Origin of the sequence: Duganella aceris (assembly GCF_011090165.1) — a bacterium.
GTDB lineage: Bacteria > Pseudomonadota > Gammaproteobacteria > Burkholderiales > Burkholderiaceae_D > Rugamonas > Rugamonas aceris.
The window spans coordinates 56351-512116 of the sequence record NZ_JAADJT010000001.1 but is presented as its reverse complement, the minus strand read 5'-3'; the positions used below and the strand labels follow the sequence as shown (position 1 = coordinate 512116).

The window sequence follows — 455766 nt, the reverse complement described above, 5'->3', positions numbered from 1 at the left end:
GGGTCCATGTCGGCCGGCTGGCCGTACAGGTGCACCGCGAGGATGGCCTTGGTGCGCGGCGTGATCGCCGCCGCGACGCGCGCCGGGTCGATGTTGAAGCTGTCCGGCGCCGGTTCGACCGGAATCGGGGTGGCGCCGCAGTCGCTGACCGCCAGCCAGGTGGCGATGAAGGTGTTGGACGGCACGATCACCTCGTCGCCGGGGCCGATGCCGTAGGCCTTGAGGATCAGGAAGATCGCGTCCAGGCCGTTGGCGACGCCGATGCCGTGCTTGCTGCCGCAATAGGCGGCGAAGCTGGCCTCGAAGGCGGCGGTCTCGCCGCCCAGGATGTACCAGCCGGAATCCAGCACGCGCTTGAACGCGGCCTCCAGCTCGCCGGCTTGCGACAGGTTGATGGCTTTCAGGTCGAGGAAGGGTACGCTCATGGAAAACTCACTTATGTTGGTGTGCCGCCGCCACGAACTCGTCGTAGTCGTGGTAGTAGTCCTTGCGGTCGAACAGCGTCGACGCCAGCACCAGGCACACGCCGCCGGAGGAGAAGTTCTCCACCTCGCGCCACATCATGCCCGGCACGTACAGGCCGTAGTAGGAGCGGTTCAGATTGAATTTCTTGCGCTGGTAGCCGTCGTCGACGATGACGTCGAAGCTGCCCGACATGGCGACGAACAGCTGCTGCAGCTCGATGTGGCCGTGGCCGGCGCGCGCCGAGCCGCCCGGCACGTCGTACAGGTAATATACCCGCTTGATGTCGAACGGCACGTGCACGCCGCCCTCGATCACCGACAGGTTGCCGCGCGGGTCGTGGTGTTTCGGCAGGTCGATCAGCCGGCATTGTTCCATCATGCTCATAGGGTCGGTCTCCAGGTCAGGCCGCGACGGCGGTCACGATGTATTGCCACGGCAGCGCGTCCTCGACCGCCACCACCGGGTCGATGCCGCTGGCGCCGGCCATCAGGCGGATCGCCGGCAGGTATTTTTCCCGCGCCGGCTCGTCGATGATGCGGGCGCTGCCGCCGCTGATCTGGAAGCCGGCCTGCTGCAGCATCTCCAGCATGGCGCCGCGGGTGAACACGCGCTTGCGCGCCTTGTCGATGCCCGCCGGGCCGTAGCGCAGGTCGCCGGCGTTCATCCGCGCCTGCACGCTCCAGTGCTGGAAGTTGTTGATGGTGGCCACCAGCTTGCCGCCCGGCGCGATGCTGGTGCGGATCTTGCGCAGCACCGACCACGGGTCGTCCATGCGTTCCAGCGCCTCGTCCAGCACCCAGCAATCGGCGCCGCGCACGTGGTCCCACAGCTCCGGACCGGCGTGCTCGAGGTCGAGGTTGAACACGAAATCGCAGTGCGGCCGCGCCGCCTGGGCCGGCGCCGGATCGGACTCGATGCCGGTGTAGTCGACGATCGCGTTGCGCGCCTTGTAGGCCTTGGCGAAGGCGCCGTCGCGGCAATGCGCTTCGACGATCTTGCGCGCGTCGAGCGGCACGAACTGCAGCAGGTCGGTGTTGACGCTGGTGGCGCTGGGCAGGTCGTAGTGGTAGCCGCCGGTGCGGATCACCGTGCCCTGCCAGTCGTGCTTGATGTAGTGGCGCCGCACCGGCTGCGGCGCGAAGTCTTCGCGCACCCAGTCGACGCTGTCGATCAAGTGGTGCGCGCCGGCCTTGTGGATCGCCAGCATGGCGGCGATCAGCGGCGCGCCGTGCTTGATCGGCATCGGCCACTGGCGCACCACTTCGATATTGGTCAGCATGCAGGCCGGGTGCAGGTAGCGCACCGCGCCGTCGGCGCGGTCGTAACCGAGTTCATTGACCGGCTGGATGCTGCCGACCCCGTACATGCCGGGACGCAGCGCGGCGTGCAGCGATTCCAGGAAGCCGCCCTGGATGATCTCGACGTCGGAATCGAGGAACAGCACCTCGCCCGCCAGCCCCAGGTGGTTGATCGCCCACGACAGGCCGGGGCCGTGGTGGATGTTGTAGCCGAACGGGATGAACTCGACGTCGGCGTAGGCGTCGGTGATGGCGCGGATCTTTTCCGCCACGTCCGGGTTGGAGCCGTCGATGATGTAGATGCGGTTGCTGTAGACGCGGCGGAAGCTGCGCAGCAGCGCCTCGATCAGGTCGGGCGAGTTGTACGACACGGTGATCACCGGGATCTGGTCGATGCGCGCCGGCGCCGCCGGTTCCAGCTGCTGCTCCGGCGGCCGCACCGCGTGCTGCGGCGCCGCCAGCCGCGGCGCGGCCGGCTTGGCCACCTTCTGCAGCGCGGCCTCCATGTTGCGCACGAAACGCGGGCTGTCGAACAGCGCGCAGGTCAGGCGGTTGGCCACCAGCTGGCGCTTCATGGCGGCGATGCGGCCCGGATCGTTGGCCAGCGCCACCGCCTTTTCCTCGTAGTCGGCGAAGTCGTAGGTGATCAGCTGCGCCAGGTCGACCGCGCGCAGCAGGCTGCCGGCCATGCGCGAGGAGAAGGTCTGGCCGGCGCAGGTCAGCAGCGGCAGCCCGGCCCACAGCGCGTCGCTGGCGGTGGTGCCGGCGTTGAACGGGAAGGTGTCGAGGAACAGGTCGGCCAGCTGGTAGCGCGCCAGGTATTCGGCCGGCACGGCGCGGGTGTTGAAGATCAGGCGGGCGCGGTCGATGCCGGCCTGCTCGGCGTGGCGCCACAGGTTCTCGCGCACCTCCGGATAGTCGGCCACCAGCCACAGCACCGAGTTCGGCACGCGGCGCAGGATGTTCATCCAGACCCCGAACAGGTCCGGCGTGAACTTGAAATTGTTGTTGAACGAGCAGAAGACGAAGGCGTCCTCCGGCAGGCTGACCGAGGCGCGGCTCGGCTTGGCGGCGATCAGGCGCTGGCGGTCGTTGATCTGGAAGGTGTCCGGCAGGTACAGCGGCTTCTCGGTGAAGTGCTGCGCCATCTCCGGCGTGATCAGGAATTCGTCGGCCAGCACGTAGTCGACGCCGGGCAGGGCGGTGCTGCCCGGGAAGCCGAGGTAGGTCAGCTGCACCGGCGCCGGGCGGTAGGCCAGGATGTTCGGGCGCGCGCCCAGCGTCAGGCCATGCAGGTCGACCAGGATGTCGATCTCGTGGGCGCGGATGGCGCGCGCGGCCTGCTCGTCGCTCATGGCGTCGATGCGGATGTAGTGGTCCATCGCCTTGACCACGCGGGCGCGGATCGGCGAACCGTCCTCGCGGCTCCAGCTGAAGGCGTACACCTCGAACTTGCTGCGGTCGTGCAGCTCGTACAGCTCGGCGGTCAGGATCGACACCGCGTGCGAGCAGAAGTCCGACGACAGGTAGCCGATGCGCAGCCGCTGGTGGCCGTAGCCGTGGGCGCCGGTCAGCGGCGCGACGGCGGCGTTGACCTTTTCGTTGACGAAGCGGCGCGCGGCGGCCAGCTGCTGCGCCGGGTCGCCGGAGGCGCTCAGCATCGCCAGCGCCGAGGTGCCGTCCATCATGGTGGCCACCGAGATGTGTTCCAGGCCGCTGTAGACCGGCCAGGCGCATTGCTTCTGGCGCAGGTGCACCCAGTGCGTCATCACGTTGGCCTGCTGCGGATCGACGCGCAGGCTCAGCGCCAGCTTTTCCTCCGCCTCCGGGTAGCGCTTGCGGATCTCCAGCAGGCGGCCGAGGTTGTTCAGGGTTTGCACGTACAGCGCCGGATTGGTCTTGACGTCCGGCTCGATCGGATCGGTCAGGATGGAGTTCCACATCGCCAGCGCGTCGTCGGGGCGGCCGGTGCGTTCCAGCAGCGTGCCCAGGTTCAGGCGCGCCTCGATGAAATTGGGATTGAACGCCATCGCCTGGCGCAGCACCGCTTCGGCGCCGACATCGTCGCCGGATTGCGACAACACCACCGCCAGGTTGAAACAGGCGGCGTAGCCCAGCGGCGACGGCGTGTGCTCGATCCAGGCGCGGTACAAGCCTATCGCGGCCGGCAATTGCCCCGACTCCTGCAGTACGGCGGCGGCGTTGAACAGATCGCCGATCGACAGGCTGCCCTTGACGGCCAGCGCCATCACGGTGCCCAGCGGGCTGGTGTCGGCGGGAAGGGTTGCTGCGGATGCTTGTGCGGTCATAGCTGGCTTTATTTGGTATCGGTCCGGCCTGCGGCTTACGGCCCGCAGCGCCACGAGAGTAGCCAGTATCATACCTTCTGTCGCTCGCTGTGGGGCAACTTTTGGCTTTGGAGCAAGCGTGTAAACGCCCGTCTGCTCCGGCGATGACGCCACCGGGCCGGATCCGTCGCCGGATCCGGCCGTAGTGTTATCGCTTCGGCACGCTGAACCAGTCGCCGTCGTGGCCGGCGCCGGGCGCCGGTTCGCGGCCGTTGCCGGTCAGCGCGGCGGCGGCGCCGCGCAAGCCTTGCGCCGCCCGGTAGCGGCCCAGCGCCTCGCTCAGCGCCAGTGTCGGCGCTGCTGCTGCTGCGGCGGCGGTGTCGGCCGGCGTCGGCGGCGGCGTCAGCCTGGAGGCGCCGGCGGCCGTGGCGCCGGCCTGGAACGCGTTCAGCGCGTTGCTGAGCGCGGTCACTTGCTGTTGCAACGAGGCAGCACCTGTTGCCGGCGTGGCGGCGGATTGCTGCGCCAGGAACCACACGTCGGCGCTGTCGTGGCGGCTGCCGTCGTTGCTGGTGTAGTGCGAGGTCAGGCCGATGGCGTTGCCGTTCTGCAGCGTCAACGCGTGTTGCGCGCCGGTGTCGATCGAGGCGATCCGCAGCTGCGCCAGCGTTTTCAGCTCGTCGGCCTGGCTGACGCCATCCGAGTTGCCATCCACCCACACCCGCAGCGCGCCGTAGGCGGCGTCGGCGCTGGTGATGCGGCCGTCGCCGTCGCTGTCCAGTTCGGCCAGCGCGGCGTAGCCGTCGGCCGCCTTGGCGCCGTTGCCCAGCGTGGTGGCGCCGCCGAACAGTTCGCCGCCGTCGTTGATGACGCCGTCGCCGTTGCGGTCCAGGGCCAGCAGGCCGTCGCGCGGACCGGCCCAGCCGGTCTGGACTTTCTCGCCGTCGGCGCGGATGTCGAAATGCACGCCGGCGGCGATGCTCAGCGTGCTGACGCCGTCGCCGTCCAGGTCCAGCACCAGCGGCGTGGCGTAGTTGCTCGAGGCGGCGTTGAGCGCCATGGTCTGCGTCACCGTCATCGCCGCCACCTGGGCGCCGGTGAAGGCGTTGGCCTGCGCCACGCTGAGCACGCCCAGCCCGGTGGTGGTCAGCGCCGGGATCTGGGCGGCGGTGAAGGCCGCGATCTGGTCGGTGCTGAAGGCGAGCAGCTGGCTGCTCTTCAAACCGGCCACCTGGGTGTTGCTCAGGCCGGCGATCTGCGTGGTCGACAGGTAGCCGATCTGGGTCGCCGTCAGCGCGCCCAGCTGGCTGGTGCTCCAGGCGGCCAGCTGGCTGGGGTCGAAGCCGCTGATCTGGTCGATCGACAGCGCGGCGATCTGGGCGTTCTTCAACGCCGCCATCTGGGTCGTGGTCAGCGCGCCGGCCTGGGCCCCGGTCAGGGCGTTCAGCTGGGTGGCGCTGAGCGCCTGGACCTGCGCCGTGGTCAGCGCCCGCAGCTGGTCGCTGCCGAGCGAGGACATCTGGTCCAGCGTCAGCGCCGGGATCTGGCTCAGCTTGATGGCGGCGATCTGGTCGGTGGTGAAGGCCTGGATTTGCGCGTCCGACAGCGCCGCCAGCTGGGTGGTGTTCAGGTAGCCGATCTGCGCCGTGCGCAGCGCGGCGATCTGGCCGGTGCTCAGCGCATACAGCTGGTCGGCCGTCATCGCGCCCAGCTGGACGCTGGTCAGCGCCTGCAGCTGGCTGGTGTTCAGGCCGGGCAGCTGGCCGACGTCCAGGCTGGCGATCTGCAGCGTGCCGAGCGCGGCCACGTCGGCCGTCTGCAGCGCGCCGAGCTGGTCGGTGCTGAGCGCGGTCACCGCGTTGACGCTGAGCGCGGCCGCTTGCGCGGTGCTCAGCGCGGCGATCTGGTCGGTGCTGAAGGCGCCGATCTGGCCGGCGTCGACGGCGGCGATTTGCGCCGTCTTCAGGCCGCGCACCTGGGCGGTGCCCAGCGCCTGGGTCTGGTCGGTGCTGAGGCCGGTGAACTGGGCGGCGGTCAGCGCGGCCACATCCTGGGTGTCGAGCGCGGCCACCTGGCCGGTGCTGAGCGTGGCCAGCTGGTCGGCGGTCAGCCACGCCATCTGCGCGGTGGCCAGGCCGGTCATTTGCGCGGTCGCCAATGCGGCGATCTGGTCGGTGCTCAGCGCGCCGATTTGCAGCGTGGTCAGCGCCGCCAGCTGCGCGGTGCGCAGCGCGCCGATCTGGTCGCTGGTCAGGGCCAGCAGGTTGTCGAGGTTGATGCCGTAGGCCAGCTGCGCCGTGCCGAGCGCGGCGATATGGCTGGTGTCGAACGCGGCCAGCTGCGCCGTCTGCAGGCCGTAGGCCAGCTGGGCGGTGCCGAAGGCGGCCAGTTGCGCCAGGCCCAGCGCGTTGAGCTGGTCGCTGCCCAGCACGCCGATGTCGAGCGTGTTCAGCGCCGCGATCTGGCGCGTCGACAGCGCGTTCAGGTCGGCCGTTTCCAGCGCGACGGTCTGGTCGGTGGTGAGCGCGTAAATTTGCTGCGTGGTCAGCGTCGACGCCTGCGCGGTGCTCAGGGCGACGATCTGGTCGCTGCTCAGCGCGCCGAGTTGCAGCGTGGTCAGCGCCGCCGTTTGCGCCGTGCGCAGCGCGCCGATCTGGTCGGTGCCGAGCGCGGCGATGGCCTCGGCGCTGAAGCCGTAGCTCAGCTGCGCGGTGCTCAGCGCGCTGATGTGGGCGGTGTCGAGCGCCGCCAGTTGCAGCGTGCTCAGGCCGTTCAGCAGCTGGCTGGTGCTCAGCGCCGCCAGTTCGGCGGTGGTCAGCGCGTTCAGCTGGTCGCTGCCGAACGCGGCGATCTGGTCGCTGCCCAGCGCGGCGATCTGGCGGGTCGAGAACGCGGCCAGGTCGGCCGTCTCCAGCGCGACGATGGCGTCGGTGGCGAGCGCGGCGACCTGGCGCGTGGTCAGCGCGGCCGCCTGGGCGGTGGTCAGCGCGACGATCTGCAGCGTGCCGAGGCCGCCGTTGACCTGGCTGGTGGTCAGCGCCGCCACTTGCGCCGTGCCCAGCGCGGCGACCTGGTCGGCCAGCAGCGCCTGCAACTGCGCGGCGCCCAGCATGGCGATCTGTGCCGTGCCAAGCGCGACCAGGTCGGCGCTTTCCAGCGCCGCCACCTGGTCGCTGCCGAGCGCGGTCAATTGGGTGCTGCCCAGCGCGCGCGCCTGGCTGGTGCTCAGCGCGACGATCTGGTCGGTGGTCAGCGCGGCGACCTGCGCCGCCTGCAGGCGGGCGATGGCGCCGGTGTTGACGGCGGCGAACTGGTCGGTGTTGAGCGCGGCCAGCTGGTCGGTGCTCAGCAGCGGCAGTTGCGCCGAGGTCAGCGCCGCTACCTGCGCGGTGCTCAGCTGGCTGAACTGGATGGTGGTCAGCGCGCCCAGCATTTGCGTGGTCAGGCCGGTGACGGCGCTGGTCGACAGCGCGTTCAGCTGGTCGCTGGTCAGCGCGGCGAACTGGTCGGAACTGAAGGCGGCCAGCTGGTTGCCGTGCAGCGCGACGAAGTCCATGGTGCTCAGCGCGGCGATCTGGTCGGTGCCGAGCACGCCGATCTGCGCGGTGCCCAGGCTGCCCACCTGCGCCGTGCCCAGCGCCATGATCTGGTCGGTGCTGAGCGCGGCGATGCGGTCGGTGCCCAGCGCGGCCAGCTGCGCCGTGCCCAGCACGCTGATCAGGCCGGTGGTCAGCGCGGCGATGTTGGCGCTGCCGATGGCGGCGATCTGCGCCGACGTCAGCGCGATGAAATCGCCGGTCTCCAGCGCGTCGAGCTGGTCGCTGCTGAGCGCGGCCACTTGCGCCGTGCTCAGCGACGCCGCCTGCCTGCTGCTCAGCGCGACGATCTGGTCGGTGGTGACGGCGCCGAACTGGCCGGCGTCGAGCGCGGCGATCTGCGTGCTCGACAGCGTGGCGAAGTCGTCGGTGCCGATGGCGGCGATCTGGTCGCTGCCGAGCGCGCCCAGCTGGCGGGTTGCCAGGTTGGCCACTTGCAGCGTGGTCAGCGCGGCGATCTGGTCGGTGGTCAGCGCGCGCGCCTGCGCCGAGCTCAACGCGTCGAGCTGGGCGGTGGTCAGGGTTTGCAGCTGCTCCAGGGTCAGCGACACCAGCTGGTCGGTGCTGAGCGCCTGGATTTGCGCCGTGCCCAGCGCTTGCAGGTCTTCGCTGTGCAAGGCTTGCAGCTGATCGGTGGACAGCGCCGCCAGCTGGGCGGCGGTCAGCGCCGCCGCCTGCTGCGCGGTCAGCGCGGCGATGTGCGCCAGGTCCAGCTGGCTGATCTGCAGCGTGCCGAGCGCGGCGATCTGGGCGGTCAGCAGCGCCGCCAGGTCTTCCAGCTCCAGCGCGGCCAGTTGGCTGGAACCGAGCGCGGCCAGTTGCGCCGTGCCCAGCTGGGTGTATTGCTGCGTGGTCAACTGGATGATCTGGTCGGCGCCCAGCGCGGCGACCTGCGCCGTGGTCAGCGCGTTCAGCTGGGCCGAGCCCAGGCTTTGCAGCTGGTCCCAGGTCAGCGCGTTCAGCTGGTCGCTGCCGAGCGCGGCGACCTGGGCCGACTTCAGCGCGGCCAGGTCGTCGGTGCTCAGCGACTGGATTTGCGCCGAGTTCAGCGCCAGCAACTGGGCGCCGCTCAGCGCCTGCGCCTGCGCGGTGGTCAGCGCGGCGATGCGGTCCACGGCGAGCGCCTGGATCTGCGCCGTGCCGAGCGCGGCGATCTGCGCCGTCTTCAGCGCGGCCAGGTCCTCGATCTCGATCGCGGCCAGCTGGTCGGTGCCGAGCGCGGCCACCTGGGCCGTGGCCAGCAGCTGGAATTGGCGCGTGGTCAGCGCGATCACCTGGTCGGTGGTCAGCGCCTGCAGCTGCGCGCTGTTGAGCGCGGCGAGCTGGACGGCGCCGAGATTCTGCACCTGGTCCAGGCCCAGCGCTGCCAGCTGGTCGGCGCTGAGCGCGGCCACCTGCGCCGCCTTCAGTGCCTGCAGCTCGTCGGCGGTCAGCACCCGCACCTGATCGGTGCTCAAGGCCGCCACTTGCAGCGTGCCCAGGCCGGAGAATTGCGCCGTGGTCAGGCCCATGACCTGGTCGGTGCTCAACGAGGCGATCTGGTCGGTGTTGAGCGCCGCCAGTTGCGCCGCCTTCAGCGCGGCCAGGTCTTCCAGTTCCAGCGCGCGCAGCTGGTCGCTGCCGAGCACCGCGATGCCGGCGGTGCTCAGGCTGCCGATCTGGCGCGTGGTCAGCGCCACGATCTGGTTGCTGCTCAGCGCGGCGATCTGCGCCGTGGTCAGACCGCCGATCTGGGTCGGGGTCAAGGCCTGCAACTGGTCGGTGGTGAGATTGCTCAGCATGCCCAGCGCCGACAACTGCGCCGCGCTCAGCAGCGCGAAGTCGGCGGTGCTCAGCGCCGCGACCTGGTCGGAGCCGAGCGCCGACAGCTGGTCGGTGCGCATCGCGGCTACCTGGGTGGCGCTCAACGCGGCGATCTGGTCGGTGCTGAGCAGCGCGATCTGGCCGCCGCGCAGCGCGTTGATCTGCGTCGCCTTCAGCGCCAGCATTTCATCGGTGGTGAAGGCCGCCAGCTGGTCGGCCGTCAGCGCGGCGATCTGGCCGGTCGCCAGGCCGCCCACTTGCAACGTGCTGAGCGCCGCGATTTGCGAGGTCAGCAGCGCCGTCAGTTGCAGCGTGCTCAGCGACGACAACTGCGCCACCGTCAGCGCCCGCAGCTGGTCGGTGCCGAGGGCGTCGAGCTGGTCGCTGCCCAGCGCCTGCAACTGCGCGGTGCGCAGCGCGGCCAGGTCGCGGCTTTCCAGCGCGACGATCTGGTCGGTGGCCATGGCCGCCAGTTGCGCCGTGCTCAGGCCGGCTGCTTGCAGCGCGGTCAGGCCGGCGATCTGGTCGCTGTTGAGCAGCACGAACTGCGCGGTGGTCAGCGCGGCCAGCTGCGGCAACTTCATCGCGGCCAGGTCCTGGGTTTCCAGCGCCGCCAGTTGCACCGCGCTCAGCGCCTGCACCTGCGCGGTGCCGAGATTGGCGGCCTGCAGCGTGCTGAGCGCGGCGATCTGCGCCGTGGTCAGCGACTGGAACTGGGCGCTGCTCAAGGCGCCCAGCTGCACCACGGTCAGCGCGTGGAACTGATCGCTGTTCAGCGAATCGAGCTGGTCGCTGGTAAGCGACTGGATCTGCGCGGTCTTCAGCGCGGCGATGTCGGCGCTGGAGAACTGCTGCAACTGCTGGGTGCCCAGCGCGGCCAGCTGGGCGGTGGACAGGCCGGCCACCTGCTGCGTGGTCAGCGCGGCCGCCTGCGCGGTGCCGAGGCCGGCGATCTGGGCGGTGCCCAGCGCGGCGATCTGCGCCGTTCTCAGCGCGGCGAAGTCCTGGCTTTCCATCGCGTCCAGTTGCGCGCCGCCGAGGCTGGCGATCTGCGCGGTCGTCAGATGGCTCACCTGCAGCGTGGTCAGCGCCACGATCTGGTCGTTGTCCAGCGCGGCGATCTGCGCGGTCCTGAGCGCGGCGACCTGCGCCGTTTTCAGCAGCGCCAGGCCGTCGGTGCCGAGCGCCAGCAGCTGCTCGCCGCTGAGCAGCGTCATCTGCGTGGTGCCGAGGCTGGTTATTTGCAGCGTGCTGAGCGCGGCCACTTGCGCGGTCGCCAGCGCCTGCAGCTGGGCGCTGTTCAGCGCCACCAGTTGCGCCGTGGTCAACGCCCGCAGCTGGCCCGCGTCCAGCGCGTTCAGGTCGTCGTTGGAGAGGCCGGCGATCTGCGCGGTCTTCAGCGCGGCCAGGTCGGCGCTTTCCATCGCCGCGATCTGCGCGGTGCCGAGCGCGGCCAGTTGGGCGATGCTCAGGCTGGACACCTGCAGCGTGGTCAGCGCGGCGATCTGGTCGGTGCCGAGCTGGCTGGCCAGCAGCGTGCCGAGCGCCACGATCTGCGCCGTCCTCAGCGCCGCCAGGTCGGCCGTTTCCAAGGCCCGCAGCTGCTCGCTGGACAGCGCGGCGATTTGCGCGGTGGCCAGGTTGGCCGCCTGCGCGGTGGTCAGCGCGGCGATCTGCCCGCCGCTCAACGCGGCCAGCTGGGCGGTGGTCAACGCCGCCACCTGCTGGGTTTTCAGCGCCTGCAATTGGGTGCTGGTGAGGGCGGCCACGGCCGCCGTGCCCAGGCTGACGATCTGGCTGGTCTTCAGCGCGGCCAGGTCGGCCGTCTCCAGCGCGGTCAGCTGGTCGGTCGACAGCAGCGCCAGCAGCCGCGACGACAGCGCGCCCGCCTGCAACGTGCCCAGCGCGACGATCTGGTCGGTGGTGATGGCGGCGATCTGGTCGGCATTGAGCGCGTTGAGCTGGCTCGATTTCAGCGCGGCCCAGTCGCCGGTGGTCAAGGCGGCCACCTGCTCGGTCTTGAGCCAGCCGATCTGCGTGCTGCTGAGGGCGTTGATCTGGGCGGTGGTCAGCGCGCCCAGCTGGCTGGCGCTCAGCACCTGGATCTGGTCCGAGTTCAGCTGCGAGATCTGGCCGGTCTTCAGCGCCGCCACCTGGCCCACGGTCAGGGTGGCGATCGACTTGGTGCCGAGGCCGAGCAGCTGGCTGGTTTTCAGCGCCGCGAAGTCCTGGGTCTCCATCGCGTTCAACTGGTCGGTGGTCAGCGCGTTCAGCTGGGCCGGCGTCAGCGCGCCGGCCTGGTTGCTGGTCAGCGCGACGATCAGGTCGGTGCTCAGCGCGGCCACCTGGGTGGCGCTGAGCGCGGCGATCTGCGCCGTCTTCAGCGCGGCGAAGTCGACGGTTTCCAGCGCGTTGACCTGGTCGGTGTTCAGCGCGGCCAGGTCGCGGGTGGAGAGCGCGGCGACCTGCACGCTGCTCAGCGCGACGATCTGGTCGGTGGTCAGCGCCGCCGCCTGCGCGGTGGTCAGCGCGGCCAGCACGGCGCTGGTCAGCGCGGCGAATTGGCTGGTGGTCAGCGCCGCCACGGCGTCGCTGGACAGGGCCATGACCTGCTGCGATTTCAGCGCGGCCAGGTCCTGGGTCGGCAGCGCGGCGACCTGGTCGGTGCTCAGCGCGGCCAGTTGCGCGGTGGTCAGCGCGCCGGCCTGCAGCGTGGTCAGCGCGGCGATCTGCGCCGTGCCCAGCGCGCCGAACTGCTTGCTCGACAGCGCCGCCAGCTGCGCGGTCCTCAGCGCGGCCAGGTCGACCGTCTCCAGCGCCGCCAATTGCTCGTCGCTGAGCGAGGCGATCTGGCGCGTGCTCAGGCCGGCCGCCTGCGCGGTGCCCAGGGCGACGATCTGGTCGGTGCCCAGCGCCGCCAGCTGTTGCGTGCTCAACGCGGCGAGCTGCGCCGTGGTCAGCGCGGCCAGCTGGCTGGTGGACAAGGCGGCGAGATTGCCGGTGCTCAGGCCGGCCAGCTGCGCGGTCCGCAGCGCGGCCAGGTCGGCGGTTTCCATCGCGTTCAATTGTTGGTTGTTCAGCGCGGCCAGCTGGCGCGAGGTCAGCGCGGCGGCTTGCGCCGTCGTCAGCGCGACGATCTGGTCGGTGCCGAACGCGGCGATCAGGCTGGTGCCGAGCGCGCCGATCTGCGCGCTGCGCAGCGCCGCCAGGTTGGCGGTGCCGAGCGCGCCCAGCTGGTCGGCCGACAGCGCGGCCAGTTGCTGGGTCGCCAGGCCGGTGGTTTGGGCCGTGCTCAGCGCCGCGATGTGGGTGGTGGACAGCGCGCCGATTTGCGCGGTCTTGAGCGCGCCGATCTGCTGCGAGTTCAAGGCGGCGAACTGGCCGCTGTCCAGCGCGGCGATGCCGGCGGTGGCGATGGCGGCGATCTGCGCGGTCTTCAGCGCGGCCACGTCGGCGGTCTGCAGCGCGGCGATCAGGCCGGAGTCCAGCCTGGCCAGCTGGGTGGTGGTCAGGCTGGCCGCCTGCGCCGTGGTCAGCGCGGCCAACTGGGCGCTGCCGAAGGCGTTCAGCTGGGCCGAGCCGAGCGCGGCGATTTGCGCCGTCTTCATGGCGGCGATGTCGGTGGTTTCGATGGCGGCCACCTGGAGCGCGCTCAGCGCAGCCACCTGTTGCGTGGTCAACGCGGCGATCTGGGCGGTGCCGAGGGCGACGATCTGGTCGCTGCCGAGCGCGCCCAGCTGGGCGGTTTTCAGCGCGGCCACCTGGGCCGTGGTCAGCGCGGCGATCTGCGTCGTGCTCAGCAGGGCTGCGGCGGCGCTGCCCAGCGCGTTCAACTGCTGGCTGCGCAGCGCGGCGAAGTCGCGGGTCTCCATCGCGGCCAGCTGGTCGCTGTCCATGTGGGCCAGCTGGCTGGTGGTCAGCGCCGCCGCTTGCGCGGTGGTCAGCGCGACGATCTGGTCGGTGCCCAGCGCGACGAATTGCGCCGTGGTCAGCGCGGCGATCTGCGCCGTCCGCAGCGCGGCGAAGCCGTCGGTCCCGAGCGCGGCCAGCTGCCCGTTGCCCAGCGTGGCCACTTGCGCGGTGGTCAAGGCGCTGCTCTGCGCGGTGCGCAGCGCGGCGATCTGGAGGGTGCTCAGCGCGGCCAGCTGGCCGGATGCCAGCGCCGCCAGCTGCTGCGTGCCGAGCGCGGCGATGTCCTCGGTCTCGATGGCGGCCAGTTGCAGCGTGGCGAGCGCGGCGATGTGGCGGGTCTGCAGCGCCGCGACCTGGGTGCTGGTCAGCGCGGCGATCTGGCCGGTGGCGAGCGCGCGCAGCTGCACGGTGCTCAGGCCGGCCAGTTGGCTGGTGCGCAGGGCCGCGATGTTGTCGTCGCCGATGCTGGAGAACTGCGCCGTGGTCAGCGCGTTGAGCTGGGCGGTGCCCAGCGCGGCGAACTGCGCCGAGCCGAGCCCGCCGGTCAGCTGGCTGCTGCTCAGGCTGCTGATCTGCGACGAGCTGAGCGCCTGGATTTGCCTGGTGGAGATGCCGTATTCGAACTGATCGTTGCTCAGGGCCTGCAGGTTCGCCGTCGAGAGCGCGCGCAGCTGGGCCGTGCCGAGGGCGCCCAGTTGCTGCGTGCTGAACGCGGTCATTTGGCTTGTGTTCAGCAACTGGATGTCGGCCGTGGTCAGCAGGATGATCTGGCTGGTCGACAGACTGGCGATTTGGTCGGTGTTTAAACCGGCAACGATAGATGGCATATGAAAAAATCTCCTTACAGCAATATATAGTAGCGTGAAAGCTCCCGATGCAGCGATTAAAGGTATGAAAATGGTGTAAATCTTGGTCTGGAAACAATGGCTGGTCGCGCACCCGGTGCACCCGGCCGGCCGCCGCAAAACACGGTAAGATGCTGCAATCAGTCAACCCGCCCCCTCGCCGCCCGCCATGCTGCTCACGCCCGCCACCTTCGTTCCCCTGATCCTTCCCAGCGACGCCGCCGATCCGCTGACCTTTGTCTGTCATCGCGGAGGGTTGCTTTTACGCAACAGCGATCTGGGCTTGCCGCCGTCGGAGATGCTGGCCGCGCTGCGGGTGCCGCCCGAGCGCATCCACGCGCTGGGCACCTGGAACGATCGCTATTACCAGATGGCCTGGCTGGACGACGACGCGTCGCCCGACCCGGAATATGCGTACCACGGGCTGCGCTCGCTGTTCGGCGCGGTCGACGACGGCTTCCTCGGCCTGGCCGGGCGGGCGCTGCAGCTGGCGGAATGGGCGCGCACGCATCGCTTTTGCGGCGTTTGCGCGACGCCGATGCAGCAGCTGGCCGGCGAGCGCTGCTACAAATGCCCGCACTGCGGCCACAGCGCCTATCCACGGATTTCGCCGGCGATGATGGTGTTGATCCGCAAGGGCGACGCGGTGCTGCTGGCGCTGCACACCAATTCGCCGTACAAGCGCTACACGGCGCTGGCCGGTTTCGTCGAGGCCGGCGAGTCGATCGAGGAAGCGATCCACCGCGAGGTGCGGGAGGAGGTCGGGCTGCGGGTGCACAACCTGCGCTACTTCGGCAGCCAGTCGTGGCCGTTCCCGCACTCGCTGATGGTGGCCTACACCGCCGACTATCTGGACGGCGAGATCCGCATCGAGCCGAGCGAGATCGCCGAGGCGCGCTGGTTCGGGCCGGGCGACGAATGGCCGGACTTGCCGATCAAGGTGTCGATCGCGGCCCAGTTGGTGGACGCCCACCGCCCCAAGCCTTAGTCGATGGTGTCCGGCGGTTTTCTATATACTGTCGGCAATCGTAAAAAAAAGGTGTTTCATCATGTCTCAAGAAGAATTCTCGGAAAACGACTGGCGCCGCCTGATCGCCAGTTTCGGTGAAGATCCGAACCGTCCCGGCCTGGTGGAAACCCCGGCCCGCGTCACCAAAGCATGGAAGCACTGGACCTCGGGCTACGGCCAGGACCCGGTCGAACTGCTGAAGGCGTTTGAAGACGGCGCCGAGCAATACAACGAACTGATCGTGGTGCGCGGCATTCCGGTCTACAGCCACTGCGAGCACCACCTGGCGCCGTTCTTCGGCAAGGCCACGGTCGGCTACGTCCCGAACGGCAAGATCGTCGGCCTGTCCAAGCTGACCCGGCTGGTGGACTGCTTCTCCAAGCGGTTGCAAGTGCAGGAACGCATGACGATGCAGATCGCCAACGCGTTGATGGAAGTGCTGGAACCGAAAGCGGTCGGCGTGGTCGTCAAATGCCGCCACCTGTGCATGGAAAGCCGCGGCATCCGCACGCCGGGCGAAGAGACGGTGACCTCGGCGATGCTGGGCGAATTGCAGCCGAACCTGGCGATGCGCACCGAATTCCTGGCGCTGGCGCGCGAAAGCTGATTCATGGCGGCGATCGAATGGCTGGACGGCGGCCTCGACGCCGCTTTCGCATTGGCGCGGGCGCAGCAGCGGCCCTTGTTCCTGTATTGGGGCGCCGTCTGGTGCCCGCCGTGCAACCGGGTCAAGGCCGACCTCTTCGCGCGTGACGAATTCATCCGGCGCAGCCGTTCGGTGCTGTGCCACCACCTCGACGGCGACAGCGTCGGCGCGCAAGCGCTGGCGGCGCGCTACTGGCTGCGCAGCTACCCGACGCTGGTGCTGTACGCGCCGGACGGCGGCGAAATCACCCGCCTGCCGTGCGAGCTGGACGGGGAACTGTTCGACGCCGCCTTCGACGCCGCGCTGGCGGTGCACGCGGCCGGCTCCGACGCCGCCTCGGCGTTGCGGGCCGCGCTGTCCGGCGAGCGCGCGCCGAGCGCCGACGAGTGGTCGCTGCTGAGTCATTACTCGTGGGACACCGACGAAGGCAAGCTGCTGGACGGGCGCGAACTGGCGCCGACGCTGGCCGCGCTGGCCGACGCCGCGCTGGCGGGGGCCGGCGCCAATCCCGACGCCGCCGTGCGGCTGCGGCTGCACGCGCAACTGGCGGCGGGCAGCGCCGACGCCGCCTCGCTGCTGGCGGTGTTCGGCGACGCGCGGCTGGCGCGTTCGAACATGGACATCCTGAGCAACAGCGGCATCAACCTGATCAAGATCGCCAGCCGGCGCGAAGAACTGGTGGCCGCGTTGAGCGGCACCGCCGCGCAATGGGCCGACGACTTCTGGCTCAGCGCCCCGGACCGCCTGGCGGCGGTGCGCCTGCAAATGCGCCTGACGCGGCTGCTGGCGCCGACGCAGGGCTTGCAGGAACAGGTGCGGCAACGGGTGGAGGAGGCACTGGCCGAATCCAGCGATCCGTATGAGCGCCACACGCTGGTCAACACGGCGGTGAGCGCGCTGAACGACGCCGGCCTGGCCGCGCAAGCGGAGCAGGTGCTGCTGGCGGAATTGCCGCGCTCGCATTCGCCGTACTACTTCATGTTGAGTCTGGCGAGCAGCGCCAAGCGGCGCGGCGACACGGCGGGCGTGCTGGCGTGGTACGGCAAGGCCTGGGAAGCCGCGGTCGGCCCGGCGACGCGGCTGCAATGGGGCGTCACCTATGTGAGCAGCCTGATCGAGTTGGCGCCGCAGGACGCGGACCGCATCGAGCAAGCGATGCAGGCGCTGCAAACCGACATCGCCGCCGCCGGCCCCGACGCCCACCACCAGCGCAACCTGACGCAACTGCAAAAGCTGCACAAGCTAGGTGTCAGTGCCGACATTCGGACACGCTCTCAGCTATAACTGCCAAATACCGTTCAGCTTGTGTCCGAATGTCGGCACTGACACCTGCTGTTTTTAGCGGCGCTGGAATTCGGCGGCGGGATTCCATTTCGGCGCGTCCTTGGCTTGCGCGGCGTGGTAGCCGGCCTGGAACAGCAGGGCGATGTCTTCCACCGCGCCGCTGGTGTCCCATTTCGGCTGCACCACGTCGTTGACCGTGTGGTATTGGTGCGCGGTGTAATTCAACACTTTTTCCTTGCCGTAGGACGCCGGCTTGCCGATGTAGTTGGTGCTGCTGCGCAGGTAGATCACCGGCACCCCCGCCCGCGCGAATTCAAACTGGTCCCCTCGGTAGTAGCTGCCGTAGTCGACGTTGCTGTCCGGCCGCACCGCGCGCCCCTGCCGCGCCGCCACCGCCGCGACGATCTCGTCGGCGCTGGATTTGCCCATGCCGCTCAGCTCGACATCCCGGGTCCGCCCCCACAGGTTCAAGCCGTCGACGTTGATGTTGAGCACCGTCTTGGCCAGCGGGTACAGCGGGTTGCGCGCGTAGTATTGCGCGCCCAGCAGGCCGCGTTCCTCGGCCGTGGTCAGCACGAACAGGATGCTGCGCTTCGGCGCCGTCGGCAGCGCCTGGTAGGCCCTGGCGATCTGCAGCAGCGCGGCGACGCCGCTGGCGTTGTCCAGCGCGCCGTGGAAAATCTGCTGCGTGCGCGGCCCCGGCAGCGCTTCGTCGATGCCGAAGTGGTCCCAGTGCGCGCTGTAGACCACCACTTCATCCTTCAACTGCGGATCCGACCCGGCGATCTTGCCGACCACGTTGTGCGACGCCAGCTGGCGCACCGCGTTCGGCATCGCGACGTTGAGCTTCAGCCCCAGCGGCACCGGGTGGAAATCGCGCGACAGCGCCTGCTTCTTCAGCGTGTCGAAGTCGAAACCGCCGGCCTTGAACATGTCGCGCGCACGGTCCTGCTGCAACCAGCCCGGTACGGCCGGCAATTCCGGCCCCGGCGCGCTGCTGTCGATGGCGAAATTCTCGCGGCCCCAGCTGTTGACCACCACCTCGTACGGGTAACCGGCGGCCTTGGGTTCGTGCACGATCAGGGCGGCGGCGGCGCCCATCCTGGCCGCCATCTCGAACTTGTAGTTCCAGCGGCCGTACCAGCTCATGGCGTTGCCGCCGAACATGGCCGGGTCCAGCAGTTTCGGATGCTTGGGGTCGGGCACGGGCGGGTCGTTGATCAGCATGACCAGCGTCTTGCCCTTGAGGTCGGCGCCCTTGTAGTCGTCCCATTTGAACTCCGCCGCCTGCACGCCGTAGCCGACGAACACCAGTTCGGAATCGGCGATGTCGATTTTCTGTTCCGGGCGCGCGGTCCAGGCGACGTAGTCGTCGCCGAAGGTCAACGGTGTTGCCTGGCCATCCTTGGTGTAGCTCAGCGTCGGGTGGCTGGAGATGCCGACCAGCGGCACCGCCTGCAGATAGCCGCCGTCCGGGTTGCCCGCTTCCAGCCCCAGTTGCTTGAATTGCTGTTGCAGATAGTCGATGGTGACCGCTTCGCCGTGCGTGCCGGGCGCGCGGCCTTCAAATTCGTCCGAGGCCAGCGTGGCGATCTGCTCCAGCAGCGTGGCGCCGTCGATTTTTTTCGACGCCGCCTCCACGACCTGTGCCTGCGTCGGCGGTTTGGCGGCCTTCGGCGCGGCTTGGACATTGCTTACGCACAGGGCCAACAATGCGGTCGGCAGGATCAGTTTCATGGAAGATAAGTTTGTTAAGAAATATTAGCTTATTCTGACACAGTTTGTTGCTCAAGAACACTAGCAAGCCAGTCGACAAACACCTTTACCCGGGGCGACAGGTGACGATTGTGCGAATAAATGATGTTCAGAGGCAACGCCGCCGCCCGCCAGCGCGGCAGCACTTCGACCAGCGCGCCGCTCGCCAGCAGCGGCGCCAGCCCTTGGCGCGGCGCCTGGATCATCCCCAGTCCGGCAAGACAGCCCGCGATCAGCGCTTCGGTGCCGCTGACCGAGACCTGGCTGTGCATGGTCAGCGTGCGCTCGACGCCGTGCTCGTCAATGTATTCCCATTCCATGTCGCGCCCGCTCTGGCTGGAGAAAAAGTTCACCGCCGTATGCCGCCGCAGGTCGTCCAGCGTCAGCGGCGTGCCGTGCCGCGCCAGATAGGCGGGCGTGGCGACGTTGATCTGCTCCATCGCGGCGATGCGGCGCGCCACCAGCGTCGAGTCGCGCAGCGTGCCGCCGCGCACCGCGCAGTCGATGCCTTCGCCCACCAGGTCGGCGAAGCGGTCGTTGGAGCCGAGCCGCACCTGGATCTGCGGGTGGCGCGCGAAGAATTCCGGCAGCCGTGGAATTACGTACAGGTGCGCCAGCCGCTCCGGCAGGTCGACTCGCACCGCGCCGCTGAGCAGCCGGCCGTCGCCGATGAACAGGCCGTTGATGTCCTCCAGCTCGTTGAGCAGCGCGGTGCAGCGCTCGAGGTAGAGCGCGCCTTCGACCGTCAGGCTGACCTTGCGCGTGGTGCGCTGCAGCAGCCGCACCCCCAACTGCCGCTCGATCGCCTGCACCGCGTTGGTGACGCTGGGCTTGGGCAGGTCCAGCTGCTCGGCGGCCTGGGTGAAGCTCTTGCAGTCGGCCACCGTCTTGAAGATCTGCATCGACTTGAACTGGTCCATTGTTAGCTCTGTTCGAATAAAGTTATAGGAAATGCGGTATTTATTGCCGTGATCGATAACAGCATAATGGATTCATCGACGAACCACCACTGGAGAATCATGATGCAAACCCGCAAACTCGGCCGCACCCGCCCGCAAGTCGCTCAACTGGGCTTGGGCCTGATGGGCATGTCCGACCTGTACGGCCCGGCCGACCGCGCCGAAAGCCTGGCCACCATCCGCGCCGCCATGGACGCCGGTGTCACCCTGCTCGACACCGGCGACTTCTACGGCATGGGCCACAACGAACTGCTGCTGCGCGAGGCGCTGCTGGCCGGCGGCCGCGACCAGGTGCAGATCAGCGTCAAGTTCGGCGCCATGCGCGATCCGAACGGGCAGTGGCTGGGCATGGACGGGCGCCCGGCGGCGGTGAAGAACTTCGCCGCGTATTCGCTGAAGCGCTTGGGCGTCGAGCACATCGACCTGTACCGCCCGGCGCGGCTGGATCCGAACGTGCCGATCGAGGACACCGTCGGCGCCATCGCCGAGCTGATCAAGTCCGGCCACGTCAAGCACATCGGCCTGTCGGAGGTGGGCAGCGAGACCCTGCGCCGCGCCCACGCCGTGCATCCGATCGCCGACCTGCAGATCGAATATTCGATGATCTCGCGCGGCATCGAGAACGGCATCCTGCAGACCTGCCGCGAGCTGGGCATCGGCGTCACCGCCTACGGCGTGCTGTCGCGCGGCCTGATCAGCGGACACTGGAGCAAGCAGCGCGCCGGCGAGGCGGATTTCCGCGGCCTGGCCAGCCCGCGCTTCCAGGGCGAGAACCTGGACCACAACCTGGCGCTGGTGGAAAAGGTGCGCGCCATCGCGGCCGAGCTGGGCGTGTCGGTGGCGCAGGTGGCGATCGCCTGGGTGGCGGCGCAGGGCGAGGACATCGTGCCGCTGGTCGGCGCCCGCACCCGCGCCCGGCTGGAGGAGGCGCTGGGCGCCAATCAAGTGACGTTGTCGCCGGCCGACCTGGCCAGGTTGGAGGCGGCCGTCCCGGCCGATGCGGCGGCGGGCGATCGCTACAACGCCCATTCGTCGGCAACGCTGGACAGCGAAAAGCGCTGATGCGCCCATGAGGAAACTGATGCATCGGATAAACGGATGAATTAGCGCTGAAAATCGCGCTTTTTAATCCGCTTTGCAAATACTAAGATGACTCCATCGACGCAGCACAACTTTCAAGGAGCATCAAAATGAACGCTAAATCCATCATCGCATCGGTTCCCTTCCTGCTGGCTGCTGGTGCAGCCTTCGCCGCCCCTTCGGATGAAAACGAAGCCAGCTTCGACCAGGCCTTCCGCACCCAGGCCGCCGCCACCAGCTCGGTGACGCGCGAACAGGTGATCGCCGAGACCCTGGCCGCCCGCAAAGCCGGCCTGCTGGACACCAACGAAGCCTACACCGACATCGCCTATCTGGCGCCGCGTCCAAAAAGCGCGAACGTGAAGGCGCAAATGGCCGCCAAACCAGCCAAAGACAACAGCGCGCACTAATCAAGCAAAACGGTTCTGGCAAGCGGGCGTAGCGATGAAGATCGCCGCGCCCGTTTTCCTTTTTGACGTAGACAAATAACGACAGTCTGAAACTTGTTTAAGGCAGTTATTCACTTGCTATCGCAATAGGAGTATTCTTATTTCCACAAGACAATAGGAGACTGCCACCATGAACAAATTGTCGTTCCAGCAAAAACTCTGGGTGCCGTTGATTTGCAGCCTGGTCTGCATCACCGCGATTTTCCTGTTCGAGACCATCCAGGCCCGCAATGTACGGGTCGAAGAACGCCAGGGCGATCTGATCCACATCGACGACCTCGGCCTCAGCATCGTCAAGCAATTCGGCGACAAGGCCGCCGCCGGCACCCTCTCCAAGGAAGACGCGCAGAAACAGGCGATCGCCGTCATCAAGGGCCTGCGCTACGGCAAGGACGGCTACATCACCGTCACCAGCGGCACGCGCTCGCTGATGAATCCCTTCAAGTCGGAAAACGACGGCAAGGACATGGTCGATTTCAAGGATCCGAAAGGCGTCTACCTGTACCGCGACATCCAGGCGGCCGGCGCGTCGCCGGAAGGCGCCGGTTTCGTGCGCTACCACTGGGCGCGTCCGGGCGCGACCGAGCCGGTGCCGAAGATGAGCCGCGTGATCCATTACGCGCCGTGGAACTGGGATCTGGTCACCGGCGTCTACATGGACGACATCGACGCCGCCTTCCACGCCTCGCTGATGAAGTCGGCGGGGATGCTGGCCGGCGTCTGCGTGGTGCTGTGGCTGATTGTCAGCGTGGTCAACAAGAGCCTGCGCCACGCCATCGGCGGCGCGCCGGAATACGTCGGCGAGATCGCGCAGCAGATCGCCAGCGGCGACCTGAGCGCCGTCATCAAGACCCATGAGAGCGACAATGCCAGCATCCTGTACGGCATGAAGGCGATGCAGCAGCGCCTGGCCGACACCATCGGCGAAATCCGCCGCAGCGCCGACACCATCGCCACCGCGTCGAGCGAGATCGCGTCCGGCAATATGGACCTGTCGGCGCGTACCGAATCGCAGGCCAGCTCGCTGGAGGAAACGGCGGCCTCGATGGAGCAGTTGACCTCGACCGTGAACCAGAACAACGACAACGCGGTACAGGCCAACCAGCTGGTGCTGTCGGCGTCGGCGGTGGCGGAGAAGGGCGGCAAGGTGGTGTCGCAGGTGGTGCGGACGATGGACACCATCAACGCGTCGGCGACGCGCATCGTCGACATTATTTCGGTCATCGACGGCATCGCGTTCCAGACCAACATCCTCGCCCTGAACGCGGCAGTGGAGGCGGCGCGCGCCGGCGAGCAGGGACGCGGCTTCGCGGTGGTGGCGTCGGAGGTGCGCAACCTGGCGCAGCGTTCGGCCGGCGCGGCCAAGGAAATCAAGGAGTTGATCAACGCTTCGGTGGACAGCATCAGCACCGGCAGCGCGCTGGTGGCGGAGGCCGGCACCACGATGGATCAGGTGGTGGCCAGCGTGTCGCGCGTGACGCAGATCATGTCGGCGATCACCGAGGCTTCGCATGAGCAGAGCACCGGCATCGGCCACGTCAACATGGCGATCACGGAGATGGATTCGGTGACGCAGCAGAACGCCGCGCTGGTGGAGCAGGCCGCGGCGGCCGCCGGCAGCATGCAGGAACAGGCCGGGATGCTGGCCGAACTGGTGAGCCGCTTCAAGCTCAATGGCGACCAGCAGCAGGCGCCGATGCGGGCGGCGCGTCCGCAGGCGCGGCCGGCCGCGCGCCGCATGGCGCTGGCGCGCTAGCGATTACTGGGCGGGCGCCGGCGCCGGGGCCGCCGCAGGCTCGGTGGCCGGCGCCGGTTCCAGCACCGCCGCCTCGTACACCAGTTTGCCGCCGTCGACGCGGAACACGCCGACCAATTCGCCGCCGTCCCCTTTCACATCCTGATACATGGTGCAGGTCTGCGTTTCGACCTGCCACATCTCCTTGCCGGCGCGCAGGGTCCAGACATTGTCGCCGCCGGACAGCAGTTCGATCTCGACGTCGTCGGCCGGCATCTCGGTCAGCTCGATGCGGCGCAGGCAATCGGGCAGCCGCTGCATGATCAGCTCGATGCTGCTCGCGCTGCTCCAGAAATGCTTCTGCGCCCGATGGATGGTCAACGCGTGGTTGCCGTTGCCGCCGTCCGCATAGTACGACACGCTGTCGTCGACGCAGGCGGTCAGCAGCAGGGGCATCAGGACGATCAGGATCTTGCGCATGGGGCCTTCCAGTGGTTGCTATCGATTTCGTAACATTATAGCCGTGCCGGGCGCCGTTCCGGTTTTGAAGAAGCCCACCACCTCCGCCAGCGCCGCCGCCTGATCCTGCATGCTCTGCGACGCGGCGGCCGCCTGCTCGACCAGCGCGGCGTTCTGCTGCGTCACCTCGTCCATCTGCGTGATCGCCATGTTGATCTGTTCGATGCCCATGGTCTGCTCCTGGCTGGCGGAGGTGATCTCGCCCATGATGTCGGTCACGCGCTGGATGCTGTCGACGATGTCGCCCATGGTCTGTCCGGCCTCCGCGACCAGGCGCGAGCCGTCGTCGACGTTGGCCACCGAGGCGGTGATCAGTTCCTTGATTTCCCTGGCGGCGGCGGCCGAGCGCTGCGCCAGGTTGCGCACCTCGCTCGCCACCACGGCGAAGCCGCGACCCTGCTCGCCGGCGCGCGCCGCTTCAACGGCGGCGTTCAGCGCCAGGATATTGGTCTGGAACGCGATGCCGTCGATGACGGAAATGATGTCGACGATCTTGCGCGACGAGGTGTTGATACTGCCCATGGTGTCGACCACCTGCGAGACGATGGCGCCGCCCTTGGTCGCCACTTCCGACGCGCTGCGCGCCAGCGTGTTGGCCTGGCGCGCGTTGTCGGCGTTCTGCTTGACGGTGGAGGTCAGTTCCTCCATCGACGACGCGGTCTGTTCCAGCGAGCTGGCTTGCTCCTCGGTGCGCGAGGACAGGTCCAGGTTGCCGGCGGCGATTTCGTTCGACGCGGTGGCGATGGTGTCGGTCCCGAGCCGCACCTTGCCGACCACGTTGAGCAGGCTGTCGTTCATGCGCTTGAGGGCGTTGAGCAGGCGGCCGGTTTCGTCGCCGGAGGTGACCTCGATGCGCGCGGACAGGTCGCCGGAGGCCACCTGCTCGGCCACGTCCACCGCCTCGTTCAGCGGCACCGTGATCGAGCGGGTGATGAACCACGCCACGCCGCAGCCCAGCGCCACGGCCAGGATGCCCAGGCCCACCATCAGTGCTTGCGCGCCGCCCTGTTCCGCTTCGACCGCGTCGCCCGCCTGCTTGGCCTGCGCGGTTTCATACACCAGGATATCGTCCAGCGCCTTCAGCACGCCGACCAGGAACGGCGCCGCGACTTGCGTCAGGTGGCTGGTGGCGTCCTGCACCTCGCCCTCCTTGCGCAGTTCGATCACTTTGTTGTTCTTGTCCGCGCCTTCCTTCAGCAGCGCGTCCAGTTTGGCCATCATGGCCTTTTCCTTGTCGTCGGCGGAGAGGTCGATCAGGATCTTGCGGGCCGCGCCGTACTGCTTGCGGTATTCGGCGATCTTGCCGATTTCCGCGTTGACTTCGGCGGTGCTGGGCACGACCACGATATTGGTCAGCGACAGCGTGATGTTGCGGATGTTGTCGACCATGTGGTTGGCCGCCTCCATCTTGACGTTCTTGTCGTAGATGATGTCGTGGGTGCGCTTGCCGATGCGGCTCATCGAGCCGAGGCCGAGGATCATGGTGAGCACCAGCAGCGCCAGGACGATGGCGAAGCCGATACCCAGGCGGGTGCCGATTTTCAGTTGGGCGAGCGACATGGGGTAATCCTTATGAAAGACGGGCGTATCGAGGAACCTGATTGTTCCTTAATACGCCCGTACTTGCCACCGGAAAGCAAGAATTGTCGTCGTGCCGCAACGCCGGGCTTAGAAGCGGTAGCCGACGCCCAGTGCCAGCATCAGCGGATCGGGCTTGACCCGGCTGACCCGGGCGCCGCCGATGTACACGTCGCTGCGGATCCGCACCTTCTTCACATCCAGGTTGAGCGACCATTTTTTATCGATGGCGTAATCCAGACCGGCTTGCAGGGCGAGACCCACGCTGTCGTGCTCCAGGCTGGCGGCGCCGTCCAGCAGGTGCACCTTGGACATGGTGGTGTAGTTGACGCCCGCGCCGATGTAGGGTTTGAGCGGCGCGTCGAGCACGAAGTGATATTGCAGCAGCAGCGTCGGCGGCAGGTGCTTGAAGGTGCCGATGTCCTTGCCGTCCAGTTGGACGTGATGCTTTTGCGGATAGGTGGCGACCAGCTCCGCCGCCCAGTTGGGCGTGAAGAAGTAGGAAAGGTCGATTTCCGGGATGGTTTCGCTGCTGACGGTCAGGCGGTCCGCCGCGCCGGCGCCGCCGACCGGATCGGATTTTTTCGCCGTGTCCAGATACACCGCGCGCACACGCAGCAGCCATGGGGTTTCCTGTGCCGCCGCGCTGCCGGCGATCATGCCGATGGCTGCGAATATCAATGCGGATAAGGGCTTGTTCATTTCACTTCCTCTTTGTCGTCGTTGTGTATGCGATGCAGTCTATTGATCTGGCGCATTAAAAACTTTGATCCAGGTCAAAATGCAAAAACAATCCGGAAACAATCCGACGCACAGCGCGGTTGGGAACCGGTGTAGTATTTCGCCAACCAGTTAACTCAGGAGATCTGCATGGCTAAGCTCAACGTCAACGGCGTGGTAAGGGAATACGAGGCGGAGGAGGACACGCCGCTGCTGTGGGTGATCCGCGAACAACTGGGGCTGACCGGCACCAAGTTCGGTTGCGGCATGGCGCAATGCGGCGCCTGCACCGTGCATATCGACGGCCAGGCCGTGCGCAGCTGCGTCTATCCGGCGGCCGCCGTCACCGGCGCGCAGAAGATCACCACCATCGAGGGTTTGTCCAAGGACGGCTCGCATCCTATCCAGAAAGCCTGGGCGGCGCTGGATGTGCCGCAATGCGGCTTCTGCCAGTCCGGCATGATCATGGCCGCCGCCGCGCTGGTGCGCGACAGGCCCAAATGTACCGATGCCGACATCGATGCGGCGATGACCAATATCTGCCGCTGCGGCACCTATAACCGCGTGCGCAAGGCGATCCACGTCGCGGTGCGCGGCGGCGATCCGGCCACCGCAGGTCTGGCTATCCAGCGCATCGAAGGGAGCAAGGCATGAGCACCCTCACCGTCAATTCGGCGTCGCGGCGCGGCTTCCTGAAAAGCGCGATCGCCGGCGGCCTGGTGGTCGCCTTCCACATTCCGTTCGACGAGGCGCAGGCGCAGCAGCCGATCCAGCAGGGCGCTTCGACCGCCACGCCCGAGGTCAACGCCTGGGTGGTGGTCAAGCCCGACGACACCATCGTGATCCGCATCGCCCGCTCCGAGATGGGCCAGGGCACGCTGACCGGCCTGGCGCAACTGGTGGCCGAGGAGCTGGACGCCGACTGGAGCAAGGTCGTCACCGAATATCCGTCGCCGGGACAGAACCTGGCGCGCAAGCGCGCGTGGGGCAGCTTCTCCACCGGCGGCAGCCGTGGCATCCGCGAGTCGCACGACTACGTGCGCAAAGGCGGCGCCATCGCCCGCACGATGCTGGTGCAGGCCGCCGCCGATGGTTGGAAGGTGCCGGCGTCCGAATGCTCGGCCGCCGCCAGCGTGATCACGCACAAGCCGAGCAGCCGCACCATCAGCTACGGCAAGGTGGCCGAAGCCGCCGCCAAGCTGACGCCGCCGACCGAGGTGGCGCTGAAGGACCCGAAGGACTGGAAGCTGGCCGGCAAACGCCTGGCGCGACTGGATACGGTGGACAAGACCACCGGCGCGCAGATCTACGGCATGGACATCACCATGCCGGGCATGCTGAACGCGGCGATCAAGGATTGCCCGGTGTTCGGCGGCACGGTCAAGAGCTTCGACGCCACGACGGCCGAGAAGCGTCCCGGCGTCAAGAAGATCTTCAAGCTGGGCGACACCGCCGTGGTGGTGGTGGCCGATACCTGGTGGCGCGCCAAGTCTGCGCTGGAGGCGGTGACCATCGAATGGGACAAGGGCCCGAATGCGACGCTGTCGAGCAAGGAGGTGGCGGCGACGCTGAGGGTGGCGCTGGATGCGCCGGAAGCGGTGGTCGGCAATGCGAACGGCGACGCCAAGGCGGCCATCGCCGCGTCGGCGCGCAAGATCGAGGCGGTGTATTCGCACCCGTGGCTGAATCACGCGACCATGGAAACCATGAACGCGACCGTGATCTGGACCGCCGAGCGTTGCCAGGTGTGGACGCCGACCCAGAACGGCGAAGCCGCGCTGGCGGCGACGGCGGAAGCGGCGGGTCTGCCGGCGGCGCAGTGCGACGTCTACAAGATGCACCTGGGCGGCGGCTTCGGCCGGCGCGGCGCGACGCACGACTGGGTGACGCAGGCGGTGAAGATCGCCAAGGAGATGCCGGGCACGCCGGTCAAATTGATCTGGTCGCGCGAGGAGGACATGCTGCATGGCCGCTACCATCCGATCACGCAATGCAAGCTGACCGCCGGTCTGGATGCGAAGGGCAATGTCACCGGCCTGCACATGCGCATCGCCGGCCAATCGATCCTGGCGTCGCTGGGGCAGACGCTCAAGGACGGCAAGGATCCGGTGGTGTTCCAGGGCTTGAACGCGCCAGGGCCGGAGGCGTCGATCGGCTATGGCTTCCCGAATCTGCTGGTCGATCACGCGATGCGCAATCCGCCGGTGCCGGCCGGATTCTGGCGCGGCGTGAACCTGAACCAGAATACGATTTATCTCGAATGCTTCATGGACGAGCTGGCACATGCGACCAAGCAGGATCCGCTGGCCTTCCGCCGCAAGCTGATGGCCAACAATCCGAAGCATCTGGCGGTGCTGAACGCGGTAGCCGAGAAGGCCGGTTGGGGCAAGCCGGCCAAGAAGGGCGTGTATCGCGGCCTGGCGCAGACCATGGGCTTCGGCAGCTACGTGGCCGCCTGCGCCGAGGTGTCGGTGGACGGCAAGACCGGCAAGCTGAAGATCCTGCGCATCGTCGCGGCGACCGATCCGGGGCATGCGGTCAATCCGCAGCAGATCGAGGCGCAGGTCGAGGGCTCCTTCGTCTACGGCTTGTCCGCCGCGCTGTACGGCGAGTGCACGCTGAAGGATGGGCAGATGGAGCAGCAGAACTTCGATACCTATCAGGTGATGAAGCTGGATGAGATGCCGAAGGTCGAGTCGATCATCATGCCGTCGGGCGGGTTCTGGGGCGGCGTCGGCGAGCCGACCATCGCGGTGGCCGCGCCGGCGGTGCTGAACGCGATCTTCGCCGCCACCGGCAAGCGGATACGCGAGCTGCCGCTGAAGAACCATAGCCTGAAGAAGGCGTAGAGGCGCATGCCGGCGGGCGCGATCGTGGCGGTGGCATTGGCGCTGGCCGCATCGTCCGCGCCGCCGGTCGACGCGCGGCCTGGCGGTGCGCGGCCTGGCGATGCGGCGCGCGGCCGCGCCATCGTCGCCAATCGCCAGGTCGGCCTGTGCCTGCTGTGCCATACCGGCCCGATTCCCGAGGAACGCTTCCAGGGCAACCTGGCGCCGGACCTGCGCGGCGCCGGCCGGCGCTGGAATGCAGACCAGCTGCGCGCGCGCATCGCCGATGCCAGCCAGTTCAACCCGGACACCATCATGCCGTCCTACCACAAGACCGAAGGCCTGAACCGCGTCGCCGCCGCCTACCAGGGCAAGACCATCCTCGACGCACAGCAGATCGAGGACGTGGTGGCCTGGCTGCAAACGCTGACCGAGGAGTCGCCATGAAGCGCCGCGACCTCCTGGCCGCCGGCGCCGGACTGGCGATGCTGGCGCTGGTCCGCCCCGCCTCCGCGACGCCGGAGGAAATGGCCGCAGCGATCAAGGCCTTCACCGACGGCGCCACGCCGCAGGAGGGCAAGGTCCGGTTCGAGATCGCGCAGCTGATCGACAACGGCAACGCCGTGCCGGTCACGGTGGCGGTCGACGGCGCCGCCGGCCATGTCGCGGCGATCGCCATCTTCAACGAAAAAAATCCGCACACCGACGTCGCGGTGTTCACGCTCGGCCCGCGCGCCGGCAAGGCGGAGGTGTCGACGCGGATCCGGCTGGCGACCTCGCAGCGGCTGATCGCGATCGCGCGCATGGACGACGGCGGTTACTGGTCCAAGTCGGTGGACGTGATCGTCACGCTGGCGGCTTGCATCGAAGGCGAGGCTCCCTGATGGCGCGCGCATTGATCCACATGCCGGCGACGGCCCGGCGCGGCGAGGTGATCGAGATCCGCGCGCTGATCGGGCATCCGATGGAGACCGGCTACCGGCCCGGCGCCGACGGTCGTATCGTCCCGCGCGACATCATCCGCAGCTTTGTCTGCAAGTACAACGGCGAGCAGGTTTTCGGCGCCGAGCTGCATCAGGCGATTTCCGCCAATCCGTATATCGCGTTCTTCACCATCGCCACCGAGAGCGGCACGCTGGAGTTCACGTGGGAGGGCGACAACCGCTTCGCCCACAGCGAGAAGATGACCCTGACGGTGAGCGCGCCATGAAGCGCGCCGCCGCGCTGACGCTGCTGGCCGGCTACGCCGTCATGTCGGCAATCGCCGCGCCGGCGGCAGTGTCCGCAGTGGCCGCAGCGTCGGCGCCGCCAACCGCGACGGCCGACCAGCGCCGCTCCGGCAGCGAATTCATGAGCGCCTCGACGCAGGCCATGCAGCGCGACGATACGCTCAATCCCGGCATGCTGTGGATCAGCGGCGGCGAAGCGCAGTGGAACGCGGCGGCCGGCAAGAGCGCCAAATCCTGCGCCAGCTGCCACGGCGACGCGGCCAAGAGCATGCGCGGCGTGGCGGCCCGCTTCCCCGCGTTCGACCCGGCCGGCAGGACCACCGTCAACCTCGCGCAGCGCATCAACATCTGCCGCGAGCGCAAGCAGCAGGCGCCGGCCTTGAAGCTGGAAGGCGAGGAACTGCTTGGACTGGAAGCCTATGTGGCGATGCAGTCGCGCGGCATGCCGGTCAACCCGCCGCAGGACGCCGGCACCAGGTCCTCGGCGGCGCGCGGCAAGCAGCTGTACTTCCAGCGCATCGGCCAATTGAACCTGTCGTGCGCGCAGTGCCATGACCAGCAATGGGGCAAGCGCCTGGCCGGCAGCACCATCCCGCAAGGGCACGCGGCGGCGTATCCGATCTACCGGCTGGAGTGGCAGGCGATGGGATCGCTGCAACGCCGGCTGCGCAACTGCATGAGCGGCGTGCGCGCCGAGATTCCGCCGCTGGGCGCACAAGAGCTGGTGGAGCTGGAGGCATGGCTGGCCGTGCGCGACAAGGGCATGATGATGGAGTCGCCGGGCGTGCGACCTTAAACAGGAGATACCGATGTTGAAGACGATCTTGATTGCAGCGGCGCTCAGCGCCGGCGCGACGGGCGCAATGGCCGCCGCCGGCGCCGAGGGCGGCGCGATGATCCCACAAGGCGCGCGCCTGGCCGCCACCTGCGCCGCCTGCCACGGCACCAACGGCGCCAGCATCGGCACCGCGCTGCCGCCGCTGGCCGGCCAGCCGAAGCAGGCGCTGGCCGCCGCGCTGCATGACTTCAAGTCCGGCAAGCGCCAGGCCACGATCATGACCCAGATCGCCAAAGGCTACACCGACCAACAAATCGAACAGCTGGCGACCTGGTTCGCCGCGCAAAAGCCATGAAGCGCCGCCAATTCCTGCAAGGCGCGCTGGCCGCGTCGACCGCCGCGTCCACCATCGGCTGCGCCAGCATCTCCGGCAAGGCCAAGCCGCGCGTGGTGGTGGTCGGCGGCGGCTACGGCGGCGCCACCGCTGCCCGCTACGTGCGCATCTGGAGCGAAGGCGCCATCGACGTCACGCTGATCGAACCGAATGCCGCCTTCATCTCCTGCCCGCTGTCCAACCTGGTGCTGGGCGGCTCGCGCCGCATCGGCGACCTGACGCTGTCGCTGGACGCGCTGGCGCGCAAGCATGGCGTGCGCCTGGTGCGCGACACCGTCACCGCGATCGATGCCGAAAAACGCACGCTGTCGCTGGCCGGCGGCCAGACGCTGTCCTACGACCGCCTGATCGTCTCGCCCGGCGTCGACTTCATGTGGGACCAGCTGCCGGGCATGCTCAAGCCCGGCGCGCAGGAATCGGTGCTGCACGCCTGGAAAGCCGGTGCGCAAACCGTCGCGCTGCGCGCGCAACTGGAGGCGATGCCCGACGGCGGCGTCTACGCGATGACGATCCCGCCCGCGCCATACCGCTGCCCGCCCGGCCCGTACGAGCGGGCGTCGCAGATCGCCTGCTACTTCAGCCGCCACAAGCCGAAATCCAAGGTGCTGATCCTTGACGCCAACGACGACGTGGTGTCCAAAGGACCGCTGTTCAAGAAAGTATGGAAGGAGCGCTACGGCGGCATCATCGAATACCGTCCATCGTTCCGCACCGCCGACATCGACGCCGCCGCGCGCACCGCCAACTCCGAGCTGGGCGACCAGGTCAAGGCCGATGTGCTGAACGTGATCCCGCCGCAGCGCGCCGGCGCCATCGCCGTGCGCAGCGGCCTGGCCAACGCCAACGCGCGCTGGTGCGGGGTCGACTTCCTCAGCTTCGAATCGACGCAGGCGAAAAACATCCACGTGCTGGGCGACGCGATCGCGGTCGCGCCGCTGATGCCGAAATCGGCGCACATGGCCAACCAGCACGCCAAGGTGTGCGCCGCCGCCGTGGTGGACCTGCTGAATGGCCGCGCGCCCGATCTACATCCGATGCTGACCAACACCTGCTACAGCTTCGTCTCCGACACCGACGTGATCCACGTCGCCTCGGTGCACGCCTACGACGCGGAGAAAAAGACGTTGTTGGTTGTTTCCGGCTCGGGCGGCGTCTCAGCGGGACCGAGCGCGCTCGAAGGCGAGTACGCGATGAACTGGGCCCGCAACATCTGGGCCGACACGCTGTCCTAGCGCCCGCGACTAGCGGTAGCGCGCCAGGATCTGGTCGATGCTGCCGTCCTTGCTCATGGCGTCGAGCGCCTGCGAGACCTCGGCCAACGGCACGCGGCCGTTGCGCGACACCGCGCACTGCGTCTTGAAGGCGGCGAACACCAGTTCCGGCCGCAGCGGCAGGCTGGCGTCGGAGCGCTTCAGGTAGGCCAGCGTGGCTTCGCTGATGATAGTGTAGGGCACCGCGCCCTTCATCACCGACTGCAGGTTGTGCTCCATGCTGGGCGAGTCGACACGGTTGAAATGCTTGCCCAGCACCTGCTCGACGCGCGGATAGCGGTAGCCTGCCACGGTGCCGACGCGCTTGCCCTTGAGATCCTTGAGCGAGCGCAGATGCGGCGCGTTGCCGTAACCGACCAGCATCTCGGCGTCCGGGAACATCGGCTCGGTCCACAGGTAGTCGCCGTCGATCCACTGCGGCAGCACATGGCACATGATGTCGGCGCGGCCGGCCATCAGCGCCGCCTGCACGCCGGCCGTGCCGGAGCCGAGGTAGACCGCGCGCCGGCCCATGCGCTGCGCCAGCGCGTCGCCCATGTCCTTGATGATGCCGCCGGCCAGCTGGCCATGCTCGTAGCGCGCCAGCGGCATCGTCGATTCCAGCGGCGCCAGCAGCACCAGCTCGTTCGGCGCGCCATACGCGGCGGCGGACGGCAGCAGCAGCGACAAGGCGGTCAGCAGGGCGGGCGAGGGCTTGGTCATGGATCCGGTTCGAAGGGTGGCCGCCCTATTATAGCGGGGGCACGATGATTTCCCAGTGGCAAACGGGCGCTAAGTCCGTGGAGAACGACGTAAACTGAAATGGTAGGCGATCCCATGCGCCTGCGGACACGTCTTTAACCTGGAGAGCCCATCATGACACACACACTGGCAGCAGTATTCGAAACCCGTGCCGAGGCCAACCGAGCCAAGGACGAATTGATCCATAGCGGCTACGACCGCGACGCCATCATCATCAGCGATTCCGGCAGCGTGGCGGGGACGCCGCGCATCAACGACGACGAATCCATCCTCAGCAGCGTCAAGCAGATGTTCAGCCAGCTGCTGGGCCGCGAGCACGCCGACCGCCATGTCTATGCCGAGGCGCTCAACCGCGGCCACGTGGTGCTGACGCTGGAGACCAACGGCCTGGACGCGGCCGATCGCGCCGCCGACATCATCGAGGACTTCAACCCGATCGACATCGACGAACATGAAACCATGTGGCGCGCCAGCGGCTGGACCGGCGCCGAGGTGCTGCACGCCGGCCCCGGCGCGGCGCAGGCCAGCCTGGGCGCGCAGCAGAGCGCGCCGGAGCAGCACGGCATCCGCCATCGCGAGGAGGCGGTCGATTTCGCCCGCTCCGAGCAGGGCCTGCTGACGCCGGGCTCGCTGCAGCGCGGCGACGCCGTGATCCCGGAGATCGCCGAGGTCACCACGCCGATTTCCGAGCAGAGCACGGTACAGCGCAGCGGCATGCGCATCTATCCGCGCGACGGCGCGCCGAACCAGGACAGCATGCGCATCCTGCGCGGCGACGACGCCGGCGACGACCAGGACTACTTCCGCTCGCATTGGGAAAAGACGCTGTCCTACACCGGCGGCACCTACCAGGAGTTCGACCCGGCCTACCGCTACGGCGAATCGATGGCGGGCAACCCCGGCTATCGCGACAAGCCGTGGGACGAGGCCGAGCCCGAGCTGCGCGGCGCCTGGCAGACCAAGCACCCTGAATCGAGCTGGGACAAGTTCAAGGCCGCGGTGAAGGCGGGCTGGGAGAAGGTGACCGGCGGCTAGGCGGCGGCATATCCCTCGGGCTCGGCAAATGGTAGGATAGCGGCCTCGCGTCGCTGCCATGCACTATCAGGACGCCAAGCTTGAATGATTATTATCGAGGGATGAACAAGATGTCTATGCAACGAGTTATGCTGCGCGCCAAGCTGCACCGCGTCACGGTGACGCAGGCGGATCTGAATTACGAGGGTTCCTGCGGTATCGATCTGGACTTGCTGGAGGCGGCCGATATCTGGCCGAACGAGCAGATCGAGCTGTACAACGTGAACAACGGCGAGCGTTTCGCGACCTACGCGATTCCGGGCCTGCGCGGCACCGGCGAGATTTCGCTCAACGGCGCGGCGGCCCGCAAGGCGCAGCTGGGCGACCTGCTGATCATCTGCACCTACGCGCCGATGACGGAAACGCAGATCGCCGACTACAAGCCGAAGCTCGTGTTCGTCGACGGCCAGAACAAGATCACCAGCGTCAAGTCTTGACGTTAAAAACGCCCTGACGGGCGTTTTTTTATGCCTGCCTGCTGGCGTCGTGCCGCAGCAACTGCGACATGTACTGCGGTGTGATGCCGAGGAAAGACGCCACCACCTTCTGCGAAATGCGCTGCTCCAGGCCAGGATACTCGCGGCGGAACGCGGTCAGCCGGCCCTGCGCCGGCGAGGCGCTCAGGTACATGCGGCGACCTTGGTCGAGAATGCTGCGTTCGGCCGCGCGCAAGTAGTAGTCGCGCAAGGAACTGTGCTTGCTGTACAGCGCGTCCATCTCGGACCAGTCCAGGCGATAGCCATGGATCGCCGTCTCCGCCACCACGAAATTGACCGCCGGCTGATCGTCGCGCGAGCGCAACAGATCGTCGTGCGCCGCCGCCGGTTCGCCATCCATCAAAAAATGCAAGGTGACTTCGTTGCCGCTCTCGGTGATGAATCCGGTGCGCGCCACGCCGCTGTGCAGCCAGTGCACGTGCTGCGCCGGGGTGCCGATACGTTGCAGATACTCGCCCTTGCGCATGCTGAATGGCGTGGCCAGCGGTTCCAGCAGCCGGGTCGCTTCATCGTACAACTCGGTGGTGACGCCGTAACGCTGGGATGTAATGTCGCGGTACTTCGCTCGGTGTTCTAAAAATGCTTGAGTCATGACGCAGGTTCTCAATGATGCAATTGGCCAAACCGGCAATGTTGTAGGTCCGGAATGTAAATGGCCGTACAAATGAATCCCAAGTGTAAACCTTTTCTCATGTCAGGATGTGAACTTTGTTGCAGATTAGAATGAAACCTTAAATTTATTTTAAACTTCAACAAGCTGTTGCTTGCAGGGTGTGGCGGAATCGACACGCGTCTCAAGCCGGCTGCGGCTCAGCGATCAAGCGGTAGACCACGGCGCCCAGCAGCGCGCCGACGATGGGCGCCAGCCAGAACAGCCACAGCTGGCTCATCGCCCAGTCGCCGACGTACACCGCGACCCCGGTGCTGCGCGCCGGGTTGACCGAGGTGTTGGTGACCGGGATGGTGATCAGGTGGATCAGCGTCAGCGCGAAGCCGATCGGCAGCGGCGCGAAGCCCTGCGGCGCGCGCGCGTCGGTGGCGCCGAGTATGATCAGCAGGAACATCATCGTCATCACCACTTCGGACAGCAGCGCGGCGTGCAGCGAATAGCCGCCCGGCGAGTGCGCGCCGTAGCCGTTGGCGGCGAAGCCCGCGCCGACATCGAAGCCGGCCTTGCCGCTGGCGATCAGGTACAGCACGCCGCCGGCCACGATGCCGCCCAATACCTGCGCCGCGATGTAGGGCAGCAGCTGCCCGGCCGGGAAGCGGCCGCCGGCCCACAGGCCGATCGATACCGCCGGATTCAGGTGGCAGCCGGAGATGTGGCCGATGGCGTAGGCCATGGTCAACACCGTCAGGCCGAACGCCAGCGAGACGCCCAGCAGGCCGATGCCGACGCCGGGGAAGGCCGCCGCCAGCACCGCGCTACCGCAGCCGCCGAGCACCAGCCAGAAGGTACCGAAAAATTCCGCGCCATATTGTTTCATATGACCTCCCGGAGTTGAGAGCGGGTGTCATCATGCTAGCAAGTTCGCCGGGACGGCGCAAATGGCGTGCGGTATCAGACGGCCGGCAGACGCAACAGCAGGCGGGTGCGGGCGCCGTCGTCATCGGCGGCCAGCGAGCCGCCTTGCACCTCGCTCATCAAGCGCGCCGCGTACACCGGCAAGGCGGCGTCGTCGACCGGGCGCACCGCCGGGCCGCGCAGGCAGGCCAGCTGCGCCGCCGGCAGCGCGCCGGCGTATTCGATCGCAATCACCCAGCAGCTTTCCGCCAGCGTGGCGCCGATCGCGATCGAGGTGCCGGCCGGCGTGGTGGCGGCGGCGTTCAGCAGCAGGTGTTCGAACAGCGTGCGGCAGAAGCTGCGGTCGGCCAGCACCGTCACCCGCAGCGACGGCAGCATCACCGGATGGGTGGCGGCGGTGTCGGCCGCCGCGCGCTTCAGCAGCGGCCCCAGCTCGACGCTGGCGCTGGCCGGCTCGCTGGCGCCCTGTTCGATGCGCAGCAGGCCCATCGACAGGCTGGCCTGCCGCATCGCCCGCCGCGCCGCCTGGTCCAGCGCCTGCAAGGCGGCGCGCCGCAACCGGCCTGGCCCCGCCGTCGTTGCCTCGGCCTGCGACGACGCGGCATCCGTTCCGCCCGGCGCGGCGGCGTCATCGTTCAACAACTGTTCGCCGGCGGCGATCACCTCCTCCAGCGGCGTGACCAGGTTGTAGCGCGCCAGCCGCTCGACCTCTTCGCGCAGCTGGGCATTGCCGGCGATGGCGGCGTTCTGCTGCTTGAGCTCGGCCATCATGCCGGCCATGCGCAGATGGGTGCGCATGCGCGCCTTCAGGATCGCCGGATCGACCGGCTTGGTGACGTAGTCGACCGCGCCCAGCTCCAGGCCGCCGACGATGTCGTCGGCCTGGTCCTTGGCCGACAGGAAGATCACCGGAATATCGGCGCTGGCGGGATCGGCCTTGAGGCGGCGGCAGACTTCGAAGCCGTCCATCTCCGGCATCATCACGTCGAGCAGGATGAGGTCGGGCCGGTGCACCGGCACCAGCTCCAGCGCCTTGCGCCCGGAGATCGCCACCTTGACGCTATAGCCTTCGTCGGCCAGCATGCCGGCGATGACCTTGATGTTGGTGGCGATGTCGTCGACCACCAGCACCGTCGCCTCCTTCAGCCGTTCCTCCAGCGGCCGCTCCATGCCGATCAGCGCCGGCGCCGCCGGCATCGCCGCCGCGCGCATGCCGGCGGCGCGCTTGGCGGCGGCGTGGCCGCGCGCCTGGAACATCGCCTGCAGCTTGCTATGGAAGGTGGCCAGGGTGAATGGCTTGATCAGGCAATCGGTGACGCCGGCCGCCGCCGCCGCGCGCAGGCCGTCGCGGTTGGCTTCGCTGGGGAGCAGCATGAACGGCAATTCCTTGTCGGCCAGGTTGTCGCGCACCCACCCCAGCAGCTGCAGCCCGCTCATGCCCGGCATGTCGAGGTCGGAGATGACGGCGGCGATCGGCCGCTCGTTCAGGATGCGGCAAGCCTCCTCGCCGCTGCCGGCCAGGAACACATTGTTCAGCCCGAGGTCGGCCAGGATGCCCTTGACCACGGAGCGCATTTGCTGGTTGTCGTCCACCACCAGAACGGGAAGCGACAGGTCGATATTCTTGACGGGCATAAATCGAATTCCAACGAGCGGTTGTGTAAGCGCAACAACTAACTTTCAACACGCATGCGGCGCTACGCCCCGATGCCGTGTGCGTGCCTATAGTAACTTTAAATTATTTCTCTTCGGAAGCAATTTACGACGCGGCGGTGGAAAACTACAGATACAATTGATTCGCATGTCACATTGTGGCGAGCGCTCTGTTTCTAGGATACAGTTTGATTTCCGGGATGAATCTCCCGAGACGACAGTGGGGTGGCATCCAGTGAAGAACTATACCGGCGTGGACAGTAAGATCCTTGCACCGTTCGGCCTGGCCGGCGCGGGCGCACTGGGAACGATGGTCGCGGGATGGAGTACATGGGGCTGGTACACGGTCCTGTGGTCGGCGCTGTTGCTGGCCGCCGCCGCATGGTGTGCACGCCTTGCCGGCGCCGGGGCGCCGGGCGGTTCGCAAGACAGCATGATAGACACCTACCTGGCCGGACGCGAACAGTTCGGCGACGCCGTGCTGCCGATCTGGTGCCGGCATATCGAAAACTCGCGCACCCAGATGGAGGAAGCGGTGGCCGACCTGGCCGGGCGCTTCTCCAGCATCGTCGACAAGCTCGACAACGCGGTGCACGTCTCCAGCATGGACAACAAGGGCGGCCGCTCGATGCCCGAGGTGTTCGCCAACAGCGAGCGCCAGCTCGGCTCGGTGGTGACGTCGATGAAATCGGCGATGACCTCCAAGCAGGCGATGCTGGCGCAGATCAAGGACCTGGAACGCTTCACGCGCGAGCTGCGCGACATGGCCGAAGGCGTGGCCAGCATCGCCGCGCAAACCAATCTGCTGGCGCTGAACGCCGCCATCGAGGCGGCGCGCGCCGGTCCCGCCGGACGCGGCTTCGCGGTGGTGGCGCAGGAGGTGCGCAACCTGTCGAGCCGCTCGGCCGAGACCGGCCGCAACATCTCCAACCGCGTCGGCCTGATCAGCGGCGCCATCCTTGCCGCCAGCCAGGCGGCCGAACAATCCAGCGAGGCCGAAGACAAATCGATGCAGTCGGCCGAAGGCATGATCGAGTCGGTGCTGGCCGAATTCCGCGGCATCACCGACGCGCTGGTGCAATCGTCCGACCTGCTCAAGCAGGAGAGCATCGGCATCCAGGGCGAGGTTGGCGAGGCGCTGGTGCAGTTGCAGTTCCAGGACCGCGTCAGCCAGGTGATGGCGCACGTGCGCGAGAACATGGAGCTGCTGCCGGACCTGCTGCGCGATAACCGCGACCGCTACAACGCCGACCAGGTGCTGGAGCCGCTCGATCCCGACCTGCTGCTGCGCGAACTGCAGAAGACCTACGCGATGGCCGAGGAGCACGCGGTGCACGGCGGTTCGAAGCACGCCGCGCCCGCCGCGACCGAAGCCGACGAGATCACTTTTTTCTAAGGTAGAGAAGACATGGCAAAAACGATTATGGTGGTCGATGATTCGGCGTCGCTGCGCCAGGTGGTCGGCATCGCGCTCAAGGGCGCCGGCTATGAGGTGATCGAAGGCCGCGACGGCGTCGACGCGCTGTCCAAGTGCACCGGCCAGAAAATCCATCTGGTGGTGTGCGACGTCAACATGCCCAACATGGACGGCATCACCTTCGTCAAGCAGTTCAAGCAGCTGCCGTTGTACAAGTTCACGCCGGTGATCATGCTGACCACCGAGTCGCAGGAGGGCAAGAAGGAAGAGGGCAAGGCGGCCGGCGCCAAGGCGTGGGTGGTCAAGCCGTTCAAACCCGAGGTGCTGCTGGGCGCCGTCGCCAAACTGGTGTTGCCATAACCCCGCTGCGGAGGTTGCGATGTCCGAAGACGTGTTGCGTATTGCGATAGAAGGCGAGATGACGATCTACCGCGCCGCCGATCTCAAGGTCACGGTGCTGGAGGCGCTGCGCAGGACGCGGGTGCTGGAGATCGACCTGTCCGGCATCATCGAACTCGATACCGCCGGCCTGCAGGTGCTGATGCTGGCCAAGCAGACGGCGATCGCCGACCAGCGCGAACTGCGGCTGCTCCAGCACAGCCCCGCCGTGATGGAAATCTTCGAAATGCTGGATCTTGTCGCCTTCTTCGGCGACGCCGTGCTGGTACACGATTAGTTCAACGATCGAACGCTGAGGGCATGCCATGAACCTGGACGAAGCGCTACAGACATTCATCACCGAAAGCCGCGAACTGCTGGAAGAAATGGAGAACGCGCTGCTCAACGTCGACATCGCCGGCGACCAGAGCGAAGCGATCAACGCCATCTTCCGCGCCGCCCACACCATCAAGGGCTCGGCGGGGCTGTTCAGCCTTGACCACATCGTCGCCTTCACCCACGTGGTGGAGAGCCTGCTGGACGAGGTGCGCGATTGCCGCGTGGTGCTCAACGACGAGATGATCGTGCTGCTGCTGTCGTGTTGCGACTACCTGTCCGGCATGACCGACGCGCTGGCGGCCGGCAAGCTGGACGCGGACCCCGACACCGCGCCGGAAGGCGAGATGCTGCTGCAACAGCTGCGCCGCCACATGGAGTGCCCGACCGAGCCGGCCGGCGCGGCGGCGGCCTCGCTGGCGGTGCAGGCGGAACCCGGCGTGCAGCGCATCGACAAAGAAAGAGGCGACAGCGACTACTGGCACATCTCGCTGCGCTTCGGACGCGGCGTGCTGCAAAACGGCATGGACCCGATCGCCTTCCTGCGCTACCTGGCCAAGCTGGGCAAGGTGGTCGGCATCGCCACCGTGCCCGACGCGCTGCCCGCCGCCGAGGAGATGGACGCGGAGCAGTGCTACCTCGGCTTCGAGATCGCCTTCGACAGCACAGCCGACCGCGAAGCCATCGCCGGCGTGTTCGAATTCGTGCAGGACGATTGCGAGATCCGCATCATCCCGCCGCACAGCAAGGTGTCGCATTACGTTGACTTGATCCGCGCCTTGCCGGAGCAGGATGCGCGGCTGGGCGAGATCCTGGTCCGCTGCGGCAGCGTCACCGCGCACGAGCTGCAAGGCGCGCTGCAGCACCAGCAGGATGACAAGCCGGAGGACGCGCCGCAGCAGCAACTGGGCAGCATCCTGGTCGACGCCGGCAACGTGCCGCCGGTGGTGGTCGAAGCGGCGCTGGCCAAGCAGAAGCAGGTCAGCGAGCAGAAGGCGCAGGAGAGCCGTTCGATCCGCGTCGATTCCGACAAGCTGGATCGCTTGATCGATCTGGTGGGCGAACTGATTATCGCCGGCGCGCGCGCCAGCATGATCGGCCAGAAAATCCGCAACACCGAACTGCTGGAGTGCACCTCGACCCTGACCGGCCTGGTGGAGGACGTGCGCGACGCCGCGCTGGAACTGCGCATGGTGAAGATCGGCGCCACCTTCAACCGCTTCCAGCGCGTGGTGCACGACGTGGCGCGCGAACTGGGCAAGGACATCGGCCTGATCGTCGACGGCGAGGATTCGGAACTGGACAAGACGGTGGTGGAGAAAATCGGCGATCCGCTGATGCACCTGGTGCGCAACGCCATGGACCACGGCATCGAGTCGGCCGAGGCGCGCATCGCGGCCGGCAAGCAGGCCAAGGGCATGATCAAGCTGAACGCCTTCCATGAATCGGGCAGCATCGTGATCGAGGTCAGCGACGACGGCGGCGGTCTGCGCAAGGAGAAGATCCTGGCCAAGGCGGTCGAGCGCGGACTGGTGGAGGCCGACCGCAAGTTGAGCGACAGCGAGATCTACAACCTGATTTTCGAGGCCGGCTTCTCGACGGCGGAAAAGATCACCAACCTGTCCGGGCGCGGCGTCGGCATGGATGTGGTCAAGCGCAACATCACCGCGCTGCGCGGCAGCGTCGACGTCACCAGCAAGGAGGGCGCCGGCACCACCGTCACGGTGCGCCTGCCGCTGACGCTGGCCATCATCGACGGCTTCCTGGTGCAGGTCGGCGGGTCGGTGTTCGTGATCCCGCTCGACATGATCGAGGAGTGCATCGAATACGCCACCGAGCCGGGTCAGGACTACTGCAATCTGCGCGGGCAGGTGCTGCCGCTGGTGCGCCTGCGCGAACTGTTCCGCATCGATGGCGCGTCGACGCGGCGCGAGAGCATCGTGGTGCTCAAGTTCGGCAACCAGCGCGCCGGGCTGGTGGTCGATACGCTGCTGGGCGAATTCCAGACCGTCATCAAGCCGCTCAGTCCCCTGTTCAGCGAGGTCAAATGCATCAGCGGATCCACCATCCTGGGCAGCGGCGAGGTGGCGCTGATCCTGGACGTGACGGCGCTGCTGCACACCGTCGGCGGCAAGGCCCCGGCGGCGCTGGCCGCCTGAGAAAACGAGGAAACCATGAATACCGCCGTCAACCCCTCCAACGTTGTGACTTACGGTAGCAGCGCCATCGTCGCGCTGCAGAGCGGAGCCGCGCTGCCCAGCCAGTTCCTGACCTTCCTGCTGGGCGAGGACCAGTACGCGGTCGGCATCCTGCACATCAAGGAGATCATCGAATACGGCAGCCTGGCCACGGTGCCGATGATGCCGGCCTGCGTGCGCGGCGTGATCAACCTGCGCGGCGCGGTGGTGCCGGTGATGGACCTGTCGGCGCGCTTCGGCCGCGCGCCCAGCGTCATCGGCAAGCGCTCCTGCATCGTCATCGTCGAAGTGGCGAACGCCGACGGCGAAGGCAAGCAGGTGCTGGGCATGCTGGTCGACGCGGTCAACGCGGTGGTGGAGATCGCCGCCGGCGACATCGAGCCGGCGCCGGCGTTCGGCACCCGCATCCGTCCAGATTTCATCGCCGGCATCGGTAAATTCAACGGCAAGTTCGTGATCCTGCTCGATATCGAACACGTGCTGTCGAGCGAGGAAATCGTCGAGATGGCGCGCGGCACCGCCGTCGCGGCGTGAGGGAGTAGCGCATCATGCCGGTAGCGACCATCACCGACCGCGAGTTCATGCAGTTCCAGCGCTTCATCTACGATGCGGCCGGGATCTTCATGGCCAACGGCAAGCAGGCGCTGGTCAGCGGCCGCCTGGCCAAGCGCCTGGCGCACTATCAGCTCGACAGCTATAGCGATTACCTGCGCCTGCTGGAGAGCCGTTCGCAGCCGGCCGAACTGCAGGTGGCGGTCGATCTGCTGACCACCAACGAGACCTATTTCTTCCGCGAGCCGAAGCACTTCACGCTGCTGCGCGACCTGGCGCTGGACGCGCGCGACAAGGGCAAGACGCTGCGCGTGTGGAGCGCGGCCAGCTCCAGCGGCGAGGAGCCGTACAGCATCGCGATGGTGCTGGCCGATATCCTCGGCGACGCGGCGTGGGAAGTGCTGGGCACCGACATCAGCACCCGCGTGCTGGAGCGCGCCCGCACCGGCCACTATCCGATGGAGCGCGCCACGCAGATGCCGGACGCCTACCTGCGCCGCTTCTGCCTCAAGGGCCAGGGCAGCGAGGCGGGCACGATGCTGATCGAACGCGCGCTGCGGCAGCGGGTGCAGTTCCAGCACCTGAACCTGAACCAGCCCTTGCCGAAGCTGGGCAGCTTCGACGTGATCTTCCTGCGCAATGTGATGATCTACTTTAACCTGGAGACCAAGCGCCAGGTGGTGACACGCCTGCTGGCGCAGCTGCGCCCCGGCGGTTACTTTCTGATCGGCCATTCGGAGACGCTGAACGATATCAACGATACGCTGGTGCCGGTGGCGCCGTCGATCTACCGCAAAGCATGACGGGACGACGCCGACCATGCCCGACGCCAAATTGATCGATATCTTCCTGATGCCGGGCGATTACTTCGTCGGCGACCAGCGCTACCGGGTGCGTACGCTGCTCGGGTCCTGCGTCTCGATCACGTTGTGGCATCCGGGCATGCGCATCGGCGCCATGTCGCACTTCCTGCTGCCGGGTGACAGCCAGCGCCGGGCCGAGCGGCCCGAGGACAAGCCGGGCATGTACGGCGCCGACGCCATGCGGCTGCTGACCGAGGGCATGGCCAGCTACGGCGTCGCACCGAGCCAGTGCCAGGGCAAGATCTTCGGCGGCGGCGCCATGTTCCCGCGTAACGGCAAGGCGCGCGACATCGGCATGCAGAACGGCGATTACGCGCGCAGCATGTTGCAGCAGCACGGCATACACGTGGTGTCCGAGAGCCTGTTCGGCGAAGGGCACCGTCAACTGATCTTCACCATCCGCAGCGGCGAAGTATTGAGCCGCCAGATCCCGCCCGAACCGAAGCCGGATTCGAAGGCGGGACGCGCGGGCAACGCAGGAGCAAGGAATCATCAATGAGTGGAATTAACGTCATGATCGTCGACGATTCGGCCGTGGTGCGGCAGGTGTTGAGCGGGCTGCTGAACGCGGCGCCCGGCATCACCGTCACCCATGCGGTGGCCAATCCCTTCCTCGCGATGGAGCGCATGAAGGTGCAATGGCCGGACGTGATCGTGCTCGATGTGGAGATGCCCAAGATGGACGGCATCACCTTCCTGCGCAAGATCATGACCGAGCATCCGACCCCGGTGGTGATCTGCTCGACGCTGACCGAGAAGGGGGCGCAGACCTCGGTCGAGGCGCTGACCGCCGGCGCGGTGGCGATCATCACCAAGCCGCGCCTGGACCTGAAGCAGTTCCTGCACGACAGCGCCGACGAGCTGGTGTCGGCGGTGCGGGCGGCGGCCGGCGCGCATGTCGGCAAGCTGGCCAACCGGCCGGCGCCGCCGCCGGTCACCGCCAAGCTGAACGCGGACGCCATCCTGCCGCCCGGCGACGCGCCCCGGCCGATGACGGCGACCACCGAGCGGGTGGTGGCGATCGGCACCTCGACCGGCGGCACGCAGGCGCTGGAGGAGGTGTTGACGTCGCTGCCGCGCGTCTCGCCCGGCATCGTGGTGGTGCAGCACATGCCGGAAAAATTCACCGCCGCCTTCGCGGCGCGGCTCGACAGCGTGTGCCAGGTGCGGGTCAAGGAGGCGGCCAACAACGACCGCGTGCTGCAAGGGCAGGTGCTGATCGCGCCGGGCGGCAAGCACATGCTGTTGCGCCGCACCGGCGCCCAATACTTTGTCGAGGTGGTCGACGGGCCGCTGGTCAACCGCCACCGGCCGTCGGTCGATGTGCTGTTCCGCTCCGCCGCGCGCGCCGCCGGCGCCAACGCGCTGGGCGTAATCATGACCGGCATGGGCGACGACGGCGCCGCAGGTTTGCTGGAGATGCTCAAGGCCGGCGCCCGCACCGTGGCGCAGGACGAGGCCAGTTGCGTGGTGTACGGCATGCCGAAGGAAGCGGTCAAGCGCGGCGGGGTCGAGAAATCGGTGCCGTTGAACGCGATCTATCGCGAAATCCTGCAGCAGCTGTCGTACTAGCATCATGTCCACGCCGCCGCCCGCCCACATCGATGTCGCCGCGCCGCAATGGGCCGGCCGCCGCGTGCTGGTGGTGGAGGACAGCGTGGTGCAGCGCGGCTACCTGGTCGGCCTGCTGCGCCAGCTCGGCTTTGGCGAGATCATGGAGGCTGGCGACGGCAACGAGGCCTTGCGGGTGCTGGAGAACCTGCAAGGCGATCCGATGTTCCTGGTGCTGACCGACCTGGAGATGCCGGGCATGGACGGCATCGAGCTGACCTGCCAGCTGCGCGATCGCCATCTGACGGAAAACCTGATCGTGGTCAGCGCGCGCGATCCGCGCCTGCTGGAGATCATCGAAAGCATGGGCTGCGAAGACGCTTCGATCGGCCTGCTGGGCACCCTGCTCAAGCCGGTGCAGCTGGCGCCGCTGACGCAACTGCTGACGCGCGCCGGACGCGGTTGCAGCGCCGCGCCGGCGGCATCGCAGGGAGTTCCGGCCACGCTGGACGAACTGGCGCAAGCGCTGGAGCGCAACGAATTCCTGCCCTACTTCCAACCGAAAGTGGCGATGCACAGCGGCCAGCTGAAAGGCGTGGAGGCGCTGGCGCGCTGGACGCATCCGCAACGCGGCGTGCTGGCGCCGCCACATTTCATCGATGCGCTGGAAGGCACGCCGCTGATGGCCGAGTTCACGCTGGCCATCGTCGGACAGGTGCTGCGGCGCATGCTCGGCTGGACCGAGGCCGGCCTGCCGCCGCTGACGGTGTCGGTCAACCTGTCGGCCGACAACCTCTCGGACCGGAGCTTCATCGACCGCCTGACGGCGCTGGTGATGGACTCCGGCGTGGCGCCGGCCGCGCTGATATGGGAAGTGACCGAGACCAGCGTGATGCGCCAGTTGTCGCAATCGCTGACCAACATGGGGCGGCTGCGGCTGATGGGTTTCGGCCTGGCGATGGACGATTTCGGCATCGGCTACTCATCGATGCAGCAGTTCGCGCGCTGCCCGTTCACCGAGTTGAAGATAGACCGCGCGTTCGTCAACGGCGCCTCGCAGTGGCCGAACCGTCACGTGGTGTTGAAAAGCGCGCTGGAGCTGGGCCAGCGTTTGGGAGTGGCCACCGTGGCCGAGGGCGTGGAAACGGTGGAGGATTGGAAGCTGCTGCGGGACCTGGGCTGCGACCTGGCGCAGGGCTACCTGCTGGCCAGGCCGATGCCGGCCGAAGATCTGGTGGCATGGATCAGGCAGGATCGCAGGCGTTTGCGCACATTGGCCGGGGTTGAGTAGTTCAAAATAAAACATAGGGGAATCACCATGCTTTCTACATTGACGGTTCGGACCAAGATCTTGATTTTGCTGGCGGTGGCGGTGCTTGCCCTGTTGACGGTGATGATCATCGCCTTCATGGGATTGAAGAAGGAAGGCGAGATGCTGGACCAGATCGGCCGCAACCGCATGCCGTCGGTGCAGGCGCTGTTGCAGATCAACGAAGCGCAGACCGCGTTGCGCTCGTCCACCCGCGCCATCGACGCGACCGCGCCCTATCCCGAGGGGATCGACGTGGTCGTGCACGAGCTCAAACGGAAGCAGGGCTTCTGGACCAACATCGACAAGTACTGGAAGACGTATGAGGCGCTGCCGCAGGAAACCGAGGAGGCGGCGGCATGGAAGGTCTTCGTCAAGCAATGGGAGACCTGGAAGGCGCGCGACGCCATGCTCACCGACCTGGCCAACGAGATCGTGCGCGCCGATCTGCCCAAGCGCAAGGAGCTGTACGTCACCATGCACAAGATGCTGTTGGACAGCAGTAGTATTTTCCGCGAGGCGGAGGATGGCCTGAACAAGATTGTGGTGATGAACATCCAGTACGGCGAGAACGACGTCAAGGACGCCGAGGCGGCATCCTCGCGCGCCACCAACACCATGTACGTCAGTTCCGGCATCGCGCTGGCGCTGCTGGTGGCGATCGGGCTGTTCATCCTGAGCGGCATCCTGCGCCAGCTGGGCGGCGATCCGTCGTACGCATCCGAGATCGTGCGCAAGGTGGCCGATGGCGACTTGAGCGCCGAGGTGCGGCTCAAGCCGGGCGACACCACCAGCCTGCTGGCGGCGATGAAGGGCATGATCGACAAGCTGTCGCAAGTGGTGGAAGAGGTCAACAGCGGCGCCGAAGCCCTGGCCAGCGCCTCGGAGGAAGTCAGCGCCACCGCGCAGTCGCTGTCGCAGGCCGCCAGCGAGCAGGCCGCCGGCACCGAAGAGACCAGCGCCTCGGTGGAGCAGATGACGGCGTCGATTTCGCAGAACACGGAAAACGCCAAGGTCACCGACGGCATCGCCAGCAAGGCGGCGGTGGAGGCGGCCGAAGGCGGCGAGGCGGTCAAGTCGACGGTGGCGGCGATGCAGCAGATCGCCAAGAAGATCAGCATCATCGACGACATCGCCTATCAGACCAATCTGCTGGCGCTGAACGCGGCGATCGAGGCGGCGCGCGCCGGCGAACATGGCAAGGGCTTCGCGGTGGTGGCGGCCGAGGTGCGCAAGCTGGCCGAACGCAGCCAGGTCGCGGCGCAGGAGATCGAGCAGGTGGCCAGCAGCAGCGTCGAACTGGCGGAGAAAGCCGGCCGCCTGCTGGACGAGATGGTGCCGAATATCCGCCGCACCTCCAATCTGGTGCAGGAGATCACGGCGGCGTCGGAGGAGCAATCGGCCGGCGTGGGGCAGATCAATTCCGCCGTCACGCAATTGAGCCAGACCACGCAGCAAAACGCCTCCAGCTCCGAGGAGTTGGCCGCCACCGCCGAAGAGATGAGCAGCCAGGCCGAGCAGCTGCAGCAGACCATGGCCTTCTTCAAACTGACCGGCGCTTCGCGGCCGTTGCGCACCGTATCGCGCGCGCCGGCCCCCAAGGCCAAGTTCAAGCCGGGCCAGGGCGGCGGCCGCCAGGTGATGGCGATGGGCGATCCGGACGAGTCGCATTTCGTCAAATTCTAGGCGAGGCGGCCATGAGCACAAGCACCGTATCCGAGGCGCCGGCGCAATTCCTCAGCTTCATGCTGGGCCAGGACATGTTCGCGATCGGCATCCTGGCGGTGCGCGAAATCCTGGAGTACGCCGGCGTGACGCCGGTGCCGCAGATGCCGCCGTCGATCAGCGGCGTGATCAACCTGCGCGGCACGGCGGTGCCGGTGCTGGACCTGGCGCGGCGGCTGGAGCGCGAGCCGTCGGCGCTGAGCAAACGCACCTGCATCATCGTGGTGGAGGTGGACGGCGAGGACGGCCCGTTCGTGATCGGCATCCTGGTCGACGCGGTCAACGCGGTGCTGGACATCCCGGCCGCCGAGATCGAGCCGGCGCCCAGCTTCGGCGCGCAGGTGCGGGCCGAGCTGCTGCAAGGGATAGGCAAGGTCAATGGCCGCTTCGTGCTGCTGCTGAACGTGCGGCACGTGGTGTCGGAGCACGAGATCGCCGCGCTGGTGACGTGAGGTTAGTATTGGTGAGAATGTGCGCGGAATAATGGTTCACAATGATTCGTGAATCCGTCCGTCATATGGAGTCAACACCTATGCTCAATCAGATGAAAATGGAGACCCGGCTGCATGCCGGGTTCGGCGCCATCGTGCTGCTGGTGATCCTGCTGGGCGTGATCGCCTTCGCCAAGCTGACCTCCCTGCACGAACACTGGCGCGAATTCGAAACCATCACGCTGGCGCGCAAGAACGCGGTGCTGGAGGGCGTCACGGCGCACGGACATGCGGTGCGCCACTTCAAGAACTACATTCTGCGCGGCGGCGACAACAACGTGCAGTTCCGCGCCGACCTGGCGGAAATCGACAAGCAGATGGCAAATTACAAGTCGGCCGGCGCGCTCGACCCCGAGGAACAGGTGCTGCTGGGCGAAGTCGCGGTGGGCACCAAGTCCTATGCCGACAGCATGGCGCAGCTGGAGGCCATGCACGAGAAGGGCTTGACCGCGCTGGAGATGGACAAGGCCATCAAGGGCGCGGACGAAGCCATCGCCAGTGCCTTCCGCAAGCTGCTCAAGGTGAACGACGCCGAGACCAGGGCCGAATCGGAAGCCATGTCCGACGTCACCGCCTCCGCCAAGCAGCTGATCCTGGCGGTCGACGTGGTGATCGCGCTCCTCGGCTGCGTGCTGGCGGTGTGGCTGGCGCGCAGCCTGTCGGGCATCGTGCGCGAGGTGCAGGCGGTGGTGGCCGGCCTGGCCGGCGCCTCGCAGGAGGTCAGCTCCACCGCGCAATCGCTGTCGCAGGCGTCCAGCGAGCAGGCGGCCGGAGTGGAGGAAACCAGCGCCTCGATCGAGCAGATGACGGCGTCGATCGCGCAGAACACCGAGAACGCCAGGATCACCGACGGCATCGCGACCCAGGCCGCGCTGGAGGCGGTGCGCGGCGGCGAGATGGTGAAGGCGACGGCGGCGGCGATGAAGCAGATCGCCAGCAAGATCGGCATCATCGACGATATCGCGTACCAGACCAATCTGCTGGCGCTGAACGCGGCCATCGAGGCGGCGCGCGCGCACGAACACGGCAAGGGCTTCGCGGTGGTGGCGGCCGAGGTGCGCAAGCTGGCCGAGCGCAGCCAGATCGCGGCGCAGGAGATCAGCAAGGTGGCGGCCGACAGCGTCGACCTGGCGGAGCAGGCCGGCGTGATGTTCGACGCGCTGGCGCCGAACATCCGCAAGACCTCGGACCTGGTGCAGGAGATCGCGGCGGCGTCGGAGGAGCAGAGTTCGGGCGTGCGGCAGATCAACGGCGCGGTGATCCAGTTGAGCCAGACCACGCAGGTCAACGCGGCCAGCTCGGAGGAGCTGGCGGCGACGTCGGAGGAGATGAGCGCCCAGGCCGAGCAGCTGGGGCGCTTGATGGCGGTGTTCAAGCGGTACGCGGTGGACGACGGCTACGCGCCGCGTCGTGCGGCGCCGCGCAAACCCACCCGCCTGGCGCCGGACGGCGCGCCCGACGAGCAAAAGTTCACGCGCTTCTAACCCCGCAGGGCCACAGAGGGGTCAGACCCCGTACGGGGTCTGACCCCGGCGGCGGCTCGCCGCTTGAGGGGTAAAGCTTACGGCTTGACGAACTTCAGCGTCATGCGGTCGCTCTCGCCGATGGCCTGGTACTTGGCGCGGTCCACGTCCTTGTTGGCGTAGGTCGGCGGCAGCGACCACACGCCGCCCTTGTGGTCGGCGGTGTCCTTCGGATTGGCGTTGATCTCCGACTTGGCGGCCAGCTTGAAGCCCGCCGCCTCGGCCAGACCGATCACATACTTCTCGTGCATATAGCCGCTGCTGGCCTCCGCATCCTGCGTCTTTGACGCCGGCAGGCGGTGCTCCTCGACGCCGAACACGCCGCCCGGCTTCAGCACCGTGTAGATGTTGGCGAACAGCTCCTTCATCTTCTCCGGGCCGGCCGGAATCCAGTTGTGGATATTCCGGAACGTCAGCACCATGTCGACGCTGCCGGCCGGCGCCATTTCATATTTGCGCGGCGGCGAGAACACGCCCAGCGCCACCTTGTTGTACACCTCGGGCTTGGCGTTCAGGCGCGCCAGGAAACGCTCCGCGCCTTTGCGCTCACCCTCGCTCGGCGACGCGATGTCGTTGCCGGCCACGATCAGCTTGCCCTGGTCGCGCAGGTAGGGCGCCAGGATCTCGGTGTACCAGCCGCCGCCCGGCGCCAGCTCCACCACCGTCATGGTCGGCTTGATGCCGAAGAAGTTCAGGGTCTCGTACGGATGGCGATACACGTCGCGCTCCACGTTGGCCGGCGTGCGCGACTTGGCGGCGACCGCCGCCTTCAGCGCGTCGTCGGCTTGGGCCGCGCCGGTGGCGGCGAACAGCATGGTGGAGGCCAGTGCGGCCAGTGCGTATCGTTTCATGCAAAGTCTCCCGATGGTTGGTGTTGGTGGCGCCCGGCGGCGATAGCCGCCCAGCGCGATCATCGTTCAAGCACGCCGGCAGGTCAAGCGAATCGGGCGCGCGCACCCGGGCGGTGCGGACCGTGCGCCGCGGACAAGCGCCGGACACTCTGCGGACACCCATCGGACACATTAGCGGACACTTCTGGCGTCAAAAACCGAAGATTGCACGATATTTGCCGATGGCATGCATTTTGCCTATTCCGTACCTTAATCCGTTGCTAATATATTGCTAGAACCACAGAAACGGCGATGGATATTCGGGCGGCTGGCCCACAACAATGCCTTACGTTTGGAGAGACGATGGAACGACGTGATTTCCTCAATATTAGTAGCCTGGCCCTTGGAACGATGCTGCTGCCCACCTTCGGCCGCGCGATCGCCGCGGAAGAATTACTCAAGCCGGTGGCGCTGCAATTCAAGAAAATGCTGGCCGATACCGCGATGACGGCCGCCACCCAAGCCGGCGCCTCGTACTGCGACGTGCGCGTGGGCCGCTACCTGAACCAGTTCATCACCACCCGCGACCTGAACGTCGAAAACGTGACCAACACGGAATCGGCCGGCGTCGGCGTGCGCGTGATCTCCGGCGGCGCCTACGGCTTCGCCGCCACCAACGACATGACCCCGGACGGCGTGGCCGCTGCCGCGCGCCAGGCGGTCGCCATCGCCAAGGCCAACGCCAAGCTGCAGACCGAACCCGTGATCCTGGCGCCGCTGAAGGGCGTCGGCGAAGTGTCGTGGGCCACGCCGTACACCAAGGACTGGCGCGCGGTGCCGATCAAGGAGAAGGCCGAGCTGCTGATCGCCGCCAACAAGGCCGGCATGGAGGGCGGCGCCAGCTTCATGCAATCGCTGCTGTTCCAGGTCAACCAGCAGAAGTACTTCGCCTCCACCGACGGCTCCTACATCGACCAGGACGTGCACCGCTTGTGGATGCCGTTCTTCGCCACCGCCGTCGACCAGAAGACCAACAAGTTCCGCTCGCGCCAGGGCCTGTCGGCGCCGGTCGGCATGGGCTACGAATACCTCGACGCGCGCCCCGAGCACAAGATCAAGGCCGCCGGCGGCGTCACCACGCTGTACACCAAATCGTATGACCTGATCGAGGACGCGCGCGCCGCCGGCAAGCAGGCCAAGGCCAAGCTGACCGCGAAGTCGGTCGAACCGGGCAAGTACGACCTGGTGCTGTCGCCGGAACACCTGTGGCTGACCATCCACGAATCGGTGGGCCACCCGACCGAGCTGGATCGCGTGCTGGGCTACGAGGCCAATTACGCCGGCACCAGCTTCGCCACGCTGGACAAATGGCAGTCGAAGAAATTCAAGTACGGCTCGGACCTGGTCAACATCCTGGCCGACAAGACCACCCCGGGTTCGCTGGGCGCGGTCGGCTACGACGACGAAGGCGTCAAGTGCAAGAACTGGGACATCATCAAGGACGGCATCCTGGTCAACTACCAGGCCACCCGCGACCAGGCCCACATCATCGGCGAGAAGGAATCGCACGGCTGCTCGTATGCGGACAACTGGGCCAACGTGCAGTTCCAGCGCATGCCGAACGTCTCGCTCAAGGCCGGCGCGAAGAAGCTGACGCCGGACGAAATGATCAAGGACGTCAAGAAGGGCATCTACATCGTCGGCGACGGTTCCTTCTCGATCGACCAGCAGCGCTACAACTTCCAGTTCGGCGGCCAGCTGTTCTACGAAATCAAGAACGGCAAGATCGGCCAGCAGCTGGAGGACGTCGCGTATCAATCCAACACCCAGGAGTTCTGGAACGCCTGCGTCGGCATCTGCGACGAGCGCGATTGGCGCATGGGCGGTTCCTTCTTTGACGGTAAAGGCCAGCCGCCGCAGGTGTCCATCGTTTCGCACGGTGCATCCACCACGCGCTTCAACGGCATCAACGTCATCAACACGGCCCGCAAGATCGGCTAAGCCTGGAGAGAGAAGAATATGAAATTCCTGAGTCAAGAAGAGACCAAGCGCATTACCGACAAGGTGCTGTCCCTGTCCAAGGGCGACCAGTGCGAGGTGGCCATCAACGGCAGCCGCAAGGGCAATATCCGCTACGCGCGCAACGCGGTGTCGACCGCAGGTTTGATCGAAGATACGCAGCTGACGGTGTCGGTCGCCTTCGGCAAGAAGCAGGGCACCGCGCAGATCAACGAGTTCGACGACAAGTCGCTGGAAAAAGCCGTGCGCCGCGCGGAAGACCTGGCGCGCCTGGCGCCGGACAATCCGGAGTTCATGCCGACCCCGGGCAAGCAGGAATACAAGGCCACCGAGACCTTCTTCCAGAAGACCGCCGACATCGATCCGGAGTTCCGCGCGCAGGTCGCGGCCTACAGCATCGAGAACAGCAAGAAGAACAAGCTGGTCTCGGCCGGCTTCTTCACCGACAGCACGCAGTTCACCGCGATCGCCAATTCCAACGGCGTGTTCGGCTACCAGAAGGACACGGGCCTGGACTTCACCGTCACCGTGCGCACCGAAGACGGCCGCGGTTCCGGCTGGGCCAAGCGCAGCGTCGGCGATGTGAGCAAGTTCGACGCCCGCGCCGCGTCCGACGTGGCGATCGAAAAGGCGCTGCGGTCGGTGGACGCCAAGGCGCTGGAGCCGGGCCGCTACACGGTGATCCTGGAGCCGGCGGCGACCTCCGACATCCTGGCCTATATGTTCAACAGTTTCGACGCGCGTTCGGCCGACGAGGGCCGCAGCTTCCTGTCGAAGAAGGGCGGTGGCAACCGCCTGGGCGAGAAGCTGTTCGACGAGCAGGTCAACGTCTGGGCCGATCCGTGGGACAAGGATGTCGCGGTGTTGCCGTGGGACGGCCAGACCATGCTGGCGCGCGAACGCCAGGACATCATCAAGAACGGCAAGATCGCCAACCTGGATTACTCGCTGTTCTGGGCCAAGAAGCAGAACAAGCGCGCCATCGGCACGCCGGGTAACATCATCATGGGCGGCACCAACAAGTCGACCGAGGAGCTGATCGCCAACACCAAGAAGGGCATTCTGGTGACCCGCACCTGGTATATCCGCATGGTCGATCCGCAATCGGTGCTGCTGACCGGTCTGACCCGCGACGGCACCTTCTACATCGAGAACGGCAAGATCAAGCATCCGATCAAGAACTTCCGCTTCAACGAGAGCCCGGTGTCGATGCTGAACAATATCGATGAAATCGGCAAGCCGGAGATCCTGTCGGGCGACGAGTCGCAGTTCCAGCTGCTGATCCCGGCGATGAAGGTACGCGACTTCAACTTCACGTCGCTGTCGGACGCGGTATAAAGTCCCAAGGGCCGGGCGGTATCGCCGGCCCCGTTTTATTTTTTCAGGAGCTATAGTGGAACGACGTTCATTTCTCAAAATAGGCGCGGCCGCCGGCGGCAGCATGTTGATCCCGGTGTTCGGCAACGCCATCGCGGCCGAAGAGCTGCTCAACCCCATGGCCGTGCAGTTCAAGAAATCGCTGGCCGACGCCGCGATGAACGCCGCCACCAAGGCCGGCGCCTCGTACTGCGACGTGCGCATCGGCCGCTACCTGAACCAGTTCATCACCACCCGTGACCTGAACGTGGAAAACATCGTCAACACCGAATCCTCCGGCGTCGGCGTGCGCGTGATCGCCAACGGCGCCTACGGCTTCTGCTCGACCAACGTGATGACCCCGGACTCGGTGGCGGACGCCGCGCGCCAGGCGGTCGCCATCGCGCGCGCCAACTCCAAGCTGCAGATCGAGCCGGTGGTGCTGGCGCCGGTCAAGGGCGTGGGCGAAGTGGCGTGGGCCACGCCGTTCAAAAAAGACTGGCGTAACGTCGCCATCAAGGAAAAGGCCGAGATGCTGCTGGCCGCGAACAAGGCCGGCCTGGACGCGGGCGCCAGCTTCATGGCCTCCAACCTGTTCCAGGTCAACCAGCAGAAGTACTTCGCCTCCACCGACGGCTCGTATATCGACCAGGACATCCACCGTCTGTGGTCGCCGCTGACCGCGACCGCCGTGGACAAGACCAGCAACCGCTTCCGCACCCGCGACGGCCTGTCGTCGCCGGTCAGCATGGGCTATGAATTCTTCGACGCCAAGGCCGGGAACAAGATCAAGGCCGCCGGCGGCGTCACCACGCTGTACAAGGGCGCCTACGACATCATCGAGGACGCGCGCACCGCCGGCCGCCAGGCGCGCGAGAAGCTGACCGCGAAGTCGGTCGAACCGGGCAAGTACGATCTGGTGCTGTCGCCGGAACACCTGTTCCTGACCATCCACGAATCGGTCGGCCACGCCACCGAGCTGGATCGGGTGCTGGGCTACGAGGCCAACTACGCCGGCACCAGCTTCGCCACGCTGGACAAGTGGCAGTCGAAAAAATTCAAATACGGTTCCGACATCGTCAACTTCGTCGCCGACAAGACCACGCCTGGTTCGCTGGGCTGCGTCGGCTACGACGACGAGGGCGTGGCGTCGAAGCGCTGGGACATCATCAAGGACGGCATCCTGGTCAACTACCAGGCCACGCGCGACCAGGCCGCCGTCATCGGCGAGAAGGAATCGCATGGCTGCTCGTACGCCGACAGCTGGAGCAGCGTGCAGTTCCAGCGCATGCCGAACGTCTCGCTGGCCGCCGGCAAGAAGCCGCTGACGCCGGACGAGATGATCAAGGACGTCAAGAAGGGCATCTACATCCTCGGCCGCGGTTCGTTCTCGATCGACCAGCAGCGCTACAACTTCCAGTTCGGCGGCCAGCTGTACTTCGAGATCAAGAACGGCAAGATCGTCAACCAGCTGGAGGATGTGGCCTACCAGTCCAACACCCAGGAATTCTGGAACGCCTGCACGGCGCTGTGCGATGAACGCGACTGGCGCATGGGCGGTTCCTTCTTCGACGGCAAAGGCCAGCCTAGCCAGGTCAGCGCCGTTTCGCACGGCTCGCCGACGACGCGCTTCAACGGCGTCAACGTGATCAACACCGCCCGCAAGATTGGATAATCGATGAAGATGCTGAACCAGGAAGAAGCAAAACGCATTTGCGACAAGGTGATGTCGCTGACCAAGGCCGACGAGTGCCGCGTGCAGTTGAGCGGCAGCCGCAATGGCAATATCCGCTACGCGCGCAACGCGGTATCGACCGCCGGCTTGATCGAGAACACGCAGCTGACCGTCAGCGTCGCCTTCGGCAAGCGCCAGGGCACGGCGTCGATCAATGAGTTCGACGAGAAGTCGCTGGAAAAGGCCGTACGCCGCGCCGAGGACGTCGCGCGCCTGGCGCCGGAGAATCCGGAGTTCCAGCCGGCGATCAAGAAGCAGGAATACAAAGGCTCCGCGACCTACAGCGAAGCCACCGCCGCCATCGATCCGGAGTACCGCGCCGAAGTGGCGTCGGTCAGCATCAACTCGGCGCGCAAGGCTGGTCTGGTGGCCGCCGGCTTCTTCAGCGACACCACCGGCTTCGAGACGGTGGCCAATTCGAGCGGCGTGTTCGGCTACCAGACCTTGAGTAATCTCGGTTTCACCGTCACCACCCGCACCGAAGACGGTCGCGGCTCCGGCTGGGTGACCCGTTCCGCCAATGACGCCAAGAAGTTCGACGCGCGCGAAGCGTCCGAGATCGCGATCGAGAAAGCGCTGAAATCGGTCGAGGCCAAGGCGCTGGAACCGGGCCGCTACACGGTGATCCTGGAGCCGGCGGCAACCTCGGAAATCATCGGCCGCATGTTCGGCGCCTTCGATGCGCGCCAGGCCGACGAGGGCCGCAGCTTCCTGTCGAAGAAGGGCGGCGGCAATCGCCTGGGCGAGAAGCTGTTCGACGAGCAGGTCAACGTCTGGGCCGATCCATGGAATCCGGAAGTGCCGGTGCTGGGCTGGGACAACCAGTCGATGCTGGCGCGCGAGCGCACCGACGTGATCAAGGGCGGCAAGATCGAATCGCTGGACTACACCCGTTTCTGGGCCGAGAAGCAGGGCAAGCGCGCGTCCGGCCGTCACGGCAACATGATCATGTCCGGCGGCGGCAAGTCGACCGAGGAGCTGATCGCGTCGACCAAGAAGGGCATCCTGGTGACGCGCACCTGGTATATCCGCATGGTCGATCCGCAATCGTTGCTGCTGACCGGCCTGACGCGCGACGGCACCTTCTACATCGAGAACGGCAAGATCAAGCATCCGGTGAAGAACTTCCGCTTCAACGAAAGCCCGGTGACGATGCTGAACAATATCGATGAACTGGGCAAGCCGGTGGTCATCGGCGGCGACGAGGTGCGCTTCCAGATGCTGATCCCGCCGATGAAGGTTCGCGACTTCAACTTCACGTCGCTGTCGGACGCGGTGTAGGGACGGGCGTGGCTTCTTACGATTTCTATTTCACCCGCCTGACTTACGAGTCGGGCGATTGGGATGTCGATGTCCGCATGCCGAGCAACGTGCTCAACTCGCTGGTCGAATACACGACCTTGCGGGTCGATCCGGTCGAGCGCATCGTCGCGCTGTCCGATCCGAAGATGCTGGAGGCGCCGTTCTGCTATTTCGCCGGCCACAAGCTGGTGCAGTTCACGGCGGCCGAGCGCAAGAACCTGGAGCGCTACATCAAGGGCGGCGGCTTCGTGTTCGTGGACGACTGCAACCACGACATCGACGGCCTGTTCGCGAAATCGTTCGAGGCCGAAATCGCCCGCATCTTCGGGCCGAAGGCGCTGCACAAGATCCCGAACAACCATCCGGTGTATTCGAGCTTCTTCAAGTTCGACGGGCCGCCGAATACGGTGGTGGAGCTGAACGGCTGGGGCGACGATCTGGTGCACGACTACCTGAAGGCGGTCGAAGTCGGCGGCCGGGTGCGGCTTTTGTACAGCAACAAGGACTATGGCTGCGAGTGGGATTACGACTTCCGCAACAAGCGGTTCCTCGTCATCGACAACACCCGCTTTGCGGTCAATATCATTCAATATGCGTTGGGAGCTTGATCTTGGATAGTGCAATCGCCTGGAGCGAAAATGAAATCGGCGCGCTGAGCGCCAAGGTGGCGGCGCTGAAGGCGAGCATGTCGAAGGTGATCATCGGTCAGGAAAACGTGATCGATTCGCTGATCATCTGTTTGCTGGCCGGCGGCCATGCGCTGGTCGAAGGCGTGCCGGGGCTGGGCAAGACGCTGCTGGTCAAGTCGCTGTCGCAGGCGACGGAGCTGGACTTCCATCGCGTTCAGTTCACGCCCGACCTGATGCCGTCGGATATCGTCGGCACCGAGATCCTGGAAGAGGACCATGCGACGCGCAAGCGCGAGTTCCGCTTCCAGCAAGGGCCGGTGTTCACGCAGGTGCTGCTGGCCGACGAGATCAACCGCGCGCCGCCGAAGACGCAGTCGGCTTTGCTGGAGGCGATGCAGGAACGCAGCGTCACCTTCGCCGGCCAGACGCACAAGCTGCCGAAGCCGTTCTTCGTGCTGGCGACGCAGAATCCGATCGAGCAGGCGGGCACCTATCCGCTGCCGGAGGCGCAGCTGGACCGCTTCCTGTTGCGCATCGACGTGGTCTATCCGACCGAGGAAGAGGAGATCGCGATGGTTTCCGCCACCACCCACGCCGGCTTGAAGGATGCGGAGCCGGTGATGGACGTGGCGACCTTGCTGCGCTTGCAGCAGCTGGTGCGCGATATCGAGATCGGCGACCATTTGCTGGCGTATGCGACGCGGCTGGTGCGCGCCACGCGGCCGGCGCTGACGACGGTGCCGGCGGTGAAGAAGCACGTGGGCTGGGGCGCGGGTCCGCGCGCGGGGCAGGCGTTGGTGCTGGCCTCCAAGGCGCGCGCGCTGATGCATAACCGTTTGGCCGTCACGCGCGAGGATATCGGCGAGATGCTGCTGCCGGTGCTGGCGCATCGCGTGATCCGCAACTTCGAAGCGGAAGCCGACGGCGTCGCGATCGCCGAGATCCTGCTGGCGCTGCGCGAGCACATCCGCCCCGATTAAGCGCCGATGCAATCATCTTCGAAATCGCCCGCCGATGCCGCCGCACGCGCGGCCAATGCCGACGCGCCGGCATCCGGCGCCGCGCGCTCGGACGATTCCCGCGCGTCGGCGTCCGACGGCAAACGCGCGGCCGGGGCGGCCGGATCCGCATCCTCGGCCGGCGCCTCCGGCACGGCAAGCGCCATGAGCGCGATGGCCCAGACCAAGGACCTTGAGCTGGTGATTCGTCACGTGCTGGCGGGCCTGGGGCACGGGCTGCACGCTGGTCGCGAGCGTGGCGCCGGCGTCGAGTTCTCCGAGTACCGCGCCTATGCGCCGGGCGACGAATGGCGTCGCGTGGACTGGAAGCTGCTGGCGCGCGCCGACCGCTACTTCGTTCGCGAGGCGGAGCGCGACAGCCACGTCGCCACCTGGCTGTGGCTGGACGCGACCGCGTCGATGGCGGAGCCTAGCCGCGAAATCAACGGCATCGACAAGCTGTGGTTCGCGCGCACCGCGCTGGCCTGCGTGGCGGCGATCGCGCAACGCCAGGGCGACGCATTCGGGCTGGTGGTGTGCAGCGGCGGCAAGGTCGAATTCACGCAGGCGTCGCGCGGACCGCGCCAGCTGCAGCGCGTGCTGGCGCAACTGGCCAAGGTCAAGCCTGAAGGCCAGCTGCCGACCGCAGAGGTCTTGAAAGCGAATCTCCACTTCGCCCGCTCGCCCAGCCTGATCTTCGCCGCCAGCGATTTCCTCGACTGGCCGTCGCCGCTGAGCGAAGCGCTGCTACGCCTGCGCAACCTGCGTCACGATGTGCGCCTGCTGACGTTGCGCACGCAGGCGGAGGTGGACGCCACGTTCAAATCCGGCTCCGGCTATCGCGACCCTGAACAGAACGACGGCCTGCACCGCATGAGCAACGCCGACCGCGAAAGCTACAAGCAGCAAAGCCGCGCGCATTTCGACGCCGTCGCGACCAGCTGCCGTCAGAACAATATCGTGCAGTACGAAGCGCGCATCGAACAACCGCTGCATGCGGTGTTGCGCAGCTGGTTGCAATTGGCGGGAGCACGCGCAAGATGATGTTGAGTTCTTATCCGTTCTGGTGGCTTGCGCTGCCGGTGTTGCTGTTGCCGATCTGGTGGCACCGCCAGAAGCGGCAGCGTTTGAAAGCCGAGCCGCTGGCGACCGCGCGCTTCCTGCCGGCCGCCGCGCCGGAGCAGCTGCGCATATGGAAGTGGCGCGCCCCGATCCTGCTGCTGGTGCGCTGCCTGATGCTGGTCGCGCTCATCGCCTGGCTGGCCGCGACCATCTTCCCGTGGCGCGGTGATACGGTGCTGTTGGACGCCGGCGCCGATAAAGCGTGGGCAGAGCGGCAGATCGCCGCCGCCGGTCTGGCCGGCGCATCGCGCATCGCGCTGCCCGCCGACGCGCTGCAATGGCTGCGCGAGCACGAGCGCGATTGGCGCAACGAAGCGAAGCTGCTGATCGTCGCCCGCGCCGACCAAATCGCGATGCCGGCCCGCGTGCCGCAATTCAGCCACCAAGTAGAACTGCGCACGACACCGGCCGCCGGCACCACCTCCGCCGCGCCGCCCGCCGCCGCCACGCCGCCCGCCACCCCCGCCGCGCTGCCCGCCACCGCCGCGTCGCCCGCCGCCGCGACCGCCGCCGTTACCGCGCCGCCCGTCACTGCAGCGTCGCCCGCCGCCGCCGCCGCCGCCGTGTCGCCCGCCACCGCCGCGTCGCCCGCCACCGCCGCCGCGCCGGCCGCCGTCGCCTCGTCGGCCACTGCCGCATCGGATGTATCCCGTGCTGGCTCGCCTGTCGCTGCGCCGCCCGAGCATCGCATTGCATTAGCTGCAGGGCCGGATCGTGCGGGGAACTGGCGCGCGCTGTTCGCCGCCTTCGACCGCGCCGGCAATGGCGCCGGCCGCCACGCGCTCGCCGCCGAACCGACAACCGGCACGAAGCTCATCGTCTGGGACTCGCCAAATGCCACGCCGCCGGGCAATTGGCGCGCTCCGCACTGGTGGCTCGCCACCGCGTCGGCCGCAGCCTTCCCCGAACTGGCAAACACCTCCACGCTGACGATCAACGGCATCACGCTGAAATACGCTGACAGCCCGCGCGGCCGCCTATGGACCTCGGACGCCTTCCCGCCCCGCGACGCCGACACCGCCCGCGCCCTCTACGAAACCTGGCAGCTGCTGCAAGCCGCCCCGGCGCCAGCCTACCCAACGCCATCGCAAACCTTCACCGCCGCCCGCGCCCTGCCACCGATCATCGACGCCAAGCCCGCCACCTGGCTCATGCTCGCCCTGCTGGCGCTCTTCATCTTGGAACGGATCCTGACTCATGCCCGGCGAAACTGACCACCTGCGCAGCCGGCTGTGGAACGCCGTCCTGCGCCGCCGCGCCCCGCAATGGCTGGCCGCCCTCGCACCGCTGGCCATCGCCGCCATCGCGCTGCCGACCGCCCGCACGTTCGCAATGGCCGCCATGCTCCCATGGGCCATCTGGCTCGCAACGGACATCTACCGCTGGCGCCAACGCATCAACAGCCAATGGCTCTCCTGGCTGAACGCCGCCATCCCCGCACTGGAAGACAGCAGCACCCTGCTGGCCACCGACGCCCAAACGCCCATCGCCAGACTGCAACAACAACGCCTGCAAGCCCGCCTGGCCAGCATCCTGACCGACGACGACTATCGCAGCATCGCCCGCAACCGCGTGCGCTTCGGCGTGCTGCCGATCGTCCTCAGCATCCTGGCCGCCGGCGCCGCATGGGGCTACCACGGCCGGCAAGCCACGCCTCCAGCGCCAGCCGCCGCAACGCAAGCCAACAAAGCCATCGTCGACGGCGAAGTCTATCTGCGCGTCACACCGCCAGCCTACACCGGCGTCGCCGCCTTCGAAACCGGCGCGCGCGACATCCAGGTGCCGCAATTCTCCGAAATCCGCTGGTGCGTCCGCAACCCAAGCGGCACACAGCCAGTGGTGGAGCTGGGCGACGGTCAAACGCTGACCGTCACCAAGGACTGCGCCGCCAAGCGGGTGGAGGAATCGCTGTTCTGGCGCGCGCGCGGCAATGCCGGCACCCGCTACAACATCCGCGTCACGCCCGACCAGGCGCCGCAAGTCACCATCGTCGAGCCGACCGAGTTGATCTACCTGATGCGCAAGGACGCGCAGACGGTCCAACTCTCGGTGGCCGCCCGCGACGACTACGCCATCGTCCGCGCCAGCCTGCACATGACGCTGGCGCGCGGCAGCGGCGAGAACGTCCGCTTCACCGACCGTGAAGTGCCGCTGCCGCAAGGTTCCGACCCCAAGGTCCGCAACTGGAAAAAACAATGGACGCTGGCGGAACTGGGCATGGAGCCGGGCGACGAACTGTACTTCTTCGTGCGCGCCACCGACAACGCGCCGGGCAATCCGCACACCACGCAATCGCCGACCTACACACTGCGCCTGCCCGGCCCCGAAGCCGAAAGCCTGGACTCGACCGCGCTGCCGGCCATGGTCAAGCCGGAGAACCTGCGCAGCCAGCGCCAGATCATCATCGACACCGAGCAGCTGCTGGCCGATCTGCAAGCGTATCCGAACATGGCGGCGGCCACGTTGCGTGAGCGTAGCGAAGGCATCGCCACCGACCAATCCGCGCTGCGTCTGCGCTACGGCCAGTTCCTCGGCGAGGAATCCAGCCTGTTCGGCGACGAGCATGAGCATGAGGAGCATCATGGCGGCGGCGAGAAAGCCGGCGGCGAGATCGCGGTCATGAAGGAGTTCGGCCACGCGCACGATCAGGAGGACAACGCCACCATCTTCGATCCGCAGACCAAGGCGGTGCTGAAGCGCGCTTTGTCGGCAATGTGGGATGCGGAGAAATCGCTACGCGCCATCACGCCCAAGGCCGCGCTGCCGCCCGAGTACAAGGCGCTGGAGGCGATCAAGGAATTGCAGGCCGCCGAGCGCGTGTATTTGCACCGCACCGCCTTCGTGCCGCCGGCGCTGAAGGAGGAAAAGCGCATGAGCGGCGATATCGTCGGTGCGATGAGCTACAAACGTGCGCAAGGCGCGGCTAGCGACAGCGTGCCGGCGGAGGTGCGCGAGTTGGTGCAGGCGTTGGCGCAGGATGGCCCGTTGCCGGCGTTGTGGAGCAAGTCGGCGCGTGACGCCATCGGCGCCCGCATCGCCGATCAGGAGCAAAAACTCAGCGCCCAGCGCGCGGTGCAGGATGTGCTGGATGGCTGCGTGCCTTGTCGCGGCGAGCTGCGCGCGTGGCTGCGCGGGACGCTGGTCGATGCGCCAGTGCTGTTGCAAGCGCGGCCTGTGGCGGATAGTCCGTTCCGTCAGGCCTGGAGCGGTAAGGAGCAACAGAAATGATGATGTCTACGGATTTTGCGTCGATCGCGCCGCCGCTGGCCTCCTTGGCCACCGGCGTGGTGAGCGCCGCGCTGTATGGCCGCAAGCGTAAATGGATCAACGCGCTGCTGGCCGGTGTGGCCGGCGTTGCGCTGGCCTTGATGGTTGCCGACCTGCGGCTGCCCGCCGCCGGCGCGGGCGCGCTGGCCGTCGACACCGGTTCGGCGGGACAGCTCAGCGACGCGGATCGGTTGGCGATTCCGCGCGCCGCCGCGATTGCGTTGACCGGCGATGGTCTGCGCGAGGCCGAGTGGCGCGATCTGCCTGCACGGCCGGTGCAATGGAAGCCTGCCGCTGCGGATCTGCTATGGCTCGACTTCCCGCGCACGATGTCGCTGGGCCGGATCTTCACGCTGACCGTGCGCCGAGCGCCAGCGCAAGCCGGATGGCGCCTGCAGCTGCTGGCCGAGAACAAGCAGGTGCTCGCGGATTCCGGCGCGGCCGCTACTAGCGCGCCCGGCGCCAGCGAGACCACCGCCGTCGCCACTGCCAACGCCGTCGCCGCTGCCACCGCCATTGCCGTCTCCGGCGCAGCCAAGGCGACCACCGCAACTGGCGCCCCCGTTGCCACCGCCGCCCCGGGCCGTGGCGTGACGACGGCCGCCGCCGGCAATGTTGCGCCGGTGCCGCAGTTATCCGTTCAGTGGCTGCCACCGGTCGCCGAGAACATGGTGCTGCAAGCCCGCCTGCTGGATGCTGCGGGCAAGATCGTCGCGCAAGGTCCGATTCCGTTGCAGGTCAAGGATGCGCTGCCGCTGCAAATACAGGGCCGCTTCGACGCACCGTCGTTCGATGCCCGCGCGTTGAACCAATTGCTCGCCGACGGCAGCGCGATCGTGGACTGGAGCGTCACGCTGGGCAAGGCGATCGCCCGTAGTGAAACCGCACGCGCGCCATTGACCGCGCCGAATGCGATGTTCGTCGATGCGGCCTACGTCGAGCATCTGTCGCCGTCCGCGCGCGCGGCCTTGCTGGCGCAGACCGGGCAGGGCGTGCCAATGGTGATCCTGGGCGGTAACGCCGCCGATGCGTCGTTGTGGCAGCGCGAGCTCGGCCTGTCGCTACGTCAGCAGTCGCCGACCACCGAGAAGGAGGACGTCCGCCAGTTCAGCGTGGCCGGCGTCGCGTTGTCGATGCCGCCTGCGACGTTGAACCCCGCTGACAATGTCGGTGCTCCATGGTCGGTTCTTGCGCGCGACGGCAAGAAACAGCCGTGGCTCTGGCAGCGCGATTTGAGGCAGGGGCGAGTGATCTGGATCGGCGTGTCGGACTGGCATCGCTACGCGATCAGCGCGCCGCAGGCTTTAACGCTGTGGTGGCAGGGAGCGATGGACCAGATCGCACTGGCCAGCGTACAGAAGGCCGGGTGGCAGCTGCCGGACGCCATGCCATTGCCAGGCCTGCGCAGCGAGTTGTGCGCGCAGGGTGCGAAAGCCGGCACCACGCTGCAAGTGGAAGGCGCCGCCGAGCTGCGCTTACAGTCGCGTGCCGACAAGGCCGATGCGATATGCACGGCGTTGTGGCCGCAGAAATCCGGTTGGATGAAGTTCACCAGCGCGGGCGTGGCGGAGCCGGGCCTGGAATACGTTTATGCGGCCCAGGACTGGCCAGCATGGCAAAGAGCGCTCCGCCGCGACGCCACGGCGCAATACGCAGCACGGGCGCTTCCCGTCAGCGTCGGCGTCGGCGCTGGCGTGAACAGCGAGTCGGCGAGCGAACCGGCGAGCCGGCCCTTGCCGGTCGCGCCGTTTGCCGTGCTGTTCGCGCTATGCATGTTGGGACTGTGGTGGCGAGAGCAGCGGCAGCCTGCCGCATAAGCGCCGCCGATCAGGCGCGCCCCGTTGCGCGTGGCGCAGCGCGGTCGCTGCGCACCCTGTCGCATCGGGCGCCTCCACCCGGCCTGTAACCGCCGAGCCTGTGCCGGCCCGCTACTACCACGCCGGCGCGAGGCCTTGATCATGGTGCCGGCTTGCCTTGCTCGCCGTCGTGCTCTTTCAGATATTTCGCGGCATCCGTGTTCTTCGGGTCGAGTTCGAGCGCGCGGCGATAATTTTTCACCGCGTCTTGCGTCTGCCCGGTCTTGGCCTGCATTTCCGCCAGGCCGTCGTACATAAAGCCCAGTTCAGAATTCACATGGACTCCGAGGCGGAAGATTTCACGTGCCTGCGCCGGACGATTCAGCCGCGCCAGTTGCGCGCCCCAGCCGTAGATCTCATTGACATCGAGTTTGAACTCGGCGTCCTGCTTGGTGAATTGATCGTAGACGGGAATCACCTTGTCGAAGCCGTCGGCGGCCAGGCGTTTGACCAGATTCTCCAGCGTCGCCGGCACGATGTCCTTTTTGCGGCGGATGTCGGTGAGGACCATGTGCGGCGGCGCCTTGTTCGCCGCCGGCGTGTTGTTGACGAAGGCCAGGCCCGCCGCGTCTTCCTTCAGATAGCCGTCGAGGAAGTAGCGGGTGTAGCGCATCGCCCAGCTGTGCGCCAGCGAGATCTCGTCACGCGAGTAGTCGCCGAACTCGTTATCCTGCTGCATCCGGACTCCATACGACGAAAAGTCTCCATGCTTCATCGGCAGCAGCGACACGATATACACGTCCGAGTACTTCATCTGGTTCATGAACGAGTAGTGGGTCTTGGTGTCGCTGCTGTTCAAGAGCTCGACCGTCTTGGGGCGCGCGCCGACGAACAGCAGCGGCACGGCGACGCGGGTCGGCGTCACATACTTGGCTGCTTCCTTGCCGCCGTCGACGTATTGCGCGTAGGAGCGCAGCGAGCCGTCGAGGCTGACGACCGCCTTGATACGCTCGTCCTTCGCGGCGGCGAACACGTTCGCCAGTCCGCCCCAGCTGAAGCCGACCGCCGCCACCTTGCTGGTATCTGCCTGCGGCAGCGTGCTTGCGTAAGCGATCAGGTAGGAGATGTCGGCCGCCTGCGTTTCCACGCCCTCCAGATCAACCGTCATCGAGCGCGTGTGCGCGCCGAGCGATGGACTGGACAACACGATGTAGCCTTGGCTGGCGAGGTATTCGCACAAGTCGGTGTTTTCGATGGCGGGCGCGGAGTAACTCGGCGCATAGATCACGACCGGGAACTTGCCGTTCTCCGCACGCGCATCGCGCACCGCCTGCATAGGACGGGCCACGTCGCGCAACAGCGCTTCACGACGTACGCCGGCGTTGTTGGCGATGCGGTCGTCCGTCATCCGCTTGACTTCGGCCGCGTCGCGCGTGAACTCATCCTCGGTCGCCATCGTCTCCAGATACTGGCGGTAGCTGACCGGCTGGCCGCCGCGCGCCGCCGGATACCACACCAGGGTTTGCATCGGGCGGGCGCGCTCGCCTTGCGTCGGCTCGCCGGTGGCCAGGTCGATCTGCTTCTTGAATACGCGGGTGCGGTCGTACTGCTGGACGAACTTCACGCCGACCGCATGCGGGCCGGGCGGGTTCGAGAAGGTGAAGGTATCGGCCGCGTGCGCGGTGGCGGCGGTGCAGAAGACGAAGGCGATGAGCAGGCGTGGATTGGGCATAGGGACCGTGGAGGGGTGAATGAGAAAAAGGCGACTTGCAAATTAAGCATTATCCATGCCATCGTAAGTCGCTGATTTTTATAGAAGCCCACTAACACTAAACTGTCCGAAGCTGTCCGAAGCTGTCCGAAACCGTCCGTGACCGTCCGCAGCCGACACTTGAGGTACCGGGTTGACTGGTAACCGGTTAACAGATAACCTTTTTCCATGCCCATTCAATCTTTTGCGTGCAGAGAAACACAAGCCCTGTTCACAACGGGAAAAAGCCGTCGATTTCGTAACATCAAGAGCGTAGCCGAGCGTAAGCTCGCCCAGCTTGACGCGGCTCCTTCGGTGAACTTTATGAAGGTCCCTCCAGGTAATGACCTGAAGGAGTACGACGGGGCATGGCATGTCCGGATCAATGACCAGTGGCGCCTGAGCTTCAAGTGGAGTGATTGCGGGCCCTACGATGTGCTGATTGAGGACCCGCACTGACTGGGTATTGCTCGACATCGAAAGTGAAAATAGAAACGGAGTTCATTATGTTAAAGAGCGGTATGCGTCCCGTCCACCCCGGCGAGATTTTACTGGAGGACTACATCAAGCCCATGGGCGTCAGCGTGCGTGCTGTGGCGCTGGCCCTGCATGTCCCTTACTCGCGTCTCAGCGAAATAACGAAAGGCGATCGCGGTGTGAGCGCTGACACCGCCCTTCGTCTAGAACGTTATTTTGGTAGCGAAGCGCAAGGTTGGTTGAACCTCCAAAGCGCTTACGACCTTCGCGTCGCCGAAATCGCCGCCGGAAACGCTATCGCCAAGGCGATTACTCCACTCGCTCAGACCGCTTGATCATGAGTGCCAATAGCGCGGCTGAGGCCTTCATTCCCGCCAGCGCGTGACGTAGTCGGGCGCTTCGATCGCGCAGGCCGGATCGGTGACCGGCGCCGTGCGCACGCGGGCGAAGGGCAGCACGCCCGCCCATGCCGGCCAGCTCAGGTCTTCCTCGTCGTCGTTCGGCGCGCCGGTGCGCACCTTGCAGGCCGCTTCGTCGAGCGCGATGCGCATCACCGTGGTCGCGGCGTACTCCTTGTCCGAGCCGGGGCGGACGTCGGCCTGGCGGCCTGGTACCAGCTTCTCCATGAACGTCTCCATCGCGTGCCGCGCCGCGTCGCCTTCCACCAGCTCGAAGCGGCCGTAGATCATCGCCGAGCGGTAGTTCATCGAGTGACTGAACGCCGACCGCGCCATCACCAGGCCATCCAGATGTGTGATCGTCACGCAGCTGTCCCGCTCCATCAGGCGCTTTAGCATGCGGCTGCCGTTGGAGCCGTGGATGTACAGGTGCGCGCCGTCGCGCCAGCAGGCGGTCGGGATGCAGTGCGCGCCGTGATCGTCGCTGAAAGCGATGTGGCACAGGTAGGCGTCGTCGATGATCGCGTGCAGCGTGGCGCTGTCGTAGTGCGCATTGGTGGCGACGCGGCGTACGCGGGTGCGGGCGCTTGGTGCTGAGGGATTGGCTGCTGCGGTCATGATCTCCATCCAAAAAGGTTGAAGTCACAATATAATCAGATGCTGGCCCCTTCAATAGGTCCAGCTATGATCTATTTTATGGAGCCACCAATGGACCTCGCCCTGCTGATCTCCGGCTACACCGCGCAAAACAGCCATCGCGGCTGGCCGCGCCAGCGCCTGCTGCACGAATGCCTGCGCGCCGCGATCCGCGACGGCACGCTGGCGGCGGGCACACGTCTGGCCGCGTCGCGCGCGCTGGCGGAGGAATTGGGACTGGCCCGCAACACCGTGCTGTACGCCTACGAGCAGTTGGCCAGCGAAGGCTTCGTCAGCACCGACCGGCGCGGCACCGTGGTTGCGGCGTTGGCGCCGGCTGCCGCGCAGCGTGACGGCCGGGCGGCGGGACGCGGGGCGGCCGCGCCGCAACCGGGCCTGTCGCAACGCGCGCAATCGCTGCGGCCTGTGCCGGGACCGGCCGACCGCATGAACGCCTTCGTACCTGGCGTGCCGGCGCTGGACCAGTTTCCGCTGACTCTCTGGCGCCGCATGCTGGAGCGCGCGCTGCGCGGCATGACGGTGGCGCAGCTGAACTATGGCGACCAGGCCGGCGAGCCGCTGCTGCGCGCCGCCATCGCCGACCATCTGCGCGCCGCGCGCGGCGTGGTGTGCGATGCCAGCCAGGTCTTCATCACCGACGGCTCGCAGAGCAGCCTCGATGTCTGCGTGCAGGCGCTGGCCGATGCCGGGGACACCATCTGGATCGAGAACCCCGGCTACGGCGGCGCGCTGGCGGCGTCGCGCGCGGCGGGACTGGTGGTGGCCGGCATCGATGTCGACGACGACGGCATCGCACCGACCGCGCAGGACTGGCTGCTGCGGCCACCGCGCCTGATTTACACCACGCCGTCGCACCAGTACCCGGTGGGCAGCGTGTTGAGCCTGCGCCGCCGCCTGGCGTTGATCGAGGCGGCGCGCGCGGCCGGAGCCCTGATCATCGAGGACGACTACGACAGCGAATTCCGCCACGATGGCGCGCCGCTGTCTGCGATGCAGGGATTGGCGCCGGATGCGCCGGTGGCCTACCTGGGCACCTTCAGCAAGACCATGTTCCCGTCGCTGCGGCTTGGTTTCGTCGTGGTGCCGGCGGCGCTGGCCGAGCCGTTCGCGCGGATGCGGGCGCAGTCGTTCGCGCGCGGCCGCGTGGCCGAGCAGCTGGCGCTGGCCGAGTTCCTGCGCAGCGGCCAGTTCGCGCTGCACCTGCGGCGCATGCGGCGGCTCTACCGGCAGCGGCGCGACGCGCTGGTGGCGGCGCTGGAACAGCATATGGGATCGGTGGCGACGGTGCACGGCGCATCGGCCGGCATGCATCTGTCGCTGCGCTTCAACGACGCGCGCATCGACGATGTGGCGGTGTCGCGGCAGGCGATGGAGCACGGCATCGCGGTCAACGCCTTGAGCAGACATGACACGCAGGGCGACTCGGGCTGGAAGGGACTGATGCTCGGCTACGCACAAGTGCCGGCCGAGCAGATGGAGGAACTGGTCAAACAGTTGGCGGCGGTGGTGCACCTTGCGGCTTACGCCGCCAACCGTTCAAGCCATTAAAACGCGGTATCGACGCGGACGTACATCGAGCGGCCGTTGACGCCGATCGGGCAGGTTTCCCAGCAGCGGGTGAAGCCCAGTTTCGGGAAGTCGCCGCCGTTGGTCCATGCCGAAGGCAGCTGGTCGAACAGATTGTTCACGCCGACGCTGAGGAAGGTGCGCTTGCTGAAGCCATAGCGCACCGACGCGTCGACAAGCCAGCGCGAATCCCACTTCTGCAGGGGGCTGAAGTTTTCCGCTTCCACTTCGCCGTAGTAGTTGGCGCGGGTGTTCAGGTTCCATGCGCCGGCGGTGTAGTCGGCGGCCACCACGTGGTGCTTGCGCGGCTGGCCGTGTTCGATCAGCGTCACCTGCGATTTGTCGAACAGCTTCTCGCCGCTCAGCACCGTCGACGTCGAGTGGCGCTTGGTGACTTCGGTCTTGTTGAAGCCCAGTTGGCCCGACAGCACCAGGGTCGACGCGGCGAACTTGCTGCTGTGCTCCGCGACGATGTCCAGGCCACGGGTGCGGGTGTCGACCGCGTTGGTAAAGAACTGCGCCTGGCCCACGCCCAGCGGCTTGAGGATGTTGGCGATCGGTCCGCCGCCGGCTTCCGGTGCGATTTCGCTGGAGAAGACGATGCGGTCCTTGATCTTGATCTGGTACACATCGGCCGTCAGCGACATATTGTTCGCCGGACGGAACACCGCACCGAAGCTGCCGCTGGTCGAGGTTTCCTCTTTCAGCGGCGCGATGCCGAAGGCCTGGGTCACGGCGCTGCCCTGGCGCGCGGTCAGCGTCTCGGTCAGCACGCCGTTATTCAGGTTGGTCGACACGGAGCTGTAGAACTCCTGCTGCACGCTCGGCGCGCGGAAGCCGGTGGACAGGCTGCCACGGAAGCCGATCTGCTTGGTCGGGTCGAAGCGGGCGCTCAACTTGCCGGTGACGGTGCTGCCGAAATCCGAATATTTTTCGTAACGCACGGCGCCGGCCAGCGTCAGGTTGTCGACCGGCTTGTGTTCGGCGTCGAGGAACAGCGCGATGTTGTGGCGGCCGTCGTCGACGGCGGTGGCCGGCGTGTAGCCCGGGAAGCCCTGGATGCCGGACGACGCGGTGGCGCCGCTCGGCGTCTTGATCACGACCGCCGGATTGTTGGTGCGGCCGTATTGGTAGGAGACCGGATCGCCGGCGATGATCTGGTACTGGTCCTTGCGGTACTCGAAGCCGGTGGCCAGGAAGATGCTGCTGTCGCCGAATTTGATCGGGCCCTTGATGTCGGCGTTGATGGTGGTCTGCGAGAATTTCAGCTTGCCGGTGTCGGCTTCGCGCGGTGATTCGGCGTAGATGCCGCCGCCCGGTTTAGGCTCGTACCAGTAGCTGGTATTCAGGCTGTTCGACTCGTGGAAATCCAGTTCGCTGTTGCCGTGGTTGATGCTGACGTCGGCCTTCCAGTCGTTGGCCAGGTCGCGGCGGTAGCCGAAGGCGAACGAGGCGTCCTTGATGTCGGTGCTGATCGCCGGCAGGAAGCCATTCGGATACACGGCCGGCACGGTGCGGTCGTCGCCGGCCGAGCGGAAGAAGCCGAACGAGTCGCTGGTGCGCTTGGAGATGCCGCCGAAGGCGTAGAACTCGCTGCTCTTGTCGATCGGGATCGCGCCGTTCCACCAGAAGTAACCGTCCTTGGTGTTGCTGTCGCCGATGTGCTGCGTCACGCGCGGCGGGTTGACGCGCAGCGAATCCGGGCCGGCGCGGTTGGTCTCGCCGCGCTTGCGGCCTTCCAGCGTCAGGTTGAGGAAGCCGCCGTCCTGGCCCAGTGCAAAGCCGGTGTTGGCGCTGCCCGAGTACAGGTCGCCGTCGCCTTCGGAAGTGGTGCCGGCGACTGCGCTCAGCGAGGTCTCGTTGATGTTCGATTTGAGGACGATGTTGATCACGCCGGCGATGGCGTCCGAGCCGTATTGGGCGGCGGCGCCGTCGCGCAGCACTTCGATGTGGTGGATCGCGCCCAGCGGAATGGCGTTGATGTCGGTGCCGGCCGAGCCGCGTCCGATGGTTTGCTGCACGTTGACCAGCGCTTGCTGGTGGCGGCGCTTACCGTTGATCAGCACCAGCACCTGGTCCGGGCCGAGCGAGCGCAGGGTCGCGGGGCGGATGCTGTCGGTGCCGTCGCTGATGAAGGTGGACGAGAAGTTGAACGACGGGTCCAGCGTTTGCAGCAGCTTGCCCAGTTCCAGCGGGCCGGCGGTTTGCATGTCCTTGAGGCTGATCAGGCCGACCGGTGCGGAAGTGTCCAGCGCGGTCTTGGCGACCGAGCGCGAACCCAGCACCACCACGGTTTGCTCGTGCGGCAGCACGGCGGTGTCGGCGTCCGACGGCGTTTGCGTTTGTGCCTGGCCTTGGCCGGCGGCCAGCATCAGGATCGCGCTGGCGAGCAGGGTACGTTTGAATTGAGGTGCTCTTGTCATATTTTCTCTCTTGGTTTTATCAAGACGGCTGCGGGTAGCGCCGTTGAGAAAATACTATCTTGGTGTGCCAAAAAGGGGCAACGCGTCCGCACCAAGATGTTGCGCATTGTGCACATTTGTTAATATTTCGTGCTTTGTATCGAAATGTATCGTAATCTTACCGGCGGCCCGGACCGAACATGCCGCGACACGGTGCAAAAGTGTGGTGCGCACGCATCGGAATGAGGTGCGCGCATATCGATAGCCGAAAAACGCGCTTAGTTGGTGCGGCGCTATTGCTGGTCCAGCATCCAGCCTTTGAGGCCGTTGACCCACGATTTGGCCGGCAGGTTCAGGGTCTTCCTGATCGCACCGGCGCGTTCGTACAACACGCTGAAATCCAGCACCGGCGACTGCTTGAAGGCGATGACGACGATGTTCGCGTCGTGCACCTCCGGCAGCCACACCACCGCGTCGAACACCATCTCCATCGCCTGCAAATTCTTGTCGTAGTTGGAGAAGTCGCCGAAGACATTGGTGGTCATGATGCCGCCGTCGCGCAGCACGTCGGCGCAGCCCTGGTAGAACTCGGGAGAGTCCAGCACCGGGCCGCGCGCCTCTTCGTCGTACAGGTCCACCTGCAGAATGTCGACCGTGCCGCGGTTGGCCGGGTCCAGCACGAAATCCATCGCGTTCATTTCCATCACGTTCAGGCGCTCGTCGTTGGACGGCAGCGCGAACTGCGACTGGCACATGGCGATCACGTTGGGATTGAGCTCGACGGCGGTGACGCGCGCGCCGGGCAGGCGGCGGTAGCAGAACTTGGTCAGTGCGGCGCTGCCCAGGCCCAATTGCACCACGTGTTTCGGGCTGTCGTTGAAGAGCAGCCACATCATCATCATCTGGATGTATTCCAGCTCGATGTTGTCCGGCTTGGCGATGCGCATCGCGCCCTGCACCCACGAGGTGCCGAGGTGCAGGCTGCGCACGCCTTCGAATTCGGTGATGGTGGCCGGCGGATGGCCGGGCTGGTCGAATACGATGGCGTTTGGGGAAGACTTGGACATCCCGCTAGTTTATCAGCTTAGCCCGGACGCCAGCGGCAGGATCATGGTCACCGTCAGGCCGCCGCCGTCGCGGTTGGCCAGCGTGATGCGGCCGCCGTGCGCTTCGGCGATCTCGCGCGCCAGCGCCAGGCCAAGGCCGGTGCCGCTGCGTTTGGTCGAGTAGAACGGCACCAACGCGTTGGTCAGCACCGTCTCGCTCATGCCGGGGCCCCGGTCCTGTACGTCGATGCGCACCGCGCCTTGCAGCCGCCGCACCTCCAGGCTGACCTGGTCGGGCGGCGAGCCCGATTCGTGCGCGTTCTTCAGCAGGTTTAACAGCGCTTGCTCCAGCTGGGCCGGATCGAAGGCGCACGGTTCGGCCGGCGCTTCGCCGGTCTGCGTGAATTCGACTTCGTCATGCAGTCGCGCCAGGAAGGCCGGCCAGGCCTGCACTTCCAGACGCGGCGTCGGCAGCTTGGCGAAGCGCGCGTAGCCGAGGATGAAGCTTTCCAGGTGGCGCGTGCGTTCCTCGATGGTGGCGAGGATCTGCGGCAGGCGTTCGGTCTGGCCGCGCCGCACCAGTTCCGCGCCGGAGTGCGCCAATGAAGTCAGCGGCGCCAGCGAATTGTTCAATTCATGGCTGATGACGCGGATGACCTTCTTCCAGGTCTGCACTTCCTGCCGGCGCAGTTCCATCGTCAGCTGGCGCAGCAGCAGCAGTTCGTGGCGGCGGCCGTTCAGGTTGAAGCTGCGGCGCGCCAGGTGGTACACCTCTTCCTCGTCGATCTCGGTGCCCCCCTCCTTGGTGGTGAACAGGCCGTCGCCGCCGCGCGCCATCGCTTCCAGCAGCGCCGGCGAGGCGTGGGCCAGCACGTCGTCGATGCGGTGGCCTTCCAGCTTGCGGCCTTCGTTCAGCAACTGGCGCGCGGCGACGTTGGCGTACACCACCGGGCCGGATTCGCTGACCAGCAGCATCGCCACCGGCGTGTTCTGCACCATGGTGTCGAGCAGCAGTTCGCGCTGCACCAGGTCCAGCCGCTGCTGGCGCAGCACGTCGCCCAATTCGTTGTGCGCGGCCACCAGGTCGCTCAGCTCATCGTTTTGCGGCCAGTGCAGGCTGAAGGAAAAGTCGCCGTCCTTGTAGCTGGTGACGGTGCCGGTCAGCGCGCGGAACAGCGACAGCATGTGCTCCAGCTGCGCGCGGATGGTGATGATCGAGATCGGCAGCACGCACAGCAGGCAGACCGCCAGCACCAGGCCGGGATTGTCGGGGAAGAAGTGGGTCAGCGCGAGCGCGATCAGGATGCCGACGGTGAGCAGCGTGCCCACCATCGCGGTCCAGCGGGTCAGCAGCGAGAGGCGGAAGCCGGTGGGGCGAAAGCGGCGCGGCGGCGGGCCGCCGGACGGCTGCTTCGGCGAACGTGGCGGGCTCGGTGGCGGCGATGGGTCTGGCGGATTTGGCGAGCGCGGGCCTTCGGGGCGCGCGCCGGCCGGGTCGCGGGGCGCGTCCATCAGGAACGGGCGATGCCCAGCCGCTCCATGCGGCGGTACAGCGCCTGGCGCGACAGGCCCAGTTCCGCCGCCGCCTGCGCCACCACGCCGCCGGCGCGGCTCAGGGCCTGGCCGATGGCGTCGCGGTCGGGTTCGCGGTTGCCGTCCTCCGGTGCGCCTGCGGCGCCGCCGGCGCCAGCGACGGCGGCCGGCAGACCAAGATCGGCGGCCTTGATGATGTCGCCGCCGGCCAGCAGGCCGGCGCGCAGCATGACGTTTTTCAGTTCGCGCACGTTGCCGGGCCACGGATGCGCCATCAGCGCCGCTTGCGCCGCCGGGTGCAACTGCTTGTCCGCGCCGAGGAAGTGGCGCGCCAGCGGCAGGATGTCCAGCGGCCGCGCCGCGAGCGGCGGCAGCCGCAGCTCGATCACGTTGAGGCGGTAGAACAGATCTTCGCGGAAGCTGCCGGCGCGGATCATCGCCTGCAGGTCGGCATTGGTGGCGCTGACCACGCGCACCTTGACCTGGCGCTCGCGGTTGGAGCCGAGGCGCTCGAAGCGGCCGGTCTCCAGCACCCGCAGCAGTTTCATCTGGCCGGCCAGCGGCAGGTTGCCGATTTCGTCGAGGAACAACGTGCCGCCGTCGGCCGCCTCGAACTTGCCCTCGCGCGCCTTGGAGGCGCCGGTGTAGGCGCCGGCGTCGGCGCCGAACAGCTCCGCCTCGATCAATTCAGATGGTATGGCGCCGCAGTTGAGCACCACGAACGGGCCGTCGCGCACCGAGGAATTGGCCTGGATGATTTCGGCGATGCGTTCCTTGCCGGTGCCGTTCGGGCCGGAGATCAGCACCGGCACGTCGGCGCGCGCCACCTGGCAGGCCAGGTGCACCACGCGCTCGGTGGCCGGATCCTGCCACACCATGCCGCGCAGGTCGTAGCCGCGTTCCAGTTCATGGCGCTGGCGCAGCTCCGCCTGCACCCGCTGCTGCAAGGCGCGCTTGGCCTGTCCCAGCTCGATCAGGTTGTTGACGGTGGCGATCAGGCGGTTGTCGTCCCATGGCTTGGCCAGATAGTCGGCGGCGCCGGCCTTGACCAGGTCCACCGCCGCGTCCAGATGGGTCCAGGCGGTCAGCAGGATCACCGGCAGGTCCGGGTGCCTGGCGCGGATGGCGCGGAACAGTGCCGTGCCTTCCTCGCCGGATGTGGTGTCGGCGCTGAAGTTCATGTCCTGGATCACCAGGTCGAAGGGGTGATGCTCCAGCAGCGCCAGTCCGGCTTCGGGCGAGAGGGCGCGCATCGCGTCGATGTCGTGCAGTGAGAACAGCACTTCGAGCGCGATGGCGACCGCGGAGTTATCGTCGATGATCAGTACGGTAGGCATGCGACTAGCATAACATCCCTCACGCACTGCGGGTGGCGGTGGCTGGCGAGATGCTGGCCGCGCGCCAGGCCGGCCCGTACACCGCGAGCACGCCCAGCGCCCAGAACACGGCGGCGCCGGCGATCAGATAGCCGGCCGGCAGGCGCGCCATCTCCAGGCTGGAGACCAGCAACTGGTTCAGCGCCAGCGCCAGCAGAACCCCGGCCACGATGCCGACGCTGGTGATCATGATGTTCTCGGTGATGAAGTAGCGCAGGATGTCCATGCGCCGGGCGCCCAGCGCGCGCCGCACGCCGATCTGCTTGCGGCGCTGCGTGACCCACAGGCTGGCCATGCCGACGATGCCGCTCGACGTGATCAACAGCAGCAGCACGCTGACCGCCACCAGCATCCACGCCAGCGCGTTGTCGGCGCGGTAGCGCGCGGTACGCATCTCATTCATGGTCTTGACGCGGACGATCACCGGCGTCGGCGAGGCGGCGCGCACCGCCGCTTCGGCCTCCTTGATGACGCGGTCCAGCTGTCCCGGCTCGGCGCGCAGCGTGTAGTTGTCGGATTTGCCGCCGGTGGCGCGAATCGGCAGCAGCAGCGAGAACTCGCCGATTTCGTCGATGTGCGCGTTGGGCGTCTGCAGTTTCTCGATCACGCCGACCACTTGCGCCTCGCGCGCTTTTTCGCCGGTGCCGAAGTACATGGTCTTGCCGACGAAGCTGGCGCTGCCCGGCCACATCTTCTCGCCCAGCTTGCGCGTGATGATGACGGTCTTGGGCGATTCGTCGCTGGTGTTCTGGTCGATGATCGGTATCTCGTTGGGCAGGAAATCGCGCCCTTCGACCAGTTGCAGGCCCCAGGTCTTGATCAGCGAGTCGGCGCTGCGGTAGACCGTGGTCTGCGTGGTCGAGTTGATCTGGCTGCGGTTGACCGAGATGCTGGTGTAATTGCCGGAGCGCGACAGCGGCATCTGCGACGCGCCGGCGACCGACATCACGCCGGACACGGCGCGCAATGTGGCGGTCTGGCGCGCCTGGCCGGCCAACTGTTCTTCGTGGCCGCCGCGTTGCAACGGCCGGATCTGCAGCGCGAACACGTCCTGCTCGGCGGCGAGGCCGCTGGTGCGGGCCGACACCGCTTGCCGCACCTGCACGATGTGCAGCGCGTTGGCCAGGATGGCGAGGCTCAGCGCGACCTGCACGGCGACCAGCACCGGGCCGGTTTTATTCCGCAGCAGCGCGGAGAGGATGGGACGGATTTCCATGATCGGTGCCTCTTATTGGGATTTGAGTTGCAGGGCCGGCGTGACCTGGCAGGCGCGCCAGGTCGGCAGCAGACCGGCCAGCACGGCGGAACCGACGGCCATCGCGAAAGTGGTCAGCAGCATGACCCAGTCCATGTGCGCGACCACGGTCAGCGTCTTCGATTGCGCCGCGATCAGCGCCAGCGCGCCGAAGGCCAGCAGCAGGCCGAGCGCGCCGCCGACCAGGCCGACCACGGTGGTCTCGATCAGGAACTGCTTGAAGATTTCGCGGCGCGAGGCGCCCAGCGCGCGGCGGATGCCGACTTCGGAGGCGCGTACCGAGAACTTGGCCAGCAGCAGGCCGATGGTGTTCACCAGGCACAGGACCAGGAAGCCGAACGCCAGCCAGGCCGACAGCTTGCTGTCGTTGCCGACCACCTTCATGTGGTCCAGCCATTCGCGCACGTCGTACAGCTTGTTGGGGGCGGCGCGCATCAGCCGGCCCAGCTTGCGCTGTTCGATGGCGTAGCTGTCCATGAAACTTTGCAGTTCGGCGCGGTCGGCCGCGCTGCGGGTCTCGACCCAGCCCTGCAACCAGGTGCATTCCGAATCAAGGAAAGCCTGGAAGCCGGGGCCGCGGTCATCGGTGCAACTGGTGCTGCCGTTGTGCTGGAACTCGTGGCGGATGCCGTTCGAGAACGGAATGAAGATCTTGTCCTCCTCGTCGAACGCGCCTTCGTCGTTGCCCATGATGCGGTGGAAGCGCGGCACCACGGTCCAGGTGTCGAGCACGCCGACGATCTGATACTGGAATCCGCCGATCGTCATGCGCTGGCCGACCGGATTGGCGTCGCCGTACAGCTGCTCCGACAGCTTGCGATTGATGACGATGACGTCGGCGCCGGCCTTGTCGTCGGCCGGGCTCCAGCCCTGGCCATGCAGGAAGGGCGCGTCGACCATGTTGAAGAAGTCGCCGGTCAGCGCCAGGCCTTGCGCGGTGAACGCGCCGACGTCCTTGCGCGCCGGTTCGATCGACAGCGCCACGCCGTAGATGATGGTGCGGCGTTCGCCCGCTTTGCTGTTGAGCAGATTGACGGCGTCGCGGTAGCTGAGCTGATTGTCGTTCGGCTCGTCGCCCGGCTTGTAGCCTTTGGTCGGAGCGTTGTCGAACAGCGGCACGAACAGGCGGCTGCTCTTTTGCGGGATCGGGTCGCCCGACATCACATGCAGGATGGTCAGCGTGGCGACGCTGGCGGCGACGCCGACGGCCAGCGTCAGCACCATCAGCGCGGTCAGCGCCGGGTTGCGGCGCAGGCTGCGCACGCCCAGCAGGAAGTAGTATTGAAACATGCTCGGCCCCTTACGCGACATGGGATTTATCGTTGGCATCGAACAGCGACGGCGACTTGCGCACCAGGTCCGACACCTGGCCGTCGATGATGTGGACGTTGCGCTGGGTGCGCAGCGCCAGTTCCGGATCGTGGGTCACCATCAGGATGGTGGTGCCCTGGGCGTTGATCTCCTCCAGCAGCTCCATCACGCCGCGCGCCATCTGCGTGTCCAGGTTGCCGGTCGGTTCATCGGCCAGCAGCAGTTTCGGCGAGCCGGCCAGCGCGCGCGCGATCGCCACGCGCTGTTGCTGGCCGCCGGACAGTTCGGCCGGATAGTGTTTCATGCGCGAGGCCAGGCCGACCTTGGACAGCGCGTCCTCGATGCGTTCCTTGCGCTCGGCGGCGTTGAAGCCGCGATAGCGCAGCGGCACGTCGACGTTGTCGAACAGGGACAGGTCGGGAATCAGGTTGAAGCCCTGGAAGATGAAGCCCAGCTTCTCGTTGCGCAGGCGCGAGCGGGCGTTGTCGTCCATGCCCTTGACGTTGACGCCGTCGAGGATGAATTCGCCGTCGGTGAATTCCTCCAGCAGGCCGGCGATGTTGAGGAAGCTGGTCTTGCCGGAACCGGACGGACCGGTCACGGTGACGAACTCGCCCTGCTTGACGTGGATCTCGAAGCCGCGCAGCGCGTGGGTTTCGATCATGTGGGTGCGATAGACTTTGCTCAGGTTATTCATGCGCAGCATAGAAGGCCTCTTCGGATAAGTTATTGATTGATCGAGACGCGTTCGGCGTTCTCGAAGGTTTCAGTGCCGGCGATGATGACCTTGTCGCCTTGTTTCAGGCCACCGAGGATCTCCACTGCGGAGACGCTGGTGGCGCCCATCTTGATCGGGGTGCGGATGGCCATGCCGTCGCGCAGTACATAGGCGTAGCGGCCGCCTTCGGATTCGACGAACGGGCCGCGCTGGATCATCAGCACGTTCGGCTTCTCGTCGATCAGCAGGCGCGCGGTGACGCGCTGGCTCTGGCGCAGGCCCGGCGGTTGCGCGCCGTTGAAGCGCACCCGCGCCAGCACCTGGTTCTTCACCACCTCCGGCGACAGCGCCGACAGTTTGCCGGTGGTGACGGCGGTGCCGACGTTGACTTCGGCCGTCATGCCCAGGCCGATGTCGGCGACGTAGGTCTCCGGCACCTCCAGTTCCACTTCGAGGCGCGACAGGTCGACCAGTGTCATCAGCGGCGCGTTGGCCGGCACCACGCTGCGGTTGGCCACCGACAGCGTGCCGATGAAGCCATCGACCGGCGCGCGCACGGTCAGCTCGTCGACCCGGCGCTGCGCGTTGGACAGGCTGCTGCGCTGCTGGTCCAGCTGCTTGATCTTCGATTCCAGCTCCAGCGCCACGTTGTCGCCCTCCAGCGCGGCGGCCTGCTCGGCGTGCTTGGCGCGGATCTCGGCCGAGTTCAGGGCGTCCTTGGCCTTCTGGTATTCGATCTTGGCGATGATGCCTTCATTGGAGACCGCGTCGTAGCGCTCCAGCGTGCGCTGCGCGGACAGGCGGTCGATTTCGGCGGTGTCGGCGTCGCGACGGGCCAGCAGTTTCTGCTTGCGGGCCAGGATGCGCTGGCGCGCCACGTCGGCTTCGATCTGCGCGTAGGCGGCCTGTTCGCGTTTGAGGGCGTCGGACAGGTCGGGCGATTCCAGCACCGCCAGCGTGTCGCCTTTCTTGACGGTGTCGCCGGCGTTGACCTTCAGCGTCACCGTGGCCAGCGAGGCGGCGTACAGGGTCGGGCTGATGGCGGCGACGATGCGGCCGTTGACGGCGGCGTCGCGGATCAGGGTGCCGCGGCCGACTTCGGCCACGCGCAGGCGCGACATGCTGACCGATTTGGCGCTGCCGCTCCAGGTGTGCAGCAGGTAGTAGCCGACGGCGACCAGCGCCACGGCGCCGGCGGCGATGACGAGGCGGCGCTTGGTGTGCTGGCCCTTTGGGGCGGTGAGGACGGCGTCTTGGCTGGAGGTATCGCGGATCATGGTGGCTAGGGTTCGGAAAGATAGCGACCTCCTATGCAGAAAGCGTGCCAGTTTCTAAGTTCATGATTTTATTGGAATTTGTTGCGCATGTCCGCTGTCCGAGGTTGTCCGCGTGTCCGCCCTGCGTACGGCGGGCTTGATAATCTGGCAAGTGGGCCATGTGCGGGGCTGTCGCCACTGTCCGGAATGTCCATGTCCCTGCTTGCCTTGCTGCTGCCCGCCGATGCGCCGGTCGCCGATTATCCGTTCGTGCCGGCCGATGTCGCGCTGTACCACCGCACCGCGCACGGCGCGGACACCGACTTGATCGACGCGCAGACCTGGGACGACATGCTGCTGCAACCGTACAGCGCGCAGCTGGCGCACGAGACCAGCATCTTCGGCCAGCAGGAATTGCATCGGCGATTGCAGCGGGGCGGGCGTGACGCCGCCGCATCGGTCGTCCGCGTCCGCGCGCTGGCGGCGGACGCCGGACAACTGCACCTGCTGCACAAGACCTGCGAAGGCCTGCGCCGCAGCGACCGCGAAATCAGCGAACATCTGTTCGGCCCCGCCGCCCCGGCCAAGCCGCGCTGGGCGGCGCTGCTGCACTGTATGCCGCCGGCGTTCCTGCTGTCGGCCGTGCTGGCGCTGGTCACCGGCTGGCTGTCGCTGTGGGGCGTGGTGCTGGCGCTGTGGTTGGCGCTGATGGCGGTGCAGGTACGCTTCCGCGACGAAGCCGAGGAATGGGGCCGCGTCCGCAATTCGATGCAGCAAATGCTGCGCACCCACTCGCTGCTGGCCAAGCTGGATGCATCGCCGGCGGCCCCATTGCGAGCCGACGCCGCGCGCGCCGGCCGGATCAACCGCGCCATCGGCCCATCGATGATGCGGCACGTCCCGGGCGCGCGCGAATACGCCGACTGGCTGTGGCTACAAAATATCCGCGACTACTTCAACGGCCGCGAAGCCGCGCGCCGGCAGATGGAATTCCTGCGCCACAGCTTCCGCCTGGTCGCCGCACTGGAGGCCGACATCGCGCTGGCCCGCCACCTGACGCAGACCCCGCGCCATTGCTGGGCCGAGCAGGGCGCCGACGTCGCCCTGACCCAGGCCGTGCATCCCCTGCTGGCGCAAGCCTCGCCGCTATCGATCGCATTGGCGCGGCAGGGCGCCTTGATCTCCGGGCAGAACGGCATCGGCAAAAGCACGCTGCTGCGCACGGTGGGCCTGAACCTGATCGTCGCCCGCGCCTTCGGCTTCTGCTACGCCGACCGCGCGGTCACGCCCGGCCTGCCGGTCTACTCCAGCATGCAGAGCGAGGACGCGCTGGAGGGCGGCGAGAGCCTGTACATCGCCGAACTGCGGCGCGCGCGCGAACTGCTGGCGCTGGCCGCACGTGCGCCGGCCATCTTCATCATCGACGAGATCTTCCGCGGCACCAATCACCTCGAATCGATATCGGCCGCGACGGCGGTGCTGCACACGTTGTCGGCATCGGGCAAGGTGATCGTCTCCTCGCACAACCTGGTGCTGGCGCCGCTGCTGGCCGATTGCCTGGCGCCGCTGTGCGTGAGCAGCGTGAACGGCGTCCTGCGCGTCGCTCCGGGAGTGTTGAAAGAAACCAACGGTATCACCTTGCTAGGCGCGCGCGGCTTCGACCAGACCATCTCGGCCAAGGCCAACCGGGTGTACCACTGGCTCAGCGACTACATGGCGCAGCCGCCCGACTGCGCCGCGATACGCGCCGATCTCCATGCCGAATTGCAGGCGACAAATATAACAACCGATAGTACATTTATGTAGAATTCGGAGTAAAATAATTGCCAGTAAGCAATCGGACTATAACTAGGAGAACAAATGAACAACATTACCGTGCGCGCCAGCCTGATGGGCGTGCTGCTGCTGTTTGCCGCGATGCTGCTGGCCGGCGCCGGCCTCGGCATCTACGCGATCAACCAGTCCAACCAATCGATCGCACTGGTGCACGAGGTCAGCAGCCAGGTCATCCTGATCAACGACTCCTACAAAGACACCACCCGCGTGCGGACCGCGATGATGCGCGCCTATACCGCGCTGATGGAAAACGGCAGCAAGGAAGCCAAGGACACGGCGGTCGCGTCGGCCAAGAAGTCGCGCCAGAAGAGCGCCGATTTCCTGTCCGGCTACGCCAAGGCGACAGCCTACGACGGCCTGGATCCCGAGCTGAAGAAAACCCTGGTCGACGCCGGCGGCGCCTTGCTGCTGGTGCTGGACAAGACCATCGAAGCGCTGGACCGTGGCGACGCGGCCGCCTACTCGACGTTGAACCTGAAAGAGCTGACGCCGACCGGCGCCGCCTTCTCCGCCGCGCTGGAAAAATACCAGAAGGTCAGCGACGACCAGGTCAACGCGCTGCTGGACCGCCGCGCCGCCGAGTACAAGATCGTCATGTGGCTGGTGGCGCTCGGCCTGCTGGGCGCGGTCGGCCTGGTGCTCGGCGTGCACCTGATGCTGAAGAAGGTGGTGCTGTCGCCGCTGCAGCGCGCGGTGACGCTGCTCGATCAGGTGGCGCGCGGCGACCTGACCGCGCACATCAAGGAATCCGGCGACAATGAAATCGCCCGCCTGCTGCAGGCGATCGAACGCATGCAGCAGGACTTGCTGTCGACGGTATCGCGGGTGCGCAATAGCGCCGAGGTGATCAACACCGGCGCGCAGGAACTGGCGGCCGGCAATATGGAACTGTCGTCGCGCACCGAGACCCAGGCCAGCTCGCTGGAGGAGACCGCCGCGTCGATCGAGGAACTGACCAGCACGGTCAAGCAAAACTCCGAGAACGCGCAGCACGCGCGCGGCCTGGTGGAAGGCGCGTCGGCCACCGCATCCAAGGGTGGCGAGGTGATGCAGCAGGTGGTCGCCACGATGACCGACATCAACGACGCCTCGCGCAAGATCGTCGACATCACCGGCGTGATCGACGGCATCGCCTTCCAGACCAATATTCTCGCCTTGAACGCCGCCGTCGAAGCGGCGCGCGCGGGCGAGCAGGGGCGCGGTTTCGCCGTGGTCGCCTCCGAGGTGCGCAACCTGGCGCAGCGCTCGGCCGCCGCCGCCAAGGAGATCAAGGTACTGATCGACAAGTCGGTGGAGAAGATCCAGCTTGGCACCGATCTGGTCCAGCAGGCCGGCACCACGATGAGCACGTTGGTGGGCAACGTCCATCAGGTGACGCAGATCGTCGGCGAGATCGCGGTCGCCAGCCGCGAGCAGAGCGACGGCATCGAGCAGGTCAACCAAGCGATCGCGCAGATGGACGAAGTGACGCAGCAAAACGCCGCCTTGGTGGAGGAAGCCGCCGCCGCGACCGCCTCGCTGCAGGAGCAGGCGGGCGAGCTGGCGCAAACGGTCAGCCTGTTCAAGATCGACGACAGCCAGGCCCGGGCGACGCGTCCGGCGGGCCGCGCAGTGCGAAGCCGCCTCGCCCTGACCTAAAACTCCGGGGTCAGAGCTAAAAACTGGACACGAACTCAACTGCTACGGTGAGTTGAGCTTGACTTCGATCGGTGCGAGTTCTATTATTTCTGTAACGACAGAAATAAAGGAATTGCCATGACTCTTGCGCCGACCATCCAGAAATACATCCTGCACTGGGGCGAGATGGGCACGCGCTGGGGCGTCAACCGCACGGTGGCGCAGATCCACGCGTTGCTGTTCCTGTCCAACCAGCCGCTGCCGGCCGAGGACATCGCCGAGACGCTGGGGGTGGCGCGCTCGAACGTCAGCAACAGCCTGAAGGAGCTGCAAAGCTGGGGGCTGGTGCGCATCACCCACATCGCCGGCGACCGCCGCGACCACTTCCTGGCCTTGCAGGATGTGTGGGAAATCTTCCGCGTCATCGTCGAGGAGCGCAAGAAGCGCGAGATCGATCCGACCCTGGCGGTGCTGCGCGAATGCGCGGTGGAGGCGGAGCACGATCCGGCGCTGGAGCAGGCCACCAAGGTCAAGATGGACCAGGTGCTGGACTTCCTGGAAATGCTGACCGCCACCTATGACGACTACAAGCACCTGCCGCCCGCCACCATGCAACGCTTCCTGAAGATGGGCGGCAAGGTGGCGCGCTTACTCGGCAGCGATGACAAGGCGGGGAAAGTCAAATGATGGTCCCGTCCGAAGGCGAGCTATTCAAGAAGATACTTGGGGACCGATGGAGCATGCTGCATCCGGATATCCAGGCGCGCTTCGACAAGAACCCCTTGCCGGGCAAGCCGCTTTACTACACGGGCCGCTTATCCGAGTTGCGCTGCTCCAGGATCGGCTGCATGCTGGGCTACTTGAGCCAGCCTTTCATCAAAGGCGCGTTGATGCCGTACAACGACGCCGATTTTCCGGTCGATATACAGGTCTACTCCAAGCGGGACTGCGCGTGGATATTCAAACAGCGCACCTACCGGCTCAACGCGCGCAAGCCGGTGATGTTCACGTCCTTCATGGCGGAGAGCGCGAAGGGAGATGTGCTGGAGTACGTCGGCATGGGCTTGGGCATGAAGCTGGTGCTCGACGTCCGCGACGGCAATCTGCATTTTGAAAGCGATGGTTATTTTTGGGAGATGTTTGGTGTCCGTATTCCGCTGCCGGGCATGCTCACGCCGGGCAAGACCTATCTCCGCCATCGCAACAACCACGCGAATCAATTCGACATCCACATCGAGATCCGGCATGTGCTGTTCGGCACCACCTTCACGCAGGCCGGCGTATTTCGCGAGTTGGCATACCCGTTGGTGGGAGACGACCATGAGTGATCCTGAACTGATCTTGTATTACGACGGCAATTGCGTCTTCTGCCGCAATGAAACGGCGCGCCTGCGGCGCTGGGATGGCGCCGGACGCCTGGCCTTCGCCGATATCGCCGCGCCGGATTTTGTCCCGCCTGCCGGCGTCGATCTGGAGGCGTTGAATACCGAGATGCATGCGCTGACCGCCGATGGTCGGCTGCTGGTCGGCATCGACAGCCTGCTGGCCGCCTACACGCTGCTCGGGCGCGGCTGGATGGTGGCGCCGTTGCGCGTGCGCGTGTTGCGGCCGGCATTCTCGGCGCTGTATCGCGGCTTCGCGCGCAACCGCTATCGCATCTCCGCGCTGCTGGGCACGCCCGCCTGTGCGGATGGGGTCTGCGCCAACAAGCATCCATTCCGCTAAAAATTTCGCTGTTTATTTCCGTATTTACAGAAAAAAGGAAAAATCATGACGACGAGAACATGGCTGGTGCGTTGGGTTTATGTGGTGACGGTGGCGCATCTGATGGTGGGCGTGTTGCTGCCGCTGTGCGCGGGGACGGCTTTGTCGGAAGGCTACCGGCGCGACATCGAAAGTTACTTCTTCAGCGGCGACGCGCCGGTGGCCGCGCAGGCGCTGCATGTGTGGTGGATCTCGTTGTTCGGCCCGACAGTACAGGCGGCCGCGATCTGGATGGCCGGCCTGGCTGTCATCGGCGACAAGCAACGCAACGCCTTCGCCTGGGCCATGTTGATTCTCGGCCTGCTGGTGTGGGCGCCGCAGGACATGCTGATCTCGGCACGCGCGCATTGCTGGATCAACCTGTGGATGGACGCGCTGGTGCTGGCGGTCATGCTGCCGCCGCTGCTGTGGCTGTGCAAGCAGGACCTGGCTGACAAACGGGGAGCGGCGCAATGAATACCCATCTGCTGGCGTTGCAACTGATGGCCATCCAGGGCTGCCTCGGCGCCTTCGATACCGTGTACCACCACGAGCTGACCGAGGCGCTGCCGGGACGCGGCAGCGCGCGCCGCGAGTTGACCATCCACGCGATCCGCGCGCTGATTTACTGCGGCCTGTTCATCGGCCTTGCCGGCTGGGCGGTTCACGGCGCGTGGGCGCTGGCGCTGCTGGCCGTCTTCATGGTGGAAGTGGTGCTGACCTTGTGGGACTTCGTGGTCGAGGACCGCACCCGTTTGCTGCCGGCGACCGAACGCGTGACGCACACGGTATTGGCGATGAACGGCGGCGCTTTCATCGCGCTGCTGGCGCTGGGCACGCCGGCGGCGCTGTCGAGGCCGACCGCGCTGGTGTGGCAACCATACGGCGGCTTGAGCGTGTTCCTCGCCTTGTGTGGCACCGGTGTCGGCATCTCCGGCCTGCGCGATGCGTTTGCGGCGCGGGCGCTCGGCAAACTGGCGTTACGCGACGACGCGGCGCCGGCGGAGAGTTTCGGATCGCCGCGGCGCGAGTTCCTGGTCACCGGCGCAACCGGTTTTATCGGCCAGCACCTGGTGCGCGCGCTGCTGCGCGATGGGCATCGGGTGACGGTGCTGACGCGGCAGGTGCGCCAAGCGGCATGGCTGTTCGATGGCCGGGCCGAATGCGTTGACGACATGCGGTGCTTGCCGCCGTCGCGCCGCATCGATGTCGTCATCAACCTGGCCGGCGCGCGCATCCTGGGCTGGCGCTGGACGGCCGCGCGGCGCCAGGCCTTGCGCGACAGCCGGATCGGGCTGACCGAGAGGCTGGTGGCGTGGATCGCCGCCGCCGAGCACAAGCCGGCGCTGCTGGTATCGGCATCCGCGATCGGCTACTACGGCATACAGCGGCGCGGCGACGACAAGGTGCTGACCGAGGACACCGCTCCGCAAGCGATGTTTATGTCCGACCTGTGCCGCGAATGGGAGCAGGCGGCGCAAGGTGCGGCCGCGCACGGCGTGCGCGTCGCATGCACGCGCTTCGGACTGGTGCTCGGCACGCAAGGCGCGTTGCCGATGATGCTGTTGCCGATCAAGCTGGGCATGGGCGGCCCGCTTGGCGGCGGCTTGCAATGGCTGTCCTGGATACACGTGGACGACGTCATCGGCGGCATCGCCCATCTGTGCCGCGCGGGCGGAGAGGGCGCCTACAACTTCACCGCGCCGGAAAGCGTGACGCAAGCGCAGTTCAGCCGCGTGGCGGCCAAGGTACTGCACCGACCCTACGGCTTCCCGACGCCGGGCTGGCCGATGCGACTGCTGCTGGGCGAACAATCCGACCTGCTGCTCGAGGGCCAGCGCGTGGCGCCGGCGCGGTTGACGCGCGATGGCTACGTATTCCGCCATCCGCACCTGGAGGGCGCGTTGCGCAGCCTGGCTTGATGCGGGTAGAGAGCCGCTAGTCCGCTCCCAGCTCGTCGACGAAGGTCGAGTCTTCGCGGATTTTTTCAATCGGGATGCCCAATTGCGTCGATGTGATTTGCAGGATTGTGGCCAGCACGCGCTCGCGCGTCCACAGCGCGGCGTTTGTGGTAGCGACAAATGGAATCAAGGCTTCGACGGTGCTGCAGTTGTCGGGGATGACAACGCGCATTGTGCTGGTCCCGCTGTTGGTGCAGAGTGCCACGAAAGCTGCGCTGATCGCGATGATGGTGGGCTGGATGTCCGCCCATGCCATCCCGGCGATGGTTATCAAGGTTGGCGCCACGACCGCCGCGAGCACAATTCTCCGGGGCCGTACAAGCGGTGGAAAATTATCCGCTTGCAGTGCGCGGCCCAATGCCGGCCATGCGTGCTTGATGTCGGCATGTAGCAGTCCGGCGAGTGGGGTGGTGGGATGAATGTCGCTGTGGCTTGCGTTAAAAGTCATCACCAGCACGGAGCGGACTCGGTAGAATCCGACCTGGGCCAGGCATGAACTGTTTATTTCGGTCCGGACGCGGCTCATCACATAATCAGCAACATCGCCCGGCGTGCGCAGCGTTTTGGCGATTTGATGGTTTATCCTGATGCCGAACTCATCTTCGATCGCCAGGACCAGTTCTACGGTGTCGAGTCCCATTGTGTTTCCTGTCTGATCTGGCTCAATCGATATGGTGAGCTTGATTGCCTTAATTTATCTCGGAACTATACTGCAGGTTTGTGCCCATGTATGAGGAACGACGGAGATGAATATCATCAGCTTTTCCGAGACTGGGAATGATCTGCGAGCAGTGCTTGAAAAGGCCGCCGAAGCGGAAGATGCGCTCACGGTCTTGCGCGAGGACGGATCATCGCTTGTCATTCTGACGCTTGAGCAATATAACGGCCTGATGGCGACCAGTCATCTACTGAGTTCACCATTAAATGCTGCACATTTAGTCAAATCATTGGCGGAGCTGCATGCCGGTCAAGTGACCGAGCATGAGCTGATCGAGGTGGGCGAGTCGCATGCGCAACCTCCTGTTCACAAATGAGGCTTGGCTGGACTACACATACTGGCAATCGCAGGACAGAAAGACGGTGAAGAAAATCAACGAACTTCTGTTGGCCAGTTGCAGATCGCCATTTGACGGCATTGGCCAGCCCGAGGCCTTGAAAGGCAATCTGAGTGGCCTATGGTCTCGCCGCATACACCACAAGAATCGGCTTGTCTACCGGGTCGACGGCGACGCTATTGCCATCGTCTCCTGTCGCAATCACTATTAAACGCAGTCTTACTTTTCTTGCTTCAGCGGCTTGCCCTTGTCCATGACTTCGCGGCAGTCGCCTTTGAAGCTGGCGTTGTCGTAGTTGCTCCAGCCGTAGCTGTCGACGTAGCGCTTGTGCTGCTTGAAGCGCTGGTTGATGAAGCTCCATTCCAGCTTCTCGTCCTCGTACTGGATGTCGCCCAGGTCCAGCAGCGTGTGGAAGATGTTTTCCGTCGCCAGCCGCGCCTTGCGGTGGCGGATCAGTTGCTTGATCTTTTCCGGATAGCGTTCCTTGTATTCGTCCGAATACCACACCAGCGCCGGGACGTGGAATTCGTATTGCGTGTTGTGGCCGTGGAAGGCGAGGTTGCAGGCGCCGTCGTACAAGGTCTGGCCGTGGTCGGCCACGTACACCATCGCGCCCAGCTGCTGCGTCTCCTTCAATTGGCCGATCACCTGCGACAGGAACCAGTCGGTGTACAGGATCGAGTTGTCGTAGCTGTTGTTGAGCTGCGGCTTGATCCTGGTGTCGGTGTACACCGGCTTGTCGACGCCGAACAGCGACGGCTGCCATTTGTCGAAATCCTTCGGGTAGCGCTGGCTGTAGTTCCAGTGGTTGCCCAGCGTGTGCAGCACGATCAGCTTTTTCGGCGACGGGTCGGCGATCGCGTGCTGCAGCGGCTCCAGCAGGATCTGGTCGAAGTTCGAGTTGTTGGTGAAGCCGCCCAGGTTCATGAACTGGATCACGTCCGCTTCCTTGGCGAACACCGACACTGGCGTGTCGAACTTGCCGAACGAGATCTGGTTCGACAACCACCAAGTCTTGAAGCCGGCCTCTTTATAAGCGGTCAGGAAGGATTTCTCCGAGAAGCCTTCCTTCAGGCTTTGCATCGACGGCTTGCGCGAGATGATCACCGGCACCGACAGCCGGGTCGCCGACACCGCCGTGATGACGTCCGGCAGCGTGACCAGATTGGCTTCCTGCTTCAGCAGCGGGTTGGTGTCGCGCCCGTAGCCGTTGACGCTCCAGCGGTCGTAGCGCGACGATTCGCCGATCACCATGATCACGATCTCCGGCGTGTCGTTGGCCTGGGGCTGGTGCGCCTTGAAGCTGAAGCTGCTGTTGCGCCGGCCCAGCTCGGCGAGGTAGCGGCGCTCCTTGTAGAAGTCGACGCCGCGCGCGGTCAGGCCGAACGGCCACGACGAGGCGAGATCGTCGAAGCCGAGCGGCGAACGCGCCCACCAGACCAGCGGCGCCGGATGCCAGCCGCTGCGCCCCGCGCCCTTGACGGCGGCGTGCTCGGGCCGGACTTCCTCGTCGGCGTCCTGCTCGCCGCTGTCGTCGCCGGACGCGGCCGAAGCGGACGCCGAGGCCGATGGCTTCGCCGCCCTGGCCGCCACCGGCTTGGCGCCGACGCCGAATTCCCAGGCGTAGGTCCAGAAGCCGGCCAGCACTACCAGGATGATCAGCGCGGCCAGGCGCGACTTGCCGCGCCACGCCAGTTCCGGGCTGCGCCGCGCCGCTATATATATGGCGCCCCACCAAGCCACCATCCCCAGCATCACCGCGCCCATCAGCCAGACTTTGCGGCCGAGGAATTCCAGCGCCTCCTTGGGGCTGGTCTCGGCGATGATGCCGAGGTGGTGGGTGGAGATGCCCTGGCCGTAATATAAGAAAAGATACAGCTCGGTCGGCAGCGCCAGGAAGGCCGGGATCAGCAGCCAGTGGAACCAGACCGGCCGCTGCAGCACGCCCCACACGGCCGCCCAGGCCAGCAGCTCCACCGCAAGCACGTGGCCGAGCTGCGGCACTTGCCTTCCCAGCAAGATTGGTACGCAGGGCACCAGGGACAGCAGCACATAACTGACGACGACAAACAACGGGGCGGGGCGCAACAGGGATCGCATAAAGACGGACAGGAGGAAATTGTCTGCTATTATCGAGTCTTTCTTGCTTCAGCAGCGAGTTTTCGCGGGCCCTCCTCGGCCCTATGCTGCCGCGAAATAGATTGACTGGTACCCCAACCACGTCTATACTCGCGAGTTCTCAATTTATTCTGCGCATCGTATACGTTGTTTCAGGCCGCTCCCTGCGAGTGGCTATTCGCGCCTCCGTTGTTGCTGTAGATAGAGACTAGGTTTTAGTCCCCGGACAACCGTCCGGGTGTTCAACGTTGTTATTTAGTTGGGTTTAGAACGATGCCAACCATCAATCAACTGATTCGCAATCCACGTGTCGCTCTGACCGTGAAAAGCAAATCGCCGGCGCTGGAAAACAGCCCGCAAAAACGTGGCGTGTGCACTCGCGTGTACACCACCACTCCTAAGAAGCCTAACTCGGCTTTGCGTAAAGTCGCCAAAGTGCGTCTGACCAACGGTTTCGAAGTCATTTCGTACATCGGCGGTGAAGGCCACAATCTGCAAGAGCACAGCGTTGTCCTGCTGCGCGGCGGCCGCGTCAAAGATTTGCCGGGTGTGCGTTACCACATGGTTCGCGGTGCACTGGATACCCAGGGCGTCAAAGACCGTAAGCAAGCTCGCTCGAAATACGGTACCAAGCGCGCCAAGGCTGGTAAGAAGTAATCGAGTAGTAAATAGTTTCGCTCAGTGGCAGTAGGCTAAGTGAATGTAGTCGACCGCAATTGGTCGAGTAAGTGGAGGGCTATGATGGCCATCCGCGAGAGTGCGATCCATCCCCGCACCTCAACTGAAGATTGAAAGGAATTGATATGCCACGTCGTCGTGAAGTACCCAAGCGCGAAATCTTGCCAGATCCAAAATTCGGCAACACTGATGTCGCGAAATTCGTGAACGTTCTGATGCTGTCCGGTAAAAAATCGGTCGCAGAAAACATCATCTACGGTGCTTTCAAGCACATCGCTGACAAATCCGGCAAAGATCCGCTGGAAGTGTTCGCAACCGCCATCAACAACGCCAAGCCGCTGGTTGAGGTGAAATCCCGTCGCGTCGGTGGTGCAAACTACCAGGTGCCGGTCGAAGTTCGCCCAGTGCGTCGTATGGCGCTGTCCATGCGTTGGTTGCGCGAAGCTGCAAACAAGCGCAGCGAAAAATCCATGCCACAACGCCTCGGCGGTGAGCTGATGGAAGCGGCTGAAGGCCGCGGCGGTGCGATGAAGAAGCGTGACGAAGTCCACCGTATGGCTGAAGCGAACAAGGCGTTCTCGCACTTCCGCTTCTAATAAAACCGGCCGGTTCCTGCGTGAACTGGCTGTTATCTGTTGTTCGAGGCCGGGCTCATTTTTTATCCAAAAAATGGTGCTCGGTTTTGTCCATTCAAAGATTTAGGAATAATTATGGCCCGCAAGACTCCCATCGAGCGCTACCGCAATATCGGTATTTCCGCTCACATCGATGCAGGTAAGACCACCACCACCGAACGCGTCCTGTTCTACACCGGCGTGAACCACAAGATCGGTGAAGTTCACGATGGCGCCGCCACCATGGACTGGATGGAACAGGAACAAGAGCGCGGTATCACCATTACCTCGGCTGCGACCACCTGCTTCTGGAAAGGGATGGCTAACAATTTCCCTGAGCACCACATCAACATCATCGATACCCCAGGCCACGTCGACTTCACCATCGAAGTGGAACGTTCGATGCGCGTGCTGGACGGCGCATGCATGGTTTACTGCGCAGTGGGCGGTGTTCAGCCACAGTCGGAAACCGTATGGCGTCAGGCCAACAAGTACAAAGTGCCACGTCTGGCCTTCGTCAACAAGATGGACCGTACCGGCGCCAACTTCTTCAAGGTCTACGAGCAGATGCGCGCTCGCCTGAAGGCGAACCCGGTCCTGATCCAGATCCCGATCGGCGCTGAAGAAAACTTCAAAGGCGTGATCGATCTGGTCAAGATGAAAGCGATCCTGTGGGACGAAGCGTCGCAAGGCATGAAGTTCGACTACGTCGAAATCCCTGCCGAGCTGGCCGCATCGGCCGCCGAGTGGCGCGAGAAGATGGTTGAAGCCGCTGCTGAAGCCACCGAAGAACTGATGAACAAGTACCTGGAAGAGGGCGACCTGTCCGAAGCCGAAATCAAGAAAGCGCTGCGTGATCGCACCATCGCTTCCGAGATCGTGCCGATGATGTGCGGTACCGCTTTCAAGAACAAGGGCGTGCAAGCCATGTTGGACGCGGTCATCGAATACCTGCCGTCGCCACTGGACATCGAAGACGTCGGCGGTACCGACGAGGACGAACAGCCAACCACCCGCCGTCCTGCGGACGACGAGAAGTTCTCGGCGCTGGCGTTCAAGATCATGACCGACCCGTTCGTCGGTCAGCTGGCCTTCTTCCGCGTGTACTCGGGCGCCATCAATTCGGGCGACACCGTGTACAACTCGGTCAAGGGTCGTAAAGAGCGTCTGGGTCGTATTCTGCAGATGCACGCGAATCAGCGCGAAGAGATCAAAGAAGTGCGCGCCGGCGACATCGCCGCCGCGGTTGGTCTGAAAGACGTGACCACCGGCGAAACCCTGTGCGATCCGACCTCGATCATCGTTCTGGAAAAAATGATCTTCCCGGAGCCGGTGATTCAACAGGCTGTGGAACCGAAGACCAAGGCCGACCAGGAAAAAATGGGTCTGGCACTGAACCGTCTGGCGCAGGAAGATCCATCGTTCCGCGTCAAGACCGATGAAGAATCGGGCCAGACCATCATCGGTGGTATGGGCGAGCTGCACCTGGAAATTATCGTTGACCGCATGAAGCGCGAATTCGGCGTCGAAGCGACCGTCGGCAAGCCACAAGTGGCTTACCGCGAAACGATCCGCAAGACCTGCGAAGAATCCGAAGGCAAGTTCGTCAAGCAATCGGGTGGTCGTGGTCAATACGGTCACGTGGTTCTGAAGATCGAACCGCAAGAACCAGGCAAGGGCTTCGAATTCGTTGACGCGATCAAGGGCGGTACCGTTCCTCGCGAATACATCCCTGCGGTGGAAAAAGGCGTGCGCGGCACCCTGAACACCGGTGTTCTGGCCGGCTACCCAGTGGTCGACGTCAAGGTCACGCTGTTCTTCGGTTCGTACCACGATGTGGACTCGAACGAAAACGCGTTCCAGATGGCCGCTTCGATGGCATTCAAAGAAGGCTGCCGTAAAGCGTCGCCAGTCATTCTGGAGCCGATGATGGCTGTGGAAGTGGAAACGCCGGAAGACTACGCCGGTACCGTGATGGGCGATCTGTCGTCCCGCCGCGGTATGGTGCAGGGCATGGACGAGATCCCAGGCGGCGGTGGCAAGATCATCAAAGCTGAAGTGCCTCTGTCGGAAATGTTCGGTTACTCGACCACCCTGCGTTCCGCAACGCAAGGTCGTGCTACCTACACGATGGAATTCAAGCACTACTCGGAAGCGCCTAAGCACGTTATCGACGCGATCGTCACTGCTAAAGCTAAGTAATTTTTGTATTTTGCGGTCGGGGCGATCCCCCGGCCGCATATTTAAAACATTGTTCTAAGGAAGAATAAAATGGCAAAAGGTAAATTCGAACGGACTAAGCCGCACGTCAACGTTGGCACCATCGGTCACGTCGACCACGGTAAAACCACCCTGACCGCAGCGATCGCTACCGTTCTGTCGAAGAAATTCGGCGGCGAAGCTAAAGCATACGACCAGATCGATGCGGCACCGGAAGAAAAAGCACGCGGCATCACCATCAACACCGCCCACGTCGAGTACGAAACCGCAGCGCGTCACTACGCTCACGTTGACTGCCCAGGCCACGCCGACTACATCAAAAACATGATCACCGGCGCGGCACAGATGGACGGCGCGATCCTGGTGTGCTCCGCAGCTGACGGCCCAATGCCACAGACCCGCGAACACATCCTGCTGGCCCGCCAGGTTGGCGTTCCATACATCGTCGTGTTCCTGAACAAGTGCGATCTGGTCGACGACGAAGAGCTGCTGGAACTGGTCGAAATGGAAGTTCGCGAGTTGCTGTCGAAATACGAGTTCCCAGGCGACGACCTGCCAATCATCAAAGGTTCGGCACGTAAAGCACTGGACGGCGACACCGGTCCTCTGGGCGAGCAAGCCATCATGGCTCTGGCCGACGCACTGGACAGCTACATCCCTACGCCAGAGCGCGCAGTCGATGGCGCCTTCCTGATGCCAGTGGAAGACGTGTTCTCGATCTCGGGTCGCGGCACCGTGGTTACCGGTCGCGTTGAGCGCGGTATCGTCAAAGTCGGCGAAGAAATCGAAATCGTCGGCATCACCGACACCGTCAAGACCACTTGCACCGGCGTGGAAATGTTCCGCAAGCTGCTGGACCAGGGTCAAGCCGGCGACAACGTCGGTCTGCTGCTGCGCGGCACCAAGCGTGAAGACGTACAGCGTGGTCAGGTTCTGGCGAAGCCAGGCTCGATCAAGCCGCACGCGCACTTCACCGGCGAGATCTATGTTCTGTCGAAAGACGAAGGCGGCCGTCACACCCCGTTCTTCAACAACTATCGTCCACAGTTCTACTTCCGTACCACCGACGTGACCGGTTCGATCGAACTGCCAGCGGACAAAGAAATGGTTATGCCAGGCGATAACGTGTCGATCACCGTCAAGCTGATCAACCCGATCGCGATGGAAGAAGGTCTGCGCTTCGCCATCCGCGAAGGTGGCCGTACCGTTGGTGCAGGCGTTGTAGCAAAGATCCTGGCTTAATTTTTAAGCTGGATTGAAACAGGGTCGGCATGGTGTGATACCATGTCGGCCCTAATCGCAGTAAATCGTTCTTTTAAACATTGCTGGCGCTACATAGTTGCCAGTTCGTTCTTTTGAGGAATTATCATGTCCGCACCAAACCAGAAAATCCGCATTCGCCTGAAGGCATTCGATTACAAGCTGATCGACCAGTCCGCACTGGAAATCGTTGAGACCGCCAAGCGCACCGGCGCTGTGGTCAAAGGCCCAGTCCCACTGCCAACCCGTATTCAGCGTTTCGACGTTCTGCGTTCGCCACACGTCAACAAGACCTCGCGCGACCAGTTCGAAATCCGCACCCACCAGCGCCTGATGGACATCGTCGACCCAACCGACAAGACCGTTGACGCGCTGATGAAGCTGGACCTGCCAGCTGGCGTTGATGTCGAAATCAAACTGCAATAATCGTATTCAGCCGGCGGCGCGAGTCGCCAGCTGAGGAGGGGCCGGACGTGCGAACGTCCGGCCCCTTTTTTTCGCCTAGCTCCAGGCCCAGATGCCGGCCGCCAGCGCCGGCGGCAGTTCGGCCACCTTGCTGTGGCCGCGCCGTGCCGTGCCCTGGCCGACAAAGGGGCGCATCAGGTAGTGGCGCACCATCGCCGCGCCGCCGATGGCGATGGCGTTGACGCCGAAATGCGGCGTGCGGATGGTCGGCGCCGGCAGCAGCGTGGCGCTGGCGCAATCCTGCAGCACTTGCCGCCCCGGCGCGATGAAACGCTCGCCCAGCCGCAGTGCGGCGCCGCCGATGACGATGCACATCGGGTCGAACGCCACCCACAAATTATTCAACAGCACGCCCAGATTGCGGCCGGCCGCCTGCACCGCGCGCACCGCGTCCGGTTCGCCGGCTTCCGATTGCGCGAACAGCCGCTCCAGTTGTTCCGGCCCGGCCGTGCCCAGCTTGCCGTAGACCTCGTCCATCAAGGCTTGCAGGCCGATCAGCGCGTCGGCGCAACCGCGCCGGCCGCACGAGCACGGCGGTCCGCCCTGTTGCAGGATGGTGTGGCCGACCTCGCCGGCGAATCCGTACAGCCCGGTCAGCAAGCGGCCGTTGACGATGATGCCGGCGCCGACGCCGTAGCCGATGCTCAGGTAGATCAGCGGATCGGTGCCGGCCTGGCCGGAAAATTCCAGCTCGGCCAGCGCCGCCACGTTCGCTTCGTTCTGGATGAACAGCGGCAGTTCGGCCAACGCGCTGCCGGCGAAGCCGGCGCGCAGCTGCGCCGCCACGTCGACGTTGCGCCAGCCCAGGTGGGGCGCGTAGTGCAGCACGCCGGTGGCGTCGTCGACCACGCCGTGCAGGCCGATGCCCACGCCCAGCACGGTGCGTCCGTCCAGCTCGCCGCCGGCGCGCGCCAGCTCCAGCAGCGCGGCCGCCATCAGGCCGATGCAGGCGGCGGTGTCGGCGGCGTCGGTGTAGGGGATGGCGCGTTCGGCCAGCACATTGCCCAGCAAATCGGTGGCCACCACGCGCGCCGCGCCGATGCCGAGGTCGGCGCCCAGCAGCGCCAGGCGGGTGCCGTCGATATGCAGCGGGGTGGCGCGCCGGCCCAGCGCGCCGGTGGCCAGCAGTTCGCTCTCCATCAGCCAGCCTTCGTCCAGCAATTCGCGCACCAGCAGACTGACGGTGGACTTGGTCAGGCCGACCGCCTCCGCCAGCGCCGCGCGCGACAAGCCGGGCGCGCCGCACAGTTGCCGCACCAGCGCCATGCGGTTGATTTGCTTGAGTAATTGCTGGTCGCCGGCGACGATCATAGGACCATATTCGAGAGTAGGGGGTCTCGGGATCATACACCAAGCCCGGAATATCGACTATTGCTCACCTTGCGAGGGCATTTTGCTCGCGGTTTGCCCGCATGTGGTGCGAACTTACAACATTGCCCGGAATCGGTGCGGCGAATTCGTTCGATCAATTGACGAATGCCTTTATTTCTCATATCCTGAATTTGCCTTATTCATTTGTCATTCGATGAATGAAGTCCCAAGTCTTGCCGCAGTTCTGTAGTGCCTCGACTTCCGACGTGCCCTCGACCCTGCTCGATCAGTGTCGGATATATAAATAATAAATTAGGAGATGAAGTTGCGTAAAACTATGAAAACGATTTCAGGACAACCGCTGAGCAATCGGCGCCTGATCAGCCTGGCGGTCGCCAGCGCCTGCGCCGCCTTCGTGCCGGCCCACGCCCAAGACGCGGTCGCCACCGACCCCGCCGTGGGGACGCAAGTCGTCGTGACCGGCATCCGCGCCAGTCTGCAGTCGACGATGAACATGAAGCGCAACGCCGACGGCATCGTCGACGGCATCGTCGCCGACGACATCGGCAAGTTCCCGGACACCAACCTGGCCGAGTCGCTGCAGCGCATTTCCGGCGTCTCGATCGACCGCAGCAACGGCGAGGGCCAGAAGGTCACCGTGCGCGGCCTGGGTCCGGACTTCAACCTGGTGCTGCTGAACGGCCGCCAGATGCCGACCACCGACCTGAGCGACCTGTCCGGCCGCTCGTTCGACTTCTCCAACCTGGCGTCGGAAGCGATCTCGCAGCTGCAGGTCTACAAGACCGGCCGCGCCGACAGCCCGACCGGCGGCATCGGCGCCACCATCAACGTGATGACCGCGCGTCCGCTGGACAATCCCGGCCTGCGCGCCAGCGTCGGCATCAAGGCGGTCAAGGACACCTCCAACGACCACCTGCCGGGCATGCTCAAGGGCGACAGCGTCACCCCCGAAGCCTCCGGCATCTACAGCAACACCAGCGCCGACGGCCGCTTCGGCATCGCCGTCAGCGCCAGCCACCAGCGCCGCGATTCCGGCTTCAACCGCGCCGGCCTGGCCAACGGTTACCAGGGTCCGTACCTGGGCTCGGACACCACCGCCGGCTCGACGCTGCCGCAGCCCGGCCAGCCCGGCTCGCAGAACATCACCAACCGTCCCGGCCCGAACGACCTGTACTCGATCCCGCAGAACTTCGGCTACAGCGTCAACGCCATCGAACGCGAGCGCACCAACGGCCAGCTGGTGCTGCAATTCCGTCCGGTCAAGGAACTGACCACCACGCTGGACCTGACCTACTCGGAACAAAAAATCCACACCAAGCGTAACGAGCTGAGCGTCTGGTTCGGCCAGACCCCGACCTCGACCAGCACCTGGCCGGGCGGCCACGTGCAGGCGCCGCTGACCTACCAGGAAACCTACCAGACGCCGCAGGACATCTCGGTGGTCGGCGGCGACTACGCCACCAAGACCAAGAACCAGTCGGTCGGCTTCAACGCCGTGTGGAAGGCCACCTCCGATCTGCGCGTCGAGTTCGATGCGCACCACTCGACCGCCGAGTCCGGCGCGGACAGCCCGTTCGGCACCGAGAACAACCTGTCCAACGCCAGCTTCAGCCGCGGCAACACCAAGATCGACTTCACCAAGGAGTTGCCGGTGCTGAGCATGCCGGCCGCCGACCTGGTGAACCAGCCGATCCAGGCCGCCGGTTCGTGGTTCCACAACAGCTGGCAGAAAGCCACCATCAACCAGGCGCAGGCCAAAGGCAACCTGAAGTTGTTCGAAGCGTCCGACCTGAACTTCGGCGTCAGCTACACCGATTCGACCAACCGCTCGACCTACTCCAACGTGCAGAACAACACCTGGGGCGGCGCCACCAAGCCTTCCGACTACCCTGGCAGCATCTTCCAGGCCAACCCGCTGGGTTCGTACTTCAAGCAGCTGGGCGGCCACGACGCGCCTGAGCTGTTCGGTTCGCTGTACACCTTCGACTTCGCCACGCTGCGCGCGCTGACCGCCAAGGCCACCGGCAACGCCGCCGGCTACCTGCCGAACTTCGCCAGCTCCGACACCGACCGCGAACTGAAAGAGAAATCCAGCTCCGGCTACGTGTCGTTCGGCACCGACTGGGATACCGCGATTCCGTTCCACTCGGCGCTGGGCGTGCGCTTCGAGCGCACCAAGGTCACCTCGGTGGCGCAGGTATTGCCGGGCACGGCCGTGGTGTGGGGCTCGCAGAACGAGTTGCCGATCACCTTCGCCGGCAGCTCGTACAGCACCCAGGACGCCTCGTACACCAACGTGTTGCCGAGCCTGAATCTGGACTTCGACCTGCGTTCCGACATGAAGCTGCGCGCCAGCGCCGGCACCACCATCGGCCGGCCGCGCTACGACCAGCTGCAGGGCGGTCTGTCGCTGGGCACGATCGTCAACTACTTCACCGGCGGCACGGCCTCGGTCGGCAACCCGGCGCTGAAACCGGTCAAGTCGAAGAATCTGGACTTGTCGTGGGAGTGGTATTACAGCCAGCAAAGCCTGATGTCGCTGGCGGCCTTCCACAAGACCATGGACAACTACGCCGGTCAGACGCTGGTGTCGCAGAATCTGTATAACCTGCACACGCCGGTCGGCGGCGCCTACTACAAGGCGGCGATCGGCTCCGGTTGTACGGTGGCGGACACCAATTGCATCCGCAATTACATCCTCAACACCTACGACGGCCAGCCGGGCGTGGTGAAGACCGGCGTCAAGTCGGACGGCAATCTGAACGGCACCATCACCGGCCTGCCGACCGATCCGCTGGCCAACTTCCTGACCACCACCTATGCCAACCAGAAATCGGCCACCGTCAAGGGCGCCGAAATCAACGTGCAGCATATGTTCGCCAACACCGGTTTCGGCGTGCAGGCCAACTACACCTACGTCAGTTCGCCGACCAAGTACGACAACGCCAACACCAACGACCAGTTCGCCATTCTGGGGCTGAGCAATTCGGCCAACCTGGTGGGGATCTACGAGGATGCCAAGTGGTCGGTGCGGATCGCCTACAACTGGCGCGACAAGTTCCTGGCCTCGACGGTCGACGGCGGCGGCCGCGCGGCGCCGGTGTACACCGACAGTTATGGCCAGACCGACGTCAGCATTGGCTACAATTACAATCAGAACCTCAGCTTCCAGCTCGAGGCGATCAATCTGACCAACGCCACCCAGCGTCAGTTTGGCCGCACCGAAGCGGCGACCTTGAACGTGACGCAGAACGGTCCGCGTTACATGGTCGGCGCGCGCTATAAGTTCTGATGCCTGATGTGTAAGTAGTCCGGCAGGCCGTCGCCGTTGCGACGGCCTGTTTTCATGAGAGAGTCCATGTCACCGAATCCTTCCGCGATCACGGAGATCGACTGCGAGCGCAGCCTGCGTTTGCGCGGCGACGGCAGCCAGCCGCTGCCCGACGAGATCCTGACTTCGACCGTGCCGCTGGTGTTGCGCGGGCTGGTGGCCGACTGGCCGCTGGTGCGCGCCGCGCGCGCGTCGGCGCACGAGGCCGAGGCCTACCTGCGCCGCTTCCACCGCGACGCCACCGTGCTGGCCACCCACGCCGTGCCCGAGGCAGGCGGGCGCATCTTCTACAACGACGATCTGAGCGGCTTCAACTTCAGCGCGCAGATGGTCCGCTTCGACCAGGTGCTGGAGGCGCTGCGGGCGCATCTGGACGACGCCGCGCCGCCGACCTTTTACGTCGGTTCGACCACGGTCGACACCTGCCTGCCGGGCTTGCGCGCCGAGAACGACCTGAACTTCGGCGGCCGCGAGCCGCTGGCCAGCATCTGGATCGGCAACCGCACCCGCATTCCGGCGCATTACGACGTGCCGGACAACCTGGCCTGTGTCGCGGCCGGGCGGCGCCGCTTCACGCTGTTCCCGCCCGAGCAGCTGAAGAATCTGTACGTCGGTCCGCTGGACTTCACGCCGGCCGGGCAATCGGTCAGCCTGGTCGACCTGGAGCGGCCGGACCTGGAGCGTTTTCCGCTGTTTGCCGAGGCGCTGCGGCACGCGCAGTCGGCCGAGCTGGGGCCGGGCGACGCACTGTTCATCCCCAGCATGTGGTGGCACCACGTCGAGGGGCTGGAACCGTTCAACATCCTGATCAATTATTGGTGGCGCCAGTCGCCGGCGTGGATGGACACGCCGTTCAACACGCTGATGCTGGCGCTGATGACGCTGCGCGATTTGCCGCCGGCGCAGCGCGCGGCGTGGAAGGAGATCTTCCGCCACTACGTGTTCGACAGCGACGGCGGCGAGGCGGCGCATATCCCGCCGGCCGCGCGCAGCGTGCTGGCGCCGCTGGACGACACCGGCGCGCGCATGCTGCGGGCGCAGATCCTCAAGCGCTTGAACCGTTAGCTTATTAGTCTCTGCAGTCCGAGAGGGGGAGGGGCGGGTCGTGCCGCCCCGACACGTTCAGCAGGCCGTGCCTTCCCGGCGGCCTGCTTTTTTTTCGTCATCCCGGCTCTAGTTGACGCATGTTCGCGACCATCGACAATAGCGTCGTCCGGCGTGAGGGTTTATGCTAGATTGGCTGCTAATGGGGGGGATATGAATACACAGACGATAGAACCGGCCGCGCTTGCCAGATTGGCTGACGCGGGAGGTAATTTCAACGTGTCGGTGCTGCCGGAGGGCGGCGGCTGGATCGTATGCGTGCATGACGAGGCAGGTGACCGCGCTTTGCTCGATCTGGACCGTAAGGCGACCGCTGTATTTGACGCACTGCAGGCCGTCGAGCAACATTTGCGGACATTGGGGGTCCTTCGTTTTGAAGTCGATGGCGGCCGGCGGTCGCACGGAGATCCCACATACGAAGAATGGCTGAAAGCTGAAGTGCAGGCGGCACTAGACGATCCGTCGCCGCTTGTTGCACATGATGAGGCAGTGCGGCAGATCCGGGCGGCGATCAGGGCAAAATAGGAGCCATCCCATGCGCCGAATTGCATGGAGTCGGCAAGCAATCAGGGATATGGCCAGTATCGGCCGGCATATCGCGGCCGACAGTCCGGCGAACGCCGGCAAGCTGCTGGATCAGATCTTGGCCAAGATTATCCCGTTGGCGACCTACCCGAAGATCGGCAGGATCGGCGGCAAACCGGGGACGAGGGAGCTGGTGGTCCACACGCACTACCTCGTTATCTATCGCGTCCTGCCGGACAGCATAACTATTTTGCGCATCAAACATGTGGCGCGAAAATGGCCGGTATGACAGATTTATCTGGTTACCGCGGATGGCCGCGTTGCCGCGCTGCGGCGCCAACCAGCAGCAGGCCTGCCAGCAGCATGCCGTAGGTGGCCGGCTCCGGCACCGCCGCGATGGTGACGTCGGTGTAGGCCAGGAAGTTCATGCTCACGTCCAGGGCGGCGTCGCCGGGGTTGGCGAAGGCTAACGTGAAGTATTCGCTGTTGAGGGCGAAGCGTGTGGCTTCGCCCCAGATCAGCGCGCTCTCGCGCGACAGCGTGCTGCTGGTGACCGCGTCGCGGTCGGCGATGTCGATCGAGGCCCAACTGAAGACCCGATAACCGGCGCCGTCGCCGAGGCTGCGGGTGGCCTGGGTCCATACGTTGCCGGACACGGTCAGCAGCGTGTGCGGCGCCAGCGTCAGCCACAGCCGTTGTTCGCTTTCGGCGCTGCTCATCATGTTCAACCCCAGCCTGGCGTCGGCCGTGGCTTGCGCCGAGACGTCGCCGACGCCGCCGCTGGTGGTGGCGTCGGCGCTGGCCGCGTCGAGCGCGAGCCGCGCCCGCCCGGCCGCGAAGGGGGCCGGCTGAACGATGACGGGATTGAAATCGTCGCCGGTGGCGCTGTTATAGGTGTACACCATCAGGCGGCTGTCGGCGCTGGCGATGCTGAAGCCGGCACCGCCGTCCTGCGGCGTCAGGTCGATCACGCCGAGGGCGACATTGCCGATGCTGGTCGCGCCGTCGGCGCCGGCCCGCGCCGCGCCGGTGGCGACAACGGCGCAGGCGGCGAGGATCGCCAACATGGCGCGGAAGAGGGTATGCATGATGGACTCCTGTCGGCGTTTGTGGGACACCATGCTAGCGAGCGCGCCGGCCGCTTCGTTTGATCTGGCGCAGTATCCGCCTCGATTTCATCCGCATTGCCGCCCGTCCCGGGCACTGGTACAGTCATCCCCATGATGACTAAATGTAAAAGCAATGAATAAGACCATCCTCATCGTCGAGGACGAACAGGCGATCGCCGACAGCATCGCCTACGCCTTGCGCACCGATGGCTTCACGCCGCTGCACGTGACGTTGGGCGAGCAGGCGCTGGCGGCCATGCGCGCGCAACCTGCGCCGCTGCTGGTGGTGCTCGACGTCGGCCTGCCCGACATGAGCGGACTGGAGGTCTGCCGCCGCATGCGCCGCTTTTCCGACGCGCCGATCATGTTCCTGACCGCGCGCAGCGACGAGATCGACCGCATCGTCGGGCTGGAGATCGGCGCCGACGATTACGTGACCAAGCCTTTTTCGCCGCGCGAACTGGTGGCGCGCATCCGCGTGATCCTGCGCCGCATGTCCCCGCCCGGCGCCGCGTCCGCCCCGGCCGTCCCGGCGTCCGCGTTCGAACCGCGCCCGCTGGAGGCGCGCATCCTGTTCCGCGGCCAGCCGCTCGACCTGACGCGCTATGAATACCTGCTGCTCAAGGCCCTGCTGGAACACCCGTCCCATGTGCTGTCGCGGGCCCAGCTGATGGACCGCGTCTGGAGCGACGCGCCCGACACGCTGGAGCGCACCGTCGATGCCCATGTCAAGTCGCTGCGCGCCAAGTTGCGCTTGATCGACGCCGACGCCGACTTCATCCTCACCCATCGCGGCATGGGCTACAGCCTCGCGCCATGAAGATCGGCCTGCGCATCCTGCTCGGCTATTTCCTGATCGTCGGGCTGGCGGCGTGGTTCCTGTTGAATGTGTTCGTTGCCGAGGTCAAGCCCGGCGTCCGCTCCACATTGGAGGATACGCTGGTCGACACCGCCGAGCTGCTGGCCGGCGTGGTGGCCGACCGCGTGCGGGGCGGCGCGCTGGAGCCGTCGCCCAAGCTGGACCTGATGCAGGACTACGCGCGCCGCGACATCGAGGTCGACATCGGCGGCGTGATCAAGCGTCGGCTCGATTACCGCATCTATATCACCGACGCGCGCGGCATCGTGGTCTACGATTCCTCCGGCAAGGACGCCGGCAAGGATTACTCGCGCTGGAACGACGTTTACCTGACGCTGCAGGGCAAGTATGGCGCGCGCAGCACCCGCACGGTGGCGGGCGTCGACCGCAGCACGGTGCTGTATGTCGCCGCGCCGATCCGCGACGGCGAACGCATCATCGGCGTGCTGACGGTGGCCAAGCCGCTGTCCAGCGTGCAGGTGTTCGTCGATCGCAGCCAGCGCAAGATCATGCAGCGCGGCACGGTGCTGCTGATCGTCTCCTTGCTGATCGGCCTGGCGTTCGCGTGGTGGCTGGCGCGCGCGCTGGGTCAACTGATGCGCTATGTGTCCGACGTCGAGGCCGGCCGCAAGGCGGTGTTGCCGTCGCTGGGCGACAACGAGATCGGCAAGCTGGGCCGCGCGCTGCATGCGATGCGCACGCGGCTCGAAGGCAAGGAATACGCCGAGCAGCTGATGCATACGCTGGCGCACGAGTTGAAAAGTCCGATCGCGGCGATCCAGGGCTCGGCCGAACTATTGTCCGAAGAGCTGCCGCCGGCCGAATTCCGTCACTTCCTCGATAACATACTGAGCCAGAACGCGCGCCAGAAGCAGCTGATCGACAAGCTGCTGGCGCTGGTGCGCGTCGAGCAGCAGCAGGGGCTGGACGGCGCCGAGGCCGTCGACATCGGCGCGCTGCTGCGGCAGGTCGCGGCCGATGCCGCCGGCCGGCTGCAACAGCGCGGACTGCGCCTGGGCATGACGCTGCCGCCGGTGGCGCCGCTGGTGCGGGGCGACGCGCTGCTGTTGCGCCAGGCCATCGGCAATCTGCTGGACAACGCCATCGACTTCGCCCCGCACGGCGGCGAGATCGGCGCCGCCGTGTCGGCAAGCGGCGACGCGGTCCGCATCGTCATCACCGACGCCGGCCCCGGCATCCCGCATTACGCCGCCGGGCGGCTGTTCGAGCGCTTCTACTCGCTGCCGCGCCCCGACGGCGGCAAGAGCACCGGCCTGGGCCTGCCGTTCGTGCGCGAGGTGGCGGCGCTGCACGGCGGCGCGATCGACGTCGCCAATGGCGAGCGGGGCGGCTGCCGCGCGGAGTTGACCTTGCCTTTGCCGCTGACGCTCTAGACTTCACGCACAACGCATCATCAGCGCACACGGCGTTTCTACACTGGTTGAACTTTCTGCACTTCAACCGAGGAAACCGCTATGCAAAAGAAACTGCTGTATAAAATCCTGGCGATCGCGGCGCTGACGCTGTTGCTCGGCATCGCGCTGGCGCTGATCCAGTCCACCATCGACGAGCGGCTGCGCTTTCGCGACCAGGCGGTGCAAAGCGTGGCCAACGATTCCGTGCGCGAGCAGGTGGTGGTCGGCCCGGTGCTGGTGATACCCTACAGCGAGGCGATCGAGGCCAGGGACGACGCCGAGGCCAAGGGCAAGAGCGGCGCACGCACGGTGAAGCGCCGCAAACTGGTGTACCCGAATACGCTGCAGGTCAATGGCGCCATCACCACCGACCGTCGCTATCGCGGCATCCATCAGGTCCTTATCTATAGTGGGCGGCACAACTTCGCCGGCGACTTCACGCTGCCGCAGCTGGCCGATCTGCCGCGCGAGAGCGCGACCTCGCGCCTGACCCTCGGTCTGCCGTATGTGGCGCTGGCCGTATCGGACGTGCGCGGCATCCGCGATATCCCGCGCCTGAACTGGGGCGGACGCGAACTCGAGTTCCAGCAAGGCGCCGCGCTGCCCGGCTATGCCAGCGGCATGCACGCGCCGTTGGAGCAGGCCGACTTGAAGGAGGGCGCCAAGGTGGCGTTCAGCTTCGCGCTGGGGCTGGCGGGCATCGAGAACCAGCATTTCGTGCCGGTCGCCCGGAACAATCGCTATGTCATCCAGTCCAACTGGCCGCATCCGCAATTCGCCGGCGACTTCCTGCCCGAGAGCCGCAGCGTCGGCGATGCCGGTTTCAACGCCGAGTGGCGGATCTCGTCCATGGCCAGCCGCGCGCAGCAACAGCTGGACGCGCTGGCGGCCGGCGAGCGCGTCAAGAGCGTGGACAGCTTCCACATCGGCTTCATCGAACCGGTCAACATCTACTCGCAGGCCAGCCGCGCCACCAAATACGGGCTGCTGTTCGTGGCGCTGACCTTCGCCGCCTTCTTCGTGTTCGAGGTGGTCAAGCGGCTGGCGATCCACCCGATCCAGTACCTGCTGGTAGGCTTGGCGCTGGCGTTGTTCTTTCTGCTGCTGGTGGGCCTGTCCGAACACATTCCCTTCGTGGCGGCGTATGGCATCGCGGCGAGCGCCTGCATCGCGCTGATCGCCTACTACCTGGGGCACGCCTTGCACAGCCGCTGGCGCGGGCTGGGCTTCGGCGTCGGCCTGGTGCTGCTGTATTCGGCGCTGTACGGCTTGCTGATCTCGGAAAACAACGCCCTGGTGCTGGGCAGCCTGCTGCTGTTCGCCGTGCTGGCCGCGTTGATGGTCGCCACCCGCCAGGTGGACTGGTATGAAATCGGCAATAGTGAGCAGGCGGAAACGTCCGCCGGCCCGCAACCGTGAGCGGCGCCGCAAGCCGCATGGGGCCAGCGTTTGCGCCCCGGGCGGCGGGCGGCGAAATAATGCAGCGAAAACCCGACATACCTCGTACTAAGTTGTTGCGTCAAGGGTCTTTTCACGCTACACTAGCCGGCTTCGGTATGGATTCGCCCTTTTTATGGTCCGTACTAATTTTAGTAGTTCAACATATCCCCGCCCAATCGTAGGTGGGAATTGGAGAAAAAATGAGCCTTGGCCTTCTCGGTCGCAAGGTTGGTATGATGCGCATCTTCACGGATGAAGGGGACTCGATCCCTGTCACCGTGCTGGACGTATCGAACAACCGTGTTGCGCAAATCAAAACTCCTGAAACTGATGGTTACTCCGCAGTTCAGGTCGCATTCGGTCAACGTCGCGCTTCCCGCGTAACGAAGGCTGTTGCTGGTCACCACGCTAAAGCTGGTGTCGAAGCCGGTACTCTGTTGAAAGAGTTCCGCGTTGACGCCACCAAAGCAGCCGAACTGAAAGCTGGCGATGTTGTTGCCGCTTCCCTGTTCGAAGTCGGTCAAAAGATCGACGTGCAAGGCGTCACCATTGGTAAAGGCTATGCCGGTACCATCAAGCGTCACCACTTTGCTTCGGGTCGCGCGACCCACGGTAACTCCCGTTCGCACAACGTTCCAGGTTCCATCGGTATGGCGCAAGATCCAGGCCGCGTGTTCCCTGGTAAGCGCATGACCGGTCACCTCGGTGACGTCACCCGCACCGTGCAGAACCTCGAAATCGCTCGTATCGACGCCGACCGTCAGCTGCTGCTGGTCAAAGGTGCGATCCCTGGCGCCAAAAACGGCCAGGTTGTGGTTTCGCCTGCTGTCAAAGTTAAAGCAAAGAAGGGAGCTTAAACGATGGAACTCAAGCTCTTGAACGCTCAAGGTCAAGCCGCCTCTAACGTCGCCGCCGCAGATACCATCTTCGGTCGTGATTACAACGAAGCCCTGATCCACCAAGTCGTCGTTGCTTACCAAGCCAATGCTCGCAGCGGCAACCGTAAACAAAAAGACCGTGAAGAAGTCCACCACACGACCAAGAAGCCATGGCGCCAAAAAGGCACCGGCCGCGCTCGTGCTGGTATGTCGTCGTCGCCACTGTGGCGCGGCGGTGGTCGCATCTTCCCGAACTCGCCTGACGAGAACTTCACCCACAAAGTGAACAAAAAGATGTATCGCGCAGGTATCTGCTCGATCCTGTCCCAGTTGGCCCGCGAAGACCGTCTGACGATCATCGAAGATCTGACCATCGAAGCGCCAAAGACCAAGCTGCTGTCGCAAAAGCTGACCGGCATGGGCTTTGACTCGGTTCTGATCATCACCGACGTCGCCAACGAAAACCTGGAACTGGCATCGCGCAACCTGCCTAACGTTCTGGTTGTTGAACCACGTCACGCAGATCCAATGTCCCTGGTGTTCTACAAGAAGATCCTGGTCACCAAAGCTGCACTGGCTAAGATTGAGGAGATGCTGGCATGAGCGCATTGAAATTTAGCGAAGAGCGCCTGATGAAGGTGCTGCTGGCTCCGGTCATTTCCGAAAAGGCCACCATGGTCGCGGAAAAGAACGAACAGATCGTGTTCCGTGTAACCACCGACGCGACCAAGCCGGAAATCAAAGCCGCTGTTGAACTGCTGTTCAAAGTGGAAGTGGAATCGGTGCAGACCGTCAACCGCGAAGGTAAGCAGAAGCGTTCCGGTGCCCACACCGGCCGCCGCAATCATACCAAGCGTGCTTTCGTGTGCCTGAAACCTGGCCAGGAAATCAATTTCTCCGAGGAGGCTAAATAATGGCACTCGTTAAGATGAAGCCAACCTCCCCAGGCCGTCGCGGCATGGTGAAAGTTGTGAACCCGGACCTGTACAAAGGTCGTCCGTTCGCAGCCCTGGTTGAGAAAAAATCGAAAACTGCTGGTCGTAACAACAACGGCCACATCACCACCCGTCACATCGGTGGCGGTCACAAGCAGCACTATCGCCTGATCGACTTCAAGCGTCAGAAGGATGGCATTCCAGCGAAAGTGGAACGTATCGAATACGATCCGAACCGCACCGCGAATATCGCCCTGCTGTGCTACGCCGACGGCGAACGCCAGTACATCATCGCCACCAAGGGCATGTCCGTTGGCGACGCCGTGATGAATGGCTCGGAAGCGCCGATCAAGTCGGGCAACTGCCTGCCGATCCGCAACATCCCGGTCGGTACCGTCATGCACTGCGTTGAAATGCTGCCAGGTAAGGGTGCGCAAATCGCCCGTTCCGCCGGCGCCGGCGTGGTTCTGATGGCCCGTGACGGCACCTACGCTCAGGTTCGCCTGCGTTCGGGTGAAGTGCGTCGCGTGCACATCGAGTGCCGTGCAACCGTGGGTGAAGTCGGCAATGCCGAACACAGCCTGCGTAAAATCGGTAAAGCTGGTGCGATGCGCTGGCGCGGTGTTCGTCCTACCGTTCGCGGTGTGGTCATGAACCCGGTCGATCACCCGCACGGTGGTGGTGAAGGTAAAACCGCAGCTGGTCGTCATCCAGTGTCGCCTTGGGGCCAACAGACGAAGGGTAAGAAGACCCGCAGCAACAAGCGTACTTCTTCCATGATCGTCTCGCGCCGCGGCAAGAAATAAGGGGTAGCACATGACTCGTTCATTGAAAAAAGGGCCGTTCTGTGACGCCCACCTGGTGAAAAAAGTCGAAGCCGCGCAAGCCGCCAAAGACAAAAAGCCAATCAAAACCTGGTCCCGTCGTTCGACCATCATGCCTGACTTCATCGGCCTGACGATCGCCGTCCACAATGGCAAGCTGCACGTGCCGGTGTACGTCTCCGAGAACATGGTTGGTCACAAGCTCGGTGAATTCGCGCTGACCCGCACGTTCAAGGGCCATGCCGCTGACAAGAAGGCGAAGAAATAATGGAAACCAAAGCTATCCTCAAGGGTGTGCGTTTGTCGGATCAAAAAGGTCGCCTGGTGGCTGACCAGATCCGCGGCAAGAAAGTTGACGCTGCACTCAACATTCTGCAGTTCAGCCCGAAAAAGGGCGCGACCATCATCAAGAAAGTGCTGGAGTCGGCTATCGCCAACGCCGAGCACAATGATGGCGCCGACATCGACGAGCTGTTCGTCAAAGTCATCTATGTTGAAAAGGGTCCGATCCTGAAGCGCTTCACCGCACGCGCTAAGGGCCGGGGCGATCGTATTTCGAAACAATCGTGTCACATTTACGTGACCGTCGGCAACTAAGGAGACTGAGATGGGTCAAAAAATTCATCCAACCGGCTTCCGCCTGTCGGTTACCCGTAACTGGGCATCGCGTTGGTACGCAGGCAACAGCAACTTCGCTGCCATGCTCAACGAAGATTTGAAAGCACGCGCTTACCTGAAGACCAAGCTGAAGAACGCTTCGGTCGGCCGCATCGTCATCGAGCGTCCTGCCAAGAACGCGCGCTTCACGATCTACAGCTCGCGTCCAGGCGTGGTCATTGGTAAAAAAGGCGAAGACATCGAAGTACTGAAGTCGGCGCTGACCAAGATCATGGGCGTTCCTGTCCACGTGAACATCGAAGAAATCCGCAAGCCGGAAATCGACTCGCAGCTGATCGCCGATTCGATCGCCCAGCAGCTGGAAAAGCGCATCATGTTCCGCCGCGCGATGAAGCGTGCGATGCAAAACGCCATGCGTCTGGGTGCCCTGGGCATCAAGATCATGTCGTCGGGTCGTCTGAACGGTATCGAAATCGCTCGTAAAGAGTGGTATCGCGAAGGCCGTGTGCCACTGCACACCCTGCGCGCCGACATCGACTACGGCACCAGCGAAGCTTCGACCACCTACGGCATCATCGGTGTCAAGGTCTGGGTATACAAGGGTGACCGCGCGCCGAACGGCGACGCACCAGTCATCGATACCCCGCCGGACGAGAAGAAGCCACGTGGCCCACGTCGTGACGACGGCAAACCAGCTGGCCGCCCGCGTCCAGCCGGCGCCGGCGCCGGTGCTAAACCAGCCGCCCCTGGCGCAGCGCGTGTTCGCGCCGCCGTCAAGCCGGCCGAGAAAGCAGGAGAATAATCATGCTGCAACCAGCACGCAGGAAGTATCGTAAAGAGCAGAAAGGCCGCAACACCGGCATTTCGCATGGCACCGGCACTTCGGTGTCGTTCGGTGAATTCGGTCTGAAAGCCGTCGCCCGTGGTCGTATCACGGCACGCCAGATCGAAGCCGCTCGTCGCGCCATGACCCGTCACATCAAACGTGGCGGCCGTATCTGGATCCGCATCTTCCCGGACAAACCGATTTCGAACAAGCCTGCCGAAGTTCGTATGGGTAACGGTAAGGGTAATCCGGAATACTACGTCGCTGAAATCCGTCCGGGCAAAGTCCTGTACGAAATGGACGGCGTGGATGAAGTACTGGCGCGCGAAGCATTCCGCCTGGCCGCTGCCAAACTGCCGCTGGCGACCACCTTCGTGGTCCGTCAAGTCGGCCAATAACAGGAGTGAAATATGAAAGCATCTGAACTCCGCGGCAAAGACCAGGTAGCTCTGCAAAAAGAGCTGAATGACCTGTTGAAGGCACAGTTCGGCCTGCGTATGCAAACCGCTACGCAGCAGCTGAGCAACACTTCGCAGCTCAAGAAGGTACGTCGCGATATCGCACGTGTAAAGACGGTAATGAACACCAAGGAAGCCAAATGACCGAAACAGTGAACAAGCCGCTCAAGCGCACGCTGATCGGTAAAGTGGTGTCCGACAAGATGGACAAAACCGTTACCGTTCTGATCGAGCGTCACGTCAAGCATCCTTTGTACGGCAAGATCATCGTGCGTTCGAACAAGTATCACGCGCACGACGAGACCAACCAGGTGAAAGCCGGTGACACGGTGGAAATCGTGGAAGGTCGTCCGATCTCCAAAACGAAGGCATGGACCGTGACGCGTGTGGTGCAAGCCGCACAAATCGTTTAATTGAAGTTCGTCGCCCCCGGGTCTTCGGGCCCGGGGGCGATTTTCAATTAGTTCTTGCAAGCCCGCAAATAGTATGTAATACTTGCGGGCTTCGTTCATGTAACGCCGCAAAGTGTCTGGCCACAGACGCTGAACCGCGCGGTCAGTAGCAAGACGAAGGTCAAGCACCCAAACAGTGGGCTCTTCATGAGCGCTCTGGCGGGACCAAGACTGACCGCAGGTCCGCATTGTGTGGATTCTTCGGCTTAAGTTGGGAAAGAGAATACTATGATTCAAACTGAAAGCCGGCTCGAAGTGGCCGACAATACCGGTGCCAAAGAAGTTATGTGCATCAAGGTATTGGGCGGCTCCAAGCGCCGTTATGCTGGCATCGGCGACGTGATCAAGGTAACCATCAAGGTTGCCGCGCCACGTGGCCGTGTCAAAAAAGGTGAAATTTATAACGCCGTGGTTGTGCGCACCGCTAAAGGTGTTCGCCGCCAAGACGGTTCCCTGGTGAAGTTCGACGGCAACGCCGCCGTTCTGTTGAACGCCAAGCTGGAACCGATCGGTACCCGTATTTTTGGACCAGTGACGCGCGAGTTGCGTACTGAAAAGTTCATGAAGATCGTGTCCCTGGCACCGGAAGTCCTGTAAGGAGTCGTAATGGATAAGATTCGTAAAAACGACGAAGTCATCGTTCTGACCGGGAAAGACAAGGGCAAGCGTGGCGTCGTTTCGCGTCGTGTAGATGCGGAGCACGTGGTTGTTGAGGGTGTGAACGTCGCCAAAAAAGCGACCAAGCCTAACCCAATGACTGGCGTACAAGGTGGTATCGTCGACAAGACTATGCCGATTCACGTGTCCAACGTTGCATTGTTCAATGCAGCGTCTGGCAAGGCAGACCGCGTAGGTTTCAAAGATGTCGACGGCAAAAAAGTCCGCGTCTTTAAATCGTCCGGCGAAGTAGTGAAGGCTTAAGAAATCATGGCACGTCTCCAAGAATTCTATAAAGAAAAAGTCGTCGCCGACCTGACCGCGAAATTCGGTTACAAGTCGGTGATGGAAGTACCACGCCTGACCAAGATCACCCTGAACATGGGTGTTGGTGAGGCAATCGCGGACAAGAAAGTCCTCGAACACGCCGTCGGCGACCTGACCAAGATCGCTGGCCAAAAGCCAGTGACCACCAAGTCGCGCAAAGCAATCGCGGGTTTCAAAATCCGTGAAGGCTACCCGATCGGTACCATGGTCACCCTGCGTGGCGCTCGCATGTACGAGTTCCTGGATCGCTTCATCACCGTGGCTCTGCCGCGCGTGCGCGATTTCCGTGGTGTCAATGGTCGCTCGTTCGATGGCCGCGGCAACTACAACATCGGTGTCAAAGAGCAGATCATCTTCCCGGAAATCGAGTACGACAAGATCGATGCGCTGCGTGGTATGAACATTTCGATCACCACCACCGCCAAGAACGACGACGAAGCGAAAGCTCTGCTCGCCGCCTTTAAATTCCCGTTCAGGAACTAAGAAGATCATGGCAAAACTCGCACTGATTAACCGTGAGCAGAAACGCGTGGACCTGGCGAACAAATTCGCCGCCAAGCGCGCTTCGCTGAAGGCCATCATCGACGACCAGTCGAAGTCGGAAGAAGAACGTTACGAAGCGCGCTTGAAACTGCAAGCGCTGCCACGTAACTCGGCGCCGACTCGCCAGCGTAACCGCTGCGCCGTCACCGGTCGTCCACGCGGCACCTTCCGTAAATTCGGTCTGGGCCGTATCAAGCTCCGTGAATTCGCCATGCGTGGTGAGATCCCGGGTATGACTAAAGCAAGCTGGTAATAGGAGAATATGCAATGAGTATGAGCGATCCTATCGCCGATATGCTGACCCGCATTCGTAACGCCCAGGGCGTGCAAAAAACGACCGTGGCCATGCCATCGTCGAAAGTCAAAATTGCGATTGCCAACGTCCTCAAGGACGAGGGTTACATTGAAGATTTCGCTGTGGCCGAAGCTGGTGGCAAAGCGGAACTGAAAATCGGTTTGAAGTATTATGTTGGCCGTCCCGTCATTGAGCGCCTTGAGCGCGTGTCCCGTCCGGGCCTGCGCGTGTACAAGGGCAAAGACGAGATCCCTACTGTGATGAATGGCTTGGGTGTGGCGATCGTGTCGACTCCGCAAGGCGTCATGACTGACCGCAAAGCACGCGCTACCGGTGTCGGCGGCGAAGTTATTTGCTACGTCGCATAAGGAGTTAGACATGTCTCGTGTAGCTAAAATGCCAATCGCTGTGCCAGCTGGCGCTGATGTCGCCATCTCCGCACAAGCGATCACTGTCAAGGGCCCGCTGGGCGTCTTGACCCAGGTCCTCAACGGCCAGGTCAAAGTGGAAAACAAAGAAGGAACCCTGAATTTCGAACCGGTCGGCGACAGCCGCGAAGCGAACGCCATGTCCGGCACGCTGCGCGCCCTGGTCAACAACATGGTCACCGGCGTCACCAAGGGTTTCGAGAAAAAGCTGAACCTGGTCGGTGTGGGTTACAAGGCGCAAGCGCAAGGCGACAAGCTGAATCTGTCGCTGGGCTTCTCGCACCCTGTCGTGCACTCGATGCCAGCCGGCGTCACCTGCGCCACCGCGACGCCGACCGAGATCATCATCAAAGGGATCGACCGTCAGCAAGTGGGCCAAGTGGCTGCTGAAGTTCGCGCTTACCGCTCCCCAGAGCCTTACAAAGGCAAGGGTGTTCGCTATGCGGACGAAGTGGTTAAGATCAAAGAAACCAAGAAGAAGTAACTAGGGGCTGACGATGGACAAGAAAGAATCACGTCTGCGCCGCGGACGCCAAACCCGGATCAAGATCGCGCAACAGAAAGTGAACCGCCTGTCGGTACACCGCACTAACCTGCATATCTACGCGAACCTGATCTCGCCGGATGCCAAAGTACTGGTATCGGCCTCCACGGCAGAAGTCGAAGTGCGCAACGAACTGGCTGGCAAATCGGGCAAGGGCGGCAACGCCGCAGCTGCCGCGATCGTCGGCAAGCGCGTCGCAGAGAAAGCACTGAAAGCAGGGATTACCGAAGTCGCGTTCGACCGCTCCGGTTTCCGTTACCACGGCCGTGTGAAGGCGCTGGCAGAAGCCGCGCGCGAAGCCGGTCTGAAGTTCTAAGGAACGATCATGGCAAAAATGCAAGCAAAAATGGCAAGCGACAAGCCGGATGACGGCATGCGCGAAAAAATGATCGCGATCAACCGCGTGACCAAAGTGGTCAAGGGTGGTCGTATCATGGGTTTCGCCGCGCTGACCGTGGTTGGTGACGGCGATGGCCGCATCGGCATGGGCAAGGGCAAGTCGAAGGAAGTCCCGGTGGGTGTGCAGAAGGCAATGGAAGAAGCCCGTCGCAACCTGATCAAGGTCAACCTGAAGAACGGCACCCTGCAGCACACCGTGACCGGTCGTCACGGCGCATCGAAAGTAATGATGTCGCCGGCGAAACCTGGTACCGGCGTCATCGCCGGCGGCGCAATGCGCGCGATCTTCGAAGTAATGGGCGTGACCGACGTGGTGGCGAAATCCACCGGTTCGAGCAACCCGTACAACCTGGTGCGCGCCACGCTGGATGGTCTGGCAAAAATGAGTACTCCTGCTGAAATTGCTGCGAAACGCGGCAAGTCGGTAGAAGAGATCCTGGGCTAAGAGGACATCATGACAACGAAAACCGTCAAAGTACAATTGGTCAAGGGCTTGATCAGCACGCGTGAAGATCACCGTGCCACCGTCCGCGGTCTGGGCCTGCGTCGCGTCAACTCGGTCGCCGAGTTGGAAGACACCCCATCCGTGCGCGGCATGATCAACAAAGTCTCGTACCTCGTTAAAGTAGTTGCGTAAGCCCCCGGGCTTACACACGGAGAAATCATGGAACTGAATACCATTCAACCAGCCGATGGCGCCAAGCATTACAAGCGTCGCGTCGGCCGCGGTATCGGCTCCGGTCTGGGTAAAACCTCGGGCCGTGGTCACAAGGGTCAAAAATCGCGTTCGGGCGGCTTCCACAAAGTCGGCTTCGAAGGCGGTCAGATGCCTCTGCAACGCCGTCTGCCTAAGCGCGGTTTCAAGTCGCTCAACGCCACCTTCAAAGCTGAAGTGCGCCTGTCCGACCTGAACAAGCTGGCCGTCGGCGACGTCGACATCCTGGTGCTGAAGCAAGCTGGCGTGCTGAGCGTGCTGGCCCGCGACGTGCGCGTCATTCTGTCCGGCGAGATCACCAAGGCGGTGAACCTCAAAGGCCTGAAAGTGACCGCTGGCGCGAAAGCCGCCATCGAAGCAGCCGGCGGCTCGGTAGCCTGAGTTGACCGCTAACAGCTTGATCGGAGCGAAAATTGGCGACTAACCCACAATTGGCTAAAAGCGCGGCGGCCGGATTCCCTTGGGGCCGGCTTTGGTTCCTGCTTGGCGCATTGGTGGTTTATCGTATCGGCGCTCACATCCCGGTTCCCGGGATCGATCCGGTACAATTGGCCGCGCTGTTCAAGTCGCAAGAGGGTGGCATCCTGGGCATGTTGAACATGTTCAGCGGTGGCGCGCTCGCGCGCTTCACAGTCTTTGCGCTGGGTATCACGCCTTACATCTCGGCCTCGATCATCATGCAGCTGGTGTCGATCGTCTCGCCGCAGATGGAAGCGCTCAAGAAAGAAGGCGAAGCAGGCCGTCGCAAGATCACCCAGTACACCCGGTATTTCACGGTGGTGCTGGCGACGTTCCAGGCGCTGGGCATTGCAGTCGCACTGGAATCGCAACAAGGTCTGGTGCTGGATCCAGGCTATGCATTCCGCTTCGTGACGGTCGTGACGCTGTTGACCGGCACCATGTTCGTGATGTGGTTGGGCGAGCAGATTACCGAGCGCGGCTTGGGTAACGGCATCTCGATCATCATCTTCGCGGGGATCGCCGCCGGCTTGCCGGGCGCGCTGGGAGGCTTGGCCTCGTCGGTGGGCAACGGTTCGATCGGTGCCCTGTCCGCGATCATCATCATGATCCTGGTGGTGGCGGTGACGTATCTGGTGGTGTTCGTGGAGCGTGGCCAACGCAAGATCCTGGTCAACTACGCGAAACGCCAGGTGGGCAACAAGATTTACGGTGGACAAACGTCGCACCTGCCATTGAAGCTGAACATGGCCGGCGTGATCCCACCGATTTTCGCTTCGTCGATTATCTTGTTCCCGGCAACGATCGTGGGCTGGTTTACCACGGGCGCCGATACGGCCAACCCGGTGGTCCGCTTCCTGAAAGATTTGGCAGCATCGATGGGGCCAGGCGAGCCCATCCACGCACTGTTGTACGCCATTGCGATCGTGTTTTTCTGTTTCTTCTATACAGCGCTGGTCTTCAACAGCAAGGAAACAGCGGATAACTTGAAGAAGAGCGGGGCCTTTGTGCCAGGGATTCGTCCCGGTGAGCAGACTGCCCGTTACATCGACAAGATCCTGACACGTTTGACACTGGCTGGCGCCATCTACATCACTTTGGTGTGTTTGTTGCCGGAATTCATGCAAGCCGAATGGAAGGTACCGTTTTATTTCGGCGGCACTTCTCTGTTGATTATTGTGGTTGTGACCATGGACTTCATGGCGCAGGTACAGAATTACGTGATGTCGCAGCAATATGAATCACTGCTGCGCAAAGCTAACTTCAAGGGCGGAATTCCGACGCGATAAGCGCGGTAGCATACCGAATGGCAAAAGACGACGTCATACAGATGCAGGGCGAGATTCTTGAGAATCTCCCAAATGCAACATTTCGAGTAAAGCTGGAAAACGGACACGTGGTGCTCGGCCATATTTCGGGTAAAATGCGGATGAACTATATCCGCATTCTTCCTGGCGACAAGGTGACGGTAGAGCTGACACCTTACGATCTGAGCCGTGCACGCATCGTGTTCCGGACCAAGTAACTTATCTAACGAATCAAGAAGAGAGTGCAAAATGAAAGTTAACGCCTCAGTCAAGCGGATCTGCCGCAACTGCAAGATCATCAAGCGCAAGGGCGTCGTTCGCGTAATCTGCGTCGAACCGCGTCACAAGCAGCGTCAAGGTTAATAACCGTTATTTATCGAGGAATAACGAATGGCACGTATTGCAGGGGTTAATATCCCAAATCATCAGCACACCGTTATCGGCCTGACGGCCATCTACGGTGTAGGCCGCCCACGCGCAAAGTTCATCTGCGCCGCGACGGGTATTGCGACCGATAAAAAGGTCAAGGATCTGGACGACAGCGAGCTGGAAAAGCTGCGCGATGAAGTAGCTAAATTCATCGTCGAAGGCGATCTGCGCCGCGAACTGTCCATGAACATCAAGCGTTTGATGGATCTGGGTTGCTACCGCGGCATGCGTCACCGTAAGGGCCTGCCGGTCCGCGGTCAACGCACCCGCACCAATGCACGTACCCGCAAGGGCCCGCGCAAAGCCGCTCAATCGCTCAAGAAATAATCTAGGGAAATCACATGGCTAAGCAACAAAGCAGCGCAGCAGCAGCGCGCGTCCGCAAGAAGGTCAAGAAGAACGTCGCCGAAGGTATCGCGCACGTTCACGCTTCCTTCAACAACACCATCATCACCATCACCGACCGTCAGGGCAATGCGCTGTCGTGGGCGACCTCTGGTGGTGCTGGCTTCAAGGGTTCGCGTAAATCGACCCCGTTCGCAGCGCAGGTTGCGGCTGAAGCGGCTGGTAAAGTCGCGGTTGAATGCGGCGTGAAGAACCTGGAAGTGCGTATCAAGGGCCCTGGTCCTGGTCGCGAATCCGCAGTGCGCGCACTGAACAACCTGGGCATCAAGATCACCGAGATCCAGGACGTTACCCCAGTACCGCACAACGGCTGCCGTCCTCCAAAACGTCGTCGTATCTAATAGTCGACCGGCGGCGAAGTTCGCTTCGCCTCCTTCTTCTGTCAGAAATCGCTGGAGCAGAAGACCGGAAACGGTTATACTGCCCGGCTGTTGTCGCCTGTCGGACACTGTTCGATGGGTTATTCGCATTTAAGCCACCGTCTGGCCCACCCTGAGGATCAGACTAGCGCCTAACCATGTCATTGTGGCTGGGGCGTTATCATTTAAAAAAAGGAAGCATCGTGGCACGTTATATCGGACCTAAAGCAAAACTCTCCCGTCGTGAAGGTACTGACCTGTTCCTGAAGAGCGCACGTCGCTCGCTCGACAGCAAGTGCAAACTGGACGTCAAACCAGGCCAGCACGGCGTGAAATCGGGTGCCCGCACCTCGGATTACGGCAACCAACTGCGCGAAAAGCAAAAAGTGAAACGTATGTACGGCGTGCTGGAACGTCAGTTCCGTCGCTACTTCGCTGAAGCCGACCGTCGCAAAGGCAACACCGGCGAAACCCTGCTGAAGCTGCTGGAAACCCGCCTGGACAACGTTGCATACCGCATGGGCTTCGGCTCGACCCGCGCTGAAGCGCGTCAGCTGGTCTCGCACAAGGCGTTCACCGTGAACGGCCAAGTGGTCAACATCGCTTCGTACGTGGTCAAGGTCGGCGACGTCATCGCCGTGCGCGAAAAGTCGAAGAAACAAGTGCGTATCGTTGAAGCGCTGTCGCTGGCTGAACAAGTCGGCATGCCGGCCTGGGTATCGGTCGATGCCAAGAAAATGGAAGGCACCTTCAAGTCCCTGCCAGAGCGCAACGAGATCGCCAACGACGTCAACGAATCGCTGATCGTCGAACTGTACTCGCGTTAATCTGTAGTCTAGTCGTAAAAACCCGCCCACTCGCTCGAGTGGGCGTTTTCACTAATGCCATCAGCCTTATCGGCCTAACGCGCCGAGGGTATTGAAAAGGACATTTACATGCAAAACAGTTTGTTGAAGCCCCGTATTATCGATGTAGAGGCGCTGGGCGCCGGCCACGCTAAAGTAGTGATGGAGCCGTTCGAACGCGGCTATGGCCATACATTGGGTAATGCGCTGCGCCGCGTACTGCTGTCGTCGATGGTGGGCTACGCGCCGACCGAAGTGACGATCGCGGGCGTTGTACACGAATATTCGTCGCTGGACGGCGTGCAGGAAGACGTCGTCGATCTGCTGTTGAACCTGAAGGGCGTGGTCTTCAAAGTCCACAACCGTGATTCCGTCACCCTGACCCTGAAGAAGGAAGGCGAAGGCGCCATCCTGGCATCGGACATCGATCTGCCACACGACGTGGAACTGATCAATCCGGACCACGTGATCGCCCACCTGACCGCCGGCGGCAAGCTGGACATGCAGATCAAGGTTGAAAAAGGCCGCGGCTATGTGCCGGGCAACGTTCGCCGCCTGTCCGAAGACACCAACAAGACCATCGGCCGCATCATTCTGGATGCGTCGTTCTCGCCGGTGCGCCGCGTTTCCTACTTCGTCGAGTCCGCTCGCGTGGAACAGCGTACCGACCTGGACAAGCTGATCATCAACATCGAGACCAACGGCGTGATTTCGCCGGAAGAAGCGATCCGTCAATCGGCCCGCGTGCTGGTCGACCAGTTGAATGTGTTCGCCGCCCTGGAAGGCACCGAAGCCGCCGCCGAAGCGCCATCGCGCGCGCCGCTGGTCGATCCTATCCTGCTGCGTCCAGTCGACGACCTGGAGTTGACCGTGCGTTCGGCCAACTGCCTGAAAGCGGAAAACATCTACTACATCGGCGACCTGATCCAGCGTTCGGAAAACGAACTGCTGAAGACGCCGAACCTGGGCCGCAAGTCGCTGAACGAAATCAAGGAAGTGCTGGCGTCCCGTGGTCTGACCCTGGGCATGAAGCTGGAAAACTGGCCGCCTGCTGGGCTGGAAAAATAACAAATTGGTGACAGCACCGGACATCGCGCAGCGATGTTCGGTCCTGTTACCAACTGATTAAGCATTTTGCAGCACCCGCCCGGCACATGTTGTGCCGGGCGTATATCCCTAGAACCGGTCCGCGCTCGTTGTGAGCGATCGAAGAACTCGGATTTAAACACCTGAAAGGAAGTACCATGCGTCACCGTCACGGCCTCCGTAAACTGAATCGTACCTCGTCCCACCGTCTGGCAATGCTGCGCAACATGACCGTTTCCCTGCTGCGTCATGAAGCCATCAAAACCACGCTGCCGAAGGCAAAAGAACTGCGCCGCGTTGTCGAGCCTATCCTGACCCTGGGCAAGACCGACACCCTGGCCAACAAGCGTCTGGCATTCTCCCGTCTGCGCGATCGTGAAATGGTTCTGAAGCTGTTCGCAGAACTGGGCCCACGTTACGCAAACCGCAACGGCGGCTACCTGCGCATCCTGAAAATGGGTTTCCGTGTTGGCGACAACGCTCCAATGGCTTACGTTGAGCTGATGGACCGTCCAGAAGTCACCGACATCGACGCAGCGCCAACCGCAGAAGAGTAATCTTCGCGGTTCAGCTAGTCCTTGAAGAAAGCCAGGCTCTGCCTGGCTTTTTTTATGCTTACTTCAAACGCCGCTCGCCGACCGCCTTGAATTCCGAGCCGGCGTTCCAGGTCGGCGTCACGCCTTGCGCGATCTCCAGGCCCACCTGGAACAGCAACTGAATGTCCTGCACCCCGCCGCTGAAGTCCCAGTTGGCGCGGACGTTGTCGGTGGTCTGGTGGTAGTCGTGGGTGAAGTAGTTGTCCACCACTTCGCGCGCGTAGGTGTCGGGCTTGTCCAGGTAGCGGCTGCGCGCCTTGGTGTACAGCACCGGCACGCCGGCGCGGGCGAATTCCAGCTGGTCGGCGCGGTAGAAGCTGCCCAGCTCGGGACGCGAATCGTTCTCCATCGCGCGGCCCTGCGTCTTGGCATACTTCGCCAGCAGGCCGTCGATGCTGGAATGGCCCGAGGTCACGTTCTCGATCTGCGCGGTGCGGCCGAAGGCGTTGATGCCGTCGATGTTGATGTTGGCCACCGTGTTCTTCAGCGGGTACAGCGGATTGGCCGCATAGTATTTCGCGCCCAGCAGGCCGCGTTCCTCGGCCGTGGTCGCCAGGAACAGGATCGAGCGCTTCGGCGCTTTCGTCAGCGCCTTGTAGGCCTTGGCCAGCTCCAGCAGCGCGGCGACGCCGGAGGCGTTGTCCAGCGCGCCGTGGTAGATCTGCTTGCTGCGCTCGCCCGGCAGGCGCTCGTCGATGCCGAGGTGGTCCCAGTGCGCGCTGTAGATCACATACTCGTTTTTGAGCTTGGGATCGCTGCCTTCGATCTTGGCCACCACGTTGTTCGAGTTGACCACGCGCGCGGTGTTGTCGATCTTGAAGTCGGCCGTGCCCTTCAGGCTGACCGGACGGAAGTCCTTGGTGATCGCCTGTTTTTTCAGCGTATCGAAATCGTAGCCGGCCGCCGCCATCATGGCCTTGGCCTGGTCCAGCTGGATCCAGCCCGGCACCGGCGGCGCGTCCGGATCGTCGCCCTTGCGCAGCAGGCTGAAGAATTCGCCGTTGCCGCCGCTGCGCACCACTTCCCATGGGTAGGCCGCCGGCTTGGCCTCGTGAATGATGATGGCCGCCGCCGCGCCCAGCTTGGCGGCGATCTCCCATTTGTAGGTCCAGCGGCCGTAGTAGGTCATGGCCTTGCCCTTGAACATCGACGGATCCAGCTCGGCCGGGTTGTTCGGATCGGGCACGGCTGGGTCGTTGATCAGCATCAGGATGGTCTTGCCGCGCACGTCGACGCCCTTGTAGTCGTCCCAGCCGTACTCGGGCGCCTGCACGCCGTAGCCGACGAACACGATCTCCGAATTGGCGATGTGGACGCTGGTCGGTTCGCTGCTGGAATGGGCGACGTAGTCGTCGGGGAAGTTCAGCGCCACGCTTTTGCCGGCGATGGTATAGCTGAAGCTTGGCGTCGGCTTCAGGCCGCGCATCGGCACCGCTTGCACCCAGCTGCCGTTCGGATTGCCGGGCCTCAGGCCCAGTTTCATGAATTCTTGTTGCAGGTAGTCCACCGTCTTGACTTCGCCGGGCGAGCCGGGCGCGCGGCCTTCGAACTCGTCGGAAGCCAGCGTGGTGATGTGGTTCAGCATATCTTTTTCGGACACGGCCGCGAGCGCCTTGGCGGGCGCCTGCGCGAAAACGGGTACGGCGGCCAGCGCCAGAGTGGTGATCAACAGCGGACGGATTGCGGACATGGCGTAACTCCATTGCGGGAAAGCAGGAAGTTTCGCATAAAACAAGCCCTTAAGGCTTCGCTCAGGCGTGAAAAGGTAGGGCGGTGTACTATGCTCGTTGCCCCAACGACCATTCCTGCAGATCATGTTCCGTATCGCCCGTTTCCTCGCACCGCTGTTCACGCTGATCGCGCTGCTGGCCGCGCCCGCCCGCGCCGCCGATGAATTCCTTGATCCCGCCGAAGCGTTCAAGTTCACTGCCAAGATGGTCGATGGCCATACCATCGCGGTCAATTTCCAGATCGCCAACGATTACTACATGTATCGCGAGCGCTTCAAGTTCAGCGCCACCGGCGCCAGGCTCGGTGCGCCGGTCATCCCACCCGGCAAGGTGCATTACGACGAGACCTTCGCCAAAGATGTCGAGACTTACCGCAAGAGCGTGACCATCACCATACCGGTCGACGTCGACGGACCGTTCACGCTGCTGGCCAGCGGCCAGGGCTGTTCGGAAAAAGGGTTGTGCTATGCGCCGCAGGATTACAAGGCGTCGCTGACCGGTAGCGGTTCGGTGCCGCTGCCTGCCGCCGCGCCCGCGCCCGCCGCCGCCGCGCCCGCCGCCACTTCGCCCGCCCCGACCGTCGGCGAAGGCAAGCCAGCCGCCGTCAGCCCCGGCGTCAACATCTACACCGTGCCGACCCCGACCGCCACCGACACCACGCCGCCGGCGCCGGCCGTGGCTGCCGCCGTCCCGGCACCGGCCGCCGACGATTCCGGCCGTCTGGAGGCCGCCTTAAAAGGCGGCAAGCTGATGGTCATCCTGCCGCTGTTCGCGCTGCTGGGCCTGGGCCTGTCGTTCACGCCGTGCGTGCTGCCGATGCTGCCCATCCTGTCCTCGATCATCGTCGGCGAAGGCGACACCGGCAACCGCCGTCGCGGCCTGCTGCTGTCGGTCACCTATTCGCTGGGCATGGCCATCGTCTACACCGCGCTCGGCGTCGCCGCCGGCCTGGCTGGCGAAGGCCTGGCCGGCGCGCTGCAAAATCCGTGGGTGCTCGGCACCTTCGCGCTGCTGATGGCGCTGCTGTCGCTGTCGATGTTCGGCTTCTACGAGCTGCAAGTCCCGGCCGCGCTGCAAAGCAAACTGAGCACCGTCTCCAACCGCCAATCGTCGGGCAAGCTGGCCGGCGTGTTCGTGATGGGCGCGATCTCGGCGCTGATCGTCGGCCCCTGCGTGGCCGCGCCGCTGGCCGCCGCGCTGGTCTACATCAGCCAGTCGCGCGACGTGGTGGTCGGCGGCAGCGCGCTGTTCGCGATGGCGGTCGGCATGAGCGTGCCGCTGATCCTGATCGGCGTCTCGGCCGGCGCGCTGCTGCCGAAGGCCGGCATGTGGATGGATGCGGTCAAGCGCTTCTTCGGCGTGCTGATGCTGGCGGTCGGCTGGTGGCTGGTGTCGCCGGTGCTGCCGGGCGCGGTGCAGATGATGGGCTGGGCCGCGCTGTTCGTCGGCTACGGCATGTACCTGTTGATGAACTCGGGACAGTGGGTCGCCAAATCGGTCGGCGTGATCTTCGCCGTGCTGGGCGTGGCGCAACTGGTCGGCGTGGTCAGCGGCGGCCGCGATCCGCTGGCGCCGTTGGCGCACCTGGGCGGCGGCAAGGCGCACGAAGCGCCGCTGGCGTTCCAGCGCGTCAAGACCGTGGCGCAGCTCGACGCCGTGCTGGCGCAAACCGGCGGCAAGACCGCGATGCTCGACTTCTACGCCGACTGGTGCGTGTCCTGCAAGGAGATGGAGAAACTGACCTTCGTCGATCCGCAGGTGCGCGCCAGACTGGGCAACAGCGTGCTGCTGCAAGTGGACGTGACCGCCAACGACGCCGACGACAAAGCCATGCTGAAGCGCTTCGGCCTGTTCGGCCCGCCGGGCATCATCCTGTTCGACAAGCAGGGCAAGGAAATCCCCGGCGCCCGCGTGATCGGCTTCCAGGATGCGGCCAAATTCGCCGCATCCCTTGCCGCCTTAAACTAAGTTAGCCGTGACGGTGGCCGCCCCAGCCGCCGTGATGACCGCCGCCGTGCTTGCCGCCCATGCTGCGGTCATCGAAGGTCGTCTTCTGTTCCGGCGTCAGCTGGGCGTAGAACGCGGTCAGCGCGGTCAGGTGCGCCTCCATCTTCGTCTGACGCTGCTTGCTGAAGTCCAGCATCTTGGCCATGCGCTCCGGCGCCGGCAGCTTGGCGAAGGCGCCGCGCTCAGGATGCGCCCCGGTCATGGCGGCCGGCTTGATCGCCGCCTGGTAGGTGGCCCATGCCGATTCCTGCTGCGCGCTCAGCTTCAGCGCATCGTGCAGCTTGGCCTGACGCTTGGCGAACATCTCGCCCATCTTCTCCTGCATGTGTTCGCGGCGCTCGCCGGCGTCGTGGCGGCCGGCCGGCGGCGTGGTTTGCTGGGCCTGCGCCGCAGCCATGCCGAGTACGGTAAAACCGATCAAAATGCTTTTGCGTAAGACGTTCATGGTCGTTCCTTTATCATTGAGGTTAAGTTATCGCGGACCGTTTTGTTGCCGCGCTTGAACCCATGTTGCCGCCCGAAGGTTGCCCTGACGTTTCTCCGCCCGAAGTTTTTGTATCCAGATGTTTCGCCCTCGGGGCATATACAAGACGATACAATTGGTGATTAGTCTTGCATGACCGAACTGGGGATAATTAGGCCCATGGAACCCACATCTACTATTCTGATCGTCGACGACGATCGCGACATCCGCACCCTGCTGGCCGATTACCTGGAATCCAACGGTTACCGCGCCCTGTGCGCGGCCGACGGCAACGCCATGTGGAAGCTGCTCGACGAAGCCCGTCCCGACCTGGTCGTGCTCGACCTCAACCTGCCGGGCGACGACGGCCTGACATTGTGCCGCAAGCTGCGCGCGCACTCGACGCTGCCGGTGATCATGCTGACCGCCCGCAACGAACCGCTGGACCGCATCCTCGGCCTGGAGATGGGCGCCGACGACTACCTGCCGAAACCGTTCGAACCGCGCGAGCTGCTGGCGCGCATCCGCAGCGTCCTGCGCCGCAGCAACGCCATGCCGTCCGGCAGCGGCGCCGACAAGGCGCAACAGATGCGCTTCTCCGGCTGGACGCTGGACCTGACCGCGCGCCACCTGCTCAATCCGGAGGGCATCGTCATTATGCTGTCGGGCGCCGAGTTCCGCCTGCTCAAGGTCTTCCTCGAACATCCGAACCGCGTGCTCAACCGCGACCAGCTGCTGAACCTGACCCAGGGCCGCGACGCCGACCCGTTCGACCGCTCGATCGACATTCAAATCAGCCGCCTGCGCCAGAAGCTCGGCGAAGACGCCCGCCTGCCGCAAATCATCAAGACCGTCCGCAACGGCGGCTATGTGCTGGCCGGCCAGGTCACCGTGGAGCCGCAAGCGTGAAAGCCTTCTTCGGTTCGATGACCGGGCGCGTGTTCCTGGTCCTGTTGCTGGGGATCGTCGCTTCGGCGGCGCTGACCCAGTGGCTGGCCGTGGGCGAACGCACGCGCGCGCTGGAGCGCTATCGCGACTTCCACGCGCTGGAACGGGCCGAGCAATTGATCACCACCGCCGACGTGCTGCCCGACAGCGCGCGGCCGACCTACCTGGTGGCCGCCAGCCGCGGCACGGTGCGGCTGGAAACCACCGACGTGCCGATCGCCACCGCGCTGCCGCCGACCGATTTTTCGATGGCGCTGCAACAGCGCCTTGGCGAGCGCTACAAGCTGGGCCCGCTCGACGAGCATCCGGCCGCGTGCGACCAGCCGCGCCAGAGCAGCAACATCTTCGCCCCGACCCAATGGCGCGGCACCTGCGAAACCATGAACGTGCAGCTGCACGACGGCACGGTGCTGAAGCTGTCGGTATTGCCGCCGCGCCCGCCGCCGCCGTCGACCCATAGCGAGCTGCTGGCGATGCTGCCTTTCCTGCTCAGCATCGCCTTCCTGGCCTATCTGGTCACGCGCATGACCATGCGCCCGCTCAAGCTGCTGGCGCAGGCCGCCAAGGACCTGGGCAACGACATCAACCACCCGCCGGTGGTGCTGAGCGGCGCGGCCGAGATCCGCCAGGCCAGCGCCGCCTTCAACGCGATGCAGGCGCGCATCCGCCAGCACATCATGCAGCGCACGCAGATGCTGGCCGCCATCACCCACGACCTGCAGACGCCGCTGACGCGGTTGCGGCTGCGGCTGGAAAAAGTCAACGACTCGGACCTGCAGCAACGCCTGATCGACGACCTGTCGGCGATGCAGCAGATGGTCAAGGAAGGACTCGACCTGGCTCGCAGCATGGACACCACCGAAACCATGCAGGCGCTGGATCTGGACTCGCTGCTCGACAGCGTGTGCAGCGACGCCACCGACGGCGGCCAGCAGGTCGAGCTGCGCGGCCGCGCCGCGATGGCGCTGATGGGCCGGCCGCTGGCGATCCGCCGCTGCCTGGTCAACCTGATCGACAACGCGGTCAAGTATGGCCACTACGCCAATGTTACCGTCGAGCGCATGGTCGGCGCGGCGCGCATCCGCATCCGCGATGGCGGTCCCGGCATCGCCCAGGACCAGATGGCGCGCGTGTTCGAACCGTTCTACCGCATCGAAACCTCGCGCTCGCGCGAGTCCGGCGGCACCGGCCTGGGCCTGACCATCGCCCGCAACATCGCCGAGCAGCACGGCGCCGACGTGGTGCTGTCCAACCACGCCGACGGCGGCCTGGAGGTCACCTTGATCGTGCCGGAATACTACGCCGGGCATTAGCCGGTTCGCACCGCGATTGTGACGGTTTCGTGACTTGCGGTCGCGATGAAAAAACCGTCTGGTGGTAGCAACGGCGGCGGTTTTTCCCGCAAATACTATGCGACAATGTTCCGCCTTATGCACGGCGGCAATATTTTTCGGCAGCAAAACCTATTAGAAAAAATGAAAAAATCTTCCTTAGCATCCCTGATCGGCGCGATCGTCGTGGTCGGCGGCGGTATCTGGTACATGACCCACGGCGCGCCCGCGCATGACGCCGGCGCCGGCAAGGCGCTGAACGGCAACGGCCCGCAAGGTCCGACCACCGTCAGCATCGTCGCGCCGGTGCGCCAGGATGTGGCGGTGGTGTTGCAGGCCAACGGCACGGTGACGCCGATCAGCACCGTGGACTTGCATCCGCAGACCACCAGCACCATCTCCAGGGTGCACATCAAGGAAGGGCAGTTCGTCAAAGCCGGCGAAGTGATGTTCACGCTGGACGACCGCAGCGAGCGCGCCAACATGGACAAGGCGCAAGCCCAGGTCGCGCGCGACCAGGCCGCGCTGGCCGACTACGAGCGCCAGTACAAGCGCTCGATGGAATTGCTCGACAAGAAATTCATCGCCCAGGGCGCGGTCGACACGCTGAAGAGCCAGGTCGACTCGGCGCGCGCGCTGCTCAACGCCGACATGGCCGCCGCCCGCTCGGCCGGCGTCGACGCCAGCTACACCGTGATCCGCGCGCCGATGAACGGCCGCGTCGGCGCCATCACCGTCTATCCGGGCAGCCTGGTGTCGGGCACCACCTTGCTGGCCAGCGTCACCCAGCTCGATCCGATCAACGTCGCCTTCACGCTGCCGGAATCGGCGCTGGGCGGCCTGATGCAGGCGCAGCGCGACGGCACGGTGCCGGTCAAGGTGATCGCCACCGGCAGCGAGCAGGCGGTCGACGGCAAGCTCAGCTTCATCGACAACACGGTCGATCCGGTCGCCGGCGTGATCCGCGTGAAAGCCCAGTTCGACAACAAGAACACCAAGCTGTGGCCGGGCCAGTACGTCAACACCCAATTGACCTCGCATGTGATCAAAAATGCGACGGTGATCCCGCAAAACGCTATCATTAGCAACACCCGCGGCACCTTCGTGTACGCGATTGACAAAGACCAGTCCGCCAGGGTGGTCAGCATCCAGCGCCTGCACAGCTTCGGCGACCGGGCGGCCGTGATGGGCTTGAATGGCGATGAACGGGTCATCGTCGACGGCAAGCAAAACCTGCGTCCCGGCGGCAAGGTGCGCGTCGCCGGCGCCGACAAGGCCGGCGAAACCAAGCAGAAGGGCTAAGCGATGAACCTTTCCGAGTTATGCATCCGGCGCCCGGTGATGGTGGTGCTGCTGTCGCTGAGCCTGATCCTGGCCGGCGTGCTGTCGTACTTCTACATCCCGGTCGCGGCGCTGCCGAGCTATAACACCCCGGTCATCAACGTCTCGGCCGACCTGCCGGGCGCCTCGCCCGACACCATGGCCTCGTCGGTCGCGCTGCCGCTGGAGAAGCAGTTCTCCACCATCGCCGGCCTGACGCTGATCACCTCGTCCAACACGTTGGGCAATTCCTCGCTGACGCTGGAGTTCGACCCGAGCATCAACGTCAACGAAGCGGCGGTCGACGTGCAGGCGGCGCTGTTGCGCGCGCAGCGCCAGCTGCCGGTCGAGATGACCGACCTGCCGTCCTACCGCAAGGTCAATCCGGCCGACGCGCCGGTGCTGTTCATGACCATGAACTCGCCGTCGCTGAGCTTGTCCGAGCTGAACGACTACGCCGAAAACCTGATCGCGCCGAGCCTGTCGACCTTGCCGGGCGTGGCGCAGGTGACCGTCAACGGCCAGAAGCGCTTCGCGGTGCGGGTGCGCGCCAAGTCCGAGCTGATGAACGCGCGCAACATGACGCTGGACGAATTGCAGCAGGCGATCAAGTCGGCCAACGCCAACACCCCGCTGGGCATCCTCGACGGGCCGAGCCAGACCCTGACCATCCAGGGCAACGCGCAGATGATGAAGGCGTCCGAATTCGCCGAGCTGATCATCGCGGTGCGCAACAACGAACCGGTGCGGCTGAAGGACGTCGCCACGGTCGAGGACAGCTTCCAGTCGATCAAGAGCTACGGCAGCTACAACGGCGAGCGCTCGATCGTGCTGCTGGTGCAGCGCCAACCCGATGCCAACACGGTACAGGTGGTGGACGGCGTGCGCCATCTGCTGCCGCGCTTCCGCTCGCAGCTGCCGGCCTCGATCAACATCAACCTGGTCAACGACCGCTCGGTGTCGATCCGCGAAGCGATCCACGACGTCAACCTGACCCTGCTGCTGACCATCTTCCTGGTGGTGATGGTGATCTTCCTGTTCCTGCGCCGCGCCGCCGCCACTTTCATCCCGGCGATCACGATGCCGATCTCGCTGCTGGGCGCGCTGGCCTTGCTGTACGCCTTCGGCTACAGCCTGGACAACGTCTCGCTGCTGGGGATCACGCTGGCGGTCGGCCTGGTGGTCGACGACGCCATCGTGGTGCTGGAAAACATCGTGCGCCACATCGAGATGGGCAAGAAGCCGCTGCAAGCCTCGCTGGTCGGCGCCAAGGAGATGGGCTTCACCATCATCTCGATCTCGGTCTCGCTGGTGGCGGTGTTCATCCCGATCTTCTTCATGCCGGGCGTGATCGGCCTGATGTTCCATGAATTCGCGGTGGTGGTGGCGCTGTCGGTGCTGGTGTCGGCGGCGGTGTCGCTGATGCTGGTGCCGATGCTGGCCAGCCGCCTGCTGCCGGCCGACGCCATCGATCCCGAGCACGACAAGGGCAACTTCATCGGCCGTTGGTTCGAGACCGGCTTCACCGCGCTGCGCAACTTCTACGCCCGCACGCTGAACATCGCGCTGCACCACCGCTACATCGTGCTGGCCGCCGCGTTCGGCACCTTCGCGCTGACGGCGGTGCTGTACATGACCATCCCGAAAGGCTTCTTCCCGGAGGAAGACCTGGGCCAGATCCGGGTCAACACCGAAGCCTCCGAAGACATCTCGACCTCGGCCATGCTGGCCTTGCAGGACCGCGTCGCCGCCGTCATCAAGGCCGATCCCAACGTGCAGGACGTGACCTCGTTCACCGGCGGCGGCAACAGCGGCCGCATGTTCCTGGTGCTCAAGCCGCGCGACCAGCGCGCCAAGATGCCGCAGGTGCTCGACAGCCTGCGCAAGGCCACCAAGCAGGTGCCGGGCATCGCCGTCTACCTCAGCCCGGTGCAGAACCTGCAGCTGGGCGGACGCCAGTCCAAGAGCCGCTACCAGTACACCTTGCAGTCGGTCAGTCCCGGCACGCTCAACGATTGGGCCGATAAATACCTGGACCAGCTGCGCAACGACCCGGACTTCCGCGACGTCACCAGCGATTCGCTGAACAAGGGCTTGCAGGCCTCGCTGAAGATCGACCGCGACAAGGCCAACAACCTCGGCGTCGCCATCGGCGACATCCGCACCGCGCTGTACCTGGCCTTCGGCGAACGGCAGGTGTCGACCATCTACTCGCCGGCCGCCAGCTACTACGTGATCCTGGAGGCGGCCGACGCCGACCGCCAGTTCGACAGCGCGCTGACCAAGATTTCGGTGCGCAACAAGGCCGGCCAGCTGGTGCAGCTGTCCAGCTTTGCCAGCGTCGAGCGCACCATCGGCCCGACCGCCGTCAACCACCAGGGCCAGCTGCAGGCGATCACGATCTCCTTCAACCTGGCGCCGGACGTGCCGCTGGGCACGGCCACCGCCAAGATCGACAAGATGGGCGCCGACATGCGTTTGCCGGCCTCGATCATCACCAACTACGGCGGCGACGCGGCGGTGTTCCAGAGCTCGCAGGGCAGCCAGCTGATCCTGATCATCGCCGCGCTGGGCGTCATCTACGTGCTGCTGGGCGTGCTGTATGAAAGCTATATCCACCCGCTGACCATCCTTGCCGGCCTGCCGTCGGCGGCGGTGGGCGCGCTGATCACGCTGCGGCTGTTCAACCTGGACCTGACGATGATCGCCATCATCGGCATCCTGATGCTGATCGGTATCGTCAAGAAGAACGCCATCATGATGATCGACTTCGCGCTGCACGTGCAGCGCAACGAAGGCCGCACGCCGGAGGAGGCGATCCGCGAGGCCTGCATCCTGCGCTTCCGCCCGATCATGATGACCACCATGGCCGCTTTGATGGGCGCCTTGCCGATCGCGCTGGGCCTGGGCGCCGGCGCCGAGCTGCGCCAGCCGCTGGGCCTGGCGGTGGTGGGCGGCCTGATCTTCTCGCAAGTGATCACGCTGTACATCACCCCGGTGATCTACCTGTTCCTCGACAAGTACAGCGGCACCGGCCCGATGAGCGACGACGACATCGCCGCCGACGCCGCCGAGGCCGAGCCGGAAGCGGTCAAGGCGGTGCCGCTGAAAGCGGTCAACATCGTCAAGCATTGAGTTTTCGCGACATCCTTACGCATTTGTAATGAAGCCGGCGGCGATGGGCGCCACAGGGGCGGCGCCCGTCGCGACGCCCCTGTTTCAGGGCGTTTCGATGGCAGAATGCAAAGCCTCTGATACATACGGTAACACCCGTGAAGACCCTTAACTTGTAAAGTGGGCAGCCTGGAGCGCGCGCGCCGGGTGCCGGGTGCGCTATCATGCCATGCGGAGCGGTTCCCAAAATAGCGGGACTCTGGCACTATGGCCCCATTTTGACGACTTCGTTCCACAAGGTTTGTATCTTGCACCACGATTCCCACATCCTCACGGCCAATTCCGAGTATTGCGAAACTTGCGGCCAGCGCTTGCCGGCGGCAGGGGAGAACTACGGCACCTGGGATCGTAAATCGAAGTCCAACCGCATCGGCATCGGCATCTCGATCGCGCTGCACTTGCTGGGCGTGCTGTACTACCTGTTCGCGCCGTCGCCAAAGCCGGTGATGCCGACCAAGGCCAAGGGCGGGCAGATGGTCTACATCCAGCCGCTGGAGAAGACGCCCACGCCCAAGCCGACGCCGCAGCCGAAGAAGTCGGAGACGGCCAAGGCCAGCAAGCCGCCGCCGCCGCGCAAGCAGGTGGTGACGCGGGACACGCCGTCCGCCGTCAAGCCCAAGCTGGAGACCTACGTGCCGCCGGTGCAGGCGACGATGACGCCGCCGCCGCAGGAAGACATGATGGAGATGATCGCCCGCAAGCGCGCCGCGCGCGAGGCGGCCAATCCGCAGCCGGCGCAACCGGCGGTCGAGAGCGCCGACGATCGCGCCAACCGCATCGCCAAGGCCAACATCGGCCGGGCGCAGGGCGGCAGCAACGGCGCCGACAAGGACGACACCGGCGGCATCTTCCAGGTCGACAAGAGCTTCCACAGCGCCGACGTCAAGTTCCGCGGCTGGAACACCAACTTCAAGCGGCGCTGGCTGCAGCAGATCCACGTCGAGCAGGGTTCGGAGCGGGATATCGAGACGGCGGTGGCCAAGGAAATGGTCAAGATCATCCGCAAGGAAAAGCCGGGCGACTTCGAATGGGATTCGCGCCGCCTGGGCCGCGTGATCACGCTGAGCGCGCGCAAGGAGGACGAGGAGGAGCTGATCGCCTTCCTGCTGAAGGAAATGTTCCCCGAATACACGCGGGGCGCGTCCAGATAAACCGGGGTCAGTTCCAACCCCGGTGTCAGTGCCGACATTCGGACACGAGCTCAACCGTAATGCTTACTACGGTTGAGCTCGTGTCCGAATGTCGGCACTGACACCGAAGGGGTTATTTGGCCTTGAGCAGGCGGGCGATGTCGAGCGCGAAGTAGGTCAGCACGCCGTCGGCGCCGGCGCGCTTGAACGCCAGCATCGATTCCATCATCACCTTGTCGTGGTCCAGCCAGCCGTTTTGCGCGGCCGCCTTGATCATCGCGTACTCGCCGCTGACCTGGTAGGCGAAGGTCGGCGCCTTGAACTCGTCCTTCACCCGCCGTACGATGTCCAGGTAGGGCATGCCCGGCTTGACCATCACCATGTCGGCGCCCTCGGCCAGGTCCAGCCCGACTTCGCGCAAGGCTTCGTCGCTGTTGGCCGGGTCCATCTGGTAGGTGTTCTTGTCGCCCTTGCCCAGGTTGGCGGCCGAGCCGACCGCGTCGCGGAACGGGCCGTAGAAGGCCGACGCGTACTTGGCCGAGTAGGCCATGATGCGGGTGTGGATATGCCCGGCCTCCTCCAGCGCGGCGCGGATCGCGCCGATGCGGCCGTCCATCATGTCCGACGGCGCCACCACGTCGACCCCGGCGTCGGCATGGCACAGCGCCTGGCGGATCAGCATCGCGGTGGTGATGTCGTTGATGACATAGCCGTTGTCGTCGATCAGGCCGTCCTGGCCGTGGCTGGTGTACGGATCGAGCGCGATGTCGGTCAGGATGCCCAGCTCGGGGAAGGCGTGCTTCAGCGCCCGCACCGCGCGCGGCACCAGGCCGTCCGGATTGGTGGCTTCGACCCCGTCCGGGGTCTTCTTCGCCACGTCGATCACCGGGAACAGCGCCAGCACCGGGATCCCCAGCGCCACGCATTCCTCGGCCACCTTCAGCAGCAGGTCCACCGACACCCGCTCCACGCCCGGCATCGACGCCACCGGCTCGCGCTGGTGCGTGCCCTCCAGGATGAACACCGGATAAATCAGGTCCGACGCGCTCACCGCGTTCTCGCGCATCAGGGCGCGGGAGAACGGGTCGCGGCGCATGCGGCGCATGCGGATGGCGGGGAATTGGGCGGCGGCGTGGGGCTTGGTCATTGCTTGGGCTTTCCTTAATCTGCTTGCTTGTCGTCCGGTTCGACGTCGTCTTCCATCTCGATCAGTTCCACCTGGGCGGCGGCTTCGTCGTCGCTGACGCCGGCCAGTTCCAGGATCTTGTCGTTGGCTTCCTCGATACCGATGCGCTTGAGCGCGGAGAACAGCTGCACCGTGAACGGGAAACCTTCGCCGTCCTCGTCGACGTAGCTGTCGAGCTTGGCCTTGGCCTGGCGCAGCGCGTTGACCGATTCGTTGCGGTTCAGCTTGTCGACCTTGGTCAGGATGCAGTGGATCGGCTTGCCGGTCGGGGCGAACCATTCCAGCATCTGGATGTCGAGGTCGGTGAACGGGCGGCGCGAATCCATGATCAGGATCAGCGCGGCCAGCTGGTCGCGGCGCTGCACGTAGTCGCCCAGCAGGCGCTGCCAGTGCAGCTTGGCCGAACCGGACACCTCGGCGTAGCCGTAGCCCGGCAAGTCGACCAGCAGGCATTCGATTTCGTCGACGATGGTCGGGTCCTTGCGGTGTTGCGCGATGTGCGCGCCGCCGATCGAGAAGTAGTTGATGTGTTGCGTGCGGCCCGGGGTCTTGGAGGCGAACGCCAGCCCTTTCTGGTTGCACAGGATGTTGATGGCGGTCGATTTACCGGCGTTGGAGCGACCTGCGAAGGCGATTTCCGGCACCTGGGTGTCGGGAAGATCGCGCAATTGGTTCACGGTCGTAAAGAAGCGGGCTTGCCAGAGTTTGGACATGGGGATGGGGAAAAATGCAACAAAATGGAGCAAATATGCTGGGAAGCTATTGTACAATGAGTGGTTGCGAAGTGCTGCCATGCATATTTCGTGCTAGGGTGGCGCATCGTTGTAGAAACAATCTTTTTAGACTAGCTCAGGGTGCTTGAATGAATAGTGTGTTTTCACCGCTGGTAAAATCCTTGCTCGTTGGCTTGCTGGCCGTTGCGGCCACCGCGGGCGCCGCTGAAAAGCCGGCCCACGCCGACGCCGCGCCGAAAATTGACGCTGCCAAGGGCGGCACCCTGTACACCGACGGCGACGCCGCGCGCGGCCTCCCGGCGTGCGTGTCCTGCCATGGCGCCGGCGGCAACTCCACCATCGCGGTCAACCCGAAACTGGCCGGCCAGCATCAGGGCTATCTGTACAAGCAGCTGGTCAACTTCACCACCGCCGACCGCAACCAGCCGGTGATGACCACCTACGCCAAGATGCTCAGCGACGAGGACAAGCACAACGTCGCGGCCTGGCTGTCGACCCAGGCGCAGAAGCCCGGGGCCGCCAAGAACAAGGACACGGTCGAACTGGGCAAGAAAATCTATCGCGGCGGCATCGCCGAGAAGAACGTGCCCGCCTGCGCCAGCTGTCACGGCGCCGCCGGCGCCGGGATTCCGATACAATATCCGCGTATCGGCGGCCAGCACCAGGACTACACCGTTGCTCAGCTGAGTCTGTTCAAGGCCAAGGGCCGCAAGAACAGCGCCGAGATGACCACCATCGCCAGCCGCATGTCCGACGAGGAAATGAAAGCGGTCGCCGACTACGTCGCCGGCTTGAAGTAATTCATCCGCCTCGTTCCGGCGAGGACGCGGCAAACAGAAAGAGGGCGGCAGCGTAGGCGTGCCGCCCTTTTTGTTGGTATGCTGCCGGCTGGAAACTTTTATTTGAGAAATCTTACGCAATGAGCAACCCCGTCCCTGGCAGTCCGAGCACCACCGGCATCCAGCTGAACACCCGCCGCCCGATCGTCGGCGAAGTCGTCGAACTGATTTCCTCCATGCGTTTCGCCATCGCCTTGCTGGCGATGATCGCCATTGCCGCCGTGATCGGCACCGTGATGAAGCAGGGCGAGGCCAGCGCCAACTACCTCAACCAGTTCGGTCCGTTCTGGTTCGAGGTGTTCCGCAAGGCCGGCCTGTACGCGGTGTACTCGGCCTGGTGGTTCCTGCTGCTGATGGGCACGCTGGTGATCTCGACCTCGCTGTGCATCATCCGCAACGCGCCCAAGATGCTGAAGGACATGCGCAGCTGGCGCGAGAACGTGCGCGAGCAGTCGCTGCTGAATTTTCACCACAAGATGCAATGGCGCTCGCCGCTGGCGCGCGCCGCGCTGGCGCAGCAGACCGCCGCCCGCCTGGCCGACGCCGGCTACAAGGTCAAGCTGGTCGACAAGGACCATGGCACCCTGGTGGCCGCCAAGCAGGGCGCGGCCAACAAGTTCGGCTATATCTTCGCCCACTCGGCGATCGTGGTGATCTGCATCGGCGGCCTGCTCGATTCCGACATGCCGATCCGGTTGCAGGAATGGTTCCTCGGCAAGACGCCGTTCACCGGCAGCGGCCTGATCGCGCAAGTGCCGGCGCAGCACCGCCTCAGCACCGCCAATCCCACCTTCCGCGGCAACACCATGGTGCCGGAGGGCAGCTCCAGCGACACCGCCATCCTGGCCCGCCCGGATGGCGTGCTGATCCAGGATCTGCCGTTCACGCTGAAGCTGAACAAGTTCACCATCGATTTCTACTCGACCGGCATGCCCAAGCTGTTCGCCAGCGAGGTCGAGCTGCGCGACCACGCCACCGGCGAGGTGGTCAAGGCCGTCATCGAGGTCAACAAGCCGCTGATCCACAACGGCGTGGCGGTCTACCAGTCCAGCTTTGAGGACGGCGGCAGCAAGCTCAAGTTGACCGGCTTCCCGATGACCGGCAACGACGCCAGGCGCTTCGACTTCAACGGCGAAGTCGGGGGCAGCACGCCGCTGAGCGACGCCTACACGGTGGAGTGGACCGGCTTCCGTCCGTTCAACGTGGAAAACGTCGCCGCCTCGCAGGATGCGCGCGCCGTCACCAAGGGCCAGAGCCTGGAGGAACAGTTCGCGGTCGGCCTCGACAAGCACACCGGCTCGGCCGGCAAGAACGCCAACAACAAGGATCTGAAAAACGTCGGCCCGAGCGTGCAGTACAAGCTGCGCGACAAGACCGGCCAGGCGCGCGAATACCAGAACTACATGCAGCCGGTGACCATCGACGGCGTCCAGGTGTTCCTGGCCGGCATGCGGGTCAACCCATCCGACAACTTCAGCTTCCTGCGCATCCCGGCCGACGACGGCCACAGCGTCACCGAATGGATGCGCCTGCGCGCCGCCTTGAGCGACCCGGCGCTGCGCGCGGCCGCCGCCAAGCGCTACGCCGAGCGCGCCACGCCGGAATCGTCGACCTCGGACGTGCTGCGCGGCCAGCTTCAGGCCTCGGCCGACAAGAGCCTGAGCATCTTCGCCGGCGACGACAAGGCGGCCGGTTTCGTCGCCATCTCGCAGTTCCTGGAAAAGATCCCGGCCGGCGAGCAGGAGAAGGCCGCCGACGTCTTCATGAAAATCCTCAACGGCAGCCTGTGGGACCTGTGGCAGGTGGCGCGCCAGAAGGACGGCCTGGAGCCGGTCGCGGCCGACGAGCGGCATGGCCGCTTCCTGCAACTGGCCACCAACGCGCTGTCCGACACCTTCTTCTACGGCGCCCCGGTGTACCTGCAGCTGGACGACTTCACCGAGATCAAGGCCTCGGTGTTCCAGGTCACCCGCTCGCCGGGCAAAAATGTGGTGTACCTGGGCTGCATATTCCTGGTGTTGGGCGTATTCTCCATGTTCTACATCCGCGAACGCCGGCTGTGGGTCTGGATCAAGGACCAGGCGGATGGCGACGCACCTGGCGCGGAGGCGCTGATGGCCATGAGCACCCAACGCAAGACGCTGGATTTCGAACGTGAATTTGATAGTCTTAAGGAAAAGTTGCCACAATTAAGTTAATATGGTTTAACATATTTCCTTGTTGCAACATCGGAGAATTATGATGGAACTGACGCAATCCCAGCAAACCTATACCCAGGCGCCCGGCTATTTCAAACGGCTGACGGCGTTCGACTGGATCTTCGCGCTGGCGCTGGTGGCCGCCGCTGTGTTCGGCCTGAACCGCTACCACCACAACATGGACGTCTACGAACAGGCGATCCTGCTGCTGGCCGCGCCGACCTTCGCCGCGCTGGGCTGGCACTGGAAGCCGGTGCGCTGGCTGATGCCGCTGGTGGCGCTGCTGACCTTGTGGGCGATCTCGATGTACGCCGGCCAGCTGGACATGGGCAGCCAGAAGTTCTGGCTGCGCATGATGCTGTCGAGCCAGTCGGCGGTGCTGTGGATGAGCGTGATGTTCTGCCTGTCGACCGTGTTCTACCTGATCGGCCTGGCGGGCCGCTCGGCGGCGGCGTCCAGCATCGGCTCCAAGCTGTGCTGGGCCGCCGTGGTGCTGGGCTGGACCGCGATGATGGTGCGCTGGTACGAGTCCTACTTGATCGGCGCCGACGTCGGCCACATCCCGGTGTCCAACCTGTACGAAGTGTTCATCCTGTTCTCGCTGATCACCGCGATGTTCTACCTGTACTTCGAGCAGCGCTACGCCACCCGCCAGCTGGGCGCCTTCGTCTCGCTGGTGATCACCGCCGCGATCGGCTTCCTGTTCTGGTACACCACCACCCGCAACGCCGCCGACATCCAGCCGCTGTTGCCGGCGCTGCAAAGCTGGTGGATGAAGATCCACGTCCCGGCCAACTTCATCGGCTACGGCAACTTCGCGCTGGCGGCCATGGTGGCTTCCGCTTATCTGCTCAAGACCTCCGGCTACCTGAAGGATCGGCTGCCGTCGGAAGAGGTGCTGGACGACGTCATGTACAAGGCCATCTCGGCCGGCTTCGCCTTCTTCACCATCGCCACCATCCTGGGCGCGCTGTGGGCCGCCGAGGCCTGGGGCGGCTACTGGTCGTGGGATCCGAAGGAGACCTGGGCGCTGATCGTCTGGCTCAACTACGCGGCCTGGCTGCACATGCGCCTGATGACCGGCCTGCGCGGACGTCCGGCGGCCTGGTGGGCGCTGGTGGGCTTGCTGGTGACCACCTTCGCCTTCCTCGGCGTGAACATGTTCTTGTCCGGATTGCACTCTTACGGCAAATTGTAATCGCAATGTAATCAACGACTTCCGGGGATTGGTGTAAGGTTGAGGCTTACACTTCCTCCGGAGTCAGCATGCTGATCAAACGCAGCCCCAACGGCATCGAGTTGCCGTTTTCTTCCGAAATCACGCCGCGCGCCGAGTACGAATCGCGCCGCAAGTTCATCAAGCAGCTCGCCATGGGCGCCGTCGGCAGCGCCGCGCTGCTGGAGATGGCCAACCGCGAAGCCTTCGCCCAGGGCGGCGGCAATCCCAAGCTGGCCGCCAAGCTCAATCCCGCCTACTCGGCGCTGGACAAGCAGACGCCGTACAAGGACGCCAGCACCTACAACAACTTCTACGAGTTCGGCACCGACAAGAGCGAACCGGCGATGAACGCCGGCACGCTGAAGACGCGGCCGTGGACCGTCACCATCGAGGGCGAGGTCAAGAAGCCGATGACCTTGGACATCGACGCGCTGCTGAAGCTGGCGCCGCTCGAGGAGCGCGTGTACCGCCTGCGCTGCGTCGAGGGCTGGTCGATGGTGATTCCGTGGATCGGCTACTCGTTCTCCGAGATCATCAAGAAGGTCGAGCCGACCGGCAACGCCAAGTACGTGGAATTCGTCACGCTGGCCGACAAGAAGCAGATGCCGGGCGTCGGCAGCCGCGTGCTGCAATGGCCGTACACCGAAGGCTTGCGCATCGACGAAGCCAACCACCCGCTGGCGCTGCTGACCTTGGGCATGTACGGCGAGACGCTGGCCAACCAGAACGGCGCGCCGGTGCGCATGGTGCTGCCGTGGAAGTACGGCTTCAAGTCGGCCAAGTCGATCGTCAAGATCCGCTTTGTCAAAGACCAGCCGCGCACGTCGTGGAATTTGTCGGCGCCGAACGAATACGGTTTCTACTCCAACGTCAATCCGGACGTCGATCACCCGCGCTGGTCGCAGGCGTCCGAGCGCCGCATCGGCGAGGACGGCTTCCTGGCGCGCAAGCGCAAGACCCTGATGTTCAACGGCTACAACGATGTCGCGCCGCTGTACGCCGGCATGGACCTGAAGAAGTTCTACTGATGGCGTTCGCTCCGTCCGCGCGCCAGGTCGGCTGGATCAAGGGCGCGGTGTTCGCGCTGGCGCTGGTGCCCTTGCTGCGCATGGTCTACCTGACGCTGACCGGGCAACTGGTCGAGCCGCTGGAGTTCATCACGCGCGGCACCGGCGACTGGACCTTGTACTTCCTGTGCTTCACGCTGGCGGTGACGCCGCTGCGCCGGCTCAGCAAATGGAACTGGCTGCTGAAGCTGCGCCGCATGCTGGGGCTGTACATGTTCTTCTACGGCTTCCTGCACTTCATGACCTTCCTGTGGTTCGATCATTTCTTCGATCTGCGGGAGATGTGGAAGGACGTGCTGAAGCGGCCGTTCATCACGGTGGGCTTCATCGCCTTCGTGCTGCTGATCCCTCTGGCGGTGACCAGCACCAACGCCATGGTCAAGCGGTTGGGCGGCAAGCGCTGGCAGTGGCTGCACCGGCTGATCTACGTGATCGCGCCGCTGGCCATTTTGCACTTCTGGTGGATGAAGGCGGGCAAGCACAACTTCACCCAGCCGATCATCTTCGGCACCATCCTCGGCATCCTGCTGCTGATGCGCGTCTACTGGTGGCGCAAGAAGGCCGCCGCCGCATGAAAAAAGCCGCCGGCGGTGACGCGGGCGGCTTTTGTCCGGCTGGCGCTGCTTACTTGATCAGCGACTCCAGCGCGTACAACTCTTCCGGCGTTTCGCGGCGGCGCACCAGGTGGCAGACGTCGCCGTCGACGATGATCTCGGCGGCGCGGCCGCGGGTGTTGTAGTTGGACGCCATCGTCATGCCATACGCGCCCGCCGTGTGCATCACCAGCAGGTCGCCGGCCTCGACCGCCAGCTGGCGGTCGCGCGCCAGCCAGTCGCCGGATTCGCAGATCGGTCCCACCACGTCGTAAGCCAGCGCCTCGGCCGCGCTCTGCGCCACCGGCCGCATGTCCATCCACGCCTGGTACAAGGCCGGACGCGCCATGTCGTTCATCGCCGCGTCGACGATGCAGAAATTCTTCTCTTCGCCGTGCTTGATGTATTCCACCTTCATCAGCAGCACGCCGGTGTCGCCGACGATCGAACGGCCCGGCTCGAAGATCACCTTGATCGGCTTGCCGTCGTGGCGCGCCGCGCGCCAGGCGTCGATGCGCGCGAACAGCCGGCCCAGGTAGTCGCCCACCGGCACCGGCGCCGCTTCGCCCGCTTCACCGTAATTGATGCCGATGCCGCCGCCGATGTCCAGGTGGTGCAGCACGATGCCTTCGTCGCCCAGCTTGTCGATCAGTTCGATCAGGCGGTCCAGCGCCTCCAGCAGCGGCGCGTCGTCCAGCAGCTGCGAGCCGATGTGGCAGTCGATGCCCGACACTTCCAGGTGCGGCAGCGTGGCGGCGGTGCGGTAGGTGTCCAGCGCGTCGTCGAAGGCGACGCCGAACTTGTTGGCCTTCAGGCCGGTCGCGATGTACGGATGGGTCTTGGCGTCGACGTTGGGGTTGACGCGCAGCGAGATGCGCGCGGTCTTGCCCATCGCGCCGGCCACTTCGTTGAGGCGGTGCAGCTCGGGAATCGATTCGACGTTGAAGCACAGGATGTCGTGCGTCAGCGCCAGCCGCATTTCCTCGACGCTCTTGCCGACGCCGGAGAAGATCACCTTGCGCGGATCGCCGCCGGCCGCCAGCACCCGCAGCAGTTCGCCGCCGGAGACGATGTCGAAGCCGGCGCCCTGGCGCGCCAGCAGGTCGAGGATGGCCAGGTTGGAATTGGACTTCATGGCGTAGCAGACCAGCGCGTCGCGGCCGGCGCAGGCGTCGGCGTAGGAGGCGAAGTTGGCCAGCAGCTGCGCCTTGGAGTAGACGTAGGCCGGGGTGCCGAACTGCTCGGCGATCGCGCTCAGCGACGCGTTCTCGGCGTGCAGCACGCCGTCTTTATACGAAAATTGCGACATAGATTATGGTTGGGAAACGGGAGTGGTGGTCGGAGGCGTGATCGGCGCCGGGGCGGGCGCGGCCGGGGCGGCGCCGCTTTTGGCGGGCTTGGCCGCTGGCGGCTTGGGCAGGTACAGCGGGCCGGGTTGGCCGCAACCGCTGAGGAATACGGTCAGGCTCAGCGTCGCTGGGCCGATAAACAAACGGAAAGTGGACTTCACGATAAAATCATGGATTGAGTATAGATATTGGAGTGTAGCATGGGCGAATCAGAATTCCTGGCGCAGGCCGAGGCCACCCTCACCGCCATCGAGGCCAAACTGGACGACTTGAACGACGAGGACATGCTCGACGTCGAGTGCAGCCGCAGCGGCAATGTGCTGGAGATCGAGTTCATCGACAACGGTTCCAAGATCATCGTCAACAGCCAGGCCGCGATGCAGGAGCTGTGGGTGGCCTCGCGTTCCGGCGGCTACCACTACAAGCAGAAGGACGGGCAGTGGCTCAACACCCGCGACGGCTCCGAGCTGTTCGCCGCGCTGTCCGAGATGGTCAGCGCTCAGGGCGGCAGCCCGGTCAGGCTGGGCTAAGCGCTAGAACAGCTCGTTCTTCACCGCGTCCTTGGCTTTTTCCTCGGCCGGGGTGCCGTGGTTCGGCGCGTCGAGGTTGTGCACGCCGACGCCCGGCGGATTCTCGGCGTAGTAGTACTCGTCGCCGACCAGCATCACGCCGTCCGGCACCGCCCGTTCCTCGATCGGGATATTCTTCAGCGCCTTCTGCATGTAGTTGATCCAGATCGGCAGCGCCAGGCCGCCGCCGGTCTCGCGGTTGCCCAGGTTCTTCGGCTGGTCGTAGCCGATCCAGGCGATGCCCACCAGCTTCGGCTGGTAGCCGGCGAACCAGGCGTCGATCGAATCGTTGGTGGTGCCGGTCTTGCCGGAGATGTCGGGCCGCTTCAGCGCCAGCGCCTTGGTCGCCGTGCCGAAGCGCACCACGTCCTTGAGCATGCTGTCCATCATGAAGGCGTTGCGCTCGTCGATGACGCGGTTCTTCTCGTCGCCGGCCAGGTCCGGATGGGCCTGCGACAGGATCTTGCCGTCGGCGTCGGTCACCTTGGAGATCAGATACGGACTCACCTTGTAGCCGCCGTTGGCGAACACCGCGTAGGCGCCCGCCATCTGCAGCGGCGTGACGTTGCCCGCGCCCAGCGCCAGCGTCAGGTACGGCGGGTTCTTGTCCGGATCGAAGCCGAAGCGGGTGGTGTATTCCTGGCCGTACTTGGCGCCGATGCGGTGCAGGATGCGGATCGAGATCATGTTCTTGGACTTGGTCAGGCCGCGGCGCATGGTCATCGGGCCGTCGTACTTGCCGTCGTAGTTCTTCGGCTCCCAGGCCTGGCCGCCGGTCTGGCCGGCGTCGAACGAGATCGGCGCGTCGTTGATGATGGTGGCCGGCGACAGGCCGCGCTCCAGCGAGGCCGAATAAATGAAGGGCTTGAACGACGAGCCCGGCTGGCGCCAGGCCTGGGTCACGTGGTTGAACTTGCTGCGGTTGTAGTCGAAGCCGCCGACCATGGCCTTGATCGCGCCGTCGGTGGTGCTGGCCGCGACGAAGGCCGATTCGATCTCCGGCATCTGCGTCACTTCCCAATCCTTACCCTCCTGCATGACGCGGATCACCGCGCCACGGCGGATGCGCTTGTTCGGCGCCGCTTTCTCGGACAGCCACGAACGGCCCATCTCCAGCCCGGCGCCGCTGATCTTGATCTCCTCGCCCGAGGCGGTGACGGCGGTGATCAGCTGCGGCGTCGCCGCCAGCACCATCGCGGCGACGATGTCGTCGCTGTCCGGGTGGTCGGCCAGCTCGGTCTCGATCGCGTCGTCGGCCTCTTCCTTCTTCTGCGGGATGTCGATATAGGCTTCCGGACCGCGATAGGCGTGGCGCCGCTCGTAGTCCATCACGCCCTTGCGCAGCGCCAGGTAGGCGGCGTCCTGGTCGGCCTTGGTGATGGTGGTGAACACGTTCAGGCCGCGGGTGTAGGTGTCTTCCTTGAACTGCTCGTACACCAGCTGGCGCGCCATCTCGGCCACGTACTCGGCGTGCACGCCGAACTCGCTGCTGTCGGTCTTGACCTTGAGCGGGTCGGCCTTGGCCTCTTCGAACTGCTTGTCGCTGATATAGCCGAGCTGGTGCATGCGCACCAGGATGTATTGCTGTCGGGTGCGGGCGCGCTTCGGATTGACCACCGGATTGTAGGCCGACGGCGCCTTCGGCAGCCCGGCCAGCATCGCCGCCTCGGCCACGCTGATGTCGCGCAGGTTCTTGCCGAAATAGATCTGGGCGGCCGACGAGAAGCCATAGGCGCGCTGGCCCAGGTAGATCTGGTTCATGTAGACCTCGAGGATCTGGTCCTTGCTGAGGTTTTTTTCGATCTTCCACGCCAGCAGCACTTCGTAGGCCTTGCGCTTCAGCGTCTGTTCGCTCGACAGGAAGAAGTTGCGCGCCACCTGCTGGGTGATGGTGGAGGCGCCCTGCTTGGCGCCGCCGGTGGCGTTGTGCACCGCCGCGCGCAGGATGCCGGTGTAGTCGACTCCGCCGTGCTCGTAGAAGCGGTCGTCCTCGATCGCCAGCACCGCCTTCTTCATGACGTCGGGGATGTCCTTGATGCGCACCAGGTTGCGGCGCTCTTCGCCGAACTCGCCGATCAGCACATTGTCGGCGGAGAAAATCCGCAGCGGCATCTTCGGCCGGTAGTCGGTCAGCGTGTCGAGCTCGGGCAGGTTGGGGTAGGCCATCGCCAGGCCGAACACCACCAGCAGCAGCGCCGTCAGGCCGAGCCCGACCACCGACAAGCCGGCCATCAGCAGGAAGCGGCGCGGTTTACCCTTGGTTTTGGCGGATGCGTTGGACGGATTCGATGGTGGCGGTGCCGAATTGGAGGAGGCCATGCAGGACGATCTTTCTGTTTTATGTATCCGGCCCATTATAAGCGAGCGCCAGCGGGCACGGCGCGCATGCTTGACGTCAGAAATATTTACTCGTGAGTAACAAAACAACTGAGTTGCTTTTGCGGCTACGAAGGACGAAATAAGTGTGGTGAAACCCTCACACCAAGACAATCGTGCACTGTAGAAATACCTTTACACTTATATAGGCACGATTTAATGTACGGTCTGACATAAGCAGGCTAAACGCTGGTTTTCAAACGAGTTCTTTTATGCAAACAGGTCGAATCGTTGTTCGGAGGCACTGTGGTGCGGGCGCCAGCCATGGCGCCGGGGAGCTCGCATGATCGATATCAAGGCGCTGTTCGGGCGCGGCGACCAGCCGCTGGTCGGCATCGACATCAGCACCTCCGGCGTGCGGCTGGTCGAACTGGCGCGCGGCGCCAAGGGTGAACTGCGGCTGGAGCGCTACGCCGCCGAGCCGCTGCCGCGCAACGCCGTCACCGACGGCAACATCGAAAACATGGACCAGGTGGTGGAAGTGGTGCGCCGCGTGTGGAAGAAAAGCGGCACCCGCGCCAAGCTGGCCGCGCTCGGCATGCCGCCGGCCTCGGTCATCACCAAGAAGATCATCCTGCCGGCCGGCCTGTCGGAAGACCAGCTTGAAGTGCAGGTCGAATCCGAGGCCAGCCAGTACATTCCGTTCGCGCTCGACGAGGTCAGCCTGGACTTCGACGTCATCGGCCCGGCCGCCAACTCGGCCGACGACATCGAGGTGATGCTGGCCGCCTCGCGCCGCGAGAAGGTCGAGGACCGGATCGCGATCGCCGAGGCGTCCGGCCTGAAGGCCACCGTGATGGACATCGAATCCTACGCCGCCCGCGCCGCGCTGGACCGGGTCATCTTCCAGCTGCCGGAATCGGGCGTGGGCCAGGTGGTCGCGCTGTTCCAGATCGGCGCCCAGGTCACGCATATCTCGGTGATGCTGGACGGCGTCACCGTCTACGAGCGCGAGCAGCCGTTCGGCGGCAACGCGCTGACCCAGGACATCGTGCGTTCCTACGGCCTGGCCTTCGACGAGGCCGAGGCGCGCAAGAAAAGCGGCGATCTGCCGGACAACTACAACGCCGAGCTGCTGGTGCCTTTCCTCGAAAGCGCCGCGCTGGAAGTGACGCGCGCGATCCAGTTCTTCTACACCTCGACCCCGTACACCCGGGTCGACCAGCTGTTCCTGGCCGGCGGCTGCGCGCTGATCCCCGGCCTGCTGGAGCTGGTGGCCAGCCGCACCAAGATTTCCAGCGCGGTGATTTCGCCGTTCAAGGGCATGCAGCTGGGCCCGTCGGTGCGCGAATCGCAGTTGCGGCTCGACGCCCCGGCCTACCTGGTCGCCTGCGGCCTGGCTTTGCGGAGGTTCGGCTGATGATACGGATTAACCTGCTGCCGCACCGCGAAGAAAAACGCAAGCAGAAGAAGGCCGCCTTCTTCGCGCTGCTGGCGCTGGGCGGCCTGATCGGCGTCGGCGTGGTGCTGATGGTGGGCGGCTACAACGCGCGCGCGCTCTCGATCCAGGAGCAGCGCAACACCGTGCTGAAGACCGCCATCACCGAGCTCGACAAGAAAATCGCCGAGATCGCCACGCTGAAGCAGGAAATCGAAGCGCTGAAGGCGCGCCAGCAGGCGGTCGAGGATTTGCAGGGCGACCGCAACCAGCCGGTCTACCTGATGGACGAACTGGTCAAGCAGACCCCGCCCGGCGTCTACCTCAAGGGCTTCAAGCAGGAGGGGCAGAAGGTCACCGTCAACGGCTACGCGCAATCGCAGGAGCGGGTCTCGGAACTGTTGCGCAACATGGCCGGCGTCTCGCCGTGGCTGGAGCGGCCCGACCTGATCGAAGTCAAGTCCACCGGCCTGGGCCAAGGCAAGACCGCCAAGAAAGTGGTCGAATTCAACCTGGTGGTGAGCATCAAGCGTCCGCGCGACAAGGATGGTCCACCCGGCGGCGCCAAGGGCGCCCCCGCCAACGCGGTCGGTCCGGCGCACGCCGCGGCCCGGTCCTAGGAGCACGCGATGGCCAATCTCAACATCAACCTGAACGACGTCGGCGCCGACGTGGCGGCCCAGTTCCGCGACCTCAACGGCCGCCATCCGGGCCAGTGGCCGCTGGTGCCGCGCGTGCTGTGCGCCATCGGCGTCACGGCGGCGGTGTGCGTGGCCGGCTATTTCGGCTACTGGAAGTCGCAATTCGAGGAGCAGGACGCCGGCGCCCAGAAAGAGGCGTCGCTGCGCGCCGAGTACGAGCTCAAGGCGGGCCAGGCGGTCAACCTGGACGCGCTGCGGGCGCAGAAGGTGCAGGTCGACCAATACGTCGAGCGCCTGCAGAAGCAGCTGCCGAGCAAGGCCGAGATGGCCGCGCTGCTGACCGACATCAACCAGGCCGGCTCCGGACGCGGCCTGCAGTTCGAGCTGTTCAAGCCGGCGCAGGTGGTGGTCAAGGACTACTACGCCGAGCTGCCGATCGACATCAAGGTCACCGGCAGCTACCACGACATCGGCGCCTTCGCCGGCGACATGGCCAACCTGCCGCGCATCGTCACGCTCAACAACATGACGCTCAACACCGGCAAGGACGGCGTGCTGACCTTGGACGCGGTGGCCAAGACCTTCCGCTACCTCGATCCGGAGGAAGTCATCGCCCAGCGCAAGGCGGCGGCCGACAAGAAAAAGGCGGCGAAAAAATCATGAAGACGTGGATCCTCGGAATGATGGCCGCGTTGCTGCTGGCCGGCTGCGGCGACAGCGACGTGCAGGAGGTGCGCGGCTGGATGAAGCAGGTCGACGCGCGCGCCAAGGTGGCGGTGACGCCGCTGGCCGAGCCCAAGACCTTCATCCCCTTCGCCTACCAGCAGAAGGACGAGCTGGACCCGTTCAACCCCAACAAGCTGCTGGCCGAACTGGCCAAGCAGGCGGCCAGCAGCGGCGCCGGCGGCATCAAGCCCGACATGCAGCGCCGCAAGGAGCTGCTGGAAAGCTACCCGCTCGACACGGTGAAGATGGTCGGCACCATCGAGCGCAAGGGCGTGATCCACGCCGTGCTGCAGATCGATCGCACGGTGCACCAGGTGGTGGTCGGCCAGCACGTCGGACAGAACTACGGCCGCATCACCAGCATTGACGAGGCCACCGTCAACCTCAAGGAAATCGTACAGGATGCGACCGGCGACTGGGTCGAACGCATGTCCAAGTTGGAACTGCAGGAAAGCAAGGAGAACTCCAAATGACCGCTCATATCACGGCCCGGCGCGCCTCGGCCGCCGCCACCTGGGCGCCCGTGCTGGCCTGGACGCTGGCCTTGGCCATGGCGTTGGCCATTCCGGCCAGGGCGCAGACCGCCGCGCCGAACGCCATCGAATCGATCACCGCCAACCAGCAGGGGGCCAACGTCATCGTCAAGATCGGCCTGGCCAATGCGCCGGACAAGATGCCGATCGGCTTCGCCATCACCAATCCGCCGCGCATCGCGCTCGATTTCGGCGCCACCGTCAACGCCACCGGCAAGAGCACCCAGGAACTCAACCTGGGCGAGCTGCGCGGCGTCAACGTGGTGCAGGCCGGCGAACGCTCGCGGCTGGTGTTCAACCTGAAGCGCACGCTGAACTACGCCACCGTCATCGACGGCAAGTCGGTGATCCTGACCATCGACGGTTCCGGCGGCCTGGCCACGGCGGTCGACGCCAGCGGCCTGCCGGCCGTCAAGCCGGCGCCGGTCGGCGCGGCGCCGGCGCGTCAGGTGCTGCGCGACATGGATTTCCGTCGCGGCGCCAACGGCGAGGGCCGGGTCGTGGTCGACCTGCCCAACAACCAGGTCGCGGTCGACGTGCGCCAGACCCCGACCGGGGTGGTGATCGACTTCCTCAAGACCGGTCTGCCGGAAACGCTGCGGCGCCGGCTCGACGTGGCCGACTTCGGCACGCCGGTGGCGCTGGTGACCACCGTGCCGCAGGGCGACAACACCCGCATGACCATCGAGGCGCGCGGCCTGTGGGAACAGACCGTGTACCAGAGCGACACGCAGCTGGTGGTGGACGTCAAGCCGATCAAGGAAGATCCGAACAAGCTGACCCAGGGCTCGCAGGGCTATCGCGGCGAAAAGCTGTCGTTCAATTTCCAGAACGTCGAAGTGCGCGCCGCCTTGCAGGCGATCGCCGACATCTCCGGCCTGAACATCATCACCAGCGACAGCGTCAGCGGCAACCTGACCTTGCGCCTGAAGGAGGTGCCGTGGGACCAGGCGCTGGACGTGGTGCTGCAGGCCAAGGGCCTGGACATGCGCAAGAACGGTTCGGTGCTGTGGATCGCGCCGAAAGAGGAATTGCTGACCAAGGAAAAACTGGAGCTGGAGCAGCGCGCCCAGATCGCCGACCTGGAACCGCTGAAATCGGAAATCTTCCAGCTCAACTACCAGAAGGCCGAGGCCTTCAAGACCGTGTTCGGGCTGGAGGGCGACGCCAAGAACCGCATCCTGTCCAAGCGGGGCAGCGCCATCATCGAGCCGCGCACCAACCAGCTGTTCGTCACCGACATCGCCTCCAAGCTCGAAGACGTGCGCAACCTGATCGCCAAGACCGACGTCGCCACCAAGCAGGTGCTGATCGAGGCCCGCATCGTCGAGGCCAGCGACACCTTCACCCGCAACCTCGGCGCCAAGCTCGGCTTCGCCGACCTGCGCACCATCCGCGGCGGCGATTCCGGCTACCAGATCGGCAGCAGCAACACCCGCATCGGCATCGGCGGCAACCTGACCGGCGTCGGCGAGACCACCGGCCAGATCAAGGTCACCGACTCCAGCTACAACAACACCCAGTTCATCAACCTGCCGGCCGCCAACATCAACGGCGCACAGGCGGGCAGCCTGGCGGTCAGCCTGTTCTCGTCGGCCGCCAACCGCTTCCTCAACCTGGAGCTGTCGGCGCTGGAGGAGGACGGCACCGGCAAGATCGTCTCCAGCCCGCGCGTGATCACGGCCGACAAGGCCATCGCGCTGATCGAGCAGGGCATTGAGCTGCCGTACCAGGTCGCCACCAGCAGCGGCGCGACCTCGATCCAGTTCCGCAAGGCCAATCTGCGGCTGGAGGTGACGCCGCAGATCACGCCGGACGGCAACGTCGTCATCGACGTCGACGTCAACAAGGACAGCGTCGGCCAGGAAACCCGTTCCGGCTTCGCCATCGACACCAAGCACGTCAAGACCCAGGTCATGGTCGAGAACGGCGGCACGGTGGTGTTGGGCGGCATCTACCAGCTGACCGAGCGCAGCACCACCGACAAGGTGCCGTTCCTCGGCGACGTGCCGGTGCTGGGCTATCTGTTCCGCAGCAACACCCGCACCAACGATAAAACCGAATTGCTGGTCTTTATTACGCCGAAGATCGTGGCCGAGCGCCTGTCGACGCGGTAATTTTTTAAAATTGAATGGGAAGAGCGTTATGACGAAAATCACAGGATGGCTTGCCGCATTGGCCAGCGCCGGTTTGCTGGCCGCTTGCGGCGGCGGCGGCGGTTCGCCCGGCGCCAACGGCAACGGCGTCACGCCACCGGCGGCCAGCAAGGTGGCCAGCGTCACCCTCCGGGCCGATCCGAGCAGCATCGAGGACTCCGGCATCACCGAGGCGACGTTGACGGCCATCGTCAAGGACGCCAGCAACAACGCGCTGTCGGGCGAGACGGTCAGCTTCACGGCCAGCGCCGGCGTCATCACCAGCACCAACCGCGTCAGCAACGCCAGCGGCGAGGTGGTGGAAAAACTCAACATCAAGGGGATCTCGGGGCTGACCGCGGTCACCGTCACCGCCAATGTCGGTAGCGTGAAGTCGACCCCGGTCGTGATCACGGTGGTGCCGACGCCGCCGGTGCAGCCGGTGCTGCCGACGCTGACGCTGACCGCCAACCCGGGCACGCTGGCCTCGTCCGGCGTGGTGGGCAGCGAAGTGACGGTGTCGGTGCTGGTCAAGGACTCGTCCAACGCCGTGCTGCCGGGCGTGACGGTGGGCCTGGTGGTCGATTCCGGCAACCTGCTGTACGCCAACCGCGTCAGCGACGCCAACGGCCGCGTCACGGCCAAGCTGGACACGATCGGCAATCCGACCGCGCGTACCATCACCGTCACGGCCTCGGCCAACGGCGCCAAGACCCAGACGCTGCCGATCGACGTCACCGGCAACAAGCTGACCATCAACAACAGCAGCACCGTCAAGGTCGGCGCCACCACCGACGTCACCATCAAGCTGGTCGATTCGGCCGGCAGCGCGCTGGCCGGCCAGGCGGTCACCTTCAGCGCCGGCGGCGCCAACCGGCTTAGCGTCAAGGGCGGCGCCAGCGCCGTCACCGATTCCACCGGCCAGCTGGTGCTCAGCTATTCGGCGCAGACGGCCGGCACCGACGCCATCGTGGTGCGGTCGGCCGGCGTGATCGCCAACGCCTCGATCGTGGTCAGCGCCACCAACTTCACCTTCAACGGCGTCGATGCCAGCGGCGCGCTGCTGTCGGTCACCAACATCAACGCCTGCCAGAAAGTGGCGGTCCACAGCGACATCGGCGGCGTGGCGCAGGGCGGCGGCGTCACCCTCAACACCTCGCGCGGCACCGTCTACACCGACGCCGGCTGCACCAGCGCCATCAGCAGCGCGCTGACGCTGGTCAACGGCAACGCCACCGCCTATGTCCGCGCGGTCAATCCCGGCGTCGCCACGCTGACCGCCACTTCCACCATCACCAACCTGGCCACCCAGGGCTTGCTGGAATTCGTCGCGCCGTTCACCGCGTCGGCGATCGTCAGCGTCCAGGCCGACCCGGCCGTGATCGGCGTCAACACCAGCGGCAGCACCGTGCAGCAATCGACGCTGCGCGCCACCGTGCTGGACGGCACGCCGGAAAACAACCTGGTCAAGAACGCCGTGGTCAACTTCTCCTTCGTGAGCGACCCGAGCGGCGGCACCCTGACCCAGCCGTCGGTGGTCACCACCGGCGCCGACGGCACCGCCTCGGTCAGCTACATCGCCGGCCCCAACGACACCAAGCTGAACGGCGTGGTGGTGCAGGCCCAGTTGCAGGGCGCGTCGACCAACTCCGGCCAGGTCCAGCTGACGGTGGCGAAGAAAGCCGCCTCGATCAGCGCCGGCACCGGCAACACCATCGGCGTACCGAGCAGCACCAGTTACCAGATCGACTACGCGGTGACCGTCACCGACGCCGCCGGCAACCCGGCGGCCGGCATCAAGCTGACCAGCTCGGTGCGCCCGCGCTACTACTACAAGGGCCAGCTGTACTTCACCGGCACCACCGGTCCGTGGATCCTCGACCTGTCCGGCACCAACCCGCTGCCGCGTCAATGCGCCAACGAGGACGTCAATAGTGATAATATCCAGCAGCCGGGCGAGGACCTGAACCAGGACGGCATATTGACTCCGGGCAACGGCACGGTGGTCGTCACGCCGACCGCGACCACCGACGTCAACGGCCAGGCCGTGGTGTCGCTGACGTATGCGCGCGATCACGCCAACTGGATCGACGTGGCGTTGACCATCCGCGGCCAGGTATCGGGCACCGAGGCGCTGTATACTACGTACACCAGGTTGCCGTACCTGGGAACCGACTTCACGGTGGGCGGCACGCCGCCGCCGGGCCGGTACAGCCCGTACGGCATCGACGTGTCGTCCTGTACCAATACAAATTAATACCGGGGTTCAATGCAAAATGTGTTTCTAGTCGGCCTGATGGGGGCGGGAAAAACCACCATCGGCCGCATCCTGGCGCGTAAGCTGGGACTGAAGTTTATTGACTCCGATCACGAGATCGAGGCCCGCACCGGCGCCTCGATCCCGTGGATCTTTGAAATCGAAGGCGAACCGAGCTTTCGCCGCCGCGAGGCGGACGTCATCCGCGAGCTGACCGGCCAGGACGGCCTGGTGCTGGCCACCGGCGGCGGCGCCATCCTCAACCCCGACAACCGCGCCCACCTGAAGGCGCGCGGCACCGTCATCTACCTGCGCGCCAGCGTGCACAGCATCCTGCAACGCACCGCGCACGACAAGAACCGGCCGCTGCTGCAAACCGCCGATCCGCGCAAAAAACTCGAAGAATTGATGGCGATCCGTGATCCTTTGTACATGGAAATTGCCGATGTGGTAATCGATACCGGCCGACCTAACGTACAATCGATGGTCCAAACCATTTTGACCCAGCTGGAAACCATGGCCTGCGAGGCCGCGCCCAACTGCGTCACCCACGCCGAACCATCGATGAACGAACAATCCACCATCCTGTTAAACGTAGAATTGGGCGAGCGCAGCTACCCGATTTCGATCGGCCCGTCGCTGCTGGACGACGCCGCGCTGCTGGCGCGCCACGTCCACGGCGGCAAGGTCGCCATCGTCACCAACACCACCGTCGCGCCGCTGTACCTGGCGCGGGTCGAGGCCGGCCTGCGCGCGGCCGGCAAGCACGTCATTTCCGTGGTGCTGCCGGACGGCGAGGAATACAAGAACTGGTCGTCGCTGATGCAGATCTTCGACCAGCTGCTGGCCAACAAGGCCGACCGCAAGACCACGCTGATCGCGCTGGGCGGCGGCGTCATCGGCGACCTGACCGGCTACGCCGCCGCCAGCTATATGCGCGGCGTCGATTTCATCCAGGTGCCGACCACCTTGCTGTCGCAGGTCGATTCCTCGGTGGGCGGCAAGACCGGCATCAACCACCCGCTGGGCAAGAACATGATCGGCGCCTTCTACCAGCCGCGCGCGGTGATCGCCGATACCGCGACGCTGGAGACGCTGCCGGCGCGCGAGCTGTCGGCCGGCCTGGCCGAGGTGATCAAGCACGGCGCCATCATCGACGCCGCCTTCTTCGACTGGATCGAAGCCAACATCGGCAAGCTGATGGCGCGCGACAAGGGCGCCTTGGCCTACGCCATCGCCCGCTCGTGCGAGATCAAGGCCGACGTGGTCCGCCAGGACGAGCGCGAGGGCGGCCTGCGCGCCATCCTGAATTTCGGCCACACCTTCGGCCACGCCATCGAGAACGGCCTCGGCTACGGCGAGTGGCTGCACGGCGAAGCGGTCGGCTGCGGCATGGTGATGGCGGCCGATCTGTCGCAACGCATGGGGCTGGTCGACGCCGCCACGGTGGCGCGCGTGCGCGCACTGGTCGCCGCCGCCGGCCTGCCGGTCACGGCGCCCGACCTGGGCACCGAGCGCTGGCTGGAGCTGATGGAGGTCGACAAGAAGAACGAGGGCGGCGCCATCAAGTTCATCCTGCTGAAGCCGCTCGGCGCGCCGAGCATCAGCAACGCGCCGCAGGACTTGCTGCTGGCGACGCTGGCCGCCTGCGTTTAAGCCATGCTGCCCGACGAATTCCTCGCCCCCTACGCCACCCATTCGGCGGGCGGCGCCGGCCGCCGTTTCGAGGAGACGGCGCACGCTTCGCGCAGCCAGTTCCAGCGCGACCGCGACCGCATCATCCATTCGTCGGCCTTCCGCCGGCTGGAATACAAGACCCAGGTGTTCCTCAACCACGAGGGCGACCTGTTCCGCACCCGCCTGACGCACAGCCTGGAGGTGGCGCAGGTCGGCCGCTCGCTGGCGCGCAACCTGCGGCTCAATGAAGACCTGGTCGAAGCGATCTCGCTGGCGCACGACCTCGGCCACACGCCGTTCGGCCACGTCGGCCAGGACGTCCTCAACGAGTGCATGCAGGACCATGGCGGCTTCGAGCACAACCTGCAAAGCCTGCGCGTGGTCGACGAGCTGGAGGAACACTACGGCGCCTACAACGGCCTGAACCTGATGTTCGAAACCCGCGAGGGCATCCTCAAGCACTGCTCGCTGAACAACGCCAAACTGTTGGGGCCGGTGGCGCTGCGCTTCATCGAACGCACCCAGCCGTCGCTGGAGGCGCAGCTGACCAATCTCGCCGACGAGATCGCCTACAACAGCCACGACATCGACGACGGCCTGCGTTCCGGCCTGATCACCATCGAGCAGCTGGAGCAGGTGGAGTTTTTCGCGCGCCTGTGGCATGACGTGCAGCGCACCTTCCCCGGCCTGTCGGGACGGCGCGCGATCTACGAAACGCTGCGCCGCCTGATCACCGCGCTGGCCGACGACCTGATCGTCACCAGCAGCGCGCTGATCGCCGACGCCGCGCCGAAAAATCTGGACGACGTGCGCGCCGCGCCGCCGCTGATCCGCTTCTCCGACCCGATGCGCAAGGATGCAACCGAGCTCAAGCGCTTCCTGCGCGAGAATCTGTATCGGCACTACAAGGTCAACCGCATGCGGGTGAAGGCCAGCCGCATCGTGCGCGAGCTGTACGCGGCCTTCATGGCCGAGCCTGTCTTACTGCCGCCGGATTACCAGGACAAGTCGGGCGACGTCGGCAAGCAGGCGCGCAAGATCGCCGACTATATCGCCGGCATGACCGACCGTTACGCGATCCGCGAACACCGCCGCCTGTTCTCGCTCGACGAGCTTTGAGCCACCGCAAGCGCGCCGCGCGCGCCGCTTGACGCCAGCGCTTGCGCGGCCGATGATGAAGCATGCCTTCACCTCGCGGGAGCCATCATGGATAACGAAGTTGCAGCATGCATCCATCACCTGGAAGAGCGCTTCAAGGAGCTGAAAGAGTATCTTGAGAAGCACTACGCCAGCAAAGCCGAGTTGCTGAAATTTAGAGAAGATGTCGCTGTCCAGTTCGGACAAGTCCAGGTGCGGATCGCGCAGGTCCATACCGAGATCGCGCAAGTCCATGTGCACATGGCGAAGCTGGAAACCACTTTGATCAAATGGTTCATCGCGACCGCCATCGCCATCGCCGGGGGCTCATTCGGCATTGCCCGATATTGTCATTGACGGTGCATCATGGACGAGCAAACCAGTGCGCGCATTGGTGCGATTGAAGAGCGGATAACGGTGGTGGAAACGGAGGTCGCTGTGATCCAGTCGAACTACGTCCGCAAGGACCAGCACGCCGACAGGCATTCGGATTTACGCGACGAGGTCGCGGCGATACGCCTTGATAACCGCGAAGCACGCGCTGAAAATCGCGCCGCCATCAACGAGTATCGCGCCGAGTGCCTGGCCGCCATCGCCGCCGTCAGCGCGGAGAATCAGGCCGCCATTGCCGCCGTGAGCGCGGAGAATCAGGCCGCCATCGCCAAAGTCAGCGCGGAGAACAAGGTCGCCATTGCCGAGGTGATGGTTGCCATTGCCAAGGTCGGCGCGGACAACCAGGCCGCCATCGCCCAAGGCCGCGCCGACAACCAGGCCGCCATTGCGCAAGGCCGCGCCGACAACCAGGCATCCATCAACCAGCTCAGCGCCGCCACGCAGGCCGGTCTCGAAGAGGTCCGTGCCGAAAACAAGGCGACGCGGGCGCATGTCGATCACGTCGCCACCCGCCTGAGCGCGGAGATCACCAGGATGGGCATGACCATCCTGATGTGGATGTTCGTCATGCTGATCGGCTTTTGCGGGCTGCTGCTGGCCGTGATCAAGGAACTGCGCTAGAACATGCGCCGCTGCGCGGCATTGCCGTCGCCGACCAATTCCAGCAGCAGCTTCTTGACCGGCGCGGGCAGCGCGGCGTCGGCGATGCGCGCGGCGTCGAACCAGACGTGGCCGGACTCGGCGGCCATGTCCAGCCGCCGCGCCAAGGTCACGCGATACGGCGCGATATGCAGCTTGTAATGCGTGAAGACATGCGTCACCGTCGACAGGCGTTCGCGCGATTCCATCTCGCCGAAGCGGCCCACCGCCAGCATCAGCGCCTGCTCGTCGGCGGCCGGCACGTCGTCGTCCTCGGCCAGCAGATGGCCGTCCAATTCCGGCAGCGACAACAAACCGCCCCAGATCCCGCTTGGCGGCCTTTGCTCCAGCAACACCTGGCCGCCATCGATAATCGCCAACATCACCGCATGTTTTTCCGGCGACGTCTTCTTCGGCTTGCGCACCGGCAGATCCCGCGTGCGGCCGGTGGCGAAGGCCACGCAGCGCGCCTGCATCGGACAGCGCTCGCATGCCGGACTGCTGCGCGTGCACACCGTCGCCCCCAGATCCATCAAGCCCTGCGTGTAGGCCTCGATGCCTTGCTCCGGCAGCAGCGCCTCGGCGCGGCGCCACATGGCCTCCTCGGTCCTGCGCTCGCCCGGATAGGTATCGATGCCGAACACGCGCGCGAACACGCGCTTGACGTTGCCGTCCATGATGGCGGCGCGGGTGCCGCTGGAGAACGCCGAGATCGCCGCCGCCGTGGAACGGCCGATGCCCGGAAGCTCCGCCAGCAACGCCGGATCGGACGGGAACACGCCGTCGTACTCCGCCACCACGCGCTGCGCGCACTTGTGCAGATTGCGCGCGCGGGTGTAGTAGCCCAAGCCGCTCCACTGCGCCATCACATCCTCGACCGGCGCCGCCGCCAGATCGCGCAAGGTCGGGAACCGCTCCAGGAAGCGCGCGTAATAGCCCAGCACGGCCGACACCTGCGTCTGCTGCAGCATGATCTCCGACAGCCAGATCAGATACGCGTCGCGGGTGTTTTGCCAAGGCAGTACATGGCGGCCATGTACTTTCTGCCAGCCGATCAGATCCGCCGAAAAACTGGGATCCGAAAAATTCTCCACCGCTACAACCTTCATTCTTTTCCTAACTAAGCCGCGACGTCGAGCGCCACGAATTCCGCATTGATGGCGATGCTGATCGCACCGGCCAATTCGTTCAAACGCGCCTTCTGCGCCTCCAGCTGCCGCTGGCTGCTTTCGAAGGCATCGATTTTCTGTTCCAGGCTGTCGGTCGCATCGTGGATGCGCTGGATCGACGCCAGCCGGTGTTTCAACTGATCCTTGTGCTGGCGGATCTGCGCCTCCAGCGGCGCCATGATCACCTTCAGCCACGCCTCGGCGTCGTTGTTGGCCGACTTGAAGCAGCCGCGCACGCGCGAGGCGATGGTGTCGAAGAACTTCTCCATCAGCACCACGCGGCTGGTGGTGATCAGGGTCGCCGTGCCGAACTGCTTGTAGTAGATCGCCTCGATGCCGGCGATCTCCTCGCGGTAGCGCTCCAGCGAGAACGGCATCGGCAACGCCAAGGTCAGCCCGTGTTCGTTGGCGAAGCGGCGGTACATCACGCCCATCATCTCGCTGATCTCCAGCGTCTTGTGCTCGGCGGCGTCGAAGTTGCGGCCGATGCGCTCGAAGTAGCCGCGCATCGCCTCGCGCACGCCGGTGAAGAAGCGGCTGCGCTGCATCTCCTCGCGCACCTGCTCGATGTCGTCGCGCACGATGTCCATGCCCATGCAAGTGTACAGCTCGGTCGACAAGCGGGTGAACACCGCGCGCGTCGCCTGCAGCTTGAACAGGCTGGCGTCGAATTCCTTTTTCTCGACGTCGATGCGGCGCATCATGTGCGCGATCACGCTCTGGTTCTTGCCGCGCAGGCTTTTCAGCTCGTGCAGCTGCTCGACGATGCCGCGCACGCGCGCGTTCAGCATCGCCGTCTGCGCCCCGTTCAGGGCCTGCAACTCCTCGGCCAGCTGCTTGCGCACGATTTCCTTCTTGGCCGGGATCAGCTCGTTGAACAACGCGCCCTCCAGCGACTCCAGGCGGCTGCGCGCCAGCAGCGCCGCATCCTTGGTGATCTTGCCCACCAGCGCCTTCTGTGCCGACACCGGAAACACCTGGCGCGGCTCCAGCGCCAGCACGTGCGCCACGTTGGCCTGCTGGCGCTCGATCTCCAGGTTGATCTCGGCCTCGCTGCGCAGTTCGTCCCACATGCTGTCGATCTTGTTCAGCACCACCAGCCGGCCGGCGCCGGCGCCGATGTGGTTGCGCCAGACTTCGATATCGCTCTTGGTCACGCCGGTGTCGGCGGCCAGGATGAACAGCACCGCGTGCGCGTTCGGAATCAGGTTCAGCGTCAGTTCCGGCTCGGTGCCGATGGCGTTCAGGCCCGGCGTGTCGAGGATCACCAGTCCCTGCTTGAGCAGCGGATGCGGGAAGTTGATGATGGCGTGGCGCCACAGCGAAATTTCCACCATGCCGTGCTCGTCCAGCGTGACCTGCAGGTCGGGATCGTCCTCGTCGTACAGGCCGTAGCGCTTGGCCTCCTCGACCGGCACCTGGCGCGTCAGGCTGACCTGCTTGAACACCTCGTGCATGTCGGCGCCGGCGTCCAGGTTCAGCGGCAGCACGGTCCACGCGCCCGGCTGGTCGCGGTAGTCGCCGGTGGACAGGTTGTCGGCCCGCGTCTCGATCGGCAGCAGCCGGATCGACGGCGCGAAGCTCGGATCGTACAGCAGCTCGGTCGGGCACATGGTGGTGCGGCCGGCGGCGGACGGCAGGATGCGCTGGCCGTAGTCGGCGAAGAAGATGGCGTTGATCAGCTCGGATTTGCCGCGCGAGAATTCCGCGACGAAGGCGACCGACAATTTATCGTCGGCCAGCCGCGCCAGCGTGCGGCCGATGCGCTGCTCGGTGGCGGCGTCGGTCAGGGACGCGCCGGCCACCCAGGACTGATAATTCCGCAGCGCCGTCACCACGCCTTGCCGCCACGCGCTGTATTGTTCGAAATCCCTGACCATCATGTCTGCCCTTATTTTTGGCAATTCACACAGTAGAACGTGGATCGCTGTCCCTGCTTGATCTGGCGCACCGGCGCCGCGCATACGCGGCAGGGCTCGCCAGCCCGATCATAGACGAAATACGACTGCTGGAAATAGCCGGACTGCCCGTTGACGCTAATAAAGTCGCGCAAGGTGCTGCCGCCCTGGACAATGGCCTCGGCCAGGATCTCGCGCACCGCCTGCGCCAGCTTGTCGTAGCGCGCCAGGCTGACGCGTTTGGCGGGCGTCTTCGGATTGATCCCGGCGCGGAACAGGCTTTCCGATGCATAAATGTTACCGACGCCGACCACGATGTCGCCGGCCATCAGCACCTGCTTGACCGAGGTGCTGCGCTGGCGGGTTTGATCGTACAGCAATTTGCCGCTGAAACCCGGCTCCAGCGGCTCGACGCCCAGGTCGCGCAGCAGCGCGTGGTGTTCCAGCAGGCCGTCGGCGTCGTCGTGCCACAGCACCGCGCCGAAGCGGCGCGGATCCTTCATGCGCAGCACCTGGCGTCCGTCCGGGCCCTCCACTTCGAGATCGAAATGATCATGCTTTTCCGGCGCGATGCCGGGATCGAGCACCCGCAGATGGCCCGACATGCCGAGGTGGATGATCAGCGTGCCGTGCTCGAAGTGCAGCAGCAGATACTTGCCGCGGCGGCCGGTGCGCAGCACCAGTTGCCCGGCCAGCGTCTGCGGCAGCGTCGGCGGGAACGGCCAGCGCAAGCCCTCGCGGCGCAGCACCACCGAGTAGACGGTGCGGCCTTCGACATGAGGCGCGACGCCGCGCCGGGTGACTTCAACTTCTGGTAATTCTGGCATCGGATACTCGGGCTAAGGGAATAGATGAAGAAAGGCTTCGGGAGTGGGCGGAATATTTGGTTACACTAGTCAAAACACGCAATCGATCCGATGGGCGTAAAATCCGAATGTACTTCTGCCGACCTGCCAGGATCTTCCTTTGAAAAACGCTTTCGCCATTGTAACCCTCTCCGCCTTGCTGTCGGCGTGCGCCATCGCACCACAAAAAACGGCCGAGTCGTCACCCGCGCCCCAGCCCGCCACGCCGGACGTCGCGCCGGAGGCCGCCCCTGCGGTCGTTGAAACGCCGGAAGCGCTGCCGAACAACGACCTGACCGGCGACCTGTTGTACCGCATCACCAAGGCCGAGCTGGAATTCAAGCAGGGGCAATGGCAAGGGCCCTACATCACGATGATGGCGCTGGCGCAGCAGACCCGCGATCCGCGCCTGGCGCGCCGCGCCACCGAAATGGCGCTGGCCGCCAAGCAGGGCGCCGAGGCGCTGGCCGCGACCCGCTTGTGGCGCGGCCTGGCGCCGGAGTCGGACGAGGCGGTGCAATACTTCCTCGGCTTCGCCGTCGTCATGGACGACCTGGGCGAAGCGGAAGCGATCTTCGAGCAGCGCCTGAAGGCCGCGCCGCCGGCCTCGCGCGGCCTGGCGATGTTCCAGATGCAGCAATTCCTGCTGCGCGCCAAGGACAAGCAAGCCGCCTACAAGCTGGAGCAGCGCGTGCTGATGCCGTACGACGGCATGCTGGAAGCCCATCTGATCCTGGCGCAGGGCGCGTTCGCGCTGAACGACGTCGCCGGCGCCCGCGCCGAGGCGGAGAAAGCGCTGGCCATCAAGCCCGATTCGGAACTGGCGATCCTGACCACGGCGCAGGTGGCGGGCGATATCGACGCCGCCATGAAGGTGCTGACCGGCTTCCTGGAAAAATATCCGAACGCCAGCGAAGTGCGCGCCGCCTACGCCCGCATCCTGGTCGACGCCAAGCAATACGAGCCGGCCCGCAAGGAATTCCTGACCCTGCTGAAACAGCAGCCCGATAATGTGGCCACGCTGTACGCGCTGGGCGTGATGGCGATGCAGACCAACGACCTGCCGGGCGCCGAGCAATACTTCACCCGTTTCGTCACCGTGCTGGGCGACCGTCCCGGCGATGAGCGCGACCCGTCCAAGGTGCTGATGATCCTGGGGCAGATCGCCGAGCAGCGCGGCGACCTCGACACCGCCTACAACTGGCTGGAGCGGATCGAAGGCAACGACGAAAAGCTGTACCTGGCCGCCCGCATGAAGATGGCGACGCTGACCGCGCGCAAGGGCAACGTCGACGACGCGCGCAAGCAGCTGGCCGAGCTCAAGCCGGCCGACCCCGCCGACCAGGCGCAACTGGTGCAGACCGACGCCCAGCTGCTGCGCGACGCCGGCGACCACCGCGCCGCCTACACGGTGCTGGAGAACGCGATCAAGCGCTTCCCCGGCAATCCGGACCTGCTGTACGACTTCGCGCTGGTGGCGGAAAAGCTGGGACAGGTGGAGTTGATGGAAACCGCGCTGCGCCAGGTGATGATCGCCGCGCCGGACAACCAGCATGCCTACAATGCGCTGGGCTACTCGCTGGCCGAGCGCAACGAGCGCCTGCCGGAAGCATACGCGCTGGTCGACAAGGCGATGAAGATGGCGCCGGGCGACCCCTTCATCATGGACAGCATGGGCTGGGTGCAATTCCGCATGGGCAACCTGAACGAAGCCGAAGCCTTGCTGCGCCGCGCCTACGCCTTGCGCAACGACGCCGAAATCGCCGTGCACCTGGGCGAGGTGCTGTTCGCCAAGGGCGATTTCAGCGGCGCGCAAAAAATGTGGCAGGAAGCGCACAGCAAGGATCCGAAAAACGACGCGCTCAAGAGCACGCTGGCGCGCCTCAACCAAAGCCTATGAAACGACTGATCATTCTTGCCGCCGCGCTGTCCGCGCTTGGCGCGCTGGCCGGCTGCGCCACCACCGCCTCTTCCTCCACGCGCTCCGCCGCCGCCGTCGCCCCGTACCGCGACAGCGTCGACCTGGCCGGGCGCATCGCCATCAACTACAGCCGCGACGGCAAGAAGGAATCGCTGAACGGCAAGTTCACCTGGCAGCAGAGCAAGGCCAACACCGACGTCAGCCTGATCTCGCCGACCGGGCAGATCGTGGCGGTGATCAATGTCACGCCGTCCTCGGCCACGCTGAAGCAAAGCGGCAAGGAGCCGCGCACCGCGCCCGACCTCGACAGCCTGACCACGCAGACGCTGGGTTGGACCTTGCCGGTCTCCGGCCTGCGCGACTGGCTGCAAGGCTACGCCGTGGCCAGCGACGGCAGCCGCTTCGTCGCCACCCCGGCCAACGACACCGTGGTCACCCGCGACGGCTGGAAGCTGGACTACGTGTCGTGGCAGGACGATGCGGCCGCCGTGCCGGCGCCGAAGCGCATCGACGTCACCCGCATCGCGCTGGGTCAGGCGGTGGACGACATGGCGATCCGCATCGTCATCGATGCCGCCGCGCAGTAAAATGCCGCGCATGACTGAATTGAAAAATTGCCCGGCTCCGGCCAAGCTGAACCTGTTCCTGCACGTCAACGGCCGCCGCGCCGACGGCTATCACCTGTTGCAGACCGTCTTCCAGTTGATCGACCACGGCGACACGCTGCACTTCACGCTGCGCGACGACACCACGCTGCGCCGGGTCACCGACCTGGCCGGCGTGCCGGAAGAGAGCGACCTGATCATCCGCGCCGCGAAGCTGCTGCAGGCCGAGGTGCTGCGCCGTACCGGTGCGCGGCCGCGCGGCGTCGACATCGCGATCGACAAAGTATTGCCGATGGGCGGCGGGCTGGGCGGCGGTTCTTCCGACGCCGCCACCACGCTGATGGCGCTGAACCAGCTGTGGGAAGCGGGATTGAGCAGGGAAGAGCTGATGGCGCTGGGCCTGCCGCTGGGCGCCGACATTCCCTTCTTTATCTTCGGCGAAACCGCCTTCGCCGAAGGCGTGGGGGAGGCCATGCGGCCGGTCGCGGCGCCGGATTGTTGGTATGTCGTCATCGAACCCGGCGTCGCGGTGCCGACAGCCGCAATTTTTTGCTCAGAACATTTGACAAGGGATACTCCCGCCGTCATAATAACGGACTTTTCCAGCCACCTAGAAAAATCGAACGGTTTGATAGGATTTGGAAAGAATGACTTGCAGCAGGTAGCAACGAAGTTGTTCCCGCCGGTGGCAGAGGCGATAGAATGGCTCGGTGCTTACGGTGATGCCAGGATGACTGGCTCCGGTGCTTGCGTGTTTAGTGCGGTGGCAACCGAGGCTGAAGCGGATGCGGTGCTTGAAAAAGCGCCGGCGAAGTGGAAAGCGTGGAAAGCCCAAGCGCTGAAGCGCCACCCGATCATCGGCAGGTTGTGAGGCAATAAAAAAATTTGGCTTAGCGTGAAAATGGCTGTAAAATACCGGCCAGTAACGACAAGCAGCAAGTTGCGTAGGGGAATCGCCAAGCTGGTTAAGGCACTGGATTTTGATTCCAGCATACCAAGGTTCGAATCCTTGTTCCCCTGCCATTCGTTTGTATCTGGACCCGTCGAGGCGCAAGTCTCCGGCCAGGTAGAGCAAAGATGATTCAGCCCAGAGCGAATCATTCTACTAAGATTCTACTAAGTTCAGCGTCACGCGGCATTCGCTGACGATCTATCAAAAATTTCTACGACTATTCTCTGGGACTCCCATGGCTTACGAAAACCTGATGGTTTTTACCGGCAACGCTAATCCTGCGTTGGCAGAAGGAGTCGCAAAAAATCTCGGCATTCCTCTCGGCAAGGCAAACGTTTCCAAGTTTTCCGACGGCGAGATCATGGTCGAGATTAACGAAAACGTCCGCGGTAAAGACGTCTTCGTCCTGCAATCGACTTGTGCACCAACCAACGACAGCCTGATGGAGTTGATCCTGATGGTCGACGCCCTGAAGCGCGCGTCCGCTGGCCGTATCACCGCCGCCATCCCTTACTTTGGTTACGCCCGTCAAGACCGCCGCCCACGTTCGGCGCGCGTCGCGATCTCGGCCAAGGTGGTGGCGAACATGCTGGAAGAAGCCGGCGTCGAGCGCGTCCTGATCATGGATTTGCACGCGGACCAGATCCAGGGCTTCTTCGATATCCCGGTCGACAATATCTACGCGTCGCCGATTCTGCTGGGCGACCTGCAGAAAAAGAACTACCAGGACCTGCTGGTGGTGTCGCCGGACGTCGGCGGTGTGGTGCGCGCGCGCGCCCTGGCGAAACGCCTGGGCTGCGACCTGGCCATCATCGACAAACGCCGTCCGAAGGCCAACGTGTCCGAAGTGATGAACATCATCGGTGAAGTCGAAGGCCGCAATTGCGTGATCATGGATGACATGGTCGACACCGCCGGCACGCTGGTCAAGGCGGCCGAAGTGCTGAAAGAGCGCGGTGCCAAGAAAGTCATCGCGTATTGCACGCACCCGGTGCTGTCCGGCCCGGCGATCGAGCGCATCACCAATTCGTCGCTGGACGAACTGGTCGTGACCGACACGATCCCGCTGTCCGATTCGGCCAAGGCTTGCGGCAAGATCCGTCAATTGACCTGCGCACCGCTGCTGGCCGAGACGTTCAAACGCATCATCAAGGGCGATTCCGTGATCTCCCTGTTTATCGATTAAGCGATAAACCATTTAGACAGTTTTTGAGACGGCGCCCCCGGTTTTTACAACCGGGGGCGCCGTTTTTCCCGAAGCACCCTGGTCGCGGGGGCTTCATAACACGGGGCGCGAGCCCTGTTATTTTTGGAGTTACACATGAAAGTTGTTGCATTCAAACGCGAATTGCAAGGTTCCGGAGCGAGCCGCCGCCTGCGCAATTCGGGCCAAACCCCTGGCATCATCTACGGCGGTACCGAAGCGCCAGTGACCATCTCGCTGGACCACAACGCGCTGTACCACGCGCTGAAAAAAGAAGCGTTCCACTCGTCGATCCTGGATCTGGAAATCGACGGCGTGACCCAGCAAGTGCTGCTGCGCGACTTCCAAGTCCACGCGTTCAAGCAACTGGTTCTGCACGCTGACTTCCAGCGCGTCGACGCCGGCAAAAAAGTGCACATGAAAGTCGCACTGCACTTCGCCAACGCCGATGTCTCGCCAGCGGTCAAACTGCACGGCGCCACCATCAGCCACGTCGCCAACGAAATCGAAGTGTCGTGCCTGCCGAAAGACCTGCCAGAGTTCATCACCGTCGACCTGTCGAACATCGACGTCGGTCACTCGCTGCACATCGGCGAACTGACCCTGCCAGAAGGCGTGACCGCGATCACCCACGGCGCCAACCTGACCATCGCTACCGCTTCGGTACCAGCCGGCCACGTCGCCGCTGAAGCCGCAACCGCTGAAGCCGCTCCAGCAGCCGATGCCAAGCCAGCCGCCAAAGCCAAGAAGTAATCACTGATGTCGCCTTCGGGCGGCCTTGGTCTGAAGCCCGCCGGCCATGCCTGGCGGGCTTTTTTCATTTTCAGGCGATAATCGCCTATTTACGCTCACGCACACCATGCCCATACGTCTCATCGTCGGCCTCGGCAACCCTGGCGCCGAATACGAACAAACCCGCCACAACGCCGGCTTCTGGCTGGTGGACAACCTCGCCAACGACGTCGGCGCGCGGCTGCAGCGCGAGACCAAGTACAACGCGCTGATGGCCAAGGCTTCGGTCGCCGGGCACGAGGTCTACCTGCTGGAGCCGCAGACGTATATGAACCGCTCCGGCCAGTCGGTCGGCGGGCTGTGCCGCTTCTTCAAGATCAATCCGGACGAAGTGCTGGTCGTGCATGACGAGCTGGACCTGATGCCCGGCACCGCGCGCCTGAAGAAGGGCGGCTCGTCGGGCGGCCACAACGGCCTGAAGGACATCACCGCCGCGCTCGGCACGCAGGATTACTGGCGGCTGCGGCTCGGCATCGGCCATCCGCGCACGCTCAGCCTGGCGCAACAGGTGGCGGACTTCGTGCTGCACCGGCCGCGCCGCGAAGACCAGGAGCTGATCGAGCAATCGATCGACAAATCGCTGCTGGTGATGCCGCAGATCGTCGAAGGCAAGTTCGAAGCGGCGACCATGAAGCTGCATACAGCCTGAAGCGCCGATGGTATGCTGGGGGCATTCATTCCCCAGCTAAAGGACACCATCGATGAAGCTCCTCCCTCTCGCCGCGCTGTTGCCGCTGCTGCTGGCGCAAGCCGCCTCGGCGCAAGACGCCGCCGCCGTCGCAGGCCAGATCAACGGCATGTACCCGCAGCTGGAAACGATTTATAAGGATTTGCACCAGCATCCGGAGATCGCGTTCCAGGAAGTGCACACCGCCGCCAGGCTGGCCGCCGAAATGCGCAAGCTCGGCTTCGAGGTCACGGAGAAGATCGGCAAGACCGGCATCGTCGCCATCTATAAAAACGGCAAGGGCCCGACGGTGCTGGTGCGCACCGAGATGGACGGCCTGCCGATGGAGGAGAAATCCGGTTTCCCGTTCTCCAGCAAGGCGCACGCGCAGCTGGAGGGCAAGGACGTGATGGTGGCGCACAGCTGCGGCCACGACATCCACATGGCCGCCTGGCTGGGCACGGCGCGGGCGCTGGTCGCGCTGAAGGCGCAATGGAAGGGCACCTTGATGTTCGTCGGCCAGCCGGCCGAGGAAACCGTGTCCGGCGCCAAGGCCATGCTGGACGACGGCCTGTACACCCGCTTCGGCAAGCCGGATTACGCGTTCGCGCAGCACTCGTGGCCGCGTCCGTACGGCACCATCGGCTACAACAGCGGACCGGTGTCGTCCAACTCCGACGCGATCGAAATCACCTTCAAAGGGCGCGGCGGGCACGGCTCGGCGCCGGACAAATCGGTCGACCCGATCACCATCGCCGCGCGCTTCGTGGTCGACGTGCAGACCGTGATCAGCCGCGAAAAGGACCCGAAGGAATTCGGCGTGGTGACGATCGGCGCGATCAACGGCGGCACGGTGGGCAACATCATTCCGGACTCGGTGCGGGTGCGCGGCACGATCCGCAGCTACAGCCCGGCGGTGCGGGAAAAGATATTGGCCGGCGTGCGCCGCATCGCCAACGCCTCGGCCGCGATGGCCGACGCGCCGGCGCCGGAGGTGGAGCTGATCGCCGGCGGCGTCGCCATCGACAACAACGACGCGCTGGTCCAGCGTACCGAAGGGATCTGGAAGCAAGCCTTCGGCGACGCCAACGTGCAGCGCATGCCGGCGATGACGGCCAGCGAAGACTTCTCGCAATTCGTCAACGCCGGCGTGCCGGGGATCTTCTTCTTCACCGGCGTCTACGACCCGAAGGCGGTGGCCGAGGCCGACAAGCCGGGCGGCAAGCCGCTCGCCTTCAACCACTCGCCGTACTACGCGCCGGTGCCGGAGCCGTCGATCAAGACCGCCGCCCAGGCGCTGACGCTGGCGGTCCTCAACGTGATGCGCTAGCGATCCTCCCCACGGTGTCAGTGCCGACATTCGGACACGTGCTCTACCGTAGCGGTCGCTACGGTAGAGCACGTGTCCGAATGTCGGCACTGACACCGGAAGTTTATTTGTTGGCGGCGATCCAGCGGTCGACGCGCGCTTCCAGGATCGGCATCGGCAGCGTGCCGTCGCCGATCACCACTTCGTGGAATTTCGGGTAGCTGAACTTGTCGCCCAGCGCCTGCTGCGCCCGGGCGCGCAGTTCCAGGATCTTCAGCGATCCGATCTTGTAGCTCAGCGCCTGCGCCGGCAACACCATGTAGCGCTCGATCTGGTTGCGCGCGCGCGGCTCGCTCCAGCCCAGCGTGTCCACCAGGTAGGCGATCGCCTGCTCGCGGGTCCACCCTTTGGCGTGCATGCCGGTGTCCACCACCAGCCGCGCGGCGCGCAGCATCTCGGCGTTGAGGTGGCCGTAGTAGGCGACCGGATCCTCATACAGCCCCAGCTCCTTGCCCAGCGTTTCCGAATACAAGGCCCAGCCTTCGGTGTAGGCCGCGCTGTTCGGGTTCTCGGTGCTGAACTTGCGGAAGTCCGGCAACGGCAGCTCCTTCAGCAGCGCGGCGTGCAGGTGATGGCCCGGGATGCCTTCGTGCAGGAACAGGCTGACCATGTCGACCCGGCTGTATTTCTTCGGATCGTTGACCACCGGCCAGAACACGCCCGGATGCGAGCCGTCCGCCGCCGACGGCGTGTAGTGGTCAGACGCCGTGGCGCGCGTCAGTTCCGGCTCCAGTTGCAGCTCCAGTTTGGCTTTCGGGATCAGGCTGAAATACGTCGGCAGCTTGGCCTGCACCTGGGCGTAGATGGCGCGGTAGGCGTCCAGCACCTGCTGGTCGGTGGTGAAGATGTTGTACTTGGTCTGCGCGCCGACCCATTGCGGCAGCTGCTTCTCCGGGCCGTCATAGCCCAGCTTGGGCGCCAGCGCGGCCATCTGTTGCTGGATGCGCGCCACTTCCTTCAGGCCCAGCGCGTGCACCTCTTCCGGCGACAGCGGCAGGTTGGTGCTGTCCTTGATGTGGGCCGCGTACCAGGCGGCGCCGTTCGGCAGCGCGCCCAGGCCGGTGCTGGTGCGCCCGGCCGGCAGGTATTCGTTCTCCAGGAAGCCGACCAGCCGGTTCAGCGCCGGCGCGATCTTGCCGTCGACCACCTTCAGATAGGCGGCGGCGAGCTTTTGCTTGTCGGCGGCGGAGAAGGCGTCCGGGAAGCGCTTCACCGGCGAGTAGAACACGCTCGCTTCCGGCGTGGCGCTGCGCAGGTTCTGCAGCTGCGGCAGCATCGCGATGGTGATCGCCTTCGGATGCACCACGCCGCTGCGCATGCCTTGCTTCATGTTGGCGATGGCCTGGTCGATCCACGCCGGCAGCTGGTTCAGCCGGCTCAGGTAGTCCTGGTATTGCTTGACCGTGCCCAGCGGCTGCGAGCCGGTGCCGTCGGCGTAGTTGGCGATGGTGCTCGGCACGTTGTCCATCTGGTTGATCGGCAGCAGGTGGTCGGGGAAGGACTCCATCTGCATCGCGTTGTTGAGCTCGTAGGTCAGCAGGTCGTAGGTCAGCTGATCCTGGTCGCCCAGCTGGCCGCGGCGCACCGCCATCAGCTGCTTCTGCATCTGGCGGTACAGCGTGAACTGCTGCGCGCGCACCTTGGGCGAAATCGCCAGGCCGAGCTGGTCGTTGTAGCGGCTGTCGCCGTTGGCGGTGGCGAACAGCAGCGGATCGAATTTGCAGCGGGCGGTGTGGAAGGCGGCGGCGATTTTCGCCAGCTGCACCTGGGCCTTGCTCGCTTGCGCGGCGGCGGTGGGCGCCGCTTGCGCCGGCAAGGTGGCGACGCCGGCCAGCAGCAGGCTGGTGATCAGGATGGAGGTCCGCAGCGAACCGCGGCAACGAGACAATGGCATAAGGGTTTCCCAGGCTGATAGGTTGTTCGAGCGCTACAGCAAATCAGTCTAGCACTAAACAAGTCACTCATAGCACCAGAGAAATAAAGCGGTGGCCCGGACCGGCGTCATGTCGGTGTTTTTTGAAGAGTGGCAGCAAGGGAGGTACAATGGACCCTTGAACGCTGTAAACAGCACGAACATCCAAGCCGCTTGCCGGCCATATTGATAATTAAAGGTTTTTCATGAGTCTCCAATGCGGCATCGTCGGCTTGCCCAACGTCGGCAAGTCCACCCTGTTCAACGCCCTGACCAAGGCCGGCATTCCGGCCGAGAACTATCCGTTCTGCACCATCGAGCCCAACGTCGGCGTGGTCGAAGTGCCGGATCCGCGCATGGGCGCGCTGGCCGCCATCGTCAAGCCTGAGCGCATGGTCAACGCCATCGTCGAATTCGTCGACATCGCCGGCCTGGTCGCCGGCGCGTCGCAGGGCGAGGGCCTGGGCAACCAGTTCCTGTCGCACATCCGCGAAACCGACGCCATCGTCAACGTGGTGCGCTGCTTCGAGGACGACAACGTGATCCACGTCTCCGGCAAGGTCAGCCCGCTGGACGATATCGAAGTGATCCAGACCGAGCTGGCGCTGGCCGACCTGGGCACCGTGGAAAAAGCCATCCACCGCGAAAACAAGAAAGCCCGTTCCGGCGACAAGGACGCCGCCAAGCTGGTCGCCATCATGGAGCGCATCGTGCCGCACCTGAACGAAGCCAAGCCGGTGCGCGCCATGGGCCTGGACGCCGACGAAATGGCCCTGATCAAGCCGCTGTGCCTGATCACCGCCAAGCCGGCCATGTACGTCGCCAACGTGTCCGACACCGGCTTCACCAACAACCCGCTGCTGGACCAGCTGACCGCCTACGCCGCCACCCAGAACGCGCCGATCGTCGCCATCTGCGCCTCGATCGAAGCGGAAATCGCCGATCTGGACGACGCCGACAAGACCGAATTCCTGAACGACATGGGCATGCAGGAGCCGGGCCTGGACCGTCTGATCCGCGCCGCCTACAAACTGCTGGGCCTGCAAACCTACTTCACCGCCGGCGTGAAGGAAGTGCGCGCCTGGACCATCCACGTCGGCGACACCGCGCCGCAAGCGGCCGGCGTGATCCACACCGACTTCGAACGCGGCTTCATCCGCGCGCAAACCATCGCCTACGACGACTACATCCAGTACAAGGGTGAGGGCGGCGCCAAGGAAGCGGGCAAGATGCGCGCCGAGGGCAAGGAATACATCGTCAAGGATGGCGATGTGTTGAACTTCCTGTTCAACGTTTAAGTCAGCGCCATCGCGTCCGAGCCTGTTTCTCCAGTAGAAACAGGTTTTTTTTTGGCCGGCGCCAGGCGGATAGCTGATAGTATATTGGCATGAAGGCCTTCCTGACGAAGAGTATCTGGCTGATCCTGGCGCTGCTGCCGGCCGCGCCGGCGGTGCTGGCCGCCGACATCATCCCGCTCTACGTCTACTACCAGGATCCCTTGTTCGCGGCGGGCGGCCCGCAGAGCCTGACCGACAAGCTGGCCGTCTGGCTGACCCAGCGCGCCAACGGCCGCTATCAGTTCGTGCCGACCCAGATTCCGCGCCGCCGCCTGCAGTTGATGATCCGCCAGCCGCATTGGCACGGCGTGGTGGCGTGGGCCAATCCGCGCTGGTTCGAGGAAACCGGCCAGCCGCGCCAGAACTGGAGCCGGCCCTACATGATCGACGCCAACATGGTCGCCTCGCTGCGCAGCGCGCCGGTCGAGTATGAGGACGACCAGTCGCTGCAGGGCCTGCGCATCGGCAGCGTGCAGGGCTACCACTACAAGGATTCCGCCGAGCTGCTGCGCGACGACGCCGACAGCGAGGCCCGCACCCTGCTCAAGCTCAGGCAGCGCCGCGTGCCGGTGGCCTTCCTCCAGGCCAGTTCGTTTCCCTTTTTCCGCCAGCAATTTCCCGATCTCGACGACTGGATCCACCTGTCGGCCAAGCCGCGCACCATCTTCGAGCGGGCGTTCTTCACCGCGCCGGACCAGCCGGAGCTGCTGGCTTACCTCAATCAGCAGGTCGACGCGCTGCTCGCCGACCGCCCCTGGCAGGAGCTGATGGGCACCTGCAAATTGGTCAAGCCGCGCCTGGCCGCCGCGACCGATGCGCAACGCAAGCTGTGTCGTTAGCCGTGCATGGGCCGTTGTTGGGTATAATCGTCGGATTGCCCGATCGACGGACCGCCGCGTCCGCCTTCCTCACCCGCCTCACTCATCACTAGAAAAATATTCCTCATGGCATCTTCCAACGATAACGTCAGCATGGCGCTGTTCTGCGATTTCGAAAACGTCGCGCTCGGTGTGCGCGACGCCAATTACGACAAGTTCGACATCAAGCCGGTGCTGGAGCGTCTGCTGCTCAAGGGCAGCATCGTGGTCAAGAAGGCGTATTGCGACTGGGACCGTTACAAGGCCTTCAAGGCGCCGATGCACGAGGCGAATTTCGAGCTGATCGAAATCCCGCACGTGCGCCAGTCGGGCAAGAACTCGGCCGACATCCGCATGGTCGTCGATGCGCTGGATCTCTGCTACACCAAGTCGCACGTCGACACCTTCGTCATCATTTCCGGCGATTCGGACTTTTCGCCGCTGGTGTCCAAGCTGCGCGAGAACGCCAAGAAGGTGATCGGCGTCGGCGTCAAGCAGTCGACCTCCGATCTGCTGGTGGCCAACTGCGATGAGTTCATTTTCTACGACGACCTGGTGCGCGAGAGCCGCCGCGCCAAGCGCGAGTCCAGCACCGAGACCAAGCCGGCCGTCAAGCGTTCGCCGGAAGAGGAACGCGCACGCCGCGACGAGATGGACAAGCGCCGCAGCCAGGCGGTGGAAATCGCCGTCAACACCTTTGAGGCGCTGGTCTCGGAGCGCGGCGACAGCGGCAAGATCTGGGCTTCGGTCTTGAAGGAGGCGATCAAGCGCCGCAAGCCGGACTTCAGCGAGTCCTACTATGGCTTCCGCACCTTCGGCAACCTGATCGAGGAGTGCAAGGCGCGCGGCCATCTGGAATTCGGCCGCGATGAGAAATCCGGCGCCTATGTGTATCGCGGCAGCGGCGTGCCGTCGGCCTTGCCGGGCGGCGCCGAAGCGCAGGCCGCCGACAACGATGCGGCAGCGGGCGAAGGCCAGGAAGCGCGTCAGCAGGAATCGCGCCGCAGCCGTGGCCGTGGCCGCACCGCCGCCGAGCGGTTCGCCGAGCGTCAGGCGGAGCGTCTGGCGCGCCAGGGTGCGCAGCCGGCGTCGTCGCACGATGTGGAGCAGCAGGAAAGCATGGCCGACGGCGATGCGGAGCAGCAGGTCGATGCGGCGCCGGTCGAGTCGGCGCCGGTGGCGCAGCAGGATGGCGCGCACGGCGATGCGGATCGCGGCCGTGGCCGTGGTCGCGGCAATCGCGGTGGCCGCAAGCAGCAGGGCGAGCAGCAGCGGGGCGAGCAGCAATCGCACGCGGCGGCCGAGGATGCCTTCGATGTGCCTGTGGTGCTGGAAGCGGCGGTGGAGTTGCCGGTGGTTGAAGCCGCGCCTGTGCCGGCCAAGAAGAAAAGCGGCGCCAAGCCGCCTGCACGCAAGCTGAAAACCGCCGCCAAGGGCAAGGGCGATGGACGCAACGCCAAAGGTGGCGCGGTCGCCGCCGATGCCGTGAACGGCGCCGGCGCATCGGCGCCAGCCCTTGCGCCGGTGGAGTCGCCGCGTGCCACGCCGGCACCAGTGGCGGCCGACGCGGCGCCAGCGGCGGCGGGCTCGCCACCCCCGGCCGCTGCTCCGACGCCAGCGGACGCGTCGCTCGCCGCCGATGCCAAGCCGGCCAAGGCCAAGGCTGCCAAGCCGGCCCGTCCGGCCAAGCCGAAGGCCGCCGCGAAAGCCGCCGGCACCGCTGCCGACAGCGCCGCCGGCAATTCGGCGGACAACGCGGCGGACAACGCGGGCGACAATGCTGGGAACCACGCGGCCGCGAAAACGGCGGCGGAAAAATCCGCCGGCAAGCCAGCCGGCAAAACAAGCGGCAAAGCCGGCGCCAAGCCGGCCGCGCGTACGCCGCGTCCGGCCAAGGCCGCCAAAGCGGCGGAATAAGCCGCAGCGCCGGCGGGCGTCAGATCGTATAATTGTCATGTTCTCATCTGACCAACCCGCCGCGCCATGCCTATCCTGTCCGATATCACGCTGTATCCGATCAAATCCTGCGGCGGCATGTCGCTGCAGGAAGCCACGGTGACCGTCACCGGCCTGATGACCGCGCAAATCTACGACCGCGAATGGATGGTGGTCGACGCTTCCGGCGCCTGCCTGACCCAGCGCGAGCATCCGCGCATGGCGCTGATCACCCCGACCCTGAAATCCGATACGCTGGAACTGCGCGCGCCCGGCATGCTGCGCCTGGAAATCCCGCTCGGCCTGCCCGATCCCGACCACGCCCCGACCCTGACCACCCAAGTCTGGGACGACACGGTGCTGGCCTACGACTGCGACGACCTGACCGCCGAATGGTTCACCAGGGCCATCGGCGTGCCGTGCCGGCTGGCGCGCTTCCACGCCAAGGCCGAACGCGCGGTCAGCACCAAGTGGACCGACGGCGTGGCCGCCACCACCATGTTCTCCGACGGCTACCCCATCCTGGTGGCCGGCACCGCCTCGCTGGACGACCTGAACGCCAAGCTGCGCGCCGCCGGCCGCGAGGCGCTGCCGATGAACCGCTTCCGTCCCAACCTGGTGATCTCCGGCATCGAAGCCTTCGAGGAAGACTACGCCGAATCGTTCGAGATCGGCGCGGTCACGCTGAAGCCGGTCAAGCCGTGCCCGCGTTGCCCGATGCCGTCGGTCAACCAGGCCACCGGCGAGTTCGGTCCCGACCCGCTCGACATCATGCAAAGCTACCGCGCCAAGCCGGAACTCGACGGCGCCCTGTGTTTCGGCATGAACAACATCCTGATCGCCGGCGACGGCCAGCGCGTGCGCGTCGGCCAGGAAATCGTCGTGACGCTGGCGTTTTAAGCCCGCTTGGCGTAATGTGGGCAATACGCACGACATCAGGTGAAGGGCAGATATGACGTACACGGCAACAGGCAAGTTACCGCCGCAGACCGACCACGCCGCGCAGGCGCTCGATCTCGCGGCCGAGAACCAGGCCCTGCGTGCGCGCATGGCCTACCTGCTGGAGCAGGCGGAACGCAACCATTCGATCATGACCCGCCACCAGGCCTTCGACCTGGACATCGTCGGCGCCGGCAATTTCCCCGAGCTGGTCGGCACCATCTTCCGCGTGCTGCCCATCATCTCGGAACTCGACAGCGTGACGCTGACGCTGATCGACGAGGACGCCGACATCCGCCACGTGATGGCCAAGCTGGATGTGGTGTTTGAAGACTTTCCCGATCTGATCTTCGCCGAGGACCTGGACGCGCTGGGCTTCGACCTGGGCCGCCGCAACGCCTACTCGGCGGCGCCGAAGCCGTTGCTGGGCATGTACGATCCGCTGCGCCACGCGCGGCCGTTCCCGAACGCGCCGGCCGGGCTGCAGAGCGTGGCGCTGGTGCCGCTGCTGCGCAACCGGCGCATCATCGGCAGCCTCAATCTCGGCAGTTGCGACCCGACCCGCTTCACGCCCAGCCTGGGCACCGACTTCATCGAGCACATGGCGTCGATCATCGCGATCTGCCTGGAAAACGTCATCAGCAACGAGATGCTCAAGTACATCGGGCTGACCGATTCGCTGACCGGCGTCTACAACCGCCGCTACATCGACCGCCGCCTGCTGGAAGAGATCGCGCGGGCGCGGCGCCAGTCGTATCCGATTTCCTTCATGTACATCGACATCGACCACTTCAAGCGGGTCAACGATACGGTCGGGCATGGCGGCGGCGACGAGGTGCTGCGCGAAGTGGCCGGCCGCATCAAGAACGAGCTGCGCGCCTCGGACGCGCTGGCGCGCTTCGGCGGCGAGGAATTCGTGGTGCTGCTGATCGACGCCAACCTCGACAGCGCGGCCTTCGTCGCCGAGCGCATCCGCGCCAGCGTGGCCGGCAACATGATCACGCTGTCGCCCGAGTTGCAACTGTCGGTGACGGTGTCGATCGGCGTCGCCTGCCTCAATCCCGGCGAGGCCGAGGGCGATGCCGAGGTCATCGCCCGCGCCTGGATCGCGCGCGCCGACGAGCTGCTGTACGAGGCCAAGGAATCCGGCCGCAACCGCGTGGTCAGCGTCTCCGGCAAGGCGGCCTAACGCAGCAGCAGGTGCTCGGCGCGGTTGACGGCGTCGGCCACGCCGCGCAGCACCAGCACGTCGCCGGCCTCCAGCGTCGTATCCTTGGTCGCGTCCAGCCGGGTCTTGCCGCGGCGGATGCTGGTCACCTGGGCGCCGGTGCCGCCGACGTCGAACTCGCCCAGCATCTTGCCGACGCAGGCAGCGCCGCCGTTCAGCGTGACCGAGTGCAGCCGTTCCAGGTCGGCGTCCTCGCCGACGTCGCTGGCGCCGTGGAAGTAGCCGCGCAGCGACGCGTAGCGTTCCTCGCGCGCCGCCTGCACCCGGTGCACCACGCGCCGCAATGGCACGCCCAGCATCACCAGCGCGTGCGAGGCCAGCATCAGGCTGCCCTCCATCAGTTCCGGCACCACTTCCGCCGCGCCGGCCGCCTTCAGCGCGTCGAGGTCGGTGTCGTCGTGCGAGCGCACGATCACCGGCAGCGTCGGCGCCAGCTCGTGCACCAGGTGCAGCACCTTCATCGCCGACGGCGTGCTGGCGTAGGTGATCACCACCGCGCTGGCGCGGTAGATGCCGGCCGCGACCAGGCTTTCGCGCCGCGCCGCGTCGCCGTAGGAGACGTGGGCGCCGGCGGTCTGCGCCTCCTGCACCCGTTCCGGATCCAGGTCGAGCGCGTGGTAGTCGATGTTTTCCTCGCTCAGCATGGTGGCCAGGTTCTGCCCGCTGCGGCCGAAGCCGGCCACGATCACGTGCTTGTTGGTGGACATGGTGCGGCTGGCGATCTTGGTCAGCGCCAGCGACTGCATCATCCATTCGTTGCTGGACAGCTTCATCACGATCATGTCCGACTTGGCGATGATGAACGGCGCCAGCAGCATCGACAGCACCATCGACGCCAGCACCACCTGGATGATGAAGGAGTCCATCAGGTTGCTGCCGGCCGCCAGGTTCAACAGCACGAAGCCGAATTCGCCGGCCTGCGCCAGCGCCAGGCCGGTGCGGATCGACACCCCGTCCGACGAGCCGAACAGCTTGGCCAGGCCGGCGATCATGGCGAACTTCAGCAGCACCGGCGCGCACAGCAGCAGCAGCACCAGCCACCAGTTTTCCATCACCAGCCGCACGTTCAGCAGCATGCCGATGGTGATGAAGAACAGGCCCAGCAGCACGTCGCGGAAGGGCTTGATGTCCTCCTCCACCTGGTGCTTGTATTCGGTTTCCGAGATCAGCATGCCGGCCACGAAGGCGCCCAGGGCCAGCGACAGGCCGGCGCGCTCGGTGATCCAGGCCGCGCCCAGCGTCACCAGCAGCAGGTTCAGCATGAACAGCTCCTGCGAGCGGCGCTTGACCACGATGGTGAACCAGGTGCGCATGATCTTGTGGCCGAAGAACAGCAGCAGCGCCAGCACGATCACCGCCTTCAGGCCGGCCCAGGCCAGCGTCTCGGCCAGCGCGTCCGGGCGCTGGCCCAGCGACGGGATCAGGATCAGCAGCGGCACCACGGCCAGATCCTGGAACAGCAGGATGCCGATGATCTTGCGGCCGTGTTCGCTTTCCAGCTCCAGCCGCTCGGTCAGCATCTTGACCACGATGGCGGTCGACGACATCGCCAGCGCGCCGCCGAGCGCGAACGAGGCCTGCCAGCTGATGTGCAGGGTGGGCGGCAGCTGGGTGGCGATGGTCCAGCCGAATATCATCGTTGCGACGATAGTGAGCACTACCTGCGCCATGCCGAGGCCGAACACGATGCCGCGCATCGACATCAACTTCGACAGCGAGAATTCCAGCCCGATGGAAAACATCAGGAACACCACGCCGAATTCGGCCAGGCCGTGGGTGGCTTCGCTCTGCTCGGCCAGGCCCAGCGCGTGCGGGCCGATCAGGATGCCGACCGCCAGGTAGCCCAGCATCGGCGGCAGGTGCATCATGCGGAAAGCGACCACGCCCAGCACCGCGCTGCCCAGCAACAACAGGGTTAATTCAAGTGGTGAAAACGTCATCTCAACATCGCCGTAAGGAGTTAATTCGTTGTTTGTGGGCCGAGAGGGGCGTTATGTTGTGACTGGCAAGTTTTTTGCTTTCTCAATTCGGCTATACTTGGGCATGAGTGTAACCCATGAAAAAACAATGCTGAAAGCTTTTGACGCAAAAACGGCCCTGCGCCTGGCCCGCGAAACACTGCAAAACGAAGCGGACGCCATCAACGCCCTCAACGCCCGGCTGGAGCACGACGACAGCGTGATCCAGGCGATCTCGCTGTTGCTCAATTGCACAGGCCGGGTGGTGGTATCCGGCATCGGCAAGTCCGGCCACATCGCCCGCAAGATCGCCGCCACGCTGGCCTCGACCGGCACGCCGGCGCTGTTCGTCCATCCGGCCGAGGCGGCCCACGGCGACCTCGGCATGGTCACCGCCGACGACGCCTTCATCGCCATCTCGTATTCCGGCGAAAGCGCCGAGCTGATGACCATCCTGCCGGTGGTCAAGCGCATGGGCAGCAAGGTCATCGCGATGACCGGCAAGCCCGGCTCCAGCCTGGCGCGCATCGCCGACGTGCACCTGAACGTGGCCGTGGCCAAGGAAGCCTGCCCGATGAACCTGGCGCCGACCACCTCCACCACCGTCACGCTGGCGCTGGGCGACGCGCTCGCGGTGGCGCTGCTGGACCTGCGCGGCTTCAAGGAGGAAGACTTCGCCCGCTCGCATCCGGGCGGCGCGCTGGGCCGCCGCCTGCTGACCCACGTCAAGGACGTGATGCGCAGCGGCGAGGCCGTGCCGAAGGTGACCGCCGATGTTAAACTGACCGAAGCGCTGTTGGAAATCACCCAAAAGGGCATGGGCATGACCGCCATCGTCGACGCCGACGACAAGCCGATCGGCGTCTTCACCGACGGCGACCTGCGGCGCATGATCGAGAAGGTCCAGGATTTCAGCAAGGTCGTCATTCGCGACGTGATGCACGCCAATCCGCGCAGCATCTCGCCGGAAAAACTGGCGGTCGACGCCGTCGCCGTGATGGAGCAGTTCCGCATCAACCAGATGCTGGTGACCGGCGCCGACGGCAAACTGGTCGGCGCGCTGCACATCCACGACCTGACCCGCGCAAAAGTAATCTGATGAGTGATGTGATGACCGAGCCGACCTATATCGAACGCGCCGCGCGCGTCAAGCTGATGATCTTCGACGTCGACGGCGTGCTGACCGACGGCAGCCTGCACTACGGCGCCGACGGCGAGGCGCTGAAGACCTTCAACGTGCACGACGGCCTCGGCATCAAGCTGCTGCAGGAATCCGGCGTGCTGACCGCGATCATCAGCGCGCGCATTTCTCCGCAGGTGGCCAGGCGCGCCGCCGACCTCGGCATCAGCTTCGTGCACCAGGGCGGCCACGACAAGCTGACGCCGTTCAACGCGCTGCTGGAAAAGACCGGGCTGACGGCGGAGCAGGTGGGCTTCATCGGCGACGACGTGGTCGATCTGCCGATCCTGAGCCGGGTCGGGCTGGCGGTCGCGGTGCCGAACGGCCGCGCCGAAGTGCTGGAGCGCGCGCACCACACCACCGTGGCCCACGGCGGCCGCGGCGCGGTGCGCGAAGTGTGCGAACTGCTGTTGCACGCGCAGGGCAGCTACCCGCGCGTGATGGCGCAGTTCCTGGTTTGATGGGGTTAAGTCATGCGTAAAAGAACCGCACACCGCTGGCAACTGACGCTGATCATGATGGTCGGCGTGTTTGTCGCGCTCGGCAGCTTCTGGCTGGTGCAGGTGGTCAACCAGTCCGGCGAGGCGGCGCAGGCCGACCGCTTCCGCAACGAGCCGGATTACATCATCGACCGCTTCAGCCTGGTGCGCATGAACAAGCTCGGGCAGCCGGCCTACATCGTTTCCGGCGACAAGCTGACCCACCATCCGCTCGACGACTCGTCCGACGTCATCAAGCCTTTCGTGCACAGCCTGGCGGGCGACCAGCCGCCGGTCAACATCCACGCCGACACCGCGCATATCGACCAGGGCAATACGCGCGTCAAGCTGGATGGTAATGTGGACGTGACGCGCCCGGCCACGGCCAAGGCGCAGGCGATGCGCATGACCACCACCACGCTGACCGTGTTCCCGGACGAGGAACGGATGGAAACCGTCGCGCCGGTCGACCTGAGCCTGGGCGCTTCGCTGGCCAAGGGCACCGGCATGCAATTCAATAACGCGACGCGCCAGGTGCAACTGGGCGGACGCGGAGCGATCACGCTGCCGCCGCGCGCGGCACACTGAGGAACGAAACATGAACGGAATCACGATGAACAAACTACTCCTGTCGGCCGCCTTGCTGCTGACCGTGGCGGGCGGGGCGCAGGCGGAAAAAGCCGACTCCAGCAAGCCGACCCAGATCGCCTTCGACCAGCTCGACGCCGACGACGTCAAGCAGATCAAGACCTTCACCGGCAACGTGGTGCTGACCCGCGGCACGCTGCTGATGAAATCGCCGAAGGCGGTGGTGACCGAGGATCCGGAAGGCTACCAGTACGTGGTGCTCAACAGCGCGCCCGGCGTGCAGGCAACCTTCCGCCAGAAGCTCGACGGCGCCGGCGACCAGTGGGTCGAGGGCCAGGCCGACCGCATCGAATACGACGGCAAGACCGAACTGGTCAAGCTGTTCGCCAAGGCGCAGATCAAGCGCCTCGAAGGCAGCAAGCCGAGCAGCCAGGTCGACGGCGAATTCATTTCCTACGACAGCCGCAAGGAATTCTTCGCGGTCAAGAACACCCCGACCGGCGAGAGCAAGCCGGGCGCCGGCCGCAGCACGATGGTGATCCAGCCGTCGAGCAAGCTGGCGGTGCCGCCGGCGCCGACCACGCCGCAGGGGAAATGAGCATGGAGCCATCCTGCGGTAGCACCCTGATCGTCAAGGGCCTGCAAAAGACCTACGGCAAGCGCCAGGTGGTGCACGACGTGTCGCTGCAGGTGGAGTGCGGCGAAGTGGTCGGTCTGCTCGGGCCCAACGGCGCCGGCAAGACCACCTCGTTCTACATGATCGTCGGCCTGGTGCCGTCGGACGCCGGCAGCATCGACATCAGCGGCGTCGACATCTCCTCGCTGCCGATCCACCGCCGCGCGGCGATGGGCTTGTCCTACCTGCCGCAGGAAGCGTCGGTGTTCCGCAAGCTGACGGTGGAGGACAACATCCGCGCCGTGCTTGAAATTCAAAAAGTCGATGGCAAGCCTTTATCCAAGGCCGCCATCGATGAACGGCTCAATACCCTGCTGGCCGATCTACAGATCGAAAAGCTGCGCGAGAACCAGGCGCTGTCGCTGTCCGGTGGCGAGCGCCGCCGCGTCGAGATCGCGCGCGCGCTGGCCACCAACCCGCGCTTCGTGCTGCTCGACGAACCATTCGCCGGGGTCGACCCGATTGCCGTGATTGAGATCCAGCGCATCGTGCGCTTCCTCAAGGAACGCAGCATCGGCGTCCTCATTACCGATCACAATGTGCGCGAGACGCTGGGCATCTGCGACCGCGCATATATCATCAACCAGGGCACGGTATTGGCTTCAGGCCGGCCAGACGACATCATCGCCAACGAATCGGTGCGTCGCGTGTATCTGGGCGAACATTTCCGTATGTAACCCATGAAACAGTCTTTGCAACTGCGCACGTCGCAGCACCTCGCGTTGACGCCCCAGCTGCAGCAGTCGATCCGGCTGCTGCAACTGTCGACGCTGGAGCTGCACCAGGAACTCGAACAGCTGCTGACCGACAACCCGCTGCTGGAGCGTCTCGACGATCCGCTCGACCACTCGCTGCGGCTGCTGTCCGACGGCGCCATCAGCCAGCAGGCGCCGGTCGGCGACGCGCCGCCCGAAGGTCCGCCCGGATCGCAGGAGGCGCCCGCCGCCGACGCCGACAACTACGACGGCCCGGCCGCCGACACCGAGAGCACCACCGCCGACGCCGACGTCGACTGGAGCGACGCCGGCCGCAGCAAGGCGCCCGACGACGAGGACGCGCGTCCGCAGCTGGAGGCCAGCCACTGCACGCTGCGCGAGCACCTGATGGAGCAGATGCGGGTCACGGTGCTGGAGATGCGCGACCGCGCGCTGGTCGAGCTGATCATCGACGCGCTCGACGAGAACGGCTACCTGGAGGAGCCGCTGGAAGAGATCCTGGCGCGCCTGCCGGAAGAGCTGGAGCTGGACCTCGACGAATTGCAGACCGCCTTGTCGATGCTGCAGAGCTTTGATCCGATGGGGGTCGGCGCACGCAACGCGTCGGAGTGCCTGGCGCTGCAAATCAAGCGCTTGCCGGGCGTGCCGATGGTGACGCGGCGCATGGCGCTGGCCATCGTCGAAAACCATCTGACCTGGTTCGCGCAGCGCGATTTCAACAAGCTGAAAAAAGCGCTGCTGTGCGACGACGAAGACCTGCGCGAAGCGCAGACCGTGATCCGCCAGTGCAATCCGCATCCCGGTTCCGCGTTCGCGTCGGACGTGTCGGACTACGTGGTGCCGGACGTGATCGTGAAGAAATCGCGCACCGGTTGGCAGGTCAGCCTGAACAACGACGTCATGCCGCGCCTGCGCGTCAACGCCATGTACGCCAACCTGCTCAAGCAGGGAAAAGGCGAGGGCGCGATGGGCGCGCAGCTGCAGGAGGCGAAGTGGCTGATCAAGAATATGCGCCAGCGTTTCGACACCATCCTGCGCGTGGCGCAGGCGATAGTAGAAAGACAAAAGAACTTTTTCTCGCACGGCGCGGTCGCCATGCGTCCCCTTGTGCTTCGCGAAATTGCTGATACACTGGGTTTACACGAGAGTACTATTTCTCGTGTAACAACCCAAAAATATATGCTGACCCCGCACGGCATGTTTGAGTTGAAATATTTCTTTGGTAGCCATGTCGCCACCGAGGCGGGAGGGGAAGCAAGTTCGACGGCGATACGCGCTTTGATCGTGCAATTGACAGGAGCAGAAGACCCGAAAAATCCATTATCCGACAGTAAGATTGCGGACATGCTGGGAGAACAGGGCATGGTGATTGCGCGACGCACTGTTGCCAAATATCGTGAAGCCTTGAAAATCCCGCCAGTCAGTCTCCGCAAGTCTTTGTAGTTTCTTGGTTCCTGCGCGCCCGGCGTCAAAGGGCAACGCACTAACCGTAAGCGACATCATCTTTAGGAGTGTGTATGAATCTCACCATCAGTGGACATCATCTCGAAGTGACTGCAGCTATTCGCGAATACGTGCAGAACAAGCTGGAGCGTGTCACCCGCCACTTTGATCAAGTGATTGATATTGCTGTCATCCTGACTGTAGATAACCTTAAAGAGAAAGAGAAACGCCAGAAGGCCGAAATCAACCTGCGTATGTCAGGCAAGACCGTCTACGTGGAAAGCCTGTCGCAAGACCTGTACGCCGCCATCGATACCTTGATCGACAAGCTGGATCGCCAGGTCATGAAGTACAAGAACAAGGTCCAACAGCACGGCCACGATGCGATCAAGCATCTCCCGGATAGCTACGAACCCGCTGCCTCCGCCCTATAACAACGGCCCAGGCACATCCAACTAAGGGCGCACGGCGCCCTTTTTTGCGTCTGTCGTGGTAAACGATTTTCTTGCATTTTGCAACAAATTAAACCGCAATAACTAATTCCCCTACAGTCTGTCCGTATTTATGGTTTTTTGGCAAGAAAAATGATTTAATAACGTAGTTAAACGTTTTCCTTGTTTGGCCCTAAAACTATAAAGAGAGACAACACCATGAACAACCCAGCCATCCGTCCGATGAGCGCGGCGGTCGCCATCGCCATGCTCGGCCTCGCCAGCGCGCAAGCCCAGGCGCAGGACGCCGCCACACCCGACAGCGCCGCCACTGTGGTGGTGTCCGGCATCCGCAAGTCCTACGCCGACGCCGTCAACATGAAGCGCGACACGCTGGAGATCACCGACAGCATTTCCTCCGACGGCCTGGGCCGCTTCCCCGACCTCAACGTCGGCGAAGCGATCCAGCGTATTCCCGGCGTGCAGATCAACCGCGAGGCCGGCTCGCGCAACGCCACCATCAACCTGCGTGGCCTGCCGGGCACCTTCGCGCTGACCACCATCAACGGCATGTCGTTTGCGCAGCCGGTGCTGAACGGCTCGACGCCGCTGGGCGCGTTCAACTCGGACATCTTCAGCGCGGTGACGGTGCTGAAGAGCCCGACCGCCGCCGAGCAGCCGGGCGGTTTGAGCGGCAATATCGACCTGCGTATCAGCTCGGCGCTGGCGCGCAAGGACGGCGGCGGCGTCACCATCGGCGACGAATACGACGAACTGGGCCACCTGACCACGCCCAACGCCACCGTGTCGTGGAACAAGCACTTCGGCAAGGACCTGGCGGTGTTCGGCGTCTACGCGTACAAGAAGGAAGACTTCCGCCGCGACTCGACCCAGGTGCAGGACTACGACACGCTGACCGCCACCCATCTCGGCATCACGCAGGCGCAGTTCGACGCGCGCTATCCGAAGTCGCAGTACCCGACCGGCATCCTGTTCCCCGGCCAGATCCGCCAGACCGTGACCGCCAACACCGGCGCCACCCACAGCGGCGCGGCCGGCGCCGGCTGGCGCATGAACAACGAGACCAGGCTCAACCTGACCGGCTACTTCAGCGACCGCAAGCTGGGCTCGTCCAACCAGTACCTGAACTATATCGACCCGACCGTCAATTCGCCGATCACCAACCTGGGGCCGATCTTCACCGTCGACAGCGCCACCGGCAAGCAGGCGATGATCAACTCCTACGACTACGCCAACGCCAGCGTCACCGATTCGCTGCGCTCGGCGCCGCAGCGGCAGAAGACGCACGGCGTCACCGGCGACGTCGACTGGGAGAACGACGACTGGCACGTCAACGGCGCCTTCCACACCTCGCGCGCGGAAAACCGCCAGGACCAGCTGTCGATCGACATCGTGCAATCGGCGCGCACGCTGCCGGGCACCAACGGCACCTACGGCCACTACTACTCGGGTGGGCAGGACCTGGCCGATTCGGTGCTGACGCTGTTCACGCCGACGGTCAGCCACATCAATCCCGGCCCGTACGACCAGCGGCCCGGCACCTCGGTCACGCAGGCGCGCAACAACGGCAACGACCGCTTCGGCGTCACCGGCACCAACGGCCGCGCGCTGACCTCGGTGGATTCGGTGCAGGGCTCGGTGGAGCGCAGCTTCGAGCAGGGATTCTTTAAATCGGTCAAGGCCGGCCTGCGTTTCGAGAACAACGACTTCGTCTCCAGCGGCACGCGCAACACCGCGCAGGGCATCAACTTCGCGGCGATCCAGTCGTCGCTGGCGATCGCCAACCCATACGTCGACACCTTCGCCGGCGGCTACATTCCGGGCTTCACCAGGAACTGGGTGGCGGTGGATATTCCGGCGGTGCTGAAGGCGGTCAAGCCGGTGACGCTGCTGCCGGGCCAGACGCTGACGCCGTACGGCCTGGTCAACAACGACGCCGACCCCGGCTTCTCCTCGTATAACTTCTCGGTGTCGAACAAGATCGCATCGGCCTACGTGTCCAGCATCTGGGGCACCAGCCTGTTCGGCATCCCGCTCAAGGGCAACCTCGGCGGCCGCTTCGAAAACACGCGCCAGACCATCGATTCGGTCGACACCAGCAACCTGACGATCACCATCCCCGGAGGCACCAAGGTGGTCACCACCAAGACGCCGCGCCAGTTCGAGCAGAGCTATCACAACTTCCTGCCGTCGCTGGTGGCCAAGGCCGACCTGAGCGACAAACTGGCGCTGCGCGCCGCCGCCTACCGCACCTTCGTGCGGCCGCAGCCTCGCGACATCACGCCGTCGACGGTGGTGACCGAGCCGGCGCTGGGCACCGCCACGCCGACCTACAACGTCACGCTGGGCAGCGCCAACCTGCAACCGTACAAGGCCAACTCCTACGACCTGGCGCTGGAGTGGTACAACCGCCCCAACGGCCTGGTCGCGCTGACCGTGTTCCAGAAGGACGTCAAGGGCCTGGTGGGGCCGGTGCGCGACATCGCCCGCCTGTGCCCGGCCGACGCCACCGCGCTCGGCCTCGGCCACCTGTCGGTGGTGGGCAGCAACTGCCTGAGCGACATCATGGTCAACGTCGGCACGGCGGAAGCGCCGTCGCTGCAGCCGGCGCGCGTGGTCATCAACGGCCAGGCCAACCAGCAGGCCATCAAGGTCAACGGCGTCGAGTTCAACGTGCAGCAGAACCTGGACTTCCTGCCGGCGCCGTTCAACAACCTCGGTGGCGCGTTCAACTACGCCTACACCACCATCAAGGGCAAGAACGATGATGGCTCGGCGGCGACGCTGCCCGGGGTTTCCAAGAATAATTACAACCTGATCGCCTACTACGAGACCAAGACCTGGGGCGTGCGCACCGTCTACAACTACCGCGACGATTACGACCTGGCGGCCGGCGGCACCTTCAACGGCGCGGCGCGTTCGGTCAAGGCGCGCGGCCAGTGGGACATGTCGGCCAGCTACACCTTCGACGGCGGCTATAAGATTTCCTTCGACGCCTTCAACATGAGCAACTCGGTGCGCGAGGAATACGAGGGCACCTATATGAAACCGCGCCGTCTGGATATCGACGGCCGCACCTATCAGGTCAAACTGAGCGCAACCTTCTGACGGGAATATGATGAAACCAACTAAATTGTTTACCGCTGTATGGCTGGCGTCGGCGGCGCCGCTGGCGCTGGCGTGCGCCGACGCGCCGCCGGCCAGCATCGACATCGACGCCAACGGCTACTACAGCGACGCCAACCATTCGGTGATCGATCCGGTGCTACGGGCGCGCAATATCGCCAACACCAAGCCGATCGAGGACTTTCTCGGCCAGGTGGCCAAGGACGCCAACGGCCAGGGCGACGCCGCCTGCGCGCTGGCCTGGCTGGAAAGCTGGGCCGGACAGAAGGCCTTGCTGGGCAAGCTGTCCAGCGAGCAGTCCTACTACGTGCGCAAGTGGACGTTGGGGGGCATGGCCTTGAGCTATGCGCGCGTGCAGGCGTCGGCGACGCCGGCACAGCGGCAGGCGATCGAGGGTTGGTTCCGGACGCTGGCCGATGCCACCATCGCGCACTCCGAGGCCAAGAAGGGCGGGCGCAACAACCACTATTACTGGGAAGGGCTGGCGGTGACGGCGGTCGGCGGCGTGACGCGCGAGCGGCGCTACCTGGACTGGGGCCGCAAGGTGTTCGACCATGCGATGGCGCAGATGGCCGCCGACGGTTCGCTGCCGGCCGAGATGGAGCGCGGCGTCAAGGCGCTGCACTATCAGGTGTACGCCACAGTGCCGCTGGTGATGATCGCTTCGATCCAGGACCTGCACGATCCGAAGCTGGATACGCTGGTCCGCTTCACGGTCGCCGCGTCGGCCGATCCGTCGGGCATCGCCAAGGCCACCGGCTTCGAGCAGGAGCGCGTCGGCGTGCGCGACGTGCTGACCATTTATGGGCGTCACGAAGGCAAGCCGCAGCCGGCGGCCGGCAAGCCCTTGTGGCAACCGCGCCTGGGCGGCGACCTGGAGGTCGCGAATCCGCTTGAGCATCTGGCCGCGGGCAAGTCGCAGTAGAATAGGAGTTTCTTTTCAGCCTGGTTCATCATGAGCGAACACGTGCACAGCAGCGTCGTCAACGGCATCGGCCTGATTGTTCTGGACCGTCCCAAGGCGTTGAACTCCTTGTCGCTGGCGATGGTGCGCTCCATCGCGCAATCGTTGACGGCGTGGCGCGGCGATGCGGGCGTGGCCGCCGTCGTCATCCGCAGCAGCAGCGAGAAGGCGTTCTGCGCCGGCGGCGACATCCGCTTTTTCTACGATGTCGCGCGGGCCGGACTGTCGGGCGGCAGCGCGTTGCTGGAGGATTTCTTCACCGAGGAATACGCGCTCAACCACCTGATCCACTTCTATCCCAAGCCTTACATCGCGCTGATGGACGGCGTGGTGATGGGCGGCGGCATGGGCGTATCGCAGGGCGGGCCGGATTGCCGCGTGCGCATCGTCACCGAGCGGACCAAGATGGCGATGCCGGAGGTGAACATCGGCCTGTTCCCGGATGTCGGCGGCAGTTATTTCCTGTCGCGCGCGCCGGGCGCGCTGGGCTACTACCTGGGCCTGACCGGCGTCACGGTCAACGCCGCCGACGCGCTATACGCGGGCCTGGCCGACCATTACGCGCCGACGGCGGACCGGCCGGCGCTGGAGGACTTGCTGGCCTCGACGCCGGGCGCCGCGTTGGCAGCGGCGATCGCCGCCTACGTCGCACCGCACCTGGCCGCCGCCGGCGACAGCACGCTCGCGGCGAACCGCGCCGCCATCGACCGCCACTTCGGCGCCGGCTCGGTCGCGGCCATCGTCGCCTCGCTGAGGACCGACGACAGCGCGTTCGCGCAAAAGACATTGGAGGTAATGGCGACGCGTTCGCCGCTGATGATGTGCGTCACGCACGAGCTGATCCGGCGCGGCGCCTCGCTGGACGTGGCCGACTGCCTGCGCCTGGAGCGCACCCTGGTGCGTCACAACTTTGAAAACGGCGAAGTCATCGAAGGCATCCGCGCGCTGGTCATCGACAAGGACAACCTGCCGCAATGGCAGCCCTCAAGCCTGGAGGAAGTCAGCGAGGCAGCCGTGCAGCGCTTCTTCGAGCCGGTCTGGCCGGACTACGCGCACCCGCTGCGGCATCTGTAGCGCTTACTGCTCGCGGTGGCGCAGGACGACGCGTTCGTTGGCGTTGAAGTAGGCGGCGAGTTTTTCCGCCATGTAGACCGAACGGTGCTGGCCGCCGGTGCAGCCCAGCGCCACCGTCAGGTAGCTGCGGTTGTCGGTCTTGAAGGACGGTAGCCATTTCTCGACGAAGGTGCGGATGTCGTTGAGCATTTCCAGCGCGCTCGGCTGTGCGTTCAGGAAGTCGATCACCGGCCCGTCGCGGCCCGTCAGCGGACGCAAGGTCAGGTCGTAGTAGGGATTCGGCAGCGCCCGCACGTCGAACACGAAGTCCGCGTCCATCGGCACGCCCAGCTTGAAAGCGAACGATTCAAAGAACAAGGTCAGCGGTGCGCGCTCGATCGCCACCAGGTCCTTGACCCAGCTGCGCAGCTTGTTGGCGCTCAGCTCCGAGGTGTCGATCACATGGCCCAGCTGCTCGATCGTCGACAGCCGCTCGCGCTCCTCCATGATGCATTCGATCAGCGTGCGGCGCGCGGCCGGGTTCTGCCCGGGACGCAACTCGTGCGACAGCGGATGGCTGCGCCGCGTTTCCGAAAAGCGCGCCACCAGCGAATGCGTGTTCGCGGTCAGGAACATGACCTTGACGTCGTGACCTTCTTCGCGCAGGCGCTTGACGTCGGCCGGCAGCGAGGCCAGCGACTCGGCGCTGCGGGCGTCGACCGCCACCGCCACCGCTTGCAGGCCTTCCTCCATCAAGGTCGTGACCAGATGCGACAGCAGCGCCGGCGGCAGGTTGTCGACGCAATAGTGGCCGGTGTCTTCCAGCACGTTCAGGGCCACCGATTTGCCGGAGCCGGAAATGCCGGTGATGATGACGATGCGCATTTGCTTAGTCTCCGCTCATGGCCTGGCGCTGACGCTCCATGAATTCCTGGAGCGTGTCGATGCCGCGCAGTTGCAGGATGGTGTTGCGTACGGCGGCCTCCAGCAGCACCGCGATGTTGCGGCCGGCCGCCACCGGGATCACGACCTTGCGGATCGGCAGGCCCAGCACGTCCTCGGTCGGGAACTGGAACGGCAGCCGTTCCACTTCCTCGTCGGCCGCGCCGCGCCGCACCAGGTGCACGATCAGCTTCAAGCGCATCTTGCGCCGCACCGCCGTCTCGCCGAAGATGGCCTTGATGTCCAGCAGCCCCAATCCGCGCACCTCCAGCAGATTCTGCAACAGCGCCGGGCAACGGCCCTCGATCATATTCGGCGCGATGCGCGAGAATTCCACCGCGTCGTCGGCCACCAGGCCGTGCGAGCGCGAGATCAGCTCCAGGCCCAGCTCGCTCTTGCCGAGGCCGGAATCGCCGGTGATCAGCACGCCGACGCCCAGCACGTCCATGAACACGCCGTGCATGATGATGCGCTGCGCCAGCTTCTTGGACAGATAGACGCGCAGGAAGTCGATCACCTGCGCCGCCGGCAGCGGGGTCGAGAACAGCGGGATGTTTTTTTCGTCGCAGATGGCGAGGATGTCGGGCGGCGTTTCCAGCCCCTGCGCGATGATCAGCGCCGGCGGGCCGCCCGCGATCAGCTCGCCGATGACGTGGGCGCGCGTCAGCGATTTGAGGCGCTGGTAGTAATTGATTTCCTGGTGCCCGAAGACCTGGATCCGGCCGGGGTGGATGGTGTTCAGATGGCCGACCTGGTCGGCGGCCGAGGCGACGTCGCCGGAGATCAGGCGCTCGCCGCCGGGAAAGCCGGCGAACCAGCCGAGCTGCAAACTTTCGCGATTGTCGTCGTACAGTCTTTGTATCGTCAGCGGGGTTTGCAGCATGGGTCGTCTTTATTCAACAGGTTGAGCCAGGAGTGCTAGTTTAACCTATTGTCGGACTTCAACCCGCAGCTTGCAGGCTGGGCAGCCAGTTGATGATGCGCGAATGCACCGATTTCGGTTCCGGGTCCGTGGTCAGCGCGGTGCGGAAGGCGTCGTCGGAGAACATCTCGGCGATCTCGGACAGGATCTCCAGGTGCTGCTGGGTCACATGGTCCGGAATCAGCAGGAAGAACAACAGGTTAACCGGCTTGCCGTCCGGCGATTCGAACGGAATCGGCTCGGCCAGGCGGACGAAGGCGGCCAGCGGCGTCTTCAAGCTCTTCATGCCCTTGATGCGGCCGTGCGGCACGGCGACGCCGTGGCCCAGCCCGGTCGAGCCGAGGCGCTCGCGCGCGAACAGATTGTCCGACACGGTGGAACGGGCGATGCCGCAGTTGTTTTCGAAGATCAGACCGGCCTGCTCAAAAGCACGCTTCTTGCTGGAGACTTCCAGGTCGAGCAGGACGTTTTCGAGTGAGAGTATTTTGCTAAGGTTGTTCATAGTACGACGTAGGATGTTGCAGCGCACAAGGATGGCTTGCGAGCGGAATTATAGGCTTGTTTCCGCGCCATGTAACGCCAAATCGCTTGCTTGGGCGTTGCGTTTCTGTTCGCCAGGGGCTGGGCCGGGTGTTGAGACGTATGCATAGCGGAAAGGATTTGCTATTTCTGAACAGAAATCCTGAAAAACACCGGCTTTTCATGTGGAAGCCGGGCCGGTTTACCGATTTTTGATGCGTTTTAATGCCGTGCCGAATGATGGGTACGAATCCTCATGATACGCCGGTTTTTTCCGGTCCGATTGAACAAAGCATTACATTCATTGACGTGCGCCACGTAAGTTGGCCGGCTTTTGCGCCGTGCTGAAGTTGCTGCGCCATGGGTTGATGTCGAGCCCGCCGCGTCGGGTGTAGCGGGCGTACACCGCCAGCTGCTGCGGCTGGCACTGGCGCAAGATGTCGACGAAGATGCGCTCGACGCATTGCTCGTGGAACTCGTTGTGTTCGCGGAAGCCGATCAGGTATTTGAGCAGGCTTTCCTGGTCGATCTGCGGGCCGCTGTAATGGATCTGCACGCTGGCCCAGTCCGGCTGGCCGGTGACCAGGCAATTCGATTTCAGCAGGTGCGACAGCAGTTTTTCCTCCACCGGTTCCTCGTCGTGCGCGGCCTTGAGGATCTCCGGCGACGGGCTGTAGTGGTCGACCTCGATGTCGAGCCGGTCCAGCAGCAGGCCGTCCAGTTCGCCCATCTCGACCATGCCGAATTCCTCCGGCTGGGTGATGGTGATGTGGACGTTGCCGCCGGCCGCGTCGGACAGATCCTGTTGCAGCAGGGTCTTCAGCGCCACCACGCTGTCGAGCCGGGTCTGGTTGAACGAGTTCAGGTACAGCTTGAACGACTTCGATTCGATGATGTTGGGGGTATCGGCCGGCACGGTGATGCGGGCGATCGCCACCTGCGGTTTGCCGCGCTGGTTCAGCCACGAGATTTCGTAGGCGTTCCAGATGTCGACGCCGAAGAAGGGCAGCGTGCCGGACAGGCCGAGCTCGTCGCGCTTGCCTTGGCGCGGAATCGGGAACAGCAGTTCCGGCGCGTAATCGGTGCGGTAGGCGGAGGTTTTTCCCAGCGGGGACAAGTCGACGGAGTTGGTCATGGTGTTCTTCAATACGGTAAAGGTGAATGGTAGCGCAGTTTCACCCCTCAAGCGTGGTGGGGGCCGCTCCCGCAGGGGGCGGCGGGGCGCAGCCCCCGACCAGACCCTGGGTCTGACCCCTAAGCGACGGAGCATGGTCTGTCACTGAAGGTTGCGGGGCTAGCCGAGGAACAGCTTGTAGACGGGATTGCTGGATTCGTCCCAATAGCGGTAACCCAGCGTGGTCAGGAACTGCGCGAAGGCGCCCATTTCCTCGGACGGCACCTGCAGCCCGATCAGGATGCGCCCGACGTCGCCGCCCTGGCTGCGATAGTGGCACAGCGAGATATTCCAGTTCGGCGCCATCGAATCGAGGAAGCGCATCAGCGCGCCCGGCCGCTCGGGGAACTCGAAGCGGTACAACAGCTCGTCCTTGGCCAGCGCGCTCTTGCCACCGACCAAATGACGAATGTGGGCCTTGGCCAGCTCGTCGTGGGTCAGGTCCAGCGCCTTGAAGCCGTGCTCCTCGAAGCGCCGCGCCAGCGCGCCGGATTCGTGGCGGTCGGCGATCTGCACGCCGCAGAACACATGGGCCTCGTCCTTGTCGCTGATGCGGTAGTTGAACTCGGTCACATTGCGCGGGCCGACCAGCGCGCAGAAGCGCTTGAAGCTGCCGCGCTGTTCCGGCAGCGTGACGGCGAACACCGCCTCGCGCGCCTCGCCCAGTTCGGCGCGCTCGGCGACGAAGCGCAGGCGGTCGAAGTTCATGTTGGCGCCGCAGGCGATGGTGATCAGCGTCTCGTTGCGGATCGGATCCTTGGTCAGCGCGGCGCGCTCGACATAGGCCTTGGCGCCGGCGATCGCCAGCGCGCCGGCCGGTTCCAGGATGCTGCGGGTGTCGGTGAACACGTCCTTGATGGCGGCGGCGATGGCGTCGGTGTCGACCAGGATGATGTCGTCGACGTACTGCTGCGCCAGGCGGAAGGTTTCCTCGCCGACCAGGCGCACGGCGGTGCCGTCGGAGAACAGGCCGACGTCGGCCAGCGTGATGCGCTCGCCGGCCTTGATGCTGCGCGCCATGGCGTCGGAATCGAGGGTCTGCACGCCGATGATCTTGATGTCCGGGCGGATCGCCTTGACGTAGGCGGCCACGCCGGAGATCAGCCCGCCGCCGCCGATGGCGACGAAGATGGCGTGGATCGGGCCGGAATGCTGGCGCAGGATCTCCATGCCGATGGTGCCCTGGCCGGCGATCACGTCCGGATCGTCGAACGGATGGACGAAGGTCAGCGCCTGTTCTTTTTCCAGGATCAGCGCGTGGTTGTAGGCGTCGGTATAGGACTCGCCGTGCAGCACCACTTCGACGTCGGCGCCGCCGCGCGCCTTGACGGCGTCGATCTTGACCTGCGGCGTGGTGGTCGGCATGACGATCAGCGCGCGGCAGCCGAGCTTGGCGGCGGACAGCGCCACGCCCTGGGCGTGGTTGCCGGCCGAGGCGCAAATGACGCCGCGCTTGCGCTGGGCCTCGCTCAGGTGCGCCATCTTGTTGTAGGCGCCGCGAATCTTGAAGCTGAACACGCTCTGCATGTCCTCGCGCTTGAAATAAATTCGGTTCTCGTAGCGCTGCGACAGCGTCGGCGCGAGTTCCAGCGGGGTTTCATCAGCGACGTCGTAGACGCGCGCGGTCAGGATTTTCTTCAGATAGTCGATAGTCATGGTCTGCAAACTTAGAGTTCCAAGGCCCGGTGTCAGTGCCGACATTCGGACACGAGCTGTGCCGTAGCGGACGCTACGGCACAGCTCGTGTCCGAATGTCGGCACTGACACCGAAGTTTCAATGCTAACTATCCGGCGGGTGACCGGGGTGGAGCAGGGGTGCTGATCCCTGGCGGGTAGGCTGGGATCCGACTGTTCAATCGTGCGGTGTGCGAATCATTATAATGGACACCTTTCATGTATCTCAAAGAAACCGATGATTGAATCTGCTATTGCCTGGCTGCTGCACGTGCTGGCGGCGCCGGAAGTGGGCCTCACATCGGTCTTTTTGATCAGCTTCGTCTCCGCGACGCTGGTGCCGCTTGGCTCGGAACCGGCGGTGTTTGCCGTCATCAAGGCCAACCCGATGCTGTTCTGGAGCGCCATCGGCGTCGCCACCGTCGGCAACACGCTGGGCGGCGCGGTCGATTACTACATCGGCTACCAGGCCAAGCAAACCTTCCGCAAGGAGCGCAAGAGCCGCTGGTTCCACTGGCTGGAACGCTATGGCGCCAAGACCATGCTGCTGGCCTGGCTGCCCGGCATCGGCGATCCGCTGTGCACGCTGGGCGGCTGGCTCAAGCTGCCGTTCTGGCCCAGCCTGGCCTACATGGCGGTCGGCAAACTGCTGCGCTACCTAACCATGACCACGCTGCTGTTGTACGTGCCGGACGGTGTTTGGCACCGGATCGGACAATTGCTGGGCTAATTTGGTGCAGTCAATCGTATTGCCGCATAAGCTTATGCGTAAATTTCCTTCAGTTCATCGTTGAAATTTGATGTCTTCCGGCATGTGATCTGGCGGTTTTTGCAAATTTTCGCTTTCTTTTGACGATGCCGAGAGTCCTTAGGCCATCTAAGGCTGTTCCCGCGTGGTGCGTCGCAATACGCTAGAATGATCCTCCCGGGTTCAGTTTACAAGTCCAATCGCATAATGAATGCCCCTGCACAAATCCAAGCTTTGCTGGCGGAGACGCCTCACGGCCCGGAGGCGACCCGCCTTCGGGAAATCCCTTACAACTACACGTCGTTTTCCGATCGCGAGATCGTCATCCGGCTGCTGGGCGAGGAGTCGTGGAGCTTGCTGGATGCCTTGCGCGGCGCGCGCCAGACCGGCCGCTCGGCGCGCATGCTGTACGAAGTGCTCGGCGATATCTGGGCGGTGCGGCGCAATCCCTACCTGCAGGACGACCTGCTGGACAACCCGAAACGGCGCCAGGAACTGATCAACGCGCTGCATCACCGCCTGGCCGAGGTGGACAAGCGCCGCCTGACCGTGGACGACGGCGGCGCCGGATCGGCCGACGGCGCCGATGAATCCGCCCGCCAGCGCAGCGCCAACGTGGCCAAGCTGCTGCGCGCGGCCGGCAAGGCGGTGGCCGACTTCGGCGAGGAATTCAAGCAGGTCTACGATCTGCGCAAGCGCACCTACAAGGTGCTGGGCCGCTACACCGACAAGCACAACATCTGCTTCGACGGCATGAAGCGCATCTCGCACGTGACCGACGCCACCGACTGGCGCGTCGAGTATCCGTTCGTGGTGCTGACGCCGGACTCCGAAGAGGAAATGGCCGGCCTGGTCAAGGGCTGCATCGAGCTGGGGCTGACCATCATCCCGCGCGGCGGCGGCACCGGCTACACCGGCGGCGCGATCCCCCTGACGCCGATGTCGGCCGTCATCAACACCGAGAAGCTGCTCAACATGGGCCCGGTCGAGATGCAGGTGCTGCCCGGCCTGGACCGCGAGTACGCGACCATCTACACCGGCGCCGGCGTCATCACCAACAAAGTCTCCGAAGCGGCCGAGAAGGCCGGCTTCGTGTTCGCGGTCGATCCGACCTCGGCGCACGCCTCCTGCATCGGCGGCAACATCGCGATGAACGCCGGCGGCAAGAAGGCCGTGCTGTGGGGCACCGCGCTCGACAACCTGGCCTCGTGGCGCATGGTCGATCCGAACGGCGACTGGCTCGAAGTCACGCGCCTGGACCACAACCTGTCGAAGATCCACGATACCCCGCTGGCCCGTTTCAAGCTGGAATGGACCCATCCGACCGCGCGCGGCGACGCCAAGGGCGCGCCGTTCAAGACCGAGATCCTGGAGATCGCCGGCCGCACTTTCCGCAAGGAAGGCCTGGGCAAGGACGTCACCGACAAATTCCTGTCCGGCCTGCCGGGCATCCAGAAGGAGGGTACCGACGGCCTGATCACGTCCGGCCGCTGGATCCTGCACAAGATGCCGAAGTTCGCCCGCACCGTCTGCCTGGAGTTCTTCGGCCAGGCGCGCGACGCGATCCCGTCCATCGTTGAAATCAAGGATTACCTGGACGGCCTGCCGGCCAAGGGCGAAAACTTCTCGACCCTGCGCCTGGCCGGCCTGGAGCACCTGGACGAGCGCTACCTGCGCGCGGTCGGCTACGCCACCAAGTCCAAGCGCGGCGTGCTGCCGAAGATGGCGCTGTTCGGCGACATCGTCGGCGACGATGAAAACGCCGTGGCGCAAGCCGCGTCGGAAGTGGTGCGCATCGCCAATACCCGCGTCGGCGAAGGCTTCGTCGCCGTCAGCCCGGAAGCGCGCAAGAAATTCTGGCTGGACCGCGCCCGCACCGCCGCCATCGCCAAGCACACCAACGCCTTCAAGATCAACGAGGACGTGGTGATTCCGCTGAACCGCATGGGCGAGTACACCGACGGCATCGAGCGCATCAACATCGAGCTGTCGATCAAGAACAAGCTGCAACTGGTCGGCGAATTGCAGGACTTCTTCGCCGCCGGCAATCTGCCGATCGGCAAGAGCGACGACGCCGACGACAGCGTCGGCGACGAGGAAATGCTGGGCGACCGCGCGCAGCAGACCGAGACGCTGCTGGCGCAAGTCCACGCGCGCTGGACCTATCTGCTGGCCGAATTGGACAAGCCGCTGCACGCGATCACGTCCGAGCTGGCCGCGCTGGGCATGGAGCGCCTGTTGCCGGTGTTCGACGAACGCCTGAAGACGCAGCCGGACGCCACCCTGTTCGACATCGTCCAGGACCGCACCATCCGCGTCACCTGGAAGCAGGAAATCCGTGCCCAGCTGCGCCAGATCTTCAACGGCGCCGCCTACAAGCTGATCCTCGACGAGGCGACCGCGATCCACAAGCGTGTGCTGCGCGGCCGCGTGTTCGTCGCGCTGCACATGCACGCCGGCGACGGCAACGTGCACACCAACCTGCCGGTCAACTCGGACCACTACGAGATGCTGCAATTGGCGCACCAGGCCGTGGCGCGCATCATGACGCTGGCCCGTTCGCTGAACGGCGTGATCTCGGGCGAGCACGGCATCGGCATCACCAAGCTGGAGTTCCTGACCGAGGAAGAGATCGGTCCGTTCCGCGACTACAAGCTGCGCGTCGATCCGGAAGGCCGCTTCAACAAGGGCAAGCTGCTGAACCTGCCGGGCATGGAAGCCGATTTGTCCAACGCCTACACGCCATCGTTCGGCCTGATGGGCCACGAATCGCTGATCATGCAGCAGAGCGATATCGGCGCGATCGCCAACAGCGTCAAGGACTGCCTGCGCTGCGGCAAGTGCAAGCCGGTGTGCTCGACCCACGTGCCGCGCGCCAACCTGCTGTACTCGCCGCGCGACAAGATCCTGGCGACGTCTTCGCTGATTGAAGCCTTCCTGTACGAAGAGCAGACCCGGCGCGGCATCTCGATCAAGCACTGGGAAGAATTCGAGGACGTGGCGGATCACTGCACCGTCTGCCACAAGTGCGTCACGCCCTGTCCGGTCAACATCGACTTCGGCGACGTGTCGATGAACATGCGCAACTTGCTGCGCAAGATGGACAAGAAGACCTTCAACCCGGGCAAGGCCGCGTCGATGTTCTTCCTCAACGCCACCGATCCGGCGACCATCAACGCCACCCGCCAGGTCATGATCGGCTGGGGCTACAAGGCGCAGCGCTTCGGCCACGACGTATTCAAGAAGCTGGCCAAGAAGCAGACCAAGGCGCCGCCGCCGAGCGTCGGCAAGCCGCCGGTCAAGGCGCAGGTGATCCACTTCATCAACAAGAAGATGCCGGGCAACCTGCCGAAGAAATCCGCGCGTGCGCTGCTGGATATCGAGGACGACAAGGTCATCCCGATCATCCGCGATCCGAAGAAGACCAACGCCGATACCGAAGCGGTGTTCTACTTCCCGGGCTGCGGCTCGGAGCGGCTGTTCTCGCAAGTCGGCCTGGCGACCCAGGCGATGCTGTGGGAAGTCGGCGTGCAGACCGTGCTGCCGCCGGGCTATCTGTGCTGCGGTTATCCGCAGCGCGGCGCCGGCGAGTACGACAAGGCCGAGAAGATGATGACCGATAACCGCGTGCTGTTCCACCGCATGGCGAACACGCTCAACTATCTGGACATCAAGACGGTGCTGGTTTCGTGCGGCACCTGCTACGACCAGCTGGCGACCTACCAGTTCGAGAAGATCTTCCCGGGCTGCCGCATCATGGACATCCATGAGTACCTGCTGGAGAAAAACGTCAAGCTGGAGGGCGTCAACGGCACGCGCTATATGTACCACGAGCCGTGCCACAATCCGATGAAGCTGCAGGAGTCGGGCAAGACCATCAACTCGCTGATCTCGACCGTCGACAACGTCAAGATCGAGAAGAACGACCGCTGCTGCGGCGAATCGGGGACGCTGGCCGTGGCGCGTCCGGACATCTCGACGCAAGTCCGCTTCCGCAAGGAAGAGGAAATGGTCAAGGGCGCCGACAAGCTGCGCGCCGACGGTTTCGAAGGCGACGTCAAGATCCTGACCAGCTGCCCGTCGTGCCTGCAAGGCCTGTCGCGCTACAACGACGATTCGGGCACCACCGCCGACTACATCGTGGTCGAGATCGCCAAGCATCTGCTGGGCGAGAACTGGATGCCGGACTACGTCAAGCGCGCCAACGACGGCGGCATCGAGCGGGTGCTGGTGTAATGGCCTGCGACCTTTGCCAGCTGCTGGCCGCGCCGGCTGAAGGCGTGCTGATCTGGAGCGACCATCAACTGTCGGTGGTCGCCGTGGACGAGCCCGAGTATCCGGGCTTCACGCGCGTGGTGTGGAACGCGCACGTCAAGGAGATGACCGACCTGGACGCGGCCGACCGCCATCGCGTGATGGACGCGGTCTGGGCGGTGGAGGCGGCGCAGCGCGCCGTGTTGGCGCCGGAAAAAATAAATGTCGCCAGTTTTGGTAACATGACGCCGCATGTGCACTGGCATGTAATTCCACGCTACCTGGACGACGCGCATTTCCCCAGCCCGACTTGGGCGGTGGCGCAGCGCGGGTCGGCGCCGGAAGCGCTGGCCGCGCGCCGCGCGCTGCTGCCTGCCTTGCACGCCGCCATTATCGAACGTTTGAAAGTACCGACATGAAGCAACCGACCGCACTGACCGTCCACAACAAATCCAAAGTGCTCGACATCGAATTCGATGACGGCGCCGCGTTCAGGATCCCGTTCGAGCTGCTGCGGGTGTATTCGCCGTCGGCCGAGGTGATGGGGCACGGACCGGGGCAGGAAGTGCTCCAGGTCGGCAAGCGCGAAGTCGGCATCGCCGCGATGGACCCCGTCGGCAACTACGCGGTGCAGCCGACCTTCACCGATGGCCACAACACCGGGCTGTTCACGTGGGATTATCTGTACAAGCTGGGCAACGAGAAGGATGCGTTGTGGGCGACCTATATGGACCGCCTGCACGCCTCCGGCTTCGAAGGCGACACCGGTCGCGAACCAGGGCGTTCCCTGACCGGCCCCTCAACCGGCCACGTCCACGGCCCGTCCTGCGGCCATAAACATTAATACGTGATGTGGTCGCGATGCGCGTAGACAAAAATAGCGCGCAGACGCGGCGGCATTTTCCGCATCGCCTCGACATTGACGGTGGGTGGCGGAAGTTCGACTGTTGTAATGCTGGCACATCCGAACTGAAAATCCTTAAACGGGGACTTGGCCAACCGTGCCGCCTGCTCCTGCCTGTCTCGCTTAATTTCCTCACGTAGTGCTTCCAACTCCGCGATATCTTTTTCGCTCAGCTCGGGAATTTCCAGGTCGTCGGGGATTTCTACGTCATAGATTTTCATAGCGGTTCTCCATAATTTCAAAGGGGGTAACCAATTCGGGCAGCCCCCACTCTGCTCCTTGCATCAACATCCGAAGCAGCGGCAATTTTTCTGCGTTTGCTATATCTCTGCAATTCCAGGTAAGCAAAATTTCACAATGATTTACCGCTGCGCAGGCTATCTGCTCGCTTGCTTTTCTAGCCTTCGCTGTTAGACCTCCCCCTAATAACAAAAGTTCAGAAACCGCCGTAACACGCTCGCCCGCCGCGAATTGATTCAAATATTGGACTTCGTTAAAGCGTCGCGCAGCTCTAAGCGGATCGCCCTCCCTGATTTCTTGAATTACATATTCAGACACATGAGTTTGGCTGCGGACGCAGCGGGTGTGCCACCACAACTGCGTCAGCTGCTGGCAGGCGCGTGTAATGGCATTGCTGCTCGGTGGATCCGTCAGGTGACAGACCACGGAAGTGTCGAGATAGATAGTTGGATGCATGATGCCCTCGCTGGCTGAACCGCCAGCTTAGGCTGCTCAGCCGGTAAGGGCTTTAGCTGGATCAAAGGTGCTTACTTCGGTTGCCAGGTCCACACCCGGCTGGCGATGTTGACGGTTTTAGGGATCAGCTTCTGCTGGTAGAACAGGTCGGCCACGCGCTGCTGGTTGGCGGCGATGGCGGGACTGACCGGCACCGCGCCATAATGCGTGCGGCGCTGCCAGGTCTCGACGATGTCCGCCGGCAGCCCCATTTGCGGCGCCAGGATCGCGCTCACTTCCTTCGGATGCGTGTTGGCCCACAAGCCAACCGCCGCCGCCTGCTCCAGCAACGCCGACACAAGCTGCGGCGATTGCTCAACAAATTTGCGCGAGGCGAGATAGAAACCGTTCGCCTGCGGCAGCCCCGTGTAGTCGCTCAACACCCGCACCTGATACGACTTCTGCGCCGAGGCGAAATACGGATCCCACACCACCCACGCATCGATGCTGCCGCTGACGAAAGCCGCACGCGCATCCGACGGCGATAAATACACCGGCTGAATGTCGCCGATCTTCAACCCCGCCTTCTGCAACGCCGACGCCAGCAGAAAGTGCGACCCCGATCCCTTTTGAAACGCGACGCGCTTGCCCTTCAAATCCGCCACCGCGCGCAGCGGCGAAGTGGAGGGCACGAAGATCGCCTCGCTGTTGACCGGCGCCGGCTCCGCACCGACATACAGCAGGTCGATGCCGGCCGCCTGCCCGAACACCGGCGGCGGCGCCCCGGTGCTGCCGAAATCGATGCTGCCCGCGTTCAACGCCTCCAGCATCTGCGGCCCGGCCGGAAACTCGATCCACTTGATTTGCTGGCCCGCGAACGCCTTTTCCAACGTGCCCTGATGCTTCAGAAGACCCAGCAAGCCGCTGCTCTTCTGGAAGCCGATCTTGATCTCCGCGCCATGCACCAACAGCGGCGTCGCCAGCAATACAAAAAGCCATTTCCTCATATTCTTCCTCACGCGCTTTCGCGCTCTATCAATTCACAGGCCAGCAGGTTCAAGCGCGAATCCTGTGTCGACGCGGGCAGCACGCCCAGTTGTTCAAGAATGCGCAGCGCGGCGATCTCGCCGATCTCGCGCCCCGGCGGACGGATCGTGGTCAGGCTGGGCAACAGCAGCGGCGAGAACGCGTAATCGCCGAAGCCGACGATCGCGCACTGCTCCGGTATCTTCAAACCGGCGCGCTGCCCGGCCAGCAGCGCGCCGGCGGCCAGGTTGTCGTTGGCGAAGATGATCGCCTCGGCGTGCTTGCCGCGTCCCAGTGCCAGCGCCTCGATGGCCTGCTTGCCGGCGTCGAACGGCGCTTCCGCCGTCGGCACGTAGACGCGCGGCTCCAGGCCATGCTCGCGCATCACCGCCGCATAACCGTCGCTGCGGTCCACCGCGCTCAAGTCGCCCGCGACGCTGTTCTGCACGAAGGCGATGCGGCGATAGCCCTTGGCGTACAGGTAGCGCGCCGCCTGCTCGCCGACCGCGTGGTTGGAATAGCCGACCTGTATCGGCTTGCGGCGCGGCTGGTAGTCCCAGGTCTCGACCACCGGAATGCCGGCGGTGTTGAGCAGCTTCTCGGTGGCGCGGTTGTGGAAGCGCCCCGTCACCACCAGCGCCGCCGGCTTCCAGCCGAGGAAGGCGCGCACCGCGCTCTCTTCCTGCTTGGCCGAGAAGTAGCTGGACGCCAGCAGCAGCTGGTAGCCATGGCGGCTCAGCGTGTCGCTGAAACTCTGGATGGTGTGGGCAAAGATCGGCCCGGAGATATTCGGGATCACCATGCCGATTACGCGACCGTGCGAGGACGCCAGTCCGCCCGCGACCAGGTTGGGCACATAGCCCAATTCCTTGACGGCGGCGGCGATGCGCGCGCTGCGCTTGGCCGCGACCCGGCCCGGTTCGGTGAAGTAGCGCGACACGGTGATCGAGCCAACTTCCGCCAGACGCGCCACATCATGGATGGTGGCGCGCCCCGATCCGCGCCGTTTTCTTGGTGCCGCTGATTCGTTCATTTCTTCATATTCCGAAAAGACATATCGATGATTTTTTTAATTCTTTGACTTCAAACCGGCCCGCCACGACACTAAAAAAAGGGTACCGGTACCACTTTTAGTGTAGCAGGCGTCATGGTGAGGACTAAGCAGGTTCTTCGATGATGAAAGAAGGTTTTCTGCATATGGCGCAAGGCGCGCTTTCAAATCAAGGGATCACGAATGAAGAACAATCATAAAATTTTTGGCGCGCTGACCATCGGCGCTTTGCTGGTTTCGACGGCTTATGCGGAGGAGGTTGCGGAGCCGAACAGCGCCGCCATCGCCAGCGTGACCGTGAGCGCCACCCGCCGCGACGCCTCGCTGCAATCGGTACCGATCGCGGTGTCCGTGCTGGACGGCGACGCGCTGACGCAGGCCAACCGCACCAGCATCGACAGCATCGTCCAGGAAGTGCCGAGCGTGACCTTCCGCCAGCAGGGCGGCAACAAGGACACCACCATCTTTGTTCGTGGTATCGGTACCATCTCCACCTCGCCCGGCGTCGAGCCGACCGTGTCCACCGTGGTCGATGGCGTGGTGTATGCGCGCCCCGGCCAGGCGACGCTGGACCTGCTCGACATCGAGCACATTGAAATCCTGCGCGGCCCGCAAGGCACGCTGTTCGGCAAGAACGCCTCGTCCGGCGTGTTGAACGTGATCGGCCGCAAGCCGTCCGAGCAGACCAGCGGCTTCGTCGACGCCTCCTGGTACGAGGGCAACGAGAAGCGCGTGCGCGCCGGCCTGTCGGGCAGCATCCAGCCGGGCGTGGTGACGGCGGCGGTCACCGCGCTGTACGCCGACTACGACGGCAATGTCGACAACGTGCACGCCGGCGGCGGCAAGGTGAACGGCTATGATCGCAAGGGCGCCCGCGCCCGCGTCAACATCACGCCGAACAAGGATCTGGACGTGACGCTGATCGCCGACTACCTGGGCTCGAATTCGTCGCCGACCTTCGTCGCCTACAAATCGACCAGCGCACCGTTCTCGCAGGCGATCGCGCCGGTGGTGGCTTCGGCCGAGAACCGCCGGGTCAACACCGACATCCCGAGCGATATCAGCGACAGGAACCGCGGCCTGTCGGCGCAGGTGGACTGGCGCAACGGCGGCTACACGCTGACCTCGATCACGGCGGTGCGCGACTGGGACAACCAGCAATACACCTCCACCTCGGCCATCGGCAACGCGGCGGAAGCGGCGCGCATCTCGGCCGCGTATCCGGCCACGCGCGATATCGGCACGGTCGAATTCAGCCAGGCGTCGCAGGAGCTGCGCCTGGCGTCGCCGAAGGACCAGTTCGCGGAATACGTGGTGGGCGCCTTCTACCTGCACGGCAAGGACCGCGAGACCTACCAGCGCATCGTCAACAACGGCGCGGCCATCAACTCGGGCCTGGCCAACTACGGCGTCAAGAGCGACAGCTACTCGCTGTTCGGCGAGAGTACGCTGCGTCTGGCGCAGGACTGGCGCGCCATCGCCGGCGCGCGCTGGACCAAGGACGAACTGTCCTACGACCATGTTCGCACCTCGACCCAGGCGGTGGCCTTCGCCGGCGTGCAGCCGGGCGTGCAAAACAGCGGCTCGACCAGCGAGGACGGCTACTCCGGCCGCCTCGGCCTGCAATACGATGTGTCGCGCAACGTGAACGCGTATGCGACCTACTCGCGCGGCTACAAAGGGCCGGCCTACAACGTGTTCTTCAACATGTTGAGCCGCGATACCTTGGCGCTCAAACCGGAGACTTCGGATTCCTTCGAGCTGGGACTGAAGGCCACCGCCTTCGACCGCCGCCTGACCGCCAACCTGGCGGTGTTCGACACCAAGTATAAGAACTACCAGGCCAACTTCTACGACACCGTGGCCGGCGCCGTCGTCACGCGCCTGATCAACGCGGGCGACGTTTCGACCAAGGGCGCGGAGCTGGACCTGACCGCGCGCCCGGTGCGCGAGTTGACGCTGACCGCGTCGGTGGCCTACACCGACGCCAGCATCGACAGCTTCAATTGCCCTGCGGCGGCGGCCGCGTCGTGCAACCTGAATGGCAAGCCTTTGCCGTTCTCTCCGAAGTGGAAGAGCTTCACCCGCGCCAACTACGCGCTGGCACTGCAGAACGGTCTCACCATCGATTTCTCGGCCGACTACTCTTACCAGGCCAAGACGCAGTTCGACCTGTTCCAGTCGCCGGATGCGATTCAGGGCGCGTATGGCGTCGTCAACGCCGGCATCGCGCTGTCGTCGCCGACCAGCGGCTGGCGTATCGCGCTGGTCGGCAAGAACCTGGCCAACAAATCCTACGTCACCAATCTGGTTACTTCGACCGGCTATGTGACCCGCGCCGTGCCGCGTGACGACGAACGCTACTTCGGCATCACCGCGCGCAAGGACTTCTGATGGCGCGCCAACTCAGCATCGCCGCCTTCATGATGCGGCACGGCCACCACGTCGCGGCATGGCGGCATCCGCAGACGGATCTGGTGTCGAATCCGTTCAAGGTATTCCAGCAGCAGGTGCGCAACGCGGAGCGGGCTTGCCTGGACGCGGTGTTCTTCGCCGACAGCCTGGCGCTGACCGGCGGCGTGCCGGCGCTGGAGCCGTTGACGCTGTTGTCGGCGCTGGCCGCGTCGACCGAGCGTATCGGCTTGATCGGCACCGCGACCACCACCTACAACGAGCCGTACACGGTGGCGCGGCAGTTCGCGTCGCTGGACCAGATCTCGGACGGCCGCGCCGGCTGGAACCTGGTCACGTCGGACAATGCGGCGGAGGCGGCCAACTTCGGCCGCGACCAGCACGTGGCGCACGCGGCGCGCTATGAGCGGGCGCGGGAATTTCATCAGGTTGTCACAGGACTGTGGGATAGTTGGGACGCCGATGCCTTCGTCAACGACAAGGAGGGCGCGCGCCTGTTCGATCCGGCCAGGCTGCACAAGTTGAATCATCGCGGCATGCATTTCGCGGTTGCGGGGCCGCTGAACGTGGCGCGCAGTCCGCAGGGCCGGCCGGTGGTGGTGCAGGCCGGCGGCTCGGAGGCGGGACGCGATCTGGCGGCGGAGACGGCGGAGGTGGTGTTCACCGCGCAGCCGACGCTGGCCAAGGCGCAGGACTTTTACCGCGACATCAAGCGCCGTGTGGTGGAGAAGGGCCGCGCGGCGGAGTCGCTGAAGATCATGCCGGGGTTGTTCGCGGTGGTGGGGCGCACGCAGGCGGAGGCGGACGACAAGTTCGCGCAGTTGCAGGCGTTGATCGAGCCCAAGGCCGGGTTGGCGCTGCTGGGTCGGATGATCGGCAATTTCGATTTGTCGGCGTATCCGCTGGATGGCCCGCTTCCGGAGTTGCCGCAGACGCAGGACGGGCAGCGCAGCCGCCAGCAGCTGTTGACCGATCTGGCGCAGGGCGAGAATTTGACGATACGCCAGCTGTACGAGCGCATCGCCGGTGGGCGCGGCCACTTCACGGTGGTCGGCACGACGGAGGCGGTGGCGGATCAGATGCAGGCGTGGTTTGAGCAGGAGGCGGCCGACGGTTTCAATATCATGGCACCGTCGCTGCCTGGTGGATTGGATGATTTTCTGACGCTGGTGGTGCCCGAGTTGCAGCGGCGCGGTTTGTTCCGCACGGCTTACCAGGGCAGCACGCTGCGGAAGCATTTGGGCTTATAGGAGCGGGAATGAGGTTAGCAAAGGTAGTTATCGCTGTTCTGGCACTGGGCGCCGTCGCCGCGACACATGGCGCGCTGGCCCAAGGTGCGCAGGGCGCGCAGGGCGGTTCTGCTGCGCGGCCGGCGCCGGGGGCTTCGGACGCGCAGGCCGCACCGCTGGCGTACTTCGGCGACGCGCGTCCCGACGCGCCGGAGCTGGCCGCGCGCGGTCCGCTGGCCGTCGGCGTGCGCACGCTGGTGGTGGAGCATGCGGATCAGCTGGATGTGCTGCGCGTCAGCGATGCGACGCCGAACCCGCGCTACGCCCGCAAGCTGACGCTGGAGGTCTGGTATCCGGCGCAACTGGCGGCCGGACAAAAAGAACATACCGTTTATACCGATGTCCTGGGCTCCGGTCCGAACGATCCGAAGCGGCCCAACACGCCGTTCCAGTTCAACGGCCGCGCCGCACGCGACGCCGCACCGCTCGCCGCCGCCGCCCCGGGCGCCGCCGCACGTGACGCCGTACCGCTCGCCGCCGCCGCTCCGGCCGCCGCCGCACGTAACGCGGCCCCAGCCGCCGCCACAGCCGCCGCGCGTGACGCCGCCGCGCCCGCCGCCATTGCCCTCGCCGCCTCGGCTGGCCGCTACCCGCTGGTGATCGTCTCGCACGGATACCCCGGCTCGCGGCTGCAAATGAGCTACCTGACCGAGAACCTGGCCTCGAAAGGCTACATCGTGGTCGCGATCGACCACCCCGAATCGACCCGCGCCGACAAGGCCGGCTTCGCCAGCACTCTGCTGAACCGTCGCCTCGACGACCTGTTCGTGCTGGACACCGTGGCGGCCTGGAGCCGCAAGGGCAGCGGCAACTTCCTGTCCAACGTGGTCGATGCCGACAACACCGCCTTGATCGGCTACTCGATGGGCGGCTACGGCGCGCTGAACACGGTCGGCGCCGGCGTCAGCCCGGTGGCGGCGGCCTACGTCCCCGGCGGCAAGCTGGCGGTCAACCAGCAGGGCAACACCGACTACGAATCCCGCCGCGATCCCCGCATCAAGGCGGTGGTGGCCTTCGCGCCGTGGGGCGGCGCGCACAAGGTGTTCGATGAAGCCGGCCTGGCCGGCATCCGCACGCCGACGCTGTTCGTCAGCGGCGACCAGGACGACGTGGCCGGCTACCAGGACGGCGTGCTGAAACTGTTCCAGGGCGCGGTCCACGCCGAACGCTACCTGCTGACCTACGTCGGCGGCCGCCACAACTCCGCGCCGAATCCACCGTCGCCGGCAATGTGGAGCAACGCCGACGACTTCCAGTCCTACTCCGAACCAGTGTGGGACAGCCGCCGCATCAACAACATCAACCAGCACTTCGTGACCGCCTTCCTCGGCATCCACCTGAAACAGCAGCCCTTGCAGCCATATCTGGAACTGCCGCCGCTGACCGCCGACGGCACCATCAAGCCCGATCCCGGGCTGTGGAAGGGCTTCCCCAAGCGTGCATCCCTCGGCCTGGAGTGGCGTGCTCTAAAAGCACAATAGTGTCTTGTATAATGCAGGTAACTTAACGGGCCTGCATAACATGACCAATACCACTCATTTCGGCTACAAAACCGTCGCGGAAGAAGACAAAGTTCGCGAAGTGGCCAAGGTTTTCCATTCCGTCGCCGCCAAGTACGACATCATGAACGACGTCATGTCGGCCGGCCTGCACCGCATCTGGAAGACCTTCACCATCGCCCACGCCGCCGTGCGCCCCGGTTTCAAGTGCCTGGACATCGCCGGCGGCACCGGCGACCTGGCCAAGGTCTTCGCCAAGCAGGCCGGCCCGACCGGCGAGGTCTGGCTCACCGATATCAACGAGTCGATGCTGCGCGTCGGCCGCGACCGCCTCTTGAATCGCGGCCTGCTGACCCCCACCTTACTGTGCGACGCGGAAAAACTGCCGTTCCCGGACAATTACTTCGACCGCGTCAGCGTCGCCTTCGGCCTGCGCAACATGACGCACAAGGATCAGGCGCTGGCGGAAATGCGCCGCGTGCTGAAGCCGGGCGGCAAGCTGCTGGTGCTGGAATTCTCGAAAGTGGCCGCGCCGCTGCAAAAGCCGTACGATATTTATTCGTTCAAGGTGCTGCCGTGGATGGGCCAGAAGATCGCCGGCGACGCCGAAAGCTATCGCTACCTGGCCGAGTCGATCCGCATGCATCCGGACCAGGACACGCTGAAGACCATGATGGAGCAGGCCGGTCTGGAGCGCGTCACGTATTACAATCTGACGGCAGGTGTGGCCGCTTTACACACCGGTATCAAACTGTAATCACTGTAGGAATGACCATGAACATGAAAAAAATCCTGATCGGCGCCATGCTGGCCGTCTCCGCCTTCTCCATGCTGGCCGAGGCGACCGCCAAGCCGATGGGCGGCGGCCGCTCGATCGGACGCCAGTCGCAGAACGTGAACCGCATGCCGCCGGCCGCCGCGCCGCAGCAGGCGCCGCGTCAGGCCGCTCCGGCGCCGGCGCCGAACGCGCCGGCCGTGCCGCCTAAACCGGCCAGCCCATGGAAGGGCATCCTCGGCGGCGCCTTGCTGGGTCTCGGCCTGGGCGCGCTGTTCTCGCACTTCGGCCTCGGCGGCGCGCTGGGCAGCATGTTCGGCACGCTGATCATGCTGGCGCTGGTGGGCGGTGTGATCTATTTCATCGTGCGCATGATCCGCGGTCGCTCGCAGCAGCCGGCGGCGGCCAACGGTCCGTCGGCCTTCGGCGGCAATCAGAATCAGTACACGCCACCGCCTGCCGCACCGGTATATGGCGGCAACGCCACGCCGGAAATCGGTTCGCGCCTGCAGCAGCCGACGCCGGTGCAGCAGCCCGCGCATACCCCTTGGGGCGTGCCGGCCGACTTCGATGCGCCGTCTTTCCTGCGTGTCGCCAAGAGCAACTTCATCCGCTTGCAAGCGGCTTGGGACAAGGGTGATGTCGCCGATATCCGCGAGTTCACCACGCCCGAGGTGTTCGCCGAGCTGAAGCTGCAGATCACCGAACGCGGCGGTCAGGCCGACTTCACCGACGTGGTCAGCATCGACGCTGAACTGCTGGGCATTGAGACCAGCGGCAACGAGTATCTCGCCAGCGTCAAGTTCGCCGGCATGATCAAGCCGGCGCCGGACGCGCTGGCCGAGCCGTTCAACGAAGTGTGGAACTTGTCCAAGCCGGTCTCCGGCGCCACGGGCTGGATGCTGGCCGGTATTCAACAGCTGGCGTAACCCCGCAGGGCCATACAGGGGTCAGACCCCATCCGGGGTCTGACCCCGGCGGCGGCGCTGCGGTTGAGGGGTAAAGCCCGATATGTTGTAAGATCAAACCGCCCGTATTTCCGGGCGGTTTTGTTTTGAACGGCGAAAGCATGATTTCTGTGTCTCCAAGTAACTTCTCAGCGGCGCCGGCCAGCGCCGCCATCAATCATTTGCTGGCGCAGGAGCCGTGGGCGCGCCTGCAGCTGCGCCTGCACGCCGGCAAGGTCGCCTGCATCGACGCCGGCGCGGTCGCGCTGCGCCTGCGCGTGACCGCCGACGGCCTGGTCGAGGCGGCACCGGCCGATGCGCCGGCGCGCGTCACCATCCGCGTCAAACTGTCCGACCTGCCGCTGATCGCGCAAAACCGCGAGCGGGCGTTTTCCTATGTCCAGATCGAAGGCGACGCCGAATTCGCCAACGCCATCTCCAGCCTGAGCCAGTCGCTGCGCTGGGAGGCCGAGCACGACCTGGACAAGGTGGTCGGCCCGATCGCCGCCGTGCGGCTGGTGTCGGGCGCCAAGGCGGCCTTCGCGGCGGCCAAAAACGGCCACCAGAAGCTGGCGGAAAACGTCGCCGAGTTCCTGCTCGATGAAAAGCAATTGCTGGTTCGTCCGCAATCCGTGACCGAATTCTCGGCCGACGTGGTGCGCCTGCGCGACGACGTCGAACGCGCCGCCAAGCGCCTGGCCAAACTGGAACAGAAACTGGGATCCAAATGATGTTGAAATTCTTACGCCTGCTGAAAATCCTGCGGGTTTCGGTGAAGTATGGTCTCGACGAGATCGCCATTTCCGGTTTAAAAGTTCCTCGTACCGCCCGCCTGATCAACGGCATGTTTTTCTGGCGCGACTTGTCGTCGCCGCGCGGCGTGCGGCTGCGCATGGCGCTGGAGGAGCTGGGGCCGATCTTCGTCAAGTTCGGCCAGGTGCTGTCGACCCGCAGCGATCTGATCCCGGCCGACCTGGTGGTCGAACTGTCGCGCCTGCAGGACCGGGTGCCGCCGTTCGATTCCGACCTGGCCATCGCGCAGATCCGCAAATCGCTGGGCGCGCATCCGGACCAGCTGTTCGCCAGCTTCGAGCGCACGCCGGTGGCGTCGGCCTCGATCGCGCAGGTGCACTTCGCCACGCTCAAGGATGGCAAGCAGGTGGCGGTCAAGGTGCTGCGGCCGGGCATGAAGAAGTCCATCGACGAGGACGTGGCGCTGATGCACATCGCCGCCGACTGGATCGGCCGCATCTGGGCCGACAGCAAGCGGCTCAAGCCGAAGGAAGTGGTCGCCGAATTCGACAAATACCTGCACGACGAGCTGGACCTGATGCGCGAGGCGGCCAACGCCAGCCAGCTGCGCCGCAACTTCGCCGACTCCGACCTGCTGCTGGTGCCGGAGATGTACTGGGATTACTGCTCCAACAGCGTGATCGTGATGGAGCGCATGCACGGCATACCGGTGTCGCAGATCGACCGTCTTGAAGCGGCCGGCGTCGACCTGAAAAAGCTGTCCAGCGACGGCGTCGAGATCTTCTTCACGCAGGTGTTCCGCGACGGCTTCTTCCACGCCGACATGCATCCGGGGAACATTCTGGTGTCGATCGAGCCGGCCACGTTCGGCCGCTATATCGCGCTCGACTTCGGCATCGTCGGCACCCTGAACGACTTCGACAAGGATTACCTGTCGCAGAACTTCCTGGCCTTCTTCCGCCGCGACTACAAGCGCGTGGCCGAGGCCCACATCGAGTCCGGCTGGGCGCCGAAGGAGACCCGCGTCGACGAGCTGGAATCGGCGGTGCGCGCCTGTTGCGAGCCGATCTTCGACCGGCCGCTGAAGGACATTTCGTTCGGCCAGATTTTGCTGCGGCTGTTCCAGACCTCGCGCCGCTTCAATGTCGAAGTGCAGCCGCAACTGGTGCTGTTGCAAAAGACGCTGCTGAATATCGAAGGCCTGGGCCGCCAGCTCGACCCCGACCTCGACCTGTGGAAGACCGCCAAGCCCTACCTGGAAAACTGGATGGCCGAACAGGTCGGCTGGCAGGGCCTGTGGCAGCGCCTGAAGGACGAGGCGCCGCGCTATGCGCAGATCTTCCCGCAGCTGCCGCGCCTGGTGCATCGCGCGCTGGAGCAGCACGGCGAGCGGCCACGCGACAACACCGAGCTGATCAAGTTGCTGATCCATGAACAGCAGCGTACCAACCGCATGCTGAGCCTGGTGGTGTATTTTGCGGCGGCGGTGGGTATCGGCGTGGCCTGCTTCCAGCTGTATCAGCGCTGGCATCACCTGCTGTAAGCCATGACTGACTTCCAGCAACGCGATCCGCTGTCGCCGGCGTTCTGGGACGAGCGCTTCGAGCGCCGCTTCACGCCATGGGACAAGGGCGGGGTGCCGCAGGCGCTGCGCGATTTCGCCGCCGCCCACGCGCCGATGACGACGCTGATTCCGGGCTGCGGCTCGGCTTACGAACTGGTGTGGCTGGCCGATGCCGGATGGGACGCGACCGCGATCGACTTCTCGCCGGCGGCGGTGGCGCAGGGCAAGGCGGCGGCCGGGGCGCATGCGGCGCGCGTGGTCGAGGCGGATTTCTTCAGCTGGCTGCCGGAGCGGCCTCTGCAATTGATTTACGAGCGGGCTTTTTTGTGCGCGATGCCGCGTGCGATGTGGCCGCGGGTGGCGGCGCGCTGGGCTGAGCTGCTGGCGCCGGGGGCGCTGTTGGCTGGCTACTTCTTCTTCGACGACGCGCCCAAGGGGCCGCCGTTCGGCATCGCCCGCGAGCAGCTGGATGCGCTGCTGCGGGCGGACTTCGAATGCCTTGCGGACGACGCCGTCAGCGACTCCATCCCGGTGTTCGCCGGCAAGGAGCGCTGGATGATCTGGCGGCGCCGTTAAGGCTTAGTTGCGGCGTGGATTGTTCGGATGGTCGTCGCGGCCGTTCGGCACGCCGTCATGGTCGCTGTCGCCACGGGCCCAGTTGCCGCGTTGCATTTCCCAGTGGCCGTCGCGCTCGACCCACGAAGGTTGATGGTAGACGTAGCCCTTGCGCTCGCGTTCCCAGTGGCCCTTGGTCCAGACATGCTTGTTGCGTTTCCAGTCCCAGTAGCCCGGGACCCAGACGTAGCCGCGGCGCGCTTGCGGAGCGACTTCATGGCGTGGCGGCGGTGGTGCGTTCTGCACCACGATGACGGCGGCCGATGCCGGCAGCGTGAAGGTACCGAAGGAACCAGCGATGGCGGCGGCAAGCAATAATTTTTTGATCATGTTGAACTCCTTGTTAGGTGTGTGTTTACCGTTATAAGGAGTTCCCGCCGCCAAGTATGTGCGGACACGCTCATAGCGTGCCCGCAGGCACTAGCGCAGCTCAGCGCACATAGGCGCCCATGACGCGTTCGGCAAGCTTGGGACGGCGGGAGTAGGCGTGCAGGCCGACCAACACGGCGATGCACAGCACGATGGCGCGGCGATGCACCGGTTCATCCGGCGACTTGGCGATCAGTTTGGAGTTTACGGCCAGGGCCGGAGCGGTCAGGCATGCGGCCAAGAGGCCGGCGGTCAGGTATTTTTTCACGATATTTCCCAAAGAATCAAAGAGATGGAGCGTCGTAAGTCAGGACGGCTAACGATGCGGCGATTCAGGGATTGGGAAATCAACGCTTGGTAAGTCGTTATTAAATCATGCTCCTGAACAATTTGCGAATAGATTTTTTTTATGAAATCGATTAACTCTGCGACCGAGCAACGGCTTGGCCGCAGGAAACAGTCAGGTGGGCGGTAAAAAGCTTTATAATTCAGGGTTTTGATGATTTTTGCGGAGTAATAGATGCCGATCTACGCTTACCGCTGCGAGGCTTGTGGTTTTGCCAAGGATGTCTTGCAGAAGATTTCCGACCCGCAGCTGACTGCCTGCCTGTCGTGCGGCAAGGACACGTTTAAGAAACAATTGACCGCCGCCGGTTTCCAGCTCAAGGGCTCGGGCTGGTACGTGACCGATTTCCGTGGCGGCACGCCGCCGGCGACCGGCACCGCGACCGGACCTGTGGAGGGCGGCGCCAAGTCGGAGCCGGCCGCCGCGCCATCCCCGGCGCCGGCGCCGGCGTCCGGCACGAAAACGGATTGATTCCCGCGACTTCACCTAAGAGTATTCGATGCGTAAATATTTCATTACCGGCTTGCTGATCCTGGTGCCACTGGCGATCACCGCCTGGGTGCTGAACCTGGTGATCAGCACCATGGACCAGTCGCTGCTGTTCGTGCCGGAGCGCTGGCAGCCGCGTACCCTGATCGGCTTCGATATTCCCGGCCTGGGCACCCTGCTGACGGTGGTGATCGTGTTCCTGACCGGCCTGCTGACCAACAACCTGGTCGGCAACTACGTGGTCAAGCTGTGGGAAAAACTGCTGACGCGTATTCCGGTGGTGAGCTCGCTGTATTCCAGCGTCAAGCAAGTGTCGGACACGCTGTTCTCGTCGTCCGGCAATGCTTTCCGCAAGGCGGTGCTGATTCCGTATCCGCACCAGAACTCGTACACCATCGCCTTCCTGACCGGCGCGCCGGGCGGCGACGTCAAGAACCATCTGGTCGGCGACTACGTCAGCGTCTACGTGCCGACCACGCCGAATCCGACCTCGGGCTTTTTCCTGATGTTGGCGCGCAAGGATGTGGTCGAACTCGACATGAGCGTCGACGCGGCCCTGAAGTACATCGTGTCGATGGGAGTGGTGGCGCCGGAAGATGCGCCCCGTCCGATCGAAATCGCGAGCAAGTAATTTAAGATTAACTGAGTCACCTAACCTGAACCGAGAAATAACATGTCCTCAATGCGTACTCACTACTGCGGCCTCACCACTGAAGCGCTGCTTGGCCAAACCGTCAGCCTGTGCGGCTGGGTACATCGTCGCCGCGACCACGGCGGCGTGATCTTCATCGACCTGCGCGACCGCGAAGGCCTGGTGCAGATCGTTTGCAATCCGGAGCAGGCGGAAGTATTCAAGGCGGCCGAACACGTGCGCAACGAGTTCTGCCTGCGCGTCACCGGCGTGGTCAAGGATCGCCTGGCCGGCACCGTCAACAGCAACCTGAAGTCGGGCAAGATCGAAGTGATTTGCTCGCAGCTGGAAGTGCTGAACCCGTCGGTCGCCGTGCCGTTCCAGCTGGACGACGACAACCTGTCGGAAACCACCCGCCTGACCCACCGCGTGCTGGACCTGCGCCGTCCACAGATGCAGAACAATCTGCGTCTGCGCTACAAGGTCACGATGGAAGTGCGCAAGTACCTCGACGACCTGGGCTTCATCGATATCGAAACCCCGATGCTGACCAAGTCGACCCCGGAAGGCGCGCGCGACTACCTGGTGCCGTCGCGCGTCAACGCCGGCAGCTTCTTCGCGCTGCCGCAGTCGCCGCAGCTGTTCAAGCAGCTGCTGATGGTGGCCAACTTCGACCGCTACTACCAGATCACCAAGTGCTTCCGCGACGAAGACCTGCGCGCCGACCGCCAGCCTGAATTCACCCAGATCGATTGCGAAACCTCGTTCCTGACCGAGCAGGAGATCCGCGACCTGTTCGAGGAAATGATCCGCATCGTGTTCCGCAACACCATGTCGGTCGAGCTGCCTAGCCCGTTCCCGGTGATGAACTTCTCCGAAGCGATGGGCAAGTACGGTTCGGACAAGCCGGACATGCGCGTCAAGCTGGAATTCACCGAACTGACCGAAGTGGTCAAGAACGTCGAATTCAAGATCTTCAACAGCGCCGCCAACCTGCCTAACGGCCGCGTGGTCGGCATGCGCGTGCCGCAGGGCGGTTCGATGCCGCGTTCGGAAATCGACGCCTACACCCAGTTCGTCGCCATCTACGGCGCGCGTGGCCTGGCTTACATCAAGGTCAACGAGAAGGCCAAGGGCCGCGACGGTCTGCAATCGCCTATCGTCAAGAGCATCGACGACGCCACGCTGGCCACCATCCTGGAACTGACCGGCGCGCAGGACGGCGACCTGATCTTCTTCGGCGCCGACAAGGCGAAAGTGGTCAACGACGCGATCGGCGCGCTGCGCGTCAAGATCGGCCATTCGGAATTCGGCAAGAACGCCGGCCTGTTCGACGACGTCTGGTCGCCGCTGTGGGTGATCGACTTCCCGATGTTCGAATACGACGAAGAGAACGACCGCTGGACCGCGACCCACCATCCGTTCACCGCGCCGAAGGACGGCCATGAAGACTGGCTGGAAAGCAATCCGGGCGCCTGCATCGCCAAGGCCTACGACATGGTGCTGAACGGTTGGGAACTGGGCGGCGGTTCGATCCGTATCCACCGCGAGGACGTGCAATCGAAAGTGTTCCGCGCGCTGAAGATCGACGCCGACGAAGCACGCCTGAAGTTCGGCTTCCTGCTGGACGCGCTGCAATACGGCGCGCCGCCGCATGGTGGTCTGGCCTTCGGCCTGGACCGCATCGTGACCTTGATGACCAAGTCCGATTCGATCCGCGACGTGATCGCCTTCCCGAAAACCCAGCGCGCGCAGGATCTGCTGACCCAGGCGCCGTCGGAAGTGGACGAGAAGCAGTTGAAAGAACTGCATATCCGCCTGCGCACCGTCGAGCCGAAAGTGGCGAGCTGATTGCATGTATCGCCCGTTGTCGGGCGTTCGTGATAAAAAGGCGCTCTTGTAGCGCCTTTTTCTTTTGCAATCAGGACAGTAGCTTGTTGTCGATTTTTTTCGTATGCTCTATGTTGTATATGGTTTGGTAAGCACTTACTTGAATATCCCAACGTCGGGCAAAGGTATCTATGCAGATTAAACACCTCAAATTGAGGAACTGGCGCAATTTCCACTTGGTGGATGTTGACCTTGGAGCCAGAGTCATCTTAATCGGTCCAAATGCATCGGGAAAGTCGAATTTTCTCGATGTATTTCGATTTCTTAGGGATATTGCCGGAGAAGGACTGCAAAAGGCCGTTCGAGTGAATAGAGGAGGTATTGGGGTCTTGCGTTGTTTGAGCGCACGCCAGTATTCAAACATTGACATAGAAATAGCAATAGACGACGAGTCCGATCAATGGAATTACCGTCTTGTCATCAACCAAGACAATAATAGCCGGCCAATGGTCAAGGAAGAGGTGGTCTCCCGCAACGGTATTGTGGTCGAGAAGCGGCCAAACAAAGAGGATGGTCTTGACCCAGAAAGATTGTTTTACACGTCGCTTGAACAAGTGGTGGCTAACCATCAGTTTAGAAAGCTTTCGGAGTTTTTTCGAAGTGTTTCTTATCAAAATTTATTACCTCAGGTTGTACGCGATCCCAAGGGATTCACTGCCAATCCCGTCGCGGACGATCCTTTTGGTAGGGATTTTCTGATGCGGATGTGGCGTACACAGGAAAGAACGCGCGATTCGCGTTTGAAGAAGATCGGACAAGCATTGCGCGTCGCCGTTCCGCAGTTGACCAAGTTGGAAGTTGCGATGGACGACGTGGGTTCGCCGCATTTGGTTGTGGGGTACGAACATTGGCGTCGAGTAGATGCAAAGCAATATGAGCGTGACCTATCGGATGGAACGCTGCGTTTACTTGGCTTGTTGTGGAGTTTGTTCGAAGGTGAGGGCCCCTTATTGCTTGAGGAGCCAGAAATATCTTTGCATTCCGAAGTCGTAAGCCGTTTGCCGCAAATGATCGAGCGTATTAACCGATCGCGTCGCATTAAACGCCAAGTGTTTATAAGCACTCACTCGGAGGACTTACTCGGGGACAAAGGCATTGCAGCAGACGAGGTTTTGAGGCTTGAACCGGGCAAGGACGGCACTAAAGTGTTGGCTGCCGATGCGACCGAACGGGAGATGGTCAAGCATGGCTTATCAGTAGCTGAAGTCATATTGCCCAAGTCCGCGCCGAAAGATATTGCCCAGTTAGCGCTGGCGTTCTAATGCGTATAGATCTCTTGGTGGAAGGGTATGTGGACGCAACCGTGGCATCTCGGTTGTTGGCGCACTGTGACCATGAGACCGGAACCACATACGGGAAACAAGGCTGGAATTACATTGCGCAAAAAATTAACGCTTTTGATAAATCGCTGGGCGCATCCGGGTTATTGACTTTAGTGGATTTTATGGACACCGGTGCGGCATGTCCAGGGGCGTTAGTCCAGGAATGGCTTCCTCGCCCGGCAGCAGCTCATATTTTTCGGCTGGTTGTACGTGAGATTGAGTCTTGGATTTTGGCGGACCGGCGAGGCGTTGCAGATTTTCTTGGGATATCTATTGTGAAGATACCATCGAATCCGGAGATGATCGCTGATCCTAAACAGGCCATGATAAACCTCGCTCGCGGTGCGCGTTCGAAAGCACTTCGTGAAGCAATGGTCCCTAGATCTGGACAGGCTGCCAGTGAAGGGCCGCTGTATTCGACTGAACTTGCGCGTTTCATTATTGATCATTGGGATCCGGAAGTCGCGCAGGAAAATTCGCCAAGCTTGGCGCGATGCATCGTCAGGCTCAATCAACTTCACAATGTTTAGAAATGCCCGCATTTAAGATACCCGAATCCGTGCTTGTTATTATCCACACGGACGACCTGCAAGTGCTGCTGATCGAGCGCGCCGACCGGCCCGGCTACTGGCAATCGGTGACCGGCTCGCTGGACGCGGCCGACGAACCGTTGCCGGCCACCGCCGCGCGCGAGTTGTTCGAGGAAACCGGCATCGTCGCCGACGGCGAGCGCGTCGTGCTGCGCGACTGGCGGCTATCCAATATCTATACGATCTATCCGGTCTGGCGCCACCGCTACGCGCCGGGCGTGACCGAAAACACCGAGCACGTCTTCAGCGTCGAAGTGCCGCGCGACAGCGTCATCACGCTGAGTCCGCGCGAGCACCTGAACCACGTCTGGCTGCCATACCTGGAAGCGGCCGACAAATGCTTCTCCTCTTCCAACGCCGAAGCCATCCTCCAGCTGCCGCAGCAGATCCGTTAGCTTGTGCCGCCTCAAAGAGGCGCTGCATGCACGGCCTAACATCGAAGCTCACTCCTACTTCGTGTGCCGCTTGCCATGCCTGTCATCTTGCGCTACAAAGGTTATGCGCTGTACTTTTATTCGAGCGAAGGCGTGCCGCGCGAGCCGATGCATATTCATGTGCGCGGCCAAGGCTGCGAAGGACTACTTTGATGAATAACGCTATGGCATTGAAATTGTCTTTTGACGAGCAAAATATGTGGGTGCATTTGGTCGATGGCCGCACGCTGGGCGTGCAGCTCAGTTTTTTTCGAGACTGAATAACGCCACACAGGAACAGCGCGCGGAATACATTTTCAGCGGTAACGGCAAGGGCCTGCACTGGGACGCGCTTAATGAAGACATCAGTGTCGAGCATCTGCTGCTCGGCCACAAAGACAGCACGGTCAATCGGATAAATCCTCGCTTGAGCGACGTCAAATAAAAATTGGCTGAACCGCCGCATACCATCCAACGCTATGTGCGGCGGCGAACACCGCGTTTCCGGACTCAGGGTTAGAATGGGGGCATGAAAATCCGCGTAGCCACTTACAACATCCACAAGGGCGTCTCCGCCATCCGCGCCGAGCCGCGCGTCCTCGCGCTGAAGCAGGCGATCGGCCTGTTCGACGCCGATGTGGTTTTTTTGCAAGAGGTGCAAGGCAAACACGACCTCAAGGCCGCCAAATACGGCGCCGAGCAACTCGGGCAGAAGCATTGGCCCGCTGCGGCGCAGCATGAGTATTTCGCCGGCGAGTCGCGCCACCTGCACGCGGCCTACGGCATGAACGCGGTCTACGACCACGGCCACCACGGCAACGCGCTGCTGAGCGCCTTCCCGATCGCCAACCAGGCCAACCACGACGTCTCCGACCACGCCTACGAACAACGCGGCATCCTGCATTGCGTGCTGAACACCGAGCGCGGCATCGTGCACTGCTACGTGGTGCACCTGGGCCTGTTCGAGTCCGGCCGCCGGCGCCAGACCCAGGCGCTGATCTCGGCCGTGCGCGAATCGGCGCCGGACGGCGAACCGGTCATCATCGCCGGCGACTTCAACGATTGGCGCAACACCCTCGGCACCGAACTGCGCAACGCGCTGGGCGTGGTCGAGGCGTTCGACCAGATCGGTTCCAGCTCGACGCTGGACGAGATCATGCGCACGCTGCGGCGCAAATCCAGCGTCAATCCGGCGCGGACCTTTCCCTCGGCCCTGCCGTTCTTCCGCCTGGACCGCATCTACGTCCGCGGCTTCAAGGTCGACGCGGCGGAGGTCATGCACGGCAGCCTGTGGGCCAAGCTGTCCGACCACGCCCCGATTGTTGCGAACCTGACGCTGGCCTGAGCGAGAGCCTATGCGCAACGTCACCTTCGTCGCCGATAATGATGTTCAGCTGCTGCACACCGGCACCGACTATTTCCCCGCCTTGATAGGCGCCATCGACGCCGCGCAATACGAGGTGTATTTCGAGACCTACATCTTCGCCGGCGACGAGACCGGCAAGGCGGTGCTGACGGCGCTGATGAACGCGGCCAAGCGCGGCGTGCAGGTGCGCATGATCACCGACTGGTGGGGCACCGGGCGGCGCCAGATCGGCAGCATGCATGAGCAACTGGTGGCGGCCGGCGTCGAGCACCGCGTGTTCAACCCCTGGTTCAAGCGCGGCGTGACCCGCACCCACCGCAAGATCTGCGTCACCGACCGCAACGTCGCCTTCGTCGGCGGCATCAACATCAACGACGATTTGTTCTGCGACTACGACCACGCCAAGAGCTTGCCGTCGCCGCGCTGGGATTTCGCGGTGCAGGTGCGCGGCCCGCTGGTGGCGTCGATTCATCAAGAAGCCTGCACCCAGTGGCGCCGCCTCGGCAAGATGGGCTTGATGAAGCGCTTCAGCCTGTACAAGGACATGCGCAAGGTGAACAAGATCGCCGCCGACAACATGGTGCAGGCCGGTTTCGTGGTGCGCGACAACCTGCGCAACCGCAGAACCATCCAGCGCGCCTACCTGCAGGCGCTGGGCCGCGCGCGCAAGACGGTGCTGCTGGCCAATCCGTATTTCGCGCCGGGCGCCAAGTTCCGCCATGCGCTGGCCGCCGCCGCCGAGCGCGGCGTCGAGGTGACGCTGCTGATCGGCGTCGGCGAAATCTGGCTGCAGGACGCGGTCGCGCACTCCTTCTACCCAAAGCTGCTTGCGGCCGGCGTCAAAGTGGTGGAATATCACAAGACCCAGTTGCACGCCAAGGTGGCGGTGATCGACGACGACTGGGCCACCGTGGGCTCCAGCAATGTGGACGGCTTGAGCCTGTTTTTGAACCAGGAAGCGAACGTGGTCATCAAGGACGCGGCGTTTGCGCAGAGCCTGCGCAAGCACATCGAGGACGCCATCGCCGACGGCGTGGTCATCGATTACGCCGACTTCGAACACGTCGGCCACTTCCGCCGCATCGGGTACGAGATCGCGTTTGTGTTCTACAAATTGCTGATGCGGGTTTTTGCAATGGGGAAATACGCTTGAGCGAAGGTGTCAGACTGGATAAATGGCTGTGGGCGGCGCGCTTCTTCAAGACCCGCTCGCTGGCCATCGCCGCCATCGACAGCGGCAAGGTCACCGTCAACGGCGACAAGGTCAAGCCGGCGCGCAACGTGCGCATCGGCGATACGCTGGAAATCGACAACGGTTCCGACGCGTGGGAGGTCGATGTCATGGGCCTGTCCGACGTGCGGGCCGCCGCGCCGATCGCGCGCAATCTGTATGAAGAGACCGACGTCAGCGTCGCCCGCCGCATCGCGCTGGCCGAGCACCGCCGCCTGTATCGCGAGCCGAGCGACGATTTCAAGGGCCGTCCGACCAAGCGCGACCGCCGCCAGATCCACAAATTCGGCGGATCGTAGCAGCCCCTTACCCCACCGTCAGAGGGGTCTGTCCCCATCCGGGGACAGACCCCGCGACTTATCGCCGTGCGGGGTGCGATGCTGCGCCGCAGCAATAGAACGCCACCTCTAACGGTACTGTTTGACTTTTACCCCTCAGTGGATAATAGTACGAGCGTTCGCAATTCTTTTCACACGGAGTAAACTTAGCTGGAGCAGAATGCTCTTTTCTCTCCATGATTAAATTTAACTTCGGGATGCAATCTTATTAATACCTCAACTAAATTTATGCGAAAAGGCGAGTTAACCCGCGCGGCGATCCTGGATGTGGCGCTGGATCTGGCCAGCCGTGATGGTCTGGAAGGCCTGACCATCGGTCTGCTCGCGGATAAGATGAACATGAGCAAATCCGGCGTGTTCGCGCATTTCGGATCGCGTGAAGATTTGCAGTTGGAAGTGTTGAAGCTGTATCACCACCGTTTCGAGCAGGAAGTGTTTTTCCCCAGCGTCAAAGAGCCGCGCGGCATCCAGCGGCTCCAGTCGATGTTCGCGCGCTGGGTCAAGCGGGTCTCCATCGAAGTGGCCTCGGGCTGCATCTACATCAGCGGCGCGGTCGAGTACGACGACCGTCCGGGTCCGATCCGCGAAGAGTTGATGGCGATGGTCGGCGCCTGGCAGGGCGCCCTGCTGCGCTGCGTGAAGCAAGCCGTCGAATGCGGCGACCTGAAGACCGACACCGACCCGCAACAGCTGGTCTACGAAATGTACGGCCTGATCCTGGCGTTGCACCACGATGCGCGCTTCCTGCGCATCCCGGGCAGCCTGGAGCGCGCCGGCAAGGGCTTCGAACGCTTGATCGAGACCTACCGCAATCCGCAAGCACCAATTTAATTAAATCAAACACAGTAGTCATCAGGAGAAAACCATGGGTCAATACGTCGCGCCAATCCGGGATATGCAATTCGTTCTGCACGAGCTGCTGAATGTGGAACAGGAACTGAAAGCATTGCCGGACTACGCCGAAGTCGATGCCGACATCATCAACCAGGTGCTGGAAGAGGGCGGCAAGTTCACCTCGGAAGTGCTGTTCCCGCTGAACCACTCCGGCGACCGCGAAGGTTGCAAGCACGACGCGGCGACCCATACCGTGACCACCCCGAAAGGCTTCAAGGAAGCGTACAAGCAGTACGTCGACGGCGGCTGGGCGGCGCTGGCCTGCGATCCTGAATACGGCGGCCAGGGCCTGCCGGTGGTGATGAACAATTCGTTCTACGAAATGCTGAACTCGTCGAACCAGGCATGGACCATGTATCCGGGCCTGTCGCACGGCGCGTATGAGTGCCTGAAGGAACACGGCACCGCGCACCAGAAGGAAGTCTACCTGCCGAAGCTGGTCTCCGGCGAATGGACCGGCACCATGTGCCTGACCGAACCGCACTGCGGCACCGACCTCGGCATGCTGCGCTCGAAAGCGCTGCCGCAGGAAGACGGCTCGTGGCTGATCACCGGCAACAAGATCTTCATCTCGGCCGGCGAACACGACATGGCGGACAACATCCTGCACCTGGTGCTGGCCCGCGTGCCGGATGCGCCGGAAGGCTCGAAAGGCATCTCGCTGTTCCTGGTGCCTAAGTACCTGCCGAAGGAAGACGGCTCGGTCGGCGAACGCAACCCGATCACCTGCGGCGCCATCGAAGAAAAAATGGGCATCCACGGCAACTCGACCTGCCAGATGAACCTGGACGGCGCGCGCGGCTGGATCATCGGCCAGCCGAACAAGGGCCTGAACGCCATGTTCGTGTTCATGAACGCGGCCCGTCTGGGCGTCGGCATGCAGTCGCTGGGCCTGACCGAAGTCGCTTACCAGAACGCGCTGATCTACGCCAAGGACCGCATCCAGATGCGTTCGCTGTCGGGCGTGAAGAATCCGGAAATGCCGGCCGATCCGATCATCGTCCACCCGGACGTGCGCCGCATGCTGTTGACCGGCAAGGCCTACGCCGAAGGCGCGCGCGCCTTCACCTCGTACGTGGCGCTGCAGATCGACCGCGAACTGCACCACCCTGACGAAGATGTGCGCAAGGAAGCCGCCGACGAAGTCGCGCTGCTGACCCCGATCGTCAAGGCTTTCATCACCGACAACGCCTGGATCGCCACCTCGGAAGCGATGCAAGTGTTCGGCGGCCACGGCTACATCTCGGAATGGGGCATGGAGCAGTATGTGCGCGACGCCCGCATCAACCTGATCTACGAAGGCACCAACACCATCCAGTCGCTGGACCTGCTGGGCCGCAAGATCCTGGGCGACAACGGCGCCAAGCTGCGCAAGTTCGGCGAGAAGATCAAGAACTTCGTCGAAGAAAACGGCACCGATGAAGCGATGAGCGAATTCATCACCCCGCTGGGCGACCTGGGCGACAAAGTCACCAAGCTGACCATGGAAATCGGCATGAAAGCCTTCCAGAATCCGGACGAAGTCGGCGCGGCCTGCGTGCCTTACCTGCGCGTGGTCGGCCACATGGTCTACAGCTACTTCTTCGCACAGATGGCGAAAATCGCGCTGGCCAAGGAAGACAGCGGCGACAATTTCTACAAAGCCAAACTGGCGACGGCGCGCTTCTACTTCGCCCGCCTGCAGCCGGAAACCGCAACCTTGATTCGCCAGGCGCGTTCGGGCTCCGCCAACCTGATGGCGCTCGACGCCGACCTGTTCTAAGAACTTAGAGGAAACGACATGACCAATTTCATCGTTAAAAAAGTCGCCGTGCTGGGCGCCGGCGTGATGGGCGCGCAGATCGCCGCCCATTGCATCAACGCCAAAGTGCCGGTCGTTCTGTTCGACCTGCCGGCCAAGGACGGTCCTAAGAACGGCATCGTGCTGCGCGCCATCGAGAACCTGAAAAAACTGTCGCCTGCGCCGCTGGGCAACAAGGACCACGCCGCGCTGATCGAAGTGGCGAACTACGAGGACGACCTGGCCAAGCTGGCCGAGTGCGACCTGATCATCGAAGCCATCGCCGAGCGCATGGACTGGAAGCACGACCTGTACAAGAAGGTCGCTCCGCACATCGGCGCCAACGCGATCTTCGCCTCGAACACCTCGGGCCTGTCGATCACCAAGCTGTCCGAAGGTTTCGACGCCGATCTGAAATCGCGCTACTGCGGCGTGCACTTCTTCAACCCGCCACGTTACATGCACCTGGTCGAGATCATCCCGACCGAGTTCACCAAGCCGGAAATCAGCGACCAGCTGGAAGGCTTCCTGACCACCACGCTGGGCAAGGGCGTGGTTCGAGCAAAAGATACGCCTAACTTCATCGCCAACCGCGTCGGCGTGTTCGGCATCCTGGCGATCGTGCACGAAGCCGAGAAGTTCGGTCTGTCGGTCGACGTGGTCGACGACCTGACCGGCGCCAAGCTGGGCCGCGCCAAGTCGGGCACTTTCCGCACCGCCGACGTGGTCGGCCTGGACACCATGGGCCATGTGATCAAGACCATGCAGGACTACCTGCCGAACGACCCGTTCGCCGCCGTCTACAAGACCCCGGCCGTGCTGGCTGGCCTGGTCGAAAAAGGCGCGCTGGGCCAGAAGACCGGCGCCGGTTTCTACAAGAAGGTCGGCAAGGACATCCAACGCCTCGACTTCGCCACCGGTGAATACGTCGCCGGTGGCGGCAAGGCCGCCGACATCATCGCCCGCATCCTGAAGGAAAAGGATCCAGTCAAGAAAATGAAGGCGCTGCGCGAATCGACCAATCCACAGGGCCAGTTCCTGTGGGCGATCTTCCGCGACGCTTTCCACTACATCGCGATCCACCTGGACACCGTGGCCGACAACGCGCGCGACATCGACTTCGCCATGCGCTGGGGCTTCGGCTGGAACGTCGGCCCGTTCGAAACGTGGCAGGCCGCTGGCTGGTCGCAAGTGGCCACCTGGGTCAAGGAAGACATCGACGCCGGCCAGGCGCTGTGCGACGCGCCGCTGCCGGCCTGGGTGTTCGAAGGCCCGGTCGCTGAAAAAGGCGGCGTCCACACCCCCGAGGGTTCGTGGTCGGCCGCATCCCAATCGTTCGTGCCGCGCTCGTCGCTGGCCGTCTACGAGCGCCAGGCGTTCCGCGCGCCGGTGCTGGGTTCGGGCGCCATCGATGGCCGCACAGCCGGCACCACCGTGTTCGAGGACGACTCGGTGCGCCTGTGGCATTTGGACGACGAAGTGCTGGTCATCTCGCTCAAGACCAAGATGCACGTGATCGGCCAGGGCGTGATCGACGGCTTCAAGATGGCGTTGGCCGAAGCCGAGAAGAACTTCAAGGGCCTGGTGATCTGGAGCGCGGACGCGGCCGATGGCGGCGCGTTCTCGGCCGGCGCCGACCTGCAATCGGCGTTGCCTGCGTTCATGCAGGGCGGCGCCAAGGCGGTCGACCCGATCATCAAGGAACTGCAAGACACCTTCATGGCGATGAAATACTCGAACGTGCCGGTGGTGGCCGCGGTGGCCGGCCTGGCGCTGGGCGGCGGTTGCGAAATGGCGCTGCACGCATCGAAGCGCGTGGCGGCCATCGAGTCCTACATCGGCCTGGTCGAAGTCGGCGTCGGCCTGATCCCGGCCGGCGGCGGCCTGAAAGAGGCGGCATCGCGCGCCTTCAAGGAAGCCAAGGGCAACGACATTCTGCAATTCCTGAAAACCGGCTTCACCAACGCCGCCACCGCCAACGTGTCGAAATCGGCGCTGGAAGCGCAGGCGATGGGTTACCTGAAGGAAGACGACGTCATCGTCTTCAACCCGTACGAGCTGCTGCACGTGGCCAAGGTTGAAGCGCGCGCGATGTTCGACAAGGGCTATCGTCCGCCGCTGAAGACGCCGATCCAGGTGACCGGCCGCTACGGCTGGGGCACCATCAAGGCGCAACTGGTGAATATGCGCGACGGCGGCTTCATCTCCGCGCACGACTTCAAGCTGGGCGAGATGATCGCGCAGATCGTGTCGGGCGGCGATGTCGACCAGGGTTCGTTCGTCAACGAGCAGTGGTTCCTCGACATGGAGCGCAAAGCGTTCCTGGAACTGCTGAACCATCCGAAGACCCAGGAACGGATCATGGGCATGATGCAAACCGGCAAGCCGGTCCGCAACTAAAGGAAGAACATAATGAGCAAACAAATTCAAGACGCATACATCGTCTCCGCGACCCGCACCCCGATCGGCAAGGCGCCGCGCGGCATGTTCAACAAGACCCGTCCGGACGACCTGCTGGTGCGCGTGCTGCAATCGGCGCTGGCGCAGGCGCCGGGCCTGGATCCAGCGCTGATCACCGACGCCATCATCGGCTGCTCGTTCCCGGAAGCCGAGCAGGGCTTCAACATCGCGCGTCAATCGGTGCTGCTGGCCGGCTTGCCTAAGACCATCGGCGGCGTCACCATCAACCGCTACTGCGCCTCGGGCATCACCGCGCTGGCGATGGCGGCCGACCGCATCCGCGTCGGCGAAGCCGATGCGATGATCGCCGGCGGCGTCGAATCGATGTCGATGGTGCCGATGATGGGCCACCACCCATCGATGAACCTGAACATGTTCACCGACGAAAACGTCGGCATGGCGTACGGCATGGGCCTGACCGCCGAGAAAGTGGCGACCCAGTGGAAAGTCTCGCGCGAAGCGCAGGACGCGTTTGCCGTCGAATCGCACCGCCGCGCCATCGCCGCGCAGCAGGCCGGTTTCTTCAAGGATGAGACCACCCCGGTCGAGATCATCACCCGCACCCCTAACCTGGTGACCGGCGAGATCGACGTCAAGACCCGCACCGTCGACACCGACGAAGGCGCGCGCGCCGATTCGACCATGGAATCGCTGGCCAAGCTGAAGCCGGTGTTCGCCGCCAAGGGTTCCGTCACTGCGGCTAACTCGTCGCAGATGTCCGACGGCGCCGGCGCGCTGCTGGTCGTGTCCGAGAAGTTCCTGCGCGAGCACAACCTGACTCCGCTGGCCAAGTTCTCGTCGTTCGCGGTCAAGGGCGTGCCGCCGGAAATCATGGGCATCGGTCCGAAGTTCGCGATTCCGGATGCTTGCAAGGCCGCCGGCATCACCCAGGACCAGCTGGACTGGATTGAGCTGAACGAAGCCTTCGCCGCACAGGCGCTGGCGGTGATCGGTGACCTGGGCCTGGATCCGGCCAAAGTCAACCCGATGGGCGGCGCGATCGCCCTGGGCCACCCGCTGGGCGCGACCGGCGCGATCCGCGCCGCGACCGTGGTGCACGCACTGATCCGCAACAAGCTTAAATACGGCATGGTCACCATGTGCGTCGGCGCGGGCATGGGCGCGGCCGGCATCATCGAACGCGTCTAACCCGCATCCTTTAGCGATACGCACGCGTTACCGCTTAAGGGTCGGACCCCGTACGGGGTCCGACCCTGCATGGCAGTGCGGGGTAAAAGGGCGCTGCGGCGCCCTTAATCATCTGGAGATGACATGGATATTTTGAGCACCAAGGAAAACGGCGTCCTGACGCTGGAATTCAACCGCCCGGAACGCAAGAACGCGATCACCGCCGCGATGTACCAAACGATGGCCGACGCCATCAACGACGCCGAGCAGGACACCGCCGTGCGCGCCATCCTGATCGTCGGCAAGCCGGAGATCTTCACCGCCGGCAACGATCTGGAAGACTTCATGAAAAGCGGCCGCGACGGCGCGCTGGAAGAGCGGTCGGTCTACAAATTCATGCTGGCGCTGAGCGGCGCCGCCAAGCCGGTGGTAGCGGCCGTATCCGGCGCAGCGGTGGGCATCGGCACCACGCTGCTGATGCATTGCGACCTGGTCTACGCGGCCGAGAACGCCAAGTTCTCGATGCCGTTCGTGCAGCTGGGCCTGTGCCCAGAATTCGCATCGAGCCTGCTGCTGACGCAGATCGCCGGCTACCCGCGCGCCGCCGAGAAGCTGATGCTGGGCGAAGCCTTCCTGGCGCAGGAAGCGCTGGAGATGGGCCTGGTCTCGAAGGTGCTGCCGGCGGCCGAGCTGCTGGCGTTTGCGCAAGGGCAGGCGGCCAAGCTGGTGGCCTTGCCGGCCAGCTCGATCCGCGCCACCAAGCAGCTGATGAAAGCCGCCCGCAAAGGCCCGGTCAGCGACACCATGGCCGCCGAAAACAAATACTTCGCCGCCATGCTGAGCGCCCCGGAAGCCAAGGAAGCCTTCACCGCCTTCTTCGAAAAGCGCAAGCCGGACTTCACCAAGTTCGCCTGAGTCCGCGACGCTACTTATTCCTCCGGGCATGAGTAGCGTCAAAGACAAGTGCATGCGAGCGATGCACCATGTGCCTTCAATTCGTCCGCCATGCGGGAGGGGAGGAAGGCTATGGAGAATCGGTGGTGTAATTTGGCGGTGGCGTTTCTGATGCCGCTCGTCTTCGTATCGCAGGGGCATTCGGCGATGCTTGATCGTGCCCATATCGTCGAATATCAGGTCGCCTGTCCCGATCTGTTCGACGCGCGAAGAATTCGCTTCGACGCGATCGCCCAAGGCTGGACGCCCTTCGCGCCCTCGTCGTTGATGGTAACCGCCGGCGCCATCATCTACGGTGCGCCGGTGACCAGGGCTGGGGTGGAGCCTTCGGCGGCTTCGGACGGCAGGTATGAAACGATGGCTACCTGGCAAATGCGTCAAGTTCCCGGTTTGCAGAAATGGCTCAACTGCGGCTATGGCGCCGCCAACGAGTTGACGCTGTCCAAAATTATTCCCCAGGATGTTTTCGTTTGCACCGTCATCACCTCCAAAGACCTTCAAGCAAAGGTGACCGGCGTGGTGGCGCGCTGCCTGCGCGAGCTTAAAACGCCACCGCCGCAACCGTTTAAGAGGGCGACCCAACCACCTCGTCATTGACACGCTAGTCCCTCCCTATATAATAAAAATTATATGGAGGTATCATGTTGACATTCAAAGTGACTACTGTCGGGGCGTCGGAAGGCTTGATCTTGAACAAAGAGGCCAAACGTATCCTGAATGTGCAAAAGGGCGATATCTTGTATTTGACTGAAGCGCCCGATGGGGCGATGCGGATCACGCCCTATAATCCCGAGTTCGCACGTCAGATGGAGATGGCAGAATCCATCATGCACGACGACCGCGAGATCCTTCGCGCTTTGGCTAAATGACGTGGAACTGGGTTCAACCGGCCACCGTCTACGCTGTCCACGATAAACAATTGGCGATCCATGGCGGTTTGTCCGGTGTGCGCGATCTGAACGCGGTGGAGGCGGCCCTCAACCAGGCGCCAAACCTTGCTGCCTACGGCAACCCGCCTCCCGATGCGGCCGATCTGGCCGCAGCGTATATCTACGGCTTGGCCACCAGTCATGGGTTCAGCGACGGCAATAAGCGCACCGCTTGGATTGTCGGACGCTTATTCCTGGCGATCAATGGCGTCAAGCTCCAATTCGCCGACATTGACGCCGTCAACTTCATGCTCGCGGTTGCGGCTGGCGCCAAGAACGAAGTGGAAACGGCCGCCTGGATCAGGCAGCGCATATTGCCGTAGGTGCGCGCCGCCACAGACGCGCGGCGCGGCTTGGGCCAACATGGAGGATCAACTCTTACAGGATCCCCCATGGACTTTCCGACCCGTCATCTGACCCAGCCCCTGCCTTACGACCCTTCGTATGAAATTCCGGAGGAGGGCGAGGCCGAAACCATCGCCGGTCTGACCGAGACCATGCGCGGCATCGCCGATACCGTCGACAAGGACAGCGGCCACGCCCCGCGCGGCGTGCACGCCAAGAGCCACGGCCTGCTGCGCGGCACCCTGCGCGTGCTGCCCAACCTGCCGCCGGATTTCGCCCAGGGCCTGTTCGCCACCATCGACGGCGAGTGGCCGGTGGTGATGCGGCTGTCGACCACGCCCGGCGATCTGCTGGACGACAAGGTCTCGACCCCGCGCGGCATGGCGATCAAGCTGATCGGCGTGCCCGGCGAGCGCTTGCCCGACGGCGCCGGCGACGTCACCCAGGATTTCGTGATGGTCAACGGCCCGGCCTTCCTGGTGCCGACGGCGAAACAATTCCTCGGCAACGCCAAGCTGTTGGCCGCCACCACCGACAAGGCGCCCGGCCTGAAGAAAGCGCTGTCGGCGGCCCTGCGCGGCGCGGAAAAGGCGCTGGAGGCGGTCGGCGGCGAGAGCGGCGCGCTCAAGGGACTCGGCGGCCAGCCGCTGACCCACATCCTCGGCGAAACCTTCTTCACCCAGGTGCCGCTGCTGTACGGCCGCCACATGGCCAAGCTGTCGCTGGCGCCGGTGTCGCCGGAGCTGGTGGCGCTGAAGGACCAGGAAGTCGACCTGGACCACAAACCCAACGGCCTGCGCGGCGCGGTGGTCGATTTCATGACCGAACACAGCGCCGAGTGGGAACTTCGGGTGCAGCTGTGCACCGATCTGGAGAAGATGCCGATCGAGGACGCCTCGGTCGAATGGCCGCAGGAGGACAGTCCGTTCATCGCCGTGGCGCGCATCCGCGCCGAGCCGCAGGCGGGGTGGACCCACAGCCTGTCGCTGCTGGTGGACGACGGCATGCAATTCAATCCGTGGCATTGCATCGCCGCGCACCGCCCGATCGGCTCGATCATGCGGGTGCGCCGCGCCGTGTATGCGGCCTCGGCCCGCTTCCGCGCCGAACGCAACGGCACGCCGCTGGCCGAGCCGCACAACCTCGACCAGTGGCGCGAGCATTAATCGTCGCGATTAATACTTGTAGTTCAACCCCAGCACAAAGGACCGGCCCGAGTGCACGTACAGCAGCGTGTCGTTGCGCTGGCTGTCGCGGCCGTAGCGCAGCGGCGTGTCGTTCAGGTTCTGGCCTTCGAAGCTGACCCGCAGCTGCGGCGTGATGTTGTACGACATGCTGAAGTCGACATTGGTCGAGCCGTCGACCGTGGTGAAGTCATGCCCCTGCACGTCGCCCAGCACCGCCAGCAGATACGACGAGCGGTGCGCCGCCGAGACCCGTGCGCTGAACTTGTTGTCCTCGTAGAACAAGGTCAGGTTGTGCGCGTTCGGCGACAGGCCGGTGAAGTTGGCTTGCTGCGTCAGCTTCTCGTTGGCGGCCGTGTTCGGATTGTCGACCCGGGTGATGTAGGTGATCTTCGAATCCACATGCGTGTAGTTGGCCAGCAAGCCGAAGTTGCTCCAGATGCCGGGCAGGAAGCTGAACGGCGCTTGCAGGTTCAGCTCGTAGCCGGTCAGCGGACCGCCCGGCGTGTTGACCTTGCGGTTGACCACCACGGTGGTGTTCGGCAGGGTCGGGCAGGCCGGCGTGCCGCCGGTGATGCTGCAGCCGCCGCCGATCAGGATCGAATCCGGCAAGCCCAGCGACGAGAACACCGCGCGCTCCGACACGCCCTGGATGAAGGTGCCGATCTCCTTGTGGAATACGCCGGCCGAGACCATCGCGTTCTTGGCGTAGTACCACTCGGCCTGCAGGTCGTAGGTCTTGGCGCGGATCGGCGCCAGCATCGGGTTGCCGATGCTCACCGTCTGGCTTTGCGACGACAGCGTGGTCGACGGCGCCAGGTCGGTGTACTCCGGCCGCGCCACGGTCTTGCCGGCCGAGAAGCGCAGCATCACGTCGTGCGGCAAGGTGGCCGAAACGTTCAGCGCCGGCAGGAAGTCGCGGTAGCTGTTGGTGATCGTGGCCGGTTGCAGCACGCCGTTGGCGTTGACCAGCGCGAACGAGGTGACGTCGGTGTGCGCCTCGCGCGCGCCGACATTGCCGCGCAGCGGAATCGACCACAGGTCGTACTTGAAGTCCGCCATCAGGAACAGCGCCTTGATCGATTCGTCGACGCCGCGGTTGACCTGGCCCAGCAGGTCGTAGCTGGAGCCCGGCACCTTCGAGCAATGGCATTCGATGTCGTACACGGCGCGGAATTTATCCAGGTCCACCGCCGTCCACGAGGTCGGCACGCCGCTGCCGCCCAGACCGCGCCCGAAGTCGCTGATCTGGCGCGTCAGGCTGGCCAGCGAGACGCCGCTCGGCAAGGCCAGGCCGTTGCCGCCCGATGCGATCTCGACGTTGCTCCAGGTGTTGTCGCGCTTGGAGAAGCCGCCGCGCAAGGTCAGGTTGTCATTGAGCTCGAAGCTGGTGTTGATCTCGTTGGTCTTCAGCGTGTTGCGGGTGTGCAGGTAGCGGCCGACGAACTGGCCGTGGAAGGTGCCGTCCGCCTCCTGCGGCGCGAAGCTGAAGTTGTTCGGATTGGCGACGTCGATGCCGAAGTTCAGCGTCGGCACATTACGGTTGTTGCGGAAGTCGTAGGAGAAGCCGTTGACGTTCGGCGAGTCGAACTGCACGGTGGCGCGCATCGGTTCGTCCAGGTCCGACTTGGATTGTCCGCTGAGGAAGTCGACGCGCCAGCGGTCGGTCAGGTCGCGGTGGCCGGACAGCACGTATTGCTTGAACAGCGTCGAGTATTTGTCGAGCAAGCCCTCGGTGCGGATGTCGACCGCGTTGAACTTGCCGTAGTCCCAGCTGCCGTTCTGGTTGAAGTTGGTCTCCAGGATCGAGGTCTGCGGTTTGCCGTTGGACTGGCCCAGGCTGCGCCCGAACGAGATCGCCGAGATGTAGTTGTCGTAGCGGCTGTTGTTGAACTTGCCGCCGAGCAGATCGAGGTTGAGCGCGCTGTCGCGGTCGTTCTTCCATTGGATCGAGCCGGTCAGGCCGGTGCGCTCGTATTGCGTCAGCGAGCGGCGATAGCGCGGGATGCGCGGCGCGAACGCGCCCGAGCCGGGCAGCGGATTGGCCACCGTGCCGCCGTAGTTGTCGGTGCGCGAGAAGACGCTGTTGTAGGCGTCGGTGTTGGAGGTGCGCGGCACGCCGAAGCCGCAGTTGGCGGCGTCGATGCCCTTGACCGGCGTGTTGACCGGATTCTGCGGCGCATAGCCGAGCGGCGAGCAGAAGCCGCCGTCGTTGCTGGCGCTGAGCAGCTCGACCGCCTCGTAGCCTTCCTCCTGCGCGGTGCGTTTCGAATACGCGGCCGAGAACAACGCGCCGAACTGGCCGACCGGGGTTTTCCAGCGGTCCGAATACAGCGCGGTCACGCGCGGTTCGGTCTTGCGCGACAGCGAATTGTTCAGCGCCTGGCCGCCGAGGCTGAAGGTGCGGTCCTTGAAGTCGAACGGGCGCGCGGTGCGCAGGTCGACGGTGGCGCCGAGCGAGCCTTCCTCGACCGCCGCCTCGGACGTCTTGCGCACCTCCAGGCTGTTGAACAGTTCCGACGCGAACACGCTGAAGTCGAAGCCGCGGCCGCGGTTGGTGCTGCCGTTGATGTCGGAGGCGCCGGTGGCGGTGACGCCTTCGATGCCGTTGATGCGCACGCGGGTGAAGCCGGCGTTCAGGCCGCGCACGGTGATCTGCTTGCCTTCGCCGCCGTCGCCGCGCGTCAGCGACACGCCCGGCACGCGTTGCAGCGATTCGGCCAGGTTGGCGTCGGGGAACTTGGCGATGTCCTCGGCCTTGATCACGTCGACGATGCCGTCGCTGCTGCGCTTGATGTTGAGCGCGCTGTTGAGGCTGGCGCGGAAGCCGGGCACGAACACCACCACGCTGTCGTCGGCGGCCGGTGCTGCGGGCTGGTCCTGGGCTTGGGCGCTGATCGCGGCCAGCACGCCGAGGATGGCGAGCACGGACGGCTTGAGCGGACTACGCTGCTTGTGGTTTTTCATACTGATCCTTTATAGTTTTTACGCACTGATTGGACGTCTCTCCCCATGGGGAAAGCCGATCATAAGCGCGTTCAACGCAGGAAAAACCGGGGCGTGGGAAACAGTCAGCGAGTTGATTTATTGGCAGTGTGGAGGCACCGCCGGCGTTGCGGAGTTACTACAGTTCGTCGTAGCGGCGGCGGATCTGGCTCAGTGCGCCCTGGCGCTCCAGCCGGCCGATGGCGGCGTCGATGCGGTCCAGGTCGGCCTGGCTGGTGCTGCGTTTGTTGAGCATCAGGTGCACCGGCGCGTGCAGCACCAGCGCCAGCGGCAGCGCGCTGATGGCGACGCCTTGCCGCCGCGCTTCGTGGCGTAGCGCGGCGCGGTCGCCGATGATCAGGTCGGCGCGGCCGGCGTCCAGCATGCGCAAGCCCTGCTGGAAACTGCTGAAGGTGCTGAGTTGGCCGCGCGCCGCCAGCGTCGGCTGCAGCCGCGCATAGCCGGCGCCGTACCAGCCGACCTTGGGCGCCAGCAGCGGCAGCTTGCGCTTGAGCAGCGCGTCCAGGCTGGTGATGGCCTGGTAGCGCGGCAGCAGGCTGGTGCGGGTGAACAGGCCGACCGACTCGTGGCGGTAGGGGATGCTGAAGCGGGCGTAGGCTCGTCGTTCCGGCGTGGTCGAGGCGGCCAACAGCAGGTCGATGCCGCCCTGTTCGAACAGCACCTGGCGGCGCGAGGGCGGCAACTCCGGCAGCAGCCGCAGCGTGCAGCCGGCTTCCTTGACGATGGCTTGCGCCAGCTCCATGTCCAGCCCCGACGGCGCGCCACCCGCCTGACGGAAAATATACGGTGGCCACTGGTCCATCGCCATGCGCAACTCGCAGCCCCGCGCCTGGACCGCCACCATCAACACGATGGCGGTGAAAACATGACGCGCTTGCATGGCGAAATCCCTCATTGATCTATGGCTACAATTTGCCAGATAGGACGGGATTGTCAAGCACGTGCGCACGGTGAGCAAGTAGCACTATTGTGCGCCGCGATACGCTACAGTTGCTACTATTTGCGTTTCTGGTCCTGGAATCGTCATGCCGCCTTCTTCGCTCACATCGCTTGCCTATCCCACCGCGCGCGAGGACGCCTTGCGCTTCATCGGCTGCGGCACGCCGATGCGCGAGCTGGTGCGGGCGTTCCGCTGGGAGCGCACGCCGCTGGGCGCCATCGCCGACTGGCCGGTGGCGCTGCGCACCGCGGTCGGCCTGGTGCTGCATTCGGCGCATCCGATGTTCCTGTGGTGGGGCGAGCAGCTGACGCAGATCTACAACGACGCCTACGTGCCGTGCTTCGGCGTCGGCAAGCATCCGGCCTCGCTGGGGCAGGACGGGCGCGAATGCTGGCCGGAGATCTGGTCCATCATCGGCCCGCAGATCGAGGACGTGCGCAACGGCGGCGAACCGCGCTGGTATGCCGACAACCTGGTGCCGATCCGGCGCAACGGCCGCATCGAGGACGTCTACTGGAGCTACACCTATACCCCGGTGTTCGACGAGGACGACCGGGTCGGCGGGGTGCTGGTGGTGTGCACCGAGACCACGGCCCAGGTGCTGGCCGAGCGCCGCCGCCGCACGCTGGACCTGCTGGCGCGCCGGCTGCCCGGCTGCCGAAGCGAACAGGATGTGCGCGACAGCGTGGCCCAGTCGACGCGCGACAATCCGGCCGACCTGCCGCGGGTGCGGCTGTTGCGCGGCGCGCAGGCGGCCGATGCCGATGCCGATGCCGGCGCCGACAGCGTGCTGATCCGCGGCGCCGAGCTGCATCTGTGCGCCGATCTGACGCTGGCCTTCCAGGTGTCGCCGCAGTTGCCGCTCGACCAGTCCTACCGCGCCTTCCTGGAACAGTTCACGGCCGCCGTGTGCGCCACGCTGAGCCGGCTCGAAAGCGACCGCGCGCTGGCCGAGGCGATGGCCGAGAGCGAACGGCTGAACCTCGACCTGAACCTGTCGTCGCGCACCAAGGATGAATTCCTCGCCATGCTGGGCCACGAGCTGCGCAATCCGCTGGCGCCGATCGTCACCGCGCTCAAGCTGATGAAGCTGCGCGGCGACGGCGGCGACACCGCGCACGAGCAGGCGGTGATCCAGCGCCAGGTCGACCACCTGGTGCGGCTGGTGGACGATCTGCTGGACGTGTCGCGCATCGCCAGCGGCAAGGTCGAGCTGCGCAAGGAAACCGTGGCGCTGGCCGAGGTGATGGACAAGGCGATCGAGATGGCCAGCCCGCTGCTGGAGCAAAAGCGGCACCGCCTGCTGGTCGACGTGGCGGACGTGCGCTGGCACGGCGATCCGGCGCGCCTGGCGCAGGTGGTGTCCAACCTGCTGAGCAACGCGGCGCGCTACACGCCGGCCGGCGGCCATGTTACGCTGGCCACCCGCGTCACCGGCGACGCGCTGCGGATCCAGGTCACCGACGACGGCAACGGCATTGCGCCGGCGCTGCTGCCGCATATCTTCGACCTGTTCGTGCAGGGCGACCGCCAGCTGGACCGCGCCAAGGGCGGGCTCGGCATCGGGCTGGCGCTGGTGCGCAACCTGGTGCGGATGCACGGCGGCGAGGCCAGCGCCTACAGCGCCGGCGAAGGACGCGGCAGCACCTTCACCATCACGTTGCCGGACGTGGTGCCGGCGCCGACGGCGGCCACGGCGCAGCCGCCGTCGGCCGTGCCGCTGGCGGCGGGCGAGGTCCGGGTGCTGGTGGTCGACGACAACCAGGACGCCGCCGATTCGCTCAGCGAACTGCTGGGTGCGCTGGGCTACCAGGCCACGGTGGCCTACGATCCGGCGCAGGCGATCGCGCTGGCCTCGGGCGCGATGCCGGAGGTGGCCATTCTCGACATCGGCCTGCCGGGCATGGACGGCTTCGAGCTGGCCGGGGTGCTGCGCACGCTGCCCGGCGGCGCCGCGCTGAAGCTGCTGGCGCTGTCCGGCTACGGCCAGGAGAACGACAAGTCGCGCAGCCGCGAGGCCGGCTTCGCCGCCCACCTGGTCAAGCCGATCAATATCGCCGAGCTGCAGCTTTCCTTGGCATAATAGGAGCTCCAATCACCGCAAGGATGCCGTCTTGACTTCAGCCCTGGAAATCGCCGCCAACGCCGTCATGGCCGTTTCCATCGTTCTCGCCGGGCGCAACAGTCTGCATTCGTGGTGGCTGGGCATCATCGGCTGCGCCATGTTCGGCGCGCTGTTCTACAGCGTCAACCTGTACGCCGACGTCGCGCTGCAACTGTTCTTCATCATCACCTGCATCATCGGCTGGCTGCAATGGCGCCGTGGCGCCGGCGGCGCGCCGCTGCCGATCGCGCGCGCGCGCTTCGGCGCGCTGGCGTGGATGGTCGGCATCGGCGCGCTCGCCACCGCCGGCTATGGCTTGATGTTGCAGGCCTACACCAACGCCTACGCGCCGTTCATCGATTCGGGCGTGCTGATGTTCAGTGTGGTCGCGCAATTGCTGCTGATGGGGCGGCGGGTCGACACCTGGCCGTTCTGGCTGCTGGTCAACAGCATCTCGGTGCCGCTGTACGCCAGCCGCGGCCTGCACCTGACCGCCGTGCTGTATGCCGGCTACTGGGTCAACGCGCTGCTGTCGTGGTTTTTCTGGCGCCGCCAGATGCGGGCCCAGCCGGCCGTCTAGCCGGGACTGATCTTTTTGTGCTGGATGCCCTGGCGGTAGGCGCTGGGCGTGACGCCCATGCGCTCGCGGAAGGCGGTGGCGAAGTTGCCGGCGTTGTTGAAGCCGATCAGCAGCGCGATGTCCTGCACGTCGATATCGGTTTCCTTGAGTAATTCTTCGCCGCGCCGGATGCGCTCCTCGCGCACATAGCCGAACACCGTCATGCCAGTCTGTTCGCGGAACACCTGCGACAGTTTTTCCCGGTAGGTGCCGACGCTGCGGGCGATCTCCGCCAGCCCGGGCAGCGAGGCCAGGTTGTCCGCCACCAGCCGCTTGACGGCGCTGACGATGACCGCGTCCGGATCGTTGTCCGCTTCCGGCGGCGGCGCGGCGGCGTCGGCCTGCGGCTGCTGGCGCCGCGTCAAATTCAGATGCACCTGGATGCGCGCCGCCAGTTCGCCCGGCGAGAACGGCTTGGAGACATAGTCGACGCCGCCGATCGACAGGCCCATGATGCGCTCCTCGTCGGCGTCGGCGCCGCTGAGGAAGATCACTGGAATGTCTTGCGTGGCGGGGTTGGCCTTGAGCAGGCGGCAGGCGGTGTAGCCGTCCATATTCGGCATGCGCACGTCGAGCAGGATCAGGTCGGGATGCTGGGCCAGGGCCAGCTGGTAGCCCTGCAGGCCGTTGAAGGCGACCGATACCTTATAGGGCAGTTCGCTCAACAGATCCACCAGCACGCGCTGCTCGAACGCGGAATCGTCCACGATCAAAATCTTACGCTGGTTGCGGTCCAGGGTGGTCGGCATGGCTCGGCCCTTGAAACATGGTTGATAAAGTTTTATCACGCCCTGTTGCGTATTATGCCTATCTTTCAAATTTTTTTGATAGTTTTCTACTCGTAACGAACTTCTGTCGCTTGTAGCAAAAGCAAGGATTTTTTAGATCAGGAATAATGACTCGACTGTTGAGTGGGAGCAATGTTAAGAACATCCCGATGTTTTCCTGGAGGTTGAATGGCTGGCATACAAGCGCGCAAACCGGGCCTCGCCCTGCACTGGATCGTCGCTTGCATGCTGGCGTTGCCGGCGCTTCAGGCCTGGGCGGCCAACCTGCAGATCTCGCCGGTCATGATCAATCTGCGCCCGGGGCAGGGCGCCACCGGCATCAACCTGCAAAACCTGGGCGAGGCGCCGGTTTACGGCCAGGTCCGCGTCTACCTGTGGGAACAAAAGGATGGCGACGACGTGCTGACGCCGACCCAGGACGTGGTGGCCAGCCCGCCGATCATCCAGATCGGCGCCAAGAGCAGCCAGATCATTCGCCTGGTCCGGCGCAGCGAGCAATTGCCCGGCGCCGAACTGTGCTACCGCATCCTGATCGACGAGATCCCCAAGGACGAGAACGGCCCCGCCACCGGCGTCGATATCCGCCTGCGCTATTCGGTGCCGATGTTCGTGCTGCCGGCCGACGATCGCGGTGTGCCGGCGCTGGTCTGGGCGGTCGGCAAAAAAGACGGCCATTGGATGTTGCGAGTCCGCAACAGCGGTAACCAGCGGGCGCAGATCGGGGCGTTGGAATTAAGCAACGCCGCCGGCAAGCAGTTCGTCATCGCGTCGGGATTGTTCGGCTATGTGCTGGCCGGCCGGGTGCGCGAGTGGCGCCTGCCGACGCCGGACGAGTCGGATCTGAACGGGGTGCTGGCGGTGAAAGCCAACATCAATTCGCGCCCGGCGAGCGCCAGCACCGTGGCCAAGGTGGAATAGACCGGGATGTGGAGCCGGTTGATTTACCTGACGTTGTTGACATGGGTCGCCATGGCGGTCGCCCACGGGCAAACGCCGGTGGTGGCGCCGCCGCAGGACGAAGAGCTTTTTCTGGAGGTAACCTTGAACGGCGAAGCGACAGGCCTGATACTGAGGTTTACCCAAGGTAAGACCTCGGGTTTGCGCAGCAGCGTGCAGAACCTGCGCGATCTGGAACTGGACCCGAAGCTGTTCGGCGTCGAGGGCCGGGACGAGTTCGACCTCGACCAGGTCAAGGGCCTGGTGTATTCCTACGACGCGGCGCGGCAGAGCATCGCGCTGCGGCTGGCCGACGCGCTGCGCGCGCCGGTGGCCTTGTCCGGGCGCGCGGTGCGCCAGACCCGGCCGGCGGTGGTCACCCCCGGCGCGGTCGTCAACTACGACGCCTTCACCCGCTTCGGCAGGGACGCCAGCACCTCGGTGGCCAACGAAATACGCTACTTCAACGCCGGCGGCGTGCTCACCAGCACCGGCGTGTTCAATTACAGCAGCCAGCGCAAGGAATACATCCGCTTCGACACCGCCTGGGTGCACTCCGATCCCGACACGCTGGAAACCTGGCAGGTCGGCGATCTGATTTCGTCCTCGCTGACCTGGACCCGTTCGCTGCGCATGGGCGGCGTGCAATGGCGCAAGAGCTTCGACCTGCGGCCCGACCTGCTGACCTTCCCGGCCGCCACGCTGGCCGGTTCGGCGGTGGTGCCGAGCGCGGTCAGCCTGTACATCAACGGCGCGCGCCAGGTCGAGACGGCGGTGCCGTCCGGTCCCTTCGTCATCAACCAGGTGTCCGGCATCAACGGCGCCGGCCAGGCCACGCTGGTGACGCGCGACGCCGCCGGCCGCGCGGTCTCGACCACGGTGCCGCTGTACGTCGACACCCGCATGCTGGCCGAGGGCCTGGTCGATTATTCGGTCGAGCTGGGCGTGCTGCGCAAGGGCTACACCACCGATTCCTTCGGCTACCAGCGCACGCCGGCGGTCAGCGGCTCGCTGCGGCGCGGCATCACCGACAACCTGACCCTGGAGACGCACGGCGAGGCCGGCAACGGCGTGGCCAACGGCGGCGTCGGCGCGCTGCTGCGGATGGGGCAGGTGGGTGTGGTCAGCGCCTCGGTGGCCGGCAGCGGCGGCCGGGGCCGGGGCGGACAGGCGACGCTCGGCTATCAATACCTGAGTCCGCGCTTCAGCATCGACCTGTCGTCGCAGCGCGCGACCCCGCGCTACAGCGACCTCGGCACGCGCGACAGCGGCGGCGGCACGCTGGCCAGCGACCGCATCAACTTCAACCTGTCGCTGTTCGGCGGCCAGGGCATCGGCCTGAGCATGGTCAATTTCCGCGCCCCGCTGGTGCCGCCGGCCCGCATCGCCGCGCTGTCGTATTCGGCCAGCCTGGGGCTGGGACTGTACCTGAGCGCCAGCGCCTTCCGCGATCTGCGCGACGACAATGCGCGCGGCGTGTTCTTCAGTCTCAGCGGCTCGTTCGGCGACCGCATTTCCGCCAACGCCAGCAGCAGCCGCCAGAACGGCGTGCGCAGCACCAGCCTGACCCTGCAGCGCTCGGCCGACTACGGCGGCGGCTTCGGCTGGGGCCTGCAATCGATGGACACCAACGGCACGCCGCTGCGCCAGGCGCAGGCCACTTATCTGGGCAACTACGGCCAGGTCACCGCGCTGACGGTGGAAAACGCCGGCACCCGCGCCACCTCGGTGGACGTGGCGGGCGCGCTGGTGCTGATGGACGGCGGGGTGCACGCGGCGCGCCAGGTCGGCGCCGGCTTCGCGCTGGTGTCGACCGACGGCGTCGGCGGCGTGCCGGTGCTGCAGGAAAACCGCGTCATCGGCAAGACCAGCAGCAGCGGTTACCTGCTGGTGCCCAACCTGAATCCCTACCTGGCCAACCAGGTCGCCATCGACACCTCGTCGCTGCCGCTCGACGCCCGCATCTCCAGCACCAGCCAGTCGGTGGTGCCGGCGCGGTTGTCGGGGGTGCTGGCGCGGTTCTCGGTGGAGCACTACGAGGCGGCCAGCGTGGTGCTGCACGGCGCCGACGGCAAGCCGCTGGCGGCCGGCATCGAAGTGCTGCACGAACAGAGCGGCGGCCTCACCGTGGTCGGCTTCGACGGAGTCACCTTCGTCGACCACCTGGCGCCGTTGAACCGCCTGCGGCTGAACGTCGGCGGCGTCGCCTGCATCGTCGAGTTCCCGTATGTGGCGGTCAAGGGCGACGCGATGCCGACCATCGGTCCATTTATTTGCAGGAGCGTGCAATGATCAACGCGATCTTTTCCCGCCTGGCGCGGCGCTGGATGCCGGCGCTGGGTTTGCTGCTGGCGCTGCTGTGCGGCCAGGCGCGCGCCGACAGCTGCACGGTGGCGCAGAGCGACATCGTGTTTCCCACCGTGAGCTCGATCTCCAGCACCGATGTCTATGCCAGCGCCAACTTCAAGGTCACCTGCACCTGGACCAGTTTCGTCGCCGGGCTGCTGTTCCCCAACGCCACCGTGTGCCTGTACCTGGGCGGCGGATCGAATTCATCGGCCACCGTCACCGCGCCGCGGCAGTTGGGCAACGGCAGCAAGGCGGTCAACTACAACCTCTACACCGACGCCAGCTATTCGGCGGCGAAGATCTGGGGCGGCTGGGCCGGCACCGGCACCCCGTCCAACCTGATCACCTTCAATCTGACCAAGACCGGCGGGGTCGGTTCGCTGGTGCAGGACGTCAACCTGTTCGGCAAGCTCAACGCGGACAGCACGCTGGCGGGGCTCGACGTCGGACCGGACAACCTGAGCTTCACGTCGAACTTCGGCGCCGGCAGCGTGCTGATGCGCTATATCTTCTTCCTGACCGGCCTGGGCGACTGCACGCTGGGGACCTCGGTGGCGATGCCGTTCCAGGTGCGCGCCAATGTCATTAACGACTGCAACATCAATGTCGGCAGCCTGGTCTTCCCCAACAGTAATCTGCTGAACAGCGCGGTGAGCACCACGTCCAGCATGAGCATCCAGTGCAGCAAGAACACCGCCTACAAGATCGCGTTCTCGGCGGGCGCCAACGGCACCATGACCGCGCGCAAGATGAAAAACACCGGCACCGCGGAGACGGTGTCCTACCAGATATCCAACACATTGAATGGGGCCAGCCTGGGCGACGGCACCGGCGGCACGGTGGCGCTGAGCGGCACCGGGGATGGCACGACCTACAACCAGACCGTGTACGGCCTGGTGCCGTCGCAGGCCACGCCGTCGCCGGGCGACTACAAGGACACGATTACGGCCACGGTGTCGTTCTGAGGGGGAGTGTGGGCGCGGCGGCGTGGCCGCGCGCGCGGTGCGGCGGGGTGGTGCTTAGAAGGTGATGGTCCAGTCCTGGGCGCCGGATTCAGGGCGGATCGCCATGGCGGTGTCGCTGGAGCTGGCGGCGGCCTTGTCGGCGCTGCGGGTCATTTGATACGGGGTGTTGAGCTGGCAGGCCACGGCCGGGGTCTTGGCGGCGGTGGTGGTGGTCGCCTGCACGGTGCAGGACTCTTTGACCACGAAGCTCACTTGCATCGAACCGGTCGCGACTTTACCAGCGGCGCTGGCGATCAAAGGCAGGCTGAACAGAACGAGGGCAATGGCTTTAACAGTATTTTTCATTTTTCACACACGTTTTTGAGGTGCGCAGCAATCAAGCGATGGCTACGGGGATCCAGAGACTTTTTATCAAATCCGGATTCCTGTGTGGTAGCCACCAGGTTCGCGAATTGATCTACAGGAAGAATTTTACCGTGGATCAACATTCTCGCGAATGTTCACATATTACACGGAAATTGGCCTGTGGAAATATAGTGATTTTTGGAGAGTTTTTAGTGTGGTTTTTTGGCCCTTTTTCGCGTCTGAAAATGGGGTCGAAAAAATGGGTTTTTCATAGGAGAAATGTCGCCGGTTCCGGCGCAAAAAAGGAGATGAAATTGACGCATGAATATACACACATTGTCACAGCGGTGACATCACCCACAAAAGTCACACATTCTTGCACCTAACATGCAAGTCACCCGGTTTGACGCAGTCCGTTTTCGCTGATTTTTGTTAGATAACCCTGGAATCAAGGAGTTCAAAAATGAAACATACCGATTTTGGCCGCATGCCTTGCCCCATCGCCCGCAGCCTTGGCAAAGTTGGCGAGTGGTGGAGTATCCTGATCCTGCGCGACGCTTTCTATGGCCTATCGCGCTTCGACGAGTTCGAAAAGAGCCTGAAGATCGCCCCTAATATGTTGACCCGCCGCCTGGCCGGGCTGGTCGAGGGCGGCCTGATGGAGCGGCGCCAGTACAGCGCCCGTCCACCGCGCTATGAATATCTGCTGACCAAGTCCGGGCGCGACTTCAAACCGGTGCTGCTGGCCTTCATCGCCTGGGGCAACGACCACCTGGCGCCCGAAGGCGCGAGCCTGCTGGTGGTGAGCCGCGAGACCGGCAAGCCGGCCGACCAGGTGCTGGTCGACGCCAACAGCGGCCTGGCCATCAACGACGAGGACTATATGTTCGCGCCGGGACCGGCCGCCACCGACGTCATGCGCACCCGCCTGATCGAGATCAGCAAGCACGCTTGCTGACAGGGAGCTTGACCGGACGCGCTATTGTCCAGCCGTAAGGTGCGTCCGGCTTCTGTCATCGTCCGTAGAATTTGCTTCCGCAACGATGACAGGAGATTCACATGAACAATAAGACACTGCGCGGCATCGCGCTGGCGCTGGCGCTGCTGGGCGCCACGGCGGCGCATGCCCAAGGCCTGAGCCGGGGCGACCAGAAGATCCTGCGCGCGCTGGCCCAGGCCAATATGGCGGAGGTGGCCGCCGGCCATATCGCGCTGAAGCGCTCCACCACGCAGGATGTGAAGGCCTTCGCCCAGCAGATGGTGGACGACCACACCAAAGGCTTGCAGGCGGTGCAGGAAGTGGCGCAAAGCAAGAATTTCACGTTGCCGACCGAGCCCGACGCCAAACACAAGAAAATGGCGGCCAGGCTCGACAAGCTGAGCGGCGCCGCCTTCGACAAGGTCTACCTGGCCAACGCCGGCGTCAGCGACCACAAGGCGGCGTATCAACAGGTGGTCGAGGCGCAGAAAAAAGCCGCCGATCCCGACGTCAAGGCGCTGGCCGCCAAGCTGCAGCCGACCATCGACCATCACCTGCAAAAAGTTCAGGTGATGGTTACCGACTAGGCATCATGATGATGTTTAATACATCAAATTAATTCCGTAGTGAAATAAATTCTCTTTACTTTCAGTCACTTAAAAGTCGGTTGTAATGCCGCCCGTAAACTGTGGAATAATGCTGTAGCAGCGCAGCAAGCGTTGACGAAGCACACAGCAGAAGGAAGTCATTTGGTGGACATGTTTGCGCTCGACGAAGAGCTGGCGCGGTGGGATGCGGCGTTGCCGGAAACGCAGGGTGCGGCACGCGTGCCGTTGCTGGCGGCGCTAGCCTGGCACACGCGCCAGCGCGACCCGCTGCGCGCGCAGCGTCTGTGGGCCGAGGTGACGCCGTTGTTGTCGCTGCTGGCGCCCGCCGAGGCCGATCTGCTGCGCGCCCGCGCGCTGCTGACCAGCGCCGAATCCGCCTGGCTGCGCGGCGAACTCGACGCCGCCCAACACCAGGCGGGACAAGCGCTGCAACTGTGCCGCCAGGTGGGGGACGGCGCCGCCGCCGCCGCTTGCCGCGTCGACGCCTGCTGGGTGATGGCCTGGACGTCCAACGACGGCGGCAACAGCGCCGCCGGCGACGACTGGCTCGAACAGGCCGCCGCCGCCGCGCGCGCGGCCGCCGACCCGGTGCGGATCGACGTCATCGACGCCGCCGCCGGCATCTGCGACGCCTTCAGCGACTGGCAGGCGGCGCAACAGCAATGGAGCGGCCGCTTCGACGCCGACCTGAGCGGCGCGCCGGTGATCGCCGCCGGCTGGATCAGCGACTACTTCGGCACCTGCGCCTTCCAGCGCAGCGAATACGGCCGCGCCATCGGCCACCTGATGCTCAGCTTCGAGACCGCGCTGGCCACCGGCCAGATCCGCCGCGCCATCATCGTCGCCACCAACATCGGCAACGGCTTCACCAATCTGAACGCGCACGAGGCGGCGCTGGACTGGATGCAGCGCGGCCTGGATCTGGCGCGCCCGACCGGCTGGCCGCTGAGCATCGGCATGTGCCTGATGCAGACCGCCGAAACGCTGCGCCAGCTGGGCCAGCGCGAGGCGGCGCAAAGCCTGCTGCGCGAGGCGCTGGCGACCTTGTCGCCGTTGTCCGGTTCGCGCGCCTACGCGGTGGCGCTGGAATACCAGGGCGACCTGGCGCTGGACCTGGGCAACCACGCCGCCGCGCTGGAAAGCTTCACCCGCCTGGCCGCGCGCGGCGACGCGCTGTGCCAGAACGATTTCCAGAGCAGCGCGCGGCGCGGCCAGGCGCACGCGCTGTCGCATCTGGCGCGGCCGGCCGATGCGCTGGCCGCCGCCGAGGGCGCGCTGGCGCTGGCGCGCGAGCATGGCGACGCGTCGAGCCAGATCGCGGCGCTCAACGTGCTGGCCGACATCCACGCGCGCCACCAGCTGCCCGGCCCGGAGCTGATGGTCGCGCCCAACGCGGTGCTGCATTATCTGCTGCTGGCGCTGGAGATCGCCGCCACCATCGAGGGCTACACCGTGCCCGGCGCGCTGCTCGACGCCACGGCGCGCGAGTACGCCGCCATCGGCGATTACGAACGCGCCTATTCGATCGCCTTGCGCGCCGGCGCCTCGCGCGATCTGACGCACAGCCAGCAAGCCACCAACCGCGCCATCGCGATGCAGGTGCAGTACCAGACCGAGCGCGCGCAGACCGAGGGCGAGCACCACCGCCAGCTGGCCGCCGCCGAGGCGCAGCGCGCCGAGGTGCTGCAGCAGACCAGCGCCACGCTGGAGCACTTGAGCGCGATCGGCCAGGAGATCACCGCCCATCTCGATGCGGCGGCGGTGTTCCGCGCGCTGGACCGCCACGTCCACGGCCTGCTCGACGCGACGCACTTTTCCGTGTTCCTGCTGGAGCCGGACGGCCAGACGCTGGTCTGCGCCTTCGGCGTCGAGGCGGGCAAGCCCTTGCAGGCGGTGCGGGTACCGGCCTCCGACCCCAACGCCAATTCGGCGCGCTGCGTGCGCGAGCGGCGCGAGATCTTCATCGAGCTCGATGAGGAGGGCGTGACGCCGAACCTGATCCCTGGCACGCTGCCGACCTTGAGCCTGTTGTTCGCGCCGCTGCGCGTGGGCCAGCGCGTGCTGGGCGTGATGACGGTGCAGTCGCTGCACGCGCGCGCCTACGGCGAGCGCGAACGGCTGATCTTCCGCACGCTGTGCGCCTACGGTGCGATCGCGCTGGACAACGCCAGCGCCTATCGCCAGGTGGCGGCGACGCAGAACCAGCTGCTGGAGAAGAACCTGGAGCTGGAGCAGGCCTACAAGGCGCTGGAGGAGGTCAGTCTGACCGACCAGCTGACCGGCTTGCGCAACCGCCGTTTCTTCCTGCAGAACGTCGATGCCGACGTGGCCATGAGCTTGCGCGGTTACGACGCCGGCCAGCATCGCGAGCTGACCGAATGCGATATCCACATGCCGAAGGACCTGGTGTTCTTCATGGTCGACCTGGACCACTTCAAGGAAGTCAACGACCGCTACGGCCACGCCGCCGGCGACGTGGTGCTGGTGCAGATGCAGGAGCGGCTGCGCGAGGTGTTCCGCGAATCGGATTATGTGATCCGCTGGGGCGGCGAGGAATTCCTGGTGCTGGCGCGCGCCACCCATCGCGACGATGCGCATCTGGTGGCGGAGCGCATGCGCCGCGCCGTGGCGGAACGCGCGTTCGAACTGCCGGACGGCGTGCGGCTGAACAAGACCTGCTCGATCGGCTTCGCCTGTTTCCCGTTCATGCCGGAGCAACCGCGTTTGCTCTCATGGTCGCAGGTGGTGGAGCTGGCCGACCAGGGTCTGTACGTCGCCAAGCGTTCCGGCCGCAACGCGTGGGCGGCGCTGTACAGCACCAAGGCGACGCGGGAGGATGGCATCTTCCCGCGCCTGATGCAGCAGCTGGACCAGTCGGTGGCCGACGGCGAGGTGCGGCTGCTGACCAATCTGACCGGACCGCTGGTGCTGGGCGGCGAGCGTCGCCGCGTCGGTTTGTCCAGCGACCTTGAAATCAGCTGACCATGACTGAAAAAATTCGCTGCACCTGGGCCAATCCGCTCAATCCCCTGTACCTGGCATATCACGACAACGAGTGGGGCGTGCCTTGCCATGACGAGCGCCGCTTGTTCGAGATGCTGAATCTCGAAGGTGCGCAGGCTGGCTTGAGCTGGGAGACCATCCTCAATAAGCGCGAGAACTATCGCGCCGCCTTCGATCAGTGGGATGCGAAGAAGATCGCGGCCTACGATGCGGACAAGGTGGCGGAGTTGCTCGGCAACGCGGGCATCGTGCGCAATCGCTTGAAGGTGGCGGCGGCGATCACCAACGCGCAGGCCTATTTGCGGCTACTCGACGGCGGCGGCAGTCTGGATAAGCTGCTGTGGTCCTATGTCGGCGGCAAGCCTATCGTCAACGGCAAGGGGCCGCGTCCGGCCAAGACGGAGCTGTCGGACCGGATCTCGAAGGATCTGTTGAAGCTGGGGTTCAAGTTCGTCGGCTCGACGATCGTGTATGCCTACCTGCAGGGCGTGGGCGTCATCGACGATCATGATCCGGCGTGCTTCTGCAAAAAGGCGCGCAAGTGAATACGCGGCGCGTGGTGCTCGATACCGGTTTCGGTGTCGGGCGGTTCCTGGGCGAACGCGCGCGTGGCGGGCGTCTGCACTATCTTGGCATCGCGCCGCATGTGCCGGCGGTCGACGATCCTGGTCTGCGCGCCATGTGGCCTCTGGATGTTCCGGGATTTCACCGCATCGTGCTGGACGACGGCCGGGTGGTGCTCGATCTGCTGGTCGGCGCGCTGGAGGCGGTGCTGCCGCAGGTCGATGCGCGCGTGGACGAGTTTTATATCGATGCCGCCACTGCGCCATCGATGGCGCGTGCGCTGGCCAAGCTGGCGCTGCAAGGTGCTACCTTGTGCGCGCGGGCGCCGGACGAAGGCTTGGTTTGGGCGCTGACGGCGGCGGGCTTTGTCTGCACGGCGGTCGCCGGCTCGCTGGATGTGCGCGCGGTGTATCGAAGCCGCAAGCCGCAGCCGGCCGTGCCGCCGCAGCCGGAGCGGCGCGCGATCGTCATCGGCGCGGGCCTGGCCGGTTCGGCCGCCGCGCATCGCTTGTGCGCGAATGGCTGGCAGGTGACTTTGATCGAGCGTCATGCGCAGCCGGCGCAGGAGGCTTCCGGTAATCTGGCCGGTATCTTCATGCCGTTGCTTTCCAAGGATGACAATATTCCTACGCGCTTGAGTCGCGCCGCTTATCTGTTCGCGTTGCGCGAGTGGCGGCGCATGGGTGGGGTCGGCAGGGCGTTCGATGGCGCCGAGTGCGGCGTGCTGCAGTTGGCGCGGGATGGTGAGCATGCCGGGGTTCAGCAGGATGTGGTCGATGCCTGGGGCTATCCGCCGGAGTATGTGCGGTGGCTGGATGCCGATGCGGCCGGCGCGCGGATCGGCGTGCCGACGCCGCATGGCGGATGGTTGTTCGAGCAGGGTGGATGGGTGCGGCCGGCGTCTTTGTGCGAGGCGATGCTTGCCGCGTGTGGCGAGCGCTTGCGGCGCGTGTTCGGCACCGAAGCGATGGTTTTGCAACGCGTGGTCGACGACGCGCAAATGTCCGGCGAGGCGCAAACGTCCGGCGAAGCGCAAACGACCGGCGACGCGGTGCCACTCGGCGCGACGGGCCGGCGCGGCGAGTGGCAGGTGCGCGGCGATGACGGAGCCTTGATCGCGCAGGCGCCGACCGTGGTGCTGGCCAGCGGGACCAGCGCGGTTCGCATCGCCCAAACCGCCGAGCTGCCGCTGTCCGCGCTGCGCGGCCAAGTGACACACCTGGCGGTCGGCGAGAGCGATGTCCCCGCAACGCTGCGCCCCAACGCCGCCGCCCCCCCGCACGCGACGCACGCCGCTGCTGCCGCCGCCGCCACCCCGCACGCGACGCACGCCGCTGCTGCCGCCGCCGCCGCCCCGCACGCAACGCATGCCGCTGCTGCTGCTGCCGCCCCGCACGCGACGCACGCCGCTACCGCTGCCGCCGCCTCGCAGGCGACGCACGCCGCTACCGCTGCCGCCGCCTCGCAGGCGACGCACGTCGCTATCGCCGCCGCCGCCGCCTCGCAGGCGACGCACGCCACCGCTGCCGACACGCTACCGACCGTTGCCGACACGCCTTTCGCCGCGCCGCCGCAGTTGTCGCTGGTCGTCTGCCGCGAGGCGTATGTGACGCCGGCGGCCAACGGCATCGTCAGCGCCGGCGCGACCTACGACAACGACGACGATCCCGCCCTGCGCGCCAGCAGCCAGCTGGAAAACCTGAGCCGCCTGGCCGAGATCATCCCCGGCGCCGAGGTGGCGGCGTTGGCCGCGACCGCGCCGCTGGCGGGCCGGGTCGGCTTCCGCTGCGCCGCGCCGGACCGCTTGCCGCTGGCCGGCGCGCTGCCCGACTACCCCTCCGCCGGCCGCCTCGAACGACTGCGCGACGTGCCGCGCCACCCCGGCCTGCACTGCCTGCTCGGCTACGCCTCGCGCGGCCTGATCTGGGCCCCCCTGATGGCGGAGCTGCTGGTCTCCCAATTGGAAAACACCCCGCCGCCGCTGGAAACCACGCTGGTCGAAGCCCTCGACCCCGGCCGCTTCCTGCTCAAGCAACGGCGCCGCACGCAGTAAGCCTGTTGCGTTCGCGCAAACGCCACCCGTTGGCCTTGCCCAACGCCACAGGCTATAATCGGTCCCCAGACCACAATCCCAAGCGCGCCAGCGCCGTCCATGGAGAACCGCACGATGGATGAAGAAGAAGCGCAGCAGCACCAAGGTTCCCCGGAGCTGTTCATGTTCCTGGCATCGACCGTTCACGATATGAAAAATTCGATCAGCGTCCTCAGTGGCACGTTGGAGAACCTGCTGGCCGCGCCCACCGCCGCGCCGAGCGCCGAGTACGGCCAGATGGCGCACATGCTGTACCAGACCAAGCGCCTCAACGACAACCTGATCCAGCTGCTGGCGCTGTACAAGGAAGTCGGCAAGCCCGGCTACCCCTTCGACCCGATGCCGCGCAGCGTGGCCGAACTGGTCGAACAGGCCACCGGCCAGGCGCGCATCCTGCTGCAATCGCGCGGCATCGCGCTCGATCTCGACTTCCCGCCGGACGCCATCTGGACGCTGGACGAAGACCTGATCATCGGCGTGCTGGTCCACGCCATCAACAACGCCATCCGCTACACGCGCGACCGCATCCGCCTGTCGATCAGGATCGACGGCGACTACCTGGAACTGCGGGTCGAAGACAACGGCGACGGCTTCCCCGCCGCGATGCTGGAATCTGGCGCCAGCGCCATGGCCGCGCAGCGCAGCGCCGTCAACTTCCTCAGCAACAGCAGCGGCCTCGGACTCTACTTCTCCAGCGAAGTGGCGAACATGCACAAGCACCGCCAGCGCAGCGGCGGCATCGCGCTGGAAAACGGCGGCACGCTGGGCGGCGGCTGCTTCGTGTTGCGGCTTCCATGACCGCGGCCGGAGTCCACGACATGAGCACCGTGACCGCATCCCATCCCGCCGCCGAAGGCGTGGTCGACTGGGCGGAGAAGCGCTACCTGCTGGTCGACGATTTCGTCGGCATCCGCCAGCTGCTGCGCGAATCGCTGCGCAACCTCGGCGCCAAGCATATCGACCAGGCGGCCAGCGGCGGCGAGGCGATGGTGCTGCTGTCGAAGACCCGCTACGACGTGGTGCTGTGCGATTACAACCTCGGCGACGGCAAGAACGGCCAGCAGGTGCTGGAGGAGGCGCGCGTGCGCAACCTGATGCTGCCGAGTAGCGTGTGGCTGATGGTCTCCGCCGAAAAGAGCGTCGAGTCGGTGATGGGCGCGGCCGAGCATCAGCCGGACGCCTATATCATCAAGCCGATCACCGAAGGCGTGCTGCTGACGCGCCTCAACCGCGTATGGCAAAAGAAGCAGATCTTCCGCGACATCGACCAGGCCTTCGCCGACAAGGACTACCTGCGCGCGGCGCGCCTGTGCGAGGAACAGATCGCGCACAATCCGTTGCACGCGGTCGACCTGCTGCGCATGAAGGCGGTGCTGCTGCTCAAGAGCGGCGATCCCGCCCAAGCCGGCGCCGTCTACGAGAAGGTGCTGGAGGACCGCGACTACAACTGGGCGCGCTGCGGCCTGGCGAAAATCCGCATGGCGCATGGCGAACTGGAATCGGCGCGGCTGATGTTCCAGGCGGTGATCGCCGACAACCGCTTTTACATCGACGCCTTCGACCAGCTGGCGCTATCGTTCCAGCTGCAGGGCAAGACCGAGGAAGCGTTCGACGTGCTGGGCAAGGCCGCCAAGCTGTCGCCCAATTCGGTGCCGCGCCAGCGCGCGCTGGGCCAGACCGCGCTCAAGCTGGGCAACATCCCGGTGGCGGAAAAGGCCTTCCGCAAATGCATCGAGATGGGCGAATTCTCGGTGATGAAAACGGTGGACGCCTATCTCGGCCTGGCGCGCGTCTGCGGCCAGAAGAACGACGTCAAGGAAGCCATCCGCCTGCTGAACGCGGCGGTCCACCAGTTCGGCGGCGACCTGGTCGAGCTGCGCGCCAAGATCACCGAGGGCCTGGTGTACCACGAGAGCGGCGACTACCGGCGCGCGCGCAAATCCGGCGACGAGCTGGAACTGATGCTGGCCGATGAGAGCAAACAGCGCCCGGACGCCGCCACCTGCCTCGACATGGCCACGCTGCTGTTCGCGGTCGGCGTCAAGGAGGCGCCGGTCGGGCTGCTGTGCTACGTCACCCGCAACAATCATGATAACGTGCCGCTGCTGGAGGACGTGCAGAAGATCTTCGACAAGGCGCGCATGGGCGACGAGGGCATCGCGCTGATCAAGGCCTCGCGCCAGGAGGCGGCCGACATGATGAACAAGGGCGTGCTGCTGTGGAAGACCGGCAAAGTCATGGAGGCGGTCGAATGGATGCGCGTGGCGCGCAAGGCCTTGCCGCACAATATGCGCATCCTCTTCAATTCGGCGCAGATCCTGATCTCCTGGATGCAGCAGACCGGCTACGTGCGCGGCCTGGCCGACGAGGCGATCGGAGTGCTGATGCACGTCGACGCGATCGCGCCGGGGCAGCCGCGTTTCGCCCAGCTGATGGAGCAACTGGCCTTGCTGGCGCCGGTCTCCGGCGTGGTCGCGGCGGCCGCCGCCAGCGAGTACGAAGCGGCCAACGGCGCCATTCCCGGCGTCGACGCCGGATGACGGATGGGCGCAACAGCGCGCTTGTTTCGGGATCGGCAAATGATTACACTGGATTTCGGCGCGGCCCGTCCGCGCCTTGATTCGCTGTCAATATTGAGAGCAAATAAAGGGCACAAAAAATATGCGCGACATCGCCAAGGAAGTGTATTCGAAGATGAAGGTGGGCAGCGTGGCCTGGATCCGGCCGATCGCCGCCAAGGGAGATACCCTGGACAGTTTCCAGGCGGCCCACGACAGCGCCAGGCTGCTCGAAGAAGAGGGCTTGATCGATATCGAGAAAGTGCAGCGTCAGGCCGATGGCCTGATCGACGCCATCCGCATCCAGCGGCTGGCTTAGCCCGTTAAGGTTTTTGCGCGCCCGGCTTGGCCGGGGCGCGCTTGGCCGGAGCCTTTTTGGCGCCCGGCTGTTCCTTCACGTCCGGCGCGCTGGCCGCCGTGGCGAACTTGGCGGCGGCGTCGGCCATCATGGTCTCCGACACCATCGCGGTCGAGACCGCCTGCTTGAACTGATCCTGCAACATATTCCACCAGACGGCCGGATTGGCCATCTGCGCGCTGGCGTCGGCGGCCGAGGCGGCGTCCGCCTTGGGCGCTTCGGGGGCCGGAGCCGGCGTCGGCGCGGCGGTTTGCGCCTTGTCCGCCTCGCGCGCGTGGTGGAAGAAGGCCGAGGCGTAAGGATTGGCGTCGAAGATCGACTTGTCGCCGGCGGCCGCGCCGCCCTGGTTGACCGCCGCCGCCAGGCTGGCGCCGACCGACTTCAGCGTGGCGATGGTGCCGCGCTGCACCTCCAGCGCCTGGATGCTGCCGCGCAGCATGCTCATGTTGAGATTGAGCCAGGCTTCGACCGCCTTCAGGTCGTTGATCTTCTTGTCCAGTTCTTCGACCGAGAGCGTGGGCGCAGTCAAGCCGGGAACGCTCATGCTGCCCCACAGGTTCTTGACGAAGTCCAGCGTGTCGGTCATCACTGCGGCGCCGGGCATTTGCGAATTGGCCATGTAAGTCTCCTAGGGGAACAGCGTTCAGCGTAGCAGATATCGGCGGCGCATTCAAAAGGTTTTGACAACATTTCTGGCAAGGGCGCGCCGGCGCGCGGTGGGGCGCGGCCGAACACGTTAAACTAGCGGCCATGACGATTGTTTCCTTCCTCTTCCAGCGCCGGCGTTTGCTCGTTTTGGGCGCGGCCACGCTGGTCCTGCACTACGCGACGATAGACTGGGTGGGCGGACGGCTCAGCGCACAGACGCACCGGGCCTCGCCGCTGCCGGCGTCGCTGATGAGCGCGCAGCTGCGCCTGACGCTGCCCAAGCGGGTCGAGAGCGCGCCGGCGCCCGAGGTGGCGCCGCTGCCGAAAGGGCCCGCCGCCGCCCGGCCGCGGCCGGTGGCGCGCGGCGCGCCGGTGACGACCCCGGTCACGGCGGGCACGGAGATCTCGGCCAGCGACGCGGCGACCGCCTTGGCGGCGGTGGTGGCGGTGGCCGCCGTCGACATCAACGTCGCCAGGCAGGATGGCGCGGCGCAGGCGCAGACCGGCACTCCGCCGCCGGCCGTGGCCGAAGGCGCGACGCCGGCCGCCGCCGCGCCGGTGGAGGCGGCGCCGGCGCAGGCCATGCGCCGCTACAAGGTCAACCTGCCGCCGTCGGCCAGCTTCGAGATGACGGTGGCGCGGGTCGACGCCGACGGCACCAAATGGACGGGGGCCGCGACCATGGCGTGGCATACTGACGGCGGCCGTTACCAGGCGTCGGTGGAGGCGGGCGTGAGCCTGCTGGTCACGCGCCTCAACCTGCTGGTGCTGCGCAGCGAAGGCGCGATCGACGATTTCGGCATCGCCCCGGTCACCGCCACCGAAAAGCGCGCGCGCCGTGCGGAGACCGCCACCCATTTCAACCGCGACACCGGCACCATCAGTTTTTCCGCGTCCGAGCGCAGCTATCCGCTGCTGGTGGGCGCGCAGGACAAGGCCACCGTGCCGTTCCAGCTGGGCGGCATCGGCCGCGCCGACATCAACCAGTTCGGCGGCGATATCGATATCCAGGTCGGCGAGGAAAAGGAGGCGACCGTGTTCCGCTTCCAGCTGGTCGGCGAAGAGGAACTCGATACGAAATTGGGCAAGCTGGTGACCTGGCATCTGACCCGGCCGCCGAAGCCGGGCACCTACTCGTCGCAGCTGGACATCTGGCTGGCGCCGGGCATGAACTGGTATCCGGTGCAGATCCGCAATACAGAAAAGAACGGCGCGCTGACGACGCAGACCGTGTCCCACATCACGATGACAGAATCCGGAAAATAATATGAAAAAAACCACCACCATTTGCGCCGCCGTCCTGCTGGCCTGCGCCTCGCTGGCGCAAGCGGCCAGCGGCGACGCCGCCGAGCACCCGAGCGTCAAGCGCCCGACCAGCATGCCGCCGTCGGCCGACCTGAACTACACCATCAACGCCAAACAGCACGGCCTGACCATCAACGGCACCGCCAGCGTGCAATGGCGCGCGGGCGACGGCAAGTATTCGATCGTCACCGAAAGCCGCGCCGCCATCTTCGGCAAGATCCTGGAGAACCGCAGCGAAGGCGCGATCGACGACTTCGGCCTGGCGCCGGTCACGTTCACCGAGAAGCGTTTCCGCAAGGATCCGTACACCACCAGTTTCAAGCGCGACGCCAAAACCATCAGCTTCAGCATCGACGACACCACCTACCCGATCAAGGGCGGCGAGCAGGACCGCAGCAGCGCGCAATGGCAGCTGGCGGCGCAGGCGCGCGCCACGCCGGACAAGTTCAAGCCGGGCAGCGAATGGCAATACTTCGTCGCCGGCCGCCGCGACGCCGAGGTGTGGAGCTTCAAGGTGGTCAACACCGAGGCGGTGAAGATCGGCGGCGGCGAGGTGCAGGCGCTGCACCTGACCAAGGCGCCGTCGGCCGACAAGGAAGGCCAGCAGGTCGAGCTGTGGCTGGCGCCGTCGCTGGACTGGTACCCGGTGCGGGTGCGCTTCAACGACGCCGACGGCGACTTCGTCGACCAGATCCTGGAAAAGGTCGTGAAAAAGTAGGCTCCTGCTATACTGACGCCCCCGCAATGATGATGCTTTGTTGCAATTTGCGTACAGAATGGTAGAGAATGATCGATCCTATAAGTGACTCGGCGCCTGAGCAGGCGCTGGATCAAGAACAACAGCAAGACAGCCTGCAAGCGCACTTCCAGCCGAACATCTCGGCCGACGAGATCGAACAGGTGTATCACCTGAAGCGCGCCCAGCCGCTGCTGCAAGTCTTCACGGCGCTGTTCCACGGCGGTTTCGACGGCGTTTTGGTGCGCCTGCTGGTGCTGCGCGAGCTGGCCGCCGACACCGCCTCGTCCAGCTTCACCCGCGCCGACATCAACACCCGTCTGGCCTATCTGCTGCCGGAATCGCTGGAAACGGTGCTGATGCGCCTGCGCACCAACCAGCTGCTGGCCTGGGACGCGCAGCAAGCCGTCTACCGCGTCACGCCGATGGCGCGCAACGTCCTGTCGGCGATCGACGGCCTGCTCACGCTGGGCAAGGAAGAAGACACCGCCGACATGGGCTTCCTGCTGTCGCAGGTGGCCGGTGCACAAGTCATGGGCGGCGTCACGGTCGACCAGCTGAACCACCTGCTGGGCCGCCTGGTCGACCTGACCGAGGAGTTCTCCGACGCCATCGCCTCCGGCTCCGAGTTCCGCCTGCGCGCCTCGCAGGCGAAGTGGCACATGGCCTGCGACTGGGTCGAGAAGGGCTCGGAGATCCTGCGCGCCATCACCTCCGACGAAAACGCCGACAGCGCGACCCACCGCGCCGCGCAGGCGATCGGCCGCGCCCAATCGGCGCTGCTGAACATGCAGGGCATGTTCTCGCGCGCGCTGAACCAGATCGAGCGCCAGCGCGTGCACCTGGGCCAGTCCGGCCTGTCCACCACCGACATCAAGCGCTGGCTGCTGCTGCACGAAGACCTGGCCTCGCTGGCCGAAGGCGCGATCGACCAGCCGGTGGTGCCGCTGTTTATCACCCCGGCCGAGATGATCGACGTCGCCGAAACCGAGTTGCTGGCGGACCGCGCCAGCAACGTCGTCTCCAACGGCCTGCCGACCGGCACCGACGCGCCGACCACCGTCAGCGACGGCCCGGCGATGCAGCAGGAGCTGGACGAATGGCTGGCGCGCCTGTCCGACTTCGCGGCGCTGGGCAATTTCCCCAGCATCGCCGACGAGGGCCCGAAATCGATCCCGGTGCAGGATTCGCTGTTGCCGGCGACCTTCGCCGTGGCCTCGTACCGCGCCTCGCTGCTGCCGCTGCTGGGCGACGCCGACGAGGCCCGCCTGCAAGGCGCCACCGCCGAACTGGCGCGGCTGCCGGTGACATTCACGCCGAGCGATGAAATGATCCAACTGCCCGATCTGCATGTGGCCGCGATGTCGCTTGCCTCCCTTTCACTGTCCTTGAATCCTGAAGGCGACAAGTCCGATGAATGACGATTCCCAAATCCTGATCGCGCGCCTGCTGACGCATCAACACCTGCGCCGCGACGACAAGCTCGTGAAACGCGTGCTGTCGGATGAACTGTTCCGCGCCGAAGTCGACACGCGCCTGCAAGCCACCGGCCTGAAACTGCTGGACAACGTCTACGCCGACCACGTCACGCTGGCGCTGCACCGCGCCATCGAGCCGAAGGTGTTCGGCGCGCGCGACGTCTGGCAGAACAACAACTTCGGCCTGTCGCGCGACGGCGTGGCCCTGTTGGTGGTGCTGTGGGCGCAGATCATCCTGCCCAAGCGCGAGCGCCAGGAAACCCACCAGCACGCGGACGACGACCAGAACGACATGTTCGGCGTCGACAAGCCGCTGCCGCGCGCCGAAGACACCTCGATCGGCATCGCCTACAAGGCGCTGCTGGCGGACTTCGGCGACAAGCTGGGCAAGAAGACCCGTCTCGATATGAACCTCGGCATCCTGGCCAAGCTGGGCTTCATCGAACGGCGCGGCGACATCATCGTCGAAGGCCCGCTGCTGGACCTGATGATGGATACCGACCAGCTGAAGGAGCGCATCATCAACGGCGCGCTGGCCGACGTGTTCAAGCGCTCGCCGGCGCAGATCATCCCGGTGCCGCGCAGCTCCCCGCCGATCGAAGAGGATGAAGAAATCCTCCCGGCCTTCGACGCACCGCCGCCGGCTCCGCTCGACGACACCGAACCTCCCGCCAAGGACTAAGCATGTTTCATATCAAATCGCTAGAACTGGTCCACTGGGATTACTGGCAGCGCATCAAGAACATCCCGCTGGACGCCAAAATCATCACCATCGCCGGCCAGAACGGCTCCGGCAAGACCACCTTGCTGGACGCGCTGCGCACGCTGTTCGGCCTCGATTGCTCGATGGGCCGCACCTACAAGCACTACGCCCGCCACAGCGGCCAGCAGACCGCCTGGCTGCGCGCCGTGGTCGACAACAAGAACGTCGGCAAGCAGCTGTCCAACCGTCCGTTCCGCAGCTCCGGCTTCTTCAGCGACGACGAAGTCACGCTGTTCTGCCAGATCCAGAAGAACGGCGGCGACTGGAAGCGCCAGTACCTGATGCGTCCCGGTAACGTGCAGATCGAAGACATCGGCGAAGCCGGCAACGACTGGCTCGGCGTCGAGAACTACCGTAAGCGCCTCGCCAACGCCGGCCTGTCGCCGGCGATGGCGAAAGTGCTGGCGCTGGAGCAGGGCGAAACCGACAAGCTGTGCGAATACGCGCCGCGCCAGTTGCTGGACCTGGTGTTCCAGGTGTTCGGCGACAAGGAAGTGCTGGACGCCTACGACGAAGCCAAGCGCCACCAGCGCGACACCGAAATCGAACTGAAACGCTTCGAGACCGAGCTGGAAGCCTCCAAGACCAACCTGGAGGGCCTGCGCCTGCGCGTGGCCAACTACCACCAGTGGGAAGACCTGAACAAGGAACGCCGCAACCTGCAGGAAGAAGTGCTGCCGACGCTGGAGTACAACGAAGCGCGCGAAAAGCACGCCAACATCAGCCGCCAGTTGCGCGACGCGCGCAAGCCGCTGATGCAGGCCGACCAGCAGATGACCGACAAGCGCAACGCCTTGGCCGCGCAGGCCAAGGCGCTGACCGATGCGCAACAGCACGAGACGGTGCTGGAGCAGGAATCGACCTCGCTGCAAACCCGCCTGACGCACATCAACGGCAAGCTCAAGCCGCTGGACAGCCTGCTGGAACAGAAGGCGCGCCTGCAAAAGCTGGCCGCCGATTCCGGCGAAGACCTGGCCGAAGTGGCGCGCCAGTTGCAGGAAAAGGAAATCGAGCTGGCGCGCCAGCGCAACGCGCGCGACGCCGTCGCCGCCAAGATCGCCGGCGAGCTGTCGACGATCGCCGCCTTGCAGGGCAAGACCGCGATGCCGGAGCCGGAAGCGCAACGCGGCATGCGCCGCGCGCTGAACGACGCCGGCATCAGCCACGCCATGCTGTCGGATATCGTCGAAGTGACCGACCCGCGCTGGCAAGGCGCGATCGAAGGCGTGCTGGGTGGCTATGCCTCCGTGGTGCTGCTGGATAAATCGTCCGACGCGTCGGCCGCCTACCGCCTGGCGGAGAAGGAACGTTATCGCCACTTCATCGTGCCGGACCTGGTGCATGCGCCGTCGGTCAAGGACGACTCGCTGATGTCGGTGGTGAAGTTCTCGGCCAAGGTGCCTTCGTGGCTGGTGGAGCAGCTGTCGCGCATCACCCGCGTCGACACCGTCGACGCCGGCGCCAAGCTGGGCAGCCACGACGAGTGGATCACGCCGGACGCCTACCACCGCGAACGTCGCGGCGGCCGCTCGCTGTTCGTCGAAGCCTCGCGTTACCGCTTCGGTTCCGCCGGCCGCACCCAGCGTATGGAAGCGATCCAGAAATCGCTGCCGGCGCTGGAAGCGCAGGAGGACGGCCTGACCCTGATCGTCTCCAAGCTGGCGACCGAAATCAGCACGCTGAAGACCCGCCTGGCCGGCGTCGACGCCGCCAAGGAACTGGCCGCGCGCCAGGAGGAATTCGACGAGGCGGCGCGCAACGCCGTGCCGTTGAGGGCCGAGCGGACCGAAGTCGGTTCGCGCCTGGGCGACCTGCAAAACCTGATCAAGAACGCGGTGGTCACGCGCACCCGCGCCGACACCACCTGGCAGAACGCGCGCTTCGCCCTGTCCGAGGCGGAAGCGGGTCTGCGCCTGAACAACAAGCGCCAGATCGAGCAGCGCGGCGATCACGCTCAAGCGCTGCTGACCTTGCGCAAGGCGTGGCGTCACCTGCCGAAGGCCTGGCGTCGTCCCGCGCGCCGCAGCGCGCTGGTGAAGGAACACCAGAACGCGCACCAGGTGGCGTTGCGCATCCATTCGCTGGAGGCCAGCCTGGCGCGCAGCGATTGGGAACTGGATGCGACCGTGATCGATCAGTACCAGCGCCTGAACGACCAGCTGAGCGGCCGTCAGTCCGAGACCGAGGAGCGCCGCTACCAGAACAACCGCGCCATCGAGGCGACCGGCAACGCGCGCGGCGCCTACATGGAGCGGCTGCGCTACACCATCAAGACCTACTCCAAGAACATCAAGGAGCTGGGCGAGCTGGCCGGCATCGAGGTGCACTCGGATCCGGTGCGGCTGGAGAACGACGATACGCAGCTGTCGCAGGCGGGCCTGCACGTGCGCTTCAAGTTCGATGGCAAGGGCATCATCGGCATGAACGACGGCGAAGCGTCCGGCGGCCAGCAGGTGATGAAATCGCTGGTGCTGCTGATTGGCTTGCTGAAATCGGAAGACGGTTCCGGCGGCTTCGTGTTCATCGACGAACCGTTCGCCCACCTGGATATCCGCAACATCCAGCTGGTCGGCGAGTTCCTGAAGAACACCGAAGCGCAGTACCTGATGACGACGCCGTTGACGCACAACACCGACGTCTACGATCCTTCGGAACTGACGCTCATCACGAGTAAAAAGAAGAAGGATACGGAGTGGGCCGCGCCCATCTTCGTGCTGCAACGCCGTCCGGTGGACGCCGCGAAAGTGGCTTAAGCGGCGCCGCCCAGCAGCTGATCCAGCTGCTGGGCGAGTTGCAGCGCGGTGTCGCGGCCCTTGGCCTTCTGCACCGCCTCCAGATACGGATCGCGCAGCTGGCGCAGGTCGTCGACGGTGCCGGCTTTTTCCACCTTCAATTGCAGGGTGAAGCCGCGCAAGCCCATGGTGCTCTTGATGGTCTTGTTGTAGAAATCATAAACCTGCTGGAATTGCTGGACTTGCGACGCGGTCGGAAGGCCGCTGATTTCCGCCGCCGGCGCGGCTGGCGGGACCGGTGCCGCCGCTTCCGGCAGCACGGCGTAACTGGTGGTCAACACGATCAATTCCTGCGCCAGCAGCTCCTGCACGGCGTTCGCCGTCAAGCCCAGTCCCGCCACGTTGCGCAGCAGTTCCTCCTCCGGCTTGTGGCCGTCCACCAGGACCAGCAGCGTGCGCAACCGCGTCGCAAGCTGATACTTGCGGGTCGCGATCTCCTCCCTGCCTTTAGCGGTCTTGTCGTAAATGGACGTATTCATATCGACGCATTTGGTTGCCTTGCGGAAATACCAAGCATACCATCAAACACGCTTTATTTTATATCGAAGATGTCGATCGGGCGCGGCACCGGCTTTTGCGTGCGGCGCCATTGGATCAGCAGCGACGAGTAGACGCCGTAGAAACCCAGCAGCAGGCCAAACAGCACCGACGACACCGGATTGCCGACGAAGTCCGGGTCCAGCGGAATCTGGTTGTGCATGTGCAGGTAAGCCTCGAACAGGCGGTAGATCAGGCGGCTGATGAACAGCATCACCACCAGCAGGCCGAGGTTGCGGTTGGGCGTGTAGAAGAAACCGTCCGGCTTGTTCTCCAGGCGCGTCAGCTTCATGTTGCGATGGCCGAGCAGCACGCCGGCCACGGCGCCTGCCAACAGTGCGCCGAACGCCGGCCAGTTACCCAGCAGTTTCACCAGCAGCAGCAGCAGCACGCCGATGGTGACGGCGGCGGTGGCGTAGTGGTGCCATAGCTCGGACTTGGTGCGGGTCATCATGCGCTTCAGGCGCGAGTAGATACGCCACACCGCCAGCGGCACCAGCAACAGCAGTGTGAGGGTGGTCATTTCCATAATCTGTCCAGAGGCTCGATTCAAAGAACAGCGATTGTACGCCGTTACACAATGTCACGGAATAAGCGCCGCTGATTGACAATCAGCGATAGCATAAGCAAACTGAACCGCAGCAGCCCGCTTCTGGACCGACTTCTGGACCGAAAGGATCTCCATGAACAAACCGTTATCGATGCTGCCTCTGAATCTTGGCCTGATGGCCGCCTCGCCGCAGACCGGCGCGCAAGAGGACGGATACCGTCTGCCGCCCGCCGCGCTGCAAGCCATCGTCGACGCGCCGCGCGCGCCGGCCTTGAGCCTCAGCCCGCAACGCGACCTAGTCGCCGTGGTGCAAACGCCGCCGCTGCCCGGCATCGCCGAAGTGGCGCAACCGGAGCTCAAGCTGGCCGGTCTGCGCATCAATCCACGCACCTGTTCTTCTTCCCGTTTTTCCTTCGGCACCGATCTGAGTTTGATGGAGATCGCCACGCGCAAGGAGATCCGTCTGCGCGGACTGCCGCGCAACCTGCGCCTGTCGGACCTGGCGTGGTCGCCGGACCAGCGCCACCTGGCGTTCACCCACATGGCCTTCAACGGCGAGCGCGGCGGCGTGGAATTGTGGCTGGTCGATATCGCGGAGCGCAAGGCGTCCAAGCTGTCGGCGCAGCCATTGTCGGCGGTGCTGACGCGCGGCTTCAACTGGCTGCCGGACAGCAGCGGGCTGCTGGTGCACTGGCGGCCGGCCGGCATCGGCAAGCCGCCGGTATCGAGCGGGATTCCGTCCGGGCCGATCCAGCAGGACAGCGAGCCTGGCGGCGTGCGCCAGTTGCGCACCTATCAGGATCTGTTGAAGAACGAGGACGACGCGCGCCTGTTCGAATACTACGTCACGGTGCAGATGGTGCTGCTGGACCTGCACGGCAAGGCGCGGCCGATCGGCGCGCCGGACCAGTTCTCGCGCACCTCGGTGGCGCCGGGCGGCGAGTACCTGCTGGCGCAAAGCATCACGCGGCCGTATTCGTACATCGTGCCGGCGTCCAGTTTCGGCGAGCGGGTCGATGTGCGCGATCTCGATGGCGAACTGCTGCACACGGTGGCGACGCTGCCGCTGGAGGAGGGCCTGCCGCCGGGGAACGACGCGGTGTCGGACGGGGTGCGCCATGTGTCGTGGCGCGCCGACGCGCCGGCCAGCCTGGTCTGGACCGAGGCGCAGGACGGCGGCGATCCGGCGCGCGCGGTGCCGGACGGCATACGCGACCTGGTCTACCTGCACGCGGCGCCGTTCGCGGAACCGCCGCTGGTGCTGGCGCGCTTGACGATGCGCTATGCCGGCATCGCGTGGGGCAGGGAGGATGTCGCGCTGATCAACGAGCGCTGGCACAAGACGCGCGACTACAAGCAGTGGATGATCGCGCCGGGCCATCTGTCCACGCCGCCGGAGCTGATCTACGCCGGTTCGTACGAAGACCGCTACAGCAGTCCCGGCTCGCCGGTGATGCGCGCCGACGCCACCGGCTTCCCGCGCCTGCTGATCGGCCCCGGCACCACGATACTGCTCGACGGCGCCGGCGCCACGCCGGAAGGCGACCGTCCGTTCATCGACCGTTTGAGCCTGACCACCAGGCAGAAGGAACGCCTGTTCCAGAGCGAGGCGCCGTATTTCGAAAACGTGGCGGCGGTGCTGAACGACGACGGCACGCTGCTGCTGACCACGCGCGAATCGCCGACCGAGCGGCCGAATTATTATCTCCGCGATCTGACGCGGCCGAGCGGCGAACAGCTGCGCGCGTTGACCGATTACCCGCATCCGACGCCGCAGCTGAAGGATGTGCACAAGGAGCAGATCCGCTATCCGCGCAACGACGGCGTCGAGCTGACGGCGACGCTGATGCTGCCGCCGGGCTACGACCCGGCGCGCGACGGACGCCTGCCGTTGCTGATGTGGGCTTACCCGCAGGAGTTCAAGTCGGCCAACGCGGCCAGCCAGACCACCGGCTCGCCGTACCGGTTCAATTCGGTCAGTTATTGGGGGCCGGCGGCGTTCCTGGCGATGGGCTACGCGGTGCTGGACAATCCGTCGTTTCCGATTGTCGGCAGCGGCGAGGATGAACCCAACGACAGCTATCTGCCGCAGCTGGTGGCCGACGCCGAAGCGGCGGTGGACGAGGTGGTGCGGCGCGGCGTGGCGGACCGCGAGCGGATCGCCATCGGCGGCCATTCCTACGGCGCCTTCATGACCGGCAATCTGCTGGCGCACACGCGCTTGTTCCGCGCCGGGATTGCGCGCAGCGGCGCCTACAACCGCACCCTGACGCCGTTCGGCTTCCAGTCGGAGGAGCGGCAGTTCTGGGAGGCGCAGGCGGTGTATCAGGCGATGTCGCCGTTTAATAACGCCGACAAGATCAAGGACGCGATGCTGCTGATCCACGGTGAGCAGGACAGCAACTCGGGTACCTTCCCATTGCAGAGCGAGCGCATGTTCCAGGCGATCAAGGGGCTGGGCGGCACGGCGCGGCTGGTGATGCTGCCGAACGAATCGCATGCCTACCGCGCGCGCGAATCGATACTGCACATGCTGTATGAGACCAATGCCTGGCTGGATAAATACGTCAAGAACGCTACAATGATCGTAAGCCCTTTACCGGAGTGACGCCATGAGCCACCGCGCCCCAGACCCTCAGCCGGTCGACGACCCCTCGCCGCCGGACGCCCCGCATCCTGTGCCGCAGGACGATCCGGTACCGGACCACAATCCCAGTTAATCGAACGCCCAGGTGTACAGCACGTCCAGCGCGTTGTTGGTGCCGGTCTGGAATTGCAGCGTGATGCGCGGGTTCAGCTTGTATTTGAGCTTGACCAGGCTGGTGGCGGTGCCGGCGCCCTGCTCGAAGCTCAGGTAGGCGCGCGACGAAATCCGCTTGCCCACCGTGACCACGGTGTTGGCCAGGCCGGTGGCCGAACCGGCGGTGCTGCCGGCCGCCTGTCCCACGCCCAGTTCATCCACACCCAGCGCGCTGGCCAGCTTGCCCTTGCCGCCGCCACCGCCGAACAGCGCGCCGGCGGCGGTGCCGAGCAGCGCCATGTCGTTGCCGGCCGCGTTGTCGATGCCATGGCCCAGCACCAGCCACGCCAGCTTGTCGCTGTCCGACACCGCCGGCGTCGACACCAGCTTGGCCGATGGCGCCAGCGCCGTGCCGCGCACTTCCACGCCCGCTTCGACGTTGGTCTCGCTGAGCGCTTCGCCTTCCGGCCGGCGCCGCACCGCGAGGATGTTCAGGCCGGGGTTGTCGTAGGCGCCGGTGAAGTTGATCACGCCGCGTTCGATGTCCAGCTTCTGTCCGTACGCCGCATAAGTGCCGTTGGAGACGCGGATGCTGCCGTTGATGCGCGGCGGACGGCGGTCGGCGATGCGGATGCGCAGCGAGCCGGCCAGCTGCGCCTCCAGTCCCTTGCCCTGGAGTTTGAAGTCGTCGCCCAGGTCGGCCTCGACGTCCACGTTCAGCGGCATGCCCTGCGCCGCCTTGGCCTGCGGCGCGCCCTTGCCGATGATGATCACGTCGTCGCTGAGCGTCGGCGTATCGACGCCGGCCAGTTCGATGTTGGCGCGGTCGGCGCGGAATTTGCCTTCCAGCGCGAAGCGTTTGGCGTCGCGCGTCAGCGAGGTCTGGCCGCTGATGACGAGGATGCGGTCGGGACGCGACAGCACTTCCAGCTTGTCGGCGGTGAGCTTGAGCTGCATGGTGGCTTCGTTGCCGGCGTAGCGCATCCAGCCGTCGGCCTGGGCGTGGCCCTGGGTGCCGTCGAAAGCCAGCTTTTGCAGTTGCAGCTGGTCGCCGGTCAGGCGCGCTTGCAGTTGACCGTTGCGCAGCTTGATGCCCTGGTCGACCCAGTTGACCACCAGCTTGTCGCCGCTGATGTCGCCGTTCAGTTGCGGCGCGGCGAGCGTGCCGCTGCCGGCCACGGCCAGCTTGAGCGTGCCGTCGATTTCCAGCCCCGGTTGTCCGGCCAATGGCGCCAGCCAGGCCAGCGAGCCCATATTGGCGCTGCCGTTCAGCGTGAACGTGCTGTCGCCGGCGAGGCGGCCGTCGTGCAATTGCGCGTTGCCGTCAAGGCGCACCTTGCCAACGCGGGTGCCGTCGACGTTGAGCTGGACGCGCAGCGTGCCGTCGTTGACGTCGGCGCGCGCGTCGAGGGTGTTGAGGCCGAGCGGTTGCGGCAGGTCGGCGCCGGTGATGGTGAGGTCGCCCTGTTCGCGGTAGACGTGGAACATGCCGCCCAGGACCGGTGGCGAGGTCTTGGTGGCCGCTTGCAGGTTCATGCCCCATTCGGCGGCGATGGTCATGTTGCTGCGCACGTTGTCGCGCCAGGCGTCGGAGAGTTGCGCCAGGTAGTTGACCGGGACGCCGGCGGCCTGGCCTTTGCTGCGCCAGGCGGCGCCGGTTTTTTCCAGGCTGTCGATGCGGATGCTGCCCTTGGGCAGGTTGATGGTGGCGCTGCCGAGCGCGATCTGTTCGGGCTTGGCCAGGCCGGCGACGCCGGTGCCGTCGGGGGCGGTCAGCTTCAGTGATGCCGGCGCGGCCAGGGTGAGGGCGAAGCGGCCACGGTTTTGCAGGGTGTCGATGGCGCCGGTCCAGGTGTCGTCGGCCCAGCTGCCTTTGACGCGCAGGGCGGCGTCGAAGTCAGGGTTGCTGGCGCTGAGCTGCAACACGTGCGCGCTGCGCGTGCCGCTGGTTTGCAGCCGCGCCTTGTCGAGCGAGATGGCCGGCGAGACGTAGCGCGTGATCTCGATGTCGCTGATCAGCGGCACGTCGGCGGTCGCCGCCGCATTGTCGCGCGCCGCCGCGCCACGGCCAGCCGCGCCGCGCGCGCCGGCGCCCGCCGCCGCCGTGGAGCGAGCCAACGCATTGCCGGTTGGCGCCGCGCCAGCCGTACCTGAGCGAGCCGCCGCCGCGCCAGCCGGCGTATTGCCCGCCGCCGCGTTACCTGCCGCGGTGGAGCCGGCGGTGCCGGCGCCCGGGACCGCGCCGCGCAGCGATGAGCCGCCGGTGGCCATGGCCAGCGTGTTGCCGAGCGTGGCGCTGCCGCGTATCGTGCCGATCTGCTGTTGGCCCGGCAGGCGCACATTCGACCCGTCGAGCGTCAGCGCCACCGCAGGCCGCGCGGCCGTGCCGGACAAGGTGCCGCTGGCGCGCAACGCGCCGCCGAACAGCGGCCCAAGCGCACCGAGTTGCGGCGCATCGAGCTTCCACTCCAGCTTATCGAGCGCGCTGCCGAAACTGCCCTTCGCCTGCAGACTGTTGACCGCCAGGCGCAGATCGACATCCGCGCTGGTGATATCGCCCCTGGCGGTGGACAGCTTGGCATAACCGGACAACGGCGCATTGGCCAGCGTCGATGGTTGCAGCGTCAAGTTCAAGCCCGCGCGCCAGTCCGCCGACAAGCGCGCATCGGCGGTGAAGCTGGCGTTGACGGAACCCGCCTGCGCCGCGCCGAACGCGGCCGGATTGAAGCGTTGCACGCTGCCGTTCATTTTCAGCTCAGGCGTGCCCTTGACCATCGCCACATCGCCGCTGGCATGAATCAGGCTATCCGGCGCCGGCCGTTTGGCCGAGGCCAGCGCCAGACCCTTGGCATCCGCCTCGAAGCTGCTGCGGGGCGCCGCCATGGTGCCGGTGACCACGCCGCTGGCGGAGATCGCGCCCAGCAGATCGCTGCTGACGGCCGACAACTGGCGCGCATCGACTTTCCATTGCAGCTTCTCGCCCGGCGCGCCGAAGTTGCCGCTGGCGTCGATGTTGTTCTGCGCCAGCGTCAGATGCGCATCGACGCCGCTGATGTGCTGCGCGTCGGCGCGCAGTTTGCCGTTGCCGCTCAGCGGCTGGCCGAACAACTTGCTGGCCTTGATCTGGAAGCCCGCCGCGACCTGCCATGCCGGCGCGAAGACGCCGTCGGCGTTGATGTCCGCGTTCAGGTCGGCGACCGGATAGCCGGTGCCCAACGCCGACGGATCGAAATGGTCGGCGCGCAGCTTGGCGCTGAAGGCTTGCTTGTCCTTCAGGCTAAGCTGGCCGGTGGCGCTGATGCTGCCTTTCTTCGCTTGCAGACGCGCCTGATGCAGTTGCAGCAGCGCGTCGGCCAGCGTGGCTTGCACGTCGAGGCGCATGCCCTTGTCGACAAGCGCGGCGGTCAGCGCCTGCTGCTTCGGCGTGCTGGTGACGGCGATGTCGCCGGCGACCGAGGTTTTGTTGATGCTGCTGTGGATCGCCTTCAGGTCGAGGCGGTCGGTGTGAAGCTTGAAGTTGGCGGCGTCGATGCCGGCTTCCGGGCCGCTGCGCTGGACCTTGCCGCCGCCGGTGAATTTGCCCGCCGCGCCCAGGTCGAGCAGGACGTTGTCCAGGATCGAAGCGGTGAGGGTGCCGTCCAGGCGGCCGCTGAAGGCTTGCAGCGGCAGGCCTTGCTGGTCGAGCGGCGCGGCCTTGCCCTGGTTGATCAGCGCGAACTGGCCGGACAGTTTCTGGTCCTTGGCGATGGCGGCGGTCAGCTTGAGGCCGAGCTTCGCTTGCGGCATGCCGGGATCGAAACCGGCCGGATCGAGATCGCGTGCGGTCAGGTCGATGCTGCGCAGGATGATGGGATCGAACGGCGCCAGCGCCACCACGGCCTCGCCGCTGGCGCCGTTGGCCGCGCCTTGCACCTTCAGGTTCAGCAGCGCCAGATTGCCGCCGACCTGCGCGGAGAGTCGCGCGCCGCCAACGGCAGCCGCCGGGGTGCCGCCCGCGCCGCCACGGTCCGCCGCAGGGCCGGCTTTCGCGGCCTGTCGCGCGTCGCTCGTCGCCGCGCCGGCCGCAATCGCCGTCTGCACCAGCGACGCCTTGCCCTGTAAAGCGAAAGGCCGGTCGCCGGCGATGGTCAGCTCGGCCTTGACGTCGCCGAAAGCCGTCTGCGCCGACGCGTCGCGCAGGCTCCAGTGCTGCTTGTCGCCATCGAGCTTGAAGCGCAACTGCCCGATGATGTTGACACCGCCATCATTGATCAACGTCAGCTTGTCCAACCGCCCGGACGACACCGACAGCTTGATCGGCGAAACCAGCGATTCCGGCATCCTGGACGGCTCCGACGGCCCGGAACTCAGCACCGTCAAGCTGGCCGCATGCAGCTCGCTGATGGTCAAGCCATCCGAAAAATACTGCAACGGCGACCAGTTGATGTCGATGCCCTGCGCCGTGACCAGAATATCCTTGCCGCGATAAACCAGCTTATCGATATGCATGCGATGGTACAGCGAGCCGCTGACGCCGGTGACGACGATCTGCCCGCCGCTGGCCTTGGACACGCGCGCCACCAACTGCTGCAAGGTCGACTCGCGGCCCAGCAGCCAGAACGCGCCGCCCACCAGCGCGACCAGCACCGCCAGCGTGACCAGCACGCGGCGCGGCCAACGCCTGCGCGGCGTTGGCGCAGCGGCGGCTTGAGGGGTATCGATATTGTCGGCCATCAGAAAGTGAACCCCAGCGAGAAATGCAAACGATATTTATGAACCGCGTGTCCATAGGCGGCATCGACGTTGATCGGCCCCACGGGACTTTTCCAGCGTGCGCCGACGCCGTAGCCGGACTTCGGATGCAAGGCGCTGAACGAATCGCCCGCGTTGCCGGCGTCATAGAACACCGCCGCTCCCCACGCCGGCTTGAACCAGTATTGATACTCCGCGCTGGCCGTGGCCAGATAGCGGCCGCCGGTGACCGCGTCGCCCTGTTGCACGCCGAGCTCCTGATAGCCATAACCGCGCACCGACTGATCGCCGCCGGCGCGGAACTGGTACACGGCCGGCACACCGTTCTTGTCGCGCGAAGCCAGCGCGCCGGCCTCGCCGCGGAAGATCGCGTTGGAGTTGGGACCGAGCGGCTTATACATCACGCCGCGCAGGTAGCTGCGCACGAAGGTCTCGTCGGTCAGCAGCGGCGCCAGCGCGCCGCCCAGCTGCGCGTTGATCGCGTAGCCCTTGGTCGGGAACAGCAGGTTGTCCAGCTTGCGCCAGGTGACGGCATAGGTCAGCGGCAGACTTTTGCTGGTGGTCGACGGCGTGCCGGCGACGGTCTTGGTTTCGCTCAGCAGCTCCAGCGTCAGGCTGCGCTCCAGCAGCGGCGTGCCCCACGCGCGCTTGGCGGCGACGCTGGTGACGCTGGTGGTCTCGCCCGAAATGTCGCTGCGCTCGAACGACGCGCCGATGCTGTCGTTATAGCCGTCCGCCGTGACCGGGAAGTAGAAATTGCTGCTCAGCGTCTGCTTCTTGGTTTCCAGCGTCAGCGCGTTTTTCGAACGCAGGCCGAAGATCGCCAGATCGTCATAGGTCAGCGACGCGCGATTACCGGTGTTGGTACTGTAACCGACACCGGCGCTGACGTTCTTGCGCTTGTTCTCGACCACGCGCACCAGCAGCGGCAACGGCGCCATCGGCGCGGCCGCGTTCTGCTCCGGCGTCAGCGTGGCGGCGTCCAGCTGTTCGGTGAGGACGGCGTTCATGTCGGCGCTGACTTCCACGCTGGCGAAGTAGCCGGTGTCCTGCAGGCGCGATTGGTACGATTGCAGCGACGCTTCGCTGTAGTAGTCGCCGGGACGGATCTGGTTCAGATTGGCCACGGTGCTGGCCGGGTAGCGCTTGAGGCCCTCGATGCGCAGCTCGCCGAAGCGCATCTCCGGACCGCTGTCGAGCGCCACCCGCAGATTGGCCAGGTGCTGTTCCGGATCCACGGTGGCCTGGCTGTCGGTCAGCTGCGCGCGCGGATAGCGCGTCTGCACCACTTGCCGCAACAGCGAGCGCTTGGCCGATTCCCATTCGTCCTGGCGGAACACCGAGCCTTTTTTCAGCGGCCAGCCGCTCTTCAGCGCGTTGACGTCGAACTGTCGATCGGCCGGCAACTCGGGATTGGGCGCGAAACCCTGCAACACCAGGTCGATCTCGCCCACGCGCACCGGCTGCCCCGGTTCCACCTTGACCTGCACCACCGGCGCGGCGGCCTCGCGGTCGTAGGTCGCGCTGACCACCGGCGAGTAATAGCCGTCGGTCGCCACCAGCGTCTTGATCTGTTCCGGCGCCACCCGCACCAGCCGTTGCAGCTGTTCGCGGTCGATCCGGTCGCTGCCGCGAAACCGCACCAGGTCCAGGTTCTTCTCCAGCAGCTCGCGCAACGGGCCGGGGGCGTCGATGCGCACCTCGTATTTGAGGGCGTCGGCGGCGTGCGCGGACGTCAGCGGCAGGACGAGCATCAGGCAGGCGGATACTTTTGCCACAAGTTGTGCCAAAATTCGTGATCCTGCCGATTTATTTTCTGGTGATGCCGGTAACATGAGACTCCATCTAGGTGTACCTTAGTGTACATGAGCATCATGTTACCGGAATGCCCCAAATGATGGCGTACATATAAGATTGCAACATCTGGAAAGAACGACGTAATGCTGCCTACCGATACCGCCCTGGTCCTGTTTAGCGGTGGACAAGACTCCACCACCTGCCTGGCCTGGGCGCTGAAACACTACGCGCGGGTCGAAACCATCGGCTTCGACTACGGCCAGCGCCACGCGGTCGAACTGACCGTGCGTCCGACCGTGATCGACAGCCTGCGCGCGCTGTCGCCCGAGTGGAACGCCAGGCTTGGCGAAGACCACATGATCGACCTGTCGCTGATCTCGAAGATCTCGCAGACCGCGATGACCCACGATATCGCCATCGAGACCCAGGCCAACGGCCTGCCGAACACCTTCGTCCCCGGCCGCAACCTGCTGTTCATGACGGTGGCCGCCACCGTCGCCTACCGCCGCGGCCTGACGGTGCTGGTGGGCGGCATGTGCGAAACCGACTTCTCCGGCTATCCGGACTGCCGCGACGACACCATGAAGGCCTTGCAGGTGGCGCTCAACCTGGGCATGGACACCCGCCTCAAGCTGGAAACGCCGCTGATGTGGCGCGATAAAAAACAAACCTGGGAACTGGCGCAGGAACTGGGCGGCCTAGCGCTGGTCGACCTGATCCGCGACGGCACCCACACCTGCTACCTGGGCGAGCGCGGCGCGCTGCACGATTGGGGTTACGGCTGCGGCACCTGTCCGGCGTGCGCGTTGCGCGCGCGCGGCTACCGCCAGTTCGTGGGCACCGAGGTGTAGATGACTTCGCCAGCCCAGGTTCGGCTGCGCCGGCTGCGTCAGGAACTGCTCTCGCCGAGCGTTCTGCCGGCGCTGGTGCTGGGCGGCTGCCTGGGCGTGACCGCCGTGCTGTGGCAGGGCGCCGTCGACGACGCCGAACAGGAGGCGCAAGTCGATTTCGACAGCCGCGCGCGCGAGCTGGTCAACAATCTCGACCAGCGCATGCAGACCTATGTGCAGGTGCTGTATGGCGCGCAGGGGCTGTTCGCCAGCTCGCAGAGCGTGGAGCGGGACGAGTTCCGCAGCTACGTCGGCGGGCAGGAACTGAATCTGCATTTCCCCGGCGTGCACGGGGTCGGCTATATGCGCCTGGTCGGCGCCGGCCAGCTCGACGCCCACACGGCCATGGTGCGGCGCGAGGGTTATCCCGACTACCGCGTGCTGCCCGCCGGCGCGCGCGACTGGTACGCCCCGATCGTCTACCTGGAACCGTTCAACGACAGCAACCGCCGCGCGCTGGGTTTCGACCCGGCCTCCGAGCCGACCCGGCGCGCCGCGCTGGAACAGGCGCGCGATTCCGGCCGGCCCGCCATGAGCGGCAAGATCCGGCTGGTGCAGGAGGCCGGCGAGGCGACCGAGCAGGCCGGCTTCCTGGTGGTGCTGCCGGTGTATGGCCAGCCGCCGCCGCTGCGCACGCTGGCCGAACGCCGCGCCGCGATCCGCGGCTGGGTCTACGCGCCGTTCCGCACCGGCGACCTGATGGCGGGACTGGGCGGACCGCGCGCCGCCGCGCTGGACGTGGAGATCTACGACGGCGACGGCATCCTGCCGGCGACGCGGATGTACGACAGCGTGCCGCATAGCGCCGCCGGCCTGCGCTCGATGCGGCAGCAGATCAGCATCGCCGGCCACCGCTGGACGCTGCGCATCGGCATGCTGCCGGGCGCCGCCGGCGGCGCCGCGCGCGTCGGCAAGGCGGCGCAGATCGCCGCTTCCGGCGCCGCGCTCAGCCTGTTGCTGGCATGGCTGACCTGGCTGCTGGCGCGCGGCCGGGTGCGTGCGCGCGCGGCGCTGGCGCATGCGCGCACCCTGGCCGACGAGCTGAAGGAGGGCCAGACCACGCTGCTGGTGCTGGCCGACGGCGCGCAGCGCAGCCAGGCGGTGTTGCGCAGCATTCTCGATTCGACCATCGACGGCATCCTGGTCGACAACCTGAAGGGCACGGTGCTCAATTCCAACCGCCGCTTCCGCGAGCTGTGGAACGTGCCGGAGCAGCTGGACTGGCAAAGCGACGGCGCGGTGCTGATGGCGCATATGTGCGGCCAGTTGCAGCATCCCGACTGCGGCCTGCGGCTGGACGCGCCGCCGCAGCTGACCCTGCCCGGCGTGCAGCGCGGCGCGGCGCTGGCCGACGAGCACGAGGTGCTGCACCTGAAGGACGGCCGGGTGATCGAGCAGCACACGCGCGGCGTGCAGCTGGGCAGCGAGCCGGCGCGGCTCTGGTCGTTCCGCGACATCACCGAGCGCACCCAGATCGAACAGCGCGAGCAGACCCGGCGCCACGTGCTGGAGTTGCTGGCCACCGGCGCGCCGCTGCAAACCATCCTGGAAAGCGTGGTGCGCGGCGTCGAGACCGACAACGAGGACATGTTGTGCAGCATCCTGCTGCTCGACGAGCAGGGCGAGCATCTGCTGGTGGGCGCGGCGCCCAGCCTGCCGGGCTTTTTCAACGCCGCCGTGCACGGCAAGTCGATCCATGGTGGCCTCGGCGCCTGCGGCGAGGCGGTGCTGACGCGCAGCCGCGTCATCGTCGAGGATATCCGCAACGCGCCGTCGTGGGCCGCCTACCGCGACCTGGCGCTGCAGGCGCGGCTGGGATCATGCTGGTCCGATCCGATCTACGGCGCCGGCGGCAATGTGCTGGGCACTTTCGCCATTTACCACCGCGACGCGCGCCGGCCCAGCATGGCGAACATCGCGCTGATCGAGCAGGCGGCGCGGCTGGCCGGCATCGCCATCGAGCAGGCGCAGGCGGCGGTGGCGCTGCGCGCCGGCGAGGCGCGCTTCCGCAGCCTGTACGACCACGCGCCGGTGGCGCTGTGGGAACAGGACTGGTCGGCGGTGCGCGCCGCGCTGGCCGAGCTCGAGCTGTCCGGCATCGACGACCTGGCGCGCTACCTGCAAGCCAACCCGAGCCAGCTGCGGCGGCTGGCGGCGCTGGTGCGCATCCTCGACGTCAACGCCGCCGCGCTGGCGCAGGTCGGCGCGCCGGCGGGACGCAAAGACCTGGCCGCGCTGAGCCTGGCGCAGAATTTCGACGCCGCCGCCCTGCCCAATTTCGCGCTGGCGCTGGCGGCGCTGGCGCAGGGACGCCACTTTTTCGCCTGCGAGGGCAGCTTCGAGCGGCTCGACGGCGTGACCCGGCTCAACGAGGTGACCTTGCTGGTGATGCCGGGCCATACCCACAGCCTGGACTTCGTCATCGTTTCGACGCTGGACATCACCGAGCGGCGCCGCATGGACGACGAACTGCGGGTGCTGGCCACCACCGATTTCCTCACCGGGCTGCCGAACCGGCGCGAATTCATGGGCCGGCTGGCCGACGAGGAAGGGCGCCTGCAGCGCGAGATCAGCGACCGCGCGGCGGTGCTGCTGCTCGACATCGACCACTTCAAGCGCATCAACGACGAGCACGGCCACGCGGCCGGCGACACCGTGCTGCGCCAGCTTGCCGAGCTGATGCGCGACGGCCAGCGCAAGATCGACATGCTGGGCCGCATCGGCGGCGAGGAGTTCGCGATTTTGTTGCCGGGGACCGAGCTGGATGCGGCGGCGGTGTTCGCCGAGCGGCTGCGTGTGCGGGTGGCGGAGACGCCGATGTTGCTGGCCGACGGCACCGCGCTGCGCGTGACGGTCAGCATCGGCTTGGCGGTGATGGATGGCGGGCATCCGGACGGCGACGCGGCGCTGATCCGTGCCGACCAGGCCTTGTACTGCGCCAAACGCGGCGGGCGCAACCGGGTGGAATTGCTGGATGTCGAGGCGGATCGGCCGGGAGTTCAGGTCCCGGCCGCTTCCGATTGAAACTGGTGTGAAACGTCAGCTGTCGGCTGCTTAGACCGCGTGTTCGATCATGGCGCGCTGGCGCTGCTTGCGGGAGCGTGCCGAGAAGAACCAGTAGATGCCGATCGGTATCAGCAGCGGCAGCAGCAGGGGCGACACCGCCGCTACCACGATCACCGCCGCCAGCGCCATGCCGCCCACCATCAGGATGCCGAGGCCGGCGAACAGCAGGCACAGGAAGATCGCCACGCAGACCGTCACCACGCCGCCGATCAACAGGCCGGCGCCGCCGAAGAACAAGGCCAGCACCGCGCCCAGCGGACCGTCGATCTCGTCGCCGTCGATGTTGACGTTCATGCTGTCGCCGAAGATGGACTGCCAGACCATCACGGCCAGCAGGAAGATGAAGGCGGCGAGTATCAGTTTCTTGGCATTGGTTTTCATGGCTTACCTCGGTCGGTGGTTGTTCGTTGTTCTGGTTTGCCGTTTGGCATGGTTGAACTGTACCGACGAGCCCGCTCGCGGACCAGCGGATTGCGACAGACCGGCGGATTTGCGGGATGGAACGCCCGCAGGCGGCGACGAACGCGGCGGCGGACGATTGATCCTTGATTTAAAGATATCGCGTCCTATACTGATAACCTGACTTGCGCAGGGAGGACTCCAACATGGCATGGCTAGAAATGAACGAGGGTCAATCGATATCCTCGGCACGCAATCGCACGAGGCGCCAGCGTAGCGTCCGGCAACTGTCCGACGGAGGTCCGAAGGGTCCGCCATCGGCGCCGCCTGCGATACCGCCCATTATCATCACACCGTTCAGCTATCAGATGCCGGAGCCGGCCATCGATCCGCGCGTCACGCCGCTGAAACCGCCGATCACCGAACGGCCGCCTTGCATGACTTGCTAATCCCGTCGGCAGCCGAAGAAAAAGCCCGCTTTCGCGGGCTTTGGTGTTGGCGGTCGGTGAATCAGAACGCGTGCCGGATGCCGAGCGCGACGCCCTTCAGCGTGGCGCCGGGCGACGGCGCCAGACTGTTGATCGCAAAGTCCACCACGCCGTTGCGCTGGTTGGACAGGTGCGTGTAGAACGCGAACAGCGCGGTGCGCTTCGAGAAATTGTAGTCATAGCCGGCCGTGTAGTGGGTGGCGCCGGTGTCCGTGCCCTTGCGGACGGCGCCGATGGTGGCGCCGTCCGGCGCGCTACCGCCGCCGTCGCCGGCGCGGGCCACGCCCAGCTTCAGCGCATGCCGGCCGATCTGATGCGTCACGGAAACGTACACCGCGTTGCGCCTGAGCGTGCCGGCGGCGGTGTCGTAGCGCAGCCGCTCGCCGATCAGCGCCACGCGGGTGTCGCCGAAGCGGTAGGCGGCCGCCAGCTTGGCGCCGCTGTCGTTCAGTCCCGCGCCCTGGTATTCGTGATGGCGCTCGTAGCTGGCGGCGCCGTACCACGGCCCCCGTTCGTAGATCGCCGCGGCCGAGGTCAGCGACGGTTTGGCGCCGCCGGCCGGGCGTTCCTCGTTCAAGCCGTGCGCCACGCGCAATTGCAGGCCGTTCCACACCGGCGTCCAGTAATGCACGCTGTTTTGCTGGCGGCGGTCGAACGACGAGGTGTCGCTGACGTTGCTGACGGTGGCGGCGGCGCCGTTGCCCATGATGCTCATATAGCCGGCGGTGGTCGGATAGTAGGGATCGAGGCCGGCGGTGGCGCCGTTGTACGGCGTCACCCAATTGCCGGCGAACAGCGTCCCGGCCGCGCCTTCGAGGCCGACCCGGGTGTCGCGCGCGGCCGGGCTGCCGGCCCCGGTGTCGGGCGACAGCGTGCCTTCGATCTGGAAGATGGCCTTCAGCCCGCCGCCCAGGTCTTCGCTGCCGCGAAAGCCCAGCACCGAGCGGTAGTTGCTCATGCGCGTGGTGCGGACGTCGTCGGCGCGCACGCTCTCCAGCCCGAGGTTGAGGCGGGCATAGACCTGCACGGTGGCGTCCTGGGCATGGACCGCGCCGCAGGCGGCGATGGCGAGGAGGGTGGGACAGAGATTGCGCATGATTGCCGACTTTCTATTGTTGTTACGGAGCTTGCCGCTTATTATTCCACCCCGACCTTTATTTCGACACGAGCCATAAGCATGAGCAACGACTACCCAGATCAAGACCAGCCGCAGGACCAGGACGACGACGCACCGATCCAGGAGGCGCGCGTTTGGCAGGGAAACGGCTGGACCGCGCGCGTCATCAAGAACGATGACGACGAGGGCTGGGCGGTGGCGATGATCAAGGACGGCGAGCCGGAGCCGGCGCTGGTCGGTCCGTGGACCATGGGCCGCGACAAGAAGAATCCGAAGCCGCTGGACGTCAACGCCTTCAACACGCTGGTCAAGACCGCCAACGAGGTGATCCGCCGCCACGAGCAGCAACTGCACGCGCAGCTGCACAAGAACGTGTTCGTCAACACCGACGACGGCGGCCAGGTCAAGGTCAACCTCGACATCGTGCCGGACGAGGACGACGCCTACGCCACCCTGACCGCCTTCGACCAGTACGGCGAGGAGCTGGCCCAGGTGCGCGTGGCGCCGACTTTCAAGCTGAGTGTGGCAAGTGCGTCGGCTTGGATCGAGAACGGTTACAAGAAGCCCTGATTACCTGCTAGTATTTCCTATGCGCATGTGCACAACATAGGAAACCTGATGGAAAGTCGTCTCACCCGGCTGGAAGCCGTCCAAACCATGCTGCTCGAGATCGGGCAGAAGTCGAGCAGCTGCACCGATATCAGCGAATTCCTCCAGGCCGTGCATGCGGCGCTGGGGCGCATCATGTATGCGGCGAACTTCTTCGTGGCGCTCAGCGACCGCGACGGGGCGGCCAATATGGTGCGCTTCGTGTACTACGTCGATGAGGTCGACGAGCCCCCCAACCGGGAAGAATTGTTCGAGCTGGTGGCGGGCGAGTCGCCGACCGCCGGCGTCATCCTGAGCCGCCAGAACACCGTGATGACGGCGGCCGAGCACGTTTCCAAGCGCCAGGCCAACGCCGATTTCGGCATCGGCACCATCGCCGAGCATTGGATGGGCTGTCCGCTGCTGGACCAGAACCACCAGGCGCTGGGCGCCATCGTGATCCAGAGCTACGACAAGCAGCACACCTTCAGCGAGGAAGACCAGGCGCTGTTCGCGCTGATCGCCAACCACGTCTCCAGCGCGCTGCAGGGCTTGCAGAGCGTGGACCGGCTGGAGCGCGCGGTGCAGGAGCGTACCGCGTTGCTGGCGCACGAGGTGGCCGAGCGGCGCCGCGCGGAGAATATCCAGCGCGCGCTGTACGAGCTGGCCAACCTGTCGGCCACGGCCACCGGCGGCAGCCGCCTCAACCTGCGGCTGCACCAGATCATCAGCGAGCTGGTGCCGGCGCAGAATTTCCTGATGGCGCTGTATCACCCGGACACCAAGGAAATCAGCATCCCGTACTTCGTCGATGAGAAGGACGAGCAGGCGCCGGTCAAGCGTTTCGATTACGGCGTCGGCATGTCTTCGTACATCCTGCACCGCAAGCAGGCGATGCTGCTCGACCGCGCCGGCTTCCAGGCGCTGGTCGACAGCGGCGAGATGGAGCATCCGCTGGGCAACGTCGATATCACCAGCTGGATGGGCGCGCCGATGCTGCTGGGCGACCAGGCCTACGGCGTGATCATCGTGCAAAGCTACGACGAGTCGGCGATCTACACCCAGGCCGACCTCGACATCCTGGCCTTCATGGCCAGCCACGTGGCGGTGGCGATCGCGCGCATGCAGGCGGACCGCGAAATCCGCCGCGCCAAGGATGCGCTGGAGGAGCAGAACGCGGCGCTGGAAAACGCGCTGTCGTCGCTGAAGAATGCGCAGGGCGAGCTGGTGCGCCAGGAGAAGCTGGCCTCGCTGGGCCGCCTGGTGGCCGGCGTGGCGCACGAGATCAATACGCCGCTGGGCATCTGCGTCACCGCCACCAGCCATCTGGTGGAGGAGTTGAAGCTGACCCGCGAGGACATGGCCAATGGCACGCTGGACGAGGATGGCTTGAATCAGTTCCTCGACATCATCGACCAGTCGCTACGCATCATGACCACCAACACGCAGCGGGCGGCGGCGCTGGTGCGCAGCTTCAAGCAGGTGGCGGTGGACCAGTCGTCGGACGATATCCGCAGCTTCAACCTGCGCAAGTACCTGGACGAGGTGCTGCTGTCGCTGCAACCGAAACTCAAGGGCAAGCCGGTGACGATCGACATCGATTGCGCGCAAAATATCGAGCTGGCCAGCTTCCCCGGCGCGGTGTCGCAGATCATCACCAACATGGTGGTGAATTCGCTGGTGCACGGTTTCGAGGAGGGGCAGCCGGGCAAGATCAGGATCACCGGCAAGGTCGACGGCGATTTCGTCGACTTCGACTACAGCGACGACGGCATCGGCATGGACACCGCGACGCTGGGCCAGCTGTTCGATCCCTTCTTCACCACCAAGCGCGGCTCGGGCGGCAGCGGCCTCGGCGCGCACATCCTGTTCAACCTGGTGACGGGCGCGCTGGGCGGCACCGTCAAGGTGGTCAGCGCGCCGGGCATGGGGTTGCACTACAAGCTGCGCTTCCCGAAGGTGCGCCGCAAGTAGTCACACGCCGTGCCGCACCGGCGCGATCGACCAGGACACCGTGCCCTGGTCGATCAGCGCGTGCACCGGCGAGTCGCGGGCGACAGCCTGATCCTGCCGTCCCGCTGCCCAATCCTGCCGATATGCCGCTTGCCGCCTGATTACTTGGCGGCCTTGCTGATCTCGACTTCCCAGTCGACGCCGGATTCGATCTTGTGCCTGGAAGCGTAGTTGCCCTGGCTGGTCGCGACCGCCACTTCGAGCAGGCTGTTCAGGTAGACCAGCGGCTTGCCCTTGGCCACGCCGCCGAAGGTGTGCTCGAACGGCGCCACCACCTTGTTCACCAGCTTGCCGTTGTGCAGGATGCGCACCTGCACCGGGTCGTGCAGGCCGATCTTCAATTCATCGAACAGCGACTTCGGAATATTGGTCCAGACGTTGCCGTACTTGACGTCCAGCACCGGCACGATGCCCTTGATGACATTGCCGACCCGGACCGCCTTCTGGTAAGGGATCTTCACCACCGAGTCGCTGGCCAGCACCGGGCCGACCTGCTCGAAGCTGATCGCGCCCGACGCCAGCCGCGCGCCGACATACGCGTACACGTCGCGGCCGTGGAAGGTGTAGGATTCGCCGGAACCGGCCAGGCGGTTGACCTTCTCGTCGATCTCGCGCAGTTCGGCCACGCCGTCGCGCTCGGCGATCAAGGTGAACAGGCCGTTGTTGGGGCCGACGAAGTAGCGGCCTTCTTTGGTTTTCAACACCACCGACTTGCGCTCGGTGCCGACGCCCGGATCGATCACCGAGACGAACACGCTGCCCTGCGGCCAGTAGTTGGCGGTCTGGTACAGGCGGTAGGCGCCGAGCCAGATGTCGTAGTCGGGGATTTCATGCGTCAGGTCGGAAACATTCAGCGCCGGGTCGACGCCGAAGGCGACGCCGTGCATCGCCGAGACCGCGCCGTCGCCGGTGCCGAAGTCGGTCATCAGCACCAGCGCGTGCCTGGTGTCGGCGGCGCCGGCTTGCGCGCTCAGCAGAATGCCGAGGCAGGCTGCGGCGCATAGTCGGGAAAGTCGGGACGGGCGGGGCAGCTGCATGGGCGGGTGGTCCTAGTCGGGGAAGCGTTCGTTGATGGCGACGGCTTTGTCGATGTTCTGCACCAGCAGGTCGACGTAGACCGGGTCGAGGTGATGGCCGGCCACTTCGCGCAGGTGCTCGACCACCTTGTCGATCGGCCAGGCTTCCTTGTAGCAGCGCTTGTGCATCAGCGCGTCGAACACGTCGGCCACGGCGACGATGCGCGCGTACAGGTGGATGTCGTGGCCCTTCAGGCCCTGCGGGTATCCGCTGCCGTCGAATTTCTCGTGGTGCTGGTGGGCGATTACGGCGGCCGCCTTCAGGATCGGGCGCTGCGAGCCGTCGAGGATGGACAGGCCGACCGTCGGGTGCTGCTTCATGATTTCCCATTCGGCGGCGTCGAGCTTGCCCGGCTTGAGCAGCACCGCGTCCGGCGTGGCGATCTTGCCGATGTCGTGCATCGGCGCGGCGTGGCGCAGCACGGCGGTTTCGTCGTCCGGCATGCCGGAGGCCTGGGCCAGCAGGTAGCACACTTCCGACATGCGGCGCACGTGGTTGCCCGCTTCGTTGGAGCGCGATTCGACCACGTCGCCGAGCCGCAGGATCAGCTCGGCCTGGGTGTCGGTGATCTCCTGCGTCAGCAGGATGTTGTCGAAGGCGATGGCGACGCCGGAGCAGAACACCTCCAGCAGCTTGGTGTCGATTTCCGAGATTTCCGCCACGCCCTTGAGCACCAGCAGCGAGGCCTTGCCGCTGTTGTTGGGGAAGTAGCCGATGTAGGTGTCGCCTTCGACGCGCGAGATCTTGTTGCTCTTGGCGGCGTCGAGCTGGGCCAGCACGTCCGGGGTCAGCAGCGAGCCTTCGTCGTCGCCGATCTGGGCCAGGATTTCGTATTCGTTGACGCCGCTGATGGCGGTGGCGCCGCGCAGGCGCAGCAGCATGCTGTGCTCCAGCCGCAGCAGCGCGACCACTTGCTGCAGCAGGCCGTTGGCGAAGTCTTTCAGATTGCGTTGCTGGAAGATGTGGGCCGAGGCGGCGATCACCCGTTCCAGGCCTTCGCGGTAATTCACTTGCGCGCGGCGGGCCTCATCCACCTTCATGATGTCGCGGTAGGCGCGCAGCGCGGCGAAGGTGGTGGTGAACAGCTTGGTGCGGTCGAGTTCGGTTTTCTCTTTGTAGTCGTTGATGTCGTAGTTGACGATCACGCGTTCTTCCGGCGCCTGGCCGGGCTGGCCGGTGCGCAGCACGATGCGGGTGAACTGGTTGTCGAGGTCTTCGCGCATCCAGCGCGCCACTTCCAGACCGCTGTCCTCCTTCTCCATCACCACGTCGAGGAACACCAGCGCGATGTCGCTTTCGCGCGCCAATACTTCCTTGGCTTCGGCGCCGCTGTAGGCGTGCACGAAGCTCAGCGCGCGGCCGTCGAGACGGAAGCGGCTCAGGGTCAGCTTGGTGATGTCATGGATGTCGGGTTCGTCGTCGACCAACAGAACTTTCCACGGTGCTAGCTTGGGCGAGGCAGAGGACAAAAAAGACATATGAACAAGTTCCGCAAAATGACACGACTATGTGAATTTCCCGATTGTAGTCTTACCCACTGCCCTTAACAACAGGCAATAAATATTCCTGCTGCTTTGCACAACACTTAATTGAAATTAGTACATCGTGACGAGCGACGATGGCGCGGTTATAGCGTTGCGTAACCCTATGTGCGCTCACAACAATACTTCGTTTTTAACAATATTGCTATCATTAAACAAAGATTTTTGTAAAATCGCCACCCGGCCGTTGTGGCGCCGCTTCATAAGGCGGGGACGCTCAGGATGCGGTCGTCGCCGGGCTGCGGCGTGCCCCGGCCATCGGTGTTGTTGGTGAGGATGTTGAGCCGGCCGTCGGGGGCGACCACGACGGCGCGCAGGCGGCCGTATTGTTTGACGTAGAACTCGGTCGACGTCGCGGTGGCCGACAGCGGCACCTTGCGCAGGCGCTCGCCGCGCAGATTGGCGATGTAGATGTTGCCGCCGCTGATGGCGATGCCGCTGGGGCTGGCGTCGGCGGTGGCCCATTGCTGCAGCGGATCGATGTAGCTGGCGTTGTTGGCCTTGCCTTCCACCGTCGGCCAGCCGTAATTGCCGCCCGCCTTGATCTGGTTCAGCTCGTCCCAGGTGTTCTGGCCGAACTCGGACGCGTACATGCCGCCGTCGGCTGCCCAGGCCAGGCCCTGCACGTTGCGGTGGCCGTAGCTATACACGTAGCTGCCGCTGAACGGATTGTCGGCCGGGACGCGGCCGTCGGGCGTCATGCGCAGGATCTTGCCGCCCAGCGAGCGCAGGTCTTGCGCGCGGCTCGACGTGCCGGCGTCGCCGGTGCTGGCGTACAGCATGCCGTCGGGGCCGAAGGCGAGGCGGCCGCCGTTGTGGTTGCTGCCGGACGGTATGCCGCCCAGCAGAAGCTGGGCCGTTCCCAGGCGGGTGTTGATGCCCTGGCCGGTCAGCGGATAGCGCTCGATGCGGTTCTCGGCGCCGGCGCTGAAGTAGGCGTACAGATAGGCGTCGCGCACGGCGATGCCCAGCAGGCCGCCTTCACCGCTGCCGTTGACGCCGGCGATGGTGGCGATGGCGCTGAGGCTGCCGTCCGCGGCCACCGCCATGATGCGCGCCGAGTCGCGTTCGCTCACCAGCGGCGTGACGCCGTTGAACGCGATGGCCCACGGCGCGCGCAGGCCGGTGGCGACCACCGTCGGCGTGGTTGATGGGGTGGTCGGCGTGGTCGGTGTCGTCGGCGTGGCGGGTGGCGCCGGCAAGGCCGGCGTCGCGCCGCCGCCGCCCGAACCGCCGCCGCAACCGGCCATGCCGAACATCGCCGCCGCCGCCCCCACCGTCACGCCCGAAGCTATGCTGTTCCACATGATCGTTCTCCTCCGCATGGCTTCATTATCGGACGCATCGGGCCGCGCGCGCGCACGGTAGACGCCGGACGCAAAAAAGCCCGCAAGGAGCGGGCGCTCGTTGCGGGCCGGAGGAGGCGTTCTGGTCTTAGCTGAAGCTGAGCGCCGGGAAGCCGGTCAGATAGCCGACGGCGGCGCCGTAGCGGTCGCGGTAGTTGGCGCGGATCAGCGGATCCAGCGTGGCTTGCACCTTGCTGTGCAGGTTCGCTTCCCAGTCGCCGGCATGCTGGAAGTTGCTCATGATGTAGGCGAAGCCGTTGATGTCGTCCACCGCGTGCAGGCCGGTCGACTCGGCGCCCGACGGCGTCGACAGGATGCGGGTCAGCGCCTTGGTGTCGACGTTGTAGGCCCACAGGAAGTTGTTGACGTGGGTGCCGCTGTCCTCGCCGACGAACAGCGTGCGCAGTTTTTCCGAGAACTTGATGTTGTCCGGATTGGCGACCTTGTCCGGATTGGCCAGGTTGCCCAGCGCGTCGGCGGTTTTCAGGTCTTCGCTCAGCAGCGCAGGCACGGCGGCCATGTCGACCGGCACCCATTCGCTGTCGATCGCGGCGCCGGACAGATCCTTCTGGCCGCCCTTCATGTTCAGCGCGTAGACCGCGCCGGCGCTTGGGCCCTTGATCGCGACGCCGCCGGAACCGTTGGTCATCGCCGAGCCGATCGCGGCGATCGCCGAGTAGGCGATCTTGTCCTTGGCGTTGACGGTGGTGCCTTCCATCTTGGTGAAGCCCATGCTGCCGCCCTTGAGCGCGGCGTAGCGGTGGGTTTCCAGGAAGGCGGCGGCCTTCTCCATGCCCGGCTTGATCTTGATCCAGTTGCTGGTGCCGTTGAACGGGATCTTGGTGTAGCTGGCGTCGAGCGGATCCTTGGTCTTGACGTCCATGATGTCGGCGTTCTTCAGCGTGTCGGCCAGCGCCTTGATCTCGGCGCTGGTGGCTTTGCCCAGGCTGATCCATTGCAGGTCGGCCGAACCGCCGTTGTCGGTGGTCTTCTGGATCCACTTGGCGATGTACAGCGTGCCGCTGGACAGGTCCTTGGCCTTGTCGGCGACGAACATGAACAGGCCGCCGTTGGTGGCGTCGTCGCCCATCAGCGCGGTGCGCTCGTCCGGCATCACCTGCACCAGCTCGTGCGAGATGCGGCCCATGCAGTAGTGCTTCTTGCAGCTGCCGGTGCCGTCCGGGTTGACGGTGATCTCCGGCATGTGGCCGTAGTGGTAAGGGTTGGCCTTGGTGGCGTCGCCGTACAGGTTGGTGCTGAAGTTGGCGAACTGGGTGTTGGTGGCGATGGTGGACGCGTCCGGCTCGTACTCTTCGCTCGACAGGTGGGTGTTCCACGGCGAACGGCTGGCGCCGCAGGTGATCCACAGGCCGTTGGCCGGGCTGGTGTCGACGTTGTGGTATTTCACCAGCGTCAGCGCGCCGGTGGTCTTGTCCTGGTCCAGCGTCAGGATCGCGATCGGCGACGGCAGCATGCCGTACACCGAGTCGCCCTTGACGTTGCGGGTGGTGTATTCGAACTGCACCACGGCGAACACGGCGTTGCCCTTGATGCCGGAGACGGTCGGCGCGGCCAGCTTCAGCAGCGAGGTGCCGTCCGGCGCGTCGGAGAAGAACTGGCGCAGGCCCGGATCGGTCTTGTCCAGGATCGGCTTGTTGTTGATGTCGTAGTAGCCGCCGGCCAGGATGGTGCCGCCGTTGCCGTTTGGGACCGTGGCGCCGGTGATGAAGAAGGTCTGGTAGGCCAGCGAGTACGGCACGGCCTTGCCGTCGGAGTAGGTGGCGACCATGGCCGAGGACACCGAGGTGGTGGCCATTTTCGGCGCGTCGGCCAGCGACGGCGCGGCCATGCCCGAGAAGCTCACCGACATCAGCTGCGGCGCCGGGTTGGCCGTGTCGCCGCCACCGCAGGCGGCCAGCAGGGCGGCGGTGGCGCTGCCGCCAGCCAGCGGCAGCAATGGCGCGCCGGACAGGAACTTGAGGAGGCTGCGGCGGGACAGGTCGAGGGACTCGGTCATGATAAATCCTGATGTAATTGTGGCCATTCCATGTGCCTGGCAGGTGCGGCGGCATCATGCGAAGCGGTGGCGTCGCTTCGACGGGCGCAATATTATCGATTCGTTATGACAGGGGCGTGACATGTGCGGCCGGCGCCGGCGTTGGTAACAAATCTATTCAGCGCGGGCGCGCCGAGGGGAAAAGGTCTATATTGTTTCCATGAACTCATGGAGGAGAAGCAAATGCGCCTGATCACCCGAACCATGCTGGCGGCCGCCGTGGCGCTGCTGGCCAGCAGCGCCGCCTGGGCGGAAGTGAGCGTCACTTACGTCAAGCCGGACGACTACACCGACGTCTCGCGCAGCCAGATCGAGCGCGAGCGCACGCTGAAGGATTTCAGCGAGTATTTCGCCAAGCTGGACAAGAAGCTGCCGGCCGGGCAGACGTTGAAGATCGAAGTGCTGGACATCGACCTGGCGGGGCGCTTTTATCCGCGCCGCAACGGCGAGGATATCCGCATCATGAACGGCGGCGCCGACTGGCCGCACATGCATCTGCGCTACACGCTGGAGCAGGACGGCAAGACGCTGCGCAGCGGCGACGACGAGTTGTCCAACATGTCCTACCAGGAACGCTTGAGCGGTCACTACAGCAGCGATCCGCTGCGCTACGAGAAGCAGATGCTGGACGACTGGTTCGAGAAGAAGATCGTGCCGAAGGTCGCCGCCAGGTAAGCCGCCAGGTAAGCCGAACTTAGTCGATGCGGTTGACCTTGGGGAATTTGGCCAGGAACTCCGGCGCCATCGGCGTGACCTGGCTGGTCTTGTAGTTGAAGAAGACAAAGCCCGACTTGGCCATCGCGATCAGCTTGCCGTCGCGCGGCCGCGTGACGCGGAAGGTGATGTCGCCGCCGTACTGGTTGAAGTCCATCACGCCGACTTCGAACACCAGCTGGTCGCGCGCGTGGGCCTCGGCCTTGTAGGTGGTGGCCAGGTCGGTGACGATGATGCCGACGCCGTCGGCGCCGGTCTCCTGCACGCCGAAGTCGAACAGGAAGCGCGCCCGCGCCTCCGAGATCATCGAGATCATCGAATCGTTGCCGAGATGGTTGGCGCCGTTGATGTCGGTGACCCGCACCGTCAGCTGGGTGGAGAAATAAAATTGGTCTTCCGGGAAGTCGAGTTTCAGGCGGGCCATGATGATTACCTTTTGCGCATGTTCGAAGCCGTCATTTTAGCAGCGCTGGCAATCTCTCTTTAGTGGTACGACGATGTTCCCGATTGTGTGTAGGATCAAAGCCTCCACTTTGAAAGGACATGCCATGTACGGATTGACTCAGCTGGGCATCATCCATACCTTGATCAGCCTGGTTGCCGTGTTCGCGGCCGTGATCGCGTTCGCGCGCGACAAGGGTATCGATCCCGCCAACACGCTCGGCAAGGTCTACATCTGGACCACCGTGCTGACCTGCCTGACCGGCTTCGGCATCTTCCAACATGGTGGCTTCGGCAAGGCGCATGTGCTGGGCATCGTCACGCTGCTGACGCTGGCCGTGGCCTGGTGGGGCGACCGCGGCCGCTTCGGCGCCAGGTCGGTGTACGTGTCGACGCTGTGCTATTCGATCACCTTCGTGTTCCACATGATCCCGGCCGTGACCGAATCGAGCACCCGGCTGCCGCTGGACGCGCCGCTGCTGGCCAGCCCCGAGGCGCCGGAATTGAAGGCGGTCACCGGCGCGTTGTTCGTGCTGTACGCCATCGGCGCCACCTTGCAGGTGCGGCGCCTGAAGTCGCTGCGGAAATGACCTCGGGGCGTTGCGTGGATGCATACACGATGATGCAAAAGTTATATTTCTATGTCACCATGCAAGCTCACCTACACGGTCAATTTATCCCGGCGGGAAGGGCGGTCGAGCATGGACAGTAGCGCGCTGCAGCAAGAGCCGGAGGCCGAGCGCCGCCGCTTGGGGGAACTGTCGCGCTACGCGATCACGCTCGACGAATCCGACCCCAAGCTGGACCTGATCACCAGCCTGGCGATCAAGGCGGTGGGGGCCGACATCGGCGGCATCAGCATCGTGTATCAATCGCAGATCTGGCTGCCGTCGCGGGTCGGCATGGAGGCGCGCCATGTGCCGCGCTCCGGCTCGTTCTGCACCTGGGTGGTGTGCGCCGCCAACGAGACCGACTTCTTCGAGGTCGAGGACGCCTGCAACGATCCGCGCTTTCGCTCCAATCCGCTGGTGTCGCAGGCGCCGCATTACCGCCACTACGCGGCGGTGCCGCTGCACGGCGCGCGCGGCTACCTGCTCGGCACGCTGTGGGTGATGGGCGAGCGCACGCGCCGGCTCGGCTCCGACCATGTGCTGATGTTGCAGGGCATGGCCAGGCTGGTGGTCGATACGCTGGAACTACGCTATTGCAATGAAGTGACCGGCATGTCCAACCGCACCGTGTTCCTGCACCATTTGCAGCTGGGGCTGGAGCACACGGTGGAGCCGCACGTGGTGGTGGGCTTCGTCGACCTGGCCGGTTTCCGCCGGCTCAACGATGTGTTCGGACGCGAGCAGGGCGACCTGGTGCTGCGCGAGATGGGCGAGCGGCTGGCCTCGTGGGCCGGCGCGCAAAACCTGATTGGCCACCTCGGCGGCGACCAGTTCGCGATCGCGCTGTTCGGCGAGCGCGAGCATCTGGCCGACATGATGGAGCACCTGCAGGACTGGGTCGAACGGCCGTTCGTGCTGGGCGGCGGCGTGCACGTGCTGCACGCGCGGGTCGGCGTCGAGCACCACGACACGCCGTACAGCGGCTCGGCCGTGGCGCTGCTGGATGCGGCCGACACGGCGGCGTCGTCGATCCCCGGCAGCCTGCAGCGCACCACCGTCAAGCAATACGGCTCGGAGCTGCTGGCGCGCTCGCACATGGTGTTCGAGCTGCAATCGGCGCTGGACGGCGACGCCCGTCACGGCGCGCTGATGGTGCACTACCAGCCGCAGGTCAACTACGCGCAGGGCACGCTGATCGGACTGGAGGCGCTGGTGCGCTGGCAGCATCCGCAGCGCGGCATGGTGTTCCCGAACAGTTTCATCCCGCTGGCCGAGAGCACCGACAAGATTTATCAGCTCGATCTGCTGGTGCTGGCGCAGGTGTGCCGCGACATGCGCGGCTGGCTCGACGCCGGCTTGCCGGTGGTGCCGGTGTCGCTGAATTTCTCGCGCCGTTCGCTGCTGCATCCGCAGGTGATCGCCGATCTGACGCGGGTGCTGGCGTGCCACGGCATCCCCGGACACATGCTGGAGTTCGAGGTCACCGAAAGCCAGTTGCTGGAGACGGTGGAACTGGTGGCGCCGCGCGTGGCCGAGTTCCGTGCGCTGGGCGCGCGCATCGCGGTCGACGACTTCGGCACCGGTTACTCCAACCTGGATGCGATCAGCAGTTTTCCGTTCGACCGGTTGAAGGTGGATCGCCAGTTCGTCAATGGTGTGGCCGAGAGCGAGAAGGTGGCGGGGCTGTTCCACCTGATCCAGGGCATCGGCGAGTTGTTCAAGGCCGAGCTGCTGTGCGAGGGGCTGGAGGAGGAGGCCGATCTGGCCTGGCTGGCGCAGCGCGGCGCGGTGTGCGTGCAGGGCTGGTACTTCAGCGCGGCGCGCACGCCGGACGCCATCGTCGGCATCCTGAAGGCTTTGCGCGATCGCGCGCCGGACGCGCCGCCGCTGACGGTGCAGCAGCTGCGCGACCTTCTCAAGCCTTAGAGCTGCTCGCCGAGGAACAGCAGCGTGTTGCCGTGCGCCTGGGCGGCGGCGCGCTGATTGTAACTGTCGCGGTGGTTGCAGTTAAAGCCGTGCTCCGCGCCTTCATAGACGTGGATCTCGACCTGGTCGTTGGACTCGAATTTTTCGGCGATGCTCTTCACCGCCTCCAGCGGGATGTGGCTGTCGGCGTTCCCGAAGTGCATCAACACCGGCACCTTGATCTCCGGCGCGCGGTCCAGCGCGTTCTGGATGCCGCCGCCGTAGTAGCAGACGGCGGCGTCGACCAGGCCGTTGGCGGCGGTATGGTACGACAGGCGGCCGCCGAGGCAGTAGCCGACCGACGCGACCTTCTGGCCGGCGGCGGCGTCGAGCGCGCGCAGCGTCTTGATGGTGGCGGCGATGTCGGCCTGCGAGGTGGCGAAGTCGGTCGCCTGCATCAGTTCGACGGCGCGCTTCCAGCCGGCTTCGTCGTAGCCCAGCTCGATGCGGGCGCCGTGGCGCCAGAACAGGTCCGGCGCCAGCACCACGTAGCCGTCGGCCGCGTACTGGTCGGCGACGTTGCGGATATGCTGGTTGACGCCGAAAATCTCCTGCACCAGCACGATGGCCGGGCCCTTGCCGCCGCGCGGCAGCGACAGGTAGGCGCCGAACTTGCCGTCGGCGGTGTCAATATCGATCCACTGCGAATTGGTTTCCATGGTGTTCCTTGTACGATGGTTCAGAGAGCGGCCATCGTACCCGGTTTCGCCGCGCCGTGCAGGCGCGCTGGTTAACGCTTCACTTTGCCGAAGGCGTCGCCGGCCTTCCAGCTTTGCATGGTCGGCGCGTTGGCGACGGCGTAGCCGAGGTTCAGCGTGAACTGCGCCTGCTGCACCATGCCCGACAGATCCCAGTCGGCGTGGTATTCGTCGCTTGGCTGGTGGTAGTCCTTTTTGAACGCCACCAGGCGCTCGCGCGACTTGGCCTGGTCCTTGGTGAAGTCGAAATAGCCGTCGCCGGAGAACACCGCCGAGCCGACGTTGAACGCCGGGATGCCGGCCTTGGCGAAGTTGAAGTGGTCGGCGCGGAAGTAGGCGCCGGACAGGTCGGGAATCGCCGGCGCCAGCGTCAGGCCCATTTGTTTCGCCACGCCGCCGGCCGCTTCGTACAGGCTGCTGCGCTCGGCGCCGGCGACGCCGATGTCGCGCGTCTTGCCGACGAAGTTCATGCTGTCGAGGTTGAGGTCGGCCGTGGTCTTGTTCAGCGGCCAGGCCGGGTTCCCGACGTAGGCGGCGCTGCCCAGCAGGCCTTGCTCCTCGGCGGCCGGCCACAGGAAGACCTGGGTGCGCTTGGCCGGGTGCTTGACCGCTTCGGCGGCCATGGCCAGCAGCGCGGCGGCGCCGGAGGCGTTGTCGATCGCGCCGTTCCAGATCTGGTCGCCGTGCCCGGCGCCGCGCATGCCTTCGTCCATGCCCAGATGGTCCCAGTGCGCCGAGTAGATCACCGCCTCTTGCTTCAGCTTGGCGTCGGTGCCGGGAATGATGCCGGCCACGTTGAATTGTTCGATCTGGCGGATCGCGCTTTTGAGTTCGGCGTGCACCTTCAGTTTCAAATCGATCGGGCGGAAGTCGCGGCGTTCGGCCTGGGCGCGCAGCGCGTCGAGGTCGAAGCCGCCGGCGGCGAACAGCTTGCGCGCGGTGTCTTCCTGCAGCCAGCCTTCGACCGGGTTGCCGCTGCCGGCCAGGTGGAAGCGCTCGTGGCTGAAGCTGGTGGCCGGCACGTTCCACGCGTACGAGGCGGACGGCGTGGTGTGGATCAGCAGCGCGCCGGCGGCGCCCTGGCGCACCGCTTCCTCGTACTTGTACAGCCAGCGGCCGTAGTAGGTGTAGGCCTTGCCGGCGAAGCGGTTCGGCTCATCGGCGGTCGGCTGCGGGTCGTTGACCATCATGACCAGGATCTTGCCCTTGACGTCGACGCCCTTGTAGTCGTCCCAGTTGTTCTCTTCCGGCGCGCGCGCGCCGTAGCCGACGAACACCAGCGGCGCGTCGATGACGACATTTTCCTTGCCGCCCTGGGTGCCGAACACGATCTCGGTGGCGTTGGCCGGGGTGATGCTCTTGCCGTCCGGCGTATCGAAGCGTACGAAGCTGCCGGCCAGCAGCTTGCTGCCTTCGATCTTGACCGATTGGCGATAGCTGCCGTCGGCCAGCGGCTTGAGGCCGATGACGGCGGCCTGCGTCTCCAGGTAGCGCACCGCGAGGTCGCCGCCGCGCTGGCCGGTGCCGCGGCCCTCGAACAGGTCGTCGGCCAGGAAGGACAGGTGGGCGCGCAACGGCGCTTCGGCGACCACGGGCTGCTGGGCGTGGGCTTGCAGGGTGAGGCCGGCGGCGAGGGCTAATACTGGAAGACGCATGGTTACTCCATATGGTTCTGGGACGGAAGGCGACTATGTTACTGTAAATCGACAATAACGAGAGGGGACATATGAAAGCCATCATCATCACCGGAGCGTCCGACGGCATCGGCGCGGAAATGGCGCGGCAGCTGGCGCGTCGTCATGGCGCCGGCGTGGCGCTGGTGCTGGCGGCGCGCAACGCGGCGATGCTGGAGCGGGTCGCCGCCGATTGCTCCGCCGCCGGCGCGCAGACGCTGGTCGCGCCGACCGACGTCTCGGTGCAGGCGCAGTGCCTGGCGCTGGTGGCCGCCGCCGTGGCGCGCTTCGGCCGCATCGACGCCTTGATCAACAACGCCGGCCGGTCGGCGCACGCGCTGCTGGAGGAAGTCGAGGACCTGGGCTGGTACGAGGAGCTGATGCGGATTAATTTGTGGGGCAGCGTGTGGTGCACGCATGCGGCGCTGCCGTATCTGAAGCAGTCGCGCGGCGTCATCGTCGCGGTGTCGTCGCTGGCGGGGCTGGTCGGGGTGCCGGGGCGGACCGCCTACAGCGCCACCAAGTTCGCGATGGGCGGCTTCTTCGAGGCCTTGCGCGCGGAACTGAAGGCGGCCGGCGTCGGCGTGACGCTGGCCTATCCGGGCGTGGTGGCGACGCAGATCCGCCATCGCGGCTACAACGCGGCCGGCGGCGAGCTGGGTCACAGCAGTCTGAAGGAAGACAAGGCGATGCCGGTCGAGGAATGCGCGGCGCTGATCATCGACGGCATGGAGCGGCGCAAGCGCGAGGTGGTGATGTCGGCCAAGGGCAAGCTGGGTCGCTGGCTGAAGCTGATCGCGCCCGGCGTGGTGGAACGCATCGCGCTGGCGGCCCTGAAGGATGATTGTAAGCAAGTGTAAAGGCCGTCAACTGGGCGTTGGCGGCCCGCGTTTTTTGCTCATGCGACACGGAATTGTTCCGATGCCGAAAACCCCGAAAAGGAAATACATCATGACCAAAATTATCGCTACTCTGATCGCCGGCCTGTTCGCAACCGCAGCATTCGCACAGGCGCCAGTCGCCGCAACCACCGCCGCGCCGGCCGTCAAGCCTGCGACCGAGGTGAAGGCCGAAACGAAGACCGAAGCGAAAAAAGAAACCGCCAAAGTCCATCACAAAAAAGCCGAGCACAAAGCCGAAGAATCCAAGGCCGCTGCACCAGCACCTGCAGCCACCAAGTAATCAACCGTATAAATAATTTACACTAAAGGACAGACATCATGAAAAAAGTAATCGCCACCCTGATCGCCACCGCTTTCGCCGGCGCCGCCTTCGCACAAGCCCCTGCTCCAGTGCCGGCAGCATCGGCCTCCGCATCGGCTTCCGCCGCACCGGCCGCCAGCGCCCCGGCAGCGAAAAAAACGCATCACAAGAAAACCAAGGCGGCCGCCGCATCGGCTTCGGCCTCCGCTTCGACCCCGGCGCCAGCCGCAGCGGCTCCGGCAGCCAGCAAGTAATTCAGGCGGTGCTTGACGTGCCGCCCCGGACCCTCCGGGCCTGGGCGGCGCAAGAAAAGAGACGGTGTCCAAACCGTCTCTTTTTTTATGGCCGCGCCAGTTCCTCCAGCAGCGCGCGGTGGAAGGCTACGGGATCTTCCATCTGCGGCGCGTGGCCCATGCCTTTGAATTCGACCAGCCGTCCTTGCGGTATCAGTTTCACCGCCTGCTTGCCCAGCACCGCGTAATTGCCGATCCTCGCCTTGACCTCCGGCGGCGCCGCGTCCTTGCCGATGGCGGTGGTGTCGGCGTCGCCGATCAGCAGCGTGGCCGGCATCTTCAGCAGCGGGAATTCGTAGATCACCGGCTGCGTCAGGATCATGTCGTAGATCAGCGCCGAATTCCACGCCACCAGCTTGTGGCCCGGTCCCGCGTTCAGGCCGGCCAGCATGTCGACCCACTTTTCATATTCCGGCTTCCAGCGGTTGACGTAGTAGGTCGATTTCTCGTACGCGCGCACGCTGTCGGCCGACAGCTTCAGCTCGCGCTGGTACCACTGGTCGACACCGATCGGCGGCACGCCCAGCGCCTTCCAGTCCTCCAGCCCGATCGGATTGACCAGCACAAGCCGCGACACCGCCTCCGGATACATCAGCGCGTAGCGGGTGGCCAGCATGCCGCCGGTCGAGTGGCCGACCAGCGCCGCCTGCTTGACGCCGATGTGCTTGAGCAGCGCGTCGGTGTTGGCCGCCAGTTGCTGGAAGGTGTACTGATAATGCTCCGGCTTGGTCGACGCGCAAAAGCCGATCTGGTCCGGCGCCACCACCCGGTAGCCGGCCGCGCTCAGGGCGGCGATGCTTTGCTCCCAGGTCGCGCCGCAGAAGTTCTTGCCGTGCAGCAGGACGGCGGTCTTGCCGTTGGCCGCGCCGGTCGGCGCCACGTCCATATAGGCCATCTGCATGCTGGTGCCTTGCGAACTGAAACTATAGTGGCGTAGCGGATACGGATAAGGAAAACCCTCCAGTTCCGGTCCGTAGCTGGCGGCCGAGGCGTGGCCGGCAAGGGCGGCGAGGGTATAAATCAGGGCGCGCATGATGGCTTCACTCCGTAACTTGAAAGAGGCCAATATTAGTGGAAAACCGCAAAATTCGGCTCAGTTCGGCGATAAAGAGTAAACTACGCACAAATTTCTTTCGCAATTAGGCGATTCGAACATACTTGTGAGTGACGCCATGTCTGAAAACCCATCCTCCCCCATCACCCTTTTCACCGACTTGAAGCTCAGCGAACCGCTGATCAAGGCGTTAAAGGAGGTGGGCTACGAGTCGCCATCGCCGATCCAGGCCGCGACCATTCCTTCGCTGCTGGCCAACCTGGACGTGCTGGGCCAAGCCCAGACCGGCACCGGCAAAACCGCCGCGTTCGCGCTGCCGATCCTGTCGCGCATCGATATCAAACAAACCACGCCGCAAGCGCTGGTGCTGGCGCCGACGCGCGAACTGGCGATCCAGGTCGCCGAGGCGTTCCAGACCTACGCCGCGCACATCCCCGGCTTCCACGTGCTGCCGATCTACGGCGGCCAGAGCTACGGCCCGCAGCTGTCGGCCCTGCGCCGCGGCGTGCACGTCGTGGTCGGCACCCCGGGCCGCGTCATCGATCACCTGGACAAGGGTTCGCTCGACCTGTCCAAGCTGAAGACGCTGGTGCTGGACGAAGCCGATGAAATGCTTCGCATGGGCTTCATCGACGACGTCGAGCGCATCCTGCAGGAGACCCCGGACACGCGCCAGACCGCGCTGTTCTCGGCCACCATGCCGTCGGCGATCCGCCGCATCGCCAACACCTACCTGCGCAATCCGAAGGAAATCACGGTGGCGGCCAAGACCGGCACCGCCGAGAACATCCGCCAGCGCTACTGGCTGGTGTCGGGCATGCACAAGCTGGACGCGCTGACCCGCATCCTGGAAGCCGAGAACTTCGACGGCATGATCATCTTCTCGCGCACCAAGCTCGGCACCGAGGAACTGGCCAGCAAGCTGCAGGCGCGCGGCTTCTCCGCCGCCGCCATCAACGGCGACGTGCAGCAGCAGCAGCGCGAGCGCACCATCCAGATGCTCAAGGACGGCAAGATCGACATCCTGGTGGCGACCGACGTCGCCGCGCGCGGCCTGGACGTGGAGCGCATCAGCCACGTGGTCAACTACGACGTGCCGCACGATCCGGAAAGCTATACCCACCGCATCGGCCGCACCGGCCGCGCCGGCCGCAGCGGCGAGGCGATCCTGTTCATCACCCCGCGCGAAAAGAATTTGCTTAAGTCGATCGAGCGCGCCACGCGCCAGCCGATCGGCATGCTGGAGCTGCCGACCATCCAGGCGGTCAACGATGTCCGCATCGCCAAGTTCAAGTCGCAGATCAGCGAGACGCTGGCCCAGGGCGAGCTGGAACAGTTCCAGTCGCTGATCGAAGACTTCGAGCGCGAACAGAACATCCCGGCGATCGAGATCGCCGCCGCGCTGGCCAAGATGGCGCGCGGCGACGTGCCGCTGCTGCTGGATAAAAAGACGCACGTGGCGGCCGCCACCTGGGACGAGCGTCCCGGCCGCCAGGTCGGCTTCGAACGCCAGGACCGCGGCGATCGCGGCGACCGCTTCGAACGCAGCGAGCGTCCGGACCGGGGCGAACGCAGCGAGCGCTTCCCGAAAAAAGAGCGCATCGTGCGCGCGCCGGACGCCGGCATGCAGACCTTCCGCATCGAAGTCGGCTACCAGCACGGCGTCAAGCCGGGCAACATCGTCGGCGCCATCGCCAACGAAGGCGGCATCGACTCCAAGAACATCGGCCGCATCGAGATCTACGACGACTACAGCGTGCTGGACATGCCGGACAACCTGGGTTCCGACGTGCTGAGCCACCTGGCCGGCATCAAGGTCGCCGGCCAGTCGCTGCGCATCAGCGCCGACAACGGCGATGGCGCGCCCGCGCCGGCGCCAGCGCCGGCCGCCCGTCCGGTGCCGCCGCGCGCTTCGGCCGCTTCCGCCGCTTCTGCAGCGCCGTCGCCGGCTCCGGCTCCGGCCAAGCCGGCCGCGTCGCCGCTGGAAAAGGTGGCGCGCGCCAGCGCCGCCGACCTGGACGAGGCGCCGAAGAAGAAAAAGGAAAAGCCGAACAAGGTGACCATTCCGATGAGCGCCTTCCGCATCGAGGTGGGCAGCAACCACGCCGCCACGCCGTCCAACATCGTCGGCGCCATCGCCAATGAGGCGGGGCTGGAAGCCAAGCACATCGGCCGTATCGAGATCTTCGATACCTACAGCATGCTGGAATTGCCGGACGGCATGCCGCCGGAATTGTTCAAGCACCTCGGCAAGGTCTGGGTCGGCGGCGCGCAGCTGAAGATCAGCCAGGCCGACCGCATGCCGCCGGAATCGGGCAAGGCGACCCCGCCTAAGAAGCCGATGCCGGGCGCCAAGCCCAAGGCCAAGAAATACTAATCGCATCATCGACGGGGTCGCAGGCCCCGTTTTCATTCTTGCCACCGTGCACATGCTCGGTGCGTATCTCTGTTGCGCCGCACCAAAACAAAGCTTGGCGAATCTGAAATAGTGATCGTTGGCAATCCACATGAATCCCTCTCATAGGAGAGGCTGCTTCGCATGAGGCTGGCCCACTTATTGCATATGTGATAGCACACCGTCATAAAAGGCGCGCGGTTGACGCGCCTCAACCTGGAGACAAGTCGTTATGCATCGGAGCATTGAAATGACATCATTCAGGAAGCTGTGGACTACCTTTGTCGATTCGATCAAGCCGCAAATGCTGCGTGAATCGGATCCCGCCGGAAGGCGTTCGATCGCCGTCGACACCCGCCCGTTCAACGTCGCATCCTTCTCGAGCAAGGGGCGCTGATGCTGCTGCGGAACGACCTGCTGCACTATACGCATCCGTCTCCGCGCACCGTCCGCATCTTGTGGATCGCACCCGAGCAAAGCCACGCCTATGTGTTCGACGTGGCGGCCCGCTCGGCCGATGTCGAGTTGATCCAACTGTCGGCGCTGCACGCCGACATCCGGTCCGGCCACGCCAGCGTGCTGCCGGCCGATCCCTTCCTGATGGTCGTCAGCCACGAGCTGCTGCCGGCCAAGCATCTGCAACTGCGCGCCCGCGCGTGGGAAATCATCGAGCCGCTGGTGGCGCGCGAGCCGGAGATCTATGAGGCGCGCCAGCGCGGCCAGCTGATCGCCCAGGCCACCACCGCGCACGGCGTCTCGCATCCGACCATCTACCGCTACCTGCGCCGCTACTGGCAGCGCGGACAGACCCCCAACGCGCTGCTGCCGGACTACGGCAACTCGGGCGGCAAGGGCAAGGTGCGCCAGGCCTCGGCCGGCGTCAAGCGCGGCCGCCCGCGCAAGAACGGCGTCGATGCCGGTCCGGGCATGAACGCCGACGAGGAAATCCGCCGCGTGTTCCGGGTCGCCACCGCGCACTACGCCGCCGGCCACGCCAAGTTCTCGCGGCTGGGCGCCTATCAGCAGATGCTGGCCGACTTCTTCATCGAGCGCCGCATCGACACCGAATCGGGCCGCGTGATGGCCACGCCGGTCAGCCCGAAGATGGAACTGCCGACCTTCGGCCAGTTCAACTACTGGCTCGACCACGACGACGACCGTCCGCCGGAAGTGGCGCGCCGCAGCGCCGCCGCCGTGGCGGAACCGGCGCCGCTGCTGGCCGGCGCGCTGCCGCCGGGCCGCCCCGGCGCCGGCTTCTACCTCGACGCGGTGCGCGCCGAGGTGCAACTGGTGTCGCGCGCCGACCGCAACCAGGCCATCGGCCGGCCGCTGGTGTATCTGGTGCTGGATTCCTTCAGCCGCCTGGTGACCGGCATGTACGTCGGCATGGGCGAAGCCACCTGGCCGCAGGCGATGCTGGCGCTGGCCAACTGCAGCGCCGACAAGCAGCGCTACAGCCAGCAGTTCGGCCGCCACATCGATGCCGAGCAATGGCCTTGCCGCCATTTGCCGGAAACCCTGTTCACCAACGCCGCGCTGACCTGCGGCTGGAGCGGCGAAACGCTGCTCAACAACTTCAACCTGCGCTGCGTCGCGGTCGACGCCGGCCCGGAGGATTGCAGGGAGGTGCTGGAAAAACGCTTCAAGCTGCTGGCGCCCGGCGCCGACGGCGCGGCCTGCCGGCTGGACGGCGTGCTCGATCTGGAACAGTTCACCCGCATCGTGGTCGACTGCGTCCTGTACTACAACAGCCGCCACGCGCTGCGCCACGCCGGCGGCGCCACGCCGCGCCAACTGTGGGACTGGGGCACGGCGCATCGCGGCGGCGGCTTGAAGATCTACCCGGAACAGCTGATCCGCTGCAGCCTGATGCCGGTGGCCCCCGCCAGCGTCAGCGGCGACGGCATCATGCTGTTCGATAGTATTTACACCTGCGCCCGCGCCATCAATGAACGCTGGTTCGAACGCGCGCGCCTGCGCGGCCAGTGGAGCGTCAAGGTGGCCTACGATCCGTCCAACCTGGACCTGGTGTATCTGCTGGATCCGGCCGCGCCGATGCAGTTCCACGCCTGCCACCTGGCCGACGCCAGCGCCGCGCACCGCCATCTGGCGGCGGTGGAAATCGAACGCCTGCCGCGCGGCCCGTCCGCCGCGCCGGCGCCGGCACTGCGTACCACTACGCAGAGTTTCGCCAGCTTCGCTAACTAGTTTCCCTCTTCGATAGCATACGGCGCGATCCAGCGTCGTGCATACCACTACGGCTTATTTCGGTGCGTGCATCTTAACGGTGCGGCGCCGCCAAATGCGCGTGGAAGCGCTTGCGCCGGGCCGGCCGGCGCGGCCTGAGGCGGCCGCAAATAAAGTCCGTTCCGCATAAATAAAGTTTGTCGCCGGCACTGGCAATGTGCGCTGACTAACAATGTTTTCAGCCTTCATGAACAGACATTGTTTTATATCGTTTAGCCAGATTGCATAAGGCTTCCTTGCGCCATGAAGCATGTTTATTTTCTTTCAATTCGTGGCACGCGGCTTGCTAGATAGCCACTATGGGACAGCAAGTCGCCCAAGGATCTTTCAGCAGACTGGTGAGGAAGCAGATGGACAGTAAATTGGTAAAACCGTTTAAATCGTTTAGTTCGTTTACCCGCAGGGATTTCCTGTACCGGGCCGCCGCCGTCGGCGGCACCGGATTGCTGTTGAATACCATGAACGCGTGGGGCATGGGCATCGGCTCCACGATGTCCGCGCCGCCGGCGCTAAGCGGTAGCGGCAAGGGCAAGAAGGTATTGATCCTGGGCGCCGGCCTGGCCGGCCTGACCGCCGCCTACGAGCTCGGCAAGCTGGGTTACCAGTGCCAGATCCTGGAAGCGCGCGCCTTCGCCGGCGGCCGCTGCCAGACCGCGCGCAAGGGCTTCAGCCTGACCGAACTGGGCGGCGAAAAGCAGACCTGCGAATTCGACGAAGGTCACTATATCAACCACGGCCCGTGGCGCATTCCGCTGCACCATCAATCGACGCTGCACTACACCAAGCTGTTCGAGGTGCCGCTGGAGGTGATGGTCAACGATAACGACCACTCGTATGTGTATTCGGAAAACGCCGGTCCGTTCGCGGGCAAGCGCATGCGCATCAAGGAGATCAAGGCCGACATGCGCGGCCACGTCTCGGAGCTGCTGGCCAAGTCGGTCAAGAACAACTCGCTGGACCAGGAACTGACGGCCGACGACAAGCGCCTGCTGCTGGACTACCTGGCGCACGAAGGCCAGCTGGCCGGCGCCGACCTGCAATACAAGGGCCGCACCGGTCGCGGCTTCGCCGTCAATCCGGGCGCCGGTCTGTCGCCGGGACCGGGCAAGCAGTCGGACCCGCTGGGCTTCAAGGAACTGCTGTCCTCCAAGCTGGGCAACGTCTACAGCGCGGTGCAGGATTTCCCGATGCAGAACACCATGTTCCAGCCGGTCGGCGGCATGGACGCGATCCCGAAGGCGTTCGAGAAACGCGTCGGCAAGAATATCCGCTACAAATCGGAAGTACAGACCATCCGTCAGAACGACAAGGGTGTGACGGTGACCTACAAGGACACCGCCACCAACAAGGTCAGCACCATCAGTGCCGACTACTGCCTGTGCGCGATACCGCTGTCGGTGCTGCGCCAGATCGATACCGATTTTTCGGACAAGTTCAAACAGGCCGTCGCCAGCGTGGCGTACGCGCCGGTCGGCAAGATCGGCCTGCAGATGAAGCGCCGCTTCTGGGAAGAGGACGACAACATCTACGGCGGCCACGTGCTGACCGACCTGAAGGGCATCAACACCATCTCCATGCCTTCTTATAACTTCCAGAAGAAGAAGGGCGTGCTGCTCGGTTATTACCAGTACCAGACCGCCGCCATCGAGATCAGCGCGCTGTCGCCGAAGGAACGCGCCGAGTTCGCGGTCGCCGCCGGCCAGAAGATCTTCCCGCAGTATCAGGACGCGTTCGAGAATGCGTTCTCGGTGGCCTGGCACCGGGTGCAGTACAACCTGGGCGGCTGGGCCGAGTGGACCGACAAGACCCGCGCCGCCGCCTATCCGACGCTGCTGGAGGGCGAGGGCCGCATCATGCTGGCCGGCGAGCACCTGAGCTACCTGACCGGCTGGCAGGCCGGCGCGATCGAATCGGCGTGGCAGCAGATCGCCAAGATCCATGAAAGGGCCAGCGCATGAAGGAGGTTCTGATCAAGGCGGCGATGGTGATCGTCGCCACCTTCGCGGCGGCGGTCAGCTCGCCCTCGCGGGCGCAGGAGATGGATGGCAAGGCGCTGTTCATGAAGAACTGCGCCGCCTGCCACCAGGCCACCGGCAAGGGCATCCCCGGCGCCTTCCCGGCGCTGGCCGGCAGCAAATTCGTGCAGGGCAAGGGTGGCGACGTCGCCACCGTGCTGCTGAAAGGTCGCGGCGGCATGCCCGACTTCAGCGACAGCCTGAGCGACCGCGACATCGCCACCGTGCTCACTTTTGTGCGCGGCAACTGGGGCAACAAGGCCGATGGCCTGAGCGAGGCCGATGTCACGGCCTTGCGCGCCGCGCTCGGCGTCGAAGCATTCGGCAATTCCGCAATGTCCAACAAACACTGAAAGATAAAGAGACCATGAAAAAAGCACTCGCCACCCTGTTGATCCCGGCCGCACTGGGCCTGCTGTCCGCCGCCGCCGCATCGAACGCCGCCGCCGCCGCCAAGGAACCGGTCAAGGCCGACATCGTGCGCCACAAGATTCCCGGTTCCGACTTCCCGATCGCGCTGGCCGTGACCATCCCGCCGACCGCGACCATCCACTTCATCAGCGGCCAGGTGCCGGCCGTGATCGACACCGCCGCCGCGCCGGATTCGCTGGCCGCCTACGGCGACACCAAGGCCCAGACCGAAACGGTGCTGAAGAAGATCAAGGACGTCCTGGCCGGCATGAAGCTGGAGATGTCGGACGTGGTGAAGATGCAGGTGTTCCTGGTCGGCGATCCGGCCAAGGGCGGCAAGGGCGACACCAAGGGCTTCATGGAAGCCTACACCCAGTACTTCGGCGGCAGCCAGCCGAACCTGCCGGCGCGCGCCGTGGTGCAGGTCGCGGGCCTGAGCAACCCGGGCTGGCTGGTGGAGATCGAGGTGGTCGCGGCCAAGAAATAAACCGTCGTGAAGGAATGCAGCACATCAGGATTTTTGTTCGGGTCTTTTCTTTGTTATTCAAAAAATGGGGATTTTAAATATGCATAAGGCCACACTCAAGATCGGCGTCGCAGCCGTGCTGTCCACCCTGGCGATGGGCGTTTACGCCGCTCCCGCCGCCGCCGATGATGCCGCCGTCGCCGATGCCGCCGACACCGGCTCGGTCGGCGCGGTCATCGTCACCGGCACCCGCTCCAGCGGCATCAAGGCGGAGAACAGCGCCTCGCCGATCCAGGTGCTGGACTCGGCCTCGCTGCAACGCACCGGCCAACCGGACCTGATCCAGGCGCTGGCGCAGAATCTGCCTTCCTTCACGGCGCAAGCCTTCGGCGGCGACACCGCCAACATGACGCTGTCGGCCCGCCTGCGCGGCCTGAGCCCGAACAACACGCTGGTGCTGGTCAACGGCAAACGCCGCCACGGCACCGCCAACCTGGCCGTGCTCGGCGGACCATACCAGGGCGGCGCGGCGGCCGACTTGAACTACATCCCGGTCGCGGCGATCGACCACATCGAAGTGCTGCAGGACGGCGCGGCCGCCCAGTACGGCTCCGACGCGATCGCGGGCGTGATCAACATCATCCTCAAATCGAACAACAGCGGCGGCTCGGCGATGGTCACCGGCGGCGGCTACTGGGACGGCGGCGGCCGCACCGGCGACGGTTCGCTCAACGTCGGCCTGGAGCCGTTCAAGGACGCCTTCCTGAACCTGACGGTGGAATCGAAATACCACGGCTACTCGGATCGCGGCGGCATCGACCCGCGTGTGATCGATCCGGCCAACATCGCCGCCTATCCGGGCATGTTCCAGCAACCGGGCTACCCGCACGTCAACCTGATCTCCGGCGACGCGCAGTACCACCAGCACGTGTTCGCGGCCAACTTCGGCTGGGACCTGAATCCGGACACCCAGGTCTACGCCATCGCCACCTACGGCAAGAAGGAAGCCAGCGCCTACGAGAACTATCGTCTGCCGAGCCGCCTGCCGGTGGTGTACCCGACCGGCTTCTCGCCGCGCGAAACCATGAAGGAAGACGACTTCGCCTTCACCGGCGGCATCAAGGGCAAGCTGGCCGGCTGGAACATGGACCTGAGCGCCACCTACGGCCGCGACAAGTCGCAGATCGGCGTCGCCAACTCCGGCAACGTCTCGCTGTTCAACGACACCGGCAGCACCCCGACCGTATTCCGCGCCGGCGCCTTCATCGCCAGCCAGTTCACCACCACGCTGGAAGCGAGCCAGGAATTCAACATCGGCTGGGCCAAGCCGCTGAACGTCGCCGCCGGTCTGGAACACCGCAAGGACAAGTACGAGATCGAAGCGGGCGACGCCGCCTCGCGCTATAAGGAAGGCTCGCAGTCGTATCCTGGCTTCTCGCTGACCGACGCCGGCAGCCATGACCGCGACAACAACGCCGCCTATGTCGACATCGCCGGCAGCCCGGTCGCCGACCTGACGCTGGACCTGGCCGCGCGCTACGAACACTTCAGCGATTTCGGCAGCGCCCGCGTCGGCAAAGTGACCTCGCGCTACGACTTCTCGCCGGTGGTCGCCTTGCGCGGCACGGTGTCGAACGGCTTCCGCGCCCCGACGCTGGCCGAATCGTACTACTCGGCCACCAACGTCGGCCCGACCACCGCCTTCGTGCAGCTGCCGCCGAATTCGCCGGCCGCCAAGCTGGTCGGCGTGGACGGCCTGAAGCCTGAACGCTCGACCAACTTCAGCCTCGGCCTGGTGCTGAATCCGGCCAAGAACCTGTCGATGACGGTGGACGCCTACCAGATCAAGATCCGCGACCGCATCGTCGGTTCCGGCCTGCTGTTCGGTTCCGGCGGCGGCGCCAACAACTCGGCGGCGGTGCTGGCGGCGATCAAGGCCAACGGCAACGTGCTTGACAGCGCGGTCAGCCAGACCGGTATCAACATCTTCTCGAACGCGGTCGACACCCGCAGCCGCGGCGTGGAGATCGTCACCACGCTGAACGAGAACTACGGCACCGCCGGCCGCGTCGACTGGTCGGCGGCCGCCAACTACAACAAGGTTGAAGTCACCAAGATCAACCAGGCGCCGACGCAGCTGGCGCCGCAGACCCTGCTCGACAAGACCGCGATCGCCGACCTGGAAACCGCGTCGCCGAAACTGCGCGTCAACCTGGGCGCGTTGTGGAAGCTGGGCAACTGGACGGTCAACCTGCGCGAGTCGATCTACGGCAAGTCGAGCAGCTACGGCAGCGAAGACGGCGCGGTCTATCACAAGACCGAGATCTCGACCAAGTACCTGACCGACCTGGAAGTGGGCTACAAGGTGACCCCGGCTCTGTCGCTGGCGGTGGGCGCCAACAACCTGTTCAACAAGTATCCTGACGGCGTCAACCCGCTGCTGCTGGCGGACCAGCGCGCGGCGGGCGACAACGCGGCGGTGACGGTATTGCCGACGTTCTCGCCGATCGGTATCAACGGCGGCTACTACTACGTGCGCGCCAACTACAAGTTCTAAGCGGGGGCTTGGGAAGTGGAGTGGAGGCCGCCCTTCGGGGCGGCCTTTTTTCGTGTAGCATGCCGGAACGATCATACGGAGGCGTGGCGCATGTTGAAGAGAATGGGCAGGACCCTGCTGGCGGCGGCGATCGCCGGCAACGCGGGCGCGGCGGGCGCGGCGCCGATGACCTTGCAGGACTACCTGGCGCTGAACGGTCCGGCGCCGAGCCGGCACGTGGCGTACGGCGCGGCGCCGTCGCAGTTCGCCGAGCTGTTCCAGCCGGCCGGCGACGGCCCGTTCCCGGTCGCGGTGATCATCCACGGCGGTTGCTGGACCAAGGAGTTCGGCGGCATCACGCAGATGCGCAACATGGCCGGCGCCTTGGTCAAGGAGGGCATCGCGGTGTGGAACGTCGAATACCGTCGTTACGACGAGGAGGGCGGCGGTTATCCCGGCATGTACCAGGACGTCGCCACCGCGATGGACCGGCTGCGCGCGCTGGCGCCGGAGCACAAGCTGGCGTTGTCGCGGCTGGTGCTGGTGGGGCACTCGGCCGGCGGCCACCTGGCGCAATGGGCCGGCGCGCGGTCGCGGGTGCCGCGCGACAGTCCCTTGTACGTCGCCGATCCGCTGCCGGTGCCGACGGTGATCAGCCTGGGCGGCCTGGCCGACCTGCGCAACGAAGCGGCCTTGATCAAGTCCAGCTGCGACCGCGACACGGCGCAGCTGGCGGGCGTGGCCAGCGCCGAGCGTCCCGACGTGTTCGCCGACACCTCGCCGGCGGAGATGTTGCCGGCAGGCGTGCGCACGGTGCTGATCCACGGCGAGCTGGACACGATCGCGCCGTTGCGCGCGGGCCAGGACTACGCGCGCCGCGCGATCGCCGCCGGCGACGCCGCCGAAGTGGTGCTGCTGCCGGGCGGCAGCCATTACGACGAAGTCGCGGCCGGCTCGCCGTCGTGGCGCATCGTCTCGGCGCAGATCCGCAAGGCGCTGGGCCTATAAACTATAGGCTTTAAGCAGGCGGATACTTGATGGCGTTGAGCTGGATCTTTTCCAGCGCGGCGGCGTGCAGGTCGACGCCGTGTTTGTCCGCCAGCTGCACCAGGTACAGCAGCACGTCGGCCAGCTCGTGGCGGATGCCGGTGCGGGCGGCGTCGTCCAGCTCGGCCTCGGCGCCGCTCGGCAGCCATTGGTAATGCTCGACCAGCTCGGCCACTTCCACCGACAGCGCCATCGCCAGGTTCTTCGGCGTGTGGAACGGCGCCCAGTCGCGGTCGCGGGCGAATTGGCGGGTGCGCTCGCGCAAATCATGCAGGTCGGAGCGGGCGGGAAGTGTCGGCGTCGTCATGCCCGCCATGGTAGCACCGCAGCACCGCCGTTTCCACGTTTCATCCCTCATTTTCGACCGCTTGTCGCATCGACCATGCCGGCGCCGGCGCCGCTGGCTATAGTGGCTTCACTTTCAACTCTCAGGACACCCGCCATGCGCCGCTCCGCCATCGCCCTCGCCGCCGCCACCCTCTTCGTCACCCTGGCCGGCTGCGCCATCATCGTCGTGCCGGACGACGCCAACGGCAACGTGCAGTTCAGCTCCGCCTTCGGCGGCAACGTGGTGCAGGGCAACGGCCAGAACACCGTCGAGCGCCGCGAGATCGGCGACCTGGACGGCATCGACATCAACGGCGCACTGCAGGTCGAGGTGCGCGTCGGCCCGGCGCCGTCGCTGCAGGTGGAGGGCGACAGCAACCTGCTGCCGCTGCTGCGCACCGAGGCGCGCGGCGGTACGCTGAAGGTGTGGACCGAGGGCCGGCTGCGCACCGACAACCCGCTGCGCGTGGTGGTGACCACGCCGCGTCTGCAACAGGTCAACGCCAACGGCTCCGGACGCCTGGCGGTCAGCGGCTTGAACGGCGGCGCGCTGGACATGTCGCTCAACGGTTCGCGCTCGGTGCAGCTGGCCGGCAGCGTCAGCCGCCTCGACGCGCGCCTGAACGGTTCCGGCGGCTTGAACGCCTCCGCGCTCGACAGCGGCTCGACCGTGGCGCGTCTCAACGGTTCCGGCCAGCTGGACCTGGGCCGGGTCAACGGCGACACCTTGAGCCTGATGGTGCACGGCTCCGGCGGCGCCAGCGCGCGCGGCAACGTGCGCAATCTGACCGTCAGTCTGAGCGGCTCCGGCAGCGCCGACCTGGCCGGCCTCACCAGCCAGAGCGCGGAACTGTCGACCAACGGCTCCGGCAGCATCTCGGCCGCCGTCAGCCAGTCGCTGGTGGCCGACGCCAACGGCTCCGGCCGCGTCACCGTCTACGGCAACCCGCCGCAGCGCAATATCAGCGGCAAGCGCGTGACGGTGGTGCAGTAAGCCTCACCGGCGCGGCGCCGCGCTACGAGGGCGCCGCGACCGCGTCGGCCCGCAGCCGCGCGATCAGCGCCGCCAGCGGCATCGGCCGCGCGTACAGGTAGCCCTGCATGCAGGCGCAGTCGTTGGCGATCAGGAAGTCGGCCTGGGCCTGCGTCTCCACGCCCTCGGCCACCACCCGCAGCCCGAGGTGGCCGGCCATCGCCAGGATCGATTGCACCAACGCGCTGCTGCTGGCGTCTTCCGGCGTGTCGATGATGAAGCTGCGGTCGATCTTCAATTCGTACAGCGGCATTTTCTTCAGGTAGGCCATGCTGGAATAGCCGGTGCCGAAATCGTCGATCGAGAAGCGCAGGCCCAGCGCCGCCAGCTGGTGCATGCGGGCGATGGTGTCGTCCAGCTTTTCGATCAGCAGGCCTTCGGTCACTTCCAGCACCAGCAGCGCGGCCGGGGCGCCGCTGTCGGCCAAGGTGCGCTTCACCTGGGCGACGAAATCGGCCTGGCGGAACTGGGTCGGACTGACGTTGACCGACAGCGGCATCGCCAGCCCGGCCGCGCTCAGGCGCAGCACCGCGTCGCAGGCCTGGCGCAGCGCCCACGCGCCCAGCTCGACGATCAGACCGGAATCCTCCGCCACCGGGATGAACACGCACGGCGGCACCATCGAGCCGTCCGGCTGCGGCCAGCGCATCAGCAGCTCGCCGCCGACGGTGCGGCCGTTGCGGTCGACCTGCGGCTGGATGTGCATCTGCAGCTGGCCGGCGCCCAGCGCGGCGGCCAGGTCGCGCTCCATGCTCAGGCGCCGCTCGACCTCGGCCTGCATCGCCGCTTCGAAGAAGGCGATGCCGTTGCGGCCTTGCGACTTGGCGCGGTACATCGCGGTGTCGGCCTCGCGCAGCAGGTCCTGCGCGGTTTGCGGCGGCAGGTCCGGCCCGGCCTTGGGCAGCATGGTGACGCCGATGCTGGCGGTGGAGTTGTAGATCTGGCCTTCGATCTCGGCATCGCGGCTGATGGCGGCGCGGATTTTTTCCGCCACCAGCAGCGCGTTCTGGCTGGCGCCCGGCAGCTCGGGCGACAGATGCGCCAGCAGCACCACGAATTCGTCGCCGCCGATGCGGGCCACGGTGTCGGCCTTGCGCATCAGGTCGCTCAGGCGCGCGGCGGCGTGGCACAGCAGCGCGTCGCCGATGGCGTGGCCGCGCGCGTCGTTGATGGTCTTGAAGCGGTCCAGGTCGATGAACATCACCGCGCTGTAGGTGGCGCCGCGCTCGGAGCTGGCCAGCAGCTTGTCGATGCGGTCCATCAGCAGGCGGCGGTTGGGCAGGCCGGTCAGCACGTCGAAGAAGGCCAGGCGGTGGTTGTCGTCCGAGGTGGTGCTCAGTTCGGCGTTCAGCGCGCGCAGCGAATCGAGCGAGCGTTCCAGGTGGCGCAGCAGCACCGCGCACGACAGCGTCAGGATCGCCGTCATGAACATGAAGTTGAGCGAGATGATCGCGGCCTTGAGGAAGCCGGAGTCCGGCATGCCGTCGATGTGCAGCCGCGAGTTGGCGTCGAAGCCGAGCACCATCACCGCCAGCCCGGCCAGCGCCAGCGTCCACAGCGCCGGGCCCAGCCCGAGCAGCAGCGCCGCCAGCACCGGCACCGCCATCAGGTAGATCTGGCTGACCGGGCCGACCTTGAGCAGCAGCGCGATGCCGACCGTGAACGCCACCGCCAGGAAGTTGACCACGCGCGCGGTGTAGCCGAGGCCGCGCCAGCGCCAGACCACGCCGATCCAGGCCAGCGCCAGCGTATCGACCGCGACGATCGACCACATGCCTTCGCTGGCCGCCAGCAGCGCGCTGGGCACGGCGGTGCACAGTCCGAGCACGAACACGACCAGCAGCAAGCGCGCAAAGATCTGTGCGCGCCAGTGCGCGATGTCGTTTGCCACAGCCACGTTGGAGACCTCCGGAGTGCGTTGCGGTGTTTCAGTTCGTTATGAATCTGATAGTAACCTCAATCGCACTTCGTGTCACTGCGGCAATGATTAGTCCCCGGCGCTGACGCTGCCGATGCCGGCCACCGACTTGTTGATGGTCTTCGGCTTGCCGTAGTACTCCATCGAGCCCATGCCCTTGACCACGGCGTTCAGCAGGTCGGTGGCGTAGACGCTGACGTTGCCCATGCCTTCGAAATTGACGTCGACCCGTTCGGCGCGCAAGTCCTTGGTGTCGACCTCGCCGACGCCCTTGGCGTTCAGCCGCAGGTACTTGACCTTGCCGTTGGCGACCAGGTGGCCGGCGCCCAGGTAGCTGATGTCCAGGCGGTCGGTGTTGACCTTGTTGAGGATGGTCTCGCCGGCGCCCTCGACCTTGACCCGGCTCAGCGCCGGCAGCGTGATGGTGATGCGCGGATCGCCCTTGGTCGACTTGAAGCTCTTGTCCGGCATGGTGATCTGCAGTTCGTTGTCGACCACGGCGGTGCGCAGCGCGGCGACGAACTGGTCGTCGCCGCTGACCGTCACCGACTGCGCCTTGCCCACCTCCACCGTCATGGCGAAGGCGCCCTTGGCGTTGACCGCGATAAACGACGGCAACGAGCGCACCGATTCGGCCGCCAGCGCGGAGGCGCTGAGGGCGAACAGGGCGGGGATCAGGACGGCGGCAACGGAACGGCGCATGGGAATTCCTTGGTAAGGTTAACAATTATGACAAGGTTAATTTTACTGAACTTGTTCCCCTGCGCCGACAACTTTGCGACGAACTGCATAAATCCCGGCTTCTGTTGCGTGGCGGCTACGTTCGCAGCCGCGCGAACAGCCGCTCGATGTCGATTTCCTGGATCAGCAGATTGCCCTGGTTGGCCTTGATCAGGCGCGGCGCCATCGCGCTGTCGTCGCTGCCCAGCGGCGAGCCGGTCATGTCGGCGGCGTCGAACTGGTGCACCGAATGCAGGTCGTCGACCATCAGGCCGATGGTGCTCTCGCCCAGGTGCACCAGCATCACCTGGCTGCTCTCGGTGGCCACGCCGGGCTTGCCGGTGGCCAGCAGCGCCAGGTCGAACACCCAGACGAAGTGCTTCTTGCCGCCGGCCAGCGGCACGTCCAGCATGCCGAGCCGGGCCGGGTTGTTGCCGGCCGCCTTCTGCACCTTGGCGAACGGCACCGCCTCCTGGATCTGCGCCGCGCGCAGCGCCATCAGCGTGCGGCCGGCGTAGAAGATGGCGAAGTCGGGGCCGGTGTCGCTGCGGCGCTCGATGCGCACCGCCGGCTGCGCCTGGCGCAGGCCCTCGCGCACCGGGCCGAACGATTGCAGCAGCACCGCCAGCACCGGTTCCTCGACGCCGTCGCCGGCGCGGAATTCGCGGTAGCCGCCGGCGCGGGTGCAGGCGGCGATCACGTACTGGCCGTCGTGCTGCATGATGCGCGCCACGCCGCCGGCTTCGTTGCCGGCCCGCGCCATCGCCTGCGCCAGCAGGCCGGCGTCCAGCTCGAGCTGGTCGCCGGGCCGGCAGCCGTCGGCGGTGCCGGCCAGCACCCGCCCGGACGGCGTGACGAAGCAGGCCTGCATGTTGGCGCGGCCCGCCACGCCGCTGCGCAGCATGTTGCGCAGTTCCGGGCCGGCGTCGAACACGATGCCGATGCCGCCGACCACGGTCGCGCCCTGCTCGGGGTGGCGGATCGCGGCGTGGTAGATGAAGGTCGGCGCGCCGCCGTACAGCGCGGACGGCGCGAACGGTTGCGCGTAGTGATCCAGCTCGCCGCGCAGGGCGCAGACGCGGGTCAGCGTGTCGGCGTCGACGTGGCCGCCGACCGCGTCCTGGTCGCCGGTGCTGGCGATGATGCGGCCGGCGCGGTCGTAGACGAACAGCCGCGCGTAGACGGTGTACAGGCTGTTGATGTAGGCCAGCACGTCGGCGATGGCCTGGGTCTGTTCCACCGACGGCTGCGCCAGGCCGCGCCGCAGTTGCGCGCTCAGCGCCCACCAGCGGCAATCGTTGGCGCGCTCGTACAGGTTGCGGTCCAACATGTCGACCAGCAGCTGCGAGGTCAGCTCGGCTTCGCTGATGCTCGACGTCAGCACGGTCTGGTACAAGTCCTGGATCGAGCGCGAGAACAGCGCGTCGCTGCGCTCGCCCGTCTCGGTGATCTGGTCCAGCACGGTGTTGAGCTTGTTGACGCCGCCGCTGTGGCTGCCGTTGGCCTGGGTGGCATCGCTGGCGGCGCTGGTGACCTTGCCGTTCCAGACGATGCGCTCGATGGTGCGGGTGGTGCGGGTGACCGAACTCATCAGCTCATGCAGCTGCGGGCTGAACGCTTCGGCGTGCGACAGCAGCCCTTGCATCAGCTGCGGATCGACGCCGGCCAGCGTGGCCGAGCCGGCGCCGGTGTCGCGGAACGCCAGGTCGACCGGGATCATCAGCTGGCCCTTCCAGCCGGCCGGGCCGGGATAACCCTGGTAGCCTTCGGAGCCGAAGGTGCGCACCAGGTATTCGCGGCCGCCGAACATCAGCAGCCGGGGCTGGCCGTCGGGATTGGTCGGCACCTGCACGCCGGCCGGGATCCACAAGGGATCGGCGCTGCTGATGACGCGGTTGTGCGCGTCCAGCAGCAGCATGTTGGCGCGGTGCGACGGATCGCGGTAGGCGGCGAAGATGGCGTCCATCTCCTGCTCGAAGTTGAAGCACAGGCACAGCACGCCGGCCGGCTCGCCGGTCTCGGGATGCAGCATGCGGTGCGAGTACACCAGCGCGCGCGGTTTGCCGGGACGCAGGTCGGTGGCGCGGAAGGTTTCGACATAGCCGTCGGTGTCCAGCGTCTGGCGCAGCAGCGGATCGGCGCTGCGGCCGAGCGGCGTGGCCGTGTCCGCCTGCACCAGCACCCGGCCGTCGAGGTCGAGCAGCACGATCTCGTCGTAGACGGTGTACTTGTCGCGGTAGGACGCCAGGCGGCGCCGCGCGGCGTCCATGGCATCGTTTTCAGCGCCGCCCGCGGCATCGAGCCCGGCGACGAAGCGGCACAGGTCGGCGTCGGTGGCGAGGAAGCCGACATCGGCGGTGCGCTCGAACAGGTTGCGCACCAGGATGTCGATCGCATAGCGCGCCTGGGTGCCGAGCTTGGCCAGCACATGGCGCACTTTCTCCTGCACCAGGTTGGCGACCAGCGCCTGTTCCAGGTGCGCGAAACCGGTGCGCGTGGCCACCATCGCCGGCAACAGCAGCCGGGCTTCGGTGGGGCAATTCATCTTTGCGGAGGACTCGATAAGCCGCCACATCTGATTCAGTTCCCGCAGCGCTTGTTCGCAGCGGGCTACATCGGGCATATGGGGTAGGAATATGTCCGAGCTGGCGTCGTTGGTGGTGTTCATTACTTTCACATGGTTTTGGAAAGAATACTTTTTAAGCAATTAATGTGCCAGAGAAATATTTTGGCCCATAAAAAAACGCCATCCGTTGGGATGGCGTGCTGGAGGACGGGGCTTATTTGTTGCTGAGGCATTCCTTCATGAAGGCCTTGCGGTCGTCGCCTTTTTTGCCGGTGGCGTCCGCGTTACATTTTTTCATTTTGTCCTGCTGCGTCAGTTTCGGTTCCGGCGAGGCGGCGGGTTTGGCGCTGAGGCATTCCTTCATGAAGGCCTTGCGCTCATCGCCTCTTTTGCCGGTGGCCTCGGCGTTGCAGGTTTTCATCTTGTTTTGCTGCGCCGTCGGCTCGGCGGCGAACACGGCGCCGCTCAGCGACAGGCTTAACGGGAAAAGCAGGCTGGCAACGAACAGTTTTTTCATTCTCATTTCCTCGCAGGTCGAAAAAAGGCGGACAAGGCGGGCTGCTTGCCACGGGATCACTATAACTGAGATCGAAGGGCGCGCACAAATCATAAAAGTAGTGCAACAATAGCGTTCTGATTATTTTCTTTTTGGAGAACCATAATGCGCGTTTCCTCGATCTCCCGCCTGATGGCGGTTTGCCTGGCGCTTGCCGCCGCCGGTGTGGCGCAAGCGGCCACCAGCGCCCAGGCCGAACTCAAGCCGACCCAAGGCAGCGCCGTCAGCGGCAAGGCCAGTTTTAAACAGCAGGATGGCAAGTTGATGATCGACGCCGAAATCAAGGGCCTGACGCCCGGCGTGCATGGTTTCCACCTGCATGAAAAAGGCGATTGCAGCGCGCCGGACGGCACCAGCGCCGGCGGCCACTTCAATCCGGGCAGCCAGCAGCACGGCGATCCGGCGCACACGGCCCACCACGGCGGCGACTTCGGCAACCTGACGGCGGACGCCAGCGGCAAGGCGGTGCTGAAGCTGAGCGTGCCGGTCAGCCAGATCTCGCTGGACGACGGCGCCGCCGGCAACATCGTCGGCCGTGGCCTGATCGTGCACGCCGACGCCGACGACTTCGTCACCCAGCCGACCGGCAACTCCGGCAAGCGCCTCGCCTGCGGCGTGGTGGTCGCCAAGTAAGCGAACTTCCGCCGGCGCGAGCCGCGCGGAGTTCGAGCGCCGATGCAGGCCACGGCAACCATACAGCGCCTTTACCTGAAGCGCGCGCGCGGCGAAGCCGGCGTGGCCTCGACGGTGGTGCACTGCACGGCAGGCGTCGGCATCGACGGCGACGTGCACGCCAACCGCCTCAGTCCGCGCCAGGTGCTGGTGACGCTGACGTCGGAACTCGACAGCCTGGGCATCGCGCCCGGCGCCTTGATGGAAAACATCGTAATCGCGTGCGACCGGCCGGCGCTGTTCCGGCCCGGCGCGGCGCTGGTGGGCGCTTCCGGCGTCGAGATCCGGCTGACCATGTTTTGCGAGCCGTGCCGGCGCATCGCGCATCTGGCGCCGCGTTTGTCCGGGCTGTTGCACCGGCGCGGCGTGCTGGGCGTTGTTGTCGCCGGCGGCGCGCTGCGCGTCGGCGAGTCCATCGCGCTGGTCGCGGACAGATATCCGGCGCTGCCGGAATCGCCTTACCAAAAATTTCTGGATTTTTTACCGACGGTGCCGTGTGGCCGCGTGGTGCGCTACGCCGACGTGGCGATCGCCATGGGCGTCGCCGACAGCTTCGTGCGCGCGCTGCCGGGCTATATCCGGCGCAGCGCGGGCGGCGACTTGCCGCTGCACCGCATCGTCAACGCGCGCGGCGGCTTGCTGGATATCGTTCCCGACCAGGCAAAAAAATTACAGGCCGAGGGAGTCGCCATCCTCGGCAACTCCGCCAGCCTGCAAAAATACGCGTGGCAGGGGCCGGATCAAGCGGCCTTGCTTGCCGACTCCGGACGGCCGCAGTAGCGTTCGACGTAGGCCTGGTGCGTCGGCAACTGCACCACGGTGCGGTCGACGGCGGACTTGATGCTGCCGAGGAAGCCCTTCAGTTCGGCGTCGCCCATCAGGTCGGCGGTCTGGTGGTGCGACTTCGGCATGATGCCCTGGCCCAGCATCACCTGGATCCACGAGTTCTCCGCGAACAGTTCGTTCGGGATGCGGAACACGCGGCCGGTTTCGCGGAACAGGTCGATGCGGTGCTGCAGCGAGGCCGGGATGCTCATCTCGCGCGCGTCGATCCAGAACTGCGAGTCGGTGCGGTTGTTGACGTGGTAGTGCAGGATGATGAAGTCGCGGATGTGGTCGATCTCGCGGTTGCACTGGGCGTTGTACTCGTCGATGTCCGATTGCTGGATGCCGTCCGACGGGAAGGCTTGCATCAGCCGGATGATGCTGCGCTGGATCAGGTGGATGCTGGTCGATTCGATCGGCTCCAGGAAGCCGCTCGACAGGCCGATGGCGACCACGTTGCCCTTCCACGTGTTGCGCCGCTGGCAGGGTTTGAACTTGATCACGCGCGGTGTGATCAAGGCCTTGCCTTCGACGTTGGCCAGCAGCTGCTTCTGCGCGCTTTCCTCGTCCAGGTGGCGGCTGGAGAACACGATGCCGTTGCCGACCCGGTGCTGCAGCGGGATGCGCCATTGCCAGCCGGCCGAGTGCGCCATCGAGCGCGTCAGCGGCACGGCGTCCGCCACCGCTTCGGTCTGCACCGCGATGGCGCGGTCGCAGAACAGCCATTCCGACCAGTCCTCGACCGGTTCCTGCATCGCGTCGCCGATCAGCAGCGCGCGGAAGCCGGAGCAGTCGATGAACAGGTCGCCTTCGATTTCCTGGCCCGATTCCAGCACCACCGAGCGTACGTCGCCGTTGTCGTGCTTGTTGTAGCTGACGATCTTGCCTTCGATGCGCTGCACGCCGCGCGGCTCGCTGAAGCGGCGCAGGTATTTGTGATAGCGGCTGGCGTCGAGATGGTAGGCGTAGTTCATGCCGTTGTTCGGCAGGTGGGCGAAGCGGTGCTCCTTGGACGCCTTCAGCTCCAGGCAGTAGTCGCCGTAGTCGCTGGCCAGGCCGCGCTCGACGCCCTTGTGCCAGAAGTGCTGGAAGCCGGCGGTCCAGTGGTCGGTGCCGGTGATGCCGAACGAGTGGATGTAGTCCTGCTTGACGTCGCGCCAGCTTTCGAAGCTGATGCCGAGCTTGAACGTGGCCTGGGTCTCGGCCATGAATTCCTGCTCGTTGATCTCCAGCAGGTTGTGGAAGTTGATCAGCGTCGGAATCGTCGCTTCGCCGACGCCGACGGTGCTGATTTCGTCCGATTCGATCAGCTTGATGTCGAGCAGCTTGCCCAGCACCTTGGAGATGCCGGCCGCCGCCATCCAGCCGGCGGTGCCGCCGCCGACGATGACGACGCGGCGGATGGGTTGACGATTGTTCGGGTCACGCATGTCTTGTCTCCTGAATTGTTAGCGGTTCATTTTCTTCAGCAATTGCGCACGCAGCGCGCGGGCGCCGTCGTCATCCAGCGGCGCCAGGACGCCGTGTGCTGTGGTCGGGATGTGTGCGGCCGTGTCTGAGTCGGCTTCGAATATGTAATGGCGGAAGATCTCCTGCCAGGCCAGCCGCTGCTCGGCCGGCAGGTCGCGCATGGTGAGGAAGGCCAGCATCAGCGCGTTGGTCGGGGTGTCCATCCAGTCCGGCGACTGGCGCCACCAGTAGTTGACCAGCACGTTGAACGGGTCCAGCGCCTCGATATGGTGCCACCACATCGACGGGATGAAGATGGCGTCGCCCGGCCCCAGCGTCGCGCTGTGCGCGTGCTCCAGCGCCTCGGCGTATTTCGGGTGGCGCTCGAAGTCGGGCTTGAGCATGTCGACCAGGCTGATCGCCTGGCCGGCCGGCGTGAAGTCCAGCGGGCCGACGTACAGGTTCTTCAGCTGCGCCGGCGGGAACAGCGTGAAGCGGCGGTGACCGGCCGCCACCACCGCGATGTTGTCCGGCACGTCGTAGTGGGCGGCGATGCGGGTGCGGTTGCCGATCCAGATGCTCATCAGCGCGTCGCGGCCGCCGAGGCCGAGGTCGTTGTGCTCGCGGAAGCCGGGCAGGCAGGTCTCGACCGTGGTCGAGCCGACATAGACCGTCGGCGCAGGATTCATCTCGCGCTTGGCGATGATCTCGTCCAGCACGGCGGTCAGCTTGGCGTGCACCGGGTAGAAGTTGAAGCCGCTGAGGTCGTCGTTGTAGAAGAAGCGGCCGGCCGAGTCCGGCCCGCCCAGCATGGCGCCGACCGTGGCGCCTTGATAATGCCGGCGCAGGTAGGCATCGCCTTCCCGGTCGGAGGCGATGCCCGCCCGCACCATCGGCCAGCTCGCGGCCAGGCCGCGCAGGATCAACGGTTGGGTGGATGTGAGGATCTCGTCGCCCAGGTCGTTCGGACCCAGGCCGGCGATCTCGCGGATAGCTTTAGGCATGGAGGGCGTTCTTGCGCTCGATGAGAGCGCGGAAATTCGACAGCGAGGCGATCGCCAGGTAGATCGGTTGCAGCAGCCCGGCCAGGTGCAGCCTGGCGATGGCGTCGCCGCCCAGCGCGGCCAGGCGGTCTTCGTTGATGGTGTAGAAGCCGACCAGGCGGTTCTGCGAGCCGTCGTCCAGTTCCACGTCCAGCACGAAGCTTTCCAGCAGCTCATGCTCCAGCAGCGCGGCCAGGAAGGCCGGCGAGCCTTGCAGGCCCTGGTGGATGGCGCCCAGCAGCGAGGTCGACTGCTCCAGGAATTCGCTGTTGCCGCCGTGCTCCTTGAACACGGCCAGGCCGTCGGCATCGCTGACGCGTGGGCTGTCGAGATCGATATGCACCATCAGCTCGTCGCCGCTGATGCCGATCTGGAACGGCTGGCGCTCGACCAGCATCGGCAGGTACAGCGCATCCCAGCGGCCATCCTTGAGGAACAGGTTTTCGCCCTCCTGGAAGCCGAACAGCGCCACCGGCTCGAAGCCGAGGCCGTCCGTGGTCTTGCGGAACACGATCGGGTAGCAGGCCTGCACGTCGCGGAATTCGGACGGGAAGGTGGGCGTCAACATCTGGTTGTCGCCGAATTCGGCGCCGCGACGGGTGATGACGCGCAGGTTTTTGTGGTCTACATTGTTCAACAACACTGATTTAGGCATATCGTCTCTTTATATTTTTTTCAAGCCATGATGCTTGATATGGTCGATGAGCGCGCGATTGTCGGGCAGCGCGCCCAGCATTTTTTTCGTTAATGTAGCAGCTTCCTGGAAATACCCGTCCGCAGCGGCCGCCTGTTGCGGCCTGGCCACGCCGCTGAATTCGCTGCGATAGCCCATGCCGTACAGAATATATTGATAGCTGGCCGACGGGAAGACCTCTTCGATGCGGTAGAAGTCGCTGCGCGACGGTGCGCGGTGGCGCCACAGCGTCAACAGCTCGCCCAGGCGCTCCGGCACCAGCGACGTATTATCGCGCCAGTAGGCGGTGTCGCGGCGGCGGCTCAGTACGTAATGCAGCTTGAGGAAGTCGATCACCCGTTCCCAGCGGTAGGTGAAGGCTTCGTTGAAGCGCTTGGCGACGATGTCCATCGCGGCGCGCGTGGCCGGCAGGTCGTCGCCGACCATGGCCGCCGACATCTCCACGATCGCCAGCGCCGACGCCTCCAGCGGTTCGATGAAGCCGGCCGACAGGCCGATGGCGACGCAGTTGCGGTGCCAGAATTTTTCGCGGTAGCCGGGATTGAAGCTCAGCTTGCGCGGTTGCGGGATGTCGCGCGGGCCGCCGGTCTGGACGATGTAGGCGCGCAGCTCGGCCTCGGCCTGGTCGTCGCTGATGTGGGCGCCGGAGTAGACGTGGCCGACGCCGCGCCGGGTCGGCAGGCCGATGTCCCAGATCCAGCCGGCGCTTTGCGCGGTGGACGAGGTCTGCGAGGCGATCGGGTGGTTGTCGCTCGGGTAGGGAATCTGCACCGCCAGCGCCGAGTCGTTATACAGCACGTGCTTTTGCGGGATCAGCGGAATGCCGTAGTGCTGGCCCAGCAGCAGCGATTGCATGCCGGTGCAGTCGATGAACAGGTCGCCTTCGAGCGCGCCGTGCTGTTGCGTCTGCAGGGAGGCGATGTCGCCGTTGTCGGCCGGATTGACGGCCGTGACGTTGTCCGGCACGTAGCGCACCCCCAGTTTTTCCAGGCAATGCTTGCGCAGGAAGGTGCCAAACTTGCCGGCGTCCAGGTGGTAGCCGTAGTTGGCGACGGCGGCGAATTCCGGCGTCATCACTTGCTTCGGCGCGCGGCCGTGCACGCACAGGTGCGGCTGGAAGCTGACCAGGTCGGCGAACGGCACGTCCGGATGCTGCGCCTGCCATTGCTCCGGCAGGTTCACTTCGCCGTAGCCTTGCGGCAGCACGAAGGGGTGGAAATAGTAATCGTCCTCGGCGCCGTCGACCCAGCGGTTGAAGCGCGAGCCCTGCTTGAACGAGGCGTCGCATTCGCGGAAGAAATCGGATTCGGACACGCCGATGCGATGCAGCGTGTCGCGCATGCTGGGCCAGGTGCCTTCGCCGACGCCGATCGGCGCGATGTCGGGCGATTCGATCAGGGTGACCTGCACCGGCGAGCCTTGATGCCCGGCCGCGATCAGCCCGGCCGTCAACCAGCCGGCCGAGCCGCCACCCACAATCACGATGCGTCGGATCATGTTTCTAACCTAGAAGAAGTTGCTTGAAGTTTAACCGAAAAAAGCCGCTGACTGGCAGCGGCTTTTTGGATCGCGACAGGTTCGGCTTAGAACTTGTAGCGCGCGCCGATCATGTAGCGCGGACCGGACTGGGTGACGGATTCCAGCTGCTGCTTGGTGCGGCTGTGCACGCGCTGGATTTCGTTGGTCAGGTTGATCGCCTCCAGCTGGAAGCTGAGCTTCTCGTTGAAGTTGTAACCCACGCTGACGTCCACCTGGCCATACGCTTCGACGTATTGCGGATTCGGACCCGCGCCGTCGAAGGTCGACGCCAGGAACTCGCCGCGCCAGTTGTAGGCCAGACGCGCGGTCCATTTCTTGTCTTCGTAGATACCGACCACGTTCGACGAGTTGGACAGGCCGACCAGCGCGAACTGCTCGCCCAGCTTGGCGTTGTCGTACTTCAGGTTCGAGTGCACATACGTGTAGTTGGTCGACACGCCGAAGCCGCTGTTGCCGAACATGTGCTGCAAGTTCACTTCCAGGCCGTTCAGGCTGGCCTTCTTCTGGTTGGAGAAGGAGGTGATGCGGAAGTTGGCGATCGGATCGTTCGGCTGGCCGACGATGGTGCCGGTGGCGTTGCCGTTCGCATCAGGTCCACGCGTCACGCCCGGCGCGGTCGGATGGTTGCGGAAGATGTAGTTGCGGATGCAGGTGGTGTCCGCGCCCGCGCAGCCATTGGCCAAGGCCTCGTTCCACAGCGCGCCGCCGACCGGCGTGTGCAGGTTGAACGGGGTGCCGACGACTTGCGACTGGCCGGCGTAATTCTCCAGGTTCTTCTTGAAGTAGCCCAGCGAGAAGAAGTTCTGCTGACCGTAGTACCACTCGTAGGACAGGTCGAAGTTCTTCGACTTGACCGGTTTCAGCGCCGGATTGCCGGCGTTGCCGGTGCCGCCGTCGGTACGCACCAGCGAGTTCAGCGTGGTGCCGCCCTGGATCTGGTCGTAGCGCGGACGGCCGATGGTTTCGCCGTAGCTGAAGCGTGCCTTCTGCGACGAGGTCAGCTCGATGTCGGAGTCGAAGCTCGGCAGGAAGTGGTGGTATTTGCCGGTCAGCGTGGTGAAGGTCGGATCGCCGAAGGTGATCGGCAATTCGTTCTGCGACACCCAGCGGATGTCCACCGCCGCCGGCACCAGCGCGGTCGAGACCACGTCGGTGGTTTCGTAGCGGCCGCCGATCGAGGTGCGGATCGGGAACCTGGTGTCCCAGTCGGTGTTGAACTGAATGTAGCCGGCCTTGGTTTTTTCCTCGGTGCGGGAGTCGTTGTCGAAGGTGTTCTTCGGCAGGTACAGGTTCGGCAGGCCCGAGGCGGCGGCCGCCAGCTTGCGCACCTGGTCGAAGTTGAAGGTGTAGAACTGGTTGAACAGCGCCGGGTTGTTGTGGCCGCTGATCTGGTCGAAGTACTGGCTGACCGATTCCTTGTGGAACACGTTGCTCGGATAATCGGACGCCTTGGTGGCGCCGCCCCAGGTGTCGCGCTGGTTGTTGGAGAACGCGGAGCGGTTGTCGACCTTGGTGTCGCCGAGGCCGAATTTCAGCTCGGACGCTTCCAGCACTTTCCACGCGCCCTTGACCTGGGTCTGCTCGACCTCGCCGCGCATGTAGGAGTTGGTGAAGTTCGAACCGGTGACCTGCTGGCCGGCCTTGACGAAGTCGGCGCCGGAAATGCTCAGCACCGGGAAGTCCTTGCTGAAGTCGGCGCTGGTGTCGCCGCGGCTGAAGCTGGAGGTGCCCAGCACGTTGCTCGAACCGAACGGGCTGTCGGCGCCGGAGGTGGCGGTCGAACGGTGGGTGTCGAGCTCGAAGCGCAGGTCTTTGGTCGGTTTCCAGATGGCGTTGAAGCCCACCGATTTGTTTTGCGTCTTGGTGGCGAAGTCGGCCGCGCCCATCGCGATGTCGCTGTTGCCGGCGGGGATTTGCTCGGTGTACACCAGCGGGCTGGAGACCGGACCCTTGGTCCACGAGCTGGTCGACGGGCCGAAGTTGAACCAGGCCGACAGGTCGTTGCGCTTGGTCTGGATCTTGTTTTCGGAGTAGGTGTAGTCCAGCGTGGTGACCAGCGTGTCGACCGGCTTGTATTGCAGCGTCAGCTGGGCGTTGGTGCGCTGGCGTTTGACGCCGTTGAAGTTGTAGTTCAGGTTTTGCGGCACCGAGTACAGGTCGGTCGGACCCGGACGGTTGGTGATGCCGGTGTTGCCTTGTGGGATGGTGCCCCAGTTGTTTTCATCGCCACGGAACGGACCTTTCCAGCCGTTGGAGACGGCGGCGGTGTTGTAGCCCAGGTTGCGTTCCTGGTAGCTGCCGGAGACGGCGACGCCGAACTTGTTGTTGTCGAAGGTGTTCGAGTAGATGCCCGACAGTTCCGGCGTCAACGAGTTGCTGGCCTTGATGTCGCCCGGCAGGTTGTCGTTGGAGCTGTCGTACACGCCCTTGACGCCGACGCTCGAATGCAGGCCCGGACGGTCGAACGGACGCGCGGTCATGACGTTGATGGTGGCGCCGATGCCGCCGGTCGGCGATTCGGCGCGGCTGGTTTTATACACCTGCAGCTGCGAGATCGCTTCCGACGCCAGGTTGGCGAAGTCGAAGGCGCGGCCGTTCAGGTCGCCCAGATTGGAGGTCGGCATCTGGCGGCCGTTCAACAGCACCAGATTGAAGTCGGGGCCGACGCCGCGCACGGTGATCTTCGAGCCTTCGCCGATCGAACGGTCGATCGACACGCCGGAGATGCGTTGCAGCGATTCGGCCAGGTTGGTGTCGGGGAATTTACCGATGTCCTCGGCCACGATCCCGTCGACGATACCGTCGGAATTGCGCTTCAGGTTCATCGACGAGAACAGCGACGCGCGCAGGCCGGTGACGACCACGCTCTGGACAGGGACGTCCTCGCCGGCCTTGGCCACCGGCGCTTCCTGGGCGAACACCGGTGCGGCGGCCGCCGCGCAGGCGCTGGCCACAGCCAGGGTCATTAATTTTTGTCGTGCCTTCGGATAATACATGTTGTCTCCTATGTTTTTATAATCAGCTTTAAAAACAGCTCTCTGCCACTGCCCGCCCTGTCTCGCCTGCGCTGTCTGCCTGGAAAGACACTTGGAAAGGTTTCCATTCAATGTGGCAAATATAGCACCGATCGAATTTCAAAGTCAATTTGCAATGCCGCAAAAACGTGCACAGGTTTTCGTTGACATAGGGGAGAAGCCCGGGCACCATGATCTGGTAACGTTTCCAAAAAGAGACACTGCTCATGAAAGTAGCGAGTTATTTGACGATGGCGGCGGCCTTGTTGTCGCTCCAGCAATCCGCGTCGGCGGCGGCCGGCGCTGAGGCCTTCCGTTGGCCCAACGGCGCCCGGGCGGCGGTCAGCCTGGCCTACGACGACGCGCTCGATTCCCAGCTCGACCACGCCATTCCGGCGCTGGACAAATACCAGCTCAAGGGCAGTTTTTATCTGCAACTGTCGAATCCGGCCGTGGACCGGCGCATGACGGCGTGGCGCGCGGCGGCCCGCAACGGCCACGAGCTGGGCAACCACAGCCTGTTCCACCAGTGCTCGCTGAAGGCGCCCGGCCATGAATGGGTGCAGCCGCAGCGCGACCTCGACACCACCAGCGTGGCGCAGATGCGCGACCAGGTGGCGGTCGCCAACACCATGTTGTACGCCATCGACGGCAAGCGCGAGCGCACGTATACCGTGCCGTGCGGCGATGTGATGGCGGGCGGCGTGGCCGGCGGCGCCAGCTACCTGGCGGCGATCGCGCCGGACTTCGTCGCCATCAAGGCCGGCGGCGGCGACGCGGTGACGGCCTCGATGGCGGCGCTCGATCCGTACGCGGTGACGGTGCTGGCGCCGGTCGGGCTCAGCGGCAAGGAACTGATCGCGCTGGTGGAGCAGGGCGCGGCCAAGGGCACGATGGTCAACTTCACTTTCCACGGCGTCGGCGGCGACTACCTGACGACCAGCGCGCAAGCGCACGAGGAACTGTTAAAGTATCTGGCGGAACATCGCACAACCTACTGGACGGATACTTTCTTGAACATCATGACCTATGTGAAAAAGCAAAAACGTGGCGACCATTAAAGACGTGGCCCGCCTCGCGGGCGTCGGACTGGGCACGGCCTCGCGCGTGGTCAGCGGCAAGGGATCGGTGTCGGCGGCCACGCTGGCCAAGGTGCGCGCGGCCATCGACGAGCTGGGCTTCCGGCCCTCGCACGCGGCGCGCTCGCTGCTGTCGGGATCGAGCCGGATGATCGGCGTCTATATCCCGGTGCTGAGCGGCACCTTCTACACGCCCATCCTGCAGATCATCGACACCGAGCTGCGCGCGGCCGGCCTGCACATGGTGGTGGCCTTCGGCGCCGGCCTGGGCGGCGCGCGCCAGCAGGCGATCGAAGGCACCGAGTTCCTGATCGAGCGCGGCTGCGACGGCCTGATCCTGATGACCAACGTGCTGCTGGAGGAGGACATCGCCGCGCTGGGGCCGGCGCCGACGCCGATGGTGGTGCTCAACCACGGCTTCGACAGCATCGCCGCGCATTGCTTCACGGTCGACCACACGCTGGGCGGCAAGATGGCGGCGCGCGCCTTGCTCGACCACGGCCACCGCGACATCGCCGTCGTGGCGGGCCCGGCCAGTCTGCCCGACAACGTGGTGCGGATCGCCAGCTTCATGCGCGAGCTGAAGGAGGCCGGCATCGACACGGACAACATGTGGATGGTGGAAAAGGACTTCTCGCCGGCCGGCGGCTGGTCGGCGGCCAAGGAGTTGATGGAGTCGGGCCACCGCGCCAGCGCGATGTTCTGCGCCAATGACGAGATGGCGGTCGGGGCGCTGTCGTATTTCCAGGAGGCGGGGATCCGCGTGCCGCACGAGCTGTCGGTGATCGGCTATGACGATACGCCCAGCGCCGAGTTCTCCGCGCCGCGCCTGACCACGGTGCACATGCCATGGCGCGAGATGACGCAGAACGGCGTCAGCGATTTGCTGAACCGCTGCTACGACCTGCAGCGGCCGGTGACGCGCAACTACCCGGTCAGCGTCACCTTGCGGGCGTCGCTGGCCAGGGCGGGCGCCTAGGCGCCTATTATGGGCGCCGCGCGGCGGCCAGGTTGGCCAGCAGTTGCGGCCGCCGATGGTGCCCTATTGTGGCGATGATGCCGCTGGGGGTTACGCTACCCACTCGACGCTTTTCGCCCACAGCCGCGCGGCGCTGACGGCGTCCAGCGCGTACAGGCGGACGCCGTCGGCGAACGGATTCGACGTGTCGTTGACCGGCGCGATGGCGCAGTCTTCCAGATAGTGCCCGCCGATCTCATCTTTGTTCGCCACCACCGCAGCCCAGACCGAGGTCGCGGCCGCCTGCGGGATGGATTTCAGCTCGCCCGGCGGCAGGCCTGCCTCGGCGCGCGCCTTGCCGACGGTTTCGAACAGGCCTTGCAATTCCTGCGGCGAGAAGTTGCGCGGCAAATCGGTGAGGCTGTTCCCCGGCATCACCGCCACGGCGCGGATGCCGCGCGCGCGATGGCGGCGGTCGAACTCCGCCGCGAACAGCGTGCCGGCGGTCTTCGAGCGGCCGTAGGCGACGAAGGGAGCGTATTCCTGGTGTTCGAAATTCGGATCGTCCAGATCGACATCGGCGACGCGATGCGCCTGCGACGACAGCACCACCAGCCGTCCGCCATCGGCCAGCAGCGGTTCGATGCGGTTGACCAGGGCGAAGTGGCCGAGGTAGTTGGTGGCGAACTGGGTTTCGAAGCCGTCGACCGTCAGGCCGAACGGCGTCGCCATGACGCCGGCGTTGGCGATGATGGCGTCGAAGCGGCGGCCATCGGCCAGCAAGCGCTCGGCGGCGGCGCGCACGCTTTGCAACGAGGCCAGGTCGAGCGCGATCAGGCTCAGGCTGCCGCCGGCCTGCGACGCGGCGTCGCGCACCGGCGCCGTGGCCGCCTCGGCTTTCGCCGGATCGCGCACCGCGCCGACCACGTCGGCACCGCGCGCCGCCAGTGCGCGCGCGGTTTCCAGGCCGATGCCGGACGCGGCGCCGGTGACCAGGAAGCGCTTGCCTTTGAGATCGACGCCGGCAAGCACCTCGTCGGCGGTGGATTTTGCGTTGAATTCAGCTGTCATATTGTTCTCCTTAGATGCCGAGGCCGCCGGCCACGTCGATGACGCCGCCGGTGATGTAGCCGCCGTTCGGGCCGGCCAGGAAGCAGACCAGCGCCGACACTTCCTCCAGCGTGGCGATGCGGCGGATCGGGTGCAGGTCCATCAGCGCGTCGGGCACGCCGTCGCCAAGCACGTCGGCCGCCATGTCGGTCGGCATCACGCCGGGCTGGACCACGTTGACCGTGATGTCGCGGCCGCCGAGGTCGCGCGCCACGCCCTTGGCGTAGCCGGCGATGGCGGCCTTGGTGCCGGCGTAATCGGCGGCGCCGGCGAACGGCACCCGGCCGCCCAGCAGCGAACCGATGAAGATAATGCGTCCCCCGTTCGACAGCAGCGGCGCGGCGGCGCGCGTGGTCGCCACCGCTCCCATGACGTTGACCTGCCATTGGCGGTCGAGGTTCAGCGTATCCAGATCGGGCGCGTCGACGGTCTTGCCCTGCACCGCGATCGCGGCGTTGTTGACCAGGATGTCGAGCTTGCCGAAATGCGCCACCACCTGGTCGATCAGCGGCTTGGCGGCGGCCGTGTCGGCCTGGTCGCTCTGGATCGCGATCGCGCGCACGCCCTTGGCTTGCAGTTTCTCGACCACGGCTTGCGCCTTCTCGGCCGAGGACACGTAGCTGATCGCCACGTCCGCGCCCTGGTCGGCCAGCGCCTCCGCCGTGGCGGCGCCGAGTCCGCGCGAACCGCCGGTGACGAGGGCGACTTTTCCGTTCAATGTCTTCATCTCTATCCTTTCGATTTTTCAGTAACGATCGTTATCGTAACGCTTAGTATATAATTTAGGAATAGGCTGTCAAGCATTTTCGTAACGGTCGTTATTAAAAAATGAGGTGAGCTGATGGGACGCCATCGCGAATATGATGAGGAAAAAGTGCTCGACGCCGCGCTGTGCGTGTTCTGGCGCAAGGGCTACGAGGGTGCGTCGTATTCCGACCTGACCGCCGCCGCCGGCGTGGAGCGGCCGGCGCTGTATTCGGCGTTCGGCGACAAGAAGGCGTTGTTCCGGCGTGTGCTGAATCGCTATCAGGAACGCTTCATGAACCACATCCCGGAAGCGCTGGCGCTGCCGACGGCGCGGGAGGTGGCGCGGCACATGCTGTACAGCTCGGTCGAGCTGAACACGCGCTTTCCCGACCATGCGGGATGTCTGGGGATAAACGGGGCGATGGCGGGCGCCGATGAATCGGAATCGGTGCGCCAAGCCCTGATCGATTTTCGCGCCGGCGGCGAGACGCAGCTGCGCGAGCGTTTCGAACGGGCGCAGGCCGAAGGCGACCTGCCGCAGACCGCCAAGCCGGCCGCGCTGGCGGCCTTCATGATGGCGGTGCTGCACGGCATGGCGGTGCAGGCCAAGGCCGGCTTCAGCCGCGAGATGCTGGAAGCCGTGGCCGAGCAGGCGCTGGCCGCCTGGCCGAGTTAGCGTTGCTTAGCGGACGTCGAGCAGCTCGACGTCGAAGATCAGGGTGGCGTTCGGCGGAATCGGACCCGCGCCGCCTTCACCGTAGCCCATGCTGGCGGGAACGATCAGCGTGCGCTTGCCGCCGACTTTCATGCCCTGCACGCCATCGTCCCAACCCTTGATGACCTGGCCGGCGCCCAGCGAGAAGCTGAACGGCTCGCGGCCGACCGAGGAGTCGAACTGGGCGCCGTGCTGCTGTTCGGCTTTCGGCTCGTACAGCCAGCCGGTGTAGTTGACGACGGCGGTGGTGCCGGCGACCGCTTCCTTGCCGGTGCCGGCCTGGGTATCGATCTTTTGCAGCGGCGCCGCTGCTGCGGCGGTGGCGGTGGCGGTTTCGGAAGCGGCCGGCGTCTTGGCGCGGTCGCAGCCGGCCAACGCCAGCGTGAGGGTCAGGCCGAGGGCGCAGGAGGACAGCAATTGTTTCATGGGTTCTTTCGAGGTGGTTGCGTAGGCAAATGATATGCTATCGCCTTTCCGTGGGGAGTGGTAATTATGGTCTCATTACAAGAACAGTTGTTGAAAGCCGGCTTGATCGAAAAGAACAAGGCCAAGGTCGCCAACCAGCAGAAGAGCAAGCAGCAAAAAGAGGAACGCCGCAGCGGCACGCAGAGCGTCGACGAAGCGCGCCTGGCCGCGCAGGAAATCCAGCGCAAGAACGCCGAACGCGCGCGCGAACTGAACGCGCAGCGCGACGCCGCCGCCCAGCAGAAAGCCATCATGGCGCAGATCGCGCAGATGGTGCAGCAGAACCGCCAGAGCAAGGGCAATCATGGCGAGATCGCCTACAACTTCACCTTCGGCACCAAGATCGAGCGCATCTACGTGACGCCGGCGGTGCGCGAGCATCTGGTGGCTGGCCGCCTGGTGATCGTCGGCCTGAACGGCGCCTACGAGCTGGTGCCGCGCGTCATCGCAGACAAGATCGCCGAGCGCGACGCCTCGCTGGTGGTGCGGGTCAACAAGTCCACCACCGAGGTGGAAGAGGACGATCCATACGCCGCCTTCCAGATCCCCGATGATTTGATGTGGTAAAAATTACTCCATCGCTTCCTTGAGCCCCGGCGCGAACTCGGCGCCGTGCTTGACTTGCGCGGTCGACGGTTTCAGTGCTTTGCCGATCGGCTCGCTGCGGCCGTCCAGGCACTTGGCCAGGAAGTTCTCGGTCACGGCGTTGAAGGCGATGTTGTTGACCGGCCGCGCGAAGCCATGGCCTTCGTCCGGGAACACCACGTAAGTCACCGGGATGTTCTTGGCCGCCATCGCCGCGACGATCTGGTCCGATTCGGCGACGTTGACGCGCGGGTCGTTGGCGCCCTGGCCGATCAGCAGCGGCCGCTGGATGTTGGCGGCGAAGTTCAACGGCGAACGTTCCTTCAGCAAGGCCTTGCCGTCGTCGGTGGTCGGATCGCCCATGCGTTTGTAGAACTGCTGCTTGCCCGCTTCCCAGTACGGCGGGATCGTTTGCAGCAAGGTGAACAAGTTGGACGGGCCGACGATGTCGACTCCGCAGGCGAAAGTGGTCGGGGTGAACGCCAGCCCGGCCAGCGTGGCGTAGCCGCCGTAGGAGCCGCCCATGATGGCGACCTTGTCGGCGGTGGTGACGCCGCTCTTGATCGCCCATTGCACCGCGTCGATCAGGTCGTCATGCATCTTGCGGCCCCATTGCAGGTCGCCGGCCGAGATGAAGTTCTTGCCGAAGCCGGTCGAGCCGCGATAGTTCACCGACAGCACCGCGTAGCCGCGATTGGCCAGCCACTGGTGGTAGCCGTTGTAGCCGTAGCCGTCGCGCGCCCACGGGCCGCCGTGCACCAGCAGCACCAGCGGCGCCGGCTTGCTGGCCTTGCCCGAACCGTCGGCGTCGGCCGCCTTCGGCAAGGTCAGGTACGACACCAGCGTCAAGCCGTCGCGCGCCTTGATTTCCTGCGGATACATCTGCGCCAGCGGCGCGCCTTCCAGTTCCGGACGGGTCACGTACAGCTGCGTCAGGCGTCTGGTCTTGCGCTCGTACAACCAGGTCGCCGGCGGCGCGGTGACCGGGTCGACCGCGACCAGCCATTTGTCGTCGGCGTCGGTGCGCGAGGCGATGCTGAACTGGCCTTTGATGTTTTTCTTCAGGAACTCCAGATCGCCTTTCAGCGCGGGCGACAGCGCCACGTACTCCTGCTTCAGGTAGCTGACGTTGTAGGCCTGCACCACGCCGGTCTGGGTGTCGTACAGCGCGTCGGCGATGTCGGCGCGCTCGTCCTGCGCCACCACCGTCATCTTGCCGCTGGCGACGTCCTGCGCCAGCAGCGCCGAGGTGTTGCGGCCGCGCGAGTCGGTCCAGTACAGCGTCTTGCCGTCGGCGGTGAAGGTCAGCGGCGCGGTGGTTTGCGAATCGTCGAGGCCGACTTCGGCCAGCGGCTTCTCGTCGACCTTGCCGTCCTTCAGCAGATAGTAGCTGCTGCCGCCGTCCGGACGCGACTTGGCCGTGCCGCGCAGCGTCAGCATCTCGTCCGCCAGGAAGCCGGCATAGCCGTCGTTCTTGAACAGCAGCGTCAGCTTGCCGGTGGCCAGTTCCAGGCTGTAGACGTCGTGCCAGCGCGGATCGCGGTTGTTGAGGCCGACCAGGATGCGGTCCTTGATCCTGGTGCTGGTCGCGACCACCCGCACCCGGGTCTTCTCGAACGGCGTGAAGTTGGTCTGCTTGCCGCTGACCACGTCGACGCCGTACAGCAGGAAGTTCTCATCGCCGCCCTTGTCCTGCACGTACATCAGCTGCTTCGAATCCGGCGACCAGAAGGCGCTGCGGATCGGGCGGGTTTTTTCCTCGGTCAGCGGACGCGCCTTGGCCGGATCGGCGGCCGGCGCCACCCAGACGTTGAGCACGCCATCGCGCGGCGCGACCCACGACAGCCACTTGCCGTCGGGGCTGATGCGGCCGCCGGTCTTGCTGGGATTGCCGAAGATCTTGGTGCGCTCGATCAGCGGTACGTCGGATGTCTGGGATTGGGCATGGGCCGGCAGCGCGGCGGCGAACAGGACAACGGGCAATGCGTAGCGGATCATATGGACCTCATCGTTGTGGAGGAAATGAAAAGATTGCGTAGCGATGATAGAGCATCGCCGAGTTGCCATGTTGATCACGCGACAGGCTGCAGATTCCGGGGTATGGGCGGCGTCGGCAAAGGATGAAAATTCCCTGTACGCTATGCGCATTATTTTCAGGAGAAACCGATGAGCAAGCTGACCGACTTCCAGATCAACGACAAATGGCCCGCCGAACATCCCGAGCGGCTGCAGCTGTATTCGATGCCGACGCCGAACGGCGTCAAGGTCTCGATCATGCTGGAGGAAACCGGCCTGGCCTACGAGCCGCACCGCATCCCGCTGGACCAGGACGGCGTGCAGTCGTCGCAGTTCCTGTCGCTCAATCCCAACAACAAGATCCCGGCCATCATCGATCCGGACGGCCCGGACGGCAAGCCGCTGGCGCTGTTCGAATCCGGCGCGATCCTGCTGTACCTGGCGGAAAAGACCGGCCAGTTCCTGCCCGCCGACGCGGCCGGGCGCTACGAAACCATCCAGTGGCTGATGTTCCAGATGGGCGGCGTGGGGCCGATGTTCGGCCAGGTCGGCTTCTTCCACCGCTTCGCCGGCAAGGAGTACGAGGACAAGCGTCCGCTGCAGCGCTACGCGGCCGAGGCCAGACGCCTGCTCAACGTGCTGGAGCAGCGCCTGACCGGCCGTGACTGGATCATGGGCGAGCAGTACACCATCGCCGATATCGCCACCTTCCCGTGGGTGCGCAACCTGGTCGGCTTCTACGACGCCGGCGAGCTGGTCGGCTTCAACAACTACCCGAACGTGGCGCGCGTGCTGGCCGCCTTCGTCGCGCGTCCGGCGGTGGCCAAGGGGCTGACCATTCCGTAAGCGGCGGCTACAGCGCCTTGCTGCACAGGCGGAAATCCGGATCCTCGTCGTACGGACGGATCTTGAAGCCGAGGCTGGTCATCAGCTTCAGCATGCCGGTGTTCTTGCTCAGCACCAAGCCGTCGATTTCGCTCAGGCCCTTGTCGCGCGCCACGTCCATGATGCCCAGCATCAGGCGCGTGCCCAGGCCCTGGCCGCTGAAGCGGTCGTCCACCAGCAGCGAGAATTCGCAGCTGCTGCGGTCCGGATTGGCGATGTAGCGCGAGACGCCGATGATGCGCTCGGTCTCGATGAAGTCGCCGGTGACGCCGGGCTCGCGTTCGGTGCGCACCGCCACCAGCGCCATTTCGCGGTCGTAGTCGATCAGCGTGTAGCGCGCCAGCATCTGCACCGACAGCTCGCGCAGCGACGAGGCGAAACGGTAGTAGCGCGACTTCTCCGACAGCCCGCGCACCAGCTCCTGCAGCATCGAGGCGTCGTCCGGTTGCACCGGGCGCAGCGTGTAATGGGCGCCGCCGCGCATCGGCCATTCCTGCGTGTAGTTCGATGGGTAGGGCAGGATCGCCATGTGGTCGTAGTGGTGCGCCGACGGCGGCGCGGCGTCGATGACGATGCGGGCGTCCACCACCAGCGCGCCGTGCTCGTCGACGATCAGCGGGTTGATGTCCATCTCGCGCAGCTGCGGCAGCTCGCACACCATCTCCGACACCCGCAACAACATCTGCTCGACCGCCTCGCGCTGCGCCGGCGGCGCGCCGCGCCATTCGCCCAGCGTGTTGGCCGAGCGCACCCGGCCGATCAGGCGCTGCGCCAGGAACAGGTTCAGCGGCGGCAGTTCGACCGCGCGGTCGTTGATCAGTTCGATCATGGTGCCGCCGGCGCCGAAGCTGATCGCCGGCCCGAACAGGCGGTCGGTGACGACGCCGATGTACAGCTCGCGGCCGAAGCGCTTGCCGGCCATCTTCTGAACCGTCACGCCGTTGATCTGCGCCTCGGGCAGCAGCCGGCGCACGGTGGCCATCATGTCGTTGTAGCCGTCGCGCACGGCGGCGGCGCTGGCCAGGTTCAGCGTCACGCCCTGCACCTCGGACTTGTGGCTGATGTCGGGCGAATCGATCTTCAGCGCCACCGGATAGCCGAGCTGGCTGGCGATCATCATCGCCTCGCTGGCGTTGCGCGCCAGGATGGTCTGGGTGATCGGAATGTGGAAGGCCGCCAGCAGCGCTTTCGACTCCATCTCGGTCAGCACCTTGCGGCGCTCGGCCAGCACGCCTTCGATCAGCAGGCGCGCGCCGTCCAGGTCGGGCTCGGCCAGCTGCGACAGCGGCGGCGGGGTCTGGTGCAGCAGCTGCTGGTTCTGGTAGAACGAGGCGATGCTGCTGAAGCCGTCGACCGCCGCCTCCGGCGTGCGGAAGGTGGCCAGGCCGGCGGTGTTGATGATCTGGCGCGCTTCGGCGACCTTCTTGTCGCCCATCCAGCAGGTCAGCAGCGGCTTGCCGAGGCCGGCGTTGAGGGCGCTGACGGCGCGCGCCACCGCCGCCGGATCGCCGCCCAGCTTGGGCGAGTAGATCACCAGGATGCCGTCCACCTGGCCGTCGCGGGCGCAGGCCTGGACCGCCGCGACGAAGGCGTCGGCGTCGGCCTCCTCGGACAGGTCGAGCAGGTTGGTCAGCGTGGCGTGCGGCGGCAGTTGCGGCGCCAGCGCCTGCACGCTGGCGTCCGAGAGGCGCGCCAGTTGCAGGCCGAGTTCGTCGATCCAGTCGGCCGCCAGCACGCCGGGGCCGCCGCCGTTGGTGACCACCGCCAGCCGTGGTCCGACCGGGCGGTAGCGCGAAGCCAGGCATTTGGCGGCCGAGAACAGCTGTACGAACGATTTGACGCGGACCGCGCCGGTGCGGCGCAGCGCGGCGTCGAACACCTCGTCGCTGGCGACGATGGTGCCGGAGTGGGTCAGCGCCGCCTGCGACGCGGCCGCGGCGTTGCCGGCCTTGAGCACCACCACCGGCTTGGTGTTGGCGGCGCCGCGCAGCGCCGACAGGAAGCGGCGCGCGTCGGTCAGGCCTTCCATGCAGATGACGATGCTTTGCGTGGCCGGATCGGTGGCGAGGAAGTCCAGCGTCTGCGCCAGGTCGACGGCGGTGTTGGCGCCCAGCGAGACCACGGTCGAGAAGCCGACCGCGTTCTGGCTGCCCCAGTCGAGGATGGCCGAGGTCAGCGCGCCCGATTGCGAGATCAGCGCCAGGCTGCCCGGCTGCGCCAGCTCGCCCGCGACGCTGGCGTTGATGTTCAGGCGCGGCCGCTGGTAGCCGAGGCAGTTCGGCCCGAGCAGGTGGATGTCGTGCTTGCGGGCGATGTCGTGCAGCTCGCGCGCCAGCGCACCCTCGACGCCGGTCGACAGGATCAGCGCGGCGCGGCACTGGATGCGGCCGGCCACCTCCAGCGCGAACGCCAGCTCGTCGTTGGGCAGCGCGATCACGGCCAGGTCGGCGCGGGTCTGGGCCAGGTCGGCCAGGGTGCCGCTCATGCCGACGTCGAGGAAGGTCACGGGACCGGCGAAGCCGCCTTGCTCCAGCTGGGCGCGGATGCCGCGGCCGAAGCTGGTCTGGGTCTCGGGCTGGTCGGCCTTGCCGGCGAAGACGACGATGGACTGGGGGGCGAAGAGCGGGGTCAGGTAATGGGTTTCCATGCCGAGATGATAACCGCAACCGCCCTCGCGGCGGCAAACCGCGCGGCTCCGGCGCCGTTGACGTGCATGCTACTATCGACGGATGTCCGAACGCAGACGATTAATCTTGGGTGGGTTGCTGGCGCTGGCGTGTCCGCGGGCGGGCGCCGCCACGCCGGTGCGCTATCCGCAATCGGAATCGCAAGGACAGGGGAATCGGCCGGAACACTATCCGGTGCGGCTGCTGCAGCTGGCGCTGGAACGCGCCGGCCAGGATTACGCGCTGCAGGCGACGTCGGTGATGATGCGGCAGAACCGCAGCCTGGCGGAACTGAGCAACGGCCGGGTGATCGACGTGATGTGGACCATGACCTCGCAGCAGCGCGAGCGCGATCTGCTGCCGATCCGGATTCCGCTGGACATGGGCTTGATCGGCTGGCGGCTGCTGCTGATCCGCAAACGCGACATGGCGCGCTTCGCCGCGATCCGCAGGGTGGCCGAGCTGCGGGCGCTGGACGCGCTGCAGGGCCACGACTGGCCCGACACCGACATCTTGCGTGGCAACGGTTTCAAGGTGCAGACGGCGTCCGACTACGCCGGCATGTTCAAGATGCTGGAGTCGGGGCGGGTCGATTATTTTCCGCGCGCCGTGTTTGAAATCTGGAACGAGGCGCAAGCCTTCGCGGCGCAGGGGCTGGTGGTCGCGCCGGGGCTGGCCTTGCATTACCCGGCCGCGTTCTACTACTTCGTCAACCGGGCGAACACCAAGCTGGCGGCGGCGATCCAGGAAGGGCTGGAAAGCATGCTGGCGGACGGCAGCTATGAGCGGCTGTTCCAGGACTACTTCGGCGAGATGGTGGCGCGTTCGGAGCTGGGCGCGCGGCGCGTGTTCGAGTTGCGCAATCTGCTGCTGTCGCCGGCCACGCCGCTGGCGCGCCGGCAACTGTGGTACCGGCCGGCGCGGCCGTGATGCTACTGCTGGATCAGCGCAGCTTTTTCAGCATGGCGAGCGCGACCGCCTTGGCCGACTGCGGATTCTGGCCGGAGATCAGCTCGCGGTCTTCCACCACGTTTTCGCTCCATGGCTTGGCTTCGACGAAATCGGCGCCGGCGGCGACCAGGCCGTCCTGCGGGAACAGCTTCATGTGGCCGCCGTTGAGAAGCCTTTGGCCTGTTCTTCCTCTTCGTTGGTGAAGGCCGTCATCTTGTAACCGGCGTAAATCCATTGCGACGCTTGCGGGCGCTGGCCGGCTTCCAGCTTGCCCACATAGCCGCGCGCATCCGGGATGGCGGACAGCAGGGCGATGGTGCCGTGGCAGGTCAGGCCGGTGATCTTGTGGTTGTTGTGGAAGTTGGTCAGCAGTTCGCCCAGGCTTTTATCCTTCAGCAAATCCTGCATCGGGATATGGCCGCCGGGCACGAACACCGCGTCGAACTTGTCGTAGCCGATTTTCTTCACCTGCGCCAGGCTGATCGCCGGCGACGCGGTCTTGTTGGTGAGCTTGAGCGTGGCCAGCAGCGCCTTGCTTTCCTGGCGCGCCTTGTCGTTGCCGCCCCAGAAATTAACGTCGTCCGATTTCTGATCGGCCGACGGCGCCTTGCCGCTCGGCGTGGCGAACACCACGGTGTGGCCGGCGGCGATGAAGGCCTGGACCGGCTCCATCAACTCGTTGAGGAAAAAGCCGGTCTGCATGACCTTGCCGTCCTTGAGATCCAGCTTGTCCTGGTCGGACACGACCACCAGCACGGTGCCAGCGGAGGCGACATTGGCGGCGGCGGCCAGCAGGCCGGCGATAATGGTTTTTTTCATTTACAACTCCCGATGAAGCGGGCGGCTTGCCCACGGATAACGGCAGCGTATTGCACCTGTCGGGAGCTGTAAATGTGCTGAATTTTACTTTACTTGTTACATGAGGTAATTTTGAGAGGTGACGCTGCTGCCAGACACGGTGTACTTGCGGTTGTTGACATGCTTTTGACGGCGTCGCATGATGGCATGAAAATGTGGAGGCGATATGCTGAAAGAAGTAGGCGCCAGCGGCCAAATATCGCTGGGAAAGAAATACGCCGGTAAGTTGTTTGACGTAATCCTTCATCCGAATGACAGATTCGAGTTAATACCGGTGGCAACCGCGTCACCGCAGGCACCACAGATTTGTCAGGTACCCGATGGATGGGTGCCGCCAGGTGGTTACGATGGTTGTACGCAGTGGTCGCTGGACAATCGCGTGGCGCTGGAGGATTACGCGCGCCAAATCGAGGAAGAGGGAACCGCCGCTGAGCAGCTACAACGGTTTCTCGCGGAACATCCGGAAATGCTGGCTGATGACCATGGCGAGATTTGATGTATTCGTTAATCCCAACCCCGCCGCCCGTCATCTGCTCTATGTGGATGTGCAGAGCGACTTCGTTCGTGTCAGCACCCGGTGGTGTATCCCGCTTGCCGCCCATGTGCCGCCAAAAGCAATCGTGCAAGGTGCACAAGCCCTGATCGAGGTCGAGCAGCAACAGTACGTTCTGGACACGCCCAACCTTCTGGCCGTGCCAGCGCGGCTGTTGCGTCACCCGGTCACCCGGTTGTCCTCGAACGATCAGCTGGTTGCAGAGACCTGTATTGAGTTCATGCTGCGTGGATACTGAAGGTTCCAGGGACCAGGCAAAGTTGAGCCACGACGCAAGGACTTTCGCACCAAGCGCCGTGGGGAAACGCGGTCAGCCTTTCTTCTGCGTTGCGATCCAGCGATTGACCGCCGCGTCGAGCACGTCGAGCGGCACCGCGCCGTGCGACAGCACCTCGTTGTGGAAGGCGCGCAAATCGAAGTCCTTGCCCAGCGACTTCTCGGCGCGGGCGCGCAGTTCGCGCAGCTTCAGCTCGCCGATCTTGTAGCTCAGGGCCTGGCCCGGCACCGCGATGTAGCGCTCCACCTCCTGCACCGCCGTCACCTCATCCTGCGGCACATTGTCCTTGAAGTAAGCGATCGCCTTCTCACGCGTCCAGCCCTTGGCATGGATGCCGGTATCGACCACCAGCCGCACGCCGCGCCAGACTTCGGCGGTCAGGCGGCCGACCCACTGCCACGGGTCGTCGTACATGCCGATCTCCTGGCCCAGCATTTCGCTGTACAGGCCCCAGCCTTCCGAAAAGGCGGTGCTGTTGCCAAAGCGGCGGAAGGCCGGCAGGCCGGCGGTCTCCTGCGCCAGGCTGCGTTCGAAGTGATGGCCCGGAATCGCCTCGTGCAGGAAGAAGGCGTTGGTGGTGAAGCGGGTGCGCGTCTCCGGTTTGTAGGCGTTGTAGTAGAACACGCCCGGACGTTTGCCGTCGACCGAACCGCGCTGATAGGAGGCCGGCGCGGCGCTCACCTCGCGGAAGGTCTCGACCGGACGGATCTCGAACGGCGCCTGCGGCACGCGCGCGAACAGCTGGCCGACCTTGGCCTCGACGCGCGGACGCAGCGCCTCGTAGGCCGCCTGGATTTCGTCGCGCGACTTGAAGCGCAACTCGGGCGCGGTGTTGAGATAGTCGAAGAACTGCTTCAGCGTGCCCTGGAAGCCGACCCGCACCTTGGCCTCCTCGAACTGCGCGCGGATGCGCGCCACTTCGCGCAGGCCGATGTCGTGGATCTCCGCCGGCGTCAGTTCGGTGGTGGTCGAGCGGCGCGCCAGGAAGGCATACCAATCCTGGCCGCCGGGCAGGGCGCCGGTGCCGGCCGTGTCGCGCCCGGCCGGCAGATAGGTGTCGCGCATGAAGGCCAGCAGCTTGCGGTTCGCCGGCGCCAGTTGCTCGCGCACCAGCTTGCCGTAGGCCTCGGTCAGGCGCGCCTTGTCGGCGGCGCTGAAGGCGGCGGGGAAGTTTTTCACCGGGCCCATGTAGGTGCTGGTCGCGAGATCGTCGGAGCCGACATTCTCCAGCTGCGGCAGGACGCGGCGGATCAGCGCCTTCGGCATGACCACGCCCTGCGCGATACCGGTCCGCATGTCGGCCATCATGCCGTCGACCGCAGCCTCGTAGCCGGCGGCGCGCTGCAGCCAGTTGTCGTAATCGCGCACGGTCTGGAACGGCTGCGCCGAAGTGCCGGAGCCGAGCTGGGCCATCGACAGGTGCAGGCCCGAGAACTGGTCCACCGGCACCAGGTCGGACGGGAAGCGCAGGCCGTCGAGCACCTGTTGCAGGCGATAGCGCAGCAGGTCATAGCTGATGCGGTCTTCCGGCGGCAGCGGCGAGGGATCGAATTCGGCGCTGCGCGCCAGGTATTTTTCCGCCAGCGCGCGGCTCTGCGCGCGCTCCTCGGCCGATGCGACGGCGCCGAAGCGGTCGTTGTAGCGCTGGTCGCCGTTGAAGGTGGCGGCGATCGGATTCTCGCGCAGGTAGTCTTCCCAGTAATCGGCATACAACTGGTTCATCTTTTCCGGCGTGGCCGGGACTTTGACTTGGGCGAAGGCGGGCAGGGCCGCGCACAGCAGGGTGCACAGCAGCAGCGGCAGAGAGCGGGACATGTATTCCTTTAGTGGTTGCAAGCAATAAAAGGATAGCATGAGGTGGCACTGCCTCGGGCGCCCGGCCAGCGCAAAGTGCCGCGATGTTACGCAGCTTATTTCTGAGTATGAGCGACGAGGTTCATTCGGCGCGTGCCGCTTCCAGGCCGATGTTTTTTGCGCCGGACTGGAATCGCAGATATTCGCTATCTCCGCCGAAGAAAACATTACCGTCGACATGGTCGCCTATTCCTTTCACGCTGAGCGACGCGGTGAATTGCCAGATAGTCCAAGGATTGGATCCACGCAGCCCTAGGTCGCCTGCTGTCGGCGTCTTGGACTTGGTATACACCGCAAGCCAGATCATGTATTTTTCGAAGCGGGCATCCAGTATGGTGTTAAGAAAGTAGCGGTTGCCACGTATAACCGGCACCTTGCCATATCGCTCGTGCAGCAGTGCCGCCAGTTGCAGCACAGCCGACTGGACATCGGCCTTGCGCATTTTTGCGTAACAGCCGTATTCGCGTTTGTTGAAGGAGGCCGTTGCCTCTTCGAGCACCAATGCAATCGGAAGCGAGGATGCATCCTTGGGAACGATACGTGCGATCAATTCCATTTGCTGTTGCGGAGTCAGGCAATAGTCGAAGATATGCGTGGCGCCTCTGTCCAGCCCCACCCGCTTGACGTCCTGCCAGTGCTTTTTGAATGAGACGTCTTCGCCAGCCCAACTGCTGGAGCGTAAATAAGCGAAGCGAAAATCATCGGTCTTCCTTACCGTACTCCAGTCGATCTCTCCTTCGTGGTAAGTGACGTCGATGCCTCGTATCGGATAATCCTCTTTGGCCGAAAATATCTTAAGGTCGGGACGACCTGGGACACTGCTGCGTGGTCCAGCCGGGATATGGATCGGCGCCACACCGGGCCTCAGGCTCACCGGGGAGAGGAAGAAAAATCCGCCGCGCGCGTGGTCGCTCTGAATCGGTCCGATCCATGTTTTGTCCAGATTTAAATTGTGTTTGCGATTGATGATTTCAAATTCGGTGTCCAGATAGTTATTCAGCGCTCCGAGGCGCACGATGCCGCCCTGCTGCAACAGTTTGCCGTCCGCGTCCATGATGCGCAGGTACTCGCGGTCGGCACTGCCGTTTTTTATGCCATCAATCAGGCTGTCAAAAAAAATACTGCCATTGTTTGGGCCGCCGAGAGCCACCGCCGTATTCCGATCCGAGGAAGCGGTCATCGCATAAGCGCCCGGTTGTTCGGTGGTATTCATACTACCGCCACCGCCCGTAGCTTGCTCGAACACATGACCGCCATAGCAGGCGTTGATGAGCGCCAGTACGTGAAAGTAGTTCTGGGAGATGGTGCCCAGGCGATCCCGCAAGTCGTTCATGCGATAGCTGTTGGACAGGTCGTCCGCGCTCTTCGCGTTCGCGAGTAAAAAGACAGCCTTGCTGGTATTGGTGCTGTCGACTCCGTGACCGGAGTATGCAAAGACAAAACGTGCCTTCCGCTGCATTTCCAGGCCAGATTGGGGGATATACTGGCTCAAAAAATATTCGATATTCTCCTTCGTCGCATCTTGATTTCGAAGAAGGATGACTTCATCAAACTTTTGATCGGATTTGAAAAAGCCCAGCAGCTTGTCGGCATCGATCTTGGCCGGAGCAAGATTTCTTTTTTCTGCGGATAAGTTGTTGTAGGTGTCGATGCCGATGATCAGCGCTATGGATCGGACATCTTGGCCGTTTTTCGCGCCAAGGCGCTCGGTGATTCTTAAATCATGCGCCAAAGGCGGCTTGCTGTAGTGAGCGAAATATTTGCAGCGGGTCGTCGCATCCACTTCCGCGCCGCTGGGACAGGTTGCCGCCGATGCGGAACCGCAAAGCAAACCGATGCACAAGAGCGCGTGCTTGATCATGGCACGAAGCGTTGCACGCCGAGATTTTTGTAGAAGTCCGCCTCGCTCCCCTTAAAAATATTGGCGTCGAATCCGCCTTCGAAACCTGCGGCCATCGTGGCGCCGTCGGTGAATTGCCAGAGGGTCCAGGCCGTGCGTTGCGGCATCTTGATGGCCTCCAGTGCCCGCGACGTACGCGAGTAATCGGCAATCCACAAGGGATACGCGACGAATTCGCTCAATCGATCGGGGCCGACACGCTCGCGCCACCAAGCCAGCGACGTATAAATCATGGGTTTGCGGCCGGTCTGTTTTTCCACCGATTCGAGCCATGCTTTTGCGGCGACGACGATTTGATCCGGCGTCTTATTTGCCCACCGGTCGGGGGCGTTCAGACTTGCTTTGTCCCATTCGAGATCCATTACCGGAGGCATATCTGTAGGCTTAAGGCCGCCGTTCTTGGCCAGGAATGCCACGAAGGTGGACGCCTGGGCCACCGCGTCCCTTTCCGCGCTGAGGAAATGATATGCGCCCCTGTGGACCTGCTGGTCCTGCGGTAGTTTGCCGAGTTGCTGCCAGAAGGTAGCGAATTTTCCATCCATATACCCGGTGCCCTGGGTTGCCTTCAAGTAAGCAAACCCCACTTGTTTTTTCCGCAGCGATGCGAATGGAAAGCTCGATGGCGTGTAATGCGATAGATCGACGCCGAAGATGGAATCGGCACGGTCCTTTTTCTCAACGACATCGTAGAGCGCATCGTTAGGAAAGCGGAACGGGCCGTATAAATTGAAGAACTCTACTCCATCGCTGTGGTTCTGAGTCTCTTCCGCTTTTTTGATGAGGTCGAATAGTGCTTGCCGGGATGGCTCATTTGTTAATGGCTTGAGTGCTTGCGCGGAGATGGAGGCAGCCGCGGAACTCAGAGCAAACGCAATGAACGCTGCGTGATAAGGGCGCATTTTATTATCCTTCAGGCTGTTGCGGAGGCCGGGATGCGACAAGCGAAATTATCATTAAAGCATGTGTATTTGACCACAGCTAGGCCGGTCTGGTAAGGTTTTTTTGCGACCGTTGTATTTTTCTGCGTCAGGAAAAGCTTAGGCGGGGAAGAAACAAAAACGCCCACTGGGATGAGTGGGCGTTGCATGGGGAATGTTCTTGGTGGCCCGGGGCGGAATCGAACCACCGACACAAGGATTTTCAATCCTCTGCTCTACCAACTGAGCTACCAGGCCAAGGGCCGCAATTATAGCAGACGCCCCCCGGGGTTTGGCAAGGGTCTGAATTCACTTTCTTGACACTTGTATTGTCGCAGTATAAATTTGTCGATTCTGCAATTAACTGACTGGATGATATGAAGCGGACGACTTGGATGGTGGCCGGGCTGGTTCTGGCCGGCGCGGCGAACGGCGCGGAGCTGACGCCGGTGCAGAAGCAGATGCGCGAGATCTATCAGGAGATGGTCGAAACCAACACCACCAACTCCACCGGCTCCTGCACCGTGGCCGTGAACAAGGTGGCCAAGCGTCTCAAGGCGGTCGGCTTCAAGGATGGCGACATGCAGATCATCGTGCCGCCCGGCGGCCCCACCAAGGGCAACCTGGTGGCGCGCCTCAAGGGCGACGGCAGCAAGAAGCCGCTGCTGTTGCTGGCCCACGTCGACGTGGTCGAGGCCAAGCGCGAGGACTGGACCCGCGATCCCTTCAAGCTGATCGAGGAAGACGGCATGTTCTACGCGCGCGGCGCGTCGGACGACAAGGCGATGGCCTCGGCCTTCGTCGCCAACATGATCCGCTACAAAAAGGAAAAGCTGGCGCTCAAGCGCGACATCGTCATGGCGCTGACCTGCGACGAGGAACTGGTGCCGTCGCAGTTCGACGGCGTCGATTATCTGCTCAAGCACCATCGGCCGCTGATCGACGCCGAGATCGCGCTCAACGAGGGCGGCGGCGGTCTGCTCGACAAGGAGGGCAAGCCGGTGCGGCACGGCATCCAGGCCGGCGAGAAGGTGTACCAGAGCTTCCAGCTGGAGGTGACCAATCCGGGCGGCCACAGTTCGGCGCCGTACCGCGACAACGCGATCTACCATCTGGCCGACGGCCTGTCGCGGCTGGGACAATTCGCGTTCCCGTTCAAGCTGTCGGAAGTCACGCGCGCCTATTACGAGCGCATGGCGACGGTGGAGAAGGGCCAGGTCGCGGCCGACATGAAGGCGATCCTCGCGGATCCTCCCGACCCGGCGGCGCTGGAGCGGCTGTACGCGGTCAGCCCGGTGCACAACTCGACCGTGCGCACCACCTGCGTGGCCACCAAGGTCGATGCCGGACACGCCGACAACGCCTTGCCGCAGCGGGCCCGCGCCACCGTCAACTGCCGCATCCTGCCGGGCGAACCGATCGAAGAAGTACAGGCGACCCTGCAGCGCGTGGTGGCCGACGATAAAATCAAGATCAGCCGCATCGGCGACGGCGTGATCAGCCCGATGCCGCCGCTGACGCCGACGCTGATGGCGGCGGTGGTGGAGATCAGCAACGACATGTGGCCGGGCGTGCCGGTGATTCCGACCATGTCGACCGGCGGCACCGATGGACGCTTCCTCAACAACGCCGGCATCTGGACCTACGGTATCAGCGGCATGTTCAGCGGCGCGGAAGGCAGCGGCGCGCACGGCTTGAACGAGCACATACGCGTCAAGTCGCTGTACGACGGACAGGATTATCTGTACCGCCTGGCCAAGCGTTTGGCGACGGAATAACCCCCGCTTCGGTGTCAGCCACTTCGGTGTCAGTGCCGACATTCGGACACGAGCCCAGCCGTGGCGACCGCCACGGCTGGGCTCGTGTCCGAATGTCGGCACTGACACCGAAGGGTTATTCCGGCACGATGATGCGCCAGCGCCAGGGCTTCAGCACGGCCTGGCCTTCGTCGCCGGCCAGCTTGTACTTCTGCAGCGTGGCGGTCGGGTTGACGATCACGCGCACATTGTTGGCGCCTTGCTGGCGCTTGAAGGCGAACAGCTGGTCGTTGCCGACGTCGAGCAGTTGCACCGCGCCGCCGGCGGCGCCGTTCCACAGCGCCGGGTTCTGCTTCTTCAGCGCGTTCAGGCCGGCGTAGAAGCCTTCCAGCTCGTAGCTCTTCCAGTCGATCGCGTCCTTTTCAAAGAACTCCAACTTCTTCTCCAGACGCGCTTCCTGGCCGCCGTAGACCAAGGGCATGCCCGGCAGCGTGTAGCTCAGCACCGTCATCGCGCCCCAGGCCGGGCCGTACAACTCCTTGTCCGTGCCCTGCCACGAGTTGATGTCGTGGTTGTTGGTGAACTGTAGGCGATACGCGTCGCGCGAGTAAGTCTTCGGTGGATTGGCGAGGTAGGCTTTCAATTCCGCCGCGCCGGCTTCGCCCTTGCCGATTTTTTTCATGACGGTGTTCAGATGCCAGTCGTAACTGGCGTCGAACGCTTTGGCGTGCAGCGCCGGGTCGTCCGCTTCGGCCAGCATGAACACCGGCTTGATCTTGTCCAGTTGCGCGCGCGCCTGGTCCCAGAATTCGGTCGGCACGAAGTTGGCGGCGTCGCAGCGGAAGCCGTCGACGTCGGCGTTGCGCACCCAGAACGCCATGGCCTCGGTCATGCCTTTCCACAGGTCCTTGTTGGCGTAGTCGAGGGCGACCACGTCGTTCCATTCCTCGGTCTCGCCGGCGCCGTTCTTGAAGCTGACGGAGTGGATCTCGCCCTTGTCATCCTTCTTGTACCAGTCCGGATGCTGCTCGACCCACGGATGGTCCCAGGCGGTGTGGTTGCCCACCCAGTCCAGGATCACCTTCATGCCCAGCGCGTGCGCCTGCTTGACCAGCTTGCGCAGGTCGTCGACGTTGCCGAACTCCGGATTGACGGCGGTGTAGTCGCCCACCGCGTAATAGCTGCCCAGCGTGCCTTTGTGGTTCTTCTTGCCGATCGGGTGCACCGGCATCAGCCAGATCACGTCCACTCCCATCTGCTTCAGGCGCGGCAGGCTGGCGCTGAAGGCGTTCAACGTGCCTTCCTTGCTGTACTGGCGCAGATTGACTTCATACACGTTGGCGCTGCGGGTCCAGGCCGGGTGCTTGGGATCGGCGTGGGCGGCGAGCGGCGCGTTCAACAACGCGACCAGCGGCAGCAAGGCGGCAAGTTTTTTCATAGGGCTCCGGTCTTATTTGAGGGTGCGTTCGAACAGTTCGTAGATGCGGCGGTATTCGTCGTACCAGCTTTCCGGGTGCACGAAGCCGTGCCGCTCCATCGGGTACGGCGCCAGCTCCCAGTTGGCTTTCTTCAGTTCGATGAAGCGCTGCGCCATGCGCACCGAGTCCTGGAAGAAGACGTTATCGTCGATCATGCCGTGCGCGATCAGCAGATTGCCTTTGAGCTTGTCGGCGTATTCGATCGGCGACGAGACCTTGTACGCTTCCGGGTCGAGGTCCGGCGTGTTGAGGATGTTGGCGGTGTACTCGTGGTTGTAGGTGGTCCAGTCGGTGACGGGACGCAGCGCGGCGCCGGACTTGAACTGGTCCGGTGCGCGCAGCAGCGCCATGAAGGTCATGAAGCCGCCGTAGCTGCCGCCGTAGATGCCGACGTTTTGCGCGTCGCCCTGCTGGTTGGCGACCAGCCAGTTCAAGCCGTCGACGTAGTCTTCCAGTTCCGGATGGCCCATCTGGCGGTAGATCGCGGTGCGCCAGTTGCGGCCGTAGCCCAGCGATGCGCGGTAGTCCATGTCCAGCACGATGTAGCCCTTCTGCACCAGCAGGTTGTGGAACATCTGCTCGCGGAAGTAAACCGGATAACGCTTGCTGACGTTTTGCAGATAACCGGCGCCGTGCACGAACATCACCACCGGATATTTTTTGCCCGCTTCCAGCGTGGCCGGGCGGTACAGCTTGGCCCAGACCGGATCGGCGCCGTGCGTCGACGGGACGGCGACGATTTGCGGCGCGACCCACTCGCGCGCCTTGAAGTCGGCGCTGCGGGTGTCGGTCAATTGCGTCACCGTGCCGCCGCTGCTGGCGACGGTGCCGATCTGCGTCGGCATATAGGCGGTCGAGTAGCGCACCAGCAGCTTGCGGCCGTCCGGCGACAGCGTGAAGCTTTCGACGCCGCCCAGCGAGGTCAGTTCCTTCAGCGCGCCGTCCTTGTTGGCGGAGCAGACTTCATAGGTGCCCGGCAGCTTGGGATTGCACATGAAGTAGGCGGTGCCGCCGTCGGCCGACCAGGTGATGTTGGAAGCCTCCCATTTGCCGGACGTCAGCGCGCGCGCCTTGCCGTCGGCGCCCTGGGTGTAGATGTGGGCGTAGCCGCTTTCCTCCGACTCGTACCACAGCGTGCTGTTGTCCGGCTGCCAGCCGAAGTCGTTGCCGCGGTTGTTGACCCAGGCGGCGTCGCTCAGGCGATGCAGCGGTTTCAGTTTGGCGCCGGCCAGGTCGACGCTGGCGATCCAGCGGTCCTTGTTGTCGATCGCCTGCGCCATCACCGCCACCTGCGCGCCGTTGGCGCTCCAGCGGATCGATTCTTCGCTGCGCTCGAAGCGCACGCCGCGATTGCCCTTGAGCGGATCGCGCTTGTTGGCGGCGCGCAGTTCGGCCAGCGGGTCGACGTTGATGCCGGGCAGGGCGTCCAGCGACAGCTCGCTGATCTTGCGCGTCGCGACCTCGATCAGCTTCAGTTGCTGCGGCAGCGGGCCTTCGTCGCTGACGCGCTTGCGCTCATCGTCGCTTTCCTCGTAGCCGGATTCGGTGACGTACTTCGGCATCTTGCCGACGCGGCGCTTGTCGCCGTCCTTGGCGCTGGTGACCACCAGCAGGTAGCGGCCGTCCGGCGACAGCGCGCTGGTTTCGATCACGACCTTTTCGCCCAGGTAGACCGGCAACGCGGCGCGGGTGGCGTCGGCCGCGCGTTCGGCGTTGCGGCGTTCGCGGGTGGCGTCCTTCTCTTCCTTCACGCGCGCCAGCGTCGACAGCAAACGCAGTTGCATGTCGCGCAGCGCGTTGGCGTCCGGCGCGGCGTCGGGATCCTTGGCGGTGCGCAGCTGCACCACCGGCGACACCAGGCGTTCGGCGCGGCTCCAGCTGAACCAGTCGCTGCCGACGCGGAACTGCACGTGGGCGCCGTCGGCGGCGTATTGCGCATCGGCGGCGGCGCTGGTGCCGCGCACGATCTGCGTCAGCGCGCCGGTCTTCAGATCGCGTTCGAACAGGTCGCCGTTGCGCAGCAGGATGGCGCGGGTGCGCTCGCGGTTGTAGACCGGGTCGGCGCTATCGAGATTGGCCAACTGCTTGTCGTCGACCAGTTTAGGCGCGCCGGCGGCGATCTGGTACGTGTCGCGCAGTACCGAGCCGTCGCGTTTCTGCTTGAAGTAGACCTGGCGGCTGTCCCAGCCCCACCATGCCGCTTCGACCGGATTGCCGATCCAGTCGGGATTGGCCATGGCCTGGTCCAGCGTGATCGGGGTGGGGATTGCTGCGGCGGCGCCGGCGGCACTGGTGGCCAGCGCTAAGAGAGGCAGTACAAAACGCATCGGTAATTTCGCTTTGAGGTTGGGTGATCGGAAGCGCCGGGTCGCGGCACGCCCCAGATTCTAGCCCACTCCACTAGCTGCGCGCCATCTTGTCGGGATGACCATGGCCGGCGTGCGGTCCGCCGCGCCGTGGCGCCAGCCGCAACGCCAGCAGCAGCGCCACGCCGGCCGCCAGCGTCAGCGCGATCAGCACCGCCAGCATGGCGGCGCTGCCGCCCCAGGCCATGGCGCGTTCGCCCAGCGTGGGTCCGAAGGCGCCGCCCATCAGGCCGAAGCTGCCGACCAGCGCGATGCCCACGGCGGCGCGGCGCCGGTTCAGCAAATCGGTCAGGATCGCCACCAGCAGCGGCGTGGCGGCGGCGATGCCCAGCGTCGCCAGCGACAGCCCGGCCAGCGACCAGGCCAGCGCGTTGTCGGCGGCGATCGCCAGTCCCAGGCCGCCGGCGGCCAGCACCATGCAGGCGATGAAGTGGCCGCGCCGTTCGCGCCGCCGGTCCGAGTCGTAGCCGATGGCGATCATGCCGATCACACCGGCGATGTTGGGCAGCGCGGCCAGCAGGCCAGGCTCGATATGGCTGCCCGCGCCCCAGCGCTGCGTCAGCGCCGGCGCCCAGTACACCAGCGCGTAGCCGGCGCCCATCAGCAGCAGGTTGGCGAGCGCCAGCAGCGCGATGGCGGGATTGCGCAGCAGCGACCAGCAGACGGCGACCGCCGACGGTGGATCCTCGTCCTCTTCCTCGCCGGCGTTGGGCGACTCGCCTGCGGCGGCGGCCAGCGTGGTCTCGTCGCGCTCCAGCGCCTGTTCCACCATCTGCTGTTCGAACGGCGACAGCCAGCGCGCGTCCTCCGGCCGGTCGTCCAGATAAAAATACGCGATCACGCCGAGCAGCGCGGCCGGTACCGCCTGCACCAGCAACAGCCATTGCCAGCCTTCGAGTTCCTGATGCAGGTGCAGCGCCTGCAGCGTGGCGTCGCACAAGGGACCGGTGAACGCGCCGGCCATCAGCGCCGCCGAGGCGAACACCGCGATCACGCGCGCGCGCCGCGCCGCCGGATACCAGTAGGTCAGATACAGGATCACGCCGGGGAAGAAGCCGGCTTCGAACACGCCGAGCAAAAAGCGGATGGCGTAGAACTCGAACGGTTCGCGCACGAACGCGCCGGCCGCCGTGATCGCGCCCCAGCCCAGCATCATGCGCAGCAGGATCTTGCGGGCGCCGATTTTTTCCAGCAGCAGATTGGCGGGCAGGCCGAACAAGCAATAGCCGGCGAAGAAGGCGCCGATGCCGACGGCGTAGGCATGGTCGCTGAGCGCGAGGCTGTCCTGCACTTGCAATTTGGCGTAGCCGATGTTGACGCGGTCCAGCCAGGCCACCGCGTAGCACAGCATCAACAGCGGCAGCAGCCGCCAGCTGATCTTGCGATAGATGGCATCCATGCCTGCGGCGCCGCGCAGGTGTAGCAGCGTGGCGCCGTGACTCATGACGACCGTCCCGGCGGACGCGCATCCAATGGCAACAGGAAGGAGGCGGAATGGATCTGCATACAGCCGATATTATCCGCCGGTTAATGCTTAGGCAAGCGTGGGATGGTTTGCCAGAATGCAAAACAACAGTCGGCGCGCGGGGACGCCGGCGCTGCCCGATCTTGGTGCGTTCAGACGGCGCGGCGTGGCCGCAGTTCCGGTTGCGAGGCGGCGCCGTCGTCGTCCTGCGCGAGGAATTTGCTGCCGATCTCGAACCACTCTTCGCTGGAAATCACCTTCTGCGCCAGCGGCAATAATTCCTGTTCTTCCTTGTCCAACCGCTTCAGCAGATTCTGGCAATACAGGTCCACCGTGCGGCACAGGAACTTGCCTTGCGACGCGCTGCGGCGCATGGCGCGGCGCAGGCACTTGTGCACCGCGTTCAGCATCGCGCCGCCGAGACGGCTCAGCGCCTCCAGGTCGTTCATCAGCGCGGTGCAGTTGGAATCGGCGGCGCGCACGGCCGGCATCAGGCAGGCTTCGACCTTGCGCTGGTGGCGCGCTTCGGCAAAGCTGGTGAGTTCCTTGAGCTGGGTTTCGATGAAGACAGGATCGATCTCCTGCGGACGGCGCGCGATCGACTGCACGTATTGCAGCAGACGCGAAATGAAGTGGCGTTCCTTCTTTTGCTCGATGGAGAGTGTCAACAAGACGTAAGTTGCAGTAAGCATGGCGTTTCCCGTGTTTGGCCGGAGCGCTCAAGGGCGAAAAGGTCTACCTTAGCGCGGCGGCGGGCTCATTCAACGTCGATTTACAATTGTTCACAACTGGATGTGAGGCAATAACATACGTGGATTACCGGCGGGGAAAACGAGTTGTGCGCACGTCAAGCCGGCGGAAAACGGGCGCACTACACCTGGCTGAAGTGAAGATTATGCACCGTTTCCGCGCTTGAAAATACGCGATTTATTGCGTCGTCCAACAAAAATTACTATCGGCCACCGCCGATGTGCGCGGTGGCGTCAATGCTGCACTGCGGCGAATGTCGCCTCGCTTCAGGCCGCGCGCGGCGCGCCCAGATAGGCGCTACGCGGCGCACCAAAGCCGGCCTTGACCTGGCGCGAGGTCTCGTCGGTCAGCACTTCATCTTCGCCGGCGTTGAGCGCCTTGACGATCGCGTCGGCGATATCGGCGGGCGCGGCTTTCGGCGCGTCGATGCCGGCGGTCATGTCGGTATCCATATAGCCCATGTGGGCGCCCAGCACGTGGGTGTTCTGCGCCGCCAGCTCGCCGCGCAAGCCGTTGGTCAGCGCCCAGGCGGCCGCCTTGGAGGCGCTGTAGGTGCCGGTGCTCGGCAGGCTGATCCAGCTCAGCGCCGACAGCACGTTGATGATGGCGCCGCCGCCGTTGCGGCCCAGCACCGGGGCGAAGCCGTGGCTCAGCGCCAGCGGCGCGAAGAAATTGACTTCCAGTTCGTCGCGGGCGGCGCTCAGCGCGTCCGGAGTGCTGACGCCGCTGCCGGTGGAGATGCCGGCGTTGTTGATCAGGATGGTCAGGTCGGGGATCGCTTGCACGGCGGCCGCGACGTCGGCGGCGTTGGTCACGTCCAGCTTGATCGGCGTGACGCCGTCCAGGGTCACCGATTCCGGGTTGCGGGCGGCGGCATACACCTTGCGGGCGCCGGCGGCGAGGGCGGCTTGGGCCAGGGCTTTGCCCAGACCACGGTTGGCGCCGGTAACGAGGACGACTGCGTCTTTGAAGTTCATGATATTTCCTTTCAGTGGGTGGTTCGAAAAAAAATGACAATAGACAATATGACCGGTCATCTTAAAAAAGACCGAAAAAAAATTACACCAGAATTCGGCCCAACATCATGCGCGCATAGCGTTCCAGCGGTTCGCTGCTGCGTTCGGTTTTGGAGCGTAACACCGCGCCTTGCCAGGCGTCGACCACGAAATCGGCCAGCTCGGCCGCCGTGTAGGCGGTGCCGATGCTGCCGTCGCGCTGGCCTTCGGCGATCACCGTCGCCAGCGATCCGGACCATCCGCCGAACGCGCGCTGCATTTGCTCGCGGATCGCCGGCACCTGGTTGGCCAGCTCGGTGCCGAAGTTGCCCAGCAGGCAGCCGCAGCTGAAGTCGTTGGCCGCGTTGGCGGCGATAAAATCGCGGAAATACTGCTCGATCCGCTGCAACGGCGACAACGCAGTGTCGCGCAGCGCCGACGCCAGGTCGTTCGCTTCCGCCGAGTAACGCTGCAATACCTCCAGCCCCAGCGCTTCCTTGCTGGCGAAGTGATTGTAGAACGAGCCTTTCGGCACTCCGGCCGCCGCAGTGATGTCCTGCACGCTGGTGGCGTTGAAGCCCCGGCTGTGCAGCAGGCCCAGGCTGGTGGCGACGATCTGTTCTTTGACGTTAGGTTTCGGCATGTGCGTAATATGACTGGTCGTCTTAAAAAAGTCAAAAGCATTTTTCCTATCGACCTGATAGCATACCGATACTTTGTTACTATTAGTTAAGGAAAGCACAATGAAGGCATTGGTTTTTAGCGGTATCTGCATGGTCTTGCTGGCCGCATGCGCGTCGGCGCCGGAGGTGGCGAACAGCGAGGCGGCCGCGCCGGCGGCGGCGGAAGTGAAATGCAAGCGTAATATGGCGGATGCGCCGACCGGCAGCTCGATCACCCGCCGCGACTGCTCGGCCAATCCGGACGTGCAGGCGGTCGACGCCAAGGAATTGCTGGACCAAAAACGTTTCTCGATGCCGGCCGATCCCGGTAGACACTGATAAAGGAACACCATGCGCCGCCTGCTGCCATTGCTGTTGTTGGGACTGTTGCCGGCGGCGGTGGCCGCCGCGCCGTTGGTGGTGAAGATGTGCGTCTTCGATCATCCGTTTCCGCCGATGACCAATCCGGACGGCAGCGGCCAGGCGCAGGAGCTGTTGCGCCGCGCCTCCGCCTTGCAGCCGGTGCGGATACAGAACGTGGTCAGGCCGCGCTTCCAGTGCATGGAGCAGCTGCGCAGCGGCGAGGTCGATGCGATGCTGGCCGCCTTCATCGAGGAGCGCACCTCGTACGCCGCCTATCCGATGAAGGAGGCGCAGCCGGATCCCGGCCGCGCCGTCGGCGACCTGAACTTCATGGTGTCGCGCCGGCATGGCGGCAAGGTCGACTGGGACGGCCAGCAGTTCGTCGAGCTGGGCCGGCAGCCGGTCGGCACCCAGCCGGGTCTGCTGCACGTGTCGCTGCTGCGCCAGCTTAACGTGGTGATCGACGACAGCGCCGGCAGCCCGGACCAGGCGTTCGCGATGCTGGCGCAGAACCGCGTGGCGGCGGTGGTGACCCAGCAAGGCGAGGGCGAAACGCTGATCGCCCGCAAGTACAAGGGCGAGATCGAGATGCTGCCGAAACCGTTCCAGGTGACGCCGATGTACCTGTTGGTCAACAAGGCCTTCTATCAAAAGCATCGGGCGCAAATCGACGCCTATTGGGACGCGATACGACAGGTAAAGTAGCATTAAGTAACAATTTCCTTGCCTCCCCGCACTCTTGGTATGATGTCCGACAGCCCGGCCACCAGCCGGTCTTTTTCTATAACGTCGGAGATCACCGAATGAGATTACCTCTGCTGCTGTTGGGGACCGCCGTCGCGGCTTCCAGCGCAATCGCCGCGCCGCGCGGCTTCACCGTGGAAGACATGGTCAAGATGGAACGCGTCGGCGCCCCCGTGCTGTCGCCTGACGCGACCCGCGTGGTGTACACCGTGCGCTCGACCAATATGGACAAGAACCGCGGCAACACCCAATTGTGGATGCTGGATCTGCGCGCCGCCAAGCCGATGCCGGTGCGCCTGACCCAGGCCGACGCCAGCAGCGCCGATCCGGAATGGTCGCCGACCGGCGACGCGGTCTACTTCCTGTCGGCCCGCTCCGGTTCGAACCAGGTGTGGCGCCTGCCGCTGGCCGGTGGCGAAGCGGCCAAGGTCACCGACCTGCCGCTGGACGTGGAGAACTTCCGCCTGTCGCCGCAGGGCGACCGCCTGGCGTTGAGCGTGGCGGTGTTCCGCGATTGCGCCGACCTGGCGTGCAGCAAGACGCGCCTCGACACCAAGGCCAAGGACAAGGCCAGCGGCAAGGTCTACGACAAGCTGTTCGTGCGCCACTGGGACACCTGGGCCGACGGCCGCACCAACGTGCTGTACTCGGCGCCGATCGACGCCAGCGGCAAGGTCAGCGCGCAACCGGTCAGCCTGTCCGGCATGCTTGACGGCGACGTGCCGTCCAAGCCGTTCGGCGACCATGACGAATACCACTTCAGCCCGGACGGCAAGACCGTGGTGTTCTCGGCCCGCATCGCCGGCAAGACCGAGGCGTGGTCGACCAACTTCGACGTCTACACCGTGCCGGCCAGCGGCGGCGAGCCGAAGAACCTGAGCGCCGACAACCAGGCTTGGGACACCAGGGCGATCTACTCGCCGGACGGCAAGACGCTGGCCTACCTGGCGATGGACAAGCCGACCTTCGAGGCCGACCGCTTCCACCTGGTGCTGCTCGATGTCGCCAGCGGCAAGAAGCGCACCGTGGCCGACGGCTGGGACCGCTCGATCGCCGACTACCGCTGGACCCCGGACAGCAAGACGCTGCTGGCCACCGCCGACGATGTCGGCCAGCACCGCCTGTTCAGCATCGACGCCGCCAGCGGGAAGGTCGCGGCGCTGACCGGCAAGGGCTACGTCAGCGCCTTCGACGTCGCCAAGGACACCATCGTCATGGCGCAGGCCAACCTGTCCGCTGGCGCGCAGCTGTTCAAGTTCAAGCTTGGCGCCTCGGGCGAGAAGGCGGCGCAGCTGACCACGCTGAACGACGCCGCGCTGGCCGACGTCAAGTTCGGCGAATACGAGCAATTCTCCTTCACCGGCGCCAACGGCGAGACCGTCTACGGCCACGTGATGAAGCCGTGGAACGCGCAGCCGGGCCAGAAATATCCGATCGCCTTCCTGGTGCACGGCGGCCCGCAGGGCAGCTTCGGCAACTCGTGGAGCTACCGCTGGAATCCCCAGGTCTACGCCGGCTCCGGCTATGCGACGGTGTTCATCGACTTCCACGGATCGACCGGCTACGGCCAGAAGTTCACCGATTCGATCAGCGGCGACTGGGGCGGCAAGCCGCTGGAAGACCTGCAAAAAGGGCTGGCGGCGGCGGTGCAGAAATTCCCGTGGCTGGACCGCGAACGCAGTTGCGCGCTGGGCGCGTCCTACGGCGGCTTCATGATGAACTGGATCCAGGGCCAGTGGTCGGACGGCTTCAAGTGCATCGTCAACCATGACGGCGTGTTCGACACGCGCGGCATGGCCTACTCCACCGAGGAAATCTGGTTCACCGAGTGGGACAACGGCGGCGCCTATTACGACGTGCCGGAGCTGCACGAGAAGTTCAACCCGGTGCTGCACGTGAAGAACTGGAAGACGCCGATGCTGGTGGTGCAGGGCGACCTGGACTTCCGCATCCCGACCGCGCAAGGCCTGGGCGCGTTCACCGCGCTGCAACGCCGTGGCATCCCGAGCAAGCTGCTGATGTTCCCGGATGAAAACCACTGGGTGCTGAAGCCGGCCAATTCGGTGCTGTGGCACCACACGGTCATCGACTGGCTCGACACCTACCTGAAAAAATAATTGCACGACGCCCGCCACCGCGGGCGTTTCGACATCCAAGGATAATTCATGAAGAAAAGCATACTCGTCGCCGCCATCGCGCTGGCCTTCGGCGCGACCCACGCCTACGCGCAGGCGCCGCGCGCGGAAAACGCCTTCCTGTCGCAGGAAGACGCGGCCGCCCGTTCGGCGCGCGTCAGCAATGTCGACTACGCGCTGGCGTTCACGCTGACCGGCAAGGAGACCTTCTCCGGCGCCACCACGCTGAGCTTCGACCTGGCCGACAACAAGCAGCCGCTGACCATCGACCTCGACAAGGCGACCATCACCAGCCTGACCGTCAACGGCAAGCAGGTCGCGCCGCAATACAACCAATGGTTCATCACGCTGGCGCCGCAGGACCTGGTGGCCGGCCGCAACACCGTCGTGATCGCCTACCAGCGGCTGCACAGCACCAACGGCGAAGGCCTGCACCGCATGGTCGATCCGGTCGACGGCCGCGTCTACACCTACTCGCACTTCGAGCCGGCCGCCGCGCACCAGATGTTCCCGGTGTTCGACCAGCCCGATCTGAAGGGCACTTACCAGGTCACCGTCACCACGCCGGCCGACTGGGTGGTGTCGTCGACGATGCGCGAGAGCGGCGTGCAGGATGTCGAGAACGGCAAGCGCTGGACCTTCCCGCGCTCCAAGAAGCTGAGCCCGTACAACTTCTCGATGCACGCCGGTCCGTACAAGGTGTGGGAAGACAACAGCGGCAAGTACCCGATGCGCCTGTTCGCGCGCCAGTCGGTGGCGTCGCAGGTGACGCCGAAGGACTGGTTCACCTACACCAAGGCCGGCCTGGGCTTCTTCGACCAATACTTCGGCGTGCCTTACCAGTTCGAGAAATACGACCAGCTGCTGGTGCCGGACTTCCTGTACGGCGCGATGGAGAACGCGGCCGCGATCACCTTCGCCGAGCGCGGCTTCCTGTACAAGGAAGAAATGACGGCGGCCCAGCGCCAGAGCCTGGCCGGCGTCATCATGCATGAGATGGCGCACCAGTGGTTCGGCGACCTGGTGACGATGAAATGGTGGAACGGCCTGTGGCTGAACGAGAGCTTCGCCTCCTTCATGGGCACGCTGGCGACCGCCGAGGCGACCGAGTTCAAGCAGTCGTGGCAGAGCTTCTACTCGGGCGCCAAGCAGGGCGCCTACGCGCAGGACCAGCGCGTCACCACGCACCCGATCGAGACGCCGGTGCCGTCGACCGCCAACGCCTTCGACAACATCGACGCCATCACCTATTCGAAAGGCGCGTCGACGCTGAAACAGCTGCGCCACCTGCTGGGCGAGGAAGTGTTCCGCCAGGGCGTGCACAACTACCTGGTCAAGTATTCCTACCAGAACGCCAAGCTGGACGACTTCATCGGCAGCCTGGGCGAGGCCGCGCACCGTGACCTCAGCGGCTGGACCAAGGAATGGCTGTACGAGCCGGGCGTGAACACCATCGCGGCCGACTTTAGCTGCGCCGGCGGCAAGATCGCCTCGTTCACGCTGCGCCAGAACGCGCCGAGCGCCGAGATGCCGACCCTGCGCGAACAGCGCGTGCAGATCGGCCTGTTCAACCTCGGCGCACAAGGACTGGGCCTGAGCAAGAACGTGGCCGTCACCTACAAGGGCGCGAGCACCGCCGTGCCGGAACTGAAGGGCGCCGCCTGCCCGGACCTGGTGTATCCGAACTACCAGGACTGGGGCTACGCGCAGGTGCAGCTGGATAAGAAATCCTTCGCCACCGCGCAAGCGAGCCTGGGCAAGGTCGACGATCCGCTGCTGCGTTCGATGCTGTGGCAAAGCCTGTGGGACGGCGTGCGCGAAGCCAAGCTGCCGCTGGACGCGTTCCTGAAGACCGCGCTGGCCAACGTGCCGGCCGAAAAAGACTACACGCTGCTGGGCGAGGTCACCAACAAGATCGTGTTCTCGTTCGATTACCTGAGCGCGATGGGGCCGTCGGCGGCCAAGTACAAGGCCAAGGTCGGCGCGCAGCTGGAGCAGATGGCGTTCGCGGCGACCCAGGCCGCCAAGGGCGACAACAACTTCCAGCGCCGCTGGTTCTCCACCTTCCTGCACGTGGCCAGCACGCCGGTCGCGCTGGGCCAGCTGTCCGACATCCTGTCCGGCAAGCTGGTGGTGCCGGGCCTGAACGTGGGCCAGGATCTGCGCTGGAGCATCATCAACCGCCTGAACCGCTACGCCTACCCTGGCAGCGAAGCCTTGCTGGCGGCCGAGCAGGAGCGCGACAAGTCGGACGCCGGCCAGCAGGCCGCGCTGGCCGCGACCGTGATCCGTCCGGACGGCCGGATCAAGGAGGAATGGCTGGGCAACATCGGCGACCTGAAGACCAAGCTGCCGTTCTCGAAGATCCGCACCGCGATGGGCAGCATGTTCCCGCCGGGGCAGGGCGCGTTGGGCGAACTGAGCGCAGAGCTGCGCCTGTCCAATCTGTCCAAGTTAGACGCCGCCGCCGGTCCGGTCTACATGCGCGCCTACGCCGCCTCGATGATCCCGGCCAGCTGTACGCCGGCCAGCGTCAAGCGTCTGCAGGCGGAAATTGTTAAATCCGCAAATTTGTCGGCAGGAACTCGTCGTTCCCTATTGGTAACACATCAAGAGGATCAGCGTTGCGTTGCGATCAAGAAAGCAATGACAGTATTTTAATTGCCGGCACGGTAGGGCCGAAAAGCCAGCGTTCGCGCTGGCTTTTTTTTCGTCCAGGTTTTTTGCCAACCATTGACGCAGGTTAGGAACAGGATGAGAGGTGATTGTTAGGATTTGGACGTATTTGGGTGGTTTTTAAAAGCGTTACGACTTTCCTGTCATCAATACTTTTTTTGTAAAGTAACAACAGAAATTTGCGCTCACAGCACAAATTTATGACCCATTGATGACTTCACTTTCATAGGGGTAGCAAGATATTATTTGGTTTTATGCAAAGATAAATCAACAATAAACGTTATAACTTCATTACTTTTTCCAAGCGATTTGTATATATTAATTGTTACTTTTTAAAAAGTAGACAAGGCGTTCGCCGGGTGGACCGGTGGGCAAGTCTGGGCCGCATCAATCACACCACAGGGCAAGAGAAATGAATCACATCGAACAACTCCAGAAAGGCTCATCCGTTCGCGGCCTGAAAAAACTGACCGCCGCGGCACTTGGCGCGCTGGCGCTGATGAGCGCGGCGCCAGCGATGGCGGATGTCGTCGACTTCGAATCCATCGGTTCGGCCACCTACGACGGCAAAGAAGTGTTCGGCGAAAACGGCTACACCATGCAAGTCATCGACAGCCCACTCTCCGTCAGCGGCACCGGTTTCGCCGGCGCGGTCGGTAATGGCAGCGATCCTTTCCTGTGCGCCATCGCCGCCTGCCCCGTCGGCAACGACACCTCGTTCTACATGGGCCTCAACGACGGCGCGGTGAAAATTTCGCGCGACGACCACCACGCCTTTCAGCTGTACAGCCTGAGCTACGCCTTCGTGGCGCCGGTCGCCGGCCTGGCGAGCGACTCCTACGGCATGCTGACGGTCACGGGTCAAACCGTCGCCGGCGGTCAGGCGCTGGCCACCTTCCGCTTCCCGCTGCTGGACAAAGACGGCTATTCGCCGTTCCGTCTCGCCGGGCTGAGCTCCGCCTTCGGCGACACCATGTTCAGCAGCGTGACCATCAGCTCCTGCCTGTGGAACGATGGCGGCGCCTGCGTCAACCCGTCCGGCAACCAAGCCCAGTTCGCGATCGACAACCTGGTGCTGGCGGCCGTGCCTGAACCATCGACCTACGCCATGATGGGCCTGGGTCTGGCCGCCATCGGCCTGGTATCGCGCCGCCGCAACAACAAACAAGCCAACGCCTAAGCAAGGAAACCGAACATGAAACTCCGTCCTATCTCCACCGCTGTCCTGGTGTTGTTGTCCACGCTGGCGGTCACCGCCTCGGCCGACACCGAACGCCGTTCCTACATCGTGCAACTGACCGACAAGCCGGCCGCCACCTACACCGGCCAGGTCGCCGGCCTGGCCGCCACCATGCCGGCCCAGGGCCAGCGCCTGAACGTCGACGCGGCCGAAGTGCAAGCCTACATCAGCTATCTGGAAACCAAGCAGGCGGCCGTCATCAACACCGTCAACGCGGCCGAGATCACCAACAAATACGACGTCGTGTTCAACGGCTTCTCGGCGCTGCTGACCGACGACGAGGTGCGCGCGCTGAAGAAAAACGCCGGCGTCGCCGCCATCACCGCCGACTCCATCATGCAGATGGACACCAGCTACACCCCGGCCTTCCTGGGTCTGGACAAGGCCGGCGGCCTGTGGGAACAGCTGGGCGGCAAGGGCGCGGCCGGCGAGAACATCGTCATCGGCATCGTCGACGGCGGCATCTGGCCAGAGCAGCCGAGCTTTGCCGACCGCGTCGACGAGAGCGGCAATCCGAGCCACAGCGGCGCCACCCGCGTCTACGACGCGCCGCCGGCCAGCTGGAAGGGCGCCTGCGACACCGGCGAAGGCTTCGGCGTACAGAACTGCAACAACAAGCTGATCGGCGCGCGTTTCTACAAGCCTGCCGCCCAGACGCTGCACTGGAGCGAATTCAACTCGCCGCGTGACTCGGTGGGCGGTTCCAGCGGCGAAGGCGGCCACGGCGACCACACCGCCAGCACCGCCGGCGGCAATGCCGGCGTGACCGTCACCACCAACGGCGTCAACCTGGGCAAGATCACCGGCATGGCGCCGCGCGCGCGCATCGCCGCCTACAAGGTGTGCTGGACCGACGGCGTCACCGCCAAGAACGGCTGCGCCACCTCCAACAGCGTCTCGGCGATCAACCAGGCGGTCAAGGACGGCGTCAACGTCATCAACTTCTCGATCGGCCCAAGCGCCGGCGGCGGCGCCTTCGACGAAGCGACCGAACAAGCCTTCTTCGGCGCCGCCGCGGCCGGCGTGTTCGTCGCCGCCTCGGCCGGCAATTCCGGCCCGACCGCCACCGCGCCGGCGCCAGTGTCGCATATCAGCCCATGGCTGACCACCGTCGGCAACTCGACCCACGACCGCATCTACCTGGCCGACGCCGTGCTGGGCAGCGGCACCAAGGTCACCGGCGCGTCGAGCAACGCCAACACCCCGCCGGCCACGCTGATCCTGGCCAAGGACGCCGGCCTGGCCGGCGCCAACCCGGCCACCCTGGCGCAATGCTTCGGCGCCGCCGACAGCGTCGCACCGCTGCTCGATCCGGCCAAGGTGGCCGGCAAGGTGCTGGTCTGCGACCGCGGCAACAACGTGCTGGTCAACAAGAGCGCGAACGGCAAGAACGCCGGCGCGGTCGGCGTGATCATCGCCAACGTCGAGGGCGGCAACGCGACCATCATCAACCAGCCGCACAGCATTTCGACGCTGCACATCACCAAGGAAAACGGCAAGATCGTCAAGGATTACATCGCCGCCAGCAACGCCGGCACCGCCGCGCTGAACAACACGCGTCCGACCTTCGATCCGGCCGTCAAGGCGCCGATCATGAACGGCTCCTCGTCGCGCGGACCGAACGTGGCCAACGCCAACATCCTCAAGCCCGACCTGACCGCGCCGGGCACCGACATCCTGGCCGCCGTCTCCGCCGACCTGACCCCGGCGCAGCGCAACGCCGTGGCCGCCGGCGGCGTGGCGCCCGCCACCGACTGGGCGTTCTACACCGGTACCTCGATGGCCTCGCCGCACGTGGCCGGCATCGCCGCGCTGCTGAAACAGCGTCATCCGGGCTGGACCCCGGCCGCCATCAAGTCGGCCCTGATGACCACCGCCACCGACACCTATAGCGACGGTCTGAACGGCGCGGTAGCCTGGGACGCCACCGCGCGCACCACCGGCACCCTGCCATGGGGCCAGGGCGCCGGCCACATCGCACCGACCACGGCCGCCGACCCGGGCCTGGTGTACGACATCCAGCCGATCGAATACATCCGCTTCATGTGCGGCCAGGGTCAGGTCTACACCACCGCCCAATGCAGCGCAGCCGGTGGCGGCATCGCGGCGCAGAATCTGAACCTGGCCTCGCTGACCGCTGGCAACGTGCTTGGTTCGATGACGCTGACCCGCACCGTCACCAACGTCGGCGACGCCCGCGCCACCTACAACGCCAGCGCCGCCGTTCCCGGCTACACGGTGGTGGTGTCGCCGGCCACGCTGACGCTCGGCGCCGGCGCCTCCGGCACCTTCACGGTCAAGGTCACGCGCACCACCGCGCCGATCGACACCTGGGCCTACGGCAAGCTGGTCTGGACCGACGGCACCCATACCGTGCGCAGCCCGCTGACGGTGCGCGGCAGCGCGCTGGCGGCCCCGGCCATCGTGTCCAGCGAAGCGGCCACCGGCAGCAAGATCCTGACCGTCGGCACCGGCTTCAGCGGCGCGATGAGCGCGGTCAAGGCGCTGGCGCCGGCCACCGTGGAAAGCCGTGTCGTCGGACAGGCCAACACCAACGCCAACACCTCCAACCAGTGCTATGCGGGCGGCGCCACCGGCGTCAACCTGCATACGGTGACGATTCCGGCCGGCACCCTGGCGGCGCGCTTCTCGCTGTATGACGAGGACACCAGCGGCGGCGGCGTGTCCGACCTCGACCTGGTGGTCATCACCGGCACCTCGGTGGTGGGCAGCAGCGGCGGCGGGACCGCCAACGAGTCGGTGGTGCTGAACGCTCCGGCGGCCGGCACCTACAAAGTGTGCGTGATCGGCTACGCGCCGGTGGGCGGTTCGGCGAACTACAAGCTGTCGAGCTGGGTTCTGCAACCGACGTCGACCGCTGGTAACTTCAAGGTCAACGTGCCGGGCGCGGCTACCATCGGCGGTACCGCGACGGTCGGCATGAGCTGGTCGGCGCTGCCGGTCGGCAAACGCTACTTCGGCATGGTGAACTTCCTGCTGAACGGCGCCTTCCAGGGCTCGACCCAGGTCGAGATCGACACCACCGATCCGCTGCCGCTGTTTAAAAACTCGCGCGACAAGGAACGCCTGGCCTTCTAATCCTTGGCCGGCAATCGAAGCCCCGCACAGCAATGTGCGGGGCTTTTTTTATTTCTGGTTCGCTGGACCGCCGGGCGAGCCCGGCGACGCGGCGTTCAGCACGCAGCGGCCGGCGCGGCAGACGGCGCCGGGATCGCTGACCAGCGAGCAGGTCGACATCATGGCCGCGCGCGCGTCGTCGGCGCGGCGCGCGGCGCTGTGCTGTTCCGCCAGCGCCTTCAGCGCGGCGCCGTCGCTTTGCTTGCTGGACCAGGCCAGGTAGCGCTCCGGCCCGCCGCAGGCCTTGGCGCCGACGCCCAGGCTGTGGCATTGGCTGTCGCCGTCGCACGCGGTGTCGGCGTTCGCCTTCTGGACTTGCCGCCACAGCGCGGCGGTGGCTTCCGGCCCGGCCGGCGGCGATGCGGACGGCGTCGGCGGCGCTTGCGCACCGGCGCAGGCGACCAGGATCAGCAGGCTGGCCGGAGCCAGGCGCGACAGCGTGCCGAGGGAGGTTTTCATGCGTCCATGATGATCCAACACCGCCGCCATTACAAGGCTTCGCTCAATCGTGCCTTGCGCGCCAGACCGTCGGCGCCGAACAGCACCACGAATTCCGCCAGGCCCTTGCCGGCCGACGGGTAGGCGTAGCGCCACACCTGATAGCCGCTGTCGAACTCGATCATCTGCGCCGCCGGCCCCAGCCTGGCGCGCATCTGCTCGACGCTGCGGTGGTCGGGCGCGACCGCGGCGTTCAGCGGGCCGGGCGGGGCGTCGATGTCCTCGAACGACAGCAGCGTGTCGTCGGACCAGGCGCGGTCCCACAGCGGCGCGTAGTAGCTGCGGTCCAGCAAGACCTGGCAATCGCAGAAGGGCAGGGTGGCCGGCGTCTGCGTGCCGCCGGCGTACAGCGCGGCCAGCGGCAAGGTGGCGATGCGGGCGCCGTCGCGCAGGGTGACGCTGAACAGCGGCCGTTCGGCGAATAGCAGGTAGTTGCCGTCGGGCGCGGAGCAGACGCGGTCGGGGTCGGTCAGCACCTCGCCCAGCCAGGCGAACAGGCGCGAGTTGTTCGACAGCAGCCCGGCCTCGACCCCGACCCGGCATTCGAGCCGCAGGTCGCCGAGGCGGCGCATGCCGGGCGGCACGTCCGGACTGCGCACCTGGGCGCGCCAGGTCAGCGTCGCGGTCTTGCTGCTGGCGAGCAGCGCCGCGTCCTGCCGCAGCGCCAGCGCGTCGCGCGGCAGCGTGAAGGTGTGGTCGGGCGCGACCGCCACCGGCAGCGCCGTGGTGTCGCCGACCACGCGCAGGGTGATGCCGTCGAGCCGCGTGCTGGGCAGGCGCGGCAGCAGCTGGAAGCGCAGCGTCGCCTGCGGCGCCAGCGCGTGGTCGCGTTCGAAGCGGTCCATGCCGGCGATCATCTTGCGATACGACTTGTCGACCGGGTCGCGCGGCGCGCTGACGGTCACCCGCGTCGGCGGCTGCGGGGGCGGCGTCGGCGTCTGGGCGGCCGCGCCAACGGCGGCGGCGCCGATCCACATTGCAAGGGTTCTCTTCATCGTTGCCTCCTGCTCCATGGTAGGGCGGCGCGCGGATCGGCGGCGCACCGCTAGACGGCGGGCTGGCGCTCGATCCAGCGGATCAGGTCGCGGCCGAACACGCGGCCGCGCGCGGTGTCCAGCTGGCGCCGCTTGTAGGCGTCGTGGCTGGCCGGACCGCTCAGGCTGCGCTGGTAGCTGGCCTCGTCCATCAGCTGGATCTCGTACTCGAAGAAGAAGCCGACGTCGTAATCCTGCTCCGGCGCGGCGTCCAGCTGCTGCACGTGGATCATCTTGCGCACCGTGATCTGGATGCTGCTGAAGCCTTCGCCGCTGTGCGGGTTGTCGCAGCGGGTCTGCGGCTGCGACAGTTCGGCCAGCTCGGCGTCCATGATCCGCAGCAGCGCCAGCGGATACTCGTCGCTGTGCTCGAGGCGGGCACGGTACTTGGTGAAGATCTGCTTGGCCGCGTCGAGATCGAGCAGGGTGTTGCGGGTGCGGCCGGCGTCGACGTTGGTGACCGACAGCAAGTGCGCGCGCTGCAGGCTGCGCAGGGCCAGCAGGCATTCGAAGCGGGTGGCGAACACCAGCCGCACGCCCAGATGGTCGAAGATGTCGGCCGCCAGGTAAGCGGCTTTTTGCAGCAGCTTGAGCAGGATGCTGTTGCGGCCCTTGTTGTCCTTGCGGTCGTAGTGCAGCATCGGCAGGCAGATCTCGCCGTCGCTGAGGTAGTGGCGCTCGCCGTCGTGCAGGATCACCTCGTCGAGCGAGCCGAACACCTGGGCGCGGATGGCGTGGAAGTGGCGCAGCTTGAGGTTGTTGTCGATGTAGAAGATACCGTGCATCACCTTCAGCACCGCGCACGACCACATGCGCCGCGCGTCGACCTGCTGGCCGCGCAGCGAGGCGTACACCAGCAGCTGCAGCGGATCGTCGGGATGCGACACCTCGGGCGGGATCAGCGCCGCCTGGCCGGGGGCGAGAAAACTGCACAGGATGAAATCGACCGCTTCGCGGTGCGCCTTGCGGATCAGCGCCGGCGCCGCCGGCTGGTCCAGGTCGAAACCGTATTCGCGCACGAACTGGCGCGCGTCGTGCAGGTTGCGCAAGGCCAGCGCGCCCAGGTCGATCGCCGACACGCCGTTGGCGATCGCGTTGAGATAGCCCCAGTTGAGCGAAAACCTGCCGTCGCTTTTGAGCGAGGCGCGTGGTGCGGTCATGGCGTCCAGTACGAGCTGCGATATCCCAGTATTGCAGCCGCGCCAGTGGGCGTCAATCAATATCCGGTGCTTCACGGAACGACAATTTTTCCTTTTTCATAACAAAATTTTGGATGAAGTTATAATAGCTGCCTTGTTCACTACCACCAACCCGCGTCATGACTCCACGTATCGCCATCCTGGTGCCCTGCTATAACGAAGCGCTGACGATCGCCGCCATCGTGCGCGATTTCAACACCTACCTGCCGCAGGCGCAAGTCTATGTGTTCGACAACAATTCCACCGACGACACGGCGCGCATCGCGCGCGAGGCGGGCGCGGTGGTGCGCAACGTGCCGGCGCAGGGCAAGGGCAGCGTGGTGCGCCGCATGTTCGCCGACATCGAGGCCGACGCCTATGTGATGGTCGACGGCGACGACACCTACGACGCCAGCGTGGCGCCGCAGCTGGTCGATCGCTTGCTGGGCGAGGGGCTGGACATGGTGGTCGGCAACCGCGTCACCACCGAACAGGCCGCGTATCGCCTCGGCCATCGCTTCGGCAACGCGATGCTGACCGGCTGTGTCTCGTTCATCTTCGGCCGCACCTTCACCGACATTCTGTCGGGTTACCGGGTGTTCTCGCGCCGCTATGTCAAATCGTTCGCCGCGCACTCGGCCGGCTTCGAGATCGAGACCGAGCTGACGGTGCATTCGCTGGCGTTGCGCATGCCGGTGGCCGAAGTGTCCACCGTGTACAAGTCGCGGCCCGAAGGCTCGGTCAGCAAGCTCAACACCTATCGCGACGGCGTGCGCATCCTTGGCACCATTTTGCGCTTGTTCAAATCGGAGCGGCCGTTGGCCTTCTTCTCGATCTTCGCCAGCACCTGCGTGCTGTTGTCGTTGCTGCTGTCGCAGCCGCTGGTCGCCACCTATCTGCAAACCGGCCTGGTGCCCAGGCTGCCGACCGCCACGCTGTGCGCGTCGATGATGCTGCTGGGCGTGATTCTGCTGGTGTGCGGCATCGTGCTCGACGCCGTCACCAAGGGCCGCCTGGAACAGAAGCGCTTTGCCTACCTGGCGGTGGCCGCACCGCGACGGCCGGAACATGGCTAAAGCCGCCACGCAGCTGTTGCGCTTCGCCGCCACCGGCGTGATCGGTCTGGCGGCGGACGTCGCCGTGCTGTACGCCGCGCTGGCGCTGGGTTGCGACCATTACACCGGCCGCGTGCTGTCGTTCCTGGCGGCGGTGCTGGTCACCTGGCGCATCAACCGCCGCTATACCTTCACCCCGTCCGGCTCGCAATGGGCCGAGTGGTGGCGCTATCTGGGTGCGATGAGCGGCGGCGCGCTGCTCAACCTCGGCGCCTACACGCTGGTGCTGTGGCTGCTGCCGGCGGCGGCATGGCTGCCCGCGCTGGGCGTGGCGGTCGGCTCGCTGGCCGGCATGAGCGTCAACTTCCTGAGCGCCAAATACCTCGTCTTCAAATCCTGAGTGAGCAGCATGGATGTTCTCCTTGTCCGACTGGCGGCGCTGGACGCCTGGTGCGCGCGCCGTACCGCCTTCCTCAACCATCCGCGTGCCGGGCTGGTCGCCGCCGTGCTGGCGCCTTTGCTGCTGGGACTGGTGTCGCTGGCCAGCGGCCAGGACGATGGCTGGGACATGCGCAACTATCACCTGTACAACGTGTACGCGCTGCTCAACGGCCGCATCGGTTTCGACCTGGCGCCCGGCGCGTTCCAGAGCTATTTCAATCCGACCCTGGAACTGCCGTATTACCTGCTGAACCGCTGCTTGCCGCCGCGCCTGGCCGGTTTTTGCATGGGCGCGTTGCACGGGCTGAACTTCGTGCTGCTGGCGGCGCTGGCGCGGCGCTTGTGCGGCGACCGGCGCGTCGCGCTGTTGCTGGCCGGCGCCGGCATGTTCACGCCGGGCTTCCTGAGCGAGCTCGGCAACACCATGGGCGACAACCTGACCGCATTGCCGGTGCTGGGCGCGCTGTTGATGCTGGTGCATCACTGGGACGCCATGCGCCGTCCCGGCGCGGCGGCGGCGCTGGCCGCGCTGGGCGGCGGCTTGTTGATGGGCGCGGCCAGCGGTCTGAAGCTGACCAACGCGGTCTACGCGGTGGCGATGTGCCTGGCCTTGCTGGCGATCCCGCTGGCGCCGTGGCGCCGGCTGTGGCTGGCGTTCGTGTTCGGCGTCGGCGTGCTGGGCGGCATCGCGCTGACGGCCGGCTGGTGGTTCCTCAAGATGTGGCAGGTGTTCGGCAATCCGCTGTTCCCGCAATTTAACAACCTGTTTCACAGTCCGCTCGCGCCCGAAGCCGGCGTGATCGCCAGCATCTTCCTGCCGCGGGGCCTGCTGGAAAATCTGCTGTGGCCGTTCGTCTTCGCGCTGGATCCGGTGCGCGTCGGCGAGCTGCCGATGAAGCTGGCGCTCTGGCCCGTCATGTATCTGCTGGGCGCGCTGTTCATCGCGATGCGGCTGCGGCGCCGCACCGCCGGCACCGACGCGCGCGGCGGCTTGGTGCTGCTGTTCACCGGCATCGGCTACCTGGTGTGGATGCGGCTGTTCAGCATCCAGCGCTATCTGGTGCCGCTGGAGCTGATCGCGCCGCTGGTGATCTGGCTGTTGTGGCACGGCGTGGTGGCGTCGGCGCCGCTGGCGCGCCGCCTGGCGGGCGTGAGCGTGGCGCTGTTGGCGCTGTCGGTGTTCCCGGTCGCCAACTGGGGCCATGCGCCGTGGGCCGACCGCAACGTCGAGGCCCAGGTTCCGGCGATGGCCGCGCCGGCGTCCAGCGTGATCTTCATCGCCCACCTGCATCCGCCGATGGGCTGGATGGCGATGTTCATGCCGCCGCAGGCGCGGGTGGTGCGGCTGGGCGGCATGCCGGAATCGCCGGGCTATCTGCAGCGCTTGCGCGACGTCATCGCCGAGCGGCCGGGGCCGCACTATGTGATGCTGGCGTCGAGCAAGAATGAAAAGCTGGCGGCCTTGCAGCGCAAGCTGTCCGCCGCGCGGGCGCTGGGGCTGACCGACGACGCGGCCGGCTGCGGCAAGCTGGCCTGGCTGATGCGGCACATCCGTTTCCAGGCCACGCTGCGCGGCCTGCCGTCCGGCGGCTGCACGCTGGATTTGCCGCCGCAGCATCAGCTGGACCTGGCCGCGCTGGACCGCGAGATCGTCCGCACCGCCGGCCGCGACATGGCGCGCTTCGGGCTGGGCGTCGATGCCGCCAGTTGCGTGGTGTACCAGGCGGCGGTCGGCAAGGAACCCTACCCCTACCAGTGGTGCCGGGTGACGCGCGCGCCCGATTGACGCGCCCGGCTACGTACTACTGCGCGGTTGGGCCGGCGCGACTGCGACTACAATGAGCAAGTTATTTCCACCCTTACAGGCGTCCGCATGTCATTTCTCATTGTTCTCGCCGCGCTGGCGTTCCTGATGCTGGCCGCGTATCGCGGCTACAGCGTGATCCTGTTCGCGCCGATCGCGGCGCTCGGCGCGGTGCTGCTGACCGATCCCGGCGCGGTGGCGCCGGTGTTCAGCGGCATCTTCATGGACAAGATGGTCGGCTTCATCAAGCTGTATTTCCCGGTATTCCTGCTGGGCGCGGTGTTCGGCAAGCTGATCGAGCTGTCCGGCTTTTCCGAGTCCATCGTGGTGGCGGCGATCAAGTACATCGGCCGTTCGCGCGCCAACGCGGTGATCGTGGCCGTGTGCGCCTTGCTGACCTATGGCGGCGTGTCGCTGTTCGTGGTGGTGTTCGCGGTGTATCCGTTCGCGGCCGAGCTGTATCGTCAAAGTAATATCCCGAAGCGGCTGATGCCGGGCGCGATCGCGCTGGGGGCGTTTTCGTTCACCATGGATTCGCTGCCGGGCACGCCGCAGATCCAGAACATCATTCCCACCACCTTCTTCAAGACCACCGGCTGGGCGGCGCCGTGGCTGGGCACGATCGGTTCGCTGTTCATCATCGTGGTCGGGCTGACTTACCTGGAATGGCGCCGCCGCGCCGCGATGGCGAGCGGCGAGGGCTACGGCGTCACCGGCGACAAGGACAAGGCGGCGCAGGGCGGCGTGGCCGGCGCGTTGCCGCATCCGCTGCTGTCGGTGGCGCCGCTGGTGCTGGTGGGCGTGGCCAACTTCACGCTGACCAAGATGATCCCCGGCTGGTACGGCGACAGCTACGCGCTGACGGCCGACGCCTTGCCCGGCCTGCACGCGCCGGTGACGCTGCCGATCAAGAGCGTGATCGGCATCTGGGCGGTGGAGGGCGCGCTGTTGCTGGGCATCCTGCTGGTGCTGGCGACCGCGTTCGCGCGGGTGCGCGACAGCTTCGCCGACGGCACCAAGGTCGCGGTCGGCGGCGCGCTGCTGGCGGCGATGAACACCGCCTCCGAGTACGGCTTCGGCGGCGTGATCGCGGCCTTGCCGGGTTTCCTGACGGTCAGCGACGCGCTGCGCAGCGTGCCCGATCCGCTGGTCAATGCGGCGGTGTCGGTCAGCTCGCTGGCGGGCATCACCGGCTCGGCCTCGGGCGGCATGAGCATCGCCCTGGCGGCGATGTCGGATGCCTTCATCGCCGGCGCCCATGCGGCGCAGATTCCGCTGGAGGTGCTGCACCGCGTGGTGGCGATGGCCAGCGGCGGCATGGACACCTTGCCGCACAACGGCGCCGTCATCACGCTGCTGGCGGTGACCGGGCTGACGCACCGGCAATCTTACAAGGAGATCTTCGCCATCACCGTCATCAAGACGCTGGCGGTGTTCTTTGTGATCGCGGTCTACTATCTGACCGGACTGGTGTAAGCGCGGCCGGCGCCGGATATTGTTTCTGGCAGTTGGTGCAGAAAAAGCTGCGGCGCCTGGTCTTGCCCAGGTGGCCCTTGTGGAACGGGATGTCGCAGCGCGGACAGATCTTCCTGGTGTGCGCCAGCCAGTGCTGCTTCAGCACCGAGGCCTTTTTCCATTTGAGGAAATCGAAACTGTACGCGCGCGCCTGCGCCACCAGCTGGCGCAACTTGGCGGCCGGCAGCGCGCCGACGGTGGACAGCGGATGGAGGCGGATGCGGAACAGCACCTCGTTCTTGATGATGTTGCCGACGCCGGCGAAGATGGTCTGATCCAGCAGCGCGTCGCACACCAGCGTGTCCGGTTCGGCGCGCAGCTTCTTCAGCGCCCACGCCGGCTCCCATTGCGCCGACATCACGTCGCCGCGCCAGTCGTATTCGCGGTCGAGGTCGTGCTCCAGCCGCTTGACCGAGCAGGCGTAGAAATTCAATTCCCCGCTGTCGTCGAATTCCAGGCTCAGCCTTGGCGGACTGTCCTTGCGCTCGTTGATGCGGTAGCTGCCGAACATCATCAGATGGATGCGCAGCGCGACCTCCGGCGTCTGGATCAGGAAGTGCTTGCCCCAGCTGCGCAAGTCCAGCAGCGGCTGGCCGGCCAGCGCGTCGAAGTCGATGCCCTTGCTGTTGCCGTGCGCGCGCTGGATGGTCTTGCCGACAAAGCCGGCCGCCTGTTCGCGCAGGATGACGATCGATGGTCCTTCGGGCATGGCGCTCTCCGCAGCATTGGGGAGCTTCAGTCTGCGCCGCCGCCGCCGGCGCCACCGTGCGTTAAATCACCGTGCGGAAATAATGCCGGGTCGCCGGCGCGGCGGCATTGCCCGGTGCGGTGTTTCGTGGCACTATCCTCGCTTCTTTGCTTGACTTGATGGAGAGACGCTTGAAAAACACCATGCTTGTAATGTCGCTGGTCGCCGCCGCCTCGGCGCACGCCGCCGGTCCCGAGTTCGACGCCAAGCGCATGTCGCAGGACGTCAAAACGCTGTCGTCCGACGCATACGAGGGCCGTGGCCCGAACACCGCCGGCGAGACCAAGACCGTCGCCTACCTGATCGAACAATTCAAGGCCGCCGGCCTGCAACCGGGCGGCGACCTGGTCAAGGGCAAGCGGGTCTGGACCCAGGACGTGCCGCTGGGCCGCTTCGAGATCAAGGGCCCGGTCAAGCTGACCATCAACGACGCCAAGGGCGCGCAGGAAATCCGCCAGGGCGACGACATGGCGGTGCGCGCCGCCATGGACGGTTCCAGGCAGGTCGACTTCAAGAACGCGCCGCTGGTGTTCGTCGGCTACGGCGTCACCGCGCCGGAGCGCAAGTGGGACGATTTCAAGGGCCAGGACCTGAAGGGCAAGCTGGCCGTGGTGCTGATCAACGACCCGGACTTCGAGACCGGCGCCGGCGACTTCGGCGGCAAGGCCATGACCTACTACGGCCGCTGGACCTACAAGTATGAAGAGATGGCCAAGCGCGGCGCGCTGGGCACCATCATCGTGCACGAGACCGCGCCGGCCTCCTACGGCTGGAACACGGTCAAGAACTCCAACACCAACGTCATGTACGACATCGTGCGCAAGCAGCCGAAGCTGGCGCACGCGACCATGGAGTCGTGGATCCAGCGCGACCTGGCGGCCGATCTGTTCAAGCGCGGCGGCCAGGATTTCGAGGCGCTGAAGAAACTGGCGCAGACGCGCGAATTCAAGCCGGTCGAGCTGAAGGGCGTGACGCTGTCGGCGCACTACGCGGTGGACGCGCAGGTCATCACGTCGAAGAACGTGGCGGCGCGCATCGCCGGCACCAAGGCGCCGAACCAGACCGTGATCTACAGCGGCCACTGGGACCATCTGGGCATCGGCCTGCCGGACGCCAAGGGCGACAAGATCTACAACGGCGCGGTCGACAACGGCACCGGCATCGCCGCGCTGCTGGAACTGGCGCGCGTCTACGGCAAGGCCCCGGCGCCGGCGCGCAGCGTGGTGTTCCTGGCGGTGACGGCCGAAGAAAAAGGCTTGCTCGGTTCCGAATACTACTCGGCCAATCCCTTGTATCCGCTGGCGACCACCGTCGGCGTGATCAATATGGACGCCCTGAGCCCGGAAGGCGTGGCGCGCAACTTCACCATTTCCGGCAGCGCCAAGCTGGATCTGCTGGATCAGCTGGTGGCCAAGGCCAAGCAGTGGAACCTAGTGTACGCGCCCGATCCGAAACCGGAAGCGGGCCACTTCTTCCGCTCCGACCACTTCCCGTTCGCCAAGCGCGGCGTGCCGGCCATCTCCTACGGTTCGGGCGACGATCTGGTCGACGGCGGCCTGGAGGCCGGCCACAAGGCCGAGGAAGCTTATGTGACCAACAACTACCACCAGCCGTCCGACGAGTGGAGCGCCAAGTGGAGTTTCGCCGGCATGTCGCACGACCTGGGCATGTTGTATTCGCTGGGCCGCGACTTGGCCGAATCGAAGGACTGGCCTAACTGGTCCAAGGACGCCGAGTTCCGCGCCGCGCGCGACGCCACCGCCGCGCAACGGCAATAAGCATGGCATGTCCGGCGCGGCGCTCCGCGTTGCGCCGGCAACCGCTTCAGGAACCGCGCGCGAGCTGGACCTGGGCCACCGTGCGCGGCGTGCCGAACATCTGGGTCCAGTAGTAGACGCCGGCGTCCTGTTCGGCGGTCAGGCCGTAGGCGGCGCCCATTTCGGTGAAGTTGGGGTTCATGATGTTGGCGCAATGGCCAGGGCTGCTCAGCCAGCCGGCCAGCACCGCCTGTGGCGTCGGCTGGCCGAAGGCGATGTTCTCGCCGATGCGTTGCCAGGCGTAGCCGGCGCGCTGCGAGCGCACGTCGGCCCGGCTGCCGTCCTTGGCGGTGTGGCTGAAATATTGTTGCGCCGCCATGTCCTGGCTGTGCCCCAGCGCCGCCGATTCCAGCATCGAATTCCTGCGCAGCGGCGGCGCGGCCGGGTATTGCTTGCCGCCGCAGCTGCGGCCTTCGGCACGGGCCGCGTTCACGCCGTCAAGGATGATTTGCCCGGCGTCGCTCCACTCGGGCGCGGCAAAAGCCGCCAGCGGCAGGCAGGCGGCGAAGAAGAGAGCGGCGTTGATCTTGAGTCCCATGGCGCATTCCTTGATGTAGGGCAACTTAGATAGTACATTGCCCTACGGATACATGCACGGGAAAACTGTACCGAACGCATCTTTTAATTCTGTTCGGCAACACTCACGACTGAACCGCTTTACAAGCGCGACAGCGCCGGCCCTCCGGGTTCGCCCAGCCAGGTGGTGGCAAAACGCTTGCGCGCCGCCTCCAGCGCCGCTTTGTCGCCGCGCAGGCGGTACACCTCCATCAAGCCGCTGAGCGCCCAGCCGTTGCTGGGCGTGCGCGCCAGCGAGGCGCGCAGCACCTGTTCCGCCTCGTCCCTCCTGCCGGCGCGGATCAGGGCCGCGCCCAGCGACTGCCGCACCGGGTAGTACCAGTACGGCGGCTCGGTGTAGGGCAGGCCGTCCTGGATCTCGACCGCCTGCCGGTAGGCCACGATGGCGGCCGGCAGGTCGCCCGCCGCTTCGGCCAGCCGGCCGTTGGCGACCGCGCGCGCGGTCTGCGCGATCTGCTGCGCCGGCACATTGGCGTCGGCGATCGGCTTCAGCGCGCCGCCATCCTCGATCTCCTCGATCGCCTTGACCTCGCGCCGGCCCGCCGCGACGTCGCCGTTGCGCGCGTGGCCGACCGCGCGCGCGTAATGCCACATCGCCTTGACCAGCGCGAAGTCGTCGCCGGGATCGGGCAGGGCCAGCAGGGTCTCGGGACTGCTGAACTGGACGTGCGAGAAGTACGGCGCCGCCTTGACCGGCTGCATCACGGCGAAGTCCTTCAGCAGCTCCGCCGGCAGCGACTGGTCCAGCTTGGCCGCCGCGCCGAGCGCGGTCCTGCCGTCGCCGCCCATCAGCGCCGACACCATCACGAAGTGGATGTTGTGCGGATAATAGGCGCCCTTGTAGACCGGATCGCTGGCCGCGCCGCGGAAGTATTTTTCATCGATGGCGATGGCGTCCAGGTTGCTTTGCAGCGCGTCCTTGTACTGGCCGACGCGGTAGTAGATGTGCGACGGCATGTGCACGATGTGGCCGGCGCCGGGGATCTGCGCCGCCAGCCGGCGCGCGTAGGGCAGCGCCCGCTCCGGCTGGGTCGAGGCTTCCACCGCGTGGATGTAGTAGTGGCTCGCGCCCGGATGGTCGGGGTTGCGCTTGAGGACGGATTCCAGTGCCGCCACCATCTCGGCGGTGCGGCCTTTCGCCCGGGCGCCGCCGGCCTGCCAATAATCCCACGGCGACAAATCCATCAGCGCCTCGGCGAACAGCACCTGGATGGTGTCGTTGGCCGGGAAGGCGCGCGCGGCGTCGGCCATCGCATCGGCGTAGGCCTGGTCCAGCGGCGCGCGGTCCTGCGGCGGCTCGGCGGCGTAGCGGCGCGCCACCGCGCGGATCAGCGCCTGCTCGGCCGGCGTGGCGCGCGCGGCCAGGCTGGAGGCGCGCGCGGCGGCGGCCGCCGCCGGCGCCACCGCCGCCGGGAACATCGGCGCGTTGATGTTGGGGCCGAGCACCAGCGCCTCGCCCCACCAGCACATGGCGCAGTTCGGATCGAGTTGCTGCGCGGCGCGGAAGGCGCGCGCCGCTTCCGCATGGTTGAAGCCGAAGGTCAGGCGCATGCCCTGGTCGAAGTAGGCCTGGGCCTTGCGGTTGCCGGTGGTGACCGGCACGTGCAGCTTGCCGAGATCCGGATACAGCGGCGGCGTGCCGTCGGCCGCCGGCGCCGGCGTTTGCTGCGCCGGCTGGAACGGCTTGGTCTCGGCCTGCGTCTGCACCAGGAGCGCCAGCAACGGCGGGCGTCCCGTTTGTGCCGCCGAGCAAACGGCGGCGCCGTCAAGCAAGGGATCGAAGGTGGCGGCGCCGGGCGAGGAAGGAAGGAAGGTCAGCGTCAGGCCGCTGGCGCCGGCGGTGGCGGCGGCGACGACGCGGGTGATGGTGGAAGTTTTCATAGCGCCTCCTGCGTCAGAGTGCAGGCTTTAGTTTAGCGCGGTTTGCCGAGCACCTGCGTCCAGTAGACGATGCCGGCATGCTGCTCGGCGGTCATGCCGTAGGCCGCGCCCATCTCGGTGAAGTCGGGGTTCATGATGTTGGCGCAGTGGCCGGGGCTGGTCAGCCAGCCGTCCAGCGCGGCCTGCGGCGTATTCTGGCCGAAGCCGATGTTCTCGCCGATGCGCTGCCAGGCGTAGCCGGCGCGCAGCGAACGGGCGCCGACCAAGCTGCCGTCCTTGGCGACATGGCTGAAGTAGCGCTGCGCCGCCATGTCCTGGCTGTGCGCCAGCGCCGCCGCGCCGAGCGCCGGATTCCAGCGCAGCGGCGGCGCCGGCGGATAGGCCTGCTTGCCGCAGGTGCGCGCCTCGGCGCGGAAGGCGTTGACGCCGGCAAGGATGACCTGGCCGGCGTCGCGCCAATCGGGATAGCTGATCGACGGCGGCGGCGGCGCCGGGCGCGCCAGGATCACGGTCCAGTCGGCGCCGCTGCGGTAGGCGCCGATCGCGGCGTAGGCGGGACTGAGCAGCGTGGCGCAGTAGCGCTTGCGCAGCGCCGCCATCGCACCCTGGACGTTGGCCGCGCCGCTGATGAACAGCGCGTCGGCCAGCTCGGTGGCGTAGCCGGCGCGCTCCAGCGCCGCTTCGATGATATCGCCCGGGCCGAGGCGGATGGCCGACAACACCGGCTGCGGCGTCAGCGGCTGCATCGGCTCGGCGGCGGCGCCGTCGCAACTGCCCGGCGCGGCGCGGTAGGCGTTGACCAGCGCCGTCAGCCGTTCGCTATCCTGCGCGGCGGCCGCCGGCGGCAGGCAGGCGGCGGCGACGGCGATGACGGCTTTCACTCTGAAACCCATTGACTATACTTCCTTGTTGTACGGCGAATCACCACATTATCCCTTGCTTTAAGGCATCTTTGCATAGGAGGTTGTCATGAGCGCAGATTTTAATGCTATAAAACAACGCCAACAGGCGAGCTGGGCCAGCGGCGATTTCGCCGTGGTCGGCGTCACGCTGCAAATCGTCGGGGAAGAGTTGGCCGAGGCCAGCGACATCCGCGCCGGCGAGCGCGTGCTCGATATCGCGGCCGGCAACGGCAACGCCACACTGGCCGCCGCGCACCGTTTCGCCCAGGTCACCTCGACCGACTACGTGCCGGCGCTGCTGGACAAAGGCCGCCGCCGCGCCGAGGCCGAAGGTTTGACGGTGCAGTTCCAGGTGGCGGACGCCGAGGAGTTGCCGTTCGAAGACGGCAGCTTCGATGTCGCGCTGTCGACCTTCGGCATCATGTTCGCGCCGGACCACGCGCGTTCATCGGCCGAGATGCTGCGCGTGGTGCGCGGCGGCGGCCGTCTCGGCATGGCGAATTGGACGCCGGACGGCGTGGTCGGCCAGTTGTTCAAGACCATCGGTAAATATTTGCCGCCGCCGGCCGGCGTGAAGTCGCCGGCGCTGTGGGGCACGGAAGAATATCTGCGCGAGCTGTTCGGCGGCGGCGCCGCGAAGCTGCACATCGAGCGCAAGCATTTCAACTTCCGCTACGCCTCGCCGGCGCACTGGATGCAGGTGTTCCGCGACTACTACGGCCCGGTGCACAAAGCCTTCGCCGCGCTCGACGAGCAGGGCGTGCTGGCGCTGGAGCAGGATTTGTTCGCCTTGCTGGACCGCTTCAACACGGCCGGGGAAACGTCGCTGGTGGTGCCGGGGGAATATCTGGAAGTGGTGGTGACACGCGCGTGATGAGTGCCCGCCGGCCCGACATAATAGCCATATCGCCCAAGATATTTAGACAACAAAAAACCCGCTGCTCCGATGAGACAAGCGGGTTTTGCGATTTCTTATACATCTTGCAGCTGAGTTTTGGTGCCTCGGGCCGGAATCGAACCGGCACGCCTTGCGGCGGCGGATTTTGAGTCCGCTGCGTCTACCAGTTCCACCACCGAGGCAACGCGACCCGCATTATCACTGATTTGCCGACCCGCCGCAAGCCCACCACCAATGTTTTTTATCTTTGAACAAGTTTCCCTGCCATCGATAACGCGCGCTCACGCCGCTACTTGCGCCGCCGCGTGCGACTGCTGTTGTTCCATCAGCGCGAAGATGGCGTCCTTCGACAGTACGTACTGATCCATCAGCACATCCTTGAGCTCGCTGATCTGCGCGCGGTAGTCGCCGATCGACTGCAAGGTGTAGCTATACAGCTCGTCCGCCTTGGCTTGCACCTGGTCCAGGTCGTTCTCCTGGTTCTTGAACTGGCTGTAGTCGAGCTTGGAGCGCGAGTACATCGATAGCTTGTTGACCATCAGGTCCAGCATCGTGGTGGCTTTCTGGATGTCGTTCTGGCTGCCGACCGAGATGCCGCGGGCGCCGTAGAACAGTTCCTCGGCCGCGACGCCGCCGTACAGCTGGATCACGTCGCGTTCCAGCTCCTCCAGCGTGCGCAGCGCGACGTCGTCCGAGGCCGACAGCACATAGCCCAGCGCGCCCAGCTTGGACACCGATTCGGTGCTGATCTTCAGCAGCGGCGAGCGTTCCTTCACCTGCGCCAGCGTCATGCCTTCGCGCAGCCACGGGTCGATCTGCATGAAGAAGTGGCCCAGCTCGTGCAGGGCGACGCGTTCGCGCTGCCGGGTCTTTTCGGCGGTGGTGGCGCGGTCGGTCAGGCCGATGGTGGCGCGTTCGAAGGCGCGGAACATCAGCTCGGTGTTGATGATGGCTTTTTCCTGGATCGCGATCATGCTGGCGCGCTCGACCACCGTCTGCAGCAGCGCCGGGCTGAGGTTGGCGGTGATTTCCGCGACCTGGTCCAGCTGCAATTCCTCCCAGTCGACGCAGCCGTCGGCCTTGCGCCCCAGGAAGGCGCGCAGCAGTTCGCGCCGTTCGCTCTTGTTCGGCAGGCGGAAGTTGATCTTGACCGAGAAGCGGCGCAGCATCGCTTCGTCCATCTGCGACGAGGCGTCGTCGAAGTTGGAGGCGACCACCCAGATCACGCCCGCGCCCTGGTCGCTGCGCACGCCGTCGAGCAGGCCGAGCAGGGTGTTGGCGGTGTCGTCTTCCCATTTCTTTTCGCCGCGTCCGCGCGGCATGAACAGGCCCTGCGCTTCGTCGAGGAAGATGATGCAGCTGCCGCGCGCGCAGGCCTTGCGGTGCAGCGCGTGCAGCGCCTTGGAGCCGCCGCCGATGTAGCCCGATTCCAGCGCCGAGGCCGAGGCCTGGATCAGCGGCACGTCGAGCCGCTTGGCCAGGTAGCCGGCCAGCTTGGTCTTGCCGGTGCCGGCCGGGCCGGTCAGCATGACGTTGAACGGTTTGTCGATGTCGTGCTCGCGGTAGACGGCGCGGTTGCGGATCATGTCCTCCAGGTGCAGCACTTCCTGCTTGATGTCTTCCATGCCGATCAGGTCGTCCATGCTGCCCCCCAGCTGGTCCGGGTTGAGCACGCTGGCGGAGACGCCCATGCCCGGCAGCGCGTGGCGCAGCAGGAACAGCGCCAGGCCGACCAGCAGAATGTCGACCGCGTGCCGGCGCAGGAAGCCGCCGGTGCGCGCCATGATGCCGCTGTCGTCGTCCTGCAGCAGCGCCTTGTGCGACGCCAGGTAGTCGTCGCGCGCGATGGCGTAGGGGATATTGTTGCGCAGCAGGACTTCGCGCTCCAGGCTCAGGTGCGTGCTGCCCGGCACCTTGACCACGTACAGCATCGGATCGCCCTTCATCTTGTAGATGTAGCGCGGCGCGTCCGATTGCGGCAGCGCCACCAGCAGGTAGTCCAGCTTGGCGCGCTGGGCCGGCAACGCGGTGATCTGCGCGATGTCCTGCGAGCGCAACATCGGCGCGGCGTCCTGCGGCACGTCGGCGCGCCAGCTGAACAGCGCGATCAGCGCCAGCACCGCCACCGCCAACGCGGCGCGAATGTAATTTTTCCGCAGTGCGGATCGGATTTTGTAAAGAGTATGCATATGCGTGTGTGCTATCCAGCCAGGATGGAGGCAGCATAGTGTCGGGCTGGGCGCGAGGGCGGGGCGCAGCAGCCGAGGCCGCCATTGCCGGCGCGCAGGATGGGGCGCGGCCGGTGTTGCTAACGTGTCTTATCAACTTGTCTTGCGAAACGAACATGCCATGCGGCAACTCGCTCATATTCCAACTATAGCGGTACCTCGGGCGTTTGTCTCGGGTCGGCGCGAAAAAAAATGGCGGGCGCAACAGTTCAAGCGGGCGGCGTCGCCGGCGCGCCGTTTGTCGCGCCTTTTTGCATTTGATGCCCGCGCTTTCACCGCTCGTCGCATGTGCCGGAATTTGTCGGCGGACTTTGCTAATCTGCCTACGTCCACTGCTCAACAACCCAATCACAGCGGTGGCTCCCGGCAGTTAATCGAACCTACAACCTTTTGGAGCACACCATGAAATCCACCCTGTCCCGCATCGCCGCCGCCCTCGTTTTCACCTCGCTGTTCGCCGCCGGCGCGCAGGCCGCCGCTCCCGACGCCGCCGGCGATGCGGTGCGGATCACGGCGCCCGCCGCCTACCATCTGGCGCCGCAGGAGTTCCAGGATTACTTGAACGCTTATGCCTTGAGCAATGGCGACTCGATGAAATTTTCGCAGCGCCTGAATCGCTACTACACCACCGTCAAGGGCGAGTCGCGGGTCGAGATTTTCGCGGTGGCGCCGGGCGTGTTCGTGACCAAGAATGGCGCCACGCTGAAGTTCAGCGAAGACGGCGAGGCGCTGGCCATCGACAACTACGAGCGCATGCGCGTCACTGCGGTGCTGCCGACCAACACCATCGTCACCGCGCGCCGTTGAGGCGGTCTACTTCGGGACCCAGTTGTCGTACTTGCGTTCCAGCCGCGCCATGGTGCCGTCGCGCCGCATCTCCGCCAGGGCGGCGTTGAGTCTGTCGATCAACTCGTCCGGCACCGCTGGATTGCAGGCCAGGTAGACCTTGACGCGGTTGAACACCAACAGCGGCACCACCTTCTCCGACCAGCCGAACTGGCGCGGCGCGGGGCCGGTGCGCATCGCGACCGCCCACAGGTCGATGCGGTTGAGCAGCAGCTTTTGCGGATTGACCGAATCGTTGCTGACGGCGTCGACGTTGAAGCCGCGGCTGCGCAGGTAGTCGTCGCTGGCGTTGCCGACATAGGTGCCGATGCGCAGCTTGCGCGCGTCCTCGATGGTCTTGAGCGGAAACTCGTGGTCGGCCAGGCCCCAGAACTGCCACTCGGCCTCGTCGGTCGGCCCCACCCATTTGAACAGCGCTTCGCGCTCCGGCGTGCGCGAGGTCGAATAGACGCAGGTCTGGCCGCGCTTCTGCGCCATCATGTAGGCGCGCTTCCACGGCAGCAGGTCGATGGTGTAGTCGGTGCCGGTGCGCGCCATCATTTCGCGGATCTTGTCGGTCTCGCGGCCGGTGACGCCGTCCGGTCCCAGCATGCTGGACGGCGGCGAATGCTCGGTGGTGATGCTGAGCGGCGCGGCGGTGCCGGCGCTGGCGCCGGCGCAGCTCGCTGCGAGCAGGAATGTCAGGATGATATGTCGCATGGGCGGGCCGCTTTCTTGCTGAAAGCATAGCAGCAATGCGTTTTTCCGCGCAACACCGCCGACGTTCAATCGGCGCGGCGGTAAAGGCGGAAGCGTTCCTGGCGGTCGGACGGCCGGCGGCCTTCCCATAGCAGCGTCCATTGCTTGCCGTCGTGCTGGGGATCGCGGTCGCGGCTGTCGCGCGGTTTGACGTTATCCTGCAACAACAGCAGCTTGCACTCGCCGCCTTCGACGCCGGCGAACGGCAGCTGGGCGTAATAGGCGAACGAAGCGCGCTGCGCCGGCCCGACGTTGCTCTCGATGCAGCCCGGGTTGGCCGGCAGCTGGTCGGCGATCTGGCGCGCCACGCCGGCGTAGCTCTTGCTGTAGTTGACGTCCGGCAGGAACAAGGTCATCAGCAGGATCCAGATCAGGATCAAGCCGCCCGACGACAGCACCACCGCGCGCCACAGCACCGACGGCTGGCGCGAGATGCGCCAGTACACCAGCACGAACCAGCCCGCCGTGGCCGCCAGCGCCACCAGGAAGGCGATCCAGCCCAGTTCCGGGGTGAAGCCCGGCACCAGCTTGAGCGCGTTCTTGGCGGCCCGCGCCGGGGTGCCGGTCAGCTTGGCGATCCAGAAGATCCAGATCACGGCGGCGCACAAGGTCAGCGCCATCACCGAGAACCAGTCGATGGCGTTGATGGCGCCGCGCTTCATGGTCAGCAGGCCGAACGCGGCCATCACCGCCAGCGGCGGCAGCAGCGGCAGCAGCTGGCCTTGCTCGGGCGCCGGATGGAACAGCGCCAGCAGCGATCCCATGCCGACGAAGGCCAGCGGCACCACGATGTGCAGCACGCCGCGCTGGCGGCGCCAGGCCCATACCGCCCAGCCGGCGAACGGCCAGGCCGGCCAGAAGAACCAGACGCCGACGCGGAAGAAGAATTTCAGGGAGAACCAGCTCGGCAGGCTGAGTTGCAGCCAGTTCCAGCCCAGCCAGGCGTTCAGCGGTTGCTGGTGGTAGGGTTCCAGCCATTGCGCCGGCAACAGCCACAGCGCGATGACGGCGGCGCCGACCACGATCGTGGCGCCGAGGTCGCGCGCGGCGCGGATCGCCGGCTGGGCCAGGAAGCGGGTGCAGGCGAACAGGGCCAGCATCAGGAACACCGGCGTGACCCAGCCGCGCGTCAGCGCCAGCAGGCCGACCGCCAGCCCGCTCAGCGCGGCGTTGCGCAGCGATGGCGTCTCGACGTAGCGCACGGTGCGGTACAGCAGCAGCGCGGTCAGCGACACCTGCATCGCTTCCGACGTGGTCTCGTGGCTGTGCAGCAGCAGGCCGAGGCAGCCGAGGTAGATCAGCACGGCGGCGTCGGCCAGCGTGCGGCCGAAGTCGTCCGGCTCGGGCTGGCCGCCGAAGGCCAGGCGCAGCGGTTGCGCGTCCTGCCGGCGCCCCAAATGGAAGGTGGCGTACCACAGCGACAGTACGCCGAGCAGGAACACCGCGATGGTGCCGATGTGGGCGCCCATGACGTCGCCCCACAGCCAGCCGGTCAGCTTGATGCCCAGCGCGCCCAGCCAGAAGGCCAGCGGGCCTTCGTCCGGCAGCGACAGGCCGGCGATGTTGGGCCACAACCAGTCCTGCCAGCTGCCGTGCGCCATGGTCCACATGATGCCGAAGCTGGCGGCGTCGTCGTTCTTCCACGGTTCGCGGCCGATCAGGCCGGGCAGGATGTACAGCATGCCGAGGGCGAACAGGGCCCAGCGCGGCAATGCCAGGGTAGCGGCGGCGGGAAGACGGACTGGCTTCATCGATCAGTGTACAAGTTGAGGTAGAACGGGAGTATGAGGCAAACAAACAAAAAAAGCAGCCGGAGGCTGCTTTTTTGAGAGCGACTGGGAGAACCCGGTGCTTAGGCGTTGGCGACCGAAGTTTTCGAACCGACGGTACCGAACTTCTGGCGGAATTTCTCAACGCGGCCAGCGGTGTCGACAATTTTGTGTTTGCCGGTGTAGAACGGGTGCGATTCAGCCGATACCTCGATCTTGATCAGCGGGTATTCTTTACCGTTGTGCTCGATCTTTTCGCGGGTCTGGATGGTCGAACGGGTGACGAATTTGAAGTCGCACGACAGGTCGTGGAACACCACTTCGCGGTAATCTGGATGGATTTCTGGTTTCATTTTAAGGCTTTCGGTTGGGTCGGTAGCCAAACAGCACTTCGTCGGTCGATCCTGCTTCTTGACCCGATTGCCGCTCACTTGCCTGATTAAAAATACTGCGATCGGCGATTATACAGCCGTAAACGCAAACGGGCAACCGAAGTTGCCCGTTCATCATGATTAGCCGCGGCTTATCCGCCTCGACGCATCATGTCGAAGAACTCACCGTTGTTCTTGGTGGCCTTCATCTTGTCGAGGATGAACTCCATCGCTTCGATCTCGTCCATCGAGTACAGCAGCTTGCGCAGGATCCAGATCTTCTGCAGCTGGTCCGGCTTGATCAGCAGTTCCTCGCGGCGGGTGCCCGATTTGTTCAGGTTGATCGCCGGGTAGACGCGTTTCTCGGCCAGGCGGCGCTCCAGGTGCACCTCCATGTTGCCGGTACCCTTGAATTCCTCGTAGATCACGTCGTCCATGCGCGAGCCGGTTTCGATCAGCGCGGTGGCGATGATGGTCAGTGAGCCGCCTTCTTCGATATTGCGCGCGGCGCCGAAGAAGCGTTTCGGACGCTGCAGCGCGTTGGCGTCGACACCACCGGTCAGCACCTTGCCGGAGGCAGGGATCACGGTGTTGTAGGCGCGCGCCAGGCGGGTGATCGAATCCAGCAGGATGATCACGTCTTTTTTCATTTCGACCAGGCGCTTGGCTTTTTCCAGCACCATCTCGGCGACCTGCACGTGGCGGGTGGCCGGTTCGTCGAAGGTCGAGGCGACCACTTCGCCGCGCACCGAACGCTGCATCTCGGTCACTTCCTCAGGACGTTCGTCGATCAGCAGCACGATCAGCGTGCAGTCCGGATGGTTGGCGGTGATCGCGTGCGCGATGTGCTGCAGGATCACCGACTTGCCGGATTTCGGCGACGCCACCAGCAGGCCGCGCTGGCCCTTGCCGATCGGCGCGATCAGGTCGATGATGCGGCCGGTGATGTTTTCCGTGCCGTTGATGTCGCGTTCCAGGCGCAGCGGCTCGTTCGGGTGCAGCGGCGTCAGGTTCTCAAACAGGATGCGGTGCTTCGAGGCTTCCGGCGATTCGCCGTTGACCTTGTCTACCTTGACCAGCGCGAAATAGCGCTCGCCGTCTTTCGGGGTGCGCACTTCGCCTTCGATCGAATCGCCGGTGTGCAGGTTGAAGCGGCGGATCTGGGATGGCGAGATGTAGATGTCGTCGGTCGACGCCATGTAGCTGGCGTCCGGCGAGCGCAGGAAGCCGAAGCCGTCCGGCAGCACTTCCAGAGCGCCGTCGCCGAAGATCTGTTCACCGGATTTCGCGCGCTTTTTCAGGATCGCGAACATCAGCTCCTGTTTGCGCAGACGCGCCGCGTTGTCGATATCAAGACCGATGGCCATCTCCAGCAATGCCGAGACGTGTAGGGCCTTTAATTCAGATAGATGCATATTGTTTGAGTATCCCGTGACGGGAAGGTAAAGGTAGGGGAGGGAACTGCGTGGTTGTCTCTAAGTTATTTATTAAGCGGCGCCACAGGCGCGGCGCCGCTTGGTGCAGCAGGCGATATCTTATCTTAGATATTGCTGTCGATGAAAGAGGTCAGCTGGCCTTTTGCCATCGCGCCAACCTTTTGAGCGGCCGGTACGCCGTTCTTGAACAGGATCAGGGTCGGGATGCCGCGGATGCCGAACTTGGCAGGCACCTGCTGGTTCGAATCGACGTCCATCTTGGCGATCAGGATCTTGCCGTCGTATTCCTTGGCCACTTCTTCCAGGATCGGGGCGATGCTCTTGCAAGGACCGCACCATTCGGCCCAGAAATCGACCAGAACCGGACGATCGGACTTCAGTACGTCTGCGTCAAAAGAAGTATCGGTGATGTGTTTGATATTTTCGCTCATATTTTCCTCAATCGAGGTCAGTGGGATCAATAACGCCCTGGGGTGATGCCATCTTGAATCGCCCCTGACGTTGCCGGTAATGGGCAGCAGATGGAGGTCGATTACGCGAATTCAATGTCTTGGATTAGGGATGGCAACAAGGTCGGCAGGCGGGGATGGCTGAAATAATAACCCATTTTTTAAAAATGTGCGGCGGAATGTCGAAACCCGCTAAATTATTTGCCTGAATCGCCATTCCGCCCTGGACAGCGCGCCGCCGCGCGCGCCATCAGCGCGGTCAGCGTCTCGAGGTCGAGCGGTTTGGCGCAGGCGTCGAGGATGGCCAGGCCCTGCGCTTCCGCCAGCCGGGCGGCGGTCCGCAGCACGGCGGCGTCGACGCCCGACAGCAGCACCACACAGCCAAGGTATTGCTGCGCCGCCGCAAGGCGCAGGAAGTCGATCCCGTCCATGACCGGCATCGCCAGGTCGCAGATCACCAGGTCCGGCGGGCGCAGGCGCAGCTCGATCAGCGCGCGCCGGCCGTCGGTTTCGCGGATCACCTCGTGCGGCCCGAGGCCGCCGATCATGTCGGCCAGCAGTTCCAGCATGAATCCATCGTCGTCCAGCAGCAGTACCCGCATGCAGTTCCTTATATTTTCAATTGTCGTCGGCGAAAGTGGTGTTGGTCATGATCTGTTCGGTGATCCGCTCCAGCAGCGGCCACAGTTTTTCCAGCAGGGCCTGGGCCCGCAGCGTGTTGTCGGCGTCGCTGTCGGCCGCCGGCAGCTGTTCCAGTTGCAGCATCAGTTCGCCCATGCCCATCGCGCCGACGGTGCGCGCCGGCGATTTCAGGCGGTGGCCCAGCTCGCGCAGCGCCGCCACGTCGCCGCGTCCCAGCGCGGTTTCCATCTGGTTCAAGCCATCCTGGGTGTTGTGCAAAAACTTGAAGGCGAACTTGCGCACCTTGTGCGGATGATATCCCAGCAGCTTGGCGAGGATGGATAAATCGATCACCGCCGGGTCGCCGCCCAGCGTGGTCTTGAACGCCGCCGGCTGCGGCAGCGCTTCGCGCACCGTGCCCTCGGCGCGCGCCGGCAGCCAGTTGGCGATGGTCTGGTACATCAGCGCCGGCTGGATCGGCTTGGAGATGAAGTCGTCCATGCCGGCCTCGATGCAGCGCACCCGGTCCTCGCTGGTGGCGGTGGCGGTCATCGCCAGCACCCGCATGTCGGCCAGGCGCGGATCGGCGCGGATGCGGCGGGTCGCCTCCAGGCCGTCCATCAGCGGCATCTGCACGTCCATCAGCACGCAGTCGAAGGCGGTCTGGCGCAGCAGCTCCAGCGCCTCCATGCCGTTGGCGGCCAGGCACACCGAGGAGCCGACTTCCTCCAGCATCTCCAGCGCGATCTGCTGGTTGAAGGTGTTGTCCTCGACCAGCAGGATGCGGGCGTTCTTCAGCGCCGCCATCACCGCCGCGCTGCGCGACGACGCCAGCAGCTCGGCGGCGGCGTCCTTGACGCGGTCGATCAGCGCCGGCACCGTGGCGCTGCTGATGCCGAGCCGCGCGGTGAACCAGAAGGTGCTGCCGTGGCCGGGCCGGCTGCGCACGCCGACCTCGCCGCCCATCAGCTGCGCCAGCTGTTTGCAGATCGACAGCCCCAGCCCGGTGCCGCCGTATTCGCGGGTGGTGGAGGTGTCGGCCTGCTGGAACGACTGGAACAATTTGTCGATCTCGCGCTCGGACAGGCCGATGCCGCAGTCGCTGACCTCGAAGCGCAGCAGGCAGCCGTGGGCGTCGCCGACCACCTGCCGCACCCGCACCTCGATGCGGCCCTTTTCGCTGAACTTGATGGCGTTGTTGGTGTAGTTGATCAGCACCTGGCCGAGCCGCAGCGGGTCGCCGCGCAGCACCTTGGGCAGCGTCGGGTCGAGATCGAACACCAGCTCCAGCTCGCGCCCGGCGGCCTTCGGCGCCACCACCGTGGTCAGCGTCTGGATCACGTGGTCGAGCGCGAAGTCGACCTGCTCGATCTCCAGCTTGCCGGCCTCGATCTTGGAGATGTCGAGGATGTCGTCGATGATGCCCAGCAGGTGCTCGCCGGCGAAGCGGATCTTTTCCAGATAGTCGCGCTGGCGCGGATCGAGGTCGGTCTTCAGCGCCAGGTAGGCCATGCCGATCACGCCGTTCATCGGGGTGCGGATCTCGTGGCTCATATTGGCCAGGAACTGGCCCTTGGTCTGGCTGGCCTCCTCGGCCACCTGGCGCGCGTGTTCCAGCTCGCCGGTGCGGATCGCGACCCGTTCCTCCAGATGCTCGTTCAATTCGCGCAGCGCGTCCTCGCCGCGCTTGCGGTCGGTGATGTCGGTCAGGCTGGCCACCACCAGCTGCACCGCGCCCGCCTGGTCGGGGATGGGTTCGGCGTTGACCGACAGCCAGTGCAGCGCGCCGTCGGGCTGGGCCAGGCCCATCACCACGTCGCGCACCGACATGCCCATCACCAGCGCCAGCCGCACCGGATGGCTGGCCAGGTCGAACGGCGTGCCGTCCTCGCGCACGCCGCGCCACAGGCCGTCGCCGTCGATGTCGGCGGTGTGCGCCAGCATGCGGGTGGCGGCGGCGTTGCGCTCCAGGATGACGCCGCCGCCGTCCACCATCACCAGCCCGTTGGTGACGGCGTTGAAGATCGACGCCAGGCGCTGGCTGGAGTCGCGCAGCGCGCCTTCGGCCTGGCGCCGCGCGGTGATATCGGTCAGCATCGCCAGCGTGCCGGCGTAATGGCCGGCGTCCGAGTTGACCACGGTGGTCGACAGCAGGCACCAGACGCTGCTGCCGTCGCGGCGCAGGAAGCAGACGTCGCCCTGGCTGGCTTCGCCGGACAGGCGGTGCTGCATATGCTGCTTGAGCAGCGCGCGGCCGGCGTCGTCCATGAAGTCGGTCATGGCGCGGCCCATCATCTGCTCGATGTCGTAGTCCAGCATGTGCGCCAGGGTCGGATTGACGAAGGTGGTGCGGTCGTCGGCGTTGGTCATCCAGATGCCTTCGGCGGCGGTCTGCACGATCTGGCGGTAGCGTTCCGAGCTGGCCTGCAGCGCTTCCTCGGCGCGCTGGCGCTGGGTCATGTCGCGCAGCGTCATGATCATCAGGTCCTGGCCGGACAGCTCCACCGGCGCGATGTGCACCATCGCCGGGAAGGTGGTGCCGTCGGCGCGGATGGCGTACAGCACGCGGCCCGGCTGCCGGGGGCGCGTGAACAGCTCGCGCGCGCGGCCGTTGCTGCGCATCGCTTCCGGCGTCAGCTGCTCGACCGAGCGGCCGGCCAGCAGGTGGTCGCCGTCGTAGCCGAAGCTGGCGGCGCAGGCGAGATTGGCGTAGCGCACGCGGCCGCCCTTGTCGGCGACCAGCACCGCGCCCGGCGTGGCGTCGACCACGGCCCACATGCGCCGTTCCTCGGCGGCGGCGCGCTCGCTGATGTCGGCCATGGTGCCGGCGGCGCGCAGCGGCCGGCCGGCGGGATCGCGTTCGATGACCATGCCGCGCGCCAGCACCCAGATCCAGCCGCCGTCGGCGGTGCGCATGCGGTGCTCGCTGTGGATGTTGCCGCCGTTGCCGCCGTCGCTGTCCAGGTAGGCGCGGATGGTGCGCTCGACGCGGTCGCGGTCGTCCGGGTGCACATGCTGTTGCCACTCGTCGAGCGTCGGCTGGAACTGTGCGGGGGCGTAGCCCAGCAGCTCGCAGTAGCGCGGCGACAGCTTCAGCGCGCCGCTGGCGAGGCGCCATTCCCACATGCCGGCGCCCGAGCCTTCCAGCGCGAAGCTGGCCATGCGCTCGGCGCCGCCCAGTTCCGCGCGCGCGGCGCGCAGCTGGTCGGCCTGGCGGCGCAGGCGCAGCGCGCCGAACAGCGAGACCACCAGCATCAGCGCCAGCGCGCCGCCCAGCGTGGCGCCGCCGTAGCGCAGCAGCAGATCGCCGTCCGGCGGCTGGTACAGGAAGCCGTCCAGCTTGAAATCGGCCGGCAGCATGCCTTGCTCGCCGTAGGCGCGGGCCAGCGCGCGCCAGCGTTCCGGATTGCTGTAGCCAAGTTCGATCAGGCCCTGCTCCAGCAGCGGCGCGATGCGCTGCGCTTCGAACATCAGGTGCTCGCGGCTTTTGCGTTCCGGATAGCGGGCGCGTATCAGGTCGGTGATCTCGCCCGGGTGCGCCATCGCGTAGCGCCAGCCGCGCAGCGTCGCTTCGCGCAGCGCGGCGGCGCGCGCCGGGTGCTCGCGCAATTCGCTCTCGGTGGTGTACAGCGCGTCGCCGTAGAAATCCAGGCCGTAGCTGCGCGGCGACATGGTCTCGTAGGCGAGGTGCAGCCGGTCCAGCAGATACGGCGCTTCGGTGACGTAGGCCGACATGGCGTCGACCCGCGCTTCGACCAGGTCGTCCAGGTTCTGGCTGTGTGCCAGGTGGTACAGGCTGTCGATGCGCACGCCCTGCTTTTTCAGCATCACCGTCAGTTCTTCGTTATTCGGCGCCATCATGATGCGGCTGCCGGGCCAGGGAATCGGCTTGCCGTCGGCGCCGCGACGGCGCAGCAGCGCGGCGGGCGAGTGCTGGAACACCGTGGCCAGCACCACCACCGGCTGACCCATGCCGCGCGCCAGCAGCAGCGTGCTGTTGCCGACGCCGTACTGGGCCCGGCCTTCGGTGACGTGTTGCAGCGGATCCTTGCCGGGCGAGGCTTCCAGCAGCGTGACATCGAGGCCGGCGTCGCGGTAATAGCCCTGGTCCTGCGCGGCGTAGTAGCCGGCGAACTGGAACTGGTGCTGCCATTTGAGCTGGATCGAGACTTTTTCCGCCGCCGTCGCCGGCCGCAGGCCGCAGGCCAGGGCGAGCGCGCACACCGCCAGCCTGAACGGCAGGCGATGCCAGGAAACCTGGCGAAAGCGCGGACGGCAGTGGAGCAAGGAACTTCCTTTTTTGGTCGACAAATTGGTGCTGTACCTGAGCAACTATAGCATCGAACTTTTGCCGGTAGTCGATAAAGTGTCCAGGACGGAATTGCGACGCCGCAGCGCACCAAAACACGCCGGAATTAACAATTAAGGGCGGTTTTCGTGACATTTTGTGAGAATGCCCGGCTGCCGCGCGCATCGGCTCGGCTTGCGCGCTGCAAGCCGACGTTGGCGCGAGCCCGTTATTGGCTGAAACTGCCGGCGAACTGGTAGCGGTGGCCGGGATGCCACATGGTCGCGATCGAGGCGATCAGGCCGCCGGAGCGGGTCTGGCGCTTGAGCACCAGGCAGGCCTGGCGGGTGTCGATGGCCAGCATCTCGGCGATGTCGCGCGGGGCGGCCAGCGCTTCGACGCTGTAGGTGGCGCCCTGCAGCGGCGCGGCCTTCATCAGGTATTCGTTGGGGGTGATGCTGGCGAAATCCTGTTCCATGTAGTCGGGCGCGCACAGCGGACTGGCCCAGCGGTCCTCGACCTGGATCGGCACGCCGTTTTCGAAGTGGACGATCACCGAATGGAACAGCGGATGGCCGGCCGGCAGCTCGAACTGCTTGGCCATCAAGTCGCTGGCCTTGACCCGCTCCAGCTGTTGCAGGCTGCTGCGGTGGGCGTGGCCCCGGGCGCGGATCTCGTCGGCGATGGATTTGATCTCCAGCAGCGTGGCCTGGTATTTTTGCTGGGCGACGTAGGTACCGGAGCCCTGGCGGCGGGTCAGCACCTGCTCCGAGGTCAGCTCGCGCACGGCGCGGTTGACGGTCATGCGGGAGACGCCGAACTGCTTGACCAGCGCCTGTTCGGACGGGATCACATCGCCTTCCTTCCAGGTGCCGGCGGCGATTTCGGCCAGCAGGTAGTCCTTGATCCGCTGGAAAATAGGGGTGCTGTCATGCGGTGCTTGATCGTCCAAACGGCTTCTCCGAAGGCACGCCTGGTGCAGGCGGCAGAGCGGGCATTCTAGCACCGCATGCTTGCCAGTTGAACATGTTTTGCCGGTTTTTTGACGGCGGCCGTACAATTCAAAAGCAAGACCCGGAGTGTGCGTCCAGGCGCCGGCGCCTAACATGGCCTCATTCCAATCACAATCATGGAGTCTGAGATGGGCAAGACTGCAAACGAGGCGGTGCAACAGGCGGGCTACGGCGGCGACGAGGCGCGTTGGGCCGCCGTGCGGCAGCGCGACGCCGGGGCCGACGGCGTGTTCTGGTACTCGGTGCGCAGCACCGGGGTGTATTGCCGCCCGTCGTGCGCGGCGCGGCCGGCGTTGAGCAAGAACGTGGCCTTCCACGACAGCCGCGCCGAGGCCGAGGCGGCGGGCTTCCGGCCTTGTCTGCGCTGCAAGCCGGATCAGCCGCCGCTGGCCGAGCGCCAGGCGGCGCTGGTGGCGCAGGCGTGCCGTTTGATCGACGCGGCCGAGGAGGCGCCGGACCTGGACAGTCTGGCCGCCGCCGTGGGTGTCAGCCGCTTTTATTTCCACCGCATGTTCAAGGCGGTGACCGGGATCACGCCGAAGGCCTATGCCAACGCGCAGCGGGCGCGCCGCATGCAGGCGGGTTTGGCCGGGCAGGCTTCGGTGACGGAGGCGATCTACGCATCGGGCTTCAATTCCAGCGGGCGCTTTTATGCGCAATCGCCGGGAGTGCTGGGGATGACGCCGAGCGCCTTCCGCGCCGGCGGCAAGGGGGCGCAGATCCGCTTCGCCATCGCCGCCTGTTCGCTTGGCGCGATCCTGGTGGCCAGCACGGAGCAGGGCATCTGCGCGATCCTGATCGACGACGATCCGGATTTCCTGGTGCGGGATTTGCAGGACCGTTTTCCGGAGGCGGAGCTGATCGGAGCGGAGCCGGAGTATGAGCGGGTGGTGTCGCGCGTGGTCGGGCTGGTGGAGCGGCCGGAGATCGGGCTGGACCTGCCGCTCGACGTGCGCGGCACGGCGTTCCAGCAGCGTGTATGGCAGGTGCTGCGCGAGATTCCGGCCGGGCGCACGGTCAGCTATGCCGAGCTGGCGCAACTGGTCGGATCGCCGAAGGGGGCGCGGGCGGTGGCGGGGGCGTGCGCGGCGAACGCGCTGGCGGTGGCGATTCCGTGTCATCGCGTGGTGCGCAACGATGGTACGATTTCCGGGTATCGCTGGGGTGTCGACCGCAAGGCCGCGCTGCTGAATCGCGAGCGCGAGGCGGGCAAATGAAGAACGGCGAATTCGACTTCGGCGACCCCGCCGCGGAACGCAAACCCCGCAAGACGCCGCCGCTGAGCGTGGCGCCCGCCGCGCCAACCGCAGGGCCCCGCGCCGCAGCAGTTGCCGCACCAGTTGCCGCAGCAGTCCCCGCAGCCGACGCGTCCGGCGCGTCCGGCGCCCGCGCCGCGCCAGCCGCCGCCGGGCCGGCCGAGCCTTCCGGGACGGGCGCGCCGGACCAGGCGCCCGACGCTGTCGCCATCGCGCAGGCGCAGGCGAATGCCCGCAAGCTGGTCGCGGCGGCGGCCGGCATCGGGGTGCACGTCGCGGCGCTGGACTGGCAGGCCATCGCCGATGAGCTGAACGCGCACGGCCACGCCATCGTCCCCGGCATGCTGACCGCCGACGAATGCATTGCGATGGCGGCGCAATACGCGCAGCCGCAGCTCTACCGCAGCCGCGTGGTGATGTCGCAGCACGGTTTCGGCAGCGGCGAATACCAATACTTCCGCTACCCGCTGCCGTCGATGATCTCGGCGCTGCGTCAATCGCTGTATGGTCCACTGGCCGCGATCGCCAACCACTGGCACGAAGCGATGGACCTGGAAGCCCGCTTCCCGCCCGACCACGCCGAGTTCCTGGCGCGCTGCCACGCCGCCGGCCAAACCCGCCCGACGCCGCTAATGCTGCAATACGGCCCCGGAGACTACAACTGCCTGCACCAGGACCTGTACGGCGACCACGTCTTCCCATTGCAAGCCGCGATCTTGCTGAGCGAACCCGGAACCGATTTCGACGGCGGCGAATTCGTGCTGACCGAGCAGCGCCCGCGCATGCAGTCGCGGGTCGAGGTGGTGCCGCTGAAGCGCGGCGACATGGTGATCTTCCCGGTCAACCACCGCCCGGCGCAGGGCGCGCGCGGCGTCTACCGGGTCAATATGCGGCACGGCGTGAGCCGCCTGCGCGCCGGCTCTCGCCACACGCTGGGTATCATCTTCCACGACGCGAACTAGATCATTTGGTCCATAATACGGCTATTCACCATCCCGAGGAATAACCGTGGCAAGGCAAAAAGAGTTCGATCGCGCCGATACATTGAACCAGGCGATGCAAGTGTTCTGGCAAAAAGGCTATGCCGCCACCTCCACCGCCGACCTGTTGCAAGCGATGGGGATCGGCCGGCAAAGCATGTACGACACCTTCGGCGACAAATACTCGCTGTACCTGGAAGCGCTGAAACAGTACTGCGACACCAGCACCGCCGACGTGCTGCGCGGGCTGAAGGGCGATAGCCCGCTGGCCGCCATCGAGCACATGCTGCAATCGTTCGCCGCGCGACCCAAGCGCGACAACGCCAAGGGATGCATGGGTGTCAACGCGGTGTGCGAATTCGGGACCGACGACGCCGGCATCAACGCGATCCACCAAAGCAGCGGTGCGCTGCTGAACGACGCCGTCGGGCGCATGCTGCGCGCCGCCGCCGTCGCCGGCGAGATTCCCGCCGACACCGATGTGCAGCAGGCGGCCGCCTTCGTCGCCGCGACGCTGTCCGGCATGAAGGTCTGCGCCAAGGCAGGCGGCAGCGGCGCCACCCTGCGCGCCATCGCCGGCTTCGCCGTCCAGGGTTTGCGCGGCGGCTGAAATTATCACGGAACGTTTAATTGACTGGTCGATCCAGAAAGTCTAATATCGCTTTATTCTGGATCAATCGATCCAGTAAAAATTGTGAAAGGCATTCCATGACTAACCCATTGAACAACAAAGTCGCGCTGGTCACCGGCGGCGCGCGCGGCATCGGCGCGGCCACCGTCAAGCGTCTGGCGCAGGACGGCGCCGCCGTGGCGTTCACCTATGTATCGTCGCCGGACAAGGCGAACGACCTGGCGGCAAGCATCGTCGCGGCGGGCGGCAGGGCGCTGGCGATCCAGGCCGACAGCGCCGACGAAGCCGCGCTGCGGGCTGCGGTGGAGCGCACCGTGGCGCACTTCGGCGCGCTGGACATCCTGGTCAACAGCGCCGGCATCCTGCAAATGGGTTCGGTGGAGGATTTCGCGCTGGCCGATTTCGACCGCATGGTGGCGGTCAATGTGCGCGCGGTGTTCGTCGCCATCCAGGCGGCCGCCAAGCATATGAAGGACGGCGGCCGCATCGTCACCATCGGCAGCGTCAGCGGCACGCGCGTGGGCTTCGCCGGCGCCAGCGTCTATTCGATGACCAAGGCGGCGGTGGCGATGCTGGTGCGCGGCGCCGCGCTGGACCTGGCGACGCGCGGCATCACCGTCAACAACGTCCAGCCCGGCCCGGTCGAAACCGACATGAACGCGCCGGACCAGCCGCATGTGCCGCATGTGCGCGCGATGATGCCGGTCAAACGCCTGGGCCAGCCGGAGGAGGTGGCGTCGCTGGTCTCCTACCTGGCCGGCGCGGAGGCGGCCTTCATCACCGGTTCCAGCTTCACCGTCGACGGCGGCTACAGCGCCTGAACGGTTTTCTGGGTTTGATACAGGCGCGCGTAGATGCCGTTGCGCGCCAGCAGCGCATCGTGGCTGCCGGCTTCCGCGATGCGGCCGCCGTCCATCACCACGATGCGGTCGGCGTTCTCGATGGTCGACAGGCGGTGCGCGATGACCACCGTGGTGCGGCCCTTCATCAACACCTCCAACGCCGCCTGCACCAGCCGCTCGGATTCGGTATCGAGCGCGCTGGTGGCCTCGTCCAGGATCAGGATCGGCGCGTCCTTGTAGATCGCGCGGGCGATCGCCAGGCGCTGGCGCTGGCCGCCGGACAGGCGTAAGCCGTTTTCACCCACCTGCGTCAGATAGCCCTCCGGCATGCGGGCGATGAACTCGTGCGCATGCGCCGCGCGCGCCGCCGCCTCGACCCGCTGCGGCGACGGCTCGGGATCGCCGTAGGCGATGTTGGCCGCCAGCGTGTCGTTGAACAGCACAACGTCCTGGCTCACCAGAGCGATCTGCTTGCGCAGCGATGTCATGGTGTAGTCGCGCAGGTCGACGCCATCGAGCTTGATGCTGCCCGAGCCGACGTCGTAGAAGCGCGGCAGCAGGCCGGCCAGCGTGGTCTTGCCGCTGCCGGAGCTGCCCACCAGGGCCACCGTCTCGCCGGCGGCGATGTCGAGCGAGACCCGGTCCAGCGCCGGACGCGCCTCGGCGTCGGCGCCGTAGCGGAAGCTGACCTCGTCCAGCACCAGCCGGCCTTCGGCGCGCTCCAGCGTCTTGTCGCCCTTGTCCGCTTCCGCTTCGGTGTCGATCAGGCCGAACACCGATTCGGCGGCGGCCAGGCCTTTTTGCATCGGCTCGTTAATCTTGGTCAGGTTCTTGATCGGCGACTGCATCGCCATCAGCGCCGTCAGGAAGGCGACGAAGCCGCCCGGCGACAGCGCGCCGGCCTGGTTGCGCAGCAGCGCGAAGTAAATCACCGACGACAGCGTGATCCCGATCAGCAGCATGATGACGCCGGAGTTGAACGCCGACGTCGCGGCGTGCTTGACCGCCAGCTGGCGGTTCAGCTTCACCACCTGGTCGAAGCGGTGTTGTTCGTATCGCTGGCCGCCGAAGATCTTTACCACGCGCTGGCCGCTGATGCTTTCGTCGAGCACATTGGTCAGGTCGCCCATCGCCGCCTGCGCGCTCTTGCTCAGGACGCGCATGCGGCGGCCGGCGAAGATGACGATGGCCGCCACCAGCGGCAACAGGCCGAGGCAGAACACCGCCAGTTGCCAGTCGACGATGAACAGCGTGGCCAGGTAGCCGATGGTGGCGACCGAATCGCGCACCGCGACGTTGACCACGGTCAGGCCGGCCTGCGCCACCTGGGCGGCGTCGAAGGCCACGCGCGACAGCGTGGTGCCGGTCGAGGAAAGATCGAAGTAGCCGTTCGGCAGGCGCATGATGCGGGCGAACATGGTCTCGCGCAGGTTGGCCTGGACCCGGCTGCTGAGCCACGCGGCGCCGTACTCGCCGCAGAAGCTGGAGACCATGCGCATCACGGCCAGCGCGAAGATCACCACCGGAATCGACCACAGCGCGGCGTTCGGATCCCTTGGCAGCAGGCGGCCGAGCCATTCCTGCACTTCGGCCAGCATCCCGGTGGCCGGCGGGCGCACGCCGGTCAGGCTGTGCGCGGGCGCCAGCGCGTCGACCACGTTTTGCAGCTGGCGCAGCAGCAGCACGTCGGTGGCGGCGGCCAGGCCGACCGCGAACAGGGTGACGGCGGCGATCCAGGCGTAGGGACGGAACTGCTTGAGCAGGCGTATGTAAAGGAGGCGGCTAGACACGTGGTTGTGGTTTTAGAGCGGCGAATCCTGCATTGTACCTGTCCTGAAGCGCCAAACCAGCGGCTTAGTCACAGAGTTCGGTTGACCCGGGGCCAAACTTCGCTACACTCTGAATCTTGCTTCCGAATGGAGAGATTTGATGCGCACCACCCCTTTTATGCCGTCCCCGCTGAACGCGGCCATCACGCTGGCGCTGTCGGCCTTCCTGCTGCCGGCGCAGGCCGACACCATCATCGACCGCGCCAACGGCTACACGCTGAACGCGGCCGGGCAGCTGCTGCGCTTTACTTCGCTGGGCTTCGATGATCTGGGCCGCGTGGTCGCGGTGGGCAGCGAAAGGGAGACGGCGGCCGCGCTGCCGAAGGCGGAGCACGTCGACGCGCAGGGTAAAACTCTGCTGCCCGGGCTGATCGATGCCCACGGCCACGTGTTCGAACTGGGCGAGATCGCTTCCGGGGTGGAGCTGTACAGCTCCACTTCCCTCAACGGCGCGGTGCGCGCGGTGGCCGATTTCAGCAGGTCGCATCCGAAGAAGGCCTGGATCATCGGCTTCGGCTGGAATCAGGAAATCTGGAAACTGGGCCGCTTCCCGACCGCCGCCGAGCTGGATGCGGTGGTCAACGACCGTCCGGTGCTGCTGCACCGTGTCGACGGCCACGCCATCTGGGTCAACACCAAGGCGCTGGAAATGGCCGGCGTGACGCGCGAGACGCAGGATCCGGCGGGCGGCAAGATCGAGCGCGACGCCAGCGGCAAGCCGACCGGCGTGCTGGTGGACGGTGCGATGGAGCTGGTGAACAAGGTGGTGCCGCTGCCGACGCCGGCCGAAGCGCGCGCCACGCTGGATGTGGCCTTGACGTCGCTGTCCAAGGTGGGCCTGACCAGCGTGCACGACGCCGGCATCAAGGTGGTGCAGGACGATATCTATCGCGACTACGCCGACCACGCCAAGCTGACCACCCGCGTCTACGCGATGATCGGCGACACCGCCGGCGATTTCGACGAGCTGTCGAAGGAGGGGCCGCTGAAGTCCTACGCCAACGACGTGTATGCGCTGGCGGCGGTCAAGCTGTATTCGGACGGCGCGCTGGGCAGCCGTGGCGCCGCGCTGCTGGCGCCGTACTCCGACCTGCCGTCGACCAAAGGTCTGCTGTTCTATCCCAACGAGGAAATGCTGGCCAAGATGAACAAGGCCATGAAGGCCGGCTATCAGGTCAATATCCACGCCATCGGCGACGCCGGCAACCGGCAGATCCTGGACGCCTACGCGCAGCTGATCCCGAAATACGGCAACGTCGCGCTGCGCCACCGCATCGAGCACGCGCAGGTGGTGGCGGTGGAGGATATCCCGCGCTTCAAATCGCTGGGCGTGATCCCGTCGATGCAGCCGACCCACGCGACGTCGGACCAGAACATGGCCGAGCAGCGCGTCGGCCACGAGCGCATCAAGGGCGCGTACGCGTGGCGCAGCTTCCTCGACCAGGGTTCGAAGATCGCCTGCGGCTCGGACTTCCCGATCGAGTCGCCGAATCCGTTCGAAGGCATGCATGCCGCCGTGACGCGGCAGAACAATGCCGGCGTGCCGGTGGGCGGCTGGTACAAGAACCAGGCGATGACGCTGACCGAAGCCTTCCGCTGCTTCACGCTGGACGCGGCTTACGCGGCGCACCAGGAAAACGTCATCGGCTCGCTGGAGCCGGGCAAGTGGGCCGATTTCATCCTGGTCGACCGCGACCTGTTCAAGATCCCGGCCGAGCAAATCGGCAAAACGCAGGTGCTGCAGACCTGGATGGGCGGCAAGCGCGTGTATAAAAAATAAGCAAAATGGGTTGACTTGGTTGTATAGACAACTTATCCTTTGAGAATGCGCCGGCCGCAGGCATGCGGACGGCCCCACTCATTTCGGAGGAGCCACCATGACGACCCATTTAGACAGCGATCCACGTTACGACGCCAGCCGCGAGATCCGCGCGCCGCGCGGGCCTGAGCGCACGTGCAAAAACTGGGGCGCGGAGGCGGCTTACCGCATGATCCAGAATAATCTGGACAAGGAAGTGGCGGAGAATCCGAAGCACCTGGTGGTCTACGGCGGCATCGGCCGCGCCGCGCGCAACTGGGAGTGCTACGACCAGATCCTGGCGTCGCTGCGCGAGCTGGAAGACGATCAAACGCTGCTGATCCAGTCCGGCAAGCCGGTCGGCGTGTTCCAGACCCACGCGGATGCGCCGCGCGTGTTGATCGCGAACTCGAACCTGGTGCCGAAGTGGGCCAACTGGGAACACTTCAATGAACTCGACCGCAAGGGCCTGTTCATGTACGGCCAGATGACGGCCGGTTCGTGGATCTACATCGGCACCCAGGGCATCGTGCAGGGCACCTTCGAGACCTTCGCCGAGGCGGGCCGCCAGCATTTCGGCGGCGATCTCAAAGGCCGCTGGGTACTGACGGCGGGACTGGGCGGCATGGGCGGCGCGCAGCCGCTGGCGGCGACAATGGCCGGCGCGGTGTCGCTGACCATCGAGTGCCAGCAGAGCAGCATCGACTTCCGCCTGCGCACCCGCTATCTCGACAAGCAGGCCGCCAGCATTGACGAGGCGCTGGAGATGATCAAGCTGCACAAGGCGAACGGCGATGCGATCTCGATCGGCCTGCTGGGCAACGCGGCCGATGTGTTGCCGGAGCTGGTGCGCCGCGCCAAGGCCGGCGGCGTCGTGCCGGATATGGTCACCGACCAGACCTCGGCGCATGACCTGATCAACGGTTACCTGCCGCAGGGCTGGAGCGTCGAGCAATGGAAGGCGGCGCAGCACGATGTGGCGCGCCATGAGGAACTGAAGGCCGCCGCGACCGCCGCCTGCGCGGTGCACGTGCAGGCGATGCTGGACTTCCAGGCGCTGGGCGCGAAGGTGGTCGATTACGGCAACAACATCCGCCAGGTGGCGTTCGACCACGGCGTGGCGAACGCCTTCGATTTTCCGGGCTTCGTGCCGGCGTATATCCGCCCGCAGTTCTGCGAGGGACGCGGCCCGTTCCGCTGGGTGGCGCTGTCCGGCGATCCGGAGGATATCTACAAGACCGACGCCAAGATCAAGGAGCTGTTCCCGCATCACGCCAATGTGCACCGCTGGCTGGACATGGCGCGCGAGCGCATCGCCTTCCAGGGCCTGCCGGCGCGTATCTGCTGGCTGGGACTGGGCGAGCGTCACATCGCCGGCCTGGCCTTCAACGAGATGGTGCGCAACGGCGAGCTCAAAGCGCCGATCGTCATCGGCCGCGATCATCTGGATACCGGATCGGTCGCCAGCCCCAACCGCGAGACCGAGAGCATGAAGGACGGCACCGACGCCGTCTCCGACTGGCCGCTGCTGAACGCCTTGCTGAACACCGCCGGCGGCGCGACCTGGGTGTCGCTGCACCACGGCGGCGGCGTGGGCATGGGCTATTCGCAGCATTCCGGTGTGGTGATCGTGGCCGACGGCACCGACGCCGCCGCCAAACGCCTAGCGCGCGTGCTGGTCAACGACAGCGGCTCGGGCGTCATGCGTCACGCCGATGCCGGCTACGAGACCGCTGTCGCCTGCGCCAAGCGCAATGGCCTCAACCTCCCAATGATTAAATGATTAAATGAGCACCACTATGACCTTGACCCTCAAACCGGGCGCGATGACGCTCACCGAATTGCGCGCCGTTTGGACCGAAGCCGGTCCGCTGTCGCTGGCCGCCGACGCCTGGCCGGTGATCGAAGCCTCCGCCGCCGCCGTGCGCGCCATCGTCGCCAAGGGCGACGCCGCCTACGGCATCAACACCGGCTTCGGCCTGCTGGCCAAGACCCGCATCCCGGACGAAAAGCTGGAACAACTGCAACGCAACCTGATCCTGTCGCACTCGGTCGGCACCGGCGAGCTGGTGTCGGACGCGGTCTGCCGCCTGATCCTGTTGATGAAGATCGGCAGCCTGGCGCGCGGTTATTCCGGCGTGCGCCCGCTGATCGTCGAGACGCTGATCGCGCTGTACAACGCCGGCATCATGCCCGCGATTCCGGCCAAAGGCTCGGTCGGCGCGTCCGGCGACCTGGCGCCGCTGTCGCACATGACGCTGGCCATGCTGGGCGTCGGCGACGTGCGGGTCGCCGGCAAGATCGTGCCTGCCGCCGAGGCGCTGAAGGCCGCCGGCATCGCGCCGGTGGTGCTGGCCGCGAAAGAGGGCCTGGCGCTGATCAACGGCACGCAAGTGTCGACCGCGCTGGCGCTGCACGGCCTGTTCATGGCCGAGCGTTTGCTGGAAGCCGGTATGGTGTCGGGCGCGCTGTCGCTGGACGCCGCCAAGGGCAGCGATTCGCCGTTCGACGCGCGCGTGCACGAAGTGCGCGGCCAGCCGGGCCAGATCGCGGCCGCTTCGATCTATCGCCAGCTGGTCAGCGACAGCGCGATCCGCGCCTCGCACCTGGTCGGCGACGAGCGTGTGCAGGATCCTTACTGCCTGCGCTGCCAGCCGCAAGTCATGGGCGCCTGCTGGGACATCATCAACAACGCCTCGCGCACCTTGCTGATCGAAGCCAACGCCGTCACCGACAATCCGCTGCTGTTCAAGGACGGCGAGCTGTCGGTGGTGGTCTCCGGCGGTAACTTCCACGCAGAGCCGGTGGCCTTCGCCGCCGATACGCTGGCGCTGGCGATCGCCGAAATCGGCAGCATCTCCGAGCGCCGCATCGCGCTGCTGATCGACGCCACCTTGTCCGGCCTGCCGCCGTTCCTGGTGCGCGATCCGGGCGTGAACTCGGGCTTCATGATCGCCCACGTGACCGCCGCCGCGCTGGCGTCGGAGAACAAGTCGCTGGCGCATCCGGGCAGCGTCGACACCATCCCGACTTCCGCCAACCAGGAAGACCACGTCAGCATGGCGACCTACGCCGCGCGCCGTCTGGACGATATGGCGCAGAATACGGCTGTCATCCTCGGCATCGAACTGCTGGCGGCGGCGCAGGGCATCGACTTCCATCGTCCGCTGACGACATCGCCGCACCTGGAGCATGTTCACGAGCAGCTGCGCGCGAAGGTGCCATTCTACGACGCCGACCGCTTCTTCGCGCCGGACATCGAGGCGGCCAAGGGCATGGTCATGCGCGGCGAGTTGAGCGCATCGTGCAAAAGTTTGTTCACGTCGCTGCATCCGTAACGGAGGTCGTCATGGATTATCAGTTCAAAGCAGGCAGTATTCCCTTGCTGGTGTCCATGCCGCACGTGGGCACCGATATCCCCGACGATATCCTGGCCACGATGACGCCGGCCGCCGTCGACAAGCAGGACACCGATTGGCATCTGGCGCGGCTGTATGACTTCCTGGGCGGGATGGGCGCTTCGACCCTGTCGGCGCGCTGGTCGCGTTACGTCATCGATGTCAACCGGCCGCCGGAGAACACCAATCTGTATCCGGGCCAGGATACGACCGGCTTGTGCCCGGTCGATACCTTCCATCGCGAGCCGCTGTACCTGGAGGGGCGCGTGCCTGACCAGGCGGAGGTGCAACGTCGTCTTCAGGCTTATTGGAAGCCGTATCACGATCAGCTGGGCGCGGAGCTGGAGCGCTTGCTGGCGCTGCACGGCGCCGTGGTGCTGTGGGACGCGCATTCGATCGCCTCGGTGGTGCCGCGCTTCTTCGAGGGCAAGCTGCCGGACCTGAACTTCGGCACCGCCGACGGCGCCAGCTGCGCGCCGGGCCTGAGCGAGGCGGTGGTGGCGCGCGCGCTGGCGCAGGAGCGGTTCAGCGTCGCGGTCAACGGCCGCTTCAAGGGCGGGCATATCACACGTCATTACGGCAGGCCGCAGTCCAATGTGCATGCGATCCAGCTGGAGATGTGCCAGTCCACCTACATGGATGAGGCGGCGCCGTATGGCTACCGGCCCGACCGGGCGGCGCAGGTTCAAGGCGTCTTGCAGGAGATGATGCAGGCCGCCGCCGCTTGGGTGCGCGCATGAGCAAGCTGTTCGCCCGCCACGCGCTGCTGCCGGAGGGGTGGCGCAAGGATGTGCTGATCGAGTGGAACGCCGGCGGCGACATCACGGCGGTGACCGCCGGCTCGGCGCCTGCGGGCGCGGAGGCGGTCGCGTATGCGCTGCCGGGCATGATCAACCTGCATTCGCACAGCTTCCAGCGGGCGCTGGGTGGGCGCACCGAAAAGGCCGGGGACGCAGTCGGCCGAACCCAGGACAGCTTCTGGACCTGGCGCGACCTGATGTACCGCTTCGCGCGCAACATCACGCCGGAGCACATCGAGGCCATTGCGGCCCAGCTGTTTTCCGAGTGCCTGCGCCATGGCTACACGTCGATGTGCGAGTTCCACTACGTGCAGCGCGCGCCGGACGGCGCCATGTATCCGCGTCCGGCCGAAACGGCGGAGCGGGTGGTCGCCGCCGCACGGTTGGCGGGAATCGGCATGACCGTGCTGCCGGTGTTGTATAGTTATTCCGGCTTCGGCGAAACGCCGCTGAAACCTGAGCAGCAACGATTCAAGACCGACGCGCAGGATGTGCTGCGGGTGATCGAGGCGCTGGAGCCTTTGCGCGATGCGCAGACCGAGGTGGGCGTGGCGCCGCATTCGCTGCGCGCGGCGTCGGTGGGGCAGATTGAAGAAGTGCTGGCGACGCTGCCGGCGGCGCGTCCGGTGCATATCCATATCGCCGAGCAGCAGGCGGAGGTTCAACAATCGCTGGACTGGAGCGGACGCCGCCCGGTGCAATGGCTGCTGGACCGGGTCGCGGTGGATGAGCGCTGGTGCCTGATCCACGCCACCCATCTGGTGGCGGATGAAGTGGACGGCATCGCCCGCAGCGGCGCGGTGGCGGGGCTGTGTCCGACCACCGAGGCCAACCTGGGCGACGGCCTGTTCCCGCTGGAGCCGTTCCTGGCGGCGGGCGGGCGCTTCGGCATCGGCAGCGACAGTCATGTGTCGCAGAGCCCCGTCGAGGAATTGCGCTGGCTGGAGTACGGTCAGCGCCTGCAGCATCAGCGCCGCAATGTCGCGGTGTCCGCCGAGGAGCGCAACGTCGGCGACTTTTTGTGGCAGGGCGCCTTGCGCGGCGGGGCGCAGGCGGCGGGACGGCCTGTGGGCGCGTTGGCGCCGGGGCGCCGCGCCGACGTGATCGTGCTCGATGCCGATCATCCGAACATGTTTGGGTTGGCGCTGGACGAGGTACTCGGCAGCTTCGTCTTCAGCGGCAACGATAATCTGGTCAACGACGTCATGGTCGGCGGCCGGTGGGTAGTGCGCAATCAGCAGCACGTGGCGCAGCAGGCGATCGCTGCGCGCTTCAAGCAGACCTTGGCCGAACTGAGGGAGTTCCGATGACCCAGCTGATCCAGTATGCAAGCCTGCGGCCCGCGCCGTGGAAAAACGGCGGTGGCTCCACCACCGAGATCGCGGTCGCGCCCAGCGGCGCCAACCTCGATGAATTCGACTGGCGTATCAGCCTGGCGACCATCACGCAAAGCGGGCCTTTCTCTTCCTTCCCCGGTATCGACCGCTCGCTGGCGCTGGTGGACGGCGACGGCGTGCTGCTGGACTTCGGCGACGAGCGTTTCGTGCTCAGTCCCAGCGAGCCGCTGATCGAGTTCGCCGGTGAGGACGAGGTGCACGCCACGGTGACCGGCGCGCTGACCACGGATTTCAATGTGATGACGCGGCGCGGCCGTTGCCGCCACCGGCTGGAGCCGTTGCTGGTGCGCGGCAGCGAGGAGCTCAAGCGCCGCAGCACCACCACGCTGCTGTTCCTGGCGGAGGGCGAGAGCCTGACGCTGAGCAGCGCGCGCGAACGCATCGCCATGGTGCGCTACGACGTGGTGGTCATGGAGGCCGAGGAGGCCTGGACCCTGGAAGCATCGCTGGCGACGGTGTTCGTGGTCGATATCATCAATAACTAGAAAGCTGCTTCATGTGGGATTTTTTGTTCACCAATGTGCACCTCGCCACGATGGCCGACGGCTATGGCGAAATCCGCGACGCGGCCATCGCGGTCAAGGATGGCAATATCGCCTGGCTGGGCGCGCAGGCCGATCTGCCGCCGGGGGCGCAAGCGGTCACGGTGCACGACGGCGGCGGCAGCTGGCTGACGCCGGGGCTGATCGACTGCCACACCCACATCGTCCATGCCGGCAACCGCAGCGATGAATTCGAGGCGCGGCTTAACGGCGCCACCTATGAGGACATCGCGCGCGCCGGCGGCGGCATCATGTCCACCGTGCGCGCGACCCGCGCCGCCTCCGAGGACGAGCTGCTGCGGCAAAGCCTGCCGCGCGTGCGCAGCCTGCTGGCCGAAGGCGTGACCACCATCGAGATCAAGTCCGGCTATGGCCTGACGCTGGAATCGGAGGCGAACATGCTGCGCGCCGCGCGCCGCATCGGCCGCGATTTTCCGGTCAACGTCGCCACCACCTTCCTCGGCGCGCATGCGTTGCCGCCGGAGTTCGCCGGGCGCGCCGACGACTATATCTCGGAAGTCTGCGCGATGATCGCGCCTTTGGCGGCCGAGGGGCTGGTCGACGCGGTCGACGCGTTCTGCGAGCGGATCGGCTTTTCGCATGAACAGACGGAGCGCGTGTTCCAGGCCGCGCGCGCGCACGGCCTGCCGGTCAAGCTGCATGCGGAGCAGCTGTCGGACCAGCGCGGCGCGGAGCTGACGGCGCGCTACCACGGCCTGTCCGCCGATCATCTTGAACATTTGAGCGAGGCCGGCGTCGCCGCGATGGCGGCCGCCGGCACGGTGGCGGTGCTGCTGCCCGGCGCTTACTACTTCCTTCGCGACACCACGCCGCCGCCGGTGGCCGCCTTGCGTGCCGCCGGCGTGGCGATGGCGGTCGCCACCGACTGCAATCCCGGCACCTCGCCGATGACGTCCTTGCTGCTGGCGATGAACATGGCTTGCACCTTGTGGCGCTTGACGCCGCTGGAGGCGTTGGCCGGCTGCACGCGGCATGCGGCGCGCGCGCTGGGCATGCAGCGGGACGTCGGCACGCTGGAGGTGGGCAAGCGCGCCGACTTTGCGCTGTGGCGCATCGCGCGGCCGGCGGACCTGTCGTACGCCATCGGTCTCAATCCGTGCCGGGGCGTGGTCAACGCCGGCGTGCTGCGCGCGCCTCAAGTTTAAAGCGCGCATGGCCCGCTTTCGGTTACATTAACCGGATGCTCCCATACTTTCTCCGCATCCCCCTCCTGCTGGCCGGCCTGGCGCTGCATTGCGCTGCCGGCGCCGACACACTGCACATCGGCTCCAAGCGCTTCACCGAATCCTACATCCTTGGCGAGGTGCTGGCGCAGACCGCCGCGCCGCACGCCAAGGTTGAACATCTTCAGGGACTGGGCAACACCGCCATCGTCCTGGCCGCCTTGCAGGCCGGGCGCATCGACGTGTATCCCGAGTACCTGGGCACCATCGACCTGGAGATCCTCAAGCATACGCAGGCCGCCCCGCTGGAGCAGATCCGCCGCGAGCTGGCGCCGATGGGGCTGGGCGTGGCGGTGCCGCTGGGCTTCAACAACACTTATGCGCTGGCGATGCGCGGCGGGGCGGACGGCGTGCCGAAGCTGAGCGGCCTGGCCGGGCGGGACAAGCTGCGCTTCGGGTTGTCGCATGAATTCATCGGGCGCGCAGATGGTTGGCCTGGACTGGCGGCGCGCTATGGCTTGAAGCAGCGGCCGGAGGGGCTGGATCACGGCATTGCCTACGAGGCGCTGATGCAGAAGCAGGTCGACGTCATCGATATCTATTCGACCGACGCCAAGATCCGCCAGTACGGCTTGCACGTGCTGGAAGACGACCGCGCCTACTTCCCGCGTTACGATGCGGTGCTGCTGTACCGGCTCGACGCGGCGCAGCGCTTCCCGGCCGCGTGGAAGGCGATCGGCCAGCTGGAGGGGCGCATCAGCGCGGCCGACATGATCGCCATGAACGCCGCCGCCGAGATCGACGGCCAGGGCTTCGACCGCGTCGCGCGCGAATGGTTGGCGGCGCATCCCCCGCACCCGCCCGGCGCCAGCGGCGGCACGCCCGCCACCGGCGCCGCGCCGGTCCCGGCGTCGTCGGCGGCCGTCGCGGCAACGCCGCCGGCCGTCGCGGCAACGCCGCCGGCCGTCGCGACTGCGGCGCCAGCCGCGCGCGATGGCCTGATGGCCAAGCTGTTCGACCAAAATCTTTGGCGTTTGACGCGTCAGCATCTGACATTGGTCCTGCTGTCGGTGGCCTTGGCGTGCGTAGCCGGCATCCCGCTGGGCGTGCTGGCGGCGGCGCTGCCGCGCCTGCGTCAAGTGGTGCTGGGGCTGACCGGCGTATTGCAGACCGTGCCATCGCTGGCTCTGCTGGCCTTGCTGATTCCGCTGCTGGGGATGATCGGCACGGTGCCGGCGCTGGTGGCGCTGGTGGTGTACGCCTTGCTGCCGATCGTGCGCAACACCTGCACCGGCCTGCTGCAAGTGTCGCCCGGCTTGAAGCTGGCAGCGCAGGCCCTGGGGCTGCGGCCGCACCAAAGGCTGGTGCATATCGATTTGCCGCTGGCGCTGCCGGTGATCCTGGCCGGCGTGAAGACGGCGGCGGTGATGAGCGTGGGCACGGCGACCATCGCCGCCTTCATCGGCGCCGGCGGCTTCGGCGAGCGCATCACCATCGGCCTGGCGCTGAACGACAACGACATGCTGCTGGCCGGCGCGATTCCGGCGGCGGCGCTGGCGCTGCTGACGCAGGGCGCGTTCGAACTGCTGGAACGCCTGGCCGGACGCGCAGGCTCACAGCGAGCGTAGCTTGGAGCGCACCCGCACCACCTGCTTGTGCAGCACGCGCTTGGCCTGGAAATCGTTCTCGCGCTGGGCGGCGGTCGGCCTGGGGGCGCGCTTCAGGCCTGGGCCGACAGCTGTTCCAGCGCCTCGCCGGTGACGCGGCAGATGCGCCAATCCGGCATCACGGTGGCGCCCATGCCCTGGTAGAAGCTGATGGCGTTGGCGTTCCAGTCCAGCACCGACCATTCGAAGCGGCCGCAGTCGCGCTCGACCGCCAGGCGCGCCAGCGCGACCAGCATCTGCTTGCCGTAGCCTTTGCCGCGGCAGGACTGCTTGACGTACAAATCCTCCAAGTACAGGCCCTTCTTGCACAGGAAGGTGGAGAAGTTGTGGAAGAACAGCGCGAAGGTGACGACCTCGCCGCCGGTCTCGCCGACCAGCGCTTCGCACACCGGCTTGTCGCAGAACAGGCTCTCGTGCAGCATGCCTTCGTTGGCCACCACCATGTGTTCCAGTTTTTCAAACACGGCCAGTTCGAAGATCATGCCGAAAATGGCGGGGACGTCGGCCGGCGTCGCCGGGCGGATGGTCAGTTCGGAAGTGCTCATCAGGTTTCAGTCTTGGTTGGGGAATTCGATTGCAGCGCCCAGGCGACGCTGGACAGGCAGAGTAACATGCCGCCCCATTCCAGCGGGCCGGGGCGGAAGTGTTCGAGCTGGATCGACAGCAGCACCGAGATCACCGGCGTGACGACGCCGATGTAGACGGCCTTGTCGGAGCCGATGCGGTGGATCAGCGTGAAGTAGGCGGCGAAGGCGATCACCGAGCCGAACAGCGACAGGTAGAGCAGGCCGCCCCAGTACCTGGCGCTGCTCGGCAGTGTGAACGACTGGCCGCTCAGCAGCACCCACAGCGCCACCAGCAGGCTGCCCCACAGCATCGACCAGGCCATCGTCAGCAGTACGTTGGACGATTGCTCGCGCACCTTGATGACGATCACGTTGCCGATCGCGCTGGCGATGGTGGCGCTGAGCGCCAGTATCAGACCGAGCAGGAAGTGGCCGCTGCCGCCGTTGAGGATCTCGTTCCAGGCGCCGTGGATCGACTGGTAGAACAGCAGCGTCACGCCGCAGATGGCGACGGCGCCGGCGTTCCAGGTGCGCCAGCCGAGCGGGCTGCCGAAGGCGAAACGGTTGAGGATGGGATTCCAGAACACCATCAGCGCGAACAGCACGGCGACCAGGCCGGACACCAGGTATTGCTCGGAGGTGTAGGTGCAGATGTAGCTGAGGCCGAAGGTGGCACTGCCCTGCAGCAACATCCAGCGCTGGGTGCGCCATGGCATCAGCAGCTTGTCGCCGCGCGCGGCGCACCAGGCGAACAACACGGCCGCCGCCAGTCCGAAGCGGTAGACCACGGAAACGGCCGGCGCCACCTCGCCCAGTTGTAGCGTGATCGCGAAGAAAGTGGAGCCCCAGATCAGGCAGGCGATGATGAAAAGTAATGGAGAGGACATTCGGGCAAGTATAGCGGGCGCGGTGGCTTCTTGCCTAGCGATCATCTTTTTGTTGCGGCGCAACACATGGCTGGCTAAGTTGTATCGGGCTTGTAAATTCAACTGTATTCGCGGCAATCCCACGTATAGTGAAATATCTATTCGACAACGGAGGACGACATGAGCACCGGCTTGCAAATCAAGGTCGTCACCTTGTTGGGCTACGTCGTGGTCAGCACCTTGCTGGTATTGATGCTGGCCGAGGACGACGTCCAGGGCGCCGCGCAGACCCTGTTCGCCCACACCATGTTTCGCTGATTAATAGGCGACGTTCAGCCGGCGGTACAGGAATCCCAGCACGAACAGCGGGCCGATCAGCAGGAAGCGCAGGTCGTCGAAGAAGGAGGGCTTCTTGCCTTCGATCTTGTGGCCGATGAACTGACCGATCCACGCCAGCACGAAAATCGCGATCGACAGCGGCAGGACGGTGCGCTCCGGCAGCGCCGCCAGCAGCGACAGCATCAGCGCCGCCATCAGCAGCATCCCCAGCGCGAACGGCTTCGACAGTTTGAAGTAATACCACAGCGAGGCCAGGCTCAGCGTCAGCGCCAGCAGCGGGTGGATGGCCCAGATCAGGCCGAGCAGCGTGAACACGATGACGGGCACGCAAATAAAGTGGATCAGTTCGTTGGTGGGATTGAGATGGCTTTCGCTGTACTGCGCGAGCAGCCTGTCGATGGTGCGTTCCGTCATACAAGTCTCCTGCGGTTATTTTTATGGCGCGGTCGGGCCGCCGGTAAATTCTACACCCGAATCCGGCCGCCGCGACGGTCCGGTAAAATGCCCGCATGTTGCCCGAACTTAGCCCCCCAAGTCCCGCCCTGACCGGCCTCGCGCCGGTGCTCGACGCCCGCACGCGGATTCTGGTGCTGGGCAGTTTTCCCGGCGCCGCGTCGCTGGCGGCGCAGCAATACTATGCGCATCCACGCAATCTGATGTGGCCGATCCTGTCGGCGCTGACCGGCGAGGCGCTGACGGCGCTGCCGTACGCCGAGCGCTTGCCACGTTTGCTGGCGCATGGCTTCGGCTTGTGGGATGTGCTGGGCGCGTGCGAGCGCGAGGGCAGTCTCGATTCCGCGATCCGCAAGCCGGCCGCCAACGACTTCGCCCGCCTGCGCGAGCTGTGTCCGCTGTTGGAGACGGTCGGCTTCAACGGCCAAACCTCCGGCAAGTTCGCGCCGCAGTTCGCCGCCGCCGGCTATCGCACCGTGGTGCTGCCCTCCACCTCGCCGGCCCATGCCTCGTTGACGCTGGCGCAAAAACTGGCGCAATGGAAGCTGCTGCTTTAGTCCGCCACCACCACCCGCGCCGTTGATTCCAGGTAGTCCTTGAAACCCATGTCGAGATAGAGTTGGTGGGCGGGGTTGCTGCGCATGACGTGCAGGAAGGAGCGGTCGCCGCGTTGCTGGTGCAGGCGCAGCAGCTTGCCGATCAGGCGCTTGGCCAGGCCGCGTCCCTGGTAGTCGGGGTGGGTGCAGACGCCGCTGATTTCGCACAGCCCCGGCGCGCGCAGGCGTTCGCCGGCCATCGCCATCAGCCGTTCGCCGTCGAACAGGCCGAAGTAGTCGCCCAGCTCGATGGTGCGAATGCCGAACGGCCCCGGCTTGCACAGCGTGGCCAGTTCCAGCGCCTGTTGCGCGTGTTCCGGCCGCAGCGGCACCGCTTCCGGCGCGGGATCTGCAACCGGCGCGGCGCCGTCCCACAGCATGCGGAACATGGTGGTCTCGGCTTCGATGCGCCAGCCCGGCGGCGCGGCGCCGGTCCAGTTTTCGCAGTAGAAGCGCTCGCCCGGCTCGCACCACGGCGCCAGCGCCGCGAAGTCCGGCCGCGCCGGGTCGGCGAAGGCGATGATGGGCGAGAAGCCCTGGGTGTAGCGGCGCGCCGTGTCGGTGCCGCTGGAGTGGCGCCGGTGCGCGCCGGCCAGCGCGTGCCAGAAGATGTGGTCCAGCGCTGCGCTGCGTTCCATTTACGGGCCGACCGGGACGATGGTGAGGACGCCGTCCTCGGTGATGGCGACCAGCAGCCAGCCGTCGCTCGACAGCGCCATCTGGCGCGGCAACAGCTGTTTGCCGGTGCTGCTCAGCTTGAACTGCTGCAGCAGCGTGGCGCCGGTGGCGTTGTACATCCAGATGTCGCTGCCGGCCGGCTTGGCCGCGCCGCCGCAGAAGATGCGGCCGTCGAGGCCGACCTCGATATTGTTGGGCGCGGCGTCGCCGATGGCCAGGTAGCTGCTGACCCCCAGGTCCGCCGAGCTCATCACGCTGCACAGCTTGGGCGTGGCGCTGGCGCTGTAGATGCGGCTGCCGTCGGCGCTGACGGCGATGTCCTGCCCCTGCGTGCCCGGACTGAGGTGGCTGGCCGCAGCCGACTTCGGCGAGTACAGCGTGCCGCCGTTGAGCGCGGCGTAGTCCAGCAGGATGGTGGTGTGCTGCACCGTGGCGCCGGCCTCGCTCTGCTGCACCACGCGCTTGCCGTCGGCGCTGGCGCCCAGCGCGCCGCCGCCGCTCAGCGGCAGCGAGGCCAGCGGGCTGTTGCTGCTGGTCAGGAAGGCCTGGCCGTCGCTCATCAGCAATACCTCGACGCCGTTCGGCCGCACCACTTTCAGGCGGGTGGCGCGGGTGCCCGGCGTCGCCAGCGGCAGCTGGGCGCTGATGGCGCGGGTTCGCAGGTCGACCGTGGTGATGCGGGCGTTGTCGACGTCGACCATGTACAGGAAGTCGCCGTTGAGGCCGGCGGCCATGTCGCCCAGGTGCGCCGAGAAGCCGGTCATGCTGGCTTCCTTCTGGCCGGTGTAGAGATTGTAGACGTCGATCACGGCGCCGCCGTTGTGCGCGTAGGCATAGGGCCGCGCCGGATCGGTGACGACGGTGGTGTACGGCAGCGGCACCGCCACTTTGGCGCCGGGCGCGGCCGAGCCCTTCCACAGCGAGACGCGGATCGGCGCGATGGCGGCGCCGTCGGTCGCGGAGGAGGTGACGGTGATGGTGCCGGTCTGCAGCGTGTCGTCCAGCATCTGGGTCGGGTCGGCGGTCAGGATCAGCTGGTTGCCGTTGACGCCCACCACCAGCCACGACTGGTCGCTGACGGCGGTCATGCCGCTGAAGGCGCCGAAGTTGTCGGCGACGCTGATGGTGCGGGTCAGCCGGCTCCAGGTCGGCGTGCTGACGAAGGCCACCGCCGCCTCGGCCGGCAGCAGCCGGTGGGCGTCCTTGTTGATGGTCAGCAGCACCGGCGCGTTGACCACGTCGCCGTTGACCTGCGCCGAGGCATTGAGCAGCACCGAGGTGACGCCGGCCGGGGCGGCGCTCGGCAGCGCCTTGATCGCGCTGCTGGCGCCGGCCTGGTTGATGGTGCCGGCGGTGACGCTGGCGGTGGCCCAGGCCGGCAGGTTGCCGAGCGTCCACGGCCAGCTGTTGGTGGCGGTGTTCAGGCCCAGGCCGAGGGTCTGCGCGGTGCCGAAGTCGCGGCCGTAGACGCCGCCCAGCGTGATGCTGTTGGACGAGGCCTGCAGCGTGGCCGGGATCAGGTTCAGCGTGACCGGCAGCGTGCGCAGCGGCAGGTCTTTCGGCGCGATGCTGATCGCGCCGCTGTAGCTGCCGCTGGCCAGCTTGCCGACGGTGGCGTCGACGGTCAGCACGGTGGTGGCCGGCGTGGTGCCGACGGTCGGCGAAACGCTCAGCCAGGGGACGTTGCTGCCGGCGGTCCAGGTGGCGCTGAGCTTGTTGTCGGTGTCGAGGCTGACGATCTGCGATGGAATCGGCGCGCCGTTGATGGCGTTGAAGGTGACGCTGTTGCTGCCCAGGACCAGGCCGCTCGGCAGCACGGTCAGCGTGACCGGCAGCGCGACGCTCAGGCCGTCGCCGGCGAGCACGGTCAGCGTGGTGCTGTAGCTGCCGACGGCCAGGCCGGTGGCGTCGTAGCCGACGCCGAGCGTGGCGTTGCCGCTGCCGCCGGCGGCGTCCAGCTTGAGCCACGACGCGCCGCCGTTGCTGACGGTCCAGCTGCGGCCGGGGGCGCTGATGGTGACCGCGCTCCGCGCCGGCGCGGCGCCGCCCTGTTGCGTGGTGGCGCTCAGCGGCATGGCGCTGACGGCGCTGAAGCTGGCCTGGCCGGCCGGCTGCACGGTGAGGTCGTAGGGCAGCGTCATCGGCGAGCCGGGGAACTGGTTGGCGCAGCCGCTGTCGCGGCACAGCCTGACGGTGAAGCTGCCCTTGTAGTTGCCGGCCACCAGCGTCGGCGCCGATTGCAGCACGGCGTGGTACTGGGTGTCGCTGTCGCGGATCAGCTGGGCGCTGGGCAGGATCACGCCGACGCTGTCGGTGACGGTGGCGTACACGGTGCCGGCATTGGCGAAGTCGGCCGGCCGCGCCACGCTGGCGATCACGCTCAGCGTCTGCGAGGTGCCGGCCGGAATGCTGGCGGTGACGGTGGACGGGGTGAAGCTCAGTGCCGGCGAGACCGCCGGCGTGGTCGGCGTGCCGCCGTTGTTGCCGCCGCCACCGCCGCCGCAGGCGGTCAGCAAGGCGGCGATCAGCAAAGACGTGGCGAGGAGGGGGACTGCGGCGCGGGCGGGCCTGAGTCTCGGCATGGCGGAATCCTTGTGATAGAAGTGCTGCTTGATTTACATATTTTACAATTGTTGCGTGTCCGCAACTATGTGTCAAGCAATGTCTACGCAGAATACCATTCCTGCGCCGCCGCCGGTACCGGCCCCCGGCTATTTGGCCGGCGCCTGCGCGGCGTAGGCGCGCAGGCGGTCGAGCTTGGCCGCGTACAGGTCGTGGTCGCCGCGCGTGGTGCTGTTGGCCATCGCCTGCGCCATGTGGCGGTCGGCGGCGCGCACGTTGCCCAACTCGTTATACGCCAGCGCCAGCCAGAAGTGGAATTCGTGGTAGTCCGGGACCCGCTCGACTTCGCGCTCGAACAGCTTGCGGGCGCGCTCGTAGTCGCCCAGCTTCATCGCCTCCTGGCCCAGGTTGAAAAAATAGAACGGCGGATGCGGCTCCAGCTGGGCCAGGCGGACGCGCAACGCGGCCGCCTCGTCGAGCTTGTTCTGGTTCTCCAGCGATTGCGCCAGGTTGGACAGGAACACCGTGCGCAACGGCGATTGCGACACCGCGTAGCGCAGCACCTGCTCGGCGGCGTCGGAGTGGCCGGCGTGCAGGTAGATCACGCCCAGCGTGTTGTAGGCGTTGAGGAAGCGCGGATCGACCTCGGCCGCCTTGCGCGCCGACCAGTAGGCGTCGTCGACGTGGCCGGCCGACAGTTGCTCGGCGGCGCGGTTGTTCAGGTACATGGCGACGATGGTGTGTTCCTCCAGCGGCCGGGCGGTTTCGCGCGCCTTGGGCGGGATCGGGATGAAGTCCACCGTCAGCGAGTTCGACATGTCGAGGTTGTAGCCGCTGTCGTACGGATTGCGGCTGGTGCGCGGCTTGCCCAGCGCCAGGTTGACGTGGTTGGCGGCGAAGTAGAGATTGCCGGAGCGGCTCCAGCTTTCCTCCATGTCGATCAGCTGGAACTGCACCACCAGGTTCAGCTCGCGCGCCAGCGCGGCGGTCATGATCACCAGCGACAGGCAGTTGCCGGCGCGCGCGTCGAAGGTCTGGGCGGCATTGCGGGTCATGGCCGAGTCGTATTCGAGCTGCAGCTTGTCCTTGCGGTACAGCGCGTCGAACAGCTGACGCCGCACGTCCTTGCTCTGGGTGAGGTTGATCTCGCGCCGCAGGTAGTCGCGCATGCGCGGACTGAGCGCGAACACGCTGTCGGTGTCGATCGGCGCCGACGGCGGCTGGAACAACTGATCGTGGAAGACTTGCGACGGCGGCGACTGTATGCCGAGCGGCGCGCCGGCGCAAGCGGTCAGCAGCGCGGCGCACAGGATGAGGGCCCATGATTTCATGACGTGTCTCCCTTTGTTGCGGAGCACAAAGCCTGCACCGCACCAGGCAGCGGAATCTACGTTCCGCGATCAGGAAAGTATCCTCGGCTAAATGGAGACTGTCAAACAGGAAATCGCTTTCAGGACAAGGCTTTGCGCTCCACCGGCCGGCCCTGGGCGTCGAAGCGCAGCGCGACGTCGACGCGCGCCACGCCGATGCTGGCCAGCGCATCGCGCAGGTCGTCGACTTCGGCTTCCAGGTCGGCGCCGAGGTCGAGCGGCTTGTCGCAGCTGGCCAGCAGCGCGCCGTCCAGCGACAGCTGCACACGCAGCACCATCTCGTCGTCGACGTCGGTGGGGGCGATGACGGCGTCGGCCTGCGCCGGATCGCGGCCATCGAGCGCCTGGTTCAGCGCCGACAGGATCTGCAGCATCCCATATTCGGACTGCCCCTGCGCCCTGGCGCCGAAGAACAGATCCTGGTACAGGAAGTTCAGGGTCAGTTCCGGCATCGTGCCACGGCCTCGGCCGAGGCAGCGCTGCACCAGCGCGCCGTATTGCTCGGTCCACTTCTGATAGCGTTCGGCGCGCTTGGCGAAGTAGGCGTCGGCCGCCTTGTCGCCTTTCGGCACCTTGTAGAAGGCGTCGTCGGCGCGCTTCAGCGAGAAGCCCAGCAGGAAGCGCAGCTCGACCGCGCTGTCGTCGGCGCCGAAGGCGGTCGGCGACCAGCCGGCCGCCATGCTGCGCTCCAGCGCCGGCGCGGCGGCGATTTTTTTCTCGGTCAGCGATTGCGCCGCCTCGCGCACCATGGCGTGCAGCTGGCCGTAGGTCACGCCTTCGATCTCTTCCAGATCGTAGGCGTGGTTGACCAGCACCACCTTGGCCTGCGGGCTTTCCAGGCCGGCGTCGGTGAAGCTGGCCAGCAGCGCCTCGTAGGCGGCGCCGTCCTGGAAGTCGGCGGCCGGGTCGAGTCCGCCCTGGCTGTGCACGAACACCGGAATCGCGAAGGCGTCGATCTCCAGCTCGGGCGCGCCTTCGCGCCGCAGCAGCACGGTGGCGGCGCCGTCCTCGATGGCGCTGCGCAGGTAGCGGTAGCCGTCCACCGATTCGTCGCGCGCCAGTTCGATCGCGCCGTACAGCACTTCGTCCTTGCCCTGGTTGAGCAGCTTGCGCAGCAGGCGCTGGAACTCCAGCGCTTTCTGCGCCAGGTCGGCGCGGGTGGCTTCGGCCACGATGTCGTTGTTGAACTCGCCGTCGGACAGGTCCAGCGCCAGCGCGCACAGTTCGGTGGTGTTTTGTTCGTCCTTCAGTTCCGGGGAATTGGCGGATTTGCGCGGTACGGGGCGCTTGTTCTTGGGCATGGGCTTCTTTATTAACGTTCGGTGTGGAATGCTTCGTGCAGTTCGTCGAGCAGGTCGGCGGTTTCATCCTCGCTCAGGCCGAGGTGGCGGCAGGCGCTGTCGCCGCCTTTTTCCCATTCATAGGACATGCTGCGGCCGTGGAAGCGCTGGATGCCTTTTTCCGCCAGCACCGACAGCGCCACCAGCGAGCGCACCGCGTCGTCGGTGGCCGGGTCGTCCAGCACGCGGTAGTCGTGGTGCAGCAGGATGGCCCAGGAGACGTCCGGCGACAGCCCCCAGTTGCGCGCCAGCAGGCAGCCGATGGCGGCGTGGTTGGTGCTGTAGCGCGCGTCCTCGACGGCGGTGAACGGGCGCTCGGCGTCGTTGCAGGCGTCGTCGTAGGTGTCGGCGTAGTCGGTGAAGCGGTTCATCAGCAGCGGTACGCCGATGTCGCAGAACAGGCCGAAGGTGTGGGCGATGTCGGGCGGGGCGATGCGCAGCTTGCGCGAGGTGAACACCAGCGCCTGGGCGCGGCGCGCCGACACTTCCCAGAAGGCGTTCAGGTCGGACTCGTTGCCGTCGATGGCCTGGCGCGCCAGCAGTCCGGTCAGCAGCGCGGCGCATTGGTTGACGCCGAGGAAGTTGATCCCTTGTTCGACCGACTTGGCCTTGCGCGCGGCGCCGAAGAACGGCGAGTTGGCCAGCTTCAGCAGGGCGCCGGACATGCCGACGTCGTTGCCGATGATGCGGGCGATCTTGCGCGGCGATGGATCGGGTTCGGCCAGTTCGCGCTGCAAATCGACGAGCAGGCTGGGCCGAGGCGGAATCCGGATGGAGCGCATCAGCGCGTCTTCCACCGCGTTTTCTGTTGGCAAGGCTTGGGCAGCAACTGTCGTCATCGTGTTCTTCAGGGAGTGTTTTTTGCAATAGCGACACTATAAACCAGTGCGCTGGGCCGTGCTCAGGCTTGATTATCGCCGCAAGCGCGGGCCGATTGCGCGGTTTTGTGCCGATTTTCTGCCATTTGGCCCGGGTTTTGTCGCGAAACGCCGCGATTCGATAGTCATTTGGCACGGTTTTCGCCGCACATTTACAATAGCGACATGATTACTCAACTGGCGGGAATTGATTTCAGCGCGGACTCGGACGAGGTGGCGCGGCAACTGATCGGCGTGACCTTGCTGGTCGACGGCGTCGGCGGCCGCATCGTCGAGACCGAGGCCTACGACAGCAGCGACGAAGCGGCGCACAGCTTCAACGGCGAGACGCCGCGCAATTTTTCGATGTTCGGGCCGCCGGGGCGCAGCTATGTGTACCGCTCGCACGGGCTGCACTGGTGTTTGAATTTCGTCTGCCGCGAGCCGGGCCACGGCGCCGGGGTGCTGATCCGCGCGCTGGAGCCGGTCGAGGGATTGGCGCTGATGCGCGAGCGGCGCGGCATGGAAGATGCGCGCCTGCTGTGCGCCGGGCCGGGGCGGCTGTGCCAGGCGCTGGGCGTGACGCGGGCGCATAACAATCTGGAGCTGGCGGCGGCGCCGTTCCAGCTGATCGCGCGCGACCAGGCGCTGCCGATCGAGGTGCTAGCCGGTCCGCGCATCGGCATTTCGAAAGCGATGGAGCTGCCGTGGCGGTTCGGCCTGGCCGGTTCGCGCTTTTTGAGCAAGCCCATGCGCTGAGGCCGGCTCCAGCTTGAACACCGACACCGCCAGCGACAGCTGCTCGGCTTGCTCTTGCAGGCTGGCGGCGGCGGCGGCGGCCTGCTCCACCAGCGCGGCGTTGCGCTGCGTGACATCGTCCATCTGTCCGACCGCTTGATTGACTTCGGCGATGCCCTGCGCCTGTTCGGCGCTGGCGTCGCTGATGCGGGCGATGATGTCGTTGACCTGCCGCACCGAGGCGACGATGTCGTCCATGCGTTCGCCGGCCTGGTGCACCGAGGCGCTGCCGCTGTCGATGGTGGCGACCGAGGCCGCGATCAGCGTCTTGATTTCCTTCGCGGCGGCGGCGCTGCGCTGCGCCAGCGTGCGCACCTCGGCCGCGACCACGGCGAAGCCGCGTCCCTGTTCGCCGGCGCGCGCGGCTTCGACGGCGGCGTTCAAGGCCAGGATATTGGTCTGGAACGAGATGCCGTCGATGACGCCGATGATGTCGACGATCTGGCGCGAGCTGGCGCGGATCGAGTCCATGGTGCGCACCGCTTGCTGCACCGCCGCGCCGCCGGTCTGCGCCAGTTCGGTGGCGCCGGCCGCCAGCTGGCGCGCCTGGCGCGCGTTGGCGGCGTTCTGCTGCACCGCGCGGGTCAGGCTGTCCATCGCGCTGGCGGTCTGCTGCAGCGAGCCGGCCTGCAGCTCGGTCCGGGTCGACAGGTCCAGGTTGCCGCTGGCGATTTCGTGGGCGGCGGTGTCGATGGTGCGCACCGAGGCCAGGATGGCGGTCAGTGTCTGTGTCAGGTTGTGCATGGTCTGGTCCAGCGTGCGGGCGGTGTCGGCGATTTCGTCGCGGCCGTCGTTGCCGCGTCCCGGCGCGAGGCGGCCGGCGGCCAGCGCCACCACCACCTCGGCGATGCCGCGTATGTCGCGCAGCATGGCGCCGCGCACCGCCATCGTCACGCCCAGCGACAGCGCGATCGACAGCAGCACCATGCTGGCGATGGTCGCGCTCAGGGCGCGGAAGTCGGCCTTGGCCTCGGCGTGCGCCTGTTCGCTGAGGCGTTTTTCCAGCGCGGATAATTGCGCCAGCTGCTCGTTCAGCAGCAGGAATTGTTTTTCCGCGCGCGCCATCGCGTTGGTGGCGATGCTCTGGTCCATCTGCGCCATCTCCATCGTTTCCAGCACCGCCTTGCGGTAGGCCGCCAGCGCTTGCAGCGACAGTGCGACGATCCGGCGTTCGCCGTCGTCGGCCAGGGCGTTGAGCTGGCGCAGTTGCTGCTCGATGCCGGCGTGGCGTTCCTTGATCTGGCGGCCCAGCGCGTCGAGCCGGGCCTGCGCGAAGCTGCCGTTGATCCAGGCCAGCAGCTGGTAGATGTGGGCGTGGGCGTAGCGCGCTTCGCCGCTGACGTCGGCGGCGGTCTTGAGGCGGGCGGCGCGCACCTGCACCAGGTTTTCCAGCGAGGCGTTCTGGCGCACCATGCCGACGTACGCGGCGGCGGCGGTGACCAGCAACAGTGCCAGCACCAGGCCGGGCGCGAGCAGCAGTTTGGGACCGATACGCAGTTTCTTCAACATGATGCCCTCCCGCCGTGGCCGCGTTTATTTTTTGTAGATGCCCGCTTCCAGCACCACGTCGCCGACGCGCAGGATGTAGGTGGTCTTGGGTTCGATCTTGCCGCTGGCGGGATTCTTGTATTGATAGTCGACCCAGCCCTGGCCTTTGGCGGCGGCCAGTTCGATGATCTCGCGGCGGTACTTCTTGCCGCTGGCGTCGGGGATGTCGGTCAGGTCCTTGCCGACGATCGATGGGTTGACCGGATGCGCCAGCACGATGCCGGTCTTGATGTCGCGGATGTCGACGTACAGCGAGCCTTGCAGATAGTCGGGATCCTTGGCGGCGATCTTCTTGATGAAGGCGTCCTTGCCGTGCGCCTTGATGTAGGCGGCGCCTTTCTCGGCCATGGCGATGGCGTCTTTTTCGGTGGGCTCGGCGGCGCCGGCGGACAGGCAAATCAGCGCGGCGGCGGCCAGCAATGCGTGCGGTTTCATGGCGGTTCCTCGGGTGGGTTTTGACCGGATCAACTGTACGCCGCCGGCGCTGGCGAGAGTTGCGTTGTCGCAAGTTATGGCCGCGAGGAAACGCCTAGCATGGAGTTCCCGCCCCTCACTTCGATAGGAAACGCGATGACCATCACTTCGATCTCGACCTGGAACAGCGCCGGCGCGCAGGCGCCCAGGTTCAAGCCTTTCATCCGCCAGACCATCGCCAATTCGCGGCAGTGGGAGTGGATTCCGCGCGAGTTGCAGGAGGCGGTGCAGGTGGTGTCGCATGTGCTGCCGTTCCGCGTCAACGAGTATGTGCTGGATCATCTGATCGACTGGAACAATATTCCGGACGATCCGATTTATCGGTTGACCTTTCCGCATCGGGACATGCTGGCGCCTGACGAGTATGCGCAGTTGCGCGAGCTGGTGCTGGGGCATGCGAATCCGTCGGCGCTGGCGGCGCTGGTGCGCAGGATCCGCATGCGCATGAATCCTCATCCGGCCGGGCAGATGACGCACAACGTGCCGCGCGTGAACGATGCGCCGTTGCGGGGTTTGCAGCACAAGTACAAGGAGACGGTGTTGTTCTTCCCGAGCGCGGGGCAGACTTGCCATGCGTATTGCACCTTCTGTTTTCGCTGGCCGCAGTTCGTCGGCATGGACGATATGAAGTTCGATGCGCGCGAGTCGCACGAGTTGGCGGCGTATCTGAAGCTGCATCCGGAGGTGACCGATGTGCTGATCACCGGCGGCGATCCGCTGATCATGAATACGCGGTCGCTGGAGGCGTTCATCGAGCCCTTGCTGGCGCCGGAGCTGGCGCATATTCAGAACATCCGGCTGGGCACCAAGTCGGTGGCGTATTGGCCGCAGCGCTTCGTGTCGGACCGCGATGCGGATGAGTTGATGCGCTTGTTCGAGCGGGTGGTCGCGGCGGGCAAGAATCTGGCGCTGATGGGGCATTACAACCATGCGGTGGAGCTGCGGCCGGAGATCGCGCAGCGCGCGGTCAAGCGCATCGTCGGCACCGGGGCGACCTTGCGCATGCAGGGGCCGTTGATCCGGCATATCAACGAGGATCCGGCCAGTTGGGCGGAGCTGTGGCGCACCGGGGTGCGCTTGGGGGCGATTCCTTACTATATGTTCGTTGAGCGGGATACCGGGCCGCGCGAGTATTTCCAGTTGCCGCTGGCGCGGGCGCATGAGATTTTCCAGGCGGCTTATCAGCAGGTGTCCGGGTTGGCGCGGACGGTGCGGGGGCCTTCGATGAGCGCTTTTCCGGGGAAGGTGGTGATCGATGGGGTGGCGAGCATCGGCGGGGAGAAGGTGTTTGCCTTGCAGTTTCTTCAGGCGCGCAATGCGGATTGGGTGCGGCGGCCGTTCTATGCGAAGTTCGATGCGGCGGCGACCTGGATGGATGAGTTGAAACCGGCGTTCGGCAAGGAGCGGTTTTTTTTCGAGGAGGAGGGCGGCAGCCGCAGCGAGTACGGTTGCGGGCCGAACGGCGCGCGCAAAGTGATTCCGCTGATGGCGGCGCGGCAGGACGATGCGGACGACGGCGCGGTGGCCGGCTCGGGGGCGGCGACCGCTACGGCGCTGTCGGCGTCGGCCTGCGGCGCGGACAGCGCGGTCTAGGCGGTGACGATGCGCGCGCGCGACGTCCGCGCCCAACTGCTCGGCGGCGACGGCCAGGTCGAGCGGGCTGGCGCGGCACCGACGTCGCCGGAGCAGACAGCGGTTGGCGCCGCGGCGCCGTCGGTCGCCACCGCCTCGGTCGCGCCGCCGTCCGCGCGTCCGCCAGGCCCCGCGCAGGCAGCGATCGCCTCGGACGCGATGCCGCACGCCACGTCACTCGCGCCGTCGCCGCGCCTGTCTGGCGGCGCGGTGTTCTTGCTGGTGTTCCTGCCGTTCTCGCTGGGCCACTATCTCTCCTGCCTGGTGCGCACTGTTAACGCGACGCTGGCGCCGCAGCTGGTGGCGGCGATGCAGCTGTCGCCCGGCCAACTGGGCCTGCTGACCAGCGCCTTCTTCTTCGCCTTCGCGCTGGCGCAACTGCCGGTCGGGATGGCGCTGGACCGCTGGGGCCCGGCCAAAGTGCAGCCTCCGATGCTGCTGCTGGCCGGCGTCGGCGCGCTGGCCTTCGCCGGCGGCCAGGACTTCGCGCAGCTGCTGGTGGCGCGCGCCGTCATCGGCCTCGGACTGGGCGGCTGCTTCATGTCGGCGGTGAAGGCGATGTCGACCTGGATCGCGCCGGCGCGGCTGCCGTCGGTGCAGGGCTATCTGATCGCGGTGGGCGGCCTGGGCGCAGCGTCGGCGACGTTGCCGGTGCGGCTGGCGCTGCACTACACCGACTGGCGCGGCCTGTTCCTGTGGCTGGCCGCCGCCGCGCTGGCGATCGGCCTGCTGATCCGCTGGCTGGCGCCGGCGCAGCCGCCCGTGGCGCGGCGCGGACCGATGCTGGCAGCGATGAAAGAGGTGTGCCGCCATCCGGCCTTCCGTGAAGCGGTCGCCCTGGTGCTGCTGCCGCACACCGTGTTCTTCGGCGTTCAAGGCCTGTGGATCGCCCGCTGGCTCAGCGACGTGGCGCGTTTCAGCGAGGCGGCGGTGGCCTATCTGCTGTATCTCGGCATGGCGGCGGTCATCTTCGGCGCCATCGCGGTCGGCATGCTCACCGAGTGGGCCGGCCGGCGCGGCGTGCGGCCGACCAGCGTGGCGGCGGCCGGCGTGGCGCTGTTCATCGCGGTGCAGCTGGGCTTTGTCTGCAATTGGGCGCCGAGCTACCAGCTGCTGTCGGTGCTGTTCACCTTGGTCGGCACGGTGACCGGCATCGAGTACGCGATCGTGGCGCAAAGCCTGCCCGGCGCGCTGACCGGACGCGCCGCCACCCTCCTGAACCTGCTGATCTTTCTCGGCGCGTTCGCGGTGCAGGCGGGCTTCGGGCTGGTGGTGGGCTGCTGGACGCCGAATCCGCTGCGGCAGTATCCGGCGCCGGCCTATCAGACGGCCTTCGGCGCGCTGGTGCTGCTGCAGCTTCCGGGGCTGATCTGGTTCCTGCGCGCCGGGGCCACGCAATCCGGTAAAATGGCCGTTCCATCCGACCCGCCCTTATCGACGCGATGACTCAAGCCGACAACGTTTTTGCTTCCCTGCCGCCAACCTGGCAGGACTGGATCATGGACAATTTGGCGCGCGCCTGCAGCCCGCTGGATATGGCCAACAGCATGGCGCGCTCCGGTCAGCACAGCATGACGGTGGCGCGCGCCGCCATCGACGAGGCGGTGCGCATCCGCGCCGGCGGGAGCGCCGCCCCGGCGCGGCGCAAGGAGCCGCAAGCCAGCGCCTTCCAGGCGCCGCAGCAGATGCCCTACATCGATGTCAGCCACAATCTCATCGCGGTGCCGGACCGCGAGGTGGAGGTGCTGTTCGTGCTGAAGAAGCCGCAGGTGATCCTGCTCGGCAATGTGCTCAGCGGCGAGGAGTGCGACGCCATCATCGAACATTGCGGCACGCGCTACACCCGCTCCACCGTGACCGCCGAGGCGGACGGCGCCAGCGTGGTGCACGAGGGCCGCACCAGCGAGATGGCTTTCATCCAGCGCGGCGAGGCCGAGGTGGCCGAGCGCATCGACCGCCGGCTGGCGGCGCTGGCGCACTGGTCGCCCGAGTGCAGCGAACCGTTCCAGCTGCAGAAGTACGGCAAGACGCAGGAGTACCGGCCGCATTTCGACTGGCTCGATCCGGACAGCGCGGGCCATCGCAGCCATCTGGCGCGCGGCGGCCAGCGGCTGGCGACCTTCATCCTGTACCTGTGCGACGTGGAGCAGGGCGGGGGCACGGTGTTCCCGTCGCTGGGGCTGGAGGTGTTTCCGAAAAAAGGCAACGCGCTGTGGTTCCTCAACACCGACGACAACCACCAGCCCGACCATCAGACGCTGCACGGCGGCGCGCCGGTGGTCAGCGGCACCAAGATCATCGCCAACAAATGGCTGAGGCAGGGACACTACGGTTAAAATAGCATCGACTTTTTAACCAAGGAATCCCATGAGACTCGTGCGCTACGGCCGTCCCGGCAAAGAAAAACCAGGCTTGATCGACGACGAAGGCAAGCTGCGCGACCTGTCCGGCGTGATCGAGGACATCGATGTGGCGCAGCTGGCGCCGAAGGCGCTGCGCAAGCTGGAGAAGATCCCGCAGGCGTCGCTGCCGCTGGTGCGCGGCAATCCGCGTTATGGCGTGCCGGTGGCGCGGGTCGGCAAGTTCATCGGCATCGGCCTGAATTATTCGGATCACGCGGCCGAAATCGGCATGCCGGCACCGAAGGAGCCGGTGGTGTTCATGAAGGCCATCAGCTGCCTGTCCGGGCCGGACGATCCGGTGATGATCCCGAAGGATTCGAAGAAGACCGATTGGGAGGTGGAGCTGGGCGTGGTGATCGGTTCGCGCGCGCAGTATGTCAGCGAGGAGGATGCGCTCAAGTATGTGGCCGGCTATTGCGTGGTCAACGATTTGTCGGAGCGTCAGTTCCAGCTGGAGCGCGGTACGCAGTGGGACAAGGGCAAGGGTTGCGATACCTTCGGTCCGGTCGGTCCTTGGCTGGTGACGGCGGAGGATATTTATGATGTGCAGAAGCTGGATTTGTACTTGGACTTGAATGGCAAGCGGATGCAGACCGGCAGCACCGAGACCATGATTTTCTCGGTGGCGCAGATCATCAGCTACCTGTCGAAGTTCATGACGCTGGAGCCGGGCGATGTGATCGCGACCGGTACGCCGCCGGGTGTCGGCCAGGCGCGCAAGCCGCAGCGTTTCCTCAAGAAGGGCGATACGTTGCGGCTGGGGATCGCTGGCTTGGGCGAGCAGCAGCAGGATGTCGTCGCCTGGAGCGCGCGCTAGACCCGCACGGCGCGGACCACCGGGGTCAGACCCCGTACGGGGTCTGACCCCTCTGACGGTGGCGGGGTTAGAGGGCGCTTGCCAGCGCGGCTTGCAGCGACTCGGCCAGGCGGCCGGTGATTTCCCCCAGCTCGGCTTCGGTGGCGATGAACGGCGGCGCCAGCAGGATGTGGTCGCCGTGGCGGCCGTCGATCGTGCCGCCCATCGGGTAGATCATCAGGCCGCGCGCCATCGCCTGTTCCTTGACGGCGGCGTGCAGCTTCAGCGCCGGGTCGAACGGCGTCTTGGCGCCGCGCTCGCGCACCAGTTCCAATCCCAATAGCAGTCCGCGTCCGCGGATGTCGCCGACGTGTGGATGCGCGCCGAAGGCGTCGCGCAGCAGGCGGCGCATCGTGGCGCCGCGCGCGGTCACTGCGCCAAGCAGATTATCCCTTTGTATCACCTTCTGCACCGCCAGCGCGGCGGCGGCGGCCACCGGGTGGCCCATGTAGGTGTGACCGTGCTGGAAGGCGCCGCTGCCGTCGCGCAGGCGCTTGACGATATGTTCCCGCGCCAGCACCGCGCCGATCGGCTGGTAGCCGGCGCCCAGCCCTTTGCCCAGCACCACCAGGTCGGGCAGCACGTTCTCCTGTTCGAAGGCGTACAGCGTGCCGGTGCGGCCCATGCCGCACATGACTTCATCGGCGATCAAGAGCATCCCGTACTGGTCGCACAGCTTGCGCACGCCGCGAAAGTAGCCGGGCGTCGGCGGCACCGCGCCGGCGGTGGCGCCGACCACCGTTTCGGCGACGAAGCCGATCACCTGTTCCGGGCCGGTGGCCAGGATGCATTGCTCCAGTTCGCGCAGCAGCGCGGCGGTATAGTCGTCGATGCTCTGGCCGGGCAGGCGGTCGCGGTAGGCGTAGCAGGGGGCGACGCGCGGCACGTCCATCAGCAGCGGTTCGAACGGGCGGCGGCGCCATTCGTTGCCGCCGACGGCGAGCGCGCCCAGCGTGTTGCCGTGGTAACTCTGGCGGCGCGCGATGAAGACGCCGCGCTGCGGCTGTTCGCCTTCGACGAAGTATTGGCGCGCCAGCTTGAGCGCGGCCTCCATCGCCTCCGAACCGCCGGAGACCAGGTAGACGTGATCGAGATCGCCGGGGGCGTCGTTGGCGAGGCGCGCGGCCAATTCCTCGGCCGCTTCGCAGCTGAAGAAGGCGGTGTGGGCGTAGGCCAGTTTGTCGATCTGCGCGTGCATCGCGGCCAGCACCTCGGGATGGGCGTGGCCCAGCGAGGAGACGGCGGCGCCGCCGCTGGCGTCGAGGTAGCTGTTGCCCTGCTGGTCGCGCACGGTGATGCCGGCGGCGCCGACGGCGAGCGGCGGCGGGCGGCGCAGGTTGCGGTGGATGATCTGGCTCATGGCGTCCTTTCTGCGTGGGGGCGGTGGTGGTCGACAGCAGAAGATAGCCGCGATCGGCTTGTGTTCTTTTGATTTATGCTGGAACATGGCCGAATAAACGGAAAGGATTTTTGTCATGGACGATCGTTTGGAGCCCATCCCTTTTGCGGCGATGAGCGCCGCGCAGCAGGTGGCGGCGCAGGCCGTGATCGACGGGCCGCGCGGGGCGCTGTACGGGCCTTTCGTGCCGCTGATCCGCAGCCCGGAGCTGATGGCGGCGGCGCAGCGCATGGGCGAGTATCTGCGTTACCGCTCGGCGATCGGCACGCGGCTGACCGAGCTGGCGATCCTGGTGACGGCGCGGCAGTGGAGTCAGCAGGTGGAGTGGGCGATCCATGAGCCGATCGCGCGCGAGTACGGCGTCGCCGCCGAGGTGATCGCGGCGATCGCGGCGCGGCGCCGGCCGGAAGGGATGCTGGCCGACGAGGCGCTGGTGTACGAGTTTTGCGTGCAGCTGCAGCAGCGGCAACGGGTGGACGATGCGACCTACGCGGCGGCGCTGGCCGCCTTCGGCGAGCACGGCGTGGTCGATCTGATGGGCATCAACGGCTACTACACCTTCCTGGCGATGGTGATGAACGCGGCGCAGACGGCGGTGCCGCCATCCGCCGCCATACCGCTACCGTAAGCGAGGTGTCAGTGCCGACATTCGGACACGAGCTCGACCGTAGCAACAGCTACGGTCGAGCTCGTGTCCGAATGTCGGCACTGACACCGATTTTATTAGAGCACGCGCTTGAGCCAGGCGCTGATGTGGTCGACTTCTTCCTGGCACAGCGAGTGCTGCATCGGGTAGTCGTGCCATTCGACGTTGTAGCCCCATTGCTGCAGCAGGTCGCGCGATTGGGTGGCGCGGGCGAGCGGGATCACCGGGTCCATGCGGCCGTGCACCATGAAGATCGGCGTGGCCTTGCTCTGCGGCGTGCATTCGGCGGCGGCCTTGTCGGCGATCGGCACGTAGCCAGACAGGCACATCAGGCCGGCCAGCTTTTCCGGGTGGCGCAGGCCGGTTTGCAAGGTCATCGCGCAGCCCTGCGAGAAGCCGGCCAGGATGATGCGTTCGGCCGGGATGCCGCGCGCTTTTTCGCGCGCGATCAGCGCTTCCACTTTGACCTGCGAGGCGCGCAGGCCGGCTTCGTCCTCCTGCCGTCCCAGGTCGGTGGCGACGATGTCGTACCAGGCGCGCATCACGTAGCCGCCGTTGATCGTCACCGGCATGGTCTCGGCGTTGGGGAAGATGAAGCGGATCGGCGGCAGGCCGGCCAGGTCCAGTTCATTCAGCATCGGCACGAAGTCGTTGGCGTCGGCGCCCAGGCCGTGCATCCAGATGACGGCCACGCTCGGGTTGGCGCCGGTTTCTTTTTCGATCGTTTGCAGCAGGGTGCTCATGGGCGTCCTCAGGATGGGCGGATGGCGGATTTGGGGCGGAAGGCTTTGCACACGGCCGGATCGGTCTCCATGTACGGGCCGCCGATCAGGTCGACGCAGTAGGGCACGGCGGCGAAGATGCCGCCCACCAGCACCGCGCCATCGGCGTCGCGCAGGCCGCCCAGCGTTTCGGCGATGGCCTTCGGCTGGCCCGGCAGGTTCAGGATCAGCGCGGCGTGGTCGGCGCTTTCGCGGATCACGGCGGTCTGGCGCGACAGGATCGCGGTCGGCACGAAGTGCAGGCTGATCTGGCGCATCTGTTCGCCGAAGCCGGGCATTTCCTTGCTGCCGACGGCGCGTGTGGCTTCCGGCGTGACGTCGCGCCGCGACGGGCCGGTGCCGCCGGTGGTCAGCACCAGGTGGCAGCGGACGTCGTCGGCCAGTTCCATCAGCGTGGCTTCGATCTGCGGGCGTTCGTCGGCGATCAGCCGGGTTTCCACGCGGTAGGGGGTGGTCAGCGCGCGCGCCAGCCAGTCTTCCAGCGCGGGGATACCCTGGTCCTGATAGACGCCGCCGCTGGCGCGGTCGGAGATCGAGACCAGGCCGATGACCAGGGTCTGCTCGTTACTCGTCGTCATCGGTCTCGCTGTCGTCGGCGTCGTCGCTGGCCGCCTTGTGCTTCTTGGCCTCGACTTGCTTGATGATCTGGAAGATTTCGCGGTAGGCCTTCGGCGGCTTGTTCTCGGCCTGTTCCTTGCGGGCGTTGCGGATCAAGGTGCGCAGGTGCTGCACGTCCAGTTCCGGGTTTTCCTCCAGCAGCAGGGTCAGCGCCTTGTCGTCGGTCAGCAGCTTGTCGCGGCGGCGTTCCATCGCGTGCATCAGCGCGGTCTCGGACTTGGAGGCGCCTTTCCAGCTGTCGATGGCTTTCTGGATCTCGGCCACTTCGGCTTCGTCCAGCGTGCGCATCTTCTTGCCGACGTATTGCATCTGACGGCGGCGGCCCTCGTGGTTGGTGATCAGCTGGCAAGCGAGGATGGCGTCGAGCACGTCTTCCGGCATCGGCACCCGCTTGACGCGGTCGCGTGGCGATTCGACCAATGTTTCGCCCATTTTCTGCAGGGCGTCCGACTGGCGTTTCATCTCGGTTTTAGAGGGGCGTTCGTATTCTTGCTCGAATTCGGTGGAGCTGAAGCCGACCGCGCCGCGATTTGGATTTACCATAATATTAACTTTCGGTGGGGCGTGTGGCTGCCCCTGTAAACTGTAAACGACTGCTATGATAACTGTTTTAGCGGCCAACCGAAGAAAACAGCCCATGAGCGACCCCCATTTTACCCACACGCAGGACCAGTTGCGCCAGCTCGCGCGCGATGTGCTGGGCTACGCCAAGGCCCAGGGCGGGTCCGATTGCGCGGTTGAAATCAGCGAGGGCAGCGGCTTGTCGGTGTCGGTGCGCAAGAGCAAGATCGAGACGATCGAGCAAAACAAGGACAAGGGCATGGGCGTGACGGTGTTCATCGGCCAGCGCCGCGGCAACGCCAGCACCTCGGACTTTTCGCCGGCGGCGTTGCAGGCGACCGTGGAGGCGGCCTACAACATTGCGCGCTTCACCGCCGACGACGATTGCGCCGGCCTGGCCGATGCCGACCAGCTGGAGATGGCGCCGCGCGATCTGGCGCTGTTCTATCCGTGGACGATCTCGACCGACGAGGCGGTGGCGCTGGCGCAGCGCGCCGAGGCGGCCGGCTTCGCGGTCGATCCGCGCGTCAACAATTCGGAGGGCGCGGGGGTGCATGTGCAGCAGTCGCATTTCGTCGCGGCCAATTCGCGCGGCTTCATCGGCGGCTATCCGTATTCGCGGCATACGCTGTCGGTGGCGATGATCGCCGGCAAGGGTTCGAAGATGCAGCGCGACGATTGGTACACCTCGGTGCGCGACGCGGGCAAGATGGCGTCGCCGGAGGCGGTCGGGCGTTACGCGGCCGAGCGCGCGCTGGCGCGGCTCAACGCGCGCACGATCGACACCCGCACCTGCCCGGTGTTGTTCGAGGCGCCGCTGGCGGTCGGGCTGCTGGGCGCGTTCGTGCAGGCGACGTCGGGCGGGGCCTTGTACCGCAAGTCGACCTTCCTGCTCGATTCGCTGGGCAAGCAGGTGTTGCCCAAGCATATACAGATCAAGGAAGATCCGCATGTGATCGGCGCGGTCGGGTCGGCGCCGTTCGATGAGGAGGGTGTGCGTACCGTCAAGCGCGATGTGGTCAAGGATGGCGTGGTGCAGGGGTATTTCCTGTCGACCTATTCGGCGCGCAAGCTGGGCATGCAGACCACCGGCAATGCGGGCGGTTCGCATAATTTGGCGCTGACGTCGTCGCTGACGGGGCCGGGCGATGATTTCGCCGCCATGTTGCGCAAGATGGGCACCGGCTTGCTGGTCACCGAGTTGATGGGGCAGGGCACCAATTACGTGACCGGCGATTATTCGCGCGGCGCTTCGGGCTATTGGGTCGAGAACGGGGTGATCCAGTATCCGGTCGAGGAGATCACCATCGCCGGCAATATGAAGGATATGCTGGCTCAGATCGTCGCGGTCGGCGCGGATGTGCTGGTGCGCGGCACCAAGGAAACCGGCTCGATCCTGATCGAGAATATGGTGGTGGCCGGCGGCTGATTCTTTAGTCCGTGCGCCGGCGGCTCCGCTTGCGGCGGTCGATGCCGGGGCGCTTGGGGTTGGCGGCCTCCGCCGCGCGCCAGGCGCTGGCTTGGGTCCAGGCTTCGGTGTAGTCGCGGCGCACGTAGACGTCGCGCCAGGCGTTGCGCACGCTGCCGCAAATCAGCACGCACCAGGCGCTCGGTGAGGTCGGCTTTCCTTCGTAGACCATCTGGTCGCCTTCGATCTGGGCATGGTAGGCCAGGCCGTTGTGGCGGACGCGCAAGCGTGTGCCGTCCGGCAGGAACAGATCCTTCCATTGGTAACCCCGGCCGGTCGGGTTGCCGAAGTTCCGCAGCATCCATTCCTTCAGCGCGAGGGCCGTTACTTCCTCCGGCGGGCGCAGGTCGTTTCGCTTGCGCAGCTGATAATATAGTTCCATGTATATATGGTCTGGTACCTTTATGGTCGACGCCTGTTTTGTACTCATTTTGCCTATACTATGCCTATTTTTTATCTTGGTTGGACAGCGGTTCTCATAGGAGAGTTCAGCCCATTGGCCTTAAAAAAAATAGGCATACTATAGGCATAATCAGTTCAAAATAGGCGTCGGCTGTATACCCTCACCCCATGTGGCTATTCTCGCTTGCAGAGGCTGCTTTTCGGCTGGCCGCAGGCGATCAGGCGGCCGACGTCGGGGTTGGTCAGGTAGTCGAGGTGGGCGCGGTCCGGTCGCTCCAGCAGGCCGAGATAGGTTGGCGCATTCGATACCAGTATGTTGTAGACCGTGATGCCGTCGCGCGCATATTTCTCCGGCGGCAGCGTGTACGACAACAAATCGTTCGGATCGGTGAACGCCACCAGCGTCAAGTGCCGGCCGGCCGTGCGCCCCTTCGCTGCAAGCCGCTTTTGCAGTAGCAGCTGCAAGCTGTCGGGCACGGACGGCGCCAGCTCCGCAGCGGCGGCGATCGGCTGATCGGCCAGCGACAGCAACGGAATCTGATTCGCCGCCATCACCAGAAAGCGCATGCGGTCCACCGCCCGCATCGCCAGCAAGGCCGCGCGCGAGCCGGGCACCTCCTCGCTCATGCGCAGCAACGTGTCGAACAGGATCTTGCTGCCCATGCTGTGCGCAATCACCACCAGCGGCGAAGTATCGCCATCGCCGGCATCCAGCACTTGCAGGATGGCGTCGCGCATGCGGCGCTGGATCTGGTCGCGCGCCACGCCTTGGTAGATCAGCGAATCGGGCAGGCAATCGTCGATCAGTCCATCCTTGAAGCGCGCATTCCAACGCGCGCGCGTGTGCGCATACGGCGGCGCTCCGGCGCACTGGTCCGACTTGTCGCTTTGGTCGTAGCACAGCTGGCGCTTGAGGTCCGCGGTCAGCGGCGACCAGATCAGCGCATTGAAGCGCAGCCGGCCGGCCGGTGTCTCGACCGTTGCCGGCACGACTTGCACCTGCGGGCCGCCATCGGCGCGGTCGCCGGCCGCTGAGGCCGCTGCGGCCGGAGCGGCCGGAGCGGGCGGGTCGGGCGGGTCGGGCGGGGCGGTCGAGGCCGCCGCGTCGAGCGAGCGCATCAGCTGCGAAACGACGAGCGCGGCCCACGCCGCGTCGTGCGTGCAGATGCCGTGCACCAGCAGCACATCGGCGGTGCCGGCCTGCGCCGCCAGATCGATCAGGCCGGAATAGGCCGTGCCCGCGTCCAGCTGCGGCGGACGATACGGCGTGGAGCAGGCGCACAACAGCAGCGCTAAAAAACATAGGGTTTTCATGCCGAACCTCCCGAAGCGGCGCGCGGATGCGCCGTGTGAGGTCCAGTGTATTTTTCCCTGCGGCGGCGATATTGTCGCGCCGCAGGTAACGGGCTCAGCTGATTACTGTTGCGCCAGCAGCGATTGCAGTACCGGCTGCAACACCGCCTTGCCCAGCTCGGCGCTGCGGGCGCCGTTCCAGCCGGTGTCCGGATCCGGGTCGTTGGCGTTGTCCTTGAACGGCATCTCCAGGGTCAGCGACAGGCAGCCGAACGCATGGGTGATGTGCGTCGAAGCGATGGTCAGCGTTTCATCCGTGTACGGCGTGTCGCCGTAGCCGAACTCGTCCTGGAAATCCGGGCTGGCGATCAGGAAATTGTCGACGAAGTACTGCTGCGCCTCGGCCTGATCCGGGGTGAACTCCGGCAAGGATTCGCTGCCCGCCACGAACACGTACGGCAAGCCCTCGTCGCCGTGGACGTCCAGGCACAGGTCGCAGCCGATCTCCAACATCTTCTGCTTGACCAGGAACACTTCCGGGCTGCGCTCCATGGTCGGATTCAGCCACTCGCGGTTCAGGTTGGCGCCGGCCGCGTTGGTGCGCAGGTTGCCGCGCACCGAACCGTCCGGGTTCATGTTCGGCACCACGTAGAACACCGCCTCCTTCAGGCACTGGCGGCCGAAGGGATTGGCCGGGTCCAGCAGCGCCTCGACCATGCCCTCGACGAACCACTCGGCCATCGTTTCGCCCGGATGCTGGCGCGCGATGACCCAGACTTTTTGCTCCGCGTCCGGATCGCCGATCACCAGCATGTTCAGGTCGCGGCCATCGATGGTGCTTCCCAGGTCGACCTGCTTGACCAGCGGCGACAGCTGCGCGTTGTCCAGCAGCGCCAGATGGCGTTCCCACGAATACGGCTCGAAGTAGGCGTAGTAGACGCTGTCGTACTCCGGCGTGTGGTTGATGGTCATGACCTTGCCGTCGTAGCTGGTCGGCACGCGGAACCAGTTGTCGCGGTCGTAGCTGGCCACGGCCTGGTAATCCTTCCAGCCGTCCGGATACGCGGCGGTGCCGGCGTTGAGGAAGCGCAGCGACAGCGGCGTCGCCTGCGCGCCCTGGACGCGGAAATAAAACCACTGCGTGATGTCGGCGTGGGAATCCTTGCGGATGTTCAGGTCGATGGCGGCCGGATCGTCGGCGCGCACGACTTCGATGGCGCCGGCGTCGAATTGCTGGCTGATTTTGATAGGCATGACGGAATCCTGGTGAATTCTATGGGGATAGTGTGGTCGCGCTTGTGGCGCAGAGCCGACATGATACAGGCTCGCGCGCCGCGCCGCGCGGATTCCGCGAACGTCTGTGGCGCAAATCAGCCAACGCACTCCTGTGCCAGCGCAAAACCGCTGGTACCGAGTTTGCTAAGTTGGGACTGCCGCGCCACTGCGGAAGCATTTGAACGCCGTGCTGCAGGAGTACAATCGCCATGACGCCCACTGTGTTTCGCGAAGCAGGTTTTCGCTATTTCTTTTTTTCGCGCGAGGAACCGCGGATGCACATTCATGTGTCTCACCCGGACGGCACCGCCAAATTCTGGTTGGAGCCGGCGGTTGCGTTGGCGTGGCACACCGGGCTGTCCGCGTCGCAGCTGCAAACGGCCGAGCGCTTCGTCGCAGCCCATCAAAAGGAGATGCAAGATGTCTGGCGTTCCTATTTTATCCGCTGAGGTCCGCATTCTCGATGTCACCGTACATGGATTTTGGGTCGATCTGGGCAACGAAAAACTATACGCCGCCAGCGCCGACTTCCCCTGGTTCGCCGGCGCGACGCTGGCGCAGATCGAGGAGGTTCAGCGTCCCGGCACAGATCACCTATATTGGCCGGCACTGGACATCGACCTGTCGATAGCGTCGTTGCGCGACCCGGCAACATTCCCCCTGATCGCCGCGCAACCGCTCGCCCGCTAGCGCAGCGCGCCGAAGCGTTGGTAGAAGGAGTCGTCGGCCTCGGGCGCGGAGGCGTCTTCGCGGCGCAGCGTCGCCAGCACGTGCTGCTCGGCGGCGGCGAACAGCAGCCGGTAGATGTCGCGCGTCAGCTCGTAGGCGCGCGCGCCCGGCCACGGCTGCGGCAGCAGCTCCACCGGCAATTGCGGATCGTGCAGCTGCACCCGGCGATACGCATGGATCAACAGGCTGCGCATGACGAAGGCCTGTTGCGGCGCCAGCGTCCCGGCCTCGGCCGCCACCGCCGCCAGCAGCGGCTCGAAGCGGGCGATGAAGTGGCGGTAACCGTCGGCCACCCCCGTCAAATCCCAGCCGGCGGCCACCAGATCGTTCAGCGGCAGGCCGCTCACCTGCGCCACCGAGCGCGCATGCAGCACCAGCAGCTTGTCCTGCACGCCCCGGCGCAGCAGCAGTTCCTGCAAGGCTTCGGCGTCGGCCGCCGGATGGCCGAAGATGCCCGGCGCGATCAGGCTGTAGCCCTCCCACAGCAGCTCCTTGCGCATCGCGGCGCGTTCGACCGCGTCGATCTCGCCGCTGTTGATCACCAGCGTCCAATGGCCGTCCCAGTGCACCGCCAGCGGCGCGTAGATGCGGCGGTAGGCATGACGGAAGCGCGCCATCGCGCCCGGCGTGATCGCGTACGAACTGCGGCGGCCGTCGCGCTGCGAACCGAGCCAGCCTTCCTGCGCCAGCCGGAACACCGAGGTGCGCAACAGCCGGTCGTTGACCCCGAACGGCGCCAGCAACTCGATCAGGCTGCCCAGCCACACCGTACCGCCGTGCGGCACGATGGCGTCGCCGAAGATGGTCACCACCAGCGACTTCGAGCGCGGCGGGTCTTCCGCCAGGAATCGGGCGATCCAATCGTTGCAATTCATAGCCTGCCGCTTAATCTGTATAGGAAAACAATAGTTTACTTGGCGCGGGGCGCGGCGCAGTAAATATTTCATTAAGATACCATTCTACAATATGACTCAAAAAAAACGTAGTCAAATCAGATTTCGTATCGTATAGTCTTACCTACACGAGGAGACAGCTATGTACGCACAAATGGTGGAGACCGGCCTGAGCACCGTCCGCACGGCCGACGACATGGCCGCCGACGAGCGCGCCTTTCAGGCCCGCATCGACGACGGCGTCAAGATCGAGGCCAAGGACTGGATGCCCGACGCCTACCGCAAGACGCTGATACGCCAGATCTCGCAGCACGCGCACTCGGAGATCGTCGGCCAGTTGCCGGAAGGGAATTGGGTGACGCGCGCGCCGACATTGAAGCGCAAGTCGATCTTGCTGGCCAAGATCCAGGACGAGGCCGGCCACGGCCTGTACCTGTACAGCGCCGCCGAAACCTTGGGCGTGTCGCGCGACGAGCTGCTGGCCGCGCTGCACAGCGGCAAGGCCAAGTATTCCAGCATCTTCAACTACCCGACCTTGTCGTGGGCCGACATGGGCGCGATCGGCTGGCTGGTCGACGGCTCGGCCATCATCAACCAGATCCCGCTGTGCCGCTGCTCCTACGGCCCGTATGCGCGCGCCATGATCCGCGTCTGCAAGGAGGAATCGTTCCACGCGCGCCAGGGCTACGACATCATGATGGCGCTGGCCAAGGGCACGCCGGAGCAGAAGGCGATGGCGCAGGATGCGCTGAACCGCTGGTGGTGGCCGTCGCTGATGATGTTCGGGCCGTCCGACGCGGAGTCGGTCAACAGCGCGCAATCGGCGCAGTGGCGGATCAAGCTGTTTTCGAATGACGAGCTGCGCCAGCGCATGGTCGACCAGACCGTGCCGCAGGCCGAGTACCTGGGCCTGACCGTGCCGGATCCGGACCTGAAGTTCAACGCCGAAACCGGCCACTATGAATTCGGCGCCATCGACTGGAGCGAGTTCCACAACGTCCTGAAGGGCAACGGCCCGTGCAACCGCGAGCGTCTGCGCACCCGGGTCAAGGCCTGGGACGATGGCGCCTGGTTCCGCGAAGCGCTGGTGGCGCACGCCGACAAACACGCCGTCGCCAAAGCGGCTTAAAAGGAGACAAGCATGAGTAAAGAATGGCCCCTGTGGGAAGTATTCATCCGCAGCCAGCACGGATTGGCGCACAAGCACGTCGGCAGCCTGCACGCGCCGGACGCCGAGATGGCGGTCAACAACGCGCGCGATGTTTATACGCGGCGCAATGAGGGCGTCAGCATCTGGGTGGTGCGCGCGGCCGACATCGTGGCCAGCAGCCCGGGCGATAAGGGTGCGCTGTTCGAGCCGTCCAACAGCAAGGTGTATCGCCACCCGACCTTCTTCCCGATGCCGGAAGAAGTCAAGAACCTGTGAGGCGCGGCATGGACAACAAGGTTAATTATCTGCTGCGCCTCGGCGACAATGCGCTGATTCTCAGCCAGCAGTTGTCGCAGCTGTGCGGCAAAGGCCCGGCGCTGGAGGAAGACATGGCGCTGACCAACGTCGCGCTGGATCTGCTGGGGCAGACGCGCTTGTGGTTCGAGTACGCGGGCGAGCTGGAAGGCGCGGGCCGCGACGAGGACAAGCTGGCCTATCACCGCGACGCGCACGATTTCAAGAACTGCCTGCTGCTGGAGCAGCCGAACGGCAACTACGCCGACACCATGATGCGGCAGTTTTACTTCGACTGCTGGCACTACTTCCTGATCGTCGGTCTGACGCGCAGTGTGGACGTGCGCATCGCCGCCATCGCCGAGAAGTCGCTGAAGGAGGTGACCTACCATCTGCGCCGCAGCGGCGATCTGATCGTGCGCATGGGCGACGGCACGGAGCTTAGCCGCGCCAAGACGCAGGCTGCCGCCGACGAGTTGTGGATGTACAGCGGCGAGGTGTTCGCCTATGACGCGATCGACGAGGCGATGGTCGCCGAAGGCATCGCGCCGCCGGCCGACGAACTGCGCGCGCAATGGCTGGCGCATGTCGCCGAGATCTTCGCCGAAGCCACGCTGACCATGCCGCCGGCCGACGCGTGGATGCAGAAGGGCGGCAAGCAGGGCCGCCATAGCGAGCACCTGGGTTTTATTTTGGCCGAGATGCAGTTCCTGCAGCGCGCCTATCCCGGCGCCACCTGGTAAGCGCGAGCCCGCCATGACAGCCGCCGCCATCGCCGCCACGCCAGCCGACCCGTCGCGCGCCGGCTCGTCGCTCGCCGCCACGCCTGACGCCGCGCAGGTCTGGGCCTGGCTGGCCGAGGTTTCCGATCCGGAGATCCCGGTGATCTCCATCGTCGACCTGGGCATCGTGCGCGATGTGCGCCTGGCCGCCGACGGCGCCTGCGACGTCACGATCACGCCGACATACTCCGGCTGCCCTGCCATGCAAGTCATCGCCGACGCCATCACCGACGCGCTGCACGCGCACGGCCTGCAAACCGTCCGCCTGCACAACCAGCTGTCGCCCGCCTGGACCACCGACTGGATGAGCGAAGACGGCAAGGCCAAACTCAAAGGCTACGGCATCGCCCCGCCGGCGCAACAGGTGATCGACATCAGCGGCCTGCGCGCCGGCCGCAACGCCAACGCCAACGCCGCGCTGACCGCCATCTCGCGCCGCCCCCAACCGCGCCTGGTTGTGGCCTGCCCCAACTGCGGCTCCACGCACACCGAAATCACCAGCCAGTTCGGCTCCACGCCCTGCAAGGCGCTGTACAAATGCCTGGACTGCCGCGAGCCCTTCGACTACTTCAAGTGCCACTAAAAAGATCATGAGCAAATTCCACCCGCTGACCATCTCGCAAGTGCGCAACGAAACGCGCGACACCATCGCCGTCACTTTCGCCGTCCCGCCCGAGCTGCGCGACAGCTTCCAGTTCCAGCAAGGCCAGCACCTCACGCTGCGCGCCCAGATCGCCGACGAAGACGTGCGCCGCTCCTACTCGATCTGCTCCGCCGTGCAGGACGGCGCGCTGCGCGTCGCCATCAAGCGCACCCAGGGCGGCCTGTTCTCCAGCTGGGCCAACGACACGCTGAAGGCCGGCGCCACGCTCGACGTGATGCCGCCGATGGGCCACTTCAACGTGCCGCTGGACGCCGCCAACCGCAAGCACTACCTGGCCTTCGCCTGCGGCAGCGGCATCACGCCGATCCTGTCGATCATCAAGACCACGCTGGCGGCCGAACCGCACAGCCGCTTCACGCTCTTCTACGGCAACCGCGCCTCGTCGTCGGTGATCTTCAAGGACGAACTGTCGGATCTGAAGGACACCTACATGGAGCGCCTGAAGCTGGCCTACGTCATGAGCCGCGAACAGCAGGACATCGAACTGTTCAACGGCCGCATCACCAAGGACAAGGCCGCGCAATTCCTGCAACACTGGGTGCGCGCCGACGACATCGATGTCGCCTTCATCTGCGGCCCGGAAGACATGATGCACGGCGTCTCCGAAGCCTTGCAGGAAGCCGGCATGCCGAAGGCGAACATCAAGATCGAACTGTTCGCCGCCAGCATCCCCAAGCACCAGCACAAGCCGCGCGCGCTGGATCCGGCAGCCGGCCGCCACGAGACCGAAGTCACCGTCATCCTCGACGGCAGCGCCTCGACCTTCACCATGGACCAGGACAAGGAATCGCTGCTCGACGCCGGCCTCAAAGCCGGCATCGACATGCGCTACTCGTGCAAGGGCGGCGTGTGCTCGACCTGCCGCTGCAAGCTGATCGAGGGCAAGGTCGACATGGACGTCAACTACGCGCTGGAAGACTACGAAATCGCGCGCGGCTATGTCCTCAGCTGCCAAAGCTTCCCCACCACCGGCAAGGTCGTCATCGACTTCGACCAGGCGGAATAAAAAACCATACGGAGACGCCATGAACTATGAAAACATCCTGTTCGACATCACCGACGGCGTCGCCACGCTGACGCTGAACCGCCCGGACAAGTTAAACAGCTTCACCCAGGCCATGCACGAGGAAGTGCGCCACGCGCTGCACAAGGTCGGCGCCGACAAGAGCGTGCGCGTGTTCGTCTTGACCGGCGCCGGGCGCGGCTTCTGCGCCGGCCAGGATTTGTCGGACCGTTCGGTGGAGCCGGGCGCGCGGCCGGTCGATCTGGGCGACTCGGTGGAAAAGAACTACGCGCCGCTGGTGCTGGCGCTGCGCGCCTTGCCGATGCCGGTGATCTGCGCCGTCAACGGCGTGGCCGCCGGCGCCGGCGCCAACATCGCGCTGGCGTGCGACATCGTGCTGGCCGCGAAATCCGCATCCTTCGTCGAGGTGTTCTGCAAACTGGGGCTGATCCCCGACACCGGCGGCACTTACTTCCTGCCTCGCCTGATCGGCAACGCGCGCGCCATGGGCCTGGCCATGCTGGGCGAAAAGCTCAGCGCCGAAAAGGCCGAGGCCTGGGGGCTGATCTGGAAGGCGGTGCCGGACGAGGACCTGGCCGCCGAGACGCAGGCGATGGCGCGTCACTTCGCCAGCGCGCCGACCAAGGGTTTGGCCTTCACCAAGCAGGCCTTGTACGCCAGCCCGCACAACACCTTGCAGCAGCAACTGACGCTCGAATGCGGGATGATGAGCGAACTGGGTCGCAGCGACGATTACCGCGAGGGCGTCGCCGCCTTCATGGAAAAACGCGCGCCGCAGTTCAAGGGGAAATAAGATGGCGGCTCTTCATATCGAACGTCCGGTCGCCGTTATCGGCAGCGGCGCCATGGGCGCGGGGATTGCGCAGGTGGCGGCTGTCGCCGGCTACACGGTCAAGCTGTACGACACGCGGCCGGAGGCGGTCGCCAAGGCGATCTCCGACGTCGCTGCGGTGTTGAACAAGCTGGTCGCCAAGGAGCGCATGAGCGCTGTCGATGCCGCCGCCGCCGTCGCGCGCTTGCAGCCGGCCGTCGCGCTGGCCGATGTCGCCGGTGCCGGGCTGGTGGTCGAGGCCATCGTTGAAAACCTGGACGTCAAGCGCGGCTTGTTCGCGGAGCTGGAGGCCATCGTTGGCGATGACTGCATACTCGCCACCAATACGTCGTCGATATCGGTCACCGCCATTGCCGCGCCATTGCGCTTGCCGGCGCGGCTGGTCGGCATGCACTTCTTTAATCCGGTGCCGTTGATGGCGTTGGTCGAGGTGATCAGCGGGCTGGCCACCGATGCCGCCGTCGCGCAGACGGTGTACGACACAGCGGCCGCCTGGGGCAAGAGTCCGGTGCACGCCAAGTCCACGCCGGGCTTCATCGTCAACCGTGTCGCGCGGCCGTTTTATGCGGAAGGCTGGCGCTTGCTGAACGAGCAGGCGGCCGATGCCGCCACCATCGATGCGGTGATGCGCGAGGCGGGCGGCTTCCGCATGGGGCCATTCGAGTTGATGGACCTGATCGGGCATGACGTCAATTTCTCGGTCACGCAATCGGTCTTCAATGCGTACTTCAACGATCCGCGCTTCACGCCGTCGGTGCTGCAGCAGGAGATGGTCAACGCCGGCTTCCTCGGCCGCAAGACTGGCCGGGGATTCTATTCGTATGGCGATGCCGCGTCGCCACCCGCCGCCGCTTCCGTTGCCGCGCGCACCGACGCCGCAGCCACCGCGCGCACCGTCGGCGGTAGCCTCGCCGGCCCGGCCGCCACGGACACTGCCTCCGCCTCCGCCGCTGAAGGTCTTGCGCCGGCTGTTGTCGGCGGCGCTCGCACCGTCGATGCTGCATTGGGTGCGCCTTCGTACGCTGCTTTGCGGCCGCAGGCGGAGGCTGTGCAGCCGCGTCCTGAATATGTCAGCTACACCGTGGAGGCGGGCGCCATCGGCGGCGCGTCGCACGCGGTTGGTGGCGCGGTGGCCGACGCGCTGGCCGCACGCTTGCGCGCCGCCGGCGTCGACATCGCCCACCGCAGCGTGCCGGAAGCGCGCGGCCGCGCGGCGGTGAACGAGGCGCCGGCCTTCCACTGCAACGGCGCCGCCGTTTATTTGACCGACGGCCGCAGCGCCACCCAGCGCGCCCGCGACAACAACCACCCGGGCACGGTGCTGTACGACCTCGCGCTGGACTACTCGACCGCCAAGCGCATCGCCATCGCCTGCGCCGACCAGTGCTCGCCGGCCGCCTACAACGCCGTGGTCGGGCTGTTGCAGGCCGCTGGCTTCACGGTCACGCGGCTTGATGACGTCCCCGGCATGGCTGTCATGCGCACTGTCGCCATGCTCGCCAACGAGGCGGCGGACGCCGTCAACCAGGGCGTCTGCAATGCGCAGGCGGCCGACATTGCGATGCAAAAAGGCGTCAACTATCCACGCGGCCCGCTGGCCTGGGCCGATGCGGTCGGCGTCGAGCAGATCGTCACCGTGCTGGCCAATTTGGCCGCAGGCTATGGCGAAGACCGCTACCGCGTCTCGCCGCTGCTGCGCCGCAAACTGGCTAGCGGAGGGCGCTTCCATGACTAAGCTGGGCATCCTGGCCGCCGCCCCCGGCGGCGCCGCCATCCGCGACGCCGCAGCCGCCGCCCCCGGCGCCAGCGTCATACGCGACGCGGCAGGTGCCGCCCCCGGCGCCGCCGCCATCCGCGACGCCGCAGCCGCCGCCCCCGGCGCCAGCGTCATACGCGACGCGGCAGGTGCCGCCCCCGGCGCCGCCGCCATCCGCGACGCTGCCGCCGCCCCCGGCGCCAGCGTCATCCGCGACGCCGCAGCCGCCGCCCGCGAGCCCAATGCCGCCGTGGCGCAGACGCCGGCCGCCGCTGCCGGGCGACATGCCACCGAAGCGCAGGCGATGGCCGAAGCCGCCGCCGCGGCGATGTACGCGCGCGACACGGCCTCGCAAGGCTTGGGCATGACCATCGCCGCCATCGCGCCCGGCTTCGCGCGGCTGACGATGACGGTGCGCGACGACATGCTGAACGGCCATGGCAGCTGCCACGGCGGCTTCATCTTCGCGCTGGCCGACAGCGCCTTCGCCTTCGCCTGCAACAGCCACAATCTGGTGACCGTGGGCGCCGGCTGCAGCATCGACTACCTCGCGCCCGGCCGCCTGCACGACGTGCTGAGCGCCACCGCCGTCGAACAGGCGCTGGCCGGCAAGAGCGGCGTCTACGACGTCAAGATCAGCAACCAGGACGGCCGCACCATCGCGCTGTTCCGGGGGAAGTCGCACCGCGTCAGCGGCGAAGTCGTCCCACAGATATAAAGAGGAGACAAATATGGTCCAACGTATCCCGGCACCGTCCGACCTGGAACCGATCGAACTCGCCAGCAAGGACGAACTGCAAGCCCTGCAACTGCAACGCATGCAATGGTCGCTCAAGCACGCCTATGACAACGTCGCCCACTACCGCGCCGCCTTCGACGCCGCCGGCGTCCACCCCGACGACCTGAAGACGCTGGCCGACCTGGCCAAGTTCCCCTTCACCGGCAAGAAGGAACTGCGCGACAACTACCCGTTCGGCATGTTCGCCGTGCCGCAGGACCGTGTGGTCCGCGTGCACGCATCCAGCGGCACCACCGGCAAGCCGACCGTGGTCGGCTACACCCAGAACGACATCGACACCTGGGCCAACGTGGTCGCGCGCTCGATCCGCGCCGCCGGCGGGCGCCGTGGCGACATGGTGCACATCTCCTATGGCTACGGCCTGTTCACCGGTGGCCTTGGCGCGCACTACGGCGCCGAACGCCTCGGCTGCACGGTGATCCCGATGTCCGGCGGCCAGACCGAAAAACAGGTGCAGCTGATCCAGGACTTCAAGCCGTCCATCATCATGGTCACGCCGTCGTACATGTTGAACATCATCGAGGAATTCACGCGCCAGGGCCTGGATCCCGCCGCCAGCTCGCTCAAGGTCGGCATCTTCGGCGCCGAACCGTGGACCGACGCCATGCGCAAGGAGATCGAACAGCGCGCCGGCATCGACGCGGTCGACATCTACGGCCTGTCCGAAGTGATGGGCCCCGGCGTCGCCAGCGAATGCATCGAGAGCAAGGATGGCCCGGTGATCTGGGAAGACCATTTCTACCCGGAGATCATTGACCCCGAAACCGGCGAAGTGCTGCCCGACGGCGAAGAGGGCGAGCTGGTCTTCACCTCGCTCAGCAAGGAAGCGCTGCCGATCATCCGCTACCGCACGCGCGACCTCACACGCCTGCTGCCGGCGACATCGCGTTCGATGCGCCGCATCGGCAAGATCACCGGGCGCTCGGACGACATGCTGATCATCCGTGGCGTCAACGTGTTCCCGACCCAGATCGAAGAACTGATCTGCAAGATGCCGAAACTGGCGCCGCAATACCAGTTGGTGATCAGCCGTGACGGCCATCTCGACAAGCTGGAGGTGCTGGCCGAGCTGCGCCCCGACACCCCGGCCGGCGAGACCGAAGCGCTGGCGAGCGAGCTGGAACAACGCATCAAGACCCACGTCGGCGTCAGCACCAAGGTGCGCCTGCTGCCGGCCAACGGCATCGAACGCACGCTGACCGGCAAGGCCCGGCGCGTGGTCGACCAGCGCCCGAAAAATTAAGGAGACTCCATGTTCGATGCATTCATCTGTGACGCCATCCGCACCCCGTTCGGCCGCTACGGTGGCGCCCTGGCCGGCGTGCGCGCCGACGACCTGGCCGCGCTGCCCATCGCCGCGCTGATCGCGCGCAATCCCGGCGTCGACTGGTCCAAGGTGGACGACGTCTACTACGGCTGCGCCAACGGCGCCGGCGAAGACAACCGCAACGTCGGCCGCATGGCCGCGCTGCTGGCCGGCCTGCCGGTCGACGTGCCGGCCAACACCATCAACCGCCTGTGCGGCTCGTCGCTGGACGCGGTGGGCCTGGCCGCGCGCGCCATCAAGTCCGGCGAGGCACAACTGATCATCGCCGGCGGCGTCGAAAGCATGACGCGCGCGCCGTTCGTCATGGGCAAGGCCGACAGCGCCTACTCGCGCGCCGCCAAGATCGAGGACACCACCATCGGCTGGCGCTTCGTCAATCCGCTGATGAAGGCGGCGCACGGCGTCGACTCGATGCCGGAGACGGCCGAAAACGTCGCGCAGGAATTCGGCATCAGCCGCGCCGACCAGGACGCGTTCGCGGTGCGCAGCCAGCAACGCTGGGCCGCCGCCCACGCCGCCGGGGTGTTCGCCAGCGAGATCGTGCCGGTCACGCTGCCGCAGAGCCGCCGCGCCGCCGGCGAGGCGAAGATCTTCGACACCGACGAGCACCCGCGTCCCGACACCACCGTCGAGATGCTGGCCAAGCTGAAAGGCGTGGTGCGGCCGGACGGCAGCGTCACGGCGGGCAACGCGTCCGGCGTCAACGACGGCGCCTGCGCCATCCTGCTGGCCTCCGCGACGGCGGCCGAGCAATACGGCCTGCGCAAGCGCGCCCGCGTGCTGGGCATGGCCACCGCCGGGCTGGCGCCGCGCATCATGGGCTTCGGCCCGTCGCCGGCATCGAAGAAAGTGCTGGCGCAGGTCGGCCTGACGATCGACCAGATGGACGTGATCGAATTGAACGAAGCCTTCGCCGCGCAGGGACTGGCGGTGACGCGCGACCTCGGCCTGGCCGACGATGCGCCGCACGTCAACCCGAACGGCGGCGCGATCGCCATCGGCCACCCGTTGGGCGCGTCCGGCGCGCGGCTGGTGCTGGCGGCGCTGCACCAGCTGGAGCGCACCGGCGGCCGCTACGCGCTGTGCACCATGTGCATCGGCGTCGGGCAAGGCATCGCCCTCGTCATCGAGCGGGTCTGAGCCATGGTCAAGGTCTATGAAATCAATGGCGTCACGCCGGTGGTCCACCCGACCGCCTACGTGCATCCCAGCGCGGTGCTGATCGGCGACGTCATCGTCGGGCCGCGTTGCTATATCGGTCCGCTGGCGTCGCTGCGCGGCGACTTCGGCCGGCTGGTGCTGGAGGAGGGCGCCAATCTGCAGGACACCTGCGTCATGCACGGCTTCCCCGGCTGCGACACGGTGGTGGAACGCGACGGCCATATCGGCCACGGCGCGGTGCTGCACGGCTGCCGCATCGGCCGCAACGCGCTGGTCGGCATGAACAGCGTCATCATGGACAACGCCGTCATCGGCGCCGACAGCATCGTCGCCGCCATGAGCTTCGTCCGCGCCGGCATGGAGGTGCCGCCGCGCAGCCTGGTGGTCGGCACGCCGGCCAAGGTCGCGCGCGCACTGCGCGACGACGAGATCAAATGGAAGACCGAGGGCACCGGCCAGTACCAGGAACTGGCGGTGCGCTCGATGAACACCATGCGCGAAGTCGAAGCGCTGACCGAAGTCGAAGCGGACCGCAAACGCATCGAATGGGAAAGCTCGATGCCGCTGCACCTGCACAAGAACGCCTCGGCCTGAGCCGGGCCGCCGCCACAACGCAATTCACGGAGACCGCACCATGCCACAAATATCGACCCTGCAAAGCCTGATCGCCGGCCGCTGGATCGGCAACGAAGCCGCCACCCCGCTGCGCAGCGCCTTGAACAACTCGCTGATCTACAACACCCACGCCGAGCGGATCGACTTCGACGAAGCCGTCACCTATGCCCGCAAGACCGGCGTGCCCGGCTTGATGAAGCTGGACTTCCAGCAGCGCGCCGCGCGCCTGAAGGCGCTGGCGCTGTACCTGGCCAGCCGCAAGGAAGAGCTGTACGCGATCTCGCACCTGACCGGCGCCACCCGCGCCGACAGCTGGGTCGACATCGAGGGCGGCACCGGCACGCTGTTCGCCTACGCCAGCATGGGCAGCCGCGAACTGCCGTCGTCCAACGTGCTGCATGAAGGTCTGGCGATCGCGCTCGGCAAGAACGGCGGCTTCGCCGGCACCCACATCCTGGTGCCGCGCGGTGGCCTGGCGGTGCACATCAACGCCTTCAACTTCCCGATCTGGGGCCTGTTGGAGAAATTCGCGCCGAGCTTCCTGGCCGCGATGCCGTGCATCGGCAAGCCCGCCACCGCCACCAGCTACCTGACCGAAGCCGTGGTGCGCATGATCCACGAATCCGGCCTGCTGCCGGAAGGCGCGCTGCAACTGGTGATCGGCGGCACCGGCGATCTGCTGGACCGCCTGGGCGGCGCCGACGTGGTCACCTTCACCGGCTCGGCCGACACCGCCGCCAAATTGCGCGTCAACCGCAACCTGATCGCCAACTCGGTGCCGTTCACCGCCGAAGCGGACTCGCTCAACTGCGCGATCCTGGCGCCGGACGTGTCGGCCGACGATCCCGAATTCGATTTGTTCGTCAAGGAGGTGGCGCGCGAGATGACCGGCAAGGCCGGGCAGAAGTGCACCGCCATCCGCCGCGTCATCGTGCCGGAGCATATGGTCGACGCGGTCGGCACGCGGCTGCGCGAGCGGCTGGCCAAGATCAGCGTCGGCGATCCGTCGGTGGAGGGCGTGCGCATGGGCGCCTTGGCGTCCAAGGACCAGCAGCGCGACGTCGCCGAGCGCTTGGCGTTGCTCGCAAGCGGCAACGAAGTCTTGTTCGGTGAGCGCGACGGCTTCAAGCCGGTCGGCGACGGCGTGTCGGACGGCTCCTTCTTCGCGCCGACGCTGCTGCTGTGCCGCGACGGCATGCGCAACGACGCGGTGCACGACATCGAAGCCTTCGGCCCGGTCAGCACCATCATCAGCTACAACGGCATCGACGAAGCGCTGGCCTTGGCGGCGCGCGGCAAGGGCTCGCTGGTGTCGACTTTGGTGACGAAGGAACCGGCGATCGCCGCCTATGCCGTGCCGATGGCGGCCGCTTCGCACGGCCGCGTGCTGATCCTGGAGCGCGAAGCCTCGGTCGATTCGACCGGCCACGGCTCGCCGCTGCCGCAGTTGAAGCACGGTGGTCCGGGCCGCGCCGGCGGCGGCGAGGAGCTGGGCGGCATCCGCGCCGTGCGCCACTTCCTGCAACGCGCGGCGGTGCAAGGCTCGCCGACGATGCTGGCCGCCGTCACCGGCGAATACGTGCGCGGCGCCAAGGTGCAGGAAAGCGAAGTGCACCCGTTCCGCAAGCACTTCGAAGATTTGAAGATGGGCGATTCGCTGCTGACCCACCGCCGCACCGTCAGCGAAGCGGACATCGTCAATTTCGGCGGCGTGTCGGGCGACTACTTCTACATGCACTTCGACGACATCGCCGCCAAGGACACGCAGTTCGGCCAGCGCATCGCGCACGGCTACTTCGTGCTGTCGGCGGCGGCGGGGCTGTTCGTCTCGCCGGCGCCGGGGCCGGTGCTGGCCAACTACGGCCTGGACAACCTGCGCTTCATCACCCCGGTGGCGATCGGCGACACCATCCGCGCGCGCCTGACCTGCAAGCGCAAGGTCGACCGCAACCGCACCGACGACAAAGGCGTCGGCCAGGGCGTGGTCGCCTGGGACGTCCAGATCACCAACCAGCGCGACGAACTGGTGGCCAGCTACGACATCCTGACGCTGGTGATGAAACGCTCTTAAGAAGTCCTATTTTCGCAGGCCGAACGGGTCGTCGATGCTGTGGGCTGGTTCGGTGAACCATTTCGGGCCGGTTTCGGTCATGTAGAAATGGTCTTCGTGGCGCACGCCGAATTCGCCGGGGATGCAGATCATCGGTTCGTTCGAGAAGCACATGCCGACGTCCAGTGGGGTCTTGTCGCCGCCGACCAGGTAGGGCCATTCGTGGATGTCCAGGCCGATGCCGTGGCCGGTGCGGTGCGGCAGGCCTGGCAGCTTGTAGCCGGGGCCGAAGCCGTCGGCTTCCAGCGAGCGGCGCGCGGCCTGGTCGACCTGCTCGCACGGCACGCCCAATTGCGCCGCCGCGAACGCGGCTGCCTGCGCTTTCTTTTCGCTGTTCCATACCGAGCGCTGGCGCTCGCTGATCTCGCCGTACACATAGGTGCGCGTGATGTCGGAGATGTAGTTGTGCAGCTTGCAGCCGGTGTCGATCAGTACAGTGTCGCCGGGCTTCAACGTCTGCACGTAGCTGACGCCGTGCGGATACGCGGTCGCTTCGCCGAACAGCACGATGACGAAATACGATCCGGAGGCGCCGACCTTGCGGTGCGCGCGGTTGATGAATTCTTCCACCTCGGTGGTCGTGATCCCTTCGCGCAGCATGCCGGCGGTGGCGGCGTGCACGGCCAGCGTCATGTCCATGGCGCGCTGCATCAACGCGATCTCGTTGGCCGATTTGCGGGTGCGGCAGTGTGCGGTCACGCTGCGCGCGTTCTCCAGCGTGTAGCCTTCGGCCAGCGGGCGGATGCCGTCGTAGATGAAGAAGGCGGCGCTTTCGCAGATGCCGATGCGCGGCGCCTGCGCGGCGTCCGGGGCGATGCCCATGCGCTTCAGCACGCCGATGAACAGCTGGTACGGGCTCTCGTGCTCGTGCCAGCAATTGACGTCGCCGTCGACCAGCATGAAGTCCTTCAGCGTGCTCTCTTCGAACGCGGGGGCGATGTATTCGATCGCGCCGCGCGCGGGCAGGATGGCGCCGACCATGCGTTCGCTGGCGTACCATTTGGTGCCGGTGAAGTAGGTGAGGTTGGCGCCGGCGTTGATGTAGATCGCGGCGATGCCTTGTGCCTGCATATAGGCTTGTGCGCGGGCGATGCGTTGCAGGTGTTCGTCCTTGCCGATCGGGACCGCGCCCGCCGTCATGTCGGACAAGGAAGCCAAAGCCTGTTCGATGGTGTTTCCGCCAATAGTCATTTTTACATCCCTGGTGTTGTTATGCGAGGCCGCGCGGTTGGTGCTCCGCGCATGCCTTCGATGATACCAGCAGCAGGGTTGGGCGTGCACCCTCAGCGGGTCAGCAGGCTGACCTTGTCGAGCACGAAGGAGGTTTGCTTCGAACGGTCTTCGCGCAGTGTGAACGACAGGATTACGGTCTGTCCCTTCCATGCGCTCAGGTCGAAGCTGCGCAGCTGGTAGCCGTCGGCCGGGGTCAGGTTGGTGTAGGTGGCCAGCGTGGTGGTTGCGCCGCCGTTGGCGTTGCGGACGGTGACCATCAGCCGGTCGTAGACGGTGTTGCCGGTTTCGGCGGTGTCGATGTGCAGCGCGAAGCGGAGCGATGCGCTGGTGGCGTCGGCCGGGATGGCGACGCGCTGGGTCAGCGTCTCGGTGGCGCGGCGGCCGTTCCCGCCCAGCCAGGCGTAGCGCGCGCCTTCATACGCGTCCTGGCCGTTGAAGTTGCCGATCACGCCGGTGGTGCCGCTCCAGCCGGTGACGCCGTTTTCGAAGCCGCCGTTGACCAGCCGTTCGGTCTCGCCGCCGCCACCGCCACCACCACCGCCGCCTTGCTCGTCGATGTCGGCGCCGACGTTGATCGCGGCATAGGCGCGCTGCACCGCGATGGCTTCCTTCGAGGCGGTGCCGTACAGCTCCTGCGCCGCTTGCAGCACCTTGTCGCGCGCGTCGGCGTAGTTGGTGGAGGAGGTGAACTTGGTGGTCAGCGCCTTGAACCAGATGCGGTAGGCCTTGTCGCTGCCGATACCGGTCATCGCGGCCGGCGTCCTGACCAGGAAGGGGCTGTGGTAGTCGCTGGCGGGATCGGCGCTGGAGCCCTGCGACAGGAAGTAGAACATGCGGTTATTCGGTCCGCTCGAATAGTGCACGTCGAGGTTCTTCAGGTTGACGCTCCAGGCGTCCGGGCTGCTGCCGTCCTTGTGCGGCTTGTACATCCAGCGCAGCGGTTCGCCGCTGCGGCTGATCTCCTTGCCCATCATCCAGTCGTTGCCGGCGGCCGGTATCGCGCCGCCGCTGCCGCCATTGCGCGCGTAGGCTTCGACCATCTCGCCGCCGATATCGGAGTTCGATTCGTTCAAGCCGCCCGATTCGCCGGCGTAGATCAGGTCCGCCGTGGCGGCCGTCACGCCGTGCGACATCTCGTGGCCGATCACGTCGATCGAGCCGAGGCTGAGGAAGAAGTCGCCGTCGCCGATGTACATGCAGCGGCAGCTGTCGTCGTAGAAGGCGTTGTCGTAGCCGGTGCCGACGTGGGCGGCGATGTAGGTGGCGGTGTTGTTCCCGTCCAGCGACTGCCATCCGAGCACGTTCTTGTTGGTGTCGTAGGTGTTCATCAAGCCCCACAGCGCGTTGACCGCCGCCGTCTGGCCGTTGGCGTTGCTGGTGCTGCCGCCGTTGTACTGCTGGCCGTCGCCCCAGGTGTTGCCGGCGTTGGTGTAGATGCCGCCGGGGTCGGGGTTGTTCGGCGAACTGTGGTTGGCGTTGGTGATCGCCATCGCGCCGAACTTGCCGCCTGCGCCGCGCGAGGCGTCCAGCATCTGGTAGCCGGCGCCGGACAGCGTGGTGTTGATCGGCACCACGCCGTTGTACTGGCTGTTGCCGCTGCCGATCACCGTTTGCAGCGCGGGCCACTGCTGGATGATGGCGCCGGTGCGGGCGTCGACCACGACGTCGAAGTAGATCACCTTGCCGTCCTGCGCCATCCGTAGCTGCACCAGGTAGGCCAGCGCGTAGCGGTCGACCACTTCCTGCAGGTCGGTGGCGTTCAATTGCTCCTCGGACTTGCCGGCGGCCGACGGCGCGCGCACCGTTTTCATCACCGGATAGATCAGCAGCTCGGCGCTGGGCGGCCAGCGGTGCGTGCCGCGCGGCGCGATCGCCCGCACCGCGATGCGGATCGCTTCGTCGGTGCCGATGGCCGGCGCGGTGTCGGCCGGCGTGGCGGGCGCGGCGGGCGTGTCGGGCGTGGGCGCGCCGCCCGGCGTCACCGCGCTCGGCGCCAGGCCGGGGCGGCGGTCGGCGATCGAGACGCCGACGATCTCGCCGGCGGGGTTGGTCACCACCACCGATTCGGAGCCCAGCACGCGCAGGCCTTTGTAGGTGTGCTGCGCGCGCGTGATCTTTTGCCCGGTCACGCCGGGGTGCTGGCTGCTGATGCGGAAGCTGTAGTCGGCGCCCAGCCCCTGGCGGTGGTCCAGCGTCGACAGGCGCGACACCAGGCCCGCGCTCTCCTGCGGCGTGGCGATGCGGACCGGCGCCGACATCAGTTGAAGTTCCGCCGCGCGCAACGGGGCCGCAAGCAGGCAGGCGACTAGCAAGAGTGTGTGTTGGTTCATGTCATCCTCCCAGGTTCGGCATTCCGGCGGGCATCGAATGATGTGCCGGTCCGCCATGGGATCACGCTAGAACGCGCGCGCCGGGGAGGTTCTGTGCTAGCTCAACAGGAGAGGGGATTTTTTGCCGCGCCGGGCGCTTGGTGGTGACCTGCGCCCGGCGGGTGGTGGGGGCTTACTCGGCCAGCTGCGCGCGCACGCGGGCGATGGCTTTGCGCACCTGGTTCGGCGCGGTGCCGCCGACGTGGTCGCGCGCGGCGACCGAGCCTTCCAGCGTCAGCACGGCGAACACGTCGTCCTCGATCAGCGTCGAGAAGGCGCGCAGCTGCTCCAGCGTCATCTCGGCCAGGTCGATCTTCAGGTCGTCGCAGGCGCGCACGGCGTGGGCCACGGCTTCGTGGGCGTCGCGGAACGGCAGGCCTTTCTTGACCAGATAGTCGGCCAGGTCGGTGGCGGTGGCGTAGCCTTGCAGCGCGGCGGCGCGCATCGCTTCCGGCTTGACGCTGATGCCGCCGGCCATGTCGGCGAAGATGCGCAGCGTGTCGACCACGGTGTCGACGGTGTCGAACAGCGGCTCTTTATCTTCCTGGTTGTCCTTGTTGTAGGCCAGCGGCTGGCCCTTCATCAGGGTCAAAAGGCCCATCAGGTGACCGTAGACGCGGCCGGTCTTGCCGCGCGCCAGTTCCGGCACGTCCGGGTTTTTCTTTTGCGGCATGATCGACGAGCCGGTGCAGAAGCGGTCGGCGATGTCGATGAAGCCGACCCGTGGGCTCATCCAGATCACCAGTTCCTCCGACATGCGCGAGATGTGGGTCATGATGAGCGAGGCGGCGGCGGTGAATTCGATGGCGAAGTCGCGGTCGGAGACGGCGTCCAGCGAGTTGTGGCAGACATCGTCAAAGCCCAGCGTCCTGGCCACGCGTTCGCGGTCGATCGGGAAGGTGGTGCCGGCCAGCGCGGCGGCGCCCAGCGGCAGGCGGTTGACGCGCTTGCGGCAGTCGGCCATGCGCTCGGCGTCGCGGCCGAACATTTCGACGTAGGCCAGCATGTGGTGGCCGAAGGTGATCGGCTGCGCCACCTGCATGTGGGTGAAGCCGGGCATGATGGTGTCGGCGTTTTTCTCGGCCAGGTCGGTCAGCGCGGCGCGCAGCGCGTGCAGCAGTTCGACCACGTCGTCGATGGCGGCGCGCACGTAGAGGCGGATGTCGGTCGCCACCTGGTCGTTGCGGGAGCGGCCGGTGTGCAGGCGCTTGCCGGCGTCGCCCACCAGTTCGGTCAGGCGTTTTTCGATGTTGAGGTGGACGTCTTCCAGGTCGAGCAGCCATTCGAACTGGCCGGCTTCGATCTCGGCGCCGATCTGCGCCATGCCGCGTTCGATTTCGGCGCGGTCGGCGGCGCTGATGATGCCTTGCGCGGCCAGCATTTCGGCGTGGGCCAGCGAGCCCTGGATGTCGGCCTTGGCCAGGCGCTTGTCGAAGAACACCGAGGCGGTGTAGCGTTTGACCAGGTCCGAGACCGGTTCATTGAAGCGGGCCGACCAGGCTTCGGATTTTTTGGAGAGTTGTGCAGTCATAATGGGGAAAGTGGTTTGCGCGTTTTGTCGGCATCGATTATAAACCGCAAGCTGCCCTAAAATACGTCAACATTATCTTTTCGATCACTGAAAACATCGCCGGCGCGGTTTTCCTACTGCCAGTTCATCAGCACCGGCGGCACCAGCAGCGCCATCGCCATCACCGCGTAGATCAGTTGCAGCGGGATCATCCACTTGGCCCAGGTGATCCACGGCACCCGCGCCAGCGCCAGCACGCCGACCGTGATGCCGGAGGTCGGGATCATCGGCGTGGTCAGCTCGCCGAACTGGAACGCCAGGATCGCGGTCTGCCGCGTCACGCCCACCAGGTCGGCCAGCGGCGCCATGATCGGCATCGTCAGCGCGGCCTGGCCGGTGCCGGAGTGGATGAAGAAGTTGATCACGGTCTGGATGCCGAACATCTTCCACGCGGTGAAGATCGGGTGCGCCGACTGCACCAGCGGCGTCAGCCCGTGCAGCATGGTGTCGATGATGTGCGCGTCGCGCGCCAGAATCATGGTGCCGCGCGCCAGCGCGATCACCAGCGCCGTGCCCACCAGGTCGCGCGCGCCCTGGATGAAGCCTTCGACGATCTGGGTCGAGTCGAGCCGCCCCACCAGGCCGATCACCACGCCCATGGTCAGGAACAGCGCGGCGATTTCGTCGATGTACCAGCCGTACTGCACCACGCCGCCCACCATGATCGCCAGCGCGCCGACGAAGATCCACAGCACCCGCTTGTGGCGCGCGGTCATGCCGTGCAGTTCGCCCAGGCCGTGCGGCTGTTCGCGGCGTTTCTCCTGGTCCAGCGCGTAGGTCGGACTGAGTTCGGGATTCTTCTTGACCCGCGCCGCGTACCACATCAGGAACAGCACCGTGACGGCGGTGGCGATGCTCCAGGCGATCAGGCGGTAGCCCCAGCCGGAAAACACCGGCACGCCGGCGATGCCCTGCGCGATGCCGACGTTGAACGGGTTGAGGAAGGCGGCGCCGAAGCCGACCTGCGAGCCGAGGAAGGGGATCGAGACGCCGGTGATGGTGTCGTAGCCCAGGGCCAGCGCCAGCGGCACGAAAATCAGTATAAACGGTATGGCTTCCTCGTTCATGCCGAAGGTGGCGCCGCCGATCGAGAACATGGTGACGAACACCGGGATCAGCGCCTTCTGGATCAACACCGAATCCTTGTGCGCGCGCGCCAGCGCCCGGATCATCGAGTCGACCGCCTCGGTCTTCTGCAGCACGGCGAAGGCGCCGCCGACGATCAGCACGAAGCCGATGATCTGCGCCGCTTCGACGAAGCCCTTGATCGGCGCCTTGATCAGCGCCACCAGCCCTTGCGGCGCGCTCGGCACGTAGTGGAAGCTGTCCGGCACGATCAGCTGCTTGCCGTCGACCAGGTGGGTGTCGTATTTGCCGCCGGGGACCAGCCAGGTCGCCGCCGCGATCATGGCCAGGATCAGGAACAACAGGACGAAGGTGTGCGGCAGCTTGAATTTTTTGGTGGTCATGGGTACGGTGGTCATTGGCTCAGCAGGTCGCCTGCGCGGTAGGCTTGGGCGCCGGCGACTTTGCCGACGTTCATGCCGCGGATGACGTGGCGGTGCGCGCTGCGCGCGAAGAACACGCCGTCGACGCCGGCGCGCAGCACCGTGGTCGCGCCACCGACCGGGTCGATCAAATCGGCCAGCGCGTCGCCGGCCTTGACCCGCGCGCCCAGCTCGCGGGTGTAGATCAGGATCCCGGCGTGCGGCGCGTACACCGGCTCGACGCCCTCCAGCGGCGTGGCGGCGCACAGCGGCGCCGGCAGCACGGCGGCGGCGGCCGCCGCCGCGTCGTCCTCGGCGCGGAGCACGCCGCTCAGGGTGAGGAATTGCAGCAGGCCGGCGGCGTCGCGGCGCGCCAGCTCGTAGCTGACCTCCATCTCGCCGCGCAGCTCCACCGTCACCGACAGGCAGGCCGGCGGAATCGGGTAGCGCTGTTCGAAGTGCTGGTCCAGATCCCACCACAGCCGGCTGCACGCCTCGTCGAACGGCTCGCCGCCGGCCTGGTAGGCCAGCAGCAGCGCGTGCGCGCCGAGGATGGCCGACAGCGGCGCGACCGCGTCGGCCAGCGGCGTGCCGGCGTAGATGTGCAGCACCGCCTCGTTGTCGCAATGCAGGTCGAGCACGATGTCGGCGTCGATCGCCAGCGTCATCAGGGTTTTCTTCAGCGTCTCGGCGTCGGTGGCCGGCTTCCAGTCGGCGATCGCGGCGCGCGCGTGGGCGCGGATCAGCGCCACGTTGGCCTGCGCGTCCTGGCCCAGCTTCCCGGCCAGCGTCTGTTTCAGCTCGTCGGCGACGTGCTTGTAGGCGCGGTTGAAGTTGATCCCGGTGGTCAGGTCGAAGCGGCCGAAGGCGGCGCCGTGGATCGCCTGCGCCAGGCCGATCGGGTTCGCCGCCGGCACCAGCACCACCTCGCCGGCGATGCGGCCGGCCGCCTCCAGCGCGCTCAATTCCGTGCGCAGGAACTGCGACACCAGCATGCCGGGCACTTCGTCGGCGTGCAGCGACCCCTGGATGTAGACCTTCTTGCCGGCGCCCGGGGTGCCGAAGTGGAAGCTGGTCAGCTCGTACGCGGCGCTGGCGTGCGGGCCGGAGAGGGGGTGTTTGTGTGCTTGCATGGTGGTCGTGGTTGATCGATCAAGCATTGAGTATGTAGCAGTATTTTCACAAAGTAAATCGTGTGCGGACGAAAGGGGACGCGCTTCCTTGAGTTTTGCGCCACATGTGCGTACAGTTGATTCAAATGAATTATTTACATAACAATCATCGGGAGTGGATATGGGCGAGTTGAATGTGGTGCGGATGTCGGCGATGGCGCGCGCCGTGCGCCTGGCGCTGAGCGTGGGCGCGGTGGCGGGCGTGGTCGGCGCGGCCGCGCAGGCCCAGGCGCAGGAGGCGGCGGCGCCGGCCGCGCCGCTGGCGCGGGTCGAGATCACCGGTTCGGCGATCAAGCGCATCGAGTCCGAGACCGCGCTGCCGGTGCAGGTCATCACCCGCGAGGAGATCGAGAAGGTCGGCGTCACCACCGCCTCCGAGATCCTGGCGCGGCTGTCGGCCAACGTCGGCGGCCTGACCGACGCCGCCAGCATCAGCGACGGCAAGGACCAGCGCGGCTTCAACAGCGCCAACCTGCGCGGCATCGGCACCTCGTCGACGCTGGTGCTGCTGAACGGTCGCCGCATGGCCAACTTCGCCTCGCCCGGCGACGACACCGGCGTCGACCTGAACAACATCCCGGCCGCCGCGATCCAGCGGGTCGAGGTGCTGCTGGACGGCGCCTCGGCGCTGTACGGCACCGACGCCATCGGCGGCGTGATCAACTTCATCACCCGCAAGGACTTCCAGGGCCTGGAGCTGAACGTCTACGGCCTGCAGACGCAGGAGGGCGGCGCCGGCAAGCGCACCGCCACCATCACCGCCGGCCACGGCGACCTGGCCAAGGACGGCTACAACATCTTCGCGGTGGCGGACGTGCAGCGCACCGGCGCGCTGAGCACCTCGCAGCGCCGCTTCGTCGACGAGCTGCGCATCCCGGAACGGCTGCCGCACCTGCTGTCCGGCTTCACCGCGCCGGCCAACATCCGCCTCACCGGCGCCCAGCGCGACTACCTGAACGACCAGGGCTTCACCATCAACGGCAAGCCGCTGACCAACCGCACCATCAACCCGTCGGTGCCGACCTGCGCGCCGCCGGCCAATCTGTATCTGCCGAACGGCACCGGCGGCGTCGACGCCTGCACCTACAACTACATGGGCGACACCGAGCTATATCCGAAATCGGAGAAGGCCAACTTCCTGTCGCGCGGCGTGCTGCAGCTGAATCCCGAGAACCAGCTGTACGCCGAGGTGGCGCTGAGCCGCTCCAAGACCTGGTACGCGGCGTCGTCGGCGCGCGTCACCGGCTACCTCGATTACCGCAAGATCCCGGCGCTGGCCAAGTACGACCTGCTGTCGGAGGAGGCCAGCGCCGACGACGACATTCCGGGCGAAGTGCAGGTCAACGTGCGCCTCAACGAGGCCGGCCGGCGCACCTCGGAGCTGATCAGCGAGAGCCAGCGCTACGTGGTCGGCTGGACCGGCAGCCGCAACGGCTGGGACTACGACGTGGCGCTGAACCACAGCATCAACACCATCAAGGACCGCGACACCCACGGCTACCTGCTGTACGATCAGCTGATGGAAGGCATCGCCGACGGCCGCATCAACCCGTTCGGACCGTCGAGCAAGGCCGGCGTGGACCTGATCAACAGCATCCAGGTCAACCAGGAGGTGCGCCACGCGCGCGGCACCATGGATTCGCTCGACTTCAAGCTGTCGCACACGGTCGGCGCGCTGGCCGGCGGCGACGCCGCGCTGGCGGTGGGCGGCGAGGTGCGGCGCGAGAAGA

General features: G+C 65.4%; 399 protein-coding genes and 3 tRNA genes (2 of these 402 only partly in view). 264 read left to right on the top strand and 138 right to left on the bottom strand.

What is annotated here, in order from left to right:
- From GW587_RS02285 to GW587_RS02270, 4 genes are all read right to left on the bottom strand, one after another.
- Positions 1-425, bottom strand: partial view of a DegT/DnrJ/EryC1/StrS family aminotransferase gene (locus GW587_RS02285; protein ID WP_166098028.1) — the 5' end (the start) only. Its footprint begins 682 nt before the window's first position; 425 of the gene's 1107 nt are visible here — the first part of the coding sequence; the start codon lies at positions 423-425; its stop codon lies off the left edge, out of view.
- Positions 426-432: 7 nt separating this feature from the next.
- Positions 433-843 (bottom strand): sugar 3,4-ketoisomerase, encoded by a 411-nt coding sequence (locus tag GW587_RS02280; RefSeq protein ID WP_371875540.1) that lies wholly within the window; start codon positions 841-843, stop codon positions 433-435.
- Positions 844-865: 22 nt separating this feature from the next.
- On the bottom strand, positions 866-4072 hold the full coding sequence (locus GW587_RS02275; protein WP_166098024.1) for an O-linked N-acetylglucosamine transferase family protein: 3207 nt from the start codon (positions 4070-4072) through the stop codon (positions 866-868).
- Between the two features lie 187 nt (positions 4073-4259).
- Complete coding sequence (locus GW587_RS02270; protein WP_166098021.1) at positions 4260-14189, bottom strand: beta strand repeat-containing protein; 9930 nt, start codon at positions 14187-14189, stop codon at positions 4260-4262.
- A 187-nt stretch (positions 14190-14376) separates the two neighbouring features.
- Here GW587_RS02270 and nudC point away from each other — a divergent pair, with 187 nt between their 5' ends.
- From nudC to GW587_RS02255, 3 genes are all read left to right on the top strand, one after another.
- Positions 14377-15195: an NAD(+) diphosphatase gene (nudC, locus tag GW587_RS02265; RefSeq protein WP_166098019.1), complete on the top strand. Its 819-nt coding sequence runs from the start codon at positions 14377-14379 to the stop codon at positions 15193-15195.
- Between the two features lie 61 nt (positions 15196-15256).
- Positions 15257-15823, top strand: coding sequence for a GTP cyclohydrolase I FolE (folE, locus tag GW587_RS02260; RefSeq protein ID WP_166098016.1), 567 nt, complete (start codon positions 15257-15259; stop codon positions 15821-15823).
- A gap of 3 nt (positions 15824-15826) precedes the next feature.
- On the top strand, positions 15827-17146 hold the full coding sequence (locus GW587_RS02255; protein ID WP_166098013.1) for a thioredoxin family protein: 1320 nt from the start codon (positions 15827-15829) through the stop codon (positions 17144-17146).
- Positions 17147-17200: 54 nt separating this feature from the next.
- On the opposite strand, the gene GW587_RS02250 is transcribed toward GW587_RS02255, so the two are convergent.
- Together GW587_RS02250 and GW587_RS02245 are read right to left on the bottom strand one after the other, a co-directional pair.
- On the bottom strand, positions 17201-18883 hold the full coding sequence (locus GW587_RS02250) for a M28 family peptidase (protein WP_166098011.1): 1683 nt from the start codon (positions 18881-18883) through the stop codon (positions 17201-17203).
- Positions 18884-18912: 29 nt separating this feature from the next.
- Positions 18913-19821, bottom strand: a complete 909-nt coding sequence (locus GW587_RS02245; RefSeq protein ID WP_166098009.1) for a LysR family transcriptional regulator — start codon at positions 19819-19821, stop codon at positions 18913-18915.
- Positions 19822-19923: 102 nt separating this feature from the next.
- Between GW587_RS02245 and GW587_RS02240 the strand changes: the two genes are divergently transcribed.
- From GW587_RS02240 to GW587_RS02230, 3 genes are all read left to right on the top strand, one after another.
- A complete protein-coding gene (locus GW587_RS02240; protein WP_166099071.1) occupies positions 19924-20922 on the top strand; it encodes an aldo/keto reductase in 999 nt (332 codons plus the stop codon).
- A gap of 128 nt (positions 20923-21050) precedes the next feature.
- On the top strand, positions 21051-21350 hold the full coding sequence (locus tag GW587_RS02235; protein WP_166098007.1) for a DUF4148 domain-containing protein: 300 nt from the start codon (positions 21051-21053) through the stop codon (positions 21348-21350).
- A gap of 169 nt (positions 21351-21519) precedes the next feature.
- Entirely contained in the window at positions 21520-23145 is a 1626-nt protein-coding gene (locus GW587_RS02230) for a methyl-accepting chemotaxis protein (RefSeq protein ID WP_166098005.1), read from the top strand.
- 3 nt (positions 23146-23148) lie between these two features.
- On the opposite strand, the gene GW587_RS02225 is transcribed toward GW587_RS02230, so the two are convergent.
- From GW587_RS02225 to GW587_RS02215, 3 genes are all read right to left on the bottom strand, one after another.
- Entirely contained in the window at positions 23149-23604 is a 456-nt protein-coding gene (locus GW587_RS02225; RefSeq protein WP_166098002.1) for a hypothetical protein, read from the bottom strand.
- An 18-nt stretch (positions 23605-23622) separates the two neighbouring features.
- A complete protein-coding gene (locus GW587_RS02220) occupies positions 23623-25203 on the bottom strand; it encodes a methyl-accepting chemotaxis protein (RefSeq protein ID WP_166098000.1) in 1581 nt (526 codons plus the stop codon).
- A gap of 108 nt (positions 25204-25311) precedes the next feature.
- A complete protein-coding gene (locus tag GW587_RS02215; protein WP_166097997.1) occupies positions 25312-25923 on the bottom strand; it encodes an OmpW/AlkL family protein in 612 nt (203 codons plus the stop codon).
- Positions 25924-26091: 168 nt separating this feature from the next.
- Between GW587_RS02215 and GW587_RS02210 the strand changes: the two genes are divergently transcribed.
- Genes GW587_RS02210 through GW587_RS02175 form a run of 8 tightly spaced genes read left to right on the top strand, consistent with a single transcriptional unit; the run spans position 26092 to position 32402 of the window.
- Positions 26092-26595: a (2Fe-2S)-binding protein gene (locus GW587_RS02210; protein WP_166097994.1), complete on the top strand. Its 504-nt coding sequence runs from the start codon at positions 26092-26094 to the stop codon at positions 26593-26595.
- Positions 26592-28790, top strand: a complete 2199-nt coding sequence (locus GW587_RS02205) for a xanthine dehydrogenase family protein molybdopterin-binding subunit (protein ID WP_166097992.1) — start codon at positions 26592-26594, stop codon at positions 28788-28790. Before GW587_RS02210 ends, GW587_RS02205 begins: the two co-directional genes overlap by 4 nt.
- Before the next feature lie 6 nt (positions 28791-28796).
- Positions 28797-29216 carry a sulfur oxidation c-type cytochrome SoxX gene (gene soxX, locus GW587_RS02200; RefSeq protein WP_166097990.1) on the top strand — a complete coding sequence of 140 codons (420 nt, stop codon included), beginning with the start codon at positions 28797-28799 and terminating at the stop codon, positions 29214-29216.
- On the top strand, positions 29213-29653 hold the full coding sequence (locus GW587_RS02195; protein WP_166097987.1) for a SoxY-related AACIE arm protein: 441 nt from the start codon (positions 29213-29215) through the stop codon (positions 29651-29653). Before soxX ends, GW587_RS02195 begins: the two co-directional genes overlap by 4 nt.
- Positions 29653-29979 carry a thiosulfate oxidation carrier complex protein SoxZ gene (soxZ, locus tag GW587_RS02190; protein WP_166097984.1) on the top strand — a complete coding sequence of 109 codons (327 nt, stop codon included), beginning with the start codon at positions 29653-29655 and terminating at the stop codon, positions 29977-29979. The genes GW587_RS02195 and soxZ overlap by 1 nt, the downstream gene beginning before the upstream one ends.
- Positions 29976-30794, top strand: coding sequence for a sulfur oxidation c-type cytochrome SoxA (soxA, locus tag GW587_RS02185; protein WP_207393306.1), 819 nt, complete (start codon positions 29976-29978; stop codon positions 30792-30794). The genes soxZ and soxA overlap by 4 nt, the downstream gene beginning before the upstream one ends.
- A gap of 13 nt (positions 30795-30807) precedes the next feature.
- Positions 30808-31131 (top strand): c-type cytochrome, encoded by a 324-nt coding sequence (locus GW587_RS02180; protein ID WP_166097981.1) that lies wholly within the window; start codon positions 30808-30810, stop codon positions 31129-31131.
- Positions 31128-32402 (top strand): NAD(P)/FAD-dependent oxidoreductase, encoded by a 1275-nt coding sequence (locus GW587_RS02175; protein WP_166097979.1) that lies wholly within the window; start codon positions 31128-31130, stop codon positions 32400-32402. The genes GW587_RS02180 and GW587_RS02175 overlap by 4 nt, the downstream gene beginning before the upstream one ends.
- 9 nt (positions 32403-32411) lie before the next feature.
- Here GW587_RS02175 and GW587_RS02170 read toward each other — a convergent pair whose 3' ends face one another.
- Positions 32412-33143 (bottom strand): substrate-binding periplasmic protein, encoded by a 732-nt coding sequence (locus GW587_RS02170; RefSeq protein WP_166097977.1) that lies wholly within the window; start codon positions 33141-33143, stop codon positions 32412-32414.
- Positions 33144-33296: 153 nt separating this feature from the next.
- Between GW587_RS02170 and GW587_RS02165 the strand changes: the two genes are divergently transcribed.
- Both GW587_RS02165 and panD read left to right on the top strand, forming a co-directional pair.
- On the top strand, positions 33297-34217 hold the full coding sequence (locus tag GW587_RS02165; protein ID WP_166097974.1) for a hypothetical protein: 921 nt from the start codon (positions 33297-33299) through the stop codon (positions 34215-34217).
- A 116-nt stretch (positions 34218-34333) separates the two neighbouring features.
- Positions 34334-34693, top strand: coding sequence for an aspartate 1-decarboxylase (panD, locus tag GW587_RS02160; protein WP_166097972.1), 360 nt, complete (start codon positions 34334-34336; stop codon positions 34691-34693).
- A 28-nt stretch (positions 34694-34721) separates the two neighbouring features.
- Here the strand turns inward: panD and GW587_RS02155 are convergent, their stop codons facing one another.
- The 3 genes from GW587_RS02155 to GW587_RS02145 all read right to left on the bottom strand — a co-directional run bounded on the left by GW587_RS02155 (position 34722) and on the right by GW587_RS02145 (position 37913).
- Positions 34722-35345, bottom strand: coding sequence for a Crp/Fnr family transcriptional regulator (locus GW587_RS02155; RefSeq protein ID WP_166097969.1), 624 nt, complete (start codon positions 35343-35345; stop codon positions 34722-34724).
- A gap of 202 nt (positions 35346-35547) precedes the next feature.
- On the bottom strand, positions 35548-36240 hold the full coding sequence (gene aqpZ, locus GW587_RS02150; protein WP_166097966.1) for an aquaporin Z: 693 nt from the start codon (positions 36238-36240) through the stop codon (positions 35548-35550).
- A gap of 74 nt (positions 36241-36314) precedes the next feature.
- Complete coding sequence (locus tag GW587_RS02145; protein WP_166097964.1) at positions 36315-37913, bottom strand: response regulator; 1599 nt, start codon at positions 37911-37913, stop codon at positions 36315-36317.
- 271 nt (positions 37914-38184) lie between these two features.
- On the opposite strand from GW587_RS02145, the gene GW587_RS31725 reads away from it, so the two are divergent.
- The 12 genes from GW587_RS31725 to GW587_RS02085 all read left to right on the top strand — a co-directional run bounded on the left by GW587_RS31725 (position 38185) and on the right by GW587_RS02085 (position 50235).
- The gene (locus GW587_RS31725; RefSeq protein WP_371875532.1) at positions 38185-39327 is read left to right on the top strand and encodes a methyl-accepting chemotaxis protein; all 1143 of its coding nucleotides are present in this window, start codon (positions 38185-38187) and stop codon (positions 39325-39327) included.
- 12 nt (positions 39328-39339) lie between these two features.
- Positions 39340-39708: a response regulator gene (locus tag GW587_RS02135; RefSeq protein ID WP_166097957.1), complete on the top strand. Its 369-nt coding sequence runs from the start codon at positions 39340-39342 to the stop codon at positions 39706-39708.
- Positions 39709-39727: 19 nt separating this feature from the next.
- Positions 39728-40024: an STAS domain-containing protein gene (locus GW587_RS02130; RefSeq protein ID WP_166097955.1), complete on the top strand. Its 297-nt coding sequence runs from the start codon at positions 39728-39730 to the stop codon at positions 40022-40024.
- A 28-nt stretch (positions 40025-40052) separates the two neighbouring features.
- Entirely contained in the window at positions 40053-42221 is a 2169-nt protein-coding gene (locus tag GW587_RS02125) for a chemotaxis protein CheA (protein ID WP_166097953.1), read from the top strand.
- A 15-nt stretch (positions 42222-42236) separates the two neighbouring features.
- The gene (locus tag GW587_RS02120; protein ID WP_207393305.1) at positions 42237-42794 is read left to right on the top strand and encodes a chemotaxis protein CheW; all 558 of its coding nucleotides are present in this window, start codon (positions 42237-42239) and stop codon (positions 42792-42794) included.
- A gap of 14 nt (positions 42795-42808) precedes the next feature.
- Positions 42809-43615, top strand: a complete 807-nt coding sequence (locus GW587_RS02115; RefSeq protein ID WP_166097951.1) for a CheR family methyltransferase — start codon at positions 42809-42811, stop codon at positions 43613-43615.
- Positions 43616-43631: 16 nt separating this feature from the next.
- The gene (locus GW587_RS02110) at positions 43632-44174 is read left to right on the top strand and encodes a chemotaxis protein CheD (RefSeq protein WP_207393304.1); all 543 of its coding nucleotides are present in this window, start codon (positions 43632-43634) and stop codon (positions 44172-44174) included.
- Positions 44171-45247: a protein-glutamate methylesterase/protein-glutamine glutaminase gene (locus tag GW587_RS02105; protein ID WP_166097950.1), complete on the top strand. Its 1077-nt coding sequence runs from the start codon at positions 44171-44173 to the stop codon at positions 45245-45247. Before GW587_RS02110 ends, GW587_RS02105 begins: the two co-directional genes overlap by 4 nt.
- Before the next feature lie 4 nt (positions 45248-45251).
- Positions 45252-46517 carry an EAL domain-containing response regulator gene (locus tag GW587_RS02100; protein WP_166097948.1) on the top strand — a complete coding sequence of 422 codons (1266 nt, stop codon included), beginning with the start codon at positions 45252-45254 and terminating at the stop codon, positions 46515-46517.
- A gap of 27 nt (positions 46518-46544) precedes the next feature.
- On the top strand, positions 46545-48221 hold the full coding sequence (locus GW587_RS02095; RefSeq protein ID WP_166097945.1) for a HAMP domain-containing methyl-accepting chemotaxis protein: 1677 nt from the start codon (positions 46545-46547) through the stop codon (positions 48219-48221).
- Positions 48222-48232: 11 nt separating this feature from the next.
- The gene (locus tag GW587_RS02090; protein WP_166097943.1) at positions 48233-48712 is read left to right on the top strand and encodes a chemotaxis protein CheW; all 480 of its coding nucleotides are present in this window, start codon (positions 48233-48235) and stop codon (positions 48710-48712) included.
- Between the two features lie 80 nt (positions 48713-48792).
- Positions 48793-50235, top strand: coding sequence for a methyl-accepting chemotaxis protein (locus GW587_RS02085; RefSeq protein WP_166097940.1), 1443 nt, complete (start codon positions 48793-48795; stop codon positions 50233-50235).
- A gap of 77 nt (positions 50236-50312) precedes the next feature.
- Here the strand turns inward: GW587_RS02085 and GW587_RS02080 are convergent, their stop codons facing one another.
- Positions 50313-51125 (bottom strand): class I SAM-dependent methyltransferase, encoded by an 813-nt coding sequence (locus GW587_RS02080; protein WP_166097938.1) that lies wholly within the window; start codon positions 51123-51125, stop codon positions 50313-50315.
- 342 nt (positions 51126-51467) lie between these two features.
- Here GW587_RS02080 and GW587_RS02075 point away from each other — a divergent pair, with 342 nt between their 5' ends.
- The 10 genes from GW587_RS02075 to GW587_RS02030 are packed head-to-tail and all read left to right on the top strand — an operon-like array spanning position 51468 to position 65349.
- Positions 51468-53105: a TldD/PmbA family protein gene (locus GW587_RS02075; protein ID WP_166097935.1), complete on the top strand. Its 1638-nt coding sequence runs from the start codon at positions 51468-51470 to the stop codon at positions 53103-53105.
- An 18-nt stretch (positions 53106-53123) separates the two neighbouring features.
- Positions 53124-54461, top strand: a complete 1338-nt coding sequence (locus GW587_RS02070; RefSeq protein ID WP_166097933.1) for a TldD/PmbA family protein — start codon at positions 53124-53126, stop codon at positions 54459-54461.
- A gap of 55 nt (positions 54462-54516) precedes the next feature.
- The gene (locus tag GW587_RS02065; protein WP_166097931.1) at positions 54517-56154 is read left to right on the top strand and encodes a TldD/PmbA family protein; all 1638 of its coding nucleotides are present in this window, start codon (positions 54517-54519) and stop codon (positions 56152-56154) included.
- Positions 56155-56157: 3 nt separating this feature from the next.
- On the top strand, positions 56158-57495 hold the full coding sequence (locus tag GW587_RS02060) for a TldD/PmbA family protein (RefSeq protein WP_166097929.1): 1338 nt from the start codon (positions 56158-56160) through the stop codon (positions 57493-57495).
- An 8-nt stretch (positions 57496-57503) separates the two neighbouring features.
- The gene (locus tag GW587_RS02055; RefSeq protein WP_166097927.1) at positions 57504-58124 is read left to right on the top strand and encodes a DUF4159 domain-containing protein; all 621 of its coding nucleotides are present in this window, start codon (positions 57504-57506) and stop codon (positions 58122-58124) included.
- Positions 58125-58126: 2 nt separating this feature from the next.
- Positions 58127-59125, top strand: a complete 999-nt coding sequence (locus tag GW587_RS02050; protein ID WP_166097925.1) for an AAA family ATPase — start codon at positions 58127-58129, stop codon at positions 59123-59125.
- A gap of 6 nt (positions 59126-59131) precedes the next feature.
- Entirely contained in the window at positions 59132-60187 is a 1056-nt protein-coding gene (locus GW587_RS02045; RefSeq protein WP_229259254.1) for a DUF58 domain-containing protein, read from the top strand.
- The gene (locus tag GW587_RS02040) at positions 60184-61479 is read left to right on the top strand and encodes a BatA domain-containing protein (protein ID WP_166097922.1); all 1296 of its coding nucleotides are present in this window, start codon (positions 60184-60186) and stop codon (positions 61477-61479) included. The genes GW587_RS02045 and GW587_RS02040 overlap by 4 nt, the downstream gene beginning before the upstream one ends.
- The gene (locus GW587_RS02035) at positions 61463-63493 is read left to right on the top strand and encodes a DUF4175 family protein (protein WP_166097920.1); all 2031 of its coding nucleotides are present in this window, start codon (positions 61463-61465) and stop codon (positions 63491-63493) included. The genes GW587_RS02040 and GW587_RS02035 overlap by 17 nt, the downstream gene beginning before the upstream one ends.
- The gene (locus GW587_RS02030) at positions 63490-65349 is read left to right on the top strand and encodes a hypothetical protein (RefSeq protein ID WP_229259253.1); all 1860 of its coding nucleotides are present in this window, start codon (positions 63490-63492) and stop codon (positions 65347-65349) included. Before GW587_RS02035 ends, GW587_RS02030 begins: the two co-directional genes overlap by 4 nt.
- 139 nt (positions 65350-65488) lie before the next feature.
- Here the strand turns inward: GW587_RS02030 and GW587_RS02025 are convergent, their stop codons facing one another.
- Positions 65489-67060 (bottom strand): CocE/NonD family hydrolase, encoded by a 1572-nt coding sequence (locus tag GW587_RS02025; RefSeq protein ID WP_166097918.1) that lies wholly within the window; start codon positions 67058-67060, stop codon positions 65489-65491.
- A gap of 207 nt (positions 67061-67267) precedes the next feature.
- Between GW587_RS02025 and GW587_RS02020 the strand changes: the two genes are divergently transcribed.
- A complete protein-coding gene (locus tag GW587_RS02020) occupies positions 67268-67537 on the top strand; it encodes a type II toxin-antitoxin system RelE/ParE family toxin (protein ID WP_166097916.1) in 270 nt (89 codons plus the stop codon).
- Positions 67538-67584: 47 nt separating this feature from the next.
- Complete coding sequence (locus tag GW587_RS02015) at positions 67585-67890, top strand: HigA family addiction module antitoxin (RefSeq protein WP_166097914.1); 306 nt, start codon at positions 67585-67587, stop codon at positions 67888-67890.
- Between the two features lie 30 nt (positions 67891-67920).
- Here the strand turns inward: GW587_RS02015 and GW587_RS02010 are convergent, their stop codons facing one another.
- The gene (locus GW587_RS02010) at positions 67921-68571 is read right to left on the bottom strand and encodes a pyridoxamine 5'-phosphate oxidase family protein (RefSeq protein WP_166097911.1); all 651 of its coding nucleotides are present in this window, start codon (positions 68569-68571) and stop codon (positions 67921-67923) included.
- Positions 68572-68661: 90 nt separating this feature from the next.
- On the opposite strand from GW587_RS02010, the gene pdxR reads away from it, so the two are divergent.
- The gene (gene pdxR, locus GW587_RS02005; protein WP_166097909.1) at positions 68662-70158 is read left to right on the top strand and encodes a MocR-like pyridoxine biosynthesis transcription factor PdxR; all 1497 of its coding nucleotides are present in this window, start codon (positions 68662-68664) and stop codon (positions 70156-70158) included.
- On the opposite strand, the gene GW587_RS02000 is transcribed toward pdxR, so the two are convergent.
- From GW587_RS02000 to GW587_RS01965, 8 genes are all read right to left on the bottom strand, one after another.
- On the bottom strand, positions 70155-72599 hold the full coding sequence (locus GW587_RS02000; protein ID WP_166097907.1) for a TonB-dependent receptor plug domain-containing protein: 2445 nt from the start codon (positions 72597-72599) through the stop codon (positions 70155-70157). The genes pdxR and GW587_RS02000 overlap by 4 nt on opposite strands.
- Positions 72600-72871: 272 nt before the next feature.
- On the bottom strand, positions 72872-73645 hold the full coding sequence (locus GW587_RS01995) for a spermine/spermidine synthase domain-containing protein (protein WP_166097905.1): 774 nt from the start codon (positions 73643-73645) through the stop codon (positions 72872-72874).
- A 12-nt stretch (positions 73646-73657) separates the two neighbouring features.
- Positions 73658-74956, bottom strand: coding sequence for a sensor histidine kinase (locus GW587_RS01990; RefSeq protein WP_166099054.1), 1299 nt, complete (start codon positions 74954-74956; stop codon positions 73658-73660).
- Positions 74957-75135: 179 nt separating this feature from the next.
- The gene (locus GW587_RS01985) at positions 75136-76494 is read right to left on the bottom strand and encodes a sigma-54-dependent transcriptional regulator (protein ID WP_166097902.1); all 1359 of its coding nucleotides are present in this window, start codon (positions 76492-76494) and stop codon (positions 75136-75138) included.
- 19 nt (positions 76495-76513) lie between these two features.
- Positions 76514-77749 carry an ABC transporter permease gene (locus GW587_RS01980; RefSeq protein WP_166097900.1) on the bottom strand — a complete coding sequence of 412 codons (1236 nt, stop codon included), beginning with the start codon at positions 77747-77749 and terminating at the stop codon, positions 76514-76516.
- A gap of 12 nt (positions 77750-77761) precedes the next feature.
- Positions 77762-79078, bottom strand: coding sequence for an ABC transporter permease (locus GW587_RS01975; protein WP_166097897.1), 1317 nt, complete (start codon positions 79076-79078; stop codon positions 77762-77764).
- Positions 79079-79088: 10 nt separating this feature from the next.
- A complete protein-coding gene (locus tag GW587_RS01970) occupies positions 79089-79805 on the bottom strand; it encodes an ABC transporter ATP-binding protein (protein ID WP_166097894.1) in 717 nt (238 codons plus the stop codon).
- Between the two features lie 20 nt (positions 79806-79825).
- Positions 79826-81094 (bottom strand): efflux RND transporter periplasmic adaptor subunit, encoded by a 1269-nt coding sequence (locus tag GW587_RS01965; RefSeq protein ID WP_166097892.1) that lies wholly within the window; start codon positions 81092-81094, stop codon positions 79826-79828.
- Between the two features lie 192 nt (positions 81095-81286).
- Here GW587_RS01965 and GW587_RS01960 point away from each other — a divergent pair, with 192 nt between their 5' ends.
- The 7 genes from GW587_RS01960 (at position 81287) to GW587_RS01930 (ending at position 88191) form a co-directional block, all read left to right on the top strand.
- Positions 81287-82879: a MutS-related protein gene (locus GW587_RS01960; RefSeq protein WP_229259252.1), complete on the top strand. Its 1593-nt coding sequence runs from the start codon at positions 81287-81289 to the stop codon at positions 82877-82879.
- 54 nt (positions 82880-82933) lie between these two features.
- The gene (locus tag GW587_RS01955) at positions 82934-84547 is read left to right on the top strand and encodes a methyl-accepting chemotaxis protein (RefSeq protein WP_166097886.1); all 1614 of its coding nucleotides are present in this window, start codon (positions 82934-82936) and stop codon (positions 84545-84547) included.
- 117 nt (positions 84548-84664) lie between these two features.
- Positions 84665-85213, top strand: a complete 549-nt coding sequence (locus GW587_RS01950; RefSeq protein WP_166097884.1) for a GbsR/MarR family transcriptional regulator — start codon at positions 84665-84667, stop codon at positions 85211-85213.
- The gene (locus GW587_RS01945; RefSeq protein WP_166097882.1) at positions 85210-85854 is read left to right on the top strand and encodes a DUF4166 domain-containing protein; all 645 of its coding nucleotides are present in this window, start codon (positions 85210-85212) and stop codon (positions 85852-85854) included. Before GW587_RS01950 ends, GW587_RS01945 begins: the two co-directional genes overlap by 4 nt.
- The gene (locus GW587_RS01940; protein ID WP_166097879.1) at positions 85847-86251 is read left to right on the top strand and encodes a thiol-disulfide oxidoreductase DCC family protein; all 405 of its coding nucleotides are present in this window, start codon (positions 85847-85849) and stop codon (positions 86249-86251) included. Before GW587_RS01945 ends, GW587_RS01940 begins: the two co-directional genes overlap by 8 nt.
- Positions 86252-86296: 45 nt before the next feature.
- Positions 86297-86746, top strand: coding sequence for a cell division protein (locus GW587_RS01935; RefSeq protein ID WP_166097876.1), 450 nt, complete (start codon positions 86297-86299; stop codon positions 86744-86746).
- On the top strand, positions 86743-88191 hold the full coding sequence (locus GW587_RS01930; RefSeq protein ID WP_166097873.1) for a TIGR01777 family oxidoreductase: 1449 nt from the start codon (positions 86743-86745) through the stop codon (positions 88189-88191). Before GW587_RS01935 ends, GW587_RS01930 begins: the two co-directional genes overlap by 4 nt.
- A 16-nt stretch (positions 88192-88207) precedes the next feature.
- Here GW587_RS01930 and GW587_RS01925 read toward each other — a convergent pair whose 3' ends face one another.
- Positions 88208-88870: an acyl carrier protein gene (locus tag GW587_RS01925; protein ID WP_166097871.1), complete on the bottom strand. Its 663-nt coding sequence runs from the start codon at positions 88868-88870 to the stop codon at positions 88208-88210.
- Between the two features lie 106 nt (positions 88871-88976).
- Here GW587_RS01925 and GW587_RS01920 point away from each other — a divergent pair, with 106 nt between their 5' ends.
- The gene (locus GW587_RS01920; protein ID WP_166097869.1) at positions 88977-89264 is read left to right on the top strand and encodes a type II toxin-antitoxin system Phd/YefM family antitoxin; all 288 of its coding nucleotides are present in this window, start codon (positions 88977-88979) and stop codon (positions 89262-89264) included.
- Positions 89239-89496 (top strand): Txe/YoeB family addiction module toxin, encoded by a 258-nt coding sequence (locus tag GW587_RS01915; protein WP_166097866.1) that lies wholly within the window; start codon positions 89239-89241, stop codon positions 89494-89496. The genes GW587_RS01920 and GW587_RS01915 overlap by 26 nt, the downstream gene beginning before the upstream one ends.
- 8 nt (positions 89497-89504) lie before the next feature.
- Here the strand turns inward: GW587_RS01915 and GW587_RS01910 are convergent, their stop codons facing one another.
- Positions 89505-91373, bottom strand: a complete 1869-nt coding sequence (locus GW587_RS01910) for a phosphoethanolamine transferase (protein ID WP_503826758.1) — start codon at positions 91371-91373, stop codon at positions 89505-89507.
- Between the two features lie 303 nt (positions 91374-91676).
- Here GW587_RS01910 and rpsL point away from each other — a divergent pair, with 303 nt between their 5' ends.
- The 5 genes from rpsL to rpsJ all read left to right on the top strand — a co-directional run bounded on the left by rpsL (position 91677) and on the right by rpsJ (position 96601).
- Positions 91677-92060, top strand: a complete 384-nt coding sequence (gene rpsL, locus GW587_RS01905) for a 30S ribosomal protein S12 (RefSeq protein ID WP_025603541.1) — start codon at positions 91677-91679, stop codon at positions 92058-92060.
- 146 nt (positions 92061-92206) lie between these two features.
- Positions 92207-92677, top strand: a complete 471-nt coding sequence (rpsG, locus tag GW587_RS01900) for a 30S ribosomal protein S7 (protein WP_166097861.1) — start codon at positions 92207-92209, stop codon at positions 92675-92677.
- A 114-nt stretch (positions 92678-92791) separates the two neighbouring features.
- Positions 92792-94897 (top strand): elongation factor G, encoded by a 2106-nt coding sequence (fusA, locus tag GW587_RS01895; RefSeq protein ID WP_166097859.1) that lies wholly within the window; start codon positions 92792-92794, stop codon positions 94895-94897.
- 69 nt (positions 94898-94966) lie between these two features.
- A complete protein-coding gene (gene tuf / locus GW587_RS01890; protein ID WP_166097857.1) occupies positions 94967-96157 on the top strand; it encodes an elongation factor Tu in 1191 nt (396 codons plus the stop codon).
- 126 nt (positions 96158-96283) lie between these two features.
- Complete coding sequence (gene rpsJ, locus GW587_RS01885; RefSeq protein ID WP_010394389.1) at positions 96284-96601, top strand: 30S ribosomal protein S10; 318 nt, start codon at positions 96284-96286, stop codon at positions 96599-96601.
- Positions 96602-96676: 75 nt separating this feature from the next.
- Here rpsJ and GW587_RS01880 read toward each other — a convergent pair whose 3' ends face one another.
- Positions 96677-97951 carry an ROK family transcriptional regulator gene (locus GW587_RS01880; RefSeq protein WP_166097854.1) on the bottom strand — a complete coding sequence of 425 codons (1275 nt, stop codon included), beginning with the start codon at positions 97949-97951 and terminating at the stop codon, positions 96677-96679.
- A 337-nt stretch (positions 97952-98288) separates the two neighbouring features.
- Here GW587_RS01880 and GW587_RS01875 point away from each other — a divergent pair, with 337 nt between their 5' ends.
- The 4 genes from GW587_RS01875 (at position 98289) to GW587_RS01860 (ending at position 103221) form a co-directional block, all read left to right on the top strand.
- Positions 98289-101264, top strand: coding sequence for a TonB-dependent receptor (locus GW587_RS01875; protein ID WP_229259251.1), 2976 nt, complete (start codon positions 98289-98291; stop codon positions 101262-101264).
- A gap of 66 nt (positions 101265-101330) precedes the next feature.
- A complete protein-coding gene (locus GW587_RS01870) occupies positions 101331-102368 on the top strand; it encodes a cupin-like domain-containing protein (RefSeq protein ID WP_166097850.1) in 1038 nt (345 codons plus the stop codon).
- A 192-nt stretch (positions 102369-102560) separates the two neighbouring features.
- Positions 102561-102932 carry an antitoxin PaaA2 family protein gene (locus tag GW587_RS01865; protein ID WP_166097847.1) on the top strand — a complete coding sequence of 124 codons (372 nt, stop codon included), beginning with the start codon at positions 102561-102563 and terminating at the stop codon, positions 102930-102932.
- A gap of 10 nt (positions 102933-102942) precedes the next feature.
- Complete coding sequence (locus tag GW587_RS01860) at positions 102943-103221, top strand: type II toxin-antitoxin system RelE/ParE family toxin (RefSeq protein WP_166097844.1); 279 nt, start codon at positions 102943-102945, stop codon at positions 103219-103221.
- Between the two features lie 13 nt (positions 103222-103234).
- On the opposite strand, the gene GW587_RS31140 is transcribed toward GW587_RS01860, so the two are convergent.
- Positions 103235-104020 (bottom strand): PEP-CTERM sorting domain-containing protein, encoded by a 786-nt coding sequence (locus GW587_RS31140; protein WP_229259250.1) that lies wholly within the window; start codon positions 104018-104020, stop codon positions 103235-103237.
- A 154-nt stretch (positions 104021-104174) separates the two neighbouring features.
- Between GW587_RS31140 and creB the strand changes: the two genes are divergently transcribed.
- The 31 genes from creB (at position 104175) to rplQ (ending at position 122101) form a co-directional block, all read left to right on the top strand.
- Positions 104175-104861: a two-component system response regulator CreB gene (creB, locus tag GW587_RS01850; protein WP_166097842.1), complete on the top strand. Its 687-nt coding sequence runs from the start codon at positions 104175-104177 to the stop codon at positions 104859-104861.
- Positions 104858-106294 (top strand): two-component system sensor histidine kinase CreC, encoded by a 1437-nt coding sequence (gene creC, locus GW587_RS01845; RefSeq protein WP_166097839.1) that lies wholly within the window; start codon positions 104858-104860, stop codon positions 106292-106294. Before creB ends, creC begins: the two co-directional genes overlap by 4 nt.
- Positions 106295-106375: 81 nt before the next feature.
- Positions 106376-107734, top strand: a complete 1359-nt coding sequence (creD, locus tag GW587_RS01840) for a cell envelope integrity protein CreD (protein ID WP_166097837.1) — start codon at positions 106376-106378, stop codon at positions 107732-107734.
- A 221-nt stretch (positions 107735-107955) separates the two neighbouring features.
- Positions 107956-108612 carry a 50S ribosomal protein L3 gene (gene rplC / locus GW587_RS01835; RefSeq protein ID WP_090325842.1) on the top strand — a complete coding sequence of 219 codons (657 nt, stop codon included), beginning with the start codon at positions 107956-107958 and terminating at the stop codon, positions 108610-108612.
- A gap of 3 nt (positions 108613-108615) precedes the next feature.
- Positions 108616-109236 carry a 50S ribosomal protein L4 gene (gene rplD, locus GW587_RS01830; protein ID WP_026334873.1) on the top strand — a complete coding sequence of 207 codons (621 nt, stop codon included), beginning with the start codon at positions 108616-108618 and terminating at the stop codon, positions 109234-109236.
- Entirely contained in the window at positions 109233-109547 is a 315-nt protein-coding gene (rplW, locus tag GW587_RS01825; RefSeq protein ID WP_008444291.1) for a 50S ribosomal protein L23, read from the top strand. The genes rplD and rplW overlap by 4 nt, the downstream gene beginning before the upstream one ends.
- Complete coding sequence (gene rplB / locus GW587_RS01820) at positions 109547-110374, top strand: 50S ribosomal protein L2 (protein WP_166097835.1); 828 nt, start codon at positions 109547-109549, stop codon at positions 110372-110374. The genes rplW and rplB overlap by 1 nt, the downstream gene beginning before the upstream one ends.
- 10 nt (positions 110375-110384) lie before the next feature.
- Complete coding sequence (gene rpsS, locus GW587_RS01815) at positions 110385-110660, top strand: 30S ribosomal protein S19 (protein WP_008444295.1); 276 nt, start codon at positions 110385-110387, stop codon at positions 110658-110660.
- On the top strand, positions 110657-110989 hold the full coding sequence (rplV, locus tag GW587_RS01810) for a 50S ribosomal protein L22 (RefSeq protein ID WP_173595008.1): 333 nt from the start codon (positions 110657-110659) through the stop codon (positions 110987-110989). The genes rpsS and rplV overlap by 4 nt, the downstream gene beginning before the upstream one ends.
- 10 nt (positions 110990-110999) lie before the next feature.
- Positions 111000-111812 (top strand): 30S ribosomal protein S3, encoded by an 813-nt coding sequence (gene rpsC, locus GW587_RS01805; protein WP_166097832.1) that lies wholly within the window; start codon positions 111000-111002, stop codon positions 111810-111812.
- Positions 111813-111814: 2 nt separating this feature from the next.
- On the top strand, positions 111815-112234 hold the full coding sequence (gene rplP, locus GW587_RS01800) for a 50S ribosomal protein L16 (RefSeq protein ID WP_020704376.1): 420 nt from the start codon (positions 111815-111817) through the stop codon (positions 112232-112234).
- A 12-nt stretch (positions 112235-112246) separates the two neighbouring features.
- The gene (gene rpmC, locus GW587_RS01795; protein ID WP_008444304.1) at positions 112247-112438 is read left to right on the top strand and encodes a 50S ribosomal protein L29; all 192 of its coding nucleotides are present in this window, start codon (positions 112247-112249) and stop codon (positions 112436-112438) included.
- Complete coding sequence (rpsQ, locus tag GW587_RS01790; RefSeq protein ID WP_166097829.1) at positions 112435-112707, top strand: 30S ribosomal protein S17; 273 nt, start codon at positions 112435-112437, stop codon at positions 112705-112707. Before rpmC ends, rpsQ begins: the two co-directional genes overlap by 4 nt.
- Before the next feature lie 267 nt (positions 112708-112974).
- Positions 112975-113343, top strand: coding sequence for a 50S ribosomal protein L14 (rplN, locus tag GW587_RS01785; protein WP_099789560.1), 369 nt, complete (start codon positions 112975-112977; stop codon positions 113341-113343).
- 9 nt (positions 113344-113352) lie between these two features.
- On the top strand, positions 113353-113667 hold the full coding sequence (gene rplX / locus GW587_RS01780) for a 50S ribosomal protein L24 (protein WP_166097827.1): 315 nt from the start codon (positions 113353-113355) through the stop codon (positions 113665-113667).
- 6 nt (positions 113668-113673) lie between these two features.
- A complete protein-coding gene (gene rplE / locus GW587_RS01775; RefSeq protein WP_166097825.1) occupies positions 113674-114213 on the top strand; it encodes a 50S ribosomal protein L5 in 540 nt (179 codons plus the stop codon).
- A 7-nt stretch (positions 114214-114220) separates the two neighbouring features.
- The gene (gene rpsN / locus GW587_RS01770) at positions 114221-114526 is read left to right on the top strand and encodes a 30S ribosomal protein S14 (protein ID WP_008444324.1); all 306 of its coding nucleotides are present in this window, start codon (positions 114221-114223) and stop codon (positions 114524-114526) included.
- 14 nt (positions 114527-114540) lie between these two features.
- Complete coding sequence (gene rpsH, locus GW587_RS01765) at positions 114541-114936, top strand: 30S ribosomal protein S8 (RefSeq protein WP_008444325.1); 396 nt, start codon at positions 114541-114543, stop codon at positions 114934-114936.
- 10 nt (positions 114937-114946) lie between these two features.
- Complete coding sequence (gene rplF, locus GW587_RS01760) at positions 114947-115480, top strand: 50S ribosomal protein L6 (RefSeq protein WP_166097822.1); 534 nt, start codon at positions 114947-114949, stop codon at positions 115478-115480.
- Positions 115481-115493: 13 nt separating this feature from the next.
- Positions 115494-115856 (top strand): 50S ribosomal protein L18, encoded by a 363-nt coding sequence (gene rplR / locus GW587_RS01755; RefSeq protein ID WP_090325886.1) that lies wholly within the window; start codon positions 115494-115496, stop codon positions 115854-115856.
- Between the two features lie 9 nt (positions 115857-115865).
- Positions 115866-116384: a 30S ribosomal protein S5 gene (gene rpsE / locus GW587_RS01750; RefSeq protein WP_026334874.1), complete on the top strand. Its 519-nt coding sequence runs from the start codon at positions 115866-115868 to the stop codon at positions 116382-116384.
- 9 nt (positions 116385-116393) lie between these two features.
- Positions 116394-116576, top strand: coding sequence for a 50S ribosomal protein L30 (gene rpmD / locus GW587_RS01745; RefSeq protein ID WP_166097819.1), 183 nt, complete (start codon positions 116394-116396; stop codon positions 116574-116576).
- A 27-nt stretch (positions 116577-116603) separates the two neighbouring features.
- Positions 116604-117035: a 50S ribosomal protein L15 gene (gene rplO, locus GW587_RS01740; RefSeq protein WP_166097815.1), complete on the top strand. Its 432-nt coding sequence runs from the start codon at positions 116604-116606 to the stop codon at positions 117033-117035.
- Positions 117036-117067: 32 nt separating this feature from the next.
- Complete coding sequence (secY, locus tag GW587_RS01735) at positions 117068-118402, top strand: preprotein translocase subunit SecY (RefSeq protein WP_166097813.1); 1335 nt, start codon at positions 117068-117070, stop codon at positions 118400-118402.
- Positions 118403-118419: 17 nt separating this feature from the next.
- Positions 118420-118638, top strand: coding sequence for a translation initiation factor IF-1 (infA, locus tag GW587_RS01730; protein ID WP_005663428.1), 219 nt, complete (start codon positions 118420-118422; stop codon positions 118636-118638).
- Positions 118639-118669: 31 nt separating this feature from the next.
- Positions 118670-118783, top strand: a complete 114-nt coding sequence (rpmJ, locus tag GW587_RS01725) for a 50S ribosomal protein L36 (RefSeq protein ID WP_005663407.1) — start codon at positions 118670-118672, stop codon at positions 118781-118783.
- 27 nt (positions 118784-118810) lie between these two features.
- Entirely contained in the window at positions 118811-119176 is a 366-nt protein-coding gene (gene rpsM / locus GW587_RS01720) for a 30S ribosomal protein S13 (RefSeq protein WP_019923475.1), read from the top strand.
- 14 nt (positions 119177-119190) lie between these two features.
- Complete coding sequence (rpsK, locus tag GW587_RS01715) at positions 119191-119595, top strand: 30S ribosomal protein S11 (protein WP_008444339.1); 405 nt, start codon at positions 119191-119193, stop codon at positions 119593-119595.
- A 221-nt stretch (positions 119596-119816) separates the two neighbouring features.
- A complete protein-coding gene (gene rpsD, locus GW587_RS01710; RefSeq protein ID WP_008444341.1) occupies positions 119817-120440 on the top strand; it encodes a 30S ribosomal protein S4 in 624 nt (207 codons plus the stop codon).
- Between the two features lie 108 nt (positions 120441-120548).
- Positions 120549-121526 carry a DNA-directed RNA polymerase subunit alpha gene (locus GW587_RS01705; RefSeq protein ID WP_008444343.1) on the top strand — a complete coding sequence of 326 codons (978 nt, stop codon included), beginning with the start codon at positions 120549-120551 and terminating at the stop codon, positions 121524-121526.
- A gap of 176 nt (positions 121527-121702) precedes the next feature.
- Positions 121703-122101: a 50S ribosomal protein L17 gene (gene rplQ / locus GW587_RS01700; RefSeq protein WP_008444345.1), complete on the top strand. Its 399-nt coding sequence runs from the start codon at positions 121703-121705 to the stop codon at positions 122099-122101.
- A 58-nt stretch (positions 122102-122159) separates the two neighbouring features.
- Here the strand turns inward: rplQ and GW587_RS01695 are convergent, their stop codons facing one another.
- Entirely contained in the window at positions 122160-123830 is a 1671-nt protein-coding gene (locus GW587_RS01695; protein ID WP_166097810.1) for a M20/M25/M40 family metallo-hydrolase, read from the bottom strand.
- A gap of 124 nt (positions 123831-123954) precedes the next feature.
- Between GW587_RS01695 and dsbD the strand changes: the two genes are divergently transcribed.
- Positions 123955-125838 carry a protein-disulfide reductase DsbD gene (gene dsbD / locus GW587_RS01690; RefSeq protein WP_166097807.1) on the top strand — a complete coding sequence of 628 codons (1884 nt, stop codon included), beginning with the start codon at positions 123955-123957 and terminating at the stop codon, positions 125836-125838.
- A 1-nt stretch (position 125839) separates the two neighbouring features.
- Here dsbD and GW587_RS01685 read toward each other — a convergent pair whose 3' ends face one another.
- On the bottom strand, positions 125840-126322 hold the full coding sequence (locus GW587_RS01685) for a Spy/CpxP family protein refolding chaperone (RefSeq protein WP_166097804.1): 483 nt from the start codon (positions 126320-126322) through the stop codon (positions 125840-125842).
- A 198-nt stretch (positions 126323-126520) separates the two neighbouring features.
- Between GW587_RS01685 and GW587_RS01680 the strand changes: the two genes are divergently transcribed.
- From GW587_RS01680 to GW587_RS01660, 5 genes are all read left to right on the top strand, one after another.
- Complete coding sequence (locus GW587_RS01680; protein WP_166097802.1) at positions 126521-127249, top strand: response regulator; 729 nt, start codon at positions 126521-126523, stop codon at positions 127247-127249.
- Entirely contained in the window at positions 127246-128601 is a 1356-nt protein-coding gene (locus GW587_RS01675; protein ID WP_166097801.1) for an ATP-binding protein, read from the top strand. Before GW587_RS01680 ends, GW587_RS01675 begins: the two co-directional genes overlap by 4 nt.
- Before the next feature lie 162 nt (positions 128602-128763).
- Positions 128764-129921: an efflux RND transporter periplasmic adaptor subunit gene (locus tag GW587_RS01670; protein ID WP_166097799.1), complete on the top strand. Its 1158-nt coding sequence runs from the start codon at positions 128764-128766 to the stop codon at positions 129919-129921.
- A gap of 3 nt (positions 129922-129924) precedes the next feature.
- Positions 129925-133074, top strand: a complete 3150-nt coding sequence (locus GW587_RS01665) for an efflux RND transporter permease subunit (protein ID WP_166097796.1) — start codon at positions 129925-129927, stop codon at positions 133072-133074.
- Positions 133075-133361: 287 nt separating this feature from the next.
- On the top strand, positions 133362-134264 hold the full coding sequence (locus tag GW587_RS01660; protein WP_166097793.1) for a hypothetical protein: 903 nt from the start codon (positions 133362-133364) through the stop codon (positions 134262-134264).
- Between the two features lie 112 nt (positions 134265-134376).
- On the opposite strand, the gene hemB is transcribed toward GW587_RS01660, so the two are convergent.
- Both hemB and yihA read right to left on the bottom strand, forming a co-directional pair.
- Positions 134377-135390 carry a porphobilinogen synthase gene (gene hemB / locus GW587_RS01655; RefSeq protein WP_166097791.1) on the bottom strand — a complete coding sequence of 338 codons (1014 nt, stop codon included), beginning with the start codon at positions 135388-135390 and terminating at the stop codon, positions 134377-134379.
- A 14-nt stretch (positions 135391-135404) separates the two neighbouring features.
- Positions 135405-136142: a ribosome biogenesis GTP-binding protein YihA/YsxC gene (gene yihA / locus GW587_RS01650; protein ID WP_166097789.1), complete on the bottom strand. Its 738-nt coding sequence runs from the start codon at positions 136140-136142 to the stop codon at positions 135405-135407.
- Between the two features lie 149 nt (positions 136143-136291).
- Between yihA and GW587_RS01645 the strand changes: the two genes are divergently transcribed.
- The 5 genes from GW587_RS01645 to msrQ all read left to right on the top strand — a co-directional run bounded on the left by GW587_RS01645 (position 136292) and on the right by msrQ (position 142061).
- Positions 136292-136963, top strand: a complete 672-nt coding sequence (locus GW587_RS01645; protein WP_166097787.1) for a c-type cytochrome — start codon at positions 136292-136294, stop codon at positions 136961-136963.
- A gap of 119 nt (positions 136964-137082) precedes the next feature.
- A complete protein-coding gene (locus GW587_RS01640) occupies positions 137083-139200 on the top strand; it encodes a cytochrome c biogenesis protein ResB (protein ID WP_166097785.1) in 2118 nt (705 codons plus the stop codon).
- Between the two features lie 43 nt (positions 139201-139243).
- Entirely contained in the window at positions 139244-140398 is a 1155-nt protein-coding gene (gene ccsB / locus GW587_RS01635; RefSeq protein WP_166099049.1) for a c-type cytochrome biogenesis protein CcsB, read from the top strand.
- A 68-nt stretch (positions 140399-140466) separates the two neighbouring features.
- Complete coding sequence (gene msrP, locus GW587_RS01630; protein WP_166097781.1) at positions 140467-141447, top strand: protein-methionine-sulfoxide reductase catalytic subunit MsrP; 981 nt, start codon at positions 140467-140469, stop codon at positions 141445-141447.
- Entirely contained in the window at positions 141447-142061 is a 615-nt protein-coding gene (msrQ, locus tag GW587_RS01625; protein ID WP_166097778.1) for a protein-methionine-sulfoxide reductase heme-binding subunit MsrQ, read from the top strand. Before msrP ends, msrQ begins: the two co-directional genes overlap by 1 nt.
- Positions 142062-142110: 49 nt before the next feature.
- Here msrQ and lysA read toward each other — a convergent pair whose 3' ends face one another.
- Positions 142111-143388: a diaminopimelate decarboxylase gene (lysA, locus tag GW587_RS01620; protein WP_166097776.1), complete on the bottom strand. Its 1278-nt coding sequence runs from the start codon at positions 143386-143388 to the stop codon at positions 142111-142113.
- A gap of 3 nt (positions 143389-143391) precedes the next feature.
- The gene (lptM, locus tag GW587_RS01615; protein WP_371875531.1) at positions 143392-143589 is read right to left on the bottom strand and encodes an LPS translocon maturation chaperone LptM; all 198 of its coding nucleotides are present in this window, start codon (positions 143587-143589) and stop codon (positions 143392-143394) included.
- A gap of 39 nt (positions 143590-143628) precedes the next feature.
- Here lptM and cyaY point away from each other — a divergent pair, with 39 nt between their 5' ends.
- Entirely contained in the window at positions 143629-143958 is a 330-nt protein-coding gene (cyaY, locus tag GW587_RS01610; protein ID WP_166097773.1) for an iron donor protein CyaY, read from the top strand.
- 3 nt (positions 143959-143961) lie between these two features.
- Here the strand turns inward: cyaY and GW587_RS01605 are convergent, their stop codons facing one another.
- The gene (locus GW587_RS01605) at positions 143962-146316 is read right to left on the bottom strand and encodes a penicillin-binding protein 1A (RefSeq protein WP_166097770.1); all 2355 of its coding nucleotides are present in this window, start codon (positions 146314-146316) and stop codon (positions 143962-143964) included.
- Between the two features lie 340 nt (positions 146317-146656).
- Between GW587_RS01605 and GW587_RS01600 the strand changes: the two genes are divergently transcribed.
- The 10 genes from GW587_RS01600 to GW587_RS01555 all read left to right on the top strand — a co-directional run bounded on the left by GW587_RS01600 (position 146657) and on the right by GW587_RS01555 (position 157871).
- Positions 146657-147733, top strand: a complete 1077-nt coding sequence (locus tag GW587_RS01600; RefSeq protein WP_166097768.1) for a pilus assembly protein PilM — start codon at positions 146657-146659, stop codon at positions 147731-147733.
- A complete protein-coding gene (locus GW587_RS01595; RefSeq protein WP_166097766.1) occupies positions 147733-148371 on the top strand; it encodes a PilN domain-containing protein in 639 nt (212 codons plus the stop codon). The genes GW587_RS01600 and GW587_RS01595 overlap by 1 nt, the downstream gene beginning before the upstream one ends.
- Before the next feature lie 9 nt (positions 148372-148380).
- Positions 148381-149055 carry a type IV pilus inner membrane component PilO gene (locus GW587_RS01590; RefSeq protein WP_166097763.1) on the top strand — a complete coding sequence of 225 codons (675 nt, stop codon included), beginning with the start codon at positions 148381-148383 and terminating at the stop codon, positions 149053-149055.
- Positions 149052-149591, top strand: coding sequence for a pilus assembly protein PilP (locus GW587_RS01585; RefSeq protein WP_166097761.1), 540 nt, complete (start codon positions 149052-149054; stop codon positions 149589-149591). Before GW587_RS01590 ends, GW587_RS01585 begins: the two co-directional genes overlap by 4 nt.
- The gene (locus GW587_RS01580) at positions 149588-151768 is read left to right on the top strand and encodes a type IV pilus secretin PilQ (protein ID WP_166097759.1); all 2181 of its coding nucleotides are present in this window, start codon (positions 149588-149590) and stop codon (positions 151766-151768) included. Before GW587_RS01585 ends, GW587_RS01580 begins: the two co-directional genes overlap by 4 nt.
- 28 nt (positions 151769-151796) lie before the next feature.
- Positions 151797-154043 carry a beta strand repeat-containing protein gene (locus GW587_RS01575; protein ID WP_166097756.1) on the top strand — a complete coding sequence of 749 codons (2247 nt, stop codon included), beginning with the start codon at positions 151797-151799 and terminating at the stop codon, positions 154041-154043.
- 12 nt (positions 154044-154055) lie between these two features.
- The gene (aroKB, locus tag GW587_RS01570) at positions 154056-155699 is read left to right on the top strand and encodes a bifunctional shikimate kinase/3-dehydroquinate synthase AroKB (RefSeq protein WP_166097754.1); all 1644 of its coding nucleotides are present in this window, start codon (positions 154056-154058) and stop codon (positions 155697-155699) included.
- A gap of 3 nt (positions 155700-155702) precedes the next feature.
- Positions 155703-156839, top strand: a complete 1137-nt coding sequence (locus GW587_RS01565; protein WP_166097751.1) for a deoxyguanosinetriphosphate triphosphohydrolase — start codon at positions 155703-155705, stop codon at positions 156837-156839.
- Positions 156840-156926: 87 nt separating this feature from the next.
- Positions 156927-157214 carry a hypothetical protein gene (locus GW587_RS01560; protein ID WP_166097748.1) on the top strand — a complete coding sequence of 96 codons (288 nt, stop codon included), beginning with the start codon at positions 156927-156929 and terminating at the stop codon, positions 157212-157214.
- 9 nt (positions 157215-157223) lie between these two features.
- On the top strand, positions 157224-157871 hold the full coding sequence (locus GW587_RS01555) for a hypothetical protein (protein WP_166097746.1): 648 nt from the start codon (positions 157224-157226) through the stop codon (positions 157869-157871).
- On the opposite strand, the gene mutY is transcribed toward GW587_RS01555, so the two are convergent.
- The 3 genes from mutY to mutM are packed head-to-tail and all read right to left on the bottom strand — an operon-like array spanning position 157868 to position 161783.
- Positions 157868-158998, bottom strand: coding sequence for an A/G-specific adenine glycosylase (mutY, locus tag GW587_RS01550; protein WP_166097743.1), 1131 nt, complete (start codon positions 158996-158998; stop codon positions 157868-157870). The two genes, GW587_RS01555 and mutY, sit on opposite strands and share 4 nt — an antisense overlap.
- An 11-nt stretch (positions 158999-159009) precedes the next feature.
- Positions 159010-160938 (bottom strand): dynamin family protein, encoded by a 1929-nt coding sequence (locus tag GW587_RS01545; protein ID WP_166099045.1) that lies wholly within the window; start codon positions 160936-160938, stop codon positions 159010-159012.
- Positions 160939-160949: 11 nt separating this feature from the next.
- Positions 160950-161783, bottom strand: a complete 834-nt coding sequence (gene mutM, locus GW587_RS01540) for a bifunctional DNA-formamidopyrimidine glycosylase/DNA-(apurinic or apyrimidinic site) lyase (protein ID WP_166097740.1) — start codon at positions 161781-161783, stop codon at positions 160950-160952.
- Positions 161784-161922: 139 nt separating this feature from the next.
- Here mutM and GW587_RS01535 point away from each other — a divergent pair, with 139 nt between their 5' ends.
- From GW587_RS01535 to GW587_RS01500, 8 genes are all read left to right on the top strand, one after another.
- Positions 161923-163701, top strand: a complete 1779-nt coding sequence (locus GW587_RS01535; RefSeq protein WP_166097738.1) for a tetratricopeptide repeat protein — start codon at positions 161923-161925, stop codon at positions 163699-163701.
- A complete protein-coding gene (locus GW587_RS01530) occupies positions 163698-164309 on the top strand; it encodes an outer membrane lipoprotein LolB (RefSeq protein ID WP_166097736.1) in 612 nt (203 codons plus the stop codon). Before GW587_RS01535 ends, GW587_RS01530 begins: the two co-directional genes overlap by 4 nt.
- Positions 164310-164319: 10 nt before the next feature.
- A complete protein-coding gene (gene ispE, locus GW587_RS01525; protein ID WP_166097733.1) occupies positions 164320-165198 on the top strand; it encodes a 4-(cytidine 5'-diphospho)-2-C-methyl-D-erythritol kinase in 879 nt (292 codons plus the stop codon).
- 75 nt (positions 165199-165273) lie between these two features.
- A tRNA-Gln gene (locus GW587_RS01520) sits at positions 165274-165350 on the top strand.
- Positions 165351-165514: 164 nt separating this feature from the next.
- Complete coding sequence (locus tag GW587_RS01515; protein ID WP_166097731.1) at positions 165515-166465, top strand: ribose-phosphate pyrophosphokinase; 951 nt, start codon at positions 165515-165517, stop codon at positions 166463-166465.
- Between the two features lie 135 nt (positions 166466-166600).
- Entirely contained in the window at positions 166601-167236 is a 636-nt protein-coding gene (locus GW587_RS01510; protein ID WP_166097729.1) for a 50S ribosomal protein L25/general stress protein Ctc, read from the top strand.
- Between the two features lie 106 nt (positions 167237-167342).
- The gene (gene pth, locus GW587_RS01505; RefSeq protein ID WP_166097726.1) at positions 167343-167924 is read left to right on the top strand and encodes an aminoacyl-tRNA hydrolase; all 582 of its coding nucleotides are present in this window, start codon (positions 167343-167345) and stop codon (positions 167922-167924) included.
- 52 nt (positions 167925-167976) lie between these two features.
- Complete coding sequence (locus GW587_RS01500) at positions 167977-169272, top strand: amidohydrolase (protein WP_166097724.1); 1296 nt, start codon at positions 167977-167979, stop codon at positions 169270-169272.
- 103 nt (positions 169273-169375) lie between these two features.
- Here GW587_RS01500 and GW587_RS01495 read toward each other — a convergent pair whose 3' ends face one another.
- Positions 169376-171205, bottom strand: a complete 1830-nt coding sequence (locus tag GW587_RS01495; protein WP_166097722.1) for a DUF885 domain-containing protein — start codon at positions 171203-171205, stop codon at positions 169376-169378.
- Positions 171206-171429: 224 nt separating this feature from the next.
- Between GW587_RS01495 and ychF the strand changes: the two genes are divergently transcribed.
- The 5 genes from ychF (at position 171430) to GW587_RS01470 (ending at position 177480) form a co-directional block, all read left to right on the top strand.
- On the top strand, positions 171430-172521 hold the full coding sequence (gene ychF, locus GW587_RS01490) for a redox-regulated ATPase YchF (RefSeq protein WP_166097720.1): 1092 nt from the start codon (positions 171430-171432) through the stop codon (positions 172519-172521).
- Between the two features lie 89 nt (positions 172522-172610).
- The gene (locus tag GW587_RS01485; protein ID WP_166097718.1) at positions 172611-173399 is read left to right on the top strand and encodes a substrate-binding periplasmic protein; all 789 of its coding nucleotides are present in this window, start codon (positions 172611-172613) and stop codon (positions 173397-173399) included.
- 105 nt (positions 173400-173504) lie between these two features.
- Complete coding sequence (locus tag GW587_RS01480) at positions 173505-175334, top strand: NYN domain-containing protein (protein WP_166097716.1); 1830 nt, start codon at positions 173505-173507, stop codon at positions 175332-175334.
- A gap of 66 nt (positions 175335-175400) precedes the next feature.
- Positions 175401-176252: an MOSC domain-containing protein gene (locus GW587_RS01475; protein ID WP_166097714.1), complete on the top strand. Its 852-nt coding sequence runs from the start codon at positions 175401-175403 to the stop codon at positions 176250-176252.
- 52 nt (positions 176253-176304) lie between these two features.
- The gene (locus GW587_RS01470; RefSeq protein WP_166097711.1) at positions 176305-177480 is read left to right on the top strand and encodes a GGDEF domain-containing protein; all 1176 of its coding nucleotides are present in this window, start codon (positions 176305-176307) and stop codon (positions 177478-177480) included.
- Here the strand turns inward: GW587_RS01470 and GW587_RS01465 are convergent.
- A complete protein-coding gene (locus tag GW587_RS01465) occupies positions 177477-179459 on the bottom strand; it encodes a monovalent cation:proton antiporter family protein (protein ID WP_166097709.1) in 1983 nt (660 codons plus the stop codon). The two genes, GW587_RS01470 and GW587_RS01465, sit on opposite strands and share 4 nt — an antisense overlap.
- Positions 179460-179586: 127 nt before the next feature.
- Between GW587_RS01465 and GW587_RS01460 the strand changes: the two genes are divergently transcribed.
- The 10 genes from GW587_RS01460 (at position 179587) to GW587_RS01415 (ending at position 190175) form a co-directional block, all read left to right on the top strand.
- On the top strand, positions 179587-180576 hold the full coding sequence (locus GW587_RS01460; RefSeq protein ID WP_166097705.1) for a KpsF/GutQ family sugar-phosphate isomerase: 990 nt from the start codon (positions 179587-179589) through the stop codon (positions 180574-180576).
- 11 nt (positions 180577-180587) lie between these two features.
- Complete coding sequence (locus GW587_RS01455; RefSeq protein WP_166099043.1) at positions 180588-181118, top strand: KdsC family phosphatase; 531 nt, start codon at positions 180588-180590, stop codon at positions 181116-181118.
- A 12-nt stretch (positions 181119-181130) separates the two neighbouring features.
- Positions 181131-181724: an LPS export ABC transporter periplasmic protein LptC gene (gene lptC / locus GW587_RS01450; protein ID WP_166097702.1), complete on the top strand. Its 594-nt coding sequence runs from the start codon at positions 181131-181133 to the stop codon at positions 181722-181724.
- A gap of 25 nt (positions 181725-181749) precedes the next feature.
- The gene (gene lptA, locus GW587_RS01445; protein ID WP_166097700.1) at positions 181750-182322 is read left to right on the top strand and encodes a lipopolysaccharide transport periplasmic protein LptA; all 573 of its coding nucleotides are present in this window, start codon (positions 181750-181752) and stop codon (positions 182320-182322) included.
- A 2-nt stretch (positions 182323-182324) separates the two neighbouring features.
- A complete protein-coding gene (lptB, locus tag GW587_RS01440; RefSeq protein ID WP_166097698.1) occupies positions 182325-183077 on the top strand; it encodes an LPS export ABC transporter ATP-binding protein in 753 nt (250 codons plus the stop codon).
- Between the two features lie 3 nt (positions 183078-183080).
- Positions 183081-184559 carry an RNA polymerase factor sigma-54 gene (locus GW587_RS01435; protein ID WP_166097696.1) on the top strand — a complete coding sequence of 493 codons (1479 nt, stop codon included), beginning with the start codon at positions 183081-183083 and terminating at the stop codon, positions 184557-184559.
- A 74-nt stretch (positions 184560-184633) separates the two neighbouring features.
- Positions 184634-184993, top strand: coding sequence for a ribosome hibernation-promoting factor, HPF/YfiA family (gene hpf, locus GW587_RS01430; RefSeq protein WP_166097693.1), 360 nt, complete (start codon positions 184634-184636; stop codon positions 184991-184993).
- Positions 184994-185209: 216 nt separating this feature from the next.
- Complete coding sequence (locus GW587_RS01425; protein ID WP_166097689.1) at positions 185210-188119, top strand: TonB-dependent receptor; 2910 nt, start codon at positions 185210-185212, stop codon at positions 188117-188119.
- 7 nt (positions 188120-188126) lie between these two features.
- A complete protein-coding gene (locus tag GW587_RS01420; RefSeq protein WP_229259249.1) occupies positions 188127-189062 on the top strand; it encodes an alginate lyase family protein in 936 nt (311 codons plus the stop codon).
- Between the two features lie 30 nt (positions 189063-189092).
- Positions 189093-190175: an enoyl-CoA hydratase/isomerase family protein gene (locus GW587_RS01415; RefSeq protein ID WP_166097688.1), complete on the top strand. Its 1083-nt coding sequence runs from the start codon at positions 189093-189095 to the stop codon at positions 190173-190175.
- 3 nt (positions 190176-190178) lie between these two features.
- Here the strand turns inward: GW587_RS01415 and rapZ are convergent, their stop codons facing one another.
- The 5 genes from rapZ to ilvA form a co-directional block, all read right to left on the bottom strand.
- Entirely contained in the window at positions 190179-191039 is an 861-nt protein-coding gene (gene rapZ, locus GW587_RS01410; protein WP_166097686.1) for an RNase adapter RapZ, read from the bottom strand.
- Between the two features lie 4 nt (positions 191040-191043).
- Positions 191044-191979 (bottom strand): HPr(Ser) kinase/phosphatase, encoded by a 936-nt coding sequence (gene hprK, locus GW587_RS01405; protein ID WP_008444515.1) that lies wholly within the window; start codon positions 191977-191979, stop codon positions 191044-191046.
- Between the two features lie 58 nt (positions 191980-192037).
- Positions 192038-192520 carry a PTS sugar transporter subunit IIA gene (locus GW587_RS01400; protein ID WP_166097684.1) on the bottom strand — a complete coding sequence of 161 codons (483 nt, stop codon included), beginning with the start codon at positions 192518-192520 and terminating at the stop codon, positions 192038-192040.
- Between the two features lie 318 nt (positions 192521-192838).
- Entirely contained in the window at positions 192839-193672 is an 834-nt protein-coding gene (gene queF, locus GW587_RS01395; protein WP_166097681.1) for an NADPH-dependent 7-cyano-7-deazaguanine reductase QueF, read from the bottom strand.
- Between the two features lie 159 nt (positions 193673-193831).
- Positions 193832-195367: a threonine ammonia-lyase, biosynthetic gene (gene ilvA / locus GW587_RS01390; RefSeq protein ID WP_166097679.1), complete on the bottom strand. Its 1536-nt coding sequence runs from the start codon at positions 195365-195367 to the stop codon at positions 193832-193834.
- Between the two features lie 256 nt (positions 195368-195623).
- Between ilvA and GW587_RS01385 the strand changes: the two genes are divergently transcribed.
- From GW587_RS01385 to GW587_RS01370, 4 genes are all read left to right on the top strand, one after another.
- Positions 195624-196115, top strand: a complete 492-nt coding sequence (locus GW587_RS01385; protein WP_166097676.1) for a YqaA family protein — start codon at positions 195624-195626, stop codon at positions 196113-196115.
- A gap of 225 nt (positions 196116-196340) precedes the next feature.
- Positions 196341-200369, top strand: a complete 4029-nt coding sequence (locus tag GW587_RS01380) for a DUF3683 domain-containing protein (protein ID WP_166097674.1) — start codon at positions 196341-196343, stop codon at positions 200367-200369.
- Positions 200369-200806, top strand: a complete 438-nt coding sequence (locus tag GW587_RS01375; RefSeq protein WP_166097671.1) for an HIT family protein — start codon at positions 200369-200371, stop codon at positions 200804-200806. The genes GW587_RS01380 and GW587_RS01375 overlap by 1 nt, the downstream gene beginning before the upstream one ends.
- Positions 200803-201231, top strand: a complete 429-nt coding sequence (locus GW587_RS01370; RefSeq protein ID WP_166097668.1) for a gamma-butyrobetaine hydroxylase family protein — start codon at positions 200803-200805, stop codon at positions 201229-201231. Before GW587_RS01375 ends, GW587_RS01370 begins: the two co-directional genes overlap by 4 nt.
- Here GW587_RS01370 and GW587_RS01365 read toward each other — a convergent pair.
- From GW587_RS01365 to GW587_RS01350, 4 genes are all read right to left on the bottom strand, one after another.
- Positions 201228-201512 carry a hypothetical protein gene (locus GW587_RS01365; protein ID WP_166097666.1) on the bottom strand — a complete coding sequence of 95 codons (285 nt, stop codon included), beginning with the start codon at positions 201510-201512 and terminating at the stop codon, positions 201228-201230. The two genes, GW587_RS01370 and GW587_RS01365, sit on opposite strands and share 4 nt — an antisense overlap.
- Positions 201499-201987, bottom strand: a complete 489-nt coding sequence (locus GW587_RS01360; protein WP_166097663.1) for a PIN domain-containing protein — start codon at positions 201985-201987, stop codon at positions 201499-201501. Before GW587_RS01360 ends, GW587_RS01365 begins: the two co-directional genes overlap by 14 nt.
- Positions 201988-202058: 71 nt before the next feature.
- Positions 202059-202973, bottom strand: a complete 915-nt coding sequence (locus GW587_RS01355) for a sulfonate ABC transporter substrate-binding protein (protein WP_166097661.1) — start codon at positions 202971-202973, stop codon at positions 202059-202061.
- Positions 202974-202981: 8 nt separating this feature from the next.
- Positions 202982-204025 carry a LacI family DNA-binding transcriptional regulator gene (locus GW587_RS01350; RefSeq protein WP_166097658.1) on the bottom strand — a complete coding sequence of 348 codons (1044 nt, stop codon included), beginning with the start codon at positions 204023-204025 and terminating at the stop codon, positions 202982-202984.
- Positions 204026-204226: 201 nt separating this feature from the next.
- Here GW587_RS01350 and GW587_RS01345 point away from each other — a divergent pair, with 201 nt between their 5' ends.
- From GW587_RS01345 to GW587_RS01305, 8 genes are all read left to right on the top strand, one after another.
- The gene (locus GW587_RS01345; protein WP_166097655.1) at positions 204227-206437 is read left to right on the top strand and encodes a TonB-dependent receptor; all 2211 of its coding nucleotides are present in this window, start codon (positions 204227-204229) and stop codon (positions 206435-206437) included.
- Positions 206437-207705, top strand: a complete 1269-nt coding sequence (locus GW587_RS01340; RefSeq protein WP_166097653.1) for an LLM class flavin-dependent oxidoreductase — start codon at positions 206437-206439, stop codon at positions 207703-207705. The genes GW587_RS01345 and GW587_RS01340 overlap by 1 nt, the downstream gene beginning before the upstream one ends.
- Positions 207706-207713: 8 nt before the next feature.
- Positions 207714-209225: an alpha/beta hydrolase family protein gene (locus tag GW587_RS31135; protein ID WP_229259248.1), complete on the top strand. Its 1512-nt coding sequence runs from the start codon at positions 207714-207716 to the stop codon at positions 209223-209225.
- A gap of 40 nt (positions 209226-209265) precedes the next feature.
- Positions 209266-210000, top strand: a complete 735-nt coding sequence (gene ubiE / locus GW587_RS01325) for a bifunctional demethylmenaquinone methyltransferase/2-methoxy-6-polyprenyl-1,4-benzoquinol methylase UbiE (RefSeq protein WP_166097650.1) — start codon at positions 209266-209268, stop codon at positions 209998-210000.
- A 17-nt stretch (positions 210001-210017) separates the two neighbouring features.
- Positions 210018-210947: a Tim44 domain-containing protein gene (locus GW587_RS01320; protein ID WP_166097648.1), complete on the top strand. Its 930-nt coding sequence runs from the start codon at positions 210018-210020 to the stop codon at positions 210945-210947.
- A gap of 140 nt (positions 210948-211087) precedes the next feature.
- Entirely contained in the window at positions 211088-211696 is a 609-nt protein-coding gene (locus tag GW587_RS01315) for a ubiquinone biosynthesis accessory factor UbiJ (RefSeq protein WP_166097646.1), read from the top strand.
- On the top strand, positions 211693-213261 hold the full coding sequence (gene ubiB / locus GW587_RS01310) for a ubiquinone biosynthesis regulatory protein kinase UbiB (protein ID WP_166097644.1): 1569 nt from the start codon (positions 211693-211695) through the stop codon (positions 213259-213261). The genes GW587_RS01315 and ubiB overlap by 4 nt, the downstream gene beginning before the upstream one ends.
- A 3-nt stretch (positions 213262-213264) precedes the next feature.
- Entirely contained in the window at positions 213265-213858 is a 594-nt protein-coding gene (locus GW587_RS01305; RefSeq protein ID WP_166097641.1) for a methyltransferase domain-containing protein, read from the top strand.
- A 3-nt stretch (positions 213859-213861) separates the two neighbouring features.
- On the opposite strand, the gene GW587_RS01300 is transcribed toward GW587_RS01305, so the two are convergent.
- Complete coding sequence (locus GW587_RS01300) at positions 213862-214227, bottom strand: YXWGXW repeat-containing protein (protein ID WP_166097639.1); 366 nt, start codon at positions 214225-214227, stop codon at positions 213862-213864.
- 100 nt (positions 214228-214327) lie between these two features.
- Positions 214328-214534 (bottom strand): hypothetical protein, encoded by a 207-nt coding sequence (locus tag GW587_RS01295; RefSeq protein WP_166097636.1) that lies wholly within the window; start codon positions 214532-214534, stop codon positions 214328-214330.
- A gap of 252 nt (positions 214535-214786) precedes the next feature.
- On the opposite strand from GW587_RS01295, the gene GW587_RS01290 reads away from it, so the two are divergent.
- From GW587_RS01290 to GW587_RS01195, 19 genes are all read left to right on the top strand, one after another.
- The gene (locus tag GW587_RS01290; RefSeq protein WP_166097634.1) at positions 214787-215083 is read left to right on the top strand and encodes an FmdB family zinc ribbon protein; all 297 of its coding nucleotides are present in this window, start codon (positions 214787-214789) and stop codon (positions 215081-215083) included.
- 28 nt (positions 215084-215111) lie between these two features.
- Positions 215112-215732, top strand: coding sequence for a DUF502 domain-containing protein (locus GW587_RS01285; protein WP_166097631.1), 621 nt, complete (start codon positions 215112-215114; stop codon positions 215730-215732).
- Positions 215733-215783: 51 nt separating this feature from the next.
- Positions 215784-217583, top strand: a complete 1800-nt coding sequence (aspS, locus tag GW587_RS01280) for an aspartate--tRNA ligase (RefSeq protein WP_207393301.1) — start codon at positions 215784-215786, stop codon at positions 217581-217583.
- 170 nt (positions 217584-217753) lie between these two features.
- Positions 217754-218884, top strand: coding sequence for an AAA family ATPase (locus tag GW587_RS01275; protein ID WP_166097627.1), 1131 nt, complete (start codon positions 217754-217756; stop codon positions 218882-218884).
- Entirely contained in the window at positions 218884-219474 is a 591-nt protein-coding gene (locus GW587_RS01270; protein ID WP_166097623.1) for a DUF4276 family protein, read from the top strand. Before GW587_RS01275 ends, GW587_RS01270 begins: the two co-directional genes overlap by 1 nt.
- Positions 219475-219476: 2 nt before the next feature.
- A complete protein-coding gene (nudB, locus tag GW587_RS01265) occupies positions 219477-219929 on the top strand; it encodes a dihydroneopterin triphosphate diphosphatase (protein ID WP_166097620.1) in 453 nt (150 codons plus the stop codon).
- Between the two features lie 75 nt (positions 219930-220004).
- Positions 220005-220121: a DUF4160 domain-containing protein gene (locus tag GW587_RS31800; protein ID WP_166097618.1), complete on the top strand. Its 117-nt coding sequence runs from the start codon at positions 220005-220007 to the stop codon at positions 220119-220121.
- Positions 220122-220476: 355 nt separating this feature from the next.
- Complete coding sequence (locus GW587_RS01250) at positions 220477-221292, top strand: endonuclease/exonuclease/phosphatase family protein (RefSeq protein WP_166097616.1); 816 nt, start codon at positions 220477-220479, stop codon at positions 221290-221292.
- Positions 221293-221302: 10 nt separating this feature from the next.
- Positions 221303-222466 carry a cardiolipin synthase ClsB gene (gene clsB / locus GW587_RS01245; RefSeq protein WP_166097613.1) on the top strand — a complete coding sequence of 388 codons (1164 nt, stop codon included), beginning with the start codon at positions 221303-221305 and terminating at the stop codon, positions 222464-222466.
- Complete coding sequence (locus GW587_RS01240) at positions 222463-222843, top strand: RNA-binding S4 domain-containing protein (RefSeq protein WP_166097611.1); 381 nt, start codon at positions 222463-222465, stop codon at positions 222841-222843. The genes clsB and GW587_RS01240 overlap by 4 nt, the downstream gene beginning before the upstream one ends.
- A 267-nt stretch (positions 222844-223110) precedes the next feature.
- A complete protein-coding gene (locus tag GW587_RS01235) occupies positions 223111-223713 on the top strand; it encodes a TetR/AcrR family transcriptional regulator (RefSeq protein WP_166097608.1) in 603 nt (200 codons plus the stop codon).
- A 34-nt stretch (positions 223714-223747) separates the two neighbouring features.
- A complete protein-coding gene (locus tag GW587_RS01230) occupies positions 223748-225538 on the top strand; it encodes an acyl-CoA dehydrogenase C-terminal domain-containing protein (RefSeq protein ID WP_166097604.1) in 1791 nt (596 codons plus the stop codon).
- Between the two features lie 18 nt (positions 225539-225556).
- Positions 225557-227956 (top strand): 3-hydroxyacyl-CoA dehydrogenase/enoyl-CoA hydratase family protein, encoded by a 2400-nt coding sequence (locus GW587_RS01225; protein WP_166097601.1) that lies wholly within the window; start codon positions 225557-225559, stop codon positions 227954-227956.
- A 12-nt stretch (positions 227957-227968) separates the two neighbouring features.
- Positions 227969-229165 carry an acetyl-CoA C-acyltransferase gene (locus GW587_RS01220; protein ID WP_166097598.1) on the top strand — a complete coding sequence of 399 codons (1197 nt, stop codon included), beginning with the start codon at positions 227969-227971 and terminating at the stop codon, positions 229163-229165.
- A 123-nt stretch (positions 229166-229288) separates the two neighbouring features.
- Positions 229289-230059, top strand: a complete 771-nt coding sequence (locus GW587_RS01215) for an enoyl-CoA hydratase (protein ID WP_166097595.1) — start codon at positions 229289-229291, stop codon at positions 230057-230059.
- A 111-nt stretch (positions 230060-230170) separates the two neighbouring features.
- Entirely contained in the window at positions 230171-230695 is a 525-nt protein-coding gene (locus GW587_RS01210) for an STY0301 family protein (protein WP_166097592.1), read from the top strand.
- A 44-nt stretch (positions 230696-230739) separates the two neighbouring features.
- Positions 230740-230967, top strand: coding sequence for an AbrB/MazE/SpoVT family DNA-binding domain-containing protein (locus GW587_RS01205; protein ID WP_166097591.1), 228 nt, complete (start codon positions 230740-230742; stop codon positions 230965-230967).
- Complete coding sequence (locus tag GW587_RS01200) at positions 230964-231350, top strand: type II toxin-antitoxin system death-on-curing family toxin (RefSeq protein WP_166097588.1); 387 nt, start codon at positions 230964-230966, stop codon at positions 231348-231350. Before GW587_RS01205 ends, GW587_RS01200 begins: the two co-directional genes overlap by 4 nt.
- A gap of 69 nt (positions 231351-231419) precedes the next feature.
- Positions 231420-232538, top strand: coding sequence for a catalase family protein (locus GW587_RS01195; protein WP_166097585.1), 1119 nt, complete (start codon positions 231420-231422; stop codon positions 232536-232538).
- A gap of 9 nt (positions 232539-232547) precedes the next feature.
- Here the strand turns inward: GW587_RS01195 and GW587_RS01190 are convergent, their stop codons facing one another.
- Entirely contained in the window at positions 232548-235523 is a 2976-nt protein-coding gene (locus tag GW587_RS01190; RefSeq protein ID WP_166097583.1) for a TonB-dependent receptor, read from the bottom strand.
- 157 nt (positions 235524-235680) lie between these two features.
- A complete protein-coding gene (locus GW587_RS01185; protein ID WP_166097581.1) occupies positions 235681-236442 on the bottom strand; it encodes a substrate-binding periplasmic protein in 762 nt (253 codons plus the stop codon).
- Positions 236443-236587: 145 nt separating this feature from the next.
- Here GW587_RS01185 and GW587_RS01180 point away from each other — a divergent pair, with 145 nt between their 5' ends.
- Positions 236588-238585 carry a hybrid sensor histidine kinase/response regulator gene (locus tag GW587_RS01180; RefSeq protein ID WP_166097579.1) on the top strand — a complete coding sequence of 666 codons (1998 nt, stop codon included), beginning with the start codon at positions 236588-236590 and terminating at the stop codon, positions 238583-238585.
- 31 nt (positions 238586-238616) lie between these two features.
- Entirely contained in the window at positions 238617-239186 is a 570-nt protein-coding gene (gene pnuC, locus GW587_RS01175; protein ID WP_166097576.1) for a nicotinamide riboside transporter PnuC, read from the top strand.
- Here pnuC and GW587_RS01170 read toward each other — a convergent pair.
- Positions 239183-239974 carry a response regulator transcription factor gene (locus GW587_RS01170; protein WP_166097573.1) on the bottom strand — a complete coding sequence of 264 codons (792 nt, stop codon included), beginning with the start codon at positions 239972-239974 and terminating at the stop codon, positions 239183-239185. The genes pnuC and GW587_RS01170 overlap by 4 nt on opposite strands.
- 207 nt (positions 239975-240181) lie before the next feature.
- On the opposite strand from GW587_RS01170, the gene GW587_RS01165 reads away from it, so the two are divergent.
- Genes GW587_RS01165 through GW587_RS01155 form a run of 3 tightly spaced genes read left to right on the top strand, consistent with a single transcriptional unit; the run spans position 240182 to position 244263 of the window.
- The gene (locus GW587_RS01165; protein WP_229259247.1) at positions 240182-240931 is read left to right on the top strand and encodes a fimbrial biogenesis chaperone; all 750 of its coding nucleotides are present in this window, start codon (positions 240182-240184) and stop codon (positions 240929-240931) included.
- Between the two features lie 6 nt (positions 240932-240937).
- Positions 240938-243241 (top strand): fimbria/pilus outer membrane usher protein, encoded by a 2304-nt coding sequence (locus GW587_RS01160; RefSeq protein ID WP_166097571.1) that lies wholly within the window; start codon positions 240938-240940, stop codon positions 243239-243241.
- Positions 243238-244263, top strand: coding sequence for a Csu type fimbrial protein (locus GW587_RS01155; protein WP_166097569.1), 1026 nt, complete (start codon positions 243238-243240; stop codon positions 244261-244263). Before GW587_RS01160 ends, GW587_RS01155 begins: the two co-directional genes overlap by 4 nt.
- A gap of 54 nt (positions 244264-244317) precedes the next feature.
- On the opposite strand, the gene GW587_RS01150 is transcribed toward GW587_RS01155, so the two are convergent.
- Positions 244318-244608: a hypothetical protein gene (locus tag GW587_RS01150; RefSeq protein WP_166097566.1), complete on the bottom strand. Its 291-nt coding sequence runs from the start codon at positions 244606-244608 to the stop codon at positions 244318-244320.
- 463 nt (positions 244609-245071) lie between these two features.
- On the opposite strand from GW587_RS01150, the gene GW587_RS01145 reads away from it, so the two are divergent.
- The 8 genes from GW587_RS01145 to GW587_RS01105 all read left to right on the top strand — a co-directional run bounded on the left by GW587_RS01145 (position 245072) and on the right by GW587_RS01105 (position 254731).
- Complete coding sequence (locus GW587_RS01145) at positions 245072-245566, top strand: winged helix-turn-helix transcriptional regulator (RefSeq protein ID WP_166097563.1); 495 nt, start codon at positions 245072-245074, stop codon at positions 245564-245566.
- 101 nt (positions 245567-245667) lie between these two features.
- The gene (locus GW587_RS01140; RefSeq protein ID WP_166097559.1) at positions 245668-246174 is read left to right on the top strand and encodes a DUF4142 domain-containing protein; all 507 of its coding nucleotides are present in this window, start codon (positions 245668-245670) and stop codon (positions 246172-246174) included.
- Positions 246175-246345: 171 nt separating this feature from the next.
- Positions 246346-249177 (top strand): GGDEF domain-containing protein, encoded by a 2832-nt coding sequence (locus GW587_RS01135; RefSeq protein ID WP_166099035.1) that lies wholly within the window; start codon positions 246346-246348, stop codon positions 249175-249177.
- Between the two features lie 2 nt (positions 249178-249179).
- On the top strand, positions 249180-249743 hold the full coding sequence (locus tag GW587_RS01130; RefSeq protein ID WP_166097556.1) for a DNA-3-methyladenine glycosylase I: 564 nt from the start codon (positions 249180-249182) through the stop codon (positions 249741-249743).
- On the top strand, positions 249716-251815 hold the full coding sequence (mnmC1, locus tag GW587_RS31125) for an FAD-dependent 5-carboxymethylaminomethyl-2-thiouridine(34) oxidoreductase MnmC1 (protein ID WP_371875529.1): 2100 nt from the start codon (positions 249716-249718) through the stop codon (positions 251813-251815). Before GW587_RS01130 ends, mnmC1 begins: the two co-directional genes overlap by 28 nt.
- A gap of 114 nt (positions 251816-251929) precedes the next feature.
- A complete protein-coding gene (locus GW587_RS01115) occupies positions 251930-252652 on the top strand; it encodes a sensor histidine kinase (protein ID WP_166097554.1) in 723 nt (240 codons plus the stop codon).
- A 20-nt stretch (positions 252653-252672) separates the two neighbouring features.
- Complete coding sequence (locus tag GW587_RS01110; RefSeq protein ID WP_166097551.1) at positions 252673-254394, top strand: tetratricopeptide repeat-containing response regulator; 1722 nt, start codon at positions 252673-252675, stop codon at positions 254392-254394.
- A 121-nt stretch (positions 254395-254515) separates the two neighbouring features.
- A complete protein-coding gene (locus GW587_RS01105; RefSeq protein ID WP_166097548.1) occupies positions 254516-254731 on the top strand; it encodes a hypothetical protein in 216 nt (71 codons plus the stop codon).
- A 4-nt stretch (positions 254732-254735) separates the two neighbouring features.
- Here GW587_RS01105 and GW587_RS01100 read toward each other — a convergent pair whose 3' ends face one another.
- Entirely contained in the window at positions 254736-255389 is a 654-nt protein-coding gene (locus GW587_RS01100; RefSeq protein WP_166097546.1) for a PhaM family polyhydroxyalkanoate granule multifunctional regulatory protein, read from the bottom strand.
- Positions 255390-255520: 131 nt separating this feature from the next.
- On the opposite strand from GW587_RS01100, the gene GW587_RS01095 reads away from it, so the two are divergent.
- The 5 genes from GW587_RS01095 to GW587_RS01075 all read left to right on the top strand — a co-directional run bounded on the left by GW587_RS01095 (position 255521) and on the right by GW587_RS01075 (position 262453).
- Positions 255521-256684, top strand: a complete 1164-nt coding sequence (locus tag GW587_RS01095) for a DUF3108 domain-containing protein (protein WP_166097543.1) — start codon at positions 255521-255523, stop codon at positions 256682-256684.
- A 1-nt stretch (position 256685) separates the two neighbouring features.
- Complete coding sequence (locus GW587_RS01090; RefSeq protein WP_166097541.1) at positions 256686-257441, top strand: DUF3108 domain-containing protein; 756 nt, start codon at positions 256686-256688, stop codon at positions 257439-257441.
- Between the two features lie 68 nt (positions 257442-257509).
- Complete coding sequence (locus GW587_RS01085; protein ID WP_166097539.1) at positions 257510-258880, top strand: hypothetical protein; 1371 nt, start codon at positions 257510-257512, stop codon at positions 258878-258880.
- The gene (locus GW587_RS01080; RefSeq protein ID WP_229259246.1) at positions 258873-259619 is read left to right on the top strand and encodes a hypothetical protein; all 747 of its coding nucleotides are present in this window, start codon (positions 258873-258875) and stop codon (positions 259617-259619) included. The genes GW587_RS01085 and GW587_RS01080 overlap by 8 nt, the downstream gene beginning before the upstream one ends.
- Before the next feature lie 2 nt (positions 259620-259621).
- On the top strand, positions 259622-262453 hold the full coding sequence (locus GW587_RS01075; RefSeq protein WP_166097537.1) for an ATP-binding protein: 2832 nt from the start codon (positions 259622-259624) through the stop codon (positions 262451-262453).
- Here the strand turns inward: GW587_RS01075 and GW587_RS01070 are convergent.
- Both GW587_RS01070 and GW587_RS01065 read right to left on the bottom strand, forming a co-directional pair.
- Positions 262450-262971: a hypothetical protein gene (locus GW587_RS01070; protein WP_166097535.1), complete on the bottom strand. Its 522-nt coding sequence runs from the start codon at positions 262969-262971 to the stop codon at positions 262450-262452. The two genes, GW587_RS01075 and GW587_RS01070, sit on opposite strands and share 4 nt — an antisense overlap.
- A gap of 53 nt (positions 262972-263024) precedes the next feature.
- Positions 263025-263552 (bottom strand): CcdC protein domain-containing protein, encoded by a 528-nt coding sequence (locus tag GW587_RS01065; RefSeq protein ID WP_229259245.1) that lies wholly within the window; start codon positions 263550-263552, stop codon positions 263025-263027.
- A gap of 160 nt (positions 263553-263712) precedes the next feature.
- On the opposite strand from GW587_RS01065, the gene GW587_RS01060 reads away from it, so the two are divergent.
- Positions 263713-266187 (top strand): alpha/beta hydrolase family protein, encoded by a 2475-nt coding sequence (locus GW587_RS01060; RefSeq protein WP_166097532.1) that lies wholly within the window; start codon positions 263713-263715, stop codon positions 266185-266187.
- Between the two features lie 108 nt (positions 266188-266295).
- Here the strand turns inward: GW587_RS01060 and GW587_RS01055 are convergent, their stop codons facing one another.
- Together GW587_RS01055 and GW587_RS01050 are read right to left on the bottom strand one after the other, a co-directional pair.
- Positions 266296-271032 carry a translocation/assembly module TamB domain-containing protein gene (locus GW587_RS01055; protein ID WP_229259244.1) on the bottom strand — a complete coding sequence of 1579 codons (4737 nt, stop codon included), beginning with the start codon at positions 271030-271032 and terminating at the stop codon, positions 266296-266298.
- The gene (locus GW587_RS01050; RefSeq protein WP_229259280.1) at positions 271032-272804 is read right to left on the bottom strand and encodes an autotransporter assembly complex protein TamA; all 1773 of its coding nucleotides are present in this window, start codon (positions 272802-272804) and stop codon (positions 271032-271034) included. Before GW587_RS01050 ends, GW587_RS01055 begins: the two co-directional genes overlap by 1 nt.
- Before the next feature lie 186 nt (positions 272805-272990).
- On the opposite strand from GW587_RS01050, the gene queC reads away from it, so the two are divergent.
- Both queC and GW587_RS01040 read left to right on the top strand, forming a co-directional pair.
- A complete protein-coding gene (gene queC, locus GW587_RS01045; protein ID WP_166097527.1) occupies positions 272991-273698 on the top strand; it encodes a 7-cyano-7-deazaguanine synthase QueC in 708 nt (235 codons plus the stop codon).
- The gene (locus GW587_RS01040) at positions 273699-276761 is read left to right on the top strand and encodes a CHASE domain-containing protein (RefSeq protein WP_166097524.1); all 3063 of its coding nucleotides are present in this window, start codon (positions 273699-273701) and stop codon (positions 276759-276761) included.
- Between the two features lie 30 nt (positions 276762-276791).
- Here GW587_RS01040 and GW587_RS01035 read toward each other — a convergent pair whose 3' ends face one another.
- Together GW587_RS01035 and GW587_RS01030 are read right to left on the bottom strand one after the other, a co-directional pair.
- On the bottom strand, positions 276792-277184 hold the full coding sequence (locus tag GW587_RS01035) for a hypothetical protein (RefSeq protein WP_166097522.1): 393 nt from the start codon (positions 277182-277184) through the stop codon (positions 276792-276794).
- A 528-nt stretch (positions 277185-277712) separates the two neighbouring features.
- Entirely contained in the window at positions 277713-278786 is a 1074-nt protein-coding gene (locus GW587_RS01030) for a porin (protein WP_166097520.1), read from the bottom strand.
- Between the two features lie 81 nt (positions 278787-278867).
- On the opposite strand from GW587_RS01030, the gene GW587_RS01025 reads away from it, so the two are divergent.
- On the top strand, positions 278868-279377 hold the full coding sequence (locus tag GW587_RS01025; RefSeq protein WP_166097518.1) for a hypothetical protein: 510 nt from the start codon (positions 278868-278870) through the stop codon (positions 279375-279377).
- 48 nt (positions 279378-279425) lie between these two features.
- Positions 279426-281369, top strand: a complete 1944-nt coding sequence (locus GW587_RS01020) for a GAF domain-containing sensor histidine kinase (RefSeq protein WP_166097516.1) — start codon at positions 279426-279428, stop codon at positions 281367-281369.
- A 140-nt stretch (positions 281370-281509) separates the two neighbouring features.
- On the opposite strand, the gene GW587_RS01015 is transcribed toward GW587_RS01020, so the two are convergent.
- The 4 genes from GW587_RS01015 to GW587_RS01000 form a co-directional block, all read right to left on the bottom strand.
- Positions 281510-282445 (bottom strand): SAM hydrolase/SAM-dependent halogenase family protein, encoded by a 936-nt coding sequence (locus GW587_RS01015; RefSeq protein WP_166097514.1) that lies wholly within the window; start codon positions 282443-282445, stop codon positions 281510-281512.
- 12 nt (positions 282446-282457) lie between these two features.
- Positions 282458-283963 (bottom strand): DUF3369 domain-containing protein, encoded by a 1506-nt coding sequence (locus GW587_RS01010; protein ID WP_166097512.1) that lies wholly within the window; start codon positions 283961-283963, stop codon positions 282458-282460.
- Positions 283964-284226: 263 nt separating this feature from the next.
- Positions 284227-285333, bottom strand: coding sequence for a PQQ-dependent sugar dehydrogenase (locus GW587_RS01005; RefSeq protein ID WP_229259243.1), 1107 nt, complete (start codon positions 285331-285333; stop codon positions 284227-284229).
- Between the two features lie 127 nt (positions 285334-285460).
- Complete coding sequence (locus GW587_RS01000) at positions 285461-287389, bottom strand: PhoX family protein (RefSeq protein WP_166097510.1); 1929 nt, start codon at positions 287387-287389, stop codon at positions 285461-285463.
- A 222-nt stretch (positions 287390-287611) separates the two neighbouring features.
- On the opposite strand from GW587_RS01000, the gene GW587_RS00995 reads away from it, so the two are divergent.
- Entirely contained in the window at positions 287612-288103 is a 492-nt protein-coding gene (locus GW587_RS00995; RefSeq protein WP_166097508.1) for a DUF3016 domain-containing protein, read from the top strand.
- 19 nt (positions 288104-288122) lie between these two features.
- On the opposite strand, the gene GW587_RS00990 is transcribed toward GW587_RS00995, so the two are convergent.
- Positions 288123-288566 carry a thioesterase family protein gene (locus tag GW587_RS00990; RefSeq protein WP_166097506.1) on the bottom strand — a complete coding sequence of 148 codons (444 nt, stop codon included), beginning with the start codon at positions 288564-288566 and terminating at the stop codon, positions 288123-288125.
- Positions 288567-288690: 124 nt separating this feature from the next.
- Between GW587_RS00990 and GW587_RS00985 the strand changes: the two genes are divergently transcribed.
- Entirely contained in the window at positions 288691-289173 is a 483-nt protein-coding gene (locus GW587_RS00985) for a hypothetical protein (RefSeq protein ID WP_166097504.1), read from the top strand.
- 111 nt (positions 289174-289284) lie between these two features.
- A complete protein-coding gene (locus GW587_RS00980) occupies positions 289285-291120 on the top strand; it encodes a sensor domain-containing diguanylate cyclase (RefSeq protein ID WP_166097503.1) in 1836 nt (611 codons plus the stop codon).
- Here GW587_RS00980 and GW587_RS00975 read toward each other — a convergent pair.
- Both GW587_RS00975 and GW587_RS00970 read right to left on the bottom strand, forming a co-directional pair.
- Complete coding sequence (locus GW587_RS00975; RefSeq protein WP_166097501.1) at positions 291117-291818, bottom strand: dienelactone hydrolase family protein; 702 nt, start codon at positions 291816-291818, stop codon at positions 291117-291119. The genes GW587_RS00980 and GW587_RS00975 overlap by 4 nt on opposite strands.
- Positions 291819-291889: 71 nt before the next feature.
- The gene (locus tag GW587_RS00970) at positions 291890-293512 is read right to left on the bottom strand and encodes a M28 family peptidase (protein ID WP_166097499.1); all 1623 of its coding nucleotides are present in this window, start codon (positions 293510-293512) and stop codon (positions 291890-291892) included.
- 71 nt (positions 293513-293583) lie between these two features.
- On the opposite strand from GW587_RS00970, the gene GW587_RS00965 reads away from it, so the two are divergent.
- The 3 genes from GW587_RS00965 to GW587_RS00955 all read left to right on the top strand — a co-directional run bounded on the left by GW587_RS00965 (position 293584) and on the right by GW587_RS00955 (position 294987).
- Positions 293584-294390, top strand: coding sequence for an SDR family oxidoreductase (locus GW587_RS00965; RefSeq protein ID WP_166097497.1), 807 nt, complete (start codon positions 293584-293586; stop codon positions 294388-294390).
- A gap of 91 nt (positions 294391-294481) precedes the next feature.
- On the top strand, positions 294482-294712 hold the full coding sequence (locus tag GW587_RS00960) for a hypothetical protein (protein WP_166097495.1): 231 nt from the start codon (positions 294482-294484) through the stop codon (positions 294710-294712).
- Between the two features lie 38 nt (positions 294713-294750).
- Complete coding sequence (locus GW587_RS00955; protein WP_166097493.1) at positions 294751-294987, top strand: hypothetical protein; 237 nt, start codon at positions 294751-294753, stop codon at positions 294985-294987.
- Positions 294988-295072: 85 nt separating this feature from the next.
- Here GW587_RS00955 and GW587_RS00950 read toward each other — a convergent pair whose 3' ends face one another.
- Positions 295073-296059, bottom strand: coding sequence for an alpha/beta fold hydrolase (locus GW587_RS00950; protein ID WP_166097492.1), 987 nt, complete (start codon positions 296057-296059; stop codon positions 295073-295075).
- A gap of 139 nt (positions 296060-296198) precedes the next feature.
- On the opposite strand from GW587_RS00950, the gene GW587_RS00945 reads away from it, so the two are divergent.
- The 8 genes from GW587_RS00945 to GW587_RS00910 all read left to right on the top strand — a co-directional run bounded on the left by GW587_RS00945 (position 296199) and on the right by GW587_RS00910 (position 307158).
- Positions 296199-298457 (top strand): DEAD/DEAH box helicase, encoded by a 2259-nt coding sequence (locus GW587_RS00945; protein WP_166097491.1) that lies wholly within the window; start codon positions 296199-296201, stop codon positions 298455-298457.
- A gap of 268 nt (positions 298458-298725) precedes the next feature.
- Entirely contained in the window at positions 298726-298872 is a 147-nt protein-coding gene (locus GW587_RS00940) for a hypothetical protein (protein ID WP_166097490.1), read from the top strand.
- Positions 298872-300683 (top strand): TnsB C-terminal domain-containing protein, encoded by a 1812-nt coding sequence (locus GW587_RS00935; RefSeq protein ID WP_166097489.1) that lies wholly within the window; start codon positions 298872-298874, stop codon positions 300681-300683. The genes GW587_RS00940 and GW587_RS00935 overlap by 1 nt, the downstream gene beginning before the upstream one ends.
- Positions 300684-301021: 338 nt before the next feature.
- Positions 301022-302680: a flavin monoamine oxidase family protein gene (locus GW587_RS00930; RefSeq protein WP_308495363.1), complete on the top strand. Its 1659-nt coding sequence runs from the start codon at positions 301022-301024 to the stop codon at positions 302678-302680.
- A complete protein-coding gene (locus GW587_RS00925) occupies positions 302677-303090 on the top strand; it encodes a c-type cytochrome (protein WP_166097487.1) in 414 nt (137 codons plus the stop codon). Before GW587_RS00930 ends, GW587_RS00925 begins: the two co-directional genes overlap by 4 nt.
- A gap of 14 nt (positions 303091-303104) precedes the next feature.
- Positions 303105-303635 (top strand): RidA family protein, encoded by a 531-nt coding sequence (locus tag GW587_RS00920; protein WP_166097486.1) that lies wholly within the window; start codon positions 303105-303107, stop codon positions 303633-303635.
- 79 nt (positions 303636-303714) lie between these two features.
- Positions 303715-306171, top strand: coding sequence for a TonB-dependent receptor plug domain-containing protein (locus GW587_RS00915; RefSeq protein ID WP_166097485.1), 2457 nt, complete (start codon positions 303715-303717; stop codon positions 306169-306171).
- 90 nt (positions 306172-306261) lie between these two features.
- The gene (locus GW587_RS00910) at positions 306262-307158 is read left to right on the top strand and encodes an alpha/beta hydrolase (protein ID WP_166097484.1); all 897 of its coding nucleotides are present in this window, start codon (positions 306262-306264) and stop codon (positions 307156-307158) included.
- A gap of 10 nt (positions 307159-307168) precedes the next feature.
- On the opposite strand, the gene GW587_RS00905 is transcribed toward GW587_RS00910, so the two are convergent.
- Positions 307169-307504, bottom strand: coding sequence for a nucleotide pyrophosphohydrolase (locus tag GW587_RS00905; protein WP_166099029.1), 336 nt, complete (start codon positions 307502-307504; stop codon positions 307169-307171).
- A gap of 135 nt (positions 307505-307639) precedes the next feature.
- Between GW587_RS00905 and GW587_RS00900 the strand changes: the two genes are divergently transcribed.
- Entirely contained in the window at positions 307640-308518 is an 879-nt protein-coding gene (locus tag GW587_RS00900; protein WP_166097483.1) for a head GIN domain-containing protein, read from the top strand.
- A gap of 22 nt (positions 308519-308540) precedes the next feature.
- On the opposite strand, the gene GW587_RS00895 is transcribed toward GW587_RS00900, so the two are convergent.
- The 4 genes from GW587_RS00895 to GW587_RS00880 all read right to left on the bottom strand — a co-directional run bounded on the left by GW587_RS00895 (position 308541) and on the right by GW587_RS00880 (position 314278).
- Complete coding sequence (locus GW587_RS00895; protein ID WP_166097482.1) at positions 308541-310454, bottom strand: putative bifunctional diguanylate cyclase/phosphodiesterase; 1914 nt, start codon at positions 310452-310454, stop codon at positions 308541-308543.
- Positions 310455-310544: 90 nt separating this feature from the next.
- Entirely contained in the window at positions 310545-311177 is a 633-nt protein-coding gene (locus GW587_RS00890) for a GIN domain-containing protein (RefSeq protein WP_166097481.1), read from the bottom strand.
- 115 nt (positions 311178-311292) lie between these two features.
- The gene (locus GW587_RS00885; RefSeq protein ID WP_207393300.1) at positions 311293-313863 is read right to left on the bottom strand and encodes a chemotaxis protein CheW; all 2571 of its coding nucleotides are present in this window, start codon (positions 313861-313863) and stop codon (positions 311293-311295) included.
- A gap of 112 nt (positions 313864-313975) precedes the next feature.
- Positions 313976-314278: a PsiF family protein gene (locus tag GW587_RS00880; protein ID WP_166097479.1), complete on the bottom strand. Its 303-nt coding sequence runs from the start codon at positions 314276-314278 to the stop codon at positions 313976-313978.
- Positions 314279-314422: 144 nt separating this feature from the next.
- On the opposite strand from GW587_RS00880, the gene GW587_RS00875 reads away from it, so the two are divergent.
- Together GW587_RS00875 and GW587_RS00870 are read left to right on the top strand one after the other, a co-directional pair.
- Positions 314423-314950 carry a superoxide dismutase family protein gene (locus tag GW587_RS00875; protein ID WP_229259241.1) on the top strand — a complete coding sequence of 176 codons (528 nt, stop codon included), beginning with the start codon at positions 314423-314425 and terminating at the stop codon, positions 314948-314950.
- A 42-nt stretch (positions 314951-314992) separates the two neighbouring features.
- Complete coding sequence (locus tag GW587_RS00870) at positions 314993-315769, top strand: MGMT family protein (RefSeq protein WP_166097477.1); 777 nt, start codon at positions 314993-314995, stop codon at positions 315767-315769.
- On the opposite strand, the gene GW587_RS00865 is transcribed toward GW587_RS00870, so the two are convergent.
- The 5 genes from GW587_RS00865 to GW587_RS00845 form a co-directional block, all read right to left on the bottom strand.
- Positions 315730-317244, bottom strand: coding sequence for a tryptophan halogenase family protein (locus GW587_RS00865; RefSeq protein WP_166097475.1), 1515 nt, complete (start codon positions 317242-317244; stop codon positions 315730-315732). The genes GW587_RS00870 and GW587_RS00865 overlap by 40 nt on opposite strands.
- Positions 317245-317262: 18 nt before the next feature.
- The gene (locus tag GW587_RS00860; RefSeq protein WP_166097473.1) at positions 317263-318267 is read right to left on the bottom strand and encodes a cupin-like domain-containing protein; all 1005 of its coding nucleotides are present in this window, start codon (positions 318265-318267) and stop codon (positions 317263-317265) included.
- On the bottom strand, positions 318260-318961 hold the full coding sequence (locus tag GW587_RS00855) for a SapC family protein (RefSeq protein WP_166097471.1): 702 nt from the start codon (positions 318959-318961) through the stop codon (positions 318260-318262). The genes GW587_RS00860 and GW587_RS00855 overlap by 8 nt, the downstream gene beginning before the upstream one ends.
- 9 nt (positions 318962-318970) lie before the next feature.
- Positions 318971-320497 (bottom strand): tryptophan halogenase family protein, encoded by a 1527-nt coding sequence (locus tag GW587_RS00850; RefSeq protein ID WP_166097470.1) that lies wholly within the window; start codon positions 320495-320497, stop codon positions 318971-318973.
- Positions 320498-320583: 86 nt separating this feature from the next.
- A complete protein-coding gene (locus tag GW587_RS00845) occupies positions 320584-323505 on the bottom strand; it encodes a TonB-dependent receptor (protein ID WP_229259240.1) in 2922 nt (973 codons plus the stop codon).
- Between the two features lie 275 nt (positions 323506-323780).
- Here GW587_RS00845 and GW587_RS00840 point away from each other — a divergent pair, with 275 nt between their 5' ends.
- Complete coding sequence (locus GW587_RS00840) at positions 323781-324614, top strand: polysaccharide deacetylase family protein (protein WP_207393299.1); 834 nt, start codon at positions 323781-323783, stop codon at positions 324612-324614.
- Entirely contained in the window at positions 324601-325611 is a 1011-nt protein-coding gene (locus tag GW587_RS00835) for a LacI family DNA-binding transcriptional regulator (protein WP_166097467.1), read from the top strand. Before GW587_RS00840 ends, GW587_RS00835 begins: the two co-directional genes overlap by 14 nt.
- A 90-nt stretch (positions 325612-325701) precedes the next feature.
- Here the strand turns inward: GW587_RS00835 and GW587_RS00830 are convergent, their stop codons facing one another.
- Positions 325702-326661, bottom strand: coding sequence for an SDR family NAD(P)-dependent oxidoreductase (locus GW587_RS00830; protein WP_166097466.1), 960 nt, complete (start codon positions 326659-326661; stop codon positions 325702-325704).
- Positions 326662-326671: 10 nt separating this feature from the next.
- Positions 326672-327427, bottom strand: coding sequence for an SDR family NAD(P)-dependent oxidoreductase (locus GW587_RS00825; RefSeq protein ID WP_166097465.1), 756 nt, complete (start codon positions 327425-327427; stop codon positions 326672-326674).
- A gap of 114 nt (positions 327428-327541) precedes the next feature.
- Between GW587_RS00825 and GW587_RS00820 the strand changes: the two genes are divergently transcribed.
- Positions 327542-328123: a TetR/AcrR family transcriptional regulator gene (locus GW587_RS00820; RefSeq protein WP_166097463.1), complete on the top strand. Its 582-nt coding sequence runs from the start codon at positions 327542-327544 to the stop codon at positions 328121-328123.
- A gap of 6 nt (positions 328124-328129) precedes the next feature.
- Here the strand turns inward: GW587_RS00820 and GW587_RS00815 are convergent, their stop codons facing one another.
- Positions 328130-328588: an FKBP-type peptidyl-prolyl cis-trans isomerase gene (locus GW587_RS00815; protein WP_207393298.1), complete on the bottom strand. Its 459-nt coding sequence runs from the start codon at positions 328586-328588 to the stop codon at positions 328130-328132.
- A 66-nt stretch (positions 328589-328654) separates the two neighbouring features.
- Here GW587_RS00815 and GW587_RS00810 point away from each other — a divergent pair, with 66 nt between their 5' ends.
- Entirely contained in the window at positions 328655-329194 is a 540-nt protein-coding gene (locus GW587_RS00810) for a DUF2058 domain-containing protein (RefSeq protein WP_166097461.1), read from the top strand.
- A 3-nt stretch (positions 329195-329197) separates the two neighbouring features.
- On the opposite strand, the gene GW587_RS00805 is transcribed toward GW587_RS00810, so the two are convergent.
- Positions 329198-331210: a S9 family peptidase gene (locus GW587_RS00805; protein ID WP_166097459.1), complete on the bottom strand. Its 2013-nt coding sequence runs from the start codon at positions 331208-331210 to the stop codon at positions 329198-329200.
- Between the two features lie 168 nt (positions 331211-331378).
- Between GW587_RS00805 and GW587_RS00800 the strand changes: the two genes are divergently transcribed.
- On the top strand, positions 331379-332074 hold the full coding sequence (locus GW587_RS00800) for a glutathione S-transferase N-terminal domain-containing protein (protein ID WP_166097457.1): 696 nt from the start codon (positions 331379-331381) through the stop codon (positions 332072-332074).
- A 7-nt stretch (positions 332075-332081) separates the two neighbouring features.
- On the opposite strand, the gene GW587_RS00795 is transcribed toward GW587_RS00800, so the two are convergent.
- Positions 332082-334760, bottom strand: a complete 2679-nt coding sequence (locus GW587_RS00795; RefSeq protein WP_166097455.1) for a bifunctional acetate--CoA ligase family protein/GNAT family N-acetyltransferase — start codon at positions 334758-334760, stop codon at positions 332082-332084.
- A 106-nt stretch (positions 334761-334866) separates the two neighbouring features.
- On the opposite strand from GW587_RS00795, the gene GW587_RS00790 reads away from it, so the two are divergent.
- Positions 334867-335709: a substrate-binding periplasmic protein gene (locus GW587_RS00790; protein WP_166097453.1), complete on the top strand. Its 843-nt coding sequence runs from the start codon at positions 334867-334869 to the stop codon at positions 335707-335709.
- 13 nt (positions 335710-335722) lie between these two features.
- Here the strand turns inward: GW587_RS00790 and GW587_RS31120 are convergent, their stop codons facing one another.
- Together GW587_RS31120 and GW587_RS00785 are read right to left on the bottom strand one after the other, a co-directional pair.
- Positions 335723-335884: a type 1 glutamine amidotransferase family protein gene (locus GW587_RS31120; RefSeq protein ID WP_229259239.1), complete on the bottom strand. Its 162-nt coding sequence runs from the start codon at positions 335882-335884 to the stop codon at positions 335723-335725.
- A complete protein-coding gene (locus GW587_RS00785) occupies positions 335881-336549 on the bottom strand; it encodes a type 1 glutamine amidotransferase domain-containing protein (RefSeq protein WP_229259238.1) in 669 nt (222 codons plus the stop codon). The genes GW587_RS31120 and GW587_RS00785 overlap by 4 nt, the downstream gene beginning before the upstream one ends.
- Before the next feature lie 205 nt (positions 336550-336754).
- Here GW587_RS00785 and GW587_RS00780 point away from each other — a divergent pair, with 205 nt between their 5' ends.
- Together GW587_RS00780 and GW587_RS00775 are read left to right on the top strand one after the other, a co-directional pair.
- Entirely contained in the window at positions 336755-337084 is a 330-nt protein-coding gene (locus GW587_RS00780; RefSeq protein WP_166097452.1) for a type II toxin-antitoxin system CcdA family antitoxin, read from the top strand.
- Positions 337065-337379, top strand: a complete 315-nt coding sequence (locus GW587_RS00775) for a CcdB family protein (protein WP_166097449.1) — start codon at positions 337065-337067, stop codon at positions 337377-337379. Before GW587_RS00780 ends, GW587_RS00775 begins: the two co-directional genes overlap by 20 nt.
- 72 nt (positions 337380-337451) lie before the next feature.
- Here GW587_RS00775 and GW587_RS00770 read toward each other — a convergent pair whose 3' ends face one another.
- From GW587_RS00770 to GW587_RS00755, 4 genes are all read right to left on the bottom strand, one after another.
- Positions 337452-339233 (bottom strand): DUF885 domain-containing protein, encoded by a 1782-nt coding sequence (locus tag GW587_RS00770; protein WP_166097447.1) that lies wholly within the window; start codon positions 339231-339233, stop codon positions 337452-337454.
- Positions 339234-339354: 121 nt separating this feature from the next.
- On the bottom strand, positions 339355-341133 hold the full coding sequence (locus GW587_RS00765) for a GH25 family lysozyme (RefSeq protein ID WP_166097445.1): 1779 nt from the start codon (positions 341131-341133) through the stop codon (positions 339355-339357).
- Complete coding sequence (locus tag GW587_RS00760) at positions 341130-342071, bottom strand: glycoside hydrolase family 25 protein (protein ID WP_166097443.1); 942 nt, start codon at positions 342069-342071, stop codon at positions 341130-341132. The genes GW587_RS00765 and GW587_RS00760 overlap by 4 nt, the downstream gene beginning before the upstream one ends.
- A gap of 200 nt (positions 342072-342271) precedes the next feature.
- Positions 342272-342347 (bottom strand) — tRNA-Phe (locus GW587_RS00755).
- 119 nt (positions 342348-342466) lie between these two features.
- On the opposite strand from GW587_RS00755, the gene GW587_RS00750 reads away from it, so the two are divergent.
- Complete coding sequence (locus GW587_RS00750; RefSeq protein WP_166097442.1) at positions 342467-343867, top strand: M20/M25/M40 family metallo-hydrolase; 1401 nt, start codon at positions 342467-342469, stop codon at positions 343865-343867.
- A gap of 115 nt (positions 343868-343982) precedes the next feature.
- Here GW587_RS00750 and GW587_RS00745 read toward each other — a convergent pair whose 3' ends face one another.
- From GW587_RS00745 to GW587_RS00720, 6 genes are all read right to left on the bottom strand, one after another.
- Positions 343983-345284, bottom strand: a complete 1302-nt coding sequence (locus GW587_RS00745) for an alpha-amylase family glycosyl hydrolase (protein ID WP_166097441.1) — start codon at positions 345282-345284, stop codon at positions 343983-343985.
- 12 nt (positions 345285-345296) lie between these two features.
- Entirely contained in the window at positions 345297-347651 is a 2355-nt protein-coding gene (locus GW587_RS00740; RefSeq protein WP_166097439.1) for a S9 family peptidase, read from the bottom strand.
- Positions 347652-347724: 73 nt separating this feature from the next.
- Positions 347725-349134, bottom strand: a complete 1410-nt coding sequence (locus GW587_RS00735) for an MFS transporter (protein WP_166097438.1) — start codon at positions 349132-349134, stop codon at positions 347725-347727.
- A gap of 173 nt (positions 349135-349307) precedes the next feature.
- Positions 349308-349847 carry a hypothetical protein gene (locus tag GW587_RS00730; RefSeq protein WP_166097436.1) on the bottom strand — a complete coding sequence of 180 codons (540 nt, stop codon included), beginning with the start codon at positions 349845-349847 and terminating at the stop codon, positions 349308-349310.
- A gap of 324 nt (positions 349848-350171) precedes the next feature.
- Entirely contained in the window at positions 350172-350882 is a 711-nt protein-coding gene (locus GW587_RS00725) for an SDR family oxidoreductase (protein ID WP_166097435.1), read from the bottom strand.
- Positions 350883-350964: 82 nt separating this feature from the next.
- Entirely contained in the window at positions 350965-351543 is a 579-nt protein-coding gene (locus GW587_RS00720) for a TetR/AcrR family transcriptional regulator (RefSeq protein ID WP_166097433.1), read from the bottom strand.
- Positions 351544-351643: 100 nt separating this feature from the next.
- On the opposite strand from GW587_RS00720, the gene GW587_RS00715 reads away from it, so the two are divergent.
- The 6 genes from GW587_RS00715 (at position 351644) to GW587_RS00690 (ending at position 361819) form a co-directional block, all read left to right on the top strand.
- Complete coding sequence (locus GW587_RS00715) at positions 351644-351901, top strand: hypothetical protein (protein ID WP_166097431.1); 258 nt, start codon at positions 351644-351646, stop codon at positions 351899-351901.
- Positions 351902-351913: 12 nt separating this feature from the next.
- The gene (locus GW587_RS00710) at positions 351914-352630 is read left to right on the top strand and encodes a substrate-binding periplasmic protein (RefSeq protein ID WP_166097430.1); all 717 of its coding nucleotides are present in this window, start codon (positions 351914-351916) and stop codon (positions 352628-352630) included.
- A gap of 98 nt (positions 352631-352728) precedes the next feature.
- A complete protein-coding gene (locus tag GW587_RS00705; RefSeq protein ID WP_166097428.1) occupies positions 352729-354786 on the top strand; it encodes an alpha/beta hydrolase family protein in 2058 nt (685 codons plus the stop codon).
- 48 nt (positions 354787-354834) lie between these two features.
- Positions 354835-357465 (top strand): aminopeptidase N, encoded by a 2631-nt coding sequence (gene pepN, locus GW587_RS00700; RefSeq protein WP_166097426.1) that lies wholly within the window; start codon positions 354835-354837, stop codon positions 357463-357465.
- A 427-nt stretch (positions 357466-357892) separates the two neighbouring features.
- On the top strand, positions 357893-358660 hold the full coding sequence (locus GW587_RS00695; protein ID WP_207393297.1) for an NF038120 family PEP-CTERM protein: 768 nt from the start codon (positions 357893-357895) through the stop codon (positions 358658-358660).
- A gap of 15 nt (positions 358661-358675) precedes the next feature.
- Positions 358676-361819, top strand: coding sequence for a S8 family serine peptidase (locus GW587_RS00690; RefSeq protein ID WP_166097425.1), 3144 nt, complete (start codon positions 358676-358678; stop codon positions 361817-361819).
- 48 nt (positions 361820-361867) lie between these two features.
- Here GW587_RS00690 and GW587_RS00685 read toward each other — a convergent pair whose 3' ends face one another.
- Genes GW587_RS00685 through GW587_RS00675 form a run of 3 tightly spaced genes read right to left on the bottom strand, consistent with a single transcriptional unit; the run spans position 361868 to position 364550 of the window.
- Positions 361868-362317, bottom strand: coding sequence for a hypothetical protein (locus tag GW587_RS00685; protein WP_166097423.1), 450 nt, complete (start codon positions 362315-362317; stop codon positions 361868-361870).
- Between the two features lie 29 nt (positions 362318-362346).
- Positions 362347-363351, bottom strand: a complete 1005-nt coding sequence (locus tag GW587_RS00680; RefSeq protein ID WP_166097421.1) for a hypothetical protein — start codon at positions 363349-363351, stop codon at positions 362347-362349.
- Between the two features lie 50 nt (positions 363352-363401).
- Complete coding sequence (locus tag GW587_RS00675; protein ID WP_166097420.1) at positions 363402-364550, bottom strand: TIGR04552 family protein; 1149 nt, start codon at positions 364548-364550, stop codon at positions 363402-363404.
- Between the two features lie 158 nt (positions 364551-364708).
- Between GW587_RS00675 and GW587_RS00670 the strand changes: the two genes are divergently transcribed.
- The 4 genes from GW587_RS00670 to GW587_RS00655 all read left to right on the top strand — a co-directional run bounded on the left by GW587_RS00670 (position 364709) and on the right by GW587_RS00655 (position 369344).
- Positions 364709-365644, top strand: a complete 936-nt coding sequence (locus GW587_RS00670) for a glycosyltransferase (protein ID WP_166097418.1) — start codon at positions 364709-364711, stop codon at positions 365642-365644.
- Entirely contained in the window at positions 365637-366023 is a 387-nt protein-coding gene (locus tag GW587_RS00665; protein ID WP_166097417.1) for a GtrA family protein, read from the top strand. The genes GW587_RS00670 and GW587_RS00665 overlap by 8 nt, the downstream gene beginning before the upstream one ends.
- Positions 366024-366032: 9 nt before the next feature.
- Positions 366033-367850, top strand: a complete 1818-nt coding sequence (locus GW587_RS00660) for a cytochrome d ubiquinol oxidase subunit II (RefSeq protein WP_166097415.1) — start codon at positions 366033-366035, stop codon at positions 367848-367850.
- A gap of 87 nt (positions 367851-367937) precedes the next feature.
- Positions 367938-369344 (top strand): GntP family permease, encoded by a 1407-nt coding sequence (locus GW587_RS00655; RefSeq protein WP_166097413.1) that lies wholly within the window; start codon positions 367938-367940, stop codon positions 369342-369344.
- On the opposite strand, the gene GW587_RS00650 is transcribed toward GW587_RS00655, so the two are convergent.
- The gene (locus GW587_RS00650) at positions 369286-370092 is read right to left on the bottom strand and encodes a DNA-formamidopyrimidine glycosylase family protein (RefSeq protein WP_166097411.1); all 807 of its coding nucleotides are present in this window, start codon (positions 370090-370092) and stop codon (positions 369286-369288) included. The two genes, GW587_RS00655 and GW587_RS00650, sit on opposite strands and share 59 nt — an antisense overlap.
- 170 nt (positions 370093-370262) lie before the next feature.
- On the opposite strand from GW587_RS00650, the gene GW587_RS00645 reads away from it, so the two are divergent.
- Positions 370263-371909 carry a M28 family metallopeptidase gene (locus tag GW587_RS00645; RefSeq protein WP_229259237.1) on the top strand — a complete coding sequence of 549 codons (1647 nt, stop codon included), beginning with the start codon at positions 370263-370265 and terminating at the stop codon, positions 371907-371909.
- 46 nt (positions 371910-371955) lie between these two features.
- Here GW587_RS00645 and GW587_RS00640 read toward each other — a convergent pair whose 3' ends face one another.
- The 3 genes from GW587_RS00640 to GW587_RS00630 form a co-directional block, all read right to left on the bottom strand.
- Positions 371956-372486 carry a CAP domain-containing protein gene (locus GW587_RS00640; protein ID WP_166097408.1) on the bottom strand — a complete coding sequence of 177 codons (531 nt, stop codon included), beginning with the start codon at positions 372484-372486 and terminating at the stop codon, positions 371956-371958.
- A gap of 119 nt (positions 372487-372605) precedes the next feature.
- Positions 372606-374405 carry a tetratricopeptide repeat protein gene (locus tag GW587_RS00635; RefSeq protein WP_166097406.1) on the bottom strand — a complete coding sequence of 600 codons (1800 nt, stop codon included), beginning with the start codon at positions 374403-374405 and terminating at the stop codon, positions 372606-372608.
- Between the two features lie 32 nt (positions 374406-374437).
- Positions 374438-375298 carry a CAP domain-containing protein gene (locus GW587_RS00630; protein WP_166097405.1) on the bottom strand — a complete coding sequence of 287 codons (861 nt, stop codon included), beginning with the start codon at positions 375296-375298 and terminating at the stop codon, positions 374438-374440.
- 76 nt (positions 375299-375374) lie between these two features.
- On the opposite strand from GW587_RS00630, the gene GW587_RS00625 reads away from it, so the two are divergent.
- The gene (locus GW587_RS00625; protein ID WP_166097403.1) at positions 375375-376181 is read left to right on the top strand and encodes a class I SAM-dependent methyltransferase; all 807 of its coding nucleotides are present in this window, start codon (positions 375375-375377) and stop codon (positions 376179-376181) included.
- Positions 376182-376302: 121 nt separating this feature from the next.
- Here the strand turns inward: GW587_RS00625 and GW587_RS00620 are convergent.
- Together GW587_RS00620 and GW587_RS00615 are read right to left on the bottom strand one after the other, a co-directional pair.
- Positions 376303-376387, bottom strand: a tRNA-Leu gene (locus GW587_RS00620).
- 99 nt (positions 376388-376486) lie between these two features.
- Positions 376487-378394 (bottom strand): AAA family ATPase, encoded by a 1908-nt coding sequence (locus GW587_RS00615; RefSeq protein WP_166097401.1) that lies wholly within the window; start codon positions 378392-378394, stop codon positions 376487-376489.
- 441 nt (positions 378395-378835) lie between these two features.
- Here GW587_RS00615 and GW587_RS00610 point away from each other — a divergent pair, with 441 nt between their 5' ends.
- On the top strand, positions 378836-379240 hold the full coding sequence (locus GW587_RS00610; protein WP_166097400.1) for a hypothetical protein: 405 nt from the start codon (positions 378836-378838) through the stop codon (positions 379238-379240).
- Positions 379241-379246: 6 nt separating this feature from the next.
- On the opposite strand, the gene GW587_RS00605 is transcribed toward GW587_RS00610, so the two are convergent.
- From GW587_RS00605 to hutC, 8 genes are all read right to left on the bottom strand, one after another.
- Positions 379247-379978 (bottom strand): substrate-binding periplasmic protein, encoded by a 732-nt coding sequence (locus GW587_RS00605; protein WP_166097399.1) that lies wholly within the window; start codon positions 379976-379978, stop codon positions 379247-379249.
- 65 nt (positions 379979-380043) lie between these two features.
- On the bottom strand, positions 380044-381768 hold the full coding sequence (locus tag GW587_RS00600) for an ArnT family glycosyltransferase (protein WP_166097398.1): 1725 nt from the start codon (positions 381766-381768) through the stop codon (positions 380044-380046).
- Between the two features lie 101 nt (positions 381769-381869).
- Positions 381870-382139 (bottom strand): type B 50S ribosomal protein L31, encoded by a 270-nt coding sequence (locus GW587_RS00595; protein WP_166097397.1) that lies wholly within the window; start codon positions 382137-382139, stop codon positions 381870-381872.
- 170 nt (positions 382140-382309) lie between these two features.
- Positions 382310-383572 carry a transcription termination factor Rho gene (gene rho / locus GW587_RS00590; RefSeq protein WP_116991848.1) on the bottom strand — a complete coding sequence of 421 codons (1263 nt, stop codon included), beginning with the start codon at positions 383570-383572 and terminating at the stop codon, positions 382310-382312.
- 125 nt (positions 383573-383697) lie between these two features.
- On the bottom strand, positions 383698-384024 hold the full coding sequence (trxA, locus tag GW587_RS00585) for a thioredoxin TrxA (RefSeq protein ID WP_166097396.1): 327 nt from the start codon (positions 384022-384024) through the stop codon (positions 383698-383700).
- A 215-nt stretch (positions 384025-384239) separates the two neighbouring features.
- The gene (locus tag GW587_RS00580; RefSeq protein WP_166097394.1) at positions 384240-384644 is read right to left on the bottom strand and encodes a response regulator; all 405 of its coding nucleotides are present in this window, start codon (positions 384642-384644) and stop codon (positions 384240-384242) included.
- A gap of 16 nt (positions 384645-384660) precedes the next feature.
- Complete coding sequence (locus GW587_RS00575) at positions 384661-388950, bottom strand: PAS domain S-box protein (protein ID WP_166097393.1); 4290 nt, start codon at positions 388948-388950, stop codon at positions 384661-384663.
- Between the two features lie 230 nt (positions 388951-389180).
- Positions 389181-389903, bottom strand: coding sequence for a histidine utilization transcriptional repressor HutC (gene hutC, locus GW587_RS00570; protein ID WP_166097392.1), 723 nt, complete (start codon positions 389901-389903; stop codon positions 389181-389183).
- 177 nt (positions 389904-390080) lie between these two features.
- On the opposite strand from hutC, the gene ada reads away from it, so the two are divergent.
- The 4 genes from ada to GW587_RS00550 all read left to right on the top strand — a co-directional run bounded on the left by ada (position 390081) and on the right by GW587_RS00550 (position 393652).
- Positions 390081-391181, top strand: coding sequence for a bifunctional DNA-binding transcriptional regulator/O6-methylguanine-DNA methyltransferase Ada (gene ada / locus GW587_RS00565; protein ID WP_166097391.1), 1101 nt, complete (start codon positions 390081-390083; stop codon positions 391179-391181).
- A 278-nt stretch (positions 391182-391459) separates the two neighbouring features.
- Positions 391460-392182, top strand: coding sequence for a 2OG-Fe(II) oxygenase (locus GW587_RS00560; protein WP_229259279.1), 723 nt, complete (start codon positions 391460-391462; stop codon positions 392180-392182).
- Positions 392183-392228: 46 nt separating this feature from the next.
- Positions 392229-392810 carry a TetR/AcrR family transcriptional regulator gene (locus GW587_RS00555; RefSeq protein WP_166097389.1) on the top strand — a complete coding sequence of 194 codons (582 nt, stop codon included), beginning with the start codon at positions 392229-392231 and terminating at the stop codon, positions 392808-392810.
- Between the two features lie 98 nt (positions 392811-392908).
- Positions 392909-393652 carry a 3-oxoacyl-ACP reductase family protein gene (locus GW587_RS00550; protein WP_166097387.1) on the top strand — a complete coding sequence of 248 codons (744 nt, stop codon included), beginning with the start codon at positions 392909-392911 and terminating at the stop codon, positions 393650-393652.
- Here the strand turns inward: GW587_RS00550 and msbA are convergent.
- Positions 393640-395463 (bottom strand): lipid A export permease/ATP-binding protein MsbA, encoded by a 1824-nt coding sequence (msbA, locus tag GW587_RS00545; protein WP_166097386.1) that lies wholly within the window; start codon positions 395461-395463, stop codon positions 393640-393642. The two genes, GW587_RS00550 and msbA, sit on opposite strands and share 13 nt — an antisense overlap.
- Positions 395464-395602: 139 nt before the next feature.
- Here msbA and GW587_RS00540 point away from each other — a divergent pair, with 139 nt between their 5' ends.
- The 8 genes from GW587_RS00540 (at position 395603) to GW587_RS00505 (ending at position 406249) form a co-directional block, all read left to right on the top strand.
- The gene (locus tag GW587_RS00540) at positions 395603-397282 is read left to right on the top strand and encodes an amidohydrolase (protein ID WP_166097384.1); all 1680 of its coding nucleotides are present in this window, start codon (positions 395603-395605) and stop codon (positions 397280-397282) included.
- Positions 397283-397379: 97 nt separating this feature from the next.
- Positions 397380-399083 carry a urocanate hydratase gene (hutU, locus tag GW587_RS00535; RefSeq protein ID WP_166097383.1) on the top strand — a complete coding sequence of 568 codons (1704 nt, stop codon included), beginning with the start codon at positions 397380-397382 and terminating at the stop codon, positions 399081-399083.
- Between the two features lie 16 nt (positions 399084-399099).
- Positions 399100-400638, top strand: coding sequence for a histidine ammonia-lyase (gene hutH, locus GW587_RS00530; protein WP_229259236.1), 1539 nt, complete (start codon positions 399100-399102; stop codon positions 400636-400638).
- An 11-nt stretch (positions 400639-400649) separates the two neighbouring features.
- Positions 400650-401438: an N-formylglutamate deformylase gene (gene hutG, locus GW587_RS00525; protein ID WP_166097381.1), complete on the top strand. Its 789-nt coding sequence runs from the start codon at positions 400650-400652 to the stop codon at positions 401436-401438.
- Entirely contained in the window at positions 401435-402808 is a 1374-nt protein-coding gene (locus GW587_RS00520; protein ID WP_166097379.1) for a formimidoylglutamate deiminase, read from the top strand. The genes hutG and GW587_RS00520 overlap by 4 nt, the downstream gene beginning before the upstream one ends.
- Positions 402805-403380 (top strand): HutD/Ves family protein, encoded by a 576-nt coding sequence (locus GW587_RS00515; RefSeq protein ID WP_166097377.1) that lies wholly within the window; start codon positions 402805-402807, stop codon positions 403378-403380. The genes GW587_RS00520 and GW587_RS00515 overlap by 4 nt, the downstream gene beginning before the upstream one ends.
- An 11-nt stretch (positions 403381-403391) precedes the next feature.
- Positions 403392-404603: an imidazolonepropionase gene (gene hutI, locus GW587_RS00510; RefSeq protein WP_166097376.1), complete on the top strand. Its 1212-nt coding sequence runs from the start codon at positions 403392-403394 to the stop codon at positions 404601-404603.
- Positions 404604-404638: 35 nt separating this feature from the next.
- Positions 404639-406249 carry a glycine betaine ABC transporter substrate-binding protein gene (locus GW587_RS00505; RefSeq protein WP_166097375.1) on the top strand — a complete coding sequence of 537 codons (1611 nt, stop codon included), beginning with the start codon at positions 404639-404641 and terminating at the stop codon, positions 406247-406249.
- Positions 406250-406341: 92 nt separating this feature from the next.
- On the opposite strand, the gene GW587_RS00500 is transcribed toward GW587_RS00505, so the two are convergent.
- Entirely contained in the window at positions 406342-406833 is a 492-nt protein-coding gene (locus tag GW587_RS00500) for a GNAT family N-acetyltransferase (protein WP_166097374.1), read from the bottom strand.
- Positions 406833-407741, bottom strand: a complete 909-nt coding sequence (locus tag GW587_RS00495) for a DMT family transporter (protein WP_166097373.1) — start codon at positions 407739-407741, stop codon at positions 406833-406835. The genes GW587_RS00500 and GW587_RS00495 overlap by 1 nt, the downstream gene beginning before the upstream one ends.
- A 159-nt stretch (positions 407742-407900) precedes the next feature.
- Here GW587_RS00495 and GW587_RS00490 point away from each other — a divergent pair, with 159 nt between their 5' ends.
- Complete coding sequence (locus GW587_RS00490; protein WP_166097371.1) at positions 407901-408038, top strand: hypothetical protein; 138 nt, start codon at positions 407901-407903, stop codon at positions 408036-408038.
- Here the strand turns inward: GW587_RS00490 and GW587_RS00485 are convergent, their stop codons facing one another.
- Positions 408039-408473 carry an Mpo1 family 2-hydroxy fatty acid dioxygenase gene (locus GW587_RS00485; RefSeq protein ID WP_166097370.1) on the bottom strand — a complete coding sequence of 145 codons (435 nt, stop codon included), beginning with the start codon at positions 408471-408473 and terminating at the stop codon, positions 408039-408041.
- A gap of 95 nt (positions 408474-408568) precedes the next feature.
- On the opposite strand from GW587_RS00485, the gene GW587_RS00480 reads away from it, so the two are divergent.
- Positions 408569-409069 carry a DNA-deoxyinosine glycosylase gene (locus tag GW587_RS00480; RefSeq protein ID WP_207393296.1) on the top strand — a complete coding sequence of 167 codons (501 nt, stop codon included), beginning with the start codon at positions 408569-408571 and terminating at the stop codon, positions 409067-409069.
- Here GW587_RS00480 and GW587_RS00475 read toward each other — a convergent pair.
- From GW587_RS00475 to GW587_RS00455, 5 genes are all read right to left on the bottom strand, one after another.
- Entirely contained in the window at positions 409066-409746 is a 681-nt protein-coding gene (locus GW587_RS00475; RefSeq protein ID WP_166097368.1) for a GNAT family N-acetyltransferase, read from the bottom strand. The two genes, GW587_RS00480 and GW587_RS00475, sit on opposite strands and share 4 nt — an antisense overlap.
- Positions 409747-412368, bottom strand: a complete 2622-nt coding sequence (locus GW587_RS00470; RefSeq protein ID WP_229259235.1) for a BACON domain-containing protein — start codon at positions 412366-412368, stop codon at positions 409747-409749.
- Positions 412369-412497: 129 nt separating this feature from the next.
- Positions 412498-413679 carry a tetratricopeptide repeat protein gene (locus GW587_RS00465; protein WP_166097366.1) on the bottom strand — a complete coding sequence of 394 codons (1182 nt, stop codon included), beginning with the start codon at positions 413677-413679 and terminating at the stop codon, positions 412498-412500.
- A 119-nt stretch (positions 413680-413798) separates the two neighbouring features.
- On the bottom strand, positions 413799-415019 hold the full coding sequence (locus GW587_RS00460; RefSeq protein ID WP_166097365.1) for a DUF2863 family protein: 1221 nt from the start codon (positions 415017-415019) through the stop codon (positions 413799-413801).
- Positions 415020-415030: 11 nt separating this feature from the next.
- Positions 415031-415897 (bottom strand): HDOD domain-containing protein, encoded by an 867-nt coding sequence (locus GW587_RS00455; RefSeq protein WP_166097363.1) that lies wholly within the window; start codon positions 415895-415897, stop codon positions 415031-415033.
- Positions 415898-416101: 204 nt separating this feature from the next.
- On the opposite strand from GW587_RS00455, the gene GW587_RS00450 reads away from it, so the two are divergent.
- Complete coding sequence (locus tag GW587_RS00450; RefSeq protein ID WP_166097361.1) at positions 416102-416674, top strand: DNA-3-methyladenine glycosylase; 573 nt, start codon at positions 416102-416104, stop codon at positions 416672-416674.
- Here GW587_RS00450 and GW587_RS00445 read toward each other — a convergent pair.
- Entirely contained in the window at positions 416579-418222 is a 1644-nt protein-coding gene (locus GW587_RS00445; RefSeq protein ID WP_166097360.1) for a methyl-accepting chemotaxis protein, read from the bottom strand. The genes GW587_RS00450 and GW587_RS00445 overlap by 96 nt on opposite strands.
- Positions 418223-418246: 24 nt before the next feature.
- Positions 418247-418696 (bottom strand): cache domain-containing protein, encoded by a 450-nt coding sequence (locus tag GW587_RS00440; RefSeq protein WP_166097359.1) that lies wholly within the window; start codon positions 418694-418696, stop codon positions 418247-418249.
- A 135-nt stretch (positions 418697-418831) separates the two neighbouring features.
- Here GW587_RS00440 and GW587_RS00435 point away from each other — a divergent pair, with 135 nt between their 5' ends.
- From GW587_RS00435 to GW587_RS00420, 4 genes are read left to right on the top strand one after another with little or no spacing between them, the layout of a single operon-like run.
- A complete protein-coding gene (locus tag GW587_RS00435; RefSeq protein ID WP_166097358.1) occupies positions 418832-420328 on the top strand; it encodes a KamA family radical SAM protein in 1497 nt (498 codons plus the stop codon).
- A gap of 9 nt (positions 420329-420337) precedes the next feature.
- Positions 420338-421813 carry an MFS transporter gene (locus GW587_RS00430; protein ID WP_308495361.1) on the top strand — a complete coding sequence of 492 codons (1476 nt, stop codon included), beginning with the start codon at positions 420338-420340 and terminating at the stop codon, positions 421811-421813.
- A 53-nt stretch (positions 421814-421866) separates the two neighbouring features.
- Complete coding sequence (locus tag GW587_RS00425; RefSeq protein ID WP_166097356.1) at positions 421867-422703, top strand: 2OG-Fe(II) oxygenase; 837 nt, start codon at positions 421867-421869, stop codon at positions 422701-422703.
- A 31-nt stretch (positions 422704-422734) separates the two neighbouring features.
- Positions 422735-423586 (top strand): fumarylacetoacetate hydrolase family protein, encoded by an 852-nt coding sequence (locus GW587_RS00420; protein ID WP_166097355.1) that lies wholly within the window; start codon positions 422735-422737, stop codon positions 423584-423586.
- A 67-nt stretch (positions 423587-423653) separates the two neighbouring features.
- Here the strand turns inward: GW587_RS00420 and GW587_RS00415 are convergent, their stop codons facing one another.
- Positions 423654-424985, bottom strand: a complete 1332-nt coding sequence (locus tag GW587_RS00415) for an aspartate aminotransferase family protein (RefSeq protein ID WP_166097353.1) — start codon at positions 424983-424985, stop codon at positions 423654-423656.
- Positions 424986-425100: 115 nt separating this feature from the next.
- On the opposite strand from GW587_RS00415, the gene GW587_RS00410 reads away from it, so the two are divergent.
- Positions 425101-425652 (top strand): carboxymuconolactone decarboxylase family protein, encoded by a 552-nt coding sequence (locus GW587_RS00410; protein WP_166097352.1) that lies wholly within the window; start codon positions 425101-425103, stop codon positions 425650-425652.
- A gap of 95 nt (positions 425653-425747) precedes the next feature.
- On the opposite strand, the gene GW587_RS00405 is transcribed toward GW587_RS00410, so the two are convergent.
- From GW587_RS00405 to yjgA, 3 genes are read right to left on the bottom strand one after another with little or no spacing between them, the layout of a single operon-like run.
- Positions 425748-426413, bottom strand: coding sequence for an alpha/beta hydrolase (locus tag GW587_RS00405; RefSeq protein WP_166097350.1), 666 nt, complete (start codon positions 426411-426413; stop codon positions 425748-425750).
- Between the two features lie 8 nt (positions 426414-426421).
- Complete coding sequence (mog, locus tag GW587_RS00400) at positions 426422-427030, bottom strand: molybdopterin adenylyltransferase (protein ID WP_166097349.1); 609 nt, start codon at positions 427028-427030, stop codon at positions 426422-426424.
- Positions 427017-427613, bottom strand: coding sequence for a ribosome biogenesis factor YjgA (gene yjgA / locus GW587_RS00395; protein ID WP_166097347.1), 597 nt, complete (start codon positions 427611-427613; stop codon positions 427017-427019). Before yjgA ends, mog begins: the two co-directional genes overlap by 14 nt.
- Positions 427614-427707: 94 nt before the next feature.
- On the opposite strand from yjgA, the gene pmbA reads away from it, so the two are divergent.
- On the top strand, positions 427708-429060 hold the full coding sequence (gene pmbA, locus GW587_RS00390; protein WP_166097345.1) for a metalloprotease PmbA: 1353 nt from the start codon (positions 427708-427710) through the stop codon (positions 429058-429060).
- Between the two features lie 4 nt (positions 429061-429064).
- On the opposite strand, the gene GW587_RS00385 is transcribed toward pmbA, so the two are convergent.
- The 3 genes from GW587_RS00385 to GW587_RS00375 form a co-directional block, all read right to left on the bottom strand.
- Positions 429065-429481 carry a hypothetical protein gene (locus GW587_RS00385; protein WP_166097343.1) on the bottom strand — a complete coding sequence of 139 codons (417 nt, stop codon included), beginning with the start codon at positions 429479-429481 and terminating at the stop codon, positions 429065-429067.
- 194 nt (positions 429482-429675) lie between these two features.
- Positions 429676-430815: a hypothetical protein gene (locus GW587_RS00380; RefSeq protein ID WP_166097342.1), complete on the bottom strand. Its 1140-nt coding sequence runs from the start codon at positions 430813-430815 to the stop codon at positions 429676-429678.
- A gap of 102 nt (positions 430816-430917) precedes the next feature.
- The gene (locus GW587_RS00375; RefSeq protein WP_166097341.1) at positions 430918-432048 is read right to left on the bottom strand and encodes a M14 family metallopeptidase; all 1131 of its coding nucleotides are present in this window, start codon (positions 432046-432048) and stop codon (positions 430918-430920) included.
- A gap of 230 nt (positions 432049-432278) precedes the next feature.
- Here GW587_RS00375 and GW587_RS00370 point away from each other — a divergent pair, with 230 nt between their 5' ends.
- Together GW587_RS00370 and GW587_RS00365 are read left to right on the top strand one after the other, a co-directional pair.
- Positions 432279-432518 carry a DUF4160 domain-containing protein gene (locus GW587_RS00370; RefSeq protein ID WP_166097339.1) on the top strand — a complete coding sequence of 80 codons (240 nt, stop codon included), beginning with the start codon at positions 432279-432281 and terminating at the stop codon, positions 432516-432518.
- Positions 432490-432759: a DUF2442 domain-containing protein gene (locus GW587_RS00365; protein WP_166097337.1), complete on the top strand. Its 270-nt coding sequence runs from the start codon at positions 432490-432492 to the stop codon at positions 432757-432759. Before GW587_RS00370 ends, GW587_RS00365 begins: the two co-directional genes overlap by 29 nt.
- Here the strand turns inward: GW587_RS00365 and paaX are convergent.
- Complete coding sequence (gene paaX, locus GW587_RS00360; protein WP_166097336.1) at positions 432756-433673, bottom strand: phenylacetic acid degradation operon negative regulatory protein PaaX; 918 nt, start codon at positions 433671-433673, stop codon at positions 432756-432758. The genes GW587_RS00365 and paaX overlap by 4 nt on opposite strands.
- A 160-nt stretch (positions 433674-433833) precedes the next feature.
- On the opposite strand from paaX, the gene paaA reads away from it, so the two are divergent.
- The 12 genes from paaA to paaZ all read left to right on the top strand — a co-directional run bounded on the left by paaA (position 433834) and on the right by paaZ (position 446166).
- Positions 433834-434820 (top strand): 1,2-phenylacetyl-CoA epoxidase subunit PaaA, encoded by a 987-nt coding sequence (gene paaA / locus GW587_RS00355; RefSeq protein WP_166097335.1) that lies wholly within the window; start codon positions 433834-433836, stop codon positions 434818-434820.
- A 12-nt stretch (positions 434821-434832) separates the two neighbouring features.
- Positions 434833-435117, top strand: coding sequence for a 1,2-phenylacetyl-CoA epoxidase subunit PaaB (gene paaB, locus GW587_RS00350; RefSeq protein WP_020701068.1), 285 nt, complete (start codon positions 434833-434835; stop codon positions 435115-435117).
- Positions 435118-435125: 8 nt separating this feature from the next.
- Entirely contained in the window at positions 435126-435878 is a 753-nt protein-coding gene (gene paaC / locus GW587_RS00345) for a 1,2-phenylacetyl-CoA epoxidase subunit PaaC (RefSeq protein WP_166097333.1), read from the top strand.
- A 13-nt stretch (positions 435879-435891) separates the two neighbouring features.
- Complete coding sequence (gene paaD / locus GW587_RS00340; RefSeq protein WP_207393295.1) at positions 435892-436500, top strand: 1,2-phenylacetyl-CoA epoxidase subunit PaaD; 609 nt, start codon at positions 435892-435894, stop codon at positions 436498-436500.
- Positions 436501-436507: 7 nt separating this feature from the next.
- On the top strand, positions 436508-437587 hold the full coding sequence (gene paaE, locus GW587_RS00335) for a 1,2-phenylacetyl-CoA epoxidase subunit PaaE (RefSeq protein ID WP_166097331.1): 1080 nt from the start codon (positions 436508-436510) through the stop codon (positions 437585-437587).
- A 19-nt stretch (positions 437588-437606) separates the two neighbouring features.
- On the top strand, positions 437607-438398 hold the full coding sequence (gene paaG, locus GW587_RS00330; protein WP_166097329.1) for a 2-(1,2-epoxy-1,2-dihydrophenyl)acetyl-CoA isomerase PaaG: 792 nt from the start codon (positions 437607-437609) through the stop codon (positions 438396-438398).
- Between the two features lies 1 nt (position 438399).
- Positions 438400-440172: a 3-hydroxyacyl-CoA dehydrogenase gene (locus GW587_RS31115; RefSeq protein WP_229259234.1), complete on the top strand. Its 1773-nt coding sequence runs from the start codon at positions 438400-438402 to the stop codon at positions 440170-440172.
- A 325-nt stretch (positions 440173-440497) separates the two neighbouring features.
- On the top strand, positions 440498-440911 hold the full coding sequence (gene paaI, locus GW587_RS00315) for a hydroxyphenylacetyl-CoA thioesterase PaaI (protein WP_166099005.1): 414 nt from the start codon (positions 440498-440500) through the stop codon (positions 440909-440911).
- Positions 440912-440924: 13 nt separating this feature from the next.
- The gene (gene paaK / locus GW587_RS00310) at positions 440925-442235 is read left to right on the top strand and encodes a phenylacetate--CoA ligase PaaK (RefSeq protein WP_166097327.1); all 1311 of its coding nucleotides are present in this window, start codon (positions 440925-440927) and stop codon (positions 442233-442235) included.
- Between the two features lie 9 nt (positions 442236-442244).
- On the top strand, positions 442245-443459 hold the full coding sequence (pcaF, locus tag GW587_RS00305) for a 3-oxoadipyl-CoA thiolase (protein ID WP_166097325.1): 1215 nt from the start codon (positions 442245-442247) through the stop codon (positions 443457-443459).
- Positions 443460-443462: 3 nt separating this feature from the next.
- Complete coding sequence (paaY, locus tag GW587_RS00300; protein ID WP_166097323.1) at positions 443463-444074, top strand: phenylacetic acid degradation protein PaaY; 612 nt, start codon at positions 443463-443465, stop codon at positions 444072-444074.
- A 40-nt stretch (positions 444075-444114) separates the two neighbouring features.
- Positions 444115-446166, top strand: a complete 2052-nt coding sequence (paaZ, locus tag GW587_RS00295) for a phenylacetic acid degradation bifunctional protein PaaZ (RefSeq protein ID WP_166097321.1) — start codon at positions 444115-444117, stop codon at positions 446164-446166.
- Between the two features lie 6 nt (positions 446167-446172).
- Here paaZ and GW587_RS00290 read toward each other — a convergent pair whose 3' ends face one another.
- The 5 genes from GW587_RS00290 to GW587_RS00270 form a co-directional block, all read right to left on the bottom strand.
- The gene (locus tag GW587_RS00290) at positions 446173-447396 is read right to left on the bottom strand and encodes a M24 family metallopeptidase (protein WP_166097320.1); all 1224 of its coding nucleotides are present in this window, start codon (positions 447394-447396) and stop codon (positions 446173-446175) included.
- Between the two features lie 92 nt (positions 447397-447488).
- The gene (locus GW587_RS00285) at positions 447489-449768 is read right to left on the bottom strand and encodes a M4 family metallopeptidase (protein ID WP_166097318.1); all 2280 of its coding nucleotides are present in this window, start codon (positions 449766-449768) and stop codon (positions 447489-447491) included.
- Between the two features lie 172 nt (positions 449769-449940).
- Positions 449941-451338 carry an argininosuccinate lyase gene (gene argH, locus GW587_RS00280; RefSeq protein ID WP_166097316.1) on the bottom strand — a complete coding sequence of 466 codons (1398 nt, stop codon included), beginning with the start codon at positions 451336-451338 and terminating at the stop codon, positions 449941-449943.
- A gap of 113 nt (positions 451339-451451) precedes the next feature.
- Complete coding sequence (locus tag GW587_RS00275) at positions 451452-452846, bottom strand: YfcC family protein (RefSeq protein ID WP_229259233.1); 1395 nt, start codon at positions 452844-452846, stop codon at positions 451452-451454.
- 11 nt (positions 452847-452857) lie between these two features.
- Complete coding sequence (locus GW587_RS00270) at positions 452858-453997, bottom strand: succinylglutamate desuccinylase/aspartoacylase family protein (protein ID WP_166097313.1); 1140 nt, start codon at positions 453995-453997, stop codon at positions 452858-452860.
- 160 nt (positions 453998-454157) lie between these two features.
- Here GW587_RS00270 and GW587_RS00265 point away from each other — a divergent pair, with 160 nt between their 5' ends.
- A protein-coding gene (locus GW587_RS00265; RefSeq protein WP_229259232.1) for a TonB-dependent receptor crosses the window boundary here: on the top strand, positions 454158-455766 show its 5' portion. Its footprint extends 1154 nt past the window's final position; 1609 of the gene's 2763 nt are visible here — the first part of the coding sequence; it begins with the start codon at positions 454158-454160; the stop codon falls past the right edge of the window.

What these genes read in the sequence shown, in the direction of transcription:
- GW587_RS02280 (WP_371875540.1), bottom strand. Translation starts at nt 843, where the DNA reads ATGATGGAACAATGCCGGCTGATCGACCTGCCGAAACACCACGACCCG.
- GW587_RS02275 (WP_166098024.1), bottom strand. Translation starts at nt 4,072, where the DNA reads ATGACCGCACAAGCATCCGCAGCAACCCTTCCCGCCGACACCAGCCCG.
- GW587_RS02270 (WP_166098021.1), bottom strand. Translation starts at nt 14,189, where the DNA reads ATGCCATCTATCGTTGCCGGTTTAAACACCGACCAAATCGCCAGTCTG.
- nudC (WP_166098019.1), top strand. Translation starts at nt 14,377, where the DNA reads ATGCTGCTCACGCCCGCCACCTTCGTTCCCCTGATCCTTCCCAGCGAC.
- folE (WP_166098016.1), top strand. Translation starts at nt 15,257, where the DNA reads ATGTCTCAAGAAGAATTCTCGGAAAACGACTGGCGCCGCCTGATCGCC.
- GW587_RS02255 (WP_166098013.1), top strand. Translation starts at nt 15,827, where the DNA reads ATGGCGGCGATCGAATGGCTGGACGGCGGCCTCGACGCCGCTTTCGCA.
- GW587_RS02250 (WP_166098011.1), bottom strand. Translation starts at nt 18,883, where the DNA reads ATGAAACTGATCCTGCCGACCGCATTGTTGGCCCTGTGCGTAAGCAAT.
- GW587_RS02245 (WP_166098009.1), bottom strand. Translation starts at nt 19,821, where the DNA reads ATGGACCAGTTCAAGTCGATGCAGATCTTCAAGACGGTGGCCGACTGC.
- GW587_RS02240 (WP_166099071.1), top strand. Translation starts at nt 19,924, where the DNA reads ATGCAAACCCGCAAACTCGGCCGCACCCGCCCGCAAGTCGCTCAACTG.
- GW587_RS02235 (WP_166098007.1), top strand. Translation starts at nt 21,051, where the DNA reads ATGAACGCTAAATCCATCATCGCATCGGTTCCCTTCCTGCTGGCTGCT.
- GW587_RS02230 (WP_166098005.1), top strand. Translation starts at nt 21,520, where the DNA reads ATGAACAAATTGTCGTTCCAGCAAAAACTCTGGGTGCCGTTGATTTGC.
- GW587_RS02225 (WP_166098002.1), bottom strand. Translation starts at nt 23,604, where the DNA reads ATGCGCAAGATCCTGATCGTCCTGATGCCCCTGCTGCTGACCGCCTGC.
- GW587_RS02220 (WP_166098000.1), bottom strand. Translation starts at nt 25,203, where the DNA reads ATGTCGCTCGCCCAACTGAAAATCGGCACCCGCCTGGGTATCGGCTTC.
- GW587_RS02215 (WP_166097997.1), bottom strand. Translation starts at nt 25,923, where the DNA reads ATGAACAAGCCCTTATCCGCATTGATATTCGCAGCCATCGGCATGATC.
- GW587_RS02210 (WP_166097994.1), top strand. Translation starts at nt 26,092, where the DNA reads ATGGCTAAGCTCAACGTCAACGGCGTGGTAAGGGAATACGAGGCGGAG.
- GW587_RS02205 (WP_166097992.1), top strand. Translation starts at nt 26,592, where the DNA reads ATGAGCACCCTCACCGTCAATTCGGCGTCGCGGCGCGGCTTCCTGAAA.
- soxX (WP_166097990.1), top strand. Translation starts at nt 28,797, where the DNA reads ATGCCGGCGGGCGCGATCGTGGCGGTGGCATTGGCGCTGGCCGCATCG.
- GW587_RS02195 (WP_166097987.1), top strand. Translation starts at nt 29,213, where the DNA reads ATGAAGCGCCGCGACCTCCTGGCCGCCGGCGCCGGACTGGCGATGCTG.
- soxZ (WP_166097984.1), top strand. Translation starts at nt 29,653, where the DNA reads ATGGCGCGCGCATTGATCCACATGCCGGCGACGGCCCGGCGCGGCGAG.
- soxA (WP_207393306.1), top strand. Translation starts at nt 29,976, where the DNA reads ATGAAGCGCGCCGCCGCGCTGACGCTGCTGGCCGGCTACGCCGTCATG.
- GW587_RS02180 (WP_166097981.1), top strand. Translation starts at nt 30,808, where the DNA reads ATGTTGAAGACGATCTTGATTGCAGCGGCGCTCAGCGCCGGCGCGACG.
- GW587_RS02175 (WP_166097979.1), top strand. Translation starts at nt 31,128, where the DNA reads ATGAAGCGCCGCCAATTCCTGCAAGGCGCGCTGGCCGCGTCGACCGCC.
- GW587_RS02170 (WP_166097977.1), bottom strand. Translation starts at nt 33,143, where the DNA reads ATGACCAAGCCCTCGCCCGCCCTGCTGACCGCCTTGTCGCTGCTGCTG.
- GW587_RS02165 (WP_166097974.1), top strand. Translation starts at nt 33,297, where the DNA reads ATGACACACACACTGGCAGCAGTATTCGAAACCCGTGCCGAGGCCAAC.
- panD (WP_166097972.1), top strand. Translation starts at nt 34,334, where the DNA reads ATGCAACGAGTTATGCTGCGCGCCAAGCTGCACCGCGTCACGGTGACG.
- GW587_RS02155 (WP_166097969.1), bottom strand. Translation starts at nt 35,345, where the DNA reads ATGACTCAAGCATTTTTAGAACACCGAGCGAAGTACCGCGACATTACA.
- aqpZ (WP_166097966.1), bottom strand. Translation starts at nt 36,240, where the DNA reads ATGAAACAATATGGCGCGGAATTTTTCGGTACCTTCTGGCTGGTGCTC.
- GW587_RS02145 (WP_166097964.1), bottom strand. Translation starts at nt 37,913, where the DNA reads ATGCCCGTCAAGAATATCGACCTGTCGCTTCCCGTTCTGGTGGTGGAC.
- GW587_RS02135 (WP_166097957.1), top strand. Translation starts at nt 39,340, where the DNA reads ATGGCAAAAACGATTATGGTGGTCGATGATTCGGCGTCGCTGCGCCAG.
- GW587_RS02130 (WP_166097955.1), top strand. Translation starts at nt 39,728, where the DNA reads ATGTCCGAAGACGTGTTGCGTATTGCGATAGAAGGCGAGATGACGATC.
- GW587_RS02125 (WP_166097953.1), top strand. Translation starts at nt 40,053, where the DNA reads ATGAACCTGGACGAAGCGCTACAGACATTCATCACCGAAAGCCGCGAA.
- GW587_RS02120 (WP_207393305.1), top strand. Translation starts at nt 42,237, where the DNA reads ATGAATACCGCCGTCAACCCCTCCAACGTTGTGACTTACGGTAGCAGC.
- GW587_RS02115 (WP_166097951.1), top strand. Translation starts at nt 42,809, where the DNA reads ATGCCGGTAGCGACCATCACCGACCGCGAGTTCATGCAGTTCCAGCGC.
- GW587_RS02110 (WP_207393304.1), top strand. Translation starts at nt 43,632, where the DNA reads ATGCCCGACGCCAAATTGATCGATATCTTCCTGATGCCGGGCGATTAC.
- GW587_RS02105 (WP_166097950.1), top strand. Translation starts at nt 44,171, where the DNA reads ATGAGTGGAATTAACGTCATGATCGTCGACGATTCGGCCGTGGTGCGG.
- GW587_RS02100 (WP_166097948.1), top strand. Translation starts at nt 45,252, where the DNA reads ATGTCCACGCCGCCGCCCGCCCACATCGATGTCGCCGCGCCGCAATGG.
- GW587_RS02095 (WP_166097945.1), top strand. Translation starts at nt 46,545, where the DNA reads ATGCTTTCTACATTGACGGTTCGGACCAAGATCTTGATTTTGCTGGCG.
- GW587_RS02090 (WP_166097943.1), top strand. Translation starts at nt 48,233, where the DNA reads ATGAGCACAAGCACCGTATCCGAGGCGCCGGCGCAATTCCTCAGCTTC.
- GW587_RS02085 (WP_166097940.1), top strand. Translation starts at nt 48,793, where the DNA reads ATGCTCAATCAGATGAAAATGGAGACCCGGCTGCATGCCGGGTTCGGC.
- GW587_RS02080 (WP_166097938.1), bottom strand. Translation starts at nt 51,125, where the DNA reads ATGAAACGATACGCACTGGCCGCACTGGCCTCCACCATGCTGTTCGCC.
- GW587_RS02075 (WP_166097935.1), top strand. Translation starts at nt 51,468, where the DNA reads ATGGAACGACGTGATTTCCTCAATATTAGTAGCCTGGCCCTTGGAACG.
- GW587_RS02070 (WP_166097933.1), top strand. Translation starts at nt 53,124, where the DNA reads ATGAAATTCCTGAGTCAAGAAGAGACCAAGCGCATTACCGACAAGGTG.
- GW587_RS02060 (WP_166097929.1), top strand. Translation starts at nt 56,158, where the DNA reads ATGAAGATGCTGAACCAGGAAGAAGCAAAACGCATTTGCGACAAGGTG.
- GW587_RS02045 (WP_229259254.1), top strand. Translation starts at nt 59,132, where the DNA reads ATGCAATCATCTTCGAAATCGCCCGCCGATGCCGCCGCACGCGCGGCC.
- GW587_RS02040 (WP_166097922.1), top strand. Translation starts at nt 60,184, where the DNA reads ATGATGTTGAGTTCTTATCCGTTCTGGTGGCTTGCGCTGCCGGTGTTG.
- GW587_RS02035 (WP_166097920.1), top strand. Translation starts at nt 61,463, where the DNA reads ATGCCCGGCGAAACTGACCACCTGCGCAGCCGGCTGTGGAACGCCGTC.
- GW587_RS02030 (WP_229259253.1), top strand. Translation starts at nt 63,490, where the DNA reads ATGATGATGTCTACGGATTTTGCGTCGATCGCGCCGCCGCTGGCCTCC.
- GW587_RS02025 (WP_166097918.1), bottom strand. Translation starts at nt 67,060, where the DNA reads ATGCCCAATCCACGCCTGCTCATCGCCTTCGTCTTCTGCACCGCCGCC.
- GW587_RS02020 (WP_166097916.1), top strand. Translation starts at nt 67,268, where the DNA reads ATGCCCATTCAATCTTTTGCGTGCAGAGAAACACAAGCCCTGTTCACA.
- GW587_RS02015 (WP_166097914.1), top strand. Translation starts at nt 67,585, where the DNA reads ATGTTAAAGAGCGGTATGCGTCCCGTCCACCCCGGCGAGATTTTACTG.
- GW587_RS02010 (WP_166097911.1), bottom strand. Translation starts at nt 68,571, where the DNA reads ATGACCGCAGCAGCCAATCCCTCAGCACCAAGCGCCCGCACCCGCGTA.
- pdxR (WP_166097909.1), top strand. Translation starts at nt 68,662, where the DNA reads ATGGACCTCGCCCTGCTGATCTCCGGCTACACCGCGCAAAACAGCCAT.
- GW587_RS02000 (WP_166097907.1), bottom strand. Translation starts at nt 72,599, where the DNA reads ATGACAAGAGCACCTCAATTCAAACGTACCCTGCTCGCCAGCGCGATC.
- GW587_RS01995 (WP_166097905.1), bottom strand. Translation starts at nt 73,645, where the DNA reads ATGTCCAAGTCTTCCCCAAACGCCATCGTATTCGACCAGCCCGGCCAT.
- GW587_RS01990 (WP_166099054.1), bottom strand. Translation starts at nt 74,956, where the DNA reads ATGGTGGGCACGCTGCTCACCGTCGGCATCCTGATCGCGCTCGCGCTG.
- GW587_RS01985 (WP_166097902.1), bottom strand. Translation starts at nt 76,494, where the DNA reads ATGCCTACCGTACTGATCATCGACGATAACTCCGCGGTCGCCATCGCG.
- GW587_RS01980 (WP_166097900.1), bottom strand. Translation starts at nt 77,749, where the DNA reads ATGGAAATCCGTCCCATCCTCTCCGCGCTGCTGCGGAATAAAACCGGC.
- GW587_RS01975 (WP_166097897.1), bottom strand. Translation starts at nt 79,078, where the DNA reads ATGTTTCAATACTACTTCCTGCTGGGCGTGCGCAGCCTGCGCCGCAAC.
- GW587_RS01970 (WP_166097894.1), bottom strand. Translation starts at nt 79,805, where the DNA reads ATGCTGCGCATGAATAACCTGAGCAAAGTCTATCGCACCCACATGATC.
- GW587_RS01965 (WP_166097892.1), bottom strand. Translation starts at nt 81,094, where the DNA reads ATGATCCGCGATACCTCCAGCCAAGACGCCGTCCTCACCGCCCCAAAG.
- GW587_RS01960 (WP_229259252.1), top strand. Translation starts at nt 81,287, where the DNA reads ATGTCCCTGCTTGCCTTGCTGCTGCCCGCCGATGCGCCGGTCGCCGAT.
- GW587_RS01955 (WP_166097886.1), top strand. Translation starts at nt 82,934, where the DNA reads ATGAACAACATTACCGTGCGCGCCAGCCTGATGGGCGTGCTGCTGCTG.
- GW587_RS01950 (WP_166097884.1), top strand. Translation starts at nt 84,665, where the DNA reads ATGACTCTTGCGCCGACCATCCAGAAATACATCCTGCACTGGGGCGAG.
- GW587_RS01945 (WP_166097882.1), top strand. Translation starts at nt 85,210, where the DNA reads ATGATGGTCCCGTCCGAAGGCGAGCTATTCAAGAAGATACTTGGGGAC.
- GW587_RS01940 (WP_166097879.1), top strand. Translation starts at nt 85,847, where the DNA reads ATGAGTGATCCTGAACTGATCTTGTATTACGACGGCAATTGCGTCTTC.
- GW587_RS01935 (WP_166097876.1), top strand. Translation starts at nt 86,297, where the DNA reads ATGACGACGAGAACATGGCTGGTGCGTTGGGTTTATGTGGTGACGGTG.
- GW587_RS01930 (WP_166097873.1), top strand. Translation starts at nt 86,743, where the DNA reads ATGAATACCCATCTGCTGGCGTTGCAACTGATGGCCATCCAGGGCTGC.
- GW587_RS01925 (WP_166097871.1), bottom strand. Translation starts at nt 88,870, where the DNA reads ATGGGACTCGACACCGTAGAACTGGTCCTGGCGATCGAAGATGAGTTC.
- GW587_RS01920 (WP_166097869.1), top strand. Translation starts at nt 88,977, where the DNA reads ATGAATATCATCAGCTTTTCCGAGACTGGGAATGATCTGCGAGCAGTG.
- GW587_RS01915 (WP_166097866.1), top strand. Translation starts at nt 89,239, where the DNA reads ATGCGCAACCTCCTGTTCACAAATGAGGCTTGGCTGGACTACACATAC.
- rpsL (WP_025603541.1), top strand. Translation starts at nt 91,677, where the DNA reads ATGCCAACCATCAATCAACTGATTCGCAATCCACGTGTCGCTCTGACC.
- rpsG (WP_166097861.1), top strand. Translation starts at nt 92,207, where the DNA reads ATGCCACGTCGTCGTGAAGTACCCAAGCGCGAAATCTTGCCAGATCCA.
- fusA (WP_166097859.1), top strand. Translation starts at nt 92,792, where the DNA reads ATGGCCCGCAAGACTCCCATCGAGCGCTACCGCAATATCGGTATTTCC.
- tuf (WP_166097857.1), top strand. Translation starts at nt 94,967, where the DNA reads ATGGCAAAAGGTAAATTCGAACGGACTAAGCCGCACGTCAACGTTGGC.
- rpsJ (WP_010394389.1), top strand. Translation starts at nt 96,284, where the DNA reads ATGTCCGCACCAAACCAGAAAATCCGCATTCGCCTGAAGGCATTCGAT.
- GW587_RS01880 (WP_166097854.1), bottom strand. Translation starts at nt 97,951, where the DNA reads ATGATCGTCGCCGGCGACCAGCAATTACTCAAGCAAATCAACCGCATG.
- GW587_RS01875 (WP_229259251.1), top strand. Translation starts at nt 98,289, where the DNA reads ATGAAAACGATTTCAGGACAACCGCTGAGCAATCGGCGCCTGATCAGC.
- GW587_RS01870 (WP_166097850.1), top strand. Translation starts at nt 101,331, where the DNA reads ATGTCACCGAATCCTTCCGCGATCACGGAGATCGACTGCGAGCGCAGC.
- GW587_RS01865 (WP_166097847.1), top strand. Translation starts at nt 102,561, where the DNA reads ATGAATACACAGACGATAGAACCGGCCGCGCTTGCCAGATTGGCTGAC.
- GW587_RS01860 (WP_166097844.1), top strand. Translation starts at nt 102,943, where the DNA reads ATGCGCCGAATTGCATGGAGTCGGCAAGCAATCAGGGATATGGCCAGT.
- GW587_RS31140 (WP_229259250.1), bottom strand. Translation starts at nt 104,020, where the DNA reads ATGCATACCCTCTTCCGCGCCATGTTGGCGATCCTCGCCGCCTGCGCC.
- creB (WP_166097842.1), top strand. Translation starts at nt 104,175, where the DNA reads ATGAATAAGACCATCCTCATCGTCGAGGACGAACAGGCGATCGCCGAC.
- creC (WP_166097839.1), top strand. Translation starts at nt 104,858, where the DNA reads ATGAAGATCGGCCTGCGCATCCTGCTCGGCTATTTCCTGATCGTCGGG.
- creD (WP_166097837.1), top strand. Translation starts at nt 106,376, where the DNA reads ATGCAAAAGAAACTGCTGTATAAAATCCTGGCGATCGCGGCGCTGACG.
- rplC (WP_090325842.1), top strand. Translation starts at nt 107,956, where the DNA reads ATGAGCCTTGGCCTTCTCGGTCGCAAGGTTGGTATGATGCGCATCTTC.
- rplD (WP_026334873.1), top strand. Translation starts at nt 108,616, where the DNA reads ATGGAACTCAAGCTCTTGAACGCTCAAGGTCAAGCCGCCTCTAACGTC.
- rplW (WP_008444291.1), top strand. Translation starts at nt 109,233, where the DNA reads ATGAGCGCATTGAAATTTAGCGAAGAGCGCCTGATGAAGGTGCTGCTG.
- rplB (WP_166097835.1), top strand. Translation starts at nt 109,547, where the DNA reads ATGGCACTCGTTAAGATGAAGCCAACCTCCCCAGGCCGTCGCGGCATG.
- rpsS (WP_008444295.1), top strand. Translation starts at nt 110,385, where the DNA reads ATGACTCGTTCATTGAAAAAAGGGCCGTTCTGTGACGCCCACCTGGTG.
- rpsC (WP_166097832.1), top strand. Translation starts at nt 111,000, where the DNA reads ATGGGTCAAAAAATTCATCCAACCGGCTTCCGCCTGTCGGTTACCCGT.
- rplP (WP_020704376.1), top strand. Translation starts at nt 111,815, where the DNA reads ATGCTGCAACCAGCACGCAGGAAGTATCGTAAAGAGCAGAAAGGCCGC.
- rpmC (WP_008444304.1), top strand. Translation starts at nt 112,247, where the DNA reads ATGAAAGCATCTGAACTCCGCGGCAAAGACCAGGTAGCTCTGCAAAAA.
- rpsQ (WP_166097829.1), top strand. Translation starts at nt 112,435, where the DNA reads ATGACCGAAACAGTGAACAAGCCGCTCAAGCGCACGCTGATCGGTAAA.
- rplN (WP_099789560.1), top strand. Translation starts at nt 112,975, where the DNA reads ATGATTCAAACTGAAAGCCGGCTCGAAGTGGCCGACAATACCGGTGCC.
- rplX (WP_166097827.1), top strand. Translation starts at nt 113,353, where the DNA reads ATGGATAAGATTCGTAAAAACGACGAAGTCATCGTTCTGACCGGGAAA.
- rplE (WP_166097825.1), top strand. Translation starts at nt 113,674, where the DNA reads ATGGCACGTCTCCAAGAATTCTATAAAGAAAAAGTCGTCGCCGACCTG.
- rpsN (WP_008444324.1), top strand. Translation starts at nt 114,221, where the DNA reads ATGGCAAAACTCGCACTGATTAACCGTGAGCAGAAACGCGTGGACCTG.
- rpsH (WP_008444325.1), top strand. Translation starts at nt 114,541, where the DNA reads ATGAGTATGAGCGATCCTATCGCCGATATGCTGACCCGCATTCGTAAC.
- rplF (WP_166097822.1), top strand. Translation starts at nt 114,947, where the DNA reads ATGTCTCGTGTAGCTAAAATGCCAATCGCTGTGCCAGCTGGCGCTGAT.
- rplR (WP_090325886.1), top strand. Translation starts at nt 115,494, where the DNA reads ATGGACAAGAAAGAATCACGTCTGCGCCGCGGACGCCAAACCCGGATC.
- rpsE (WP_026334874.1), top strand. Translation starts at nt 115,866, where the DNA reads ATGGCAAAAATGCAAGCAAAAATGGCAAGCGACAAGCCGGATGACGGC.
- rpmD (WP_166097819.1), top strand. Translation starts at nt 116,394, where the DNA reads ATGACAACGAAAACCGTCAAAGTACAATTGGTCAAGGGCTTGATCAGC.
- rplO (WP_166097815.1), top strand. Translation starts at nt 116,604, where the DNA reads ATGGAACTGAATACCATTCAACCAGCCGATGGCGCCAAGCATTACAAG.
- infA (WP_005663428.1), top strand. Translation starts at nt 118,420, where the DNA reads ATGGCAAAAGACGACGTCATACAGATGCAGGGCGAGATTCTTGAGAAT.
- rpmJ (WP_005663407.1), top strand. Translation starts at nt 118,670, where the DNA reads ATGAAAGTTAACGCCTCAGTCAAGCGGATCTGCCGCAACTGCAAGATC.
- rpsM (WP_019923475.1), top strand. Translation starts at nt 118,811, where the DNA reads ATGGCACGTATTGCAGGGGTTAATATCCCAAATCATCAGCACACCGTT.
- rpsK (WP_008444339.1), top strand. Translation starts at nt 119,191, where the DNA reads ATGGCTAAGCAACAAAGCAGCGCAGCAGCAGCGCGCGTCCGCAAGAAG.
- GW587_RS01705 (WP_008444343.1), top strand. Translation starts at nt 120,549, where the DNA reads ATGCAAAACAGTTTGTTGAAGCCCCGTATTATCGATGTAGAGGCGCTG.
- rplQ (WP_008444345.1), top strand. Translation starts at nt 121,703, where the DNA reads ATGCGTCACCGTCACGGCCTCCGTAAACTGAATCGTACCTCGTCCCAC.
- GW587_RS01695 (WP_166097810.1), bottom strand. Translation starts at nt 123,830, where the DNA reads ATGTCCGCAATCCGTCCGCTGTTGATCACCACTCTGGCGCTGGCCGCC.
- dsbD (WP_166097807.1), top strand. Translation starts at nt 123,955, where the DNA reads ATGTTCCGTATCGCCCGTTTCCTCGCACCGCTGTTCACGCTGATCGCG.
- GW587_RS01685 (WP_166097804.1), bottom strand. Translation starts at nt 126,322, where the DNA reads ATGAACGTCTTACGCAAAAGCATTTTGATCGGTTTTACCGTACTCGGC.
- GW587_RS01680 (WP_166097802.1), top strand. Translation starts at nt 126,521, where the DNA reads ATGGAACCCACATCTACTATTCTGATCGTCGACGACGATCGCGACATC.
- GW587_RS01670 (WP_166097799.1), top strand. Translation starts at nt 128,764, where the DNA reads ATGAAAAAATCTTCCTTAGCATCCCTGATCGGCGCGATCGTCGTGGTC.
- GW587_RS01665 (WP_166097796.1), top strand. Translation starts at nt 129,925, where the DNA reads ATGAACCTTTCCGAGTTATGCATCCGGCGCCCGGTGATGGTGGTGCTG.
- hemB (WP_166097791.1), bottom strand. Translation starts at nt 135,390, where the DNA reads ATGACCAAGCCCCACGCCGCCGCCCAATTCCCCGCCATCCGCATGCGC.
- yihA (WP_166097789.1), bottom strand. Translation starts at nt 136,142, where the DNA reads ATGTCCAAACTCTGGCAAGCCCGCTTCTTTACGACCGTGAACCAATTG.
- GW587_RS01645 (WP_166097787.1), top strand. Translation starts at nt 136,292, where the DNA reads ATGAATAGTGTGTTTTCACCGCTGGTAAAATCCTTGCTCGTTGGCTTG.
- GW587_RS01640 (WP_166097785.1), top strand. Translation starts at nt 137,083, where the DNA reads ATGAGCAACCCCGTCCCTGGCAGTCCGAGCACCACCGGCATCCAGCTG.
- ccsB (WP_166099049.1), top strand. Translation starts at nt 139,244, where the DNA reads ATGGAACTGACGCAATCCCAGCAAACCTATACCCAGGCGCCCGGCTAT.
- msrP (WP_166097781.1), top strand. Translation starts at nt 140,467, where the DNA reads ATGCTGATCAAACGCAGCCCCAACGGCATCGAGTTGCCGTTTTCTTCC.
- msrQ (WP_166097778.1), top strand. Translation starts at nt 141,447, where the DNA reads ATGGCGTTCGCTCCGTCCGCGCGCCAGGTCGGCTGGATCAAGGGCGCG.
- lysA (WP_166097776.1), bottom strand. Translation starts at nt 143,388, where the DNA reads ATGTCGCAATTTTCGTATAAAGACGGCGTGCTGCACGCCGAGAACGCG.
- cyaY (WP_166097773.1), top strand. Translation starts at nt 143,629, where the DNA reads ATGGGCGAATCAGAATTCCTGGCGCAGGCCGAGGCCACCCTCACCGCC.
- GW587_RS01605 (WP_166097770.1), bottom strand. Translation starts at nt 146,316, where the DNA reads ATGGCCTCCTCCAATTCGGCACCGCCACCATCGAATCCGTCCAACGCA.
- GW587_RS01600 (WP_166097768.1), top strand. Translation starts at nt 146,657, where the DNA reads ATGATCGATATCAAGGCGCTGTTCGGGCGCGGCGACCAGCCGCTGGTC.
- GW587_RS01595 (WP_166097766.1), top strand. Translation starts at nt 147,733, where the DNA reads ATGATACGGATTAACCTGCTGCCGCACCGCGAAGAAAAACGCAAGCAG.
- GW587_RS01590 (WP_166097763.1), top strand. Translation starts at nt 148,381, where the DNA reads ATGGCCAATCTCAACATCAACCTGAACGACGTCGGCGCCGACGTGGCG.
- GW587_RS01585 (WP_166097761.1), top strand. Translation starts at nt 149,052, where the DNA reads ATGAAGACGTGGATCCTCGGAATGATGGCCGCGTTGCTGCTGGCCGGC.
- GW587_RS01580 (WP_166097759.1), top strand. Translation starts at nt 149,588, where the DNA reads ATGACCGCTCATATCACGGCCCGGCGCGCCTCGGCCGCCGCCACCTGG.
- GW587_RS01575 (WP_166097756.1), top strand. Translation starts at nt 151,797, where the DNA reads ATGACGAAAATCACAGGATGGCTTGCCGCATTGGCCAGCGCCGGTTTG.
- aroKB (WP_166097754.1), top strand. Translation starts at nt 154,056, where the DNA reads ATGCAAAATGTGTTTCTAGTCGGCCTGATGGGGGCGGGAAAAACCACC.
- GW587_RS01565 (WP_166097751.1), top strand. Translation starts at nt 155,703, where the DNA reads ATGCTGCCCGACGAATTCCTCGCCCCCTACGCCACCCATTCGGCGGGC.
- GW587_RS01560 (WP_166097748.1), top strand. Translation starts at nt 156,927, where the DNA reads ATGGATAACGAAGTTGCAGCATGCATCCATCACCTGGAAGAGCGCTTC.
- GW587_RS01555 (WP_166097746.1), top strand. Translation starts at nt 157,224, where the DNA reads ATGGACGAGCAAACCAGTGCGCGCATTGGTGCGATTGAAGAGCGGATA.
- mutY (WP_166097743.1), bottom strand. Translation starts at nt 158,998, where the DNA reads ATGAAGGTTGTAGCGGTGGAGAATTTTTCGGATCCCAGTTTTTCGGCG.
- GW587_RS01545 (WP_166099045.1), bottom strand. Translation starts at nt 160,938, where the DNA reads ATGGTCAGGGATTTCGAACAATACAGCGCGTGGCGGCAAGGCGTGGTG.
- mutM (WP_166097740.1), bottom strand. Translation starts at nt 161,783, where the DNA reads ATGCCAGAATTACCAGAAGTTGAAGTCACCCGGCGCGGCGTCGCGCCT.
- GW587_RS01530 (WP_166097736.1), top strand. Translation starts at nt 163,698, where the DNA reads ATGAAACGACTGATCATTCTTGCCGCCGCGCTGTCCGCGCTTGGCGCG.
- ispE (WP_166097733.1), top strand. Translation starts at nt 164,320, where the DNA reads ATGACTGAATTGAAAAATTGCCCGGCTCCGGCCAAGCTGAACCTGTTC.
- GW587_RS01515 (WP_166097731.1), top strand. Translation starts at nt 165,515, where the DNA reads ATGGCTTACGAAAACCTGATGGTTTTTACCGGCAACGCTAATCCTGCG.
- GW587_RS01510 (WP_166097729.1), top strand. Translation starts at nt 166,601, where the DNA reads ATGAAAGTTGTTGCATTCAAACGCGAATTGCAAGGTTCCGGAGCGAGC.
- pth (WP_166097726.1), top strand. Translation starts at nt 167,343, where the DNA reads ATGCCCATACGTCTCATCGTCGGCCTCGGCAACCCTGGCGCCGAATAC.
- GW587_RS01500 (WP_166097724.1), top strand. Translation starts at nt 167,977, where the DNA reads ATGAAGCTCCTCCCTCTCGCCGCGCTGTTGCCGCTGCTGCTGGCGCAA.
- GW587_RS01495 (WP_166097722.1), bottom strand. Translation starts at nt 171,205, where the DNA reads ATGCCATTGTCTCGTTGCCGCGGTTCGCTGCGGACCTCCATCCTGATC.
- ychF (WP_166097720.1), top strand. Translation starts at nt 171,430, where the DNA reads ATGAGTCTCCAATGCGGCATCGTCGGCTTGCCCAACGTCGGCAAGTCC.
- GW587_RS01485 (WP_166097718.1), top strand. Translation starts at nt 172,611, where the DNA reads ATGAAGGCCTTCCTGACGAAGAGTATCTGGCTGATCCTGGCGCTGCTG.
- GW587_RS01480 (WP_166097716.1), top strand. Translation starts at nt 173,505, where the DNA reads ATGGCATCTTCCAACGATAACGTCAGCATGGCGCTGTTCTGCGATTTC.
- GW587_RS01475 (WP_166097714.1), top strand. Translation starts at nt 175,401, where the DNA reads ATGCCTATCCTGTCCGATATCACGCTGTATCCGATCAAATCCTGCGGC.
- GW587_RS01470 (WP_166097711.1), top strand. Translation starts at nt 176,305, where the DNA reads ATGACGTACACGGCAACAGGCAAGTTACCGCCGCAGACCGACCACGCC.
- GW587_RS01465 (WP_166097709.1), bottom strand. Translation starts at nt 179,459, where the DNA reads ATGACGTTTTCACCACTTGAATTAACCCTGTTGTTGCTGGGCAGCGCG.
- GW587_RS01460 (WP_166097705.1), top strand. Translation starts at nt 179,587, where the DNA reads ATGCTGAAAGCTTTTGACGCAAAAACGGCCCTGCGCCTGGCCCGCGAA.
- GW587_RS01455 (WP_166099043.1), top strand. Translation starts at nt 180,588, where the DNA reads ATGACCGAGCCGACCTATATCGAACGCGCCGCGCGCGTCAAGCTGATG.
- lptC (WP_166097702.1), top strand. Translation starts at nt 181,131, where the DNA reads ATGCGTAAAAGAACCGCACACCGCTGGCAACTGACGCTGATCATGATG.
- lptA (WP_166097700.1), top strand. Translation starts at nt 181,750, where the DNA reads ATGAACAAACTACTCCTGTCGGCCGCCTTGCTGCTGACCGTGGCGGGC.
- lptB (WP_166097698.1), top strand. Translation starts at nt 182,325, where the DNA reads ATGGAGCCATCCTGCGGTAGCACCCTGATCGTCAAGGGCCTGCAAAAG.
- GW587_RS01435 (WP_166097696.1), top strand. Translation starts at nt 183,081, where the DNA reads ATGAAACAGTCTTTGCAACTGCGCACGTCGCAGCACCTCGCGTTGACG.
- hpf (WP_166097693.1), top strand. Translation starts at nt 184,634, where the DNA reads ATGAATCTCACCATCAGTGGACATCATCTCGAAGTGACTGCAGCTATT.
- GW587_RS01425 (WP_166097689.1), top strand. Translation starts at nt 185,210, where the DNA reads ATGAACAACCCAGCCATCCGTCCGATGAGCGCGGCGGTCGCCATCGCC.
- GW587_RS01420 (WP_229259249.1), top strand. Translation starts at nt 188,127, where the DNA reads ATGATGAAACCAACTAAATTGTTTACCGCTGTATGGCTGGCGTCGGCG.
- GW587_RS01415 (WP_166097688.1), top strand. Translation starts at nt 189,093, where the DNA reads ATGAGCGAACACGTGCACAGCAGCGTCGTCAACGGCATCGGCCTGATT.
- rapZ (WP_166097686.1), bottom strand. Translation starts at nt 191,039, where the DNA reads ATGCGCATCGTCATCATCACCGGCATTTCCGGCTCCGGCAAATCGGTG.
- hprK (WP_008444515.1), bottom strand. Translation starts at nt 191,979, where the DNA reads ATGCTGCAAACCCCGCTGACGATACAAAGACTGTACGACGACAATCGC.
- GW587_RS01400 (WP_166097684.1), bottom strand. Translation starts at nt 192,520, where the DNA reads ATGAACAACCTTAGCAAAATACTCTCACTCGAAAACGTCCTGCTCGAC.
- queF (WP_166097681.1), bottom strand. Translation starts at nt 193,672, where the DNA reads ATGACCAACTCCGTCGACTTGTCCCCGCTGGGAAAAACCTCCGCCTAC.
- ilvA (WP_166097679.1), bottom strand. Translation starts at nt 195,367, where the DNA reads ATGACTATCGACTATCTGAAGAAAATCCTGACCGCGCGCGTCTACGAC.
- GW587_RS01385 (WP_166097676.1), top strand. Translation starts at nt 195,624, where the DNA reads ATGATTGAATCTGCTATTGCCTGGCTGCTGCACGTGCTGGCGGCGCCG.
- GW587_RS01380 (WP_166097674.1), top strand. Translation starts at nt 196,341, where the DNA reads ATGAATGCCCCTGCACAAATCCAAGCTTTGCTGGCGGAGACGCCTCAC.
- GW587_RS01375 (WP_166097671.1), top strand. Translation starts at nt 200,369, where the DNA reads ATGGCCTGCGACCTTTGCCAGCTGCTGGCCGCGCCGGCTGAAGGCGTG.
- GW587_RS01370 (WP_166097668.1), top strand. Translation starts at nt 200,803, where the DNA reads ATGAAGCAACCGACCGCACTGACCGTCCACAACAAATCCAAAGTGCTC.
- GW587_RS01365 (WP_166097666.1), bottom strand. Translation starts at nt 201,512, where the DNA reads ATGAAAATCTATGACGTAGAAATCCCCGACGACCTGGAAATTCCCGAG.
- GW587_RS01360 (WP_166097663.1), bottom strand. Translation starts at nt 201,987, where the DNA reads ATGCATCCAACTATCTATCTCGACACTTCCGTGGTCTGTCACCTGACG.
- GW587_RS01355 (WP_166097661.1), bottom strand. Translation starts at nt 202,973, where the DNA reads ATGAGGAAATGGCTTTTTGTATTGCTGGCGACGCCGCTGTTGGTGCAT.
- GW587_RS01350 (WP_166097658.1), bottom strand. Translation starts at nt 204,025, where the DNA reads ATGAACGAATCAGCGGCACCAAGAAAACGGCGCGGATCGGGGCGCGCC.
- GW587_RS01345 (WP_166097655.1), top strand. Translation starts at nt 204,227, where the DNA reads ATGAAGAACAATCATAAAATTTTTGGCGCGCTGACCATCGGCGCTTTG.
- GW587_RS01340 (WP_166097653.1), top strand. Translation starts at nt 206,437, where the DNA reads ATGGCGCGCCAACTCAGCATCGCCGCCTTCATGATGCGGCACGGCCAC.
- GW587_RS31135 (WP_229259248.1), top strand. Translation starts at nt 207,714, where the DNA reads ATGAGGTTAGCAAAGGTAGTTATCGCTGTTCTGGCACTGGGCGCCGTC.
- ubiE (WP_166097650.1), top strand. Translation starts at nt 209,266, where the DNA reads ATGACCAATACCACTCATTTCGGCTACAAAACCGTCGCGGAAGAAGAC.
- GW587_RS01320 (WP_166097648.1), top strand. Translation starts at nt 210,018, where the DNA reads ATGAACATGAAAAAAATCCTGATCGGCGCCATGCTGGCCGTCTCCGCC.
- GW587_RS01315 (WP_166097646.1), top strand. Translation starts at nt 211,088, where the DNA reads ATGATTTCTGTGTCTCCAAGTAACTTCTCAGCGGCGCCGGCCAGCGCC.
- ubiB (WP_166097644.1), top strand. Translation starts at nt 211,693, where the DNA reads ATGATGTTGAAATTCTTACGCCTGCTGAAAATCCTGCGGGTTTCGGTG.
- GW587_RS01305 (WP_166097641.1), top strand. Translation starts at nt 213,265, where the DNA reads ATGACTGACTTCCAGCAACGCGATCCGCTGTCGCCGGCGTTCTGGGAC.
- GW587_RS01300 (WP_166097639.1), bottom strand. Translation starts at nt 214,227, where the DNA reads ATGATCAAAAAATTATTGCTTGCCGCCGCCATCGCTGGTTCCTTCGGT.
- GW587_RS01290 (WP_166097634.1), top strand. Translation starts at nt 214,787, where the DNA reads ATGCCGATCTACGCTTACCGCTGCGAGGCTTGTGGTTTTGCCAAGGAT.
- GW587_RS01285 (WP_166097631.1), top strand. Translation starts at nt 215,112, where the DNA reads ATGCGTAAATATTTCATTACCGGCTTGCTGATCCTGGTGCCACTGGCG.
- aspS (WP_207393301.1), top strand. Translation starts at nt 215,784, where the DNA reads ATGCGTACTCACTACTGCGGCCTCACCACTGAAGCGCTGCTTGGCCAA.
- GW587_RS01275 (WP_166097627.1), top strand. Translation starts at nt 217,754, where the DNA reads ATGCAGATTAAACACCTCAAATTGAGGAACTGGCGCAATTTCCACTTG.
- GW587_RS01270 (WP_166097623.1), top strand. Translation starts at nt 218,884, where the DNA reads ATGCGTATAGATCTCTTGGTGGAAGGGTATGTGGACGCAACCGTGGCA.
- nudB (WP_166097620.1), top strand. Translation starts at nt 219,477, where the DNA reads ATGCCCGCATTTAAGATACCCGAATCCGTGCTTGTTATTATCCACACG.
- GW587_RS31800 (WP_166097618.1), top strand. Translation starts at nt 220,005, where the DNA reads ATGCCTGTCATCTTGCGCTACAAAGGTTATGCGCTGTACTTTTATTCG.
- GW587_RS01250 (WP_166097616.1), top strand. Translation starts at nt 220,477, where the DNA reads ATGAAAATCCGCGTAGCCACTTACAACATCCACAAGGGCGTCTCCGCC.
- clsB (WP_166097613.1), top strand. Translation starts at nt 221,303, where the DNA reads ATGCGCAACGTCACCTTCGTCGCCGATAATGATGTTCAGCTGCTGCAC.
- GW587_RS01235 (WP_166097608.1), top strand. Translation starts at nt 223,111, where the DNA reads ATGCGAAAAGGCGAGTTAACCCGCGCGGCGATCCTGGATGTGGCGCTG.
- GW587_RS01230 (WP_166097604.1), top strand. Translation starts at nt 223,748, where the DNA reads ATGGGTCAATACGTCGCGCCAATCCGGGATATGCAATTCGTTCTGCAC.
- GW587_RS01225 (WP_166097601.1), top strand. Translation starts at nt 225,557, where the DNA reads ATGACCAATTTCATCGTTAAAAAAGTCGCCGTGCTGGGCGCCGGCGTG.
- GW587_RS01220 (WP_166097598.1), top strand. Translation starts at nt 227,969, where the DNA reads ATGAGCAAACAAATTCAAGACGCATACATCGTCTCCGCGACCCGCACC.
- GW587_RS01215 (WP_166097595.1), top strand. Translation starts at nt 229,289, where the DNA reads ATGGATATTTTGAGCACCAAGGAAAACGGCGTCCTGACGCTGGAATTC.
- GW587_RS01210 (WP_166097592.1), top strand. Translation starts at nt 230,171, where the DNA reads ATGGAGAATCGGTGGTGTAATTTGGCGGTGGCGTTTCTGATGCCGCTC.
- GW587_RS01205 (WP_166097591.1), top strand. Translation starts at nt 230,740, where the DNA reads ATGTTGACATTCAAAGTGACTACTGTCGGGGCGTCGGAAGGCTTGATC.
- GW587_RS01200 (WP_166097588.1), top strand. Translation starts at nt 230,964, where the DNA reads ATGACGTGGAACTGGGTTCAACCGGCCACCGTCTACGCTGTCCACGAT.
- GW587_RS01195 (WP_166097585.1), top strand. Translation starts at nt 231,420, where the DNA reads ATGGACTTTCCGACCCGTCATCTGACCCAGCCCCTGCCTTACGACCCT.
- GW587_RS01190 (WP_166097583.1), bottom strand. Translation starts at nt 235,523, where the DNA reads ATGAAAAACCACAAGCAGCGTAGTCCGCTCAAGCCGTCCGTGCTCGCC.
- GW587_RS01185 (WP_166097581.1), bottom strand. Translation starts at nt 236,442, where the DNA reads ATGCAAGCGCGTCATGTTTTCACCGCCATCGTGTTGATGGTGGCGGTC.
- GW587_RS01180 (WP_166097579.1), top strand. Translation starts at nt 236,588, where the DNA reads ATGCCGCCTTCTTCGCTCACATCGCTTGCCTATCCCACCGCGCGCGAG.
- GW587_RS01170 (WP_166097573.1), bottom strand. Translation starts at nt 239,974, where the DNA reads ATGCCGACCACCCTGGACCGCAACCAGCGTAAGATTTTGATCGTGGAC.
- GW587_RS01165 (WP_229259247.1), top strand. Translation starts at nt 240,182, where the DNA reads ATGGCTGGCATACAAGCGCGCAAACCGGGCCTCGCCCTGCACTGGATC.
- GW587_RS01160 (WP_166097571.1), top strand. Translation starts at nt 240,938, where the DNA reads ATGTGGAGCCGGTTGATTTACCTGACGTTGTTGACATGGGTCGCCATG.
- GW587_RS01155 (WP_166097569.1), top strand. Translation starts at nt 243,238, where the DNA reads ATGATCAACGCGATCTTTTCCCGCCTGGCGCGGCGCTGGATGCCGGCG.
- GW587_RS01150 (WP_166097566.1), bottom strand. Translation starts at nt 244,608, where the DNA reads ATGAAAAATACTGTTAAAGCCATTGCCCTCGTTCTGTTCAGCCTGCCT.
- GW587_RS01145 (WP_166097563.1), top strand. Translation starts at nt 245,072, where the DNA reads ATGAAACATACCGATTTTGGCCGCATGCCTTGCCCCATCGCCCGCAGC.
- GW587_RS01140 (WP_166097559.1), top strand. Translation starts at nt 245,668, where the DNA reads ATGAACAATAAGACACTGCGCGGCATCGCGCTGGCGCTGGCGCTGCTG.
- GW587_RS01135 (WP_166099035.1), top strand. Translation starts at nt 246,346, where the DNA reads ATGTTTGCGCTCGACGAAGAGCTGGCGCGGTGGGATGCGGCGTTGCCG.
- GW587_RS01130 (WP_166097556.1), top strand. Translation starts at nt 249,180, where the DNA reads ATGACTGAAAAAATTCGCTGCACCTGGGCCAATCCGCTCAATCCCCTG.
- GW587_RS01115 (WP_166097554.1), top strand. Translation starts at nt 251,930, where the DNA reads ATGGATGAAGAAGAAGCGCAGCAGCACCAAGGTTCCCCGGAGCTGTTC.
- GW587_RS01110 (WP_166097551.1), top strand. Translation starts at nt 252,673, where the DNA reads ATGAGCACCGTGACCGCATCCCATCCCGCCGCCGAAGGCGTGGTCGAC.
- GW587_RS01105 (WP_166097548.1), top strand. Translation starts at nt 254,516, where the DNA reads ATGCGCGACATCGCCAAGGAAGTGTATTCGAAGATGAAGGTGGGCAGC.
- GW587_RS01100 (WP_166097546.1), bottom strand. Translation starts at nt 255,389, where the DNA reads ATGGCCAATTCGCAAATGCCCGGCGCCGCAGTGATGACCGACACGCTG.
- GW587_RS01095 (WP_166097543.1), top strand. Translation starts at nt 255,521, where the DNA reads ATGACGATTGTTTCCTTCCTCTTCCAGCGCCGGCGTTTGCTCGTTTTG.
- GW587_RS01090 (WP_166097541.1), top strand. Translation starts at nt 256,686, where the DNA reads ATGAAAAAAACCACCACCATTTGCGCCGCCGTCCTGCTGGCCTGCGCC.
- GW587_RS01085 (WP_166097539.1), top strand. Translation starts at nt 257,510, where the DNA reads ATGATCGATCCTATAAGTGACTCGGCGCCTGAGCAGGCGCTGGATCAA.
- GW587_RS01080 (WP_229259246.1), top strand. Translation starts at nt 258,873, where the DNA reads ATGAATGACGATTCCCAAATCCTGATCGCGCGCCTGCTGACGCATCAA.
- GW587_RS01075 (WP_166097537.1), top strand. Translation starts at nt 259,622, where the DNA reads ATGTTTCATATCAAATCGCTAGAACTGGTCCACTGGGATTACTGGCAG.
- GW587_RS01070 (WP_166097535.1), bottom strand. Translation starts at nt 262,971, where the DNA reads ATGAATACGTCCATTTACGACAAGACCGCTAAAGGCAGGGAGGAGATC.
- GW587_RS01065 (WP_229259245.1), bottom strand. Translation starts at nt 263,552, where the DNA reads ATGACCACCCTCACACTGCTGTTGCTGGTGCCGCTGGCGGTGTGGCGT.
- GW587_RS01060 (WP_166097532.1), top strand. Translation starts at nt 263,713, where the DNA reads ATGAACAAACCGTTATCGATGCTGCCTCTGAATCTTGGCCTGATGGCC.
- GW587_RS01055 (WP_229259244.1), bottom strand. Translation starts at nt 271,032, where the DNA reads ATGGCCGACAATATCGATACCCCTCAAGCCGCCGCTGCGCCAACGCCG.
- GW587_RS01050 (WP_229259280.1), bottom strand. Translation starts at nt 272,804, where the DNA reads ATGCTCGTCCTGCCGCTGACGTCCGCGCACGCCGCCGACGCCCTCAAA.
- queC (WP_166097527.1), top strand. Translation starts at nt 272,991, where the DNA reads ATGCTGCCTACCGATACCGCCCTGGTCCTGTTTAGCGGTGGACAAGAC.
- GW587_RS01040 (WP_166097524.1), top strand. Translation starts at nt 273,699, where the DNA reads ATGACTTCGCCAGCCCAGGTTCGGCTGCGCCGGCTGCGTCAGGAACTG.
- GW587_RS01035 (WP_166097522.1), bottom strand. Translation starts at nt 277,184, where the DNA reads ATGAAAACCAATGCCAAGAAACTGATACTCGCCGCCTTCATCTTCCTG.
- GW587_RS01030 (WP_166097520.1), bottom strand. Translation starts at nt 278,786, where the DNA reads ATGCGCAATCTCTGTCCCACCCTCCTCGCCATCGCCGCCTGCGGCGCG.
- GW587_RS01025 (WP_166097518.1), top strand. Translation starts at nt 278,868, where the DNA reads ATGAGCAACGACTACCCAGATCAAGACCAGCCGCAGGACCAGGACGAC.
- GW587_RS01020 (WP_166097516.1), top strand. Translation starts at nt 279,426, where the DNA reads ATGGAAAGTCGTCTCACCCGGCTGGAAGCCGTCCAAACCATGCTGCTC.
- GW587_RS01015 (WP_166097514.1), bottom strand. Translation starts at nt 282,445, where the DNA reads ATGCAGCTGCCCCGCCCGTCCCGACTTTCCCGACTATGCGCCGCAGCC.
- GW587_RS01010 (WP_166097512.1), bottom strand. Translation starts at nt 283,963, where the DNA reads ATGTCTTTTTTGTCCTCTGCCTCGCCCAAGCTAGCACCGTGGAAAGTT.
- GW587_RS01005 (WP_229259243.1), bottom strand. Translation starts at nt 285,333, where the DNA reads ATGTGGAACAGCATAGCTTCGGGCGTGACGGTGGGGGCGGCGGCGGCG.
- GW587_RS01000 (WP_166097510.1), bottom strand. Translation starts at nt 287,389, where the DNA reads ATGACCGAGTCCCTCGACCTGTCCCGCCGCAGCCTCCTCAAGTTCCTG.
- GW587_RS00995 (WP_166097508.1), top strand. Translation starts at nt 287,612, where the DNA reads ATGCGCCTGATCACCCGAACCATGCTGGCGGCCGCCGTGGCGCTGCTG.
- GW587_RS00990 (WP_166097506.1), bottom strand. Translation starts at nt 288,566, where the DNA reads ATGGCCCGCCTGAAACTCGACTTCCCGGAAGACCAATTTTATTTCTCC.
- GW587_RS00985 (WP_166097504.1), top strand. Translation starts at nt 288,691, where the DNA reads ATGTACGGATTGACTCAGCTGGGCATCATCCATACCTTGATCAGCCTG.
- GW587_RS00980 (WP_166097503.1), top strand. Translation starts at nt 289,285, where the DNA reads ATGGACAGTAGCGCGCTGCAGCAAGAGCCGGAGGCCGAGCGCCGCCGC.
- GW587_RS00975 (WP_166097501.1), bottom strand. Translation starts at nt 291,818, where the DNA reads ATGGAAACCAATTCGCAGTGGATCGATATTGACACCGCCGACGGCAAG.
- GW587_RS00970 (WP_166097499.1), bottom strand. Translation starts at nt 293,512, where the DNA reads ATGCGTCTTCCAGTATTAGCCCTCGCCGCCGGCCTCACCCTGCAAGCC.
- GW587_RS00965 (WP_166097497.1), top strand. Translation starts at nt 293,584, where the DNA reads ATGAAAGCCATCATCATCACCGGAGCGTCCGACGGCATCGGCGCGGAA.
- GW587_RS00960 (WP_166097495.1), top strand. Translation starts at nt 294,482, where the DNA reads ATGACCAAAATTATCGCTACTCTGATCGCCGGCCTGTTCGCAACCGCA.
- GW587_RS00955 (WP_166097493.1), top strand. Translation starts at nt 294,751, where the DNA reads ATGAAAAAAGTAATCGCCACCCTGATCGCCACCGCTTTCGCCGGCGCC.
- GW587_RS00950 (WP_166097492.1), bottom strand. Translation starts at nt 296,059, where the DNA reads ATGCGCGCCCTGATTTATACCCTCGCCGCCCTTGCCGGCCACGCCTCG.
- GW587_RS00945 (WP_166097491.1), top strand. Translation starts at nt 296,199, where the DNA reads ATGTCTGAAAACCCATCCTCCCCCATCACCCTTTTCACCGACTTGAAG.
- GW587_RS00940 (WP_166097490.1), top strand. Translation starts at nt 298,726, where the DNA reads ATGACATCATTCAGGAAGCTGTGGACTACCTTTGTCGATTCGATCAAG.
- GW587_RS00935 (WP_166097489.1), top strand. Translation starts at nt 298,872, where the DNA reads ATGCTGCTGCGGAACGACCTGCTGCACTATACGCATCCGTCTCCGCGC.
- GW587_RS00930 (WP_308495363.1), top strand. Translation starts at nt 301,022, where the DNA reads ATGGGACAGCAAGTCGCCCAAGGATCTTTCAGCAGACTGGTGAGGAAG.
- GW587_RS00925 (WP_166097487.1), top strand. Translation starts at nt 302,677, where the DNA reads ATGAAGGAGGTTCTGATCAAGGCGGCGATGGTGATCGTCGCCACCTTC.
- GW587_RS00920 (WP_166097486.1), top strand. Translation starts at nt 303,105, where the DNA reads ATGAAAAAAGCACTCGCCACCCTGTTGATCCCGGCCGCACTGGGCCTG.
- GW587_RS00915 (WP_166097485.1), top strand. Translation starts at nt 303,715, where the DNA reads ATGCATAAGGCCACACTCAAGATCGGCGTCGCAGCCGTGCTGTCCACC.
- GW587_RS00910 (WP_166097484.1), top strand. Translation starts at nt 306,262, where the DNA reads ATGTTGAAGAGAATGGGCAGGACCCTGCTGGCGGCGGCGATCGCCGGC.
- GW587_RS00905 (WP_166099029.1), bottom strand. Translation starts at nt 307,504, where the DNA reads ATGACGACGCCGACACTTCCCGCCCGCTCCGACCTGCATGATTTGCGC.
- GW587_RS00900 (WP_166097483.1), top strand. Translation starts at nt 307,640, where the DNA reads ATGCGCCGCTCCGCCATCGCCCTCGCCGCCGCCACCCTCTTCGTCACC.
- GW587_RS00890 (WP_166097481.1), bottom strand. Translation starts at nt 311,177, where the DNA reads ATGCGCCGTTCCGTTGCCGCCGTCCTGATCCCCGCCCTGTTCGCCCTC.
- GW587_RS00885 (WP_207393300.1), bottom strand. Translation starts at nt 313,863, where the DNA reads ATGAACACCACCAACGACGCCAGCTCGGACATATTCCTACCCCATATG.
- GW587_RS00880 (WP_166097479.1), bottom strand. Translation starts at nt 314,278, where the DNA reads ATGAAAAAACTGTTCGTTGCCAGCCTGCTTTTCCCGTTAAGCCTGTCG.
- GW587_RS00875 (WP_229259241.1), top strand. Translation starts at nt 314,423, where the DNA reads ATGCGCGTTTCCTCGATCTCCCGCCTGATGGCGGTTTGCCTGGCGCTT.
- GW587_RS00870 (WP_166097477.1), top strand. Translation starts at nt 314,993, where the DNA reads ATGCAGGCCACGGCAACCATACAGCGCCTTTACCTGAAGCGCGCGCGC.
- GW587_RS00865 (WP_166097475.1), bottom strand. Translation starts at nt 317,244, where the DNA reads ATGCGTGACCCGAACAATCGTCAACCCATCCGCCGCGTCGTCATCGTC.
- GW587_RS00860 (WP_166097473.1), bottom strand. Translation starts at nt 318,267, where the DNA reads ATGCCTAAAGCTATCCGCGAGATCGCCGGCCTGGGTCCGAACGACCTG.
- GW587_RS00855 (WP_166097471.1), bottom strand. Translation starts at nt 318,961, where the DNA reads ATGCCTAAATCAGTGTTGTTGAACAATGTAGACCACAAAAACCTGCGC.
- GW587_RS00850 (WP_166097470.1), bottom strand. Translation starts at nt 320,497, where the DNA reads ATGATCCGACGCATCGTGATTGTGGGTGGCGGCTCGGCCGGCTGGTTG.
- GW587_RS00845 (WP_229259240.1), bottom strand. Translation starts at nt 323,505, where the DNA reads ATGACCCTGGCTGTGGCCAGCGCCTGCGCGGCGGCCGCCGCACCGGTG.
- GW587_RS00840 (WP_207393299.1), top strand. Translation starts at nt 323,781, where the DNA reads ATGAAAGTAGCGAGTTATTTGACGATGGCGGCGGCCTTGTTGTCGCTC.
- GW587_RS00830 (WP_166097466.1), bottom strand. Translation starts at nt 326,661, where the DNA reads ATGACAGCTGAATTCAACGCAAAATCCACCGCCGACGAGGTGCTTGCC.
- GW587_RS00825 (WP_166097465.1), bottom strand. Translation starts at nt 327,427, where the DNA reads ATGAAGACATTGAACGGAAAAGTCGCCCTCGTCACCGGCGGTTCGCGC.
- GW587_RS00820 (WP_166097463.1), top strand. Translation starts at nt 327,542, where the DNA reads ATGGGACGCCATCGCGAATATGATGAGGAAAAAGTGCTCGACGCCGCG.
- GW587_RS00815 (WP_207393298.1), bottom strand. Translation starts at nt 328,588, where the DNA reads ATGAAACAATTGCTGTCCTCCTGCGCCCTCGGCCTGACCCTCACGCTG.
- GW587_RS00810 (WP_166097461.1), top strand. Translation starts at nt 328,655, where the DNA reads ATGGTCTCATTACAAGAACAGTTGTTGAAAGCCGGCTTGATCGAAAAG.
- GW587_RS00805 (WP_166097459.1), bottom strand. Translation starts at nt 331,210, where the DNA reads ATGATCCGCTACGCATTGCCCGTTGTCCTGTTCGCCGCCGCGCTGCCG.
- GW587_RS00800 (WP_166097457.1), top strand. Translation starts at nt 331,379, where the DNA reads ATGAGCAAGCTGACCGACTTCCAGATCAACGACAAATGGCCCGCCGAA.
- GW587_RS00795 (WP_166097455.1), bottom strand. Translation starts at nt 334,760, where the DNA reads ATGGAAACCCATTACCTGACCCCGCTCTTCGCCCCCCAGTCCATCGTC.
- GW587_RS31120 (WP_229259239.1), bottom strand. Translation starts at nt 335,884, where the DNA reads ATGAAGCTGTTCCCGCAGGACGGCCTGGTCGCCGCCGGCGCCGATTTC.
- GW587_RS00785 (WP_229259238.1), bottom strand. Translation starts at nt 336,549, where the DNA reads ATGAAAAAAACCATTATCGCCGGCCTGCTGGCCGCCGCCGCCAATGTC.
- GW587_RS00780 (WP_166097452.1), top strand. Translation starts at nt 336,755, where the DNA reads ATGCTGAAAGAAGTAGGCGCCAGCGGCCAAATATCGCTGGGAAAGAAA.
- GW587_RS00775 (WP_166097449.1), top strand. Translation starts at nt 337,065, where the DNA reads ATGACCATGGCGAGATTTGATGTATTCGTTAATCCCAACCCCGCCGCC.
- GW587_RS00770 (WP_166097447.1), bottom strand. Translation starts at nt 339,233, where the DNA reads ATGTCCCGCTCTCTGCCGCTGCTGCTGTGCACCCTGCTGTGCGCGGCC.
- GW587_RS00765 (WP_166097445.1), bottom strand. Translation starts at nt 341,133, where the DNA reads ATGATCAAGCACGCGCTCTTGTGCATCGGTTTGCTTTGCGGTTCCGCA.
- GW587_RS00760 (WP_166097443.1), bottom strand. Translation starts at nt 342,071, where the DNA reads ATGCGCCCTTATCACGCAGCGTTCATTGCGTTTGCTCTGAGTTCCGCG.
- GW587_RS00750 (WP_166097442.1), top strand. Translation starts at nt 342,467, where the DNA reads ATGAAGCGGACGACTTGGATGGTGGCCGGGCTGGTTCTGGCCGGCGCG.
- GW587_RS00745 (WP_166097441.1), bottom strand. Translation starts at nt 345,284, where the DNA reads ATGAAAAAACTTGCCGCCTTGCTGCCGCTGGTCGCGTTGTTGAACGCG.
- GW587_RS00740 (WP_166097439.1), bottom strand. Translation starts at nt 347,651, where the DNA reads ATGCGTTTTGTACTGCCTCTCTTAGCGCTGGCCACCAGTGCCGCCGGC.
- GW587_RS00735 (WP_166097438.1), bottom strand. Translation starts at nt 349,134, where the DNA reads ATGAGTCACGGCGCCACGCTGCTACACCTGCGCGGCGCCGCAGGCATG.
- GW587_RS00730 (WP_166097436.1), bottom strand. Translation starts at nt 349,847, where the DNA reads ATGCTTACTGCAACTTACGTCTTGTTGACACTCTCCATCGAGCAAAAG.
- GW587_RS00725 (WP_166097435.1), bottom strand. Translation starts at nt 350,882, where the DNA reads ATGAACTTCAAAGACGCAGTCGTCCTCGTTACCGGCGCCAACCGTGGT.
- GW587_RS00720 (WP_166097433.1), bottom strand. Translation starts at nt 351,543, where the DNA reads ATGCCGAAACCTAACGTCAAAGAACAGATCGTCGCCACCAGCCTGGGC.
- GW587_RS00715 (WP_166097431.1), top strand. Translation starts at nt 351,644, where the DNA reads ATGAAGGCATTGGTTTTTAGCGGTATCTGCATGGTCTTGCTGGCCGCA.
- GW587_RS00710 (WP_166097430.1), top strand. Translation starts at nt 351,914, where the DNA reads ATGCGCCGCCTGCTGCCATTGCTGTTGTTGGGACTGTTGCCGGCGGCG.
- GW587_RS00705 (WP_166097428.1), top strand. Translation starts at nt 352,729, where the DNA reads ATGAGATTACCTCTGCTGCTGTTGGGGACCGCCGTCGCGGCTTCCAGC.
- pepN (WP_166097426.1), top strand. Translation starts at nt 354,835, where the DNA reads ATGAAGAAAAGCATACTCGTCGCCGCCATCGCGCTGGCCTTCGGCGCG.
- GW587_RS00695 (WP_207393297.1), top strand. Translation starts at nt 357,893, where the DNA reads ATGAATCACATCGAACAACTCCAGAAAGGCTCATCCGTTCGCGGCCTG.
- GW587_RS00690 (WP_166097425.1), top strand. Translation starts at nt 358,676, where the DNA reads ATGAAACTCCGTCCTATCTCCACCGCTGTCCTGGTGTTGTTGTCCACG.
- GW587_RS00685 (WP_166097423.1), bottom strand. Translation starts at nt 362,317, where the DNA reads ATGAAAACCTCCCTCGGCACGCTGTCGCGCCTGGCTCCGGCCAGCCTG.
- GW587_RS00680 (WP_166097421.1), bottom strand. Translation starts at nt 363,351, where the DNA reads ATGAAGAGAACCCTTGCAATGTGGATCGGCGCCGCCGCCGTTGGCGCG.
- GW587_RS00675 (WP_166097420.1), bottom strand. Translation starts at nt 364,550, where the DNA reads ATGACCGCACCACGCGCCTCGCTCAAAAGCGACGGCAGGTTTTCGCTC.
- GW587_RS00670 (WP_166097418.1), top strand. Translation starts at nt 364,709, where the DNA reads ATGACTCCACGTATCGCCATCCTGGTGCCCTGCTATAACGAAGCGCTG.
- GW587_RS00665 (WP_166097417.1), top strand. Translation starts at nt 365,637, where the DNA reads ATGGCTAAAGCCGCCACGCAGCTGTTGCGCTTCGCCGCCACCGGCGTG.
- GW587_RS00660 (WP_166097415.1), top strand. Translation starts at nt 366,033, where the DNA reads ATGGATGTTCTCCTTGTCCGACTGGCGGCGCTGGACGCCTGGTGCGCG.
- GW587_RS00655 (WP_166097413.1), top strand. Translation starts at nt 367,938, where the DNA reads ATGTCATTTCTCATTGTTCTCGCCGCGCTGGCGTTCCTGATGCTGGCC.
- GW587_RS00650 (WP_166097411.1), bottom strand. Translation starts at nt 370,092, where the DNA reads ATGCCCGAAGGACCATCGATCGTCATCCTGCGCGAACAGGCGGCCGGC.
- GW587_RS00640 (WP_166097408.1), bottom strand. Translation starts at nt 372,486, where the DNA reads ATGGGACTCAAGATCAACGCCGCTCTCTTCTTCGCCGCCTGCCTGCCG.
- GW587_RS00635 (WP_166097406.1), bottom strand. Translation starts at nt 374,405, where the DNA reads ATGAAAACTTCCACCATCACCCGCGTCGTCGCCGCCGCCACCGCCGGC.
- GW587_RS00630 (WP_166097405.1), bottom strand. Translation starts at nt 375,298, where the DNA reads ATGGGTTTCAGAGTGAAAGCCGTCATCGCCGTCGCCGCCGCCTGCCTG.
- GW587_RS00625 (WP_166097403.1), top strand. Translation starts at nt 375,375, where the DNA reads ATGAGCGCAGATTTTAATGCTATAAAACAACGCCAACAGGCGAGCTGG.
- GW587_RS00615 (WP_166097401.1), bottom strand. Translation starts at nt 378,394, where the DNA reads ATGCATACTCTTTACAAAATCCGATCCGCACTGCGGAAAAATTACATT.
- GW587_RS00610 (WP_166097400.1), top strand. Translation starts at nt 378,836, where the DNA reads ATGAAATCCACCCTGTCCCGCATCGCCGCCGCCCTCGTTTTCACCTCG.
- GW587_RS00605 (WP_166097399.1), bottom strand. Translation starts at nt 379,978, where the DNA reads ATGCGACATATCATCCTGACATTCCTGCTCGCAGCGAGCTGCGCCGGC.
- GW587_RS00600 (WP_166097398.1), bottom strand. Translation starts at nt 381,768, where the DNA reads ATGAAGCCAGTCCGTCTTCCCGCCGCCGCTACCCTGGCATTGCCGCGC.
- GW587_RS00595 (WP_166097397.1), bottom strand. Translation starts at nt 382,139, where the DNA reads ATGAAACCAGAAATCCATCCAGATTACCGCGAAGTGGTGTTCCACGAC.
- rho (WP_116991848.1), bottom strand. Translation starts at nt 383,572, where the DNA reads ATGCATCTATCTGAATTAAAGGCCCTACACGTCTCGGCATTGCTGGAG.
- trxA (WP_166097396.1), bottom strand. Translation starts at nt 384,024, where the DNA reads ATGAGCGAAAATATCAAACACATCACCGATACTTCTTTTGACGCAGAC.
- GW587_RS00580 (WP_166097394.1), bottom strand. Translation starts at nt 384,644, where the DNA reads ATGCGGGTACTGCTGCTGGACGACGATGGATTCATGCTGGAACTGCTG.
- ada (WP_166097391.1), top strand. Translation starts at nt 390,081, where the DNA reads ATGGAGTCTGAGATGGGCAAGACTGCAAACGAGGCGGTGCAACAGGCG.
- GW587_RS00550 (WP_166097387.1), top strand. Translation starts at nt 392,909, where the DNA reads ATGACTAACCCATTGAACAACAAAGTCGCGCTGGTCACCGGCGGCGCG.
- GW587_RS00540 (WP_166097384.1), top strand. Translation starts at nt 395,603, where the DNA reads ATGCGCACCACCCCTTTTATGCCGTCCCCGCTGAACGCGGCCATCACG.
- hutU (WP_166097383.1), top strand. Translation starts at nt 397,380, where the DNA reads ATGACGACCCATTTAGACAGCGATCCACGTTACGACGCCAGCCGCGAG.
- hutH (WP_229259236.1), top strand. Translation starts at nt 399,100, where the DNA reads ATGACCTTGACCCTCAAACCGGGCGCGATGACGCTCACCGAATTGCGC.
- hutG (WP_166097381.1), top strand. Translation starts at nt 400,650, where the DNA reads ATGGATTATCAGTTCAAAGCAGGCAGTATTCCCTTGCTGGTGTCCATG.
- GW587_RS00520 (WP_166097379.1), top strand. Translation starts at nt 401,435, where the DNA reads ATGAGCAAGCTGTTCGCCCGCCACGCGCTGCTGCCGGAGGGGTGGCGC.
- GW587_RS00515 (WP_166097377.1), top strand. Translation starts at nt 402,805, where the DNA reads ATGACCCAGCTGATCCAGTATGCAAGCCTGCGGCCCGCGCCGTGGAAA.
- hutI (WP_166097376.1), top strand. Translation starts at nt 403,392, where the DNA reads ATGTGGGATTTTTTGTTCACCAATGTGCACCTCGCCACGATGGCCGAC.
- GW587_RS00505 (WP_166097375.1), top strand. Translation starts at nt 404,639, where the DNA reads ATGCTCCCATACTTTCTCCGCATCCCCCTCCTGCTGGCCGGCCTGGCG.
- GW587_RS00500 (WP_166097374.1), bottom strand. Translation starts at nt 406,833, where the DNA reads ATGAGCACTTCCGAACTGACCATCCGCCCGGCGACGCCGGCCGACGTC.
- GW587_RS00495 (WP_166097373.1), bottom strand. Translation starts at nt 407,741, where the DNA reads ATGTCCTCTCCATTACTTTTCATCATCGCCTGCCTGATCTGGGGCTCC.
- GW587_RS00490 (WP_166097371.1), top strand. Translation starts at nt 407,901, where the DNA reads ATGAGCACCGGCTTGCAAATCAAGGTCGTCACCTTGTTGGGCTACGTC.
- GW587_RS00485 (WP_166097370.1), bottom strand. Translation starts at nt 408,473, where the DNA reads ATGACGGAACGCACCATCGACAGGCTGCTCGCGCAGTACAGCGAAAGC.
- GW587_RS00480 (WP_207393296.1), top strand. Translation starts at nt 408,569, where the DNA reads ATGTTGCCCGAACTTAGCCCCCCAAGTCCCGCCCTGACCGGCCTCGCG.
- GW587_RS00475 (WP_166097368.1), bottom strand. Translation starts at nt 409,746, where the DNA reads ATGGAACGCAGCGCAGCGCTGGACCACATCTTCTGGCACGCGCTGGCC.
- GW587_RS00470 (WP_229259235.1), bottom strand. Translation starts at nt 412,368, where the DNA reads ATGCCGAGACTCAGGCCCGCCCGCGCCGCAGTCCCCCTCCTCGCCACG.
- GW587_RS00465 (WP_166097366.1), bottom strand. Translation starts at nt 413,679, where the DNA reads ATGAAATCATGGGCCCTCATCCTGTGCGCCGCGCTGCTGACCGCTTGC.
- GW587_RS00460 (WP_166097365.1), bottom strand. Translation starts at nt 415,019, where the DNA reads ATGCCCAAGAACAAGCGCCCCGTACCGCGCAAATCCGCCAATTCCCCG.
- GW587_RS00455 (WP_166097363.1), bottom strand. Translation starts at nt 415,897, where the DNA reads ATGACGACAGTTGCTGCCCAAGCCTTGCCAACAGAAAACGCGGTGGAA.
- GW587_RS00450 (WP_166097361.1), top strand. Translation starts at nt 416,102, where the DNA reads ATGATTACTCAACTGGCGGGAATTGATTTCAGCGCGGACTCGGACGAG.
- GW587_RS00445 (WP_166097360.1), bottom strand. Translation starts at nt 418,222, where the DNA reads ATGTTGAAGAAACTGCGTATCGGTCCCAAACTGCTGCTCGCGCCCGGC.
- GW587_RS00440 (WP_166097359.1), bottom strand. Translation starts at nt 418,696, where the DNA reads ATGAAACCGCACGCATTGCTGGCCGCCGCCGCGCTGATTTGCCTGTCC.
- GW587_RS00435 (WP_166097358.1), top strand. Translation starts at nt 418,832, where the DNA reads ATGACCATCACTTCGATCTCGACCTGGAACAGCGCCGGCGCGCAGGCG.
- GW587_RS00430 (WP_308495361.1), top strand. Translation starts at nt 420,338, where the DNA reads ATGCGCGCGCGCGACGTCCGCGCCCAACTGCTCGGCGGCGACGGCCAG.
- GW587_RS00425 (WP_166097356.1), top strand. Translation starts at nt 421,867, where the DNA reads ATGGACAATTTGGCGCGCGCCTGCAGCCCGCTGGATATGGCCAACAGC.
- GW587_RS00420 (WP_166097355.1), top strand. Translation starts at nt 422,735, where the DNA reads ATGAGACTCGTGCGCTACGGCCGTCCCGGCAAAGAAAAACCAGGCTTG.
- GW587_RS00415 (WP_166097353.1), bottom strand. Translation starts at nt 424,985, where the DNA reads ATGAGCCAGATCATCCACCGCAACCTGCGCCGCCCGCCGCCGCTCGCC.
- GW587_RS00410 (WP_166097352.1), top strand. Translation starts at nt 425,101, where the DNA reads ATGGACGATCGTTTGGAGCCCATCCCTTTTGCGGCGATGAGCGCCGCG.
- GW587_RS00405 (WP_166097350.1), bottom strand. Translation starts at nt 426,413, where the DNA reads ATGAGCACCCTGCTGCAAACGATCGAAAAAGAAACCGGCGCCAACCCG.
- mog (WP_166097349.1), bottom strand. Translation starts at nt 427,030, where the DNA reads ATGACGACGAGTAACGAGCAGACCCTGGTCATCGGCCTGGTCTCGATC.
- yjgA (WP_166097347.1), bottom strand. Translation starts at nt 427,613, where the DNA reads ATGGTAAATCCAAATCGCGGCGCGGTCGGCTTCAGCTCCACCGAATTC.
- pmbA (WP_166097345.1), top strand. Translation starts at nt 427,708, where the DNA reads ATGAGCGACCCCCATTTTACCCACACGCAGGACCAGTTGCGCCAGCTC.
- GW587_RS00385 (WP_166097343.1), bottom strand. Translation starts at nt 429,481, where the DNA reads ATGGAACTATATTATCAGCTGCGCAAGCGAAACGACCTGCGCCCGCCG.
- GW587_RS00380 (WP_166097342.1), bottom strand. Translation starts at nt 430,815, where the DNA reads ATGAAAACCCTATGTTTTTTAGCGCTGCTGTTGTGCGCCTGCTCCACG.
- GW587_RS00375 (WP_166097341.1), bottom strand. Translation starts at nt 432,048, where the DNA reads ATGCCTATCAAAATCAGCCAGCAATTCGACGCCGGCGCCATCGAAGTC.
- GW587_RS00370 (WP_166097339.1), top strand. Translation starts at nt 432,279, where the DNA reads ATGACGCCCACTGTGTTTCGCGAAGCAGGTTTTCGCTATTTCTTTTTT.
- GW587_RS00365 (WP_166097337.1), top strand. Translation starts at nt 432,490, where the DNA reads ATGTCTGGCGTTCCTATTTTATCCGCTGAGGTCCGCATTCTCGATGTC.
- paaX (WP_166097336.1), bottom strand. Translation starts at nt 433,673, where the DNA reads ATGAATTGCAACGATTGGATCGCCCGATTCCTGGCGGAAGACCCGCCG.
- paaA (WP_166097335.1), top strand. Translation starts at nt 433,834, where the DNA reads ATGTACGCACAAATGGTGGAGACCGGCCTGAGCACCGTCCGCACGGCC.
- paaB (WP_020701068.1), top strand. Translation starts at nt 434,833, where the DNA reads ATGAGTAAAGAATGGCCCCTGTGGGAAGTATTCATCCGCAGCCAGCAC.
- paaC (WP_166097333.1), top strand. Translation starts at nt 435,126, where the DNA reads ATGGACAACAAGGTTAATTATCTGCTGCGCCTCGGCGACAATGCGCTG.
- paaD (WP_207393295.1), top strand. Translation starts at nt 435,892, where the DNA reads ATGACAGCCGCCGCCATCGCCGCCACGCCAGCCGACCCGTCGCGCGCC.
- paaE (WP_166097331.1), top strand. Translation starts at nt 436,508, where the DNA reads ATGAGCAAATTCCACCCGCTGACCATCTCGCAAGTGCGCAACGAAACG.
- paaG (WP_166097329.1), top strand. Translation starts at nt 437,607, where the DNA reads ATGAACTATGAAAACATCCTGTTCGACATCACCGACGGCGTCGCCACG.
- GW587_RS31115 (WP_229259234.1), top strand. Translation starts at nt 438,400, where the DNA reads ATGGCGGCTCTTCATATCGAACGTCCGGTCGCCGTTATCGGCAGCGGC.
- paaI (WP_166099005.1), top strand. Translation starts at nt 440,498, where the DNA reads ATGGCCGAAGCCGCCGCCGCGGCGATGTACGCGCGCGACACGGCCTCG.
- paaK (WP_166097327.1), top strand. Translation starts at nt 440,925, where the DNA reads ATGGTCCAACGTATCCCGGCACCGTCCGACCTGGAACCGATCGAACTC.
- pcaF (WP_166097325.1), top strand. Translation starts at nt 442,245, where the DNA reads ATGTTCGATGCATTCATCTGTGACGCCATCCGCACCCCGTTCGGCCGC.
- paaY (WP_166097323.1), top strand. Translation starts at nt 443,463, where the DNA reads ATGGTCAAGGTCTATGAAATCAATGGCGTCACGCCGGTGGTCCACCCG.
- paaZ (WP_166097321.1), top strand. Translation starts at nt 444,115, where the DNA reads ATGCCACAAATATCGACCCTGCAAAGCCTGATCGCCGGCCGCTGGATC.
- GW587_RS00290 (WP_166097320.1), bottom strand. Translation starts at nt 447,396, where the DNA reads ATGACTATTGGCGGAAACACCATCGAACAGGCTTTGGCTTCCTTGTCC.
- GW587_RS00285 (WP_166097318.1), bottom strand. Translation starts at nt 449,768, where the DNA reads ATGAACCAACACACACTCTTGCTAGTCGCCTGCCTGCTTGCGGCCCCG.
- argH (WP_166097316.1), bottom strand. Translation starts at nt 451,338, where the DNA reads ATGACTGCACAACTCTCCAAAAAATCCGAAGCCTGGTCGGCCCGCTTC.
- GW587_RS00275 (WP_229259233.1), bottom strand. Translation starts at nt 452,846, where the DNA reads ATGACCACCAAAAAATTCAAGCTGCCGCACACCTTCGTCCTGTTGTTC.
- GW587_RS00270 (WP_166097313.1), bottom strand. Translation starts at nt 453,997, where the DNA reads ATGCAAGCACACAAACACCCCCTCTCCGGCCCGCACGCCAGCGCCGCG.